The sequence below is a fragment of the Serinicoccus sediminis genome (assembly GCF_004153545.1).
GTDB lineage: Bacteria > Actinomycetota > Actinomycetes > Actinomycetales > Dermatophilaceae > Ornithinicoccus > Ornithinicoccus sediminis_A.
Window position 1 is genome coordinate 57,672 of the sequence record NZ_SDVA01000001.1, and the last position, 454,306, is coordinate 511,977.

The window sequence follows — 454,306 nt, forward strand, 5'->3', positions numbered from 1 at the left end:
GTGCAGATGAGCACCACCGACGACACCCAGCAGGTCAGCACCGACGAGCAGCCCACGAACGACCCCAGCCCGGCCACGCCGCCCGAGGGGTCGGCTGATGTGACCCAGGTCACCTCTGAGCAGGAGTCGGCCGGGGCCGACGAGGTCGACCGGTCCGCCGACCTGGTCCGTGAGGGCGAGGTGGCCGCCGACTTCCTCGAGACCCTGCTGGACATCGCCGACCTGGACGGCGACCTGGAGGTCGACGTCGACGGCGACCGTGCCCTGGTGGCGCTCGTGGACTCCGAGGACGGCGCCGCACCGCGGCGTCTGGTCGGCCCGGGTGGATCGGTGCTCGAGGCCCTGCAGGAGCTGACCCGGCTGGCGGTGCAGGCCGAGACGGGCGAGCGGAGCCGGCTCATGCTGGACGTCGCGGGCTACCGTGCCGACCGGCGCCAGGCCCTGGTGTCGCAGGCCCGCACCGCGATCGCCGAGGTCAAGGAGTCCGGCGAGCGCCGCGAGCTGGACCCCATGACGGCCTTCGAGCGCAAGGTGGTGCACGACGAGGTGCTGGCGGCAGGCCTGACCTCGGAGTCGGAGGGCGCGGAGCCCTCGCGCTACGTGGTCATCCTGCCCGCTGGCTGAGGTCGTGGCGCCCTCCGGGCTCGCCCCGCCCCCGGAGCAGGCGGGCGAGGTCTTCGCCGACCGGCTGCCGGTGGCGACGAGGTATGCCGAGCTGCTCGCCACCACCGGGATCAGCCATGGTCTCGTCGGGCCCCGGGAGACCGGTCGCCTGTGGGAGCGTCACCTGCTCAACTGCGCCGTGGTGCAGGAGCTGCTGCCCGCGGACAGCCGGGTGGTGGACATCGGGTCGGGCGCCGGCCTCCCGGGGCTCGTCCTCGCCATCGTCCGGCCGGACCTGAGCCTGCACCTGGTCGAGCCGCTGCTGCGCCGCACGACCTGGCTCGAGGAGGCGGTCCAGGAGCTCGGTCTGGACAACGTCACGGTCCACCGTGGACGGGCCCAGGAGGTGGACCTGCGGGCTCCCGTCGTCACCGCCCGCGCTGTCGCCTCCCTCGACAAGCTGGTGCGGTGGAGCTTCCCGCTCCTCGAGGACGACGGACGTCTCCTGGCGCTCAAGGGGGAGGCAGCCGCCACGGAGCTCGCCGAGGCGGGACCGGTGCTGGACCGGCACCAGGTGCACCATGCCCAGCTGCACGTCCTGGCCGAGCACACGCCGGCCGGACCCGTGCGGGTGGTCGAGATCGTCCGGCCCGCGCAGCGACCCACCGTGGACGACTCTCGCCCCTCCCCGCGAGGCAAGGCCAGGCCCCCCCGGTCCGTGCGGCAGCGGCGCCACCGCCGGTAGAGCGGGTCGTCCCCCCGGGTCAGGGGGTCGTCGGCGCCTCGCTGTCGCGGCCCAGGAGGTCGAGGATGCGTTCCAGGTCGTCCTGGCCGGCGAACTCGATGACCATCTTGCCCTTGCGCCGCCCCATCGAGACCTGAACCCTGGTGTCCAGACGGCCCGACAACGAGCTGGCGATCTGCTCCAGCTCGGGTGGGGCATCCGTCCGCGCCGCCCGACGGCGGGGAGCCCGCTCGTCGTCGCCGACCATGACGATCTCCTCCACCGACCGCACGGAGAGACCCTCGGCCACGATCCGCTGGGCCAGGCGCTCCATCGCGGCGCCGTCCCCCAGGCCCAGGAGCGCCCGGGCGTGCCCCGCGCTGAGCACGCCCGACGCCACCCGCCGTTGCACCATGGGCGGGAGCTTGAGCAGTCGGATGGTGTTGCTGATCTGCGGACGGGAGCGGCCGATCCGACCGGCCAGCTCGTCGTGCGTGCACCCGAAGTCGTCCAGCAGCTGCTGGTAGGCCGCGGCCTCCTCGAGCGGGTTGAGCTGGGCGCGGTGGAGGTTCTCCAGCAGCGCGTCCCTCAGCATGTGCTCGTCCTCGGTGGCCCGCACGATGGCGGGGATGGTCGCCTGTCCTGCCGCCTGGGAGGCGCGCAACCGGCGCTCACCCATGACGAGCTCGAAGGGAGGCGCGCCCTCAGCCACGGCGTCGTCGTCGGTGCGGCGGACGACGACCGGCTGCAGGACGCCCAGCTCGCGGATGCTGCTCACCAGCTCGGCGAGGTCGTCCTCGTCGAAGACCGACCGTGGCTGGCGCGGGTTGGCGCGGATGTGGTCCACCGGGAGCTCGGCGAACTCGGCTCCGGGAATCGGGCTCAGACCGTCGGACGAGACGGAGCTCCCCGGCGCCACCGGCTCCGCGCCCTCGGCGACAACCGGTCCGGCGCCGGCGTTTCCCGTGGAACCGGGTGCCGCACCAGCGACGTGGTCCGGCGCGTCGTTTCCCGTGGAACCGCCCAGGTCAGTGTCGGCTCGCGGCCCGACGTGAGACGTCGCCTCCTCAGCACCGGGGTGTCCGGACGGGTCTGCCGCATCCGGCTGGCTGCGCGGGAAGAAGACGTCACGGGGACGGTCGGCGCCAGAAGGTGCCTGCTGCGGGATGAGGGCGCCGAGGCCCTTGCCGAGCCCCCGTCGTCGGTCGGTCATGGGATCTCCTTCGTGCGGCGCATCTCCGCGGCCGCCTCGGCGTAGGACAGGGCACCCGTGCTGGTCGGGTCGTAGGTCATGACGGTCTCTCCGTGGCTGGGCGCCTCGCTGATCCGCACCGAGCGCGGGATCGCCGTCCGCAGCACACGGTCGCCGAAGTGCTCGCGGACCTGTTCCGCCACGTCCGCCGCGAGGCGGGTGCGACCGTCGAACATGGTGAGCAGGATGGTGGAGACGGCCAGCTCAGCGTTGAGGTGCTGCTGGATGAGGTCGACGTTCTTGAGCAGCTGACTCAGACCTTCCAGGGCGTAGTACTCGCACTGGATGGGGATGAGCAGCTCGCGGGCGGCGACGAAGGCGTTGACGGTCAGCAGACCGAGGCTGGGTGGACAGTCGATGAGCACGAGGTCGGGTGGGTCGTCGGTGTCGTCGAGGTATGCCTGGAGGGCACGGCGGAGCCGGTTCTCCCGGGCGACGAGGGGGACGAGCTCGATCTCGGCACCGGCGAGGTCGATGGTGGCGGGCGCGCACAGCAACCCCGCGACCTGCGGACATGGCTGCACCACGTCCGAGAGGGCGACCCCGTCGATGAGCACGTCGTAGATGCCGAGCGTGCCGCTCGTGTGCGGGATCGACAGTGCCGTGCTGGCGTTGCCCTGGGGGTCCATGTCGATGACGAGGACGCGCAGGCCGCTCCCGGCCATGGCCGCCGCGAGGTTGACCGTCGTCGTGGTCTTGCCCACGCCGCCCTTCTGGTTGGACACCGTGATGATGCGGGTCCCGGACCACGGCGGCCGGGTGTCGACCACGGGATCTGGCGTCGGGGAGGGTGTTTCCCGTGGAACATCGCCCCGGTCGTCATGCGCCTCGTCACCCGCGTCTGCGCCGGCGATCACCTCGTGGTCCTGTCGCTCCGGAGGATCGGCGGGCTGTGTTCCACGTGGAACAGATGCGGCCACGGGGTCGGCCTCCGACCTCGGCCATCCCAGGGCCGTCGGGCGGAAGCCCGTCATGACGTCCTCGGGGTAAGGGTCGTGCATGGTCCTGCCCGGCCAGCCGAGCGCTCCGTCGTCAGCAGTCATGAGGCCCCCATCATCGCTGATCAGCGGGTGTCCACCAAGTCCGCCGCGCACGACAACAGCCGTCCACAGGCCTGTGGACAGACCCGGTGGACGGCTGTGGACGACGCGGTGGAGCACCGCGCGTGCGTGACGCAGATGGTCAGGCGGTGTAGGGCTCCAGCTCGCTGGCGAGCTTCTTCTTGGGGAGGGCACCGACGATGGTCTTGACGACCTCGCCCCCGGAGTAGACGTGCATCGTGGGGATGCCGGTGATGCCGTAGCTCTGCGTCGTCTGCGGGTTCTCGTCGGTGTTGAGCTTGACGACCTTGAGCTTGTCGCCCCACTCCTGCGAGAGCTCCTCGAGGATGGGGGCGATCATCTTGCACGGACCGCACCAGGGAGCCCAGAAATCGACCAGGACCGGGCCGTCGTGCTGCAGCACGTCGTCGGTGAAGGTGGCGTCGGTGGTGTTGGTGATGCTCATGAATCTCCTTGTGTCACAGCGGTTGCGAGGTGGTGGGTCATGCCCTGGGCGAAGTCGCGGCTGGCGAGGTAGCGCTCGGCGTCGAGGGCCGCCGCGCAACCGGTGCCGGCCGCGGTGATGGCCTGCCGGTAGGTGTGGTCCACGAGGTCGCCGCAGGCGAAGACGCCCTCGACGCTGGTCTCGGTGCCCCGGCCGCGGACCACGACGTAGCCCTCGTCGTCCAGCTCCACCTGGCCCTGGACGAGCTCGTTGCGCGGGTCGTGTCCGATGGCGATGAACAACCCGGTGGCGGGGACCTCACGTCGTTCACCGGTCACCGTGTCGGCGAGCTCGATCCCGGTGAGCTTGGGCGAGCCGTGCAGCTCGGTGACGGCCGAGTTCCACGCGAACGAGATCTTGTCGTCGGCCTGGGCACGCTCGGCCATGATCCGACTGGCCCGCAGCTCGCCCCGGCGGTGCACGACGGTGATGGATCGGGCGAAGCGGCTGAGGAAGGTCGCCTCCTCCATGGCCGAGTCCCCGCCACCGACGACCACGATGTCCTGGTCGCGGAAGAAGGCACCGTCGCACGTCGCGCACCAGGAGACGCCGTGGCCGGACAGCTCCTGTTCCCGAGGGAGCCCCAGCTCGCGGTAGGCCGAGCCCATGGCCAGGATGACGGCGCGCGCCTGGTGCACGGTGCCCTCCGCGTCCGTGACGCGCTTGACCGGGCCGGTCAGGTCGACCTCGGTGACGTCCTCACGGACGAGCTCGGCCCCGAACCGCTCGGCCTGCTCGCGCATGTCCATCATCAGCTGGGGACCCATGATCCCCTCCGGGAAGCCCGGGAAGTTCTCCACCTCGGTGGTGTTCATCAGGGCTCCGCCAGCCGTGACGCTGCCCTCGAAGACCAGCGGTGCCAGGTTGGCGCGTGCGGCGTAGACGGCGGCGGTGTACCCCGCCGGTCCCGAGCCGATGATGATGACCTCGCGCAGCGCGGTGGGGTCGCCACCGGCGGAGCCACTGGGCCGGGGCAGCAGGTCGATGGTCATGGAAGCCTTCCTCGCAGGGGTGCACGACGGAGCGGTGGTCCGGACGTGGGGGTCAACCGATCCTAGGACGACATTGTTCCAGGGCGTGACGGCGACGGGGACCGGGTCCGAGCGGGGGTGGCGCGGCGTCACGGTGCGCCGACGGGATCGCCCTCCGGCTCGATCGGCGAGACCTCCGTGCGCTGCGTGCACGACCGGGGCATCAGCCACGCGTGTCCGGTGCCGTCCGCGGCGCGGCCGAGCAGCACCACGACGTCCTGCTCGTCGTCCTCGAGCCGCAGTCGGGCGGGAGCGGCGAACCGCTCCTCCCACCGGGCGGCCTCCTGGGGCCCGACGCCCGCCCAGCACTGTGCGGCCTGGGTGGCCGTCAGCGAGGAGGCGGCGTCGGGAGCCACGTCGGACGTGGTGACCTGCACCATACGGGCGGTGTAGTCGGCGCTGACGACCATGCCCAGGTCGGGCACGACCGTGGGCGGAGCCACCTCGCTCAGGGCGCCGAGATCCCCGGACTCCTCGGACGCCGCGGAGTCGGGCGTGGCGTCGTCCCGCGCGCCGTCCGCACCGGCAGCGTCCTCCTGCGCCCCTCCCGCGCTGTCGTCTGCCCCCTCCAGGTCCTGCGCGGCTCCGGCGCCTGCCGTGTCCCCGGACTCGGCGCGCGAGGGGTACTGCGCCAGAGCGCCGCTGTCCCCGGTACCGGCCCCGCCGAGCAGCTGCGTGAGGGTCACCGTGGTGATGGCCAGACCGGCCGCGGCGGCCGTCAGCAGCCCGAGGGTCCGGCCGGGGCGGCGTCGACCCCGCTCGGCGGCGAGATCGACGACCCGGTCCGCCGACCCGGTCAGAGGGTGGGTGGTGGCCCCGGAGAGGTGCTCGCGCTCGACCTCCAGACGGGTCTGGATGCGCTGCACGAGGTGCTCGGGCATCGGCCCGGGGTCGGGGAGGCCGGAGAGGAGGGATCGGACGCCGGTCGGGTCGTCGTCCGGGTCGTGGCCCTCGTGCGGGTCAACGGTGGGCATGAAGCGACGACCTCCTCTTCTCGTGCGTCGCGGCTGGTGCGGGCACGGACCCGGACCGGGGCCGGTCGTGCGGCCCACGGGGGTACGACGAGCGGAGCCGGGGCGTGGTTCCCTGCCGGCCCGCCGTCACCGCCCCTCCTCCGACTGGTCGAGGCGCAGCAGCCGCGCCATGGCCTCACGTCCGCGTGAGCACCGGGACTTCACCGTGCCCTCGGCGACCTCGAGCACGGCGGCGGCCTCTGCCACGCTCAGCCCGTGCATGTCGACCAGGACCAGGGCCAGGCGCTGCCCCTCGGGCAGCCGGGCCAGGGCCTCCTGCACGTCGAGACGCACCTCCACCGAGGTGTGGTGGTCCCGCGGCTCCACCGGCTCGTGACCCTCGAGCTCGACGGTGGGTCGGCTGCGGCGCAGCCGGTCGAGGCAGGCGTTGACCGTGATGCGGTGCAGCCAGGTGGTGACCTGGGCGTCTCCACGGAACGACCCCGCACGCCGGAACGCGTTGAGGAAGGCGTCCTGGACGGCGTCCGCGGCGACCTCGGGGTCACGGGTGGTGCGCAGCGCCACCGCCCACATCCGGTCCCGGTGGCGACGGAAGATCTCACCGAAGGCCTCGTGGTCACCGTCCTGGTGGCGGCGGAGCAGGGTGAGGTCGTCCAGCCCGGCGAGCTCGGAGGCGGTGCCCACGGTGCCGGCCGGGGTCACCGGACGGTGATCTCGGCCACCCGGACGATCTCACCCTCGGCACCGGCGAAGGCCCGGGTGAACCACAGGATGACGTAGCGGCCGGTCACCGGCTCCTCCGGCGCGACCGTCCACGTGCCCTCGGCCGCGTCCTCGCTGCCCAGCTCGGTGGCGCCGTCCAGCGTCGGGCTGTCGGCGACGTACAGCGTCGCGCCCATGTCGCCCTCACCCAGCACGACCTCCACCTCCGACACCTCGGTGTCCTCGCCGAGGTCGACCACGAGGCCGGTGCCGCTCTTGAGCGAACCCCAGTTCTCCGACAGGTAGGTGTGGGAGGTCCACTCCGTGCCCTCGTCACCGTCGACCGCCAGCGGCGCCAGGTCGTTGCGCTCGTCGCCGTCGCCCTCGGGGTCGAAGGAGGTGATCCCCGCGATGTCGACCGGTCCCGACGGTGCCGGGGCCGGCTCCGCCGTCTCCGTGTCCTCCGGCGGGGCCTCGCTGGTCGCGGCGTCGTCCCCCTCGTCGGCGGACCGGGTCGGCGAGCTGGCCGCCCCGGCCGTGCCGGGGTCCTCCTCGGAGCCGCCCAGGCCGCGCAGGGCGGCCCAGCCGAGGAAGATGGCGATGCCCAGCAGCGCGACGGTGATGACCAGCACCATGGCGGTCTGCGCGCCGGTGCCCCGCTCCTCGGGCAGGCCCGGCCCGGGGCTCGAGGCCGCGCGCGGTGCCGGGGTCGTCGTCGTGGCGCTGGCCTCCTCGGCGCGGGCCTGGCTCGCCTCACCGCCGCGCAGGAGACCGCCCATGGTGTCGTCGGTGCGGGCTGCGGCCGTCCCGCCGGCCGCAGCGGTCGCGGCCTCCGTGCGGTAGTAGGGCCGGGGTACCTCGTCGGTGGCGTCCGCGCCGGGACCGGCCTGGTCCCGGCGGTGGCCGGCAGCGCTGACCGCGGCGGAGGCACCGGCCGCGCCGCGCAGCGCCTCGTCCGCTCGTCCGGTGCCGGCCCGCGGGCCGGCAGGCGGGGCGAGCTCACCGGGAGGGGTGCCGCGCACCATCTCGGGGGACCACGGCGAGAGCTGACGGACCAGCTCGCCGGGGGTGTGGGGGGCGGCGTGCAGGTCAGCCTCCGAGCCGTGCGCCAGCCGGCAGAGGGCGTCGAGGTCGCCCGGCACACCGGAGACCAGCTCCGAGGGTGCGGGGAGCGTGCCGTCGGCCAGCCGGCGCGCCGGTCGCACGCCGGCCAGGTCCTCGCCCGGCCACCGGCCGGTCAGGGCGGTGTAGAGCAGGGAGACCAGGTCGGCCGAGTCGATGAGGGATGCCTCGTCGGGGGTGACGTCGTCGGTGCCCTCCAGGGCCGAGGCGACGCCGACGCCCGACACCTTGACGGCGCCGTCGTTCGTGCGCAGGACCGAGTGCGGGTTGAGGTAGAGATGGTGCAGACCACGGCGTCGGGCGGACTCGAGGGCGGCCGCGCTCTCGCCGACCAGGCGACGCGCCTCCTCCGCCGGCAGCGGGTGCTCCTCCACGAGCGAGGCGAGCGAGGCGGCCTCGGACAGTCCCTCCTCGATGATCCAGCACAGGCCGTCCTCGTCCCCGACGTCCAGCACGCGCACCAGGCGCGGGTCGTCGACCGAGGCGACACGACGGGCCCCGTCCAGGACGGCGGCCGCGACCTCGGCCGCCGGACCCTCGGAGGGCAGCACGGTCACCGCGACGAGGCGCCCCAGCGTGCTGTCCCGTGCCGACCAGTACTCCAGGCCCCCACCCTCGCGCTCCGCCAGCAGCTCGTCGAGGACGTAGCGGTCACCCAACCGGGTGCCGACCTCGAGCCGATCCATGCGGGTGTCCTCTCCTGGGTGGGTGCGGTGGTCGTCCCACCCTAGTGTGCCGCGACCGGCCGGCCCGGTCGTCGTCGCCGCGCCGTCCGGGGGAGGCGGATCCGGCGTGGTGCCCCCACCCAGGGGCTCGTCGAGGCCGGAGAGGGAGGAGGCGTCGTCCGCCGTCGACGTCGCGTCGACGTGCACCGGGTCGGTGGCCGCGATGGAGGCCGTGGCCCCGCGCGGTGCCAGCCGGCGCAGCCCGGGGACCCGCCGCAGGACCGGGGCCGCCACGTCGCCGACCTCGCGCACGCCGAACCGGTGGGCGAGCACGGCATACACGACGAGGAAGACGCTCCCGGCGGCGGCCAGCGTGACCGTCGCACTGAGGAAGGCGTCGACGCCCTGCGGCTCGGTCGAGGTGGGGTCGACCGGTGCACCGCGGTCGAGCAGCCGCATGACCAGCCAGGCGGGGGCCAGCGCGACGAGGCCGGCGGCGGCCGCCCTCAGGTAGGTCGCCCCGGTGGACCGCAGACCGAGCGCGGGCAGCCGCCGGCGTGCGGCACGCAGCCCGAGGACCGCCGCCGTCGTCTGGCCCAGGGCCTGGCCGAGGCCGAGCAGGATCGCCACCCGTCCCGGAGCGGCGAAGGAGGCCACGAGACAGACCCCGAGGAGGACCGTGGTGATGCTGACCTGGAAGAGGAAGGGGGTCCGCGCGTCCTCGAAGGAGTAGAAGACGCGCGAGCACAGCAGGTAGACGCCGTAGGGCACCAGGCCGACGACCATGGCCACGACGATCGCCGCGATGGCGGCGTGCTCGGCGGGGGTGCTGCCGAAGTAGACGACCCGCACCAGGAGGGGGGCGAACAGGACCATGCCCAGGGCGATCGGCACCATGGCGGACCCCAGCAGGCGCAGGCCCCGGGAGGCGTGGTCGGCCATCGCCGTGAGGTCGTCCCGGGCGGCGTCCTTGGACAGGACGGGGTAGATCGCCGTCAGCAGGGACAGCGCGATCAGCGAGTGGGGCAGGACGAACAGGGAGAAGGCGTAGGTGTAGGTGATCTTGCCCGGAGCGTCTGGCACCTGGTCGATGACGTCGCTGAGCAGGTTGGTGACGACGAGCATCCCGCCCTGGGAGACCGCCATGTCCGCGAGCGCCCAGCCGGCCATGACCCCGGCGGTGCCGAGCCCGACCCCACGCAGCCCCCACCGCGGCCGCCAGCGGAAGCCGGTGGCCCGGACCGCGGGGAGGAGCACCAGCGCCTGGACGACGATCCCCAGCGTGGCCGACCCGGCCAGCACCCCGATCATGCCGGGGGTCCAGTCCTCGAGCGGGATCGTGCCGGCGTCCGGGTAGCGGCGCATGAACACGGCGATGCCGACGATGGCGATGACGTTGGCCAGCGCCGGGCTCCACATGAAGGCCGCGAACCGGTGGTGGGCGGCGAGGATCTGGCCCATGAGGGTGTGCAGCCCGTAGAAGAGCATCTGGGGGATGCACAGGTAGGCGAAGACGACCGCGAGCTGCAGCTTGGGGTCGTCCCAGGCCCAGGACACGGCATACATCTTGGTGACGAGCGGCGCCGCGGCGGTGAAGGCGACCGTGCCCACCACGAGGATGACCACCGAGACGGTGATGAGTCGGTCGCTGTACTCCTGGCCCTCCTGGCCGCGGGTCATCGCCCGGGTCAGCTGCGGCAGCAGCAGCACGTTGAAGACGCCTGCCGCCAGCAGGAGGTAGATGGTGTTGGGGATCGTGTTGGCGGTGTCCCACACGCTGCCCGCCGGGGTGAGCACACCGATGGCGATGCCGAGCAGGGCCATGCGCGCCATCCCCAGCAGCCGGGACGCCAGGGTGCCCCCGGCCATGATGACGCTGGACCGGGCCAGGGACGAGCTCGATCCGGTGCTGCTGCCGCTCACGCTGCTCCTTCGTCGGCCGATGCCGGTCCGGTGGGGGTGGTCCGTGGGGGCGTGCTGCGCAGCGCCCGGGCGAGGCCCAGCACGAGGACGAGCCCCGCCACGCCGCCCAGAACCCAGTAGACCCAGAGGCCGGTGGGCTGCACGCGCACCTCGATCTCGACCGGCTCGCCCAGGGTCGTGCCGTCGGGGGTGCTCAGCTGCGCGACCAGGGTGGTGTCACCACGGGTGATGGAGCGCGCCTCGAAGGACGCCGTCGCCCGGCTGTCGGCACCGATGTCGACCGGGTCGGGCTGCTGGATGACCTGCAGCCGACCGTTGGTCGCCACCAGCTCGAGGACGACGTCCTCGACCGCGACCCCGAGGTCGTTGACGACGGTGATGCCGATCTCGCCCTGGTTGGTGAGGAAGTTCACCGTGCTGGGCGTGACCCGGATCCCGTCCCGGGCGGACTGGATGTCGTCACGCACCACGGCGCGGGTCTGGATCCAGGCGTCCTCCTGGCCCCGCCACCGGGTGGACCACAGCGTGTCCAGGACCGGGCGCCAGGAGTCCAGCGCCGTCGTGTCGGCCAGCACCTCCGCCAGGGCGTCGAGGTGGTCCGCGCTGGCCGCGAGCACCGCCGCCCGCTCGGTGTCCACCGGGCTCTCGCCGGCCCTGAGGTGGCGGAGCAGGTCGCCGAGCACCGCCTCCTGGGGTCCCTCGCCGGTGAGGCGCAGCGGCTCCGTCCCCTCGGCGCGGTCCAGCAGGTCCTGCGCCGACACCGGGCGCAGCCAGGGAGCCTGCTGCCACCCCTCGCTGAGCTGCCCGAGGACCTCCGCGTCCGCCGGGGTCCGCCGCGGGGGCGCGACGACCAGCTCGCGGACCTGGGTCGGGTCCTCGAGGTGGGTGCCGAGGGTGTGGGCGAGCAGGTGCTGCGCGGCGGCCCCGGCACCGTGCTCCTCGGCGTCCAGCGGGCTCTGCGCCACCAGCGCGCTGGTCCAGGAGTCGGCCCCGAGAGCGAGCAGCCCGTCGGGACGCTGCAGCGGCACCGCCCCACGTCGGGGCAGCGCGACGGAGTCGGCCGTCAGGCTCTCGCGCGGCAGGACGACGACCCCGAGGTCACCACCGACGCCCCGGACCTGCGCGGTCGTCTGCGCCATCTCGCCGGCGTCGAGCGCCGCCTCGACCGGCCAGGCCACGTCGTGGCGGCCGGTGCTCAGCACGAAGGGGTCAGCCTCCGTGGCGGACGGTGCGAGGAGATCGGCGAGGACGTCGGCCGGGGGTTCCTGGCGCCGGAGCACGTCCAGGTCCGGGTCGTGGGCCGGCAGCCACCAGAGCTGGTCGTCGGGCAGCCCGGCCAACGTGGTGGCCAGTCCGGCCACGGCCGAGCGGACGTCCTCGGCGTCGACCACGGTCGCCTCGGGCTCCGGCGTGGTCGGCTCCGGCGGGGCGGTCGTGGCACCGTCGTCGGGGACGGGCGCCGGGACGGTCTCGTCCGGGTCGGCCGTGGCGGCGTCCTCGCCCGAGGACGCGTCGTCGGTGGGGCTGGCGGTGGCCGGCGCCTGCGGGGTGGGCGTCTGCGGGGTGGGCGTCTCCTCGGGCGAGCCCTCCGTCGGGGTGGCGATCCCCGGAGCCGGCTGGTGGGCGACCACCGTCGCCGGGTCGACGACGTAGGTGGCCCCGGGCATCTCGAGGTCCTCGAGCCACCCGGTCACGGTCGACTCCGGACCCACGGCCGCGGCCCAGGCCCGGGCGTGCTCGTCGTCGACCGGGCTGAACAGCCCCGGGTCCGCGGGCAGCGTCAGCGGCACGACCCAGGCGGTCTCCAGCGGGTGCTCGACGTCGTCGCGACCGGCGCTGGTGAGCGTGGAACGCACCAGGGCGCCGGCCGGCGCCTCGTCGGCCGCGGTGTCCTCCTCCACGCCGGCGCTCAGGACGAGGGGGAGCACCGCGGCGGCGTCCGGCAGGTCCTCGGTGACCGAGGCCGGGACCTCCACCCGGAAGGGCACCGCGCCGCTGGCCGGCACGACCGGGCCCACCGTGTCGTCGCCGAGGACCAGCCCCGGTCCCGCGGGCAGGTCGCCGTCGAGCCACCGGGCCACCTGGTCGCGCGAGGTCAGCGACGTGCCCGCCAGCGTGGCCGTGAGGCTGGTGAGGCGACGGGGCACCGGGCCCCGGTTGAGCAGCCGTCCGGTGAGCGTGGCCGGCTCACCCGGGACGAGCACGACCGGCTCCACCTCGTCCAGCAGCACGGCCACCTCGGTGGCCTGCGCCGTCGCCACCGATGGCGGGCCACCGGGGACGGAGGGGGAGCCCGAGGCCGGGGCGGGGGCCGTCAAAGGGGTGATCGCCAGGGCCGCCCAGAGGGCCAGGGCGGCAGCCGCACCGGGCAGCGTCCGGGGACGCAGCGCCCACCGGGGGCGGGGGGAGGAGAAGAGCAACGTCGTGGCCCCTCAGGCGCTCCGGGTGAGTCGGAGCCAGGCCTCCCGGGCGATCCGTCGTTCGTTGGGGAAGGTGAGCTTGCGGTGGACCTCGTCCAGCGGGACCCAGATGGCGTCGATGGCCTCCTGGTCCGGGTCGTTGTCGATGGTGAGCCGGCCCCCGGTCGCCTCGAGGAGGTAGTGGTGGACCATCTTGTGGATGCGGTGCGAGGGGGTGGTGAACCAGTACTCGATGGTGCCGAGGGTGATGAGCACCCGCCCCTCGATGCCGGTCTCCTCGGCCACCTCCCGCTCGGCCGTCTCCACCAGCGTCTCCCCGGGCTCCACGTGCCCCTTGGGCAGGCACCACTCCACCCGGCCGGAGCGGTTGCGCCGGGCGATGATGGCGATGCGGGCCTGGCCCTCGTAGACGTCGATGACCACGCCCCCCGCGGAGGTCTCGTTGACCGACGGCAGCCGTCGCGCGCCGTGGTGCTGGCGCGGAGGCGTGGTGGTCATCCACCCACTGTAACGAGTGGGGGTGGGACCGGACCGGACGACGACCCGACCCGGCGCGGGGGCCGACTACCCTAGATCCGATGTCCGCCTCCGAGACCACCACCGACGGCGCGCTGCTGCTGCGCGCCCTGCGCCAGCTGACCCCCGCCATGCCGCTGCTCACCGAGATCGGGGAGCTCTTCGGCGCCGCGGGGCACGAGGTGGCGCTGGTGGGCGGACCGGTCCGGGACGCCTTCCTCGGCCGTGCGTCCAGCGACCTCGACCTCACCACGTCGGCGGCCCCCGAGGAGATCGAGCAGGTGCTGACCGGCTGGGCGGACACCACGTGGGACATCGGCCGCGCGTTCGGCACGATCGGGGCCCGACGCGGCGGGCAGACCCTCGAGTTCACCACCTACCGGGCGGACGCCTACGACGGCGAGACCCGCAAGCCGGTGGTCGCCTTCGGCACGTCGCTGGAGGAGGACCTCGTCCGCCGCGACTTCGCGGTCAACGCCATGGCGCTGCGCCTGCCGGACCTGACCTTCGTCGACCCGCACGGCGGTCTGGGCGACCTCGCGGAGCGGCGGCTGCGCACGCCGCACGCCCCGGAGGTGTCCTTCGCCGACGACCCCCTCCGGATGCTGCGAGCGGCGAGGTTCGCCGCCCAGCTCGACTTCCGGCCGGCCCCGGGCGTCCTCGCCGCGATGGCCGACATGGCCGACCGGATCACCATCGTGTCCGCGGAGCGGATCCGCGACGAGCTGGTCAAGCTCGTGCTCGCGCCCGACCCCCGGGCCGGCCTGGAGATCCTCGTGTCGACCGGTCTGGCCGACCACGTCCTGCCCGAGCTCCCCGCCCTGAAGCTGGAGGTCGACGAGCACCACCGGCACAAGGACGTCTACGAGCACAGTCTCATCGTGCTGGAGCAGGCCATCGGCCTGGAGGACCCGCCGGGAGCGCAGGAGGAGGACCCGGACGGCGTCCCAGGGCCCGACCTCGTCCTGCGCCTGGCCGCGCTGCTGCACGACATCGGCAAGCCCCCCACCCGCCGCTTCGAGCCCGGCGGCGGCGTCAGCTTCCACCACCACGAGGTCGTCGGGGCCAAGATGGCCCGCGCCCGGCTACGGGCGCTCCGGTTCGACAAGGACACCGTGCGCGCCGTGACCCGGCTCGTCGAGCTGCACCTGCGCTTCCACGGCTACGGGTCGGGTGAGTGGACCGACGCCGCGGTGCGCCGCTACGTCACCGACGCCGGGCCGCTCCTGGGGCGGCTGCACAAGCTCACCCGCTCGGACTGCACGACCCGCAACCGGCGCAAGGCCGCGCGCCTGGCGGCGAGCTACGACCACCTCGAGGAGCGGATCGACCGGCTCCGGGCCGAGGAGGAGCTCAACGCCGTCCGGCCCGAGCTCGACGGTCACCAGATCGGGGCCGTCCTCGGCATCCCACCGGGCCCCCAGCTGGGCCGCGCCTACCAGCACCTGCTCGCCGTGCGGCTGGACCAGGGGCCGCTGGGCGAGGAGGGCGCCCGAGCCGAGCTGCTGAGGTGGTGGGCGGAGCAGGAGACGCCCGGTGGGTAGGCACCGCCACGCCCGCCACCCCCAGACCGCGCACCACCGCTGGACCCACCTGCTCGCCGGCGTCCCCTGGATCACCCTCGTGCTCCTGGCGGTGCTGGCGCTCGGCACCGCGGAGCTGGTGCGGCCCCGGACCTACCTGGCCACGGCGACCCTGACCGCCCCGACCGTCGCCGCCGCCGACCGGCTCGCGACGCAGCTGGCCGACCCCGACCTGCGACCGCGGGTCGAGCGGGAGGTCGAGCTGGACCCCGAGCTGACCGGCAGCGTCCGGCTGGCCGTCCGCGACGGGGAGCGGGAGCGGGAGGTCTCGCTCGAGGCCACCGCGCCCGACCCGCGGCTCGCGGCGCTCGCCGCGGACACCGGCGCAGCCGTCGTGGCGCAGGACCGGGCGGACGGGACCTCGCTCAGCGAGGCGGCCGAGGTGCCCACCGAGCCGGTCGACCACCGTGGCCCCGCCTGGCTGGTCGTCGCGGCCGCGGCGCTCGCCGTGGCCGTCCGGGTCGAGGGCGTCCACCGGGTCTGGCTGCGCGACCACCCGGTGCCGGAGCCCCGGGGGGCCCGATGAGCACCGCCCCGGAGGTGCCGCTCACCCGGCGCCGGGCCCGGGCGCTGCACGCCGCCCGCCACGCCCTGTCCGTGCCACCGGTCCCGCGCGACTTCCGCGGCGACATCGAGGGCCTGCGCGCCGTCGCGGTCCTGGGTGTCATGCTCTGGCACGCGGGGGTCGGCCTGCTCCCGGGTGGGTTCGTCGGCGTCGACGTGTTTTTCGTCGTCAGCGGCTTCCTCATGACCTCCCTGCTGCTGGAGGAGGGGCACGCGCGGGGACGGATCGACCTCGGCCGCTTCTACGCCCGGCGCGCCCGGCGGCTGCTCCCCGCGGCGCTCGCCGCACTCGCCGGCACCGCGCTGCTGACCGTCCTCTTCCTCCCCCGGCCACGGTGGGCTGAGGTGGGTGGCGACCTCCTCGCGTCGGCGACCTACGTCGTCAACTGGCGCATGGCGTGGCGTTCGGTGGACTACCTCGACCTGGAGCGCGCCCCCAGCCCGCTGCAGCACTACTGGTCGCTGTCGGTGGAGGAGCAGTTCTACCTCGTGTGGCCCGTGGTCCTGCTCCTCGTCCTGGTGTATGCCGCCGGCCGCGCGCGCGTCTTCAGCGCGGTCACCTGGGCGGTCACGCTGACGGTGTTCGCCGCGTCGCTCGCGGTCTCCTGGCGCTGGACCCTGGAGGAGCCGTCCGCGTACTTCGTCACGCCCACCCGCGTGCACGAGCTGATGATCGGGGCGTTCGTCGCGCTGGGCGCACGGGCCTGGCCGCGGCTGCCGCGCGCCCTCGCCGCCGTCCTGGGCTGGGCGGGGCTGGCCATGGTCGGCCTCTCGCTCGTCGTCATCACCAAGGAGACCCTCTTCCCGGGGCTGTGGGCGCTGCTGCCGACGCTCGGCACCGCACTGGTCCTCCTCGCGGGCCCGGCCGCGGCGGGGCTCGGGCCGGTCGCGCTGCTGCGGGCCCGGCCCCTGCAGTGGGTCGGGCGGCTGTCCTACAGCCTCTACCTCTGGCACTGGCCGTTCGTCGCGGTCGCCGCGGAGATGGTGCACGTGGGGCGCGGCGGCCCGGACACCCTGCCGGTCCACTGGGGGCTGCTGGCCGTGGGGCTGTCGGTGGTCCCGGCGTGGCTGTCCTTCGTCCTCGTCGAGGACCCGGTGCGCCGGCACGGCCGGGTGCTGTCGGCCCAGCTGTCCCCCGGCCTCGCGGTCCGGCGCACCCTCCGGCTCGGGGTGAACTGCACCCTCGCCGGGGCGGCGCTGGGCCTGGCGCTCATGCTGGCTGCCCCGTCGTCGGTGACCGAGCAGGCCGCGCGATGGCGGACCCCGGACGTCGTGGAGCAGCTCCGGTCCCCGGTGGGCGCCGACACCCTCGGCGGCGTCGACGACCCGGTGCCGGCGGTCGCGGGACCCGGTCGCGACTCCCCCCTCGTGGCCGCCTCGGCGGGCAGCGGGGCCTCAGGGGCCCTCGGCGAGCCCCCGCCCGTCGTCGAGATCCCCGAGCGGGTCGGTCAGCTGGCCGTGCCGCTGGAGCAGGTGCCGGACGACGTCCCCGTCCTGGAGCCCGAGGACTGCTTCGTCACGCTGACCGGCACCCGGGTCGGGGTCTGCGAGGGGGGCGACCCCGACGGAGAGCTGACGGTCGCGCTCATCGGGGACAGCCACGCCGGCATGTGGATGACGGCGATGGACGCCATCGGCCGCGACCGCGGGTGGCGCGTCATCGCCATGACCAAGTCGTCCTGCCCGCCGGCTCGGGGCCTCGTGGTGGAACGCTCGGGCCAGGCGGGCGACTACCGGCAGTGCACGCGGTGGCAGCGGCGGCTGGACGACGCGCTGGTGCGGGAGTCGCCCGACGTGGTGCTGCTCTCGAGCGCCTCGTACGGCACGACCGGCGACGAGAAGGTGGCGGCGGGCCTGGGGGCCCGCGTCGACATGCTGCAGGAGGAGGGTATGCGTCCCGCCCTCGTCCGCGACGTGCCCCGCGCACCCTTCGACGTGCCGGCCTGCCTGCTCGAGAACGAGGACGACGTCCCGCGCTGCGCCTTCGACCGGGAGCGGGGGCTGGCCACCTCGGGCACTGGTCACGACCTCCTCGCGCGTCAGCGACCCGGGCTGCCGGTCGTCGACCTCACCGACGCGGTCTGCCCCGGCCGCACCTGCAGCCCGATCGTGGGGGAGGTCGTGGTGTGGCGGGACAGCAACCACCTGTCCGCGACCTACGTCCGGTCCCTGCGGGACGTCGTGGAGGAGCAGGTCGGGCAGGTCGTGCTCGGTGGTCAGCTGGAGGAGTCCGTGCGGACGGGTGTGGAGGTCGGCGCCGGACGCTGAGCGACCGGGCGGTCCCCCCGCGCCACCTCCCACAGGAGCCACGACCAGGCCAGGGCGCGCAGGACGAGCGCGACGGCATACGCGTCGCCGGGCAGACCCCGTCCCGGGTCGCTGTCGTAGGCGAGGTGCAGCCACGTCGTGAGGAAGACCAGCGACTCGGCGAGCGCCCAGACCAGGTGCCGCGACCACCGCACCCCGGACAGCGCGAGGAGGGGCAGCACCCACAGCCCGGACTGCACCGACAGCGAGGCCGACGTCAGGGCGACGACGAGCAGCATGAGGGCGGACAGCCCGACCACCCCGGGCGACCCTCCCGCCCGTCCCGGTGCGGACAGGCGCACCCCCAGGGTGAGGGCCAGCAGCCACCCGGCGACGGCCACCGCGGTCGTCGCGGCGGTCGGCACGGTGAGGCCCACGAGGCGGGGCACCATCTGCAGCGCACCGAAGCCTGCCGGCTGGCCCCACCACTGCCGCGCCGCGGACAGCGCCTCCGGCTGGACCGCCACCAGGGGGACCAGCACGACGAGGGCACCCAGCACGGCACCGACCACGGTCTGGAGGGCGGGCAGCAGGCGACCTCGCCGCCACCCCACGAGGACGACGGCCGCGAGCACCAGCAGCGGGAAGGGCCGGACCAGCGCGGCGAGCCCGAGCAGCACGCCGGCGGCCCAGGGGCGGTCCCGGCGCCAGGCCCACAGCCCGAGCACCATGAGGGTGACCCCCAGCAGGTCGGTCGAGACGAGCGCGAGCAGGGCCAGGACCGGGCTCACCGCCAGGTGGGCCGCCTGCCACGGACGGGTCGGGGACAGGCTCACCAGCGCCAGGACGGCCAGGCCCAGCAGCACGACCGCCAGCAGTGCCCACAGGGAGAAGACCCACTGCTGCGCCGCCAGCCCGGTGCCCGCCCGCGGCGTGACCTGCGCCAGCAGCCACATGACCGCCCCGGGCAGCGGGGCGGTGCCGGTGGCGGCGCCCTCCCCGACCCATGGCAGCTCCCGCCCGGCGAGGGGGGAGCTGACGTGCACCACCGGCAGGTCGGAGTAGCAGGCCCGCCAGAACTGGTCCGGGGTGCTCCACCCCTTCATGAGGCAGTGCCCCTTCTGCCAGACCCCCAGCCCGAGGGACAGTGCGCCGAGCAGGGTGAGTGCCGCGGCCACCCCCGCGAGGCCCCGGCCGCCGACCACGCCGTGCCGACCCAGCGGCCCGCCGATGATGCCGGTGGCCCGGGCGACGACCGGGTCCACCCAGGACGGCACCTCCCAGGGCCGGTCGTGCCCTCCGGTGGTGCGCCGGTCGGGCTCGGCCCTCACCCCGTCGGCTCGGGCTGGGTGCCGTCACCCGGCGGCGGCGCGGGCTGTGTCTGGGTCGGCGTGGGCGACGGCGACGGCGTCGGGGTCGGTGCCGGAGTCGTCGGTGCGGGTGTCGTCGGTGCGGGCGTGGTCGGTGCCGGCGGGGTCGGCTCGGCCGTGGTGGGTTCCTCGGTGGGCTGCGTCGTCGTCGGCTCCTCCGAGGTCTGCGTCGGCTCCTCACTGGTGGGGGAGGGCTCGGGCGTGGTCGGGGGTGCCTGCGTGGTCGGGGTGTCGTCGGTGGGGCCGCCGGTCCCCACCCGCGGCGAGAACTCGAGGACCTCCTCGCCGTCCAGGGCGAGCCGCATGAACTCCCCCCACACCTGCGCCGGGAAGGTGCCTCCGGTGATCTGCTCCAGACCGGCGACGTCCTGCATGGGGACCGTGCCGTCCCCCTTGTAGAGGACGACGCCGGCCGCGAGCTGCGGGGTGAAGCCGTCGAACCACGCCGAGACGTTGTTCTCGCTCGTCCCGGACTTGCCGGCGGCGGGGCGGCCGAGGTCACCGGCCGACATACCGGAGCCCTGGCTGATGACGTAGGTCATGGCGTCGGTCGTGTCCACGGCGGCGTCGCGCTCCACGCCCTCCTCGGTCTGCGGGTCGGCCTCGTAGGTGACCTCGCCGGACACCGTCTCCACCTGGTCGATGAGGTAGGGGGTGGCCCGCTCGCCCTCGGCGGCGATGGTGGCATACGCGTTGGTCATCTCCACCAGGGTCGGTGAGGCGGTCCCGAGGACGTTGGTCAGGTCGGTGTCGAGACCCGGCGTGTCCTCCGGCAGGCCGAGGTCGACGGCCGCCTCACGGGTGCGGTCGGGGCCGATCTGCTCGTTGAGCTGGACGTAGATCGTGTTGACCGACTCGGCGAGGGCGGTCCGCAGGTCGATGAGGCCGTAGGACAGGTCCTGGAAGTTGTTGACCTCGGTCTGGTCCTCGCCGAAGGTCATGGGCGTCGGGCCCTCGTAGGTCTGCAGCGTGTCGACCCCGTCCTCCACGGCGGCGAGCAGGGTGACCGGCTTGAAGAGCGAGCCCGCCTGCACCCGGGCGTCGGTGGCCGCGTTGAGCTGCGTCTCCTGGTAGTCGTCGCCGCCGTACATCGCGGTGATCGCCCCGTCGCCGGGGCGGATGGCGGTGAGGGCGACGGTGATGTCGTCGGTCCCCTCCCCGGTCGGACGGTAGAGGTCGACCGCCTCCTCGGCGGCCTCTTGGTGCTGCTCGACGATGGTCGTGGTGATGCGCAGACCGCCACCGTCGATCTCCGCGTCGTCCACCCCCAGGATGTCCTTGAGCTCGGAGCGCGCCTGCTCGGCGATGTAGCCCTCGGTCCCCTGCGCCGCGGTGGAGGGGCTGGGCTCCTGGATCTCGGGCAGGCCCAGGCCCTCGCGCTCGGAGGGCTCCAGCCACCCCTCCTCGACCATGCCGTCGAGGACGTAGGCGACGCGGTCCTCGGCGCGCTGCTCGTTGCCCTCGGCGTAGTCGGGGTCGAACAGCGACGGGGCGTTGGTGACCCCGGCGAGGAAGGCGCCCTCCTCGACCGAGAGCTCGGAGACGTCCTTGCCGAAGTAGGCCTGGCTCGCGGTCTGGATGCCGTAGGCGCCCCGGCCGAAGTAGATGGTGTTGAGGTAGTTCTCCAGGATCTGGTCCTTGGAGAGCTCGTTGTCGATCTTGATCGAGATGATGATCTCGGTGAACTTGCGCTGCAGCGTCTGGTCCGCGGTGAGGTAGTAGTTCTTGACGTACTGCTGGGTGATGGTGGACCCGCCCTGGAGCCCGTCCCCGGTGAGGGTGCGCCAGGCACCCCGGGCGGTGCCGGTGATCGAGACGCCCTCGTTCTCGTAGAACGAGCGGTCCTCGGCGGCGAGCATCGCCTCCCGCACGTGCTCGGGCACCTCCGACAGCGGCACCGCCTCGCGGTCGTACCCACCGGTGAAGCGCGCCAGCTCGGTCTCCCCGTCGGCGTAGTAGAGGATCGAGCTCTGCGCCTCGGCGAAGTCGTTGGGTGCGGGGATGTCGGTCCGGTTGTAGGCCCAGGCGAAGACCCCGACGGCCAGCAGCACCGCGAGCAGGCCGAGGCCGAGGACCCACAGCAGGACCCGGCGCAGCAGACCGCCCCGGCGCCCCCGGGAGCGGGCTCGGCCGGAGGGGCGACGGGAGGGGGAGGCGGTGCTGGAGCGGCTCACGCCCCCTATTGTGCCCATCGCGCGGGTGAGCGCCCGGAATGCGTCCGGGTCCGGGGGCGTTGCCCGTGCGAGAAGGGGCGGCCCGGTGGGCCGCCCGTCGTGTGTCAGCAAGGAGCATCGATGTCATCGGTCAGGGTCGCGATCGTCGGCGTGGGCAACTGCGCCAGCTCGCTCGTGCAGGGTGTGGAGTACTACCGGGACGCGGATCCCTCAGGGTCCGTCCCGGGTCTCATGCACGTGACGTTCGGTGACTACCACGTCGGAGACCTGGAGTTCGTCGCGGCCTTCGACGTCGACGCCGCCAAGGTCGGCCAGGACCTCGCCAAGGCCATCCAGGCCGGCGAGAACAACACCATCTCGATCGCGGAGGTCCCGGACACCGGGGTGACGGTGCAGCGCGGGCCGACCCTGGACGGGCTCGGGAAGTACTACGCCCTCACCGTGGAGGAGTCCCCGGTCGAGCCGGTCGACGTCGTCCAGGTGCTCCAGGACGCGCAGGTCGACGTGCTCGTGTCCTACCTGCCGGTCGGCAGCGAGGAGGCGGACAAGTTCTACGCGCAGTGCGCCCTCGACGCGGGCGTGGCCTTCGTCAACGCGCTGCCGGTCTTCATCGCCAGCGACCCCGAGTGGGCGGCGAAGTTCGAGGCCGCCGGGGTGCCGATCGTCGGCGACGACATCAAGAGCCAGGTGGGGGCGACCATCACCCACCGCGTCCTGGCCCGGCTGTTCGAGGAGCGTGGGGTCGCGCTGGACCGCACCTACCAGCTCAACGTCGGCGGCAACATGGACTTCAAGAACATGCTCGAGCGGGAGCGGCTGGAGAGCAAGAAGGTCTCCAAGACGCAGGCGGTGACCTCGAACATGTCCCGCACCATGGCCGAGCGGGACGTGCACATCGGGCCCTCGGACTACGTGCAGTGGCTGGACGACCGCAAGTGGGCCTACGTCCGTCTCGAGGGGCGGGCCTTCGGTGACGTCCCGCTCAACCTGGAATACAAGCTCGAGGTCTGGGACAGCCCCAACTCGGCCGGCATCATCATCGACGCCATCCGAGCCGCCAAGATCGCCAAGGACCGCGGGCAGGGCGGCCCGGTCGTCTCCGCGAGCGCCTACCTCATGAAGAGCCCGCCGGTGCAGATGCCCGACGACCTGGGGCGCGCCGAGGTCGAGGCCTTCATCCGGGGCTGATGGCGCGGGGTTCGCTCGCGTAGGGTCGGGGCCGTGCCCGACCGCCCTCACACCGCCACCCGGACCGGGGACCCGCTCGCCGGGCGGGGCAGGCGGCGGGTGGCCGCCGTCGCTCTCGACGCCCAGGACCTGGACGCGGTCGCCGCCCGGTTGCGCGCGCTCACCCAGCAGGGTCACCAGGTGGTGCTGCTGTGGTGCCGGGGCGAACCCGGTCGCGAGCTCCGGTCGTTCCGCGCGCGGGTCCCGGTGCGGACGAGGTGGGCGCGAAGTCCCCGGCAGCTGGCCGGCCGGCTGCGACGCCCGGCACCGGTCGCCTGGTACCTCGAGCGCGGCGCCCTCTCCCGAGGGCTGCGCGCGGATCCGCGGGCCCGACGCGCCCTCGACGGGGTGGACGCCGTGATCCCGGTCGGCGCGGCGGCGCAGCGGCTCTTCGACCGTCCCGGCGCCGCGCCCGCCCCGGTCCTGCGGCTCGACGACCTCCCCGGCCCGGCCGGCGACGCGCCGGTGTGGGCCACGCTGCGCCGTCGGGTCCGTGCCGGTGGCGCCCGGCTCGACGCCGAGCTGGCCGCCGAGGTGCTCGCCGAGCTCCCGCCGGACGGGGTCGGCATACACCCGAGGCGGCAGCGGCTCCTCGTGCCCCTGGTGGTGGCGCTGCACGGCGCCGGGGAGTATGCGCTCGCCGCCCGGCTCGCGCAGCGGCTCGACCCCGGTCGTGGGGAGGAGGCCCCCGTGCACCGGGCGCTCCGCACGCTGGTCGAGCTCTCCCGCACCGGCGCACCGTCCGCCGACCTGCACGAGACCGTGCGGGGTGTGCTCGCCCGCGCCGACGCGGCCTTCGACGACGCCCCGGAGGAGGCGCACCGCGCCACGACGCTGGCCCTGCAGCTGCTCTTCCACCGCGAGCTGCACGCGGACGGCCTCGAGTCTGCGCTGGTCACGGACCCGGACGCCTTCCTCGCGGACTGGCGGGCCTCCCGGGTCGGCCGGATGCTCGCGGACCCCGTGCCGCAGCGCCCACCGCACCCCCGGGTCGTCCGCGACGCCCGGGGCGGCGCCGACGGACGGCCACGGGTCGTCGTAGCCCCCGGGTCCTACCCCCAGTTCGCCGCGCCGGTGGTCGAGGAGCTGACCGCTCGCGCGGACGTGCACGTCGCGGACCTGCGCGCCAGGGACCAGCTGCGGGGCCTGGGCACCCGCGGCGAGCTGGTGGCCGCCCGGCTGCGCCAGGCCGCCGGACACCCGTGGGTGCCGGACTACGCGCTGCTGGAGCAGCTGGAGGCGGCCGACGCGCTCTTCGTGGACTGGGCCGACCGCGGATCCGTCGCCGCGGTCATGAGCGCCCCCGCCGGGCTGCGGGTCACCCTGCGCATCCACAGCATGGATGCCCTGTCACCCTGGATCCACCTCCTCGACTGGACGCGGGTGGACGTCCTGGTCGTCGTGAGCGAGCACCTCCGGCGGGTCGTGGCGGCGCTGCTGGGCGGCCGGCTCGCCGGCACGCAGGTCAGGGTCGTGGGCAACGTGCTCGACCCGGCCCGCATCCCGGTCGGGAAGGTGGACGGCCACCGCAGGACCCTGCTCATGGTCGGCTGGGCCCAACGGGTCAAGGACCCGGTGTGGGCGCTGGAGGTGCTGGCGCTGCTGCGGCGGCAGGACCCGGGCTGGAGGCTCGTCCTCGTCGGCCCCGACTTCCAGGACAGCACGGTCGCCTCCCAGCAGGAGTACGCCCGTTCCTTCCGGGCCCGGCTCGCCGCCGAGGACGTCCGCGGCGGGGTCACCTTCGTCGGCTGGACCCGGGACCTGGCGCCGCACCTGGCGTCCGCCGGTTTCGTCCTCTCCACCAGCCGTCGAGAATCCTTCGGCCTCGCGCTCGTCGAGGGCGCGGCCTCCGGTGCCGTCCCGGTGGTGCGGGACTGGCCGGTCTTCGCCCCGGTCGGCGGCGCGCGCAGCCTGTTCCCCGACGAGTGGGTGGTCGGGTCGGTCGAGGAGGCGGCGGGTCGGGTGGCGGCCCTCGCGGACGAGCCGGCCTGGTCGGACGCCTCGCAGCAGGCCCGGGCCGTGGTGGACGAGCGGTTCGCCGCGACCCAGGCGCGCGCGGAGCTGGCCCGCCTCGTCCTGGGGCAGTGATCCGGGGCGGCGTCCGCGGGGCACGGCGGCCAGGTCGGTCGACGTCGGGCGCCCGCGAGGCCGCGCCTCAGCCCAGCAACCCTCGGTCGCGGGCGACGGCGGCCGCCTCGGTCCGGCTGCCGACGCCCAGCTTGCCGAGGATGTTGGACACGTGGACGCTCACCGTCTTGGTCGCGATGAACAGCTGCCGGCCGATCTCGCCGTTGCTGCGCCCGGCGGCCACGAGCGTCAGCACCTCCCGCTCCCGGGGCGTCAGCCCGACCTCGACCCGCCCGCGCGAGGCGGGTCCGTCGTCAGGCGGCGCCGTGCGGCCGCCCAGCGCGCCGATCTCGGCCATCAGGGGCAGGGCGCCGAGCCGCTCGGCCTCCTCGCGAGCCTCGTCCAGCAGCGCACGGGCCCGCGGCGCACGCTCCGGTCCCGCGTGGAGCAGTACTGAGGCCAGCCGCGCGGCCGTCCGGGCGCGCTCGAAGCGGTGCCCCAGCCGGTCGAAGGCGTCGTAGGCCGCCTGCCAGGCGTCGACGAGCTCCTCGAGGGCGGGCGGTGCGGTGCCGGCGCGCCACCGGAGTCGCAGGTGCTCGGCCTGCAGGCGCAGGGCCCAGGCGGCCCCCTCGGGGCCGTCGGCGCGGTCGAGCTCCTCGCGCCTGCGGGCCACGGCTCGCGCGTCCTCCAGCAGGCGCTCACCCACGCCGACCAGCTCGGCCCGCTCCGGTCCCACCGCCACGACCGCCCGCCCGACCAGGTGCCCGAGCAGCAGGGCCGCGAACCTGACCTGCGCCGCGAAGCTCGACACGTGCCACAGCTCCTTGACCGTGGCGGCGGCCCCGTCGTAGGCCGCGACGGCGCGGGTCAGCTCACCGCTGTCGCCCAGGATGTCGATGGCCGGGCCGGTCGCCAGCACCACGGCCCAGCCGTCCCGCATCGTCGGCAGCTGCAGGGCCTCGAGCCTCTGCATCGCCGACGGGTCACCTCGACCTGCGAGGGTGTGCAGCGCCAACGCCTCCAGGAGCGGTGCCAGAGCCGCGGGGGGCGACTCCTCCCGGACATCGGTCAGCCGGTCCACCTCCGGCCAGTCGCCGACCAGGTAGGCGGCGATGGCGGCGAGCAGCCGGGCGTCGAAGCCGAACGGCGCCCAGGGCCGCCCGTGCTGGCGCGTCAGGTCGGCGGCCTCCCGGTAGTAGCCGCGGGCCTCGCCGAAGCGGCCCTGCTCGAGCAGGATGCCGCCCATCTGGTGCAGGGCGCGGACCAGCCCGGTCACATCGCCCGTGGGGCGCAACCGGTCGATGACCTCGGCCATCGCCTCGACCGCGGCCTCCGGCTCACCCACGAAGGACTTGAGCCGCCCGAGAGTGGTGGCGGCCTCGCTCTGCAGCTGCTCCAGGCCCAGCTCCCCGGCGAGGTCGTGGGCTGCGGTCGCCGCCCGGGTCGCCACCTCGAAGCGCCCCCGGTCGGCCAGCGCCCGCGCGTGCACGGCCAGCGCCCGCACCCGACGGATGGTGCGGTCGTCCCCCAGCAGGTCCAGCGCCTCCTCGGTCGCGGCGAGGACACTCACCCCGGCCTCGTCGAGCAGCAACAAGGCGTGAGCCAGCGCCATGAGCAGGTCGGCACGGGCCGTCACCGCCGAGGCGTCGACCGCCACCACCTCCTGGCGCAGCAGCGCGACCGCCTTCGGGGCTTCACCGGCGGTCACCAGCGCCTCCGCCGCCTGCAGCACGACCGCCGTGCGGTCGACCTCCGCCTGGGCGGCGACCTCGGGGAGGTCGAGGAGCTCCAGGGCACCGAGCAGGTGCACCGCCGCCTCCGCCGGACCACCCACGCCCAGGGCGTCCTGGCCGGCCCGCACCGAGGCGCTGACCGCGGTGACCGGGTCGTGCCCGGCCCGGGCATGGCGGGCCAGCTCGGCCGCGGTGCCCGCCACCCGGCCCTCCCGCAGCGCGCGGGCGCACGCGGCGTGCACCCTGGCCCGTTCGCCGGGCAGCAGGTCGTCGTAGACCGCCTCGCCGAGCAGCGCGTGCCGGAAGGCGTAGCCGGCGTCGGGCACCGGCACCAGGATGTTGGCCTCGACAGCCGCCCTCAGCGCCTCGTCGAGGCTGCCGTCGGAGAGCTCGACCACGTCCGCGAGCATCACGTGCGGGACCCGGCGCCCGACGCAGGCCGCCGCCCGCACCACCGTCTGCGCGTCGTCGGGCAGCCGGTCCAGCCGGACCAGCAGCAGGTCCGCCAGGTCCGTGGGCAGCGTGTCGTCACCGAGCTCGCGGGCCACGACCAGCTCCTCGGCGAAGAACGCGTTGCCCTCCGCGCGCCGCACGATCTCCTCGACCGCCTGCTGGTCGGTCAGTCCCGGTCGGACCGCGTGGACCAGTGCGCGGACGTCGGCGTCGCGCAACGGGGACAGGTGCATCCGGTGCACGGAGGGCATACGGCCCCACTCCGCCAGCGCGCGGCGCAGCGGATGGCGGCGGTGCAGGTCGTCGGCGCGGTAGGAGACGACCACCGAGACCGGCGACGTGAAACCGCGCGCGAGAAGGACGGAGAGCAGGTCTCGGGTCGACCGGTCCGCCCAGTGGACGTCCTCCACGAGGAGCAGCAGCGGCCGGTCTGCGCCCAGCACCTCCAGCACCGCGTGCACCGCCTCGAAGAGGTCGGCCCGCACCGCGACGTCCTCGTGCCCGGGTGGCTGGACCGACGGGGAGGGGGAACCCATCGGCCTGCCCGGCCCGGCCGTGGGGTGCTGCGCGGTCATGACCCGGACCGCAGGCAGCAGGCGCGCCAGGCCGGGGTGGTGCGCCACGACCTGACCGACGGTCTCGCGGGCCTCGTCGTCGACCCGCCCGAGGATCTCGGTGAACGGCAGCAGAGCGAGTGCGCTGTCGCCGAGGTCGAGGCAGTGCCCGACGAGCACGCGCCAGCCCTGCTCGGACGCCAGACGACCGAGCTCTCCCAGCAGGCGGGTCTTGCCCACGCCGGCGTCCCCACCGAGCACGACCGCGGCCGGTCGGGGCCGCTCACCGAGACCGACTCTGGCCTCCAGCTCCGACAGCTCCCGCTGACGCCCCAGCAACGGGGTGGCGGCGCGTTCCTCCGGTGTCACGCCACCCATCATCGCGGTCGGCGCGGACAGGTGCAGCCCGGTGCCGGCGGCGGGGGGCAGGAGTCGCCCCGTCACCGGGCGCCGACCACGGCCTCGGTGGACCGGGTCGACGCTGCACCGACGGCTGCGGGCAGTGGCCGCCTCGCAGCGGCCGGTCGGGGCCGGCGCAGGCGCGGCAGGACCGGGTCGCCCCAGGCGCGGCGCAGCTGCGCGCGGCGGTAGGCGTCCTCGCTCGCCAGGAAGGTGGTGGTGAACATGGGTCTTCCTCTCTCGACGGACGGACCCGGGCGGGTCCGACACGTCCAGACTCACCCTCTGAGGTAGGCGGGGACATGAGGCGATCTCCCTGACCTGCGTCCGTCGACTACCTCAGACACCACCGCCCCACCTCAGGACTCGCGTCCGAGACGACCCGTGAGGGTCGGACGGACCGGTGCCGACGCGCTCCTAGGAGCGGGCGACCGCGGCCAGCACCTGCACGGCGGCCGAGACGTGGTCCACCGGGGACCGGTGGTCCAGCGGCTGGGCGTCGAGCACCGACCCGGGTTCGACCATGCCCCAGACCGGGGTGCCGCTGCCGCGGTAGTCGCTCCACTTGCTCGGCAGGAACGGGTTCGTGGCGAGCAGGCCCTGGGTGACGGCGTCGCTCACGAGCAGGACGTCCATCCGTCGGCACATCGCGAGGAACTCCAGGTAGCCCAGGAACGGGCCGGTGCGCACGCAGTCCCCGAGGCCGCGCCGGGCGACCTCCTGCTCGACCTCGTCCGGCCGCCCCGCGAAGACGTGCAGGCACACCTCGGCACGCAGCCGCTGCGGCAGCGCCTCGAGAGCCGCGAGCACGCTGCCCATGCCCCGCGTGGCGTAGAAGTTGCCGAAGTAGCCGATGTTGCGCCGGTCACCGGGGAGCGGGTACTCAGGGTCGGCCAGGGAGTAGAACTCCTCGGGCAGGGTCGGGTGGGGTGACACCCGGCTGTGCTCGCGGACCCGGTCGACCAGCTCGGCGTCGGCGACCCGCTCGAGCATGAGCTCGCGCTGGTGCTCGTTGGTGAAGACGATGGTCTCGGCCATGGCGAAGGCCAGCTGCTCGGCCCACTCGAAGGAGTTGCCGCTGGTCGGCGGGGCGAAGCCGGCGCGCCTCATCCCCTCGCCCAGGGTCTCCAGCAGGGAGTCCTCCCGGGCCGGGGCGTGCCGGACCGCGCCGGTGACGTCGCGCGAGAGGGGGTCGGAGAACTCCGCCGTCCACTCCATCCCGGGGCGTAGCAGGGCGAGCCGGGCCGCCAGCACGTGGCTCGCGGTGAAGTGGGCACGGCTGTACATCCGCAGGTAGCCCTCGCCCTCGCGGTCCCACTCCAGTGCCCGTTGCACGCCGCGCTGGGTGAAGCCGGTGATGCCGCGCCAGGAGGAGAAGAGGGTGGGGCTGGGCAGCTGCTGGCGGCGCACGACGAGGTGGTCGGCGATCCGGGCCAGGCCCCGGTCGGTGGCGCGCTCGGCAGACATGCGGTTCTGCAGGACGTCGACGGGACGACCCGTCTCACGCACCCGTTTGGCGGCGACGACGGCCGAGGTGTCGACGTACGGGGGGAAGCAGTAGGAGACGACGAGGTCGCGCGCCCCAGCCCGGCCCTGGTCGTCGCCGGCACCGGGCACCGCGGTCGTGTCAGCCATCGGCGCCCACTCTAGTGCTGCCCTCTCGCACAGGACGCCCGTCGGGGCCGCACAGGACGCGTCGTCGGACCGCACAGGACGCGTGGTCAGACCGCACAGGACGCGTGGTCGGGCCGCACCGGACGCGTCGTCAGGAGGTATGCGGCTCAGTACAGCGGTCCGGCCCCCCTCCCCCCTGCAGCAGGGCCAGGACGCGGTCGCTCCACGGCAGGGCCACGGGTCGGACGGGCCGGACCGCGCCCAGCACGGACCGGGCGGACTCCCTGCGGCCCGGCGCGAGGCCGAGCCAGACGACGTCGTCGGGACCCAGCGCGGCATCCAGGGCTGCGCCCGGGTCGACCGGCCCACCGCGTCCGGGCAGGACGAGCCGCTGGTCGACCCCCGCGTCGAAGGCGCGCCGGCCGCCCCGGATCATCGCCCGGGTGCTGTCGGCGCTGGACGGGTCCCACCACGTCACCGCGCCGACCCGGCCGCCACCCGTCCCTGGCCCGGCAGCGGGACCGGTGAGCAGGGGCAGCACCTCGAGCAGGCTCCCACCGGCCCCCAGGCCCAGGACGGGCCGACCCCGGGCGGTCAGCAGGAGGACGTGCGCGGCCAGCCGGCGCACGGCGTCGGCGCCCGGCGCGACGGCGCCGGCGAGGTCGGGCAGCTCGTCGACCTGCCACCGCGGCACGGGGTCCGGCGGGCCCGCGCGCAGCAGGTGGTCACCACCCAGTGGGTGACCCTCCCCGCCGCCGAGGTCCGCCGCCGGGCCGGGGTCACCCATCAGCGTCCGCCCGTCGGGGCCGAGCCGGAGGTCCCAGCTGGGCAGCGGGTCGGTCAGCACCCGACCACCCTCGGGGCCGGCCATGACCACGACCCACGACCCGCACAGCCCGGCGGCCCGGACGGTGGCGGCGACGAGGCCCGGCCCGCGGATGAGCAGCCGGTGCAGCAGCCGGGCCACCGGACGTGCCCCGTCGAGCCCGTCCGGGACGTCGAGGGGCTCGCCCAGCACGAGGACCCAGGCGCCGGCGTCACCGACGACCGCGTGCGGAAGGGCCGGGTGGGCCCTCAGGCTCAGCCCCTCGACCGGCAGCGGGCGAGTCCGCAGAGCCCCGGGAAAGTCCTCGGCCGCCCCGGTCGGCACCACGGCGAAGGCACGCATCACCCCGTCGCGGACCGTCCCGTCGCGGCCCGCCCGATGACCCCCCGCTCTGTCCTGCTCACCGCCCGCGGGCCCGTCGGCCCGACCCACGGGCACCCCAGCCCGCCGCCTCAGCGCCCCCCGCAGCCGACGCATACCGCTGCGCACCCTGCCCGGGTGCGGCGTCGGCGCGGCCGGGGCGACCGGGGCGGCCGACCCCGGCACCTGCAGCCCCGCCTCGGCGACGAGACGCGCGGGGAGGACCCGGTCGCGGCGCATCGGGTAGGGCAGCGACAGCATGGTCTCGAGCAGGACCCGGTCGTTGAACGGCAGCAGGATGCGGTGCCCGAAGTCCCCGTCGACGAACTTCTGCCAGCCCCAGCGCCCCATCCGCTGCTCCCAGTAGAGGACGTCGTAGTCGTCGAAGCCCAGGAGCGTCGCCGGGTCCATCGGCACCCGGTCGAGGTAGCCGCCGTAGAGCTCCCGCGCGAGGCCGTCGTCGACGGGGGCCCCGCTGCCGAGGTAGAGCTCGGTCAGCCGGCGTGGGGTGAGGACGTGGTCGGGCCGGTGGCGGAGGAAGGTCGTCCCGGTCTCGCCGCCGTTGCTCTGCAGCTGCACGACGTCGCCGGGCAGGTCGGCCCACATGGCGTGGGCCGCGCCCCGGGAGGGCGTCTCCGGCGCGTAGGTGCGCCGGTGGAGGACGTCGAAGGTGCCCCCGGCCGGGGGCTGCCGCCAGCGCAGGACGCGGTGCGGCACCCCCAGCAGGCGGGCCACGTCGCGCGCCCCGACGACGTCCGCCACCGCCGCCTCGCCCCGGGCGGCGTCCCGCGGGTTGAGGTAGGTGAAGGCGAACCCGCCGGCCGCCCGCACCGAGGGTGCGGCGGCCACCGCGGTGGCCGCGCTGTCCAGGCCACCGGTCAGGCTGACGGCGGGTCGCCCCAGCCCGGCCAGCAGCGTGGCGTGCGCGACGAACCGATCGCGGAACTCGGCATACACCTCGTCGACGTCGGTGCGGGCCACCCGCGGGCGGAACGGCCAGAAGCGTCGCTGCTCGACCCGGGTCCCGCCGGTGCCGACGGTCACGCGCAGCAGCGAGTTGGGGACCAGCGCCTCCACCCCGAGGTATGCCGTGCGCAGCCCCGGCAGGTAGGTGACCCGGCCGGCCCTCCTCTCGCGCAGGTCGGCGAGCAGCTCCACCGCGCGCTCGTCCACCCCGAGGCCCAGGGCGGCCGCGACCAGGGACGGCGCGCTCGCCACGGCAGCACCTCGGGCCGCGCGCCCGACGTGGACCGGCTGGCTCGCGTGCGTGTCCGGGACGACCAGCAGCTCCACCGGACCCGGCACGGGAGACGGGCCGCTGGCACCGGCACCCCCCGGCCCGGCGGCCGCGCCGAGGAGCTCCCCGCGGCGCTCGCCGGCGAGCACGGCGAGGGCCGGGTCGCCTTCGCCGCCGCCGACGTGCGCGACGCCGACCAGGTCGCCGCCGCCGTGCAGGCCGCCACCGACCTCGGCGAGCTGCGCGTGGTGGTCAACTGCGCGGGCGTCGCCACGCCCGGTCGCATCCTGTCGCGCCGCGGCGTGCTGGACCTCGAGGCATACCGCACCGTCGTCGAGATCAACCTCATCGGCACCTTCAACGTGCTCCGGCTCGCGGCCGAGGCGATGGCCGGCAACGACCCCGACCTGCCCGAGCACGGCGACCGCGGTGTCGTCATCATGACCGCCAGCGTCGCGGCGTTCGACGGGCAGGTCGGCCAGGCCGCATACGCCAGCTCCAAGGCCGGAGTCGTCGGCCTCACCCTGACCGCCGCCCGCGACCTCGCCGACAAGGGCATCCGGGTCATGACCATCGCGCCGGGGGTCTTCGAGACGCCGATGATGGCCGGGCTCGGCGACGAGGTGAAAGACTCGCTCGAGGCGCTGGTGCCGCACCCGTCGAGGCTCGGCCGGCCGGAGGAGTACGCCTCGCTCGTCGCCCACATCGTCGACAACCCCATGCTCAACGGCGAGGTCATCCGGCTCGACGGCGCCCTGCGGATGCCGCCCCGCTGACCCGACCCTGCCCGGCTGCCGCGCGCCCCGCGGACCGGCCCCCTATCGTCGGTCCATGAGCTACCCCCTGACCAGGACGATGGCCGCGCTCACCGCCGGGTATGCCGTGTTCGCCGCGGCCCGACCGCGTCACCTCTCCTCGGCGCTCGACGAGAGCGGCGACGCGGCGCGCGCCACCGACCGGCTGGCCCGGACCTACGCCGTGCGCGACCTCAGCACGTCGGCGCTGGCCTTCGTGCCCGGGCTGGCGCCGGTCGCGGCCGCCCTGCGCATCACCGGCGACCTCGGGGACGCGGCGATCCTGGGCACCACCGGGCCCACCTCCGAGCGCGCGAAGCTCGTCGGCGTGCCCCTCACCTGGGCCGCGCTCAACGCCGCGGCGCTGGTGCTCGACCGCCGCTGACCCGCGCCAGCTGGTGTCGGTCCCGCCAGGCACCGGTCGACCACAGGGTCCACAGCACGAGGACGGGCTGGAAGAAGAGCCGCACCAGGCGGGCGGTGTCGGAGTCCAGCCCGAAGGCGTCCCGGCCCTCGAGGTACTGCGCGACGTTGCCGGGGAACACCGCCACGAAGAACGCTGCGGTCACCCAGCCGACGAGCACCCGCCACCGCGGCAGGAAGACCAGCGCCAGGCCCAGCAGCACCTCGACGACGCCCGACAGGACGACGACCAGGTCGGCGTCCAGGGGCACCCAGGACGGCACCTGCGCCTGGAAGTCGGCCCGGGCGAAGGTCAGGTGACCGGTGCCCGAGAACGTGAGGAAGGCACCGAGCAGCACCCGGCCGACGACGCGGGCGAGGTGGTCGAGGTCCATGCGGCCAGCCTAGGCCGACAGACCGACCGTGCCCCGCTGCTCAGGGCAGGAAGATCCCGTTGCCCGGCCCGAGCGGCAGGTCGAAGAAGTACCAGATGCCGACGAGCGCCGCCCAGGACACCCAGAACGGCACGACGAAGACGACGAGCCGGGCGATGACGGTCCCCAGCCCGGCGTCCGGCTCGTAGCGCCGCAGCAGCCCGAGGATGACGATCATGTAGGGGTTGAGCGGGGTGACGATCTGCGTGGCCGAGTCGCCGACCCGGAACGCGGCCTGGGTGAAAGCCGGCTCCAGCCCGATGAGCGCGAACATCGGCACGAAGACCGCCGCCATGATCGTCCACATCGAGGACCCGGAGACGATGAAGAGGTTGAGGCACGAGGCGAGCAGGATGAAGCCCAGCACCGCCGGGAAGCCGGTGAGGCCGCTGGCCTCCAGCCCGGCCGCGCCGTTCACCGCGATCCACGCCCCGATGCCGGTCCAGTTGAAGAGCGCGATGAACTGACCGAGGACGAAGGCCAGGATGAGGAAGCTCATCATGTCCTTGACCGCCGAGCTCATCATCCGGACGATGTCGCCCATCCCCGACACCGTGCCCACGACCCGGCCGTAGACGACGCCCATGGTCATGAAGTAGGCGAAGACGAGGAAGACGATCGAGTCCAGCAGCGGGGAGCTCGGCAGGAAGCCGCCCTCCTCGTTGCGCCACGGCGAGGCCGGCACGAGCAGGGCGCCCAGCACGACCACGGTCAGCAGCCCGGCCGCCGCGAGGGACCACCACAGCCCCCTCGCCTCGATCGCCGACAGCTCCGGGTCGACGGTGTCGCCCTGGGTCCCGGCGTCGTTCGGCGCCTCGACGTCGACCGCCTGGTCGCCGCTGGCGGCGTGCCCGCGCCCGACCTCGCGCCGCCCGTCCGGCCGGCCCTCGCCCTCGCCCTCGCCCTCGCCCTCGCCCTCGCCCGTCGACGGTCCCGCCCCGTCGTCGTCGCCGGTGTCGACCTGCGCGGTCGGCACGTCCTGCTTCACCATCCGCGGCTCCAGGACCCGGTCGATGATGAACCCGCACACCATGCCCAGCAGCAGGGCGGCGACGACGTTGAAGTAGTAGTTGGAGATGGGGTTGACCGGCGTGGTCTCGATCCCCGGGAGCGACTCCATGACTCCGGTCGTGATGCCGGCGAAGAGCGCGTCCAACGACGTCGGCACCAGCGCGGTCGAGTAGCCGGCACCCACCGCCGCGAAGCCACCCAGCAGGCCGGCGACCGGGTGCCGCCCGGCCGCCCTGAAGACCAGGGCCGCCAGCGGCGGGATGATGATGAACGCCGAGTCCGCCATGACCGAGCCGGTCACCCCGACGATGCCGACGACATACGGCAGCATCCACCGCGGCGCCGAGCCGAAGGACTTGCGCACCACCGCCGCGAGCATCCCCGTCTTCTCGGCGACGCCGACGGCCAGCAGGATGGTGAGCACCGTCTGCAGCGGCGGGAAGCCGATGAAGTTGGGGCCCAGGTTGCTGGTGAACCACGCCAGCCCCTCGCCGGTGAACAGCCCCCGGATCTCGATCGGGCCGTCCTCGGTGCCGGGCACGGTCACCGCGACGTCGGCGAGCGCCATCGCCGTCGAGACGACCCCGGTGATCAGGAGCAGGACGAGGAAGAGGGTGAACGGCTCGGGCAGCTTGTTGCCCCAGCGCTCGATGGTGGTGAGGAGCCGGTCGCCGACCCCTCGGCGCTCCCGCGTGGCTGTGGTCATGGCGTCCCTCCGGTATGTCGTGGGGCCGGGCGGCGGACGCCGCTCAGTCGGGGGTGGTGCCCGGGCGGGCGCCGCTCAGTCGAAGTAGGTCGCCGGGTCCAGCGGGCCGCCGGCCTCCTCGAACTCCTCCCGGGCGGCCCTGGCGAGCTCGTCGTCGGCGAGGAAGTCCCATGCGGTGTGGGCCAGCCCGACCGCGCCGTCCACCGCCGCACGCTCGGCCGCCTCCGTGGCCGCGGCCGCCGCGAACTCCTCGGTGTGCAGCGCGGCGTCGGGCCCGGCGATGGCGATCATCGGGTGGATGCCGGGGACGCGGACGCTGACGTTGCCGAAGTCGGTGGACCCGGCGAGCACGTCCGGGACGGTGCCGGCGGGCAGCACCTCCCGACCCCGCTCCCCCAGGCTGCGCACCCAGCTGCCGCCGAGGGCGGCGTTGCCGCGGATGGGCAGCGAGGGCGGGTAGTGGTCCCACTCAAGCTCGACCGCGGTGTCGGTCATCAGCGCGGCGCCCTGCATGACCCGCTCGACCCGGCCGGACAGGTCGACGAGCGTCGCGGGATAGGCGGAGCGGACGTAGAGCTGCATCGTGGCCGTGCCGGTGATGATCGACGGGCGGGTGCCGCCCTCGGTGATGACGGCGTGGACCCGGTCCGAGGGCGGCATCTGCTGCCGCAGCAGCCCGATGCCCTGGTAGGCCAGCGCGGCCGCGTCGAGCGCGTTGCGGCCCTGGAACGGCTGGGCGGAGGCGTGCGCGGGGTGACCGGTGAAGGTGGCCCGCAGCAGCCGGCGGCCCAGGAAGAGGGTGTCCACGACGTCGTAGCCGAACGGGTGCGTCATACACGCGGCGTCCAGACCCTCCCAGGCGCCGCCGCGTGCCATGACCTCCTTGCCGGTGTGCCCCTCCTCGGCGGGGGTGCCGAGGAAGACGACCCGCCCCTGCACCTCGCTGCCGGCCTCGGCGACCAGGCGGGCCAGCGCGATGAACGCCCCGACCCCCGTGGCGGCGATGACGTTGTGGCCGCAGGCGTGGCCGATGCCCGGAAGCGCGTCGTACTCGCTCAGCACGGCCACCGTCCGGTGACGCCCGGGGTCGAAACCGGCCGTGGCGACCTCGGCCCGCAGCGCGGTCTCGACACCGTGGGCGCCGACCTCGACGGGTATGCCGGTGCGCCGGGTGACGAGGTCGGCGAGCAGGGCCGCGGAGCGGTGCTCCTCGTAGGCCAGCTCGGGGTCGGCGTGCAGCTGCCGCACGACCCCCACCAGGTCCTCGGTGGACTCCTCGACGAGGACGGTCAGCCGGTCCCGGTCCTCCTGCGGCGCCCCGGAGAAGGGGCTGTCGGGTGGGTCGGCCGCGGCGACGGTCGCCCGGGTCTGCCGCTCGAGCTCGTCCAGGAAGGCCGTCGAGATGGGGGGTGTGTCGGGCTGCATCTGCAGCAGACTACTCAGGTTGTAAGCGCTGTCGAGGCGAGACGCCGGTCAGCGGGGCGGCGGCTGCGCCTGCTGCACCGGCCGCCGGCACGCAGACTGGGGACCGTACCCGTCGCCGAGGAGAGGTCATCGACCGTGTGGTTCGACTCGTGGTCCGCCGTCCTGAGGATCGTGCTCGTGGGGGCCGCCTCCTACGTCGCGCTGGTGGTGCTGCTGCGGCTGGGGGGCAAGCGCATCCTGGCCAAGCTCAGCGCCTTCGACCTCGTGGTCACCGTGGCCCTGGGGTCGATGCTGGCGAGCGCGGTGCTGAGCAAGGACGTGCGCTACGTCGACGCGCTGACCGGGATGGCGCTGCTCATCCTGGCGCAGCTGCTCGTCACCCTCGTGAGCAGCCGGCTGCCGGGCGGGCGGTCCTTCGTCAACGCCGAGCCGAGCCTGGTGGTCGCGCACGGCCGCCTGCTGGAGGACCAGCTGTCCCGGGTGCGGCTCACCCACGACGAGGTGATGCAGGCGGTGCGCTCTTCCGGTCATGGCGGCCTGGACGCGGTGGGTGCGGTGGTGTTGGAGCCGGACGGCACCCTCAGCGTCGTCGGGCGTTCCTCGCTCGGTGACGGCCGGGCGCTGGCGGTCGTGCCCCGTTGGAGCGCTCTGACCAGCGACGACGCCGAATAACAGCAGTGACGCACATCACAGGTCGTTTCTTCGCCGCGCTATATCCAGATTCCTTCCAGGTGACTTAGCATTCCCGCGACGGGGCGCCGCTCCGACCGGCCACGATCGGCCGCGGTTGCAGGTCTTCACCCCCGGAGAAGCACATGTCCCTACCCCTCCCCACCCTGCGCCCGTTGGCGGCCCTGCTGGCCGGCATCGCGCTCGTGCTGATGTCCCTGCTCGTCGTCCCGGCCGCCTCGGCCCTGGAGGACGACGCCACCCAGACCGCCGAGCCGGCCCCGGTCGAGGACGAGGGCACCGACGCCCCGACCGAGACCGAGGCCCCGGAGGACGCGGTGGTCCAGGCGCTGCCTGCCGAGGACTTCGCCGTCGAGGTCGTCGGCCCCGAGTGCTGGGACAGCTCCTACAACGTCTACGTCGAGTACGCCGGCGACGACACCGACCTGCGCCTCGTGCTGCAGCAGCAGGAGACCGACGGCACCTGGGTGACGTTGCGGACCGAGCGCTTCATGGACGGCTGGGCGGGTGTCTGGGGCGACTGGCTGGAGGAGGGCGAGTCCGCGACCTACCAGGTGCTCGTGTACGACCGCACCGCCCCGGCGGAGCAGACCCTGCTGGACGGCCCGGTGACGGTCACCGGCGTGTCCACCGAGGGCTGCGACGGCGGCTTCATGGATGAGCTCCCGGAGGAGGAGTGGACCGTGGCCGAGGTGGCCTGCGGGTCGGTGACCTTCACCAGCCGCACCGACGAGGAGGTCGTCGTGGTCTACGGCGACCCGTCCGCCGACGACTTCGAGGGCTACTTCTTCCTCGCCCCCGGTGAGTCGTCCACCGTCGAGACCTCCGCCGAGCTCATCTACTGGGTGAGCGCGACCGGGTTCGACGAGGACCTCCAGCCCGTCGGCGACGAGGTGCTCCTCGCCGGCGAGGGTGAGGTGGAGGTCGAGCAGGACTGCGCCCCCGCGCCCGGTGAGCCGGCGCCGCCCGCACAGCCGGCGCCCGGTCAGCCCGGGGGCGGAGGCCACCAGATCCCCGGCACGGTCCAGACCGACGGTGGCGCCGACCCCGTCGTCGTGAGCCTGGGCCTGGCGCTGCTGTCCCTGGCCGGCGTCGCCCTGGTGCGCCGCGCCGCCTGACCCGCACCACCGACGCCCCCGGCCGGCCACCCGCCGGCCGGGGGCCGTGCCGGTCCCCCACCTGAGGAGCCCCACCGTGGACACCAGCCCCGGCGCCCGCCGCCGGTCCGTCCGTCGCGGCGTCACCCTGATGCTGCTGACGCTGGCGCTCGTCGGTGCCCTGGTGACGATCTGGGGGTGGCGGGGCGCCCCGACGGTCGCCGGGCCGGACACCACCGCCCCGACCACCGCCCCGTCGGCCGCGGTGACCGCAGCCCCGCCGGAGCCGGTGGAGCAGACCCCCACGATGCGGCATACCCCGACACCGCGCGCCGCGTCCTCGAGCGCCCCACCCTCCCCGACACCCTCCCCCACGCCCGGCGCGACGGAGCCCGCCCCCATGGCCGACACCCAGCAGGGCCCGGTCCACGTCACCGTCTCCCGGGGCGACGACGTGCTCGTGGACGCTCCGGTGGCGCTCACCCAGCTCAACGACCGGGACGAGCTGAACCCCCCGCCGGGCGTGGTGGGGTGGTACGGCCCGCCCGAGTGGTCGACCGTGCCGGGCGACCTGTCGAGCTACCCGGGGGTCCTGGCCGGGCACACCAGCTATGACGGTGCCCGCGACGTGTTCCAGCGGCTCGGCGAGGTCCGGGCCGGCGACGTCGTGGTCGTCCGCTACGCCGACGGCGGTGAGGCGACCTTCAGCGCCGACGCCGACGCGCTCTCGGTGCCCAAGAACGACGTGACCGACAAGGCGGGCTCCGACTACGCCTGGGTGTGGAGCCTCGTCGAGCCGGGCCGCAAGGTCTCGCTCTTCTCCTGCGACCCGAGCCAGGGCATCGACCTCACCGGCCACAGCCACAACAACTGGGTCGTCCAGGCCACCCGGACGGCCTGACCAGGCGCCGGCGGCCCGACCAGGCGCCGGCTCAGGCCGGCGCGGGGGCCAGCAACGTCTCGCGCAGGTCCTCCGGCGCACCGCTCCCGAGCCGGCGGCAGGCGTCCACGACGGCGCTGATGGTGACCTTGCCCTCGCCCATCAGGATCGCGTCCGCCTCCGGCCCCATGTCCTGCGACTCGATGACGTCGAAGAGCACCTGCGGCTCGGGCGCGGACACCGACAGCGGGGTGAACCTGACGTAGGGCGCGAGCACCCGCCCCCAGACCACGGCCCGGTCGGTCGCTCCCCCGTCCCGGTCGGGACCGTCCTCCAACGGGTAGGCCTCCACGCCGTCCATGTCGGCGAAGGCGGCGTGCAGCACCTGCCGCTGCGTGCCGAAGAGGACGTAGGTCCAGGGGCCGGCCGGATCGTCTGGATCGTCCATGAACTGCGCACGGCACCGCAGGTCCAGCGCCGGGGAGAGCGGCCGCGCCGAGGGCAGGGCCATCACCCCGTGCGCCACGTCGATGAACTCGGCCGCCTGGGCGATCAGGCTGTCCCGGTGCCTGGCGCTGAGCGGCAGGTCGGCGCGGGTGACCTGGCCGTGGGAGAGCCGGCCGTAGACGTCGTCCGGGTCACCGGTGGCCAGCACCTCGTGGCACACGGCCGCCAGCGTCGAGATCACCTCACCCCGCCACAGCGGCCACCCGAGCAGCTCGAGCCGCCTCGTCACGTGGGGCAGCGAGACGCTGCTGTGCAGCCGGTAGCCGCGGGGTTGGCTGTAGGGCATCAGTCGTTCGGTCCTGTCGGTGCGGAGGTGTCCCAGATGCTCGGTCGGCCGGCGAGCGCCTGCTCGGTCAGGAGCACCCAGGTGACGCCGGCCACGGCAGGTGCCGTGGTCATGGACACGGCCGGATCGTCTCGCGAGGCCCCGGGCCGGGAACCGTCGGGGCCAGCGGGGCCGAGGCCGTCGAGGGTCGCCCGGGCCCCGGCGGCGTCACCCGCCCGCTGCTGAGCCAGGGCGACCCCGGCCGTCCCCTCGGTCCACACCAGGGGCTGCTGCACGAGGTGCGGTGCGTAGCCGGTCCGCCCGCCGTGCGCCCAGGCCAGGTCCGCCGCGCGCGCGAGCGCGGCCGACGCCAGCTCGGACCGCCCGGTGGCCTGCCACCAGATCGCACCCCAGGAGTCGACGTCGAGGGCTCGGGTGGGGTCCGGGCCCGACGGACTGCGGCCCTGCAGGAAGCCACCGGCCACCGGGTCCCACAGCAGATCGGCGATCGCCGCCTCCAACCGGTCCGCCGCCTGCCCGGCGGACACCCCGGAGTCGCCGGACAGGGTCGTCGCGGCCAGGTCGAGGGTGTGCCAGGCGTCGAGGTTGTGCTCGGTGGACGCCCACGGCAGAGCCACCGCGGCGTCGAAGCCGCCCGGCCCGTCCTGACCGTGGCCCGCGGTCACCAGGCCCGCCATCGGTCCCTCGGTGACCTGCTGGTGCATCAGCCACGCCACCGCCCAGGTCGTGGCCGCCTCGACCTCGGGCCGCAGCGGGTCCTCCTCGTCCAGCTCCCCCCACCAGCGCAGCAGCGCGTAGGTGGCGACGCTGTGGATGCCCGTGCGCAGCTCGGGGCGGGCGTATCCCGGCGCCAGGGCCGCCGACGACGACACCAGCGCGCCCTGCTGGGCACCCGCTCCGACCTGGAGCGCGAGCAGCCCCTGGCCCAACCGGCGCGCGGTCGCCTCGTCACCCACCGAGAGGGCCGCGAGCAGCGCCAGCGCCTGGTCGTAGGTGTAGGTCCGCCCCTGCATCGGGTGGCCCTGCGGCACCGCGAAAGAGCGCACCAGCCCGGTGTCCGGCGCGGCCTCGGCCAGCACGGCACCGGTGCGGGTGTCGACCAGCCGCAGCACCTTCGCTCCCGGGCGGCTGTCGACGAGGGCGAACGTCCCGTCGCTCAGGGCGGGGGCGGTGCCCACGTGGTACGCGGCGTCGGTGACCACCCAGAGCTGCACCTCGAGGTGCGCCAGGACGGCGGGGCTGGGCCAGGTCGCGCCGTGCTGGGCATACCCGGCGTTCGCGTCCAGGACCCGCAGCCCCCACTCGCCGGTCCCGTCGGCCGCGGCGGCGAGGTCGAGGCTGAAGGTCCCGTCCGGGCCCACCAGCGTCTGCAGCTGGGCGGAGACCTCGCCGCCGGGGGTCTGGCGGATCACGTCGATGATCCACCGCCCGGGCGTGGGCGGGAGGCTCACCCGGCCGTGGAGCGGGCCGCGGTAGTCCGGCGCCGGAACCTCGTCGATCTCGACCGGGGTCCGCGGCAGCTGCTCCGGAGTCTCCACCCCGGAGAGCTCGAAGGTGCCCGAGACCGGCCCGGTCCAGGCGTCGGGGTAGGCCTCGTCGGCCTCGAGGCGGGAGGGGGTGGTGACCTCGGTCCCGGACCCGAGCTGGCCGCGGACCCACTCCCAGGCAACCGGGTCGGGGCCGGTTGCCTCGGTGGTGGACTCGTCCTGCTGCGCCCGCGCCAGGTCCGCGGTCGGGAGCGTCATGAGGGCGCTGAGCCCGACGACGAGGATCAGGCGTGCCCACGGGAGCGGCGCGCACCAGAACCTCACAGCCACCACACCTGACGCACGTAGGCCAGGAGCAGGACGAGGCAGAGCGCGAGCAGACCCTTCCACAGCACTCCCCTCTCGAAGCGCACGTCCGTGCGCAGCAGCTCTGCGGGTGGGCGGCGTGCCAGGTTCCTCATGCGACCTTCACCTTTCCCGTCTTCTCGGTCTTGTCCCAGGTCGTCGCCGCCCCGCGGGCCTGCGCGACGTAGGCGGCGAAGGTGATGGAGCACAGCAGCGGCCCGTAGCCCACGAGCACGAGCAGCGGCGTGACGAGTCGGTGCCCGGGGCTCGCGACGTCGAGCCGGCGGACGGCCCAGGCCGCGAGCATGCACAACGACGTCCAGAGGTAGACGAAGAGCTCGAACCACCGTCGTGCCCCCGGCCCCGGGTCCAGGCCGAACCCGCCGAGCAGCTGCGACGCCGCGAGCTCCACCGGGGCCGGGGCCAGCACCCAGCACAGGATCGCGACGTTGACCAGGCCTGGGAACGTCAGGGCCTGCGCCCAGCTGCGGCGCGCGATGCGACCGTCCAGCAGCAGCGTGAAGGTCGTGCTGTAGACGAAGGCCAGCGCGCTGATGCCCCAGTACGCCTGGAAGGCCAGCCAGGCGCTCGCGGAGTCGAGCAGCCACATCGTGGCGAGGGCTGCAGAGGCGAGGATCATGAAGGCGGGCAGGAGCATGGTGCAGTACCACTGCAGCCCGAACCACACGTTGCCCAGGTGGTGCTCGCGGTGCGGGCGGAAGAACACCTGGTGGAAGCGGCGGGTGACCTGCAGGTTGCCGCGCGACCAGCGCAGCCGCTGCTTCCACAGCGCGGACACCGAGGCCGGCTCCTCGGCCAGGCACTCGGCGTGGGGGTCGAAGACGACCCGACGCCCGGCCACCTGTGTCTTCAGGGTCGTCACGGTGTCCTCGGCGAGGGTGGTGACGTCGATGCGCCCGCCCAGGTCCTGCAGGTTCTCCCGGCTCAGCAGCTGGGCCCCTCCGGCGAGACACGCCTGGGCGCCGACGACGTTCTGGGCCCGGCGGGCGGCGAGCTGGGCGCCCGCATACTCGTACCCGATGTAGCGGTTCAGCCAGCTCGACGGCTCGCTGGCCTCCCGGATGAAGGCGGTCACGGCACCGACCTGCGGGTCGGCCAGGTGCCGGGTCATCCGGGAGACGGCGTCGGGGCGGAAGATGACGTCGGCGTCCGTGATGAGCACGGCCTGCGCCCAGTCGTCGGCGAGGAGCACGTCGAGGCCGTGGTTGAGGGTGTGCGCCTTGCCCTGCCCACCCTGCTCACGGCGCAGCGCGACCACCCGGCCCGGGTGACGCCGGGCGGCGTCGGCGAGGAGCTCGGGGGTGTGGTCGGTGCTGGCGTCGTCGACGACGACGAGCCGCAGCCGGTCCGGGGGGTAGTCGAGCTCCATCATCCGGTCGACCGAGTGCTCGAGGACGAGCGCCTCGTTCCACGCCGGCACCAGCACGGCCACCCTGGGCTGCTGCCCCGGGTCGACGGTGTCGTAGTGGGTGCGCCACCGGTGCCCGGTGACCAGGAGGAAACCGACGGTGGAGACGACCATGGGCAGCGCCCCGAGCAGCACCAGCCCGGTGAGCGCGAGGACGAGCACGTCGATCGGCGACCCGGTCACGAGAACTCCCGCTCGGCCACCGGCACGTAGTCCCACCGACCCACGTCGACGGCCCGGTGGGCGTCGCTGCCGGCGCTCACGACGACGCCGCGGCGCGCCAGGTGCGTCAGCGCAGGTATGCCGGGGCAGCGCCACTTCTCGTTGACCTCGACCCACCCACCGGTCGCCAGGCAGGCGTCGGCCAGCGCGTCCAGGTGCTCCCCCGTGACCTGCTGCTCGTCCAGGCCGCACTTGGGCAGCAGGCTGAACAGGTGGGCCAGGATCGGCGGGACGGGGCTGGCGGCGAGCGCCCGGGCGGTGGCCGTCACCAGCAGGTCGAGGGCCGACCCAGCGTCCCAGGCGCCCTGCTCGAGCCGGCGGCGCACCTCCTCCGGGTGGACCGGCCCGTCCGGCCCCGGGAACTGGTGGTCGGCCACCAGCAGGTAGTCCAGCGGGGGCAGCTCGACGGGGAGGTCCAAGCGCCCGGTCTCGTCGAGGATCTTCACCTCGACACCGCAGCGCACCGCCAGCGGTGCCGACGCCGCCAGCCCCCGGACCTCGCGCACGTAGTCCGGCAACCAGCTGGTGCTGGCGCGGACGTGGTCGGAGAGCCCGATGGTGTGCAGACCTGCGGCGGCGCCGGCGGCGACCATGTCCGCCAGGGGGTCCTGCCCGTCCGTGGTGGTGGAGTGCGTGTGCCAGTCGGCCCCCGTGTCGATCACGACGACCGGCCCGGGGCGAAGGGGTAGTCGGCCACCGGCACCACCACGTCGGCCCAGTGACGGACCACCGCGACCTCGGCGAAGTCGAGGCGCGGCGGCAGGGTCTCGCCCAGGGCGGCGCGGGCGGCCAGTCGTGGCATGTCGATACCGGCCGCCCGGGTCAGCGACATGGTGCCGGGGAAGCGTGGATTCACCTCCAGCAGCGCCGGTGTCCCGTCGGCGGCCCGGCGCAGCTGGACGTTGACGACGCCGACGACCCCGATGCGTTCGGCCACCGCACGGCCCGCCGCGACCAGCTCCGGGTCGGCCACGGTCCGGCCGGCGACGGCGATGCCCGAGTCGACCTTGTCCCGGCGACGAGGGACGGCGGCGACCGGCGCCCCGCCCTCGGGGCGACCGAGCACGTCGACCGAGAACTCCTCCCCCGGCAGGTGCTCCTGGAGGATGTTGGTGCCGTCGCGGGGGACCGCGTCCAGCTCCGAGATGCTGTGCAGCACGGCGAAGCCGCGACCGCCGGCACCCTGGCGTGGCTTGATGATGAACGGCAGCCCGAGGTCCTCGACCTGCTCGGGGGTGGCCTGCTCGTCCCACAGCACCGTGCGGGGCACCCGGACGACCGCGGCGCAGTGCCGCATGAGCAGGTGCTTGTCCAGGCACAGCCGCAGGGTCTCCGGCTGCTCGACGAGGACGGTCATGCCGTGCTCGGCGAACCGGCCCCGGGCCTGCGCCACGGCCGCCAGCTCCACGTCCACCGTCGGGATGACGAGGGTCGCCCCCACCCGGCGGGCCAGGGCGATGAGCTCGTCGACGAAGGCGGGGTCGGCGCCACGGGGCAGCAGACCGCGCCGCTCGCCGGGCACGAGATAGAGGCCCACCGCCAGCGGGTCGAGGTCGGCCGCCGCGACGGCGTAGTCGTCGGCCAGTGCCTCGATCAGGGTGACGGCAGCCGCTCCGCCTGCCCCGGTCACCAGGACGACCGGTCGATCGGCCTCCGCTGCCGGCATCATCCTCGGGCCCCGGTGGGCAGCTGGAAGAGCGACGCGGTCGCGTCCTTCCGGTCCTGCCCCGGCCCCTCGGTCCGGTCGGGGGTGAAGCTGCGGATGACCTCGAACGGCTCGGCATACCTGGCCCGGGGGGCGAGGCTGCGGGCCCAGTAGCGGGCGGACGCGACCACTGACTCCGGCTCCAGGTAGGTGCGGTCGCGCTGCGACTCGAACAGCGCCAGGACGTCCACCTTCTGGGCGATCACGGCGTCGACGGGGACGTAGCGGGTGGGTGAGAAGTCGTTGGACGACGACGGCGACTGGTACGCGTACACCCGGGGGACCTGCCGCACGGCGCTGAGCACGGCGGTGTTCACCGCCCGGTGGTCCTGGTGGTTGTCGTGCTTGGTGTGGACGTAGACCACGGTCGGGTCGACGGTCTTCACCACCGCCTCGATCAGCCGGATGGTGTCGATGCCCGGGTCGATGCAGGTGTCCGGGAGGTCGGCGATGAGCAGCCGCGCGCCGATACGAGCCGCAGCAGCCTCGGCCTCACCCAGGCGGTCCTGCTGGTCGCCTCCCACGGCCCCGCGGCTCAGGGTGAGGATGACGACGTCGTCGCCCCGGCGACGGTGGTCCAGCAGCGTGCCCGCGCAGCCGATCTCGACGTCGTCCGGGTGGGCACCGACGGCCAGCACCCGCTCGGCCGTGTCGCGGACCCGCTCGAGGACGCGTTCGGTGCAGGCGGTCATGGTGACGACGTCGTCGGGGTCCACGACGTCCGTGACCCCCGCGCGCAGGGCGCGGACGAGCATGGCCGGGTCGAGCTGGTCGGTGGCGGCGAGCAGCACCACGTGCAGCCCCGGCACCACCGAGCGAAGGTCGCCGACCATCCCCTCTCCCTCCCCGTGGGCCATGACCTCGGCGGACACCACGGCGAGCCGCACCGAGCGGTCGGACGCCGCACGCTCGACCGCTGCCCACGGCTCGACCGGCTGGACGGCACACCCCGCACGGCGCAGGCACGTGGAGATCTGCTCGGCGGGGGCCTCACCGATGACGAGCACGGTGTAGGGCGGGGGCGGGGTGGAGTGCACGACCCCGGGGAGTCCTGACCCTCCCGGGTGCCAGGTGGAGGCACCCATCGACAGCAGGACCGACTGGTCCTCCGTGGGCTTCTCCACCCGCGCGGCTCCCTCCTGGCGATCTGTCCGTGCGCCAGTCCAGCCTAGGGTCCGGACGCCGCTCGACCGCACGGTTCCGACGATTCTTTACCCATCCCATACCTGCAGGTCGGTTGGTCGTCGGTCGCACGCGTGCCCGCTCAGCGACCCCCGACCGGGCCGCCGACGTGCCACCGCCGCAGCCGGTCCAGCTCCGAGGGCGGCACGCCCAGCAGCGTGACGAGCCGCCCGTCCCGGCGCACCGCCTGCAGCCGCCACGCATGCTGCCCCGGCTGGTCGGTGCGCAGGTCGAGGATGTCGGCCCGGGTGAGGCGGGTCGTCTGCCGGCCGGAGGTCACGACGACGGCGTCGTCCTCGAGCCGGGTGCCGCTGCGCTCGCGACGGCTGGCCCAGACGAGGAATGCGCCATACCCTGCCCAGACGGCGACCATGACGACCTCGAGCACCCGCCAGGGGTGGGCGAGCACGAGCGCCACGACGGCGCTGACGAGGACGGCGACGCCGATCCCGGCACGCAGCGTCGGCAGCCAGCGCGGCTGCATCAGCCACTCGTCGGCCGGGTCCGGTGCGCTCACGTCCTCAGACTAGGAACCTGCCGGCGATGCGTCGCCCCGATCGCGCTCAGGCGCGCTCCACCTCGCTGCTCAGCTTGAGCACGGTGGTCCCGTCCTCCTGCTCGATGACGTAGGCGGGGTCGTCGTCGCTGCCCTTGCGCTTGATGGTGTTGCCCTTGCTCTGGCGCTCGACCGTGTCGTGGTGGACCTCGGTGACCTTGCCCTCGGCGTAGTCGTCGCCCCACTTCCAGCGGACCTTCGTCCCGGTGCGGATGGCCATGATCTCTCCTCCTGGTGGTGATAGTGATGACCGCCGCCCCGGTGGGGCAGCGGTCAGCACGGCGGGTGTCCTCAGAGGACGGTGGTCGACTCCTCGAGCTTGAGGGCGACGCCGAGCGCGAAGAAGGTCGGCGCCCACTCGCCGACGAACAGGCCCCAGCGGTCCGCCTGAGCCTTGCTGTCGCCCTTCTTGCCACGCGAGAGGAAGTGGCTCACGAAGGACAGGCCGATCGAGGCGAACCCGGCCGTGTAGAGGTGGTCGGACCGGAGCCCTGCGGACGAGAGTGTGGTGATCATGGATCTCCTCGGTGTTGTGGGGCTGGGTCTTCCATCGTGGGTCACCGTGGCGAGGTGCGCAGGATGAACGACCACGGGGTATGCCGTCAGCGTCCCTTGAGCGCGCGCCGCACCTGGCGCACGTCGGTGATCGGCACCCCCGGGAGCTCGACGCCCTGCCCGGTCGTGAGGAGGGCGACGACCCCGCCGCGGCGCGGGTCCTCCTGGACGGTGCGGATCGCCTCGGTGGGGACCTGGGTGGCGCGGATCCCGTTGTGGACGACGAGGCCCTCCCGGGAGGCCGAGGTGCTCCCACCGGTCCGCAGGTAGGCCAGGACGATGAGGGCGAGCACGGCCAGCCGCACGGCCAGGCCCAGGAGGTCGTCACCGAGGGCCACTCCTCCCCCGGCGTACCGGGCGATGGTGAAGCCGACGACGAGGACGAACGCGAGCAGCAGCGCCCAGGACAGCGCCTTGGGGCGGTGGCGGGTCCAGGTCATGCGGCACGTCCCATGCCGCCCAGACTAGGCGCTGGGCGCCTCCCGGGTGCAGGACCGGCCCGTGCCCGTCGGCGGGCTCGGAGTGGTCCGGACACGCCGACACCCCTGGTCTGCGCCAGGGGTGTCGGCGGTCGCCGGGCTCAGTTGCGGAACGTGTCCTTGGCCTTCTCCACGGCCTGCTTGGCGTCGGCCGCCGTCTGGTCCTGACGGCCCTCGGCCTCGAGCCGCTCGTCGTCGGTCGCCTTGCCGGCGGCCTCCTTGGCCTTCCCGGCCAGGTCCTGCGTGGCGTTCTTGGCCTTGTCGGCGAGTGACATGTGCATCTCCTTCTCGATGGGTTCCTTCATGGCGCGGGCGCCTTACTGCACCCGCGTCGCCGTGGTGCGCCGCAGCGGACGGCGCCGGGGTGCGTCCACCAGCAGCTGGAGGCGCACGTCGGTGTCGGGTAGAGCGCGGCGCAGGTCGGCAGCGCTCTGGGCGGCCGCGTCCCTGATGTCGGTGCCGCGCGCCCCCGGCGCCAGGTCGGCCCGCAGCTGGAGGACGGGGTGGTCCTGGGTGCCGACCGCCCTGGCCCGGACGTGGTCCAGGGGAGCAGCGGCGCCCAGCTGGTGGGCGACGACGTCGCCCAGGCTGGAGAGGTCGACCCGCAGCCGGCCGTCGGCACGGCTCTGCGGCAGCCCCAGGTCCGGCACCGACCGGCGCGCGAGATGGCTCACCAGCCACACCAGGCCGAGGACGCCGAGCAGGAGACCAGCCGCGGCGACCGCCCACGGCCACCAGGCGGCCTCGGCCACCCGGCCCAGCCCGGGCACGTCGATCTCGTCGGGGTAGTCCTGCGAGACCAGCCGTAGTCGCCACTCCAGGGCCAGCAGGCCGACGGCGAGCAGGACGACGGCGAGCAGCAGCACGAGGGCTCGGTCGAGGGCGGCCAGTCGTCGGCTCATCGGGCGGGCTCCTTCACGGTGACGGTGACCTTCGGGGAGGCGACGCCGTCCAGGCGCTGGCCTATCGACTCGGTCACCGAGGTGGTCAGATGGTCGCGGGCGTCCTCCATGGGCGTCCGCACGGTCAGCCGCACGCCGGACCGGGAGGGCCAGGCGCGTTCCACGGCGGACACGCCGTCGGTGCGCTCGGCCGCCTCACGGGCCAGGTGGGTGATGGCCTCCGGGGAGGCCCAGACCTCCACCTCACCCGGTGCCCGACGGTGGGTGCGGGTACCCGGACGGACTCCGAGCACCAGCAGGACCAGACCGAGCACCACGGCGGCGACTCCCACGGCGAGCGTGAGCGCGTCAGGGGTGAGGGTGAACGAGGCGGACAGGGCGGGGGTCAGCCAGGGTGACCCGACGAGCCATCCCTGCGTGACCAGCAGGTCGCGCACGGAGGCGACGCCCAGGGCCACGAGACCCAGGGCCAGCAGCAGGGCGGGCCAGATCGCGACAGGGCGGCGACGCGGCGTCCTCACGACACTCTCCTCTCTCGGGCACCCGGGGCGGGTGCGACGGCTCGGGCCTCCACGTCGACGGTGTGGACGTCGATGCCCGTGAGGCGCGAGGTCTCCACGCGGACGGTGTCACGCACCCGCGCGGCGACCTCGGCGAGGGCGCACGGCCAGGTCACGTCGACCGTCAGGTGGACGTGCGCGCTCAGTCCGGTCATCCGGACGTCGGCGTGCGGGCTGCCCACGCCGCGCAGGGAGTCGAGGGCGCCGGCGCGCGTCGTGACTCCCGGGACGTGGCGGGCGGTCTCCTCGCACACCTTGCGGACCACCCGGTGGGCGACCGTCAGGGTGCCGGCGACCCGGTCCTGCTCGGTGCGGGTCGCGGCAGTGCCGTCAGCCACGGCGACCGCGCAGCAGGGCGGTCAGGTCGATCTCCCCCGACGCCTGGCCGGCGACGGCATACCCGACCCCGCCCAGCACGAGGGCCAGCAGGAACCCGCCGAGTCCGCCCAGGATGCCGGTCAGGGCGAGCAGCAGGCCGGCCATCAGGCCGATGGTGGAAGCGTTCATGGCACATCTCCTTCGTCACCGGCTCCCGTGCGTCGGGAGCCGGACAGGTGGGTGGATGGGGCGCGGAGGTGCCTCGGGCACGGACCGGACCTCCGCGACCGGCCGGGTGTCTCAGGGGGCGGCGACGTCCTCGACGACGACGTCCACGGGGCCCTCGACGAGGGGGCGCACCGCAGCGCGCACGGCGTCGGTGGTGCCCGCGACCGGGGCCGCCCAGTCCAGGACCACGTGCACCTCGCAGGTGTCCTGGGTGAGCCGGACCCCGGCGACCCGCCGGCCGGGCAGGTAGGTGGCGATCTCGCCCATGACCCCGGGGTGCAGGTCGTGCACCCCGGGCACGGTCAGGACGCGCTCGCCCACCAGCTCGGCCAGGGCCGGGTCCGGCGTGTCACTCGACACGGCTCTCCCGCGGCTCGGCGTCGTCGGCGTCGTCGCCGGGCAGGTAGACGTCGTGCACGCTGATGTTGACCTCGGTGACCTCGAGCCCGGTCATCCGCTCCACGGAGGACGTCACGTTGCTGCGGACACCGGCAGCCAGGTCGGCGATGGACACGCCGTACTCCGTGACCAGGTCGATGTCGATCGCCGTCTGGCGCTCGCCCACCTCGACCGCGACACCCTGGCTCATGTTGGTGCTCGAGCCGGGGATGCGCTCGCGTACCGCGCCGACCACGCGGGCGGCGCCGCCGCCGAGGTCGTGCACCCCGCTCACCTCGCGGGTGGCGATGCCGGCGATCTTGGCGACCACGGTGTCCGCGATGGACGTGCGTCCGTGGTCGGTCACCAGGGGACCGTCGGAGCGGGTGGTGCTGAGCTCGTTGCCGGTGGACTGCTTCTGCTCGGTCATTCGTGTGACCCTTTCGTCTCGGGGACTGACACTGCTTGGTCGGGTCCAGACCGCGAGATGTCACGGCTGGGAGACTGTGACGTGCATCACCCTGTCTCGACGCGCCGCCGGCGGCCCGGCAGCGCATGATGATCGCGTGAGCAGCTCCGCGGACCTCCTCGAGGACGCGCCGGCACCGGACGGCCCCGTGACTGACGGCACCCTGCTGCGCGCCGCCCGTCTGGGTGACCAGGGGGCTTTTGCGCAGATCGTGGACCGCTACGGCCCGGGGATGTTCCGGTATGCCCGCAGCCTGGTCGGGCAGGAGCAGGACGCCGGGGACGTGCTGCAGGAGGCCTTCGTGTCGGCCTGGAAGAACCTGCCGTCCTTCCGCGGCGACTCCTCCCTCAAGACGTGGCTCTACCGGCTGGTCCACCGCCGGGCGATGGACCACCACCGGGTCAGACGTCCGGTGCCCGTCGTCGACGAGGTCTTCGCCGAGGTGGTCGCGGACGTCTCGGGTGACCCGGTCCGCCAGGCGGAGAGCCGCGAGCTGCTGGCCGACCTGCGTCGTGCCCTCGCCGGGCTCCCCGAGACGCAGCGGGCCTGCTGGCTGCTGCGCGAGGTGGAGGGTATGTCGTACCAGGACATCGGTGAGACGCTCGGGCTGCCTGTGGGTAGCGTGAGGGGTCAGCTGCACCGAGGACGGACCACGCTTGCGGAGAGGATGTCGCGATGGCGCTAGAACCCTCCGACCCGCTGGAGCGGGCCGCGAGAGCGCTGCGTCAGGAGGAGGCGCAGGAGCCCCGGTGGCTCGAGCTCTCGGAGTCGATCATGACGCGGGTGCGGGGCATCTCGTGGCCGGCGGCGCGGGTGCTGGCGACGGACGCCGAGGGCCGACCCGACCGGGACGGCCTGGGATCGCGCACCTACGTGTCGAGCCGGGTGGTGCGTGATGCGCTGCGCCGGGCCCTCACGACCGGGCAGGTCGAGCCCAAGGACATCGACCTGCGCGTCGTGGACGACCACCTCGAGCGCCTCGACCTGCAGCTGGTCGCGACCTACGCCCAGGACCTGCAGGAGGTCGGCTCCTGGGCGCGCAGCGAGACGCTGAGGGTGCTGGACGAGCAGCTCGGCCCGCTGCCCGACCTGGACCCGGACACCGACGTGTCCATCACCATCACCGACCTCCACGACGACGACGCGAGGCTGGGCGCCGACTGATCCCGCCGCGTCCCGACGCACGAGGGTGCCGTCAGACCGCCTCCGCCAGCCGCACCACGGCGTCCACGAGCGGAGCCCCGGTCATCTCCGGGTCGTTGTGGCCGACCCCGCGGAGCACGACCTCCTCGACGAGGGTGGGGGCGGCAGCGGCCACGCGGGCACTCAGCTCGCTGGGCACGATGAAGTCCTGCTCGGCGCGGACGACGGTGACGGGCACCGTCGCGTCCGCCACCCGGGCGAGCACCTCGTAGCGGTCCCGCAGCAGCACCCCGACCGGCAGGATCGGGTACTGCGCGCGGCCCACGTCCACCAGGTTCGTGAAGGGCGAGCGCAGGAGCATCGCGCGCGGTGGGCGCTCCTCCGCCAGGCGCGCGACCACCCCGGTGCCCAGCGACTCGCCGACGTAGACCACCCGGTCCGGCGGGTACCCCTCCTGGGTCAGCAGGTCCGACATGGCGAGCGCGTCGAGCGCCAGGCCCTCCTCGGAGGGGCGGCCAGGGTTGCCGCCGTAGCCGCGGTAGTCCATGAGCAGCACGGTGAAGCCCTGCTCGCGCAGGCCCCGGGCCACGTCGGCGCGCCCCTCCCTGTTGCCCCCGTTGCCGTGGGCGAAGAGCACCGCCAGGTCACGGTCCGCCGACGGGTCCGCCGGCACGAGCCACGCACCGAGCTCGAGGCCGTCTGCGGTCGTCGCCGTGACGTCGCGTGCCCCGGGCAGCACCTCGGACGCCGGCGGCACCGGTGAGCGGTCGGGGAAGTAGATGAGGAAGCGCTGCAGACCCCATACCGACACGAGCACCACCGCCACGACCGCGAGGAGGGCGACCCCGACCCGCACGAGCCGACGCACCCATCTCTGGCGGCGTCGCGTCGAGGGCATGAGGCCATGATGACCGGCGAGACGCCGCCGGTCGCGTCGAGGGGTGGCGTCTCACTCCCCGTCGAGGCGCTGGGAGCCCCCGACCACGAGCGTCAGCTCGACGTCGACACCGGCGAGCCGAGCCTCGTCCAGCGCCTCCCGCAGCTGCTCGGCACCCGGCCGCGGTGGGTCCCCGATGACGACGATCCGCAGCGTCGACCCCTGCAGGGAGATCTGCGAGACCCGCCACCCGGACTCCTGCGCCCAGGCGTCGGCCACCGGCTGCGCCGCGGAGATGAGGCGCTGCTCCTGGATGACGGCGTAGGAGCCGAGGCCCAGGGGTATGGCCACGAGCAGCAGCGAGACCGCCACGGCGGTCAGCGACCGGCTCCCCAGCCGAGCGACGGCCACCCCTGCCTCCATGGCCGCTTGGCGCACCCCGGCCAGGAGCATCACCAGCGTGCCCGTCGCGATGATCGCGGCGACGTTGGTGCCGAAGAGGAGCAGCGCCCCGGCGGCCTCCCCGGGCGCCCCCGACTCCAGGGTCAGCCCGACGACGGCCAGCGGCGGGACGAGCGAGATGGCGATGGCCACGCCGGGCAGCGTGTCCGAGACGTCGGACCGGACGAGTGCGAACGCGCCGACCATCCCCGTGGCGATCGCTGCGAGGAGGTCGATGAGGCGGGGGCTCACCCGTCCGGAGACCTGGCTGTTGGTCGCCGCGACCACGTCGGTCAGGACGACCAGGCCCACCAGATAACCGATGACCACGACGGCGAGGGAGGCCCCGAGGACCGTGAGGATGTTGACCACGAGCTGCCGGCGGTCGGCCAGCACGACCGCCACCGCCGTGCCCAGGATCGGGGTCATGAGCGGCGCGACGATCATGGCGCCGATGACGGTCGCGGTGGAGTCGGCCACCACGCCGGCCGAGGCGATGACGCCGGCGAGCACGAGCAGCACCCAGAAGGCCGTGAGGTTGCGGAACCGGTCCCCCAGGGTCAGGAAGAGCCGTCCGGTGATGCGGTCGATGTCCTCGGCCGTGACGGCCAGCGCCTGCCTCATGCCCGAAGTCTGGACCGGTCCGGCGCACCCGTCCACCCCTCGGGGTGAGGTGTACCGACTCGTCGGGAACGCGAGGCGGCGCTCACCCGGCTGACGTGTGATGGGTGCGTGGCCGGGTCAAGGCCCGTCGCGACGGATCTCCCCGAGCCGGTCGAGGTCCTTGCCCCGCACCCCCGGAAGACCGACCACACCACCGTCCCGCAGCCTGACCCGGGCCGTGCCCAGGACCCGGTCACCGGCGGCCTGGGTCGCCGCGACCTCGCTCCACGGGATGCGCCGCTCGCGCAGCTGTCGGACGACGATCCCCTCGCCGTCGACGACCGTGCGACTCCGCGCCACGATCAACCAGCAGGAGGCCACCACGATGTTGCAGACGGTGGAGACCCGCGTGCCCCAGTGGACCTCCGTCGCGAGGGCGACGACGAAGAACACCACCGCGACCACGAGCAACCCCCACAGGAGACGCGTCCACCCGCGGCCCAGCTGACGCCATACCTGCGCGCCGTCACCCACGTCGCTCACCGTCCACCTCCCCTCCTCCAGTCCACCGACGGGCCCGACAACCTGGTCGGCGGTGGCACATCGACCAGACGCTACCGTCCGGCTGTCATGAATAGACGCATTTCTTGGACAAACCTTTACCCGTCAACTACTTGTCGTGCCGAGCGGTGGCAGAAACACTTCTCTGGTCGTGCTGCTGCCTCCGAGACCGCCCTCAGGTCGAGCAGCTGCGCCGCCACCCCGTCGTCGGGGGTCCACCGCCCCAGGGCAGAGATGAGGACGAGATGGCCCCCTCCCGCCGAACCCTGCTGCAGGCTGCCGGCCTGGCGCCGATGGTCCTGCCCGCCCATCACCGCAACGGGCACGGCGGCGTGAAGGAGAGCCCCACCCCGACCCCGTCGCCCACCGACCCGGGGCCTGCGGGCGACCTCTCCTTCAGCGGCTACAACTGGCTGCGCCGCACCTGGCCGGGTGCACCGCACTACAACGGCCAGTGGTCCGGCGACAACGTCGTGCTCAACGGCGACGGCACGGTGACGCTGCGGCTGACCAACCCGGGTGGGTCACCGGTGGCGGCCGAGCTGCTGTCGACGCGAACCGGCTGGGGCTACGGCAGCTACTCGCTCGACTTCCGGGCCGACTTCGACGTGGTGTCGCAGTCGGTGGTGTGGGGCAACCTCTTCACCTACGACTCGACCCAGCCGTGGGACGCGAGCCACAACGAGATCGACGCCGGCGAGATCTCGGCCTGGGGCGTCCCGGGCATCGCCCCGCGGCTGACGGCCGGCTACTGGCTGCCGGGACCGACCAACGTGCTCAGCCACAACGAGTCCCTGCCCACGGGCCTGCGGGTCTTGCGGTCGACGATGACGTGGGGGCCGGGCTCGGTGTCCTTCGCGACGTATGCCGGTGCCACCGCCGCGACCACGCTCATCGCCTCCTCCCGCGTGGACAGCTCGGCCCTGCCGGTCCCGGCTGCCGAGCGCGTGCACGTCAACCTGTGGGTGACCTCGGCCAACGAGGACGACGAGACCGCGACCGCGCCCTTCGAGGTCACCGTCACCGGCTTCGGGTTCACCCCGGCCTGACCGCTGGCCGGCCCGTCCGGGCGCGGAGGCGCCCGGTAGGTGCTCGAAGGGCTGGGTCCGTGTGCGGTGGTGGCCCTTGAGGGGCCACGACCGCACACAGGCCGAGGACGACGACGTCCGAGGTGGGTGAAACCATCTCGACCGGGCGAACCATGGGCGGGCCGGACCGGATCACGACCGGTGGCGGCCGTCACTTAGCCTGCGGCCGGGCTGTCTGCCCCGAACGCCTCGCGGGTGAGCCGGCGGTGGGCGGCGACGACGTCGTCCAGCTGCCGGTAGGCCCGCTCCTCCAGACTCCTGAACTCCTCGGCGTCCAGACCCAGGCTGTCGGCATGGACGGTCAGCGAGCGCCACAACCCGGATTTGCCGCTGATGCCCGACTGGACCAGCTCGAGCTCCAGGAGGGGCGTCAGCGGTGAGCGCCGCCGGAGGCGGCCGTTCGTCTTGAGCCGCCCGGCCAGCTCCCCGGTGCGGGCCAGCAGCAGCTTGGCGCCGCTGCGCTGCAGGCCCAGCGACCTGATGACCTCCGAGAGTCGGCTGCGGTCCTCGCTCACCTCCTGCAGCAGCTGGGCGATCTCCCCGGCGACCGGCAGGTCGCCGTAGTTCTGGTGCATCATCGTGAGCCGCTGCACCATCCCCGTGGCACCCGTCAGGTGGTCCTCCAGGTAGATCTGCAGCAGCTCCCGCTCGGGCAGGTCCTCCGCCCGCTGTCCTGACGACGTCATGATCGCCCCTCCTGTCGCGCTGGGTCCCGCGGGCTGAGCCCACGCGCACGGCCGGACCGACTTTCTCCCCGCTGTGTCCTCACCCCTCGACCCTAGGCAGCCGGCCGGGCCTGGCAACCCGAGTCGCCACCGTCCACGTGTATGCCGCGCCGTCCCGGAGGGTGCGTCCGGGAGCGGGTGGGCAGAATGGACCGGATGCGACGAGGACGACAGGGACGGCGGGCGTGACGGCGACGGCTGAGGTCGGCCTCGGCACCAGGCACCCGCGGACGGCCATGGTCACCGTCGCGGTGACCCTCATCGCGCTCGGCTGCGGCCTCGGGTGGTGGACGTCCGTGCAGGCCGGTCCGCTGCCCGTGGACCTGTGGTGGGACAGCGTGGTCTCCGGCGATCGGGTCCCCGCGCTGCTCACGACGTCGCTGGTCCTCGACTGGCTGGGCGCGGGCGTCGTCGGCGTGTACGTCATACCTCTCGGGGCGGCCCTGGCCCTGATCGTCTCCGGACGGCGCTGGTCCGCGGCATACCTGCTCGTCGCACTGGTCGTGAGCGCCGTCCTGGTGCAGGTCCTCAAGCACGTCTTCGGCAGGGCGCGTCCCGACGGCCTCCTCGTCGTCGTGGACGAGGGGTCCTTCCCCTCGGGCCACGCCGCCAACGCGGCCACCCTCGCCGTCGTGGCGGCGCTGCTGTTCGCCGCGCTCTGGGTGCGCGTGGTGGGCGCCGTCGCGGTCGTGCTCATGGCCCTGAGCCGCACCTACCTGCACGCGCACTGGCTGTCCGACACGGTGGGCGGGGTCCTGATCGGGAGCGCCGTGGCGCTCCTGCTCGCGGCCCCCTTCTGGAGGCCGATCGCGCGGGATCGCATCGTCCCGGACGCCGGCTCCCCTGAACCCGAGCGACAGCACTCTCGCTGAGTGCGAACGGGAGATGTTTCGAAGGCCAGCATTGTCCGTGTGCGGCTGTGGCCCCTGGAGGGCCACCAGTGCGCACGACCAGGCGACCACCACACGGGCCGACTGGCATCCTCCGTCCAGGACAGACCCTCACACTGGTGCGGATCAGCTGGACGTCGAGGAGGTGGCGACGTTGCAGTCGGTGAGCCCAGGTGACATCGTCACCCGCATGGAAGACCTCCTGGCCGCGGAGCGCCGTCTCCAGGCCGCCCAGCGCGCCGGCGACGTCGCGGCCCTGGACCAGCTGCTGCATACCGACGTCGTCGCGATGGGGCCGGACGGGTCGACCTTCACCAAAGAGGACGACCTCGAGACCCACCGGTCGGGGGCCCTGCGCATCGTGTCCCTCGTCGAGCGCTCGGTGGACGTCCAGCAGGACGGAACCACCGGGGTGACGCGCACCGTCGCCGACATCGAGGCGGTGCAGGACGGCATACCGGCGGCCGTGCGGTTCCGCTACACCCGCCTGTGGGTGTGGGCGGACGGCCGCTGGCAGGTGCTCGCCGCTGCCTTCGGGCCTGCCGACGACGATGCCGCCGACCCGGCCGACCAGAGGCCGTAGACGACGGGGCTCACGGCTCGAACCGGTAGCCCGCACCCGGGTGGGTCAGCAGGTGCCTCGGGTGTGAGGGGTCGTCCTCGAGCTTGCGCCGCAGGTGGGCGGTGTAGACGCGCAGGTAGTGGGTCTCCGTGGAGTAGGCGGGACCCCAGACCTCCCGGAGCAGGGTCTGCCGCCCCACCAGGCGGCCCCGGTGCCGGACCAGGACATCCAGCAACGCCCACTCGGTGGGGCTCAGCCGGACCTCCTCCCCCCGCTTGGTCACCACCCGCCGCGCGAGGTCGATGCGGATGTCCCCTGCCTCGACGACCGGTTCGTCGACGTCGCCAGGCGTCGCCCTGCGCACCGCCGCGCGCAGACGAGCCAGCAGCTCGTTCATCGCGAAGGGTTTGGTCACGTAGTCGTCGGCGCCCGCGTCCAGCGCGTCCACCTTGTCATCCCCGAGATGCCGCGCCGACAGCACGACGATGGGCACCGTGCTCCAGCCCCGGATGCCCGCGATGACGTCGAGCCCCGACATGTCCGGCAGGCCCAGGTCGAGGACGACCACGTCGGGGTGCTCCCCCGCCGCGGCCTCCAAGGCCGCCCGACCGGACGAGGCGGTGCTCACCCGCCACCCCTGGACCCTGAGGTTGATGGCGAGGGCGCGTGCCAGCCCGGCGTCGTCATCGACGACCAGCACCGTGTTGCCGGTGCCGGCCGGTTCGGGCCGCTCGCTCACGGAGCTCATGCGTCCCCCTGGTGGGGTAGGGAGCGTGGCAGGGTCACCGTCATGGTGAGGCCCCCGCCCGGGGTGTCCTCGGGCTCGACGCGAGCACCGATGGCGGTGGCCAGACCGTCGACCACGGCCAGCCCCAGCCCCAGCCCGCCCTCGGTGCCGAGACGCTGGAACGGCTCGAACATGACGGCCCGTCGGTCCTCCGGCACCCCCGGCCCGCGGTCGACCACCCGGACCTCGACCTCCCTCGCGGTGGCCGAGGCGGTGACCAGCACCGGCTCGTCCGCTGTCCCGTGACGGACGGCGTTGGACACGACGTTGGCCACCACCCGTTCGAGCAGACCGGGGTCCGTGCGGACGAGGGGCAGGTCCTCGGCCACCTCGAACCGCAGGTCGGCGAGCCACGGCTCGACCGCGACCGGCAGCACCTCCTCCAGCGACACGTCCGTCAGGACGGGCCTGACGGCGCCGGTCTGCAGCCTCGAGAGGTCGAGCAGGTCCCCGATCAGACGCTCGAGACGGCTCGTCGACTCCGAGATCGTCGCCACCAGGGAGTCCCGGTCCTCCGCGCGCAGCGCCGGGCCGGCGGCGAGGCCGTCCACCGCCGCCCGGGTCACCGACAGGGGGGTGCGCAGGTCGTGCGACACGGCCGCCAGGAGCGCGGTGCGGGTCGACTCGGCCCGCTCCAGAGCGCGCGCCGTGGCGTCCCGCTCCTGCAGCTGACGGCGCTCCAGGACGATGGCCGCCTGGGCGGCGAAGGCCTCCAGCGCCTGCCGGTCACTGGCCGGCAGCGCACGGCCGGTCAGCAGCAACCGGTGGTCGTCGTCGATGGAGACCTCGGTCTCGACGTCGCCCGGACCCGACCGGACCGAGCTCGCGACCCCCTCCCAGCCCGGCGACCCGGCCGCCCGGGACTGCAGGTGGACCTCGCGCACCGCGAAGGTCTCGCCGATCCGGTCCACGATGGCGGCCGCCGTGTCCTCCCCCGACAGCACCGAGCGGGCGAGCGCGGAGAGCGACGACGCCTCCGCCCGGGCCTGGTAGGCCTGCCCCGCGCGTCGCGCTGCCAGGTCGACGACCGAGGCCACCGCCACCGCGACCACGGCGAAGACCACGAGGGCGAGGAGGTCCGCCGGCTGGTCGATGGTCAGCCGTCCGGTCGGCTCGGTGAAGAACCAGTTGAGGATGCCGAAGGAGAGCACCGCCGCGGCGAGCGCCGGCCACATACCCCCGACGAGGGCGACGGCGACCACCCCGGTCAGGTAGACCATGAGGTGGCTGGCGAGGTTCTCCTCGTCCTGGCCCACGAGCAGGAAGAAGGCGGTGACGACGGACGGCAGCACGACGCCGCAGACCCATCCGAGCACACGGCGGCGCGAGCTGAGCGGTGAGGACCGCGGCCCGAGGGCCCGGCCGGTCCCGGCCTCGTCGTGGGTGACCATGTGCACGTCGATGGCCTCGGAGAGCCGGGCGATGTCGGAGCTGGCCGACCCCAGGAGCGCCTGGCGCCACAGGCTGTGCCGGGAGACCCCCACCACGATCATCGTGGCGTTCACCCCCCGGGCGAAGTCCACGACCGCCGTGGCGACGTCCTGGCCCACCACCGTGTGGAAGGTGCCGTCGAGCGAGGCGGTCAGGGCGCGCAGCTCGGCCACGGTGGCCGAGGACGTGGTGGGCAGGTCGTCCGTGGGCAGCACGTGCACGGCGAGCAGCTCCGATCCCGAGGCCCGTTGGGCGATCCGCGCGGCGCGACGCAGCAGGGTCTCCGACTCCCGGCCACCGGTGATGGCCACGACGACCCGTTCCCGGGCCGGCCAGGTGCCGGAGATCTCGTGGTCGGCGCGGTAGCGCGTCAGGGCGTCGTCCACCCGGTCCGCGAGCCAGAGCAGGGCCAGCTCGCGCAGGGCGGTGAGGTTGCCCACCCGGAAGTAGGACGAGAGCGAGGCGTCGATCTGCTCCGCACGGTAGACGTTGCCGTGGGCCAGTCTGCGCCGCAGCTGCTCCGGGGACAGGTCGACGAGCTGAATCTGGTGGGCCTCCCTCACGACGTGGTCGGGGACGGTCTCCCGCTGGCGCACGCCGGTGATGGCCTCGACGTCAGCGGTCAGCGACTGCAGGTGCTGCACGTTGACCGTGGTGACCACGTCGATCCCCGCCTCGAGCAGGTCGTGCACGTCGCCCCACCGCTGCGCGTGCCGGGACCCCGGTGCGTTGGTGTGCGCCAGCTCGTCGACGAGGGCCACCTCGGGCGCGCGGCGCAGCACCGCTTCGACGTCGAGCTCGGTCAGGGTGGCGCCCCGGTGCTGCACGGTGCGGCGGGGCACGACCTCGAGGTCGGCGAGCTTGGCCGCCGTCCCTGCCCGGCCGTGGGTCTCCACCAGCCCGACGACGACGTCCTTGCCCCGGGCGCGGCGGCGGGCCGCCTCGTCGAGCATGGCGTACGTCTTGCCCACCCCGGGCGCGGCCCCGAGGTAGACGGTCAGACGGCCACGTCGTGGCGGGCGGTGCATGCGGGCATTCTCGCTTCCGGGGTGCTGGCGGGCCAAGCCGGCCGCGGCGGCTCAGCCGAGGGCGTCGAGCTCGAGGTTGAGGGACAGGACGTGGACGCGCGGGTCGCCCAGGACGCCCAGGGCCCGGGCCGCGCTGTGCTCCCGCACGAGGGCCTCGACCTGCTCGACCGGCAGCCCGCGGGCCGAGGCGACGCGCTCCACCTGGAGGCGGGCGTAGGCGGGGCTGATGTGCGGGTCCAGCCCGGAGGACGAGGCGGTGACGGCGTCCGCGGGGACCGCGCTGACCGGGACGCCGTTGTCGGCGGCGACGCTCGCCCGCCGCTCCTCGATGGCCGCCACCAGCTCCGGACTCTCCGGCCCGAGGTTGCTGCCGCCCGAGGCGAGGGTGTCGTAGTCCGCCGCGGACGGGCGGGGGTGGAACCACTCCGGTCCCTCGAAGCCCTGGGCCATCAGGAGCGACCCCACCACCTCGCCGTCCTCACGCCCCTCCGCCCGGGAGCCGTCGGCCCGCACCAGGGAGCCGTTCGCCTGCCACGGCATCGCCAGCTGGCCGACGGCCGTCACCGCCACCGGGTAGAGGAGACCGAGGACCACGGTGAACGCGATGAGCATCTGGAGGCCGGACAGGGTATGGCGTGCGAAAGCCACGGCGCCACGTGCGGTCGTGGTGGTGGAGGGCATGGTGTGGGGACCTTTCGGGAGGGGGCTCAGAAGCCCGGGAGGAGGGAGACGAGCAGGTCGATGAGCTTGACCCCGACGAACGGGGTCACCAGACCGCCGACGCCGTAGACGAGCAGGTTGCGGCTCAGCAGGGACTGGGCAGACTCGGCCCGGTAGCGGACACCGCGCAGGGCGAGCGGGACGAGGGCGAGGATGACCACGGCGTTGAAGATGACCGCCGAGACGACGGCCGACTCAGGACTCGACAGCCGCATGATGTTGAGAGCATCCATCTGCGGCGCCACCACCACGAACATGGCCGGGAGGATGGCGAAGTACTTCGCGACGTCGTTGGCGACCGAGAAGGTGGTCAGCGCCCCGCGGGTGATGAGGAGCTGCTTGCCGATGCGGACGATGTCGAGCAGCTTGGTGGGGTCGGAGTCGAGGTCGACCATGTTGCCCGCCTCCTTCGCGGCGGCCGTGCCGCTGCCCATCGCCACCCCGACGTCGGCCTGCGCCAGCGCCGGTGCGTCGTTCGTCCCGTCACCAGCCATCGCGACCAGCCGCCCGCCCTCCTGCTCACGGCGGATGAAGGCGAGCTTGTCCTGGGGGGTCGCCTCCGCGAGGACGTCGTCCACACCGGCCTCCGTGGCGATCGCGCGGGCGGTCACCTCGTTGTCGCCGGTGACCATGACGGTCCGGATGCCCATGGCCCGCATCTCCGCGAACCGTTCGCGCACACCGGGTTTGACCACGTCCTTGAGGTGGATGACGCCGAGGACCCTCGCCGGACCATCCCCCGTCTGCTCGGCCACGACCAGGGGCGTGCCACCGGCCCGGGACACCGTGTCCACCTTCCTGGTCACGGCGGGGTCGGTGTCCGTGCCGGGTCGGGAGCCGGTGTCCTGGACCCACCGCAGGACCGCGCTGGCCGCACCCTTGCGCACCCGGCAGGGCACCCCGTCGCGGAGGACGTCGACGCCGGACATCCGGGTCACGGCCGAGAACTCGACGAGCTGCGCGCCGTCGGGGAGCACGGCTCGGTCACCGAGCTGGCTGTCGACCAGGTCGACGATGCTGCGACCCTCGGGTGTCTGGTCACCGAGCGAGGACAGTCGCGCGGCGTGGGCGAGCTCCTCGTCGTCGGTCCCGGGGAGGGACAGCAGCTCGGTGGCCTGGCGGTTGCCCAGGGTGATCGTGCCGGTCTTGTCGAGCAGCAGGACGTCGACGTCGCCCGCGGCCTCCACGGCCCGACCGGACATGGCCAGCACGTTGTGCTGCACCAGCCGGTCCATGCCGGCGATGCCGATCGCGGACAGCAGGGCCCCGATGGTCGTGGGGATGAGGCAGACCAGGAGCGCGACCAGCACGACCAAGGACTGCCGAGAGCCGGAGTAGACCGCGAACGGCTGCAGCGTCGCCACGGCCAGCAGGAAGACGAGCGTCAGGCTGGTGAGGAGGACGTTGAGGGCGATCTCGTTGGGGGTGCGCTGCCGCTCGCTGCCCTCCACGAGGGCGATCATCCGGTCGACGAAGGTGGAACCGGGCGGGGCGGTGATGCGCACGGCGATCTGGTCGGAGAGCACGGTCGTGCCTCCGGTGACCGCGCTGCGGTCGCCACCCGACTCGCGCAGGACCGGCGCCGACTCCCCGGTGATCGCCGACTCGTCCACCGTCGCGACGCCGTCCACGACGTCCCCGTCGCCGGGGATCACCTCACCGGCGACGACGACCACGACGTCCCCGACGACGAGCTGCGAGGAGGGCACGGTCACCGTGTCCAGGCTCTCGGCGGTCCACCCGCCGGGGAGCGTGCCGGTCGGTGCCACGAGCCGCCGCGCCTCGGTCTCCTGCTGGGTCCTGCGCAGGCTGGAGGCCTGGGCCTTGCCCCGCGACTCGGCGACGGACTCGGCGAGGGTGGCGAAGAGGACCGTGGCCCACAGCCACACCGTGACCCACCAGGAGAACGCGCTCGGGCGGAGCACCGAGAGCACCGTGGTGAGGACCGCGCCGACCTCGACGAGGAAGATGACCGGCGAGGCGGTGAGCTGCCGAGGGTCCAGCTTGCGGACGGCGCCCGGCAGCGCGGCGCGCAGCTGGGCGAGGCTGATGCCCCGCGGGGTCGTGGCGTGCGTATGGGTCCGGTCCGGGTGCGGCTGCCCCGTCCCAGGGGTGCGGGTGGGGGGTGTCCGGAGCAGGGTCATGAGAGGGCCTCCGCGATGGGTCCGAGGGAGAGGGCGGGGATGAAGGTGAGGCCGGCCACCACGAGCACGGTCGAGCCCAGCAGGGCGACGAAGGTCGGCCGGTGGGTCGGGAGGGTGCCGGCGGAGGCCGGGAGGCTGGGCTGCGCGGCCAGCCTCCCGGCGAGCGCCAGGACCAGCGCGATGGGCACGAAGCGGCCCAGCAGCATGGCCAGGCCGAGCAGGATGTTGTAGTACGGGGTGCCGGTGCTGAGGCCGGCGAACGCTGAGCCGTTGTTGTTCGCCGCGGAGGCGAAGGCATACATCACCTCGCTCAGACCGTGCGGCCCCGGCTCCTGTATGCCGTCGAGCCCGGGCGCGAGGACGACCGACAGCGCGGTCCCGACGAGGACCAGTGAGGGGGTCACCAGCACGTAGAGGGCGACCAGGGTGATCTCGCGCTGACCGATCTTCTTGCCGAGGTACTCCGGGGTGCGGCCGACCATGAGGCCGGCGAGGAAGACCGCCACCACGGCGAGCATGAGCATCCCGTAGAGGCCGGCCCCGACGCCGCCCGGCACGACCTCGCCGAGCAGCATCGCGAAGAGCACCGTCCCTCCCCCGGCACCGGTGAACGAGTCGTGCATGGAGTTCACCGCGCCCGTGGAGGTGGCCGTCGTCGACGCGGCGAACAGGGCGCTGGTCGCGAGGCCGAAACGGACCTCCTTGCCCTCCATCGCGGCCCCCGCGGCCTGCGGCGCGCTGCCGGCGCCGGCCAGCTCGGCCCAGGTGGTGGCCAGGACGAGCGCCGCCCACAGGCCGCCCATGACGCCGAGGATGGCCCAGCCCTGCCGGCGGTCATCGACCATCAGCCCGAAGGTGCGCGGCAACGCCGAGGGGATGAGCAGCAGCAGGAAGATCTCCAGCAGGTTGGTCACCGCGTTGGGGTTCTCGAACGGGTGCGAGGAGTTGGCGTTGAAGAAGCCGCCACCGTTGGTCCCGAGCTCCTTGATGGCCTCCTGGGACGCCACGGGGCCGCCGAGCAGGTGCTGGGTGCCGCCGGTCAGGGTCGTGGTGGCGGTGTGCGGGTCGAAGGTCTGGATGACACCGCCGGCCATGAGCACGAGGGCGGCGAGGAAGGAGATGGGCAGCAGGATCCGGGTGACCCCCCGGGTCAGGTCGACCCAGAAGTTGCCGATGCGCCCGTCACCGCGAGAGCGCGCGAAACCGCGCACCAGGGCGACGGCCACGGCCAAACCGACGGCTGCGGAGACGAAGTTCTGGACGGTGAAGCCGGCCATCTGCAGCAGGTGCCCTGCCGTCGACTCCCCGGAGTACCACTGCCAGTTGGTGTTCGTGGTGAAGCTCACGGCGAAGTTCCAGGCGCCTGCCGGGTCGGCGCCCGGCAGGCCCAGGCTGAGGGGCAGCGCGCCCTGCAGGCGACCGAGCGCGTACAGCCCCAGGACCGAGACGCAGGAGAAGCCCAGCAGGCTGACGAGGTAGCTGCTCCACCGCTGGTCGACGTCCGGGTCGACCCCGGTCGCGCGGTACCACGCCGACTCGACGCGTCCGCGGCGGGTCGTCGTGTAGACGGCGGCCATGTAGGCCCCGAAGGGTCGGTGGGCCAGGGCGAGCAGCGCGACGAGCAGCCCGACCTGAGCCAGGGCGGGAAGCACGGTGTCCACGAGTCCCATACCGCTCACCGGACCCGGTCGCTGCGCACGAGCGCCACGACCAGGTAGACGACGGCCGCTAGGGCGAGCACGAGGCCGACGGCGTCCTCGGCGTTCACCGGCGAGCCCCCCGTCCGACGGACTGGGCAGACGGAGCGCCCGTCGCGAGCGCGACCAGGGAGGTGATGAGGAAGAACGCCACGGTGAGGGCGATGTAGGCCAGATCGGTCATGAGGACCGGTCTACGCCCCGCTCCGACCTCGCGTGAGGGTCGTTGACGGTTCGTTAGCGATCTGGGTCCCGCCCGTGACGGGATCTTTGCGGGCGTCGTCCGGAACAGGCCCTGCTCGTCGGTCGGGCGAGACTCAGCGGGCCTCGCTCGCCCGGCGTACTGCGTCGACGCTCAGCTCGACGTCGTCCTCCGTGGTCGACCAGTTGCTGACCGAGATCCGCAGCACCCGATGCCCGTGCCACGTGGAGCCGGTCATCCAGGTGGTGCCGTCCGCGAGGAGCCGCCGGACCACCTCGTCGGTGCGCTCGTCCGAGCCGAACGTCGCGCAGACCTGGGTGAACACCACGTCGTTGAGCACGGTGACGCCGGGCATGGCGCGGAGAGCCTCGGCGAAGGTGGCCGCGTGGCGGCACAGCCGCTCGACCAGCTCGGCAACCCCGTCGCGACCGAGGCACCGGAGCACCGCCCACACGGGGACCGCGCGGCCACGCCGGGACAGCTCGGGCACCTTGTCCAGCGGCTGGCACACCTCGTCGCGCAGCAGGTAGGCACCCTGGACCCCCATGGCCGCCTGGAGCGCCGCGGGGTCGCGCACGATGCACAGGCCGCTGTCGTAGGGCACGTTGAGCGTCTTGTGGGCGTCGGTCGCCCACGAGTCGGCGCTCGCGTGGCCGCGCACGAGGTGCCGGTATGCCGGTGACCCGGCAGCCCACAGCCCGAAGGCGCCGTCGACGTGCACCCAGGCGTCGTGCCGGTGCGCGGCGGCGACGGTCTCCTCGAAGGGGTCGCTGGCGCCGGAGTGGATGTTGCCGGCCTGCAGGGACACCAGGGCCGGTCCTGGCGCTCCCTCGGCCAGGGCCTCCTCGAGCGCGTCGGGCCTCATCCGTCCCTGGTCGTCGACGGCCACCGTCTCGGGGGCCCCGAGGCCGAGGTAGCGCAGCGCGACGTCGACGGTGTCGTGCCGCTCGGCGCCGACGAGCACCCGGACGCGCGGGCCCCCGGCCAGCCCGTGCCGCGCGACGTCCCACCCCGCGCGGCGGAGCACGGCGTCACGCCCGGCGGCGAGCGCGGTGAAGTTGGCCATGGTGGCGCCGGTCGTGAAGCCGACGGCGCTCTGCGCGGGGAGCCCCAGCAGGTCGAGCAGCCAGTCACTGGCGATGTCCTCGACCGCGCTGTGGGCCGGCGTGACCGTGCGCAACCCGGTGTTCTGGTCCCAGGCGCTGACCAGCCAGTCGGCGGCCAGCGCGGCCGGGTGCGTGCCACCGATGACGAACCCGAAGAACCGCCCCGAGGCCATGGCGGTCAGCCCGGCGTCGCTGGCCTCCGCGAGCAGCGCGACGGCCTCCTCCGGGGGGCAGCCTCGCTGCGGCAGCTCGGGCCCGAGCGCGGTGATGAGCTCCTCGATGGACGCCTGCGGGGGCACCGGCCGCTCCCGCAGCGAGCCCAGCCAGTGGAGGGCTCGCTCGTGCGCCACCTCCAGCGCCCGGGAGTAAGAGCTCATCTCCGGAGTGTGCTCCTGCCGCGCTCCTCCCGACAAGCAGGTGCTCAGGCCTGAACGTGCTGGTCCAGCAGCTGTCGGATCGCCCGGGTGATGGCCGGGTCGGTGGCGTGGTGGGTCGTCAGCCAGCCCAGGACGGCTCGCGCGGCGTCCGCGTTGCGCTCGTAGCCCGGGACCATCCGGGGCAGGGGGAGGTCCGTCGGCAGGTCGGCCTGCTCGATGCGGCGGGTCGACTCGAATCGGTCGGGGTGGTCGAGCCGCGAGGCGGGGTCGAGGCGCACGAGCGCGAGGACGCGGTCCACGGCATACACCTGGATGAAGCGCATCGCGGTCAGGCGCTCCCCGCGCAGCTCGCGGTGGAGCCCGACGTAGAGGTTGGTGAGTGCCTCGTCGAGGTGGACGTCGACGGTGTCGAGGACGGTCGGGCTCGGCGGCGGCGCGCCCGTCAGGAGGTCGCGGCCGTCACGGGACCAGACCACCCGGGCGCCGACGACGGGCAGGTCGGCGAGCTCGTCGGGGGTGAAGACGGCGTACTCGACGAAGAGCCCGTCCTCGAACAGCGCCTTGCGGCCGTTCGGGTCGTTGGCGAAGCTGTAGGCGACTCGGCCGCCGAAGCCGGCGAGCCAGCCCGGGTCCTGCTGGTAGCGCTGCTTGGTCGAGGCGCTGTCGACGACGACGAAGACGTCGATGTCGGAGTGCTCGTCGAAGCGGTGGGTCTCCTCCCCCGCCGACCCCAGGCCCAGGACGGCCAGGACGTGGTCGTCGTGGCCCAGGTGGGCGGCCAGGTCGTCCAGCCGCAGCAGGGTGGGGTGCAGGGGTCGAGCGAGAGGTTCCGGTCGCGACATGTCGTCGTCCTTTCGGTGAAGGTCGACGTGTCAGCCCGTATGGGGTGCTCCCACCGGGGTCGCGACATGGTCAGCGTAGTCCTGCGCCACCGACCAGCCGTTCCGCCTCAGCGGTCAGACGCCACCTGGGTCTCGACGCGGTCACGAATGCCCCGCAGCATCCGCTCGGTCATGACGAAGCTGGCGACCGACACGGTCTCGACCAACGGCAAGGCCCACCGGCTCAGGTAGCGGTAGCGCTCCCGGACGACGAGCCGCGTGCGTCCGTCGGACCTCGGGTGCAGGACGAAGGCCCAGGTGAAGTCGTAGGGCATGGAGGGATCGCCAGAGCCGTCCTGGCCGGTGGCTGAGACCGCACCTCGCACGACCAGGGCGTGCCGCGGCTCGACCATCGCGACCTCCAGCGCGACGTCGGGGTGCAGCCGGAAGTCGTCCCCGACCGCGGGGTGCTGCCACTCCTGCACCACCCGGGTCGCGCTGGCCATCTGGCACCCGACCAGGTTCTCGAGCCAGTCGTAGGAATAGAGGCCCCCTCGGCCCTGACCCATCTGCGCCACCCACGGCCACACGGCTTCGGCCGGGGCGTCGATGCTGATCGCACGGGTCGCCACCAGGTCGGGACGGGGCAGGAGGTCGTCACCCGGCAGGCTGCTGAAGACCTCGTCAGGTGCGGCACCCCAGGTGAGCAGGCGGGGTCGCAGGACGACGAGGTGCAGCACCGTCACTCCCAGGACGGTCGACGCTGCCCTCGCCAGCACCCGCATGCTCCTAGCGTGGCACCGACACGGGCCTGTGGGAACCACGTCGGGCAGTTCACTCCGCCCTGGACACGGCCACCTCGTCCTTTCCTCCGGCCCTCGCCTGAGGCCGGGCCTCTGGGCCGGGTGTTGCACCATCGACGCTGACCCGCGAGGGTGAGGTCTGTGCCACACGACCCCGTCCGCGCCGCGCTGGCCAGAGCTCTCCCCCGCAGACCCCGGCACACCGCACCGAACCACCGGGCCCGGTGACCCCCGCGACCACCGGCCACCGGGTGCTCGCCACGGTCGACAGCACGGCATACGCCTCCATCCGCAAGCGGCCCACCTCGCGGGCGGAGCGCTATGCCATGGGCAAGGCGCTGCGCAAGGAGGTCCCGCGCAAGAGCCTGGGTGACTGGTCTCTCCGGGCGGGGCGGCCGGACCCGGTGGCGCTGATCCAGGAGTCGCACGAGGGGCGGCGCAGCGAGCTGATCCCGGTGCGCGTGGGTCGGATGATCACGAACCCCTACGGCTTCCTGCGGGGCACCGCCGTGGTCATGGCCGACGACGTCGCGCACCTGCCCGCGACCGGGATCATGCCGGTGATCGGCGGCGACGCGCACTTCGGCAACTTCGGGTTCTACGCCTCCCCCGAGGGCGAGCTCGTCATCGACCTCAACGACTTCGACGAGGCCCACCCCGGGTGCTGGGAGTGGGACCTGCGCCGCCTCGTCGCCAGCATCCACGTCGCCGGGCGCACGAACGGCCTGTCCGAGAAGGAGTGCGAGGCCGCCGTGCGGGCCTGCGTCGCGGCATACCGCAGCGAGCTGAGGTTCCTCGCCGAGCAGCCGCTCCTCATGCGCTCCTACAACCGGCTCGACGTGAACCGCCTGCACGAGACCGCGACCGAGAAGACCTTGCGCAAGGAGATCCACCGGTCGGCCAAGCGCGCCCGCAAGCGCACGAGTGATCGCGCGCTCCCGAAGTTCACGACCGAGCAGGCCGGGCGACGGACGATCGTCGAGGACCCGCCCACGATCACCCGGGTCAGCGACCAGGAGCGGGACGCCCTGGCCGAGGCGCTCGACGGCTACCTCATGACCCTCGCGCCGCACTGGCGCCGGGTGGTCGGCGGCTACACCCTGGTCGACATCGCGCACAAGGTGGTCGGGGTCGGCAGCGTGGGGCTGCGCGCCTACGTCGCGCTGCTGGAGGGCAGCACCCCCGACGACGTGCTGTTCCTCCAGCTCAAGCAGGCCCGCCGCTCGGTCATCGCCCGCCACGTGCACGGTGACTCCGCGCAGCACGAGCACCAGGGCCAGCGGGTGGTGGAGTACCAGCAGGCGCTGCAGACGGTCAGCGACCCGCTGCTGGGGTGGGCGACCGTCGGCGACGACTACACCTACTACGTCCGACAGTTCCGCAACAGCAAGGGCACCATCCCCCTGGACGCGATCGACGCGCCGGCCCTGGCCGACTACGCCGGCATCGTCGGTCACCTGCTCGCCAAGGGCCACGCCCGCACCAGCGGAGCATCGATGATCGCGGGGTATGTCGGTGGCTCCGACAAGGTGGACGTCGCCCTGAGCCGGTTCGCCCGGCTGTATGCCGACCAGACCGAGGCCGACCACGAGCAGCTGCTGGCCGCGGTCACCCGCGGCGAGCTCCCCGTCCAGGAGGGTGCGCTGGACGGCGCGAGCTCCGCCTTCCGCCCCTGAGGGGTCTCTCGCCTACGCTCGATAGATGAGTGTCGTGCCCCGGCAGACCGTGTCCTTCGACAACCAGTTCGCCCGAGAGCTGGGTCAGCTCGCCGTGCTGTGGCAAGCCGATGACACCCCGGACCCCCGGCTCCTGGTGCTCAACGAGTCGCTGGCCGCCGAGCTGGACCTCGACCCGTCCTGGCTGCGCAGTCCCGAGGGTCTGCGCCTGCTGACGGGTCACCTCGTCCCCGACGGCGCCACCCCGGTGGCGCAGGCCTACGCCGGGCACCAGTTCGGCGGCTACTCCCCCCGCCTGGGCGACGGCCGCGCCCTCCTCCTCGGCGAGGTCGACGACACGGCGGGGCGGAAGGTCGACATCGCCCTCAAGGGCTCCGGTCGCACGCCCTTCGCCCGGGGCGGTGACGGACTGGCAGCGGTCGGTCCGATGCTGCGCGAGTACGTCATCAGCGAGGCGATGCACGCCCTGGGCGTGCCGACCACCCGGTCCCTGGCCGTGGTGGGCACCGGTCGGTCGGTGCAGCGGGAGACGCTGCTGCCCGGAGCGGTGCTCACGCGGGTCGCCTCCAGCCACCTGCGCGTGGGGACCTTCCAGTACGCCCGCGCCACCGGCGACACCGATCTCCTGCGCCGCCTCGCCGACCACGCAATCAGCCGCCACCACCCCGATGCCACCGCGGCTCAGAACCCTTACCTCGCGCTGTTCGAGGCGGTCGTCGCCGGCCAGGCGCAGCTCGTCGCCCGGTGGATGCTGGTCGGGTTCGTCCACGGGGTGATGAACACGGACAACATGGCGATCTCCGGGGAGACCATCGACTACGGACCGTGCGCGTTCATGGAGGCCGTCGACCCGGCGACGGTCTACAGCTCGATCGACACCGGCGGTCGGTATGCCTACGGCAACCAGCCCGGCGTCGCCCAGTGGAACCTCGCCCGCCTCGCCGAGGCGCTGCTCCCCCTCCTGCACACCGAGGAGGGGCAGGCGGTCGAGCTGGCGATGGGCTACCTCGGGACGTTCTCCGCGCAGTTCGCGTCGGCCTGGTCCAGCGGCATGAGGGCCAAGCTCGGCCTGGCAGACTCGGTGAGCGCCGACGTCGTCGAGCCCCTGGTCGCCGAGCTGCTGAGCCTGCTGCAGGACAACCACGTCGACCACACCTCCTTCTACCGCCAGCTCAGCGACGCGGTCCGCGGCGACGCCGAGCCGGCCCGCAGCCTCTTCGTGGATCTGGCGGGTTTCGACGCCTGGGCCGGGCGGTGGCTCGCCCTCAATCCGCGCGCCGAACGGATGGACCGGGTCAACCCCGTCTACATCCCCCGCAACCACCTGGTCGAGGAAGCCCTCGCAGCCGGCAGCGACGGCGACCTCGGGCCGATGGCCCGGCTCCTGGACGCCGTCACCGACCCCTACGAGGAGCGCCCCGGCCTCGAGCGGTATGCCGAGCCTGCGCCGGCGGACTTCGGTCGCTACCGGACGTACTGCGGCACCTGACTCGCCGCACACCGGAACCGCTGTAGCGGGCCGTCGTCAGCTCGACGGCGCTGCGACGGACTCCCGCTCGACGAACGTGGTTGGCATCAGCTCGCTGTGGGGCGGGTCCTCGGAGCCAGCCATGCGGGCGATGAGCAGCTCACCGGCGCGCTGACCGAGCGCCTGGGCGGGCTGGGAGACGACGGTGATCGCGGGGGTGACGACCCGCGTCCAGTCGGCGTCGTCGAACGCGACGAGCGAGATGTCGTCCGGCACCCGCAGCGAGGCCTCGCGGACGGCCCGCAGGACCCCGAGCGCGACGCGGTTGTCGGAGGCGAACAGCGCTGTGGGGGGCTCAGCCGCGGCCAGCAGGTCCCGGGTGGCGGCATAGGCTCGCTCCGGGGTGCCGGCAGCCGTCCTCAGGTAGCGCTCCGGCTGCGGGATGTCTGCATCGCGCATCCCGCGGAGAAACCCCTCGACGCGGTCGCGACCGGTCGACACGCCGGTCTGGTCGGACGCCACCGGGTCCGCGGCGCGCATGCCGCCGGTGACCAGCGCGATCCTCTGGTGCCCGGCCCGGATGAGATGGGCCACCACGTCGGCGCTCGCCCTGTCGTTGTCCACCAGCACCGTGTCGAGCTCCACACCCTCGGCGCGCCGGTCGAGCAGGACGACCGGGCAGCCCGATCGCTGCGCGTGGACCAGGTGCTCCGCACTGCCCGCGGTAGGAGCGACGATGAGCCCGTCGACCCGCTTGGCGAGCAGGACGTCCACCGCCGACCGCTCCCGCGCGGGGTCCTCGTCGGTGTTGGCGAGCAGCACCTCGTACCCCCCGGCCCGGGCCGCATCGCTCACACCCCGCACCGCCGCAGCGAAGAACGGGTTCTCGATGTCTGCCACCACCAGACCGATGGTGTCGCTGCGGCCGGTGATGATCGCCCTGGCCAGGTCGTTGCGCTGGTAGCCCAGCTCTGCGGCCGCGGCCAGCACCCTCTCCCGAGCCTCCTGGCTGACCGACCCATAGCCCCCCAGCGCACGGCCCGCCGTCGCCGTCGACACTCCGGCGGCCTGTGCCACCTGCGGTATGGAGACCTGGTCGCGTCGTGTGCGTCCCTTGCCCATGGCGGCCCTCCAAGAAATTGTCTACCGACCCCTTGACGATCCGCAGACCGTGGTGAGAACGTTATCACCTCAACCACTTGAGAACGTTCTCAACCACTCACGCAGAGGAAGACCCAGATGACAGAACGCGTGCACGCCTCCCGGGTCGCCGTCATCGGCGGCGGTGTCCTCGGAGCCGCGACCGCCGCGGCCCTGACGAGAGAGGGTGCCCAGGTCACTCTCATCACGGACGCCAAGCCGTCCAGCGGAGCCTCGGGGCGCTCCCTCTCCTGGCTCAACTCCTACGGTCGTCGCGGCGAGCCCTACCACCAGCTGCGCATGCTGGGCCTGGACCGCTACCGCAGCCTCGCCTCCCGGAACGACGTGGGCGCGTGGCTCCGGTTCGACGGCGGGCTCACCTGGGCGCCGCCCGGCCGGCCGGACAAGCACCAGGCGGACTTCGACCACATGCGGCAGAACGGGTATGACGCCCGCTGGCTCAGTCGTGAGGAGGTCGCCGCCACCATCCCAGGGGTCGACCCGGCGGCCATCCCCGACGAGGGCGCGATCTTCAACCCCAGCGAGGGCTGGGTCGAGCTTCCCCCGTTGGTCGACCACCTCGTCGGTGAGCTCGTCGCCGCCGGCGGCACGGTCGTCACCGACGCCGGCCCGTCTGCCGTCGTCGTGACCGACGGCGCGGTGAGAGGCGTCCGCACCGCTGCTGGCGACGTGTACGAGGCCGATGCGGCGGTGCTCGCCACCGGCCCCGCCGTTCCGGCCACCCTCGCCGAGCTCGGGGTCGACATACCGGACGCCACCCCGGTGTCGTTGCTGGTGCGCACGCCGCCGGTCGACGTCGCCCTGCGCGCTGTCCTCAACACCCCGCGGGTCGCGATCCGCCCGACGCCCGACGGGTCACTCGTCATGGACGCGGGCTGGTCCGAGCGCGAGGTGGTCACCCGCGAGGACGGCACCCACCAGGTCAGCGACACCACGATCAGCGGGCTGCTCGAGGAGGGCTCCCGCGTGCTCGCAGGAAACCCGACGTTGGAGCTCGCCTCCTACGGCGTCGGGCCCAAGCCCATCCCGGGTGACGGCGAGCCCGTCGTGGGCGAGGTGCCCGGCGTCCGCGGCTACCACGTCGTCTTCACCCACTCCGGCGCGACCCTCGCGCTCATCGTCGGGGAGCTCCTCGCCCGGCAGATCGTCACCGCCACGCCCCACCCCCTGCTCAGCTCCTTCCGCCCCGACCGCTTCGCGGCCTGACCACCACCCACCAGATCGGACACCACCATGATGCGAACCACCTCCCGCTTCGCCCGGGGCGCCGCCCTGCTCGCCGCCACCACGCTGGCCCTCTCCGCCTGCAGCGGGGACGACAGCACCCCGGGCAGCAGCGCAGCCGCCGACCAGGGTGAGGACTTCGACCTCATCGATCCCGGCACCATCCGGGTCGCCAGCATGGGCGACGCCCGGCCGTATACCTTCACCGACGAGAACGGCGAGTTCACCGGCTTCGACGTGGAGTTCTTCAAGGAGGTCGCCGGGTGCGTCGGCATCGACGACGTCGTCTTCACCGGGCAGGACTTCTCGGCCATCCTCCCCGCCGTCGCCAACGGCCAGTTCGACGTCGGCGTGGCCGCCATCGGCATCACCGAGGAGCGCCAGCAGACGGTGGACTTCTCCGACGGCTACCTCGCCGGCTACCTCACCGTCATCACGCCGGAGGGTGCGGGCATCACCGAGCCGGAGGACCTCGCCGGGCAGCGGCTCGGTGTCGTGCAGGGCACGCTCCAGGAGACGTACGCCGCCGAGAACTTCCCCGACGTCGAGCTCGTGCGGTTCCCGGACAACAACGCCGGCATCTCCGCGCTCAACAGCGGCACCATCGGCGCCCACTTCGCCGACTACGAGGCGGCCAAGCAGTACGCCAGCCAGTACGACGTGGACCTGGCGATCAACATCCCCTCCTTCGACGCCCCCGCCGGGTTCGCGCTGAAGCCGGGCAACGACGACTTCCGCGAGGCACTCAACACCTGCCTCGAGCAGAAGATGGAGGACGGCACCTGGCGCGACCTCTACCAGGAGTGGTTCCCGGGCTCCCCCATGCCCGACCAGTACCTGCCGTCCTCGGAGCAGGGCTCGGACGACGCCAGCGAGACGACCACGCCCTGACCCCCTGACCCCACGGCCGGCCGGACGTCCTCCCGTCCGGCCGGCCCGGGGCCTGCGGGTCCACGAACGGCAAAGGAGCCACCATGACCGACTGGCTGGAGCTGCTGCGGCGCACCTTCCTCGACTTCGACGCCATGTGGCTGGTCTTCCCGCAGATGCTGGGAACCGGCCTGAAGAACACCCTCATCATCTCGGCAGCCGCCACCGTCATCGGGCTGGTCCTCGGCATGGTGCTGGCCATCATGGGCATCTCCCGCAGCATCTGGCTGCGGTTGCCGGCCCGGATCTACACCGACATCTTCCGCGGCCTGCCGGCCATCCTCACGATCTTGCTCATCGGGCAGGGCTTCGCCCGGTTCAGCCAGTCGGTGTTCGGGCCATCGCCCTACCCGCTGGGCATCCTGGCCCTCTCGCTCATCGCGGCGGCCTACATCGGCGAGATCTTCCGGGCCGGCATCCAGGGGGTGGACAAGGGTCAGCTCGAGGCGTGCCGAGCTCTCGGCATGAGCTGGCCCAGGGCCATGCGCCTGGTCGTCGTGCCACAAGGGGTGCGACGCGTCCTCCCCGCGCTGGTCAACCAGTTCATCGCCATCGTCAAGGACTCCTCCCTCGTCTACTTCCTGGGCCTCCTGGTGTCCGAGCGCGAGCTGTTCCGCGTCGGCCAGGACGCCGCCGTGCTCACCGGGAACCTGTCGCCCCTCGTCCTCGCCGGCGCGTTCTACATGGTCATCACGGTCCCTCTGACGCATCTCGTCAACTACTTCGACAACCGGTTCCGCACCGGCCGGCGGCCGACCGCGGGCCCCACCAGCGGACTCAAGGAGGTCCACGAGATGGACCGCGACGTCGATCCCCTCGTCCACGGAGAGAACACATGAGCGCCACGACCACCGGCCGCCCGTCCGACACCGCCACCTACCGCGGCTCCAGCCTCGACCTGGTCGACCTGCGGATGGCCTACGGCTCCTTCGAGGTGATCCGCGACGTCAGCTTCACCGTCCCCGCCGGGACCACCACCTGCGTGATCGGACCATCCGGCTCGGGCAAGTCGACGCTGCTGCGCGGGGTCAACCGCCTGCACGAGCCCACCTCCGGCGACGTCCTCATCGCGGGCGAGAGCGCCCTCGAGGTCCACCCCGACCGGCTTCGCCAGCGCATCGGCATGGTGTTCCAGCACTTCAACCTCTTCCCCGACCACACCGCCCTGCAGAACGTCGCCCTGGCCCTGCACAAGGTGAAGGGGGTGCCGAAGGCGGACGCCTTGGAGGTGGCGCGGGAGCGGCTGGACGAGGTCGGTCTGGGCCCCCGCGCCGACCACCGCCCCCGCGACCTGTCCGGCGGACAGCAGCAGCGGGTGGCCATCGCCCGCGCGCTGGCGATGCAGCCCGAGGTCATGCTCTTCGACGAGGTGACCAGCGCGCTGGACCCGGAGCTGGTCAAGGGCGTGCTCCGCCTCATGGCCTCGCTCGCGAGCAGCGGCATGACCATGGTCGTGGTGACCCACGAGATGAACTTCGCCCGCAAGGTCGCCGACCAGGTGGTCTTCATGGACGAGGGCGAGGTCGTCGAGGCCGGACCCCCGGCGCGGCTGTTCGACCAGCCGCAGAGCCGGCGGCTGCGGGCCTTCCTCTCGGAGGTGCTGTGAGCATCCGCACCGGGATCATCGGGTACGGCACGGCTGGTCGCGTCTTCCACGCACCGTTCCTCGGAGCCGACCCGGCCTTCGAGGTCACCGCCGTCGTGACCGGCGACCACGACCGGGCCGCCCACGCAGCCACGGACCATCCGGACGCCCAGGTCGTCCCCGACCTCGACGCGCTGCTCGAGCGGTCCGGGGACCTCGACCTCGTCGTGGTGGCGACACCGCCCGCACGACATGCCGGCCAGGCCCACGCCGCGCTGGACGCGGGCCTCCACGTCGTCGTCGACAAGCCCCTGTCCGTCACGGCGCAGCAGGGGCACGAGCTCATCGACCATGCCGACCAGGCCGGACGGGTTCTCAGCGTCTTCCAGAACCGGCGCTGGGACGGTGACTACCTCACCCTCCGCCGCCTGGTCGAGGAGGGCGCGCTGGGCACGGTCCGGCGGTTCGAGTCCCGGTTCGAGTGGTGGAAGCCCGAGGAGACCAAGGCCTGGAAGGCCGGCGCACCGGCGGACCACGGCGGCGGGATCCTGTATGACCTCGGCCCGCACCTCCTCGACCAGGCGGTCCAGCTCTTCGGGCCGGTCGAGGACAGCCACGCCGAGCTCGTCCGGTACCGGCCCGGCGAAGGAGCCGACGACGACGCCTTCGTGGCCCTACGGCATACCGGCGGGGTCATCTCCCACCTGTGGATGAACAGCCTCGCACCCCGGCTCGGCCCCCGCTTCAGGGTGATGGGCTCCGAGTCCGCCTACACGACCTCGGGCCTGGACCCGCAGGAAGCCTCGCTCAAGGCGGGGTCGAGACCGACGGACCCCGGCTTCGGGCAGAAGCCGAGAGACGACTGGGGCACCCTCGGCCGTACCGGGTCGGAGAGCGCCGTCGCGACCCAGCACGGCGACTACGCCGCGTTCTACCGCGGGCTCGCCGCCACCCTCCAGGACGGCGCACCGCCGCCGGTCGACCCACGCGACAGCGTGGCCGTCGTCGAGCTCATCGAGTCGCTGCACCGGCGGTTCCCCGTGCGGCACGCCAGCTGACCGCGTCACCCCCCTGACCACCCGCCTCCATCTCCCCACCTCTCGACAGAAGGGTCAACCATGTCCGTCACCACCCCCGCCGCGCCCGTCCGCGCCGTCCCCGAGGACTTCCCGGCACGCATCGAGGCCGCCCTCGCCCTGCGCCCCGACATCGAGGCGCACGTCGACCGCGCCGTCGCGGCCGGCGTCGACAACATCTTCCTCGTCGGCTGCGGCGGGTCCCTCTTCGGTTTCGGTCCTCTCCGGGTCCTCCTGGACCGCAGCCCGATCCCGTGCTTCACGGTGAACGCCGACGAGCTGGTCACCCGCCGTCCCGCGGCGCTCGGCGCCCGTTCCTTCGTCGTCATCAGCAGCACCAACGGTGGGACCGCGGAGACGGCCCGAGCCGCCGAGCTCGCCACCCAGGTCGGGGCGCAGGTCCTGGGGGTCACCCAGGACCCGACCAGCGTCGTGGGGCGGGCGTGCCCCGAGCTGGTGCTCCACCAGGGCATCGAGGCCAAGCAGGTCGTCCTGGCCCTCATCGGCTGGTCCCTGCTCGACGCCCTCGGGGCCGCGCCGGAGCACACCGAGGCCCTGACCGCGCTGCGGGCCTCGCCCGCAGCCTTCCGCACGGCCATCGACGAGATGGACGCCGACCTCGACCGCATCGCAGCAGCCCTGCACGCCGAGCCGGTGGTCTACGTGGTCGGGTCCGGCCCTCTGGAGTCGGCCGCCGACACCCTCGCCATGTGCTACCTGCAGGAGATGCAGTGGAAGCACGCGGTGGCGGTGGGATCCGGCGAGTTCCTGCACGGTCCCTTCGAGATGGTGACCGAGGACCTGCCGGTCATCGTCCTGACGGGTGAGGACACCACCCGGCCGATGGGTGAGCGCGTCATCCGGTTCCTCGAGCGCTACAGCGACAAGGTGCACGTCGTCGACGGCGCCCGGTTGACGCTGCCCGGTGTGCCGGAGGCGATGCGACCCTTCGTCGGCACCCTGGTCATGGCCAGCACCATCGTCGGCCGGCTGGCGGAGCACTTCGAGGCGTGGTCCGGCCACGCCCTCAGCGAGCGCCGCTACATGTGGAAGGTCGACTACTGATGGTCCGTATCGCGGCCATCGGCGACAACGTCACCGACTGCTACGTGGACCAGGGCGTGATGTTCCCCGGCGGGAACTGCGTGAACGTCGCCGTCCGGGCCGCTCGCGCCGGCGCCCACGCCGCATACATCGGTCAGGTCGGGCAGGACGAGCGCGGCCAGCTGCTCCTCGACGCGCTCTCCGCCGAGAGCGTGGACACGAGCGGCGTCCGGGTCGTGCCCGGCCGCACCTCCCGGACCGTGGTGCGGCACGTCGCCGGTGACCGCTACTTCGGCTCCACCGACAAGGGTGTCCGGGTCTTCGCCCCGCGGGCCGCAGACCTGGACCTCGTCGCGACGTACGACCTGGCGCACGTGAGCTACTGCAGCGAGCTCGACGAGGTCGTACCGGAGCTGTCCCGCCGCGTGCCGGTGTCCTACGACTTCGACGAGCGCCTGCACACGCCAGGGACCGAGGAACTGCTCAGGCACGTCACCGTCGCCGCGTTCTCCGGGGCGGCGCTCGACGACGTCGAGGCGATGGACGTCGTCCGGTGGGCGCACGACCGGGGCGTGACCTGGGTCGTGCTCACCCGTGGACGCTCCCCCGCGCTGGTCTCGAACGGCCACCAGGTGGTCCGAGCCGTCCCGCGAGAGGTGACGGCCGTCGACACCCTGGGGGCGGGCGACGCCTTCATCGCCCGCGCCCTGGTGGGAGTGGCCGGCGACGAACCCCTCGAGACGCTGGCCTCTCGCGCGGCGCAGTCGGGGGCCGAGGCGTGCCTGGAGCAGGGAGGATTCGGCTACGGACGGCCGTTGACGGACGACGATGCCGGGCTGCGCAGGCTGGTGTTCAGGGCCGCAGAGTGACCTCCGACCGGACGGGCGCCCAGCACCAGGGAGCCTCCGTGCGGGGGCTGGGTGTCCACGGCCGGACGTCCGAGCGGTGACGCTTGGGGGTTCTGACCTCACGACGCACACCTCTCCGTGAAGCGGTCGTCGGCCAGGAACCCATCAGTGCGCCGCCGCGCGACCCCCACCGGGGGCACCCTTGCAGACTCCTCCGCCGGACCACCGACCGAGGGCCACCTTGGTGCGCCAGCTCAGCACCTTGCCACCCTCAGGACGTCCGGGGGGTGAGCCAGGCGGCGGCGTCGTGCTCGAGCACGGGTCCGTCGAGAGGGACGCTCGAGATCAGCACGTCCCACTCGGGATCCAGGGTGATGGGCTCTCCGGAGAGGTTCACGACACAGCGCAGGTGCGGGCCGCGCTGGAAGTCGAGCACCTCCGCCGGCGACTCTCGCCAGGCGAAGTCGTCGGTCCGGAAGGCAGGCAGCTCGCGGCGCAGGTGCAAGGCCCACCGGTGGACGTCGAGCGTCGACCCCGGGTCGGCGGCCTGGGCCTCGACGGTCAGGGCACCCCAGCCTGCCGGCTGCGGGAGCCACGGCTGCGAGATGGCGCCGTCGGGGCTGAAGCCGTACGGCGGCTCGTCACCGTGCCACGGCAGCGGCACCCGACAGGCGTCGCGGCCACGCAGCGTGTGCCCGGAGCGCTCCCAGATGGGGTCCTGGAGGCGGTCCTCGGGGATGTCGTCGACGCTGGGCAGCCCGAGCTCGTCTCCCTGGTAGATGTAGGCCGTCCCTGGCAGCGCGAGCATGAGCAGGGCCGCGGCCCGGACCCGGCGGGTCCCGAGGGCCAGGTCGGAGGGGATGTCGGGGCTGACCCCGACCTCGGAGCTGGAGTCCACGCGGCCATACCGCGTCGTCAGTCGCAGCTCGTCGTGACTGCCCAGCACCCAGGTCGCCGTCGCTCCCACCGGAGCGAGGGTCTCGCGGGTCTCGTCGATCACGCGGCGCAGCCCTACGTCCCACGGCACCTTGAGGAACTCGAAGTTGAACGCGGTGTGGATCTCGTCCGGCGCGAGGTAGCGCGCGAGCCGCTCCGGACTCGCCACGACCGCCTCCGCGACGAGGACGCGATCGCCGTCGTACTCCTCGGCCACGCGGCGCCACCGCTTGAAGATGTCGTGCACGTCGTCGACGTCCCAGTGCGGGTTGCCGACCCACTCCCCCGACCTGAACCGTAGGTCGCCGCCGTAGTCGGCGTCCGGCAGGCCGGGCGTCTTGAAGAACGCCGGTGCGGCGTCGACGCGGATGCCGTCCACGCCGCGGTCGAACCAGAAGCGCAGGATGCCGTCGAAGTCAGTCCTGACGTGCTCGTTCGTCCAGTTCAGGTCCGGCTGCTCGGGTGCGAAGGTATGCAGGTACCACTGCCCTGGCGTGCCGTCCGGGTTCGTGGTGCGCTCCCAGGCCGGTCCGCCGAACGCGCTGATCCAGTTGTTCGGTGGCTCGTTGCCGTCAGGGCCGCGCCCGTCGCGGAACACGAACCGCTCCCGCTCGGGCGAGCCCTCCGGTGCGGCCAGCGCCGCGGTGAACCACGGGTGGTCCAGTGCGGTGTGGTTCGCGACCATGTCGATGATGACCCGGATGCCCCGGGCGTGCGCCTCGGCGAGGAGCGCGACGGCGTCCTCGAGGCTGCCGTACCGCGGGTCGATGCTGCAGTAGTCGGAGACGTCGTAGCCGCCGTCGGCCATCGGTGAGGGGAACCACGGCGCGATCCAGAGGGCATCCACACCGAGGTCCTGCAGATGGTCCAGCCCGGCGCGGATACCGTCGAGGTCGCCCTCGCCGTCGCCGTCGGAGTCCCGGAAGCTGCGCGGGTAGACCTCGTAGACCACGGCATCACGCCACCAGGGCCGGTGGGCGGTGTCCACCGCGCCGCCCGACTCGGTGCGCGGTCCGCCGAGCGGCCCCCAGGTCGACGGCTCGATCGCAGCAGGTTCATTCACCGTCATGCCTCTCCTCGGACGTCCGGGCGCGATGCCTGGGCCCAGAGGTTACTCACTGGCCGGTGACGACTCTGTCAGCTCTCCGGGCGTCCGGCGGCGGAGAGCCGGTCAGCCTTGCAGCAGCGACTGCGCCCCGTCGACCCACACCTCGGTGCCGCTGATGTGGCCGGCCGCGTCCGAGGCGAGGAAGGCCACCAGCTCGGCCACCTGCTGCGCCGAGCCGGGGGTCCCCGCGGTGAGCGGGATCTCCCCTTGCGGGAACTCGACCGGGATCTTCACGTCCTCGTTCGCGGCCGTCGTGTTGTCGTCGATCTCGGTGTCGATCGCCCCGGGGCACACCACGTTGAGGCGGATCTTTCGCGGCCCGAGCTCGACGGCCAGCATCTTGGTCAGGGCGACCTGCCCCGCCTTGCTCGCGGCGTATGCCGTGGCACCGGAGTTGGAGAACATCCGCGTGCCGTTGACCGACGAGACCACCACGACCGAACCGCCGCCCTCGGCCAGGTGCGGCACCGCGTGCTTGATGGTGAGGAAGGTCCCGGTCAGGTTGATGTCGACCGTGGACCGGAAGTCCTCCAGCTCGAGGTCCTCGATGCCGGCCCACGTGCCGTTGACCCCGGCGTTGGCGACGACGACGTCCAGCCCGCCGAAGCGCTCCACGGTCTCTGAGACCATCCGGCGCGCATCGTCCTCGTCACTGACGTCGCCGGTGACCACCAAGGCCTGGGCGCCGGCGTCCTCGAGGGCGGCCGCGACCTCCTCCAGCTCCTCCCGGGTGCGACTGACCAGCGTGACGTTCGCTCCCTGCGCGGCCAGCGCCCGTGCGCTCGCCTCACCGATGCCCGACCCCGCACCGGTGACCAGCGCGACCTTGCCCTTCAGCATGCTGTGCTCCTCTCCTGCCGTCGCTCGAGATGAGACGGCCCGATCTAACCTACGAGGTAGGGCAGTGATCGGCAGTGTGCGTAGCCAGCGCCGGTAGCCGGTCGGCGTGCTCACCGTCGATGACCTCGTGGCGGCACACGGTGCGGACGCCCTGGTCGTCGCCCACCTTGATGACCTCGGGTTCGGCTACCGGTTCCCAGCCGATAAGGCACGCGAAGCAGGTGAGCCATGGACGAGCGCACCCCGAGATGATCAAACGGGCAGTGGTTGCGCCACCGGGGCGCGGGCCGGTGACTAAGGCCTTCTCAGCTCCGACATCATTGAGCTCGAGCACCGAGAAGTCATGCAGTGTCGGTGGATCCTGCCGCCTCTCGCGCTGCCCGCGCTTCCGCGACCTTCGCAGCTCGTGCCTGCTCCATGCGAGTCTGAGGGTCCTGGCGAGGGTCCAGGCGGGGCGGGCCGAAGAAGATCAACAACGTGTACTTGACCCTCCAGGTGAAGCGATACCACAGCGACAGGCCGTCACGCTCGAACCTTGCACTCACGAAGACTCCATATTATTAGTGGACGAAGAGTTCGTATGCAGTGTAACGACTCTCGTCGGCTACGGTGTCACGCATGACGCCCGCTCCGCAGCCGACTCCCGAGCCGACGCGTCAGGATCCGCTTGAGCTAGATCAGCAGGTCTGCTTCGCGCTGGCCGTGGCCTCTCGCAACGTCATCGCGCTGTACCGGCCGTTCCTAGACCCCCTGGGCATCACACATCCGCAGTACCTGGTCATGCTCGCGCTCTGGGAGGAAACGCCAGTGAGCCTGGGTCGACTGAGCCGACGCCTCTGCCTGGAGCCGGCCACCGTGTCTCCTTTGCTCAAACGCCTTCAAGCGCGAGGTCTGATCACACGCGAGCGCCGCCCCGAAGACGAGCGTGCGTTGGACATCTCCCTCACCCCCCGGGGTCGCGACATGCGAGCGGAAGCCGAACGCATCCCCCCAGGGATCCTCGCCGCGCTCGATATGAGTCTCGAGGAGCTGGAAGACCTACGTGACGTGCTCCACCGCCTGATAGACGCCAGCACCAAGGCCGCGGCGGGCTGACACGGGCTCTCGCACCCCGGCGCTTACACACGATTGCGGGGCTCCACTCTGGTCGCCGACGCCAAGACGTTCACGAATCTGTTTACAAGACATCCGGGTGAAACGCGCTGACCTGGACTTATCGCACGTAACAGCGGCGCGACGACGGTTTCGTGCAACATACGTGCATCACGCATGCCCCCTTGTGACCCGTTCTGCCGGCTCGTGCCCTTGAGCGCACAACCGGCGCTGAGCTCTAGCAACTCGTCTTGCGCGAGGCCACCCTTCAGCCAGTCGTATGCCACACGTCATGTCGAGGCGATCGAGGATGCGGTAGCGCATCGTCTGGCCCCCGGCCTGGTGGACTCCGGATCACCACGGGGCCGGAGACGGCGTAGATGCAGAGCGGCACGTTGGGCCATTGGAGTTCGGCCATCACACCGAGACCGAGGTCGAGAGGCGGCAGGTCGATGGAGCGCCTGACGTCGACGCAGACGGTCGTGACATCGCCCTCACGGGTCCTCTCTATATCAAGAGGCGGATGGCAGGGCGGTCGTAGGGTGGGTGGTGACGGGTCCGGGAAGTGGCTTGTCCGAAGAGCCGGTGTGAGGTTGTGAGCCGGTCGCGCTGGAGTCAGAGTCGTCACCTTGTTGCCCTCCCGGGCCCGTCCCGGCTGCGTTCGCGAGGTCGTCGAGCATGGTGCGGTAGACGAGGTCGGACAGGCGTCGTTTGAGGCAGCGCATGGCTTCCATGGAGGACTTGCCGGCGGTCTTCTTCCGGTCGAAGTACTCGCGTCCTTCGGTGGGGTTGCGCAGCTGGACGACGGCCATGGTGTGCAGGACGCGGTTGATCTGTCTGTTGCCGCGGCGGGACAGGCGGTGCCGGACGTGCTCGCCGGAGGAGGCGTCGATGGGTGCGGTGCCGGTCCAGGAGGCGAAGTGGTGCCCGGTCGGGGAAGCGGCTGATTTGGCCGGGCTCGACGAGCAGCATCGCGGCGCCGGTGGGGTCGATGCCGTGCGGGTCCAGCAGGCTGGTGCCGGTCTCGCGCAGGGCGGCGGTCAGGGCCTTATCGGCGTCCTTGGTGCGGGCGTAGACCTTCTCCAGGTCGGTCACGAGCTCGACGGCCAGGGCCTTGCGGGTCTTGCCCGCGGCGTCCTTCGGGCGGACGGTGGTGAGGATCTTGCGGGCCTGCCGGGCGGAGAGGTAGATCTTGGCTCCGCCGGGGACGAGCTCCAGCAGCAGGCGGTGGACCTGGGAGATCTTGCGCGTGTGCTCCTCACCGAACATGCGGCGTCGGTCGACCAGGACCCGGAGCAGGTCGAGCTGGGCGTCGCTGACGACAGGCCGCAGGCCGGCGGCGCGAACCCCGACGATCGCGATGGAGTGGGCGTCGGCCTGTCGGTCTTGCGACCGTTGCCGGAGGTGACCAGTCGCACCCGGTGCGACAGGCGGGCGGGCACGTCGACCACCCGTCCGCCGTCACTGATGAGGCGGGTGGCGATGTGACGGCCGATGCCGGCGCAGCCCTCGATCGCCCAACCCGGTCGGGGAACGCCTCGACCGGGTCCAGCATGGCCGCGTACCCGGCGGGGTCGGTGCCGAAGCGGCCGCGGGCCAGGACCGACTCGTCGGCGGCCATGACCTCGATCGAGACCGATCGCTTGTGAGGGACCATCCCGATCACCACTGGCGCTTCGGGTGGGGTGTTCGTCTTCATCGCTGCTCCCTTGCTCGCAGCTTCTTGTCGAGCACGGGAGGGCATAGCTACTTCGGGCGTCGCATACCTCTCTTGAGCCTCTCCCGGCCCAGGTGGTGCCCAGGGCCGCGCAGACCGATAGAGAGCCTCACCCACGGGCGGGCAGCCGATGTGAGAGCGACAGCCCCGGACACCTCAGACCCAACCTGGCCGGGCCGGGTCCTGCAACCGACTCTCTAAGTAGCCGATGAGCGGGCGCTGACTGTCGCTGCCGCGAAGGACGGGTTTCTCATCAGGGCCCAAGACTTGAGACTTACCGTGGAAGCACGAGCAACGAACAGCCGCGAGACCTTGGGACGCGCCGCCGCACCAGCGCTCAGGCTGCCGACCTCAGAGGAACCGACCTGAGGGACAAGCGCGTTTCAGACTCTAGGCTGGCCGCATGACTGACATGAGTCCGGAGGACGCGGGTGGCTTCGAGCCCGTCGGGGATTCACTCACCGCGGCGGGCGGACCTGAATTTGAACCTGAGAATGTTTGCCGGGCCGCTGGGCTCGCTTCACTGACTGGCGCGCGCCCATCGCTGTTGGAGCCCGTACATCACGAACTGTCGCTCCTTGGCTTTTCGGATACCGCGTTGCGCGGAATACCAGTCACCCGAGATAGATTCGCAGTTCTGGAACAGCCTGTCGCGCTAGAGACCGGCGAATTGTATGATGCCGCGCGCGTGGCTATATGGAACCAGGTGAACGAAAACGCTGACCGCCTATCCGCGCAACGGTTCTTAGTTGCTCTCCTTGCCAGCACGCTAGAGCGTGAGTCCATAGCAGCCGCCGTAGCCCTTCTGCGGACAGTCAACGACGACTTGACGGCTGCTGGGATGGACCTGCAACTACCCGCTCCATTTCCGGTCTACCCATCTAATTTGTTTTGGGAGTCCGCAACAAGCAGGTCAGTCGATAGAAACGGTTGGCCACCAGGCGACATTTCCGCAAGCGGGTGGCGTGGAGCCAACTGGTCCGATTTTGTCCAGGCCAATCTCGCCGAAATGCTAGGCACAGAAGCGTGGGGGCGCGTCTGGCTGCTCGCGGCGATCCGTGTCCTGGAAGGGCAGCGATCGGATGACCCAACTACCCGTGAGCTTGCTGCGAGCAGTCGCCTCGTGTCAGCGTCTGACGACCGTCCCATGCCAGAGCCGCATGTTGAACCCCCTCCGGACTCACCAAACGTGTCCACGTTGGTTCATGGCACCTGGGGCTGGAAGGGTGATTGGTGGCGGCCTAGCGGCGGGTTTCATCGCTACATTCTCAAGGATTACCGCACCAATTTGTACGCTGGAGGCGCGCGATTCAGTTGGAGCGGGGCTTATAGCCCCCGACATCGCGCACGTGCTGGTCAAGACTTCTGCGACTGGGCCGGCGAAGTGGCTCCGCGCGGTTTGCAGACCGTGCTAGCGCACAGTTACGGTGCCGAGGTAGTGGGAAGGGCAATTATTGCTGGAACGAGGGTTAGCGAACTCGCGCTTCTTAGTGCTCCAGGGACCGCGTTCGTGAACGCGGCGGCCACGATGGTCGGTCGAACGGTGGACGTCCGTCTGCCATTCGATCCCGTGCTCTCGCTCGCTCGTGTACCCCAGCGTCTCGACTTGTCGATTCCCCATCGGCTAGTTTTGACGTCGTGGCGTCTCGACCACTCAGCCACCCATGACGAGCAGGTTTGGATGAATGAGGCGATCGGGATTCGCGCTGGCCTCTAGCCATTCGCTTGTAGCCAGTCGAACTGGGCTTACCATGTAGGCCTGTTAATATCCAGTCGCCAGATCCTCGCGGCGATGAGTGGACGAGGTTGGGACGCGGCTTGCCCCTGTCATTGGCTCGTCAACCGCGAAGTCGTGGGTAGATCCCTGGGACGGCCAGCCGTGACTAGGCCGCTTGCCTGGCTCTGGTTGCGTTCGACGGCTGATTCGCTCCTGCCAATAGCAGCGCACATATCGGGGTAGGAGCCAGTCTCGCAACGCCTTCTCTCCCGTTATATGTGGTCGCGTCGCCATCGTCAGGCCGGGGACTGCCGCTGCGGGCCTACGACTCCGTTGTCGTGCCTTCGCATTGGGTTCAGAGGTCTCCAGAGTTCTCGGAGTTACTCGCTTTCGGGTAGACGCCCGGGAGCTCTCGTCGCCACAGCGACTCGTCCCTTATGAAGTCCTCCGACGAGGTGACCGCGTCTCCGAGCGTCTCGTCGTCGACGCCAGCCTCCTGGAGCATCCTGATGAGAAGGGCCCAACGCAACGACCGCACTTTGGAGACCATCTGCCACAGCGTTTCGTCAGCGTTGTCGCCATTGGAGCCAAGGGAGTGCGCTAGTCCAACCCGCAGGTCACGGATGCCGTTCTTCCACTGGGCGATCTCGCCAATGCACCTCGGCACTGCCGTTGAGACGTCGGCCGCAAGGCGTCTCATTCGTGTCGGGTAGCTGTCCTCTGCGAAGTAGAACTTCAAGGCGTTAATGAGTTCTCTGCTCACGTTTTTCGGCGCTCCGGACTCCTTGAGCACCTCAACGGTCATTGCCACCTCCTCCTTCGTGAAACGGTATGCGTCTGGGTATAGGACCCGGTCGAGGCCCTCAGCTGTCGTTGCCAGCGTGAGCGCCTCAGCCTCAACGGTCGGGAATATCCCCGACACGGCCGCTGCCACAACTTGTGGCGCTGGAGCGAGTTTCTGAGTCAAGGTGCACCAGGACGCGACCGTATCCAACGGAACTCCATCGCGCCGCAACAGAAGAGTGTCGGTGCTAGGGAGTGTAGCGTCAGGGTTGATGGAATCGCCATACACCTGGCACCAGCGACCGCCCACTTGGACCTCGAACTGGAGAATTTCACAGTGCTCGCCAGCGAGCAGCGTTAAGAGCGCTTGCACGGGCCGAATAAACCGAGCAAGAGTCTCCTCGAGCGTCCACCCGGAGGGACTTTCGAGGGCCAGGTAGTTTTTCGTGTGGATCCGTCCACCCCAGACGTCGGGCGGGCTTATCGTTCCCGTGGTCTCGAGCCTCAATTCGGCCGCTTGATCGTACCCTGTGAAAGGGACTGTGTCGGCGGTTGGTGGTACGAACTTCAATGTCACCCCCGTTGTTGGTTCGTACGTGTGCATCACGTCCAGGCCGTGGGACTGCGCCCAGAGTTCGAGGTGAGTGAAGCGCGCCCGGACGGCGGTGAACGTTGTATCGGGACCGTCGACGTGGGCGCCAGCAATGCACCAATCTGCACGAATTCGGTGCAGTTCCGGTGCTCCACCCAAGGGGACGTGGACAGCTCGTCGGTGAGTTGTACGCGAACCAAGGAAGGTGAGTTGACCAGGTGGGAACGGGATGTCCCCATGAACGACAAAATCGTCGCCTTCGGGCAGAGGGTTGATGGTGACGGAGTGTAAGTCATGGTGGGCCTCCATCCACGGCGTCAGCGCCTCAGAAACCTCAATCTCGATGCGATCGGCCTCCGCTCGACACACTCCGGCGTGGGCTTGATCGGCATCAGTGCCGGCGATCCGGAATCGGCCAACAGACTGGCTTGGATCTGCTGGGAAACGCTGAGTAAGCATGCCGCGAGTATGGCCTACTGAGTACCAACCCGACCGAAAAAGGGACCCCACTCCGTTGCCGGGGCACCTTCCCAGCCCTGCCGAAGTAGCCCCCCGGCTATCGGCTAGTACGGACGGGGGCACCATCCCCGGGCTGTCGTCGGCCGCAAGGCGCGTAGGAGGCACGCTGCTGCCGCCAGGAGCGTGGTCGCACGCTGTTGCCGCACGTGGCTGACCGTTCAGCGCCAAGCGAAGGCGGTCCCCTGGCCACTAGTCCCGAAGGTTCGCGAAAGGTCGTGCGCCGTGAGCGGTGCGGAACGCGGCAATCAGGCCGCGCTCCAGTTCCCGACCGGTCACACCAGATGGGGCGGGAGCCCATGCGATCAAGAGGGCGTCCGCGTCTTCGAGCTGCCAGATGCTGCGCCCTCCCTTGTGTGAGGCTCCCGTTCCTGCGCCGTACTTGCGGTACTGATCCAGTCGGCTGCGCAGGGACACGTCCGCCTTACCGATGTTCAGAACGGCTGACTCGGTAATCCACCGTGCAGCGAGCTGATCGGTCCGGTACGCGAAGTGCTTGCTCGTGGTCTGTCGGCCTGGTCCGCGGTATGGCCGATCGGGTAAGAACGCGGGTTCGTCTATGCAGTCACGAACCACGACGTAAACGCCCGGCACGTCCGGGACCGCGGCTGGATTCAGAGTAAGGAGTGGGGTGAATCCATCCCACCCGGCTACTTCGAGCCCTTCCTTGTCCCACATCGTGGGGGTGAGCTGCTGAAGGGCGGCCACGGCTGGGCTCCCACCAGCTTGGGTGCTACTCGCGCCGTCGTTTGTCCAGATGATGATGTCCGCGGCTCGAAGCAGAGACAGAGGGCGGCCATCCGGCGTGCGGTAGCCCGCGGCGAGGGGTTCCAACCAGTTTAAATTTCTCCGAATGTCGTCATGGAGCCGCTCCCAAAGCAATGTGACTTGACCTGACGGGACGCCATAGAACTTCCTGACGTATGAATCCCGAATCGGAACGATCTGTGGTAGATGGCGGTGAAGAACCTTGGATACTGTTACGGCGGTCCATCCCGTAACGTCCTCGGTTGCCATGTTGGCCTCTGTCAGGGGGACCAGCGCTCTTTCCAGCGTCGGGAAATCGCGGTACGTCTCGAACGGGGCTGCCACCGCCAGTTTCTGCAGCGCGGCGTTCATCGTCGCGAGGAGTGCCTGGTGCGGGCCGTTTCCCTCCGCGAACAGCGGGATGACATCGTGCCACGTCAGGCGGAGGCTGAGAAGGTTCGCCGCGAGGATGTCTTCGGGTAGCAGCATGTCGCGCCGAGTAGCAGGTGCCCGGTCGTAGGTGCCGAAGGCATACAGACCAGCGGTGTCCGTGTACGCGTCCAAGCGTGCGGATGCTCGACCGCGGAGTTCACGCAAACTGTGCATGCCGTGAAGCGTTCCACACGGGGCCATAGCGCAGGGAGCGGAAGGGACTGCTGCACCGATAGGTGACAGTGGTTAGTCACGCAGCCTGATCGGCTGATGTGGTCATGATGGTTTCGTACTCGGTGGGGGTCAATCGGCCGAGCGCGTCCTGGCGCCGGCGGCGGTGGTAGGTGCGTTCGATCCAGGTGACGATCGCGATGCGCAGGTCGTGCCGGGTGGCCCAGGGCCGGCGGTCCAGGACGTTCTTCTGCAGCAGCGCGAAGAAGGACTCCATCGCGGCGTTGTCACCGGCTGCACCGACGCGGCCCATAGAGCCGACCATGCCGTGGTGCTTGAGGGCGTGGACGAACTTCCGGCTACGGAACTGCGATCCACGATCGGTGTGAACCACGCACCCGGTCACGTTTCCGCGGCGGGCGACGGCGTTGTTCAGGGCGGTGACGGCGATCCGCGACTTCATCCTGGCGTCGATGGAGTAGCCCACGATCCGGTTTGAGTACACGTCCTTGAACGCGCACAGGTAGAGCTTGCCCTCCCCGGTCCAGTGCTCGGTGATGTCACCGACCCACAGCTCGTTCGGGCCCCCGGCCGTGAACGCGTGCCGCGTCCGGCCGTGCTCATCGGTGATGGCGCACCGGTCATCGTGCACCGGCGGGCCGGGCTTCTTGCCGTTCTTGCCACGCTTCTTGCCGAAGGCCGACCACCAGCCGTGCTGCGAGCACAGGCGCCACGCGGTCCGCTCGCTCATGCCCTGGCCGGCCTCGCGGGCCTCGTCGAGAAGGAACCGGTAGCCGAACTCGGGGTCGTCGCGGTGGGCGTCGAACAGGGCGTTGGCGCGGTAGGCCGCGGTCAGCTCGGCGTCGGTGACCGGGTTGGCCAGCCACCGGTAGTAGGGCTGGCGGGCGATCTTGAGCACCCGGCACGTCACCGTCACGGGGATCCCGTCGTCGGCAAGGTCACGGACGAGCGGGTAGCTCATTTTCCCGGCAGGTGCGCCTGCGAGAAGTAGGCAGCCGCGCGTCGCAGGACCTCGTTCTCCTGCTCCAGCAGCCGGATCCGCTTCTTGGCCTCGCGCAGCTCTGCGGAGGCGGCCGCGGTCGTGGCCGGCTGGTCACCGTCCTGCTCCTCGGCCTTCTTCATCCACGCGTACAGCGTCGTGAAGTGGATCCCGAAGTCCTTGGCGATCTGGTCGAGCCCGACACCTGGCTCACGGTTCCGAGCGACCCGGACGACATCGTCACGGAACTCCTGGGGATAGGGCTTGGTCACGGTCGACATCCTTCCAGCCCAGCCCGAGGACTAGGCAGATCAGATGTCACCTATCGGTGCAGCAGTCCCCAGCGACAGGCTCCACCGCCGCCAGAGCCGTTGGTAGCTCCCCTTCCCCGGCATCGAACCGAGAGGTCACGGTGGCTTCCGTCGGCACTGCCCGGTCCCCTGGCGTCGTCCTGGGCGTGGCTCGCACTCGGCGCGCCGGCCATGGCCCGAGCCGGCTCGCGGCCGGAGCGCAGGGCCACGGTCACACCACGTGCTCGTACACGCCGCTGTTCGCCTCGCTCGTGTGCTCCCCCCAAGGACGCCGGACATCTGTGACGTACACAACGCTCCACCGCTTGCGACCCCTGTCAGTCACAACTGATTGGCTATGACCATGAGCGATAACCGCCGGCAACGTCATCACGTCGTTCCACGGCTACACTTGCGCGGTTTTGCCGACCAGGGCGGGCGACTAGTGCAGTTGGACCTCGGCACGGGCCGCCGGCGCAGAGTGTCCGTTAGTGATGCGGCCGTTATTAAGAACTTCTACACCGTTGTCCTTCCAGACGGGACAGCCTCGGACGCGTGGGAGCGATGGCTGAGCGACGTGGAGAACGAGGTCGCGCCGGCCCTCCGGCGAGCCATAGGCATGCCAAGATTTGAGCTCACGGCAGACGACCGTATACGGCTCGCGCGGTGGATCGGGCTGCAGTACCTCCGCGGTCCCGACAACCGGCGACAGATCGCGGAGATCGCTGCACTAACACTCAGAGCTCAAGTTGGCATGGGCGGCCTGGCCTATCTGCGCCATGCGATGAGCGAAGGTTCCGGTCGGGAGGTCTCCTTGGCAGAAGCCGAACGCGTGTGGGACGACATTCACTCGCTTAAAGGGCCTGAGGTGGTTATCGATGGCGAGGAACACCTACAGATCCTCGCCAAGGCATATCACTCCGTGAGCCAGATGATCATGAATCGGTCCTGGTGCCGCGTTGTCTACGCTGAGAATCCACTCGCCGCCTCGGACGTCCCAGTCGCGATCGTGCCGGGGGAGGCCTACAACGAAGGAGGATTGCAGGGCGCGATGGCAGTCGCCGTCCCCCTAGACCGGCGGACCCTGTTGTGGCTCGAGCGGCCCGACTGGCGCGGCCCAAGGGCGGACCGAGATCGTCAGCCCCGTGCTCTCTTCGCAGACATCTACAACCACACCGCCATACTCAGCGCAGAACGATTTTTGTACTATCACCCGGACGACGAGCCAGTACCCAAGGACGCGAAAATCCCGCGACCACGCCCCGATCGCGTCGAGGTCGTGGGCGGGCTGGACCTCGCCAACCGCGACCGTCCTCTGGCGGATGCGCTTGAGCAAATCGCTGATCACTGCGACCCCGCCGGCACCTCACTCATCGCGAACTATTCATGGCCGATTCCGGGATACCAGCCGCCAAGCCCATAGGCCCTCTGGCAGCTAGTCAGGCGCGATGGTGCGAACCATTCGCGGGCAGAGGCGTGTGTCGACGCTTGGAGCCCTAGGAGGCGCCGGGGTTACGTGATCGTCCGCATGTCCGTTGGGTGCTAGAGCGGCTCTGACTCAAGCGCTGCTGTACCTGTCTAGTAGATCCAACATGTACTCGGCGACGGTCAGGGCCTCGCGTACGACGAGGAGCGCCAACTCTTCACTCACGCCAGTCGGTAGGGTGCGACCGTGTCCGGTCCCCTGCAAGTTCCGCAACTCGTTGACCTGCTCAGCGATGCTCCATGTCGATTGGTGCACTTTCCGGATCGCGGAAGCTCCAGCAAGGTCTGGATCGACTTGTTGTGGCAAGACCCCAAGTCTTTCTCGGGCGATATGCCAAAGTTGGCCGAAGTCCTTCATACCCTCGGCCTCGATGCCAGTCTCCTCGAGTACGAACTTCGCAACGGACTCAAGCATTTCTTTCGCGGTGCCTATCAACAACGCTGGGTCGGCGGTGGACCTTCGCAACCGATCCAGTTGTACATCGAGGGCCTTTCGTCCCCCAGTACTCAGGTCGACTCCGGCGAACGCCTGCAGGTGGCCATCACCAGTGAGGTACCACCCCGCGGAACCCAAGGCCCGCCGTAACCTGATCGCCCCAGCACCGTCGTTGTCGGTACCAACGAGTCCATCGTGACGGAGCAGGCTCAGGAGGCCCTCCACTAGGTCTCGCGCCTTACCGGGTGACCGCTTAGCTTGGGTCAGTGCGGACAGGACTCGCTGTTCCTTATTCGGTCCAGATGCACCCGGGCGGTACTCGTAGCCGTCAGAGAAGCCACTTTGGACCAACACGCGGGATATTGCCGAGTGCGAGGGGCCGGGCCCGTCCTTGCCGTGCCAGAAGGCGGCAAGCGCGCCGGCCACGTCGTCGCTCAGTGGGCCTGTGCTTGTCACATCACGAGCGTAGCGGCCAGTAGGGCGAATCTGACCGCGCCCGCCCACGTTTGTGCAACGGTCGGACGCTACAAGGCGACGGCGGCCCGGCGTGTTGGCGGGCGTCCCTCGTCGTAGGGTCTTTGATGTGATGCGTGACGTCGTCCGTGAAAGTTTGGAACGGCTCGGGGTTCAGCCGGTACTCCTGGCCGATCTCCCGGAGTTGCCTGCAGACACCCAGGGGTTACTTGTCTACGGCAGCCAGGCGCGCGGGGACGCGGTAGCAGACTCTGACGTTGACTTGCTCGCTCTAGTAGAGATTCCTCGACCTAGCACCCACGCCGGGATCTTCAACGTCAGCTACTACACGAAAGAGCAACTGGGAACTGGTATCGGCACACTTTTCGGGAGTCACCTTAAGAGGGACTCCAGAATCATCTGGGATCCAGGCGAGATCCTAGGACCTGTCGTTGCAGCCATGGGAGACGTGGACACGACCCGCCTCCTGCGACGAGCGCGGGAGATGTCGCAACTCTTCACAACTCCGGAGCACGACCTGCCCAAATACCTCCCAGGCCTCCTTCGACAGGCCCGTTACCTTCTTCGAAGCTGCCTTTATGCGGAGACCATTGCGCGAGGCGAGCCTTGCTTCTCGGTACGCGAACTCGCCATACGCTATGGCGACCCCAGCTTGACTCGTCTCTTGGCGTCTCGACATGAGGGAGGCCACGCCTCGGAAGAAGACCTCTCTCAGTGCCTGACCCGGCTGGAGCACATCCTAGGCCCATTCCGGGTAAGTAGGCACGGGTCGCTGGAAGCGACGATCGTTAACCAGTGGGAGCACCCGGGTGACTTACTCTCTATGGCCTTTCTAGTTCTTGGCGTGACTGGACAAGGGTCCGACTACGCCGAGGTGGAGAAGATCCTGCTGTGAGCACCGAACTAGCCTTTGTGGGCGACATACATGGCAATCTAACCGCACTCGAAGGGATGTGGGACGCGCTCCACAAGCGACAAGTAGCTCATGTTGTTTTTCTAGGTGACTACATCAACAAAGGACCAAAATCAGCACAAGTGATGAGTCGCCTCCTGTCTCACGAGGAGTCTGGTCGCGCAACCCTCCTTGCTGGCAACCACGAGACGACGCTGGTCGACGCGCTCGAGAGACAGGACCTGAGCGGCTTCCTCAAAATCGGCGGAGCGTCGACCATTCGCTCCTACGTTGGCGGTCCCGTGGGCCCGAACGTCCTCCAAGACTTCCTCAAGAGCACTCCACTAGACCACATACAGGCATTCCGCCGCATGCCCTTGACCTACGCAGCGCCCGGGTTACTGGCCCAACACGTTGCTCCGAGATCAAGGGCTTCTGACATATTCGCCATAAGCGCACACGTTCCAACCGGCACGCTACCCAGGATCGGTAAGCATTCGGCGGAGTTGGACACCGGCTGTGGGACCCCTGCAGGGCGCCTCACTGCCCTAGTGTGGCCAACCCTCCACTACATCCAGGTGGACAACCTAGGGGTCCGCGTCAGGGACTGATAGACCGCTCAGGTCAGCTTCGCAAATGGTCCAGCAGCCACTGCGCTTTCTGCGCACCTTCAGGGTTGCTCATCACCTCGTTCAGCGCAAGGCATTCTTGAGCCCGGCTCTCAGCGTCGTCGTGCAAACCGGCCGCTCGCAGGCATTGAGCAAGAACTAGCAGGGAGATGGCCTCACCGGTCCTGTTCGCGAGCTGCCGATTGACCGCGACAGCCCACTCTGCGTGCGTGACCCCTTCCTCAGGGCGACCCTGCCGAAGGCGGACCTGGGCCGCTAGGACTTCGGCATTGGCGTGCAGGTTAGATGGCGGCAATTCGCGGAGGCTCGACACGACCTCTTCGGCGTACTCCGCACCCTTGTCGAGGCGACCTTGGCCGACCTCCAGCCTGGCAAGGTTGACCAGCGACTGACATATATTGGCCGGATCACCAATCTGGCGTCTGACCTCCAGGGCGGTCTCAAAGTGGCGCCGTGCGCTATCCGCATCACTCACCTTCATGTAGGCGAGACCGAGATCGTCCTGGATGCGGCAGCGGATGGCACGCGTGTACGCGTCGTCTCCGACCAGCAACGTCAGGGCTTGCTCAAGCCTCCCAATAGCGTCCCGGTACCGGCGCTGAGTGCTGAGAACCTTCGCTTGAGCGGAGACGGCGTCCGCCGCCATGGGCGAATACAGGGCTTCGCCAGCTGTGAAGTGCTCGATCGCACGTTGGGTCTCGGCGTAGGCACCCTCGAGGTCACCGTGCCGACGCAAGTAGCGCGCATACGCTAGATTCTCGACGGGTCCTCCGAGGGCGGCCGCATCTCGCAGTGAATCGCGACCAGCATCGGTCTGGCCCAGCTCGATGAGTTTCTGACCCCTGATGCGAAGATTAGCAGCACGAAGCACGTCTTTTCCCGAGGAGGGCAGTAGCTCGACGTGTCTCGGCATCTTGGCTCCCATTAGTGCATCCCACGAGTTCAGCGAACCCTGCATCTTGTCCCGCAGGTCGCGCAGATCGGAGATTGACTCGAACATCAATGCATGTCGGTCGATCATCTGCTTCTTGAGTTTCACGACCCGTTCGTTCGGATTGTCATCTTCGACGAACCCAATCCAGACATCTCGCATAGGCTGGTCAACCTGCCCGAGTGACAGAAGCCCGGTGAAAAGTTCTTCCTCGGTTCCCGATGTGTAGCCCCAAGGACTACCCGGCGAGCTGCCCCAGGCACGCTTGAACAAGACGATCATGAAGTGACTCTCGGCGATCAGTTCGTTGATCGCTTCCTGCGGTCGGCGAGCGGTGCCACGCACTCGATCCCACTCCACAACTTCGTAGCTGACCCCCGTCTCGCGTTGACGCTTAGCGTTGTGCTCAGCAACGCACGCACGCACGGCGGAGCGCTCATCTTCCAAGTCCGCCGGAGACGCCAGAAATATCCGGAACGGCAGTGCCTCACCCATGCCGCGACCATACGCCAAACGGAGGCATGACTCTGGCAAGGACCACTCCTCCGCCGACTGTCAGCCATCGCCTAGCGCTGCCTGGGGACCTTGCTCGGCCGGCAGAGCGGCAATACGCGTTGCCGCGCGACCCGGCGTGTGACACGCCGCCCTCGTGGAGTGATCGGCCGCCATCTACCGGCGGTCGACCTCTTCGATGGTGCCCACATAGAGTCCGCTATTCGCCGCGAGGTGATTCACGCCCCTGCCCGGACCGTCACCTTGCCGCAAACTGCGTACTTACGTATCTCTGGGACGGGCGAGGTCGGAGAGCTTAGCGGCGATCTCCGCGTCCCGACCTTGTGCGGCGTGCTGGTAGCGCAGCGCGGCGGCCACGGTCGAATGCCCGAGCCGCGCCTGCAGCTCGGCGAGGGTGGCTCCAGTCATGGCGGCCATCGTGGCGCCGGTGTGCCTGAGGTCGTGGATCCTGAGGTCCTCGCGGCCGGCAGCGGCTCGGGCTTTGCGCCACGCCGTGTGCAGGACCGTCGGCTGTAGATGACGTTGGTGATCACGCATGGAAGGGAACAGCAGGGCGTCCGCTCCGGGCCGCACGTGCTTCTCCATGTGCTGCTCCAGGACGGGGACGATGTGCGGCGGCACGCTCACTTCGCGGGTCCCGGCGGCCGACTTCGGCGTGCCGACGATCGGTTGGCCGCGGACCCATGAGACGGCCCGGGTCACCTTGACGACGCCGCGGTTCAGATCGAGGTCGCGCCGGCGCAGCTCGAGCACCTCCCCCACGCGCAGCGCGCACCAGGCGCACAGCAGGACGAGGGCACCGAGCTGGTCCGGCATCTCCTTCACGAGCACGTCCAGCTCGGCGAGCGTCGCCGGACGGATCTCCTTCTTGGTCGGCGGGTTTGAGGCGGCACGGACGCGGCACGGGTTGCTGGCGAGGAGCTCGTCGGTGACCGCGGTGGTGAGGATGGCTCGCAGCAGCGCGTAGGCGCGGGCGTTGACCGTGGGGTGCTCCGGGAACAGGCCGGCCCACCACCGGCGCACCAGGGCCGGCGTGAGGTCGGAGACGAGCAGGTCGCCGAACTCCGGCGCGAGGTAGCGCCGCAGCAGATGCTCATAGCCTTCGCGGGTCCGCGGCTTGAGGGACCGGTCGGCGAGCCACTGACGAGCAAACTCGGCGAACGTCGGTGGTGCCATCCGCCTGGCCAGCTCCGCCCGCCGCTTCGGGGCGACCCAGCCGTCCCCGTTCACCAGGGCCCACTCCTTCGCCAGCCAGGCCTCGGCGTCAACCTTCGCGGCGAAGGTGTGCGGAGCGGTGTGCCGCCCCAGATCCGGCCCGGTGTAGCTCGCCTGCCACCGCTTCGACGGCAGTCGCCGCAGTGCCCCGAAGCCTCGTCTCGTCGCCATCCCGCACCCCATTTCGTGCAACATACGTGCAACAAGGGTGCCACTTCGCGACCACTTCTGACAACGGGTGACCGCATGGAGGTAGGCCGCGCCAGCGATGTTTACGCAGGTCAGAGGGGTGAGAACGCTGGTCCGAAGGAGAGCTGGCGAAGGGACTCGAACCCTCAACCACCTGTTTACAAGACAGGTGCGCTACCAATTGCGCCACGCCAGCGCGTCCGACCCGAAGGCCGGACGGCGCGTCGATGCTACCTGCCTCAGCCGATGACGTTGCTGTTGAGCCACGTCTGCAGGCCGACGACCGTGCGGTGGTTCATGTAGGTCGAACCGTCGCGGGAGACGCCGATGTAGCTCTGCAGCGCCGCCTGCGACTTCGGACCCCACACGCCGTCGACACCGGTGCCGACCTTGGCCTGCACGGCCTTGATGGTCCGGGTGTCCCACGCGCCGGTCTCGGCGACGCCGACCCAGCGCTGGACCGCCTTGGTGGTCAGCGGGCCGCGGATGCCGTCGGCCACGAGCGGCGCCATGTCGGACGCGCTACCGCCACCACCGCCCCCGCCGCCGCTGTCGCCGCCCGGGCTCATGATGCTGGCGCTGATCCACCCCGAACGCCCGTCGAGCTTGACCCAGCCGCTGCTGGCGGTGCCCTGGAAGCGGGTGCCCTTCGCGGCGCCTCCGATGACGCCGTAGCTCGTGCCCGGTCCGGAGCGGATGTTGGCGCCGGCGCCGGCGGTCACGGTCCAGGTGGTCGAGGCTCCCGGAGGCGGCGTGGGGTCGGGCTGCGGCTCGGGCTCCGGGTCCGGCGCGGGAGCCGGGGAGCCGCCGCCGTAGGGCTCGAGACCGTTCTGCATCGTCAGCCCGGCGCGCACCGAGCACACCGGCCAGGCGCCCGGCCCCTGCACCCGCAGCACCCGCTGGGCCACGGTGATCTGCTCGGCCTTGCTGGCCTGGTGCGCATACCCGGCGAACTCCTGGCCGCCGAAGCCCTTCCAGGTCGGGTGCCAGAACTGCAGCCCGCCGTAGAACCCGTTGCCGCTGTTGATGCTCCAGTTGCCGCTGGACTCGCAGGCCGCGACCCGGTCCCACACGTTGTCGTCCGCCGCCGCACCCTGGGCGGTGAGGCCGACCGAGGCGAGGGAGGCGGTGCCGGCGAGCGTGGCCTGCCCGGCTCGACGCAGGGCGGCACCCGTGCGGGCGGCGCGGTGGCGGGCGTGGCGGGCCATGGAAGGTCCTTCCGTCTGGGGCGGGTGAGGCGCCTGGGACGAGGCGCCCGGACCACGTTAGGTCAAGCCGACACGCCTGGGAAGCCCAATGTGACGAGTCTCACGTGACGCGATGCAACGTGTGGGACGGGTGTGACGGTATGCACCCGCTCACCGCGACCTGTCAGCGCACCCCGAACGGCAGGTAGTCGAGCGGTGTCGTCCCGCCCGGCAGCGGCCACCACGACACCATGTCACCGTCCATCAGCGACCAGTACGCCAGACCGGCCCCGCCCACCAGGAACAGCGTGACGACCACCATCGTCGGCACCCCGGGAGGCACGACCCCGCGCACCACGGTCCTCGACCCGCGCCGCAGCGAGGTGCTGCCGAGCCCCCACCAGCCCAGCCAGCCTCCGATGAGCGACCCCGTGCCGACGGCGACCGGGTGGCCGAAGCCCACCCCCGGCGCCAGCTCGGTCGTGACGAGGAAGCCCGACATCACCATCGCCACCACCGCGGCGATCGCGAGTGGGAGCAGCAGCGACAGCACGGTCGAGAACACCGCGGCGAGCAGGTGCCACGGCGAGGCCAGCACCGTCATCGGTACGTCGCTGGACCGGTGACCCATCTGGTGCCGCCGCAGCACCAGCCCGGTCAGCGCCCGGTCCACGGTGCGCGCCATGACGCCCCACACGGCAAACAGCCCCCAGGCCAGCAGCGGCGCCGCAGCCGCCATCGCGGTGAAGCCGACGAGCATCGCCGCCAGCGTGCCCCGGCGCGCGCTGCGCCCGATCCTCGGGTCCGGCTGCTGCTCCGGCGCGATCGGGCTCGGCCGCCCCGCGCCCCGGGGGTATGCCGTGACCGCGCCACCCTGGGCGCCGTCCGGGTAGGGGCGCTGGGCGTCGGCACGGGCAGCGCCCGGGTAGACGCGCTGGTCGGGCTGGGCGGAGGCGGCCGCCCACCGCTGCGCCTCCCTCGGGTCGGCCGGCCACTGCTGCGGCTCGCGCGCCCACCCCGCCCCGGCGGCACCGGCATACGCACCGGCCGCCTGCCCGTCCCACTGCCTCGTCCTCGGACCGTTCGGCGCGGCCCGGGTCGGGTCCGGTCGGCGAACCGGCGCGTGCCGGGTCTGCGGCCCCTGCGGCGTCACCTGGGTGGCGTCGGCGCCCCGGTCCACACCCCGCTCCCCCGCGTCGTGCGGCACCCGCGGCAGCGCACCCGTGACGTCCTGGCCGCGGGCGTACAGCTCCACCGCCTCGAGCACCTCGCGGGCGTCCGGCCGCCACGAGGGCTTGGGCGACAGCGCGAGCGCCAGCAGCGGCGCGAGCTCGGGGTCCACCCCGTCCAGCTGCACCCTCCCCCGCACGACCCGGTCCAGCACCACCGTCATCGGGCCGCGGCCGAACGGCGGCTCCCCCGACGCCGCGAAGGCCAGGCACGCCGCCCAGCCCCACCAGTCCGTCGCCTCGGTGATGTCGCCGCCGTCGACGAGCTCGGGCGAGAGGTAGCCCGGGGTGCCCATGACCAGCCCGGTCGAGGTGAGCCGCACGTCGTCGGCCACCTGGGCGATCCCGAAGTCGATGACGACCGGGTCCAGCTGGTCGCCGTCGCCCACCAGCAGCACGTTGCCCGGCTTGAGGTCCCGGTGCACGATCCCGACCCCGTGGATCGCCTGCAGCGCGTCGGCGAGCCCGCGGGCCAGCCGCAGCAGCGCCTCGCGCCCCAGCCCGCCGCGCTCCTCGATGACCACGTCCAGCGGCCGCCCGGGCACGAACTCGGTGACGATGTAGGGCGCCGGCCCGTCGACGTCGGCGTCGATGACCGCCGCCACCCGCGGGTGGTTGACCCGGGCCAGGGTGTGCACCTCGCGGCGCAACCGCTCGCGGGCGCCGTCGTCGTGCGCGATGTGGCTGCGCAGCACCTTGATGGCCACCTCGCGGCCGCGGTCGTCGCACGCTCGCCAGACGACGCCCATACCCCCCTCGCCGATGCGCTCCTGCAGCGTCCACGGACCGAGCCGCCGGGGGACGACGATCTGCTGGGTGTCCGCGGAGCCGTCGCCGGAGTGCACCGGGCGGGTCACGTCCGGGTGGGTCGAGCGCGGCATCTCGGTGGTCACGTACTCCACGGTAGGGGCTCTTCCTGGATCTCACATGGCTGTCCGGCGACCCGGTGTGGCGGACGCGCGAGCATCCATCGGCCACGGGGCCTGCTCCGGGGTGGAACGAGCGAGGGGGGTGCCGGGTTCCCCGACGTCCGCGTCGCGCACCTCGTAGGCTGACCACCGACCAACGGACGACGCACCTGGAGGTATGTCGATGGGTTCGAGCACCAGGTACGACCTCGTCATCGCGGCGAACCGGCTGCCGGTGGACCAGCACACCACCCCGGACGGCAGCACCGAGTGGCGCACCGCCCCCGGCGGGCTGGTCACCGCCATGGACTCGGTGATGCGCGGCTGGGACGGTGACGCCGCCTGGGTGGGCTGGCCCGGCTTCCCCGGGGAGGCCCCCGAGCCCTTCGACGAGGGCAAGCTGCGGCTGCACCCGGTGCCGCTGTCGGCCCAGGAGCTCTCCGACTACTACGAGGGCTTCTCCAACGACACCCTGTGGCCGCTCTACCACGACGTCATCGTCCCGCCGACCTTCCACCGCTCGTGGTGGACCTGCTACCGGGCGGTCAACCAGCGGTTCGCCGACGCGGTCTGCGAGGTCGCCGCCGAGGGCGCGACCGTGTGGGTCCACGACTACCAGCTGCAGCTCGTCCCCGCCCTGGTCCGGGACAAGCGCCCCGACGTGCGGATCGGCTGGTTCAACCACATCCCCTTCCCCCCGGTCGAGCTCTTCGCCCAGCTCCCCTGGCGCGAGAGCATCCTGCGCGGGCTGCTCGGTGCCGACTTCCTCGGTTTCCAGCGCCCCGACGACGCTCGCAACTTCGCCCGCTCCTGCCGCACCGTGCTGGGAGCCACCGCCCGCGGCGAGAAGGTCGAGTGGCAGGGCACCGACGACGACCGCCTCGGCGCCTCGCCCCGGACGGTGCGCGCCGCCGCCGTGCCCATCTCCATCGACGCCGCCGGGTTCCGCGAGCTCGCCGACTCCGACGCGGTCCGGGAACGGGCCGAGGAGATCCGCGAGTCGCTGGGCAACCCGGAGGTCGTGCTGCTCGGGGTGGACCGCCTCGACTACACCAAGGGCATCCGGCACCGCCTGCGGGCCATCGGGGAGCTCTTCGACGACGGTGCGATCAGCCCCGACCAGGTGACCTTCATCCAGGTGGCGACGCCGAGCCGGGAGCGGGTCCAGGCCTACCGCACCCTGCGCGAGCAGATCGAGGGCACCGTCGGCCGCATCAACGGCGACGTCTCCCACCTCGGCGCCACCGCGATCCACTACCTGCACCAGTCCTACGGCAGGGAGGAGATGGCCGCGCTCTACCGGGTCGCCGACGTCATGCTCATCACCCCGCTGCGCGACGGCATGAACCTCGTCGCCAAGGAGTACGTCACCGCCCGCCACGACGGCAAGGGCGCCCTCGTGCTCTCCGAGTTCACCGGCGCCGCGGAGGAGATGCCGCAGGCCTACCGCTGCAACCCGCACGACATCGCCGGGCTCAAGGAGACCATCCTGCGCGCCATCAACGACGAGCCGGCGGAGAAGGAGCGGCGCATGCGGGCGCTGCGCCGCCGGGTGCGCAAGCACGACGTGCAGACCTGGGCGGCAGACTTCCTCGCCGGCCTCGAGGCCGCACCCGAGCGCCCCTCCCGCAGTGCCGGGAAGGCCCAGGCGTGAGTCGGTCGCCCGAGCTCGACCGGGCGCTCGCCGACTTCGCCGCCCACCAGCGGGTGCTCGTCGCCACCGACTTCGACGGCGTGCTGGCCCCCCTGGTCCTGGACCCGATGGACTCCCGCCCGGTCGACGGGGGTATGCCGGCGCTCGCCGCGCTCGCCGACCTCCCCGGGACGACGGTGGCGGTGGTCAGCGGCCGCGCCCTCGAGCCGCTGCGCGAGCTCTCCGGCGCCGACCCCGACGGCCCGCTCGTGCTCATCGGCAGCCACGGGGCGGAGGACTCCCGGTCCGACGGCGGGCTGGCCCTCGACGACGACCAGCACGCGCTGCTGGAGACCCTCGACGAGGACCTCGCCGCCCTCCGCGAGGAGCACCCCGGCCTGCGCGTGGAGGAGAAGCCGGCCGGCCGGGTCGTGCACACCCGGGGCCTCCCCGACGACGAGGCGCACGCCGCCCTGGACGCCGCCCAGGAGCTGGGGGCACGGCATACCGCCCTCGAGGTGACGCCGGGCAAGGGCGTCGTCGAGCTCGCTGTCGCGCACGTCGGCAAGGGCGTCGCGCTCGTGGCCCTGGCCGACGAGCTGGGTGCGCAGGCGGTGTTCTACGCGGGCGACGACCTCACCGACGAGCACGGGTTCGAGGCGCTCGCCGACGACGCGGACGCCGACCGGGCGGCGCGCCGGCTGACCGTGCGGGTCGGCGACGGCGACACCCTGGCCCGCTTCCGGGTGGCCGACGAGGAGGCGATGGTGGACCTGCTCGAGGCCCTGCTCGCCGCCCGCCGCGACCGCGGGCCCCGCCCGTCCTGACCCCTCCCTTTCCCACCGAGCGCCGCGAATGGTTGCCCTCCCCACCCACCGAGCGCCGCGAATGGTTGCCCTCCCCACCCACCGAGCGCCGCGAATGGTTGCTCACCGAGCGGTTGGAGCGCTCTCAGCGCCGGACCGGCCCCGTGGACTCCCGCAGGATGAGCTCGGGGTCGAAGAGGTACTCCCGCCGGTCCACCGGCTCCCCCGCGATCTCCTCGAGCACGGCCGTGACCGCCGCCTCCGCCATGCCCACGACGTCCATCCGGACCGTCGTCAGCGGCGGGTCGACGAAGGTCATGAACGGCACGTCGTCACCGCCGACGACCGAGAGGTCCCCCGGCACGGTCAGCCCCAGCTGCCCGGCGGCGCGCATCACGCCGAGCGCCATGACGTCCGAGCCGCAGACGATGCCGGTCGCCCCGGCCTCGATGAGCTGCCGGCCCGCTGCCGCGCCGCCCTCGACCGAGAACAGGGTCGTGCAGATGAGCTCGTCGAGATCCACCCCGTCGCTGCCGTCCAGGTCCGCCATCGCCGCCCGGAAGCCCTCGATGCGCCGCTGGACGGGGACGTACCGCGCCGGGCCGGTCGCGAAGCCGATGCGGGTATGCCCGAGGTCGCGCAGGTGCCGCACCGCCAGCCGCATCGACGCATGGTCGTCGTGGCTGATGAAGGTCGCGTCGACGCCCTCGCGGTAGCCGTTGACCAGGGCGATCGGCAGGCCCCGGTCGCGCAGCGCGGTGTAACGCTCGATGCCGGCCCGGCTGTCGGCGTGGTAGCCGCTGACGAAGACGATGGCCGAGACGCCCCGGTCCAGCAGCATCTGGACGTACTCGTCCTCGTGCACCCCGCCCGGCGTCTGGGTGCACAGCACCGGGGTGAAGCCGGCCGCCGCCATCTGCGTCTCGATGGACTGGGCGAACATCGGGAAGACGGGGTTGGTCAGCTCGGGGGTGATGAGCCCGACCAGCCCGGCGCTGTTGCGCGAGAGCTTGCTGGGCCGCTCGTAGCCGAGGACGTCCACCGCGGTGAGCACCGCCTGCCGGGTCGCCACCGCCACCCCGGGCTTGTCGTTGAGCACGCGGCTGACCGTCGCCTCGCTCACCCCCGCGTACGCCGCGAGGTCGGCGAGCCGGCCCCGCGGGGTGCCCGCGCCCTCGCCGGCACCCGGGCGCACAGGAGTGGGTGTGCTGCTCACCAACCACCTCGGTAGTTCTCGGGCACCGGCTCCCAGGCCGGTGCGTCGGTCGCCCAGGTCCACACCTGCACGGTCGGGCCCTGCGCGCTGACCCGCACGCCGCCGCCGGACACGTCGAGCGCTCCGGTATGCGGCGCGCGCCCCTGCGCGTCGCCCGCCCCGGGCACCTGGGTGACCGGGATGACGACGGTGTCGTGGGCCGCCCGCGCGACGTGCACGAGGGCGGTCTGCTCCGGGTGCTCCCGCAGGAACACCATGACGTCACCCTCAGCATAGAGCCAGCGCAGGCCACCGCCCCAGAGGGCCGGGCTGTCGTGCCGCAGCGCGATGAGGGCGCGGTAGTGCTCGACGAGCCCGGCGTCCCACAGCCCGTCGTCGGTGTCCCGCGACGCCCAGGGCATGGGCCGGCGCCCGTCCTCCCCGAAGTCGCCCGGCATCCCGATCTCGTCGCCGTAGGTGATCATCGGGATGCCCGGCAGGGTGAGCAGCAGGCCGGCGGCGACCTTGACCTGCTCCACGTCGTCGCCGACCAGCGTGCGCACCCGGGTGGTGTCGTGCGACCCGACGAGGGTCATCGAGTGGGTCCACGTCCGCCAGGACACGAGCGAGCCGAAGTCGCGCATCGTCTCGGCCACCAGCTCGGCCCCGAGCCGGGGCACCTGCAGCGGGCTGCCGAGGAACTTGGGCGCGAAGTCCGCCGCCCGCAGCCAGGTCCACACCGGACGGGTGAAGCCGGAGTAGTTCATCACCCCGTGCCAGCCGTCGCCGTCGACGTCCCGGCTGTGGTCGTGGGTGTGCTCGGCGACCAGCAGGCCCTGCCCGCCGGTCGCCCGGTCCACCGCGGCCCGGGTCTCCCGCGCCACCTGGTGGGTGAGGTCGGCGCCCTTGTAGCGCCCGGTCATGTTGGCGACGTCGACCCGCCAGGAGTCGAAGCCGTGCCCCTCGCCCAGCCACCGCTCGATGACGGACTCCGGCCCCTCGGTGAGCCGCTGGCGCAGCGCCGGGTTCGCGTGGTCCAGCTTGGGCAGGCTCTCGACGCCCAGCCAGGTCACCCACTCCCCCGGCCGGGCGTCGTCGCGGACGTACCAGGACGCGAACTCGCCGTCCGGGTCCTGGCGCGCGGCGGCATACCACTCGTGCGCGTCGCCGGTGTGGTTGGTGGTGATGTCGCCCATGAGGCGTATGCCGCGCTCGTGCGCCGCCTCCTGCAGCCGCAGCAGCGCCGCGTCACCGCCGAGCACCGGGTCGACCGCCTCGAAGGTCGAGGCGTCGTAGCGGTGGTTGGACCGGGCCGGGAAGACCGGGGTGAGGTAGAGCACGTCCACGCCGAGGTCGACGAGGTGGTCCAGCCGCTCCCGCGCGCCGTCGAGGGTGCCGCCGAAGACCTGCGCCGGGTTGTCCCCGCGGCCGGTGGCCACCGGGTCGTCCCAGCGGGCCGGGACCGCCCAGTCGGGCAGGTCGGCCCGCGGGCCGCCGGGGTCGCCGACCGGCTCCACGCCCTCGTCGCGGGCGAACCGGTCCGGGAAGACCTGGTAGACGACCGCCCGCTGCGCCCACCCCGGCGGCGGCGCGTGGGTGACGAGGCGGAAGTCGCTGGTGTCGGGCACGTCGCGCAGGTGCACGCCGGTGCCGTTGAGCCAGCGGTATGCCGGCACGCCCTCCGCGTCGCTCTGCAGCAGGAACCGGTAGGTGGTCACCGGGTTGTGGCAGAGCACCTCGCCCTGCCACCAGTCCTCGTCCTCGGTGCGCCGCACGACCCGCGCGTCGGTGAAGAACTGCTCGCCGTCCGGGGTGGTGCGCACGTGCACGGCGCCCACCGCCGCGGCGCGCGGCACCCGCACCCGCACCCGCACCACCGCGCCGGGCGCGGGGTGCTGGTCGCTGACGTAGAGCGGTGACCCGTCGTGGTGAGGATCGACCGCCCGGCTCACTTGACCGAGCCCGCGGTCATGCCGCCGATGAGCAGGCGCTGCAGGCTGAGGTACACGAGCACCACGGGCAGCGAGGCCAGGAGCGCACCGGCGACGAACTGGCCGAAGTACTCGTTCTGGTTGGCGTTGCGCGTCGCGTAGAGGCCGACGGCCAGGGTCTGGTCGTCCGCCTGGGTGAGGAAGATGCTGGCGAGCAGGAACTCGCCCCACAGCCCGACGAAGGCGAGGATGCCGACGGTGGCGAGGATCGGGCGCACCAGCGGCAGGATGATGGTGAAGAAGACGCGGGCGTGGCTCGCACCGTCGATCTTCGCCGCCTCGTCCAGCTCCCGCGGGATGGTGTCGAAGTAGCCCTTGAACAGCCAGATGTTGGCGCCCATCGCCCCGCCCAGGTAGACGAGCAGCAGGCCCCACAGGGTGTTGAGGCCGATCTGCGGGATGACCTCGCCGACCGTGGCGAAGGTGATGTAGATCGCCACGAAGGCCAGCAGGGCGGGGAACATCTGCACGAGCAGGATGAAGAGCAGCCCGAACCGGCGGCCGGTCCAGCGGAGCCGGGAGAAGGCGTAGGCCGCCGCGGCACCCAGGACGAGGGTCGCCAGGGTGGCGACGCCGCAGATGATGAGCGAGTTCTTGTACCACGTCCAGTACGGCCGGGCGGGGTCGTTGAAGAGGGCGTCGAAGTTGCGCAGCCCGAACCGGGTGGGCAGCAGCCCCGAGGTCGACAGCGTGCCCGCGTTGTTGAACGCCGAGGAGACGATGAAGACGATCGGGAAGAGGGCGAAGGCCAGCGCCAGCAGGGCCAGCGCGTGCCGCCACCACACCGCCCGGAAGGAGGTCTGCCGTGACTTCCGGGTGACCGTGTAGACGTCGGCCGAGGCGGTGCCGAGCTGGCCGCCGCGGCCGCGGTCGCTGCCGTGGGCGTCGACCGACCCGAGGGTGCTGCTGGTGGGGTCCTGGGGAGAAGTCATGTCAGTTCACGTCCTCGAGCGCCGCGGTCCGGGTGAAGCCGAAGTAGCTGATGACGGCCACCAGGAAGAAGATGATGACCGAGATGGCCGAGGCGAAGCCGAAGTTCGGCGCCGCGCCGCCCAGGGCCAGCCGGTAGGCGAGGGTGATGAGCAGGTCGGTGGAGCCGATGGAGCTCTGCCCGCCGACGAACGGCCCGCCCTCGGTGAGCAGCCAGATGAGCCCGAAGTTGTTGAAGTTGAAGGCGAAGGACGCGATCATCAGCGGGCCCACGGCCACGAGCAGCAGCGGCATGATGACCCGCCGGACCGTCATGAACGCCCCGGCACCGTCGATGGCCGCCGCCTCCTTGACGTCGCTCGGTATGGCCTGCAGCGCACCGGTGCAGACGATGAACCAGTAGGGGAAGCCCAGCCACAGGTTCGTGATGAGCACCGCGACCCGGGCCCACCAGGCGCTGCCGAGCCAGTTGATGTCCAGCCCGAGGAGGTTGTTGATGAGACCGAAGTCCTGGTTGAACATCGACGCCCAGACGAGCGCCGTCACGTAGATGGGCAGCGCGTAGGGGAGGATGAGGATCGAGCGGTAGATCCCCTTGCCCTTGAGCCGCTCGTCGTTCATCAGGAGCGCGATCGCCATACCGAGCAGGAACGTCGCGACGACGGTGAACGCGGCGAAGAAGACGTTCCAGACGAACACCTTGGTGAGACCCTCGCGCAGCGTGGCGTTGGTGAAGGCGTCGGTGTAGTTCTGGAGGCCCACGAACTCGCGCCAGCCCTGGGGCAGCGCCGCACCCTCGCCGTCCTCCGGCACGAAGTTGGCGTCCTCGGCGACGTAGACGGTGCCCGTCACCGTGTCCGTGATGGTGTCGGCCTCCTCGTCGTAGACCCTCGTCGGGGTGCCGATGAAGGCCTCGGACAGGCCCACCTGCCGGATGCCGGCCGTCTGCTCCCCCGCGTCGTTGAAGACCGGGACGCCGAAGTCGGCGAGGTCGTCGGAGCGCTCGTTGACCTCCTGCGGGGTCAGGGTGGTCCAGCCGGGGGCGGAGATGATGCGGCCCGTCGGGCCGGCCTCGACGCCGTCGGCGGGCAGCTCCTCCAGGCCCTCGAGGGTGCCGACGTAGTAGGTGCCCTCGGCGTCGGTGAGGAGGTAGGCCAGGTCACCGGTGGCGACGTTGCTGCCCTCCGGGACGGCGATGTTGAGGCCGTAGCGGCTGCTGCCCTCGACCTCGCGCACCGAGTTGGCCACGATGGAGTTGACGGCCTCCTCCTTGCTGCTGATGTGGCCGTCGCCGAAGTTGGTGAAGGAGATCTGCACCGTGTAGAGCAGCGGCCAGATCTGCAGCAGCAGCATGAGCAGCACGCCGGGGAAGAGGTACTTCGCGGGGATCGCCCGCTTCGTGGCGTAGACGGCGATGATGCACAGCGCGATGAAGCCGATGAGGCTGACCATGAGCCAGTGGCCGGCCTCGATGACCTGCTGGGCCATCCAGCCCAGGACCGCGACGACCAGCAGGATCAGGCCCCACTTGACGACCTGCACCCACCAGGGCGTGTGCGAGCTGAACTCCAGGTGCTCGCCGGTCGGCTCGAGGCGGTCCAGGGCCTGGTCCACCTCGCTGCTGCGTGTCTCGGACATCGTCGTCCCTCTCTGGCTACGGCCGTGGGCCGTCGGGGTGTGGCTGCTGGGCGTGGTTCAGGAGGTGGTGCAGGGGGTGGTGCTGGGGGCCTCGGTCCGGCGGCGGGACGACGTCCGCACCGCCGGACCGAGGGATGAGGGACGGCTCAGCGGCCGATGTTGGAGACGATCTCCTCCTGAGCGGCCTCGAGGCGCTCGGCGGGGTCGGCACCACCGACGATGTCGGAGGTGGCCTGGCCCAGGGGCTGCCACACGGCGTTCATCGCGGGGATGTTCGGCATCGGCGAGGCACCCTCACCGGCGGCCGACCAGGCCTCGATGTCCTCGTCCTCCGCGGACACGGTGTCCAGCGCGGACTGCAGGGCCGGGGGACGCTGGCCGGCCTCGAAGAGCGCCAGCTGCATGTCCTCGGTCGTCACGTAGGTGTTGACGAACTCCTGCGCCAGGGTCGGGTTCTGCGCGCCGGAGGCGACGTAGAACATCTGGACGCCCAGGAACGGCACGGTCTCGCCGCCGTCCTCGAAGTCCGGGATCGGGTCGATGGCGTACTCGATCTCGGCGCCCTCGACGTTGGGGATGGCCCACGGCCCGGCCACCATGTAGGGGGTGCGGCCCTCGGCGAACAGCGACTCCATGGTCGGGAAGTCGACGTTGACGTTGAGCAGGCCCTCCTCGGCCATCCAGGCGATCTTCTCGCCGCCCTGGATGGACTCCTCGGAGCCGACGATGACGTTGTCCGGGTCCCAGCCGCCGTCGTCGTTCTTGCCGAAGATGCCGCCGCCGTAGGCGGACAGGTAGGGGTAGGCGTGGTAGGCGTCACCGACGTTGCTCACCGGGGTGACGAAGGCCTGGTCGGCGTCGCCGGAGTCGACGAGCCCGTTGCCGAAGGAGGCCAGCTCCTCCATGGAGGCCGGGGCGTCCGGGGCGAGGGCGGTGTTGCGGATGAGGCCGAGGGACTCGGTGGCGTAGGGCACGCCGTAGATCTGGCCGTCGAACTGGGTGGCCGCGAGCGAGTCCTCGGTGAAGAGGGCCTGCGTGTCGGACGACATCTGGACCGGCTCCACGATGCCGTTCTGGACGAACTCGCCCAGCCAGTCGTGGGCGCCGACGACGATGTCCGGGCCCTGGTCGACGTTGGCGGCGTCCTTGAACTGCTGGCGCACGTCGGTCGCGACCTGCACCTGCGTGGTGATGCCGTACTCCTCGCCGAACTGCTCGGCCCACTCGGTGAGGATGGGGGCGCGGACGTCGTCGGCCCAGATGACGAGCTCGGCGTTCTCGTCGCGGACGGGGGCCTCGGTGGAGGCGGCCTCGTCACCCGCGGCCTCCTCGTCCTCGGCGGCCTCCTCGTCCTCGGCGGCGGCGTCGTCCTCCGCGGAGGTCTCCTCGGCGGTCGAGCCGGCGTCGGCGGTCTCCTCGCCGGAGTCGCCGCCGCAGGCGGACAGCAGCAGCGTCGCCGCGCTGACGATGGCTACAGCACCGGTGGTGCGCTTCATGGTTCTCCTTCGAACAGTGGTGAGGTCACCGGCCCGGCGCTGCTCGAGGAGCGGCGACGATGCCGCGGTCACCGTCTCCCGGAGGGGTTCGACGACCGATGCCGCAAGTATGCAAGCACGCCCCGCAGTTTTGCAAGATCTTGCAAGAAGTTGCCAGGTCACGATCTGCTAACGTGACGCCCGTCACCGGCAACGGCGCCTCTGACGGCATACCACCGCCACCCCCGCCGCCCGGAGATGATCCGGTGCCGACCGGCGCCGGGTCCGTCCTTTACAACGGATCGTCCGGCACGTACCTGCCGGTGAAGGAGCTGATCATGGCAACGGTGACCTACGACAAGGCCACGCGCATCTACCCCGGGGCGGACTCCCCCTCGGTCGACGAGCTCGAGATCGAGATCGCCGACGGCGAGTTCCTCGTCCTCGTCGGACCCTCGGGCTGCGGCAAGTCCACCTCCCTGCGCATGCTCGCCGGGCTGGAGGAGGTGAACGGCGGTCGCATCCTCATCGGCGACCGGGACGTCACCCACATGCCGCCCAAGGACCGTGACGTCGCGATGGTCTTCCAGAACTACGCGCTCTACCCGCACATGACGGTGGCCGACAACATGGGCTTCGCGCTCAAGATCGCCGGCAAGTCCAAGAGCGAGATCCGCGAGCGGGTCGAGGAGGCCGCCAAGATCCTCGACCTGGAGGCCTACCTCGAGCGCAAGCCGAAGGCGCTCTCCGGTGGCCAGCGTCAGCGCGTCGCCATGGGTCGCGCCATCGTGCGCCAGCCGCAGGTCTTCCTCATGGACGAGCCGCTGTCGAACCTCGACGCCAAGCTGCGGGTGCAGACCCGCACCCAGATCGCCTCGCTGCAGCGGCGCCTGGGCGTCACCACGGTCTACGTCACCCACGACCAGGTCGAGGCCATGACGATGGGTGACCGCGTGGCGGTGCTCAAGGACGGCATCCTGCAGCAGTGCGACAGCCCGCGGCACATGTACGACCACCCGAACAACGTCTTCGTCGCCGGCTTCATCGGCTCCCCCGCCATGAACCTCATGACGGTGCCGGTCGCCGACGGCGGCATCAAGCTCGGTGACTACGTCCACCCGGTGGAGCGCGACGTGCTGGCCAAGGCCGGCAACGAGCTGGTGCTCGGCGTCCGCCCCGAGGACGTCGACCTGTCCGACTCCGGCCGGGGCCTGCCGATCGAGATCGACGTCGTCGAGGAGCTCGGCGCCGACGCCTACATCTACGGCGAGCTGCCGGGCGCCGGCGTCAACGACAAGCCGTTCATCGCGCGCGTGGACGGCCGCACCCCGCCGAAGAAGGGCGAGATCGTGCACTTCACCCCCAAGGGCGACCACGTGCACCTCTTCAACGCTGAGTCCGGCGAGCGCATCAGCGGCTGACCCACCACCCGCGGCGCCGCACCCGGCGTCGCGGCGAGCCGCACGGCATACCGAGGCCGCCCGCCCCACCCGGGGCGGGCGGCCTCGCCGCGTCCCCCCACCCCTCGCCCCCATCCCCATCTCCCACCGAGCGCCGCGAATGGTTGCCCACGCACCCACCGAGCGCCGCGAATGGTTGCCCGCGCACCCACCGAGCGCCGCGAATGGTTGCCCCGTCGTCCACATCGTCGGCCCGTGCAGGCACTCCGTCCACAGATGGACGCACAGGTCTGGCGGGCGGACCCCTGACGCGGTCAGCGTGGCCCGATGGCGACCCTCGACGACCTGCCCCCGACGCCGTTCCGGTATGCCGAGGCGCTGGCTCTCGGCTTGTCGCGTCAGCAGCTGCGTCGCCTCGTCGGCGACGGTCAGGTCGTGCGCCTGCGCCGCGGCTGGTATGCCGTGCTCGGGATCGCCCTGCCCGACGGGGAGCACTGGGATCTCACCCGGCGGCATCATCTGCAGAGGCTGCGGGAGGCGCTCCTCGATCACCCCGGATGCGTCGCCAGCCATGCGAGCTCAGCAATGGTGCACGACCTGCCGCTGCTCATCTCCCCGGCCGCGGAGGTGGAGCTCGTGCGCGTCGAGGACGCCCCGAGCTCACGGCGACTGCCCGGCGTGACGATTCATCACACGGACACGATCGACCTCCCTGTCACGACCGTCGACGGACTGCGCACGACCACGATCGCCCAGACCTGCGCCGATGTCCTTCGCACGCGACGCCTCCCGCACGGCCTGGCCATGCTCGACGAGGCGGTGCGCGCGTCGACGGTGACGGCCCGAGAGGTCCGTGCCGTCCTCGACGCCCAGCGGCGCTGGGTCGGTCGGCCCAAGGCGCTCGAGGTCATCGACCTGCTGGACGCGCGCCGCGAGAGCTGGGGCGAGGCATACTCCGCGGGCGTCATCCACCTCGCCGAGCTGCCGCAGCCGATCCCCCAGGTCGAGCTGTATGACGAACAGTTCCGTTTCGTCGCCCGGCTCGACGGCCTGCTGGACCACGAGCAGGTCGCCACGGAGTCCGACGGTCAGGGGAAGTACCGGGAGGGAGCGACGGCGGAGACAGGTGAGCAGGTGGCCCGGTCGGTCCTGGCGGCCGAGGCGGATCGCCAGCGACGCATCGAGCGGCTGGGACTGGAGGTCGCGCGCTGGATGACCGAGGAGGCCATGCACACGCCGGAGATCGTCGCGCAGCGCATCAACGCCGCACGGTCCAGAGCGCTGTCGCGGCCCTTCACCGGCTGGGTCAGGTGGGAGGGAGAATTCCGCAGGCTCCCGCTCCTGCCTCGGGCCGTGTGACCCCGTGCCACATCCGAGAGCGACGACAGCCAACCACTCCCGACGCCCGGTGGCGACCAGAGCAACCACTCCCGACGCCCGGTGGCGACCAGAACAACCACTCACGACGCCCGGTGGCGACCAGAGCAACCACTCACGACGCCCGGTGGGGACCAGAGCAACCACTCACGACGCTCGGTGCGGGGAGGTCACGGCGGGCCTACGCTGGGCGGTATGCCGCTCGACATCAGCGCGATCAAGCTCGACCCGGCGATGCTCGACCTGCCGTGGGAGGTGCCGCTCGAGGAGTGGCCGGAGAGCCACCTCGCCGCGCTCCCCCGCGGCATCTCCCGGCACGTCGTGCGCTTCGTGCGCCTCTCCGGGGCGGTGATCGCGGTCAAGGAGATCTCCGAGCCGCTGGCCCGCCGCGAGTTCCAGACGCTGCGCAACCTGCGCCGCCTCGACCTGCCGACCGTCGAGCCGCTGGCCGTCGTGTCCGGCCGCACCGACGCCGACGGCGAGCCGCTGGACGCCTGCCTCGTCACGCGGCACCTCAAGTTCTCCCTGCCCTACCGCGCGGTGTTCAGCCAGCGCATGCGCCCCGACACCGCGCGCCGCACCCTCGACGCCCTGGCCGTCCTGCTGGTGCGGCTGCACCTGGCGGGCTGCTTCTGGGGCGACGTCTCGCTGTCCAACACCCTGTTCCGTCGTGACGCGGGCGACTTCGCGGCATACCTGGTCGACGCCGAGACCGCCGAGCTCCACCCGCAGCTCTCCCCCGGTCAGCGCGAGCACGACCTCTTCGTGGCGCACGGCAACATCGCCGGCGAGCTCATGGACCTCGAGGCCGCCGGTGCCCTGGACGAGGGCGACGACCCGATCGAGATCGCCAACCGGATCATGCACCGCTACGACCTGCTGTGGAACGAGCTCACCGGTGAGGAACGCTTCGAGCGCGGCGACCGGTGGCGGGTCGACGAGCGGATGCGCCGGCTCAACAACCTCGGTTTCGACGTCGACGAGCTGGAGATGACCACCGACATCGACGGCGCCTACATCCGCATCCAGCCCAAGGTCGTCGACGCCGGGCACGCCTCGCGCCGCCTCATGCGGCTCACCGGTCTCGACGTCGAGGAGAACCAGTCCCGCCGGCTGCTCAACGACCTCGACTCCTACCGCGCCGCCACCGACCGGCAGGAGGACGACGAGGAGCTCGTCGCGCACGACTGGCTGTCCCGGGTCTACGAGCCGGTCACCCGCACCGTCCCGCGCGAGCTGCGCAGCAAGCTCGAGCCCGCCGAGCTGTTCCACGAGATCCTCGAGCACCGGTGGTACCTCTCCGAGCGCGTCCGGCACGACGTCGACCTCGTCGACGCCGTCCAGGACTACGTCGCCACGGTCCTGCCGAAGAAGCCTGACGAGATGTCCATCCTCGGCGTCGACACCGAGGAGATCCCCATCCGGGCGCGCGTCTCGGAGTGAGGCCCCGAGATGCGTCAGGTGCCGACCCGCTCCGGTATGCCGCCCCGCTCGCGCAGCCTCGTCAGCGCCACCACTCCTGCAGCGACCGCGCCGATAGCCACGGCGATCCCGACCACGTAGAGCAGCACGCCGGCATACCCCTGCGGTGAGGCGACGGGGGTGGCCGGGTCCAGGAACGGGTAGGGGTACCACGATCCCGCGCCGGTGACGGGGTTCGTCGCGAGTGGGCCGCGCACCAGGGTGTAGCCGATCCACACAACCGGAACCGCGAGGACGGCCAGGACGCCACGCCAGGGCAGACCGCGCCGCGCCGGGGACAGGAACAGGTCGAGGAGGAGCAGCGCCGGGCCGACGACGTGCAGGACCTCGTTGGACCAGGCGACGGTCGTGCCCTGCGGCAGCTCGATGCCCCGCAGCAGGACGTTGTAGACGACGCCCGTGATCGCCATGTAGGTCGTCACGCAGGCGAGGGCGACGGCAAGGCTGAGTGGCTCCCGGCGGGCTCGGGCCGGACCTGCCCGCAGCAGCCAGACGCCTGCCCAGGTCAGGACCACGACGGACCCGACGTTGGACAGGATCGTGAAGAAGCTGAAGAAGTTGACGGTCGTGAGCGCTACGTCACGCCCCGCGTCGACCGCTCCGCTGATCGTCACCCGGGCCTGCGCGACCACGGCCGCGAGGATCAGGCCCGCCGACGCGAGTCGCACGGCCGCCCAGGTGCCCGCCGCCGGGGCCCATCTCGTCACAGCAGGACGATAGCGGCTCCGCTCACGCGCCCACCGGACGCACGGCGGGCAGCACGGAGCGCACCCTCGGGACACATCGACCACGCGCCGGTGCCGCACGGGACGCGCTCAGCGGCGCTGGCGGCCTCGCGACCGAGGACACCGCATACTCGTGCATCTTCTTGCGACACGAGCGTGCTCAGGGGCACGCGCGTGACGCGAGGTTATGCACGACGAAATGCACAAGAGTGCACCGGCACCCGGCCGGGCACTCGGCTCAGCGGGTGCGGACGCGCGCAATCTCGTAGAGCGTGACCGCCGTGGCGATCCCGGCGTTGAGCGACTCGGTGACCGCCGCCATGGGGATCGAGACGATCTGGTCGCAGGTCTCCCGGACGAGCCGCGAGAGCCCCTTACCCTCCGACCCGACGACCACCACGAGCGGCTGGTCGGCGAGCTCCAGGCCGGGCAGCTGCACGTCGCCGTCCGCGTCGAGGCCGATGACGAAGAAGCCCGCCTTGCGGTATGCCTCCAGCGCCCGGGTGAGGTTCGTGGCCTGGGCGACGGGGATCCGGGCGGCGGCACCCGCCGACGTCTTCCACGCGGCGGCGGTCATGCCGGCCGAGCGACGCGCCGGGACGACGACGCCGTGCGCGCCGAAGGCCCCGGCCGAGCGGACGATGGCGCCGAGGTTGCGCGGGTCGGTGATGCCGTCGAGCGCCACGACGAGCGGCACACCCGGCAGCTGCTGGCTCATGAGGTCGTCGGGGTGGGCGTAGTCGTAGGGCGGCACCGCGAGGACCAGGCCCTGGTGCACCGCGCCGTCGGTCATCCGGTCGAGCTCGCCGCGCGGCGACTCCATGACCGCGATGCCCGCCTCGGTGGCCAGCGCGATGCTCTCCCGCACCCGGTCGTCGGACTCCATCCGCGACCCGACGTGGAGCACCGTCGCGGGCACGCCGGTCCGCAGCGCCTCGAGCACGCTGTTGCGCCCGGCCACGAGCTCGGTCGAGGCCTTGGCCCCGCTCCGGCGGCCGCCCTGGGAGCCCCGGGACGCGCCCTGTCCCGCGCGCCCGCCGGCGGTGTCGCCGCCGGCGTCGCCACGGTTCCGCCGCGCGGCCGGGTGGCCGACGCGGTCCGCCGCACGCGGCGTCGGGCCCTTGCCCTTGAGCTGCTTGCGCCGCTGCCCGCCGGAGCCGACGACGGCGCCCTTCTTGTTGGTCGTGCGCGCCGCGCGGCGCCGCTGGTTGCCTGCCATGGGTCTGCTCCTCCTCAGCGCAGGGCCCAGCGGGCCCCGGCCGGTGTGTCCTCGATGACCACGCCGAGCGCGGTCAGCTGGTCGCGGATGGCGTCCGCCGTCGCGAAGTCCTTGTCCGCCCGGGCCTGTGCCCGTGCGTCGAGCCGGTCCTGCACGAGGGCGGCGAGCACCTCGCCGGTCTGGTCGTCGCCGCCGGCGCCTCCGGTCCACCGCTCGTCGAGCGGGTCGGCGCCGAGCACGTCGAGCATGGCGACCACCTGCAGCACGGTATGCCGCAGCGCACCGCCGGTGGGCGCGCCTCCCTCAGCGTCCCCGGCGTCGCCGCCCGACGCGTCGCCCCCGGCTCCACCGGACTCCAGCGCCCGGTTGCCCTCCCGGATCGCCCCGAAGACGACCGCCAGCCCCTCGGAGACGTTGACGTCGTCGTCCATCGCGGCCCGGAACGCCGTGGGGAAGGCGTCCTCCACGGGCAGCGCCCGCGACTCCTGCACCACCTCCGCGGCGGTGGCACCGATCTCCTCCAGGGCTCGGCCGAGGAAGCCCTCGATGCGCTCCACCGAGGCGGCGGCCTCGGTGAGCGAGCCCTCGGCATACTCGATGACCGAGCGGTAGTGCACCGCCCCGAGGTAGAAGCGCAGCACCAGCGGCCGCACGGTCCTCGTCAGCTCGGTGACCGCGAGCGCGTTGCCGAGGGACTTGCCCATCTTGGCGCCCTTGACCGTGACCCAGGCGTTGTGCAGCCAGAAGCGGGTGAAGTCGAGCCCGGCGGCGCGGGACTGGGCCTGCTCGTTCTCGTGGTGCGGGAAGCGCAGGTCGACGCCACCGCCGTGGATGTCGAAGGCGTCCCCGAGGTACTTCCGGGCCATCGCCGAGCACTCCAGGTGCCAGCCCGGGCGGCCGCGCCCCCACGGCGTCGGCCAGCTCGCCGTCTCCGGCTCGCCCTGCTTGTGCCCCTTCCACAGCGCGAAGTCGCGCGGGTCCCGCTTGCCGCGCGGGTCGGCGTCGCCGGCCGGCTCCATGTCGTCCAGCCTCTGCCGGGTGAGCGAGCCGTAGTCCGGCCACGACCGCACGTCGAAGTAGACGTCGCCGGAGCCGTCCTCCGCGGCATACGCGTGGCCGCGCTCGACCAGCGTCTCGATGAGCTCGACCTGCTCGGTGACGTGCCCGGTCGCCCGCGGCTCGTAGGTCACCGGCAGCACCCCGAGCAGCTCCAGCGCGCGGCTCGTCTCCCGCTCGTGCTGGTAGGACCAGGCCCACCACGGCTCCCCGGCCTCGGCGGCCTTGGTGAGGATCTTGTCGTCGATGTCGGTGACGTTGCGCACCAGTGTGACGTCGTAGCCGTGGCCCCGCTCCAGCCAGCGACGGAGGATGTCGAAGGCGACCGCGAAGCGCACGTGCCCGATGTGCGGGCTGCCCTGCGTCGTGAGCCCGCAGATGTAGATGCCGACGCGCCGACCCTCCGGGTCCAGCGGCGCGAACGGCCGCAGCTCGCGGGTGGCGGTGTCGAACAGGTGCAGGGTCACAAGGGTCAAGGTTACGGGGCGGGCGGGGTATGCCGTGCCTCCCCGCTCGCGGGCGACCGGGCCCGCCGGCCGGCGCGGAGGGGACCGGCCGGGACCCATAGGGTTGCGGCATGCCGATCGTGCACCAGAACGACCGCTGCCGTCTCACCGCCCTCACCCCGCACCTGCTGCGCATCGAGTGGTCCCCGAGCGGCACCTTCACCGACGACCCCACGCAGACGGTCGTCGACCGCGACCTGTGGCCGGCCGACCGCGGGGAGCTGCCGCTCCACGTCGAGCCGTGGCGCGGCGGGGTCCGGGCGGTCAGCGACGGCTTCGAGGTGCGCTACGACGGCGCCGACCCCTCCCCCGCCGGGCTGAGCGTGCAGGCCCGCGGCGGGCTCACGTCATACCACTCCACCTGGCGGTTCGGGGAGCCGCTGGACGCCGCGCTGCCGGGCACGACGCGCACCCTCGACGACGCCGACGGGCGGGTGCCGCTCGAGCCTTCCATCCTGTCCCGCAGCGGGATCGGCATGCTGGACGACTCCCGGTCGCTGGTCCGGCACGGGCCGCAGCTGACCGACCTGACCCCGCGCGAGCCCGGCGCCGTGGACCTCTACGTCTTCACCCACGGGCTGGACTTCCGAGGGGCGCTGCGCGACTTCTTCGCGCTGACCGGGCCGGTGCCGCGGGTGCCGCGCTTCGTGCTGGGCAACTGGTGGAGCCGCTACCACCCCTACTCCGCGGAGGAGTATGCGGCGCTGCTCGACCGGTTCGCCGCGGACCGGCTGCCGTTCTCGGTCGCGGTCATCGACATGGACTGGCACGTCGTCGACGTCGACCCGCAGATCGGCAGCGGGTGGACCGGCTACACCTGGAACCGTGAGCTCTTCCCCGACCCGCAGGCCTTCCTCGACGACCTGCACCGCCGGGGCCTGAAGGTGACCCTCAACGACCACCCGGCCGACGGCATCCGCCGGCACGAGGAGGCCTATCCCGCCATGGCGCGGGCGATGGGTCTGGACCCGGAGGCCGGCGAGCCGGTCGAGTTCGAGCCCACGTCCGAGCGCTTCTGGCAGGCGTTCTTCACCCACGTCGCCGGGCCGCTGGCCGAGCAGGGCGTCGACTTCTGGTGGATCGACTGGCAGCAGGGCACGCACACCGCGCTGGCCGGGCTGGACCCGTTGTGGCTGCTCAACGAGCGGCACTTCGCGCAGCAGGAGGCGGACGGGCTGCGGCCGCTGGTCTTCTCCCGCTACTCCGGCCCCGGCTCGCACCGGACGCCCATCGGCTTCTCCGGCGACTCGCTCATCAGCTGGGAGTCGCTGGCGTTCCAGCCCGAGTTCACCGCGAGCGCGGCCAACATCGGCTACGGCTGGTGGAGCCACGACATCGGCGGGCACTGGGCCGGCGCCAAGGACGTCGAACTCGCGGTGCGCTGGGTGCAGCTCGGCGTGTGGTCGCCGGTCAACCGGCTGCACGCGAGCGCGAGCCCGTTCCAGGGCAAGGAGCCGTGGCGCTTCGGGCCCGAGGGTGAGCGGCTCATGGGCGAGGCGCTGCGGCTGCGGCACCGGTTGCTGCCCTACCTCGCGACGATGGCCGAGCGGGCCGCCGTCGAGGGCATCGCGCTCGTCGAGCCGGTCTACCACCGCCACCCCGGGCGCGACGAGGCGTATGCCCACCGCGCCACCTTCTTCTTCGGCGAGGACCTGCTCGCCGCCCCCGCGGTGACCCCGCGCCTGCCCGGTGTCGACCTGTCGGCGACCCCGGTCTGGCTGCCGCCGGGCCAGTGGTTCGACCTCGAGACCGGCCGCCGCTACGACGCGGGCGAGCACGGGCGCAGCCTCACGGCATACCGCGACCTGGAGCACACGGCGGTCTTCGCCCGGGCGGGGACGGTGCTGCCGCTGACGGCCGGCGAGCCGGTCAACGGCGTCGACCTGCCCGAGCACCTGGAGCTCGTGGTCTTCCCGGGTTCGGACGGGGAGCACGTGCTCGTCGAGGACGACGACGGCCCGGAGGCCACGCGGCGGCTGGCGCGCACCCCGCTGCGCTGGGACGACGCCGCTCGTCGGCTGCTCGTCGGGCCGGCCACGGGCGACCTCGGCGTGCTGCCCGCCACCCGCACCTGGAGCGTGCGGCTGGCGGGGTCGGACCAGGTGCACACGCTGAGCTCCGTGCCGGTGGGCGAGCAGGCCGCGGTCGAGCTGCCCGAGGACGCCGCGCAGGACGTGCTGGGCCCGTGCTTCGCGCTGCTCGACGCCGCGCAGGTCGAGCACGCGGCCAAGGAGCGGGCCTGGGCGGTGCTGCAGCGCGGCCTCGCCGACGGCGGCCCCGGGCCGGGCCGGGTCGTGGACGAGCTGCGCTCGGCCCGGCTCGACGACGCCCTCGTGGGTGCGCTCACCGAGATCGTCACGGCGGGCTAGCCGAGCGCCGCCGGCGGACTGGACCTGCGCGCTAGGCCGGCGCCGTCGGCGGCACCGCGCTGATCCGGCGCAGGCTCGCCCGCTCGAGCAGGCCCCATACCGAGCTGGTCACGAGGTAGAGACCCGCCGCCAGCGGCAGCGACACGACGGCGAGCACGGTGAGGAACGACATCAGCGGCAGCACCTTTGTCATCTGCTCCATCGAGTCCTGCATCGCCCGCTGGGCGTCGGTGAGCCGCTCCCGCGCGCCGGGGTCGAGGGCGGCGGCACGGGCCCGGTCCTGCGCCATGTGACGGCGCATCTGACGGGCCGCGAACGCCGCGACGACGAGGGTCAGGCCCATGAGCCCGAGGAACACCCAGCGGTCACCGGCTCCGGCGGTCAGCAGGTGCTCGGACAGCCCGACCCCGAGGAAGGTGTGGTCCAGCAGCTCGTTGTGCTGACCGTTGATCTCGGGCGCGGTGAACAGCCGGTAGACCATCGAGAAGACCGGGATCTGGATGAGGATCGGCAGGCATCCCGGCAGCGGCGAGACCCCCTCGTCCCGGTGCAGGTCGAGGATGGCCTGCTGCAGGGCGCGCGGGTCCTCGCCGTGCTCGGCGCGCAGCGCCGCGATGCGCGGCTGCAGGTCGCGGCGCCGGACCGTGCCGTGGGCGAGGCCACGGTTCATCGGGTGCAGCGCCATCCGCACCGCCAGGGTGAGCGCGATGATGACGAGGGCGGGCGGCACCCAGGCGTCGAGGGCGGCGAGCAGGTCGTGGACGTGGATGAGCAGGGGGTCGAGGAAGGCGAACACGCGGGTCTCCGGAGGGCGCGGGCACACCGCTGGGGTATGCCGTGGGCAGGGGCTGGGGTCAGCCCGGCTCCTACCGGCGGTCAGGTCGTGACCGGGTGGGGAGCCGGGTCAGCCCCGCCCGGGTGCCCGCGGCCGGACCCAGCCAGAGCGGTCCGGGTCGCTGGAGCGCACCCCGGTGAAGCGGCATACCTCGCTGCGGTGGTGGACCGAGACGACCTGGGCCCGCAGCGGCAGCGCCCCGCGGTCGGCCGCGAGCGCCACGACGGCCGCGGCGGCGAGCGCCACCAGCAGGTGGTCGGGCGTCGTGGTGGCCGACAGCAACACCACCGCGGCCAACAGCGGCAGCAGCACCCCGATGAGGGGCAGCCGGTCGCCGCGGGAGGTCACGACCCGCAGCCTACTCCGGTGCCGCTCACTCCCCCCGGTCGATCCACTCCTGCCGGTGCGGCTTCTCCTCGCCGATCGTCGTGGTGTCGCCGTGGCCGGTGTAGACCACCGTGTCCTCGGGCAGGGCCAGCAGCCGGTCGGTGATGGACTCCACGATGACGTCGAAGTCGCTGAACGAACGGCCCGTGGCCCCCGGCCCGCCCTGGAAGAGCGTGTCCCCGGAGAAGACGACGCCGAGGTCGGCGACGTGGAAGCAGCAGGCGCCCGGCGAGTGACCGGGGGTGTGCAGCACCTCGATCGTCACGCCCGCGACCTCGATGCGCTGGCCGTCGGTGAGGTCCTGGTCCCACCGCGCCTCCGGGTTGGTGAGCTCCCAGACCGGGGCCTCGCCGGGGTGCAGGAGGAGCGGCGCACCGGTGCGCTCCTTGAGGTCGAGCGCGGCGTCGACGTGGTCGCTGTGGGCGTGGGTGAGCAGGATGGCGCGCACCTGCCGGTCGCCGACCACCTCCGCGATCGCGTCGGCGTCGTGCGGGGCGTCGATGACGACGCACTCGGTGTCGTCGCCCAGCACCCAGACGTTGTTGTCGACGTCCCACGAGCCGCCGTCCAGCTCGAAGGTGCCGCTGGTCGTCGCGTGGTCGATGCGCGCGCTCATGCGCCCACCTCCTCGCCGGTGGCGGCCTCGTCGAGGACCACGACCGAGCGCAGCACGTCACCGCCGTGCATCTTGGTGAAGGCGGACTCGACGTCGCCGATGCCGATGGTCTCGGTGACGAAACCGTCGAGGTCGAAGCGGCCCTGGCGGTAGAGGTCGATGAGCATGGGGAAGTCTCGGCTGGGCAGGCAGTCGCCGTACCAGCTCGACTTGAGCGCGCCGCCGCGGCCGAACACGTCGATGAGCGGCAGCGTGACCTCCATCTCCGGCGTGGGGACGCCGACGAGCACCACGGTGCCGGCCAGGTCGCGGGCGTAGAACGCCTGCCGGTAGGTCTCGGGCCGGCCGACCGCCTCGACCACGACGTCGGCGCCGTTGCCGTCGGTGAGCGCCTGGATCGCCTCGACCGGGTCGGTCTCCTTGCTGTTGACGGTATGCGTCGCCCCGAACCTCTTCGCCGTCTCCAGCTTGCGGTCGTCGACGTCGACGGCGATGACCTTCGTGGCCCCGGCGAGCGAGGCGCCGGCGATCGCGGCGTCCCCGACCCCGCCGCAGCCGATGACCGCGACCGAGTCGCCACGGGTGACGGCACCGGTGTTGACGGCCGCGCCGAAGCCGGCCATGACGCCGCAGCCGAGGAGCCCGGCCGCCACGGCGGAGGCCTCGCGGTCGACCTTGGTGCACTGGCCCGCGTGGACCAGCGTCTTCTCGATGAACGCGCCGATGCCCAGGGCCGGGGAGAGCTCGGTGCCCGCCATCTCGTCACCCTCGGCGAGGGTCATCTTCTGGCTGGCGTTGTGGGTGGCGAAGCAGTACCACGGCTTGCCCTTCGCGCACGCCCGGCACTGACCGCAGACCGCGCGCCAGTTGAGGATGACGAAGTCGCCGGGCTGGACGTCGGTGACCCCCTCGCCCACCGCCTCGACCGTCCCGGCCGCCTCGTGCCCGAGCAGGAACGGGAACTCGTCGTTGACCCCGCCCTCGCGGTAGTGCAGGTCGGTGTGGCACACCCCGCACGCGTCGACCTTGACGACGGCCTCGCCCGGCCCCGGGTCGGGGACGACCACGTCCACCACCTCGACGTCGGCGCCCTTGCTGCGGGCGATGACGCCCTTGACGGTCTGCGGCATGCTGCGGTCCCTCTCTCACGGCTGGTCACGATGCTGCGCCCACGGTATGCCGTCCGCTCCCCCGCGCGCAGCCGGACCCCACGCACGGTCGCCGGGCGACTGTCCGCGCGCGGGGTCGCGCTGCCGATCCTCGACCTCAGGGCGCCACTGGGAGCCGCCGCGTCATCTGAGAGCCGGTATGTCAGCTGACAGCCTGTTCGAGGGGGCTGTCAGATGACCTCGAGGCTGTCAGTGGACGACGCGGCCGCCAGAGGGACAGGTCCGTGGCGCGTGAGGCCGCCGGGCTCAGGCGCGCGGGACGACGAGCGCGGTGGCGATGCAGGCGGCCCCCTCGCCGCGGCCGGTGAGGCCGAGGCCGTCGGTGGTGGTGGCGCTCACCGACACGGGGGCGCCGCCCAGGGCGGCGGACATCGCGGCGGCCGCCTCGTCCCGGCGCGGCCCCACCTTGGGCCGGTTGCCGACGACCTGCACGGCCACGTTGCCGACCTGCCACCCGGCTGCAGCGAGCAACCCGACGACGTGCTCCAGCATCTGCCGGCCGCTGGCACCCGCCATCTCCGGCCGGCCGGTGCCGAACACCGACCCCAGGTCTCCCAGGCCGGCAGCGGACAGCAGCGCGTCACACGCGGCGTGGGCCGCCACGTCGCCGTCGGAGTGGCCCTCGATGCCCCGCTCCCCCGGCCACTCCAGGCAGGCGAGCCACAGGGTGCGGTCGTCGTCGGCATACCCGTGGACGTCCACCCCGATCCCGGTGCGCGGCAGGGACGTCGTCATCGGCAGGCCTCCTCGATGAGAGCGGTGGCATCCTCGACGGTGGTGGTCGCTGTGTCGATCGTCAGCTCGGCGCCCGCCCAGGAGGACCAGTCCTGCGAGCGGACCTCCTCCCAGGTGGGCACTTGGTGGCCGTCGATGTCGGCGACCCGGCCCTGCACCCGGCTGCGGTGCGCGGAGGCATCCGAGCACCGGAGCTCCACCCGGACGAGTCGGGCCCCGACGTCCACCGCGAGGCTCTCCCACGCCGCCCGTGCCTCGGGCACGGCGTTGACCATGTCGGCCACCACGGGCCGCCGCACGGCGACCTGATCGGCGGCGAGAGCCAGCGCGACGGCATACCCCTGTGGCCCCACCTCGGAGGAGGGCGTGCCCCCGCGCACCAGCGCCTGCTCGACGGTGTCGACCCGCACGTGGGCCGCAGCGAGCCGCCGGCACACGGCCCGTGCGAGGGTGGTCTTGCCGACCCCCGGCAGCCCGGCGAGGACCACCAGGAGCGGCTCGGCCTCGGCGTGGTCGTCCGCCACCCAGCGGGCCGCCAGCTCGAGGTCGCCGGGAGTCGTGACCTTGAGCGCACGCGGGTCGCCGGGGACGACCGCGACGTGGCCGCCGGCCGCCTCCACCATCCCCGCGTCGTCGGTATGCCGCACCTCACCGCGGCCCTGCGCGTGCGCCCGTTCGAGGGTCTCGCGCAGGAAGCCCTGCGGGGTCTGCACGGCCCGGAGCCCGGCACGGTCCGGGGTGGCGGTGACGCGCTCCACGTCGCCGGCGCCGACCACCTGCTTGACCGTGTCGGTCACCGGCAGGGCCGGGACCACGGCGGGGTGGCCGGACCTCACGGCGTGGACGACACGCTCGAAGACCTCCGGCGGGGTGAAGGCGCGCGCGGCGTCGTGCACCAGGATGATGCCCACGTCGGCCGGCAGCGCCGCCAGCCCGGCGGCCACGGAGTCGACCCGCTCGGCGCCGCCCGGGACGACGTCCAACGTGGGCGCCTCATCCGGCTCCGGCGACCCAGCGGCAGCAACGGAACCTCCGCCGCTGCTGCCGGGCGGGTGACTCGAGGCTCGGAGGGGACCGTCGTGCTCCTGCAGGACGTCACGGACCTGCTGCAGCGCGGCATCGTCGGGTGGTGCGACGACCACGACGTGCCGCAGGCCCGCCGTCGCGCGCACCCGCTCGACAGCATGGACGAGCAACGGACGGGCCGTGGGACCGGAGCCCACCGGCACGAGCGCCTTCGGCATCCCCGCCCCGAGGCGGGTGCCCTGGCCTGCTGCGACCAGGACGAGCCCGACGTTCAGGAGGCGAGGACCTCGTCGAGGGTGGCCTCCGCGGTGTCCTCGTTGGTCTTCTCGGCGAGCGCGAGCTCGCTGACGAGGATCTGGCGGGCCTTCGACAGCAACCGCTTCTCACCCGTGGACAGGCCACGGTCCTTGTCGCGGCGCCACAGGTCACGCACCACCTCGGCGACCTTGATCACGTCGCCGGAGGCCAGCTTCTCCAGGTTGGCCTTGTAGCGGCGCGACCAGTTGGTCGGCTCCTCGGTGTGCTCGGCCCGCAGCACGGCGAAGACCTTGTCCAGGCCGTCCTTGCCGACGACGTCACGGACGCCGACCAGGTCGCAGTTGTCTGCGGGAACTTCGATGGTGAGGTCGCCCTGGGCGACCTTCAACTTCAGATAGAGCTTCTCCTCGCCCTTGATGGTTCGCGTCTTCATCTCTTCGATGAGAGCGGCCCCGTGGTGGGGGTAGACAACCGTCTCTCCGACCTTGAACGTCATCGTGGTAAAGCCCCTTTCGCGGACTCCTAGGATACCACGAGTGGCGCAGGTCACGTAATCCTCAGAACGATGTTTCCGCAGGTCAAAGGCTTGACAACCACCAGGGTATGTGCCTTCCGCACCGTTCCGATAGCCCCCGGGGTATGCCGTGGCGAGCCCCCCGTCACCCCCTCGGCGCAGGTCCGCGGGCGGGCTCGGCGCACCCCGGCAGGCAGGCCCGGCGCGCCCCGCCAGAGGGGTCCGGGGCGCCCGCTCCGGGCTGGCCCGGTGTGCCCTCTCGGCAGGTCCGGCACCCCACGTCGTGGGTGCGTCCGCGCAGGTCGCGGGGGAAGCCCGCCCCCTGCGACCCTCGGACGATAGGCTGTCCCTCGTGACGACTGCACGCACCTCCCGCACCCGCCGCACGGCGGCCCTGGCGACCGGGGCGCTCGCCGCCCTCGCGCTGACCGGCTGCTCGATCAACTCGCCCCAGGCGACCACCTTCGTCTACGCACCGGCCGACGGCGTGCAGATGAACGGCGAGGCCTTCGAGGTGCGCGACATGCTGCTCGTGAGCAACGGCGACGGCGCCCCCGCCGTGGTCTCCGGTGCGGTCGTGAACCAGACCGCCGAGCCGCTCACCGTCACCGTCACCGTGGCGGGCGAGACCGTCAGCCCCGAACTCGAGGTCGACGCCAACGCCGCGGCGCGGTTCGACGGCGGGCTCCCGGACGGCAGCGTGGAGGGCGAGCGCCTCATCGTGCCCTCGCTGGAGGGCCCCTCCGGCCAGCACGTCGAGGTCCGGGTCCGCGCGGCGGGTGAGACGCTGTCGTCGACGGCCCCGGTGCTGCTGCCGCTCGGTCCCTACGCCGTGTTCGCCGACGACGCCGGCGGCCCGGTCGAGCCCCCGGAGGGGCACGAGGAGGGCGAGGGCGACCACTGACCCGACCCTGAGCACCGACGAGGCCCCGGACCGAGCAGGTCCGGGGCCTTCGCCGTGCGCGGGAGCGGCTCAGCTCTCCCGCGGCACGCTGCCGGGGTAGCGGTCGTCGTCACCGGGCAGCTGCTCGTCGTGCCACACACCGGTCACGAGGTAGACGACGCGCAGCGCGACCGAGACGGCGTGGTCGGCATACCGCTCGTAGTAGCGCGAGAGGAGCGTGGCGTCGACGGTCACCTGCGCCGGCTGCCGGGTCGAGGGCTCCAGCAGCACCCGGAAGACCTCCCGGTGCAGCCGGTCCATGGTGTCGTCGGCGCGGATGAGCTCGCTGGCCCCCTCGGCGTCCTTGCTGTCGATGATGTCGCCCGCCCGCAGGATCATCGCCTCGGCCGTGGTCGCCATCTCCGCGAAGGTCGGGCGGAGCTCGTCGGGCAGGGCGTGCGCCGGGTAGCGCAGCCGGGTGAGCTTGGCGACGTGCCGCGCGAGGTCCCCGCTGCGCTCGAGGTCCGAGCTCATCCGCAGCGCGGTCACCATCTGCCGCAGGTCGGTCGCGACCGGCTGCTGCCGGGCCAGGACGTCGATGGCCCGGTTGTCCAGCTCCCGGCGCAGGGCGTCGATGAGCTGGTCGTCGGAGATGACCTCCTGGGCCAGGGACAGGTCGGTCTCCATGAGCGACCTCGTCGCGCGCTGCAGCGCCGTCGCCGACAGCCGGCTCATCTGCACCAGCTGCCCGCTGATCAGGTCGAGCTCCTCGATGAACGCGCCTCGCATGCCTGCCTCCTCGGGGTCGGGGGTGGGACGGCCGTCTGCGACCATTCTCGGGCACTGACAGGTGCCACCAGCGTGCGACGGTGACAGGCCGACGTGAACGCGGTACGACCCGCAGGTGAACACTCGCCCGGCAGGGCCCCGGACGGACCCCTGTCGTGCACGGGGTGGTCACCGGCAGACCCTAGGCTGGTCACCGTGGACCCCCTCATCGCCGGGCTCCTCGGATTCGTCCTGGGCCTGCTGCTGGCAGCGCTGGTCTGGTCGCTCGCGCGACCGGCCGAGCGCCGCGCCGTCGACCCCGGGGACGCCCAAGAGGCCGACGTCGTGCCCGAGGGGGCCAAGCAGGTGCTGTCCGTGCTGCGCTCGGGGGCCATCGTCGTCGACGGCTCCGCCCGGGTGCACGTCGCGACCGGGGCGGCCCTGGCCTTCGGGCTGGTCCGCGGGGACGACCTCGTCAACACCCGGCTGCGCGAGCTGCTCGGCGAGGTCCTCACCACCGGCCAGGTCACCGAGGACGAGCTCGAGTACGTCCGCGGGCCCCTGTCCACCGGCAAGGTGCTGCTCGCGGTGCGGGTCGCGCCGTTCGGTGAGGGCCTGGCTCTCATCCTCGTCGACGACCGCACCCAGGCCCGACGGGTCGAGGAGGTCCGCCGCGACTTCGTCGTCAACGTCAGCCACGAGCTCAAGACCCCCGTCGGCGGCCTCGCCCTGCTCGCCGAGGCGATCGCGGACGCGGCGGACGACGCCGAGGCGGTGAGCCGCTTCGCAGGCCGGATGAAGGTGGAGACCGAGCGGCTGACCCGGCTGGTCACCGAGATCGTCGACCTCTCCCGGCTCCAGGCCGGTGACCTGCTCGCCGACATGGTCGTCGTGGACGTCGCGGCGTGCGCCGAGGAGGCGGTGGACCAGGCGCGTGTGGTCGCCGGGTCGCGCACCGTGGTCGCGGCGCCCGCGGGGCGGCCGGAGCACCTGCGCATCTACGGCGACCAGGACCTCGTCACGACCGCCATCCGCAACCTCGTCACCAACGCCATCGCCTACTCCGACGACAACACCCGGGTCGGGGTGGTCACCCGCCGGGTCGACGACACGGTCGAGGTGTCCGTCTCGGACCAGGGCCGCGGCATCTCGGCCGCGGACCAGGAGCGGATCTTCGAGCGCTTCTACCGCGTCGACCCAGCCCGGTCCCGCCGCACCGGCGGCACCGGGCTGGGGCTGTCGATCGTCAAGCACATCAGCGCCGGCCACGGCGGGAGCGTGTCGGTCTGGAGCGAGGAGGGGCAGGGCTCGACCTTCACCCTCCGCTTCCCTGCCGCCGTCGGCGAGACCCGCCCCGTCGGCACGCCCGCGCCCTACCGCCAGGGGCGACCGGTCCAGGTGCCGGACCCCGCCCACGGCGACACCCCGCCGACCGCCTCGACGGCGGACCGTCCCGACCGAGGAAAGGTGACCCGATGACCCGGATCCTGGTGGTGGAGGACGAGGAGTCCTTCTCCGACCCGCTGGCCTACCTGCTCGAGAAGGAGGGGTATGACGTGACCGTCACCGAGACGGGCACGGACGGGCTGTCGGAGTTCGAGCGCAACGGCGCCGACCTGGTGCTGCTCGACCTCATGCTGCCGGGCATGTCCGGGGTCGACGTGTGCCGTGCCCTGCGGCAGCGCTCGAGCGTGCCGGTCATCATGCTGACCGCCAAGGACTCTGAGGTGGACAAGGTGGTCGGCCTCGAGCTCGGCGCCGACGACTACGTGACCAAGCCGTACTCCGGCCGGGAGCTGCTGGCCCGGATCAAGGCGGTGCTGCGGCGGCAGACCGAGCCGGAGGAGCTCATGCCCTCGACGGTCGAGTCCGGTCCCGTCCGGATGGACGTCGAGCGGCATACCGTGTCCGTCGACGGGCAGTCCGTGTCGTTGCCGCTCAAGGAGTTCGAGCTGCTGGAGATGCTCCTGCGCAACGCCGGTCGGGTGCTCACCCGGGGCCAGCTCATCGACCGGGTCTGGGGCAGCGACTACGTCGGGGACACCAAGACCCTCGACGTGCACGTCAAGCGGCTGCGGGCCAAGATCGAGCCCGACCCCTCGCAGCCGCGGCACATCGTCACCGTCCGCGGCCTGGGCTACAAGTTCGAGACCAGCTGACCGGGGCGCGGTCTGCCGGCTACTTCTTGCCCTGGTTCGCCACCGCCTGGATGGCGTCCGCGGCCGCGGCGGCGTCGAGGTAGCGACCGCCGCGGGTCACCGGCGTCAGGTCGGCGTCGAGCTCGTAGAGCAGGGGGATGCCGGTGGGGATGTTGAGGCCGGCGATGTCCTCGTCGCTGATGCCGTCGAGGTGCTTGACCAGCGCGCGCAGGCTGTTGCCGTGCGCGGCGACCAGCACGGTCTGCCCCTCGCGCAGGTCGGGCACGATCGCGTCGTCCCAGTAGGGCAGCATCCGGGCGACGACGTCCTTGAGGCACTCCGTGCGCGGCAGGTCCTCGCCGAGGTCGGCGTAGCGCGGGTCGTCGGCCTGGGAGTACTCGGCGTCGTCCTCGATCGGCGGCGGCGGGGTGTCGAAACCACGGCGCCAGGCCATGAACTGCTCCTCGCCGTACTTCTCCCTGGTCTGCGCCTTGTCCAGGCCCTGCAGCGCGCCGTAGTGCCGCTCGTTGAGCCGCCAGTGCCGGTGCACCGGGATCCAGTGCCGGTCGGCGACGTCGAGCGCGGTGTTGGCGGTGGTGATGGCGCGGCGCAGCAGGGAGGTGTGCAGCACGTCGGGCAGCAGGTCCTCCTCGCGCAGCAGCTCACCGGCGCGGCGCGCCTCCTCGTGGCCGGTCGGCGTCAGGTCGACGTCGACCCACCCGGTGAAGAGGTTCTTCTCGTTCCACTGGCTCTCGCCGTGGCGCAGCAGGATCAGGGTGTAGGCGGCCTCGCTCATGCCGCCCACCCTACCGATCACGACCGACCGGCCTGACCCTCGGTCAAGGACTCCAGCTCGGCCCGGAACGCCGCGAGGTTGGCGGTGGACTCGCCGCGGTCGTTGCGCCAGGCCCACTCACGTCGGATCGAGGTCCAGAAGCCCAGCCGGAGCAGCTCGTTGAACGGCTCGTCGCAGGCCGCCAGGACCGCCCCCAGCAGCTCGTCGAGCACCTGCTCGTCGAGCCCGGCCAGCGGGACGCGGCCGGTGAGGTAGACGTCCCCCGTCGCGTCCACGGCATACCCCACGCCGGGGAGGCGCAGGGCCCGCCGCAGGAGGTGGCGGTAGAACGCCTCGTGGTTCTCGTCGGGGTTGCGGATGACGAAGGCGCGCAGCTCCAGCGCGCGCTCCCCCACGACGAGGGAGACCACGGTGCGCAGCTTGCGCTCGCCCGGCAGCACGACCGCCGTCTCACCGGGTCGGGTGCCGACCTCCCACGTGACCCCTAGGGCGTCCAGGTGCGTGCGCAGCCTGGTCAGTGCGGACTCATCCATGGGGTCCTCCTCGACGACGGGCGTGGGCGTCCTTCGCGGCAGCATAGGCGCGGAGCAGGGCGTCGACCGTGGCCTCCCACGAGTAGCCCCGGGCGTGCCTCACGCCCTGCGCCGACCAGGCCGCCCGCGCGTCCGGGTCCTCGAGCCGGTGCAGCGCGGCCAGCAGGGCGTCGGCCCAGTCAACGGGGTCGTGCCCGTCGACGAGGACGCCCGCCTCCCCCACCGCCAGCGGCAGACCCCCGACCCGGGCGGCGACGACCGGGGTGCCGCACGCGAGGGCCTCGACGGCGACCAGGCCGAAGGACTCGTTGTGCGAGGGCACGACCACGAGGTCGGCGGCGCGCATGCGCCGGGCCAGCTCCTCCCGGGAGACGGGCGGACCGACGTCGACGAGGTCGGCGACGCCCTCGGCCTCGGCCAGCCGGGCCAGCGCCTCGGGCGCGGCCAGGCCCGATCCGGACAACCCCCCGAGCACGGAGACCACGAGCCGGTCCCGCAGGCCGGGGTCGCGCCGCGCCAGCTCGGCGGCGGCCCGGACGAGCACGTCGGGGCCCTTGAGCGGCTGGATCCGGCCGACGAACAGCAGCACCCGCGCCTCCGGGGCCAGCCCGAGCTCGCGACGGTCGGCCTCCCGGTCGCCCGGGCGGAAGGTCTCCAGGGCGACCCCGGGCGGGACGACGTGCACCCGGCCGGGGTCGGCGCCGTAGAGCTCGACGAGGTCGCGGGCCTCGGCCGGCGTGTTGGCGACCAGCGCGTCCGCCCGGTCGACGAGCTCCTGCTCCCCCTGCACCCGGGCCTCCGGCTCCGGGGTGTCGCCGGCGGGGAGCGCCGCGTTCTTGACCCGGGCCATCGTGTGCATGGTCTGCACGAGCGGGACGTCGAAGCGGCGGGCGGTCAGGGCTCCGGCCTGCCCGGAGAGCCAGTAGTGCGCGTGGATCACGTCGTAGTGGCCCTCGGCCAGGCCTGCGACGTGCCGGGACAGGTCGTCGGAGAAGGCGCACAGGTGGCCCGGCAGCTCGTCCTTGGGCACCCCCTCCAGCGGCCCGGCGGGCACGTGGTGCACGGTGACGTCCAGGCCGGGGGCGAGCTCGACGCTCGCGGCGGGGGTGCCGCTCGTGGCGCGGGTGAAGATGTCGACCTCGACGCCGCGGCGGGCCAGCCGCGTCGCGGTCTCGACGACGTAGACGTTGAGACCGCCCGCGTCACCCGTGCCAGGGCGCTGCAGCGGCGACGTGTGGAGGCTGACCATCGCGACCCGGCGGACCGGTGGGTCGGCGGGTGGTGAGGTCACGCCAGCAGTGTGGCACGCGGCCCGCAGGGCCGACCTAGGCTGGGCGGGTGCCCGACCGCCCCTCCGCCCGCCCCGTCGGCACCGTGACGCGGGGCACGACGAACCCCAACCGGCTGCGCAAGGTGGACCGCTGGATGGGGTATGCCCTGGGCGGGCTCCTGCGGGCGGCGCCCGACCCGCCGGTGGTGGTCGACCTGGGCTTCGGCGCCTCGCCGGTGACGGTGCTGGAGCTGGCGGGGAGGCTCGGCCGGATCCGGCCGGACGTGCGGCTCGTCGGGGTGGAGATCGACCCCGGGCGGGTGGCCCGGGGACGCGAGCTGGCGGACCCGCCGCGGGTCGACTTCGGGCTCGGCGGCTTCGAGGTGCCGCTGCCGGCCGCCCTCGGTGCGGGGGCCCGCCCGACGGTGGTGCGGGCGTTCAACGTGCTGCGCCAGTATGCCGAGGCCGAGGTCGCGCCGGCCTGGTCCCAGGTGGTGGACCGGCTGGCGCCGGGCGGGGTGCTCGTCGAGGGCACCTGCGACGAGCTGGGGCGGCTCGCGAGCTGGGTCGAGGTGCACCGTGGCGGCGACGGGCGGCCGGCGCCGCGCACCCTCACCCTGTCGCTGCGGCTCGCCGGTCTGGACTCACCCTCGGTCGTCGCCGAGCGGCTGCCCAAGGTGCTCATCCACCGCAATGTGCCGGGCGAGCCCGTCCACCGGTTCCTGGCGGCGCTGGACGAGGCGTGGGCGCGATCGGCGCCGATGGCGAGCTACGGCGCCCGCCAGCGCTTCGTCACCACCGCCCGCACCCTGCGCGACGGCGGTTGGCCGCTGCTGGGTGGCGTCGCCCGGTGGCGCCTCGGCGAGCTCACCCTCGACTGGCACGCCGTCGCCCCCACCTCGACGACCTCCACCCCCGCACAGGACGCGCGGTAGGCATACACAGGACGCGTCCTCGACACACACAGGACACGTGCTCGGCACACACAGGACACGTGCTCGGCACACACAGGACACGTGCTCGGCACACACAGGACACGTCCTCGGCATACACAGAACACGTGGCCGGCATACACAGGACGCGTCCTCGGCATACACAGGACGCGCGGTCGGCATACTCCGGACGTCGCCCCCTGCCGACAGGCCGCGTCCAGCCAGGCGGCGTAGGCTGGGAGCATGCCAGCCATCTACGAGGCACAGAACCTGCTGCAGGTCGTCGTGGGCGTCACGGTCTTCGGGATGATGCTGTGGGCCCTCATCGACTGCGCCCGCACCCGCGGCGACGCGTTCGCCGCGGCCGGCAAGCGCACCAAGCAGTTCTGGTTGCTCCTCACCGGCGGCGCGGCGCTGATCGGATTCATCTTCATGTTCAGCCCGTTCTCGATCTTCAACGTCATCGCGGTGGTGGCAGCAGGGGTGTACCTCGCTGACGTCCGCCCGGCCGTGAAGTCGGTGCAGGGCCGGGGTGGGTCGTCCACGCACATGGGTCCGTACGGCCCCTGGTGAGCCCCCCCTAGTCGGGGGGTATGCCCGGAGTCGCCTGAGCACGCGTCCGGTGCGTCCAGAGTACGCGTCCTGTGCGGCCTGAGCACGCGTCCGGTGCGGTCTGATCACGCGTCCTGTGCGGTGGTGGCGGTGACAGGCCCTCGGGCGGTCAGGTGTCGACCAGGAGGGTGAAGGGGCCGTCGTTGACGAGCTCGACCTCCATCATCGCGCCGAAGCGGCCGGTGGCGACCTCGATCCCGCGCTGCCGGAGGGCCTCCACCACGGCATCGACCAGCGGCTCGGCCACCGGCCCCGGCGCCGCGTCGCCCCACGAGGGGCGCCGGCCCTTGCGGGTGGCGCCGTAGAGCGTGAACTGGCTGACGACCAGCACCGGCGCCCCGGTGTCGGCGACCGAGCGCTCGTCGCGCAGGATCCGCAGCTCGGCGATCTTGCGGGCCATGGTCTCCACGTCGGCGTCGCCGTCGCCGTGGGTGGCGGCGACCAGGGCCACGAGCCCGGGCCGGTCGATCCGGCCGACCACCTCGCCCTCGACGGTCACCGACGCGCGGGTGACCCGCTGCAGCACCGCCCGCACTAGCGGGTCCCCCCGACCGCCGCCCCAGCCCCCGCCGCCCGCGACCGCATCAGCCCGCCTCGGGCAGGACGGCACGCACCCCGCCGACCCGCTGGCCGTGCCCGCGCACCACGGCCCGGGCGTCCAGCGCGTCCATGACGTCCGCCGCCCCGGCCGAGGACTCGTCGACCCCCGCCTGCCGCAGGGCGGCGGTCGTCACCACCACCCGGGCCCGCTCCCCGCCGTCGGTGATCTTCACCGACAGGCCCCGGCCGTCCGCCAGCCCCACGGCGTAGACCGACTCGGCGCCGTCCTTGGCGATGAGCCCCGGCACCGCACCGATGAGCTCGGTCACGTCCCGACCCGTCCCCCCCAGGAACTCCGGGTGGCTGCGGATCGCGTCGGCGACCCGCCCCTCCTCGGTCGACCCGTCGGCCGCGGCGATGCGCCCGAACGCCCGGGCCAGCCCGAGCGAGGACACCCCCAGCGCCGGGGCGCCGCAGCCGTCGACGGTCGAGACCGTCACCGGCTCGCCGGTGAGCTCCTCGACGACCTCGACGACGAGCTGCTGCAGCGGGTGCTCGGGGTCGAGGTAGGTGGAGGTGTCCCACCCGGCCGCCACGCACGCGGCGAGCATGCCGCTGTGCTTGCCGGAGCAGTTCTGCCCCAGCGAGGTCGCCGGGCTCCCCTCCTGCACCCAGCGCCGGCGCTCGTCCTCGTCGAACGGCAGGTCCGGGGTGTTCAGCAGCGCCGACTCGTCGAGCCCCACCGAGGCGAGGATGCGCCGCGCCCCGTCCAGGTGCCGCGGCTCGCCGGAGTGGCTGGCGCAGGCCAGCGCGAGCAGCTCGCCCTCCAGGGACGCCCCCGCCCGCAGCATCGCGACCGCCTGCAGCGGCTTGAGCGAGGAGCGCGGCAGGATCGGCGCCTCCACCGGCCCCAGCGCGAGCTGCGCCGACCCGTCCGCCGCGGTCAGCACCACCACCCCGTGGTGGACCGACTCGACGAAGCCGTTGCGCACCACCTCGGCGACGACGGGTGCGGCGGCGAACGGCGAGCCGGAGGTCTGCGTCTGCGAAGGCATGCGCCCGATCCTGCCAGCCCCCGCGGCGGTCTCCGCACACGGGAGGCGACGGCTCAGGCCGAGACGACCACCGTCTGCGCCGCGGACGCGCCGTCGGCGAGCAACGTCATACCGGGGTCGAGGTTGCGCTTGACGAGCGCCAGCGCGATCGGCCCGTCCTCCGCGTGCCGCGCCACCGTGGTGAGCTGACCGACCGCGCGCCCGCCGTCGAGCGGAGTGAGGTCCGTCCCCGCCTCGGGTATGACGTGACCCGAGCCGTCGAGGTGCAGGAAGACGAGGCGACGGGGCGGGCGCCCGAGGTTCTTGACCCGGGCGACCGTCTCCTGGCCGCGGTAGCAGCCCTTGTGCAGGTGGACGGCCGTCCGCAGCCAGTCCAGCTCGTGCGGGATGGTGCGGTGGTCGGTGTCGACGCCGGCCCGCGGCCGCCAGGCGGCCACCCGCAGCGCCTCCGCCGCCCAGGTCCCGGCCAGCGGGCGGTCGCCGACCGCCGCCGCGAGCTCCTCGCGCGGGACGACCAGCTCGCGCCAGGCGCGGTCGTGCCCCGGGTGGTCGGCGCCCTCGGGGCCGTAGCAGAAGGTGTCCCCGACCGGGCCGGGCCACGGGTCCACCCACGCGACCGGCTCACCGTCGGTCGACTCGCGGGCCACCGGCTCGCCGAGCACGGCATACCGGTCACTGACGTCGGCGACCTCGACGCGCAGCATGAAGCGCATCGAGTCCAGCCACCCGGCCACGGCCGGGGCCGCCCCCGGCTCGGTCGTGAGCCACGTCGTCTCCCCGTCGTCGACGACGTGCAGGGCGTGCTCGACGTGGCCCTTGGGCGACAGGACGAGCGTCTCGGCCGAGCGCCGTGCGGGCAGGTCGACGAGCTGCTGGGTGGTCAGCGAGTGCAGCCAGCTGAGCCGGTCCTGGCCGGTGACGGTGACCACGCCGCGGTGCGAGAGGTCGACGACCGCCAGGCCCTCGGCCAGCAGCCGCTGCTCGCGGTGCGGGTTGCCGTAGTGCGCCGCGACACCCGCGTCGGTCCCGGTGCCCTCCACGGCGCCAGGCCGCTCCAGCAGCACGCTCATCGTCTCCATCCTCCTGCTCGCTCGGGCCGGGTCACCCACGGTACGCGCCCGTCGTCAGGGTGAACGCGCAGGTAGCAGGCATACAATCCCGCCCATGCCGGTCGACGACACCCCCCGCCACGCCGAGGCCTCCCCCGCCCGCGACCGTCGTCGCCACCCGGTGCGCGCGCTCGTCGTCAGCGTCGGGGTGCTGGCGCTCGTCGGGGTGCTGGCGCTCGGTGGCTACGCGTTCTTCCTCCAGCGGACCGTCGAGGGCAACATCGAGCGGGAGGACCTCAACGCGGAGGACAACTCCGTGGTGACGATCTCCCCGGACCGGTCGGGGTCCACCCAGCCCGGTGACGAGGAGGCCACCGCCGACGGCGACGGCGGCTCGGTCGACCTCGACGGGGCGGTCGAGACCGGCGGCGGGGACGGCGAGGGGCAGGTCGACGAGGACGCCGCCGCCCCCATCGTCGGTGAGGACGGCGAGCAGATCGAGGTGCCGCAGAGCGAGTTCGTCGCCACCACCCCGCCACGGCCCGCCGAGGCCGGCGAGGCGATGAACTTCCTCATCATCGGCTCGGACAGCCGCGACCTGTCGGTCGAGCGCGGCCGCTCCGACGTCATCGTGCTCATGCACATCAGCGACGAGCGGGACCGGGTCGACCTCGTGCACTTCCCGCGCGACCTCTTCGTGCCGATCGCCGGGACCGGCGGCTCCTCGAAGATCAACGCCGCCTACTCCTACGGCGGGGCGCCGCTGCTCGTGCAGACCCTGCAGCCGCTCATCGACGTGCCCATCGACCACGTCGTCATCGTCAACTTCGAGAGCTTCCAGGCGATGACCGACGCCATCGGCGGGGTCGACGTCAACGTGGCCGAGGCCTCGACCGGCTTCCCCCAGGGAGTCATGCACATGGACGGCGCCACCGGGCTGGAGTTCGTCCGGGAGCGGTACGAGCTGTCCCAGGGCGACATCTCCCGGGGTCAGCGGCAGCAGGCCTTCATCCAGGCCATCATGACCAAGGCGCTGTCCCGCGAGACCCTGACCAACCCCGCCCGCCTGGCCGGCTTCGTGGACGCCGCGACGACCAACCTCACGGTGGACGCCGACCTGCAGGTGGGCGAGATGCGCGACCTCGGGTTCGCCATGCGCGGGGTGCGCGGCGACGACATCCACTTCGAGACCGCGCCGTGGAGCGGCATCGCCGACCACCCGGTGGCCGGCTCCATCGTCGTCATGGCGGACGAGCAGATGCAGGTCCTGTCCGAGCACCTGCAGAACGACACGATGGAGGACTACACCGACCCGGTGTCCCCGCGCTCCGGCTTCGGCGGATAGTCCCTACCATGGTCGGGTGCCCATCGAACTCGACCCGACCATGCACCCGGACAACGCCCCCCTCGCCTGGCTGCTCGGCACCTGGGCCGGCGCCGGCGTCGTCGGCTACCCGACGATGCCGTCGCGCAACTTCGGCCAGGAGGTCGAGGTGACCCACGACGGCCGCCCCTTCCTGCACTGGACCTCGCGGACCTGGTTGCTCGACGACGAGGGCGGCAAGGAGGAGGTCTTCGCCGTCGAGAGCGGCTACTGGCGCCCGCAGCCGGACGGCGACGTCGAGCTGCTGCTCGCCCACCCGACCGGGGTGGTCGAGATGTACTACGGCAAGGCCGGGCAGGCCAAGGTCGAGGTGGCGACGGACAGCATCGTGCGCAGCCCCAGCTCGCCGGAGTATGCCGCGGCGCAGCGCCTCTACGGCTACGTCAACGGCAACCTCATGTGGGTCATGGACATGGCCGCGGAGGGGCAGGAGATGCAGTCCTACATGTCCGCCGAGCTGCGCCGGGCCTGACCCGCCCTCAGCCGGGGAAGGCGCCGGGCATGAAGGCCAGCCCGACCAGGTAGGGCGTGACACCCACCACGAGCACCGACAGGATGCCCGTCACCAGCCGGGGCCGCGGGTGGGCCAGCGTCGGCAGCCACACCAGCACCGCCCGCATGGCGTGGCTGAGGACCCCGGAGGCCACACCCAGGAGCAGCCACGTCTCCGGGGCCGCGCCCAGCGAGAGCGCCACGCCGACGGAGGCGGCGCCGCCGGCAACCATGGCCAGCGCCGGCAGCCACCCACCCACGCCCCGCCAGCCGATCGCGAGGTCGCTCACCGACGACGCCGCGGAGGCCGCGAGCGCACCGAGCAGCAAGCCGATGCCCGCGGCGGTGTGGCTGGCGGGGACCATGAGGATCCCGCAGCCCACCACGGCCAGCCCGAGGACCACCGCGCTGACCGACTCCACGACGCGCGGGCGACCGTCCCGCCGCAGGATCTGGTGCAGGAACGCGGCGATCATCGCCAGCGAGAGGGCCGCGGGCGCCCAGCCCAGCCACGGCTCCTCCTGACGGACGCCCACCGACACCACCAGCGCGAGGCCGCCCACGAGCAGCACCGTGGCGGTGCCCCGCGGTGAGGGCAGGCCCAGGGTGCCCGACCAGCCCCACGCGACCACGGCGGCGCACGCGCCCAGGGTGGCCGCCAGCAGCCAGGGCGCCGCCACCGCCGACAGGGCCAGCAGCCCGGCCACGACGCACACGACCACGGCCACCGCGCCCACCAGCCGCGGCGTGGGGGCGTCGGCGACCCGCGCGCTCGGGGTGGGAGACGGCATACCCTCCATCTTGCCGCACCGGTGCTGGTGAGGCCCGGAGGCGGGCCGACTCCTATCCTTGGTCCGTGGCCGACCTGGTCCTGCTCACCCCACGCCCCGCCGAGGACACCTCGGCGGCGCTGGTGCTGCCCGGGCTGCCGCTGCTGCCGCACCGGGTGTCGGTCGTCGGGATGGACGTCGGCGCCCTGGTCAGCCGGGGCGACCCCGACCTCGTGCTCGTCGACGCGACCGCCGACCTGGTGCAGGCGCGCGGCGTGCTGCGCTCGCTGTCCGCCCTCGGGCTGGGGGTGCCGGTGCTGGCCGTGGTGGGTGAGGGCGCGCTCGCGGTGCTCGACGACCAGTGGCCGATGGACGACCTCGTCGTCTCGACCGCCAGCCCGGCCGAGCTGTCCGCCCGGCTGCGGCTGGCGCTCGGGCGCGGGTCCCGGCACGCCGGGTCGGTGCCGGACGGGGTGAACGGCACCCGGGCCGCCGAGGAGCCGGAGACCATCCGGGTCGCCGACGTGGTCGTGGACGAGGCGAGCTGGACGGTGCGGGCCGGGGGCCGGGCGCTGGACCTGACCTTCAAGGAGTTCGAGCTGCTGCGCTACCTCGTGCAGCACCCCGGCCGGGTGGTGACCCGCGACATCCTCCTCCAGCAGGTGTGGGGCGGCGACTACTACGGCGGCACCCGCACCGTCGACGTCCACATCCGCCGCCTGCGCGCGAAGCTCGGGCCGGAGCGGGAGTCGCTCATCGGGACCATCCGCGGCGTCGGCTACCGCTTCACCGGGGTGCGGGGCACGGATCGCTGATCTGCGTGCCACACTGACCCCCATGTCCGGAGATCGCCCCCAGCCCGACATCGAGGAACTCCCCGCACTGCCCGGCCGCGTGTCCGGCGACGTGCTCGCCCTGGCCGTGCGCGCCGCGGGCCACGACGGGGTCCGGCCGCTGTCCGAGCAGACGGTGCTGCAGGCGCGCCGGCTGCCCGAGACCAGCGCCAGCCACGAGACCGGGGTGCACCTGGTGGTCCGCGACGGGACGCAGGGGCCGGTCATCGGCTACGGCCACGTCGACACCAGCGACCCGGACGAGCCGTCCGCCGAGCTCGTCGTGGACCCCGACCAGCGGCGGCGCGGGGTGGGCGGGGCGCTGCTCGACCACGTGCTGCAGCGCTGGCCGCAGGTGCGCCTGTGGAGTCACGGGGACCTCCAGGACGCCCGCACGCTCTACGCCTCGCGTGGGCTGCGGGTCGTCCGCGAGCTGTGGCAGATGGCCCGTCCGCTCGCCGGCGAGTGGTCCGACCTGCCCGACCAGGTGGAGCTGCCCGACGGTCTGGCCGTCCGGGCCTACCGGGTGGGCGACGACGACGAGGCGTGGCTGGCGGTCAACGCGCGGGCCTTCGCCGACCACGCCGAGCAGGGCCGCACCAGCCTGGCCGACCTGCAGGACCGGCAGCACGAGCCGTGGTTCGACCCCTCGGGCTTCCTCGTCGTCGAGGACACCACCGAGGTCGACCCCGACGGCCGGGCCCGGATGGCGGCCTTCCACTGGACCAAGGTGGAGACCGACCACCCGGAGACCGGCGAGGTCTACGTCGTCGGGGTGGACCCCGACTACCAAGGCCGGGGGCTGGGGACGGCGGTGACCCTCCTGGGGCTGCAGCACCTGCGCGCCGTCGGGGTGCAGGAGGCCACGCTCTACGTCGACGGTGACAACGCGGCCGCGATCGCGACCTACCAGCGGCTCGGCTTCGAGCGCTCCGCGGTCGACGTCATGTATGCCGCGGGCGACACGGAGGCATGAGCGACGCCGGCCCGTCGGTGGTGCGCGCCGGCGGGGTGCTGCCGGTCCGCGTGCGCGACGGGGTGCTGCAGGTGGCGCTGGTGCACCGACCGCGCTACGACGACTGGTCCTGGCCCAAGGGCAAGCTGGAGCGCGATGAGGACTTCCCGGTCGCCGCGGTGCGCGAGACCTGGGAGGAGACCGGGCTGCGGGTGCGGCTGGGGGCGCCGTTGCCGGTGTCGCGATACCGCCTCGCCGGCGGCTCCGACAAGCTCGTGCACTACTGGGTCGGGGAGGTCGTCGACGGGGACGGGTCGCTGGAGCACGAGGTCGACGAGGTGCGCTGGCTGTCCCCCACGCTCGCCGGGCGCCGCCTGACCTACGACCGGGACCGCGAGCAGCTGACGGCGGTGACCGACCTGCAGGCGACCGGCAGGCTGTCCACGTGGACCCTGCTCGTCGTGCGGCACGCCCTCGCCGTCCCCCGCGGCGACTGGTCCGGGCCGGACCCGGTGCGCCCTCTCAACCGGGCAGGGCGGCGGCGCGCCGCCCACCGCCTCACCGACCTGCTGGCGGCCTACGCGCCGGAGGAGCTGCTCAGCAGCCCCTCGGTCCGCTGCGTCGACACCCTCGCGCCCTTCGCCCGGTCCGCGGGGCTGTCCGTCACGACGAAGCAGGGCCTGTCGGAGGAGGGCTTCGAACGCGACCCGGGCAAGCTCGGCAAGCACCTGCGGAAGGTGCTGGACCGGGGCGTCTCGACCGCCGTCTGCACCCACGGGCCGCTCCTGCCCGACCTGGTCGGCACGCTGCTCGGGCGGGCGGCGCCGGACCTGGACCGGTCCGGAGCGCGGATGCTGAGCCACCTCACCGACGCGACGATGGACAAGGGCGAGGTGCTCGCCTGCACGATGGCCGGCTCCGGGGAGGACGCGCAGGTCCTCGCGGTCGCGCGCTACCGCCCCCACTGAGCACACGGCATACCGAGGTCCCGGGGCGAGAGAAGTGTGCGTGCCGGGCCGGGAGCGCCTCTCGGCGCGTGGCCGCTCGAAGCGGCGTGTGTTGGAGCCCGGGGCTGCCGCGGCCCGGCACGCACCCGACAACGGTACGCCCCTGGCAGATGTTCCCCAAACCTGCACCGGACGCGCGCTCCAGACGCACAGAACTCGTCGTCAGCACACACCGGACGCACGTTTGCGGACCCCACCGGAGGACCACGAGGTAGGCACCGTGCCTCGCGCGTACGCCTACCCGCGCCCGCGGGACGGACGCCTTCCCCGTACGTCCAAGACGTGTCCTGCGCGCTCCCGGGACGCGTCCTGTGTGCTCCCAGCACGAGTCCTGTGCGCTCCCGGGACGCGTCCTGTGCGTGCTGAACACACGTCCGGTGCAGAGGGGGCGCGGGTCAGTGCAGGTCGCCGATGCGCCAGAGGCCGGCGCAGGCCGCGAGGTCGTCGGCGGTGTCGCGCAGGCGGGCGGCGCGGGTCACCTGCTCGGACGGTATGTCGTCGTCCCCCGGGTCGGCGAGACCGACCGCCATGACGTGACAGAAGGCGCTGGCGCGCTCCAGCGCGATGGCGAGGTCGCCGGTGTAGACACCGCCGAGGATCTGCTCGGTCAGGCGGCGCAGGGCGTCCGGGTCGGGCGGCTCGGCCACCCCGGCGATGGCGCGGTAGACCTCCGTGTGCCCGGCCCCGGCGACGAACCGCCGGCCCACCTCCTCGGGCTGGCGCAGCACCCACTCGTGCAGCAGGTAGATCCGCCACAGCGCCCCGGGCAGGCTCCGGGCCGGCCGGTCCGACCACAGCTGGGCGACCGTGGCCAGCCCCACCTCGCCCACGAGCCCCACCAGCCGGGAGGCCAGCTCGCTGTCCCCCGAGGACTCGGCGCGTCCACGGCCCACCACCAGCTCGGCGCTGCGGTGGGCCGCCTCGGCCACCTCCAAAGGGTCGACCGGGTCGGTGACGTCCTCGAGCCGGTCCGGCGGCCGCAGGGTGGGCCGGTGGAACCGGCGACGCGAGCCGTCGTCGCTCATCGCCGCACCACCACCACGCTGTCCGGACCGAGCCGCAGCTCGGGAGCGCCGTCGGCGACGCTCCCCGGGAAGGCCGCCACGAGGTCGACCCCCACCGGCTGCTCCCCGCCGTCGGCGGTCGGGACCGGCACGACGACCTCGCCCTCGCCGCCGAGCCGGGCCACGAGCGCGACCCCGGGCCGCACGACGGTGATGACCTCGCCACCGGTGCCGTCCGGCTCCCGGACCACGTCGCCGACCGTCCCGCGCACCTCCGGCGGCGTGTCCCGCCGCCAGTGCAGCAGGCTGCGGTAGAACGCCAGCATCTCCGCGTGCCCCGCCTCGTTTACCTCCACCCAGCGCAGGGTCGAGGCCGCGACCGTCCCGGGGTCCTGCGGGTCCGGCACCTCGCCGGCCCACCCGTGCTCGGCGAACTCCGCCCGGCGCCCCTCGCGGATGGACTGTGCGAGCCACTCCTCCTCGTGGTCGGTGAAGTACTGCCACGGCGTCGAGGCGCCCCACTCCTCCCCCATGAAGAGCATGGGCGTCCACGGCGCGGTGAGCAGCAGCGCGGCCCCGATCGCGTGCCGCCCCGCCGGTATGCCGTGGTGCAGCCGGTCCCCGACCGCCCGGTTGCCGACCTGGTCGTGGGTCTGCAGCGAGGCGACGTAGCGCCACGGCTCGGTGACGTCGAGGTCGACGGGCCGCCCGTGCACCCGCCCGCGGAACGTCGAGAGCGTGCCGTCGTGGAAGAACGGCGTGGTGCCCAGCACCTTGGGCACGGCGGCCTCGTCGGCGAAGTCGGCGTAGTAGCCCTGCGCCTCCCCCGACAGCAGCACGTGCAGCGCGTGGTGCACGTCGTCGGCCCACTGGCCGTGCAGCCCGAGGCCACCGGCCCCGCCCGGCCCCCGCCGGGAGACCGTCGCGGGGTCGTTGCGGTCGGACTCGGCGACGAGCGTGCGCGGCACCCCGGTGCGCTCGGTGACCTCGTCGGCCAGCGCGGCGAGATCCTCGAGCAGGTGCACGGCGCGCTCGTCGTGGAGGGCGTGGACGGCGTCCAGCCGCAGCCCGTCGAGGTGGTAGTCCTCGAGCCACATCCGGGTGTTGTCCAGCAGGTAGGCCCGCACCTCGTCGCTGCCCGGCCCGTCGAGGTTGACCGCCTCCCCCCACGGCGTGTGGTGCCGGTCGGTGAAGTAGGGGCCGGCCTGCCGCAGGTAGTTGCCGCTCGGTCCCAGGTGGTTGTAGACGACGTCCAGCCACACCGCGAGGCCTGCCGCGTGGGCGGCGTCGACGAACCGGGCCAGCCCCTGCGGTCCGCCGTAGGGGTCGTGCACGGCATACAGCGCGACGCCGTCGTAGCCCCAGCCGTGCCGACCGGGGAAGGCGGCCACCGGCATCAGCTCGACGACGCTGACCCCCAGCTCGACAAGGTGGCCGAGGCGCTCGGCGGCGGCGTCGAAGGTGCCCTCCTCGGTGAAGGTCCCGACGTGCAGCTCGTAGACCGCGGCCCGCTCCATCGGCACCCCGGCCCAGCCCTCGTCGGTCCACGGGAAGGCGCCGGTGTCGACGAGCGCGCTCGCGGCGTGGACGCCGTCCGGCTGGTGCCGCGACCGGGGGTCGGGCACCGGGTCGCCGCCGTCGACGGAGAAGGCGTAACGGCCCTCGTGCGCGGCGACGTCGGCGGCGACGGACCACCACCCGGCCCCGTCGGCCGACGCCACCATCGGCTCGCGCGCGGCCCCGTCGGCACCGAGCACCAGCTCGACCCGCTCGGCGTCGGGCGCCCACAGGCGCACCTGCTGACGGCTCATCGGCTCCCCTCCTGGAGGTCGGCGGCGCGCACCAGCAGCGCGACCGGGGCGTGCGCGAAGACGTCGGCGGCGAGCGGGCCCGCGCCGTCCTCGCCGACAAGGTGCTCCTCGCCGGTGAGCGCGTCGACCCAGCGGTCCGGCGGCAGCGGTATGCGTTGCCCGCCCAGCCCTCCGGCCGCACCGAGCGCGCGGGGCGCCCGGATGGTGAGGGTCGCGGCGACCCCGCCGCGGAGGAAGCCGAGGACGTGCTCGCCGGCCTCGACGGGGGCGTAGTCGGCGCCGGGCCCGTAGGCGTGCGGGAGCCACGCCCGCAGCCGCAGCACCCTGGAGGTCACCCAGAGCACCTCGTCGGACAGGTCGCCCGTCCACCCGGTGGCGTCGATGCGCTGCAGCCGCTCGATCCGCTCGTCGTAGTCGACCGGGCGGCGGTTGTCCGGGTCGACGAGGGACAGGTCGACGACGCCGGCGCCCTGGTAGGTGTCGGGGACACCGGGCAGGGTCAGCTGCAGGATCTTCTGCGCCAGGGTGAGGGTCCGGATCGTCGGGTCGTTGTCCCGGACGGCGGCCGCGATCGCCTCCGACACCTCCCCCTCCCCCAGCATCTCGTGCGCCAGCGCGAGCACCCGCTCCTCGTAGTCGGCGTCCGGCTCGGTCCACGTGGAGTGCAGCTTGGCCTCGCGGACGGCCTTGGTGAGGTAGGCGTCGAGCCGCTCGGTGTCGACGCGGCCGGCGCCGACGAGGGTCTGCCAGATGAGGTGCGCGGTCTCCCCGTCCACCCGGTGCCGGGCCGCCGCCTCGAGCGCGGCGCGGGAGACGGACTTCCAGGCCCCGCCGTCCCCGGAGACGGCGAGGATCCGGGCCCGCACGTCCTCGCTGCGCTTGGTGTCGTGGGTGGACAGGGTGGTCATGCCGACCGGCCAGTGCTCGGCCTGGTGCCGGGCCCAGGCGTGCAGGGTGGCGACCCCGCGGGCGGGGTCGAGCCCGACCGCCGGGTCGGCGCCCACCTCGTTGAGCGCGACGAGGCGGTGCCAGCGGTAGAACGCGGTGTCCTCGATGCCCTTGGCCATGACCGGGCCGGTGGTCTGCTGGAAGCGCACGCACAGGTCGGTCGCGGCGGCAGGGTCGGTGGCGCACCCCTGCGGGTCGGCGAGGACGGCCGCGAGCGCGTCGATCTCCTCGCGCAGCTCGGGGCGGGCCGCGCGGGCCCGCTCGTGCCCGTCGTGCAGCGGCTGCACCATGGACTCGTCGGCCTCGGTCGGGGCGGCGCCGGGCCGCACGTAGGCGCGGTAGACGTGCACCGAGACCAGCAGCTCGACGAGGGCCTCGCGCAGCCGCGCCTCGTCGAGCCGCGGCAGGGCCTGGACGGCGCGGCGCAGGAGCCGGGCGACCTCGGGCTGCAGCAGCTCGGTCGCCGCGAGCCGCTTGCACCGCTCGACCTCCACGTGCAGGTCGGGCTCGCCGCCGGTGCGCTCCCACGCGCCGCTGACGGCCTCGGTGGTCGTCGGGTCGACGAGGGCGGCGGACAGGGCCGCGTTCGCGTCGTAGCCGGTGGTGCCCGCGCAGGCCCAGACGTCGGGGAGGCGCTCGTCGCCCTCGAGGATCTTCTCCACCCAGACCGGGGTGCCGGGCTGCAGGGCGTCGGTGAGCCGCTGGAGGTATGCCGTGGGGTCGGCCAGCCCGTCCGGGTGGTCGATGCGGAACCCGTCGACGACGCCGCGCCGGTGCAGGTCGAGGAGCAGCGCGTGGGTGTCGGCGAAGACGTCGGCCTGCTCCACCCGGACCCCGATGAGGCCGTCGACCTCGAAGAACCGGCGGTAGTTGAGCACGTCGGCCGAGTCCAGCCAGCACGCGAGCAGCCAGCGCTGGGCGTCGAGGACGGCCCGCAGCGCGGCCGGCGAGCCGGGGCCGTCCGGGTGCTCCTGCGCGATCTGCTCCGTGCCGGGCGCCAGCGGCAGCACGTGCTCGAAGTAGCGGGCGACCGGCTGGCCGGCCGCCGGGCCCTCGTCCTCCCGGCCGGTGTCCAGGGTGATCTCGCCCCGGTCGAGCACGGCGTCGAGGTCGTCGCCCAGGACCGGCAGGCCGAAGCGGCCGCCGAGGTGGGCCCAGTCGACGTCGAACCACGCCGCCCGGGCGGCGGTCGGCCCGTCCCGCAGCACCTCCCACACGGGGGCGTTGCGCCACAGCGGGGCGACCAGCGCCATGTGGTTGGGGACGATGTCGACGACGACCCCCAGGCCCAGCTCGTGAGCGGCGTCGGCGAGCGCCTCGAGCCCGGGCCGCCCGCCGATCTCGGGGTTGACCTCGGTGTGGTCCAGCACGTCGTAGCCGTGCTCGGAGCCGGGGACGGCGGTGAGCACGGGCGAGAGGTAGACGTGGCTGACCCCCAGCGCCCGCAGGTAGGGCAGGACCTCCTGCGCGTCGGCGCAGGTGAACCCGGCGTGCAGCTGGAGGCGGTAGGTGGCGGTCAGGGGACGCGGCGTGGAAGCTGTCATGACCCGCCCAGTCTCTCACCCGCGCGGCCGGGACGGCCCCTGGTCCGGACCCCGCACGGTATGCGGTGCGCCGCGGCTCGGGGCGCACGTCCTGCGGCCCCCGCACCCCCGCTCCGGCGAGTGCTGGCCCCTCCGGTCGGAATGGGTGAGGTGCGGTGTCCGACCGTAGAATCTTCAGCGTGCTGCCCGCTCCCCGACCAGACCTGCGTGCCCTGGCGCAGGAGCGCATCCTCGTCCTGGACGGCGGCTACGGCACGCTGCTGCAGCAGCGGGGTCTGGAGGAGGAGGACTTCCACGGACCGGCCGACGACCCGGCCTGGGCCCCGCTCCGCGAGGTCACCCTCAAGGGCAACTTCGACCTGCTGGCGCTGACCCGGCCGGATGTCCTGGCGGACGTGCACCGGTCATACCTCGAGGCGGGCGCCGACCTGCTGACCACCAACACCTTCACCTCGACCACCATCGCCCAGGCCGACTACGAGGCCGGCCACCTGGCGCGCCCCATGAACGTCGCCTCCGCCCGGGTCGCCCGGGAGGTCGCGGACGCCGTGGAGGCCGAGACCGGCCGGCCGCGCTGGGTCGTCGGGACGCTCGGGCCGACCAACCGGACCGCGTCCCTGTCGCCCGACGTGGAGCGCCCGGAGTTCCGGGCGATCACCTACGACCAGCTGCGGGAGGCCTACGCCGAGCAGGCCGCCGGGCTGCTCGAGGGCGGGGCGGACGTGCTCATGGTGGAGACCGTCTTCGACACCCTCAACGCCAAGGCCGCCCTGCACGCGGTCGGCGACGTGCTGGACGCCCGGGAGGCTGCGGGCCACGCCCGGGTCCCGGTCATGCTCTCCGGCACCATCACCGACGCCTCCGGGCGCACTCTGTCGGGGCAGACCCCGGAGGCCTTCGCGGTCTCCACCGAGCACGTCGACCTGGCCTCGGTCGGCCTCAACTGCGCGCTGGGCGCCGAGGAGATGCGCCCGCACCTGCGCGAGCTCGGCGGTGCGAGCAGCGCCCTCACCTCGGTGCACCCCAACGCAGGTCTGCCCAACGCCTTCGGCGGCTACGACGACACCCCCGAGGAGATGGCCGAGGTCCTCGGCGACATGGCCCGCGAGGGGCTGGTCAACATCGTCGGCGGCTGCTGCGGCACCACCCCCGAGCACATCCGGGCCATCGCCGAGGCGGTCGAGGGGGTCGAGCCGCGGCGCGCGCCCGGGCCCACGGCATACCTGCGGACCTCAGGGCTGGAGGCGTTCACCCTCACCCCGGACGTCAACTTCGTCAACGTCGGCGAGCGCACCAACCTCACCGGCAGCCCGAAGTTCGCGAGGGCCGTCCGCGAGGGCGACTGGGACGCCGCTGTGGCGATCGCCCGCCAGCAGGTCGACGCCGGCGCCCAGATCGTCGACGTCAACGTCGACGAGGGCATGCTCGACGGCCCGGAGACGATGACCCACTTCCTCAACCTGCTGGCCGGCGAGCCGGACGTCGCCCGGGTGCCGGTGATGATCGACTCCTCCCGCTGGGAGGTGCTCGAGGCCGGGCTGCGCTGCATCCAGGGCAAGGGCGTCGTCAACAGCCTGTCGCTCAAGGACGGCGAGGCCGAGTTCCTCCGCCGGGCGGCGGTCGTGCGCCGCTACGGCGCGGCGGTGGTCGTCATGGCCTTCGACGAGACCGGCCAGGCCGACACCTACCAGCGCCGCATCGAGGTCTGCCGCCGGGCCTACGACCTGCTGACGACGCCGAGCGCAGGCCTGCCCGACCCCTTCCCTGCGCACGACGTCATCTTCGACCCCAACATCCTCACCGTCGCCACCGGGATGAGCGAGCACGACCGCTACGCCCTGGACTTCATCGAGGCGACGCGGTGGATCAAGGAGAACCTGCCCGGCGCCCTGGTCTCCGGCGGCGTCTCCAACGTCTCCTTCTCCTTCCGCGGCAACAACGTCGTCCGCGAGGCGATGCACTCGGTCTTCCTCTTCCACGCCATCGGGGCCGGGCTGGACATGGGCATCGTCAACGCCGGGATGCTGGGGGTCTACGCCGACCTCGACCCCGAGCTGCGGGACACCGTGGAGGACGTCGTCCTCGCCCGGCGCGAGGACGCCACCGAACGGCTCATCGAGCTGGCCGAGCGGATCAAGGCGGACAGCGAGGGCGCCGCGCCGGGTGAGCGCTCGGCCGCCGCGGCGGCCAAGCTGGCGTGGCGGGACGCGCCGGTGGCCGAGCGGCTGCGGCACGCCCTCGTCCAGGGCATCGACACGTATGCCGTGGAGGACGCCGAGGAGGCCTACCAGGAGCTGGGGTCGCCGCTGGCGGTCATCGAGGGCCCGCTCATGGCCGGCATGGACGTCGTCGGGGACCTGTTCGGCGCCGGCAAGATGTTCCTCCCCCAGGTGGTGAAGTCGGCCCGGGTGATGAAGAAGGCGGTCGCGCACCTCACCCCCTACCTCGAGGCGGCGGCCGCCGAGACCGGCGGGCACAGCAAGGGCCGCGTCGTCATGGCCACGGTCAAGGGCGACGTGCACGACATCGGCAAGAACATCGTCGGCGTGGTGCTCGGGTGCAACGGCTACGAGGTCACCGACCTGGGGGTCATGGTCCCGGCGGAGAAGATCCTGGCCACGGCCGACGAGCTGGGCGCCGAGGTCATCGGGGTCTCCGGGCTCATCACCCCCAGCCTGGACGAGATGGTCTCGCTGGCCACGGAGATGCAGCGGCGCGGGCTCACCACCCCGCTGCTCATCGGGGGCGCCACGACCTCCCCCGCGCACACCGCGGTGAAGATCGACCCGGCCTACGAGGGCACCGTCGTGCACGTCGTCGACGCCTCCCGGGCGGTCGGGGTCGTCGCGGACGCCATCCACCACGAGGAGAAGCTGCGCGACCGGGTGGCCGGCAGCTACGCCGAGCTGCGCGAGCGCCACGGGGCCAAGGACGTGCGTCTGGTGCCGCTGGAGGAGGCGCGGGCCAGCACCCGGGCGGTGGCCGATCCGGTGCCGGTGACCCCGCGGCTGCTCGGCACCCGGGTGGTGGAGCCGACGCTGGCCGAGCTCGTCGAGATCGTCGACTGGACGCCGTTCTTCACCGCCTGGGAGCTGCGCGGCTCCTACCCGCGCATCCTGGAGGACCCCAAGGTCGGCGCGCAGGCACGGGCGACCTGGGAGGACGGTCAGCGCTGGCTGCGCCAGGTCGTCGACGAGGGCCTGTTCACCCCCCGCGGCGTCATCGGGCTCTGGCCCGCCCGGCGCTCCGCCGACGGCGACGACATCGTGCTGGACACGGGAGGAGGCGAGCCGGGGAGCTCGACCGTGACGCTGCATACCCTCCGGCAGCAGAAGGAGCGGCGGCAGGGCGGGTATGCGGCGCTCGCCGACTTCGTCGCCGCGGAGGGCGACCACGTGGGGGCGTTCGCGGTGTCGATCCACGGGGCCGACACCCTCGCCGCCCGGCTGCGCGACGAGGAGCACGACGACTACGGCGCGATCATGGTGCAGGTGCTGGCCGACCGGCTCGCGGAGGCCTTCGCGGAGTGGGTGCACCGGGAGGTGCGGACCGACCTGTGGGGCTACGCGGCGCAGGAGGACCTGCCGGTCGAGGAGCTCATCAAGGAGCGCTACGACGGCATCCGGCCGGCGCCCGGCTACCCGGCCCAGCCCGACCACACGGAGAAGTTCACCCTGTGGTCGCTGCTGGACGCCCAGACCGCGGCCGGGATGACGCTCACCGAGCACGGCGCCATGAGCCCGAACAGCGCGGTCTCCGGGCTCGTCGTGGGACACCCGGAGTCGCGCTACTTCTCCGTGGGACGCATCGGCACCGACCAGGTGCAGGACTACGCGCGGCGCAAGGGCTGGGACGTCGAGACCGCCGAGCGGTGGCTGGGGCCGCTGCTGCACTGACGGTGGACGCGGCCCCGCGGGCGGTCCACTACCGCATTCCCGCCTCGCTCGCATCGTGACCCGACCGTTGCCTGCATAACATTCGTGTCACGAAGGGACGCAGAACCCGCTCTGGACCTGCGGTGACGTCCGCGACGTTGCTACTTTCGGGTGAACTAGTGTGCCCCCGATCACAGGAGCCCCGTGGCCTCCATATCTGCCGAGAAGCTCTACAAGGTCTTCGGCCGCCGCCCCCAGCGCGGCGTCGACGCCTTGGAGAGCGGCGCGACCCGCGCCGACCTGCGCAAGCAGGGTCTGACCCCTGCCGTCATCGACGCCTCCTTCGACGTGAAGGACGGTGAGATCTTCGTCGTCATGGGCCTGTCCGGATCGGGCAAGTCCACCCTCATCCGCATGGTCAACGGGCTCCTCGAGCCGACCAGCGGCACGGTCTCCATCGACGGGGACGACGTCACCCGGCTGACCGGCGAGAAGCTGCGCCGCGTGCGTCGCGAGAAGGTCAGCATGGTCTTCCAGCACTTCGCGCTGCTCCCGCACCGCACCGTGGGCGAGAACGCCGCCTACGCCCTCGAGATCAGCGGCACGAACCGCGCGGAGCGCGAGAAGCGCGCCGACCGGGCGCTGGAGATGGTCGGCCTCGGTGGCTGGGGCGGGTCGCTGCCCGGGGAGCTGTCCGGCGGGATGCGGCAGCGCGTCGGGCTGGCCCGGGCGCTGGCCTCCGGCACCGACATCATGCTCATGGACGAGGCGTTCAGCGCCCTCGACCCGCTCATCCGGCGGGACATGCAGGACCAGCTCATCGAGCTGCAGCACGAGCTCGGCAAGACGATCCTCTTCATCACCCACGACCTCAACGAGGCCATGCGTCTGGGCGACCGCATCGCGATGATGCGCGACGGCCGGATCGAGCAGGTGGGCAGCGCCGAGGAGATCCTCAACAACCCGGTCAACAACTACGTCGCGGAGTTCGTCCAGGACGTCGACCGCACCCGGGTGCTGACGGCCGCCAACGTCATGGAGCCCCCGGTCGCCGTCCTCGGCACCGAGCAGGGGCCGCAGACCGCTCACAAGCTCATGCGCGAGCACCAGACCACCGTCCTGCCCGTGGTCCGCCGCGACCGCACGCTCGCCGGTCTCGTCCACGAGCGCGACGTCGCGACCGCCGTCCGCGACGGGGGCGAGATGAGGGTCGTGCCGGCCGAGCAGGTCGGTGTCGTCCGGACCGGCGACCACCTGGTCGACCTCTTCGGGCACGCCACCGAGCACTCCCTCCTCGTGGTGCTGGACGAGCAGGACAAGGTCGCGGGCGTCATCCCCCGCGTCACGCTGCTCGCGGCCCTGCGCAGCGACCCCACGTCGACGAGCGACACCGACCAGCCCACGACCACGGACGCCCAGCTGCAGCCGGCCGGAGGTGCCGCATGAGCGAGAACGACTCGATCGTCCCCCGCATCCCCGTCGGCGAGTGGGGGGACAGCGCGCTGGACTGGATCAACGACAACTTCGAGTGGCTGCTCGACTTCCTGGCGACCGTCCTCGACTTCCTGGTCAGCACCCTCACCGACGCCCTGGTCACCGTGCCGGCCCTGGTCCTGGTCGTGGTCTTCGCCCTCGTCGGGCTGCTGGTGCGCTCGTGGGAGCTGGCCGTCGGCACCGTGATCACCTTCCTGCTCATCATCGCGATGGACCAGTGGGTGACGGCGATGCAGACCCTCGCCCTGGTCCTCATCGCGACCCTCGTGGCCATCCTCGTCGCCGTCCCGATCGGCATCCTCGCGGCGCGCAACGAGCGGGTCAGCGCCGTCGTCCGGCCGGTGCTGGACTTCATGCAGACCATGCCGGCCTTCGTCTACCTCATCCCGGCCGTGGTCTTCTTCGGCATCGGCGTGGTCCCCGGCATCTTCGCCACGGTCATCTTCGCGCTCCCCCCGGGCGTGCGCCTCACCGAGCTCGGCATCCGCGGGGTGGACTCGGAGACCGTCGAGGCCGGCCAGGCCTTCGGAGCCACACCGGGCCAGATCCTGCGCGGCATCCAGCTCCCGCTGGCCACGCCGACCATCATGGCCGGCGTCAACCAGGTCATCATGCTGTCGCTGTCCATGGCGGTCATCGCCGGCATCGCCGGGGCCGACGGGCTCGGCAAGGAGGTCGTGGCCTCCATCTCGACCCTCGACGGACCGCAGGGCATCGAGGCCGGCCTGTCCGTCGTCATCATCGCCATCTACCTCGACCGGGTCACCGCTGCGCTGGGCCGTCCCGGCGACTACCCCCACTCGGGGCTGAGCATGCTGCGCCGCCGCCGGGCCGCCGGCGGCGGGGGCAGTGACGCGGCGCAGGACGAGGCCGACGAGCGGGTCGAGGGCGGCGCCGACCAGGGCCGCGGACTCGCCCAGGTCGGCAGCTGAGCCGGCGCACCACCCCACCACCACCTGAACGGACCGTCCCGTGGCGGTCACCATCGAAGAAGGGAACCAGACAGATGACACTGCGACGCAACCGCACGATGACCCTCGCCGGGGCCGCCCTGGCCACCACCCTCACCCTCGCCGCCTGTGGCGGCGGTGACTCCGGTGGCGGCGAGTCCGAGGGTGACTCCGGAGAGGCGGCCGCCGGCGGCGCCGAGGGCACGATCACGATGGGCTTCATCCCGTCCTGGACGGACGGGCTGTCCACCGCCTACCTCCTGGAGGACCAGCTCACCAAGCTCGGCTACGAGGTCGAGATGGAGGAGCTCACCGAGGCCGCCCTGCTCTACACCGGGCTGGCCGAGGGCGACGTCGACATGTACCCCTCCGCGTGGCCCGAGGTCACCCACGCGCAGTACATGGAGGAGTACGGCGACCAGATCGAGGACCTCGGCGCCTACTACGACAACGCGAAGCTCACCTTCGCCGTGCCGAGCTACACCGAGATCGACTCGATCGCCGAGCTCACCGGCAACGCGGACATGTTCAACGGGCAGATCATCGGGATCGAGCCGGGCGCCGGCCTGACCGCCGCCACCCAGGACTCGGTGATGCCGGAGTACGAGCTGGAGGGCGACTACGAGCTCGTCACCTCCTCCACCTCCGCCATGCTCACCGAGCTGGAGAGCGCCATCAACGACGAGGAGGACATCGTCGTGACGCTCTGGCAGCCGTTCTGGGCCAACAGCGCCTTCGACGTCAAGACCCTCGAGGACCCGGAGGGCGCGCTCGGCGAGGCCGAGGCGCTGCACTTCCTCGGCACGGAGGGCTTCTCCGAGGAGTTCCCGGAGGCCGCCGAGCTCATCGCCGGCATCCAGCTGGACGACGAGGAGTACGGCGCGCTGGAGGACATGGTCGTCAACGAGTACGGCGAGGGCCAGTACGAGGAGGCGGTCGACGCCTTCCTGGAGGAGTACCCCGACGCCTTCGACACGATCGTCACCGAGGAGGGCTGAGCCCCACCGCACGATCCGACGGCCCTGCGGCAGCACGCCGCAGGGCCGTCGGCGTGCGCGGCGATTTCCCGACCCGCGCGACCGCTTGGAAGACTGGACCACCATGTCCCCCGGTCCGACCCGCATCTCCGTCGAGCTCGTCCCCCGCAGCGCCGAGTCCGTCCGCGGCGAGATGCAGCAGGTGCGCGAGCACCTCACGACCGTGGACACGGTCAACATCCCCGACCTGGTCAAGTTCGACCTGCGCAGCTGGGCGGCCACCCAGGTCGCCCGGGAGTCGACCACCCGGGGCGACGGAACGGCATACCGGACGATCCCGCACATCCGGGCCGCCGACGTCGACCCGGACGTGCCGCTGCCCATGGCGCAGGAGGCGCGGCGCACCGGCGAGCTGCTCGTGGTGTCGGGCGACGACGCGGACTACTTCCACTCCTCGACCTACCCGGTGGACGCGGTCGACGTCATCCGGCGCATGCGGGCCGAGCTGCCCGACGTGACCATCTACGCCGGGCTGGACCCGTACCGGCAGGCGATGACGACGGAGATGCGCTACCTGGACCGCAAGCTCGCGGCCGGTGCGAGCGGCATCTTCACCCAGCCGTTCTTCGACGTGCACCTCATGGAGGCCTGGGCCTCGGTGCTCCCCTCCGACCTGCCCGTGTGGTGGGGGGCGACCTCGGTGACGACGGACGGGGCGATGGGCTACTGGCGCCGCCGCAACCGGGTCGTCTTCCCCCGGGGCTTCGACACCTCGATCGGGTGGCAGCGCGACTTCGCCCGCCGCGTGGTCGACTTCGCCCGCGGCCGCGGGCACCACGCCTACCTCATGCCGGTGCGCGCCCCCCTGCTGGACTACCTCGGCGGTGTCCTCGACGAGGCCTGAGCGCGACAGGCGGGTATGTCGCACCTCGCTGCCATCGTGCTGCCATGACGACGAGGTGGGGGACGCGCTCCGGTGACCTCCGTGCTGCGGACGTCCGGCTCGGCGACCCGGCCAGGCCGGTCGCCGGGGAGGGCGACGGACGGGTCCGCCGCGCGGTCGTCCTCATCCACGGGATCGGCGAGCAGGAGCCGACCGGCACCCTGCGCGGGTTCCTCGACGGCCTGGGCCTCGGTCGCGAGGCCTGGAGCAAGCCGGACCGCGTCAGCGACAACCTCGAGCTGCGCCGCATGTCCCTCTACGGCCAGGCCACCCGGCGCGCGCCGACCGACCTCTACGAGCTCTACTGGGCGCACCACGCCCCGTCGGCGAGCGGGCCCCAGGTCGTGGCCTGGCTGGTCCGGCTGCTGCATCGGCGGTCGGGCTGGACGGGCGGGCCGGCCGCTCCCGCCCTCAACGTGCTCACCCTGCTGCTCATGCTCACCGTGCTCGCGGCGGCGCTCATCGCCGTGCTCATGGTCTCCCGCGAGGGGGTGCGGGCCTGGCTGACCGAGCCACCGTTCTGGGTGGCCGCCGGCCTGGCGGCGGTGCAGGCCGCGGTCCGACCGCTGCTCACCCGCCGGCTCGCCGACGCCGAGCGCTACCTGACTCCCGACCCGGCCGGGGTGGCGGCCCGGACCGAGATCCGCAGCGAGGGCCTGGAGCTCATGCGCCGCCTGCACGCCTCGGGGGTCTACGACGAGATCGCCGTCGTCGGCCACTCCCTCGGGTCGGTCATCGGCTACGACATCCTGCGGTTGTTCTGGGACGAGGCCAGGCACCCCACCTTCGAACGCGCCGGCCCCCAGCCGGAGGCCGAGCGGCTCGTGCACGACTACAGCGACCCGCTCGGCCTCGCCCCCGGGGAGGTCGAGGTCTTCCAGCACGTGCAGCGCCGGCTGTGGCGGGAGTGCCGCGACCGTGGCGTGCCGTGGCTCGTCACCGACTTCGTCACCCTGGGCTCCCCGCTGGCGCACGGCCGCCTGCTGCTCGACACCCGGGCCTCCTCGCTGCAGCGACGCCAGGACGACCTCGAGCTGCCCACGTGCCCTCCGATGCCCTCGCTAGCACCCTCGGCCGACGCCGACGAGCGCTCGGCGTCCTTCTACCCCGCGGTGCTGCGCAAGGGCGACCTCGAACGGTCGGTGCTCGTCGGCAACCACGGAGCGCCCTTCGGCCCGACCCGGTGGACCAACCTCTACTTCCCCACCCGCTGGCTCGTCTTCGGCGACCCGGTCGGCGGGCCGTTGCGCGAGGTGCTGGGCACCGGCATCCGGGACGTGGCGGTGCACCACTCCGGGCGCCACCACCGCTGGTGGCACCGCCTGCTGCCGCTGCACGACCACCTGCGGTACTGGGCCCGGCTGGACGGCCCGGCCCGGAGCCGGCCCGCCACGGTGGAGTCGGTGCCGCTCATCCGGGCCGTCCTGGGGCTGGAGGCGCAGCAGGAGCAGGTCGTCAGAGGCGGCTGAAGGCCGTCGCCAGCAGCACCGGCTCCCCGACGCCGTCGCTGGCGTCGAGGTCGCACTCGGCCTCGACCACCCAGTCGAGGTCCCCGTCGGGGTCGGTGACCGTCTGGCTCACCCGCCACACCCGCTGGGCCGTGCCGTCGCCGATCCGCGCCTGCGCCGGGGGCACCGGCTCGACCCGCAGGTGCTGGGGGCCGCGCGCGTCCGCGTCGAGGACCACCTGGTCGTGGTCGTCGTAGAACGCCCCCACCGCGTCGTCCCAGTCCTGCCGCGACATGAGGGGCTCGACGGCCGGCTCGGGCAGGGCCGCGACCTGGGCCTCGAGGTCGCCCAGGGCCTCCCAGGCGTCGTCGGCGACGAGCTCCACCCGACGCCACATCGCGTTGCGGACCATGACCCGGAACGCGCGCTCGTTGCCGGTGATCGGGCGGGCCGGTGGCGGCGGCGCCCCGGTGGCCGCCTGGCGGGCGACCTCCGCGACGCGGTCCGGGTCGGTGAGCGCCTCCCACTCCTCCAGCAGCGAGGAGTCGGTCTGCCGGATCGTCTCGCCCAGCCAGTGCACCAGGTCGTGCAGCTGCTCGGTGTAGGCCGACTCGGGGACCGTCTGGCGCAGGGTGCGGTAGGCGTCGGTGAGGTAGCGCAGGACCACGCCCTCGGAGCGGGCGAGCTGGTAGTAGCCGACGAACTCGGTGAAGCTCATCGCCCGCTCCCACATGTCTCGGACCACGGCCTTGGGCGAGAGGGCGTCCTCGCGCACCCACGGGTTCGACTGGCGGTAGGTCGCCAGGGTCACCTGCAGCAGCTCGGCCAGCGGCTGCGGCCAGGTGACCTCCTCGAGCCGGGCCATGCGCTCGTCGTACTCCAGCCCGTCGGCCTTCATCTGCGCGACCGCCTCGCCGCGGGCGCGGTAGCGCTGCGCGAGGAGCACCGGCATCGGGTCGTCGAGGACGGCCTCGACGACCGAGACCACGTCGAGCGGGTAGGTGGGCGCGTCCGGGTCGAAGAGGTCCAGCGCGGCGAGCGCGAACGGGGCCAACGGCTGGTTGAGGGCGAAGTTCTCGGCGACGCCCGGCCCCAGGTCGATGCTGCGGCCACCGTCGCCCGGCGGGTCCAGGCGCACCAGCACCTCGGTGTCGAGCAGCGACCGCCCCAGGCTCACCGCCTGGCGGGCCAGCCGGTTCTGGGCGGCGGGCGTCTCGTGGTTGTCGCGCAGGAGCCGCGACAGGTGAGCGACCGGGTCACCCCGGCGGGCGACGGTGTTGAGGATGACCGCGTGGTCGACCTTCATCTTCGACTGCAGGGACTCCGGCTCGGCGCCGACCAGCTTGGCGTAGGTCTGCTCGCTCCAGGAGACGAAGCCCTCCGGCGGCTTCTTGCGCTGCACCTTCCTCTGCTTCTTCGGGTCGTCCCCGGCCTTGGCCAGGGCGCGGGCGTTCTCGATCGCGTGCTCGGGGGCCTGCACCACGACATACCCGGAGGTGTCGAAGCCGGCGCGCCCGGCCCGTCCGGCGATCTGGTGGAACTCCCGCGCGCGCAGGACGCGCTGCCGGGAGCCGTCGAACTTGGCGAGCCCGGTGAACAGGACGGTGCGGATGGGCACGTTGATGCCCACCCCGAGGGTGTCGGTGCCGCAGATGACCTTGAGCAGGCCGTCCTGGGCGAGCTGCTCGACCAGGCGGCGGTACCTCGGCAGCATGCCGGCGTGGTGCACCCCGATGCCGTGCCGGACCAGCTGGGACAGGGTCCGGCCGAAGCCCGCGGTGAAACGGAAGGCCCCGATCCGGGTCCGGATCGCCTCCTTCTCGGCGGCGTCGACGAGCTGGGGCACCGACAGCAGCGACTGCGCGCGCTCCAGCGCCTCCTTCTGGGTGAAGTGGACGACGTAGATCGGCGCCTGGCGCTCCTCCAGCAGCTCGGTGATGGTGTCGGGCAGCGGCGTCATGGCGAGCGACTCGGCGAAGTGCAACGGCACCGGCCGCTCGGCGCCCGCGACGAGCGCGGTAGGCCGCCCGGTCCGGTGGGTGAGGTCGTCGCTGAAGCGCGTGGTGTCGCCGAGGGTGGCTGACATCAGCACGAACTGCGCCTGGGGCAGCGTCAGCAGCGGCACCTGCCAGGCCCAACCGCGCTGGCCGTCGCCGTAGTAGTGGAACTCGTCCATGACGACGACCCCGATGTCCGCGCCCTCGCCCTCCCGCAGCGCGATGTTGGCCAGCACCTCGGCCGTGCACACGACGATCGGGGCGTCCGCGTTGACGGCCGCGTCACCGGTGAGCATGCCGACGTTCTCCGCGCCGAAGGTCCGGCACGCGTCGAAGAACTTCTCGCTGACCAGGGCCTTGATCGGCGCGGTGAGGAAGGCCACCTCGTCGCGGGCCAGCGCCAGGAAGCAGGCCGCCGTCGCCACGAGCGACTTGCCGCTGCCGGTCGGCGTGGCCAGGACGACGTTGCTCCCCTCGAGCAGGTGCAGCAGGGCCTCCTCCTGGTGGGTGTAGAGCGCGGTGCCGCGGTCGGCCGCCCAGCCGGTGAAGGTGTCGAAGAGGGTGTCGGCGTCGGGCGCGCCGGCACCGGCTCCCGAGGACGGGAGACGGTCGGTCAGGGTCTGGTCGGAGGACATCCCCTCCATTGTCGGTGATGGGGCGTCCCCGGCCCGCCTCGCCGCGCGTCGCCCCGGTGGCGTCGGGCACGATGGGCAGATGCTCAGCGTCGACCTCGCCCGTCAGCTGCACGATGCCGGCCTCATCTGGTCCCCCCTCGCCGGGGACCGCTTCGTGGTGGACCGCTCCGGGATGACGCACGACGTCTTCTACCTGGCCGACATGACGGTCGAGGTCCACGAGTTCGTCGGGGGCTCGGTCATCGGCTTCAACGGCGTCGCGGAGTGGGCCCTGGACTCGGTGGCGCTGGACGACACGACCTGGCTGCCCCGGGAGGACCAGCTGCGCGCGGTGCTCGGCCACGACTTCGTCGGGCTGGGGCTGCGCCGCGGCGACGACGGCGCCACCGACGACCACGGCGGCATCGAGTACGCCGTCGTGACCCTGGTGGAGGGGTCACCCACGACCTTCGCCCACCGGGACGCCGAGGAGGCCTACGGGCTCGCGACCCTGGCGGTGCTGCGCACCCGCCACTGACCCCCCGGCAAGACCGTGGACGTGGCCGACCCGCCGCCTCTAGCCTGAGGCATGGCGCCCGACGAGACCGAGTTCTTCCACTCCGACCGGGCTCACTACGAGTACCTGCGGCAGCAGCGGGAGGCGGCCGAGGACGCGGCCGCCAGGGAGCGCTCCGAGCGCTCCGGCTGCGGCGTGCTGTGGCTGCTGCCGGCGCTGCTTGCCGTGGCGTCGGTGGTCGCGCTGGACGACGTGCTGGCCGCCTACCCCTTCTGGTCCGAGGGGATCTACGAGGCCGTGCCGCGGGACTGGGTGGACGCGGCGGCCGAGCGGTGGTGGGCTGCGGGACTGCTCGCCGTCGGCGTGCTCACGCCGCTGTGGCTGCTCGCCTGGGCCGTCGCGGCAGTCCGCCGGCAGGTGGCGGTGAGGATGCGCCGCGGCTGGCTGCTGGGGCCGCTGCGATGGGTCTGGCTGACCGTGGCCACCGGGGTGCGCGCCCTCCTCACGCTGGCCGGTCTGGTGACCGCCTGGCAGGTCGTCCGGCTCAGCCGGGGGATCCCCCTCCAGGACGTCCCGGACCTGCGGACACCTGCGCTGCTCGTGCTCGGTCTCGTCGGTGCGGCGTCGGCGCTGCGCGCCTTGGTCCTGCACCGGCAGCTCCCGGCGGCGTCCTCGCTCAGCGCACGATGGTGACCTGCGGGGCGTAGAGCTCCATGGCCGCGAGCGCCCGCTCGTGCGCCTCGTCGCTGGAGCCCGCGCAGGCGGCCGCCGCGATCTCGACCGTGCAGCCGGCGTCCGCCGCCGCCAGCGCGGTGGAGAGGACGCAGCAGTCGGTGGCGACCCCGGCCAGCACCAGGTGGGCGTCCGCACCGACGACGTCGCGCAGCCGCTCGCCCCACTTGCCGAAGGTCGGCTCGCTGACGGTGTGCGGCAGCCTCAGGTCGGCGATCTCGTCCACGAGGTCGAAGATCGGGTCGTGCTGCTCGCGGTCGGCGAAGGGGAAGCGGTCCAGGTAGGCCACCCACGATCCGTGCTTCACGTGCGGCGGCACCCAGCGGGTCTGGACGACGCGACCGCCGTGCTCCTCGACCAGCGCCCGGATCGGCCCCAGGGTCTGGGCGAACCGTGGCGCGCACCACTCGGAGGCCGGGTCGGCGAAGATCCGCTGGGCGTCGACGACGACCAACCAGGACTCCGGCGTCATACCCCCTCCTCCTGCCGGCGGACGATGCCGCGGCCGAGCACCAGCCATCCGACGAAGCCGATGGCGAGGGCGACCAGCACGCCCAAATTGGCCCACGCCCAGGTGCCCTCCTTGCCGCCGAGCCCGAGCGGGCCGAGGAGGTAGCCCTGCCAGTTGTTCCAGGCGGCGGCGTCGGCGAAGGTGTTGATGACCAGCCCCCAGCCGACGACGGCGGCGAGCACCATGATGCCGACGGCGGTCCAGTTCCAGTCGCCGTAGCGGCCCCGCGGGTCGAACAGCGCCTGCTCGTCGTAGTCCTTGCGCCGCAGCGCCACGTCGGCCATGAGGATGCCCGCCCACGCGGCGATGGGCACCCCCAGGGTGATGAGGAAGCTCTGGAAGGGGGCGAGGAAGCTCTGCGCGAAGAAGACGACCCAGATGGTGCCCAGGGTAAGGATGGTGCCGTCGATGAGCGCGGCCGCCGGCCGGGGGATGTCGACCCCCAGGGAGAGCAGGGTCAGGCCCGAGGAGTAGATCCCGAGGACCGCGCCGCTGACGAGGGCGAGGACGGCGGCCAGCAGGAACGGGACGAGGAACCAGATCGGCAGGATCGTCGCCAGGGTGCCGATGGGGTCGTTGACGATGCCCTCCTCCAGCTCGGGCTGCGAGCCGATGAGCAGCAGCCCGTAGAGGACCAGCAGCGTCGGCGCGAGGGCGCCCCCGAGGGTGTTCCACAGGACGATCGCCGCCCCGCTCGCGTCCCGGCGCTGGTAGCGCGACCAGTCCGCGGCGATGTTGATCCACCCCAGGCCGAACCCGGTCATGAGCATGACCAGGGCGCCGATGACCGCCTCGGTCGGGCCCGCCTCGCGCGAGGTCACGGCGGCGAGGTCGATGCGGTCCAGGGTCATGAGGATGTAGGCGACCGTGGCCGCGCCGGTGACCCAGGTGAGGACCGACTGGAGCCGGATGATCGTGTGGTAGCCGGCGACCGAGGCACCGACGATGAGCGCGGCGATGACCGCGCACGCCAGCACCGAGGTGGTGGTGCCGCCGCCCCAGCCGAGCTGGGTGAAGACGGTGGCGGTGGCCAGCACGGCCATGATGGCGAGGAAGGTCTCCCAGCCCATGGAGATGAGCCAGGAGAAGACGCCGGGCACCTTCTGCCCCTGGACCCCGAAGGCGGCGCGGGACAGCACCATGGTGGGCGCCGAGCCGCGCTTGCCGGCGATGGCGATGATGCCGCAGGCCAGGAACGAGGCGACGACGCCCAGGAGGGTGACGAGCAGAGCCTGGGTGAAGTTGATGCCGAAGCCGAAGACGTAGCTCGCGTAGCTGATCCCGAAGACCGAGACGTTCGCGGCGAACCACGGCCAGAAGAGGTCGTGCGGGCGGGCCGTCCGCTCGGCCTCGGCGATGATCTCGATGCCGTTGGTCTCGACCAGGCGCCGTTCGGTCTCGCTGAGCCGCGGCGCCGCTGCCGGAGGGGTCTGCGTCATGGGCCCACTGTCCCACAGGGCACGGCCGCCGGCTGGCGGTCTGTCGGTGCCACCCCCTACCGTGGAGGGTATGACGAAGCGTGCGACATACATCCCCGTCCTGGCGGCGGCTGCCCTGGTCGGCGGCACGCTGGCCGCGCCCGCCGTGGCCGCTCCCCCGCACGACCGGGACCGGCCGGTGGAGCTGGACGTCCGCTTCGCCACCTTCAACGCCTCGCTCAACCGCGCGGCCGAGGGCGAGCTCACCGCCGACCTCTCCACCGGTGAGGACCAGCAGGCCCGCAACGTGGCCGAGACGATCCAGCGGGCCGCGCCCGACGTGGTGCTGATCAACGAGTTCGACTACGCACCGGACCACGTCGACCTCTTCCGCGACAACTACCTCGAGGTCGGGCAGGACGGCGCGGAGCCCGTCGACTACCCCTACGCCTACATCGCCCCGTCCAACACCGGCGTCCCCAGCGGGCTCGACCTCAACGACGACGGCCAGGTCGGCGGGCCGGACGACGCCTACGGCTTCGGCTTCTTCCCCGGCCAGTACGGCATGGTCGTCTACTCGCGCTTCCCCATCGACACCGAGGCCGTCCGCACCTTCCAGCGCTTCCGGTGGGCCGACATGCCGGGCAACCTGATCCCGACCGGCTTCTACGACGCGCAGGAGCGTGAGGCCCTGCGGCTGTCGAGCAAGTCGCACTGGGACGTGCCGATCGTGGTCGGTCGGCAGACGGTGCACCTGCTCGCCGCGCACCCCACGCCTCCCACCTTCGACGGCCCGGAGGACCGCAACGGGCGGCGCAACCACGACGAGATCCGGTTCTGGGCCGACTACGTGGCCGGGCCGCAGCACTCGCGCTACATCTACGACGACCGCGGTCGGACCGGCGGGCTCGCACCCGGTGAGCGCTTCGTCATCGCGGGCGACTACAACGCCGACCCCCACGACGGCGACTCCCGGGACGGCGCGATCAACCAGCTGCTCGACCACCCCCGCGTCAGCACCCAGGTCGTCCCCGACAGCGAGGGCGCCGTCGAGGCCGCCGAGGTGCAGGGCGGGGCCAACGAGTCGCACGTGGGTGACCCGGCCCACGACACCGCGGACTTCAACGACAACCCCGAGCCGGGCAACCTGCGGGTGGACTACGTCCTGCCCAGCCGCTCCCTGCCGGTGCGGGACGCCGGGGTCTTCTGGCCGACCAGCGACGACCCGCTCTTCGACCTCGTCGGAACCTTCCCGTTCCCCACGAGCGACCACCGCCTCGTCTGGACCGACGTCCGGCTGCCGCACCGACGGTGACCCGGCCCCGGATACGGTGGAGACATGACGGACGGAGCACAGCCGCACGGAGCCAGGCAGCCCCACCGCACCGGTGACGACCCGGTGCCACCGCTGCCCGGACCGCCCGCTCCCGGGCCCCGCGAGGACGTCGACCCGCCGATGACGATCATCGGCGGTCCGGCCGCCCAGGACTCGCCCGACTGGCGCCCGGACCGCAGCGGCGAGCAGGCCGGCGGCCTGCAGTCGCAGGGGACCGATCTCCCCACCCCGGCCCCTGCCCGCATCACGACCTTCTTCAGCTCCACCCAGCGGACCGGCCGGTGGCAGGTGCCTGCGGTGCTCACCGTGTCCGGCGGGTTCTCCGAGACCGTGCTGGACCTGCGGGAGGCAGTCGTCACGACCCCCGTGGTGGAGCTGCGGCTGAACGACGTCTTCTCCAGCTGCAAGGTGATCGTGCCGCGCGGTGTCGGCGTCGACGTCCAGGGCGGCAGCGCGCTCTTCAGCGAGCTCAAGGGCGACTACGAAGGCATCTCCGACCCCGGACGGTGGCGGCTCACCATCGCGCACCACGGCGCCTTCAGCAGCGTGCGCATCCTCACCCTCGACCCGGGCGAGCCCGAGCCGAAGTGGTGGCGCAAGCTCCTCTGAGCCGACGGAGGAGCGACCGCGCTCCCGTCGCCGTGCGTCGACGGCTAGCCTGGAGCGCCGGAGCCGCCGGACGTCGGTCCACGGCTCCTGGGCCTCTAGCTCAATTGGCAGAGCTGCGGACTTTTAATCCGTAGGTTGTGGGTTCGAGCCCCACGGGGCCCACTCGCGCGTGTGCTGCCCGTCCCTCGGACGGGCCGGCGCTGCAGCACACACGCACGGTGTCGGGGCGCTGCAGCGCCGCCGTCCCTCAGCAGTAGGCGAAGGCGCGTCGATCCAGGCGCGTATAGCGGCGCCGTCCCAGGGCGAGCAGCCATCGGACCGGCGCGGGAGCACCCGTCAAGAGACGGTCGACACCGGCTCGTGGCAGCTCGTCGACCACCCAGGGCAGCATGAAGAGCATCTGCCCCGGGGAGGGCTTGCCGCGCAGGACCGTGGCCTCGAGGTGCTCCCACTCGGCAGCGGTGATGTGCTGCTGGATCAGCCGGATGGCGTCGACCTCCTCGTGCGCCAGGTGGGCGTCGAGCACCTCGCCGAGGGTGACCACGGCTCGCCGCAGGTCGGTGCGGGTGGCATCGGCGCCCCCGTCGGCCCTACGGTTCGCCAGGAGGCACAGACCTTCTCGGACCTGGTCCAGGAGCGGGTCGATCGAGCCGTGCTCGGCCTCCATCGCCTCGAGGACCACACGGCCGGGGTCATCTGCCCGCTCGAGCAGCAGGGGCCAGATGCCCTCGTCCTCCTTGGTGTGGTGGTGGTGGAGCTCGCGTGCGAAGAGGTCCCACCGGGTCAGGAGGGCCTCCCAGGTAGGACGCGATGCCACGGGGGTGGCGTGGACCGCGGAGGCGAACCGTGCGAGGTCACGTCGGAAGGCGTGGTGCATGACATACATGCCGGTCATGTCGCACGGCCCGGGCGGGGCGGCGGCCTGTCCCGGGAGCAGCAGGGGTTCGGTGGGGAGGGACGTCATGACGGGATTCCTTCGGTCAGGCGGAGGGTGGTGAGGTGGAGCGCGACGACGACGGCGGTGACGATCCACGGGCCCGTCTCGCCAGAGGGAGGCAGCGGGTCTCGGACGACGTGGACGAAGCCGTCGGTGCGGACGACGTGAGCCATGCGGACGGGCGTGGTACCGGCGAGCGCCGAGTCGAGGACCGTGGCCGCGCGGCCGGGTGAGGTGACGGCCAGCCCCCGCGCCCGGGCGTGCGCCGTGAGGGAGGCCCAGCTGGCGCCGGCCCCGACCGTGGCGGTCAGCTCGCGCCGGTCCACGAGGACGCTGTCCAGCCGATGGGTCAGCACCATCATCGCGGGACGACCGTCGCTGCCCGCCGCACGGCCCGTGCCGGTGTGAGGCCCGATCAGCCGCAGGCCGTGGACCCGTGCGACATCGACCGCTGCCCGCACGGCTGCCTCGGACGCCGGGACGACCAGGACGTCCGGCCGGGCCTCGAGCTCCGGGTGGACGGCGGCCGCCAGGTCGTAGGCCGGGTCGGTGGGATAGGCCACCAGCCCGTCAACGGTGCGGCGCAGCGCGTCGACGGCGGCGGGCGGGACGGGAGAGCTTCGTGATCGCATGCACGGCAGGTTCACGTGACCCGCTTGTCGACGACTTGCGGCCGACCTGCAGTCGGCCTCAGGCCCGGAGGTGCTCCGGGGTGCGGACCCACGTGCGGTCCCACGTGGTCGCCCGGCCGGGGCCGGTCAGCCGTAGGGCGTCGTCGAAGTGGTACGCGGCCCTCTGCGGGTCGCCGAGCAGCGTCGCGAGGAGGCCCAGGTAGTGGTCGACCGGTCCCATCGCGAGGGCTCCGTTGAGGGAGCGGGCCAGGTGACCGGCCCACGGAAGCATCTGCTCGTAGACCACGTGAGCATGGTCGACGTCACCCAGCTCGGTCACGACGTGAGCCCGCACAGCGATGTCGAAGAGCCAGGTCGCGTCGTGCTGCATGGGGCTGGGACTCCACATGGCGCGGGCCCCCTCGACGTCGCCGGCGTCGAGGAGCGTCACGACGACGAGGTCCGTCGAGTGCCAGGGCATGAGCTCGGTCATCCGTACCGCGTGCTCGTGCAGCCCGGAGGTGTCGCCCGCGGCGAACTCGACGGCGAACATCACCCAGAGCCAGATGAGGTAGCCGTTGGGGTCGCCGGAGGACGTGATGGCCTCGCAGATCGTCGCGAAAGAGGCACGGGCACCGTCGAGGTCGCTCTGCAGGAGCATGGTGGTGGCCTCGAAGATCGACGAGAGCAGCAGCAGCTCGGGCAGCTGTCCGCTGGTCCCGGCACGGACGGCGGACTCGATGTGGTCCGCGGCGGTGCTGAGGTCGGCCCGTGCGACGGCAGCCGAGTGGAGGAACATGTGGGCGACCGCGAGGTACCCGTGCAGCCCGGCGCGTTCCGCAGCCACTCGCATCCGCTCACCCAGACGGTCCAGGACCCCGGGGTCGCTGGACGCCAGGACGCCGAAGTAGGCCGCGTTGAGGGCGCGGCACGTCAGCTCCGGGTCCCCCAGCTCCTCGGAGAGCGCCACAGCCTCGGTCGCCGCCTCCACGACGACGTCGATGTTCCACGGGTCCGCCTCGATGACGAGAGCGTTGAGGAGCTCCAGGCGCAGCACCAGGTCCTCGTCCCGGAGGTCGCCGAGGAGCTGACGCAGCTCCTCGATGGCGCACTCGTCGACCTGGCTGGCCGCGCGGCGCGTCCACATCATCGGCGCCTGCCAGCGCCACGCCCGGGCGACGTCGTACGTCGTGCCGTGCGCCCTGGCCTGCGCGATGGCCGCCTGGCGCTCGGCCGCCGCGGCGACCGTGTCACCCCCACGGGCCAGCGCGTCGACGAGGTCCAGCCGGACGGGGAACGACGCCCGCGGATCAGCATCCGCCAGCTCGTACGCGCGCAGCGCGGCCCGCAGGTGAGGCACGGCGTTCGCCGGGCTCGTCCGACCGGCGGCCGCGAGCAGGAGGGGGACCGAGGTGGCTGCCGATCGCCGGTCGAGGCACGCGGCCGCATGATGGGCGATCTCGTCCACACGGTCGGGGCGCCGGGCCAGGTAGGCCGCGAGCGCGGCCCTGTGCAACCGGGTGCGGCGCAGCGGTGGAAGCCGCCCGTAGAACGTGTCCCGGACCAGGGCGTGGGTAAAGCGCAGCTCCGAGGGCCGTGGGCTGTCCAGCAGCCCTGCCACGAGCCCCGCGTCGAGGTGGTCGGCGACGGTGTCCTCGTCGCCGCCACCCCAGTGCTCCTCGAGGGCGACGACGAGGTCGAAGTCGATGTCACGGCCCAGGACGGACGCGCGGGCCAGGACGTCGACCGTCGCCTCGGGCAGGCGCTCGATGCGACGCAGGAGCAGGTCACGGATGGCGGCCGGGAGCCCGTCCACGGCACGGACTCCCTCAGACCTGACGAGCTGGGCGAGCTGGCGCAGGAACAGCGGGCTGCCGTCGGCGCGGTCCAGCAGACGGGCCAGGGCCGGGGGTGGGAGCGTCCGTCCGAGGTGCTGGGCCAGGACCTCCTTCGCCGCCCGGTCGTCCAGGCCGCTGAGCCTGAGCCGGTCCAGGGTGCGTTCCGTGGTGAGCGCCAGCGCGGCGGCGAGGTCGCGACCGATCTCGTCGCTGCGGAAGGTCGCCACGACCAGGAGCGGCACGGTGCTCGACTCGACGACGTGCCAGAGCACCTGCAGGGTCTCGTCGTCGGCCCGGTGCAGGTCCTCGAGCACGACCATGGAGCGCCCACCTCGACCCACGAGGCGGTCCACCAGCGTGTCGGCGAGGACGAACGCGCTCCCCTCGTCCGGCACTGGCACGCCCAGACCCTCCAGGACCTCGAGCCAGGCGTGCCCGGCCGGGGCGCCCTCGACCTCGGGGCAGTGGCCACGCACGACTGACCACCGACCTACCGACATGTCTGCGAAGCGGGACACCAGCGCCGACTTGCCGGACCCGGCATCTCCCTCGACCCACACCAGGCACCCGCGGTGGCGGACCGACGCCGCCGCGGCGTCGAGCCTGGCCAGCTCGTCCTCGCGGCCCGCCAGGAACGGGGAGTCGTCCGTCGAGGCCTCGGGCCCAGGCGCGGCCGCGGCGGTCACCGAGGAGCGCTCGGGCGGCGCGAGGTGCTGGGCGTGGTTGAGGATGTCGTGCTCGAGGGAGCGGACCTCGGGGCCGGGGTCCACACCGAGGTCGTCCACGAGTCGGGCACGCAACGCAGCCAGCGCGGCGAGCGCCTCGGCCTGCCGGCCCGCCCCGTAGTAGGCCCGGGCCAGCAGTCCGACAGGCTGCTCTCGCAGCGGGTACTCACGGACGTGCTGCTCGAGCGCGGACAGGGCCTCGTCTCCGCGCCCGAGCCGGAGCAGCGCGCCGGCCCAGGCCTCCGTGGCGCCGGCCCGCAGCTCGTGCAGTCTCGTGGCCTCGGTCGCCGCCCACTCCTGCTCGAGGTACTCGGCGAAGGGCTCGTCGGTCCACAGCTCGCGTGCTGCGTCCAGGGCTCCGACGGCCGCGGCGTCGTCCAGCTCCGCCGCGCTGCGGACGAGCGCGGCGAAGCGCCAGGTGTCGACGGCCTCGTCGGGCCGGGACAGGGCGTACCCGGGCGGGCTGCTGACGAGGACCGACGCCGGGCGGCGTCTCTCCCGGTCAGGCTCGAGCGCCGACCGCAGCCTCGAGACGTAGGCCTGCAACGCGCCGGTCGCGCTCGGTGGGGGCTCGCCGCTCCACAGCTCCTCGAGAAATCGGTCGGTCGAGACCCGGCGCCGACCGGCCGCGACCAGCATCCCCAGGACGGCGCGCTGGCGCGGCCCACCGAGGTCGACGGGCTCCCCGTCGAGGTAGGCGCGCACGCGGCCGAAGGCGCAGACCTCGAGCATGGACTGATCCTAGGGACGAAGGGACGGCTGACGAGGTCATCGTCAGCCGTCCCGCTTGCAGTCGACTAGCACGAAGGACGGGCAGGGACCCGTCAGGCGTCGACCAGCTCCCTAACGTCATCTCGACGGGCGCTCGTCCGCCGCAGCATCAGCACCCCGAGCGAGGCGACCATGAGACCACGAGGCAGCTCCACTACCACCCCGGTCAGACCAGGCAGCTCGGGGAACGGGACGAGGAGCGGCAGCGTGCCCACGAAGAGGAAGACGCCGATCCAGGTCGGTATGCCCTGCGCCCTGATCAGCGCGACGCCGATGATGAGCAGGCTCAGGACGAAGATCAGGCCACCCACCACCTGCAGGGTGACGAAGGCGCTGCCGTCGAAGATCTCGCCCTGGTCGGAGATCAGGCGACGCCCGTCGGGGTCGGCGGCGAGCGTCGGCGCGACGAAGGCCTCGACGACCAGGTGGGACATGGCGCTGAGGGCGTTGCCCAGCATGTAGCCCACGAACCCGACGAACCCCAGGCGGCCCAGCTCTTCGCGGAAGAAGAGGTAGGCGCCCGGCAGACCGAGCATGAGGAACAGCGCGCCGAGGTAGATCAGGTACTGGGCCTCGGGAGAGCGTGGGGCGAGGAACACCTCGATGGAGTGCGACTGCCCGTCGATCACGGGGTGCAGCACCCCGCCCAGCAGGCTGGTGACGAAGGACAGGACCAGGGCGGCCGCGCTGAGGCGGTAGAGCGTGGTGGGAGTCATGGGAAGACCGTCGGCCGTCCCGCTTGCGACGCGGTTGCAGGCGCCTGCACCTCGCCATACGCCAGGTGCCGTGGGGGGAGCCGGCTGGCACGTCCGCGTCGCCCGCATCCGGTGGCCCGATGGACGCATTCTTACTACATACCGTAGTATCAAGGGGTCGCGTCCACCTGGACGCCGCACCTCACACGACCGGAAGGCTGGACATGAAGGCTGCCGTGGTTCCCACGATCGGAGCACCCCTGGAGATCCGCGAGATCCCCGTCCTCGAGCCCGGCCCCGGGCAGGTCCTGGTGCGCGTCGAGGCGTCCGGCCTGTGCCACACCGACATCCACGCCGCCCGCGGCGAGTGGCCGGTCAAGCCCACGATGCCGCTCGTGCCCGGCCACGAGGGCGTCGGCACGGTGGTCGCCCGCGGTGAGGGCGACTCCCCCGTGCAGGAGGGCGACCGGGTGGCGGTCCCCTGGCTCGGCCACGCCTGCGGCCACTGCCGGTACTGCGTCGGCGGCTGGGAGACGTACTGCCTCAGCCCGCAGTACACCGGCTACACCATGGACGGCGGGTATGCAGAGTACGTGCTGGCCTACGCCTCCCACGTGGTCGCGGTGCCCGACGGCGTCACCTCCTTCGACGCGGCGCCGCTCACGTGCGCCGGTGTGACCACCTACAAGGCGCTCAAGGTCGCCCGTCCCCAGCCGGACGAGACCGTGATGGTCGTCGGCGTCGGTGGACTGGGCCACCTGGGCCTGCAGTACGCCACGGTGTTCGGTGCCAGGACGGTGGCGGTCGACGTCGAGGACGAGAAGCTGCAGCTGGCCACGGAGCTGGGGGCCGACCACACCGTCGACGCCCGGTCCGGTCGTCAGGAGGAGGAGCTGGCCGCCCTGGGTGGGGTCGACGTGGCGCTGGTCACCGTGCCCTCGCCCGCGGCGATGCGCGCGGCGCACGCCTCGCTCAACCCGAACGGCCGGCTGGTGCTCGTCGGCCTCCCGGCGGACAACCGGCTGGAGCTGCCGGTCTTCGAGACCGTGCTGAGAGGGATCTCGGTGATCGGCTCGCTCGTGGGCACGCGCAACGACCTGGCCGACTGCTTCGCCCTGCACGCCCGGGGGCGCACCCGCGTCATCGCCGAGCCGCGGCACCTCGAGGACGTCAACGAATGCTTCGAGGAGGTCCTGTCCGGCCGCGTCCCGGCACGGCTCGTCTTCGACCTGTCCGAGGGCGCCTAGCCGGCGCCGTCTGGGCGGATGCACCGGAAACCTTGGTGGCTGGTGCCGGTGTCGACCGCCTGGGGGCGACGGGCCGCCGGCCGGTACCTCAGGCAGTACGTGTCGGCGCACAGGTGCGAGCCGCCCTTGACCACCTTGCGACCGATCCGGGCCTGCGGCTGAGCGGGGTCGTAGCTCCGCTCCCGCGCCCCGTCGCGCGCCTCGCCGGGGTGGCAGCACGGGCCGGCCGTCCGGTCGTGGTGACGCTCGCTCCACCAGTCGTCCGTCCACTCCCAGACGTTGCCGGCCATGTCGTGCAGCCCGTACCCGTTGGGCGGGAAGCTGCCGACCGGGGCGGTCCGCAGGAAGCCGCTCTCTCCGTCGCTGCGCCACGGGAAGTCGGGCCCGTCCCAGGTGTTCGCCATGATCCGGCCACCGGGCCGCGCCTCGTCCCCCCAGGTGTAGGCGGCTCCCTCCAGCCCTCCCCGGGCGGCATACTCCCACTCCGCCTCCGTCGGGAGCCGCCCACCGACCCACGTCGCGTACGCCTGCGCGTCCTCGTGGGCGACGTGGACCACGGGGTGCCCCTCCATGCGGTCGACCGAGCTCCCCGGCCCCTGCGGGTGCCGCCAGCTGGCTCCGGGCGTCCAGCTCCACCACCGGCTCACCTGACGCAGGTCCACCGGCCCGGGCGTGGGGGTGAAGACCAGAGACCCCGGCCGCAGGTCGTCCGGTGGCACCCCGGGGTAGTCAGCAGGGTCCAGGTCGCGCTCTGCCACGGTGACGTGACCGGTGGCCGCGACGAAGGCCGAGAACTGGGCGTTGGTCACGGCCGTCGCCTCGATGGTGAAGGCGTCCACCCGCACCCGGTGCGCCGGCGCCTCCTCCGGGTAGTGCACGTCCGAACCCATGGTGAAGTCGCCACCCGGCAGGTGCACCGGGGCCAGGGTGTGCGGGATGTCGGGCACGGCCCTCCTCGTGGACGCGGCCACGCTATCCGACGCGACGCCGGAACAGCAGGACGGCACCCGCCTGACCCAGCACGAGGACGCCCGCGCACCAGGCGAGCGCCACCCAGATCTCCGCGCCGACCGGTTGCCCGGACAGCAGGGCGCGCAGACTGTCGACCACGGGGGTGACCGGCTGGTGCTCGGCGAACCACCGGACCGGCCCGGGCATGGTGGCGGTCGGCACGAAGGCCGAGCTGAGGAAGGGCAGGAAGATCAGCGGGTAGGAGAACGCGGTGGCGCCGTCCAGCGAGCGGGCGGACAGCCCGGCGACGACCGCCCACCACGTCAGCGCCAGCGTCACCAGGAGCAGGATCCCGGTCACGGCGAGCCAGGCGAGCGGGCCGGCGGGGCTGCGGAAGCCCATGAGCAGGGCCGCGACGACCACGACGGCGAGCGAGACCAGGGTGGCCGCCAGCGAGGTCAGCACGTGCGCCCACAGGACCGGTGCCCGGGAGATGGGCATCGAGCGCAGACGTTCGACGATCCCTCCCTGCAGGTCCGTGAACAACCGGTATGCCGTGTAGGCCAGACCTGTGGCGACGGTGATGAGCAGGATGCCCGGCAGCAGGTAGTCGACGTAGGACGTCCCGGGCACCGACCCCGCTGCCACTGCCCCCGCACCGGCCTGGATCGCGCCGCCGAAGACGTAGACGAAGAGCAGCAGGAAGGCGATCGGCATGACCGCCGTCGTGACGACCGTGTCCGGGCTGCGCAGGACGTGCCGCAGCGAGCGGCGGGTCAGTGCCGCGGTCTCGTGCAGGGTGTGTGTGCTCATCGTCCGTCCTCCGCGTGCTCGCCGGCGTCGGACGGGTCGTCCCCGACCAGCGCCAGGAAGATCTCCTCCAGGGTGGGCTGCTTCTCCACGTACTCGACCGTGGTGGGAGGCAGCAGCGCGCGCAGCTCGGCCAGGGTGCCCTCGACGAGGACCCGGCCGCGGTGCAGGATGGCGATGCGGTCCGCGAGCTTCTCCGCCTCCTCGAGGTACTGGGTCGTGAGCAGCACGGTCGTGCCGGCCGCGGCGAGGGTGCGGACCGCCCCCCACACCTCGAGCCGTCCCTGCGGGTCCAGGCCGGTCGTCGGCTCGTCGAGGAAGACCACCGGCGGGCTGCCCGTGAGGCTCATGGCGATGTCGAGGCGCCGCCGCATCCCTCCCGACCAGGTCACCACCCGCCGGCCACCCGCCTCGGCGAGGGAGAACTGCTCGAGCAGCTCGTCGGCGCGCGCTCCCGGGTCCGCGAGGTGCCACAGCTGCGCCATGAGCACGAGGTTCTCCCGTCCGGTGAGGACCTCGTCGACGGCGGCGAACTGACCGGTGAGGCTGATCGAGCCGCGCACCTGCGCGGCCCGGGTCGCCACGTCGAGGTCGCAGACCGTGGCGGTGCCGGCGTCCGGGGGCAGGAGCGTGGACAGGATGCGCACGAGGGTGGTCTTGCCGGCGCCGTTCGCGCCGAGGAGGGCGTAGATGCTGCCGCGCTCGACCAGCAGGTCGACGCCGCGGAGCACGTCGACGTCGGCGAACGACTTCCGCAGGCCGCGCACCTGGATCGCGGGACCGGTGGTCGTGCTCATCCCCGGGCTCCGTGCTGCTCGATCGAGGTGGCCCGGGCGATGGTCTCGCCCAGCCGTCGCCGCTCGTGGGTGACCCAGCGGGCCTCGTCGTAGCTGGCGAGGAAGGTCTCGGCGAACTCGACCGGGTCCTCGCCCACGACGTCCGCGACCGAGAGCCCGTCGGCGGCGCTCTGCTCGAAGAGATCGACGAGGTCCTCCAGCATCTGCACCAGCACGCCACCGTCGGCGATGCCACCCGCCACCATGACATACCGGTCGAGGCCCTCCACCGCCGTGCGGTGGTGGGCCGGCAGAGCCCGACGCCTGGCCTTGTACCTCCAGTAGCGCCGCTTCTGCGACCACGGGCCGGTCACCGCCTCGATCCACCGTGCCGCCATGCTCACGCACCTTCCTCTCGGAGCTGGTCCAGCCGTTCGGTGAGGAAGCTCCAGGTCCTCCAGAACTCGGTGAGGTACTCGCGCCCGTGGGCGTTGAGGGTGAAGACCTTGCGCGGGGGCCCCTTCTCCGAGGCCACCTTCTCGACGTGGACCAGGCCGCGCTGCTCGATGCGGATGAGCAGCGCGTACACCGTCCCCTCGGCGAGGTCGGTGAAGCCCTGGTCGCGCAGCCGCGCGGTGATCTCGTAGCCGTAGGCGGGCCGCGACGACAGCAGCGTCAGGACGATGCCCTCGAGCACGCCCTTGAGCATCTCCGTCGACTGTCTGCCCACCGCGGGTCCGATCTACTCAGTGTTGCTGACTACCTGGTACACAGTAACGCTAGGTACCGCCCGCCGCAAGCACCTTCCACCCTGTCGGACCTGGCGCCCATACTGGGTCCGACCCGAGCGACGGAGGAGACATCCCGTGACACCGACCCTCGACCCCGAGCAGGCACGTCAGGTCCCCGGCCTGGTGCGCGCCTACCTCACCGCCCGCGACGCCGGCCGGTATGCCGACGCTGCCGCCCTCTTCGCCCCTGACGCGGTGGTGGTCGACGACGGCAGGACGTATACCGGCATCGACGCCGTCTCCGACTGGATCGTCGAGTCCGCGACGGCGGTGGAGCACACCACGACCCTGCTGGGCCACACGGTCGAGGACCAGGCCGTGGACCTGCGCGTCCGCGTCGACGGGGACTTCGCCGGGGGGACGGTGACCGTGTGCCAGCGCTTCACCCTCGACTACGGGGTCATCCGCCGCCTCACGATCGAGCCGGAGCCCGCGCCCTGACCACCGGGGCGAGCCCCCACGACCCTTCGCTGCGGCGTCGTGCGCCCGTGGACCGGTCAGGCCGGGGCGAGCCGCTCCAGCACGGTGTGCAGCACCCGGAGCAGCACCGCCTGCTCGTCCGCGTCGACGCCGTCCAGGAACAGCCGCCGCACGGTCCGGACGTGGTCCGGGGCCGCCCCCTCCAGCGCCTCACGACCGGCCTGCGTCAGCACGACGAACGACCCCCGACCGTCCTCCGGACACTCGACCTTCTGCACGAGGCCCCGGGTGCCCATCCTGCGCAGGTGGTGGGAGAGCCGCGAGCGCTCCCAGTGCATCTGCTCGGCGAGCGCGGAGACGCGCAGCCGCCCCTCCTCCGACTCCGAGAGCCGGACCAGCGTCTCGAAGTCCTGCAGGGACAGCTCGCTGTCCTCGTGCAGCGCCCGGCCCAGCGCGGCCGGCAGCTCGGTCTGGACCCGCAGCCAGGCGCGCCACAGCTGCATCTCGTCGTCGTCGAGCCAGGGGGTGGTGGCACTGGGCATGCCCCCGAGGATAGCAGTTGCGTGACACGTCACCAAGATCTAGAGTGGAGGTTGACAGTTCAACCACATCCCGAGAGGACCCCACCATGACCGACGTCGCCCCGACCACCACCTCCCTGCACGACCTGGACGGCACCTACGCCATCGACGCCTCGCACAGCCGCGTCGGCTTCTCCACCCGGCACGCCATGGTCACCAAGGTCCGCGGCGCCTTCAACGACATCGAGGGCAGCGCGAGCACCGGCACCGGCCTGCAGGACGCCTCCATCCGGCTGACCATCCAGGTCGGCTCGGTCGACACCCGCTCCGCTGACCGCGACGGGCACCTCCGGTCCCCCGACTTCTTCGACGTCGAGACCTACCCGACGATGACGTTCACCTCCACCGAGGTCACCGCGGTCGACGACGAGACGCTGCGGGTGACCGGCGACCTCACCATCAAGGACGTCACCCGCCCCGTGACGGTCGATTTCGAGTACGCTGGGGCCGCGACCGATCCGTTCGGCAACCAGCGCATCGGCTTCGAGGGCTCTACCGTCGTCAACCGCAAGGACTTCGGTCTCACCTGGAACGCCGCGCTGGAGACGGGTGGTGTGCTGGTCGCGGAGAAGGTTACCCTGGAGTTCGAGATCTCGGCCATCAAGTCCGTCTGATCTCGCACACACTCCCCCGGGCCGTGCCTGCAACCGGCCTGGGGTGAGCGCGGCCCCGCTGGACCTGTGACCCGGCGGGGCCGTCGTCATGTCCGGAGCCGCCTCGTGCCTGCGAGAGACCGGGGCCTGCGTGGTCGGTGCCGGCGTGGCTCGGCGGTGGTGGAGCCGACTCGTCCTGCCGCCCAGGGCGCGTCGTGCAGACTGGGGCCATGGCATGGGACGACCTGCCCGGCGACCCGGAGCGGGAGCGGTGGGACCGCCGGGACGAGGCGGCGGCCCAGCTGCGCCTCAGCCGGCACCTGCAGCTGCAGCTGCCGAGCCTCGTCGCGCGCCGGGTCCCCGTCCGAGGGATCACCCCGGGCCCGATCCAGGGCGTCGGCCGCCTGCGGCTGGCCGACTCCACGACCTTCCTCGTCGGCGGGGTCGTCCCCGGCGGCCTCGGCCGGGTCCTGCGGGCCCTGCACGACCACCACGCCGTGACGATCGCCGCCTGGGAGCAGCGCGACGACGGCCTGCAGCTCACCCTCCGGGGCGTGCCCGGCCGGGAGCCGGTGCGCATCTGGCTCATCGGACCGGACCAGCCGGACTGACCTCACCCGGGCGAGGCCCCGCCGACCGCACGACGCACCGCCCGGAGCATCGCCTGCGCCTTGGCCTGCGTCTCGGCATACTCCTCCTGCGGGTCCGACAGCGCGGTCACCGCGCCGCCGACGCCGAAGGAGAGCTCGCCGCGCGGGTCCCGGGTGAGGGTGCGGATGACGATGGAGGTGTCCATCGACCCGTCCAGCCCGATCCACCCGACCGCCCCGGAGTAGACCCCTCGCGGCCCTCCCTCGAGGGCGTCCAGGATCTCCATGGTGCGGACCTTCGGCGCCCCGGTCATGGAGCCGCCGGGGAAGCACGCGCGCAGCACGTCCGTCGGGCCCATGCCGGGGGCGAGCGCACCCTGGACTGTGGAGACCAGCTGGTGGACGGTGGCGTAGGTCTCCACCGCGCACAGCTGCGGGACGTGCACGCTGCCGGAGCGGCACACCCGGTGCAGGTCGTTGCGCAGCAGGTCCACGATCATGAGGTTCTCCGCGCGGTCCTTCACCGCCGTCGCGAGGTCGGCGGCCAGCGCGCTGTCCTGCTCGGCCGTGGCGCCGCGTGGCCGGGTCCCCTTGATCGGCCGCGCCTCCACCCGCCGGGTGCCGGCGTCGACCGACACGAAGCGCTCCGGGGAGCCGCTGAGCACGCCGAGGGCGGGGGTGCGCAGCCAGGCCCCGTGCGGCACGGGCGACACCTCCCGGAGGGCGCGGTAGAGCGCGGCCTCGTCGAGGTCCGGCGCGCTCGCACGGTATGCCGTGGTGAGGCAGATCTCGTAGGACTCGCCCCGGGCGATGAGGGCCTGGGCGCGGCGCACCATGTCGAGGTAGTCGCGCTCGTCGTCGTCCGGGTGCCACGTCGGACCGGTCACGGCGGGGCGGGTCGCGCCCCCCGGGCCGGCCGCGTCGGCCGCGTCGGCCGCGTCGGCCGGGTCGGCGGCGGGACCGGCCCCCTCGCGCACCACGTCCAGCACCGCGCGGACCTCCTGCGCCCATCGCTCCTGCTCGTCGGCGGTGCCGGCGTCCTCGACCCAGACCGCCCAGACCCGGCCGGTCGGGTGGTCGACGACCACGCCCCGGTCGACGAGGAGCAACCAGGCGTCCGGCCAGGGCGACCGGTGCGCGACGTGCGGGTCGCCCCCGGTCTCGGCCTTGACCTCGTAGCCGACCCAGCCCACGAGACCCGGCCGCCAGGTGACGTCGTCCGGGTGCTCGTCGGCAACCTCGAGCTGCCAGCCGTCCAGCTCGGCGTCCACCCGGTCGAGCAGGGGTGGACCGTCACCGACGTGGTGGGTGAGCTCGTGGGACAGCGGGCCGCGACCGTCCGCGAGGAGCGACCAGCCGCTGCCGTCCGAGGAGTCCAGCCACACCGAGCTCTCCGACCCGCCGACGAGCAGGTCGTGCAGGGTCGGGGTGGGCAGCCGGTGCGCGTCGTCGGCCAGCAGCCGGGCCCGCAGCCGGACCCGGCGTCCGCCCGGACGGGGCTCGTGCGGGGTCAGCGTGTCCCCGACCGCGACCGCGGGCTCGCGGGTCACCGGCCCCTGCGCCACCCCGGCCAGCGTGAAGAAGTTCGCGAGGACCCGCTCCCCGTGCTCGGACAGCACCGACTCGGGGTGGAACTGCACGCCCCAGAACGCCCCGCCCGGGTCGGCGAGCGCCATGACGCAGCCGTCGTCGAGGGCCCGCGCGGTGACCTGCAGGGAGGAGCGCAGCGGCTCCACCACCTCCAGGGAGTGGTAGCGCACGACGTGGACCGGTGACGGCACACCGTCGAACAGACCGCTCCCGTCGTGCTCGACCGGGCTGACGATGCCGTGCCGCGGGAGCCGCATCTCGGCCACCGTCTCCCCCGCCACGTGGGCGAGGCCCTGGTGGCCCAGGCATACCCCCAGGACCGGGACGTCACGCTGCCGCAGGACGAGGCCGGACAGCCCGAGGTCGGTCTCGACCTGGGGCCGCCCGGGGCCGGGGCCCAGGACGACCGCCGCGAAGCGGCGCAGGTCCTCCTGGGTGGCGGGGTGGTCGTGGCGCCACAGCACCGGGGCCCGGCCCAGCACGCGGTGGACCAGGTCGGCCAGGTTGTAGGTGAAGCTGTCGAGGTGGTCGACCAGCAGGACCTCGTCCGGCACCGGTCAGCCCCGGGGGCGCAGCCGGACCTGCGGCAGCTCCGGTGCCGGGAGCGACTCCCCGCCGGGGTAGTCGAAGGCGCCGAACCGGCCCTGGGGGTCGTGGCCCAGCTCGGCCTGCCACTGCTCGCGCGCCCGCACGACCTCCTCGTGGGAACGGCCGATGAAGTTCCACCACATGACGATCTGCTCGCCGAAGGGCGGGCCTCCCAGCAGCAGCACCCGGGCCCCCTCGTCGCCGGCGGCGAGCTCGAGCACGTCGCGGCCCGGCGCGAGGTAGGCCAGCTCGGCCGCCTCGACCGCCGCGTCACCGACACCCACCTGTCCGTGGTCGACGAGCACGCCGTGCTCGTGCTCGCGCTCGACGGACAGCCGGACCCGCGCCCGGGGGTCCAGCACGACCTCCGCGCCGAGCAGCGGGGTGTACGTCGGCACCGGCGATCGCGCCTGCTCGCCGTCGACCCCGAGACCGCCGAGGAACACGCTGACCCGCCCGCCCCGGACGGGCACCGGGTCCGGCACGTGGTGCTGGAACTGCGGGTCCACGCCCGCGTCGGCCGCGGGCAGCGCGACCCACAGCTGCGCCCCGTGCAGCACCTGCAGCTCCGGCGCGTCGCCGGTCACCGACACCTCGGAGTGGCAGACACCGCGGCCGGCGGTCATGAGGTTGAGCTCGCCCGGCCGGACGACCGCGTGCACGCCGGTCGAGTCGCGGTGCTCGACCTGCCCGCTGAACAGCCACGACACGGTCTGCAGGGCCGTGTGCGGGTGCGGCGGCACCACCATGCCGCCGGACCTGCCGACCTCCTCCGGGCCGTAGTGGTCGACGAAGCACCACGCCCCGATCATCGTCCGCCCACGCGCCGGGAGTGTGCGGCGCACCCGCATGGCCCGCGGCCCACCCAGCGGCACCTCGCGCGGCGCGAGGACGGTGACCGCACCCTCGGGGGCCGCGCCGTCCCCGCAGGTCACCTCGTCGGGGCGCTTCTCCAGGGTGCTCATGCGCTCATTCTCCCACCGCACCCGGCGCCCCGTCGGCGTGCGCCCCGGTGGTGGCCGCGACGGAATCTTCCGGTCCGGATGTGTTGTTCACTAGGGGTATGAGCGCACCCCAGCCGTCCGTCTCCGCCCCCCAGCCGGCCGCCACCCGGCCCCACCGCGTCCTCGTCATCGGCTCCGGCTTCGGCGGGCTGTTCGCCACCAAGGCGCTGTCCGACCCGGCCGTGCAGGTGCTCATGGTGGCCCGCACCGGGCACCACCTCTTCCAGCCGCTGCTCTACCAGGTGGCCACCGGCATCCTCTCCGAGGGCGTCATCGCGCCCCCGACCCGGGACGTGCTCGCCAGCCAGGACAACGTGACGGTGATGCTCGGCGACGTCAAGAGCATCGACATCGACGAGCGCTCGGTGACCGCGGTGACGGCCGGCGAGGACATGGTCTACGACTACGACAGCCTCATCCTCGCGGCCGGGGCCAACCAGTCGTGGTTCGGCAGCCCGCACTTCGCGGAGTACGCCCCCGGCATGAAGTCCATCGACGACGCCCTGGAGCTGCGCGGCCGCATCTACGGCGCCTTCGAGCTCGCCGAGCTGGCGGCCGCCTCCGGCCGCACCGACGACGTGCGTCGCCTGCTCACCTTCGTGGTCGTCGGCGCCGGGCCCACCGGTGTCGAGATGGCCGGGCAGCTGGCCGAGCTCAGCAAGCGCACGCTGCGCAAGGAGTTCCGGCACATCGACCCGACGCAGGCCCGGATCATCCTCGTGGACGCCGTCGACAAGGTGCTCGCGCCGTTCGGTGACAGCCTGGCCGAGAAGACCGAGCGCAGCCTCACCGACCTCGGCATCGAGGTCAAGCTCGGCCGCAAGGTCGTCGACGTCGACGAGGGCGGGGTCGTCCTGGAGTCGACCGAGGACGGCAGCCACGAGCGGATCGAGGCACAGACCAAGGTGTGGGCCGCCGGTGTGCAGGGCAACCCGCTCGGGCGCAAGGTGGCCGAGCAGGCCGGCGCCGAGCTCGACCGCTCCGGACGCGTCAAGGTGCAGCCCGACCTCACCCTGCCGGGGCACCCGGAGGTCTTCGTCATCGGTGACCTCGCCGCGGTCGACGGCGTTCCCGGGGTGGCCCAGGGCGCGATCCAGGAGGCCCGGCACGCCGCCGACCAGATCCTGCGACGGCTGCGCGGGGAGGAGACCGGCCAGGCGTTCGAGTACTTCGACAAGGGGTCGATGGCCACCATCTCGCGCTTCCGCGCCGTGATGAAGCGGGGCCGGATCGAGCTCACCGGCTACCCCGCCTGGGTCGCCTGGCTGGCGGTGCACCTCTTCTACATCATCGGCTTCAAGAGCCAGCTGGCGACGCTGCTGCACTGGGCGGTGAGCTTCGTGGGCCGGGACCGCTCCGAGCGGACGGTCACCGAGCAGCAGGTCTACGCCCGCCTGGCGCTGGAGTACCTCGGCGAGGACTTCCGCAAGCAGCCCAAGCGCTGAGACGCCGCCGCGGCCCGGGGCGGGTCCGGACGGCGGGCCCGGCCCCGGGCGTCCGGCTCAGCCCCGGGTCATCGGCAGGTGCGGTATGCCGTCCTCCAGGTAGTCCGGTCCGCTGCGGGTGAACCCCAGCCGGGCGTACCAGTCGGCCAGGTAGGCCTGGGCCCCGATGTGCACCGGGCCCTCCCCCAGCCGGCGCAGACCCTCACGGACCAGCTGCGCGGCATACCCGTGACCCCGGTGGTCGCGGTGCGTCGCCACCCGCCCCAGCCGCCGCGTGCCGTCCGGGTCGACGAGCGTGCGCACCGTCGCCACGACCTCACCGTCCACGTCCATCCACAGGTGCTCGGCACCGGCCTCGACATCCCGGCCGTCGATCTCGGGGTAGGGGCAGCGCTGCTCGACGACGAACACGTCCACCCGCAGCCGCAGCAGGTCGTGCAGGACACGGGGGTCGAGGTCGGCGAAGCGCGCCGCGTGCAGGGTCGCCATGGCTCGAGGGTAGGCCGGGGCGGGCCGGGCGCGGCACCCCGGTCGCGCGGGTCCGATCCGCGGGAGGGCCGGGCCGGGGGTGCGTAGGGTGGGTGCATGACCGACGCACCCGGCGGCCCGGAGCCGGTGGACGTGCTGCGCCGCATCGCCTTCCTGCTCGAGCGCGAGCGCGCCGAGACCCGGCGGGTGGAGGCCTATCGCAAGGCCGCGGCCGTGCTCCTGCCCCTGGGCGAGGCGGAGGTCCGCGAGCGGGTCGCCGCCGGCACCCTGCGCGACCTGCCCGGCATCGGTCCCTCCACCTCCGCCGTGGTCGAGGCCGTCGTGCGCGGGGAGACGCCGGACAAGCTGGCCGACCTGGAGTCCCGCGCCGGCACCCCGCTGGCCACCGGCGGGGAGTCGCTGCGCGAGCTGCTGCGCGGCGACCTGCACAGCCACTCGGACTGGTCCGACGGCGGCAGCCCGATCGAGGAGATGGTGGCCAGCGCGATGGAGCTGGGGCACGACTACCTCGCGCTCACCGACCACTCGCCCCGGCTCACCGTGGCCCGCGGGCTGACGGCCGACCGGTTGCGCCGCCAGCTGGAGGTCGTGGACGCCGTCAACGCCCACACGGCGCCCGGCTTCACCCTGCTCAAGGCCATCGAGGTGGACATCCTCGACGACGGCGCGCTGGACCAGGACGAGGACCTGCTCGGCGAGCTCGACGTGCGGGTGGCCTCGGTGCACTCCAAGCTCACCATGGCGAGCGCGGCGATGACCCGCCGCATGGTCGCGGCGGTGGAGAACCCGCTCACCAGCGTCCTGGGCCACTGCACCGGCCGCCGGGTCATGCCACGGCAGGGCGACCGCGGTGCGCGCAGCGGCTCCCGGGCCCGGCCCCCCAGCGACTTCGACGCCGCCGCCGTCTTCGACGCCTGCGCCCGGACCGGCACCGCCGTGGAGGTCAACTCCCGCCCCGAGCGTCAGGACCCACCCGGTGCGCTGCTGCGGATGGCCGTCGAGGCCGGGTGCCTCTTCGCCGTCTCCACCGACGCCCACGCGCCCGGCCAGCTCGACTTCCTCGACTACGGCTGCGAGCGCGCGGTGCGCCACGGCGTGCCCGCCGGACGGGTCGTCAACACCTGGCCGCTGGAGCGCCTGCGGGAGTGGGCGCGCGACCCCGCGTCGGCGGTCTGAGCTGCTGCCACGCGGGCGCCGCCGACCGTTTTGGTCCATCCCGGAGGCATCACGTATGCTCATCGTCGTCCTCAACGGATAGGTCCCCATCGTCTAGTGGCCTAGGACCCCGCCCTTTCACGGCGGTAACACGGGTTCGAATCCCGTTGGGGATGCACCAGGTCTCGACCTGAAATCGAGGCCCCGTGGCGCAGTTGGTTAGCGCGCCGCCCTGTCACGGCGGAGGTCGCGGGTTCGAGTCCCGTCGGGGTCGCAGAGTAGGAGCGGCGTGGTCACCGGAGAGATCCGGGGGCCACGCCGGATCACTACTCGTGCCTAGGCCAGGTAGCTCAGTTGGTACGAGCGTTCGACTGAAAATCGAAAGGTCGGCGGTTCGACCCCGCCCCTGGCCACGCGACGAGCCGCGGGTCTGCCCTGATGACACCCGCGGCTTTCGCATGTCGGGGGTCGGGCGGGGACGGCATACAGTGTGCCGGTGAGCGGACCCCCCACCCACGCCCGTCCGCCGCAGCGGGTCGGCCGGCTCAAGGCCCTGGCCACCTCCCCCCGCGCGCTCCGGCTGGCCATGAACCTCTGGCCGCCCTTCCTCTGCTCCGGGATCCGGGTGGAGTCGATGGCCGAGGACCTGCGCCATGTGCGGGTACGACTGGCCCACAGCCCGCTGACCAGCAACTACGTCGGGACGCTCTTCGGTGGTTCGCTGTTCGCGATGACCGACCCCTTCTGGATGATGATGGTGCTGCGCGGACTCGGACCGGGGTATGTCGTGTGGGACCAGGCGGCCGAGGTCACCTTCGTGGCGCCGGGCCGCGGCGCGGTGAGCGCGACCTTCGAGCTGGAGGAGCAGGTGCTCGACGAGCTGCGGGCGGCCGCGTCGGACGGGACGCCCGTGCGGCGCTGGTTCACCACCGAGGTCGTGGCCGCCGACGGCACGGGCACGGTGGTGGCACGGGTGCGCAAGCTCCTCTACGTGCGCCGACGCTGACCCCGGCGGGGTCGCCTACCGCGCGTCCGGTGCGTTTCTACGGCGCGTCCGGTGCGGGCGCCGGCGGTCAGGCCAGGGCGTGCCGGACGAGGGCGTGCAGGGCGCGCATGCCGTCACGGGACAGGACCGACTCCGCGTGGCCCTGGATGCTGGCCACCCGCTCGCCGCGCAGCCCGACGACCGCGTCGTCCGGCTCGTGCACCGCCGTCTCCAGCGGGCGCCCGAGCAGCTCCGCCGGCCCCGGACGGGCCACGAAGGTGTTGTAGAAGCCGATCCGGTGCACCTCGCCCCACAGGTCCACCGGGATCTGGACCCCCTGGTTGGGGGTGGGGAGCTTGGTGACCGCGAGCCCGGCCATCGAGGCCAGCACCTGGTGGGACAGGCAGACCGCCAGGACCGGCAGCCCCGCCTCCAGGCGGGTCCCGACCAGCTCGTGCAGCCGGGCGATCCGGGGGTCCTCCAGGTCGGTGGGGTCCCCGGGGCCGGGGCCGAAGAGCACGAGGTCGTGCCGCACCCCCTCCCCCGCGACGTCCGTGACACCGACCGTCTCCCAGCGGCGGACCTCCGGCACCATCCCCAGGTGGCGCACCATGTGGGCGAGCATCTGGGTCCAGGTGTCCTCCGCGTCGACGACGAGCACGCGGCGACCCAGCAGGTCGGGGTCCGGGCGCGCCCCCTGGGGGCTGAGCCAGAAGGGCGCGAGGGAGTCGTTGCGGGCGGCCAGGTCGTCGGCGACGCCCGGCAGCGAGCCGAGGTCCACGGCATACCCGAGGTCGCGGCGCGGCCGCAGCCCGAGCGCCGCCAGGACGCCCCTGGCCTTGGCGGAGGTCTCGGCGCACTCCGACACCGGGTCGCTGTGCCGCACCAGGGTGGCGCCGGCACTGACCGTCACGCTGCCGTCCCCGCGCAGGTGCGCGGTCCGGATGAGGATGGGCGCGTCCAGGGTCTCCCCGCCCTCGTCGTCCTCCTCCAGCAGCGCGAGCACGCCGGAGTAGTAACCCCGACCGGTCTCCTCGTGCCGGGCGATGACGGTGCAGGCGTTCTCCATCGGGGAGCCGGTGACCGTGGGGGCGAACATCGTCGTGCGCAGCACGTCGCGGACGTCGGCGTCGCTGCGCCCGTCCAGCAGGTACTCGGTGTGGGTGAGGTGCGCCATCTGCTTGAGGTAGGGCCCGGTGATCCGCCCGCCGTCGGAGCAGATCTGGGCCATCATCTTCATCTCCTCGTCGACGACCATGAAGAGCTCCTCGGTCTCCTTGGTGTCCTTGACGAAGGCCCTGAACTCCGGCTCCACCTCGGCCTCGTCCGCCGGGTGCCGGAAGGTGCCGGAGATGGGGTTCATCCAGACCCGGCCGTCGCGCACGCTGACGTGCCGCTCCGGCGTCGCCCCGACGAGGGCGTGCCCGGGCGTGTGCACCGCGAAGGTCCAGTAGGCGCCGCGCTCGTCGACGAGCAGCGACCGCAGCCAGGTGAGGGCGGCGACGGCGTGGTCGCCGGCGCACCGCGCGAGCACGTCGCGCCGGATGACGAAGTTGGCGCCCTCGCCCTCGCCGATCTCCTCCTCGATGACCCTCCCGACGGTGCGGGCGTAGTCGTCGTCCTCGACGCTGAAGTGCTCGCCGGTCAGCTCCACCGGGTCCTGCGGCAGCGCCGCGACCAGCTCGTCCAGCCCGACCCGAGCGGTACGGGTGGGTTGCAGCACGCGCAGCGGGGTGTCGTCCTGCCGGGCGTCGAAGCCCCGCTCGGCGATCTGCCGGAACGGCACCATCGCGAGGACCGGCGCGCCGCCCCGCGGCCGCGGGATCTGGCTGAGCAGGTCGAGGTCCACCACGTCGCCCAGCAGGATCTCGGCCTCGTCCTGGCCGTCCCGCCACAGGACCGCCCAGGCCTGCCCGGCGGGGTCGGCGAGGATCTCGTCCAGCAGGCGCGGCGGCATGGGCGAGAGTCTGTCATGCCCACCGGCAGCCCCCGTATCCGTCCGGGGCCGACCTCCGCCAGATTTTGGTGAGGGTATCCTTATCTTATTCCGATGGAAGGAGAACCCGTGTACGGCACCGTCGTCCGCACCGAAGAGCTCACCCCGCACCTGCGCCGCGTCGTCCTCGGCGGAGACGGTCTCGACGGCTTCGCCGACCCCGGGTTCGCCGACTCCTACGTCAACATGTTCTTCCTGCCCGAGGGGGCGGACTACCTCCCGCCCTTCGACGCCGAGGCGGTGCGGGACCTGCCCCGCGAGCAGCGGCCCTACCCCCGCCGCATCACGGTGCGCTCCTGGGACCGGGACCGCCGCGAGCTCGCCGTGGACCTCGCCGTGCACGGCGACGAGGGGTATGCCGGTCGCTGGGCCCGGCACGCCCGCCCCGGTGACCGGGTGCAGCTGCGGGGCCCGGCGGGTGACTACTCGCCCCCGGCGGACGCCGAGGCATACCTCCTGGTCGGTGACGAGAGCGCCCTGCCGGCCATCGCCGCGTGCCTCGAGGCGGTCCCCGAGGGACGGCCGGTCGTGGCCCTCGTGGAGGTCGACGGTCCCGACGACGAGCTGGCCCTGCACTCCCCCGGCGACCTGCGGGTGACCTACGTCCACCGGGCCGGGCACGCCGAGCCCACCCGACTGCTCGTGGACACGCTGGCGGCCACCCGCCTGCCCGTGGGCCGGCTGAGCGCGTTCGTGCACGGCGAGGCGGAGTCGATCCGCGCAGTACGCCGCCACCTGCTCGGCCGGTCGCTGACCGAGCCCGCGCTGCTCTCCTGCTCGCCCTACTGGCGCCGTGGCCACACCGACGAGCAGTGGCGGTCGGTCAAGAGCGACTGGGTCCGGGCCATGCACGCCGAGACCCCCTGAGCCGCAACGGTCCCGCGCCATCCGCCGACGCTTCACCTCGGCGTCACCTCACCGACACCGCGGGGTGACAGAGTGCGGCCCATGTCCACGCTCGCCCCGGCCGCCGTCGCCGCGGTCGTCGACGAGCTGGTGGTCGCGTTCACGGGGATCTTCAGCCGGGAGGAGGTCGCGTTCGTGGTCGAGGACAGCTGGCACGACCTCGAGGCGCGCTCACGGACCCCGCACTTCCTCACCGCCCTGCTGCGCAAGGACGCCCGGGACCGGCTGACCCAGATGGCCCGCTACCGGGGGCTGCGCTGACCTGCTGACGCGCGTTCGTCGGCCAGGGTCCGCCCGCCGGTCACCCGCGCGTCACGCTGCGGTCGCCGGGAGGACGTTGGCTGGCCCCATGGCCGAGGCAGACCAGCACGAGATCCAGATGCTCCACCGCGCCCTCGTGGGCAAGTACGACGGGACCCTGTCCTCCGAGGACATCACCGACGCGATCGACCAGGCACGCGCGGAGCTGGAGCGGGAGGCGAGGATCGACGAGTTCCTCACCGTCTTCGTCCAGCGTCGGGCCGAGGAGCTGCTGGCGCAGCGCGCCCGCGACCGGGGCATCGACCTGGCCCACGTCACGCAGGTGCTCTTCGTCGACGACGCCAACACCGGCCGCAGCCACATCGCCGCCGTCATCGCCAACGGCCGCGGGGAGGGCCTCGTCCGGGCCCGCTCGGGAGGCGTCGTCCCCGGGGAGCAGATCCGTCCCGAGATCCAGGACCTGCTGCGGCACCACGGGTTCGACCCCGACGAGTTCACCGTGACCCCTATGACGGGCAAGCTCGTCCTCACCTCCGACCTCGTGGTGACCATGGGCCTCAGCGAGGAGGAGAAGGTGCAGATGCCCACCCACGGGCTGCACCAGGTCGACTGGGACGACCTGACCTCCCTGCAGGGCCGGGAGGACCTCGACGTGGCCTTCGACGAGATCGAGGCCCGGGTGTCCGAGCTGGTCGACGCGCTCCTGGAGAAGGACCTGGCCGCCCGCGAGGTCGACCCGGAGGTCGAGGAGGAGCTGCGCCGGGTCATCGCCGAGCTGCACGACCCCGGGCGCAGCTGAGCACCGGCACCTCTGAGCACCGGCACCTCTGGTCCCGGACGCACCGACGGCCGGCCCCGGCGATCCGGGGCCGGCCGTCGGTGCGTCGTCGACCGCGTCAGTGCGTGACGGCACCCTCTGAGGCGGACCGGACGAGCGCGACGTACTTCGCGAGCACGCCGCGCCGGGCCCGGTCGGGCGGCTCGGGCGCGGACCACGCCTCGCGCCGCCGCTCCAGCTCGGTCTCGTCGACGCCCAGGTCGAGGTGACCGTTCGCCACGTCGAGGGTGATGGGGTCGCCGTCCTGGACCAGCGCGATCGGTCCGCCCTCGGTCGCCTCGGGGGCGATGTGGCCGACGCACAGGCCGGTGGTCCCGCCGGAGAACCGCCCGTCGGTGACGAGCAGCACGTCCTTCCCGAGGCCGGCGCCCTTGATGGCCCCGGTGATGGCGAGCATCTCGCGCATCCCCGGCCCGCCCCGGGGCCCTTCGTACCGGATGACCACGACGTCCCCGGCACCGATGGTGCCGTCCTCCAGCGCGTCCATGGCCGCCCGCTCGCCGTCGAAGACGCGGGCCGTCCCCTCGAAGACGTCGGAGTCGAAACCGGCCGACTTCACCACCGCGCCGCCGGGCGCCAGCGTCCCGTCGAGGATGGTCAGCCCGCCGGTCGCGTGGATGGGGTTGTCCATGGCCCGCAGGACGGTGCCGTCCAGGGGCGGCGCCCCGAGGTCGGCGAGGTTCTCCGCCATGGTCCGCCCGGTCACCGTGAGCACGTCGCCGTGCAGGAGCCCGGCGTCCAGCAGCGCCTGCATGACCACCGGGATGCCACCGATCCGGTCGACGTCGACCATGACGTGCTGGCCGAAGGGCTTGACGTCGGCCAGGTGGGGAACCTTCGCGCCGATCCGGCGGAAGTCGTCCAGGCTGAGCTCGACCTCCGCCTCGTTGGCGATGGCCAGCAGGTGGAGCACCGCGTTGGTCGAGCCGCCGAAGGCCATGGTCACCGCGATGGCGTTCTCGAACGCCTCGCGGGTGAGGATCTGCCGGGCGGTGATGCCCTGGCGCAGCATCCCCACGACGGCCTCGCCGCTGCGCCGGGCGAAGCCGTCCCGACGCCGGTCGGTGGCCGGCGGCGCCGCGGACCCGGGCAACGACATACCAAGCGCCTCGGCCGCGGCCGCCATGGTGTTGGCCGTGTACATCCCGCCGCAGGCGCCCTCGCCCGGGCAGATCGCCCGCTCGATGGCGTCGACGTCCTCGCGCGACATCAGACCGCGGGAGCAGGCCCCCACCGCCTCGAAGGCGTCGATGATGGTGACCTCCTTCTCCGAGCCGTCGGAGAGGCGGGCGCGCCCGGGCAGGATCGACCCGGCGTAGACGAACACCGAGGCGAGGTCGAGGCGCGCGGCGGCCATGAGCATGCCCGGCAGCGACTTGTCGCAGCCGGCGAGCAGCACCGAGCCGTCCAGCCGCTCGGCCGACATGACCGTCTCGACCGAGTCGGCGATGACCTCGCGGGACACGAGCGAGTAGTGCATGCCCTCGTGCCCCATCGAGATGCCGTCGGAGACCGAGATGGTGCCGAACTCCAGGGGGTAGCCGGCGGCGGCGTGCACGCCGTCCTTGACCGCCTTGGCCAGCCGCTCGAGCGACAGGTTGCAGGGGGTGATCTCGTTCCAGCTGCTGGCGACGCCGATCTGGGGCTTGACCCAGTCCTCGTCGCCCATCCCGACGGCCCGGAGCATGCCGCGCGCGGCGGTCTTCTCCAGGCCGTCGGTGACGTCCCGTGAGCGGGGCTTGACGTCGACCTCAGCCACGGGCGGCCGAGCCCTCGACGTAGTCGCTGTCCGCCTCGTGCCCCTTCACCCAGGCCATCATCCCGCGCAGCTCGCGGCCCACGCCCTCGATGGGGTGCTCGGCGCCCTTGGCCCGCAGCTCCTCGAACTCCGGGCGGCCGTTGTCCTGGTCGTCGATGAAGCGCTGGGCGAAGGCCCCGTTGCGCACGTCCTCCAGGACGGCCTGCATGTTCTCCTTCACCCGCGGGTCGATGACGCGCGGGCCGGAGACGTAGTCGCCGTACTCGGCCGTGTCCGAGACCGACCAGCGCTGCTTGGCGATGCCGCCCTCGTACATGAGGTCGACGATGAGCTTGAGCTCGTGCAGGCACTCGAAGTAGGCCACCTCGGGCTGGTACCCGGCCTCGGTGAGGGTCTCGAAGCCGTACTGCACCAGCTGGCTCATGCCACCGCACAGCACCGCCTGCTCGCCGAACAGGTCGGTCTCGGTCTCCTCGGTGAAGGTGGTCTCGATGCCCCCGGCCCGCAGGCCGCCGATCGCCGAGGCGTAGGAGAGCGCCAACGCCTTGGCACCGCCGGACGCGTCCTGCTCGACGGCGACGAGCACCGGCACGCCGCGGCCGTCGACGTACTCGCGGCGCACGAGGTGGCCCGGGCCCTTCGGGGCGACCATGCACACGTCCACGCCCGCGGGCGGGGTGATGTAGCCGAACCGGATGTTGAAGCCGTGGCTGAAGAACAGCGCGTCGCCGTCCTCGAGGTTGGGCTCGATGGCGTCGCGGTAGACCAGCCGCTGCACGTGGTCGGGGACGAGGACCATGATGAGGTCGGCCTCGGCGCACGCCTGCGCCGGGGTGACGACGCGCAGCCCCTCGGCCTCCGCCTTGGCCCTGCTGGAGCTGCCCTCGGCGAGCCCGACGCGCACGTCGACCCCGGAGTCGCGCAGGGAGAGCGCGTGGGCGTGGCCCTGGCTGCCGTAGCCGAGGACGGCCACCGTGCGGGACTGGATCAGCGAGAGGTCGGCGTCGTCGTCGTAGTACATCGTGGCCATGGGGTGGGTGTCTCCTGTGGGTTCGGAAGTGGGTATGCCGTCGGACCGGTCGTCCGGCGGCCTGGTGCGGTCCGAGCACGCGTCCGGTGCGGCCCGAGCACGCGTCTCGTGCGGTCGGAGCACGCGTCCGGTGCGGTCGGAGCACGCGTCCGGTGCGGCCGGAGCGCGCGTCCTGTGCGGTCTAGAAGGCGGCGGCGGCCATGGCGCCGACGGGGCGCGGGCCGTTGTCGTTGATCTGCCACAGCTGGGTGCGGATGGCGTCGGCGTCGTCCAGCTCCTCGATGTGGATGACCTCGACGAGCTTGTCCAGCTGGCTGGTGACCTTGTGCAGCTGCTCGGCGTTGACGTTGACGACGATGGTCATCCGGCTGACCTTGTTGTCCTCGGTCGGGCCCACGACGAGGTGGTCGATGTTGAAGTTGCGCCGGGCGAAGAGGACCGACACCCGGGCCAGGACGCCGGGGTTGTTCTCGACCAGGACGGACAGGGCGTGGCGGATGCGAGCTGCGTCGCTCATGGTGGTGCCTTTCGTCGGGTGCTGCTGATGGGTCTGGGGTCGATAGGCGGGTGCGGGGGTGGGCAGGCCGGGGCCGTGCGGAGGGTAGTCGGACAGCAGGGTCATTCGTCCTCCCCGAAGTCGGGCCGCACGTCGCGCGCGTGCTGGATGTCGTCGTTGCTCGTGCCGGCGGCGACCATGGGCCAGACCATGGCGTCCTGGCTGACCCGGAAGTCGACGACGACCGGCTGGTCGTCGACCTCCATCGCCCGCTCGATGGTGGCATCGACGTCCTCGGCGCGGTCGCAGCGCAGGCCGACGCACCCGTAGGCGGTGGCGAGCGTCGCGAAGTCCGGCACCTGCATCGACGGCAGCTGGGAGTGGCTGAAGCGCTCGGAGTAGAACAGCGCCTGCCACTGCTTGACCATGCCGAGGGCGGCGTTGTTGATGATCGCCACCTTGATCGGGATGCCCTCGACCGAGCAGGTCGCGAGCTCCTGGTTGGTCATCTGGAAGCAGCCGTCGCCGTCGATCGCCCAGACGGTCGAGTCCGGCATGCCGACCTTGGCACCCATGGCGGCGGGCACGGCATACCCCATCGTCCCGAGGCCGCCGGAGTTGAGCCAGCGGCGCGGCTCGTCGTAGGTGATGAACTGGCTGGCCCACATCTGGTGCTGACCGACGCCGGCGGCGAAGATCGTGCCCGGGTCGGAGAGCGCACCGAGCCGCTCGATGACCAGCTGCGGGGCCAGCGCCCCGTCCGAGGGGCTGTCGTAGCCGAGCGGGTAGCGCTCCTTCCAGGAGCGGCAGCGGCGGACCCACGCCTCGTGCTGCGGGGTCGCGCCGGCGGCGGTGCGCCGGGTCCACTCGGTCAGCAGCAGGTCGATGGTCTCCCGGGCGTCACCGACGAGACCGACCTCGGTGGGGAAGTTCTTGCCGATCTCGGCCGGGTCGATGTCGGCGTGGACGATCGTCGCGTCCGGGGCGAAGGTGTGCTTGGCGCCGGTCACCCGGTCGTCGAAGCGCGCGCCCAGGCTGACGATGAGGTCGGACTTCTGCAGCGTCGCGACCCCCGAGACGCTGCCGTGCATCCCGGGCATCCCCATGTGCTGGGGGTGGCTGTCCGGGAAGACGCCCCGGGCCATGAGCGTCGTGACGACGGGTATGCCGGTCAGCTCGGCCAGGTCGCGGACCTGCTGGGAGGCGCCCGCGCGCAGGCAGCCGCCGCCGACGTAGAGCACGGGGCGTCGATGGGTGAGCATGAGCTCGACCGCGTCCCGGACCGCCTCGGGGGCCGGCGCGCTCGGCGTGCGGTAGCCCGGCATCGGCAGCTGCAGCAGCGTCTCGTCGGCGGCGGCGACCAGGGCGTCCTTGGTGACGTCGACGAGCACCGGGCCGGGGCGGCCGGTGGAGGCGATGTGGAAGGCCGACGCGACCGTCGCGGCGATCTCGTCGGGGTCGGTGACGAGGAAGGAGTGCTTGGTCACCGGCATGGAGATCGACCGGATGTCGGCCTCCTGGAAGGCGTCCGAGCCGATCGCGGTGCTCGCGACGTTGCCGGTGATGGCGACCAGGGGGACGGAGTCCATGTTGGCGTCGGCGAGCGCCGTGACGAGGTTCGTCGCACCGGGACCGGAGGTGGCCAGGCACACGCCGACCCGGCCGGTGGCGGCGGCATACCCCTGGGCGGCGTGACCGGCACCCTGCTCGTGCCGCACCAGGATGTGCCGCACCTTCGCGCCGTAGAGCGCGTCGTAGAGCGGCAGCACCGCTCCCCCCGGCAGACCGAAGACGTGCTCGACCCCGAGGCGCTCGAGCGTCGCCACGAGGGCCTCGGCGCCGGTGCGCCGCTCGGTGCCGGCGGACAGGCCACCGGTGTCGCCGGGGGCGGTGGTGGTGGCCCCGTCGGAGATGTGGGTCGCGGTCATGTGCGGGTCTTCCTGACGTCCGGGATGGCTGGGCTGTGGCAACAAAAAACCCCTCGGCCCGGTGGGCTGGCGAGGGGAGGACGCGTCGATGGCGAGGATCGGCCGGTGGCGCGTCCCTAGGTAATAAGTACGAGAGCGGAGAACTGCATGGGGACATACAACCCCGGCGCATGCCGCCACGTCAACCCCGACCACCCGGGTGTGACGCGCGGCACACCCGCAACGTCGCCGAGATAGATCTCGATATGTCGTTGACATGTCGAGACACGTCTCGTTAGTCTAAGACCTAACGATATCCATGCGCCACGACAGGAGAGCACCATGACCTCACGCCACAACTTCGGCGGTTTCGGATCCTTCGACGAGCAGATCTTCGGGCCCAACGGCCTGCTCGGGCAGGTCTTCGGCCAGCAGGGCGGCCCGTTCGGCGCCCCGGGAGGAGGCCCCCAGGGCTTCGGTCGCCGCGGACCAGCCGGCCCGCAGGGCGGCCCGCGCCGGGCCCGCCGCGGGGACGTCCGCAACGCCGTGCTGCACCTGCTGCAGCGCGAGCCGATGAACGGCTACCAGCTCATGCAGGAGATCGAGCAGAGCTCCGGCGGCGCCTGGCGGCCCAGCTCGGGCGCGATCTACCCCGCGCTGGCCCTGCTCGAGGACGAGGGCCTGGTCACGCAGACCGAGGTCGACGGTCGGCGGGCCTACGAGCTCACCGAGGCCGGCCGCGCGGCTGCCGCGGACCTGCCGCCCCAGGGGTGGGCCGGCGGCGAGGAGCCCGAGGACCCGTGGGCGCAGGACCGGTCGTCCGGCACGGGCCGTGGCCGGGGCGGGTACGGCGGTCACCGCCACCGCCACTCCCGCGGCCCCGGGCACGCGGCCGAGCGACGCGGCAGCGCCGGGACCCTGTGGAAGGCCCTCGGCAGCGTGGCGATGGCCACGCAGGCCGTCGGGCAGTCCGGCCAGGACGAGCTCAACCAGCAGGCCGCCGAGCTGCTCGACCGCACCCGCCGCGACCTCTACCGCATGCTCGCCGAGGCCGAGGTGGCCCGGGACGAGTTCGACGAGGAGCGGGCCGAGGAGGAGATCGCCGAGGAGATCGCGGAGGGCGAGATCGTCGACGACTGAGCACCCGATCCGGTGCGCCACCACGCCGTCCCCCGGGAGCACACGTCCCCGGGGGACGGCATAGTGTGGCCTCATGGCCGATCACTATGACGTTGTTGTCCTGGGCGCCGGTCCCGGCGGGTATGTCGCGGCGATCCGCGCGTCCCAGCTGGGCAAGAAGGTGGCCGTCGTCGAGAAGAAGTACTGGGGCGGGGTCTGCCTCAACGTCGGGTGCATCCCGAGCAAGGCGCTGATCCGCAACGCGGAGATCGCGCACATGCTGCAGCACGACAAGAAGAAGTACGGCATCGAGGGGGATGCCACCATGTCCTACGGTCCGACGTTCCAGCGCTCGCGCTCGGTGAGCAGCGGCATCGTCAAGGGCGTGCACTACCTCATGAAGAAGAACAAGATCACCGAGGTGGACGGCTGGGGGACGCTCACCTCGGCCACCTCCATGGACGTCAAGGACGACGACGGCAACACCAGCCAGCTCACCTTCGACAACCTCATCCTGGCCACCGGGTCGGTGACCAAGATGCTCCCGGGCGTGGAGGTCAGCAAGAACGTCGTCACCTACGAGGAGCAGATCCTCGACGAGGAGCTCCCGGGCTCCATCGTCATCGCCGGCTCCGGCGCGATCGGCGTGGAGTTCGCCTACGTCATGGCCAACTTCGGCGTCGACGTCACCATCGTCGAGTTCCTCGACCGGATCGTCCCCCTCGAGGAGCCGGAGATCTCCAAGGCGCTGGCCAAGGAGTACAAGAAGCTCGGCGTGAAGATGATGACCAGCACCAAGGTCGAGAACGTCGAGGACACCGGTGACGGCGTCAAGGTCACCGTGACCCCCGCGGACGGCGGCGACTCCCAGACGCTCGAGGCCGACAAGCTGCTGTCCGCCATCGGCTTCGCCCCCCGCGTCGAGGGCTTCGGCCTGGAGAGCACCGGGGTGGAGCTCACCGAGCGCGGCGCCATCGCCATCGACGACTACATGCGGACCAACGTGGACGGTGTCTACGCCATCGGCGACGTCACCGCCAAGCTCATGCTGGCGCACACGGCCGAGTCGCAGGGGATCGTCGCCGCGGAGACCCTCGCCGGGGCGGAGACCATGCCGCTGGACTACACCTTCATCCCGCGCGCGACCTACTGCCACCCTCAGATCGCCTCGATGGGCCTCACCGAGCAGGCGGCCAAGGACGCCGGCCACGAGGTGAAGACCGCGCAGTTCCCGTTCTCCGCCAACGGCAAGGCCATGGGCCTGGGCGACGGCATCGGGTTCGTCAAGGTCGTCGCGGACGCGAAGTACAACGAGATCCTCGGCGCCCACCTCATCGGCCCGGACGTCACCGAGCTGCTCCCGGTGCTCAACCTGGCGCAGACCTGGGACCTCACCGCCGACGAGATGTCGCGCATCGTCTTCGCCCACCCGACCCTGGGCGAGGCCGTCAAGGAGGCCGTGCACGGCATCGCCGGGCACATGATCAACCTCTGACCCCGCGCTGAGCGGCGCGGTGGCTGCCCGCTGGAGCATCGGCCGCGCCGCCGTGCTCGTCGCCGGTCTCACCGGCGTCTCGACCCTGCTCGGGTTCGTCCGCGACGCCGTGATCGCGGCCGTCTACGGCGCGGGCCCGCAGCTCGACGCCTACTTCGTCGCCCTCGGCCTGGCGAACATCGTCCTGGGCCTGCTCGGCACCTCCCTGACCCGGGCGTCCACCCCGGTGCTCGCCCGGGAGGCCGACGGCGAGGCCGCCTGCGGGGGGCACCGGACCTTCGACGTCGTCCTCACCCTGGCGGTCGTCGGGATCGGCGCGCTGAGCGTGGTGCTGGGGCTGGTGGCGGCCCCGGTCTCCCGGGTGCTCGCACCCGGTCTGACCGGCGAGGCCGCCGACCTGCTCGTGCTGCTCACCCGGATCGTGCTCGTCACCACCGTGCTCGTCGCGGCCACCGACCTGCTCGCGGCCCTGGCCCAGGCGCACGGCGTCTTCCGCTGGGGTGCGCTGCAGGGCGTCCCGTTCAACCTCGTCATGATCGCCGCGGCCGGGCTGCTGGGGCCGCGGATCGGTGTCGTCGCCCTGGCGGTCGGCTTCGTGGTCGGCTCCCTCGCCCGGCTGGCCCTGCAGCTCGTGCCGGTCGTGCAGCACCACTGGCCGGTCCGCCCGGGCCTGGACCTGCGCTCGCCCGGGGTGCGCGAGATCGGCGCCCTCCTGCCGCCGCTGCTCGTGGGCCAGGCCATGCTCAACGTCAACACCATCGTCGACCGTGCGGTGGCCTCCACGGTCGGGGAGGGCGCGGTGTCCGCCGTCTTCCTCGGGTGGCGGCTCGTCAACCTCCCCGAGGTGCTCGTCGTCGCCGCGCTCGTCGCACCGCTCTACCCGGCGATGTCCGCGGCGGCCGGGGCGCGGGACCGCGAGCGGCTGCGGTCGCTCGTGCACCGGGGGCTGGCGGTCTCGCTCACCCTCCTCACCCCGGTGGCGGTGGCGCTGCTCGCCGCCCCGCGCCAGGTCGTCACCCTGGCCTTCGGGCGAGGCGCCTTCGACGACCAGGCGGTGCAGGTCACCGCGGTGGCGGTGGTCTGCTTCCTGCCCGGGCTGCTGGCCCTGGCCTGTCGGCAGGTGGTCGTGAGCGCCTGCTACGCGGTCGGCGACACCCGGATGCCGGTGGCCGTGGGCGTGCTGGCCATGGTCGTCAACGTCGTCGGGGACCTCACGCTGGCGCCCGTCCTGGGGGTGGCCGGCATCGTCGTGGCGACCTCGGCGTCGCTGCTGGTGGCGGCCGGCCTCACCGGCTGGCTGGCGGCGCGCCGGCACGCCCTGGTGCCGGCCCGACGGACGGTGCCGATGCTAGGCCGCACCGCGGCGGCCGGCCTCGGCGCCGCCCTGCTCACCTGGTATGCCGTGCGGCTGGTGGCTCCCGAGCCGGCCTGGGCGGGCGCGGCGCTGGCCCTCGTCGTGGCCGCGGTGTCCTACCAGCTCGGCCTCGCCCTGCTGCGTGCCCCGGAGCGCTTCGTCGCGCTCGAGGTCGCGCGTCAGGTGCGCCGGCGCTGACCCGCCGGCGGCGGGCTGCTCGACGGCGACCTTCCCGGCCAGCAGGTGCAGCACCGGGCCGGGGTCGGTGAGCGCCGCCACGCTGTGCCGTGCGCTGAGCCCCCACCACAGCGTGCCGGCCACGTCGAGGGCCACTCCCCCGCGGCGCTCCTGGCGGGCCCGCCGCAGGTCGCCGGCCAGCCACTGGTAGCGCACGCCCGCGCGGCCGTCACCGAGCCGGGGCACGCGCATCCCGCAGACGGCCCGCAGCCCGGCGTCCACCAGACCGGGTCGGGCCCGCTCGCTCAGCGCGAGCGAGCCGAAGAACCGGCCGTTGAGGTCGATGAGGCGGTGGGTGCCGTCGGCGCCGACGAGGAACTGCAGCTCGACCAGACCGGTCCAGCCCAGGTGCCGCAGCAGCGTCTCGCAGCGCCGCGCGAGGTCGGGGTCGACCGGCACCGTGCGGGCCCGCGCGGAGGCTCCGGACGGGGTGGGGAAGAGCCGTGGCGAGACCTGCTGCACCCGCCCCAGCAGGCGGCCCTCGTGCATGACGCCGATGACGGCGGCCAGGTGGCCCTCCACCGGCTCCTGCAGCACGGGCAGGTCCCCCGGCCCTCGAAGGCACGCAGGTGCTCGGCGAGCTGCTGCCGGGTCGAGCAGACAGCGGTCTCGATGCGGTGGGTGCGGCTCTGCTCCGGTGACCAGTGCCACCGGTTCTTGACCACCACGGGAAGGGCCACGTCGGCGACCGCACCCGGCTCGAGGGCACGGGTGGCCGGCGTCCCGAGCCCGGAGCGGACGGCGAGGTCGGCGAGCACCAGCTTGTCCGTGGCCGCCGCGACCACCGTCGCCGCGGGGTGGGCCACGACGCCGCCCACGACGTCGCGGTGGTGCGACAGGGCCGCCATCCAGTCGTCCCCCGAGCCGACGACGACGGCATACCCGCCCGCGCGCCGAGCCTCGCGGACCCCGGTGACGAAGGCGGTCGGGTCACCGGTGGGACGGGGCACCAGGTGCGTCCGGGAGACGGCGCCGGAGGCCCCGGCCAGGCCGGCACCCGGGCGGGAGGACCCCACCCCGACCCGCCAGCCGGCGCGGCGCAGCGCCCGGGCGGCGGTCACGGCGCCCCGGTCGCGGGTGTGCGCGAGGATGAGCACCGACGTGGGGCGACTCCCGGCGGTGGACATGGGCCGACCCTAGGTGCCGCTCCCCCCGATCCCCCGCAGAACCGCCGCATCAGGGGGATATCCCCCGCGCCGTTCCGGGAGGTCGCCCCGTCGCCCGCGCGCGGGCCGCGGGGCAGGCTGGGAGCCATGAACGAGAACACCCGCTCCGCCGCCACCGACCTCCCACCCATCCTCCCGCAGCCGCGTCCGCAGGAGCAGCAGCGCTCCTCTGCGCTGGACGGCGTGTATGCCGCGCTGCGCCGTCTCCCCTCCCGCCGCACCGACGAGGCGGTGCTCGGAGGTGTCTGCGCCGCCGTCGCCGACCGACTCGGCGTGGCGCCGATCGCCGTCCGCGCCGCCGCGTTCGTCGTCGCCCTCCTGGGCGGCGTGGGCGTCGGCCTCTACCTCATCGCGTGGACGCTGCTGCCCGACCCCTCCGGCCGGACCCACCTCGAGGGCGGCCTGCGCGACGGGCGCGGCCGGTCGCTCATCGTCCTCGCCCTCGGCGCCGTCGCAGCCCTCGGGGTGCTCGGCGGCGGGCTCTCCTTCCTCGCCGCGATCCTCCCCGAGCTCCTCGGGGTGGCTGCGCTGGCCGCCGTCGGCTACTGGGCCTGGACCCGCCTGCAGCGCCGCCAGCAGCGCGAGGGCGCCGCCGGCTGACGAGGCAGGGACTCCTCCTCAGCAGTGGTGGCCGCGCCGGCCGGACCCCTCGGTGGCCGGCCGGCGCGCTCGTGCGTCGAGGGCCCCGGGTGGCCGGTCGACGCCCGTCCACGCGGGGACGGCCCGCTCACGCCTCGGCCAGCTCCTCGCGCAGCCGCAGCAGCTCCTCGACCAGGGCTTCCGCCTCGGCGAGGACCCGGTCGCCCCACTCCTGCGCCTGCGCCATCCGGGCCTCGACCTCCGCGTAGCCGACCATGCTCAGCCGGCTGGGCGACGCCGCCGGGAACCCGCCGGGGTCGGGCACCGGCAGGTCCGGCAGCTGGGAGCCCTCGATCTCCTCGCGCAGCCGCAGGACGGCCTCGTCCACCCCCGCCACCCGGCGGCGCAGCTCGCTCAGCCCGTCGGACCAGAAGGCGACGCCGTGCGCGTCCGTCACCATCGCCGAGGCCTCGATCCCGGCCGCGACCACGGGGATCCGGGCGGTGACGCGCCGCACCTGGGGCACCAGCGCGCGGGCCTGCGGCAGCAGCACCTCGACGTCGGCCCGCTGGGTGATGGCCCGCTGCTTGCGCTCGGCCCAGGTGACGATCTGCTCCGGCGGCGTCTCCCCGGCGGCCGGCCCGGCCGGTGGGCGGGGAGTGCCGGCCCGGGCGGCGAGGACGAGGTCGGCGAGCGCCTCCTGGTAGGGCGTCTCGGTGTCGCCGAGCGCCGCGATGTCGCCGTCGAGCTGGTCGGCCTCCACGGCGAGGGTCGCCAGCCGGGCCCGGACCTCCTCCACCCGCTCGGCCGCCTCCTGCGCCTCGGCGAGCTCGAGCCGGCGACGCTCCTCCAGCGACCCGTCGAGGGTGGCGACCCACCGTCGCGGACCGTGCCGGTCCAGCCGGTCGACGTCGGCCTGGTGGGCCTGCTGGAGCCGGCTGCGCTCGGCGAGCAGGGCCCGGTCGCGGTCGATCCGCGGCTGCAGCCGCTCGCGGGAGAGCCGCAGCCGTCGCGACCGCGCCCGCCGGTCCTCCAGCTCGAGCACCCGCTCGCGCAGCCGCTCCGGGTCCACCGGCTCAGGCCTGCACCGGCCGGACCTGCGACAGCTGCCGCGCGGCGAGGAGGCACAGCACGCCGCCGAAACCGCTGAGCACCAGGCCCGGCCCGGGCATCCACCCCTGCAGCCCGACCAGGCTCAGCGCGTGGACGACCTGCCACAGGGTGAGCCCCAGGGCCACGACCCCGCAGACCACCGACTGGGCGATGATGACGGTGCGCAGCCGGGCGGCCGGCACCATGCCCCCCGCGAGCGCGATCAGCCCGGCGTAGAACACCCACAGCCCCCCACCGACGGCGCCGCTCACCGGCCCGGCATAGGTGTAGACCCAGGGCAGGAAGCCGCCGAGGATCATCATCCCCGCGGCGAGGAGCAGCCGGCCCTGGCCCGGGGCGCGTCGGGAGCGCATGAGCGGCACTGTATGCCACGGGCCAGCGCCGCGACAGGTCCCAGGCGCTGCTCGCCGCGTCCCCGACGACCGGCCGGGGCCGGGCCCGCACCACTCGTCGCCGGGCCCGGCCGCTCGGCGCACCGCCGCCACCGTTCGGCGCAGGACCCGTCCGCCGTCCTTGCCCCCGCGTCACGGCCTCGTGTTCGGTGGACCCGCTGGCCACATCCGTCTGCAGAGCAAGGAGGCTCCATGCTTGACGTCGACCAACGGCGTGAGTACTGGCGGCGCAACGTCCGCCTGATGTCGGTCCTGCTGGTGATCTGGGCCCTGGTGTCCTTCGGCGCCGGCATCCTCTTCGTCGACGCGCTGAACGCCGTGAGCATCTTCGGCATACCGCTCGGCTTCTGGTTCGCCCAGCAGGGCGCCATCATCGTCTTCGTCCTGCTCATCGCCTTCTACGTGTGGCGGATGGACAAGCTGGATGCCGAGTTCGGCATCACCGAGTACGAGCAGGAGGTGCATCACCAGTGAGCCCTATCCAGGCCTGGACGCTCGTCTTCGTCGTCCTCACCTTCGGCTTCTACATCTGGATCGCCTACCGCAGCCGGGTCTCCGACACGGCCGGGTTCTACATCGCCGGCGGCGGCATCCCCGCCCCGGCCAACGGCGCCGCCGTCGCCGCGGACTGGATGAGCGCCGCGTCGTTCATCTCCATGGCCGGGCTCATCGCGTTCAGCCAGAACGGCTACGCCGGGTCGGTCTTCCTCATGGGCTGGACGGGCGGCTACGTGCTGCTCGCGCTGCTGCTGGCCCCGTACCTGCGCAAGTTCGGCAAGTACACCGTGCCCGACTTCGTGGGCGACCGCTACAACGAGACGGCGCGCCTGGTCTCCGTGGTCTGCGCGCTCGTCGTGTCCTTCGTCTACGTCGCCGGGCAGATGGCCGGTGTCGGCGTGGTCTTCCAGCGCTTCCTCGGCGTCGACCGGACGTGGGGCGTCGTCATCGGGATGGCCATCGTCTTCCTCTACGCCGTGCTCGGCGGGATGAAGGGCATCACCTGGACCCAGGTCGCGCAGTACTCCGTGCTCATCATCGCCTACATCATCCCGGCGGTGGCGATCTCGCTGCAGCTGGCCGGCAACCCGCTGCCGCAGATCGGCTTCGGTCAGATCCTCGGCGAGCTGGACGCCCTCCAGCAGGACCTCGGTCTCGCCGCCTACACCGAGGCGTTCACCCAGACCTCCATGGTCAACATGATCCTCATCACCGCCGCCCTGATGTTCGGGACGGCGGGTCTGCCGCACGTCATCGTCCGCTTCTACACGGCCCGGTCGGTCCGGGCCGCGCGCTACTCGGCGCTGTGGGCGCTGTTCTTCATCTCGCTGCTCTACACGATCGCCCCCGCGGTCGGTGCGTTCAGCAAGTACAACGTGCTCACCCAGATCCCGGGCAGCACGATCGGTGAGACACCGGGGTGGTTCAACACCTGGAGCGACGTGGGTCTCATCACGGTCACCGACCTCAACGGCAACGGCGTCATCGACGTCGCCGGGGCGATCGGCGAGGGCACCGAGCTGGCGATCAACAACGACATCGTCGTGCTGGCCGCCCCGGAGATCGCCGGCCTGCCGGCCCCGATCGTCGGGCTGGTCGCCGCGGGTGGGCTGGCGGCGGCGCTGTCCACCGCCTCGGGCCTGCTCCTGGTCATCTCCAGCTCGGTCGCCAACGACATCTACTGGAAGAAGATCAACCCGCGGGCCACCGACGCCCAGCAGCTGCGGGTCGGCCGCATCGCGATGGCCGCGGCCATCATCGTCGCCGGCTACCTCGGCATCAACCCGCCCGGGTTCGTCGCCGAGGTGGTGGCCCTGGCGTTCGGGCTGGCCGCCGCCTCGTTCTTCCCCATCCTGTTCCTCGGGATCTTCTGGAAGAAGGCGACGGCGGCGGCGGCGGCGACCGGTATGGCGGTCGGGCTCAGCGTCACCCTGCTCTACCAGCTGTGGACGCTGCCGACCTTCTTCGGCAACGAGCCCATCCTGGGCATCCCGGCGACGGGGATCGGGACCATCGGCATGGTCCTCAACCTCGTCACCATCGTCATCGTCTCGCAGTTCACCAAGGAGCCCAGCGAGCTGATGCAGCAGGTGGTCGAGGACGTCCGCTACCCCGGCCGCTCCGAGCTGGTGGCCGCCCACGCGGAGGGCCACCTGAGCGAGTACGCCGAGGAGCACCAGCACCGCGACGACGACCGCTGACGTCACGCCGTCCCGACCGGCTGTCCCCGACCGGCCGCACGATCTGCCCCGGCAGACCGTGCGGCCGGTCCGCGTCTGCCGAGGGGGCGGAACCGCCGAGGGTGACGCCACGTCATACGCCTGACCGAAGCACCACCCGGCACGGGACCCCGTCCTCGGAGCCCCCTCCCCCAGGAGGTCGCCATGACACCGTCGTCTGGCCGCCGCACCGCCCTCACCGCCACCCTCCTCGCGCTGCCGCTGGCCCTCGGCGCCTGCACCCCGGCCGACGTCGTCGCGCCTCCCCGGGCCGGCGCCGCCGAGCTCACCGACTTCGGCTCCTGCGAGGAGCTGCTGGCCTACGTCAAGGAGCACGCGCTGGAACGGGTCGGGCCCTGGGGCTTCGGGGGCGGGGCGGGATGGTTCGGGGCGGAGGACATGGCGGCCTCCGACGCCGCCGCCGCGGACAGCTCGGCGGGGGGCGGCAAGGGGGCCCGGGCCGAGGGCGGCGACTTCTCCGGGACCAACAACCAGGAGGAGGGTGTCGAGGAGCCCGACGTCGTCCAGACCGACGGCGACATCATCGTCACCACCCGGGCCGGCAGGCTGGTGGTCGTCGACGTCTCGAGCCAGACCCAGGTCGGGTCCCTGGCGCTGCCCGGGGGTCCCACCGGGTCCGAGGCGGAGCTGCTGCTGGACCGTGGGTCCGGGCAGGTGCTCGTCCTCACCCGCGAGTGGCCGCAGCAGCGCACGCCCCTGCCGGTGATGGACGGCACGGAGGGGATGACGTCCTTCCCCGCGTTCCCGCCGACCCGCACCGTGGTGACCCTCGTCGACGTGTCGGACCCGGCCGACCCGACGGCCGCGGGCACCCTGCGGCTGGAGGGCGAGTACCGCTCGGCCCGGATGCACGACGGCACCGCCCGGGTCGTCATGGTCACCCCGCCGCCCGGCCTCGCCTTCGTCGAGCCGCGGACCGGCAGCCTGGTCGCCGAGGACGAGGCCGAGCAGGTCAACCGGGAGATCATCGAGGCCTCCGCGCTGGACGACTGGCTCCCGCACCTGCAGACCGTGCAGGGCACCCGCTCGGACGGCACGCAGCGCGCGGTGCCGTGCGAGGACGTGGCCCGCCCGCCGGAGTTCTCCGGCCTCTCCGTCATGTCGGTGCTCACCTTCGACCTCGGAGCGGACCAGCTCGAGCTCACCTCCGCCGGCGGGCTCGTCGCCTCCGGCTCCACGGTGTATGCCTCGACCGACCGCCTCGTCGTCGCCACCAGCCCGTGGGAGGCCTGGGCCCTCACCGACGGCCCCGCCGGCGTGCTCCCCCGCGGCGGGGGCGCGGCGACGACCGCGCTGCACACCTTCGACCTCACCGACGCCGGCTCCACCGACTACCTCGCGTCCGGCACGGTGGACGGGCGGCTGCTCGACCAGTTCAGCGTGGACGAGGCCGACGGCGTCGTCCGCGTCGCGACCACCACGGACGCCTCCGGCAGCACCCCGTCCAGCAGCTCGCTCGTCGTGCTCGCCGAGGAGGGCGGCCGGCTCGTCGAGCAGGGGCGGGTCGACGGACTCGGGAAGACCGAGCAGATCTACGCGGTGCGCTACCTCACCGCCGACACCGCGGCGGTGGTCACGTTCCGGCAGACCGACCCGCTCTACCTGCTCGACACCTCCGACCCGACCCAGCCCCGGGTCACCGGGGAGCTGAAGATCCCCGGCTACTCGGCATACCTGCACCCGGTCGGCGAGGACCTGCTGCTCGGCGTCGGGCAGGACGCCTCCGACGACGGTGTCACGACCGGCCTGCAGGTCTCCCTCTTCGACCTCTCCGACCCGGCCGCACCCACCCAGGTCGCGAAGCAGACCTGGGCCCAGCACCACTCCGCCGTGGAGTACGACCACCGGGCGTTCCGGTGGTGGCCGCAGACCGGGCAGCTCTTCCTGCCCGCAGAGGCGTGGACCGAGAAGACCTCGTGGACCGGTGTCGTCTCGGCCGGCGTCGACGTCGACGAGCAGAGCCTCTCGCAGGGGCCCCGGCTCCAGCTGGGCGGCGACGGCGACGGCGCGAGCGACGGGACCTGGGACTACCCGCGCCGGACCCTGGTCATCGACGACCGGCTGTGGGTGCTCGGTGAGAACTCGCTGCGCGTGGCCGACCTCGCCACGCTGGAGCCGGTGGGCGTCGTCGACCTGTGAGCCTGGGCATGACGGTGCAGGAACGGTGCTGCGTCCCGGTCGTCCTGGCGACCACCCCGCAGCAGCGTTCCTGCACCACCACCGTCGTCCACAGGGCAGGGGCTGCCGTCGGCGCGGGCGCGGCCTGCCGGGGCAGCATGGTCGCATGGCACAGCAGCACCCGCCCTTCCCCGACGTCGCCGGCCAGCGCGGCCTCGCGACCGTCGGACAGCTGCGGGGCGCGGGGTGGACGCCGGCGCAGATCCGGCACCGACGCTCGACGTCGTGGAGCATGCCCTACCCGCGTGTCGTCTCACCTCATCGCGGGCCGCTGAGCCACGACGCCCTCCTCACGGCCGCGGCGCTGTGGGCCGGTGCGGATGCGGTGCTCACCGGGCTGGTGGCCCTCGGCGAGCACGGGGTCCGCACGCCTCCGCCCCAGGTCGCGACGTTCCTCGTGCCGGCGACGGCCCGGGCGCGCGAGCATGACGGCGCGAGGGTCGTGCGGACCACCCGGCTGCCCGGCCCCGCGCGACGCGAGGGGCCGCTGGCCGTGGCCCCCGCCGCCCGGGCGCTGGTGGACGCCGCGTGCCTGGAGCGGGTGCCGCCACCAGAGCAGGAGGCGTTGGCCATCGCGATCCTGCAGCGCGGTCTCGCCACCCCCTCCGGGTTGGACGGCGAGCTGTGGCAACGCCCGGGGGCGCAGGTGCATCGGGTGCGCGCCGGGCTCGGGGCCTACACCGGTGGCGCCTGGTCCCGTCCGGAGGCGGTGCTGCGCCGCCTGTGGGACCAGCGGCCGGACCTTCCCATGCTGCTCACCAACTGCCGGCTCGTACACGCACGGACCGGGCGCTTCCTCGCCTGCCCGGACGGCTGGATGCCCACGATGGGAGCGGCCCTGCAGGTGCACTCGCGGCAGCACCACCAGGGGATCGACGACCAGGGCGGCGACCGTTGGGCCGCGACCGTCGAGAAGGACTCCGTCCTGGTGGCCGTCGGCGCGAGGGTGCTCGGCGTGTCTCCGTGGACCTTGCACGCCCGCCCCCAGAGCTTCCTCGCCAGGGTGGACGAGCTGGTCGCGCTGGGCCCCGCGTCGCCGATGCCGGACGTGCGGGTGGTCGAGCGACGGGGCTGACCCCGGTGGTGCAGGAACGGTGCTGCGCACCGGTCGTCCTGGCGACCGGGACGCAGCATCATTTCTGCACCACCTCGGGTTCCGTGATGCGCGGCGAGGTGACCCGGCTCTGCACCCGGCAGTGGGGCATACCGCAGAGATCCGCACGAACGGGACTTGTGGCGCAGATCCTGCGGAACAGAGACCGAAGAGGGCCATCAACCCGCATTGACTTCGCTCTCCTGGAGGCTGTAGAACAGGAGCCATGACGAGCCGCTCCCGCCGAATGCGCCGCTGCTGAGCCCTCCCCTCGCAGCCGACGCGCCGACGACCACCCGGCCGCCGTCCTCCCGCTGCTGAGGCGGGTTCAGCAGAGTGACCACCCGCCCTGCACCCCCCAGCGAGAGACGAGACCCCCCATGGCCACCTTCAGCGACTTCGCCACCCGGCAGATCCACGCCGGTCAGACCCCCGACTCCCAGACCGGCGCGCGGGCGCTGCCGATCTACCAGACCACCTCCTACGTCTTCGACGACGCCGACCAGGCGGCCGACCGCTTCGCGCTGGCCGAGCTCGGCCCCATCTACACCCGCATCACCAACCCGACCACCGAGGCGGTCGAGAACCGCATCGCCGACCTCGAGGGCGGCGTCGGTGCCCTCCTCGTGGCCTCCGGCTCCTCGGCCGTCACCCTGGCGCTGCTCAACGTGGCGGGCGCGGGCGACCACGTGGTGTCCTCCCCCAGCCTCTACGGCGGCACCCAGAACCTCTTCGCCCACACCCTCCCCAGGCTGGGCATCGAGGTGACCTTCGTCGAGGACCCGGCCGACCCGGAGTCCTGGCGGGCCGCCGCACGGCCGGAGACCAAGGCCTTCTTCGGCGAGACCATCGCCAACCCGAGCAGCGACGTGCTCGACCTGCGCGCGGTCGCCGACGTCGCGCACGAGGTGGGGGTGCCGCTCGTCGTCGACAACACGGTCGCGACGCCCTTCCTGTGCCGCCCGATCGAGCACGGCGCCGACGTCGTGGTGCACTCGGCGACCAAGTTCCTCGGCGGCCACGGCACCTCCATCGCCGGGGTCATCGTCGACGCGGGCCGCTTCGACTACGGCCGGGGCGGGCGGTTCCCCGGCTTCACCGAGCCGGACCCGTCCTACCAGGGCCTGGTGTATGCCGAGGCGCTCGGCGAGGGCGGTCTGCTCGGCGCCAACGTCTCCTACATCATCAAGGCGCGGGTGCAGCTGCTGCGCGACCTCGGGCCGGCGGTGTCGCCGTTCAACGCCTTCCTCATCGCGCAGGGGGTGGAGACCCTGTCGCTGCGGATGGAGCGCCACGTCGCCAACGCGCAGCGGGTGGCGCAGCGGCTGCAGGGGCACGAGCAGGTGCGCTCCGTCGCCTACGCCGGGCTGCCCGGGCACCCCTCGCACGGGCGAGCGCTCACCTACCTGCCCGCGGGCGCCGGCGCCGTGCTCGCCTTCGAGATCGAGGGGGGTGCCGACGCCGGGCGCGCGTTCGTCTCCGCCCTCGAGCTGCACAGCCACGTCGCCAACATCGGGGACGTCCGCTCGCTCGTCATCCACCCGGCCAGCACCACCCACTCCCAGCTCACCCCTGAGGCGCAGCGGGCCGCCGGTGTCACCCCCGGGCTGGTGCGGCTCTCGGTCGGGATCGAGGGCATCGACGACATCCTCGCCGACCTCGACCGGGGCTTCGCCGCCGCCGCCGCCGCGGTGCGCGGCACCGAGGCGGCCTGACGTGACCGCCTTCACGGCCGACGAGGCCGCCCCGCGCTCGCGCCGGCGCACCCAGCCGGTCGGCCCGCTCGCACTGGAGTCCGGCGACATCCTCGAGGACGTCCGGGTGAGCTACCAGACGTGGGGCCGCCTGGCCCCGGACGGCGGCAACGCCGTGCTCGTGCTGCACGCGCTCACCGGCGACAGCCACGTCGTCGGCGACCGCGGGCCCGGACAGCCCACCCCGGGGTGGTGGCCAGGGCTGATCGGCCCCGGGTGCCCGCTCGACACCGACGAGTGGTTCGTCGTCGCCCCCGCGGTCCTGGGTGGCTGCGGCGGCACGACCGGCCCCTCCTCCCCCGCACCGGACGGCCGCCCCTACGGCAGCACCTTCCCCCGCGTCACCGTGCGCGACCAGGTGCACGCCGAGGCCCTGCTGGCCGACCGGCTCGGCATCGACCGCTTCGCCCTCGTGGTCGGGGGCTCGGTGGGCGGTATGCGCTCGCTGGAGTGGGCGACGACCTTCCCGGAGCGGGTGCAGCGGTGCGTGGTGCTCGCCGCGAGCGCCGTCGCGAGCGCCGACCAGATCGCCTGGTCGGTGCCGCAGCTGCACGCCATCCGGCTCGACCCCGGCTTCCACGGCGGCGACTACTACCCGGGGCCCGGGCCGCGGGCCGGCCTGGAGATCGCGCGGCAGATCGCGCACACGACCTACCGCTCGGCGGCCGAGCTCGAGCTGCGCTTCGGCTGCGGGCCGCAGGAGGGCGAGGACGCGCTGCGTGGCGGCCGGTACGCCGTGCAGTCCTACCTGGAGCATCACGGCAAGAAGCTCGTCCGCCGGTTCGACGCGAACGCCTACCTCGTCCTGACCGAGGCCATGAACAGCCACGACATCGGCCGCGGTCGGGGCGGGGTCCCGTCAGCGCTGGCCCGGATCACCGCCGACCTCACCGTCGGTGTCGTCAGCAGCGACCGCCTCTTCACCCCGGCCGACGGCGAGGTCGTGGCCTCCGCCCCGACCTGCCGCGAGCTCGCCGTTATCGACAGCCCCTACGGTCACGACGCCTTCCTCGTGGAGACCGAGCAGGTCTTCGACATCGTCGCCCGGGCCCTGCGCAGGCCGGCCGCCCGCCCGTGCACCGGGACGACGGCGAGGGCGGACCCTCACGGGTCCGCCCTCGCATCGACCGCCGCCGCCCGCCCCTAGGAGCGCGGAGCCTCGTCGGGGTCGGTGGTGTCCCCGCCGCTGCGGCGCAGCGCACGGGCCTTGTCCTGGTCCGCCTGCTCCTTCTCCTCGTTCGCGACGATCTTGGCGTCGTCGCGGGGAGGCAGCTGGATGTCCTCCTCGGCCTCGAGGCCGGCGATGAGCTGGCGGGAGCGCTCCAGCTCGGCGTCGACCTCTGCACCGAGCAGCAGCGCGAGGTTGGTGATCCACAGGTAGAGCAGGAAGATGATCACCCCGGCGAACGAGCCGTAGGTCGCGCCGTAGCTGGAGAAGTTGGCGATGTAGAAGCCGAACGCGACCGAGATGAGGATCCAGACGAGGATCGCAATTCCGGCACCGATGCTCAGCCACCGGAACTTCGGCTGCTGGACGTTGGGCGTGCTGTAGTACAGCAGCGCCACGACGAGCATGACGAGCAGCAGGACGACCGGCCACTTGGCCACCTGCCACACGGTGACCACGGTCGACCCCAGGCCGATCGCCTCACCGACCGCCGTCGCCACCGGCCCGGACACGATGAGCATGAGGGCGACGAGCACCACCATGAGGACCATGACCAGGGTGATGAGGAGCATGACGGGGCGCAGCTTCCACACCGGCCGACCTTCCTCGATCTCGTAGACCCGGTTCATCGCACGGCTGAACGCGGTGACGTAGCCCGAGGCCGACCACAGCGCGGTGGCCAGACCGATGACCAGGGCCAGCCCGGCGCCCGGTGAGGTGGCCAACGACTCCACCACCGGCTCCAGGGTCGAGGCCCCGGACTCGCCGAGGACACCCTCCAGGACGGGCATGACCGTGTCGACGACCTGCTGGCTCTGCCCGACCAGCCCCAGCAGCGAGAAGATCGCGATGAGCGCCGGGAAGATGGCCAGGACGGCGTAGTAGGTCAGCGCCGCAGCCAGGTCGGTGCACTCGTCGTCCAGGAACTCGCGGAACGCCTTGCCCGCGGTGTACTTCCACGCCGGCCCGGTCATCTGCGCGGGCGAGTCCGGCTTGTCCTCGCGCTCGGGGTCCGGCGCATCCAGCTGCGCGGCCCGGCGCTCTGCGGCGTCGTGCTGTGCGTCCGCCCGGCTCACCGGCGGACCCGCCGGACGATCCCGACACCCAGGGCCAGGACGGCGACGACCCCGAGGACCGCCGCGGCGGCGGCGGTGACCTCCTGCCGGTCCGCGCGTGTCGCCCTGGTCCGGGCGTCGTCGACGCGGTTCCCGAGTCCGGCCTTGACCGACTCGACCTTGCGGCGGGCCTGCTTCTTCACGTCCAGGCGCTCGCTCAGCTCGTCCACGGTCTCGCCGAGCTCGGCGCGGTGCCGGGCGATGTCCGCCTCGATCTGCTGCGGGTCCTGGGCCGTGCCCTCGGCCGTGTCCCCCGGCGAGGTGTCGTCCTGGGGGGTGTCAGGACCGCGGTGCGGCGTGGTGCTCATGACTGGCTGCCTCCTTGACCTCGGCGATGTCCTGCCTGACGTTGTCCATGGCGCGCTCGGGCTTGGCCGGGGTGGCCTCCTCGACGCGCTTCTTGCCCACGAGCGACACCACCGCCGCCGCGGCGAGCAGCAGCAGCGTCACGATGCCCGCGGCGGCCCACGCGGGCAGCACCAGGGCGAGCAGCAGGATGGCGGTCGTGACGAGGCCGGCCACCCCGAAGAAGGCGAGCAGTCCACCGGCACCGAACATGCCGATGCCCACGCCGGCGTTCTTGGCCTTGGCGCTCAGCTCGGCCTGCGCCAGGCGCATCTCGTCGCGGACGAGCGTGCTCGTCTGCTCGCTCAGCCGCGCGATGAGCTCGCCCGTCGAGGCCTGCCCGGCCTGCGGGTCGTACGCCTCAGCCACGGGGGTCCTGGTGGGTGCCCCCCGCGAGGACGCTGTCCTCGTCGGCCCCGCGGTCGTCCCCTCCAGCGGCGGACCCGCCCTGGTCCTCGGAGAGCGCGCCCCGCGCCTGCTCCTGCGCACGGCCCGCCTTCTCCTTGACCTGGCCCGCCTTCTCCTGGACGGTGGGGTGCTGCCACAGCTCCTGCGCCTTGGCGCTCAGCTGCTCGTAGCGCTCGCGACCTGCCTTGGCGCCCAGGACGTAACCCGCCCCGAAGGCGGCGGCCATCATGATCTTGCTCATCGTCGTCTCCTGACCTCACGGTGTCAGGCGCGTGCCGTGGGCGCGCGCCCGGTGGCTCAGCCACCTCGGCGAGCATACGGCGTAAACAAGGACTGTCCACACGGAACGGCACCCCGGGGGGCACCAGTGCCTGCGACCGGGCCGGACGCGTGAGATGGTGACGGGGTGTCGACGAGCGCAGAGCCTCCACGCCCCGGCCGCTCGCCGCGTCGCCGTCTGGACCGCGACCGCATCGTCGACGTCGCGCTCACGAGCATCGAGGCGCAGGGGGTCGAGCACATGTCGATGCGCAGCCTCGGCCGCGAGCTGGGGGTCGAGGCCATGGCGCTCTACCGCTACGTCTCGGGCCGGGAGGACCTGCTCGAGGCCGTCGTCGCGCGCCTGCTGGACGGTCTGGCCGAGCGGGTGGAGGCCGCGGGCACCACGAGCTGGCAGGAGTACCTGCAGTACCTCGCGCACGAGATCCGGGACGTGGCCCTGCGCCACCCCTCCGCCTTCCCCCTCGTCGTCTCCCGGCACCCGGCCACCCCGTGGCTGCGGCCCCCGCTGCGCGACATCGACACCGTCGAGCACCTCCTCGCCACGCTGACCGGGTACGGCTTCGACGAGGAGCGCGCGGTCGACACCTACAAGGCGTTCACCAGCTTCCTCGTCGGCTACCTGCTCCTCGAGGTGTCGATGCGGACCGAGAACGTCAGCGCCGTGGAGGAGCCGATGAACGAGGGCAGCGCCCAGATCCCCGAGCAGGACACCGCCACGGACGTGCAGGGGGCGCCGCACGTGCTGCGGATGCGGGAACGGCTCAGCCAGGACCGCGGGGCCGAGGAGTTCGAGATCGGGCTCGAGATGCTGCTCAACCGCATCGAGCGCGCGGTCTCCGTCTGAGCCCGCCCCGTCCGTGAGCCGGACGGAACCGACCGCGCGCCGTTGACGTCCACGTCATAGGATCGATGGTCACAGGGGAAAGGAGCCCGACATGCCCGACTGGCTACGCGACTCTCCGCAGTGGCTCTGGTGGATCGGCGCCGCACTGGCGTTCGGGATCGTCGAGATGACCACCCTCGACCTGCTCTTCCTCATGCTGGCGCTGGGCGCCCTGGTGGCGGCCGTCGTCGCGGGGGCTTTCGGCATCGGTCTCATCTGGCAGGTGCTGATCTTCGCGGTGGCCTCCGGACTCTTCGTGTTCGCCCTGCGCCCGGTGGCGCTGCGACACCTGCGCATGGAGGGCAAGGGCGGCAAGATCCTCATGGAGGGCAACATCGGCCAGACGGCCACCGTGCTCGAGCCGGTGTCCGACCGGGCCGGCCTGGTCAAGCTGCGGGGGGAGAGCTGGACCGCCCGGGCCGAGCTGGAGGGGCAGACCTTCGCCGAGGGCGACCTCGTCACGGTGGTCCGCATCGACGGGGCGACCGCGGTGGTCGCCGCCTCGTCACCGGAGGACAAGCCCTTCGACCTCGAGCCGCCGCGCGACTGACCGCGCGCGGCACCACATACGACAGCAGCACCCCAACCAAGGAGAAGCTCGATGGATCCCATCAACCTCATCGTCTGGCTCGTCGTCCTCCTGCTCGCGCTCTTCGTCGTCGTGGCCGTGGCCAGGGCGATCCGGATCGTGCCGCAGGCGACGAGCGTCATCGTGGAGCGGCTCGGCAAGTACGACCGCACCCTCGACGCCGGCCTCCACTTCCTCGTTCCGTTCGTCGACCGCCCCCGCTCGGTGGTCGACCTGCGTGAGCAGGTCGTGAGCTTCCCGCCACAGCCGGTCATCACCAGCGACAACCTGGTGGTCTCCATCGACACGGTGATCTACTTCCAGCCAACCGACCCCAAGGCGGCGACCTACGAGATCGCCAACTACATCCAGGGCATCGAGCAGCTCACCGTCACCACGCTGCGCAACGTCATCGGCTCGCTCGACCTGGAACAGACGCTGACCAGCCGCGACATGATCAACGGCCAGCTGCGCGGAGTGCTGGACGAGGCGACCGGGCGTTGGGGCATCCGGGTCAACCGGGTCGAGCTCAAGGCCATCGACCCGCCCGCCAGCGTCCAGGACTCCATGGAGAAGCAGATGCGCGCCGAGCGCGACCGGCGCGCCGCGATCCTCAACGCCGAGGGCGTCAAGGGCAGCCAGATCCTCACCGCCGAGGGTGAGAAGCAGGCGCAGATCCTGCGTGCCGAGGGTGCGGCCCAGTCGGCGATCCTGGAGTCGCAGGGTGAGGCCCGCGCGATCCTGCAGGTCTTCGACGCCATCCACAAGGGCAACCCAGACAGCAAGCTGCTCGCCTACCAGTACCTCCAGATGCTGCCCGAGATCGCCAAGGGCGACTCCAACCAGATGTGGGTCGTCCCGACCGAGCTCACCGCTGCCCTCGCCGGCATCGGCAACGCGCTCGGTGGGGGCAAGGGCCCCGACACCGCCGGCCTGGACGCCCCCTCGAGCGGGATCAGCTCCGAGGCGGGCGACATCGACCTCGGGGTGGACGCCCCGATGCTGGAGGACCCGCGCGAGGCGCTCCGCAGAGCCCGTGAGGAGGCCGAGGGCGCGACCCGCGACGCCGAGCTCTCGACCCGGAAGCGCTCCAAGCAGGACGCCGACGCCGCCATCGCCGACGCGGCGGAGAAGGCCCGTCAGGCCGCCAAGCCGCACGCGGGCGAGGGACAGGACGACGCCTCGCGGGCCGAGCTCGGCACCCTCGAGCAGCCGGAGCAGGTCGCCCCGGACCTGGGCCAGCAGGCCGGTCAGGCGCAGGGCCAGCCGGCACCCGCGGAGGAGCCCGAGGGTCAGCCGACGAGGCGCGACGAGGGCTGAGCCCGGGGCGGCCACCTCCCAGCACTGCCCGACGAGCGGGGCACGACACCGGGTGTCGTGCCCCGCTCGTAGGCTGTGCGGCATGTGGATCCGCGACGTGCGCCCGTGGGGTGGCCCGGCCAGCGACGTGCGGGTGCAGGACGGCCTCGTCACGCACGTGGGGCCACGCCAGGCCGGCGAGGCACGCCCGGCGCCCGGGGAAGGGGGGACGGGGCAGCCGGAGGAGGAGCTGGAGGGCCGCGGCAGGCTGCTGCTCCCCGCCTTCAGCGACGTGCACGTGCACCTCGACTCCACCCGGCTGGGGCTGCCGTTCCGGCCGCACACCGGTGGTCCGGGGGTGTGGACGATGATGCTCAACGACCGGGCGCACTGGCGGGACGCGGAGGTCGGCGTCACCGAGCGGGCGGCGCACACGCTGGGCCTCATGGTCGCCCGCGGCACCACCCGGGTGCGGTCCTTCGCCCAGGTCGACGTCGACTGCGGGCTCGAGCGGCTGGAGGCGGTCCTCGCCGCGCGGGAGACGCACCGTGACCGCGCCGAGGTGCAGGTCATCGCGTTCCCGCAGGCGGGGCTGCTGCGCGAGGAGGGCTCGGCCCGGGTGCTCGAGGACGCCCTGCGGGCCGGCGCCGACGTCGTCGGTGGCATCGACCCGTGCAGCCTGGACCGGGACCCGGTCCGGCACCTCGACCTCGTCTTCGACCTGGCGCAGCGGTATGCCGTGCCCGTCGACATCCACCTGCACGAGCCGGGCGAGCTGGGCCGGTTCTCGGCCGACCTCGTCTGCGAGCGCACCGAGGCGCTGGGGATGCAGGGTGACGTGCTCGTCTCGCACGGCTACGGCCTGTGGGACGGCACCGAGTCGCAGACGCGAGGTCTGGTGGAGCGTCTCGCCGAGCTCGACATCGCCACCGCCACGGTGGCCCCGGGGGGCCGGCAGACGCTGCCGCTGGCCCAGCTCGCCGAGGCGGGCGTGCGGGTCGGGCTGGGTCAGGACGGCCAGCGCGACTACTGGTCGCCCTACGGCAACGGCGACATGCTCGACCGCACCTGGCAGCTGGCCTTCACCCACGGCTTCCGGGCCGACGAGCTGGTCGAGCACGCGCTGGCCGTGGCCACCCGCGGCGGGGCCGCGATCATGGACCACGACCTGGCCAGGCTCACCGGGACGGCGGACCGACCCGGCCTGGCCCCCGGCGACCGGGCCGACCTCCTGCTCGTGGCCGGTGAGACCCCGACCTCGGCGGTGATGGACCGCCCCGACGACCGCACCGTGCTGCACCGCGGCCGGGTCGTCGCGGACGCCCTCACGCTGACCTGACCCGCGGCCGGAGCAGCGCTGCGGCCAGGACGCTCGCGGCACCGGTCACCGTGAGCACCGCCCAGTAGCCGAGGCCGGTCGTCGACGTCAGCAGGGTGAGCGCCGTGAAGGGGACCGCGTGGCTCACGACCGCCGGCCACACCGTGCCGAAGCGCTCCACCAGGGCCGCCAGCGGCAGCGCCAGGAAGAACACCCCGAGCACTCCCCCGGCGAGGTCACGGGGGTCGAGGTCGCCGGCGACGACGAAGATGCTGATCTGCGGGACGTGCAGCAGCGCCCACGCCGCGCCGATCAGCAGCGTCGAGGACCAGAAGCCGCGGTGCCGCAGCAGCTGCTGGGCGTAGCCGCGCCAGGCAGCCTCCTCGCCCACCGTGCTGAGCGACAGCAGCGCGACCCACAGCGGCAGCTGGACCAGCGCGCCGAGCAGCACGTCGGTCTCGATCATCGTGCCCCAGCCCAGCGCCTGCGCCAGCAGCGCCGGGCCGAACGCCAGTGCCAGGAACACCCCGACCGCGGCGAGCAGCGAGGTCAGCAGGGTGCGCCACCCACCCGTCCGCAGCCCCAGCAGCTGCGTCGTGCGGCCACCGACCGGCACGAGCCGGATGAGGACGACGGCGACGAGCAGCGGGACCCACCGGCCGACGAAGGTCAGCCAGGCGGGGTAGGGCGCGCCGAGCAGGAAGGGGACGCACATCAGCGTGACGGCCCCCACCGTGAGGGCCATGAACAGCCGGGCCACCCGGCCGGAGCGGGCGGTGTCGACGGGCGCCGGGTACTGACCCGTGGCACGTGGGACACCTGCCGGGGACGGGGAGGCGGCGCCGGGGCCGCCCCGGGATCGCGCGGCCGCGGCAGCCGCGCCCCGTGGCGACGGCGCGGACGCCGAGGAGGTATGCCGGGAGGAGGTCGTCATACCCGTGAAACTAGGCAGCTCTCACCGTCCGCGCAGCGGGGCTGACCCCCGGGCCGCGACACCGGCTGCCCCCCCACGACCGCTCACCGGCGTCGCAGGACCACCGACTCCCAGCCCGGCAGGGCCCCGTCGTCGAGCACCCCGGCGGCGGCCTCGTCCGAGGTCGCGAGCACGACCTCGGCCTCGCGCCACCCCTCGAGCAGCGCGGCCGGGACGTCCAGCGGCGCCCGGGTGAAGGAGGCCAGGGTGAGCATCCGGACCCCGTCGAGCTCGCGCTCGAAGGCCCACAGGTCGGGGTGGTCCATCGCCAGCGGACGCACCGTGCCGCGCGCGACGACCTCCTCCTCGTGGCGCAGCCCGACGAGCGCGCGGTGGTGCTCCAGCACCGACCCCGGCCGACCCGTCTGCGTGGCCGCGTTGATCTGCGTGTGGTTGGGGTTGATCCCGATCCACGGCTCACCGCTGGTGAAGCCCGCGCCCGGTCCGTCGGTCCACTGGACCGGGGTGCGGGCGTTGTCCCGGCCGACCGCACGCAGCCCCTCCAGCAGGTCGGCGAACCCGACCCCGGAACCCTCCTGCTCGGCGACGTGGTTGAGGGCCTCGATGTCACGCAGCTCGGTCAGCTCGGCGAAGGGGAGGTTCGTCATCCCGAGCTCCTCCCCCTGGTAGATGAAGGGCGTGCCCCGCAGCGTGTGCAGCACGGTCGCCAGCGTCTTGGCCGAGCGCTCGCGCCACGCCGGGTCGTCGTCGCCGAACCGGCTGACCGCCCGCGGCTGGTCGTGGTTGTCCCAGTAGAGCGAGTTCCACCCGGTGTCCGCGAGCGCGGTCTGCCAGCCCATGAGGCTCTCCCGCAGCATGGGCATGGTGACCGGCACCCGGTCGAACTTGCCGCCCGGGCCGATCCCGAGGTCGACGTGCTCGAACTGGAAGACCATGTCGACCTCGCCCCGCGAGGCGTCGGTGTAGAGGCGCGCCTCCTCGACGGTGACGCCGGGCATCTCCCCCACGGTGAGGAAGGCCCGGGGGTGGTCGGCGAAGACCTCCTGCCGCATCTGCGCGAGGAACTCGTGCATGCGCGGACCGTCCGCGACCAGCGCGAAGGCGTTGCCGTCCGGCAGGTCCAGCGGCTTGGAGACGAGGTTGATGACGTCCATCCGGAAGCCGTCGACGCCCCGCTCGAGCCACCAGCGCATCATCGCGTAGACAGCCTCCCTGACCTGCGGGTTCTCCCAGTTGAGGTCGGGCTGCTTGCGGCTGAAGAGGTGCAGGTAGTACTCGCCGCTCGCCGCGTCCCACTCCCACGCGGGGCCGGAGAAGAAGGACCGCCAGTCGTTGGGCTCGGCGCCCGGCTCGCCCCCGGTGCGGCCGGCCCGCGGCGGCCGCCACCAGTACCAGTCACGGCGGCTGGACCGGGGCGAGGACCGGCTCTCCTCGAACCACGGGTGCTCGTCGCTGGTGTGGTTGACCACGAGGTCCATGACGAGGCGGATGCCGCGCGCGTGCAGCTGCTCGACGAGCTCGTCCAGGTCCTCGAGGGTGCCGAAGGTGGGGTCGAGGTCCTGGTAGTCGCTGATGTCGTAGCCGTTGTCGTCCTGCGGGCTGCGGTAGACCGGGCTGAGCCAGACCACGTCGACCCCGAGGTGCTCCAGGTGGTCGAGCCGGCGCAGGATGCCGCGCAGGTCCCCGATGCCGTCACCGTCGCTGTCGACGAAGCTGCGGGGGTAGATCTGGTAGACGACGGCGGAGGCCCACCAGTCGCGCGGGAGGGGTTCGTCGAGCGGGAACGGCATACCTCCCACTCTAGGGGTGAGCCGCCTCAGTCCCGGTCGAGCTGCGCGAGGACCATCCGGGCGATCCGCTCGGGCGGGTTGGCGACGTCGTAGACCGCGCCCCGCTCGTCCTCCTCCAGGGGTTCCAGGGTGTCCAGCTGCGACTCGAGCAGGGACGGCGGCATGAAGTGGTCGCGCGAGCTCATCCGGTCCAGCAGCAGCCCCTTGTCGCCGGCGAGGTGGACGAACCACGTGCCGTCGCCGCCCCGGGCCAGGACCTCACGGTAGGAGCGCCGCAGGGCCGAGCAGGTGAGCAGCGTGGGGGTGCCGGCGGCGTCGCGCTCGGCCGTCCACGCCGCGAGCGCCTCGAGCCAGGGCCACCGGTCCGCGTCCATGAGGGGCCGGCCGCTGGCCATCTTGTCGACGTTGGCCTGCGGGTGGAAGTCGTCGCCCTCGGCGAACTCCCAGCCCAGCCGGTCGTGCAGGGCCTGCCCGATCGTCGACTTGCCGGTGCCCGAGACCCCCATGATGACGAGGTGGAGGGGCTCCCCCGCGGGGTCGGGGGTGGGGCTCACGGGACGACCACCCAGAGCCCGGCGGCGAGGACGAAGATGGCCAGCCCCAGCGTGGTCTCCATGACCGTCCAGGTGCGCAGCGTCGTCTTGACGTCCATCCCGAAGAACCGGCTGACCAGCCAGAAGCCGGAGTCGTTGACGTGCGAGAGCACGGTGGCGCCGGCGGCGATCGCCAGCACGAGGCAGGCGATCTTGAGGTCGGACAGGCCCTCGGCCGTGACGGCGGCGGAGATGAGCCCGGCGGTCGTGGTCAGCGCCACCGTCGCCGAGCCCTGGGCCACGCGGAGCAGGGTGGCGATGAGGAAGGCCGAGACGATGAGCGGCAGGCCGAGGTCGGCCATGCTCTCCGACAGCGCCCCGCCGATGCCGGAGTAGCGCAGCACCCCGCCGAACATCCCACCCGCGCCGGTGATGAGGATGATCGCGCAGATGGGGCCGAGCGCGTCGTTGAGCAGGGTCTCGACGGTGGCCAGCGACCGTCCCCGGGTGCCGAGGACGTAGGTCGTGACGAGCAGCGTGATGAGCAGCGCCACGGGCGTCTGCCCGATGAAGACGAGGGCGTCGAGGGCGACGTTGTCCCCCAGCACCTCGGCCGCGCGCAGCGTCGCGATGCCGGTGTTGAGCGCGATGAGGACGAAGGGCAGGAGCAGCAGGGCGAGCACCAGCCCGAACGAGGGCGGGGTGACCTCCTCCTCGCCGCGGGCGATCCGCTCGGCCCGCGCGTCGTCGTCGCCGTCGTCGAGGTCCGAGGGCTCGCCCGAGACCGTGCCGCGGAGCATGGAGTCGTTGATCGGGACCATGATCTTGCCGGCGTAGGCCGTGGTGACGAGGTAGACGCCGACGTACCACGCGACGAAGGCGACCGGGATGCCGATGAGCATGCTCAGCCCGATCGAGCCGCCGAGCTCGGTCGCGGCGGTCACCGGTCCGGGGTGCGGCGGCACGATCGCGTGCATCGCGGCGAACGCCCCCGCGGCGGGGAGGGCGTACAGCAGCACCGAGCCGCCGAAGCGGCGGGCGACCGAGAAGATGATGGGCAGGAAGACGACGAGCCCGGCGTCGAAGAAGATCGGTATGCCGAAGAGCAGGGCCGCGACGCCCAGGGCGAACGGCGCCCGCTTCTCGCCGAACCCACCGATCAGGGTGTCGGCCAGCACCTGTGCGCCGCCGGTCACCTCGAGCAGCCGGCCGATCATGGCGCCGAGCCCGACGAGCAGCGCCACGGCTCCCAGGGTGCTGCCGAAGAAGCTGGTCGCGACCCCGGCCAGCTCGCGGAACGGGATGCCCGCGGCGAGGCCGGTGAGGAAGCTGACGGTGATGAGCGCCACGAAGGCGTGCATCCGCAGCTTGATGATGAGGAAGAGCAGGACCGCGACGGCAGCGGCCGCGATGGTGAGCAGCGTGCCTGCTCCGTAGACGGGATCCATCGGTTCCATGGGCGGTCTCCCCCGGGTCGACATCGGTGGCGTCCGGCCACCGTAGCCCCGTCCCGCTCGTGGGGCCCGCAGGAACGCCGGGCGGGTCGGCAGGGGTGGCCGGCTCAGGCCAGGTCGACCCACCTCTCGGTCCCCGTGCCGGGCAGCGGCTCGGCCGCGCCGCCGGTGAGCTCGGCGAGCAGCTCCGGCAGGGCGTCGGCCTGGTGGACCGGCACCTGCAACCGCAGGGTCACCTGCTGCCCGTAGACGGTGTCGGCGATGGCCACCCCGCGCGCCCGGAGATCGTGCTCGAGGCGCCCGGCGACCTCGTGACCCACCCGCACGTCGACCTCGCGCACCAACGAGCGGGTCAGCAGCCGGGCCTCGTCGAGGGCGGCGCGGACGGCGCCGGAGTAGGCGCGGACCAGGCCGCCCGTCCCCAGCTTCGTGCCGCCGAACCAGCGCGCGACGACGGCGACCACGTCTATGACCCCCGCGTGCGTGAGCACCTCGAGCATCGGCATACCGGCCGTCCCGGCGGGCTCACCGTCGTCGTTGCTGCGCACCGTCGCCGCGTCCGGCCCCAGGACGAAGGCCGAGCAGTGGTGCCCGGCGTCCCACAGCGTGCCGCGGGCCTCCTCGACCACACCGCGTGCGGCGTCCTCGTCCTCGACCCGCCGCAGCCAGCACTCGAAGACCGAGCGCCGCTCCTCGGTGCGCACCACCACCGGTGCGCCGATCGTGCGGCAGGTCGTGGGTCCCATCCGGGCAGGGTATGCCCAGGTCCCGTGCCTAGACTCGCAGGCATGTCACGCCTTCGCCTGCTCCCGGCCCTGCTCACCTCGTGCGCCCTGGTCCTCGTGCCCGCGTCGGCGCAGGCGCACGACGAGCTCACCGGCAGCGACCCCCAGGACGGCGCCACCGTGGAGGCGGACGAGCTGGACGAGCTGACGCTCAGCTTCAGCGGTGAGATCGCCCAGGTCGGGGCGGCCGTCACGGTCACCGGTCCGGACGGCGGGTCGGTGCTCGACGGGGAGCCGGAGGCCGACGGCACCGAGGTCACCCAGGACCTCGTCGACGACCTGGGGGACGGCGACTACGCGGTGGCGTGGCGGGTGACCAGCGAGGACGGGCACCCCATCTCGGGCGAGTTCGGCTTCACGGTGACCGGCGGCACCGAGGAGGAGCAGGACACGGCCCCCGCCCCCACCGACGAGACCGAGGACGCGACCGGGACCGTCGAGCCGGAGCCGACCGCCACCGAGACCGAGGCCGAGGCCGAGGCGACGACGCCGGAGGAGACGGCGGACGCCACCTCCGAGGACGGCCAGACCTCGGACGCCGCGACCGCGGACACCTCGTCCGGCCTGCCCGTCTGGGCGTGGGTGATCCTCGCCGCTGGCGGGGTGGGAGTGCTCGCCCTCATGGCCGCGACGTGGCAGCGCCAGCGCCGCTGAGGGCCTGAGCCGATGCGGGAGCCGTGCCCGCACTGATGTACCGTAGGGCCCACGGAATACACATCCCCGGGCCGGCTCCGCGACCTGAGCGATCAGCCAGCGATGCCGCCCCGGCAGACTCGACACAAGGGGGTCACGCCATGGGGCGCGGCCGGGCCAAGGCAAAGCAGATCAAGGTGGCACGGAAGCTGAAGTACTCGGCTCCGGACACCGACCTTTCGGCACTCGAGCGGGAGCTGCACTCCACGCGCGGCGAGTTCGACTACTCCCCGCCGTCGGACGAGCAGGTCGACGACGAGCCCGAGGACGATGACGACCCCTACGCCTCCTACGCGGAGGACGACGAGGACGAGGACGGCGAGTACGGATCCTGGGCGGCCGGCGGCGAGCGATGACCACCAGCCCCGCACCGGGATCCGTCACTGACGACGGACCCCGGAGCCGGGTCGGCGCGTGAGCACCCGGAGTCGGCACGAGGCCCGGTGGACGGACGAACGGTCGACCGCGAGCGGGCGTCTCCCGCGCAACCAGTGGTGGGTCCTGCCGCTGCTGCTCGTGGCCCTGGCGCTCGTCCTCTTCGTGGCGTGGCGCGTCTACAACGGGGTCGGCACCGTGACCTACGAGGTCCGGCAGTGCCAGCAACCGCTCACCGAGGACTCCTCGTGGGGCGAGGTGCAGTCGGCGGGGTGCGACCCCGCTGACGTCGGCGAGATGCCTGACTCGATGCTGCTCATGCGGGGTGAGGAGCCGGTCGAGCCGGACCGCACCGAGGGCGCGGTGCTGGCCTGGGACGGCTGGGCGGTCAACTCCCCCGAGCACAGCGTGCAGCTGCGGCTGGAGGACCCGGCCGAGACCATCGTCGTCGCGGAGCCGACGAACCAGCGGATCCGCACGGGCCTGAGCGGCGACACCGCGGACGTGCGGTGGGGCGGGTTCATCGGCGGCCGCGGGCCGACCGAGTACTGGGTGCTCATCACCCCCTCCTCCCCCTGACCCCCCTGACCCCCCCGCACAGGACGCGCGCTCCGGCCACACAGGACGCGCGGCGGGACCACTCCGGACGCGTGCTGGGCGCACACCGGACGCGTGGCGGGACCACTCCGGACGCGTGGCGGGACCGCACCGGACGGACGCTGCACCCATACCAGAGCGTGCGTCGTCAGCGGCGGTAGTCCCCCACCACCCGCACCGCTCCCCCGTCGACGCCCTTGGCCCCCTGCACCACGTCCGGACCTGACGCACCCTCCCCCGCCTGCTCGACGGTGCCCACCGGCCAGGTGGGTATGCCGTGACCCTCGAGCAGCGCGACCGCCCGGTCGGCCTCGTCGGGGGCGACGACGGCGACGAAGCCCACCCCCATGTTGAGGGTCTGCTCGAGGTCGGCCTGCGGCACCTGGCCCAGCTCCTGGACCAGCGCGAAGATGGCCGGCAACTCCCAGGCCCGCTCCACCGTCGCCAGCATCCCTGGCGGCAGCACCCGGGCGAGGTTGGCGGCCAGCCCGCCGCCCGTGACGTGCGAGAGGACACGCAGGCCTGGCCCCAGGGCGCGGACCACCTCGAGCAGCGGACGGGTGTAGATGCGGGTGGGCTCCAGGCACTCCTCCCCCAGGGTGCGGCCGAGCTCGGGAACCTCCCGCTCCCAGCCCCAGCCGGCCGCCTCGACGACGCGGCGCACGAGCGAGTAGCCGTTGCTGTGCAGCCCGGAGCTGGCCAGCGCCAGCACGACGTCGCCGTCGGCCACGCGTTGCGGGGCGAGCACGGCGTCGTGCTCGACGACCCCGGTCGCGGCGCCGGCCACGTCGTACTCCTCGGGGTCCAGCAGGCCCGGGTGCTCGGCGGTCTCCCCGCCGACCAGGGCGACGCCGGCCAGCTCGCAACCGCGCGCGATGCCGGAGACGATCGCCGCGATGCGCTCGGGGACCACTCGGCCGCAGGCGATGTAGTCGGTCATGAAGAGCGGCTCGGCGCCGCTGACGACGATGTCGTCGACGACCATGCCGACGAGGTCCTGGCCGATGGTGTCGTGGACGTCCATCGCCTGCGCGATCGCGACCTTGGTGCCGACGCCGTCGGTGGACGTCGCGAGCACCGGCCGCCGCATCCCCAGCAGCGCGGACGCGTCGAACATCCCGGCGAAGCCGCCCAGCCCACCCAGGACCTCCGGCCGCTGCGCGCGACGGACCGACGCCTTCATCAGCTCGACGGCGCGGTCGCCGGCGTGCACGTCGACGCCCGCGCTGGCATAGGTGATCGGCTGGTCGCTCATCGCAGGTTCCCTCGGGCGTGTCGGCGGGTGGGCACCCCCAGGGTATGCCGCCCCGCGCCCGTCCCCGTGCCGGGCCTCGTCGCGGCTGCGGGGCCGGGCGACCGGTCAGCCGTGCGCGTGCCGGAACCCGGCGCGCTCGGCCACCTCTTCGTCGACGAAGCACTCGTGCGGGTCGGCGTCGTAGCCTTCCTCGCCAGGGAGGACGTAGGTCATGGTGTCGTGCCAGGCCTTCACCGGGTGCCCCTCCGGGGCGCCACCGTTCGAGCGCGGGGCCGCCGAGCCCCACCCGTGCCCGCCGTCCCGGACCTCCTCGCCCGAGGCGTCCTCACCCGACGAGCCCTCGCCCGACGCGTCCTCACCCGAGGAGCCCTCCGAGGCGTCCTCGCCTGCTCCGCCCTCTGCCGTGCTCCCCGACCCGGTGGCCGCGAGCATGCTCCGGTCGGTCTCGAGCTCCTGGGGGCCGTCCTCGTCCGCGGTCCAGTCACCGGGCTGACGGAACTCCTCACCGGCGTCCACGTCGTGCTCGGCCGGGTCGTGCTCGCGCGCGAACTCCTCCTGCCGGCGCCGGGTCTCCTCCTCGGACTCCTCCCGGGCGTCACCCGGGGTGTCGTCCTCGTCGGCGGGGTCCTCCGGGCTGCTCGTCGCGTCGTCGGCCGGCTCCTGCGACGAGGCGTCGCTGTCGTCCGTCGTCGTGGCCTCGTCGTCCGTCGGCGCCTCGTCGCTCGTCGTCGGCTCGTCCTCGGCTCCGAGGTCCCGGGGCTGCTGCTCATCCGTCACGTCGCTGGTCTCGGCCCCGGTGTCCTGCGACTGCTGCCCGTCCTGCTCACTCATCGATCTCTCCACTCCGCTCAGGAACCTCGATGGGTCGGACGTTAGACCCGCCCCACCCCCGGCGCAGCGTGAAGCGATCCCGAGCACGCGCCCGGTGCGGGGTCGGTCAGGGGCGGCGGACGGCGTCGGAGCCGCCGGCGCCGGCGGTGACGCTCACGTTGTCCATGTCACGGGTGCCGCTGCGGGCGCGGTCCACCTCGAGGGTGCCGACGTCGGTGGGGTCGACCCCCTGGGCGTCCACCGGGAACTGCAGCTCCAGGACGTCCTTGCCGAGCTGGTCCTCGCGGGGCAGCTCGATGGGGTAGTCGCCGGTGAAGCACGCGGTGCACAACGAGGAGCGGGGCTGCTCGGTGGCGGCCACCATGCCCTCGGTCGAGATGTAGCCCAGCGAGTCGGCGCCCAGCGAGGCGCAGATGTCCGTGGGCTCCAGGCCGGTCGCGATGAGCTCGGCCCGGGTGGCGAAGTCGATGCCGTAGAAGCACGGCCAGCGGACCGGCGGCGAGGAGATGCGCACGTGCACCTCCGCGGCCCCCGCCTCGCGCAGCATCCGCACCAGCGCCCGCTGCGTGTTGCCGCGCACGATGGAGTCGTCGACCACGACGAGGCGCTTGCCCTTGATGACGTCCCGCAGCGGGTTGAGCTTGAGCCGGATCCCCAGCTGCCGGATCGTCTGGCTCGGCGCGATGAAGGTGCGCCCGACGTAGGCGTTCTTGACCAGCCCCTGGCCGTAGGGGATGCCGGACTGCTCGGCATACCCGATCGCCGCGGGTGTGCCCGACTCCGGGGTCGGCATCACCATGTCCGCCTCGACCGGGTGCTCGCGGGCCAGTTGCCGCCCCATCTCGACCCGGGAGTCGTAGACCTCGCGGCCGGCGATGGTGGTGTCGGGCCGGGCCAGGTAGACCCACTCGAAGACGCAGCGGCGCGGCTCGGCCGGCGCGAACCGCCGCGAGCGCAGGCCGTTGTGGTCGATCGCGAGGAGCTCGCCCGGCTCGACCTCGCGCACGACCGAGGCGCCGACGATGTCCAGGGCCGCGGTCTCGGAGGCCACGACCCAGCCGCGCTCCAGCCGGCCCAGCACCAGCGGCCGCACCGCCTGGGGGTCGCGCGCGGCGTAGAGCGTGCCCTCGTCGCAGAAGACCAGCGAGAAGGCGCCGCGCAGCTGCGGCAGCACCCGCATCGCCGCCTCCTCCAGCGACAGGTCCGGGTCGGCGGTGAGCATGCCGGTGACGATCGCGGTGTCCGTGGTGTTGCCGCGGCCCACCTCGCCGGTCGACCGCGCCAGGTCCCCGCCCAGCATGTCGCGCAGCGTGTCCCGCAGCTCTGAGGTGTTGATGAGGTTGCCGTTGTGCGCCAGCGCCACCGTGCCCTCCGCGGTGCCGCCGAGCGTGGGCTGGGCGTTCTGCCACGAGTTGCGACCGGTCGTGGAGTAGCGGCAGTGGCCGACCGCGAGGTGGCCCTGCAGCGAGGCGAGGGCGGACTCGTCGAAGACCTGGCTGACCAGGCCGACGTCCTTGTAGACCACGAGCCGCTGACCGTCGCTGGTCGCGATGCCGGCGGCCTCCTGCCCCCGGTGCTGCAGCGCGTAGAGGCCGTAGTAGGTGAGCTTGGCGACCTCCTCGCCGGGCGCCCACACCCCGAAGACGCCGCAGGCGTCCTGGGGGAGACGCTCCTCGGGGAGGAGGTCGTGCGAGAGCCGTCCGTCAGCGCGAGCCACAGGCCCATGGTCCCACAGCACGCGGGCCCGGCGCACCGCCCGCCGTACCGGGAGGAGGGCTCAGGAACCGAGCCGCGGCCGGTCGGCGACGAGGTAGGCCAGCGCCCCGACCGCGAGGCCCGCGCCCCCGCCGATGACGACGAAGATGAGGTACTCCTCCAGGCCGTTGACGTAGGGCACGTCCCGCCCGAAGGCCGCCACCAGGACCGCGATCACCGCGCCGACGACCGCGCCGGTCATGAGGAACCGTGCCAGGTCGGGGTGTCGCTGTTCCATCGGGCGGGTCAGTCGCGCCCGGCGCGACGGTCGACGACGAGGTAGACGACGGCGGCGGCCAGGCCGGCGAAGGCGGCGCCCGTGGCCGCCAGCAGGACGACCTCCTGGCCGGCGCTGCTGCCGGGTGCGTCCGGCCCCAGGAGGGAGACGACGGCCCCCGCGACGAGACCGACGAGAGCACCGACGACCAGGAACCTGCTCAGCCGGGGGCGGCGGTGCACCCTCAGGCGGGCCGGTTCATGGGTCTCGTCGGTCGGTGGCACCCCACCAGTATCCGTCAGGAGGTGGACCGGCGCAGCAGCCGGGGGCCGCTGCGCCGGTCCCCCGTCACGGGGACGAGGCCGCCCGGATCACTCCTGCCCGATGTTGCGGTCGGTCAGGACGCCGGTCGGCCGCGCGGCCGGGTCGGCCAGGCCGTCGACGAGCCCCTGGAGCTGGGTCTGCACCGTGTCGTGCACGGCCAGCTCGCCGCCGACGATGGTCACGAGCGGGAAGGAGAAGCCGGTGACCAGGCGCTCGACCTCGCCCAGCACCCCGGCCGGCACCGCCTCCGGGCGGGTCAGCGCCACCCCGGCGCCGGTCCGCGCCGCCACCGGGACGGCGGTGAGGCTGTCCGGGAAGTCCTGGCCGGTCGCCACCATCACCTTGCCCTCGGCGGGGAACTGCCCCAGCACGACCTCGGCCGTGTCGTAGCGGTCGGGACCGCTGTAGCGGGTCCACGGCATACCGAGCGAGACGTCGTCCAGCACCTCGTCGGACAGGACCGTCGGGCCGCCCGCGGCGTAGACGTCGTCGAAGCTCAGCGCGGCCACCGCGCTTGCGGTCTCCGCCGGCACCTCGGTGTGCCTGACGAGGACGAGCGGAGCCTGGTGCCGGGCCGCGAGGGCGCTCAGCACCAGCGCGTCGGGGAAGTCCTGCCCGGACGCGACGAACAGCTCGGCCGAGCTGTCCTGCACCACGCGCTGGGCGATCGCCCCGGACGTGCCGTAGCGGTCGTCACCGGCGACCCGCTCCACGACGGCACCCGGCAGCAGCGCCTGCACGTCCCCGATGACCTGCTCGTGGACCGCGGTGGGCCCGCCGACGACGACCACGTCGTCGGGCATGAGGCGGGTGAGCTCGGCCGCCGTGGCCGCGGACAGACCGGTCGGGGTGGTGAGCAGCAGCGGCGCACCCAGCTGTGCCGCCCACGGCGCCGCCGCGAGGGCGTCGGGGTAGGTCCGGGAGGTCGCGATGACCACCGTGTCGGCCATGACGAACTTCTGCTCCGAGAGCATCGCCGCGGTCTCGATCCGGGTCGGCCCGCCGATCCGCTCGACGTCGAAGGTGCACGGGCCGTCGACGTCGTCGGGGAAGAACGGGTCGACGGTCTCGAGGGTGCCGACCGGGTCACCGTCGGCGTCCACGTCGCGGATGATGATGCCGACACCGGGCGCCCCGGTGCCGTACAGCCCGACGAAGGACAGGAACGCGTTGATGTCGCGGGTCGTGCCGACCTGCACCTCGAGGATGCGGCTGTCCTTCAGGGTGCCGTCGTCCCAGACCTCGAACCGGACCCGGTCGAAGCCGCCGACGTCGTCGGTGGTGCCGGTGATGGCCGCCTGGATGGCGTACTCGTTGCGGCTGCAGTCGTCGTTGACGAACTGCACCCCGCTGATCTCGTGGTCCCCGAGCGTGGCGGCCGCGGCGGGCACGGCTCCGGCGAGGACCGTGGCGCCCAGCGCGAGCGCCGCCCCTGCGGCGACCCCTGCCCTGCGCAGCGGTGTGGTGGTGGTCATGCGGATCTCCTTCACGGGCCGGCCGCGACGCGGCCGGTGACGCCAGGAGGCCCCTCGCCTCCGCCGGGGCGTCGGGCCTACAGAGCCCGTCCCCACCCGCCCGGATACATCGGGTCGCGCCCGACCCCGGGCGTCAGGTCCTGCCCCTCAGGCCCGGGCACCCGCCAGCGCCTCCAGGACGGCGACGTCCGCCTGGTAGGGCGGCTCGGAGCGCGGCCAGTGCACGACGACATCGGTGAAGCCGAGCTCCTGGGCCCGGCCGATCCGGTCCTGGGCCTCGTCGAGGCTGGAGAGCGCCGGCGCCCCGGCGTCCAGCGAGAGGTAGCGGTCCAGCGGCCGGTCGCGCCGGCCCTGCGCCTCCAGCTCGTCCACCCGGGCGGCGAGCTCGCGCACCCCGCTCCACCAGGCGTCTCGACCGTCCTCGTCGGCCCGGACGTCGGGGGGCCCGGTGGTGAGCCAGCCGGCGCCGTGCGCGACGGCCTGCCGCATGGCCCGGGGGCCGTTGGCGGCGACCACGAAGGGGACCCGGGGCTGCTGCACGCAGCGGGGCCGGGCGCCCGCCCCGGCCACCGTGAAGAACTCGCCCTCCACCTCGACGTCGTCCTCGGTCAGCAGCCGGTCCAGCAGCGGCACGAACTCCTCGAACCGCCGGGTGCGCTCGCCCCGGCTGTGGCGGTCCCCGAGCAGCCGGCTGTCCAGGTCGCCGCCGGCCCCCAGCCCGAGGAGCACCCGCCCGTCGCTGAGGTCGTCCAGGGTGGTCACGTCCTTGGCCAGCAGCGCCGGGTGGCGGAAGTTCGGGGAGGCGACGAAGGTGCCGAGCCGCACCCGCCGGGTGACCACGGCGGCGGCGGCGAGGGTGGCGACCGTCGAGTGCCACGGCGCGCGCGGCAGCCCGCCCCACACCAGGTGGTCGTAGGTCCAGGCGTGCTCGAACCCCCACTCCTCGACCTGCCGCCACAGCGGCTCGGCCTCGCGCCACGGGTGCTCGGGCAGGATGCAGACACCGATCCTCATGGGCAGGACGCTAGCGCGCACGGGCCCACCTCAGCCGACGGGATCCGGCTCCGGGGTCAGCTCGTGCGCGTCCACGAGCGCCTGGGGGACACCGACGGCGACCAGCGCGGTGGCGACGAGCATGACCACCGGGACGCCGAGCAGCACCACCGGTATGCCGAAGAGCGCCGCGACCTGTCCGCCCACGAGGGCGCCCACCGGCATCGCCCCGAAGACGAGCACCCGTGAGGCGCCGCCGACGCGGCCGAGCTCGTGCCCCTCCACCAGGCGGGGGCGCAGGGAGCCGGAGACGACGTTGCCGATGACCCCGAGCGGCCCGGCCGCGAGCAGGAAGAGGCCCAGGCCCCAGACCGAGGGCCACAGGAGGAGGGCGAGGTTGAAGACGGCGTTGAGCCCCCAGCACGCGACGAGGACGGTCATCTCGGAGAAGCGCTCGATGACCCGGCTCGCCACCATGCTGCCGAGGAGCGCGCCGACCGGGAGCGCCACCATGGCGAGGGAGAACAGCTGCGGTGAGAGGCCACCCACCGACTCCGGGCCCACGAGCCACAGGATGAGGACCGCGCTGAGGGCGGTCGAGGCGAAGTTCCACAAGCCGGAGGCGATGGCCAGTGGACGCAGCACCGGGTGGCTCCACAGGGTCCGCATACCGGAGGTGAGCTCGGCCCACCGCGAGCCCACGCTCTCGACCGGCGGGACCACCGGGGCGTACCTCCCCCGCAGCCCCAGGGCGAGCACCAGGACGGCACCCACCACGACCAGCGCGGAGGAGCCCACGAGCCACGCCGCGCCCAGTGCGACCAGGAACCCGGCGAGCGGCGGGCCGACGAAGCCGTTGCACACCTGCTCCACCGCGAGGAGGCGGGAGCTCGCGCGGCGCAGCGGGCCGGCCGCCCGCCCGACCAGGGCCGGCACCTGCGCGGCCGCCGCGAGGTCGGCGAACACCTCGGTGACGCCGTAGCCCAGCGCCAACCCCACCAGGACCCAGATGGTCAGCCGGTCGGACAGCGCGAGCACCCCGGCCGCGCCGAGCAGCGCGGCCCGGACGCCGAGGGCGACCACCATCGTGCGGCGCCGGTCCCACCGGTCGACCAGCACGCCGGCGGGGATGCCGCAGACCAGCCACGGCAGCCAGACCGCGGCCGTGAGCACCCCCATGAGCAGGGGTGACCGGGTCAGCGTCACGGCCAGCAGCGGGACCCCGATCTGGACGACCCCGTCCGCGAGGTTGGCGAGACCGACGGCGCCCAGGTGGGCACCGAACGGCCGGCCGAGCGGTGGTGTGGTGGTGGATGCCGTCATGGCGGTCCCCTATCCTGAGTGCAGAAGATGTTGTGCAAAGTAACCTCTGCAAAGGTATCTCTGGACCATGCCCTCGCGCAAGCCCTCCCCCCACGTGGCCCCCGCCCTCGACGCCGCGACCCTCAAGGCGTTCGCCCACCCTCTGCGGCTGCAGATGTACGACTACCTCAAGGACCACGGTGCAGCCACCGCCTCGATGCTGGCCCGGGCCATGGGCGAGAACACCGGGCAGACCAGCTACCACCTGCGCCAGCTCGAGCGGCACGGGCTCGTCGAGGAGGACACCTCGCGCGGGTCGGCGCGCGAGCGGTGGTGGACCAGCGTCGGCTTCTCCTTCGGCCTGGACGCGGTGGCGCAGGACACCGCCGCCCGCACCGCCGCCCAGACGGTCATGCTGCACCAGATGGAGATGCGCAACGCCCGGGTGCAGGAGTGGATCGCCCGGATGGAGTCCGAGGACGAGGCGTGGGCCGGCATCGCCACCTCCAACGAGGCCACGGCGATGCTCACCGTCGAGGAGGCCGACGCCCTCGGCGACGCCATCGCCGCCACGATGACCGAGCACCTGGAGCGGGCGAAGGCCGCGCGCGCCGAGCACGGCGAGGAGGGCGCGCGGCGGGTCAAGCTCTACCAGCTGCTCTTCCCGCTCCCGCCGGAGGAGCCGCCGGCGTCCTAGGGCAGGCTCAGCGCAGCGGGAGGTATGCCGTGAGGTCGGCCCGCTGCCCCGACGCCCGGACCGCGCCGGTCGCCGTCGCCTCCGCCCAGGTGGTCCGCCCGGTCCCCAGCTCGAGCCAGGTCTGCGGGTCGGTCTCGACGACGTTCGTCGGGGTCCCCCGCGTGTGCCGCGGTCCCTCGATGACCTGCGCCGCGGCATACGGAGGGATCCGCACCTCGACCGACCGGCCGGGGGCCCGCTCGACGAGCTCCTCCAGGAGGTAGCGCACCGCGGTCGCGAGCTCCTGCCGGGACACCTCGGGCGCCGGGTCCGCACCTCCGGCCCGCGCCGCCTCCCAGGCGGCGACCGCCTGCTCGCCGGCGGCCGGGTCGATGCGACGACGCGCGGGCATCAGGTGAGCGGGTCGCGCTCGACCGGGCAGGACATGCAGCGCGGCCCGCCCCGTCCGCGACCCAGCTCGGACCCGGCGATCTCCAGCACCTCGACGCCCTGCTCGCGCAGGTAGGCGTTGGTCACCGTGTTGCGCTGGTAGCCCACGACGACGCCGGGCTCCAGCGCGAGCACGTTGCAGCCGTCGTCCCACTGCTCGCGGGCGGCGGCGCGAGGGTCCTGCTCGGCCGCCAGCACCCGCACCGAGTCCACACCGAGGCCGCGGGCGACGACGTCCATCATCTGCTCCGGCTCGTGCCGCTCGATCTCCAGGCGCAGCTCGCCGGTGGCCGGGTCCTCGTCGCCGGCGGTGATGGTCCAGGACGTCAGGTCCGGCAGCCCGCTGTAGCGGGTGAACGTCTGCTCGTCGAGCATGGTCATGACGGTGTCGAGGTGCATGACCGCGCGCGCCTTGGGCATGTCGAGCGCGACGACGCGCTCGGCCTGGCCGGAGGCGAGCAGCCGGCGGGCCAGCCGCTCCACCCCGGTCGCCGTGGTGCGCTCGGAGAGCCCGACGAGGACCATCCCGTTGCCCGGCACCAGGATGTCGCCGCCCTCCGCGGTCGCCGGGCCGTCGTCGACGCCGTGGCTCCACCACTGCATACCGGCCTCGGCGAACATGGGGTGGTAGCGGTAGATGGCGTCGTAGTGCACGGTCTCGCGGCGGCGGGCCTTCTTGTGCATCGAGTTGACCGCCACGCCGCCGTAGGCCCAGGCGGAGGTGTCGCGGGTGAAGAGGTGGTTGGGCAGCGGCGCGAGGACCGAGTCGTGCAGGCCGAACTGGTCGATGACCACCGAGCTCGGGCTGCCGATGCGCTCGAGCACCTCGGCCTTGGTGATGCCCCCGACGAGGTGGGTGGTCAGCTCGGCGTCGCCCATCCCCTCGAACATCGCGCGCAGGTCCTCGGCCGCCTGAGGGCCGACGTGCCGCTCGTCCAGCGAGTGGTCCAGGACGTAGGACCGGGCCTCGGGGACCGCCAGCGCCTCCCGCAGCAGCGTGTCGAAGTGGTGCACGGTGACCCCGCGCTCGCGCATGACCTGCACGAAGTAGTCGTGCTCCTCCTGCGCCTTCTCGACCCACAGGATCTCGTCGAAGAGGTAGCGCTCCTTGTTGTCGGGGGTCAGGCGGTGCATCTCCAGCCCGGGCCGGTGCACGATGACCTGACGCAACCGGCCGACCTCGGATCCGACGTGGAACGGCATGGCGTGTCCTTTCGCAGGGGTGCGGACATCCTGCCACGCGGCCGGGGCCGGGGGCGGCCCGGCGGCAGCAGGGCATGAAGAACCCCTCGCGCACCTGGAAGAGCTCGATTGCCCTTGCTGCATTCCTGCCCTGGGGGAGTTCACCGAGGTACCACCGCACGAGGGGTCCGGCGCCCAGTCTAGGTGCTCGGCCGGGACTGTCCAAGACGGCCCGCGCGCGCAGGGTGCACGGGTCTGCGGAAGCGCCTGGGTATGGGGAAGGCCCGGGTATGCGGAAGGCCCCGGTCACCGTGGAACGGTGGCCCGGGGCCTCGCCGACTGGCGGAGGATGGGGGATTTGAACCCCCGAGGGTTTTATCCCAACACGATTTCCAATCGTGCGCACTAGGCCGCTATGCGAATCCTCCGCGTAGCAGGGTACCCGAGGGGGTCGGGAGGGCCCAAACGCGCGTCCGGTGCGGCCCGAACGCGCGTCCGGTGCGGGCCGAGCACGCGTCCGGTGCGGGCTGAGCACGCGTCCGGTGCGGTCAGCGGCGGCGCCGGGTGCCGAAGAGCGAGCGGGTGATCTCGCGACCGATGACGGTGCCGGCCGAGCGGAGCATGGACCGGAAGGCGGGCGAGGAGACGACCTGCTCCACCACTCCCCCGTCGTCGTCCCGGGCGCGACCTCCTCCGGACCGGTCCTCCTCACGCGGATCCTGCCGCGAGCCCGGGGCCCGGGTCGTCGGCCGCCGGGCCTCGGGCTCGGCGGCCTGCGCCTCCTCGACCGCCCGCGCCGCCGCCTCCGCCCGGGCGGCCAGCATCTCGTGCGCGGACTCACGGTCGAGCGCCTCGCCGTACCGCCCTGCGAGGGAGGACCCGGCGACGACGGTGCGCAGGACCTCCTCCTCGGACGTGCCGATCCGCGCCTGGGGCGCCCGGAGCATGGTGCGCGCCACCGGGGTCGGCGCCCCCTCCTCGGAGAGGACGGTGACGACCGCCTCCCCGGTGCGCAGCGAGGTGAGCACCTCCCCGAGGTCGAGGTCGCTGGTGGGGAAGGTCGACACCGTCGCCTTCAGGGCCTTGGCGTCCCGGGGTGTGTGCGCCCGCAGCGCGTGCTGCACCCGGTTGCCCAGCTGGGCCAGCACGGCGTCGGGCACGTCCGTGGGCGTCTGGGTGACGAAGAAGACGCCGACGCCCTTGGAGCGGATGAGCCGTACGGCCTGCTCGACGGCGTCGAGGAAGGCGTCCGAGGCGTCGTCGAAGAGCAGGTGCGCCTCGTCGAAGAAGAACACGAGGCCGGGCCGGTCCGGGTCGCCCACCTCGGGGAGGTCCTGGAAGAGCTCGGCCAGCAGCCACATGAGGAAGGTCGAGAAGAGCACCGGCCGGTCGCGGACGCCGGGCAGCTCCAGCAGCGTGATGACGCCCTGGCCGTCCGCGGTGGTCCGCAGCAGGTCGGACGTCTCGAACTCCGGCTCACCGAAGAACACGTCGCCGCCCGCCGCGGACAGGGCGATGAGCTCGCGCAGGATCACCCCGGCGGTCGACGTGGCGATGCCCCCCAGCCCCTTGAGCTCGGCCCGGCCCTCGTCGGAGATGAGGTGCTGGGTGACCGCGACGAGGTCCTTGAGGTCCAGCAGCGCCAGCCCCTGCTGGTCGGCCCAGTAGAAGATGAGCCCCAGGCTGGACTCCTGGGTCTGGTTGAGCCCCAGCACCTTCGACAGCAGCGTGGGCCCGAACCCGGTGACGGTGGCGCGCACCGGGCTCCCGACGCCGTGGCCGCCGAGGTTGAGCAGCTCGACGGGGTAGGCGCGGGCCTCCCACTCCTGGTCGAGGCCGTCCATCCGCTCCTGCACCTTGCCCCCGCCGGGCCCCGGGGTGGCGAGCCCGGTGAGGTCGCCCTTGACGTCGGCGAGGAAGACGGGGACGCCGGCGTCCGAGAGCTGCTCGGCGAGCACCTGGAGGGTGACCGTCTTGCCGGTGCCGGTGGCCCCGGCGACCAGCCCGTGCCGGTTCATCGAGCCCAGCGGCAGCCGGACGACGGCGTCGCTCACCACCGCGTCCCCGTCGCTCCCGACCGCGGCCCCGAGCACGATGCTGGGCCCGTCGAAGGCGTACCCCTCCCGGACCCGGTCCACCTGGCTGCTGCGCTGCTCGCTCATCCCGCAGACTCTAGACTGCGCGACATGATCTTCAAGGGCGTGGGCGAGAGCCAGCCCTACCCCGCCCACGGCCTCGACGAGCCCGGGGACTGGGCGCACCTGCCGCCCCGGATGATCCGTCTCGACGAGCTCGTCACCACGCGCGCGCAGCTGGACCTGCACGCGCTGCTGTCCTCGGACTCCACGTTCTACGGCGACATCTTCTGCCACGTGGTCAAGTGGCAGGGCGCGCTCTACCTCGAGGACGGGCTGCACCGTGCCCTGCGGGCCGCGCTGCGGGGGCGCCCCGCCGTGCACGGGCGTGTCCTCGACCTGGACGGCCCGGCGACTCGCTAGCCTGCTGGTCTTCGGGAAGGACATCTGCGTGGGATACGTGCGCACCGCCGGTATGTCGACGGCCGCCCGCCGGGCACGTCGCCGCGCCGCCATGGTCATGGCGGCGCTCCTCGGCGTCCTCGTCCTGGCGGTGGTGCTGGCGATGGCCTCGATGCAGGGGTGGTTCGGGATGGGCGGCCAGGCCGACGAGGCCCCGGAGACGGTGGCGGCCCCCACGCCGACCCTGGCCGCCGAGGACGTCGTCGTCAACGTGTTCAACTCCACCGGCGTCAGCGGGCTGGCCGGTCGGGCCAGCGAGGGCCTGCAGGCGCGGGGGTTCACCGTCGACGGTGTCGACAACTCCGGTGCCGACCTCGAGGGCCCCGGTCAGATCATCCACGGCCCTGCGGGTCTCGAGGGCGCCCGGCTGCTGGCCGATTCGCTCCCCCAGGAGGTCGAGCTGGTGCAGGACGAGCGCGAGGACGAGACCCTCGACCTCGTCCTCGGGGACGCCTGGGAGGACCTGCCCGAGCCCGGGCAGACCGAGCAGCCCGAACCGACCGGGGACGGCCGGTGAGCGGACGGCACGAGGTCCGCGTCGACCGTCGCGTGGAGGCCCCCGCCGCGGCGGTCTGGGCCGTCGTCACCGACCTCGACCGCCTCCAGGAACGCCTCTCCCAGGTCACCGACCTGCACGTCATCACCCCCGGCCCCTACGCCATCGGCACCGGCTGGCGGGAGACGCGGCGGATGATGGGGGCCTCGGACACCCAGGAGATCTGGGTGGTCGACAACGACCCTGAGCGGCAGACCGTCACCGAGGCGCGCTCGGGCAGCACCACCTACCGCACGGTGCTGTCCCTCGAGCCGCTCGACGACGGGGCCGCCACGCGAGTCAGCCTGCACTTCACCGCCAGCACGCCCGACCCGGGCGCCCTGCAGCGGCTGGCCGTCCGGGTCGTCGGCCCGCTCGGGCTCAAGCTGACGGAGAAGGCCCTGCGCACCGAGCTCGACGACCTCGCGGCCGCCGCTCAGCAGGTCGGCGCCCGCTGAGCGCGGCCGGCCTCAGCGCCCGGTGTCGACGAGCCGCACGTACCGCAGGGCCAGCGGCTGGATCGCGCCCGGCCCGCCGAACGCCCCGACGTAGCCGGGTCGACGCTGCTCCAGCGTCTGCGCGGTCTGGGTGGGCAGCCCGTCCGGGCGCACCAGCAGCATGGGGCTGCCCACCTGGCCGGCGAGCGCGCCGCCGGCCAGGGCGTCCGGGAAGTTGCGGCCGGTCGCCACGAAGGCCGAGGCCTGCGTGGCCGGGATCTCGCGCGCGACCCGGGCGGAGACGACATACCGGTCCGTGCCGTCGATCCTGCGGATCGAGGGTGCCGACGACCCGCCCAGGCCGGCCTTGAGCGCGGTGACGACGTCGCCGGAGACCGCTCCGGTGCCGCCGAGCACGACGATCTCGTCGGGCCGCAGGTAGCGCAGGGCGTCCATGACCGGCGTCGGCACCTCGGCGTGCTTGGTGAGGAGCAGGGGCGCCCCCCGGTATGCCGCGGCGGCCCCGCCGGTGAGGCCGTCCGGCCAGTTCTGCCCGGTCGCCAGGTAGACGGTGGCCCCGCCCTGCTCCCAGAACGAGGTGGCGACCTCGCTGGACACGGCGTACCGGTCCTTGCCGGTCACCCGCTGCACGCTGTCGGCGTAGCCCTTGAGCTCGTCGGTCACCGTCCTGGTCACCGCCCCGGTACCGCCCAGCACGATGATCTGGCGCGGGTCCAGCGCCTGCAGCGCGCGCTTCGTCGAGCCCGGCAGGCTCTCCTTCCGGGTGAGCAGGACGGGCCCGCCCACGATCCCCGCCAGGGCCGAGCCGGACAGCGCGTCGGGGAAGTTCTGGCCGGAGACCACGACCACCGTGTCCGCCCCGTCGGCCCACGACGCGGCCGTGTTCGCGGCGACGGCGTAGCGGTCGGTCCCGCTGATGCGCTCGACGACGGCGTGCCGCTGGTAGCCGGTCGTCGCGGTGGCGTCGACGGACAGGTGGCGCCCGGACCACGTCAGCACGGTCAGGGCGGTGGCCCAGACGTCACCCCCGGCGTGCTCGAAGAACTCCGGCAGCCCCCCGTCCGCGTGCTGCTGCTGCAGCAGCCAGGTCATGGTGGCGTCGCGCCGCGCCGGCTGGTCGGCGTAGGTCCCGGCCATGGCGAAGCTCTGCTGGGCCAGGGCGTTGAGACCCACCGGCAGGTCCTCCGCGAGCACGGGAGCGTCGCCCCGGGAGAGGGTGAGGTAGTCGCGGGCGCCGAGCCCGGTCGCCCGGGCCGTGCGCCGGTCGTCGACGCTCGCCATGGCCTGGGGGGCGACCGCGGTGGACCACGCCTCCACGCCGCCGTCGGACCGGATGCCCGCGGTCACCGGGTCGGCCGCCGCGGTCACGGCGTCGACCGCGGCCTGCGGGACGGTGCCGCCGGAGCGCGACAGACCGATGACGCAGACGCCCGTGGCGAAGGCCCAGCCGTCGCCGCACCTCCCGTCGGCGAGCTCGGTCCGCAGGGCCGCCACCAGGTCCACCCCGCCGAAGGACCGCGGGTTGCGACCGGCGACGTCGGCCGCGATCGCGGTGAGCCCGAGGACCAGCGGCTCGGCCGCGGCCGCCGACGCCCGGCGCTCGAGCTGGCCGGTGAGGCGCTGCACGTCGGTGGCGTGCTCGGGCCCGGCGGCGCCCAGGGCGATGACGCTGAGCGCCAGCTCGTCGGTCGTCATCCGGCCGGTGCCCGCCTGGGCGACGAGCCAGCCCGCCCCACGGTCGGCCGCTGCCGCCAGGTCGGCCGCCCGCACCGCGGCCGGCGCCTCGGACGTCGCGGCCTCCGGCGCCGCGGGGACCTCGACAGCGGGAGCGGCCGGGAGGGTGAGGGCGCCAGGAGAGCGCTCGTCGTCGGCCTGGGGCTCGGCGACGGCCACCAGGGGGGAGGCCAGCAGGCCCGCGGCGAGCGCCGCGGTGAGGGTACGGCGCAGGGGACGACAGGGCATGGTGGTTCGCTTCCGTGACACGAAACGGCCTCCGGGGACGACGAAGGCGGCCTCCCGTGGGACGAGGAAGGCGGCGTGAGCATAACCCGGCAGAGACGCGCGGGGCTAGAGCAATCCGTGAGATGGGTGTGATCGTCGTGGTCGTCCCCAGGTGACGTGGAGGCCCGCCAGGTAGCGTGACGACATGTACCGCTTCGAACCCCCGCCCACGCCGCAGTTCGGCGGCGGCTCCGAGCCGGACGACCCGTATGCCGAGGCCCCCAGGCGGTCTGCGCACCCCTCGACCTCCCGCCGCGCGCACCCCGCGTCCCGCCCGTGGGCCCCTCCTGCCGCAGGCCCCCCGCCGCGGGCGGGCACCGCCCTGGTGCTCGGCATCCTGTCGGTGTGCGGCGTGGCCGTCCTCGGCCCGCTGGCCTGGGTCACCGCGCACCGGGCGCTGCGGGAGATCGACCGGTCGCCGCACCCGACCCGGCACCGCCTGCCGTTCGTGGTGGCCCAGGCCCTGGGCGTCGTCGGCACCTGCCTCCTCGCCCTGTGGGTGCTGGGCGGGGTCCTGGGCCTGTTCGCCCTCGGCCTCGTCATCGGCTGAGCCCCGTCCACCTGCCGCCCGTCCACCCGGGCTGCCGCGCAGGACAGCGGACGGTCCGCACCGCACGCACGCAAGAACCCCCGGACGCACGGTCCGGGGGTTCTCGTGTCGACGGGCGACACCGCGGTGGCGGTGGGATTTGAACCCACGGTGGACTTGCGCCCACACACGCTTTCGAGGCGTGCTCCTTAGGCCGCTCGGACACGCCACCGCCGACGAGGCTACCGGACGACCCGGCCCCTCCCCAAAAAGCCCGACCGTCAGCGGCGGTCGCCGAAGAACGCCGTGAGCAGGGCCGCGCACTCCTCCTCCAGCACGCCACCGACGACCTCGACCCGGTGCAGGGCCCTCCGGTCGCGGGGCAGGTCCCAGACCGACCCGCAGGCCCCCGCCTTGTCGTCCCAGGCCCCGAAGACCACGCGGTCGACCCGGGCGAGCACCGCCGCCCCCGCGCACATGGCGCACGGTTCGAGGGTCACGACGAGCGAGCAGCCGTCCAGCCGCCACGAGCCCAGGGCGCGGCCCGCCTCCCGGAGGGCGACGACCTCGGCGTGCCCGGTCGGGTCGTGCTGGAGCTCGCGGACGTTGCGCCCGCGCCCGAGCACCCGCCCGGTGGCGTCCACGACGACCGCCCCGACGGGCACGTCACCGGACTCCCCCACCGCCCGGGCCTGCGCGACCGCCTCGACGACCCACGCGTCATACCTCGCCGAACCCCAGGCACCCCCCGGACGTGGCGCGGGCGGGGTGTCCGGTGCGTCCATCACGTCCTAGAGTCTGGCGTATGCGCGTCCTCGTTGCCGACCACCCGCTCATCGCCCACAAGCTGACCTACCTGCGCGACCGGCGGACCGACACCCCGACCTTCCGCCGGCTGGCTGACGAGCTGGTGACGCTGCTGGCCTACGAGGCCACCCGCGAGGTCCGCGTCTCGCCGTTCGACATCCAGACGCCGGTGGCGCCGACGACCGGCATCCACCTGGCTACCCCCAAGCCGCTGGTCGTGCCGATCCTGCGGGCCGGGCTGGGCATGCTGGACGGGATGATGCGGATGCTGCCGACCGCCGAGGTCGGCTTCCTCGGGATGGTCCGCAACGAGGAGACCCTGGAGGCGCACACCTACGCCAACCGGCTGCCCGACGACCTGGACCGGCGGCAGTGCTACGTCCTGGACCCGATGCTCGCGACCGGCGGGACCCTCATCGCGGCGATCCGCTACCTCGTGGAGCGCGGCGCCGACGACATCACCGCCATCACGCTGCTCTCCGCGCCCGAGGGCATCGAGAAGGTCCAGGCCGGGCTGGCCGACGTCGAGCCGCCGATCACCCTCGTGACCGGCGCCATCGACGAGCGCCTCAACGACCAGGGCTACATCGTGCCCGGGCTCGGCGACGCCGGCGACCGGCTCTACGGCGTGGTCTGAGCACCGGTATGCCGCCGCCCCAGCCCGCGGACGCGGCGCCCGCCGCCACGCGCGCGGGCGACGTCCCGGCGGGTCGCCGGCTCGCGTCGGCGCGCTCGGCGGTCGAGCCCTTCCACGTCATGGAGGTGCTCAAGGCCGCCGCGCAGCGGCAGCGCACCCACGGCGACGTGCTCACCCTGTGCGCCGGCCAGCCGTCCACGCCGGCACCGGCCGTGGCGCGGGCCGCCGCCATCGAGGCGCTGGACGCCGACGTCCTCGGCTACACCGAGTCGACCGGCATCCTCCCGCTGCGTCGCGCGGTCGCCGAGCACCACCAGCGGACGGCCGGCGTCGAGGTCGACCCGGACGACGTCGTGGTCTTCCCCGGCAGCTCGGGAGCCTTCACCGCGCTCTTCCTCGCCGCCTTCGACGCCGGCGACCAGGTGGCGATGTCGCGGCCCGGCTACCCGGCATACCGCAACAGCCTGGCGGCCCTCGGCTGCGAGGTGCTCGAGCTCGACTGCGGCCCCGACACCCGCTTCCAGCCGACCGTGGCCATGCTCGAGGCGCTGCCCGCGCCGCCCGCCGGGCTCGTCGTGGCCTCCCCCGCCAACCCGACCGGCACCATCATCGACGCCGACGAGCTGGCCGCGCTCGCGCGCTGGTGCGAGGAGCACGGGACGCTGCTCGTCAGCGACGAGATCTACCACGGGCTCAGCTACGGGCGCCCGACGACCAGCGCCTGGGCGACCTCGCGGGAGGCCGTCGTGGTCGGGTCGGTGAGCAAGTACTTCTCGATGACCGGCTGGCGGGTGGGCTGGCTGCTCGCCCCGCCCGCGCTGCGCCGCCCGCTGGAGGTGCTCACCGGCAACCTCAACATCTGCCCGCCGGCCATCGGCCAGCACGCCGCCCTCGCCGCGCTCGGCCCCGGCGCGCGCGAGGAGCTGGAGGCGCACCGCGAGCGGTATGCCGCCACCCGCGACCTCCTACTGCGGCGGCTGCCCGAGATCGGCCTGCGCGACTACGCCCCGCCGGACGGCGCGTTCTACGCCTGGTGCGACATCGGGCACCTCACCGACGACTCGGTCGCGTGGTGCCGGGCGCTGCTGGACGACTGCGGCGTGGCCCTCACCCCGGGGGTCGACTTCGACACGGTGCAGGGCCACCGCAAGGTGCGGCTCAGCTTCGCCGGCTCGACCCAGGAGGTCGCCGAGGCGCTCGACCGCATGGCCGCCTCGCCGCTGCTGCGCGGCTGAGCGCCTCAGACCGACCGCACGTCGACCGGGGTGACGTCGGGGGTCACCGACCCCACCGACCGCGGGACCCGGGGTCGCAGCCGCAGCTGGCCGGCCAGCGCTCCGGCGAGGGCCAGACCGGCTCCGACCAGCTGCGCGGTGCCGAACGGCTCGGCCAGCAACGCCACCCCGAGCCCGGTCCCGACCACCGGGTTCACCAGCCCGAGCAGGGCGGTCGACCCGGCGCTCATGCGGGTCAGGCCGGTGAACCAGCACACGTAGGCCACCGCCGTGCCGACCACGCTGAGGTAGACATAGGCTCCTGCTGCCGCAGCATCCACCCGCGGTGGCGCGCCCTCCACCACCCAGGCGACCGGCACCAGCACCAGCCCTCCGGCCAGCAACGTCCAGCTCGTCATCGGCAGCAGGCCGGATGGTGAGGGCCACCGCTTGATGAGCACGAACCCCAGCGCCGAGCTGACGACCGCGCCGACCGCGGCGGCCAGGCCCACCGGGTCGACACCACCCGGGACCTCCGCCGCGAGCAGCGCCACCCCGCAGACCCCGACGAGACCGCCGACGACCTGCCACCGCCTCGCCGACTCTCTCAGCAGCAGCCAGGCCAGGACCATCACCACCAACGGCGACACCGCGGTGGTGGTCGCCCCCAACCCGCTCGGCAGCCGGTAGGCCGCCACGAAGAGCAGGGCGAAGAACAGCCCGATGTTGAGCACCCCCAGGACGGCGGCGCGCCACCACCACGAACCGTGCGGCAGGCGGCGGGTGAGCGCGAGGAGCAGCAGCCCCGCCGGCAGCGCGCGGACGACCGCCGAGAAGAGCGGCCGACCGTCGGGGAGCCAGAGCTGGGTCACCGCGTAGGTCGACCCCCACGCCACCGGCGCCACCGCGGTGACGAGGACGAGAGCGGTGCGCGAGATCGTTGGCGGCGCCACTGTAGTTTCCACGGAAGACACTTTAGTTTCCAGGGAAATTATCTGCAAGTGGCGGCTAGGGTGGAACCGTGACGGACAGCGACCCGGTCGACGCGATCCTCGAGCAGTGGCGCCGCGAGCGCCCCGACCTCGATCCCTCCCCGATGGGGGTGATCGGCAGGATCAGCAGGCTGAGCGACGAGCTCGAGGCCCGGCTGCGTCCCACGTTCGCCGAGCACGGGCTGGGCGAGGGCGAGTTCGACGTGCTGGCCACGCTGCGGCGCAGCGGGCCACGGACCGAGCTCACCCCGGGCGAGCTCACGGCGTCGATGATGGTGACCTCGGGCGCCGTGTCCAAGCGGCTCGACCGCCTGGTCGGAGCGGGACTGGTGCGTCGCCGCAGCAGCGACCACGACGCACGGTCACGACTGGTCTCCCTCACCGACCAGGGGCGCGAGCTCGTCGACGCCGCGGTCGAGGCCCACCTGGCCAACGAGGAACGCCTGCTGTCCGGGCTCTCGCCGGAGGAGCGCCGGCAGCTCGCCGACCTCCTGCGCAGACTCACGCTCTCGCTCCCCGCGGGGTGAGGACGCGCCGGCGCGGGGTGAGGATGCGCTGCCGCGGCTGCAGGCCTGCTGCGCGGGGTCGACACGCACGCGGTGACGAGACTCGGCATACCCCACCACATCTGCCACACTGGCACCAGATCCGTGTCCCCTGTCCAGCGAAAGGCACCTGACATGCCGTCCACGGTCAAGAAGGTCCTGCACTGGCTGCTGTGGGGTTTCCTCATCTACGCCGTCATCACCAACCCCGACCGCGCCGCCGACATCGTGCGCGCCGTCTGGGACATCATCAGCCAGGGCTTCCTCAACATCGGCCGGTTCTTCAACCAGCTGATGGGGGTCTGAGCGGTCGAGGCCGCGTGAGCGCCCACCCCTCGACCGCACCCCGCATCAGCCGCCGGGTCGCCAAGCGCTACCTGCTCTCCGACGAGCAGGTCGTCGTGTCCACCCGCTGGCACTGGGCCAAGCTGCTCAAGCCCGGCGCCGCCGTCGCCGTGGCGCTCTTCCTCACCCTGTGGGTGGCGGCGTCGGTGACCGAGCCCGCCGCGACCGGCCTGGCGCTGTCGGTCCTCGCAGTCGTCTGCGCCTGGGCGGGGTGGCAGGTGCTGGAGTGGCGCTGCGAGTGGTTCATCGCGACCGACCGCCGGCTGCTGAAGACCTACGGCCTCATCACCCAGCGGGTGGCGATGATGCCCCTGGTCAAGGTCACCGACATGAGCTACGACCGCACCATCGTCGGCCGGATCCTCGGCTACGGCCGGTTCGTCATGGAGTCCGCCGGGCAGGACCAGGCGCTCAGCCACATCGACTTCATCCCGCAGCCGGACGAGAAGTACCAGGCCATGTGCGAGACCATCTTCGGCCGCGACGTCCGCGACCCGGGCGAGGACGACGGCGGCTGGGACGACGACGGGTATGCCGAGGGTCCCGACCCCTCGCGCGCCCGCCCGGCCGTCGCGACCGGGGAGCACCACCGGTGGGAGCCCGTCGACCCCGGGCAGCTGCCGTCGGACTGGGACTGGGAGGGCGAGCCCGCGCACCCCCGCCGGGCCGCCACCCGGCGCCGCGTCGCCGTCGACCCCGACCCCACGCCCCTGCGCTGACGCCACCACCCCGCCCCCCGCACAGGACGCGTGGCCAGGCCGCACAGGACGCGTGGCCAGACCGCACAGGACGCGTGGCCAGACCGCACAGGACGCGGGTGGCGGCCGTCAGCCGCCCGCCGGCACCTCCAGCTCGAACCTGTCCCCGCGCGGCCGGAACCCGATCCGCTCGTAGTAGGGGTGCTGCATACCCGCCGGTGAGAGCACCCGGTCGAAGCCGCGTCGCGAGAAGAGCCCGGACTCGCGGAAGACGAACTCGCCCGGCGAGAAGTCGCGGTGGCTCGGGGTCACCCAGTCGAGCACGACCTCGGCGGTGCCTCCGCCCGCGTCCCGCGCGAGCACCACGCCGACCGTCTCGTCGCCTTGCAGCACGAGGAATGCCGAGTGCTGGGCGGACGGGTCGTGCTCGAAGCCGGGGTTGTAGCGCGCGATGTCGTCACCGTGGACGGCCAGCACGTGACCGAGGTAGCGGTCGTCCGGCTCGACCTCGAGCACGGTGTAGGCGTCGGCGTCGTGCCGGGTCCGCAGCATGCGCCAGAGGTAGACGATGTTGATGACCGCGAGCACGACGTTGAGCCCGACCATCGGCCACACGCCGACGACGGCGTTGTAGCCGATGAGCACCACGCAGCCGACGAGGTTGATCCACCTCAGCCGCAGCACCCTCGTCTGCAGCAACGACACCACCAGGATGGTCGAGCCGACCCAGCCGAGCACCTCGATCCAGTTCATCCAGGCAGGGTAGGGGGTGGGGGCCGGGCAAACCTAGAATCACCCCCATGGCAGTCCGACCCATCACCGTCATCGGCCACAAGGCCCTGCACACCCGGACCAAGAGGGTGCGCGAGATCACCGACGACGTCCGCACCCTCGTGGACGACATGTTCGACACCATGGCCGCCGCGGAGGGCGTCGGCCTGGCCGCGAACCAGGTCGGGGCCCGGCTGCGCCTCTTCGTCTACGACTGCCCGGTCCCCGGCGAGGACAACGCACGCGGCGTGGTGGTCAACCCGGTGCTGGAGCGGCTCGGCACGCCCGCGCCGCTGGACGAGGAGGAGGACGGCGAGGGCTGCCTCTCGGTCCCCGGCGAGTGGTTCCCGCTGGCCCGGCACCCCCGCGCCCGGGTGACCGGCACCGACCTCGACGGGCACGAGGTGGTGGTGGAGGGTGACGGGCTGCTGGCCCGTTGCCTGCAGCACGAGACCGACCACCTCGACGGCTACCTCTACGTCGACAAGCTCACCGGGCCGGTCAAGGCCCAGGCCCGCGAGGCCGTCAAGGACCGGGGGTGGGCCGTCGACGGCATCCTGCGCTGGGACCCGTCGGCCACGACCGCCGACGAGGTCTGAGCGCGGCCGGTATGCCCGCTCCGGCGAGCCTCGACCGCCGCACCCTGCTCGCGCTGACGGGTGGGTTGTCGCTGGCCGCGTGCGCGGGTGGTCCGGACTCCCGCGGCGACGGCACGGTGTCGACCTCCTCCGGCGTCCCCGCACCGGGGTCCTCCTCGTCCGGCACGGCGTCCGGGCGCACGGGTCGGATCAGCTACGGCGACCACCCGTCGCAGTGGGTCGAGCGGCAGGTGCCCGAGGGCGCCAGCCGCGGCACGGTCGTCGTCCTGCACGGCGGGTTCTGGCGGGAGGCCTACGGCGCCGACCTCGGTGAGCCGCTCGCGGCCGACCTGCTGGCCCGGGGGTGGACCACGCTCAACGTGGAGTACCGCCGCGTCGGCGGGGGCGGCGGATATCCCCAGACCTTCGACGACGTGCACGCCGCGCTCGAGCTGCTCGGCGGCGAGGGTGATGGTGACGGCGAGGGCGGCGGTGACGACTCCGGCGCTCGGGACGACGGCGGTGCTGGACCTGTCGTCACGCTCGGCCACTCGGCCGGCGGCCACCTCGCGGCCTGGGCGGCCTCCCGGCTCGACGCCGGCTGGCAGGGGCGGACCCGGGTGACCCACGTGGTCTCCCAGGCCGGGGTGCTCGACCTCGACACCGCATACCGGGAGCGCCTCGGCTCCGGCGCGGTCCGCGACCTCGTCGGGGTCGGCCCGGACGACCCCCGCTTCGCCACGCTCGACCCCTCCCAGCAGCTGCCGCTCCGCGCGCCGGTCTGGGCGCTGCACGCTCCCGACGACGCGCAGGTGCCGATCAGCCAGTCGCAGGGGTATGTCGCAGCCGCCCGGGACGCCGGCGGCACCGCCGAGCTCGTCGAGGTGACCGGCGGCCACTTCGACCTCATCGACGTCACCACCGAGGCCTGGGCACGCGTCGTCGAGGTCCTGGACGGCATCAGCCCGCCCCGCTGACCGCGCGATCTCGTCGAGCACGACCGCGCGGCGGCGTCAGTCCATGTCCTCCAGCTCGCGCCCGTTGGTCTCCGGCACGAACTTCAGGACGAAGAAGAAGCTGAGCAGGGCGCACAGCGTGTAGAAGCCGTAGGCGAAGCCGAGGCCCAGGTCGGCCATGGCCGGGAAGCTCGTGGAGATGACGAAGTTGGCCAGCCACTGCGCGGCCGCCGCGACACCGAGCGCCGTCGCGCGGATCTTGTTGTTGAACATCTCGCCGAGCAGCACCCAGACGCCCGGGCCCCACGACATACCGAAGAAGACCACGAAGCCGTTCGCCGCGATCAGCGCGACGAGCCCGGTCGTGTCACCGAGCTGGGGTCCTCCGTCGACGACGGGGGCGTTGGCGAAGATCCAGGCCATGGTCCCCAAGGTCAGGAACATCCCCGCCGACCCGATCGTGAGCAGCACCCGACGGCCGATCTTGTCGATGAGCGCGATGGCGATGATCGTCACGACGATGTTGGTCACCGAGGTGATGACGGTCTGCGTGAGCGCGTCCTCCTCGGTGAAGCCGACCGCCTGCCACAGCGTCGAGGAGTAGTAGAAGATGACGTTGATCCCGACGAACTGCTGGAAGACCGACAGCCCGATGCCGATCCAGACGATCGGGAGCAGCCCGCCGCCGGACTTCATGAGGTCGGTCAGCGACGCCTTGGCCTCGCGCCGCACGGTGCGCTGGATCTCGGTGATGCGGTCGGCGATGCCGCGCATCATCACCCGCCCCAGGACCTCGCGGGCCTCGTCGACGCGACCCAGGGTCACGAGGTAGCGCGGTGACTCGGGGATCGTCGTGGCCAGCACGCCGTAGGCGACGGCCGGGATGATCTCGGCCCAGAACATCCAGCGCCACGCGGTGCTGCCCCAGAGCGCCTCGGCGGAGCCACCGGCGACGCCGGCCAGGAAGTAGTCGGAGAGCAGGGCGATGAAGATGCCGACGACGATCGCCAGCTGCTGCAGCGAGCCCAGCCGCCCCCGGATCGCCGCGGGGGCGATCTCGGCGATGTAGGCCGGCGCGATGACCGACGCCGCGCCGACGCCGATACCGCCGACGACCCGCCACAGGATCATGTCGACGGGCCCGAAGGCGAACCCCGACCCGATGGCCGAGATGGTGAACAGCGCCGAGGCCAGCATCATCACCCGGATGCGGCCGATCTGCTCCGCCAGCCGGCCGGCGGCGTACGCACCGACCATGCAGCCCAGCAGCGCCGAGCTGACGACGAAGCCGGTCAGGACCGACCCCATCTCGAAGTCGCCCTGCATGGCGACGACCGCGCCGTTGATGACGGCGGTGTCGAAGCCGAAGAGGAAGCCCCCCAGCGCGGCCACCGAGGCCAGCAGGATCGCCTTCCCAAGATAGTAGTCGCGCTCCCCGACCTGCACCTGTGACCGCTCGCTCATGTCCACCACCCTTTCGGTCGTCATCCTTGACGCGACGACACCCCGACAGTGTGCACCTCCGACCACCTCAGCACCACCAGACGCGCGATACGGTGAGCAGGTCTCGGATCTCGACACACAAGGACGTGGGGTATGAAGCTGGCCTCCAGGCTCGACAACCTCGGCACCGAGACCGCGTTCGCGGTCGCCGCGGCCGCCGCCGACTGGAAGGCCCAGGGCCACGAGGTCTTCCCCTTCCACCTCGGTGACCTCGACTTCCCGCTGGCCGGCCACATCGTCGAGGCGATGAACGCCGCGATCGCGGACGGGAAGACCGGCTACTGCCCGGGCCCCGGCATACCCGAGCTGCGGGCCGCCCTCGCCGAGGACATCGGATCCCGTCGCGGCATGTCCTTCGGCCCGGACGAGGTGACCGTCATGACCGGCGGCAAGCCGGTCATCACCAAGTTCCTCCAGGCCGTGATGAACCCCGGCGACGAGGTGCTCTACCCCAACCCCGGCTTCCCCATCTACGAGAGCCAGATCGAGTACCTCGGCGGCCACGGGCGCTCCTACCGCTACCTGCCGACCGACGACGGCTTCCGGATCGACCTGGACCAGGTCCGCGACGCGATCACCGACAAGACCGTCGCCATCATCTACAACGACCTGCAGAACCCCATCTCTGCGGAGTCGACCGATGCCGAGCGCGAGGCGATCGCCCAGCTCGCCATCGAGCACGACCTGTGGGTGCTCTCCGACGAGGCCTACTTCGAGATGCGCTACGAGGGCACGTCGACCTCCATCGCGAGCCTTCCGGGCATGCGCGAGCGCACCTGCATCCTTTACACCTTCTCCAAGAAGTTCGCGATGACCGGCTCCCGTCTCGGCTGCGCCGTCGCACCGGCCCCCATGGGCAAGGTCTTCTCGACGATGAACACCAACGACGAGTCGTGCACGACCCACTACGTCCAGTGGGCGGGCATCGCGGCGCTCACCGGCACCCAGGAGCCGGTCGCCGACATGCTCACCACGCTGAAGGGGCGCCGCGACGCCGCGTGCGAGATCGTGAACGACACCCCGGGCATGTCCGTGGAGACGCCCCGCTCGACGTTCTACCTCTTCCCGGACGTCACCGAGGCGATCCAGATCGTGGGGGCGCAGGACGTCGGTGACTTCGCCACGCAGGCGCTCCACGCGACCGGGGTGAGCTTCTGCACCCGCAACCACTTCGGCCGACCGCAGCCGGGCGAGGACCGCAGCTACATCCGGTTCGCCTACTCCGGTCTCCCCGAGGACAAGATCCGTCGCGGCCTCGGCGGGCTGCGCGAGTGGATCGGCAGCCACGCATGAGCAGGGTCGTCGTCACCGGCCGCATCCCCAAGCCGGGCCTCGACATCCTGCGCCGCGCCGGCCACGAGGTCGACGTCTGGGACAGCGAGGAGCAGCAGCCGCGCGAGCAGCTGCTGGAGCAGGTCCGCGGCGCCGACGCGCTGCTGACGCTGCTGACCGAGCAGGTCGACGCCGAGCTCGTGGACGCCGCCGGGGAGCAGCTGCAGGTCGTCGCGAATGTCGCGGTGGGCTACAACAACGTCGACGTGGAGGTATGCCGTGAGCGCGGCGTCGTCGCCACGAACACCCCGGGGGTGCTCACCGAGGCGACGGCCGACATCGCGATGGGCCTCGTGCTCATGGCGACCCGCCGGCTCGGCGAGGGCGAGCGCGTCATCCGGTCCGGCACCCCGTGGCAGTGGGGCATGTTCTACCTCCTCGGCTCGGGGCTGCAGCGCAAGACCCTCGGCGTGGTGGGGCTCGGGGCGATCGGCGCGGCCACGGCCCGGCGCGCCCGGGCCTTCGGCATGAACGTCATCTACTCCTCCCGCTCCCAGGCGCCGCGCGAGCTGGAGCTCGAGCTGGGGGCGCACCGGGTCGACCTCGACACCCTGCTGGCGGAGAGCGACGTGCTGTCGCTGCACTGCCCGTACTCCCCCGCCACGCACCACCTGCTGGGTGCCGAGCAGTTCGCCGCGATGAAGCCCACCGCCTACGTCGTCAACACCGCCCGCGGCCCGGTCATCGACGAGGCGGCGCTGGCCCAGGCGCTGCGGGAGGGGCAGATCGCCGGGGCCGGGCTGGACGTCTTCGAGGACGAGCCGCAGGTGCATCCCGGGCTGCTGGACTGCGAGAACGCCGTGCTGATCCCCCACCTCGGATCGGCCACCATCGAGACCCGGACCGCCATGGCCACCCTGGCCGCGGACAACGCCGTCGCCGTGCTGGCCGGCGAGGAGCCCCCGACCCCCATCCGGTGACCCCGCCGTCGACGGACGAGGGGGTGCGCGACCGGGCCCGGTGTCAGTAGCATCTCGTCATGCGAGGGCAGCTGCTGGACCAGGCCGAACGTCACGGCGAGCCGGGGCGGTTCACGCTCCAGAACCCGAGGATGCTCAAGGTCGACCTGAGCGGCACCGGGGGGTTCTTCTACGCCATGCAGGGGTCGATGGTCGCCTACCAGGGCGACGTCGACTTCGCCTACGAGGGCGCGGGCGGGGCCGCGAAGCTGTTCAAGAAGGCCTTCACCGGCGAGGGGATGTCGCTGATGAAGGTCTCCGGCGACGGGGACGTCTTCCTCGCCAAGGACGCCGACGAGATCTTCGTGCTCGAGCTCGAGGACGAGCAGGTCACCGTCAACGGCAAGAACGTCCTGGCGTTCGAGCGCAGCCTGCGGTGGGACATCAACCGGGTCGAGGGGGCCTCGATGCTCTCCGGCGGCCTGTTCAACACGACCTTCACCGGCTCGGGGATGATCGCCGTGCTGGCCCACGGCGACCCGGTGGTCCTGCAGGTCGACGCGCCCACCTTCGTCGACATGCAGTCGGCCGTCCTGTGGTCCGGCGGCCTGCGCTCCTCGGTCCGCAAGACGGCCCGGCTGGGCGCCGTCGTCGGCCGCGGCTCCGGCGAGGCCTACCAGCTCGCGCTCACCGGGTCGGGCGTCGTCGTCGTCCAGGCGTCCGAGGGCCACCCGCCGCCCTCCAGCAGCAGCTGACCCCCCTCGACGTCCCGGGGACACGCCCGCCCGCACCGGCTCATCCGCGCACGTGCGTCGATGAGCCGGTCGGCCCCGGCGTGTCTGCGGACATGACGACGGCCCCCACCGCATCCGGTGGGGGCCGTCGTCATCTGTCTCAACCAGAGCGCGCCCGAAGGGATTCGAACCCCTAACCTTCTGATCCGTAGTCAGATGCTCTATCCGTTGAGCTACGGGCGCTGGCGAGCAGCCACTCTAACGGATCGGCGCGCACCCGTCCTAATCGCCGCCCTGTGCAGGCTCACACCAGCGCCAGGACCTCCTGGGCCAGGACGAGCACACCCATGACGAGCACGAACCATCCGAAGGCGGCGCGCAGCCGGTCCGGGTGGACCCGCGCGACGAGCCGGCCACCCACCAGCGCCCCGACGACGGCGGCCAGGGTGACGACCCCCGCCGTCCCCCAGTCGATGCTCACCGACGACAGGTAGCCGGCGAGCCCCGCCCCCGACTTCATCGTGATGACGACCAGCGAGGTGCCGACGGCCACCGGCATCGACAGCCCCCCGAGCAGCACCAGCGCGGGGACCACGAGGAAGCCCCCGCCCGCCCCCACGATGCCGGTGACGAACCCGACCACCAGCCCCTCCGCGACGACGAGTGCCCACGACCCGGAGCCGTGGCCGCGGCTCGGGTCGGGGCCGCGGCTCGGCTCGGGGCCGGGCCGGCGGCGCAGCATCGCCCATGCCGTCGCGAGCATCATGACCGCGAAGGCGATGAGCAGCAGCGCGCCGGGGAGGAACTCGGCCACCCGCCCACCCAGGTAGGCGCCCACCATGGCGACGCCGCCGAAGAGCAGACCGGTCCGCCACTGCACGCGGCCGGCCCGGGCGTGGGCGAGGGTGGCGACCGCGCTGGTGACGCCGACGACGAGCAGGGACGTGGCGATCGCCTCCTTGGCGTCCATGCCGGCGACGTAGACCAGCAGCGGGACGGTGAGGATCGAGCCCCCACCCCCGAGCAGGCCGAGCGACAGGCCGACGAGGACGGCGAGGGCGGCGACGAGGACGATCACGGCACCCAGCATACATACCCCCCGGGGTATATCGTGACGTGCGTCCAACTGTGACCAACGCCGCACGAGGACGGCCGGCGGATCGCTGCCGTGGGCAGCCGGGCGGCGCTACCGTTGAAGGACCGGGGCGGCGCTGCCCCGGCTACCCGCGACTGGCAACGACGCCAGGAAGGACGGCCATGCCCGACATCACGAGCACCGGTGGCACCCGCCACGCCGCGCTGGACGCCTGGGTGAGGGAGGTGGCCGCCCACACCCGCCCGGACCGTGTCGTCTGGGTCGACGGGTCCGACGAGGAGCGGCGCGCCGTCGAGGAGATCCTCGTCGCCGCCGGCACCGCCAGCCCGCTCGCCGAGGACCAGGTCCCGCACTCCTACCTCGCCCTCTCCGACCCCGACGACGTCGCGCGCGTCGAGGACCGCACCTTCATCTGCTCGGTCGAGGAGAAGGACGCGGGCCACACCAACAACTGGGTGGCGCCGCAGCAGATGAAGGACGAGCTGTGGCCGAGGTTCGCCGGCGCGATGACCGGCCGGACGATGTACGTCATCCCCTTCGTCATGGGCCACCTGGACGCCGCCGACCCCAAGTTCGGGGTGGAGCTGACCGACAGCCCCTACGTCGTGGCGTCCATGCGCATCATGGCGCGGGTGGGCACCCCGGTGCTGGAGCGCATGGAGGAGCTGGAGGCGCCCTACGTCCAGGGGCTGCACTCCGTGGGGGCGCCGCTGCAGCCCGGCGAGCAGGACGTGCCCTGGCCGTGCAACGAGGACAAGTACATCGTGCACTTCCCGGAGGAGCGCGCGATCTGGTCCTACGGCTCGGGCTACGGCGGCAACGCCCTGCTCGGCAAGAAGTGCTACGCCCTGCGGATCGCCTCGGCGATCGCCCGGGACGAGGGCTGGATGGCCGAGCACATGCTCATCCTCAAGCTCACCGGTCCGGACGGGGCGGTGCACTACGTCGCCGGCGCCTTCCCCTCGGCCTGCGGCAAGACCAACCTGGCGATGATCCGCCCGACCGTCCCCGGGTGGACCGCCGAGCTCGTCGGCGACGACATCGCCTGGATGCGCTTCGGCGAGGACGGACGGCTGTATGCCGTGAACCCGGAGTTCGGGCTGTTCGGCGTGGCTCCCGGCACCAACGCCCGCACCAACCCGGTGGCGATGGAGACGATCGAGGCCGGCAACTCGATCTTCACCAACGTCGCCCGCACCCCGCAGGGCGGCGTGTGGTGGGAGGACATGACCGAGGAGGAACCCGCCGAGCTGACCGACTGGCACGGTCAGGCCTGGTCCCCCGGCAGCGACCGCACGGCCGCGCACCCCAACAGCCGGTTCTGCACCCCCATCACCCAGGTGCCGACGCTGGCGCCCGAGTACCACTCGCCCGAGGGGGTGCCCATCTCGGCGATCCTTTTCGGCGGGCGCCGCAAGACGACGGTGCCCCTGGTGACGCAGGCCCGCGACTGGCAGCACGGCACCTTCCTCGGCGCCACCCTCTCCTCGGAGACCACCGCCGCCGCCAAGGGCGCCGTGGGCGTGGTCCGCCGGGACCCCATGGCCATGCTGCCCTTCATCGGCTACAACGCGGGCGACTACCTGGGCCACTGGTTGGAGGTCGGCAAGCAGGCCGACGCGTCCACGCTGCCGCAGATCTTCCTGGTCAACTGGTTCCGCCGGGACGACGACGGGGGCTTCCTGTGGCCCGGCTTCGGGGAGAACTCACGGGTGCTGTCGTGGGTCGTCCAGCGGCTCGAGGGAGAGGTCGAGGTGCAGGACTCCCCCATCGGTCACCACCCCCTGCCCGAGGACCTCGACGTCTCCGGGCTCGACCTCACGGCGCAGGACGTGGCGGCAGCGCTGGAGTTCGACGCCGGCGAGTGGGAGGCTGAGGTCCCCTTGATCAGGGAGTGGTTCGCTGCCTTCACGCCCGGCTCGTTGCCGGCGGCCATGGAGGACGAGCTGGCCATCCTCGAGCAACGACTGCAGGAGGTCGCGCACCCATGAGCATCACCCCCGGCTCCGAGCCCCGCCCCGAGGGCCAGGAGCCCATGCTGGCCGACGAGCCGCTGCCGCCGGGCGAGCAGGACATCTCCGAGACCGTGGACCACCTCGCCCAGCAGGCGGGCGAGGAGGGCTCCGACGAGGCGGCCGAGGCGCAGGAGTCCAAGGAGAGCGAGGAGGACCCGGCGACCGAGGACGCCGAGCAGGACGACGACGCGACCGGCTCGGCCCAGGAGGGCAACGACCCCAACGACCCGGATCAGGACGCGCCGGACGTGTCCTGATCCGTCGCCCCACGACGACAGAACCCCCGAGCCACCGGCTCGGGGGTTCTCGTCGCTCGCGGCGACCGGGCGGAGGTGGAGGGATTTGAACCCTCGATCGGGCTATAAACCCGAAACCCGCTTAGCAGGCGGGCGCCATAGACCAGACTAGGCGACACCTCCACGGCGTGGATCAGGTTACCTGGCATGCTGGACGCGACCAAACGCCTCCCAGGCCAGCACCAGGCTGGGCTGGTAGATCAATGTGGTTCTCCCTCGACCTGAAAGGCCCGCGCCGCATGACCGACTCCAGGGGCCCCTCCGACCCCGGGCCCGACGTGCCCGGGACCCGGTCGACGGAGACGCAGCACCGCCACGGCGACGGAGTCGGTCGCGCGGCGGGCCTGACCACGCTCAGCGCCCTCCTCCCCGGGGTGGGTCTGCTCGGCACCTCGAGGCGACGCCTCGGCCTGGTGGTCGTGGGGCTGGCCGTGCTCAGCCTGGTCCTCGTGGTCGCCTACGCACTCACCAACGGGCTGACGACCACCGCCCTGCAGACGGCCGCGGACACCGGGCGGCTGCGGACCATCATGGTGCTGCTCGTCCTGGGCACCGTGGTGTGGGTGGCGGCCATCGCCCTCACGGCGCTCGCCGCCTCCCCGCGGCACACCTCGCGCGGTCAGCGGGCGGCGCTGTCCACGCTGACCGCCGTGCTCTGCCTCGCGGTGAGCGCGCCGGCGGCGCTGGGCGTCCGTTACATCTCCGCACACGTGGACGCGGTGGACAAGGTCTTCGACGCCGGCGGGGGGACGGTCGGCGGCGGCACCAGCGGGTCCACCCCGACCTCGGTGGTGGGGTCGGACCCCGACGACCCGTGGAAGGACCTGCCGCGGGTCAACGTCCTGCTGCTCGGTTCGGACGCGGCCGAGGCCCGCGAGGGCACCCGCACCGACACCATGATCGTGGCCAGCATCGACACCCGCACCGGTGACAGCGTGCTCTTCTCGGTCCCCCGCAACCTGCAGAACGTCCCGCTCCCGCGGGACAACCCGCTGCACCGGGTCTACGGCCCGGTCTACGACTGCGGCGACCAGTGCCTGATGAACAGCATCTGGACCGAGGCGGAGCTGACCGCGCAGGAGCACCCGGCGTGGTACGCCGACGACCCGACCCCGGGGCAGACGGCGACCCGCGAGGTGCTCTCGGGGATCCTCGGCATCCCCATCCATCACACCGTCATCGTCAACATGCGCGGCTTCGCCGATCTCGTCGACGCGATGGGGGGCGTGCTCGTCACCGTCCAGGAGCGCATCCCCATCGGGGGCTACACGTACACCGACGCCAACGGCACCCTGCAGCTGGACCCCACCTCTGACTACGAGTGGCTGGAGCCGGGCACGCAGCGGCTGGACGGCAGGCAGGCCCTGGCCTACTCCCGCTCGCGGGTGACGACCGACGACTTCTCCCGCATGCGGCGGCAGCGCTGCATGGTCGCCGCGGTGGTGGACCAGGTCGACCCCATGACCATGCTGCAGCGCTACCCGCAGATCATCGGGGCGGTGGGCGACAACGTCGTCACCGACCTCCCGCAGGAGGACCTGGACGAGTGGGCCGGCCTCGTGCTCGAGGTCCAGGACGGCACGATGCGCAGCCTGCCGTTCACGGGCGCCAACATCGACACCGTCGACCCGAACTACTCGCAGATCCGGGCCCGGGTCTACGAGGCCCTCCACCCGGCGCCCGAGCTGCCGGCGCCGGAGCCGACCGAGAGCGCGACGGCGACCGACGACGCCGCGCAGACCACCGAGCCGCCGGCCGAGGACGAGCCGACGACGACGGAGGAGCCCACGGACGAGCTCGAGGACGTCGGCGCCGTCTGCGACTGACGGCCCCGGGTATGCGGAAGGCCCCCGCCACCTCGAGGGTGACGGGGGCCTTCGCGGAAGGTCGTGGAACGGCCTGCCTCAGATGGGGCGAACGGTGTCCGCCTGCGGCCCCTTGGGGCTCTGGGTGACGTCGAACTCGACCCGCTGGGCCTCCTCGAGCGTCCGGTAGCCGTTGGTCTCGATGGCCGAGTAGTGGACGAACACGTCGGGGCCACCGCCATCCTGAGCGATGAAGCCGAAGCCCTTCTCCGCGTTGAACCACTTCACGGTTCCCTGTGCCATGGGATCTTCTTTCTGATGTGCTGTGCATGTGCAACCCTCCGCAGGATGCGGACGGTGGTGGTGGTGAACCCCCCAGCTCACTCGCAAGAAGATACAACGCCAACCAAGACACCACGCTATCAGCAGCGGGCCCCGATGGTCGCATCCGACGACCGTGCCATGATGGTCAGGACGCCAGGCTCGGCCCTCCGGGGCCGTCCGCGGCCTGGAGGGTTCGCATAGTGGCCGAGTGCAGGCGCCTTGAAAGCGCCCGAGGGAAACCTCCGTGGGTTCGAATCCCACACCCTCCGCCTCGAGGTCGGCGACCCGCCGCATGGCGTTCCCGACGGACGCCCGCGCCATCGCGCGGTAGGGTCGGGCCGAACGCAGACCCACGAGAAGGAGTCATCGATGCGCAACAAGCTGCTGCTGCTGGTCGGCGCCGCCGCCGGATACGTCCTCGGCGCCCGCGCCGGCCGCGAACGCTACGACCAGATCGCCGACCAGGCCAGCAAGGCCTGGGGCAACCCCAAGGTCCAGGAGACCGTGGAGCAGGTCAAGGCCAAGGCACCCGAGCTGGGCCAGAAGGTCAGCGAGCAGGCCAAGGCCACCGCTGACGGCGTGAAGTCCAAGGTCAGCGGGCACGAGGACACCGCCGGGGACGGCTCCTACGAGAACGCCACCGGCAGCCTGGACGGCTCCGGCGAGGCGACCATCGACGCCACCGGGTTCGGCCCGGGCGGGGAGAAGCTCCCCTGACGCGTCCCCGGACGTGACGAAGGCCCACCCCCCGGCACCCGGGTGGTGGGCCTTCGTCATACCCCCGCTCCCGGGGTATGCCGCGGCGCGGCTAGATCCAGAGCGCGGGCTCGTCGTAGAGCGCCTCCTGCGGGTCGCGCCCGAGCTCGGGCCGGCGCACCGTGGCCGGGATGCCGGTGGCGACCGCCATGGCGGGCACGTCCTTGGTGACGACCGCGTTGGCGCCCACCTGGGCGCCGTGACCGACGACGATGTCGCCAAGGATCTTCGCGCCGGCGCCCACCGTGACACCGTCGCCCAGGGTGGGGTGGCGCTTGATGGTCGGGTCCATGGACCGGCCGCCGAGCGTCACGCCGTGGTAGAGCATGACGTCGTCGCCGACCTCCGCGGTCTCGCCGATGACGACACCCATGCCGTGGTCGACGAAGAAGCGCCTGCCGATGGTCGCGCCGGGGTGGATCTCGACGCCGGTCGCCGCACGGGCCGCCTGCGACAGGAGCCGGGCGGGCAGACGCGACCCGGACACCCACAGGGCGTGGCTCGCCCGGTGCGCCCACAGCGCGTGCAGCCCCGGCGAGGCGAGCGCCATCTCGAGCCGGCTGCTCGTCGCCGGGTCACGGTCGACCGCCGCGTCCAGGTCCTCCCGGACCGCGCTCACGGCGCGACCCAGCAGCCCCGCGCCGCGTCGGGTTCCTCGGATCAGCCAGGCAGCCACGGTCAGTCCCGCAGGTCCTCGAAGAGGACCGTCGAGAGGTAGCGCTCGCCGAAGGACGGGATGACGACCACGATCGTCTTGCCCGCGTTCTCCGGCCGCCTGGCCACCTGCAGCGCGCCCCACACGTTCGCCCCGGAGCTGATGCCGGCGAGGATGCCCTCGTCGGTCGCCAGGGAGCGGGCGGTGCGCAGGGAGTCGTCGAGGGCGACGTCGATGACCTCGTCGTAGAGGTCGGTGTCCAGGATCTCCGGCACGAAGTTGGCCCCGAGGCCCTGGATCTTGTGGGGGCCGGGCTGGCCGCCGTTGAGGATCGGGCTGTCGGCGGGCTCGACGACCACCAGGCCCACGTCCGGCTTCTGCTCGCGCAGGTAGCGACCGGCGCCGGTGATGGTGCCGCCGGTGCCCACCCCCGCGACGAAGATGTCGACCTGGCCGTCGGTGTCCTGCCAGATCTCCGGGCCGGTCGTCTCGTAGTGCACCTTGATGTTGGCCGGGTTGGCGAACTGGCGCGCCCGGACCGCGCCGCGCTCCTCGGCGATCTCGTCGGCCTTGCCGACGGCCCCCTTCATGCCCTCCGACCCGGGGGTCAGCACGAGCTCGGCACCGTAGGCGCGCAGCAGGGTGCGCCGCTCCATGCTCATCGTCTCGGGCATCGCGAGGACGACCTTGTAGCCGCGGGCGGCCCCCACCATGGCCAGCGCGATGCCGGTGTTGCCCGAGGTGCCCTCCACGATGGTGCCGCCGGGCTGCAGCTCGCCGGCCTCGACGGCGGCGTCGATGATGGAGGCGCCGATGCGGTCCTTGACCGACGCGGCGGGGTTCTGGGACTCCATCTTGAGCAGGACCTGGGCGCCGTCGGCGATGCCCTCGGTGAGACGGTTGAGGCGCACCAGCGGGGTACCGCCGATGGCCTGGGTGATGTCGTCGTGGACACGCACGGGTGGAACCTTTCGTCGCAGGGTCAGCAGCAGGCTGCTCTCACCACGTTATACATCACTCAACACCCTGTTATTCCAGGTATGGCGCCCGTGCCGCGGCCCGTACCGCTGCGTCCTGCTGGTGCCGACGACTACGCTGCCCCCATGTCATTCGGAGTGCTGCAGGTCCTCGCCATCGTCGTCGCGGGCCTGGTCACGCTGGCCGCGGTCGCCCTCTTCGTCCGCACCGTCGCCGGCTTCGTCGCCCAGTTCCGTCTCGGGCAGCCCGAGCAGCGCACCGACGAGCCGCTGGCGCGCACGTCGACGCTGGTGCGTGAGGTGCTGGGACACACCCGGATGGCGCGCAAGCGCTGGGTGGCCGTGGCGCACTGGGTGGTCATGGTCTCCTTCGGCCTGCTCTTCCTCACCCTGGTCACCGCCTACGGCCAGCTGATCGACCCGCACTTCGTGCTGCCGCTCATCGGGCACTTCTGGCCCTACGAGTGGGCCACCGAGCTCTTCGGGTGGGGTGCCGTCATCGGCATCGTCGCGCTGATCGTGGTGCGGCAGCGGGAGCACCCCCGCACGCTCGGGCGCCGGTCCCGGTTCTGGGGCTCGACGTTCTGGCAGGCCTACGTCGTGGAGCTCGTCATCCTCGGCGTGGGTGTCTGCATCGTGGCGCTGCGCGCGCTGGAGTACGCCCTGGGCCGCGCGACCGGCGAGGAGTGGGCGAGCGCCCTGCACTTCCCGCTGACCGCCTGGCTCGGCGCCCCCCTGGCCGGGGCGTCGACGTCCACCCTGGAGGGGTGGATCGTCGCGGTGGCGCTGCTGAAGATCCTCATCTCCATGGCGTGGATGATCATCATCGCGCGCACCCCGACCATGGGTGTCGCGTGGCACCGCTTCCTCGCCTTCTTCAACATCTGGTTCCGCCGCCACCCGGAGGGCGCGACGTCGCTCGGTGCCGTGCAGCCCATCCGGGTCGGCGGCGAGCCGGTGGACTTCGAGAACATCGAGGAGCTCGACGAGGACGCCGCGCTCGGCGTCGGCAAGGTCGAGGACTTCACGTGGAAGGGCCTGCTGGACTTCTCGACCTGCACCGAGTGCGGCCGCTGCCAGGAGCAGTGCCCGGCGTGGCACACCGACAAGCCGTTGTCGCCCAAGATGCTGGTGAAGAACCTGCGCGACCAGCACCACGCCGTGGCTCCCTGGCTGCAGGCGGGCGAGGAGCACCGGGAGGCCGCCGCCAAGGCCCTGGAGTCGGCCGGCGGGCCGGGGGCCGAGGGCCTGCCCGAGCAGCTGCACGGCATCCCCACGACCGCGGTCATCGCCGCTCAGCGTCCGCTGGTCGGCGAGACCGAGGGCGACCCCACGGTGCCCGACGGCGGTGGCGTCATCGACCCGGACGTCCTGTGGTCCTGCACCACCTGCGGCGCCTGCGTCGAGCAGTGCCCGGTCGACATCGAGCACGTCGACGCGATCGTCGACATGCGGCGCTACCAGAACCTCATCGAGTCGGCCTTCCCCTCCGAGCTGGGCGGGCTGTTCAAGAACCTCGAGAACAAGGGCAACCCGTGGGGCATGAACGCCCGGCTGCGGATGGACTGGGCCAAGGACCTCGACTTCGACATCCCCGTGGTCGGCGAGGACCTCGAGAGCCTCGCCGAGATGGACTACCTCTTCTGGGTCGGCTGCGCCGGGGCCTTCGAGGACCGCGCCAAGAAGACGACCCGCGCGGTGGCCGAGCTGCTGCACACCGCCGGCGTGAGCTTCGCGGTGCTCGGTGACGGCGAGAGCTGCACCGGCGACCCGGCCCGGCGCAGCGGCAACGAGTTCCTCTTCCAGATGCTCGCGATGCAGAACGTCGAGGTCCTCAACGAGGTCGGCGCCACCAAGGTCGTCGTCACCTGCGCGCACTGCTTCAACACGCTGAAGAACGAGTACCCCCAGGTGGGCGGTCAGTTCGAGGTCGTCCACCACACCCAGCTGCTCAACCGGCTGGTGCGGGAGAAGCGGCTCACCCCGGTCTCCCGGCCGGACACCGCGGACTCCTCGGGTGCGGCCTCGACGGCAGGGTCGGTGACCTACCACGACCCCTGCTACCTCGGCCGGCACAACCAGGTCTACGCCCCGCCGCGCGAGCTCATCGGCGCGCTGCCCGGGGTGCAGCTCACCGAGATGCCGCGGCACGGCGAGAAGTCGTTCTGCTGCGGCGCCGGTGGCGCGCGCATGTGGATGGAGGAGAAGCTCGGCACCCGGATCAACCTCAACCGCACCGAGGAGGCGCTGGCGACCGGTGCCGACCGGATCGCCATCGGCTGTCCGTTCTGCCGGGTCATGCTCTCCGACGGCCTCACCCAGAAGCAGGCCGAGGGCGCCCGCGAGGAGGTCGAGGTCGTCGACGTCGCGCAGATGCTGCTCGCCGCCGTCCGCCGCGCCGACCAGGAGCAGCCCGACCCGAACCAGGAGGACGACGCCCCCGTCGCCGCACCGGACGCGCGGTAGGCCCGCACCGGACACGCGGTGAGCACGCACAGAACGCGCGTGCGGGGCAGTCCGGACGCGCGTGACGCTCAGCGGCCGATGTCGCTGCGGTGGAAGTTCGACCAGGAGCGGCTGGCGGTGGGTCCCCGCTGCCCCTGGTAGTGGCTTCCCTTCTGCGCGCTGCCGTAGGGCTGCTCGGACGCCGAGCTCAGCCGGAAGAAGCAGAGCTGGCCGATCTTCATGCCCGGGTGCAGCACGATCGGCAGGGTCGCGACGTTGGACAGCTCCAGGGTCACGTGCCCGGAGAAGCCCGGGTCGACGAACCCGGCGGTGGCGTGCGTCAGCAGCCCGAGGCGGCCCAGCGAGGACTTGCCCTCCACCCGCGCGGCGATGTCGTCGGGGAGACTGACCTCCTCGTAGGTCGACCCCAGCACGAACTCCCCCGGGTGCAGCACGAAGCTCTCCCCCGGGTCCACCTCGACGAGCCGGGTCAGGTCGGGCTGCTCCTGGGCAGGGTCGATGACGGGGTACTTGTGGTTGTCGAACAACCGGAAATAGCGGTCCAGCCGGATGTCGACGCTGGACGGCTGGACCATCGTCGGGTCCCACGGGTCCAGCCGGACCCGGCCGGCGTCGATCGAGGCGAGGATGTCGCGGTCGGAGAGCAGCACGACGACACCCTAACCGGGGGTGGCTTTGGTCGTGGCCGCCCGGGACGGTTACTATGACTGTCGCCTCGATCCGAGGCCCTGCGGGCGTAGTTCAATGGTAGAACATCAGCTTCCCAAGCTGAATACGCGAGTTCGATTCTCGTCGCCCGCTCCGAACGGCCCGCTCAGCGGCCGGATCCCCGCGCCTGTCCCGCCCGACCGGACCCCGTCAGGTGTGCGGTCACCCACTCCCCGTAGGCCGGCAGGCCGTCGACCACCGGCACGGCGATGATCTCCGGGACCTCGTAGGGGTGCAACGACTGGACCGTCTCGCGGAGACGACCCAGGGCGTCCCTCGACGTCTTGGCCAGCAGCAGCCACTCCTTGCTCTCGTGCACCTCGCCGCTCCAGCTGTAGATGGAGGTCATCGGCCCGAGCACCTGCACGCACGCGGCGGCCCGACGGGCCACGAGCTCCTCACCGATGTGCCTGGCGGACTCCATGGACGGCACGCTGACGCGCACCTCCAGGAGGTGCGAAAGATCGTTCATGTCCCCTGCTCCCTGCGGTCACGGTCACGGCGTCACGTCCGCCAGCGCGTCGGCGAGGATCGCCACGCCACGGGAGGCGTCCTCGTCGGTGATCACGCAGGGCGGCACCAGGTGCACACGGTTGGCCACCACGAGCGGCCACATACCTCGACCCACGCACCCGGCCTGCACCGCCTTCATGATGTCAGCAGAGGCGGGTTCGCGCGAGGCAGGATCGGCGACCAGCTCGACCACCCAGAACACCCCGAGCCCACGCACATCCCCGACCAACGGGTTGGTGCCCAGCAGCGCCGTGGCGGCGGGCCCGAGGCTGTGCTCCCCCACGTGCGCCGCGTGCTCGACGACCCCCTCCTCCCGCATGATGGTGATCGCCGCGACCGCGGACGCGGTGGCGAGCGCGTGACCGGAGTAGGTCAGGCCACCAGGGAACGGCCGGTCGTCGAAGGTGGCCGCCACCCGGTCGTCGATGACCACCCCGCCGAGCGGCACGTAGCCGGAGTTGACCCCCTTGGCGAAGGTGATGAGGTCGGGTCGCACACCGAAGTGGTCGAGGGCGAACCACGCCCCGGTCCGCCCGAACCCGGCCATCACCTCGTCGAGGATGAGCAGGATCCCGAACTCGTCGCACAGCGCCCGCACCCCCGGCAGGTAGCCCGGCGGCGGCACCAGGATGCCGTTGGACCCGACGACGGTCTCGAGGATGACCGCGGCGACCTGGTGGGGCCCCTCCGCCTCGAGGGTGTGCCGCAGGTGCAGCAGCGCGCGCTCGCTCTCCTCCTCCTGCGTGGAGGAGTGGAACTCGCTGCGGAACAGGTGCGGCCCCCAGAAGTGCACGACCCCCGGCATACCGGGCTCGCCGCCCCACCGGCGTGCCTCACCGGTGAGCGTGATCGCCCCGGCGGTCCCGCCGTGGTAGCTGCGGTAGGACGCGAGGACCTTGTGCCGCCCGGTGTGCGCCCGCGCCATGCGCAGCGCGTTCTCGTTGGCTTCCGCCCCGCCGTTGGTGAAGAAGAGCTTGCTCATCCCCTCCGGCGCGAGGCCCGAGATCAGCGCGGCGGCCTCGGCGCGGCTCTCCTCGGCGAACGCCGGGGCGACGGTCGTCAGCCGGCCGGCCGCCTCCGCGACCGCGGCCGACAGCCGCGGGTGCTGGTAGCCGATGTTGACATTGACCAGCTGGGAGGAGAAGTCGAGGAACCGGCGCCCCCGGTGGTCCCAGAAGTAGGCACCCTCGCCACCGGCCAGCGGCAGCGGGTCGATGGCCCGCTGCGCCGACCAGGAGGTCATCACGTGGGCCCGGGACAGCTCCCGGATCCGGGCGTCGCGGTCGAGGTCGGGGCTGGTCGTCATGGGAGCGACTCTAGGCCAGCCCCACCCCTGGTGCCCGCGGCGCGCGGACGGCAGGATGGGGTGCATGGCTGAGGCGCTGGCGCACACCACCGGGGCGAGCGAGCCCCCCTTGCTGGAGCAGACCATCGGCGACAACCTCGACGAGACCGCGCGCCGGCACGGCGCCCGGGAGGCGCTCGTCGAGGTCGCCAGCGGTCGTCGGTGGACGTATGCCGAGCTCGTGCACGACGTCGACCGGCTCGCCCGGGCCTTCGTCGCCTCCGGCGTCCGCCCGGGTGACCGGGTGGGCATCTGGGCGCCGAACTGCGCCGAGTGGACTCTCGTGCAGCTGGCCACCGCCAAGATCGGGGCCATCCTGGTGACGATCAACCCGGCCTACCGCACCCACGAGCTGGCCTACGTGCTGCGACAGTCGGGTGTCAGCACCGTCGTCGTCGCCCAGGAGTTCAAGGGCAGCGCCTACCCCGAGATGGTGGAGCGCGTGCGTGGCGAGTGCCCGGACCTCGCCCAGGTCATCGTCATCGGCGCCGAGAGCTGGGACGAGGTGCTGGCCGGCGCGCACCAGGTGAGCGCCGAGCGGCTGGCCGAGCTGCAGGCCTCGCTCGACCCCGGCCAGGCGGTCAACATCCAGTACACCTCTGGCACCACCGGGTTCCCCAAGGGCGCCACGCTCTCCCACCGCAACATCCTCAACAACGGCTTCTTCGTCGGGGAGGGGTGCCGCTACACCGAGCGCGACGTCATCTGCATCCCCGTGCCGTTCTACCACTGCTTCGGCATGGTGATGGGCACCCTCGCGGCGACCACCCACGGCGCCTGCATGGTCGTCCCCGGGCCTGGCTTCGACCCGGCCGCCACGCTGCGGGCGGTGCGCGACGAGCAGTGCACCTCGCTCTACGGCGTGCCGACGATGTTCATCGCCGAGCTCGAGCTCATCGACGCCGAGGAGGGCTACGGCACGGAGGACCTGGCGTCCGTGCGGACCGGCATCATGGCCGGCTCGCTGTGCCCGGCGTCGGTCATGCGCCGGCTCATCGACGCGGGCGTGGAGGAGATGACGATCTGCTACGGGATGACCGAGACGTCGCCGGTCTCGACGCAGACGGCGCCGGACGACCCGTTCGAGAAGAAGGTCGGCACGGTCGGCCGGGTCGGGCCGCACCTGGAGATCCAGATCGTCGACCCGACCACCCGCGAGGTGCTCCCGCGCGGGGTGCCGGGCGAGCTCTGCACGAAGGGCTACTCGGTGATGCTCGGCTACTGGGAGGAGCCGGAGCGCACCGCCGAGGTCCTGCGGGACGGCTGGATGGCGACCGGTGACCTGGGGGTCATGGACGACGACGGATATGTCGAGATCACCGGCCGCATCAAGGACATGGTCATCCGGGGCGGGGAGAACATCTACCCCCGGGAGGTCGAGGAGTTCCTGCACACCCACCCCGACGTCGTCGACGCGCAGGTCGTGGGGGTCCCCGACGAGCGCTACGGCGAGGAGCTCATGGCCTGGGTGCGGCTGCGCGAGGGCGCCGAGCCGCTCACCGCGGAGGCGGTCCGGGAGTTCTGCTCCGGCTCGCTGGCGCGCTACAAGATCCCCCGCCACGTGCAGGTCGTCGACGAGTTCCCGATGACGGTCACCGGCAAGGTCCGCAAGGTGGAGCTGCGCGAGCGCGGCGAGGCGCTGCTGCGCGAGCCCTGACACCCCACCGGGCGCCGCGCATGGTTGCCCCAGCCCCACCGGACGCCGCGCATGGTTGCCCCCAGCCCCACCGGACGCCGCGAATGGTGACTGGCAGGATCGGGTCATGAGCCTGGACTACGCACAGATGTTCCGTCTCGACGACCGGCACGCGGTGGTCGTCGGCTGCGGGGGGATCGGCGCCGAGATCGTCGGCGGTCTCGCCGCGCAGGGTGCCCGGGTCAGCTGCCTCGACAAGGACCCGGACGTCGCGCAGGCGGCGGCCGAGCGCGCGCCGGGAGGGGCGGCATACCCCGTCGACGTGCTGGACCCGGCTGACCTGGAGCGCTGCGCGACCGGGCTGGGCGACGTCGACGTGCTCGTCCTCACCCCCGCGATGAACGTCCGGAAGAGGCTGCTGGACTACACGGCCGAGGAGTTCGACCGTGTCGTCGACCTGAACCTGCGCGGCACCTTCCAGGCGGTGCGGGCGTTCGCGCCGCGGATGGTCGAGCGCGGTCGTGGCTCCGTCGTCGCCCTGACGTCCATCCGCGCGGTGACCGTCGAGCCGGGCCAGGGGGTGTATGCCGCGACCAAGGCCGGCGTGATGCAGCTGGTCCGCACGTGGGCGGCCGAGCTGGGGCCGGCCGGGGTGCGCATCAACGCGGTCGCTCCGGGCGTCGTGGCCACGCCGCTGACGCAGCAGATCCGGGACGACGCGGAGTGGGACCGGGCGTATGCCGAGAAGTCCGCGCTGGGGCGGTGGGCGCGGCCCGAGGAGATGGTCGGGGCGGTGGCCTGGCTGGCCTCGGACGCGGCGAGCTTCGTCACCGGCAGCCAGGTGATGGTGGACGGCGGCTGGACCGCAGTGGACGGCCGGTTCACGCCACCGGGGTGAACCGGGGCAGACCTCCTGGCGAACCGGGTGGGCACTCTGTGAGGCCGCGGTGAGCCGCGACAGACCTCACCGGGTGGGGTGCGGGGTTGTCGCTGCCCACGGGGACGTGCGGCAGGATGCACCGTCATGGACGAGACCATCCTGGGCCGCTTCGTCGTCGCCAAGCTCGACGAGATCATCGACGTCGTGGCGGGCATGGACGACGAGACCGCCAACGCCGTGCCGCCCCTACCGGGCGGCAACTCGGCATACCAGCTGCTGACCCACTGTCTCGGCATGGCGCAGCAGTGGACCCGCGAGCACATCGCGGGCGAGCCGACCGGGCGGGACCGCGACGGCGAGTTCCGCGCCAGCGGGGACGTGGAGACACTCGTGCTGCAGGCGCGGGCCTACCGCGGCGAGCTGGTCGGCGACCTGGCAGACATCGACTCCGCGCGCCCGCCGGCCGGACGCGCCTGGGGGCGTCAGCCGTTCTGGATCGGCACCGCCGAGGGCATCCTGCTGCACGTGCTGGAGGAGCTGTGCCAGAACCTCGGCCACCTCGAGATCACCCGCGACCTGGTGGTCTCGGCCAGGCACGCCGACGCGGGCTGAGGCGGCGGGCGCTCCGGTCAGGAGAAGACGATGGTGCGCCCCGAGCGCAGGACGACCCGGTGCTCGGCGTGCCAGCGGATCGCCCGGGAGAAAGCGGCCGCCTCGACCTCCTGGCCCTGCTGCGCCAGCTGGGCCGGGGTGAGCCGGTGGTCCACCCGGCGGAAGTCCTGCTCGATGATCGGCCCCTCGTCCAGGTCCGCCGTCACGTAGTGCGCGGTCGCACCGATGACCTTGACGCCGCGGTCGTGCGCCTGGGTGTAGGGCTTCGCGCCCTTGAAGCTGGGGAGCAGCGAGTGGTGGATGTTGATGATGCGGCCCGAGTAGTCGGCGCACATCGAGGGCGAGAGCACCTGCATGTAGCGGGCGAGCGCGATCGTGTCGACGTCGTGGGTGTCCACGATCTCGCGGAGGGCGGCCTCGGCGTCCGCCTTGGTGTCCGGGGTGACCGGCAGGTGGTGGAAGGGGATGTCGTGCCACTCCGCCAGCGCCCGGAAGTCCTCGTGGTTGGACACGATGGCCGGGATGGTGACCGGCAGCTGCCCGGTGCGGGTGCGGAACAGCAGGTCGTTGAGGCAGTGGCCCATGCGGCTCACCATGACGAGCAGCCGGTGCGGCTGCGCCCGGTCGTGCACCTGCCACTGACCGCCGAGACCGTCGGCGACCTCGGCGAGGCCCGCCCGCAGCGTCTCGATCTCGACCGGCGACCCCTCGCGCGTCGCCTCCATCCGTAGGTGGAACTCGCCGCTGCTCGGGTCGGCGAACTGCTGGCTGTCGGTGATCGTCAGGTCGTGCTCGAGCATCGCGCCGGAGACGGCATGGACCACCCCGCGGCGGTCCGGGCAGGACAGGGTGAGGACGACGTCGCGGCCGGTCTCGGCCGGTGCAGAGGTATGCGGTGCCACGCCGCGCGAGTCTACGTCCTGTCGGCGCGTCTCGGGGCGCGTGGCCGCTACGCGTCGGTGCGTGCAGACGGCGCGTCCGGTGCGTGCAGACGGCGCGTCCGGTGCATCCGGACCACGCGTCCGGTGCGATCGGGGCCGGGGTCGGTGCGATCGGGGCCGGGGTCGGGGCCGGGGTCGGGGTCGGGGTCGGGGTCGGGGTCAGGGGCGGGTCAGGGGCGGGCGGCGGAGGGGAAGGCGTCGAGGTAGCTGCGCCAGGTGCCGGCCGGCGTGGTGACGGTGCCGGCGGCGAGGACCGCCCTCACCATGGCGCGGGTCACCACCTCCCCCGACAGGTGCAGCATCCCGTGGAACACCTCCGGGTCCGGTCTCCCGCGGTCGCAGGTCGCGATCCCGAAGAGGCTGTCACCGTCGAACATCGTGTGGATCGGGTTCACCGCGCGGGCCATGCCGTCGTGACCGCTGGTCGCGAGCCGGGCGCACTGCGCCGGGTCGAGCGCGGCGTCGGTCGCGACGACCCCGATCGTGGTGGCCAGCGACCGGGGCACGCGGCTGGTGGCGTTGGCCTCCTCGGCGGCGGCCCGGGCCGCCTGCAGCTCCTCCGCCGTGGGCCGCTGAGGCCACCTGCCGTCAGGCCACTGACCGAGCCCGGTCAGGTCCTCGGGCACCAGGTGCCGGGCCCCCCAGAGCTCCCCGGTGGCCACGTCGACGGCGGAGCCCACGGCGTTGACGACGACCAGCGCGGCCACCGTCGTGCCGTCGGCCAGCACCCCGCTCGCGGTGCCCACCCCGCCGCGCAACCCGCCCACCTGGGTGCCCGTCCCCGCACCGACGTTGCCCAGCGGCACCTCCTGCTCCCCCGTCGAGCCGGCCGCCGCCTCGACCGCCGCACCGAGCGCCGCCACCCCGAAGCCGGCGTCGGGGAACGCCCCGAAGTCGCCGCCCCTGCCCAGGTCGAAGCAGACCGCGGCCGGGACGATGGGCACCACCTCGCCCGGGCCACCCATGGGGAAGCCGCGCCCGTCGGCGTACAGCGCGCGCATCACGCCGTCCGCGGCGGCGAGCCCGAAGGCCGAGCCGCCGGAGAGCACGACGGCGTGAGCGCGCTCGACGAGGTTGCGCGGGTCGAGCAGGTCGGTCTCCCGCGTCCCGGGCGCCCCGCCGCGCACGTCGGCCCCGGCGACGGCGCCGTCGGCCGGGCAGCGGACCACCGTGGTGCCCGTGAGCCAGCCGTCCCCGACCCGCTGGTGGTGGCCGACCGCGAGGCCGGGCACGTCGAGCAGCGAGTTCGTCGGGCCGGCGGTGCGCTCCATGGGCTCAGCCTGTCACGCGCTCAGCGCCGCCAGGATCTCCTCCACCTTGGCCTTGGCGTCCCCGAAGAGCATCTGCGTGTTGTCCCGGAAGAAGAGCGGGTTCTGGACCCCGGCGTAGCCGGTCGCCATCGACCGCTTGAACACCACGACGTCACGCGCCTCCCACACCTGCAGCACCGGCATACCGGCGATGGGGCTGCCGGGCTGCTCGATGGCCGCGGGGTTGACGGTGTCGTTGGCGCCGATGACGAGCACCACGTCCGTGCTGGCCAGGTCGCCGTTGATCTCGTCCATGCCGAGCACCACGTCGTAGGGGACCCGCGCCTCGGCGAGCAGGACGTTCATGTGGCCGGGCAGCCGCCCCGCCACCGGGTGGATGCCGAAGCGCACGTCGATGCCCAGCTCGCCGAGGCGCTCCACGAGTCGGGCGACCGGGTGCTGGGCGTGCGCGACGGCCATGCCGTAGCCGGGGGTGATGACGACCGAGCGCGCCTGCCGCAGCATCTCGGCCACCCCCTCGGCCCCCACCTCCCGGTGGGTGCCGGCCTCCTCCTCCCCACCGCTGCCCGGCACCGGGTCGGCACCGAAGCCGCCGGCGATGACCGAGACGAAGGACCGGTTCATCGCCCGGCACATGATCCAGGACAGGATGGCGCCCGAGCTGCCGACCAGGGCCCCGGTGATGATGAGCAGGTCGTTGCCGAGCATGAAACCCGCCGCTGCGGCCGCCCACCCGCTGTAGGAGTTGAGCATCGAGACGACGACCGGCATGTCGCCACCGCCGATGGAGGCCACGAGGTGTGCCCCGAGGGCCAGCGCGAGCACGGTGAGGAGCAGCAGCGGCAGCAGGCCGGGCACCGCCACGAACCACACCGACACCACGAGGCTGGCCAGCACCACCACCAGGTTGAGCAGGTGGCGGCGTGGCAGCATGAGCGGCGCGCTGCGCATCCGCGCGGACAGCTTGGCCCACGCCACGACCGAACCGGTGAAGGTGATGGCACCGATGAGGACGCCGGCCGCGATCTCGATCCGCTGGCTCACCCCGGCCGCACCGGCGTACCCGTCGCCAAGGAAGGTGTTGATGCCGACGAGCACCGCGGCCACCCCGACGAAGCTGTGCAGGATCGCCACCAGCTCGGGCATCCCGGTCATCGCGACCACCCGGGCGCGCCAGATGCCGACGGCCGCGCCCAGGGACATCGCCGCCGCGATGAGCAGCAGGGTCGTCACGGCGCCGCGTTCGGCGGTGCTCACGGCCAGCACCACGGTCGCGACGAGGGCGAGCGCCATGCCGGTCATGCCGAGCAGGTTGCCGCGCCGCGCGGACTCGTGCCGCGACAACCCGGCGAGGGCGCCCAGGAAGAGGAGCGCGGCGACGAGGTAGGCGGCGTCGACCGCCGAGGTCAGGGTCACGGCCGGGTCCTCCGGGTCTGTCGGGTCATCCCGGGCAGGCGGTCGGTCACGGCTCCGCCCTTCGGAACATCCCGAGCATCCGGTGGGTCACGGTGAACCCGCCGAAGATGTTGATGGAGGCCACCGTGATCCCGACCAGCGCGAGCGCGGTGACCCAGGTGCTGTTGCTCCCCACCTGCAGGATCGCCCCGACGCAGATGATGCCGCTGATGGCGTTGGTGACCGACATGAGCGGGGTGTGCAGCGCGTGGGTGACGTGGGAGATGACGTAGTAGCCGGCGATGACCGCCAGCGCGAAGACGGTGAGGTGCATGCGCAGCTCGTCGGGCGCGAAGGCGGCGCCCACCCCCGCCAGCACCGCCAGGACGAGCACGACCGCGCGGCGGCGGCGGGGGTCGCGCAGCACCTCGTCCGGGGTATGCCGTGCGGTCGCTCCCGCGGCGCTCTCCTCGGGTGCGGTCGGCGGTGGCGGGGCGGCCCTGACCGAGGCGGGCGGCGGTGGCCACAGCACCCGGCCGTCGTGGGCGACGGTCATGGCGCGGACGACCTGGTCCTCGAGGTCGAGCTCGAGCGGAGGACCGGTCGGCGCCGGGCCGGGTGGTGTCCCGGCCATCTCCTCCGCGACACCGTCGGCGCCGGGCGCCCCGGACGTCTCGGGGGCCAGCAGCGCGACGAGGTTGACCATGTTGGTGCCGTAGAGCTGGCTGGCCTGCGCGGGCATCCTCCCGGCCAGGTCGGTCCAGCCGAGGATCGTCACCCCACCGTCGGTGACGACCCGCTCGTCGGCCACCGTGCCCTCGACGTTGCCGCCGTTGGCGGCGGCCAGGTCGACGACGACGGACCCCGGCCGCATGGCACCGACCGTGCCGGCGTCGATGAGGCGCGGCGCGGGTCGGCCCGGGATCAGCGCGGTGGTGATGACGATGTCGGCCGTCATCGCCTCCTGGGCATAGAGCTCCTGGGTGGCCCGCTCGGCGTCCTCGGTGAGCTCCCCGGCATACCCGTCGGTGCGGCCACCTCCCACCTCGACCTCGAGCTCGACGAAGGTCGCGCCCATCGACGCGACCTGCTCGGCCACCTCGGGCCGCACGTCGAAGGCCCGCACCTGCGCACCCAGGGACTGCGCGGCACCGATCGCGGCGAGACCCGCGACGCCGGCGCCGACGACGAAGACCGTGGCCGGTGGGGTGGTGCCGGCCGCCGTGACCTGGCCGGCGAGCATGCCGCCGTAGTGGTGCGCGGCCTCGATGACGGCGCGGTAGCCGGCGAGGTTGGCCATCGAGCTGAGCGCGTCGAGGCTCTGCGCCCGCGAGATGCGGGGCACCGCGTCCATGGCCAGACCGGTCACCCCGTGGTCGGCCAGCGCGTCGAGCAGCTCCGGGGACCGTGCCGGGGCCATCAGCGCGGCCACCGCACCCCCGGGGCGCATGAGGGCCAGCTGCTCGGTCGTGGGCGCGTCGACCTGCAGGACGAGGTCCGCGGCCAGCGCCCCCGCCCGGTCGACGAGGCGGGCGCCGGCCTCGGCGTAGGCCACGTCGGGGCAGCTCGCCCGCTCCCCCGCTCCGTGCTCGACGAGCACCTCGTGCCCGCGCCGGCGCAGCGCGGTCACCGTGGCGGGCGTGGCGGCGACGATCGCCTGAGCCTCACGGGGCTCGCACGGTATGCCGATCAGCACGCCGCTCCCCCTCTCTGCGTCGAGTGTGGTCCAGCGTTGCTGACACTAGCCCTGCCCCCCGACAGACCGGCCGCGGACCCGCCGCACGAGCCCACCCTGACCCCACCCCGACGGGTGGGCCCAGGGTGTGCGGGGCCTCGGGGCCGCGGCCCCCACCCCGGCGGGTGGGACACGCGCCGGGCCTCAGGACGGCCGGCCCGCCCCGCGGGCGAGGTCCTGGGCGCTGCGGCCGGCGAGGGCGGCGTGCAGGTCGGGGATGGCCGCGACGAGGGACCGGGTGTAGTCGTGCCCCGGCTCGGTGAAGAGGCGCTCGGTCTCCCCGGTCTCGACGACCTGCCCGTCCTGCATGACCGCCACCCGGTCGCACACGTGGCGCACCACCGACAGGTCGTGGCTGACGAAGACGAGCGTGAGGTCGAGGCCGTCGACGATCTCGTCGACCAGGTTGAGCACCTGGGCCCGCACCGACACGTCCAGCGCCGAGACCGGCTCGTCCATGACGAGGATGTCCGGGTCGGGGGCGAGGGCCCGGGCGACCGAGATGCGCTGCCGCTGCCCGCCGGAGAACTGGTGCGGGTAGCGCCCGGCCGCCCCCGGGTCCAGCCCCACCCTGTCCAGCAGCTCCCTGACGCGGGCCTGGTGGTCTCCGTGGATCCCTTGCGCGACAAGGGGCTCGGCGATGATGTCCCGCACCCGCATCCGCGGGTCGAGGCTGCTCATCGGGTCCTGGAAGACCAGCTGCAACCGGGTCCGCAGCCAGCCCAGACGACGGGCCGGCTGGTCCCCGATCGAGCGGCCCTCGACCAGCACCTCCCCCGAGGTCGGCCGGTCCAGCCCGCAGACGAGGCGCAGCAGGGTGGACTTGCCCGAGCCGGACTCCCCGACGACACCGAACCGCTCGCCCCGGCCGACGGTCAGGCTCACGTCGCGCAGGGCCCGCACGACCGGCGGCGCCTCCCGCAGCGACGTGCGCGGCCGACGGAAGTCACGGCATACCTCGCGCAGCTCGATGGCTGGAGTGTCAGTCACGGCAGCTCACTCCTCACGAGGCCCGGTGCGGTGGAAGGCAACCACAGGCGACGCCCGGTGCGATGAGAGGCAACCACAGGCGACGCCCGGTGGGAGGGCGGTGCGTTCATGCGGCGTCCCCCGCCGGGTGGAAGCAGGCGTACCCCGCGGCACCCTCGTCCTGGGTGTCCCCACCCGGCGCCCGCCCCGGCCCCTCCACGCGGCCCGCGCCCCGCGGCGTCCACCCCGGCTGGGTCGCGCACTCCGCGGTCTCGTGGGCGCACCGGCTGCGGAAGACGCAGCCACTCGGGAAGCGCCCTGCCGCCGGCACCGTGCCGGGGATGGTCGGCAGCGCGGCCCGCTGCCGCCGGCCCTGCTCCCCGGTGAGGTCCGAGGCGCCGATGAGGCCCTGGGTGTAGCGGTGGCGCGGGTCGGCGAAGACCTGCTCGACCGGCCCGGCCTCGACGACGCGCCCGCCGTACATCACCAGCACCCGCTCGCAGACCGTCGCGACGACCGCGAGGTCGTGGGTGATGAAGAGCATCGCGGCGTCCCGTTCCTGCACCCCGCGCACGACGAGGTCCAGCACGGTGGCCTGCACGGTGACGTCGAGCGCCGTCGTGGGCTCGTCGCAGATGAGCAGCGCCGGGTCGTTGGCCAGGGCGATGGCGAGCACGACGCGCTGCCGCTGCCCGCCGGAGAGCTCGTGCGGGTAGGACCGGGCCAGGTGGGCGACGTCCGGCAGCCCGACCTGGTCGAGCAGCTCGACCGCGCGGGCGCGCGCCCCGGCCCGGTCCCGGGTGCCGTGGATGCGCATCACCTCGGCGACCTGGGCACCGACCCGCATCGTCGGGTTGAGCGCCGTCATCGGCTCCTGGAAGACCATCGACACCGCGTCGCCGCGCAGCCGGGCCATCTCCGCCTCGCCCACCTCGAGCAGGTTGCGGGTGGCCGGGGTCCGGCCGGAGAGCCGCACGTCACCGCGCGCGTGCAGCCCCTCCCCCAGCAGCCCCATGACGGCCAGCGCCGTGAGGGACTTGCCCGAGCCGGACTCCCCGATGAGCCCGACCCGCTCCCCGCGGGCGATCGAGAAGCTCACGTCGTGCAGCAACGGGGTGTGCCCCGCCCCCACGTCGAGGCCCTCGACGGCCAGCACCGTCCGGCCGGCGGTGTCGCTCATCGCCCCTCCAGCCTGGGGTCGAGCCAGTCGCGCAGCCCGTCGCCGAAGAGGTTGAACCCGAGCACCGACAGCGCGATGGCGGCGCCGGGGATGAGCGCGAGGTGCGGCGCCGAGCGCAGCGTGGTCTGCGCCTCGTAGAGCATGCGCCCCCAGCTCGCCTGCCCGGTCGGCGTCCCGAGCCCGAGGTAGGCCAGGGCGGCCTCGGCGAGGATGGCGATGGCGAAGGACACCGAGGCCTGGACGATGACGAGCCCGGCCACGTTGGGCAGGACGTGCCGCACCGCGATGCCCAGCGGTGAGCGGCCGGCGGCCCGGGCGGCCACGACATACTCCGTCCGCATCACCCCCAGCGCCCCCGAGCGGGTGATCCGGGCGAAGGCGGGGATGGTCGCGATGCCGATGGCGATCATCGCCACCCGGGTCGAGCCGCCGTAGAGCGCGGCGAACATGATGGCCAGCAGCAGGGCGGGGAAGGCCAGGAGCACGTCGTTGCCGCGCATGACGAGCTGCCCGAGCCAGCCGGGCGACATGGCGGCGAGGATCCCCAGGGGCACCCCGACGACGGCGGCGACGCCGACAGCCACGACCCCGACGAAGAGGGTGGTGCGGGCGCCGACGAGGATCTGGGTGAGCACGTCGCGGCGCAGCCGGTCGGTGCCGAGCCAGTGCTCGGCGTTCGGGGTCTGGTAGGGCTCGACGGGCAGCACCCGCATCGGCGCGTAGGGGGTCCACACGTAGGACAGCAGCGCCAGGACGACCACCGCGGCCACGATGGCCCCGCCGAGGACCAGCGAGGCGTTGAGGCGCCGCCCGGCCGAGCCCCCCGCCGGGGCGCGGCCGGTGTCCGCGACGCCTCCCGCGGGCGCCCCCTGGACCTCGCTCACCGCGACCCGGTCCGCAGCCGCGGGTCGATGACGAGGTAGAGCGCGTCGACGAGGAAGGTGATGAGCAGCGTCGCGACGACGAGCACCATGACCACGGTCTGGACGGTGAGGATCTCGCGCTGGGCGACCGAGTCGAGCAGCAGCGACCCCAGGCCCGGTATGACGAACACCCGCTCGATCACCACGGCACCGACGAGCAGGGTCGCCAGCTGCAGCCCCAGGACGGTGACCACCGGCACGGCCGCGTTGCGCAGGCCGTGCCGCCACAGGGCCTGCACCGGCCGCAGTCCCTTGGCGCGGGCCGTCCGCAGGTAGTCCTCGCGCAGCACGTCGAGGACGGCCGACCGGACGTAGCGCGCCAGGACGGCGGCCTGCACCCCGGCGAGCGCGATGGAGGGCAGCACGATCCGCTGCAGGAAACCGACCGGGTCCTGCGCCGGCACCACCCAGCCCCCGCTGGGCACCCAGCCCAGCCGGACCGCGAACACCGAGATGAGGACGATGCCGGCGAGGAAGGCGGGGATGGCCACGCCGACCTGCGAGGCCGCCGACATCAGCACGCCGTCGACGTGCCGGTGCCGCACCGCCATCCAGATGCCGACGGGCACGGCGACGACCACGGCCAGGAGCATCGAGGCGGCCACGAGGATGAGGGTGACCTGCAGCCGGTCGGCGATCTGCGGGCCGATGGCCGCCTTGGAGATGAACTCGATGCCCGGGTCCAGGGTGAGCATGCCGCGCATCCAGTCGAGGTACTGCACCACCACCGGCCGGTCCAGCCCGAACTGCTCACGCAGCGCCGCGACCGACTCGTCGGAGGCGTTGATCCCGAGCGCGACGCGGGCCGGGTCGCCGGGCAGCACCCGCATGAAGGCGAAGACCAGCACCGAGGCCGCGAGCACGCTGAGCACGAAGACCATCGCGCGGTGCAGGAGCCTCAGGACCATGCGAGCACTCTAGGTCGCCCCTGGTTCTGGACAGACGATTCTGGGCCACGGGTCCCAGATTCCTTTGTCCAGAAGTGCAGGTCACTCCCGGGCGAGGTCGCCGAGGTCGAAGGATTCGGTGATGGCGTTGGTCGGCAGACCGGTGATGTCCGGGTCGGCCACCATGAGGTTGGGCAGCAGGAAGAGGAAGTCGGCGGCGGCGTCCTCGCTGATGAGCGCGGCCGCCTCCTGCAGCTTCGCGACCTGCTCCTCCTCGGTGCCGGTGTCGGCCTCCTCGAAGAGGGTCTGGATCTCCTCGGTGCCGTAGGTCGTGTAGTAGTCCGGGCTGCCGAACACGTTGGCCATGTCCCGAGGCTCCACGTGCGCCACGATCGACATGTCGAAGTCCTTGTTGGTGAAGACCGTCTCCAGCCAGGCAGCGGGGAACTCCAGCTCGTCGATCGTCACCTCCAGCCCGACCTCCTCGAGCATGGACTCGACGACCGTGCCGCAGGACACGGCATACGGCAGCGTCGGTATGCGCAGCCGCAGCTCGGTGCCCTCCGCGCCGGCCTCGGCGATGAGCTCCTCGGCGCGGGCCGGGTCGAAGGGGAAGTCGCCGGTGCGGTCCTCGTACCACGGGTCGGTCGGCGGGACCATCGAGCCGATGAGCTCACCGCGCCCGGCCCAGCAGGTGTCCAGGAGCGCCTGGTGGTCGATGGCGTGCCGGACCGCCTCGCGCAGGGCGGGATCGGCGAGCGGGTTGCCCTCCTGCTGGTTCATCGACAGCACGACCTCGCCGTTGGTGGTGCCCTCGATGATCTGGAAGTCGCCCCCCTCGAACTCGGCGAGCGACTCCGGCGCCTGCACCGTCGACACGACGTCGATGGCGTCGGTGAGCATGGCGTTGTTGAGCGCGTTGGCGTCCTGGAAGTAGCGCATCTCCACGGTCGCGAAGTAGGGCGCGTCCCCGTGGTAGTCGGGGTTGCGCTCCAGGGTGATCTGCGAGCCGCGGTCCCAGGCCTCGAAGGTGTAGGGGCCGGTCCCGATGGCCTCCTCGGCCAGGTCGTCGACGCCCTCGGTGTCGAACATCGCGCCCACCCGGGTGGTGAGCGCGTAGAGGAAGGAGTTGGACGGCCGCGACAGGGTGACCTCGAGGGTGGTGTCGTCCACCGCCTCGACCGACTCCACGACGTCCAGCTGGGACTTCAGGCTCACCGTCCACGCGTCGGAGGACACCCGCTCGAGCGAGAAGGCCGCGTCCTCGGCGGTGAACTCGCTGCCGTCGGAGAAGGTCACGCCCTCCTCCAGCGTGAAGGTGTAGGTCAGCCGGTCCTCGCTCACCTCCCAGTCGGTGGCGAGCGCCGGCACGATCTCGCCGGTCTCCTGGTCGACGGTCACCAGCGTCTCGTAGACGTTGTCCAGCAGCAGCTGCGGGATCGCCGCCCCGTCGGTCGTGGTGAAGTCGAGGCTCGCGGGCTCGGCGACGAGGCCCACCCGCACCGTCTCGTCCGACCCGCCGGAGGCGCCCCCACCGGTCTCGCCCGCGCTCTCGCCGCCGGCCTCCGAGCCGCCCTCCGCGCCACCCCCGTCAGCGGTGCCGTCCGGGCTGGTCCCTGCCCCGGCGTTGCAGCCGGCGAGCAGGGCGGTGGCCGCCACGGCGGCGAGCAGGGAGCGAGTTGTCGTCGACGTCCTCATGCGCCCCATCATCGGGTATGCGTCCCGGGCGCGCCACCGCCCCTCGTCTAGGCTCGCGGCGTGAGCAACGACGCCAGCCCCACCCGCCCGGTCGTCCTCGTCGCGCCGGACAAGTTCCGCGGGTCCCTCACCGCGCCGCAGGTGGTCGAGGCCGCCCGCGCGGGCGCCCGGGAGGCGGGCTGGGAGGTGCTCGGCCTGCCGATGGCCGACGGCGGCGAGGGGATGCTCGACGCCTTCGGCGGGGCCAACCGCACCTCGACGGTGACCGGGCCGCTGGGCGACCCGGTCGAGGCGCAGTGGCGGCTCGGGGAGGACGGTCTCGCGGTCGTCGAGTCGGCCGCCGCGAGCGGGCTGGTGCTGGCCGGGGGCCGGGAGGGCAACGACCCGATGGCCGCCACCAGCGCGGGGACCGGCGAGCTCGTCGCACAGGCCGTGCTGGCCGGCGCCCGGCGGGTCGTCGTCGGGCTGGGCGGCTCAGCCATGAGCGACGGCGGGCGGGGGGCCGTCGAGGCGGTGCTCGCCGGGCTGGACGGCGACCGGCCGGTCGACCGGGGCGTGGAGCTGCTCGCCGCGTGCGACGTGCAGACGCCGTTCGTCGAGGCCGCGCAGGTCTTCGGCCCGCAGAAGGGCGCGGGCTCCGACCAGGTCGTCGAGCTCACCGGCCGCCTCTTCGCCCTGCAGGGGGAGTATGTCGAGCGCTTCGGCGTCGACGTGTCGCAGACCGCCGGGGCGGGCGCCGCCGGCGGGCTCGGGGGCGGCGTGCTCGTCCTGGGCGGCGCGCTGGTGCCGGGGCTGCGGCTGGTGGCCGACCAGCTCGGGCTGGCGGAGGCGGTGGGCCGGGCCGACGCGATCGTCACCGGCGAGGGGGCGCTGGACGCGGAGTCCTTCAACGGCAAGGTCGTCGGCGGCGTCGTCGACGCGGCCGAGCCCTACGGCATACCCGTCGTCGTGGTCGCGGGCGTCGTCCGGGAGGACGCGCCGGCCGCCCGGCTGTCCGGGCTGCGCGTCGTCGACCTCTCCGCGACCTACGGGGCCGCGGCGTCCTGGAACGACACCGCCGCCTGCGTCGAGAGCGCGGTGGCGGAGCAGCTGCGCGCCCTGTCCTGAGGGCTGGGCCGGGGTTACCGGCAGGTATAGACTGTCGGCAAGATCCAAGTACCGCCGGTACCGCATACTTCCAGGAGGCCACCGTGGGCCACTACCGCAGCAACGTCCGTGACGCGGAGTTCATGCTCTTCGACGTCCTGGGGCGCCACGAGGTGCTCGGGCGCGCGCCCTACGCGGAGGTCGACGTCGACGTCGCCCGCGAGGCGCTGCGCGCCGTCGCCGACCTCGCCGAGGGCCCCATCGGCGCGTCCTTCACCGAGTCCGACCGCACCCCGCCCGTGCTCGACCCAGCCACCGGCCAGGTGAGCATGCCGGACAGCTTCGTGGCGTCGTACCAGACCTGGGTGGAGAACGAGTGGTGGCGCCTGGAGATCGAGGAGGGCCTCGGCGGCACCCCCGCTCCCCCGAGCCTCACCTGGGCGCTCTCCGAGCTCGTGCTCGGGGCGAACCCGGGCGTGAAGATGTTCGCCGCCGGCTACACCTTCTCCAACGTCCTGTACCGCCTCGGCACCCCCGAGCAGCAGCAGCTGGCCCAGCTCATGGTCGACCACGCGTGGGGGGCGACGATGATGCTCACCGAGCCGGACGCCGGCTCCGACGTCGGCGCCGGGCGGACCAAGGCGGTCAAGGCGGGCGACGGCAGCTGGCACCTCACCGGGACCAAGCGCTTCATCACCAGCGGCGTCGCGCCGTTCTACGACAACGTCCTGCACTTCGTGCTGGCCCGGCCCGAGGGCGCCGGCCCCGGCACCAAGGGCCTGTCGCTCTTCGTCGTGCCCGACCGGCACGTCCTCGACCTCGAGACCGGTGAGCTGGGCGACAAGAACGGCGTCCAGGTCACCGCCATCGAGCACAAGATGGGCCTCAAGGTGTCGACGACCTGCGAGGTCGCGCTCGGCGAGGACGAGTCGCGTCCGGCCGTCGGCTACCTCCTCGGGGAGACGCACGACGGGATCGCGCAGATGTTCCGCGTCATCGAGTACGCCCGGATGCTCGTCGGGACCAAGGCGATCGCGACGCTGTCGGCGGGCTACCAGGCGGCGCTGGGGTATGCCCGCGAGCGGGTGCAGGGCGCCGACCTCACCCAGATGGCCGACAAGACCGCGCCCCGCGTGAGGATCACCGCGCACCCCGACGTGCGCCGCTCGCTGCTGCTGCAGAAGTCCTACGCCGAGGGCCTGCGCGCCCTCATGCTGTGGACCGCGACCTTCCAGGACCAGGTGCACGCCCGCCAGGACCTCGCCGGGGACGACGCGCTGGACGGCGGCGACGACGTCGCCATGGCGGCGCGGGTCAACGACCTGCTGCTGCCGCTGGTCAAGGGCTGCGGCTCCGAGCGCGCGTTCACCCTGCTCGGCACCGAGTCGCTGCAGACCCTCGGCGGGTCCGGCTTCCTGCAGGACTACCCGATCGAGCAGTACCTGCGGGACAGCAAGATCGACAGCCTCTACGAGGGCACCACCGCCATCCAGGGCATGGACTTCTTCTTCCGCAAGATCCTGCGCGACCGCGGGCAGGCGCTGGGGTATGTCGCCGCGCAGGTCCAGCAGACCGCGTCGGCGCAGGTGGACGACGGCCTCGGCGAGGTGCGCGGCGCGGTGCTGCGGGCGCTCGGCGAGGTGGACGCGATGGTGCAGTTCATGACCGCGCGGGCCACCGAGTCGCAGCAGGAGCCGAGCGCGGTCTACGCCGTGGGTCTCGGCACCACCCGGCTGCTGCTGGCCGCCGGGGACCTGCTCGTCGGCTGGCTGCTGCTGCGCCAGGCCGAGGTGGCCCAGCAGCTGCTCGACTCCGGGGAGACCGGGCCCAGCGGGCTGAGCGCGGCCGACGAGGACGCGCGGGCCTACCTGCAGGGCAAGGTCGTCGCCGCCCGCTTCTTCGCGACCGAGGTGCTGCCGCGCCTGGGCGCCGACCGGCGCACCGTGACCTCCGCCGACGACGACCACGTCGCTGCCGTCATGGGCCTCCCCGACGCCGCCTTCTGACCCGCCCTCCCGCACAGGACGCGCCGTCCGACCACACCGGACGCGCGACCAGGCCCCACCGGACGCGTCGTCCGACCACACCGGACGCGTCGTCCGAGTACACCGGACGCGCGACCAGGCCCCACCGGACGTGCGCTCCTGCCGAGCGACCGGCATACCTTGGCCCCGGGTGCCAGACCGACGGGGTGGCGTTCGAGGTGCATCCCGTTGCCCCGGACCGGTCCGAGGACCTTGCCGACGTCGTCAACCCGAGCCGGCGCGCGACGCACTGATGGTGCGTGCCACCGGTTCGGCGGCGCCGACATCCCGGTGCTCGTGCACTCCCGGATGCGGCCGGTCGACGACGTCGCCGTCTGGAGCATCGTCTGCGTCGTCGTGCGCGGCGGGTACCGCAGGCCCGGTCACACGTCGCGGGTCATCGAAGGAGCCGTCGAGTATGCGGCAGCCCACGGCGCACCGGCGGTGGAGGCCTACCCGGTCGACCCGCCGGGGCGGATGGACACGACGATGGCGTTCGTGGAACCCGGGCGATGTTCGAGACGGTCGGTGTCGAGGTGGTGGGGCAGACCGCAGCGCCCGCGAGCCGGCTGCCGCGGCTGGTCTTGCGGCGTCACCTGTGACGGCGGCAGGACCGCACGTCTTGTGTGCGCTGACCACGCGTCCTATGCGGCCTGACCACGCGTCCTGTGCGGCCTGACCACGCGTCCTGTGCAGGTCAGGGGTAGCGCTTCAGGCGGAAGACGAAGCTGCGCATCATGAGGTACATGAAGACGGCCTCGCAGGCGCCCGCGACGAGGCGGGCGAGGAGGTACTGGACGCCGAGCCACTCCAGGGTCGTCGACAGGGCCAGGATGAAGAGCACGTAGTTGGCGAGGACGGTGACGACGTAGCGCCCCGTCTGGCGACCGAGCGGTCCGTGGCTCTGGAAGTTGAGCCACCGGTTGAGCACGAAGGCCAGCCCGAAGGCGACGACGTAGCCCGCGGTGACCGCGACCGGGTAGGGCCAGCGCAGGACGTCGAAGAGGACCGCCAGCACGGCGAGGTCGATCGCGTAGGTGGTGCCGCTGATGGCGGCGAAGCCGACCGCGGTCTCCGGGACGAGGCGCGCGACCGGCTCGGGGAGAGCACCGTGCACCCGGGCCCGCGCCCGGGCGAACGACTCGGCGGCGCTCAGTAGCCGTCGCGGCGACGCGCGTCGGCGCCGGCTCCGCGGTCGACGACCTCACGGTGGGTGGTGTTGGTGCGCTGGGTGTTCATCACCAGGCCGAGCAGCAGCGAGAGCACGCCGGCCGCCATGAAGATGTAGCCGACCATGTCCAGGTTGACCCCCTCGACGGTGGTCTGGATCGCGAAGGTGAGGACCGCGCCGACGACGAGCAGGAAGATTCCGATGCCGATACCCATGAGAGACCCTTTCGGTGTGGCTGGGGAACAGCCTAGCCCGCAGCCCTCACAGCCGCCGGTCCGACAGGACCGGGAACCCTTCGCGCACCCGGGTCACCTCGCCGGGGTCGATCTCGACCGACAGCGTCTCCTCGCCTGCCCCGGCCTCGGCCAGCACGACGCCCGAGGGGTCGACGACCGCGCTGGCCCCGCCCATCTCGACCCCGGCGTGGGTGCCCGCGGTGTTGGCCGCGACCACGTAGCACTGGTTCTCGACCGCCCGGGCCCGCAGCAGCAGCCGCCAGTGCTCCACCCGGGCCATCGGCCACGCCGACGGGATGACGAACACCTCGGCGCCCCGGTCGAGCTGCAGCCGGTAGAGCTCGGGGAACCGCAGGTCGTAGCAGGTCGACAGGGCTGCCGTCAGCCCGTCCGCGGGCGCCGGCAGCTCGGTCACGACGAGCTCGGTGCCGGCCTCCATGAGCTTGGGCTCACCCCCGCCGAAGCCGAACCGGTGGATCTTGCGGTAGGTCGCGCACACCGCGCCCTCCGGGTCGAGGACGACCGAGGTGTTCCACAGGTGCCGCCCCTCCTCCCCCGGCTCGGCCGTGCGCTCCACGTGGGACCCGGTATGCACCACGGCCCCGATCGCGCGCGTCGCCTCCGCGACCGGCACCAGGGCGGGCGGCAGGTGACCGTCCTCGAGCCCGGAGAGGTCCTGGCTGCGCTCCTCCCACTCCTTCGACGCGAAGCCGCCGGCGCTCCACAGCTCGGGCAGCAGCACCAGGTCGTGGCCCGCCCCGGCCCGCGCCACCAGCCCGGCGGCGCGCTCCGCCCGCGCCTCGACGCTCTCCTCGCTGCCGTCGGCATACCCCAGCTGGATGATGGCGACCTTCACCGTCGGCTCCTCTCGGCCAGTCTCTGCAGGTGCGCGTTGTAGGCCGTGAGCTCGGCGTCGTCGTCGCGCTCGGCCCGGCGGTCCGAGCGGGCGCTCTCGCGCTCGTCGCGGCGCATCCAGTCCACCATGACCATGAGGACGAGGACCACCGTGGGCAGCTCTCCGACCCCCCAGGCGATGGCCCCGCCGACCTGCTGGTCGGCGAGCAGGTCGGGGACCCACGGCACCTCGATCGCCTTGTAGAAGCCGGGCGCGAGCAGCCAGCTGCCCTGCATCAGCGCCAGCCCGAAGAAGGCGTGCGCGGCGAGGGTGCCGAGGAGCACGAGGATGCGCAGCGGCGCGGGCCACTTCTCCGGCCCCGGGTCCTGGCCGACGAGCGCCCACACGAAGGCGAAGCCGGCCAGGGTGAAGTGGGCGACCATGAGCACGTGCCCCACGTGGGTGGTCATCGCGAGCTCGAGCAGGCCGGTCCAGTAGAACCCGATGAGGCTGCCGAAGAAGATGACCCCGGCCACCAGCGGGTTGGCGACGAACGCCGCCCACCTCGAGTGCACCACGGCGAGGAGGACCTCGCGGGGCCCGAGGGTCTTGTCCCGGCGTGCGGGCAGCGTGCGGTAGGCGAGGGTGATGGCCTGGGCGGGGACGAGGAAGATCGGCACCCCCATCATGAGCGCCATGTGCATCATCATGTGCTGGGAGAACATGACCCGGCCGTAGACGGCCGGTGCGCCGCTGGTGACGTAGACGAACAGCGCCCACCCGAGCACCCACGCCAGCAGCCGCCACCACGGCCAGCGGTCCCCGCGCCGCCAGAGGCGTACGCAGCCCGCGGCGTAGAGCCCGACCGCCACCAGGGCGACGAGGAGGAAGAGCCAGTTGGTCTGCCACACGTCGAGCAGCCGCGCGGTGGACCACGGCGGCGGCAGGGGGTAGCCGGTGAGCGCGAAGACCGCGGTGTCGGCGTCGGTGGGCGACTCCACCACGGGCGGCGGGGTGCGCGAGAGCACCGCCCCGAGGGCGACCGCCGCCCCCATGACGGCCAGCTCCCCGGCCGCGAGCGCGCCGAACAGCCATGGTCGGTCAGCGCCCCGCGCGATGATCTGCCGGCGCTGCACCGCGCCGAAGACCCCCAGGACGGCGAGCAGCAGCACCTTGGCCCAGATGAGCGCCCAGTAGGCGGTGGTCAGGTCACCGAGGTCGTCCACGGTGAGCAGGGCGAACAGCAGCCCGGACAGGCCGATGGCGACGTAGGACCACGTGGCGAGCACCGAGTAGCGGCGCAGCGTCTCGGGGAGCGCCGGGCCGAGCAGCGGGAGCAGCAGCCCGAGCGCCATGAGCCCGCCCACCCACACGCACATGCCGACGAGGTGCAGGGCCAGGGCGGTCACGGCCGTCTCGTGGCCGTCGGTGCCGCTGGCGTGCCCGCCGTAGGCGAGCGGCAGCAGCGCGGCGAGCGCCAGCGCCGCCGCCCAGGCGAGCGAGCCGCGGGTGCGCGCGACCGCCGCGAGCGGGACGAGCAGCGCCACCAGGACCGTCTCGATGAGCCGCAGGCGCATCAGCTCCAGGCCCCACAGGTTGGCCAGCAGGTCGGACAGATAGCCGGGGGTCCCCGGGGGGATGCCGGCCAGGTCGCCGAACCCGAGCACCAGGATCGCCGCCGAGGACACCGCCCACAGCAGCGCGGACAGGGCGGCCGCCCGCGCCGCGGCCCCCCGGCGGTCGGTGCCCCGGCCCTCCCGGACCAGGAAGGCCGCCGCCACGAGCAGGCCCACGGTCAGGGCGGCCGCCAGGTGGTGGACCACCGTGAGCAGCACCATCCCCCAGCGCACCACCGGGCCGGCGTCGCCGAGCACCAGCGGTGCGGCGGCCCCGCTCAGCGCGGCCGCCGGCACCGCCACCACCAGCGCCGTCAGGAGGGTCGTCGCCGGCACGGTCCAGCGCAGGGCCGCACCCCCCGGCGCACCCTGCTGCACCGGCGGGACCGGCGGAGAGGCCTGGCGCAACGACATACCCCCATGCTACGGAGCCGCACCGACAGCCCGCGCCGGCCGCCCAGGGTCGTTAGGGTGGCGGGCATGGTCGTTCATCCCTCCCCGCCCGCCGACGTCCCCGGATACGTGGAGGCCTACCGTCAGGTGCTGCTGTCGATGGTCAACACCTGCGACGGCCTGCGCGAGGCGGAGTGGGACCTGCCCACCGACTGCCCCGGCTGGTCGGTGCGCGACCACGTGGCCCACACCGTGCACCTGGAGGACTACCTGTCCGGCTCCGAGCACCCGGTCGTCCGGCAGACCATCGAGGTCGGCTCGCCGGAGCACGTGCGGAACGAGCGGGGCGTCTGGATCGAGCAGGGGGTGCGCTCACGTGACGCCCTCACCCCGGAGCAGCTGCTCAACGAGCTGCGGGGCCTGGTCGAGATCCGCAGCGCCGACCTCTACCAGCAGGACCTCGCCATGGACTCCCCGGTCCGCTCGATGCCGGGGCGGGACTCGACCTTCGAGGAGCTGGTCCGGCGGCGCCTCTGCGACGTCTGGACCCACGAGCAGGACATCCGGGAGGCCGTGGGCCGGCCCGGGTCCCTGGACGGTGACGGCGCGGCCCAGTGGACCGCCATGGTGCTGGAGGCGCTCCCCCGCGTGGTGCTGCGCCGCGTCGCCCCCGAGCCGGGCACCGTCGTCATCCTCGAGAGCACGGGCCCGGTGACCGGGCGGTCCGGGGTGCGCATCGACGTCGACGAGGACGGCGAGCCGGTGGCGCACGAGCTCTTCAGCGGGCACTCCGCGGAGGAGGGCGAGGAGGTGCCGGTCACCGACTCCGGCGAGGAGGCGACCACGACCATCTCGATGTCCACCCACGCCCTCGCGCGCCGGACCGCCGGTCGGACCACCACCGAGGACACGGCCTACCACGTGCACGGCGACGAGGAGCTGGCCCGGACCGTGCTCGACGCCCTCGTCCTGGCGCGCTGAGGCTCAGCGCCTCCGCGCGCCCCGGCTGAAACACCACAGCCCACCGACGAAGAGCGCGAGCACCGCCAGCACGGTGCCCGCCACCCACAGCCCGGGCCCCCACCCGAGCGTGACGTCGAGGATGACGGCCACGAGCGCGATGGCCAGCCCGCCCTGGGCGGCCAGCCGGGTGGCGCGGAACTGCGCCAGCGCCTCGGCCCGGTCGGCCTCGCTGCCGGTCACCAGCCGGGCCGCCGGCTCCAGCCGGCGGCTCACCGCCTGGAGCACGGCATACCCGAGGAAGAACCCGGCCCCCAGCACCGCGACCCGGGTGTTGCCGCGGGACAGCCCGACGACCAGCACCACCACCGCGGCGAGGGTCGTCAACGCGGTGAAGATGCGGTCCTTGAGGCGGGGCCGGGGCATGGGGCGATGGTATGCCGTGCCCGTCACCCCCTCGCCCGCCCGACGGGCCCAGCCCCCTCCCCGCCCGTCACGACCCCACGGCGCTGCGGCGGCCGGGGTGCCACAGCGGTGGACGGACCTGCCGGGGCCTGCTACGTTCACAAGGTCTTCAATCAGCGGGACCAAGGAGCTGATGCACAGGATCAGTCCGGGTCCGCCATCCCGCAGCCGTGACCGAGCGAGACCTCTGTCACCCGGGCTGCGCGACCGTCGTCGGCGTGGCATGCGCGCGCCGGGCGATGTCGAGCGTTGGCGGACGACGACGATGACGTCCTGTGCCCTCAGAGCCCACCAGACCCGCCGGGCCACGGTGCGAGACCCACCGGAACCCGGCCTGCGAGGGGCTTGGCCGTCCAGGGACGACGGCAGGGCTCCCTGGGGGTCGGCCGGGCAGGGACACCGGCCGACCCCCATAACCGCCTCCGTCGCAGCGTCCCGGACGCGCTGCCGCACCGCTCCCACCACGTAGGCTGGCCGACTGTGACCGACACCTCCCCCGCCACGTCGCAGCACGCCACCCGCAGCCGGAAGTGGCTCCCGCTGGACCTGCTGCGCGGCTTCCTCATCGGCATGGCCGAGCTCATCCCCGGGGTCTCCGGCGGCACCGTCGCCCTCGTCACCGGGCTCTACGAGCAGCTCATCGGCAGCGCCTCGCACGTCGTCTCGGCGGCCAAGGCGCTGGTGGTCGGCGGTGAGCACGGCCGGGTCCAGGGAGCCCTGACCGAGCTGCGCCGCACCAACTGGTGGCTGCTCGTCCCGGTCATGACGGGGATGGCGCTGGCCGTGCTCACCGTCGCCGGGGTGATGAGCCGTTTCGTCACCGAGTCGCCGGAGCACGCCCGCGGGCTCTTCCTCGGCATGGTCGCGACCAGCGTGGTCGTGCCGCTGCGGATGCTGACCGAGCGGCGTCGACCGGTCTGGCTGGAGGTCGTGCTGGCGGTGGGAGCGGCCGTGCTGGCCTGGACGCTCATCGGCTTCGCCGGCGGTCAGGCCGTCGCCGACCCCCCGCTGACCCTCGTCTTCGGTGCCGCCGCGGTGGCCATCTGCGCGCTGGTGGTGCCGGGGGTGTCCGGGTCGTTCTTCCTGCTGGCGGTCGGGCTCTACACCACCACCCTCGACGCGGTGGACTCCCGCGACCTCGTCTACATCGGCGTCTTCGCCCTGGGGGCGGCCACCGGGCTGGCGTCCTTCGTCCAGCTGCTCAGCTGGCTCCTGGAGCACCACCGCCGGTCCACGCTCATCGTCATGGCCGGCCTCATGGTCGGCTCGCTGCGCGCCCTGTGGCCCTGGCAGGAGTCGGCCGGTGGCGACGACCACGGCCCGGGAGCCCTGGTGGCGCCCTACGCCCCGGTCCTCGGCCCGGTCCTGCTGGCCCTCCTCGGCGCCGCCGTCGTCGCCGTGCTCGTGGTCGTCGAGGCCCGCAGCAGCGACGGTGACGCGGGGCGGGACAGCGACGGCTGAGCCGCGCGGCGGCATACCGATCTGGACAGAGGGTTCTGGGACCCGTCGTCCAGAAACGTATGTCCAGAAGTCCGGCTCAGGCCCAGGCGAGCGCCCGGGCAGGGTCCTCCAGGAGGGTGGCCAGGTCGGAGAGGAACCGCGAGCCCAGCTCGCCGTCGATGAGCCGGTGGTCGAAGCTCACCGCGAGCTGGGTGACCCAGCGCGGTTCGATCCGCTCGTGCTCGCCCCCGCCGACGACCCACGGCATCCGCCGGACCGCGCCGAAGCAGACGATCGCGGACTCGCCCGGGTTGATGATCGGGGTGCCGGTGTCGACGCCGAAAACCCCGACGTTGGTGATGGTGATGGTGCCGCCGGACATGTCGGCCGGCTGCGTGCGCCCGGCCTTGGCGGTCGCCACGAGGTCGGTCATCGCCTCGGCGAGCTGCCGCAGGTCCATGAGGTCGGCGTCCTTGATGTTCGGGACGACCAGCCCGCGCGGGGTCGCGGCGGCGATGCCGAGGTTGACGTAGTTGCGCTGCACGATCTGCTGCGCGTCCTCGTCCCAGACGGCGTTCATGCCCGGGTTGCGCCGGACCGCGACCGTCATCGCCTTGGCCAGGACGAGGAGCGGGTTGATCCGCAGGTCACGGAACGCCCGGTCCGCCTTGAGCCGGTCGATGAGCTCCATCGTCCGGGTGACGTCGACGGTGATGAACTCGGTGACGTGCGGCGCGCTGAAGGCCGACCCGACCATGGCCTGGGCGGTCATCTTGCGCACGCCCTTGACGTCGGTGCGCTCCTCCCGATCGCCGGAGCGGTCGAACACCGGCCGCTGGTATGCCGACCGCCCGGCCTCGCCGGCCGTCTCACCCGAGCGACCGCCAGCCTCGGGCGCGGGGGAACCATTCGCGACGCCCGGTGGGGTCGAGGGGGAACCATCCGCGACGCCCGGTGGGGTCGAGGGCGAACCATCCGCGGCGCCCGGTGGGGTGGTGGGCGCGGCGCCGGCGCCCTCCAGGTGGGCGTCGATGTCGGAGCGGCGCACGATGCCGGTCGGGCCGGCCGCGGCCACCGCGTTGATGTCGACGCCGCGGTCCTTGGCGTACTTGCGCACCGGCGGTGAGGCCTTGGCCTTGCGCTGCGGGGCGGCCGCGGTCTCGGCCTCGGCGCCGGAGGCCCCCCGGCGGCGCTTGCGGCGGGTGGTCGAGCCCTCGATCGCCCCGTAGCCGACGAGCATCGCCTCGCGGGTGCTGCCGGTGCCGCCCTCGCCGCCCTCGGGCGGGCTGGGCACCAGGTCGTCGGACGCCGCGGCGTCCTCGTCGGTGACGTCCTCGACGTCCGTGCCGGACTGCTCCCCCGCGCCGTCCTCGCCCTCACCACCGGTGCCGTCGTCGACGACCACGATGGGCGTGCCGACCTCGACCTCGTCGCCCTCGGCGGCCAGGATCTTGGTCACCGTGCCCTCCCACGGGATGGGCAGCTCGACGAGCGACTTCGCGGTCTCCACCTCGACCACGATGTCGTTGGTCTTCACGGTGTCGCCCTCGGCGACCTTCCACTGGATGATCGTCGCCTCGACGAGGCCTTCGCCGGGGTCGGGGAGCTTGAACTCGGGCACGAGGGCCGCCTCCTGGGTGGACTGGCTGAGCTGGTCTGGGCGTGAGCGGGTGGGTCAGTACTCGAGCAGGGTCTCGACGGCGTGCAGGACGCGGTCGAGGTCGGGGAGGAAGACCTCCTCGTGCCGGCTCGGCGGGTAGGGGATGTTGTAGCCGCCGACCCGCAGGACCGGCGCCTCGAGGTGGTAGAAGCAGTGCTCCTGCACGTGCGCCGCGAGCTCGGAGGTGATGCTGGCGAAGGTCTGCGCCTCGGACAGCGCGATGCACCGCCCCGTCTTCCTCACCGACGCCTCGATGACGTCGGTGTCCAGCGGCGACAGCGAGCGCAGGTCGACGACCTCGATCGACGGGCCGTCCTCCAGCTCGGCGGCCTGGGCGGCGGCGTGCGCCACCTTGACCATCGGGCCGTAGGTGAGCACGGTGACGTCGCTGCCCTCGACCCGGACGACGGCGTCCTCGAGCGCGTGCGGCGCGTCCTCCAGCGCCCCGCCGTGCTCGCCGAGGTCGAGGACCCCGCGCTCGTGGTAGCGGCGCTTGGGCTCGTAGAACACGACAGGGTCGTCGCTGGCGATCGCCTGCTGCATCATCCAGTAGGCGTCCTCGGTGCTGGAGCACGTGACGACCCGCAGCCCGGCGGTGTGCGCGAAGTAGGACTCGTTGGACTCGCTGTGGTGCTCGACCGCCCCGATGCCGCCGCCGTAGGGAATGCGGATGACCATCGGCACCTTGAGCGCACCCAGGCTGCGGTTGTGCATCTTGGCGACCTGGCTGACGATCTGGTCGAAGGCGGGGTAGACGAACCCGTCGAACTGGATCTCGACGACCGGGCGGTAGCCGCGCAGCGCCATACCGACCGCGGCGCCCATGATCCCGGACTCGGCGAGCGGGGTGTCGACGACGCGGTCCTCGCCGAAGTCCTTCTGCAAACCCTCCGTGATGCGGAAGACGCCGCCGAGCTTGCCGACGTCCTCGCCCATGAGGACGACCTTGGGGTCGCGCTCCATGGCCGCGCGCATGCCGGCGTTGAGCGCCTTGGCGATGGTCATCCGGGTCGCCGTGCCCGGCGCGGTCTGCGTGCTCATCGGTGCCCCTCAGTCCTCGAAGTCGGCCTGGTAGTCGGCGAAGACCTGCGCCTCGCGCTCGACCAGCCGGTGCGGCTCGGCGTACACGTGCGCGAACATCTCCTCGTGCGGCGGGTCGGGCATCGTCTGGCACGCCTTGCGGATCCGGGCGGCGAGCCGGTCGGCCTCGGCCTGGGTCTCCTCGACCCAGGCGTCGTCGACGGCCCCGGTGCTCGTGAGGTATGCCGTCATCCGGTCGATCGGGTCCTTCGCCTTCCAGGCGTCGACCTCGGCGGAGATGCGGTACTTCGTCGGGTCGTCGGAGGTCGTGTGGGCCCCCATGCGGTAGGTGAACGCCTCGACGAGGGTCGGGCCCTGCCCGCTGCGGGCGCGGTCGAGGGCGTAGCGGCTCACGGCATAGCTGGCGAGCACGTCGTTGCCGTCGACCCGGATCCCGGGGAAGCCGAAGCCGTCGGCGCGGCGGTAGGGCGGGATGGTGAACTGCCGGTCGTTGGGCTCGGAGATCGCCCAGTGGTTGTTCTGCACGTAGAACACGACGGGCGCGTTGGTCACCGCGGCGAAGACGAGCGACTCGTTGAAGTCGCCCTGCGCGGTGCCGCCGTCACCGGTGAACGCCATGACGGCGGTGTCCCGCTCGGGGTCGCCGGTGCCGACCGCGCCGTCCCGGTCCACGCCCATGGCGTAGCCGACGGCGTGCAGCATCTGGTTGCCGATGACGATGGTGTAGAGGTGGAAGTTGTTGTCGTTGGAGTCCCACCCGCCGTGGTTGACCCCCCGGAACATGCCGAGCAGGTTCTCCGGGTCCACCCCCTTGCACCAGGCCACGCCGTGCTCGCGGTAGCCGGGGAAGGCGTAGTCCTGCGGCCTCATCGCCCGCCCGGGACCGACCTGGGCGGCCTCCTGGCCGAGCAGGCTGGGCCACAGCCCGAGCTCGCCCTGGCGCTGCAGCGCGAACCCTTCGGCGTCGACGCGACGGACCAGGATGAGGTCGCGCAGCAGCCCGCGCAGGTCGTCGTCGTCGAGGTCGTCGAGGTATGCGGCGTACGGCTCGGTCTGCGGGGTCACCTCCAGCCGGGTGCCGTCCGCGGCGAGGAACTGGACCATGTCCGGCCCGCCGTCGGTGATGTCCCGCTCCGGTGGTGCGTGGCCGGTGGGGGTGGCGCCCTCCGGCGCGACCTCGTCGTCGCTCACCCAAAAACTCCTTCTGCCGTTGACCTGGCCGGAACGTTACCGCAGACGTCAACCTGACCTCGGGGCACCGGGCACGCCCCGGCGCCGGGCGGCCCGGGCCCGGGTGGCACGAGCCTCCGGCGATCCCGTGGGCTCAGGCCCGCTCGCGCCCGTCCGGGAGCAGCATGCTCACGAACAGCGAGACGATCGAGATGATGATCGACCCGAGGACGGCGTCCCAGAAGAAGTCGTCGACGCTGAAGTTGAGACCGAGGACACCGGACAGCCAGGACGTCAGCAGCAGCATGAGCGCGTTGATGACGACGAGGAAGAGCCCGAGGGTCAGCACGATGAGCGGCAGCGAGAGCAGCTGGACCAGCGGGCGGACGACGGCGTTGACGAGGCCGAAGACGAGCGCGACACCGATGATGGTGAGCAGCTGCGACACGCCCTGCCCGCCGAACTCGATGCCGGAGACGATGGCGGAGGCGACCCAGAGGGCGACACCGTTGGCGACGATCGTGGCGAGGAGCTTCATACCCGCATCGTCCCACGGGAGGGCGTGGCTACGCTGACCTCATGACCGAGCAGCCCTGCCCCGTCCGCCTGCGCTCCGCCCTGGCCGGTGTCCCCGCGTACGTCCCGGGGAAGCCGCCGGCGCCGGTCGAGGGGGTCACCGCCTACAAGATCTCCTCCAACGAGAACCCGCACCCCCCGCTGCCCTCGGTGCTGGACGCGATCTCGCGGGCCGCGCAGGACGTCAACCGCTACCCGGACATGGGCGTGGTGGCGCTCACCGAGGCGCTGGCCGCCGACCTCGGCGTGCCGGCCGGGCACGTCGCCACCGGCACCGGCAGCGTCGCCGTCCTCACCCAGCTCGTCGCGATCACCTGCGACCCGGGCGACGAGGTGGTCTACGCCTGGCGCAGCTTCGAGGCATACCCGATCGTCGTCGCGCTCTCCGGTGCGACCTCGGTGCAGGTGCCGCTGGACCAGGACGCCCGGCACGACCTGGACGCGATGGCCGACGCCATCACCGAGCGCACCCGGCTGGTGCTCGTCTGCACCCCCAACAACCCGACCGGCCCGGCGGTCCGCGCCGACGAGCTCGAGGCCTTCCTCGACCGGGTGCCCACCGACGTGCTCGTCGTCATCGACGAGGCCTACCTCGAGTTCACCACCGAGGAGTCGGTGCCGGACGCGCTCGCCGTCGCCGAGGCGCGGGCCAACGTCGTGGTGCTGCGCACCTTCTCCAAGGCCTACGGGCTGGCCGGGCTGCGGGTGGGGTATGCCGTGGCGCACCCCGAGATCGCGACCGCCCTGCGCAAGGCGGCGACGCCGTTCGGGGTGACCGACCTGGCGCAGCAGGCGGCGATCGCGAGCCTCGAGGCGCGGGACGAGCTGCTGGCGCGGGTCGAGGAGCTGGTGGCCGAGCGTGACCGGGTCGTTGCGGCCCTGCGCGAGCAGGGGTGGGACGTGCCGCAGGCGCAGGGCAACTTCTGCTGGCTGCCGCTCGCCGACGACGCCGTGCCCTTCGCCCAGGCGGCCCAGGCCCGCGGGCTCATGGTGCGCCCGTTCGCCGGCGACGGGGTCCGGTGCACCATCGGCGAGACCGAGGCCAACGACCGGCTGCTGGACGTGGCGCGGGAGTGGCTGTCGACGCGCGCCTGAAGGGGCGGGTCTGAGGACGCTCCTCAGGTGTGCCGGTTGCCGAGCATCCGCCGGGTGACCGTCGCGACGACGTACGTCATCACCCAGCTGGTGACCGCGACGATCACCGTCGGCACCAGCACCCCCTGGCCCTGCTGGGCCACCGCGAGGCCGAAGAACCACGGCACGGTCATCCCGAGCGACCCGGCCGTGGCCATCATCCAGCCGCGGCCACGGGGACCGGCGATGAGCTGGGCGGCGACCGCCATGACGGCGAGGTTGCCGTAGGCCATGAGGACCTGGAAGACCTCGCCGGACCCTCGTTGCACGCTCCAGGACTGGCCGGCCACCCAGGCGAGGATGCCGCCGAGCAGCATGACCGGGATGCCCTTGCGCAGGGAGCCGGTGGCCACGGCGGTGGAGCCGTGGGGGGAGAGAGTCATCGGGCCTCCTTCGGTCCCTCCACAGTAGTCGGCCGCGCGGCGGGCGGGTCGGGCGCGACGCTACGATCCAGGTGACGTGTCCGTCACTCGAGGGAGAGCGCAACCGATGGAGGAGCCGATCCAGCCGGCCGAGGACGTCGTCGACGCGATGCCCGAGGTGCTCGACCTGGCCTCCTCCTTCCCCGAGGTGACGCGGGAGCAGTGGGAGGAGCAGGCCGTCCGGGTGCTCAACCGCAGACGCCCCGCCGACCGCCAGCTCTCCGCCGAGCAGTGCCTCGACGCCCTGCGCACCCGCACCGTCGACGGGCTGACGATCGAGCCGCTCTACCCCTCCTCGGAGGGTGACCTGGGGCAGCCGGGCGTCGCGCCGTTCCGCCGGGGCACCACGGTCCGGACCGGGGGCGCGTGGGACGTGCGGGCCCTGCACGACGACCCGGACACCACCGCCGGCGCGGACGCGGTGCTGGCCGACCTCGAGCGCGGCGCCACCTCGCTGTGGGTCGAGGTCGGGGCCGGCGCGGTCGCGCCGAGCGACCTCGGTCGGCTCCTCTCGGGCGTCGAGCTGGGCCTCGCGCCCGTCGTCGTCTCCAGCGAGGACGACCAGGGCACCGCGGCGCGCGCGCTGCTCGCCGTCTCCGTCGAGCGCGGTGTGCCGCTCGCCCCGGGCAGCAACCTCGGCCTCGACCCGGTGGCGCACGCCGCGATCACCGGGAGGCCGGTCGACGTCGCGGGGGTCGGTGAGCTGGCCGCCTACGTCCGCACCCGGCACCCCGGGGTCCGGGCGGTGACCGTCGACGGATGCGTCTACCACGACGCGGGCGGCTCCGACGTCGACGAGCTGGCGCTGAGCGTGGCCGCCGGGATCGCCCACCTGCGCATCCTGGACGCCGCCGGGGTCGGGCCGGCGCAGGCCGCCGACCAGGTGGACTTCCGCGTCTCGGCGGGCGCCGACCAGTTCCTCACCATCGCCCGGCTCCGGGCGCTGCGGGTGCTGTGGGCCCGGGTGCTCCAGGAGTGCGGGGTGCCGGAGCGGCAGCGAGGGGCGCGCCAGCACGCGGTGACCTCGTGGCGGATGCTCACCCGGGACGACCCGTGGGTCAACATGCTGCGCGCGACGACCGCCACCTTCGCCGCGGCGGTCGGGGGCGCCGAGGCCGTCACTGTGCTGCCCTTCGACCACGTGCACGGCTTCCCCGACGCCTTCTCCCGCCGGGTGGCCCGCAACACGCAGGTGGTGCTGGCCGAGGAGGCCGGGATCGGCCGGGTCACCGACCCCGCCGGGGGGTCGGGTTACGTCGAGTCGCTCACCGACGACCTCGCCGCACGGGCCTGGGAGGTGGTGCAGCGGGTCGAGGCCGAGGGCGGTCTCGTGCACGCGCTCGACCACTCGTCGCTCGTGCAGGACCTGCTCGCCGCGAGCCGGGAGGAGCGGGCCCGGCGGGTCGCGGACCGCACCGCCCCCATCACCGGTGTCAGCAGCTTCCCCGCGGTCGACGAGACCCCCCTGGTGCGCGTGCCCCGGCCCGCGCGGGCCACCGGCGGGCTGCCGCGCGTCCGGGACGCCGCTGTCTTCGAGGCCCTGCGCGACCGGTCCTCCGCCCACGCCGAGCGGCACGGCGCACCCCCGCAGGTGCTGCTCGCCGGGATCGGCGCCCGGCGCGACTTCGGCGCCCGGGAGACCTTCACCACCAGCCTCCTCGCGGCCGCCGGCATCCGGGGGAACCTTGTAGAGGGCACCGACCCTCAGGTCTTCGCGACCGCGCTGCAGGAGCTCGGCCCGCCCGTGGCGATCCTCACCTCCTCCGCCGACCGCTACGCCGAGCACGGCCCCGCCGTCGCCCGCGCCCTCCGGGAGGCCGGCGCGCGCCGGGTGCTCCTCGCCGGCTCCGAGCGCGAGCTGGGCAGCGACGCCGCGCCCCTCGTCGACGGCACGGTGCGGGCCGGCATGGACGTGGTCGCCTTCCTCGACGGCCTGCTCGACACCCTGGAGGTGGCCCGATGACCATCCCCGACTTCAGCCAGGTCCCGCTCTCCCCTCACCCCGACCGAGCGTCGCGAATGGTTGCTCCCGAGCCCGACCGAGCGTCGCGAATGGTTGCTCCCGACCCGGCGTCCGACCCGGCGTCCGACGACCGGGCCGGCGGCACGGCATACCCCGAGCTGCCCGAGCCGTGGCACACCCCCGAGCACATCGAGGTCGCCCCGGTCTACGGGCAGGACGACCTGGCGCCGCTGGACTTCCTGCGCACCTGGCCGGGGCTGCCGCCGTTCCTGCGCGGGCCTTACCCGACGATGTACGTCAACCAGCCGTGGACCATCCGGCAGTACGCCGGCTTCTCCACCGCGCAGGAGTCCAACGCGTTCTACCGGCGCAACCTCGCGGCCGGCCAGAAGGGGCTGTCGGTCGCCTTCGACCTCGCCACCCACCGCGGTTACGACTCCGACCACCCGCGGGTCGAGGGCGACGTGGGCATGGCCGGGGTGGCGATCGACTCGATCCTCGACATGCGCCAGCTCTTCGACGGCATCCCGCTGGACCAGATGTCCGTCTCGATGACCATGAACGGCGCCGTGCTGCCGGTGCTCGCGCTGTATGTCGTGGCCGCCGAGGAGCAAGGGGTGGCACCGGAGCAGCTCTCGGGGACGATCCAGAACGACATCCTCAAGGAGTTCATGGTCCGCAACACCTACATCTACCCGCCGGGGCCGTCGATGCGGATCATCTCCGACATCTTCGCGTTCACCAGCGCGCGGATGCCGCGGTTCAACTCCATCTCGATCTCCGGCTACCACATCCAGGAGGCCGGGGCCACGGCCGACCTCGAGCTCGCCTACACCCTGGCGGACGGGGTGGAGTACCTCCGCGCCGGCCAGGCCGCCGGGCTCGACGTCGACGCCTTCGCACCGCGGCTGTCCTTCTTCTGGGGCATCGGGATGAACTTCGCGATGGAGGTCGCCAAGCTGCGCGCGGCCCGCCTGCTCTGGGCGCGGCTCGTGCAGCGCTTCGGCGCGCAGGACCCGAAGTCGCTGTCGCTGCGCACGCACAGCCAGACCTCCGGCTGGTCGCTCACCGCGCAGGACGTCTACAACAACGTCACCCGCACCTGCATCGAGGCGATGGCGGCGACCCAGGGGCATACCCAGTCGCTGCACACCAACGCCCTCGACGAGGCGATCGCGCTGCCGACCGACTTCAGCGCGCGCATCGCCCGCAACACCCAGCTGTTCCTGCAGCAGGAGTCGGGCACCACCCGGGTCATCGACCCGTGGGGCGGCAGCGCCTACGTCGAGCGGCTCACCCACGACCTGGCGCGCGCCGCGTGGGCGCACATCGAGGAGGTCGAGGAGGCCGGGGGTATGGCGTCGGCCATCGAGGCGGGCATCCCCAAGATGCGGGTCGAGGAGGCGGCGGCGCGCACCCAGGCGCGGATCGACGGCGGCACGCAGCCGCTCGTCGGGGTCAACCGGTATCCCCTGGAGCAGCCCGAGAGCCTCGACGTGCTCAAGATCGACAACGCGCAGGTCCGGCGCGACCAGCTGGCCAAGCTGGAGCGGCTGCGCGCCGAGCGCGACGAGGACGCCTGCCGGGCGGCGCTGGCGACGCTCACCGAGGGTGCCCGGGCGGCGGTGGAGGACGGCAGCGAGCCGGACCCGGGCGACCTGTCGCAGAACCTCCTCGCCCTGGCCATCGACGCCGCCCGGGCGCACGCCACCGTCGGGGAGATCTCGGACGCGATGGAGGAGGTCTTCGGGCGCTACACCGCGCAGGTGCGGACCATCAGCGGTGTCTACGCGAAGGAAGCCATGGGATCGAGCGGGACGGGGTCGCTGGAGCGGACGCTGGCGCTGGTGGAGGAGTTCGAGGCGGCCGAGGGCCGGCGGCCGCGGATCCTCGTGGCCAAGATGGGCCAGGACGGGCACGACCGGGGTCAGAAGGTCATCGCCACCGCCTTCGCCGACCTGGGCTTCGACGTCGACGTCGGCCCGCTCTTCCAGACCCCGGCCGAGGCCGCCCGGCAGGCGGTCGAGGGCGACGTGCACGTCGTCGGGGTGTCGTCGCTGGCCGCGGGTCACCTCTACCTCGTGCCGGCCCTGCGGCGGGAGCTCGACGAGCTGGGCCGGGAGGACATGATGATCGTCGTCGGCGGCGTCATCCCCGAGGGCGACATGGCGCAGCTGCACGAGCTGGGCGCCGACGCGATCTACCCCCCGGGCACCGTGATCCCCGTCGCCGCCGCCGAGCTGGTGCGGCAGCTGGCCGAGCGGCTCGGGCACGCGGGTGGCACGGACGCCGGCGACATCCCGGACGACGACACGTCACACGGCGGCGACGACTCTCAGGGTGGTCGCCCGGGTGCCTAGGCCGGTCGACGTCGACGACCTGGCCCAGGGCGTCGCCTCCGGCTCCCGCGCGCACCTCGCGCGGGCGATCACGCTGGTCGAGTCCACCCACCCCGACCACCGCGCTGCCGCCCGTGACCTGCTGCGGCGGTTGACGCCGGGCACGGGCGACACCGCATACCCCCAGGTCGGGAGTGACGCACCCGGGTCCGAGCCCACCCCTCCCACCCCCTCGGTGCGCCTGGGCATCTCGGGGGTGCCGGGTGCGGGCAAGTCGACGTTCATCAACGCGCTCGGGCTGCGGCTCATCGAGGACGGCCACCGGGTGGCCGTGCTGGCGGTCGACCCGTCCTCGGCGCGTTCGGGCGGGTCGATCCTCGGCGACCGGACCCGGATGGGCGAGCTGTCCTCCTCCCCCGACGCCTTCGTGCGCCCCTCGCCGACCGGTCTGCACCTCGGCGGTGTCGCCCGGGCCACGCGGGAGTCGATGATCGTCGTGGAGGCAGCCGGGTTCGACGTCGTCGTCGTCGAGACCGTCGGGGTGGGCCAGTCCGAGGTCGCCGTCGCGGAGATGGTCGACACGTTCCTGCTGCTGACGCTGGCCCGGGCGGGCGACCAGCTCCAGGGCATCAAGCGCGGCATCCTCGAGATCGCCGACGTCATCGCGGTCAACAAGGCGGACGGCTCGCACGTCGCGGAGGCCCGGGGCACGGCTCGCGAGCTGTCGATCGCCATGCGGCTGCTGCGGGGCGGTGAGGGCGAGCGACGCGTGCCGGTCCTCACCTGCAGCGCCCTGACCGACGACGGTCTCGACGAGGTATGGCGCGCCGTCCTCGACCACCGCGCCCACCTCGAGTCCTCGGTCGAGGGAGGGCTCGCCCGGCGGCGCGGCGAGCAGCAGCTGCAGTGGTTGTGGGCGCTGCTGCAGACCGAGCTGTGGTCGACCTTCCGGGGGACGCCGGCCGTGCGGGAGGTGGCCGGGCAGGTGGAGCGCGAGATCCGCGAGCAGCGGATCAGCGCGGTGGAGGGGGCCCAGCGGATCCTCGCAGCCTTCGGCCGGTCGGCCGCCGACCTCCCCTGGTCGCGCTGACGGACGCCGCGGCGGCCCCAGCCTCTCCTCACCCCATACCCTCCTCACCCCCGCACACGCTCCTAGCCCTCGCCCCCACACCCACTCCTCCCTCCCGGCCCCCACGCAGCGGCGTTCCCACGCAGACCTCGAGGTCCCCCTGCTCAGTTCGGCACGGTGCCGGCGTCGATGCGCTCGCCCAACGACGTGTCGACCACGACCTCCACGCCGAGCGGGATGACGTCCCCCAGGCGGGAGACGAGGTCGGCCGTGTCAGGGACATCACCAGGGGTGCGGACCTCGACGTGCAGCTGCAGGTGCTTCCAGGTGACGTCGGTCACCTCCGAGTCCGGCACCGCGGTGATCCACTCCTCCGCGACGGTCCTGGCGTCCAGGGAGAGGTTGGCCAGGTAGACGGTGAAGGCGGTGTTGAGCAGCAGGGGCACGCTCACCAAGGTCAGCGAGATCGCCAGGACTGCTGCTGGCCTGCGCATCGTGCCGTACTTGGTCCGGCCCTCCCGCAGCGCTGCTGCGCGGCCCTCGACGGCATACCCGCAGAAGCTGAAGACCAGGGTGCCGGCGAGGACCAGGGCGACCAGGTTCGACAGGAAGAGCAGGAGCGCCCCCAGCGCCAGCGCCGTGTAGCCCTCCCCGAGGCAGACGCCGGTCACGGCGAGGGGCGGGACCAACGAGATCGAGATCGCGACCCCGGGCAGCACCGCCGCGATGTCCCGGCGGGCCAGCGCCACCGCTCCCGCCGTCCCGGTCGCGACGGCGGCGACCAGGTCGAGCAGTCCCGGGGACGTCCGCCCCATGATCTGGTCGTTGTGCTCGATGTCGAAGGAGGTGGGCAGGGTGAGGGAGGCCAGCCACCCGATCGCGATGACCAGGGCCACACCGGACACGACGAAGAGCAGGGCCTTGGTGCGGCGGCGCTCGATGACACCGAGCGCCAGGCCCATGATCGGTTGTGACAGAGGGGCGATGATCATGGCGCCGATGACCGTGGCCACCGAGTCCGCGAGGACACCGGCCGTGGCGATCACCCCGGAGAGGAGGAGCAAGGTCCAGAAGGCGGACTGCTTGGAGGCGGTGTCGCCCCGGTCGAGGTGCAGGTCACCAGCGAGCTCCTCGAGCGAGCGTCGCTGCGCCGGGGGGATCAGACGGTCTCGCACGGCATGAGGCATGACCCATGTTCCGCCGGAGGTGACCGTCCTGGCAACAGAGCCGCAGTCACCCATCCCTCGTCCTCACCTCCTGCTCGACCAACGACGTCGTCCACACCTCGGCGCGTCGGCAGTACACCGTCGAACACATGTTCTATTATAGAGGTAGATCGACACCGCGGTCGTCACCGGATGTGGCGTCCTCTCGGGAAGGGGGTGCGATCGTGGCGACCGTCAGTCCAGCGGACCAGGCCAGGGCTCAGACCTTCCTGCAGCACGCCCTGGGCATGACCGGGATGAGCCCGGACTCGGTCGCCGTCCTGACGCAGGCGGCCCTCGCGGTCGGAGCGGTCGAGTCGGGCGCCCCGCTCGAGTCCAGCGTCGTCGCACTGCCCGCCTCCCCTCCCCACCATGGGAAGGCCGCCGGCGGTGCGGCGCCGACCGCCTCGGTCACCCCCATCTCAGCGGCCGGACCAGCCGGCACCCCCATCTCAGCGGCCCCTTCGACCGGTTCGGCGGGCCCTGCCGCCAGTCCAGGGTCGACAGCACCACCGCGCGGTGCCCCCGCCGGCGCCTCCGTCGATGACCACCTCGCTCGCGCGCGTTCCCTGCTGACGGTGGTCGAGAGCGTGACGCAGGCGGCTGCGCGGCTCGACGCCGCCCTGGTGCTGGCTGCCCGACAGCAGACGGCCGCGATCGGCAGGTCCTTGCTCGCCGAGCGCGACGTCAGCTCACCCGACGACCTGAGCGCATCACAGCGGGTCCGGTGGCGGGCTCGCGCCAAGGCGTTGTCGCGTCACGAGATCGAGGCGGCGACCGGGTGGGGGCCCGGCGAGGTCGTGGACCTGGTCGGCCTGGCCACGGCGCCGCTCGAAGCCTCCGAGCCGGTCATCGAGGCGATGGCGAGCGGGGTCGCACCGTGGCGCCTGGCGAGGTCGTTCTGGCGAGACTGCGGTTCCCTGGGCGCGGAGGAGGCCGCACACGTGGCGGGTGCACTCTTCGGCACGGACCCGGACACCTGCGCCCCCGAGCGCCTCGACCCCGACGGAGAGGTGAGCGAGGGGCCGTGGTTCCACCGGGAGTTCCGGGCCGCCCTGCGACGCGAGGTGACCAGGATGCGGAGCACGGACGTCGCGGCGGCCCGGGCAGCGCGCGAGGCGGCTCTGGCGAGCCGGGCCATGAGCGTCACGGTCGACGAGGACGGCACCGGCGCGTCATCCTCCTCGGCTCAGCCCTCCAGGTGACCGCGGTCGCGGACCGCATCGACCAGGCGGCCCGTCGCGCGCGCTCCGCGGGGGACGAGCGCACGCTGGCCCAGCTGCGCACCGACATCGGGCTGACGCTGATGCTGCACGGCACGGTACTGCCGCCGGGCTCTGCGTCGTCGAGCGGGAGCGGCGACCCGCAGCTCACGCTGACCGACACCGGGGTGGAGTGGGCCCCGGAGCTCGCCCAGGCCCTGTCCGGCATGCCCGCGGCCACCCTGCAGGTCGTCGTCCCCGTGTCCGCCCTGCACGGCACGACACCGACCACGCCCGCGAGTCAGGCCCCCACCCCACCTGACCACGGTGCGGAGGAGGCCGGCCACGTCGAGCGGCACCAGTCCGAACCCACGGACGGCGCGACCCCAGCCGACGATCCTCTGCCGGTCGGCCAGGTGCTGGGGGCGCACTCTGCCTTCGTCTCCCTGGACCAGATCCACGACCTCGCGGTGCTCCCCGGCACCGTCCTGGAGCGGCTGCTCGTCGACCCCGCCGACGGCCGGTGCGTCGAACGGTCCATCGACCGCTACCGCCCCGATGCCGCCATGCGGACCCAGATCCTCGCGGCCGACGTCACCTGCCGAGCACCCGGATGCACGGTGCACGCGGCAGCATGCCAGCTCGACCACGTCATCGAGCACGGCACGCCGGGCGGCGTCACGGCAGAGACCAACCTGGCTGCGTTGCACGTCGGGCACCACCACCCCAAGACCCTCAAGGCGTGGGACAGCTCGTTGGCCAGCAACCGGGACATGACGTGGACGAGCCTGCTCGGCCGTCTGTACCGGACGCGCTCACACGACTACCGCCAGTACGCCACGCTCCTCACCGACGCCGTCGACCGCGCCTACGACAGCACCCTCAGCGATGCCCAGGACGCCGAACGTCGTGGTGGGCCTGGGAGCGCCGCACCAGGCACGCTGCACCAGATCGACCGGGAGATCCTGCTGGCTCTGGCCTTCCGGGCCGGCGACGAGAGCCTCCAGGCGGGCGACGACACGGTCGAACCCGACGCGATGCGCTTCGGTGGGTGGGGCTTCGTCTCCCTGACCCACACGGACGACCGCGGCGTGCGACGGTCGGGCCCGAGCGGGGCACTTCTCGCCGAGAGAGCCGCCGCGCAGGCTGCCTCGCAGATTCCCTCGGACCGCCCCGCCAGGACCGAGCGCGGCCCCGGCAGCTCACAGGAAGCGGACCATGCGGCCGGCGCATCACCGGGTCAGGACCGCCTCACGCAGGACCGGGGCCACCGGTCGGCGCAACGCCTCCGTCGCGATGAGGGCCCGCCACCCTTCTGACAGCGACAGCCCCTGCTGCACCAGCGCGACGACAACGTGACGACAACGCGACGATCGTCGGCCAGCTCCCCCAGCGGACAGCGCGGGTTCAGCCCTCGTGGACCGGGGAGACCTCTTCGCCCGCGTAGGACACCACCTGGCCGGGCCGGATCTGCGTCCCGCGGCGCATGCTGACCTCCCCGTCGACCATGACCTCGCCGTTCTCGATGACCATCCGGGCCATCGCCCCGTCAGGCACCAGCCCGGCCAGCTTCAGCAGCTGCCCCAGCCGGATGCTCTGGTCGCGGATCGACACGGTCATCACCTCGGCGGCCGACGCCCCCTCGACGAGGTCGGCGTGCTCGGGGTGCCTCTCGAGGTAGTCCGGGACGAACGGACAGGTGGGGCGCACCAGCAGGTCCTCGGCGCGGGCATACTGCAGCGCCTCCTCGACCAGCCGCCCACCGAGACCCTGCCCGCGGGCGGCGGGGTCGACCACGGTGTGCTGGAGGTCCAGGACACCGCCGTCGAGCTCGTAGGACAGGTACCCGATCGAGCGGTCACCCTCCTGGGCTTCCCAACGGCTCTGGTCGGCGAGATGGACGATGTGCGTCATGGCTCCAGGGTATGCCGTCGCGCAGGCATGCCGGCGCGCGTCAGACCAGACCGTGGCTCACGTCTGCGCCCGGCCAGACCGTGGCCCACGACTGCGCCCAAGCTGGCCGTGGCCCACGGCTACGTCCGAGCCTGACCCGCAGATCGGCTGGGTCAGCTCGAGGACGAACACCCGCAGCCGGCTCGGGACCGGCTCAGAGCCAACCGACCCGGCCGGCGAGCGCGGCATACCCGACGAAGGCGACGACGTCGAGCAGCGTGTGCGCCACGACCAGGGGCATGACGCGGCGGGTCCGTGTGTAGAACCACCCCAGGATCACCCCCATCGCGATGTTGCCGACGAACCCGCCGAACCCCTGGTAGAGGTGGTAGCTGCCGCGCAGCACGGCCGACGTCAGGATGACCGTCCACACCGACCAGCCCGCCTGCGTCCACCGGGTGAAGAGGTAGCCGACCGCGATGACCTCCTCGACCACCGAGTTCTGCACCGCGGCCAGGATCAGCACGGGCACGGCCCACCACACGGACGGCAGGTTGGCGGGCGCCACCGTGGTGTTGAAGCCCAGCTCGCGCGCGAGGAGGTACAGACCGAGACCGGGTATGCCGATCACGGCCGCCAGCATCGCCCCTTGGGCGAGGTCGCGGACGGGCTGGCTGCGGTCCAGTCCCAGAAGACGCCACGGACGCGCGACCTCGCGCCCCAGCAGGTGCAGGGCGAGCACGACCGGGACGAGGGCCAGCCCGATGCCGACGAGCTGGTAGGCGAGGTCGATCCACGGCTGGTCCGGGGCTCTGCTGGTGTTCATGCTGGTGGTCTGGGCTGCCAGCCCCCCGGGGGCGGTCAGCTTGCGGGTGAGGCTGAGGACGGACCAGATGGCGGAGGCGCCGAGGCTCACCCCCAGGACGAGCAGCGTCTCCACGAGCAGGCTGCGCCGAGGGAGGTGCGTCGGCGGTGGGCGGTAGTCCACGCTCACAGGCTAGGCGTTCCCGGTGACATGCCTCTGCGCAGACCCCCGGTGACGCGACCCACGGTGGCAGCCAGTCCGGTCGCCGAGCGCCCCGCCCTGCGCTCGACCTCAGTCGTCGTCCCAGTCGTCGTCGTCCGAGCTGTCGTCCCAGTCGTCGTCCGAGCTGTCGTCCCAGTCGTCGTCCGAGCTGCCGTGGCCAGAGGTGTCGTCGTCGCACTCCTCCCACTCGTCGTCGTCCCAGCACATGACGGGCACGGGCTGCACGGGCGCCGGCTGCACCTGGCCGGGCTGAGCAGGGGCTGGTGGCGCGGGTGACGGCACCGCTGCCCGCGCGGCCTCCTCGGCGGCCTGTTGGGCCTCCGCCTCCTCCTCGGCCCGGCGCTCGGCCGCGGCCTTCTCCTCCGCCTCCGCCTTCGCCGCCTTCTCAGCCGCCTTCTTGTCCTTCGCCTCCTGCTCGGCCTCCTCCCGCGCCTGGGCGAAACCCTCGGACAACCGGGACGTCCCCTCCTGGACCGCACCCAGCAGCTGCCCCCCGGTGGCCCCCGGGACGCCGGGGGAGCTCGGCGACAGAGCCTCCCCCGGCTCGAGGGCTCCGGGGACGACGATGCCCTCGGTCTCCTGCGCGTCGGCCGCGGCATCGATCCACAGCCACCCACCGGTGAACCCGATGAGCACCAGGGCGAGAACGGAGGCCACCATCTTCATGGCGACCAGTGTGCCCGCCGCGGAGGAGATGCGGGTGAGAACTTCATGAGAGGACTCTCACCCGAGCGACCACTCACACCGACCAGCGTGTCGCGGCGTCCCACTGATGCTCGGCCCACCCGAGCACCACCTCCCGCCAGCGCGGCCGGAGGCTGTAGACGGCCGCCAACCGCGCCACGGTCGCCCGGCGTGCCAGCTCCCACCGCTCCGCAGGGACCCCCGCCGCACGCGCGACCTCGTCCACCGCCTCCTCCACCCGCTCGACAGCGACCCGCGGCCACAGGCCCTGGGCGCTGCGCAGGTCCGCGTGCACGGCCAGGTTGGCGAGGTCGAGAGCAGGTTCGGCGCGGCATACCGTGTCCAGGTCGACCACCCCGACCCGCTCGCCGTCCCACAGCAGCTGCCCGTCGTGCAGGTCGCGGTGCGCCGGCACCAGGTCGACGAAGGGCGACCGGTCGAGCTCGCGCGCGGTCCGTTCCAACCGCTGCACCCACGCGGTGCCGACGAGCAGGTCGAGCGCCCCCACCCGCTGCGCCCACGTCCGGAGCACCGTCGCCTCGTCCGCGGGCGTGTGCGCCGCCAGCCCGGACGACGGCAGCTGCTGCCACCGCGCCCACCCGGCAGCCCACGCGGTCCAGGTGTCCGACCAGCTCGCGTCGGACGCGAGCCGCTGCACCGGTATGCCGTGCAGCGTCGCCGTGAGCACCGCCCCGTCGGTGCAGCCGAGGACGTCGGCAGCCCCGAAGCCGGCCGCGCGCGCCACCGCAGCTCCCTGCACGGACGACTCGACGAGCCCGGTGGACCGGCCCGGCCGCACGACCTTGACGTAGCCGTCCGCCCGGTGCACGACCGCCCGCCGCCCCGCGCGGTGCACGAGCAGGCTGCCGGCGCGAGCCTCCGTGGTGAGCTCGGGCAGGCGCGGGTCCGCGCCGTGCGGGAGCAGGGTCAGCCCGCCCGCGGGCGTCAGGAAGCCGGCCCGCAACCGGCCACGCTCGTCCAGACCCTCGATCGCCACCCGCGCCTGGCCGTCGTGGACCCCCGCCGGCCAGGCCCGCCCGACGGTGACGGTGACCGGCCCACCGTCGGCACCGTCCTGCTGAGCCTGCCCGTGGACCTCCCGGGGTACTCGCCACACCGAGCGCGAGGTGGTCGCACCGGCCGGGTCACGGGAGGCTCGCCCCGCGACGGGGGAGACGGCCGCACCCGGCAAGGAGGCCGGGTCGGACCGGCCCCCGGGCACAGGCTGACCGAGGTCCGCAGCGTCGGCGGGGCCCGCCGTGACCCAGCGGCCCCCCGGCAGCAACGTGCCCGTGAGGTGGTCGAGCGCCAGCTGGCCCAGCTCCTGGGTCTGCTCCCGCCAGCCCGGGGTCTGCGAGCGCCAGGGCTCGGCCACCCTGGCGAGCAGCGCGGCGGACACCCATGCGCCGGACAGAGCGGCCCGACCGTACCCGTCGGTGAACGCCCCCCAGGCGGCCGCGCCGTGGGCCCTCGTGTCGTCCGCCTGGGCCTCGGTGTCGCGGTCAGCGGCCCCTGGCCCGCCCCGGCGGCGCTGCACCTCGTGCACCAGCTGCGCCGCGCAGAGGGAGGCGAGGTCGAGCTCGACGGGCCCCAGGCATACCCGGTCCAGGTCGGTCAGCCGCACGACGTCGTCGTCACCGAGCAGGAACTGGTCGAGCGACAGGTCGCCGTGGAGCAGCGCACGCTGACCGACCCCGGACCCCGTCGCACCGGCGGTCGACGACAGGCCTCGCTCCGCAGCCTCCTCCGGCAGACCCGCCAGCGCGAGTCGCGCGGCGTGGGCCTCCCCCGGCGCGACGGCCTCGAGCAGCGCCACCGAGCGCCGGGCGGCAGCCACCAGGTCGTGCCAGCCACGCTCCGGCAGGTCCAGCGAGACCGGCGGGGACGACCGGTGCAGTCGCGCGGCCAGCTCTCCGGCCGCACGGGCGGATCCCTGGTCAGCATGGGTGAGGTCGCTGCCCTCGACCCACGGCCACACGGTCACCCGACGCGACACCCGCACCTCAGGGTGACCGACGCCCCGCCCGAGCCGCCCCCCGCTCCCCTGCGGATCCGCCTGGCCTCCCGCGACGCCCGGGGCGAGCTCCACCGGCGCCACCACGGCCAGCCCCCGCTCGGTCAGCGCACGGGCCACCGTCGTCGTCCTCCGCGCGTGCGGCTCCGCGGTGACCCGCACGACCTGGCCGCCCCGGCGCACCACGAGCCTCCGCAGCGGGTTGTACCGCAGCAGCACCAGGTCCGGCGCCGCGAGGTCGAGCCCGCTGCGCCGCAGCGACCTGCCCAGCTCGGGGTCGGTCGCGATGCCTCCCCAGACGAGCTCGGCGTCCCACTGCGGCAGGGGCAGGGAGCCGATGAGGGCGCCGTGCCCGTAGCGCTCGGCCCGGGCCCGTGCCTTGACGGCCTTCGCCCGCGCCGGCCCGACCAGCGCCTGGACCCAGCCGAGCACCCGGTTGTCCGCGCCGACCAGCGCCGCGGCGTGGCTCACCCCCGGCTTGGCGCGGACCCGCGTGGCCCGCACCTGGGTGCGCAGCAGACCGCTCAGACGCTCGGGGTCGAGGAGCAGCTCGAGCACCGGATCGGGGGTATGCCGCTCGCGTCCTGTCGTCTCAGCCACGGCTCTCCTCCAGCATCCCGTCCAGCGGCGCGTCCTCGGGCTTCCCCGTCCAGGTCACGCGCCCCTGATCCAGCACGACGACCCGGTCGGCCAGGCGGGCGACGTCGAGGTCGTGGGTGATCAGCACGCTCGTGCGGCCGCGGCTCAGCTCGGTGATGGCCTCCCCCACCAGGACGACGTTCTCCGGGTCCAGCCCGACCGTCGGCTCGTCGAGCAGCAGCACGGGGGCGTCGCGCAGGAACGCCCGGGCCAGCGAGATGCGCTGGCGCTGGCCCCCGGAGAGGCTGGTGCCGCGCTCGCTGACCTGCGTCTGCAGGCCCTCGGGCAGCCCGTCGGTGAACTCGGTCACCCGGGCGAGCCGGGCTGCGCGCAGCACCTGGTGGTCGCTGGCCTCGGGCCGGCCCTGACGGATGTTGTCCTCGATCGTCCCGGTGAAGAGCACGGCGTCCTGCTGCACCAGGGCGACCTGGCTGCGCAGGTCGGTCAGGTCCAGCTCGCGCAGGTCGACCCCGTCGAGCCGCACGCTGCCCGAGCCCGGGTCGAGCAGGCGCAGCAGCAGCGCGGCCACGGTCGACTTGCCCGAGCCGGACGGTCCGACGACCGCGACCCGCTCCCCCGGCTCGATCCGCAGGTCCACCCCCCGCAGCACGGGCAGGCCGGGCACGAACTCGAGGTGCACGTCCCGCAGCTCCACCGCGCCCCGGACCACCCCGAGCCGCACCGGGTCCGCCGGAGAGACGATGTCCGGGCGCTCGTCGAGCAGGTCGGCCACGCGTTCCCCGGAGGCGCTGGCGCGGGCGATGCGGCCGGTGTACTTCGCCAGGTCGCGCAACGGCTTCATCGACGTCTTGAGGTAGGTCAGGAAGATCACCATGTCCCCCGGCGTCATGGCCCCCTGCAGCACGCGAGCCCCGCCCAGCACCAGCACGGCCGCGGTCGCGACGCCGACGAGGACGTCGGTGCGCCGCTCGAGGGCCGCGGCGAGCCGCCGCGCGACGACGCCGTCCTTGAGCGAGCGGTCGTTGGAGCCCTGGAAGGTGGCCGCTCGGGCGCGCTCCATGCCGTAGGCCTGGACGTGCGTCATCCCGGTCAGCGTCTCCTGGGCGACGTTGGCCAGCTCGCCCTCGCTGCGCCGGGTCTTGCGGGAGGCATGGGTGATCTTGCCCGTCGACATCCGCGAGGAGAGGACGAAGACGAGGATCGCGACGAGCACGATGAGCGCCAGCACCGGGTCCAGCCAGGTCATCACCCCGAGCATGGCCACGAGGGTGACGACGTTGACGACGAGCGGCATACCGGCGGTCACCGCGACCTCCTGCAGCCGTCCCACGTCGGCCACCAGCCGCTGCACGACGTCGCCGGAACGGGCCCGGCCGTGGTAGCTGCGGGACAGGCCCTGGACGTGGTCGAAGACCGCGGCGCGCAACCGTGTCGCGACCCTGCTGCCGCCCAGCGCGAAGGCGACCGTCGCGCCGTAGTTGCACACCGCCCGCAGCCCGATGATGGCGATCGTGCCGAGCCCGCACGCCACGAGGAGCTGCACCGACGCCTGCGGGCCGGGCTCGGCGAGGTCGGCCCCGAGGCTGCGGGTGAGGGCGTCGATGACGAGCTTGGTCGGCCAGGGCTCCAGCACCCGGAAGGCCACCTCGAGCAGCAGCAGCACCCCGCCACCGGCGAGCAGCGCCCGCTGGCCGTCCAGGTGCGGGAGCACCAGCCCCAGGGTCCGCCGCAGCGGAGACCGCGTCCCTGGTGCGGCCGCGTCGACGGCCATCACCGACCTCCTGCTGCGGGGGTGGCGGACGGGGTAGGCACGGACGGGGCAGGGACGGACGAGGTATGCCCGGACGCCAGCCGCCCGGTCGACGTCACCGGCGCGAGGGTCGCCTCGAGGACGTGCTCCCACGAGTGCTCGCGCTGCATGAGCCGGCGCGCGGCGCCTCCCATGCGGCGGGCGGTGGCCGGGTCGGCGACGAGGGAGTCGACGGCGGCGGCCAGCGCGGCCGGGTCCGAGGGCGGCACGAGCAGACCGGTGACCCCGTGCTGCACGACGGCCGGGATCTGGCCGATCCGGGAGGCGACCACGGGGAGGGCGGCGGCGCCGTACTCGTAGACCTTGAGCGGGGAGAAGTAGTGGTCGTCGCTGGCCGGGTAGGGCGCGACGGCGACGAGGGCGCCCGCCAGGGCCGCCGGCACGTCCTCCGGCGCGAGGGCCCCGGTGAGCTCGACGGCCAGCCCGTGCCGGGCGGCGGCCCGCTCGACGGCCTCCCGCTGCGGCCCGTCGCCGACGATGCGCAGCCGCCAGGGCCGGGCGGCGAGCGCCGCCGCCTCGAGCAGGTCCTCGACGCCGTGCCAGGGCTTGAGCGTGCCGACGAAGACGACCACCGGGTCGCCGTCGAGGTCCGGTTTGACGGCGCGGATCCGCCGGGTGTTGACCCCGTTGGGCACGACGACCACGGGCGCACCCCGGTCGGCGCCGGTCCGCTCCCGCACCCACGCGGCCACCCGCTCGCTCACGCAGGCGACGACGTCGGCGGCAGCGACCTGGGCGCGCAGGGCGTCGACGCTGCCCCGCTCGTCGACGAGCACCCGGTGCTCACGCTGCTCGTCGATGAGGGGGGCGTTGACCTCCAGGACCGTCCGCACCCGACCGCCCAGCCCTCCCCTCGCGAGGTGCAGCACGGTGGAGAAGAGCGAGTAGCGCTCGTAGACCACGTCCGGGGCGGCGGCCACCACCCGACGGGCGATCTCCGCCGCGGCCCGGCGCTGGGCCACCTCGCGCCGGGCGGCAGGACCGACCTCGCGCGGGAGTCCGGCGCCGCAGACGGCATCACCGAGAGCGGCCCGGTCGCCGGGCCGGTGCTCCTCCACCGTCCCGACCGGCACGTGGTGGACGACGAGGTCGGCGAGGTCGGCCGGGACGTGGTCGGGGTCGCCGAGGCGGACGGCATACACCTCCACCTCGGCTCCCCGTCGGCGCCAGGCGCGGACGATCTCCTGGATGTGGACGCTGGCGCCCTTGGTGCCGAAGACGGGGATGCCGGGGTCGGCGCAGACGTAGGCGACGCGGGTCATCGGGTGGCTCCTGCGGTCACGGCGGCGAGGCGGGCCGCCTGGGTGGTCGTGTCGTAGTCGCGCTCGACGAGCGCGCGGGCGGCCCGGGCGACCTCGACCCGGGGCCAGGAGGGGTCGGCGACGAGACGCAACGCGTCGGCGACCCGACCGGCGAGCCCCGAAGGTTCGCTGGGCAGGAGGATGCCGGTGGCCGCGGTCTCGTCGCCGCCCGGGCGGACGGCCTCCGGTATGCCGGTGACGTCGGTCGCGACGCACGGCACCCCGCTGGCCATCGCCTCCAGGAGCACCGTGGGCAGCCCGTCGGCGTTGCCGTCGGCGCCGACCACGCACGGGGCGACGAGCACGTCGGCCCGGTCCAGCTCGGCGACGAGCTCGCTCTGGCTGCGCGACCCGAGGAGGGTGACCGCGTCACCGACCCCGGCCCGGCGGACCTGCGCCGCGAGCTCGGTGGCCCGCTCGCCCTCGCCGACGATCCGGACGTCGAGCGGCATACCCTCGGCGCGCAGCGCGGCGACGGCGTCGACGAGGTGGTCGAAGCCCTTCTTCTCGACGAGGCGCCCGACGGCCAGCACCCGCAGCACGTCACCGACCGGCCGTGGGTCGCGGTAGTCGAAGCGGCCCAGCTCGAGGCCGTTGCGCACGAGGGCGACCTTGTCGGCCAGCCCGGGGTCGACCTCCTCGAGGAGGAACCGCCGGTTGTAGTCGCTGATGGCGACGACGGCGGACGCGCGGGCGAGCACCTCACGCAGCACGACCCGGTCGACGTCCTCGTGGAAGAGGTCCTTGGCGTGGGTGGTGACGGTGAAGGGTATGCCGGTGAGCGCGCTCGCGACGGCGGTGCACCACGACGCCATGCTGGCGAAGTGGACGTGCACCCGGGTGATGCCGTCGCGCCGCAGCCGCAGCGCCAGGTCGACCCCCTGGGCGACGTCGCACGGGTCGAGGCGCACGAGCAGCGGCATGAGGGCGCCGAGCCGGGCGCCGAAGTCCGGCAGCTCGGCCTGGGCCTGCGCGAAGACCGCCCACTCCGCGGACAGCTTGTGGGCGCGGGGCAGATGGGTCACCGGGGCCTGCACCTGCGCGAGCTGGGGGTGGAAGCGGGAGTCGGAGGTCGGCCGCAGGGCGTAGATGGCCAGGTCGTCGCCGGCGGCCTCACGGGCCAGGATCTCGGTGACGACGAAGGTCTCGGAGAAGCGCGGGTAGACCTTGAGGACGTAGGCGGTGCGGTCAGACGGCAACGGGGAGTCCTTCCTCGCGGGCGTGGGCGAACGACGGCGTCGGCAGGAGGGCGGGGGAGGTGCGGACCAGCCCGGCCGCCGAGGTGGCCACCGTCCGCAGGCCGCCGAGGTCGAGGGCGCCACGGTCGACGCGTCGGCCCACGGCGGCCGCCCACCACCGGGCGATCGCGGTCGCGCTCAGGTCGCCCTCGCGCAGCAGGTCGGCGGCGCCCACCCGGGCGAGGGCGCGGGCCCGGATGAGCTGCTCGGTGCGCGGGCGCTCCCGTGGCACGAGCAGGGCGGGGACGTCGGTGGCCAGCGTCTCGGCGACGGTGTTGTAGCCGGCCATCGACACCGAGGCCGCAGCCCGGCGGATGAGCCCGGCCGCGTCGTCGACGCTGCGCACCACGCGGGTGCCGCGCACGGCCTCCCGTTCGACGCTGCGGTGGTCGGCGTCGCTCATCTGCGGTCCGGTGACGAGCAGGTGCCGGTGCCCGGCCGGGACCCGGGCCCGGGCCGCCGCGAGGCACAGCCGGGTGCCGTCGCTGCCGCCGCCCGCGGTGGTGACGAGGTAGGGGCGGTCCGGCTCGACGTCGGTCGCCTCCTCGGCCCGCCCGTGGGCGAGGAAGCCCTGGTAGCGGACCAGCGGGGCGAGCTCGGGCGGCAGCTCGCCGGAGCGCCGCAGGTCGTGCACGGCCGGGTCGCCGTAGACCCAGATCTCGTCGTAGATCCGCGCCACCAGGTCGGCCGGGGTCTGCCGCCACTCGGACTCCACCGCCTCGGGGGCGTCGAGGACGTCGCGGAGCCCCAGGACGAAGCGGGTCTGGGGCAGCTCGCGGCGCATGGCCTGCAGCCCGGCGAGCAGTTCGCCTCCGACGCCCAGGGCGTGCCGGTCGACGACGACGAGGTCGGGGCGGAAGGCGAGCCCGGTGGCCCGGACGATCTCCCCCCGCACCGACAGCACGGTGTCCATGCCGAGGTCGAGGTGGCGGGGGCCGTAGCCGCGGTGCCCGGCGGTCTTGCCGATGGCGGGGAGCGTGACGACGTCGAAGCCGGCCGGCAGGCTGCGGGCGGCGGCCCCGGCGACCCCGTTGAGCAGCAGCCCGGTGACCGGGGAGCCGGTGAGGACCGGCAGCCGCTGGGCGAGGGTGTGCGCGAGGGCGCGGTTGCGCCGGAAGTGGCCCAGACCCTGGGAGTCGTGGGAGTAGAACAGCGCGCGCAGCGGCGCGCCGCCGGGGACGTGGCTGGTGCGGTGGTCCATGTCGTCCTCTCCCGCCCGACCGGTGGTCGGTGCGTGGGGACGAGTGAACACGGGCGGGATGAGGGGTGGATGACACGTCCATGAGATTCCTCTCATGCACCGTGACCAGCCACGACGCGCTGCAGCCCGGCAGCGACGTCAGCGCTCGAAGCGGTAGCCCACCCCCCGCACCGTGCTGATGCGCTCGGCGCCGACCTTGGCGCGCAGGTAGCGGATGTAGACGTCGACGACGTTGGAGCTGCCGGTGACCTCGAAGCCCCACACGCGGTCGAGCAGCTGGTCCCGGCTGAGCACCTGGCCGGCGTGGTCCATGAGCTCGCGGGCCAGGGTGAACTCCCGCGCGGACAGCTCGACCGGCTCGCCGTCGACGTGCACGGTGCGGGCGGGGATGTCCAGGCGCACCCCACCCACCTCCAGCACGTCCTCCGTGCGTCCCCCGGCGAGGGCCTCGGCGTGCTGGCGCAGCCGCAGCTTGACCCGGGCCAGCAGCTCCTCGACCCGGAAGGGCTTGGCGAGGTAGTCCTCGGCCCCGCTCTCCAGGCCGTGGACCGTGTCCTCGACCGAGTCGCGGGCGGTGCACATGATGACGGGCACCGGCTCGTCCATGGTCCGCAGCATGCGCAGCACCGTGAAGCCGTCCATCTTCGGCAGCCCCACGTCGAGGACGACGAGGTCGACGTGCCCACCGCTGGCCGCCTCCAGCGCGGCGATCCCGTCGGTGACGACGGTGGTCCGGTGGCCGTCGCCGCGGAGCCCGCGGTCGATGACCCGGGCGATCCCCTCCTCGTCCTCCGCGATCAGGATGTGCGCCATGGAGGGGAGGCTACCGGGCAGCGGAGCGGGCAGGCTCGCCCTCGGCTCCGGTGGCGACGGGGTGCGCGACCTCGTCGTCGGGGTCGGCCGGGACCCAGAGGGTGAAGCGGGACCCCAGCCCCTCGACCGACTCCACCCCGACCGCGCCCCCGTGCGCGTCGGCGATGGCCTGGACGATGGCCAGCCCCAGGCCGCTGCCGTCGACCTGGGCCGCGGACTCGGCCCGGCCGAAGCGCTCGAAGACCCGCTCCTGCTCGCTCTCGGGTATGCCGGTGCCGTGGTCGGAGACGCTCAGCACGAGGTAACGGGAGGCAGGTCGGGCGCCGAGCTCCCGGGCTCGCTCCACCTGGGGGTCCTCGCCCTCGGCCCAGTCCGTCGCCAGCTCCACGGGCGACCCCTCGTCGCTGAACTTCACCGCGTTGGCCGCGAGCTGGACCACGGCCTGGATGACCCGGTGCCGGTCGAGGACGGCCGGGCCCTCGGCGTGCGCGGCGAGCTGCCACTGCCGCGGGCCGAGAGCGGTGATCCGTTCCATGCACTCGACCGCCAGCTCGGTGACGTCGGCGGTGCCGGGGCGCAGGAAGTCCTGGCGCTGCGCCCGGGCCAGGACGAGCAGGTCGTCGACGAGCCGCTGCATCCGGTCCACCTCGTCGAGCAGGAGCGTGCGGGTCGCGGCGACGTCCTCGGGGTCCTCGGGGCGGAGCAGCTCGGCGTTGCCCCGCAGGATGGTCAGCGGGGTGCGCAGCTCGTGGGCCGCGTCGTCGAGGAACTGCCGCTGCAGCCGGACTCCGTCCTCGATGCGGTCCAGCATGGCGTTGAACCGGTGGGCCAGGTCGACGATGTCGGTCTCTCCCGACACCTCGACCCGGCGCGACAGGTCCTCGGTGCTGATCTGGGCGGTGGCCTCCTGCAGCTCGCGCAGCGGGCGCAGCAGCCGGCCGAGGACGACGTTGGCCAGCGCACCGACGACGAGCAGCGAGACCAGGCCGACGCCGGCATACGTCCAGACGCGGCGCCACACCTGCCCGGCCAGGGTGCCCGAGTCGATGGCGACGACGAAGGTGCCCGTCCGCTCCTCCTCCGGCAGCTGGACGTCGGCCATGATGACCGACAGCGTGGTGCCCTGCGTGTCGACGGTGTCGATCACCGCCCGGCCCGGCTCGAGCGGAGTGCTGTCGATGAGCGCGAGCACGTCGGGGTGGTCGACGGCGAAGTCGCGCTCGCCGACGCTCTGGTACTCCGCCTGGCCGTCGATGAGGGCCAGGAACGCCTCGTCGGGGCTGGCGATCGAGGTCCCGAGGAAGGAGAGGAAGAGGGCGTCGGCGTCGGTGAAGGGGTCGTTGTCGAGAGTCGGGCCGGACCGGGCGAGCGCCGTGACCTCCTGGATCTCCTGCTCCAGCTCGGCCCGGACGCGTTCGTCGAGGGAGCGGAACTGCACGGCGAAGGCGATCACCCCGGTGAGGGCGATGACGAGCGCCGTCATGCTCACCATCATCACGAGCAGCCGGCGGCGGACGCTCCAGCCGCGGCGGGCGGTGTCGGTCACGGGCCTGCCCCGTCATGCCGGTGCGGGGCGTGGGCCGGGCTCACGGACCCGCCCCGTCGGCGAGCAGCGCGAAGGACACCAGCCAGTGCGTGGCCATGAAGTCGCCGTCGGTGATCTGCTGCAGCACCGCGTCCTCCTGCCGGGCGGCGGCCTCCCGCACCCGGGCGGCGGCAGGCTCCGAGACCCAGGGTGCCAGAGCCCGCAACGCCCACGCCCGCGACAGCGCGAGCCCGAGCAGGTGGGCCCCCTGGCCGTCGCCCGGGTCGAGCACGAGCGGCACCTCGAGCAGGTGTGCGTGCGCCCCCTCCCCCAGCCCGGGCAGCACCCGCGCCAGCCAGGCGGCACCCTCCCGCTCGCCGAGCGCGTCGGTCATGAGCAGCGCCTCGGTGAGCGCCGGCGAGAGGAAGTCGGACCCGCCCGGCTCGGTGCCGGTCGGGGCCGGCCCGTCCTCGCCGAACCAGCGCCCCGCGGCCTCAGCGCACGCGTCGACGACGTCCGGCCGGCCGAGGCGGCGGTAGGCGTTGCGCAGCAGGAGGAGGGCGAAGGCGTCGTTCTGGTGCTTGCCGTGGCGCACCGGGTAGGCCTGCCGCGGCAGGTGCGCGACCACGCGATCGGCCAGCAGGTCGGTGAGCGGGGCGAGGGCCTGCGCCCAGGTGCGCGCCTCGGCGACGTCCGCGGCGAGGTCGGCCGTCGCGGCGGCCAGCTGCGCGGCCCAGGCCCAGCCGTAGGGCCGCTCGAAACCGGGCCGGGCCCGCAGGTAGTCCACCTCGACCGCGACGTGCTCCTCGGTGAGCCGCTCCGACAGCAGCGCCCGGGCAGCGGCGCGCTCCTGCTCACCGAGCGCGTCGGCATACCTCGCCAGGAGCGTGACGAGCGACCACTGCATGTGGACGCACGAGTGCCAGTCGAGCGCACCGTGGAAGGCCGGGTGCAGCCGCGCGGGGGTGACGTCGGTGTCGTCCGGTCCGAGGACGACGTGCGCCGGCGCCCAGGGGTATGCCGTGGCGATCACCTCGCGTGCCATGCGGCTCCAGGCGCGCGCGTGCGGGTGGGGCTGGCGGCGTGGTGCGTCGGGGGTCACGCGTCCATTACTACACTCGCGCCTCATGAGGGCTGACGGGGAGCACTACTTCACGGCGCTGGGCGAGGGCAGGTACCGGCCGACCGAGCACGTGCAGGGGGCGTGGTCGCCGGACGAGCAGCACGTCGCCCCGGTCATCGGGCTGCTGCTGCACGCCCTGGAGCACCAGCACCCGCGCGAGGACCTGCAGTGGGCGCGGCTGAGCGTCGACATCCTCGGCTTCATCCGCCGGGACGAGATGCAGGTGACCACCCGGGTGCTGCGGCCGGGGCGGACCATCGAGCTGCTCGAGGCGAGCGTGGAGATCGGCGGCCGCGACGCCGTGCGGCTCACCGCCTGGCGGCTGATGACCAGCGACACCAGCGCCGTGGCCGGCCAGGAGCACGCCGACATGCCGAAGCCGGAGGAGCTCGAGCCGTGGCACGGCATGGACCACTGGGACGGCGGCTTCATCGCCAGCCTGGACTTCCGCTCGGTGCCGGGATCGCGGGCCGGCCGGGGCCGGACGTGGGTGCGCTCGGACCTGCCGCTCGTCGGCGGGGGCGAGCAGGCCTCACCGCTCGCGTCGTGGGTGAAGCTGCTGGACACCGCCAACGGCACGGCCGGCCGGGAGGCGCCGCGCGACTGGCTCTTCCCCAACGTCGACCTCACCCTGCACCTGCACCGGATGCCGGAGGGGCCCTGGGTGGGGCTGGACACCCGCGTCTCCTGGGGGCCGACGGGGATCGGGCAGACCGCCTCGGTGGTGCACGACGAGCAGGGGCCGGTCGGCACCCTCGTCCAGGCGCTCACCCTGCGCCCGGCCCCCTGAGCGGGCGTCAGCGGTCGGTGCTGGTGGCCCCCGACGAGCCCGAGGCCGGGGCGACCGGCTGGGCGCAGTAGGAGAACGCCTTGCCCTCCGCCGCGTGGTAGCTGGCGTAGGAGCCGTCCACCTCGAGGACCAACTGGTGGCCGGGGACGAGCGCCTGGGTATACATCATGCCGGGGCGCGGGCACCCGATCGAGCCGTCGCTCCAGGTGACGTCGGCGTAGCCGGCGATGGTGACGGCGTCGGGCTCGACGCCGGCCCGCTTCGCCTCGGCCGCCACGGCATCCTGCACGTCGGAGCGCTGGGCCACGGCGTCGGGCACGGCACCGAGGGGCAGCGAGACGTCGCCGCCGCCCGGGGCGATCCGGGTCCGGGTCGGCTTGTCGCCCGCGCCGGGCTGCTCGGTGCTCATCGTGGGGTCCTCGCTCTCGTCGGCGCCCGCGTCGCCGGTCGTGCCGGCGTCGTCGCTCTGCGTCGGGGTGGCCGCCGGCTCGCTGTCGCCGCCGTCGGCGTCGCCGCACGCGGCCAACGCGGCGGCGAGGCTGAGGACGGTCACGGCGAGGATGGGTCGGCGGTTCTGGGTCATCGGGTGACACCTCCAGATAGCGTCCCCGCCAGTCTAGGTCTGCGGGGCTGCACCCACGCGGCGGCAGAGGTTGTGGGTGGTGGGGCGCCGGTCCCTGAACCAGCGCCCCACCAACCGTCTCCCCACCGTCCCGCTTGCGCGGCCCCTCGACGGGGTTGTGTCGGCTGTCCCGAACCGACACTCCCTAGACGTCCCTCAGAGCGGATTCGTTGCACCCAGATACTGTGATGTGAGTCACATTTTGCTGAGAGCGCTCACCCGAGGGCGGCCCGCAGACCGCGCTCGACGTCCTCGCGCAGGTCCTCGACGTCCTCGAGGCCCACGGAGAGCCGCACGGTGCCCTCGGTGATCCCGGCGGCCAGCCGCGCCGGCTCGGGCAGCCGCTTGTGCGTGGTCGTGGCCGGGTGCGTGGTGAGCGACTTGGCGTCCCCGAGGTTGTTGGAGATGTCGACCACCTGGAGGGCGTTCATGAAGGCGAACGCCTCGCGCTGCCCGCCGTCCAGGGTGAAGGTGACGACCGTGCCACCACCGGTCATCTGCCGGCGGGCCAGCGCGGCCTGCGGGTGCGACTCCAGCCAGGGATGGAAGACCCGGGTCACCCGCGGGTCCGCCTCGAGGTGCCGGGCCAGCTCCAGCGCGGTGGCCGCCTGCCGCTCGACGCGCAGGGTGAGCGTCTCGAGCCCCTTGAGCGTCACCCAGGCGTTGAACGGCGACATCGAGGGGCCGGTATGCCGCAGCAGCGTCTGGATCGGCCCGCCGACGAGCTCGGTGGGCCCGAGGATCATCCCGCCCATGACGCGGCCCTGGCCGTCGATGTGCTTGGTGGTCGAGTAGACGACGATGTCGGCGCCGTGGTCCAGCGGGCGCGAGAAGACCGGGGTGCCGAAGACGTTGTCCACCACGACGACGGCGCCGGCGGCGTGCGCCAGCTCGCTGACCGCGGCGATGTCGACGAGCTCCTGGGTCGGGTTGCTCGGGGTCTCGAAGAACACGGCGGCAGCAGGTGTGGAGAGCGCCTCCGCCCAGTCGTCGAGGTCGGTGCCGTCGACGAAGGTGCTCTCCACACCCCAGCGCCGCAGCACCTCGTCGATGATGACGAAGCAGGAGCCGAAGAGGGCGCGGCTGGCGACGATGCGGTCACCGGCGGCGCACAGGCCGCCCAGGGCGGTGAAGACGGCCGACATCCCGGAGGCCGTGGCCTGCGCGGCCTCCGCACCGTGCATCAGCCGCATCCGCTCCTCGAGCATCGCCACGGTCGGGTTGCCGTAGCGGCTGTAGACGAAGCGCTCGATCTCGTCGGCGAACGCGGCCTGCGCCTCCTCGGCGCTGCCGTAGACGTAGCCGGACGTCGGGTAGAGCGCCTCCGAGGTCTCGTCGAACGGGCTGCGCAGGAGCCCGCCACGGACCGCGAGGGTGTCCGGGCGCCAGCCGTCAGGGGTGTCCATGGGGCCCCAATCTAGGCGCCGCGGCGCCGATCCCCGTCATCGACCCCGTCGCCGAGGTATGCAGTTTCTTCCGCCCCGCCGCATCGCCAGGGAGTCTCGCCACATCTTCTGCGCCAGCATGGGCCCTTCGACGAGGATCAGTCGGGCAGCCGGGCGACCCCGCGCGGATCCACCGTGAGCCGCACCTCGTCGCCGACCTCCGGCCCGCGGTCCGCGGCGAGCGCCGGCAGCCGGCCCAGGCCCTCCACGTCCACCTCGAGGTGCAGCGCGTCGGAGACGGTGGTCATCCGCCGCACCACCCCGCTCAGGTCTCCCCGGGGGTCGACCCGCAGGGCCGAGCGCCTCAGCGCCACCGAGCCGGACCCGCCCGAGGCCACTCCCCCCTCCTGACCGGACGCCAGCAGCCGACGCCCGGCCGGCGAGGAGGACTCGACGATGGTGTCGTAACCGACGAAGGAGGCGACCTCCCGGGAGACCGGGTGACGCCATACCTGCACGGCGTCGCCCTCCTGCGCGATCCGCCCGTCGAGCATGACGGCCATCCGGTCGGCGACGGTGAAGGCCTCGTCGTGGTCGTGGGTGACGAGCAGGGCGGTGGTGCCGGTGGCGGTGAGGATCTCGCGCAGGTCGCCGGCCAGCCGGTCGCGCAGCGCCCGGTCGAGCGAGCTGAGCGGTTCGTCGAGCAGCAGCAGGGCCGGGTCGGCGGCCAGCGAGCGGGCGAGCGCGACCCGCTGCTGCTGCCCGCCGGAGAGGGTGGCGGGGCGGCGGTCGGCATACCCTCCGAGGCCGACGAGCTCCAGCAGCTCGGCGACCCGCCCGGCCCGCTCCCGCCGGCTGCGCCCACGCAGCCGCAGCGGGTAGCCGATGTTGTCGGCGACGCTGGCCTGGGCGAAGAGCTGCCCGTCCTGGAACATCAGCGCGAAGCCGCGCTCGTGGGTCGGCACCCCGCGCAGGTCCCGCCCCTGCCAGCGGATGGACCCGGAGGTGATCGGCTCCAGCCCGGCGACCGCCCGCAGCAGCGTCGACTTGCCGCAGCCCGAGGGCCCGAGCACGGCCAGCACGCTGCCCTCCTCGACGCGCAGGTCGACCCGGTCGACCGCGGTGGCCCCGGGGAAGGTGACGGTGACATCCGTGAGCTCGAGCATCAGAAGGCCCCGACCGAGCCGACCCGCAGCCGCTCGACGACCCCCATGACGACGACGGTCACGAGCGCGAGCAGCACGCTGGCGGCGAGCGCCATCCCCAGGTGGTCGGCGCCGGGCCGGGAGATGAGCTGGTAGATGACGACCGGCACGGTGGGCCGGTCCGGGCGGGCGAGGAAGCTGGTCGCGCCGAACTCCCCGAGCGAGACGGCGAAGGCGAAGCCGGTCGCGGCGAGCACCGGCCGGGCGAGCACCGGCGCCTCGGCCGTCCACGCCGCGCGCCAGGGTCCGGCGCCGAGGGTGGCGGCGGCCTCCCGCTGGCGCGGGTCGACCGAGCGGAGCACCGGGGCGAGGGTGCGGACGACCAGGGGCAGCGCGACCATCGCCTGGGCGATCGGCACGAGGATGGGCGAGGTGCGCAGGTCCAGCGGCGGCCGGTCGAGGGTGATGAGGAAACCGAAGCCGACGGTGACAGCGGAGATGCCGAGCGGCAGCATGAAGGCCCCGTCGAGCACCGAGACCGTGCGCGCCCAGCCGGGCGACCGGGGGCGCCGGGAGACGACGACGGCGACGATGAGGCCCAGCAGCATGGCGAGCACGGTGGCGTCGACGGCGGTGCGCAGCGAGTTGGTCATCGCCTCGGTGACGCTGACCCGCAGGGCCGCGGTCGCGTCGGGGTCGGTGAGGGCGCGGTAGTGCTCGAGCCCCCACCCGGGCCCGACCCGCAGCGACCGCACGACGAGGGTGCCGACGGGCAGCAGCACGAAGGCGACGGCGAGCGCGGTCGCCGCCAGGGCCGGTATGTCGTCGCGCCGGGGGCGGCGGGCCGCCGCCCGGGCGCCCACCCGCCGGAGGCTCTGCTCACGGCGGGAGCGGGTGCGGGCAGCGAGGGCCAGCATGGCGACGACGGCCAGCAGCTGCAGGAGAGACAGCACGGCGGCTCCCTGCAGGTCGAGGAACTGCACGGTGAGCAGGTAGATCTCGGTCTCGACCGTGCCGTAACGCAGCCCGCCGAGGGTGAGCACCACCCCGAAGGCGGTCGAGCAGAAGAGGAAGACGAGGGTCGCCGCGGAGATGATGCCCGGCGCCAGCGCGGGGAGGGTGACCGTGCGCCATACCTGCCAGGGGCCGGCACCCAGGGTGGCGGCGGACTCCTCCGCCCGCCGGTCCAGCCCCTCCCACAGACCGCCGACGGTGCGCACGACGACGGCGAGGTTGAAGAAGACGAAGGCGAGCAGGATCGGCACCCAGGTGCCGTCGAGCCCGAGCCCGCCCAGCGGGCCACCGGGGGCGAGCAGCGAGCGGAACATCACGCCGACCACCACGGTCGGCAGGACGAACGGCATGACGACGACGGCGCGCAGCAGCCCGCGGCCGGGGAAGCGCAGGCGGTAGAGCACGAAGGCGACCGGCAGCCCGAGGAGCAGGGTCACGACGGTGCCGGCAAGCGAGCTGACGAGGGTGAAGGTGAGCACCCGCAGGGTCCGCGACCGACCGAGCACCTCGGGCACGCCGCTGAGGTCGAGCTGACCGTCGGGCCACAGCCCACGAGCCAGCATCCCGCTGACCGGGAGGACGAAGAAGACGGCGAGGAAGGCGAGCGGGACCAGCGCGGCCAGCCCGAGCGCCACCCCGGGGGCGCGTCTCATCCGGTGGCGATGTCCGCCCACTCGCGCAGCCAGGTCTCCCGCTCCGCTTCGATCTGGCGTGGGCTGACGACGATCGGGTCCTCGGCGACCTGCGCCCACTGGGCCCACAGGTCCGGCAGGGCCACCTCGTCGTCGACGGGGAAGACGTACATGCTGTCCGGGATGGCGGCCTGCACCTCGGGGCTCAGCAGCCAGTCGACCACGGCCTGGGCGCCCTCGGGGTTGTCGGTGCCGGCCAGGACCCCGGCGTACTCCACCTGCCGGAAGCAGGTGTCGAGCAGCGCGCGGGTGGTGGGCTCGAAGCCGCCGTCGGGGATGGTGAAGGGCGGGCTGGAGGCGTAGGACAGGACGATCGGGCGGTCGCCGTCGCCGCCGCCCGCGGTGAAGTCGACGGTGTAGGCGTCGGTCCAGCCGCTGGTGACCTTGGCGCCGTTGGCCATGAGGTCCTCCCAGTAGCCCTGCCACTCCCCCGGCCCGAACTCGCCGATCGTGGCGAGCAGGAAGGCGAGGCCCGGGCTGGACGTGCTCGCGCCCGGGGTGACGAAGAGGTCCTCGTAGGCCGGGTCGGTGAGGTCGGCGAGGGTCTGCGGCGGCTCGATGCCCTGGTTGGCGAACCACACGCTGTCGATGTTGACGCAGACGTCGCCGTAGTCGACGGGGGTGAGGTAGGCCTCGGTCCCCTCGCCCAGGTCGTGCTCGGTGACCGACTCGGGCAGGTCGTCGGGCCGGTATGCCTCGAGCGCCTCGGCCCCGACCACCCGGGTGGCGAAGGTGGTGTCGATGCCGAAGACGACGTCAGCGGTGGGGTTGCCGGCGGTGAGCACGATCTGGTTGGCCATCTGTCCGGCGTCGCCGGACAGCTGGACCTCGAGGTCGTAGCCGGTGTCGGCCTCGAAGGCCGCGATCAGCTCGTCGGGGAGGGTGAAGGAGTCGTGCGCCGCGAGCACCACGGTGCCGGTGTCGGCCGGGGTGGGGGCGGGGGCCGTGGCGGTCGAGATGTCGTCGTCACCGCTCGCGTCGTCGGACTCCGCGGGGGCGGGGGCGGCCTGGTCCGCGGTCGGCTCGTCGTCGCCGCCACCGGTGAGGGTGCACGAGGTGAGGGCGAGGCCGGTGGCAAGGGCCAGAGCGATCGTGGTGGTCCGTCGAGGACGGGTATAGGTCATGGTGCAGCGTCTCCTCATCGACTTCCTTCGCCGGTGCTAGCCGGTGCAGGTTCGAGGGTCTGCGGCGGGTGCCGCACTCTCAGCGCTCTTGCGCTCCCCTGTCGTGGTCGTCGTCGACAGTATCACCGTCGCGACCATCACCGTCGTGCCGACCCGACGGCTCACCCTGGCGGCGCTCCTGCTCCTCGGGATGGTCCAGCACCATGTCCATGCCTTTCAGGGTGCTGCGCGTCGACGCCCAGACAATGGCGAGCCCGGCGATGCCGAGCAGGACCCAGAGCACCACGACGCCCCATGCGGGGAAGTCGAGCACCATGAGGGACGCGTCTGCCTTTCTGAATGTCCGGTGAATTCACGTCGTCCAGCCCGTGCGGCCCATTGAGGCGCGCCGAGCGCCCGCACCATAGCAAATGGCGACGGTCCTTCTGCTTTCCGCCGCAAGCGCTCTCACCCCTCGGGGTGAAGGCGGACGTCAGGCCCCGCACCCCGTCCGTGTGGCAGGATCGGGGCATGGGAAATCTCGTGGCCAAGCTCCTCACCGTCGGCGCCGTCCTCGCGGCCAGCGCCATCGCGCACAAGGCGACCGACAGCACGTGGAAGTTCGTCACCGGGAGCGACTCCCCCGCCAACCCGGAGGACCCGGACATCGACCTCAAGGAGGCCGTCGCCTTCGCCGTGCTGTCCGGGGCGTTCGTGGGGTTGGCCCGTATGCTCGCCAACCGGCAGTCGAGCCGGGTCATCGCCAAGGCGAGCGGCAAGAACTCGGAGCAGGTCGCCGACAAGACGAACTGACGCCTAGGTCGCGGATGGGAGGCTAGGCGCGATGGCGAGCGCCCGGCCTCGTTCACCCTAACGACGACCCTTCCGGCGTGGCGCCTTGACCGTGACCCTTGGTGTGATATCGGGCACGTTGCATTTCGCACCCTTATTGCCACACAATGACGTGTCCCGTCCCACGCTCGAAGGCCTAGACATGTCTGAATACCAGTCGGCCGCCCACGCCCGGCGAGAGCTTGCCATCCGCACCTTTTGGGTGGTCGTCGACGCGCTCTGCTGGGCATTTGCCCTGATGGTCGCGGTGTGGAGTCGTCTTGACTTTTCCTTGACCATTTTCACAGAATTAGATTTGTGGATCGGAATGGGTCTTGTAGCTGGGATCCACGCGATGGTCGGCCTGCTGGCGGGCCCCTACCTCGTACGCCACATGCGCGGCAGTTTCGACGAGATCTCTGCGCTGACCCGGGCGGCCCTGATCACCGCTCTCGCGCTCATGGCGATCGCCTGGCTGACACCGGCCGTCTTCATCCCGCGGTCGAGCGCCCTGCTGGCCCCGGCACTGGCGATCGTCCTGATGCTGGCCGCCCGCTTCTTCGTGCGGACCTACCGCTCGCGGCTGATCAGCCGCAACCCGAACGGCGAGAAGGTCATCGTCTTCGGCGCCGGGCTCGCGGGCCGCAGGCTCGTGCACAACATGCTGCACGACGACCGCTCGGAGTTCACCCCCGTCGCCCTGCTCGACGACGACCGCAGCAAGCGCCGGCTCAAGATCGAGGGTGTCCCGGTGGTGGGGACGTTCGCCAAGCTGGGGACGACCGTGGAGAAGACGGGCGCGACCTACCTCGCGGTGGCAGTCCCACGTGCCACCCCCGAGCTGCTGCGCGACGTCCAGCGGCAGGCGCGCGAGCTGGACCTCAAGGTGCAGGTGCTCCCCCCCATCGAGGACTGGCTGCGCCAGACCGACCCGCAGGCGACGGACCTTCGCGATATCAACCTGGAGGACCTGCTCGGCCGCCGCGCCGTGCAGCTCGACCAGGAGACCATCGCGGACCACCTCACCGGCAAGGTCGTGCTGGTCACCGGCGCCGGTGGGTCCATCGGCTCCGAGCTGTGCCGGCAGATCGCCAAGTTCGCCCCGGCGAGGCTCATCATGCTGGACCGTGACGAGTCCGCCCTGCACGCCGTGCAGCTGTCGCTGACCGGGCGCGGCCTGCTCGAGGGTGAAGACCTCATGCTGGCCGACATCAGGGACGCCGAGAACCTGCGCGCGCAGTTCGCGGTCACCCGCCCTGACGTCGTCTTCCACGCAGCGGCGCTCAAGCACCTCAGCCTGCTGGAGCGCTACCCCAAGGAGGCCTGGCAGACCAACGTGCTGGGCACCCTCAACGTCCTGACGGCCGCTGCGGAGCACGGCGTGGGGACCTTCGTCAACATCTCCACCGACAAGGCCGCCAGCCCGACCTCGGTGCTCGGCACGAGCAAGCGGATGGCCGAGCGCCTCACCGCAGAGTTCGCGCTCCGCGAGCCGGGCCGCTACGTCTCGGTGCGATTCGGCAACGTGCTCGGCTCCCGCGGTTCGGTCATCCCCGCCTTCACCGAGCAGATCCGCCAGGGTGGCCCGGTGACCGTCACCCACAAGGATGTCGAGCGCTACTTCATGCTCATCCCCGAGGCCGCCCAGCTGGTGCTGCAGGCCGGGGCCATAGGCCGCGACGGAGACGTCCTCGTCCTCGACATGGGCACCCCGGTCAAGATCGTGGACGTGGCGCGAGACCTCATCCGCACGTCGGGCAAGGACATCGAGATCCGTTACACCGGACTACGCCCCGGCGAGAAGCTCAGCGAGGTGCTCTTCACCGAGGGCGAGCACTTCCGGACCACCGAGCACCCGCTCATCACGGCCGTCAACGTGCCGCGGATGGAGCCGGAGCAGGTCCGGTTGCGGCACTTCGGCACCGCCGAGCAAGCTGCAGCGTGGCTCGCTGCACACACGGAACTGACCCCCGAGATGAGAGTGCTGGAGCCTTCAGAGTGACCGACCGCATCTACCTCTCCAAGGCCGAGGTGACCGAGGTCGAGGAAGAGTACGTCCTGGCCGCTCTTCGTTCAGGCTGGATCGCCCCTCTCGGCCCTGACGTGGACGCGTTCGAGCGCGAGGTCGCCGACCGGGTGGGCGTGCGCCACGCGCTGGCTCTGTCGTCGGGCACGGCCGCCCTGCATCTGGCGCTCATCCACCTGGGAGCCCGACCGGGAACCGTGGTGGTGCTGCCCAGCATGACCTTCGCCGCGTCGGCCAACGCCGTGGTGTACACCGGCGCCGAGCCGGTGTTCGTCGACAGCAGGGCCGACGACGGCAATGTCGACCCGCACCTGCTCGTCGATGCCGTCGACGCCCTCCGACGTGAGGGACGTGAGGTCGTCGCGGCCATGACCGTCGATCTCTTCGGACGCGCTTGTGACTACGAGACGATCGAACCCGCGCTGGCCGACCGTGGCATACCTCTTGTGGAGGATGCCGCCGAGGCGCTCGGCGCGACTTACGGCGGTCGAGCTGCCGGGTCGTTCGGCCGGGCGGCCGCCCTGTCCTTCAACGGCAACAAGATCATGACCACCTCTGGTGGCGGCATGCTGCTCAGCGACGACGAGGAACTTATCGCCCACGCCCGCAAGCTGTCGACGCAGGCGCGTGAGCCGGTCCCGTGGTACGAACACACGGAGGTGGGGTACAACTACCGGATGTCCAACATCCTGGCGGCCCTGGGACGCGGCCAGCTGACGAGGCTGGACGACATGATGTCCCGCCGACGCGAGATCCGGCGACGGTACGCGAGGGCCTTGGACGGAGTGCCCCTCCGCTTCCTCGGTGAGGGGGGCACGAGGTCGGGAGAGATGGACAACTGCTGGTTGACCACTGCCGTCGTCGACCAGCCGCGGGCCAACATCGACCAGGTTATCGAGGCGCTCAACGACGAGGCCGTGGAGGCCCGGCACCTGTGGAAACCGATGCACCGCCAGCCCGTCTTCTCCGAGGCGCAGTTCTTCGGGAAAGGCGTGTGCGAAGACCTGTTCGCCAAGGGCCTCACCCTGCCGAGCGGCTCTGGTCTCAGCGATCAGCAGGTGGATGTGGTCATCGAGCACCTCCGGCGGCTTCTCCCGGACGCCGCATGAGCTACCGGGGCAAACGCGTCTTGGACCTCGCCGTTGCGGTTCCGGTGGCACTCATCACGGCACCCATCCAGGCCGTCGTCGCCGGTGCCATCCGCACGACAATGGGCAGGCCCATTCTCTTCAGGCAGGACCGACCCGGACTGCACGGTGAGACCTTCAGCATCCTCAAGTTCCGGACGATGCTGACCGAGGAGGCCGCGGGGACCTCGCACGACGCCTTGCGACTGACCCCGCTGGGCAAATTCCTCCGAAGCACCAGCGTGGACGAGCTGCCGACCCTGTGGAACGTCATTCAGGGTGACATGAGCCTGGTCGGTCCCCGGCCCCTGCTCACGAGCTACCTGGCGAGGTACTCCCCCGAGCAGGCTCGTCGCCATGACGTTCGTCCAGGGTTGACCGGGCTCGCCCAGGTGCGGGGACGCAACAGCCTGACCTGGGAGGAGAAGTTCGGCTTCGACCTGGAGTATGTGGACTCGCAGTCCCTCCGGCTGGACCTTCGCATCATCGCGGAGACCGTCACGACGGTGGTCCGACGAACGGGCATCTCGGCTGCGGACAATGCCACCATGCCTGAGTTCCTAGGGTCGTCTGCCACGTCTACGGAACCCCGCGGATGAGGGGTCTCACCATCGTGGGGGCCGGCGGGTTCGGCCGGGAGGTATGGTGCCTCGCCTCGCTGCTCAACGACACGGGTGCCCTGTGGGATGTCATCGCGATCCGGGACGACCACCCGGCTCATCACCGCGGGTTCTGCGACGACCTGGGCGCGGACATCCTGGGACCGGTCGACGAGCTGGATCCCCGGGTGGAAGAGGTCGTGGTCGCCGTCGGTGATCCATCCGTCCGACGGTCCATCACGCAACGGCTACCCTCGGGCGCGCGCTTTGCCACATTGGTCCACCCGGGCGCTCATCTCGGCCCTCGCGTCACCCTGGGGGACGGATGTGTCGTGGCTGCGGGTGCCGCGCTGAGCACCAACATCCAGCTCGGCGACCATGTCCACATCGACCAGAACGCGACCATCGGCCACGACTGCCACCTCGAGGACTTCGCCCGGGTCAACCCCGCGGCATGCCTCTCCGGCACGGTGCACCTCGGTCGCGGGGCCCTCGTCGGTGCGAATGCCACGGTTCTGCAAGGTAGGGACGTCGGCGCCGGGGCCGTCGTCGGGGCCGGCGCGGTCGTGACCCGGGACGTCACCGCGGCAACAGTGGTCAAGGGAGTGCCCGCCCGATGACCGTACCGCGCCTGATGTATGCGGTGACCGCCCCCATCTCGGCCCTCATCTTCCTCGAGGGCCAGCTCAGGGCAGCACGAGAGGCCGGTTTCGACGTGCACGTCCTGTGCGGAGCCGATCCCTCTGGTCGACTGCTCCACCGGTGCACCGAGGAGGGGGCGACGCTGCATGAGGTGGAGGTGACGCGCACGCCCTCCCTAGGCAGTGATGTACGCGCACTGCTTCAGGTAGCCGCGGCGCTTCGCAAGGTCCGCCCCCATGTCCTCGTGGCAGGAACGCCGAAGATGAGCCTGCTGGCCTTGGCCGCCGGCTGCGCAGTTCGTGTGCCGCACCGCGTCTACCTCTGTCACGGATTGCGCTTCGAAGGGGCCTCGGGACTGCGTCGAACAGCTCTGACCCATCTGGAGCTGCTGTTCTCGCGTCTCGCTCATCACGTCGTGGCAGTCAGCCCGAGCGTGGCCCAGGGACTGCGCACCGTCGGTGTATCGGACGGGCGCGTGACTGTTCTAGGGAGCGGGTCCCCCAACGGCGTCGACCTCGATCACTTCCAACCGACCTCCTCGGCTGGCAGGGCTTCGGCTCGCAACCAGTTGGGGCTGCCACGCGACGGTCGGGTTCTGGCCTTCGTGGGTCGAGTCACGGGCGACAAGGGTCTGTCCACCCTCGTAACGTTGGCCGCTGCACTGGAGGACAGCGATGGACGGGGAAGCAGTCGTGGCTGGCTGCTGATCGTCGGCGACCCCGAACCCCAAGGCGCCCAGGACCAGGCAGACATAGCAGCACTTCTCGCGAACCCCCGGGTCGTCTTTGCCGGACATCATGACGACATGCGTGTGCCTTACGCCGCGGCGGACGTCCTCGTCCTTCCGACGAGACGCGAAGGTTTGCCCACCGTGGTCCTCGAGGCTGCCGCTATGCATATCCCCACCGTCGCCTACCGCGCCACCGGCACCGTCGATGCCGTCAAGGACAGCGAAACGGGACTTCTCGTCCCGCAGGGCGAACAGCAAGACTTCGTGGACGCAGCTCTACGCCTGGTCGACAACCCTGGTCTCAGTGCAAGCTTGGGCAGCAGGGCTCGCCGCGACACCGAGGCGAGATTCGCGCGGACCCTCGTGTGGAAGCAATGGACCGACTTCCTCGTCGCGGTGGCCGACGTCCGCTCTGCGAGGGACGTGGCAGCGAAGGCTAAACCCACCTGACAGTTTTCGCAGCCGATGACACCGCTCGGAGAACGGCCAGTTCCATACGGTTGAGCCGAGCATCGTCGTGCCGGCGCTCCTTCACCTCGCCACTCCAGCCGGACCGTCGGAAACGGTTACCGGCGATCGCGTGGTCCCAGTCTTCCAGCGTCCTCACCTCTTCCGTCTCTGCGCCCGTGAGCCTGGAGACTGCCGCATCCGGGGAGGCCACCAGGTCCGGGTAAGGCAGCCGAAGGATCTTGACACCCGCGCTCCCGGCACGGCGACAACTACGGGCCGCGTTCCTGTTGGCCCTCAGCCACGCCACCACGGTCCGGGGCTTCACCCACCGAGCTGTGGCGTCTCCGTCACCGAACTCCAACTGGACGTTGTTGCCGTGAGCAGTGCTGACCACGACCTCGGGCAGAGCGCGCCAGAGCTGCACGACAGCGGTCGGTCTCAGTCCTGGGTCGTTCAGGTGCAGATCGAGTCGCCGACGCCCCCCCGCGGTCTTGGACGAGTCCACCAGCCGAGCGATTCCTCGGCGTCCCAGGGCCTCATACACGGCTCGCCAGTCCTCGTAGTAGGAGTCGATGTCGTCCCTGGCGCCCTGCATCTCTGCACCCTCGGTCGTGCGTGCCATGTCGTGAAGAGAGCGGCCGCGAGCACGAGCCACCTCCTCCAAGACTGAGCCCCACACGGCACACTCCGCAACAGGCCGTCCACACGAGCAGGGCCGTCCCACCTGAGCCCAGTCGAACAGGTGGCACAGCTCACCTGCGCTGAGGGCTCCCATCTTCTTCGCCAGTACCGCATCAAGCAGGCTAGAGCCGCTCCGTCCGTATCCCGCGATGAACACAATGCCCGGGTACACCTCAGTCCTCCGCCCTCTCGAGTCTCTCGTCACTGCCGCACTCCTCCGTCCGGGTCGCCCGCTCGCGCGACGACCCAAGTCGCCAGGCACACCAAGGAGTAGGCACCCATGGCGGCCGCAAGACCGGAGCGTGCAGCCAGGGCGACGACTGGTAGACCCACGACACCCGCCCACACACGGACGCGCGCTACGTGCTCGACTCCACCCTTGATCCGGGCGACGAGCTCGATGCCCACTGTCAGCTGGTTGAAGAAGGCGCCGATGAGGATGAACGGCAGAGCCGTCTTCGCCACCCGCCAGGTGTCACCGAGCACTGCCTCCCCGAGCGCATCAGGCACCACGACGGCCAAAACAAGGCAGGGCCCCAGCACGGCGCACAGCATCAAGGGCCATGAGCGACGGTAGGCCACCGGTAGGTCACCCTGGGTCTGATGCAACCGTGTGCCACGGACGAGGTAGGGAAGGCGCAGACTCTCCGGGATCTGCAGTGGGAGACTCGCGAGTGTCTGCGCTCCCCGGAAACTGGCCAGCATGACCGGGCCGCCGGTGAAACTCATCGCGATCGGCGCCCCCAGACGGAAAGCCGACAGACCCATGTATCCCTTGAGAGTGCCTTTCCCCATCTCACGGCCGCACCGCAGCACCAGGTGGACGCCGTCGACGGCAGCACGACGGCTCGTCAAGGCGAGCGAAGCCGACAGGGCGACGACGCCGTACGCCGCGCCTGCGACCGCAAGGATGCCACTGATGCCGGTTGGACGGATGACCAGTGCCATGGCGAGAAGCACGATGAGTGCCCCGGCGGACAGGACGCTCGCCGATGCCACTTCTTGCGCCCTGTAGCACCGGAACCGCAGAGCATCCACCAGCAGAAGGAGGGTGAGGTACGCCGTCGTCCAGAACACGGTGTCCCAAGGCAGACCGAGGACGATGCAGACCACCACGACGACGACACTCGATGCGACACCCAGTGCCACGGCGATGACGGCCAGGCCGGTGCCCAGCTTTTCGAGGGACGTCCGCGGGTCAGCGACGACGATCCACCCACCCGGCCCCGCCCGGAAGGCACCGACGATCAGGAAGACGACCAGTTGCAGGGCTGCGAAGGCGGCGAACTGCGCCACCGGGAGGTTGCGTGCGGCCAGGACCGTCACCAGGAGGGACGCAGCGGCCAGGCAACCGTGGTCAATGACGGGCAGCAAGCGGCGCATCTTCACCACGATCCGCGGTCTCGCGCAGGTCGGAGCGGGTCACGGCCCACACAAAGGCGGCCAGCGCCCAGGCGAACCGGGCATTCTCGAGATTCAGAGTGACCATGCCGAGAGCCAGTCCGGCAACCGCGAGCAGGAGCCCCGCACCTTTCCCGCCTGGGATTCTGACGACCTTGAGCGCCAACAGACCCCAGAGGGAGAAGAACGCCCCGAAGCCGACGAGACCCAGTTCCACACCGACGCTGAGGTACGTGTTGTGCACCACGTTCCCTCGGGATGCGTCAACCAGCCCGGCGCTGAGCACCTGAAACTGTCCCGGCCCCACGCCGAGGAGAAGGTTATCTCCCCACAACCTCACGCCGAACCCCCACAGCTCCCGCCGAGCGCTGTCGAGGCCCCCTTCGTTCGAGACGATCCGTTGCACGCTGGGACTCTCGAGGACCCCGGCCACCAGCTGCCTTCCCCAGGTCGCCAGGACCAGAGCCGCCGTCACCGCGACGGCCAGGAGGCGGATCTTGTTCCGCCACGACATCCAGGCGACAGCCACGAGGACTGCCGCCACGAGGGCGACGGCACCTCCACGGGAGGCCGTCGTCGGGATGGCGAGAAGAGCAATGCCCGTCGCGAGGAGCGGCAACGAGCGACCGGTCCGGTCGTGAAGCCACAACGAGACACCCGCCGACACGAGCAGGTAGATCGCGAACAAGTTGGGGTCGTCGAAGGAACCACTGTTCCGGAAGGCTGTTTGCCGGGTGAGTGCACTGATCCCGAGCAGCGAGGACCCCAGAGCTGCCAACGCGATCGCGGCACTGGCCCAGGACCACACCGTGACGAAGAGATAGTCCCCTCTTGCGACCGAGGCCGTCATCAGCCTGGCCAGCAGCACCAGGTAGACCAGGGCCACGCACAGCTTCAAGATGGTGAGAACCGCTGACGACAGGACGACGGTACTGGTCAGGCTGGCCCACCACAGAGACAGGACCAGCGAGGTCAATGTCAGAAACACGTACCCGTAGAGAAGGTTCGAGTCGGGACGCACCCAGAAGGCATGTCGTCGCAAGGCGACGAGAGCCAGCAGGGGGAGCAACGCGTCCGCGATGGACAGGTTCACCTCGGTCCCGCCGAGGTTCACGATGCTCATGAAGGGCATCGCTGCCACGACCAGACACAGAACGAGGCGCTCAGCCCGTGCTTCGCGCCCCCGAAGCCCGGCGCTGGACCTCGGGGGTCGGTCGGTCCGCCCAGACACCGTGGTGCGCAAAGCAGCCGATCTACCTGCGCCGTGTGGGGCTCTCATTCGTTCGGACCCCACTTCGCGACGTCTAGACCGAGAGTGCTGGCGAAGATCGGCTCAGCCCCTGATCATCCCCGCCCCGACCGTCACCCCGCTGGCGGGGTCGATCAGGATGAAACTACCGGTGACACGGTTCTGCTCGTAGAGGTCGACCATGAGTGGCTGCTGCACTCTCAGACGGACACGACCGAGCTCGTTCAGACCGATCTGCTCTGCTTCCTGGTCGCGGTGCAAGGTGTTGACGTCCAACCGGTAGTCAATCTCCTTGACCAGCGTCTTCACGGTGCGGGTGGTGTGCTTGACCAGCAGCTTGGCCCGCGGCTTGAGCGCACCCGGCGACATCCAGCACACCATGGCGTCGAGGTCCTGCGTCTGCTCAGGCTGGTTGTTGACGCGGGCAATCATGTCACCGCGGCTGACATCGACGTCGTCGGCAAGGCGCACGGTCACCGACATCGGGGGGTACGCCTCGTCGACCTGCCGGTCGAAAGAATCGATGGCCTCGATGGTGCTCGTCATGCCGCTCGGAAGAACGATGACCTCGTCACCCGCCTTCATGACGCCCCCGGCGACCTGTCCGGCATAGCCCCTGTAGTCGTGGAACTCGTCCGACTTCGGCCGGATGACGTACTGCACGGGGAAGCGCACGTCACGCATCTCACGGTCGGAGCCGATGTAGACGTGCTCGAGGTGGTGCAGCAGGCTGGTCCCGCCGTACCACGGCATCTTCTCGCTGCGGGTCACGACGTTGTCGCCCTGGAGCGCCGAGATAGGGATGACCGTGAGGTCGGGGACGTCCAGCTTGCGGACGAAGTCAGTGAACTCCGCCTCGATCTGCCGGAAGGTCTCCTCCGAGAAATCGACGAGGTCCATCTTGTTGACGGCCAGCACCAGGTGCGGCACCCGCAGCATCGACAGGATGACGGCGTGCCGACGTGACTGCTCGGTCATGCCCTGCCGGGCGTCGACGAGCACCAGGCCGAGGTCAGCGGTGGACGCGCCGGTCACCATGTTGCGGGTGTATTGCACGTGGCCCGGGGTGTCGGCGATGATGAACTTGCGACGGGGTGTGGCGAAGTAGCGGTAGGCGACGTCGATGGTGATGCCCTGCTCGCGCTCACTGCGTAGGCCGTCGGTCAGCAGCGCGAGATCGGTGTAGTCGAAGCCCTTGTCCTTCGAGGTCCGCTCGACCGACTCCAGCTGGTCCTCGAAGATCGCCTTGCTGTCCAGCAGCAGCCGCCCGATGAGCGTCGACTTGCCGTCGTCGACGGAGCCTGCGGTCGCGAAGCGCAGCAGGTCCATCCCGGTCTCGGTGCCTGTGCTCATCAGAAGTAGCCTTCCTTCTTGCGGTCCTCCATGGCGGCCTCGGAGAACTTGTCGTCGCCACGGGTCGCGCCGCGCTCGGTGATGCGGGAGGCCGCGACCTCCTCGATGATCTTGTCCAGGTCGTCGGCGTCGGACTCCAGGCACCCGGTCAGCGTCAGGTCGCCGACCGTGCGGAAGCGCACCTGACGCTCGGTCACCGTCTCTCCGTCACGCAGCGGGTTGTACTCGCTCTCTGAGAAGAGCATGCCGTTGCGCTCGAAGACCCGCCGCTGGTGGGCGTAGTAGATCGAGGGGATGTCGATGGCCTCGCGGCGGATGTAGTCCCACACGTCGAGCTCGGTCCAGTTCGACAGGGGGAAGACGCGCATGTGCTCACCCTCGTGGATGCGCCCGTTGTAGAGGCTCCACAACTCGGGCCGCTGGTTCTTGGGGTCCCACTGGCCGAACTCGTCACGGTGGGAGTAGACACGCTCCTTGGCGCGAGCCTTCTCCTCGTCACGACGACCACCACCGAAGGCGGCGGTGTAGCCCTCCTCCTCGATGGCGTTGAGCAGGGTTCCGATCTGCAGCCGGTTGCGCGGCGTCTTGCCGTCGTCGACGACGATACCGTCCTTGATGGCCTGCTCGACCGACGCGACGTGCAGCCTCAGGCCCAACCGCTCGACCCAACGGTCCCGGGTGGCGAGCACCTCGGGGAAGTCGTAACCGGTGTCGACCTGGAGGACCGGGAAGGGAACCTTCGCGGGGTAGAACGCCTTCTCCGCCAGCCTCAGCATGACAATGGAGTCCTTGCCGCCGGAGAACATGAGCACCGGCTTCTCGAACTCCGCCGCGACCTCACGGAAGATGTGGATCGACTCGGCCTCCAGCTCGTCGAGCTGGGAGAGTCGGTAGATGCCGTCGTCTGTCACTCCTGCGCCTTTCCCCTACGGATGCTGCGGCCTGCACGATATCGGACTTGGGTGCCCAAACACGCATCGCGAGGCCGGAAGGTGGATTCGACGCTCCCAGACGCTTAATGTAAGCGGCTGGGTCCGCACGTCCCCGGACCAATCCGTATCTGAAGCACCGGAGTGTGTGTGGAACTCGCTGACTACCTGCATCTGATCCGTCGACAGTGGCGTCTGATCATCGGCGTGACCCTGGCGGTTGTCCTGATCACCGCTGTGATCACGGCGTTGACAACGCCCCAGTACCGGGCGCAGGCGCAGGTGTTCGTGTCGACGTCGGGAGGAGATTCTGCGACCGACTTGGCGCAGGGATCTACCTTCGCTCAGCGGCAGGTGGCCACGTATGCCGACATCGTCACCACCCCCATCGTCCTGGACCCCGTGGCCGACGAATTCGGTCTTGACGGGTCGGCGGCCCTGTCTGGGCGCACCACCGCCCAGGTTCCCGCCGGGACGGTACTCATCAACCTGAGCTTGACCGACGAGGACCCTCAGAGGGCGGCCGACCTCGTCAACAGCATCGCCGCGCAGTTCTCGCGGACCGTCCAGGATCTCGAGCGCATCGAGGGATCGGATACCAGCCCGGTCAAGGCCACTGTCGTCCAGCCCGCGACGGCGCCCGGTGCCACCGACACCCCTGATGTACCGCGGAACCTCGTGCTCGGAGCCGTCCTCGGACTACTGCTCGGCATTGGCGCAGGTCTGCTCCGGGACGTCCTCGACGCCCGAATCAAGGGGGAGTCTGATGTTCAGAGGGTCACCGGCGAGCCCATCGTGGGCGCCATTGCCTACGACAAGACCGCACCCGAGCACCCCCTCGTCGTCGAGATCGACCCGCACAGCCCCAGGGCGGAGGCCTTCCGCACGCTGCGGACCAACCTGCGCTATATCGATGCCGACAGCCAGCCGAAGACCGTGGTCTTCACGTCGACCATTCCCGGCGAAGGCAAGTCCACGACGACCGCCAACCTGGCCCTGACCCTGGCAAAGTCCGGGGCCACGGTCTGCCTCATCGAGGGAGACCTTCGTCGCCCGCGGTTGCTGGACTACCTCGGTCTGGAGAACGCGGCGGGCATGACTGATGTCCTGGTGGGGCGCGCCGATCTCGACGACGTGCTCCAGCCCTGGGGCGAGAGCATGTGGGTGCTGGGCTGCGGTCCCATCCCGCCCAACCCCAGCGAACTGCTGGGATCAGCCGCCATGACCCGCCTCATCGAGACCCTTGAAGGGCGCTTCGACTACGTCATCATTGACAGCCCCCCGCTGCTGGCCGTCACCGACGCCGCGATCCTGTCGACCCAGGCCGACGGCGTCATCGTCATCGTCGGAACCAAGCTCGTCCGTCGTGACCAGCTCGACCGGGCGCTGGGCAATCTGCAGAAGGTGGACGCCGACGTGCTGGGCCTCGTGCTGAACCGCCTGCCCATCAAGGGCCCGGACGCCTACTCCTACGCCTACGAGAGCTACCGCTCGGACGCGGCTCTCGAGGCCCAGGGGAAGCGCGCGAAGTCACGCCGGGCCCGCCGCAAGAGCAAGCAGAGCAGCTGACCCATGGAGCTCTCCGGTCGGCAGGCCAACACCCTCCTCGTCGTGCTGGCGCTGGGGGCGGTCGGCGCATCGGGCTACGCCATCTGGAATGTCCGCCAGATGCCGGAACCGACCACGCACGTCGTGGGGGGCCCCGCACCTACCGCAGAGGCGAGCGCCACGCCCACGATGGGACTGCGGGAGGATGACGCAGCGGAGGAGACACTCACCCAGAGCTCCGACAACGACGCCACCACGTCTACGGAGGCGGAGCCGACGGAGTCGTCCGACCCGGAGGAGACGACCGAGCAGGCTGAGCCGACCCTGGCGGACTGGAGGTCGGCCTGGCGCGACGACGCCAATCTTCTGGTCATCGGGGACGGTTACAGCAACCTGGAGTCGCAGTGGGTGCAGCTCTGGGCCGGCCGGCAGTCCGGCGACCGTCCTACCCTCGTCAGCCACTGGGCCGAAGGCACTGACGACGCTTTCAACGACCCGATCGAGCTGTCCGAAGGTGAGGGTCCTGACCTCCACGTGTGGAGCGCGAGCCGCGACGGCACGACGATCCGGGAGGCGACCCGACGCATCGACCGTTTCATCGACGCCTCCGCACCACCGGACGCGGTGCTCATCTCCCTGGGCGGCTCGAGCGGTGACGAGGACGTCGCCGAGCAGCTCGACCGGCTGCTCGAGGAGCTTCCCGACGTGCCGGTGCTGGTGACGGCGGGACCGTCTGGCCTCTACGAGCCGGGGGTGGCCGACGACGTGGTGGCGTGGGCGGAAGACAACGACGACCGCGTCTCGCTCGTCGACCTGCGCGACGCGACGTCCGACGAACCCACAGCGGAGGAGTGGGCTCTCGCCTTCGACGAGGCCCTGGCCGACAACGACTGACAAGACGTCGCCCCGCCAGGGGTCTCAGCCGGCGAAGTCGGGCTCGCGCTCCCCCACTCCCAGCAGCTGGGCGAGCGCCGCGACGCAGCGCGTGGTGGCGTTGCCGTCGCCGTACGGGTTGACCGCATGCGCCATCTCCCTGTAGGCGCCCGGGTCGTCGAGGAGCAAAGACACCTGTCGGACGACGTCATGCTCCTGCGTGCCGATCAGCCGCACCGTGCCCGCAGTCACGGCCTCGGGGCGTTCGGTGTTGGAGCGCAGCACGAGCACCGGCTTGCCCAGTGACGGCGCCTCCTCCTGGACTCCTCCGGAGTCCGTCAGCACCACCGTGCTCGCCGCCATGAGACGGGTGAACTCGCCGTAGGCCAACGGCTCGGTCACCAGGACGTTGGGCAGCCCGTCCAGAGCCGGCAGCAGGGCCTCGCGCACCAGCGGGTTGCGGTGCACCGGCAGCACGACTTCGATGTCGGGATAGCGCTCGGCCAGGACGCGCAGGGCACGGCCCACCCCCTGCATCGCCGTCCCCCAGCTCTCCCGGCGGTGCGTCGTCACCAGGAGCACCCGTCGGCCCTCCTCCAGGGCGACCAGCCGCGGGTCGCTGAAAGGCACGCCCTGGCGTGAGGTGTGCAGGAGCGCGTCGATGACCGTGTTGCCGGTCACGACCACGTCGTCGGCAGTGATGTTCTCCCGCAGCAGGTTGTCCCGTGCCGTCGCCGTCGGGGCCAGGTGCAGCGAGGCCAGTTGGGAGGTCACGCGCCTGTTGGCCTCCTCCGGGAAGGGAGACCGCAGGTCGCCGCTGCGCAGCCCGGCCTCCAGGTGCACGACGGGGATCTCTCGGTAGAACGCCGCCATCGCGGCGGCTGCCACCGTAGACGTGTCGCCCTGCACCACGAGGGCGTGGGGTGACGCCTTCACGAGGACCGGGTCGAGACGCTCGAAGACCTTGGCCATGAGCCCGTTCAAGGTCTGCCCGTGGGCGAAGACGTCGAGGTCGACGTCGGGGACGATGCCGAAGATCTGGTTGACCTGGTCCAGCATCTCGCGGTGCTGGCCGGACACCACGGCGACCGGGTCGAATCTCGGGTCCTCGCCCAGGCCGCGCAGCAGGGGTGCCACCTTGATCGCCTCGGGCCGGGTGCCGTAGACGGTCATGACCCGCAGGGGCCCCGGGGTCATCCTCGGTGGTCCCGCCAGAGCCCCCGGGTGTCCACGACCGGTGCTCGTCCTGCCCAGCCGTGCTCGCGGAACTCGCGGTGGTCGACGAGCAGCGTCGCGACGTCGGCCTGCTCCTGCGCCTCCCCTAGGGACGCGAGGCGCACGTTGGCCAGTGAGCTCAGCGACTCCGGCAGCTCGCGGATGTTGGGCTCCACGGCCAGCACCGTCGCATCGGGGCGCCGGCGGGCGAGCTCGGCCGTGATGGCCAGGGCGGGGGACTCACGCAGGTCGTCGATGTCCGCCTTGAAGGCCAGGCCCAGCGCCGCGATGGTCGGGCTGACGGCACCGTTCACCGCGTCGAGCACCTGTGTGACGACCCGCTCGGGCTTGGCGTCGTTGACCTCCCGCGCGGTGCGGATCAGCCGTGCCTCCTCGGGTGCGGCCGACACGATGAACCAGGGGTCGACGGCGATGCAGTGGCCCCCCACCCCGGGCCCGGGCTGCAGGATGTTGACCCGCGGGTGCTTGTTGGCGAGCTCGATGAGCTCGAAGACGTCGACCCCCACCCGCTCCGCGATCACCGACAGCTCGTTGGCGAAGGCGATGTTGACGTCCCTGAAGGCGTTCTCTGTCAGCTTGGCCATCTCGGCCGTGGTCGCGTCAGTGAGAAAGATCTGCCCGCGGCAGAACGTCGCGTACAGGTCCCGCGCGCGCCGCGCCGCCCGTGGCGTCAGCCCGCCGACGATGCGGTCGTTCTCCACGAGCTCGACCATGACCCGCCCCGGCAGGACCCGCTCCGGGCAGTGGGCGATGTCGACGTCGACGTCTCCCCCGTCGACGCCGGTCGTCAGGTCGGGTCGGGCGGCGCTGACGCGGTCGGCGACGTGCTGCGTGGCGCCGGGCGGAGAGGTCGACTCGAGGATGACGAGCTCGCCCCCTCGTAGGTGCGGCACCAGCGCGTCGGTCGCGGCGTCCACGTAGCGCAGGTCGGCCCGATAGCCCTCGGCGAAGGGCGTCGGCACGGCGATGATGTAGACGTCGGCCTCGGGGGTTTCCTTCTGCGCGGTGAGCCTGCCCGCCTGCACCGCGGCGAGGACGTGCTCGGCGAGGTCAGGCTCGACGAACGGCACCTCGCCGGCGTTGACAGCGTCCACGTGCCGGTCGCTCACGTCGACTCCGATCACCTGGTGCCCGGCCCGCGCGAGGACGGCTGCGGTGGGCAGGCCGATGTATCCCAGGCCGACGACGGCGACGACGCCGCTCATCGTGCCCCGCCCGAGGGGCGTCGGTCGGCGTGATCGCCCAGCACCAGGTGGTCCATCTCCTCGTCGTTCACCTGCCGGCTCGAGGGCAGACGCACGAGGTAGAACACCACCCCGAGGGCCACCCAGACGCCCAGCGCCACCCACGACGGAGCGCTCAGCTGTGCCGGGGAGCCCGGCAGCAGCAGGAGCCCGAGGAAGAGCAGCCCGGTGAGGACTCCCAGGCCGCTGAGCACCTTGCGGGCGCTGGAGCGGGTGTCCGCCTCGCCCTGGTCGCTGCCGGACCACCGCCAGAGCCGGTATGCCGCCAGGCAGGTGTAGGTGTAGGCGATGGTCACGCCCACCGAGGTCATGTCGACCACCCACAGCAGCGCCTCACGGCCGAAGAGCGGGGCGATGAGGCACAGGCCGGCGGCGAACCAGACGGAGTGCCCGGGCGCGCCGGCCCGGTTGATCGTGGCGAAGAAGGGCGGGAGCACGCGGGCCCGCCCCATGGCGAAGAGCAACCGGCTCGCGGAGACGTAGAAGCCGTTGAGCCCGGTCGAGACCCCCATGACCACAGCCACTGCCAGCAGGACCAGACCGACCGGGCCGAACAGGGTCTCCAGCCCGTCAGCCGTCCCCCACGCAGGCTCGTCGGCCACCATCTGCGGCCACGGCTGCGCCACCGCGGTCGCGATCACCATGGCGACGTAGATCGCGGCGGCGGAGACGATGGCCAGCACGATGAGCCCGAACGCCTTGGTCGGGGAGAAGTCGAACTCCTCGGCCGCCTGCGGCACGTTGTCGAAGCCGACGTAGGCCCAGGGTGCGATGGCGACGATCATGAGCACCGCCGCCAGGGGCGACACACCGTCGGGGAAGCCCGGCTCGAGGTTGGAGAGAGGGGTGTCCGGGTGCAGCCACGTCGCGATGAGGATGCAGGCGACGGCCGCCAGCATGACGAGGCAGAAGGCATACTGCACCCGCCCCGACAACGTGCCTCCACGTGCGTTCAGCAGGGCGAAGAGCAGCAGCGCGGCCGAGGCGACCACGACCTCGCCGAGGTAGACCTGCCAGCCGGCGACCTGCCACAGCGGCACCCACTCGACGACCGGCGGCAGCAGGCGCCGGAAGAGCAGGGCCAGCGCCGAGGCGTTCAGCGCGATGATCGAGATGTAGCCGAGCACCAGCGCCCACCCGGCGATGAAGGCGTGGGTGCGGCCGAAGAAGGTGTAGGCGTAGGCGTACTCCCCGCCGCTGACCGGGAAGTGCCGGATCAGCAAGCCGTAGCTCACCGCGATGACGCACATCAGGGCCCCGCCGATGACCAGCCCGAGGCTCGCCCCCAGCGGCCCGGCCTGGCCGAGCAGGTCCTGCGGGAGGACGAAGGCGCCCCAGCCGATCGCCGATCCCAGGGCCACCGCCCACACCCACTGGGGACGCAGGGTCTTGCTCAGCTCTTGCCGATCCGCGGAAGACCCCGCCTGCTCCGTCATGGTGCCCGAGTCTAGAGGCCGGGAGGGCGCCGATCCTGCACCCACGACCGTGGTTGGGCTCGGGCTTGGTCTCAGCGGTCGTCGGTCTCCAACCGAAAGCCGACCCCGCGTACTGCCGTGATCCGGACGGGCGCAGCCGCCTCCTCGAGCTTGCCCCGAAGTCGCCCGACGGTGTTGTCCAACGTCTTGGTGGAGCCGAACCAGTTCTCGTCCCAGACCTCGCTGATCAACGTCTCCCGGCTGACCACCGCACCGCGGCGGGCGGCCAGGAGGGCGAGCACGTCGAACTCCTTGGTGGTCGCCGGCAGGTCCACCCCGCGCACGAAGATCCGGCGGGCGTCGACATCGATGTGCAGCCCACCCTCCTCCGGCTGGCGGGCGGCGGGACGCTGGGGGTCCGGGGTGCGGTTGATCGTGCTGCGCCGCAGGAGCGCCCGGGTCCGCGCCTGCAGCTCGGCGAGCCCGAACGGCTTGGCGAGGTAGTCGTCAGCACCCGTGTCCAGCCCGACGACCCGGTCCAGCTCGCCGTCCCGGGCGGTGAGGATGATGATCCCCCCGTCGTAGCCGCCCTCGCGCACGGCACGGCATACGTCGATGCCGTCGGTGTCGGGCAGGCCGAGGTCGAGCAGCATCAGGTCGACCGGCGGCTCACCCGAGACCACCCGCTGCACGGCGGGCAGTCCCTCGGCGAAGCGGTCGACGGCATGGCCCTCCCGCTCGAGCGTGCGCACCAGCGGAGCGGCGATCTTGTCGTCGTCCTCAACGACCACGACCGTGGCCATGACATGCATGGTAGGCAACGCGAGGCCGATGCTGACGGCACCACCCTGGGCTCCGGGTGTCGGGGCTCGGGATCTGCGCCGTCGGGCCGACCAGGGCGCGAGCACCCTCACGGGGTCACCTGCTCGGTCGATCCCCCCGTGACCGCATCGGTGGTGGCGGTCGACGCCACCGACGCCCCCTTTCCGTTGCCCACCTGCGCCCGCACGACGTCGGAGTAGACGACCCCACCGCCGGCCTCCTGCGACCAGGCCCGGAGCTCGTAGGCCCCGTCGGGGTACTTGTGGGTCTGCCAGTTGCAGCTCAACGGGTTCCCCCACCCCTCGCACAGCGACGCCCAGGCGCTGGAGCCGACGCGTCGCATGTCGATGCCCTGCGAGCGGACGGTCGTGCTCCCGCCGGTCCGTTCCGCCGTGACGCGGACGGTGGCCCACAGGGTCCCCGACGGGACCCGCACGACCAGTGCGGGACCGTTCGCCACGGCGACCGAGGCGCTCACCCAGCCCGAGACGTTCTGGTAGGCGTCGACCGCCCGGGCGCGCACCTCGTACTGACCTCCGCTGACGGTCGTCGTGTCCCAGGCGCAGGCGAAGGGTGCGGTGGTGTCGGTGCACAACGGCGTCCACGATGAGGCGCCCGCGGGGCGGATCTCGATGGCGACCTGCGCCACCGAGCTCTCGGCGTCGACGGCGTCCACGGCGACGGTGACGGCGCCGGAGGCCGGCGAGGGCAGGGGCTGCAGCGAGACCGTCGGCGGCACCCAGTCGACGGCGGCCGCGACGGTGGCGGTGCTCGCGCTCCGGGCAGTGAAGGTGGCCGACGACGGGGCGGCCGTCACCGCCGACATCCCAAGCGCGGCGGCGAGCGTGAGGAAGACGCCGGAGCGTAGGTGGTGCATGGCGTCCTCCTGGTGAGTCATGGTGTGTGCGGTGGTGCGGGTGTGCGGTGGAGTGAGAGGGCTGAGGGGCGCCGCCGCCGTCCCTGACGGCGACGCCCCTCAGCTGGCAGGGACCCTGTCGCCGTCACGGAGGGCGGCAGAGACCCCGGGGCCTGGTCCGGAGGTGGACCGGCCCTGGCCTGACGGCTGTCCCAGTGCCGCCAGGTTGCGGGTGAGCTCGACGAGCGCGAGCAGGGCGATGACGCCGGCCGGGACCCCGATGACCAGCATGCGCACCTCCCGGTCGGCGAGCGCGATGAGCAGGTAGCCGAGGCCGGGCACCACGTGCTCGACGACCGGCTGGTCCTGCGCGACGAGGCTGAAGGTCCACGGGTCGACGTCCGCGTTGGCGTCGCCCTTGGTCCGCAGCACGGAGCCTCCCTGCTCGTCCGGCTCGATGTCGACGATCCGGTGGGTGACCAGGGTGGTCACCCCGCTGTCCGCCGGCGGGAGGTAGGTGATGACATCCCCGACCTGCAGGTCCTGCACCGGGCGCGGCTCGGAGAAGACGACCGAGCCGCGCTCGATGGCACCCGACATCGAGCCGCCGGTGATGACGTAGCGCTCGTAGCCCAGCAGGTGCGGGAGGAGGTATGCCGCGCAGGCCAGCATCAGCACCACCAGGGTGGCGTTGAAGAGGTGGCCGGCCGCACGTCGGGCGCGGGCTGCGAGCTGCGGCACGGGGTCCTCCTGGTGTCAGTGGTGGTCGGGCAGGTGGGGGTGGTGGGTGACCCGGTGGGTCACTGGTCGGTGGTCTGGCCCTGCAGCTGGATGGCGTCCCAGACGTAGGTGGCCGAGGCGGTCTTGCCCTGGTCCTCGTTGCCGGCGGCCTTGTCGAGGGCGACGGTGAAGGTGAAGCTGCGCTCCTTGCCGGGCTCGATCTCACCGATGGACTGCTTGACGCCGTCCTCCAGCCCGCCGAACGTGCCGTCGTAGACGACCGTGCCGTTGGTGGTGTCGGCGATCTTCAGCGACAGGTTCTTGCCGGCGAAGCCGTTGCTCGAGGAGGACTCGGTGAGCGAGAAGGCGGCCGGCAGGGAGCCGGTGTTGGTGAGGGTCAGCGAGCCGTTGACCACGTCGCCCGGCTTGATGTTCTTCAGCGAGAAGATGGCGGCGTCGGCCTTGCTGTTGCTGTGGGTCAGGGTGCCGGAGGTGACCGAGCTGATGGTGTTGCTGCTGGTCGAGGTGAAGGTGGCACCCGAGCCGACGACCAGCGCGCCGGCGGCGCAGAGGACGGCGAGGGGGGCGAGGATCTTGGAGCGGCGCGTGCTGTTGTTCATGTCGGATCTCCTGTGACGGTCACCCTGTGCGGGTGAAGTTCCTTGGTGTCTCCGACGCTACGCAGCCGTGCTCCACGGCATACCCACACGAGATCCCGATCTCGTCCACATCATCGGCACAAGCTTTGTGACCGATGAGTAGCAAATCTCAGATCGGGGGTCCGGCTAGTGGAAGTGCGGATCCGTCGACAGCTCGAACCAGGCGCATGTGCCGCCTCCAGGCGCCGGCTCGAGTCCGACCCGGCCGCCGTGTGCGGTGACGATGCGCTGCACCGTCGCAAGCCCGATCCCGTGGCCCTGCAGAGGCGCGTCCTCGGCCCCGGAGCGGCCACGGACGAAGGGCAGGAACACCCTGTGCTGCTGCCCGGGGGGCACGCCGGCGCCGTTGTCGGTGACGCAGATGCGCCAGCAGCCCGGTCGTGGCTGCGCGTGCAGCCGGACGGCGGGGGCGACCCCCGGCCGGGTGAACTTGAGGCTGTTGTCCACCAGGTTGAGCAGCACCGAGTAGAGGAGCGCGCCGTCCGCCGGCACGACCGGCAGGTCCTCGACCTGCACCCGGGCGCCGGTCTGGCGGACGAGCGGGCTCAGGTCCAGCAGCACCCGGTCGGCGACCTCACGTAGGTCGATCTGGGTCGGTCTGGGGCGGCCGCCGTCCTCGGCCCGCGACAGCACCTCCTGGATCATCCCGCTGAGCCCTTTGGCAGCATCGGCGATCCGTGCGACCGCACCGGAAAGCTCTGGGTCCTGCTGGATGGCCGGCTCATCGGCCAGCAGCTCGGCGTTGGCCCGCACGGCCATCAGCGGGTTGCGCAGGTCGTGGCTGACCTGGGCCGCGAAGTGGGACAGCTCCACGTTCGACCGGGCCAGGGCGTCCCGGGCCTCGGTCAGCTCACGCAGCGAGGTGGTCAGCTGCCCGCTGCGCAATCGCAGCTCTAGGATGTCGGTGGCCCTCGCCGCGAGGAAGCCCAGCGCGTCGCGCTGGGCGTCGGTCGTCCTCCTCGGCCGGTGGTCGAAGACGCACAGCTGGCCGACGAGGGCGCCGTCCGGGCTGCGCATGGGCGCGGTCGCGTAGAACCGGATGCCCGGATGCGACGCCACCATCGGGTGGTCCGCGAGGCGCTCGTCCATCTGGGCGTCCGGGACCACCAGGGTGTCCTCGATCTGCACGGCGGTGCACAGGGACTCCCCCAGCGCGCACACCGCCGGCTCGGTGCCGGTGGCGGCGATCCGGTGCTCGCTGGTAGCCGTGAAGAGGGTGACCGCCGATCCGGGGGCGTCGAAGATGCGCGCCGCCAGGTTGGACAGGGACTGCAGCTCGTCGTTGGGTGGTCCGCCGATCAGCCCGTAGCGGTCGGCCTCGTCGGCCCGACCGCGCGATCCCATCTGCTCGCGCTCACCCTGGACTGCCACCGGTCCGCCTTTCCTCGGTCGCTGACCCAGGACCATATAGGAGGCCGGTGACGCCCGACCTGTCAGAGCCCAGGGGTGCCGGATGGCAGACTGCATCCTCGTGACATCCGCGCGCTCCGACACCCCGACCTTCCCCGGGGTCCCTGTCCTCGACGACCTCGAGCTGCTGCGCCACGGCCTGCTGTCGCCCGGGCTCGTGACCGTCCCCGCCGGGCCGGTCCTGCTGGTCGACGCCGAGGGGGTCCCCGTCGCTGACGTGGACGACGAGGGCGGCATCGGCTGGCGGTCGGAGCGTTCCTCCCGGCCCTTCGAGCGCTGGCACCTCACCGACGTCGAGATCGACCTCCCGGCCGCGCTCGTCGACGACCCGGGCGCGCTCGACGACATCCCCGACGGCACCCGGACCGTGGTGGCTCTCGCCTCGACCGACGGCGACGACAACCAGCGCGACCTCGACCTCGTCCGTGAGGCCCGCTCGCAGGCAGATCACGGGGGGTATGCCGTGCGCGTCGCCCCGATCGGCCGCGCCGCCGCCCTGCGCGCTGACAAGATCGCGCACCTGCGGGAGGTCCTCGGCGGTGCCGACCAGGTGCACGACCTCACCTCGGCTGCCGAGGGCGAGGCATACCCGGCCGGGCACGGCGGTGTCGTCGTGCTGCTGACCGGGCTCTCGGGGTCGGGTAAGTCGACCCTGGCCCGCGCACTCCGGGACCGGCTCGTGGAGGACGAGGGACGCACCGTCTCCCTGCTCGACGGCGACGTCGTGCGCCGCCACCTGTCGGCGGGGCTGGGCTTCTCCCCAGAGGACCGCGAGACCAACGTGCGCCGCATCGGCTGGGTGGCGGCCGAGATCGCCCGGCACGGCGGCACCGCCGTCGCCAGCCCGATCGCGCCGTTCGACAGCACCCGGCGGGACGTCCGCGCCATGGTGGAGGGCCGCGGCGCACGGTTCGTCCTCGTGCACGTGGCCACCCCGCTGGAGGAGTGCGAGCGCCGGGACCGCAAGGGGCTGTATGCCCGGGCGCGGGCCGGGGAGATCCCGGACTTCACCGGCATCAGCTCCCCCTACGACATCCCGACCGACGCCACACTCACGCTCGACACCACCGGGCAGGACGTGGACCCGCTCGTCGACCAGATCCTGGCGGCGCTCGCGCCGTCCTCACCCATCCAGTAGACATCGAGGGGACACCATGACGACCGACGACCACCGCCTGGCCCGGGAGCTCGCCGAGCTCGCCGGCGAGCGCCTGCTCGCCGTCCGCGCCGACCTGCACGCCCAGGGCGTCGAGGGCCGGGAGCTCAAGGACGCCGGCGACGCCGCGTCCCAGGAGGTGCTGGCCGCCGCCCTGCGCGAGCGCGCGCCGGGTGACGCCGTGCTGAGCGAGGAGGCGGCCGACGACCACGCCCGGCTGTCCGCGGAGCGCGTCTGGATCATCGACCCGCTCGACGGGACCCGGGAGTTCAGCGAGGTGCCGCGGGACGACTGGGCGGTCCACGTCGCCCTCTGGCAGTCCGGCGAGCTGGTGGCCGGCGCGGTCGCGCTCCCGGCGCGAGGGGTGACCTACGGCACCGCTGCGGAGGACCAGGTCGAGGTGCCGCTTCGGCCGGCCGGCGACACCCCCCTCCGCCTGGCCGTCAGCCGCTCCCGTCCGCCGGCTTTCGCCGATGAGCTGGGCCGGACCATGGGCGCCACGACCGTGCCGATGGGCTCCGCCGGGGTCAAGGCGATGTCGGTGCTCGACGGCTCCTCCGACGCCTACGTCCACGCCGGCGGGCAGTACGAGTGGGACTCCGCCGCCCCCGTGGCGGTGGCCGCGGCGCACGGCCTGCACACGAGCCGCGTCGACGGCAGCCCCCTGGTCTACAACCGGGAGAACCCCTGGTCACCCGACCTCGTCGTCTGCCGCCCCGAGGTCGCCGAGGAACTGATGGCGGCGCTCGCGAGGATGGACCTGGGCTGAGCGCTCAGGGCCAGAGCAGCGGCGTCAGCAGCACGGTGACCGCGACGACCATCACCGTGAGCACCCACCCGAGCCGCGCGTAGTCGGTGAACCGGTAGCCGCCGGGGCCGTAGACCATCATGTTGGTCTGGTAGCCGATCGGGGACAGGAAGGACGCCGAGGCCGCGACCGCGATCGCGATGGCGGCACCCCGGGGGTCCAGCCCCACCGACTCCGCCGTGGCGACCGCCACCGGCAGCATGAGCAGCGCCGCGGCGTTGTTGGTGACCAGCTCGGTGAGCACGACGGTCGCCAGGACGAGGCCGAGCAGCACGCCGAGGGTCCCGAAGCTGCCGAGCGCGGCGACCAGACCCCCGGCCAGCGCCTCCGCCAGCCCGGAGACCTGCATCGCGCTGGCCAGCCCGAAGGCGGACGCGATGACGAGGATGACCTCGAGGTCGACCGCCCGGCGGGCCTCCTGGGCCGACAGGACGCCGGTCGCGATGAGGGCCACCGCCCCCAGCAGGGAGCCCTGCAGGATGGGCATCACGCCGAGGGCGGCCAGCCCGACGACGAGCGCGAGCACGGTCACCGGGATCCACGCCCGCGACGTGGCGGCCGGGGGCGACCCGTCGAGGCCGGCGACGAGGAGGAAGTCGGAGTGGTCGCGCCACCGCTTCCGGAAGTCCGGGTCCGACACCACGATGAGGGTGTCGCCGAGGCGGATGGTCTGCGCACCGAGCTTGCCGTCGACGAGGTGACCGGAGCGGTGGATGCCGACGACCGCGGCCTGGTAGGTCGACCGGAAGTCCGACTCGCGCAGCGTGCGGCCGACCAGCGGTGACTGGGAGCCGACGACGACCTCGAAGTACTTCGCGGTCTCGCTCTTGAGGTCGAGGACGTGCTCCAGCTCGGCCGAGCGCAGCCCGGGCATGAGCTGGGCGTCGACGACCTTGGCGACCGAGCCGACGAAGTGCAGCCGGTTGCCGCCGCGCAGCACGGTGTCGGGGCGGACGGGGGCGATGACGGTATCGCCCCGGTCGACCGACACGAGGAAGAGCCCGGGCAGGGACCGCAGCTTGGCCTCTTCCACGGTCCGGCCGTCGACCGGCCCACCGGGCTGGACGATCATCTCGATGGAGAAGCGGCGGCCCTCGCTCTGCAGCTCCTCGCGGGCCGAGCGACGTGCGGGGAGCAGGCGCGGCGCCACCGCGACCAGGGCGAGCAGACCCAGGACGGCGATGGGCAGCCCGAGCCGACCGATCTCGAAGAAGCCGATCTGCTCGAGCCCGAGCTCGGCCATCTGGCCGGAGACGACGAGGTTCGTCGAGGTGCCGATGACGGTGAGCAGGCCGCCGAGCACCGCCGCGAACGAGATGGGCATGAGGAACTTGCTGGCCGATCGCCCGCGCCGCTCGCACCACGCCGTCACCTGCGGGATGAGCATCGCCACGATCGGGGTGTTGTTGAGCAGCGCGGAGGCCCCGACGGTGGGGGTGAGCACCCGCAGCATGGGCAGCCGGTAGGTCCCTTTGTCACCCAGGGTCCGCTGCATCACCGGGGCCAGGGCGCCGGTCTTCTCGATCCCCGCCGCGACGACGTAGAGCGCGGCCACCGTGATGGGCGCGGGGTTGGAGAAACCGGTGAAGGCCTCGGCCGGGGTGATGACCCCCAGGACGAGCAGCGCGATGACGCCACCGAGCACCACGACCCACGGCGTGGTGCGCTGACGCACCAGGGCCGTGAGGACCCCGAGCAGGACCACCACGGTGATCCACGCGTTGATCGACACCCCTCACGACCTCTCTCTCGAACCCCCGCGATCTTGCGGGCTGCTTGCGTTTCCGCCAAATTCTGGAACCAGTGCGCCTCAGAGCGCGACTCACGTCACAACCGCACGCCGTGCGGGTTAGTGTCGTCGAGGCGCTCCGTGAGGCGCTCGCAGAATGATTGTCCCGTGTGTAGTCCCGTGAAGGAATTCGTCTCGTCATGCTCCAGACATCGTCGTCATGCCCACGCACGCGTATGTGGCTCGCCGTATGGCTCGCCGCGGCGCTGGTTGCCACCCTGACCCTCACCGTCCTGCCGACCACGGCCCGGGCGGCCGGCCTGGTCGAGAACTCCTCGTTCGACGAGGGCACCGACCACTGGCGCACCAACGGCGCAGCCCAGCAGCTGAACATCGAGTCGTTCTCGGGCAACCCGGCCGCCGTGCTCACGTCGACGACTGACCGGCACACCGTCCTCAACGACGCGGTGAACTCCGTGCGGGACACCGGCGCGGCAGGGGCGACCTACCGCCTGACGGCACGGGTGCGTGGCACCGCGGGGAACGACGGCGCGCTCCGACTGCGGGAGGTGTCTAGCGCCGGCACCCTTGAGCACCAGACTTCGTTTGACCTCACGAGCACCTGGCAGAACGTCGCCCTGGAGGTGACGACCACGCGGTCGAATGCCAGCCTGGACATCAACGTCGTCACGTGGGATCAGCCGGTCGGAGATCGACTGGTGGTGGACGACGTCGTGTTGACCACGGTGACTGACGCCGCCCCTGCTCCCGACCCGTGCTCGGGTCGTGTTCCGGACGGCACGCAGTTCGGCACCTCCATGACCACCTCGGGGATTAGCGCGGAGGACTCTCTCGACCGTCTAGACGACGCGTTCGGCAAGCTCCCCGTGGTCCGGGTCTTTGATCCTGATCTCCCTTTCGACTGGAGCCACCAGCGCAACGACCTGCTTGCCGGCCGGACGATGGTCATGTCCTTCCGCCCGATGCCGCAGGAAGTCCTCTCCGGCCAGCACGACGCCTTCTTCCGCAGGTGGTTCGCCGAGGCGCCGCAGGACCGCACCATCTACTGGTCCTACATCCACGAGCCCGAGCCCCTCATCAGGGACGGCCGGTTCACGGCCACCCAGTATCGCCAGGCGTGGCGGCGGATTGAGTCCATCGCGGACCAGGCGTGCAAGCCCAACATGTTCGCGACCCTCATCCTGACGGGGTGGACGGCCACCCCGGCCTCGGGCCGCGACTACCGCACCTACGACGCCGGACGCGACGTCATCGATGTGCTCGCCTGGGACCCCTACAACGGGGCCTCGGACAAGGATCGTGACTACTACTCCCCCGTGTCGACCTTCATGGCTCCGGCGGTGGAGACCTCGGTTGCGGACGGCCGTCCCTGGGGCATCGCCGAGACCGGTAGCCGCCTGGTCCCCGGTGACGACGGACGCGGCCGGGCCGCCTGGCTGCGGTCGGTGGCCGAGTACGCGATCGCCAACGACGCGCAGTTCGTCACCTACTTCCAGTCCACGCGGGGGAGCGACTGGCGCCTGAACGACCCGTACTCCCGGGCCGTGTGGCGGGAGTACGTAGCGCGCTGACGTCCTTTGACATAACGGCCGCTGCGCCGTCCGGCCCCGCGGCCGGGCGGCGCAGCGGCCGTTCCGGCTCAGCAGGTGATGTCGTCGTCGAAGGTCTGGGCGACCCCGACCCATCGCCCCTCGACGAACTCCAGCTCGTAGATGCTCCGAACCCGCTGCTCTGCATCCGGATCGGTGAGTGACTCGCCGTTGGCGTCCAGGCGGTTGACCTGCGCGTAGTCCAGGCACACCTCGACACGCGCTGTCGGCGGTGACGCACCCTCGTCGACCTCGAGCACGGTGGACTCGACCAGCTCGGGCGACCCCTCCTGGGTCCACCCGTTCTCGGTGTACTCCAGCACGGACGCCTCCAGGTCCTGCAGCAGGTCGCCCCCGGTCGCCGAGACGACGGCGTCCCAGTCGACCTCGGTGGGCACGCTCAGCGCCTCGCTGCTGACGTCGACGACCGGGTCCACGAGGTCCGGAGCCACCTCGTCGTCCACCCGGGCGGGCTCAGCCGTCGCGGCGATGTCCTCACGGGGGGTAGCGCCCTCCGCGGTGGTCACCGGGCCTTCGGTGGTGGCTTCGGCCTCGTCGCCGCCCTGCGTAGCGGTCGCGGACGAGGTGGGGTCGGCCTGCGGTGCGGCGGAGCCGGCACCGCCGTCGTCCTCCCCGGAGCCGTCCCGGACCTGCAGCCAGACCAGCAGACCGACGACCAGCACGACGGCCACGATGAGTAACGGACGACCACGCATGTGTGCCTCCTGAGGCGTCGGGTCTCGTACCCTACTCTCGTGGCATGGGGCAATAGCCATCGTCGCCCCCCATACATCAGCGACCTCGCCCTCAGAACAGGTACCCCATGAGTCATGCCGTCACCTCCCCCGGAGGTATGGGTTCTGTAGCTCGCGGTGGAGCCTTCGCTCTCTTGGGGTCCGTGATCAGTGCCGTCATGGGTCTCTTGCTCGTGGTGGTCCTAGGCCGCGTTCTGGGCACGTCAGGGGCGGGCGTGGTCTTTCAGAGCATCGCGGCCTTCACCATTGCCCTCAGCCTCGCCAAGTTCGGGCTCGACACGACAGCCGTGTGGCTGCTGCCTCGCCTGCGCACGGAGTCGCCGGGCCGGCTTCGAGCGGCCGTCGCCGGACTCATCCTCCCCGCTTTTGGGGTCGGCCTTGTCGGGGCAGGAGGCCTGCTGGTGCTCAGCCGGCTCGTCGACGACCAGGACCAGCTCGCGGACAGTCTGGTTGCCATGTCTTGGGCGTTGCCGCTCGCGTCCATCGCGCTGGTCGCCCTCGCTGGCACGCGCGCCCTCGGTGGTGTCCGCCCCTTCGTGACCGTGCAGAACATCTTGGTGCCGACAGCCCGGCCGCTGCTCGCGTGGCTGGTGACGCTCGCCGGCGGCTCCGCCGTCACCGTCGCCATATCGTGGGTTCTTCCCCTTCCTGTTGCCGCCGTCATCGCCCTGGCCATCCTCTTTTCTCAGCTTCGACGGGTCAGACTCCACCCTCACCAGTACAACGCGTTGACGGCGGGCCGGAGCATCACCCGTCGAATCTGGGGATACACCTTGCCGCGGGCGGTCTCTGCGGTCCTTGAAGAGTCCATGCGCTGGTTGGACGTGCTCATCGTCGGCCTGCTCGCTGGCCCCACGGCTGCGGGCCTCTACGGCGCCGCCACTCGGTTCACCAACGCTGGCATGATCCTGAGCACGTCGTTGCGCATTGTGGTCGCCCCGATGTACAGCCAGCACCTTGGGAACCAGGACATCCGGTCGGCCAACCATCTGTACACGGTGACGACCATCTGGATCATCACCTTCAGCGTGCCCGTCTACATCCTGTTGACGCTGTTCGGCGGCTCGATGATCGGCCTGCTGGGTGAAGAATTCCGAGAAGGCGCCCTCGCGCTCAGCATCCTCGCCGTGGGGATGGCGATGGTGCTGTGCGCTGGCAACATCCAATCGGTGCTGCTCATGAGCGGCCACAGCTCTGTGGCTGCGCTGAACAAGGTAGCGGCCGTCACGGTGAACGTTCTGCTCCTGATGGCACTCGTGCCGCCTCTCGGCATCGTGGGCGCGGCACTCGCGTGGGTCGCCGGCATGCTCGTGGACACCTCACTGGCCTTGGCGCAGGTGCATCGTAAAGTCGGACTGAAGCCCCTCGGGGGCGGCGTCGTGACGGTGCTTGCCCTGACTGTTCTTGCCTTCGGACTGCCCGCTTTGCTTCTCCGGACGCTGGGTGCGGACACCCTGCCGACCATGCTGGCGGGGGCTGCGTTGGGTGCGACGTGCCTGGCCGTGGTGATATGGCGCAAGCAGCACCTCTTCCAGCTCGAGGAACTGGTCGCTCTCCTCAAGAGAAGGAACGGAAACTGACGATGGACACGGTGCAATTGACTGCCTTGAAGGCGCGGGTTCCGCGCTGGGCTCTCGACACGGTCAACAGCCTCTCCCGGTGGGGTGCGCTCGCCACCGCACCTGACCGGCCCATGCCCGACTTCTTGGTCATCGGCGCGAAGCGGGGAGGCACGACTTCCTTGTTCAACTATCTCGTTCGACACCCGGGCATCCTGGCGATGTATCCCCAGGTGCGAGGGAAGAAGAGCACCGACTACTACTTCGCCGACCGCGGGCACTCGTCTGCCTGGTACCGCTCCCACTTCCATACCGAGACCTATCGCCGCTTGCTGCGGGCGCGCTTGGGGTACCGGCCCCAGAGTTTCGAGGCATCCCCCTACTACGTCTGGGACCCACGCATCCCGGCGAAGGTTGCAGCGGCCGCGCCCGAGACCCGAGCTATCCTGCTAGTGCGCGACCCTGTACTGCGCGCTTGGTCGCACTACCAGGAGCGCGTTCAGAACGGGGTGGAACCGCTGAGCTTCGAGGAGGCCTTGGCGGCCGAGGACGACCGGCTGGGCGGCGAGCTGGCCAAGATGATGGCTGACCCCACCTACCACAGCACGACGTGGGACTGGTACGGCTATCGCAGCCGTGGTGAGTACCTGGCCCAGATCACCACCTGGCTGGAGCACTTCCCGCGTGAGCAGTTGCTGGTGCTGCCCAGCGAGCGGCTCTACTCCGACACGCAGGAAACCTTTGACCGCATCTGCGAGTTCCTGGGTCTGCCTGCTCACCGGCTGCCGACCACGAAGCCCTACAACGCCACGTGGCGCACCAAGGACGCCCCTCCAAAGGAGGCCGCAGCCCAGCTCGCGGACCATTACCGCAGCCACAACGCAGCCCTGGCGGACTTCCTCGGCGAGCGCCTCGACTGGACCTGAGGGTCTCAGGCCTCGCTGCCCACCGGCACCGGCTCGTCGGCCACCGCGCGGTGGCGCGAACTGATCCGCCCTGGGACCTCGGGCCGACGTCGCCGGTGCACCACCACGGTCCCGGCGATGGTGCCGCCCTGCGTGACCGTGTCGTGCGCGGCCTGACGGAGCTCGGGGGCGGTGCTCGCTCCGCGGGCGACCAGGAGTACGGAAGCGTCGGCGAGCCGGGCCGCCGCCAGGCGGCTCGCCCGTCCGTACTCCTGCGGCACGGTGATGACCACCAGCGAGTCGCTGCGCCGTGCGGCGATCTCGCTGCGCGCCTCGGCCGAGAAAGGCTCGTCGTCACCGTGCTGCCGCGGCACGAAGAGGGAGAAGCCAGGGACCTCGTGCGAGACGTAGTGGGAACCGCTCTCGGTCGCGTCCGCCTGCTGCAGGTTGAGCGCGTCCCGGACGAGGGTCACCTCGTCGTCGTCGGCACGCAGCGCGACGAAGGTCGTCCGCATGCCGGACTGCGCCAGGACGTGTGCCAGGGTGACGGCGACGCCGCTGGACGCTCCCTGAGCGTGAGTGGGCAATACCGCGAGCAGTCCCCTGCTGTCGGGTAACAGCCCCCCGGCCAGCAGCCTTTCACGAATTTCGCGATAGACGGCCAGATCCTCGCCCAGTGGCGCGACTCTGACGTTCGAACGTCCGATGAGACCGAGGACCTCCCCCCCGCCGTTCGCGCTGACGTCATACCGCGACACCACACGAGGACGTACTGCGTGAAGCACGAAGGCCAGCAGCAGCCCGATGCCCAAGCCTGCCACGGTCGCTGTACCCACAAGCAGGGAGGCGGACGGGCTGTACTCCACCTGACCTTCCGCCGCGGGGTTCAGTACCGTCCCGCCGCTGGTGTCGATCCCTCGGGCGGTGGCCAGTTGGGAGGCCAGCGCGTCAATCTCCAGGTTGATCAAGGAGCGGTCTGACTCAGCTTGGACGGCCGCCTCGCTCCCGCTCTCCACCTGTGCCAGCCTCTCGTTGACCTCGCGTAGGTCATCTCTGAGCTCTGCCAAGCGCGCCTGCGACTGCTCCAGACGTCGCTCGATGCGGCTCTGGGCCAATTCGGACCGGTAGGCGAGGAAGGCGGTAGCGGACGCATCTGCGATGGCCCGCGCCCCCTCAGCAGAATCTGCGGTGGCGGTGATGCGGAGGACCGCGGTATCTGCCACTCCGGCCACCTCCGTGGCCCGCCGAATGTCGGACGCGTCCCACTCCTGTCCCAGACCTACTGCCGCGCGCTCCGCGACTGCGTATGAAGAAGCCACCTGAGCCTCCCCTGCGGGATCGATCAACTCGGAGACCGGTCGGCTAACGTCAAACGGATCGCTCGTGATCAAGTTGAGGGACACCGTAGCTGTTGCACTGGCCTGAGTAGGTAGCGCGACCAGCGTCGCTATCCCGGCGCCGAAACCGAGGAGGGTGGCCAGGACGATAACCCACCACTTGCGCCACAGCACCTCGACGTAGTGCCTGAGGTCGACGCTTCCATCCCCACGATTCTCGTTCATGCAACTCCTGTCATCGATGCCCCGGCATGCGGTCCCGACCACAGGGCCTCTCGTATGCTACGTCAATGAGAGGCTCTTCGAGATAGCGAGGGGGACCACCTCGCTACGGGAGGAAATTCGTGATGCGACCCCGCCCCATACTGGTCACCGGTGCACCACGATCCGGCACCACGTGGCTCGCACGTCAGCTAGCAGACTCAGCTGGCACCGCCCTTCCCGGACGCGAGCCGATGAACGCCCGCAGCGACAGCAAGCATTGGTACAACCCGACGGGAAGACAGTATGCCCTGGGGGGCACCCTTGACGGATGGACGCGTCTGACAGAACCGACCGCCAAGCAGCGTCGGTCCTTGCGACTCGCCTACAGCGGTTTGCACCCACTGCTCCTGAGTCGGTACGGACAAAACCAGTGGCGATCTCTGGCACCGAGAACACGGGTCGTCGTCAAAGACCCGTTCGCGCTGCTTTCCCTCCCTGCCATCTGCAGAACCACCGGGGCCACGCCTGTCGTCGTCGTGCGCCACCCCGGTGCGGTTCTCGCAAGTTACAGGCGCATGGGGTGGTCACCTGACGTGGCGGAACTGGCCCCCATCGTGCAGGCCTTCGTCCAAGACAATCCGGATGGCCGGCACCTCGTCGAGCCGGCCCGCGAGAACATGGACGGGTTGACGGCCATGGGGTGGTTCTGGAACTCCCTCTACGGCATGGCGCTCGCGGACTCAAGCCTGGCTCCGCAGACGATCTTCGTGAGCCATGCCCACATCGCGGCGGCTGGGGAGGCAGCACTCACGACACTGCGAAGCGCCCTTGGCCTTCAGCCCACTACCCGATCGACTGCCCGAAGCGAGAGCCGAGCTCACCCCCCCGCTTCAACGCCGGATGAGAGCGCGCTACATAATTTTGACCGCGACCCGGCCGTGGTGGCCGACGCCTGGGAGCACCAGTTGTCCCCTGGAGAAAGAGAGCAGCTCGAAGCTCAGACCTCGCAGGTCCGCGCTGAGTTGGGGCTCGCTACAACGCATGGCTTCGGACCCCGTGGGCACCATGAGTAGAGTCAGGTTGAGCGAGGCTGGGGAGCGTACCCTTCAGCAGTTGTGGGGACCGGCTCTGTCCTCCGGTGCCTATCGGCTCGATGCCACAGCTTCACCTGGATGGGACACGATTCGTTCGTTCACGGTGGCTCCTAGTCCCAGGAACCCCAGGATGTTCATCGAGAAGGCGCCCCGGAGGGCGGCGCGAGCATCGTTGATGTCATACCCGGGACTGCGAACTCCTCGCATGCAGGCGGCGCGCTACGCGATGGCGATGACTCTCGCCTCCCCCGGCACCCGACGCCACTTCTCCTCGTTCACTCTTCATCGGGATCGTCGTGCGACTGAATTCGAACACGAGCCGCTCACAGTGGCCGGGTCGACGCTTGCTACGGATTTCTTCTGTCACCTCGGCGTCCGCGTGGGAGCCAACAGCAAACCGACCGCCCAGTTGTTCGATCTCAAGGGGCAGCCGCTGGGCTACGCCAAATTCTCATGGGACGCTCGAACGGCCCGCGACGTCTTGACCGAAGCCCGTCGCATGCGAGCTCTAGAAGGGATATCCGGAGCTTTCAGGACGCCACGAGTGCTGAGTTCGGGCGAGTCGTTCGGTAGGCCATTCGTCATCACTCAGCCACTCCCTTCCAAAGTCAAGCAACTGCAGCAACACACGGAACTCTCAATCGACGATCTATGCAGCATCGCACCACGAACCCGAGTGGACTCCCCACGCTCGTCACGTGGGCTTCAACTGCTTGCAGACCGCCTTCACGCCTTGCTGCCGGCCAGCCTGGTACGAATGCCGGCCCAGGGTCTTATGAGCTTGATCCACGGAATCAGGTCCAACGATGCCCACGTACCAATCGTCAGCTACGATCACGGGGATCTGGTCCCGTGGAACGCTTGCCGAGATGACGGGGGACACCTGTGGGTCTGGGACTGGGAGTCCTCCATCGAGGACCTCCCCGCCGGGACAGACGCCATTCACTGGTTCGTGCATTCCCTTCACGGCCCCGCGCCCGCTGACCTCGCGAACGCTATCGAGGACGCGTTTTCGCGAGCTCAGCCGGCGTTGACGGCTCTTGGCCTCTCCCGACAGGGTGCCCACCTCAGCGCGGCCACCTACATCTGCCTCACTATTGAAAAGGCATGCTCCTTGGCCTACAGCAACGATACCTGGAGAACGAATCGCGTTGATCAACACGCGGTAGCGCGGCTCTTGGCACTTGGTGACAGGCACGTGGTCGAGGCCCTGTTATGACGACCTCGGCGACCCCGGAGGTCTCCCCAAGCGCCCGGGCAGCTGTGCCCGCTTGGCCGCTGGGCGCACTCCTGGCCGGCTACCCCGTGTGGTGGGCCCTGGGAGTGGTCGACTTCGCATGGATCATCTTCGCAGCTCTTCAAGTCCTGTTCCTTGTGCAGGGCGGAGCCGTGCGCGCGCCGCGGTGGTTTGGGCTGTGGCTCGCGTTCCTGGTGTGGATGACCCTGTCTGTCACGCAGCTCGACACTTTTAGCCGCCTCATCGGCTTTGGCTACCGACACCTCATCTATCTGTCCGCCACCGTCGTCTTCCTATACATCTACAACGGCCGTCAGCGCCTTCACGATCGCTTCATGCTGGGGCTGATCACCGTCTACTGGCTGATCACGGTTGCAGGCGGATTCTTGGGAATGCTCCTGCCGACTACGGTCGTGCGGACGCCGTTGGCTCGGGTACTCCCAGGTTTCCTGCTCAACAATGAGCTCGTCAATCACATGGTCGTTCGGCGATTCGCCCAGTACGATCCGAATAGTTTTTTCGGAGTCGATCCCCGCCCGAGCGCACCCTTTCTCTACACCAACAACTGGGGCAACGCCTACTCGCTCATGTTGCCTTTCGTCATCTTGTACTTGCTTCACGTGCGCGGCCGCCGTCGGTTCTGGCTGCTGCTCCCCGTGCTTCCGCTCTCTTTCATCCCTGCTGCTGCCACCCTAAATCGAGGCATGTTTCTCGGCCTGGCCATCGCTGCGGTCTACCTTGGAGTGAGGTACCTACTTCGTGGCCGGCCGATAGTCCTCATCTCTCTCACACTGGCTAGCCTCTTGGGGCTTAGCGCCTTTGCAGTCTCCTCGTTCGACGAGGAGATCAGCAGCCGCGTCCAGGAGACCAGCACGACCGAGGACCGAGCTGAGATCTATATTCAAACCTTGAGAAGTGTGCAAGAGAATCCCATACTGGGACTAGGGGCTCCTCGTCCATCTACCAATCCCAATATCCCACCAGTCGGCACGCACGGGCAGTTCTGGATCGTCATCCACTCGCATGGCCTGCCAGCCGTGACGTTCTTCGTGGGCTGGTTCGCCTTCGTCTTTTTCAGCAGTTTGCGACGCCGCGACGACGTCGGCACGGTCGCGAATGCGGTTCTGCTGGTGGCGCTCGCCGAATTCTTCTACTACGGATTTCTGCCGGTAGGTCTGATGTTGACCATGATATCGTCGGCCTTGGCGCTGCGAGGAGTCTCACCAGCACCGCCGCAGGTAGAACGCAGGTTGTCGCGCGTTACCGACGTCACCGAGACCACGGCAGGGAGAAGATATTGACAGGCACGCGCGTGCTGTACATCTCCGGCGTCGGCCGAAGCGGAAGTACTCTCATCGAGCGTGCTCTCGGAAGTGACCCTCGCTTCGTGGTCCTGGGAGAAGTCACACATCTGTGGAAGCGAAGTCTGCAGATGGATGAGTTGTGCGGTTGTGGGCAGCCGTTCTCGCAGTGCCCCTTCTGGGTCGAGGTCGGGCAGCGCGCCTTCGGAGGGTGGGACACCCTCGACGGGGCCGAGATCGTCGCCGCCCGAGCCCGGTTGGACCGGGTCAGCCGCACCCCACGCTTGCTCTACCGTCTGGGCGGCCGGGCCTACCGCCGTGACGTCCAGTGGTACGGCGCCCTCTACGCAGCGATCTACCGCGCTGCGGCGGAGGTGGCACAGGCCCAGGTCGTCGTCGACTCGAGCAAGCAGCCCTCCATCCCCTACGTGCTCGCCCACCAGAAGTCGCTCGACGTCCGGGTGCTGCACTGCGTCCGGGACAGCCGTGCCGTGGCCTACTCGTGGACCAAGACCGTGGACCGCCCCGAGGCGCAGGTTGAGTCCTTCGGCACGATGACGAGGTACTCACCGGCCAAGCTCTCGGGGGTGTGGCTCGTCCACAATCTCAGCTCGCTCGCCAGTCGGCTGACCGGACAGCCCGTCACCACCCTGCGCTATGAGGACTGGGTGCGCCAGCCACGTGCGGCGACCGCGCAGATCCTAGAAGTCTGCGGCCTGGACCCCGTCCCGGTGGACCGCATCACGGACTCCTCGGTCGACCTGGTCACCAACCACACCTGCAGCGGCAACCCGCTGCGCTTCCGCACCGGCGAGGTGGGCATCAGCCTGGACGAGCGCTGGCGGGAGAAGCTGCCCCGGGGCAGCAACAGGCTGGTGACGGCCATGACCCTGCCGCTGCTGCGGCTCTTCCACTACGTAGGCGGACGCCATGACTGACCTGCCCTCCGTCACCGTGACCATCCCGACGCACGACCGGCCCGAGCAGGTGCGCCTGGCGGTTGAGCGCGCGCGAGAGCAGGACTACGCCGGACCGGTCGACGTCATTGTGGTCTACGACAACGCCGAGCCCGACGTCTCGCTCCAGACCCCGCACGACGCGCACCGCCCCGTCCGGGTGCTCCGCAACGAGCGCACTCCCGGCCTGGCCGGAGCGCGGAACACCGCGACCCTGCACGCCACGGGAGACCTCGTCGCCTTCTGCGACGACGACGACTACTGGGACCCGGGCAAGCTGCGGCGTCAGGTGGAGGAGCTGGTCGCCGAACCATCGGCGGAGATGGTGACGTGCTCCATCGTGGTCGAGTACGACGGCCGTTCCACCCCGCGGCTGGCGGGTGTGGACCGGGTGACCCACCCGATGCTGGTGCGCTCCCGCATGGCCATGCTGCACTCCTCGACCTTCCTCTTCCGGCGGGCTGCGCTGCTTGGCGGGCTCGGTCTCATCGACGAGGACATCCCGGGCAGCCAGAACGAGGACTGGGACATCTTGCTGCGCGCGTCGGAACGCGCGCCGATCGTCCACGTGGACGAGCCGTTGGTCCACGTGGTGTGGGGCGCGACGTCCTTCTTCTCCCGTCGCTGGGACACCAAGATCTCCAGCTCGGAGTGGATGTTGCGTCGCCACCCGGCCATCGCCCAGGACGCCCGGGCGGCGTCGCGGCTCATGGGGCAGATTGCCTTCGCTCACGCCTGCGACGGCAACCGCAGACAGGCCGCGACGTGGGTGGCCCGGACGGCACGCAGCAACCCGGCAGAGCTCCGCTGGCCGCTCGCGGCGGCCGTGGCCGTGTGGCCACGTGCCGGGGGAACCGTCCTCAACCTGCTCCACCGGATAGGGCGTGGTGTGTGAGCTCGTCCGACCTCCTCGTCGCCTCCTCGGGCGGCCATCTGGATGAGCTGATCGAACTCACGCACCAGCTCGAGCCCGCGCCCGTCCAGCCGGTGTGGGTCACGACCCGCACCGTGCAGACGGAGAGCCTGCTCACCGGCCAGCGGGTGGAGTGGGTCTCCGCTGTGGGGTCGCGCCAGGGGTGGAAGGCGCTGAGGTCGCTGCCTCGGGCTCTTGGGCTCATCCGACGTCACCGACCCGACCGTGTCATCTCGACCGGTGCCGCCCTGGCCGTGCCCTACCTCCTGGCCGCACGAGCAGTCGGCGCGAGCGTCCACTACATCGAGAGCGCCACCCGCCTGCACGGACCGTCGCTGAGCGGCCGGATCCTCGAACGCGTCCCCGGGGTGAGGCTGCACCACCAGGGGTTCGTCGAACCTCGGCGCGGGTGGCGAAGCATCGGAGGGGTCTTCGACTCCTTCGCCCCCGGCCCGGAGCGGGAACCGGACCGTGCCGACGCCCTGCTCATGCTCGGGACCGAGCGCTTCCCGTTCGACCGCGCCCTAGCCCTCCTCGACGCCTCCCCGGACCTGTTGTGGGTGGCTCAGACGGGGCATACGCCCACCAAGTCCATCGACCCGCGCTGCCGACCGTGGCTCAGCCCCGACGAGCTGTCCGCGCTGGCCGCCCGGTCCGGGCTCATCGTCACCCACGCCGGTGTCGGGTCCATCCTGCTGGCGCTCCGCGCCGGGCATCACCCGGTGGTCGTGCCTCGCCTGCACCGGTGGGGCGAGCACGCCGACGACCACCAGCTGGAGCTGGCCGAAGACCTGGAGTTCCGCGGGCTCGTCAGCGTCCTGCGACCAGACCAGGAGCCCGGACCGGTCCTCGAGGCGGCCCGGCGTCGCAGCACCGTGCGGGTCCGGCCGCCGGCCCTCGACCTGGGGTGATCAGCCAGGCTGCTCGGTCAGGACGGCGTCGAGGTCGAAGCTGAGGTCGCGGGTGTTGCGGTAGTTCAGGTGCGTCTCCGCGGCCACCACGTTGGTCCCGTCGACCAGCAGGTCCACCGGCACCTCGATGACGAACGGGTCGGCCAGCGCCACGTCACGCCGCCGCGCGGACGGCGCATACGTGAAGTGGGTGACCTCACCCTCACGCATGTTCTGCCGACCCACCTCGACCCCGTTCACGTAGATCACCGCGCCGTCGTCGGCCACCGTGTCCAGCACCAACGACACCACCCGGTCAGCCCGCTCCACCTCGAACTCACGCACGAAGTACGCCGCCCGCGGCCGGTCCGTCGTCGGACCGTCCACGTCGATGTCCGTCGTCACCTCCGGGAACCCGAAGCCCAGCGGCGCCGCACCGGACTCCCACCCGGCCAGGTCACCACCGTCCTTCCACGCCGCCACCGGCGCGTCCGCACCGTAGTACCACGACCACGACGCGTCCCGCTCGATCACCGTCGACGTCACCGGCTCCACACTCTCGGACACCGTCACGTCCTCGGACACCGACACCTCGGCACCCTCGTCATCGGTCACCGTCAACGTCACCTCGTAGGTGCCGGCCGACGCATACGTGTGCGCCGCCGTCACCCCCTCACCGACACCACCGTCACCGAAGTCCCACACGTAGGACACGATCTCCCCGTCCTCGTCCACCGACGACGACGCATCCACCGACACCTCCAACAGGTCGGAGACGACCGCGAAGCCGGCGCTGGGGGGCTGGTTGGGGGTCGAGGCACCGGCACCCAGCGTGGTGAGCTCGGCGTCGAGGTCGAAGCTGAGGTCGCGGGTGTTGCGGTAGTTCAGGTGCGTCTCCGCGGCCACCACGTTGGTCCCGTCGACCAGCAGGTCCACCGGCACCTCGATGACGAACGGGTCGGCCAGCGCCACGTCACGCCGCCGCGCGGACGGCGCATACGTGAAGTGGGTGACCTCACCCTCACGCATGTTCTGCCGACCCACCTCGACCCCGTTCACGTAGATCACCGCGCCGTCGTCGGCCACCGTGTCCAGCACCAACGACACCACCCGGTCAGCCCGCTCCACCTCGAACTCACGCACGAAGTACGCCGCCCGCGGCCGGTCCGTCGTCGGACCGTCCACGTCGATGTCCGTCGTCACCTCCGGGAACCCGAAGCCCAGCGGCGCCGCACCGGACTCCCACCCGGCCAGGTCACCACCGTCCTTCCACGCCGCCACCGGCGCGTCCGCACCGTAGTACCACGACCACGACGCGTCCCGCTCGATCACCGTCGACGTCACCGGCTCCACACTCTCGGACACCGTCACGTCCTCGGACACCGACACCTCGGCACCCTCGTCATCGGTCACCGTCAACGTCACCTCGTAGGTGCCGGCCGACGCATACGTGTGCGCCGCCGTCACCCCCTCACCGACACCACCGTCACCGAAGTCCCACACGTAGGACACGATCTCCCCGTCCTCGTCCACCGACGACGACGCATCCACCGACACCTCCAACAGGTCGGTGTCCGCGGTGAAGGCCGCGGTCGGCTCGATGTTGGGCTGGACTGCCACGGTGACGTCCTGCGTGGTCGTCGCCTCGCCGCCCCGGTCGTCGGTCACGGTGAGCGTCACCTCGTAGGTGCCGGCCTGGGCGTAGGTGTGCGTCGTCGTGACGCCTTCACCGGTCTCGCCGTCACCGAAGTCCCACGCGTAGCCGACGATCTCGCCGTCCTCGTCCGCGCTGGCGGACGCGTCCAGCGACACCGCCAGGTCGTCGGTCGAGGTCGTGAACTGTGCCGTCGGGTCGACGTTGGGCGGACCCTGCACGCTCACGCTCTGCGTGCTCGTCGCCTCGCCGCCGCGGTCGTCGGTCACGGTGAGCGTCACCTCGTAGGTGCCGTCCTCCGCGTAGGTGTGCGTCGTCGTGACGCCCTCACCGGTCTCGCCGTCACCGTAGTCCCACGCGTAGCCGACGATCTCGCCGTCCTCGTCCGCGCTGGCGGACGCGTCCAGCGACACCGCCAGGTCGTCGGTCGAGGCCGTGAACTCGGCGGTCGGGGCCGCATTCTGCGCCGTGCCCGCAGCGTAGTGCGCAGCCACCCTCGCCGCCGACAGCGGGGTCGAGTAGACGGCGGCCTCGTCGAGCGAACCCTGGAGGTAGCCGCTGCTGGCGCCCGACCAGACGCGGTCACCGCCGATGCGCCAGTAACCGGTGTAGGCCTGGGCGTCCGTCTGCGGGTGGGTCCCGACGAGCTCGCCGTCGACGTAGAGCGCCATGCCGGCCGGCCCCTGGACACCGACCACGTGGTGCCACTGGCCGTCGTTGTAGGCGTCGGTGCTGGTGATGGTGTTCTCCGCACCGGTCCAGACCCCGAAGGTCAGGGTGCCGTTGTTGCGCATGTAGATGTGCCGGTCGTAACTGCTCGACAGGCCGGACGCAGCGTTGCCGAAGCCGATGAGCTTGCCTCCGCGGGTGCTCGTGGTGGAGAACCAGGTCTCGACGGAGAACTCCCCCGGGTCGTTGACCGCGGTGTCGGGGCTGCCGACGACCACGCCGTCGGAGCCGTTGAAGGAGGCTGCCCGCCCGGAGTTGTCGACGAGGGCACCGGCCTGGTCCTTGGTGACCCCGCCCTGGTAGACACCTGCGCGGTCAGACTGGCTGGAGTCCTGGGCGAAGGTGCCGCTGGTCTCGTCGAGCCGCCAGTAGAGGTCCGGCTCGTCGGCCATGACCGCCGCTCCGTAGAAGTCGGTCGGTAGCGGGACGCTGACCTCCACGTCCTGCGTGACCGTCGCGAAGCTGCCCTGGTCGTCCCGCACCCGGAGGGACACCTGGTAGGTGCCGGTGCGGTCGTAGGTGTGCTCGACCGTCGCGCCGGTGCTCGACGTCCCGTCGCCGAGGTTCCACGTGTAGGAGACGATCTGGCCGTCGTCGCTGGACGAGGAGCCGTCCAGGCTGACGGTCAGCCCGTCGGTCTGCGCCTCGATCCGCGGGACCGGTGCCGGGTTGCCGTCACCGGTCTCCAGGACCGTCGAGCTGGCGGACACGTTGCCCGCGGCGTCAGCAGCACGGACGAAGAAGCGGTTGGCTCCGCCCTTGGGCACGGTGAGCGACGTGCCGCCGGTCGTGGCCACGGCGCGGTCGTCCCGGAGCACCTGGTATGCCGAGGTGCCGGAGACGCCGGACCAGGCCAGGGTCACGGTGCTGGAGGTCTGGCTCACGATGCGGAACGAGCCGGGCGTGGCCGGCGCCGTGGTGTCACGGGGGGCCCAGCGGGCGAACCCACCGAGCCACCGGGACCCCGAGGTGGTGAGACCACTCACGACGTCACCGCCGCCCCAGACCGTGCCGTCGTCGGCGATCTCGATGGCCCAGATCGCCGACCCCAGCCGGGTGCGGAACTCGGGCGTGAACTCGGGGACGTAGTCGCCGGTGGAGGAGTCCCACTGCCCGATCCAGCCGATGGTGTCCGCCTGGTTCCACGAAGAGCCGACGTTGGACCACGTGTACGCGTCCTGGTAGACCCAGTTGTTGCAGTGACAGCCGGCGAACAGCTGGTCGCCCCGGATGTCGATGGCCTGGAAGTCGCCACCTCGCTTGGTGATGCTGCCCCCCAGCCGCTCGTAGGTGCTGGTGGAGAAGTCGAAGAGCGAGTGCTCGGAACCACCCACCCAGACACGGTCGCCGTGCTGGCGGATCGCGCGCTGGTAGTTCTTGTTCGCGTTGCTCCACGTGGGGTTCCAGACCACCGGGTCCAAGGCACCCGTGTCGCTCATCACCGCTGCCGCGCGGAACGCCGTCGACTGTCCGGACTGGCTAAAGAATCCGGAGAAGTAGGCCCGCTCCCCGTCCTCGCTCGCGGAGACGTCGAGGACGGTGCCGTTGAACTCGGGGTTCCACGAGTTCGGGGTGCCGTTGTTGGCCGCGACGCGACCGGCGTTCCGGGCGAAGACGCGATTCCCGCCGTCTGCGCTGCTGAGGTGGGTGAAGCTGCCGCCGAGGTAGACGTACCCGTCAGCGCCGACGTCGACCGCCTCCACCCGGACGTTACCCGGGGATAGTCCATTCTCCAGACGCACTCCCCAGCTCGTCGACGACGCGCCGGTCGAGGGGTTCAGCGCGACCAGACCCTGGGCGGGTTGGCCATTGGCCGAGGTGAAGTCGCCGCCGACGAGGAGCTGGCCGTTGGGCAGGGCCGCCAGGGTACGCACCTGCTCGTTGAGCACGGGGGCGAAGCCCGGGATGAACTGCCCGGTGGTGGCGTTGAACGCCGCCAGGAACGGCCGCTCGACGCGGCCGGCGCCGTTGGCGTCCTGCTGCGCCCAGCGGAAGTTGCCGCCGACATACATGACATTGCCGATCTGCTCGAACGCCTGCACCTCGACGTTGCCCTCGGTGCCGGTGCTACCGGCGAGGCCCGCGACCCCCCACGGGTTGACGAGGGCCGTTGAGGACGCGGAGGGCGAGCGTTCGATCGTGGCCGTGCCGCTGTCGCCGATGGGGGCGAAGGGGGCTTCGAGGGTGGTCAGGCGCGGCCGGATGTAGATCTCGGCGTAGGGCAGAGCGTTGCCGGCCCCGTCGGCGCTCGACCAGAGGTAGGTCGCGTCGTTGTTCTGGCCCGCCACCTGAGAGCCGTAGGCAAAGCCCCAGTTGTAGCTCTGGGCGGCAAGAATGGCTCCAGTGACGTAGTTCAGCCCCGAGCCACTCCCGAACCCCAGGGTCTGACCACCCGTGCCGGCGACACCACCGACGTTCCACCGGGACAGCCGGTGCTCGGCGCCCATGCTCCAGACCCAGCGGTCACGGTTGGCGAACTGGAAGCGCACCTCCTGCCACGTGCTGCCGTCGCTGCTCGAGGCGCGACGGACCCGGATGTCGTCCTGCATCTGGTCGACCCGACCGTCGATGAGCTTGTCGATCGTCTCGGAGCCCAGCTGCACGCCCCGGGTGAGGGGCGGCTGCGTCTGACGGAGCTCGGACACGTCCCCCTTGCCGTCGTAGGACGTGGTCCACTGCTGACGCCCGCTGCCGACCCGGACCCAGCCACCGCCGTCGGTGGTCATGTCGCACCAGAACTGCTCGGGCGCGGTCATCTCCGGGGTCAGCAGCCAGTAGGAGCCGTCCGGCGAGTCAGGGTTGAGCTGCTTGATCTCCCAGCAGGAGACCGCCGCGGTCTCCGACGTCAGCCCCGAGTAGCGGGACGGGTCGAGGTCGTCCTCCGCCGCCCGTGCCGGTGCCGCGGGCACGAGGCCCCCCATGACCAGCGCCATGGCGAGGACGCCGGTCAGCCAGCTAAAAACACGTGTGCTCTGGACCCTAGTCATGCTCAGGGTTCTCCCTCTCCGCCCTGTGAGCGGCCTGCGGTCACACCACTTCCCTCAGCTACTCGCGGGTCGGACCCCCGGCAACCGGCCTGCTGGCATGCCTGAATGTTCGGTAAAAAGAGAGTAAAGCCATGATCCGTGGTAGAGCAAGGCCTCAGCCACCCCAATTCCTCGCGTCCCCTGACAGGGGCGGCCGCGATCTACCGGGCCAGGACACACGACAGCCACTCCGGCCACCAGGGTGGCGGGAGTGGCTGCAGCGCGGCTCAGGACCTGATGTCGAGGAACGGGCCGCTGATGACCCCGTTGAACTGGTCGGTGGCCGACCGGATGACCGAGCCGTCCGCAGCGAGCTTGCCGCCCACCGAGAGCGGGGTCTGCGTCTTGGGCCAGCGCAGGGTGCCGATGGACCCGGAGGCCCGGTTCGTCGTGACCCGGTCACCACCCGTCAGGTGCTCGGTGACGCGCAGGCTGACCGTGGACCCGTCTCGTGAGCACACCGCGGAGTACCACCGGTGCCAGTAGACCGGGACCGTCGACCGCACGGTCACCGCCCCGCCGTCACCCTCGATGCGGCAGGCGACGCGTCCGCCGTCGACCTCGATCTTGTACTGCGCCGGGTCAGAGGCGAGGCCCCGCTGGATGAGGTTGTCGCCGTTGTCCGTCCTCGTGCCCGAGGACCACTGGTCCTTGGTGAACGACGCCCCGAAGCTGAAGTCCCTCGACCCCGGTGCGAGCGGGTCGCCCGAGGATGCGCGGTGCTTCACCCGGAGGACGGCACGCGGCGCGTACCACCCGGACGCGGGGGCCGGCAGGTCCACAGCCGCTTGACCCCAGCGGTCACGGGAGACGGTGGCTGACGCACCGTAGACCGAGACGACGTCGGTCGTGACGGGGAGCCCACCGGTGTTGACCAGGGAGGTGAGCCGCGCGCCGTCGCTCGGGTAGCCGGAGGGTTGCAGCGCCACCTCGGACCCCGAGGGCGCCTCCACGGCGGCGACTCCGGTAGCCGTGCTGACCAGGGCGAGGATCGCGGCGGACACGGAAAGGGTACGACGAGCCTTCACGTTGGCTCCTCTCATCGTCGGGACGCGCAGCACAGTAGAGCACGAGGCGTCCCCACGCATGGTCGAACCGCCGTCACCCTCGCTGGTCGGTCACCCACATCCCGGTCAGGCCACGGAAGTGGGAGATGAACTTCTCGTGCTCGTGCGTCGGGTAGTGGCCGCGGACCGTGTCCACCAGGAGCCGGTCGAAGTCCTCCGAGGCCACCCACTCCAGCACCCGCTCCGGCAGGTGCGGCAGGTGCTTGTCGCACCACTCCCAGTAGTGGTCGGTCTCGAACTCGGCGTCGGCCAGCTCGCGGTAGGCCTGCATCTTCTCGACGTAGGTGCGGTCCGGGTCGTCCCCGATCGCGAAGTAGTCCCGGGGGTTGCGGACACCGATCGCCGACTTGCGCCCGGTGATCAGGCAGTAGGCCGACCACCGGACCAGCGCGGTGATGGCCCAGGGGAAGTAGTAGTGCAGCGAGGTGATGGCCACGTCCGGGCAGGCGTTGGCGTAGTCGATGGGGTAGACCTCGTCGCCGGCGACGAGCATCTCCGCGGAGTTGAACTCCCACCCGAAGAAGGCGTTGACGACCTTGCTCACCGTCTCGGCCTCCCACCCGGCCTGCGGCGAGAGGAAGTCGTGGGTGACGGCATACCGGTTGTGCATCGGCTCGTCGGGGCGGAAGTCCATGACCATGGTCTCCGGGCCGATGGTCAGCGCCCGGGCGAACTTGTCGTAGTCGACCGTCGCCTGCAGGTGCATGAGCATGTTGCCGGACTCGTCGTAGGCCTGGTGCAGGCCCTCGACGTCCTTGACCTTGGAGACGCCGCGCCAGCCGCCGCCGTCGAAGGGCTTCATGAAGAGCGGGTAGCCGATGTCGGCGGCGATGGTCTCCAGGTCGAACGGGTCGTTGTACTTCGCCGAGGTGTAGGCCCAGCGCACGTTGTCGACCGGGTTCTTGTAGGGCACCAGCACGGTCTTGGGGATCTTCATCCCGAGCCGCAGCATGGCGACGTAGGCGCTGTGCTTCTCCATCGACTGGAAGGTGAAGGGGCTGTTGAGCAGGTAGGTGTCGTTCATCAGCGCGGCCTTCTTCAGCCACTCACGGGGGTGGTAGTACCAGTAGGCGAGCCGGTCGATGACCAGGCCGTGGCGCACCGGGTCGGTGAGGTCGAACGGGTGGATGCGGACCCGTTCGCTGCTGATCGCGTGGGTCGCACCGCCCGCCTCCACGGGCCCCACCAGCGACATGACGGACTCGAAGGCCCTGGGCCAATCCTCCTCAGCGCCGAGGAGCAGACCGATCAGGTGGGAGTGCACGTCGTTGGCCATGGGCGGAACGTTAGCGCCTCCGCGCCCCGGCGTCAGGGTGCCGGGGCGGCCGAGTCGGGCAGCAGATCATTTAAGTGTTGACTTATACGTGAGCGTACTGCCACGCTGTCTTCATGACCGCACTCGACGTCCTGGGCGACCCCGTGCGCCGCAGGCTGCTGGAGCACCTGGCTCTCGCCGGCGAGCTCTCCGCCGGCGGTCTGGTCACCCTGGTGCAGGAGGACTTCGCGGTCAGCCAGCCGGCCGTCTCCCAGCACCTGCGCGTCCTGCGCGAGAGCGGGGTCGTCAGCGCGCGCGCCGAGGGGCGCCGACGCGTCTACCGGCTGGAGGCCGCGCCCCTGGCCGAGGCGGAGCGCTGGCTCGCCGAGCTGCGCGGCTTCTGGTCGCAGCGGCTCGACGCACTGGAGACCGAGGTGGTCCGCGGGCGCCTGTCGCGCCGCGCGGACGACCGCACGGACGAGGCGGACACCGCCGATCACACGACACGGAGGATGGCATGAAGGACCTGCTGCAAGAGCTGCGACTGGTGGACCGGTCGGTGGGCGAGGGCACGGTCCCCGCGGGGCCGGCGCAGGTGGTGACCCTCTCCCGCCGCTATGCCGCGACGCCGGCCGAGCTGTGGGACGCGCTCACCCAGCCCGAGCGCCTGGCGCGATGGTTCCTCCCCGTCGAGGGTGAGCTGGTCCTGGGGGGCCGGTATGCCTTCACCGGCAACGCCGGAGGTGTCATCCGGGAGTGCGAGCCGCGCCGCCGCCTGCTGGTGACCTGGGAGATGGGCCCCACGGGTCCCGAGGACGCCTCGCTCGTCGAGGTCCTGCTGGACGACGCCGGTGACGGGTCCGCGGGCACCGTGCTCACCCTCACCCACCGTGCGCAGACCCCGCCCGAGATGTGGGACCAGTTCGGCCCCGGCGCCGTCGGCGTCGGCTGGGACGGCGCGCTGCTCGGGCTGTCGCTCCACCTGGCGGGAGGCCCGCTGCCCACGACCGAGGACCTGGACCGGGATCCGGCCGTCCGTGAGTTCAACGCCGCAGCCGCGCAGGCGTGGGGCGAGGCCCAGCTCGCGGCCGGCACCGACCCCGAGGTGGTCGAGGCCAACGTCGCCGCGACGACCGGCTTCTACGTGCCGCGGCAGGACGACTGAGAGGCCGGCATACCCCTCCCCGGTCGAGCTGGGGTCCTCATCGAGTCGTGCCGACGGTGTCGGAGAATGGGTCGATGACCACCCTCGGACCCGGTCGGATCCTCCGTGCTCTCGCCGACGCCGAGGCGGTGACCTGGTCGCTCCTGCTCGTCGGCATGGCGTTGAAGTACCTCACGCGGACCACCGACCTCGGGGTCAGCATCGCCGGGCCGGTCCACGGGTTCGTCTTCCTCGCCTACTGCCTGGTCGTCGTCGTGGTCGCCGTCGACCAGCGCTGGACCGCCAGGACCGTGGTCATGGGGCTCTTCAGCGCGGTGCCGCCCTTCGTGACCATCCCCTTCGAGCAGTCCGTGCGGCGGCGGGGCCTGGCCGGCCAGGAGTGGCGGCTGCGTGGGCCAGGTGCAGCGCGGACGCTTCCCGAGCGCGCCCTGCACGCGGTGCTCCGCCGACCGCTGCTGTGGGGCCTGGTGGCCCTGCTCGCGGTGACGGTGGTCTTCCTGGTGCTGCTGGCCCTCGGGCCACCCGTGGGTTGACCCGGCGACGGCGGCCGGCGTCGGGTCGCCTCAGCAGAAGCGCGGCAGGTGATGGGCCAGCTGCTTGCGCCACCAGGGCCAGTCGTGGGCGCTGTCGTGGCCCCAGAGGTCGAACTCGTGCCGGATGCCCTTGTCCGCGAGGATGCCGGCCATCCGGTGAGCGCCCGGCAGGGACTGGGTGGGGTGCACCTCGAAGGCCCCCTGACCGACGACGATGAGGATGTTGGCGTGCTCGCGCACCCACTGCAGGTGCTCGCCCTCCATCCCCGCGACGTAGGCCGTCGGGTTGTTGAAGTAGGTCGCCTCCCCCAGCTCGCCCCACCCGTGCCAGGAGCTGGGGTCGAAGTTGCCGGACAGACTGATGCCCACGCCGAAGACGTCGGGCCGCTTGAGCGCGAAGTTCACGGCGTGGAAGCCGCCCATGCTGGCACCGACCGTGATGATGCTCTCGTGGCCGGGCGAGTCCCGGTCGATGAGCGGCACCACCGTCTCCAGGACCCAGTGCTCGTAGGCCCCGTGCCGTCGCGCCCGCTCCTCGGTCGGCAGGCTGTTGTCGCTCCAGGTGAGGTGGTCGAAGGAGTCGACGCAGTACACCTTGATGCGCCCGTCCTCCAGCAGGTCCGCGACCGCCTCGATCATGCCGTTGTTCTCGAAGTCCCAGGCCCGGCCGGCCTCCGACGGGAAGACCAGCACCGGCCTGCCGAAGTGGCCGTACCGGACGATCGTGCCACGTCCGACACCCTCGGTGTCGAGTTCGACCTGCTCGCGATCCATGGCACTCCTTCGTCACCGGTCGGGACCTGACCCGACGTGGGGGAAAGCCTGCCACACGTCCTCCCTCCCGCACCGGCGACTGCCCGGCCGGCAGTTCCGACGTCGGCCCGGATATCCGTCTGGAGGATGACGCGCGCCACCCGTCGTCCCGGCCAGACTGTCAGCCGTGCAGTTCCGAGGACACGCGCGCGTCGTGACGGGTGATGCAGAGGGACTTTCGGGCCGGACCATCGGTCAGGCCGAGCTGGTCACCCCCGAGCGCGCCGTGAGGCGGCTGGGGCACAGGGAGCCCCATCCGTCCCTCCCCCTGCATGTCGTGCCCGTCCCTGTCGCGGCAGGGGGCGGCAGGGACGGGCACGACCGGATCTACGCGCGGTCTGCCCGCTCCTGCGGCTAGGTTGACTTCCCGGGCTCGGGCCTGGCGGGACCGGAAGGAGGGGCAGTGACCATGACCAGCGCGACGTCGGCCCCTCCGGACATCCCGCACGGGCGCGGATGGCGGCTGCTCATCCGGGGGCTCGGTGCGCTCGCCATCGTCATGGCCGTGGTCTTCGACCTGGGCACGACCGGGGTCCTCATCGACGACCTCTACCTCGTGGGTGGCGGGATGGCGCCGGCGTGGATCGGCACCACTCTGGTGCTGGCCATGGGCGCGCTGCTGGTGGTGCGCTACCGCCACCCGGTGGTGTCGCTGCTGGGGGTGGCCGGCATCAGCATCGGCCTCACGCTCGTCCTGGAGTACGCCCAGCCCATCTTCTGCCTGCTCGTCGCGATCCACGCGGCCGCGCGGCGCGGGGGGCCGGTGCGCTGGTGGGGCTCGCTCGCGCTCGGGCTGGTCCAGGTGCCGCTCATCGTGCGCAACGTCGCGAAGTCCTTCGACAACCCCGACCTCGGCAACCTGCTGTCCACGACCACCTTCTTCGCGGCCCTGGTGTGCGCGGCCTGGGCTGCCGGCACGGTCGAGCGCTACAGCCACCACCGCACCACGGCGCTGCACGACGAGCTGGACGTGCGTGGGGAGCGCGCGGCCCACGCCGAGCGGCAGCGCATCGGCCGCGAGCTGCACGACATCGTGGCCCACTCGGTCAGCGCCATGATGATGCAGGCCGCCGGGGCACGCGCCATGGCAGGTTCGGTCGGCCGGGACCACCCCGGGGACCAGCGCCTGCAGACGGTCCTGAGATCCCTGGGCACCATCGAGTCGACCGGCGCACAGAGCATGCGCGAGCTGCACCGTCTGCTCGGGGTGCTCCGTGGGGACGCGGCGGCCGAGGTAGGCGCGGGCAGCCTGTCCCTCGACCAGGAGTCGAGCGTGCAGCCCGGCCTGGGCGACCTGGACGGCCTCGTCGACCTCAGCCGCAGCAGTGGTCTCATCGTCGAGGTCCACCGCTCCGGGGAGCAACGGGACGTCGACCCCTCGGTGGGTGCTGCGGCATACCGCGTCGTGCAGGAGTCGCTGACCAACGCGCTCAAGCACGCGGGGCAGGGTGCGCTCGTCGACATCTACGTGGCGTGGCACGGTGCCGAGCTGCAGGTCCAGGTGCGCTGCCGCGGCAGTCGGGACGCCACCCGCACGGACATCCCGAGCGGCGGCACCGGCCTGCGCGGTCTGCGCGAACGGGTCGGCCTGGTCGGCGGGCGGTTCGAGGCGGGCTGGGCCGGCGACGAGTTCGTCGGCACCGCGGTCCTCCCGACCGGGCAGGCCGACGTCCCGCAGGGGCCGGCGTCACGGGACCAGGGGCACTCGTGACCATCCGGATCGTGGTCGCGGACGACCAGGAGCAGGTGCGCGACGGTCTGTTCATGCTGCTCACCGCCGAGGACGACCTGGAGGTCGTGGCTCTCGCCGCCGACGGGGTCGAGGCGGTCGAGGCGGTCGACCGCGAGCGCCCGGACGTCGTCGTCATGGACATCCGGATGCCCCGGCTGGACGGCATCGAGGCCACCCGGCGGATCACCGCCGACCGCGACGACGACGGCGCCGACGAGGTCACGACCGTGCTGGTGCTGACGACCTTCGACCACGACGACGCCCTCTATGGCGCGCTGCGGGCGGGGGCGTCGGGCTACATGCTCAAGGACGCCGTCCCCGCCCGGCTCGCGGACGCGGTGCGCCGGGTCGCCGACGGCGGCTCGTGGATCGATCCCGGGGTCGCCGGCAAGGTCATCGAGACGCTGCGCGAGACGGCGCCACGGGACCTCCGCGGGCTGCCGAGCCTGGAGATGCTGTCGCCGCGTGAGCTCGAGGTGCTCACCCTCATGGGTGACGCGCCCTCCAACAGCGACCTTGCGGCGCAGCTTTTCGTCTCCGAGGCGACCGTCAAGACGCACATCTCGCGCCTGCTCATGAAGACGGGGAGCTCCGAGCGCGCCCAGCTCGTCGCCCTGGCCTACCGCACCGGGCTCGTCCAGCCCTGACCCTCGCCGGGCACGCCCACCGACCGAGCGCCGCGAATGGTGGGCGCAGACCACCATTCGCGGCGCTCGGTGGCGCGGGCGCGTACCAACTTGTGCCGGTTCTGCGGGAGGACCCGGACGACGACCAGAGGTGGGGCAGGACATCGTCCGGCCAACCGCCCGGATGGCAGGACACCAGCCCTGACCTGCACAAACGCGCGTTGCACAGGGCCGGCGGACGGCGACATACTCGCCGGGTGCCCCTCTCTCTCGGACTCTTCGGGACCGGACGCCTCGGGTCGGCGGTCCGGCGCCTCGCCGACGCCCAGGACGACCTCGAGGTCCGCTGGGCCGTCGGTCGTGAGGCCACGAGCGACCTGCCGGCTGTCGACGTCGCCGTCGACGTCAGCACCGCAGCCGCGGTCGCCGGCCACCTCACCTGGGCGCGGCGCACCGGCACCGACCTCGTCATCGGTGCGACCGGGTGGGACCCGGCCCTCGTGGACGGCGACCTGCCGGTGCGGGTGCTCGTCGCCCCGAACTTCTCCCTCGGCGTCGCGCTGCTGCGCCGGCTCACCGCCGTCCTGGGCGGGTATGTCGCCGCCACCCGCCGCGCGGGTGAGGACGTCGACCTGGCGGTCACCGAGACCCACCACCGGCACAAGGTCGACGCGCCGAGCGGCACCGCACTGGCCCTGCGCGAGGCCCTCGCCCGCGGCGCCGGGACCCCCCTCGAGGAGGTCCAGACCACCAGCCTGCGCCTCGGCGAGGTCGTCGGCGACCACCAGGTCACCGTCGCCACCGGCCTGGAGACCCTCACGCTGCGGCACACCGCGCACGACCGCGACCTCTTCGCCAGCGGAGCGTTGACGGCGGCCCGATGGCTCGCCGCCCGCCCGCACCCTGGACTGTTCACCCTCGACGACCTCGCCGAGGACCACCTCCGACCCCTGTTCGGCGCTCCTGCCGGGCAGCCGGACCCGGACCCCCGGGCCGCCGTGCGGTCCACCACCGCCGACGCCCACGCCTGAGCGCCGGCACCCCACGAAGGAGACATGATGCCCACCACCCTCACCGCCGCACCGTTCACCGGTCTCGGCGTCGCCCTCGCGACGCCGTTCACCACCGGGACCGACGCCGCGGGAGGGACCCGAAAGCCCGCCGTCGACCACCAGGCCTTCGGCCGGCTCGTCGAGCACGTGCTGGCCGACGGGCTCGGCGTCGACTGGCTCGTCGTGCTCGGCTCCACCGGCGAGGCCGCGACCGTGTCCGACACCGAGCGGCACGCGCTGGTCCGGCAGGCCGTCGAGCTCGCCCGGTCCCACGGTCGCGGCGTCCCGGTCGTCGTCGGCATCGGGCACAACGACACCGACCGCACCTGCGAGCTGGCCGCGCAGGCCGCCGCCGCGGGGGCCGACGCCCTCCTCGTCGTCACCCCGTTCTACAACAAGCCCCAGGTCAGCGGGCTCGTGGCGCACTACCGCGCGGTGGCCGAGGCGGCCGGCGGACTCCCGGTCATCGCCTACAACGTGCCGGGGCGGACCGGCTGCAACATCACCCCCGACGCCATGCGCCAGATCTGGGAGGTCGAGCAGGTCGTGGCCCTCAAGGAGAGCTCCGGCGACCTGCGCCAGGTCGGCCGGCTCTGCCGTGAGGCGCCCGCCGGTCGGGCCGTCCTCGCCGGGGACGACGACCTCGCGCTGGCCTCGATCGCCGTCGGCGCCCAGGGGCTGGTGTCGGTATGCGCCAACGTGGCACCCGTCGAGACCCGTCGGCTCGTGCAGGCCGCGACCACCGGCGACCTCGACCTCGCCCGGCAGCTGGACGGCGTGCTCGCCCCGCTCATGGACGCACTCTTCACCGAGACCAACCCGGTGCCGGTCAAGGCCGCCCTCGCCTGCCTCGGGCTGGCCACCGCCAACGTCCGGCTGCCGCTCTCCCCCGCCGAGCCGGGGACGTGGAGCCGGGTCCAGGCCGCGCTCGCCGACCTCCAGTCCGCCCGGCGCACCGACCGCGGCGCCGGGACCAGGTCGCTGCCCGCCCACGTGACCGTGCCGCACGACACCGCGGCGCTCGCCTCGTGAGCGCCCCGACCACCGCGACCCACGAGCTGGAGGCCGTCTTCGCCGACGACGGCGGCGCCCAGCCGACCCGCGAGCACGTCGAGCAGCTGCTCACGGCGCTGGAGGGCGGCTCGGTCCGGGCCGCCAGCCGGGCCGACGACGGGCAGTGGCACGCGCACGACTGGGTCAAGCGCGGCATCCTCGCGGCCTTCCGACTGAGCGAGACCGTCGAGATGGACTGGCCCGGCGGCGGCGTCGACCGGTCGCTCGTGCCGGCGCGCAGGATCACGGCGGGCGACGGCATACGGCTCGTGCCGGGCGGGACCTCGGTGCGGCGCGGTGCCCACCTCGCGCCCGGCGTCGTCGTCATGCCACCGAGCTACGTCAACGTCGGGGGGCGCGTCGGCGCCGGCTCGATGGTCGACAGCCACGCGCTCGTCGGGTCCTGCGCCCAGGTCGGCGAGGGCGTGCACCTGTCGACCGCGGTGCAGCTCGGCGGGGTGCTCGAGCCGGTCGGGGCCCGCCCCGTCGTCGTCGAGGACGGGGTGTTCGTGGGCGCCCAGTGCGGGCTCTACGAGGGCGTCGTGGTGCGGCGCGGCGCCGTGCTCGCCCCGGGCGTGACCCTGACGGCCGGCACCACGATCTACGACCTCGTCGAGCAGCGCGAGGTGCGCGGGGAGGTGCCGCCGGACGCCGTGGTGGTGCCCGGCTCCCGGCCGGCCCGCGGCGACTACGCCGCCGTCCTGGGGCTGTCCCTCTACGCACCGGTCATCGTGAAGTACCGCGACTCCTCCACCGATGCCGCCACCGTCCTCGAGGAGTCGCTGCGGTGAGGACGGCGACCAGGGTGGCGGGCCAGGGCCTGTCACCCATCCGACGCATGGCCCTCGACGCCCCGCCCGGGGTCGTCGACCTCGGGCTGGGTGAGCCCGGGTGGCGCCCACCGGACGTCGGCCAGGCCGCGGTCGAGGGGACCTCGCTGGACTACGGCCCCAACACCTCCGACCCGGCGCTCGTCGCCGCGATCGCCCGGTCTGCCTCACCTGCCGGCGGGGTCGCGGCCGAGGAGGTCATGGTGACCGCGGGCAGCCAGGCCGCGCTCTACGCCCTCTTCCAGGCCTACGCCGAGCCCGGCTCCGTCGTGCTGGTCCCCGACCCGGGCTTCGTCGCCTACCCCACGCTGGCCCGCATGTGCGGCGCCACCCCGGTCGGCTACCCGCTCGCCGCCGGTGGCGACCTCGACCCGGACGCGCTGGTCGCGGCGCTCGGGGAGCAGCGGCATACCTCTCTGGTCGTGCTCAACCACCCCGCGAACCCCACCGGGGGGCTCGCCTCGGCCGAGGCCCTCGCGCGGGTCGCCGACGCGTGCGCCGAGCGCGGCGTGCTCCTCGTCAGCGACGAGGTGTATGCCGAGCTGTGGGTCGAGCGGCGGCCGGCCTCGCTGCGCGACGTGAGCGCTGAGGGTGTGGTGCTCGGGTCGATGAGCAAGGCGTTCGCCGCCCCGGGCCTGCGCATCGGGTGGGCGCTCGGCGACCCCGAGGTGCTCGCTCCGGCCCGGCTGGTGCACAACGCGATGACCACGGCGCCCTCGAGGTTGTCGCAGGCTGCCGCGCTCACGCTGCTGGAGGCGGCCGAGGACGTGCTCCCGGCGTCCCGGGCGCAGGTCCGCGAGCGGTGGGGGGCGGTCGACCGCCTCGCTCCCCACCTCCCCACTTCTGGACAGAGGTTCGTGGGGGACGGGCACCAGAAACCTATGTCCAGAACTGCGGGGCGGGCGGGTTTCTACCTCTGGCTAGCGCTGCCCGGTGACCTCGACGGCGACGGCCGCGCCCGTCACGACGAGCACGGCGGGAGCGGCACCGAGGCGTTCGCGCTGCGGCTGCGTGACGAGGGCGGGGTGACGACCATCCCCGGGACGGCGTTCGGGCCGGGCGGTGCGGGTTTCCTGCGCGTGAGCCTCGGCGGGCCGGTGCCCCAGGTCGAGGAAGGACTACGGCGCCTGGCGCCCTGGTGGGAGGCATGATCTTGACGGCTGCGACGACGGACCTGTTCACCTTCGACGAGGCGACCCTCGACGACCTCGTCACGAGGCACCCGACCCCGTTCTTCGCCTACGACCTGGGCGCGGCGCGGGAGCGCTTCGCCCGGCTCCGGTCCGCGCTGCCGGCCCGGGTGCGGCTGGCGTACGCGGTCAAGTCCAACCCCGGGCTGCCGCTGCTGGAGACCTTCGCCGGGCAGGGAGCGTGGTTCGACTGCGCGAGCGCCGGGGAGGTGTCGACCGCTCTCGCCGCGGGGGGCACCGGTGCGGGCATGGTCGTCGCCGGGCCCGCGAAGACCGAGCGCGACCTGCAGGCCGCGCTCTTCGCCGGGGCCCGCGTGCAGGTGGACGGCATCGAGGACGTGGCCAGGCTGCACGCCCTGCACACCGGGGACCGCCCGCTGCCGGTCAATGTCAGGGTCAACCCCGCCGGGGGTGTGTCGGAGGGCGCGACCATCATCGGTGGTGGCGGGCCCAGCGCGTTCGGGGTGGACGAGGAGGTGCTGGAGGAGTTCGTGCGCGAGGCGGCCCGCTTCGGCCGGGTGCAGATCCGCGGGCTGCAGGTCTTCTCCGCCAGCAACGAGCTGGACGCCGGCCGGCTGCTGGCCAACCACCGGACGGCGCTCGGCATCGGTCGACGGCTGCAGGAGCTCGTCGGCCGGGAGCTGGACCTCGTCGACATCGGGGGCGGCCTGGGCATCCGGTATGCCCTCGCCGACGCGAGCCTGGACACGCGCGCCCTGGGTGCGGGCCTGGGCCGCATCCTCGGCGAGCACGACTGGTTCACCGGTGAGCTGCTGCTCGAGCCCGGTCGGTGGCTGTCCGGGCCCACCGGGGTCTACGCCGCCCGGGTCGTGCGCACCAAGGTGTCCCGCGGTGAGCGCTTCGTCATGCTCGAGGGCGGGATCAACCACCTGCTCCGGCCGCTGCTGACCGGGCAGTCGTTCCCCACCCTGGCCGTGCGCCCCGGCGAAGGCGTCGTCGACGGCGAGCGGGCGACGACGACGCTGGCCGGGCCGCTGTGCACCTCGCTGGACCGGGTGGGCACCGGTGACCTGTCGGTGGACCTTCGCCCGGGAGACGTGGTCGTGTTCGGGCAGACCGGCGCCTACGCCTACACCCAGGCGATGAGCCACTTCCTGTCGCACGCCCTCCCGGAGCAGCACTGGATCGATTGATGCCCGGGCCGCGGCCCACCGCGGCGGCTGCTCGACGACCGCGACCGGCACACCCGCCGGGCGTCTCGTGCTGGCTCGGGCTTCCTTGACTTTCCTGGGAGATCGGCAAAGTATTGGTCACATTCGTCGGGACTGGACTCGGCGTATGCCTTCTGGACAGGTATTCCGTGACACAGCCGTTCTGGATCGTCCCTCTCGAGACCTCCCCCGCCGAGGTCGCGGCGACGTTGGCTGCCTGCGAGGAGTCGCGCATCCTGGGCGAGGTGGTGCCCGCCGCAGCGATCCGGGACCGGTTGTCGACAGCCCGGCCCCCGGCCGTCGTGCTCCAGGGCGGAGAGCCCTCGCCGTCGCTCGTCGACGCGCAGCGCTGGCTGGCCGAGGCGGGCGTGCCCACGCTGGTGCTGCTGCCCACCCTCACCGACGACCTGGAGGCCGTGCTGCTGGACCGTGGTGCCCAGGACGTGCTGCAGCTGCCGGTCTCGTCACGGCGGCTGGGTGCGCGGCTGAGGCTGCTGACCCGCGCTCCGGCCGGGCAGCGGGAGGAGCCGGTCGACATCCGGCTGCGCGGTGACGTGACGTTGTCGCCGGGGCGACGCACGGTGCGCGTCGGTGACGCGCCGGTCCCCCTCACCCGGTCGGAGTTCGACCTGCTGCTCACCGTGGTCCTGGCGGGGGGCTCCGTGGTCGATCACCACGACCTGGCGCAGGCGCTGCGTCACGACACCCTCAGCACCCAGGCGCTGCAGACGCACGCCAGCCGGGTCCGCAGCAAGCTGCGCGCCGCCGGGGCTCCCGACGTCCTGCGCCCCGTCCGCGGCATCGGCTACCGCCTGACGGGCTGAGGGCTGACCCCACCCTCGATTCCTGTCGATCTACTGTCTGTTCCGGACGCCTCGGTCAGAGGTGGTGCAAGTCTTGGTCAGCGTTTGTCAAAGATCATGAGATAGCCATTCCCGGGGGGTCGAGGCGTCGTTACTGTGACGTCACCCACCGGCGCTCACGTCCCAGAGCGCCCGGGCTCACATCCCCTCGCAGCGTCATCGCTCACGTCCCCTCGGAGCATCATCGTGATTCGCTACCTCGTGGCGTTCTTCAGCGCCATCCTGCTCTCTGCCCTCTCCCTCGGCGCGGCACCCACCGTCGCCGTGGAGGAGGCGACCTCCTCCCTGTCCGTGGAACGCATCACCGGAGACAGCTCCGTCACGGTCGCCGCCGCTGCCACGCAGTCCTTCCCGTCGGGCCAACCCGTCGTCTTCGTGGTCAACGCGGAGGCCCACCCGGACGCCATGGTGGCCGCCACCCGGGCCGGCAGCATCAACGCCCCCGTCCTGCTCGTCGGCAGGACGTCCTTGCCCTCGGCGACGCAGCAAGCTCTGACGCGCCTGAGCCCGAAGCGCATCGTCGTCGTCGGTGGTGACGGCGTGGTCGCCGACTCGGTCCTGCGTGCGATGCAGTCCTACACCACCTCGGGCACCGTCGAGCGGGTCTCCGGCATCAACCGGTACGTCACGGCCGCCGAGCTGTCGAAGAAGTCGCCGCGGGGCGTCGCCCGCGTCTACCTCGCCGGCGGTCTCGGCTACGCCGACGCCATGTCCGGGGCTGCCCTCGCCGGCTTCCAGCAGGTCCCCATGACATTGACGCGCAGCGACCGGCTGCACCCGTCCACCCGGGAGGCGCTCCAGCACCTGCGCCCCACCGAGATCGTCGTGCTGGGAGGCCCGAAGGTGGTGTCCTCGACCGTGGCCCAGGAGGCCGCCCAGTACGCCACCTCGGGGAGGGTCACCCGCCTCTCCGGGGACGACCGCTACGCGACGGCCGCGAAGATCGCCGGCCAGTTCCCCACCTCGACCAGCACCGCCTACGTCGGTCCTGGCACGGCCTACACCGAGGCGCTCGTGGCCGCTGCGGCAGCAGGCCGCGCCAACAGCCCGATGCTGCTCACCCGGCCTACGTCCGTCCCGTCGGCGACGGGTACGGCCCTGGACCGGCTCTCGCTGCGCAGCATCGTCGCGGTCGGGACCAGGGCCAACGTCTCGGACTCGGTGGTCCAGGAGCTCAGGAGCGGTGGAACCGCCCCGTCCCCCGCCCCCGGGCCGTCCCCGGCCCCGGACGGGCGTCCGCTGCTGGGTGGGTACCTGGGAGGTCCGGGCGAAAAGCCCGACGAGCGCTTTCGCCAGTCCTTCGGCGCCTGGCCTGATGTCGCGTCGACGTACTACCAGGCTTCGGGTCGGGGCGGTGGGACCATCAACCGAGCGTATGAACAAGCGCGCATCAACCGCGGAACCATCCCCCTCATCACCGTCACCTCGGCGAACGGCCCGTACACCATGGACCAGATCGGGTCTGGTGCGGCTGACCAGTGGATTGACTACTGGGCCAGGGAGCTGGCTGCCCTGAAGGGCGAGGTGTGGTTCACGTTTGACCACGAGTTCGAGGTCAAGTTGAACCAAGGAAAGTTCGGGTCGGCAATCAAGCCCGCCGACTACGCCCGCGCCTTCAACCGTTTCCAGCAGCGCGTGACCTCTCAAGCCCCCAACGTCAAGTTCGTCTACTGGTACGGCTACCACGACACGGCCAAGATCGATGCCATCGGCTCGAGGCTGGACCGACCCGACATCATCGCCCTCGACCCGTACGTCTTCAAGCACCACAGCTCCTCCACCACCTTCGAACAGATGGCTGCTCCGAAGTTGGCGTGGCTGCGGGGTCGCGAGTGGTACGCGGACCAGCCCATCATCTTCGGCGAGTTCGCGAAGGACTCGAGCCACGGCCAGGCGAGTATGGAGCAATTCCTGACCTCGCTACGGCCACGCATGGAAAGCCTGGGCATTACGGCAGCCGTCTACTTCTCGCGCAACAAGTCGACCTACCACGGCATCCAGGCGGACATCACCAACGCGTGGCCGGTCGCCAGGGACGCCTACGCCTCGTCCGTCACCCAGTGATGTGTCGGCGAGGGGCCTGCCTACTCGGCGGGCCCCTCGCCGACCACCAGGAACGGCTCGGCCAACGACCCGTTGAACTGGTCGGTCTCCGAGCGGATGACGTCACCGGTGGCCGCGAGCTTGCCGCCGAGCGACAACGGCACGCCGTCCTCGAAGGTGAGCTCCCCCAGCGGACCCTCGGCCGTCTTCGAGATCGTCGGTCCGACGACGGACAGCGGGGTCACCGAGACCTCGATGGAGTCCTCGTGGCGCGTGCACCTGACCCGGTACCACTCGGTCAGCTCGAGGTCCTGAGGGACTCGGGCCTCCAGCACCCCGTCCGCCCCCGCCACGCGGCACAGGACGTTGCTGCCGTCGGAGTCGATCTTGAACTGGGCATCACCGGAGGCGAGCCCACGCTGGATGAGGTTGTTGCCGCCGTCGACCGACGTGCCGAAGGACACCTCGTCGACGGCGAAGTCGACACCGAACGTGAAGTCCTGCTCACCCACGTCCAGCACCCCACTCGTCCCCTCCTCGGTCACCCGGACGATGGCCCTGGGCGGCGCGTCCGCCAGGGAGAACTTCGGGAACCGCAACGCTGGCTCACCGAAGCTGTCCTGACGAGCGATGATGGTGCCGTCGTCGAGCGTGACGACCGCGGCGGCCAGCTCGGGAGAGCTGACCCCGATCTCCTCGACGGGCTCCCCCTCGGGCGTGGGCAGGTCCAGGACGAGCAGGTTGCCACCCTCGGCGGGCGGGGTGGCCGTGGCCCTCGTCGTCTGCTCCACGGGCTCCCCCGCCGGCTGGACGGACCGCCCCGCGTCGGGGTCGCGGTCGGCGATGACACCGCAGCCGGCGAGGGACACCGCACCGACGGCGAGGATCAGTGGGAGGGCAGGCTTCGGCACGGGTCGCTCCTTCTGGCCACGGACTCAGGGGACGAGAAGGGCATCCTCGCACGTCCGCGGCGCGCGGGTCAGATGCGCACCGCGATCTTGCCGCCCGGGCTGCCTTCCTGGGAGAGCCGGTGGGCGTCGGCGATCTGGTCGAGGGCGAAGGTCGCGGCCACGGTGACCCGCAGCTCGCCGCGGTCGACCAGCCCGGCGAGCGCGTCGAGGTGCTCGCGCTCGGGGCGGACGAAGACGTAGTGCCCGCCGATCTGCCCCATCTGCTCGGGGTCGATGACCGAGGCCACCCGCGCGGTGTCCTTCACCTGCTGGGAGATGTCCGCCATCGCGTCGCCGCCGACGAGGTCGAGGACGGCGTCGACCGGGCCGCCGACGCTGCCCAGCTGCTCACCGATCGGCCCGGCGCCGTGGTCGAGCACGTGGGCGGCACCGAGGTCGCGCACGAGGTCGTGGTTGGCGGGCGAGGCGGTCCCGATGACCTCGGCCCCCAGGGACCGGGCGATCTGGACGGCGAACTGCCCGACGCCGCCGGACGCGGCGTGCACGAGCACGCGGTCACCCTCGCCCACCTGCAGGGCCTCGGTCAGCGCCTGGTATGCCGTGAGCCCGGCGAGCGGCACCGCGGCCGCCTCCTCGAAGCTCAGTCCGGCGGGCTTGCGGGAGACGGTCCGCTCGGGGGCGGGCACCAGCTCGGCGGCGGTCCCGGCGTGGACGTCGTCGCGACGGACGTAACCCCATACCTCGTCGCCGACCTGCAGCCCGGTGCGCACCGCGGGGCCGACCGCCTCGACCACACCCGCGACGTCCCAGCCCGGGACGATCGGCAGGTGGTGGGGGAAGGCACCCTGCAGGTAGCCCTCGCGGACCTTCCAGTCGACGGGGTTGACGCTGGTCGCCTTCGCCCGCACCAGCACGGTGTCGGGACCGACGGGCGGGTCCGGCCGCTCACCGACGGTGATGACCTCGGGGCCTCCGTAGGTGTCGTAGCTCGCTGCGCGCATGACCATCTCCTTCACGATCGGGTGCCCGGGAGGGGCCTGCGCAGGTCAACGCCTCACCCGCCGCGCTATTCCGCGCAGACGGACGTCTGACGCGCCGGACGGCCCGGCCGGGGCGCCACCAGGAGCGACTTTCCGTCGGGGCCACCGGAGCCCTACCCTGGTGCGGTGCTGGGGATCCCTGACTACGGGACGTTCTTCGTCGCCGCCCTTCTCATCGTCCTGCTGCCTGGGCCGAACTCGATGTTCGTGCTGTCCGAGGCGGCCCGGCTCGGCGTCCGCCGGGGCTGGGCGGCCGCGGGCGGCGTCTTCGTCGGCGACTCGGTGCTCATGGGCCTGACCTTCCTCGGAGCGGCGTCGCTGCTGCAGGGTCACCCGGTCGTCTTCGGCGTCGTGAAGTACCTCGGCGCGGCCTACCTCGCCTGGATCGGGCTGCGTCTGGTGCGCGCCGGGCTGGCCGCGCTGCGCAGACCCGCCCCCGAGCCGGTCCCGTCGACGCCGCCGCCGACGCGTCGCGGCAGCTCGTTCACCACCGCGCTCGTCCTCAGCCTGCTCAACCCCAAGGCCATCCTCTTCTTCGTGGCCTTCTTCGTGCAGTTCCTGCGGCCCGACTCGGCCCGCCCGCTCGGCGACTTCCTCGTCCTGGCCGGCACCCTTCTCGTGCTGAGCATGGCCTACCTCGGCGCGCTCATCGTCGCCGGCACCGCCCTGGCTCGCGGCTTCCGACGGCACCGCCGCACCGCCGGCGGTCTCACCGGCCTGGTCGGCACCGTCTTCGTCGGGTTCGGCGCCAAGCTGGCCGCCACCTCCCTCTAGCCCGCCGGCCCACCGGCACGGCTCAGCGGGAGCGGTGCTCCCCGTGCTGCAGGCGCAGCGGCAGCAGGCTGATGTGCCGGTGCTCCGGCCGGTCCTCGGGCGACCGGTTCACCCGGTCCCCGTAGCGCCGGCTGATCCAGGCCGCGCTGAGCCCGTGGAGGTAGACACTGAGCAGGATGGTCCACCCGGCGATGACGAAGATATCCTCCGACATGGGCAGGCCTGACGTCGTCACCACGAGGACGGCGTAGACGATGGACGCCAGCCCGCGCGGCCCGGCCCAGCCGACGTAGAGCACCGTCGGCGCGCTCACCCCGCTGCCCAGCAACGCCACCGTCGTCGCCAGCATCCGCACGACCAGCAGGCTGGCCAGCGCGTAGAGCACGTAGCTCGGGTGGAAGTCGGCGAGGATATCGCCGGCGATGGCCCCGCCGAAGAGCAGGAAGGTCAGCAGCGCCAGCAGCTGGCCCTCGGACTGCGCGAACGTGGTGGTGTGCTCCAGCACCGGCCGGGACGTCGCACCGATGACCGCCCCGGCCACGAAGGCGGAGACGAAGCCGTTGCCGCCCACCAGCTCGGCCGCCGCGTAGGCGCAGCCGGCCACCGCGACGACCCCGAGCCGCAGCGACGGCGAGGTCGTCCACGACCGCTCGTGCGCCCAGCTCAGGACGCGCCCGCCGAGCCACCCGGTCAGCCCGCCGACGAGGAACCCGAGCCCGACGATCTGGGCGAGGAGCACCACATACCCCCCAGCGGTGTCGGTCTGCTCCAGCGCGATGTCGATGAGGATGACGACGAAGGGCACCGCCAGCCCGTCGTTGAGGCCGCTCTCGACGTTGAGCGTCTGCCGGATGCGCTGGGGCACCGAGGGGCTCTCGACGAAGGACTGGCCGAGCGCGGCGTCGGTGGGGGCCAGCGTCGCGGCCAGGACGGCCAGCGCGACGAGGGGCATCGCCGGCAGCAGCAGCCACCCGACCCCGGTGCCGATGAGCACCGACGCCGGGAGCCCCACCAGCAGCAGCCGCTGCGCCAGGCTGTGCTCGCGGACCACGGTCCGCAGGTCCAGCCGGGAGGCGTCGGTGAAGAGCACGAGCACCAGCGTCGCCTCGGCCAGGATGCTGACGACCTCGTCCTCGACGTCCAGCCGCACCACGTCCAGCACGCCGGGGCCGAGCACGATGCCGGCCGTGGTGAAGAGCATCGGCATGGTGACCGGGGTGCCCTTGAGCCGGCCGGCCAGCGTGCTGAAGGCGAGGATGGCGAGGGCCACCACGAGGACGTCCGAGACCATGTCGCTCAGCGCTCCCACTCGTCGAAGATCAGCCAGGTACGGGTGGCGCGCACCCCGGCCACCGCCTGGATCCGGCCGAGCACGACGTCGCGCAGCTCGTGGTTGTCGCGGGCGCGCACCTCCACCAGCATGTCGAACTCCGCGCCGACCAGCGCGACCTTCTCCACCCGCGGCAGCACCTCGAGCGCCTCCAGCACCTCGCGCCACGCCCCCTGCTCGATCGAGACCGACACGTAGGCGGCGGTCGCCAGCCCGAGCTTGTCCGCGTCGACCTGGGCGGCATACCCGGTGATCACGCGCTCGCGGTGCAACCGCTCGAGCCGGGAGTATGCCGTGGCCCGGCTGATGTGCACCCGCTCGGCGAGCGCCCGGACCGAGAGGCGGCCGTCGCGGCGCAGCTCGGCGACGATGGCGTGGTCGGTCTCGTCCAGGGGCGCGGCAACCTGTCCGGGCTCCCGCCCGACGCGCGACGCACCGTCGGACGATCGGTCGGTTGGCATGGGCTCATGGTGCCATCCGTCCACGATCGCCGCCACATGTCGTCAGAGTGTGCGCCTACGCGGGACCATATGCCTCAGACGTCTACGTGAGGACCGGAGGAGCTCGACGATGAGTGACATCAGCGGACTGCTGCCCTGCCCCGAGCCCGTGCAGCTGCTCAGCGCCGACGGCGCGGCCGTCGAGCCGAGCCAGCAGGCGACCGAGCGCGGCTACACCATGCCCGAGCCGGAGGCGCTGCTGGCGGTGTGGCGCGGCATGGTCGTCGGCCGGCGCTTCGACGCCCAGGCCACCGCCCTGACCAAGCAGGGCCGGCTCGCGGTCTACCCCAGCTCCCGCGGGCAGGACGCCTGCCAGGTCGCACCGGTGCTGGCGCTGGCCGAGCAGGACTGGCTCTTCCCGACCTACCGCGACTCGATGGCACTGGTCACCCACGGCATCGACCCGGTCGAGGTCCTTACCCTGCTGCGCGGGGACTGGCACTGCGGCTACGACCCGAAGGCCACTCGCACCGCCCCCCAGTGCACGCCGCTCGCCACCCAGGCGGTCCACGCGGCCGGGGCGGCCCACGGCCTGACCCGCCGCGGCAGCGACGGCGTCGCGCTGTGCCTCGTCGGCGACGGCGCCACCAGCGAGGGCGACTTCCACGAGGGTCTGAACTTCGCCGCGGTCTTCAACGCGCCGGCGGTCTTCCTCGTCCAGAACAACAAGTACGCGATCTCCGTCCCGCTGGCCAAGCAGACCAAGGCCCCGGCCCTGGCCTACAAGGGCGTCGGCTACGGGGTGCGCAGCGAGCAGGTCGACGGCAACGACCCCGCGGCCATGCTGGCGGTCATGCGGGAGGCCTACGCGCACGCGCGGGCCGGCCACGGCCCGGTGCTGGTCGAGGCGCACACCTACCGCATGGAGGCGCACACCAACGCCGACGACGCCACCCGCTACCGCACCGCCGACGAGGTCGACGAGTGGACCGGGCAGGACCCGATCGTCCGGCTCCAGGCATACCTCGTCCAGGAGGGGCACCTCGACGACGACCGCATCCAGGAGGTCCGCGAGGAGGCCGACGCGCTGGCCGCCGACCTGCGCGCCCGGATGAACGCCGAGCCACCGGTCGAGCCGCTCGAGCTCTTCGACCACGTCTACGCCCGGCCGACGCCGCAGCTGCTGGAGCAGCGCGAGATGGTCCGCACCGAGCTCGACAGCCACGTCACCCAGCAGGAGATGGAGAGCGCCCGATGAGCCAGGTCACCTACGCCAAGGCCCTCAACACCGCCCTGCGCGACGCCCTCACCGAGGACCCGGACGTGCTCGTCCTGGGTGAGGACGTGGGCGCCCTGGGCGGTGTCTTCCGGATCACCGACGGCCTCACCCGCGACTTCGGCGAGGACCGCTGCGTGGACACCCCGCTGGCCGAGGCCGGGATCGCCGGCTTCGCGGTCGGCCTGGCCATGCAGGGCTTCCGCCCGGTCGTCGAGATGCAGTTCGACGCCTTCGGCTACCCCGCGTTCGAGCAGGTCGTCTCGCACATCGCCAAGATGCGCAACCGCACCCGCGGCGCGCTGCCGATGCCGATCACCATCCGCATCCCCTACGCCGGGGGCATCGGTGGCGTCGAGCACCACTGCGACTCCTCCGAGGGCTACTACGTGCACACCCCCGGCCTGCACGTCGTCACCCCCGCCACCCCGGCCGACGCCTACTCGCTGCTGCGCGAGTCGATCGCCTCCGACGACCCGGTCGTCTTCATGGAGCCCAAGAGCCGCTACTACACCAAGGCCGAGGTCGAGCTGCCGACCCGGACCGAGCCGATCGGGCAGGCCGCCGTGCGCCGCGAGGGGTCGGACGTCACCCTCGTCACCTACGGCCCGCAGGTCGCGGCCGCGCTCAAGGCCGCCGAGGTCGCCGCGGCGGAGGAGGACTGGGACGTCGAGGTCGTCGACCTTCGCTCGCTCGTGCCCTTCGACGACGCCACGGTCGAGGCATCGGTGCGCAAGACCGGGCGCGCCGTCGTGCTCGCCGAGGCGCAGGGCTTCGCCGGGATGGGCGCCGAGATCGCGGCCCGGGTGCAGGAGCGCTGCTTCCACAGCCTCGCCGCGCCCGTCCTGCGGGTCGCCGGGCTGGACATCCCCTACCCGCCGCCCAAGCTCGAGCACACCCACCTGCCCGGGATCGACCGGGTCCTGGACACCATCGCCCGGCTGCAGTGGGACGACGAGCCGGACCTCACGCACACCCCGCAGGAGGTGTCGGCATGACGCAGGTCTTCCGGCTGCCGGACCTCGGCGAGGGCCTGACCGAGGCGGAGATCGTCGAGTGGCACGTCGCCGCCGGCGACGAGGTCGGCGTCGACCAGGAGGTCGTCACCGTCGAGACCGCGAAGGCCGCGGTCTCCGTCCCCTGCCCGTATGCCGGCACCGTCGCCCGGGTGCACGCCGAGCCGGGGCAGGTCCTGCCCGTCGGCGAGCCGCTCATCACCATCGGTGAGGCCGGTTCGTCCGAGGGTGACGGTGGGGCACCCCGGGCCGCGGGGGCCGGTTCGGAGGGCAGCGGGGACGCCGGCGGTCGTGCCGCGGGCGGTGAGCAGTACCGCGAGGAGGAGCAGGCCGGCGCCCGGCTGCCCGAGGGGGATGCCGCCGCGGGGCGCGAGGGGGATGCCGCCGCGGGGCGCGAGGAGCAGCCGGAGCGCCCGCTCATCGGCTACGGCGCCGGCGACGGCCCGGCCCGGCGCGCCGGTGGCCGGCGCCGCCGCGCGGCCTCCAGCACCACCACCCCACCGAGCGCCGCGAAGGGTTCCTCGACCACCCCACCGAGCGCCGCGAAGGGTGGCCGTGCGGTGCGGGTCATCTCCCCCCTCGTCCGCCACCTGGCCCACGAGCACGGCGTCGACCTGACCGCGGTGCCGCCCGGCCCGACGGGGGTCATCCGCCGGGCCGACCTCGAGGCATACCTCTCCTCCCGGGTCGACCGGACCGACAGCGCCGCCGAGCAGGGCACCCGGCCGGTCACCCCTGAGCACGCCGCCCTCCGCACCGGTGCCGACACCCGCATCCCCATCCAGGGCGTGCAGCGGCTCATGGTCGAGCGGCTCTCCACCTCCCGCCGCGAGATCCCCGACGCCACCACCTGGGTCGACGTGGACGCCACCCGGCTGATGAAGGCCAAGGACGCCCTCAAGGCCGCCCGACCCGACGCGGGGATCGGCGTGCTGCCGCTCCTGGCCCGCATCACCGTGGCCGGGCTGCGGGCATACCCGGCGCTCAACTCCTCGGTCGACACCGAGGCCGGCGAGATCGTCCACCACGGCGCGGTCAACCTCGGTTTCGCGGCCCAGAGCCCGCGTGGCCTCGTGGTGCCGGTCGTGCACAACGCTCACGCGATGACGACGACCGAGCTGGCGGCCGCCCTGCGCGAGCTCACCCTCAAGGCCCGCGACGGCAAGGTGTCGCCCGCCGAGCTGACCGGCGGGACGTTCACCCTCAACAACTACGGGGTCTTCGGGGTGGACGGCTCGACGCCGATCATCAACCACCCCGAGGCCGCGATGCTCGGGGTGGGTCGCATCGTCGACAAGCCGTGGGCCCACCACGGCAAGGTGAAGGTCCGCAAGGTCACCCAGCTGTCCTTCTCCTTCGACCACCGGGTGTGCGACGGCGGCACGGCGGGCGGGTTCCTCCGGTTCGTGGCCGACTGCGTGGAGCAGCCGGCGGCCCTGCTCGCCGACCTCTGAGGCGCCCGACGGGCGCCGTCGGGCACCTGACCCTCAGGAGGTCAGCCGCAGGAGGGTCCGCCGGACGTCCTCGCCGACCGCGCCGGCCCCGCCGGTGAGCACGAGCCGCTCGGGCGCGATCCGCTCCAGAGCCTCCCGGGTCGCGGTCGGCACCCTGCCCGGGGCCGTCAGCAGGACGGCGCCGCCCTGGGCGGCAGCGACCGGCCCGGCCGCCAGCGCGTCGGCGAAGGTCAGACCGGACCCGACGTGCAGCACCTCGGCACCCCGGCCCGCGAGCAGGGCTGCGGTGGCGTAGCGGTCGTCCCCGCCGATCCGCTGCACGCTGCTGCCGAGCTCCTCCAGGTCCTCCTCGACCGTGCCGGCCACCGCGCCCTCCCCGCCGACGACGACGATGCGCGCGGGGTCGAGGTCACGCAGCGCGGCCACGGTCGCCTCGGGGATCTCGTCGTGGCGCACGAGCAGGACGGGCGCCTCCTGCTGGCCGGCCCGCGCGGCTGCGGCCAGCGCGTCCGGGAAGTCCTCCCCCGTGGCGACGAAGACGCTGCCCCGCCGCTGCACGGGCTCCACCTGGGCCACGGCGGCGGCGGTCTCGTAGCGGCCGGGCCCGGACACCCGCTCCGTCGGGGCCAGCTCGGCGGCCTCCTCCAGCACGGTCCGGAGCACGGCACCCTCGCCGCCGACCACGAGGATCTCGCTCGGCTCGAGCCGCAGCAGCGCCGCGCGGGTGGCCGCCGGCAGCCGGGCACCGCCGGTGAGGAGCACCGCCTCACCCCGGGCGCCCGCCTTGGCCGCGGCGGCCAGGGCGTCCGGGAAGTCGCGCCCGCTGGTGAGGAAGACCCGGCCGCCCGGCTCGGCGGACCGCGCCAGCAGGGCCGCGGTGGAGAACCGGTCGGTGCCGCCCACCCGGTCCACCGAGGGGCGGTATGCCGCCACCCCGGCCTCGTACAGGCGCTGGTGCAGGGGGTCGGTGAGGGTGGCGGTGTAGCTCGGGACGAGGTGGGACCCGCTGCCGTAGAGCTGGGCGCGACCGACCACGGCCGCGCATTTCGGGGCGAGGTAGGACCGCGGGCACACCCAGTCGCGCAGGTCGACGAACAGTGCGCCCGGCACCCGCTCCGCAGCCTCCCGCATCGAGGGGTTGCCGCTGCGCGACTCCAGCAGCGAGACCGCGCACGAGCGCAGGTCGCCCCCGTCCTCGAGCACCTCGGCCACGCAGGCGGACGGGTTGCCGTCGCTGGGCACCGGGGAGTCCCACAGGGCCACGACCTGGTCCACGCCCAGCTCCCGCAGCCAGGTCCAGGTGCGGGTGTAGCCGTCGGGGACCTCGCGGCGCATGCCCCCCGTAATGACGAGGTCGGGGCGGTGCTCCTCGAGGTGGTCGCGCAGCGCGGCCTTGTAGTCGTCGCACTCGGGGTAGGTCGGCTCGGGCTCGTCGGTGAACGAGCAGGCCAGCTTGGTGTACATCCGCAGCCGCCAGCCCTCGCGCAGCGCGATCTCCTCCAGCGCCGGGAAGTACTGCCCGACCTTGGACGACCCGAGCACGGCCACCTCGACCTCGCCCTCGGGGTCGCCGTAGACGCAGCCCGGGGCCACCGTCGTGCCGCGCCGCCCGACGTGGCAGCCGTCGGCGTAGTAGGCCGGGTACATCCGGGTCACCGCGCTCAGCGGCGGCGTCATCGGCAGGACGGGGCCCGCCTGGGTGAGGTCCGCCAGCTCCAGCGACGGCTCGCTCCACCCGTCGTCCCGCAGCGCGCGGGCGCCGAGCTCGTCCTCCGGGCCGGTCAGCGCGGTCGCGGGCAGGGCGGTCAGCGCCAGGACGCCGCCGAGCAGGGCCGCGGCGCAGGCGCGCAGGAGACGGGCCGGGCGCGGGCGCCCGGTCGAGGGACGGTGGGACACACCGCGGAGTCTACGGTCGGGCGGTTCTGGCACCATCGCTCGCGTGGAGCAGTGGGAGGTCGTGGCGGCGGCGCAGGCCCGTCCGTGGGCCGACCAGGAGTGGGCGGTCGAACTGCTCGAGCGCTTCCCCGAGGTCCTGGCCCGCACGGTGCGGCGGTGGGACCTCGTCATCGAGCGGGCTCACACCGACGGGGTCGGCCTGCCGGTGCTGGAGGTCCGGCGCGGCCCCGAGCGGGCGGCGGTGAAGTTCGACGACGCGGGCACGGACCTGGGCCAGCAGGTGCGGGTCATGCGGGCGGCCGCGGGGCGCGGCTACTGCCGGGTCCTGGACCACGCTCCCGACCTCGGCGCCGCCTTGTTGGAGCGGCTCGGGCCCTCGCTCGCCCGGACCACCCCCGACGGCCTCGCGCAGGTCGAGGTGCTGGTCGGGCTCCTGGAGCAGGCGTGGGAGCTGCCGCCGGAGGTGGCCCAGGACGAGCACCCGGGCGAGAAGGCCAGCCAGCTGCTGGCGATCGTCGAGACCGAGGTCGCCGAGGGAGGGTGGGTGCGACGGCACACCGGCGTCTTCGACCGCGCGGCGGCCCTCGCCCGGGACCTCGTCGCCGACCCGCACCCGGACCGGGTGGTGGTGCACGGCGACGCGCACAGCCTCAACGCGCTGCAGCGGCCCGGCGGCGGCTACGCCTTCATCGACCCGGACGGGTTCCTCTGCGAGCGCGACTACGACGCCGGGGTCGTGCTGCGCGACCTCATGACCGAGCTGGAGCAGGTGGCCGGGGAGGGCAGCGCCGGCGCCGCGCGGGCGTGGCACCGGCACCAGGTCGAGGCGGTGTGCCGACGGCTGGGGCTCGAGCCGGACCGCGTCGACGCCTGGGCCTTCGTCGAGCGGGTGACGACCGGGGTATGGCTGCACCGCCTCGGCTACGTCGACGACGGCGAGCGGTGGCTGGGCACCGCCCACCTCCTCGCACCGGACGCGCGGTAGGACCGCACCCGGGCACGCGTCCGGTGCCGGAGGACAGGCCCTAGGAGAGCTCCTCCAGGACGGCCGGGATGACCTCGTGCATGTCGCCGATGACGGCATACCGCGCCTTGGTCACCATCGGGGCCTCGCCGTCGGTGTTGATGGCGATGATCGTCTTGGACGAGCTGCAGCCGGCCCAGTGCTGGATGGCGCCGCTGATGCCGCAGGCGAGGTAGAGGTCCGGAGCGATCCGGCTGCCGGTCTGCCCGACCTGCTCGTGGTGCGGCCGCCAGCCCAGGCTGGTGACCACGCGCGACACCCCGACCGCGCCGCCGAGCCGGGCCGCGAGGGCCTCGACGTCGTCGAACTGGTCCGGACCGCCCACGCCGCGGCCGGCCCCGACGACGACGTTGGCGCCGGTGAGCGCGGAGGTGTCCCCGCCCTCGCGGGCCTCGATCCGCACCACCTGGGCGGCCAGGTCGGCGTCGGTCAGCTCCACGTCGACCTCGGCGACGTGCGCCGGGCCGGGCGACGGGGCCGCCTGGGGGGCCACGGCGTGCCCGGCGACCGATGCGACCGCGAGCCCCGCACCGTCACCCAGGGCGACCCGTTCCAGCACGGCACCGCCGACGACCTGCCGCTCCACCTCGAGGGGCTCGCTCTGCACGACCGCGACGACGTTGCACGGCATCGGCACGCTACGCGCGGCGGCGACGTGCGCGAGCACCTCGTTGCCGTGCGGGGTCCCCCCGCCGATGAGGTATGCCGCACCTCCCGCCTCGGCGGCCGCGTCCACGACGCGAGCCCAGGCGCGGGCGGCATACCGCTCCAGCCGCGCGTCGGGGGAGACGTGCAGGGTGCGCACCCCCTGCTCCCGGCAGTGCGCGAGCACCGCCTCGGTAGGCTGGCCGACCGCCCCGACGAGGACCGCGTCGACCTCGTCGCCCGGCAGCGACCGGGCGAAGGTCAGCACCTCCTGGGAGACCACCGACAGACCGGCGCCCAGGTCGTCCAGGTCCTCGGGCTCCACCAGCACCAGCACGCTCATCGCACGACTCCCAGCTCTCGCAGCACGTCGACCAGCCGCGGCGCGGCCGTCTTCCCCTCGCCGAGCACCTCGACGTTGCTCTCCGGCGGCGGCAGCACGCGCAGGCCCAGCCGGCCGCTGCCCCGCGGCGCACCCGAGGGCTCGAGGACCTCGATGCGCGCCTTCTTGGCCTTCATGCGCCCGCTGATGTTGGGGTAGCGCGGCTCGACGCCGCCCTCCCACACGGTGAGCACGGCCGGCATCGGGACGTCGAAGACCTCCGTCGGGCCGGACACGCTGGAGCGCACCTCCAGCCGGTCGCCGGAGACCGCCACCTCCTGCGCCCCGGCCACGACCGGCCGGTCCAGCAGGTGGGCGAGCCGGATCCCGACCTGGTGGTCACCGGTGTCGGCGGCGTCGTTGCCGACCAGCACGAGGTCGAACGGACGACCCTCGCCCGCGCGGGCCTGCACGACCTCGGCGATCGCGGCCGCGACGTCGGCCGGGCCGTAGTCGTCGGCGGTCGCGTCGATCCGGACCGCCTCGTCGGCCCCGACCGCGAGGGCGGCGCGCAGCTGCTCCACGCTGTCGTCGTCACCCAGGGTGAGCACGGTGACCGACCCGCCGGTGTCCCCGGCGACGCTGACCGCGATCTCCACGGCGCACTCCTCGTGGCTGCTCATCGAGTAGCCGGCGTAGCGCCCGTCGATCGAGCCGCCGTCGGCGGTGAGCACGACCTCGCCGGAGGTGTCCGGCGCCCGCTTCACGCAGACCAGGACGTCGGCCATCTCAGGCCACCCCCACCGGCTCGGCCGCCACCGGGGCGCCCGTGGCGGTGCTGCCGGTCCCGGACTGCTCGAGCTCGGCATACCGCCCCTTGACCCGCAGGTTGTCCGGGTCGAGCAGCGGGGTCGCGTCGACGCTGGCGACGGTCACCGGGTAGAGCTCCTCCATGTAGGACACGGCGAGCTCGGTGCCGACGACCGCCTGCTCGGGGGGCAGGAAGGCCATGAGCACGTGCTTGCCGAGACTGGGGGCGGAGGCCGCCGAGGTGACGTAGGGGTGGTGCCCGTGCCCGTCGGTGAGGGGCTCACCGTCGCGGCCCAGGATCGGCTCGCCACCGAGCATGTAGCGCTTGACCCCGCTCGCCGAGGTGTGGTCGTCGACGGTCAGCGCGCAGAGCACCGCCTTCGGCGGCTGCCCCGCCTGGGCCAGCACCGCCTCCTTGCCGATGAAGTCGGCGTCCTTGACCTTGGGCCGCTCCATGCCGGTCTCGGAGAGGGTGCGCTCGGCGTCCAGCTCGGCACCGTAGGCGCGGTAGCCCTTCTCGATCCGACCCGTGGCGGTGTAGACCCCGATGCCGACGGGGACCACGCCGTGCGGGCGGCCCGCCTCGATGAGCCGCTCCCAGAGCTGGGCCCCGGTCTCGATGGGCACGTAGAGCTCCCACCCGAACTCGCCGACGTAGGAGATGCGCGAGGCCAGCACCGACAGGTCGCCCACCTCGATGAGCCGGCAGGTGCCGAAGCGGAAGGCCTCCGGCGACAGGTCGTCGTCGGTGAGCGCGCCGAGCACGTCACCGGCGCGCGGACCCCATACCCCGATCGTGGAGTATGCCGAGGTCAGGTCCACGAGCGAGGCTCCCTCGGGCAGGTGGTCGGCGAACCACTTCTGGTCGACCATGCCGTGCGCGCCCCCGGTGACGACCCGGAAGCGGTCGTGCGCCAGCCTCATGACCGTGAGGTCGGAGCGGAAGCCGCCCGTCTCGTCCAGCACCGGGGTGTAGACCACCCGGCCGATCGCGACGTCGGCCTGGGCGACGATGATGCGCTGCACCGCGTCGAGCGCGGCCGGGCCGACGATGTCGAAGATCGCGAAGGCGGTGAGGTCGACGATGCCGCCGCGGGCCCGCAGGGCCAGGTGCTCGGCGTTGATGACCGGGGACCACCAGCGCGCGTCCCACTCGTGCTCGCGGGGCATGACGGCGTCGCCGAACTCCTCGAGCAGCGGCTCGTTGGAGGCGTACCACTGCGGGCGCTCCCACCCGGCGGCCTCGTAGAACACCGCCCCGAGCTCGCGCTGGCTGGCGTGCATCGGCGAGAGCCGGATGGGCCGGGAGCTCTGCCACTGCTCGGAGGGGTGCACGATGCCGTAGGTCTTGTTGAACGCCTCGCTGGTCCGGGCGCGGATGTGGGCGCGGGTGCGCTGGTGGGGGTAGAAGCGGGCGATGTCGCTGTGCCCCAGGTCGATCTCCGGGTTGCCGTGGGTCATCCACTCCGCGACCGCGCGGCCGACCCCCGGGCCCTCCTTGATCCACACCGCCGCGCAGCTCCACAGACCCTTGACCTCGGGGGTCTCGCCGAGCACCGGCGCGCCGTCCGGGGTGAGCGAGAGCAGGCCGTTGATGGCGTAGCGGATCTCGGCGCGCTCGTCGCCGAGCAGCTCGGGCATGAGCTCCAGCGCCTGCTCGAGCTGGGGGTCGAAGTCGTCCTCGGTGAACGGCATCTCGGTCGGCGACAGCTTCGCCTGCGCGATCGAGGGGATCTCGTCCGGCTCGTGCAGGATCGCGCGGTGGGCGTAGGAGCCGACCTCCATGTCCGAGCCGTGCTGACGCTCGTAGCAGAAGGTGTCCATGTCGCGGATGATCGGGAAGCTGATCTCACCCGGCTTCTCCGCGAGCTGGGCACAGGGGCCGACCGAGATCATCTGGTGCACGGCGGGGGTGAGCGGGATGTGCGCGCCGGCCATCCGGGCGAGCCGGGGGCTCCAGACGCCACAGGCGATGACGACGACCGGCGCCTCGATGTCGCCCCGGTCGGTCTGGACCGCGCTGATCCGGCCCTCGGTGACCGTCATGCCGGTGACCTCGACGTTGGCGACCGTGGTGAGAACGCCCCTGGCCTGGGCGCTCTCGCGCATGATCGTCCCGGCCCGCAGCGAGTCGACGACGCCGACGCTCGGGGTGTAGAAGCCGCCGACGATGACCTCGGGGTCGAGGAAGGGCACCATCTCGGCGACCTCCTGCGGGGTCACCAGGCGCGACTCGATGCCCCAGGCCCTGGCCGAGGACATCCGGCGGCGCAGCTCCTCCATCCGCTCCTCGGTGCGGGCGACCTCGATGCCGCCGGACGTGGTGAGGACGCCCATCTCGTCGTACTGCCGCATCGAGTCCAGGGTCAGGTCGGTGATCTCCCGGCTGTGGTCCACCGGGAAGATGAAGTTGGAGGCGTGCCCGGTCGACCCGCCGGGGTTGGGCAGGGGGCCCTTGTCGATCTGCACGATGTCGGTCCACCCCAGCTCGGCGAGGTGGTGGACCAGCGAGTTGCCGACGATGCCGGCCCCGATGACGAGGACGTCGCAGCGGTCGGGGAGGGATGAGGTGCTCATGGTCGCCCTTCTGGTGGTGCGTATCGCGCAACAGCGCGCGTATCACGCAACCAGTCTCATCCCGGTGGGTCGGGGTGTCAAGGGTCCACGCGGCCCGACGGGCACCGTGCGCGACGACCTGGGGGTATGCCGCCGCCTGGCGTCGTGGTGCCCGTCCGGCGACCCGCGGCGCGGGCTCAGGCGGCGTGCCAGCCCAGCCGCGCGGAGACGTCGCCCGCCGCCTGCAGCAGCAGGGGCAGGATCTGCTCCACCCGGTCCTCGTCGATCCGGAAGCTCGGCCCGGAGACGCTCACCGAGGCGCACACCTCCCCGTGCGCGTTGCGCACCGGCGCCGCCACCGCGGTGAGCCCGACGTCCAGCTCGTCGCGGGCCACGGCATACCCCTGGGCGACGACGTCGTCCACCAGCTCCTCGAGCCGGCGAGGGTCGGTCACGGTGGAGTCGGTGTATGCCGTGAGCTCACCCCACGCGGCGCGACGCTCCGTCGGGGACAGCCCGCTGACGAGGACCCGGCCGTTGGAGGTGGCGTGCAGCGGGATGTGCTGGCCGACCCAGTTGTAGGACGTGATGGTCGAGGGTCCGATGACCTGGTCGATGTAGAGCGCGGAGCGGTCGCCGAGCACGGCCAGGTTGACCGTCTCGTTGGTCTGCGAGGCCAGCAGGCGGCAGACCGGGCGCGCCTCCTGCACCAGGTCGAGGCGGGCGCTGGTCGCCCCGGCGAGGCGCAGGATGCCGACCCCCAGCCGGGCGCGGCCGCGCTCGGTCGGCTGCTCGACGAGGTCGTGCGCCGCCAGGGCCGCGACGAGCCGGCTGGCGGTGGACTTGTGGACCCCCAGCTGGGCGGCGATCTCCCCGACGCCAGCCTCACCCCGGGCCAGGATCTCCAGGATGGTGAGGGCCCGGTCGACGGACTGGACGGCCCCCTGGCTGCGGGCCTCACCGGCCGAGGACGGGGACGACGGGTCGTTCTCGTTGCGCATGCCGCAACCCTACGCGTCCTGCGCGCAGCCGCCGCCCTCGACGGGCGCCGAGCCGTCTGGGTCAGCCCGCCCTCCGCACCCGCTGCGCCTCGAGCCCGTCGAGCAGCAGGTCCAGGGTGAACTCGAACTCCGCCTGGCTGTCGCACCAGCCGAGGACGTCGCCGTCTGCGGCGTGCAGCTCCGAGGCGACCATGGCGCCCAGGTGCGGCAGCGCGTCGGCCATCGCCGCCAGCTGCGCCTCGGACAGGTCGACGTCGGTGCTGCCACCGGCGGTCGGGGGCGAGAACAGCTCCTGGGTGAAGCCCAGGGCCATCGACCCGAAGGCGTGCAGGGCCTTGTGGGCCAGGGCATACCCGAGTCCTCCCTCGACCATGGTCGCCAGCACCTGCTCGAAGTAGGCGTAGACGCTCGGGGGCACCGTGGCCCGGCTGCTCACGAGGCCGGGGGCCCAGGGGTGGCGGACCACGACGGAGCGGGCGGCCAGGAACCGTCGCCTCAGCACGGCTCTCCAGTCGTCGCCCGGCGCGGCACCTCCGGCCTCCCCCGCCGCGGCCTCGATCTCGGCGACGACCGCCTCGACCAGGCCGTCGAGCAGGGCGTCCTTGCCGCGCACGTGGTGGTAGAGCGACATGGCCTCCACCCCCAGGTCGCCCGCCAGCCGGCGCATGGTCAGCGCGGGCACCCCGTCCGCGTCGGCGACCGCCATGGCGGCGGCCAGCACCCGCGCCCGGGTCAACGGCTCCCTCGTCCTCGTCATGCTCGTCCTCTGTGGTGGCCCATTGACTCACCTTACAACGTATGGTTACCTTACTACGTAAGGCACACACGAGAGGACTCGCTCATGACCACGACCACCAGCACCACACCCCCGCGCACCACGCCCCCGCGCACCAGCGCCGCGGAACGCTCTGCGTCGCTCCTGCCGACCGCCCGCACGACGGGCTGGCTCTACCTCGCGCTCGGTGTGACGGGGATGCTGGGTTTCCTCCTCATCCGTCCCCAGGTCGTGGGTGAGGACGGGACCGCGACCGTGTCGCTGATGACGACGCACGAGACGCTCGCCCGGGCCGGCGTCGTGGCCGACCTGGGCATCGTCGTCACGCAGGTGCTCGTGGCCCTGTGGTTCTTCCGCCTCTTCCGCCGCACCGACGCCTTCCTGGCGGGCACCCTGGCGGTCTTCGGCCTCTTCAACGCCACGGTGGTGCTGGCCAGCGCGGCCGCGACGGCCACCGCCGTGGACCTGGCTCCGACCGGCGTCCAGGCCGCCGGTCAGGTGCAGGCCCTCACCACGCTCAGCGAGAACCTCTGGAGCGTCGGCGCCGTCTTCTTCGGGCTCTGGCTGCTGCCCATGGGCCTCCTGGCCCTGCGGGTGGGGATGGTCCGCCCGCTCGGCTGGGTGCTCGTCGCCGGAGGCCTGGGGTATGTCGTCAGCTCGGTGCTCGGTTTCCTGCTCCCCGACGCGGCGGTGGTCGCGGCGCTGCTCACCGTCCCGGCGACCGTCGGCGAGTTCTGGATGATCGGCTACCTGCTGCACGGCGGGGTGTTCCGCCGCGCCGGCTGAGGCGTGGCCGCGCCCTCACGGCGCCGGGCCCGCGCTCAGCGGTCGAGCTGCCCGATGAGGGCGTTCAGGTGCCGCTGCTCGCGGATGCTCCGCGTCAGCCGGGCCGCCTCGGCCCAGCAGCCGCGGGCGCCGGCGATGTCCCCCGTGCGGGCGAGCAGGTGCCCCCGCACCGCGTGCACGCGGTGCCACCTCGGGTCCTTCACGCGGTCCAGCACCGCCAGGCCCGCCGACGGCCCCTCGACCTCGGCGGTCGCGGTGGCGAGGGCGACGGTCGTCGCCGCCGACGGCGCGACGTCGTCGAGCATGCGGTACAGCACGAGGATCTGTCGCCAGTCGGTGTCCTCCGGCCGTGCCGCCTCGGCGTGCACCGCGGCGACCGCGGCCTGCAGCTGGAACTGCCCCACCGCACCGAGCGGAAGGCATACCTCGAGCAGCCCGACCCCCTCGCGGATGAGGGACGGGTCCCACAGCCCCCGGTCCTGCTCGTCCAGCGGCACGAGGTCGCCGCTGGCGTCCGTGCGGGCCGGCGTGCGCGCCGCCGTGAGCAGCAGCAGCGCCAGCAGCCCTGCGTTCTCCGGGTCCTGCGGGCACGCCTCGTGCAGGACCCGGGCCAACCTCAGACCCTCGCCCACGAAGGCGCCGTCGACCACCGCGTCGCCGGAGCTGCGCTGGTGACCTTCGGTGAAGACGAGCGAGACGACGTGGCGCACCGCCGCCATCCGCTCCGGGAGCTCCACGGGGTCCGGCACCCCGAAGCTGACGTCCGCAGCTGCCAGCGTGGCGCGGGCACGGCTGATGCGCTGCGCCATCGTCGCCTCGGGCACGAGGAAGCCGGCCGCGACCTGGCGGGTGCTGAGACCGCCCACCGCCCGCAGCGTGAGCGCCACGCGCGAGCTCGGTGACAGCGCCGGGTGACAGCACCGCAGCATCATCTCCACCACGTCGTCTGGGACGGCCACGGGCTCCTGCTCGTCCCCCGGGACCACGCCGCGGTGCAGGGCGCCGGTCTGGCGCGCGACGACCTCCTCGCGCGCCCGCCGGGCCTCGTCGCTGCGCACCCGATCGACCAACCGGCGGGAGGCCACCCGGACCAGCCAGGCACCGGGGTCGTCGGGCAGACCCTCGGACGGCCACTGCTCGGACGCCGCCAGGAGCGCTTCCTGCGCGGCGTCCTCGCAGTCCCCGGCGTCACCGTGCCGGCGCAGCAGCGCCGCCAGCACCCGCGGCCGGTGGGCGCGCCACACCGTCTCCAGGGTGGGGTCAGTCGCCGTCGTCACCACCCCCCATGACCGGGCGCAGCTCCACCGTCTCCCCCGGGCCGCTGAAGGCCTCGGTGATCTGCTCGGCCCGCTCCTGGGACTCCACGTCGATGAGGAAGAAGCCCGCGAGGTGCTCCCTCCCCTCGGCGTAGGGGCCGTCGGTCACCACCTGCTCGCCGTCCGCCCACCGGAAGAGCCGTGCCGAGGTCGGGTCGCCCAGGGCCTCCCCTCCGACGAGCTCTCCCCGCTCGCTGAGCTCGCCGAGCATCCGCTCGAAGTCGCCGTTGAGCCGGTCGCGGTCCTCCTGCGACTGCTCCTGGTAGGCCGGCAGGAAGTCGGCCGTGGGGTGGCCCCAGGGCTGAGGGTTGGACTGGATGAGGATGACGTACTTCATCTGCTGCTCCTTGCTCGTGGCGTGCGGTTCCGCGCCGCCGTCCGGCGACGTCCACCTGGGACGTCGGAGCGGGTGGGCGGTTCTCGACATGCTTCGCTCAGGTGCGCTCGAGGACCTCCACCGACAGCACGGTCGGCAGGTGCCGCGCGACCTCCGCCCAGCTCTCCCCCTCGTCCGTGCTGGCGAAGACCGAGCCGGTGTTGGTCCCGAAGTAGAGGCCCGCGGGGTCGGCCGAGTCTCCCGCCATGGCCTGGCGCAGCACGGTGAAGAAGCACGACTCCTGCGGCAGCCCGGCCCGCTGCGCCTCCCACGTCGCGCCGCCGTCGGTCGACCGCCACACCGCTGCGGCGGCGTCGGGCGGGTAGCGACCCTCCATGTCGCCGTTGAGCGGGATGGTCCAGATGGTGTCGGGGTCGCGCGGGTGCACGCGCATGGGGGAGCCGAAGGTGGAGGGCAGGCCGGCGGTGACGTCGCTCCAGCTCAGACCTCCGTCGCCGGAGCGCCACACCCCGACGTGGTTGCGCTGGTAGAGCACGTCGCCCGGGCCGGGGGCCCGGACGATGTGGTGCACGCACAGACCGACCTCGCCGCCGCCCGGTCCTCCCGGATGCCCGGCCGCCGCCGCGGCGTCCGGCTCGTCCGGCAGCGCCAGCGCGTTGCGCCGCTCCCACTGACCCCCGGCGTCCTTGGACGCGAAGACCCCGGCGGCCGAGATGCCGAGCCACAACCGGGACGGGTCGCCGGGGTCGGCCAGGATGGTATGCAGCACCAGCCCGGCCGCGCCGGGGTTCCAGTCCTCGGCCGACGGGTGTCGGCGCAGGCTCTCCACCTCGGTCCACGTCACCCCGCCGTCGTCACTGGCGAGGAGGGCGGCCGGCTTGGTGCCGGCATACACCCGGTCCCCCGCCACACCCAGCGACCAGACCTGGCTGAACTCCGTGCCAGAGGGGACCTGCTCCGCGGTCCACCCCACGGCGGCGGCGAAGCCGGGGTCGTTCGCCGCCCAGTCGTCCATCGCCCCGGTCGTCAGCCGGCTCAGCTCCCAGGTGTGACCACCGTCGCCGGAGCGCCACACACCGGCCCCCGACCACTCGCTGCCCCCGCCCGCCCAGAGGGTCCCGGTGACCGGGTCGCCGACGACGTGGTTGACCGGCCACCCGTCGCAGTAGGGGCCGCGCACCGACCAGCCGGCGTCACCGTCGCGTGGTTCGAGGACGAATGCTCCCTTGGTCGTGCCCACCAGCAGCATCGGTCGCCCCGCCATGGCTCCGCCCTCTCCGCGCCACCGCCGCTGGTGACGCCTCGGATCCGATCCTGGCACGCACCACCGACAGCCGTCACGGATCGGGGGGCCGGGACCCCGGGTCCGGCGGGCCTCAGTCGCCCAGCTCGGCCCGGCGCCGCACGACGAAGGCCTCCAGCTCCTCCCGCACGGCGTCGTCCAGCGGGGGCGCCTCGTAGCCCTCCAGCCGGGAGGCGACCACGGCCGAGGCGCGGGTCGCGGTGTCCGGCGACCCCTTGGAGGTCCACCGCTCGAAGTTGTCCGCGCTGGACAGGAACGGCCGGTAGAAGCAGGTCCGGAAGCGCTCCATGGTGTGCATCGCCCCGAGGAAGTGGCCGCCGTGCCCGACCTCCACGTGCGCGTCGAAGGCCAGCGAGCCCTCGTCGATCTCCAGCGGACGGAACTCGTGCTGCAGCATCTCGATGATCTGGCAGTCGACGACGAACTTCTCGAAGCTGCTGACCAGGCCGCCCTCGAGCCAGCCGGCCGAGTGCATGACCCAGTTGGTGCCGGCGAGGAAGGTCGGGAGCAGCGTCATCGTCGCCTCGTAGCCGGCCTGGGCGTCCGGCACCTGGGAGCTGGTCAGCCCACCGCCGCCGCGGAACGGCAGCCCGAAGTGCCGCGCGATCTGCCCGGTGCACAGCAGCCCCAGGCCCGACTCGGGCGTCCCGAACGTCGGGGACCCCGACTGCATGTCGATGGTGGACAGGAACGACCCGAAGATCACCGGCGTCCCCGGCCGGATGGTCTGCGCGAGCGCGATCCCGGAGAGCGCCTCGGTGATCTGCTGGGTGAGCGCCGCTGGGATGGTCACCGGCGACATGGCACCCATGAGGATGAACGGGGTGAGCACCACGGGCTGGCCGGCGCGGGCGTACTCGAAGAGCGCCTCGAGCATCCGGTCGTCCCAGCGCAGCGGGCTGTTGCAGTTGATGAGCGAGATCGACGCCGGGGTCGCCTCGATCGCCTCGCGCCCGCCGAAGAGGATCTCCCCCATCGCGATGACGTCGCGCGCGTTCTGCCCCGACACCACGTTGCCCATGTAGACCTTGTCGGTCTGCGTCATCAGCGCGAGCGTCATGTCGAGGTGCCGCGAGTCCAGCGGCAGGTCGTTGGGCTCGCAGACGACGCCGCCGGCGGAGTCGAGGACGTCGAAGGTCTGCGCCAGCCGGGCGAACCGTTGGTAGTCGTCGAAGGTGCCGTCGCGCCGCGCGTCGCCCTCGCGCACGAACGGCGGGCCGTAGACCGCGCCGAACGCCATGCTGTCGCCACCGATGTGGATCGAGCGCTCCGGGTTGCGCGCCTGCACGTCGAACTCCCGGGGCGCCTTCGCGACCTGCTCGAGCACCCACTCCGGGTCGAGGTATGCCGTGTCCCCCTCGACCTTCTGCCCCGCCTCCCGCAGCAGCGCGAGGGCCTCCTCGCTGGCGAACTGCACCCCCACCTCGGTCATCAGCCGGCGCCAGGCGCCGTCGAGCTGGTCCATCGCCTGCTCCGAGAGCACCTCGTACCTCGGCATGCGGTTGACGAACATCCCACTCCTCCTCCCCGTCGCCGGGCGGCCCCGGGCGACGCGCCGGACGCCGCACCCTTGCGTCGTCTCACGATATGGGCATACGATCCCACATAGTGAGCACTCAGGGAAGAGGGACACGGAGAATGGCAACCCAGGGGACCCAGGCGATCGACCGGGCGGCGGACCTCGTCGTGCGCGTCGTCCAGTCGCCCGACCCGCTGAGCACCCCCGACCTCGCGCAGGCCACCGGCCTGGCCCGCTCGACCGTCTCCCGGCTGCTGTCCGCGCTGGAGCGCTCGCACCTCATCTCCCGCGACGTGGAGGGCAACGGCTACCTGCCCGGGCCGCTCTTCGAGCAGTACGCCGCCCGCACCGACACCCGGGAGTGGCTGGCCCGCGAGGCCCAGCCGACGATGGCCGCGCTGAGCGAGGCCACCGGGGAGACCATCAACCTCGGCGTACCGGTCGGCACCTCGGTGGTGCAGATCGCCCAGGTCGACTCCACCTTCCTCATCGGCAGCCGCGACTGGGTGGGCGTGGACCTGCCCGCCCACTGCTCCTCGCTCGGCAAGACCCTGTACGCCTTCGGCGCCCTCGACCTGCCCGAGCAGCTGCCCTCGCTCACCACGCGCACCGTCACCGACCCGGACGCCCTGCGCGCCGAGTTCGAGGTCATCCGGGCCCGGGGCTGGGCGACGACCGTCGACGAGCTCGAGGTGGCGCTCACCGGCATCGGCGCCCCCGTCCGGCTCCGCGGCCGCCTCGTCGCGGCCATCGGGGTGTCCGGTCCCACCTCCCGACTGACCGGCCGGCTCGACGAGCTCGGCCGCCTCGTCTCCCGGCACGCGGACGACCTGTCCGGGCGCCTCACCGAGCCGCACGTGATGAAAGGTGCCTCATGACTCCCGACGAGATCCTGCAGGGCCTCTACGACCGCACCCTGGTGGGCAACGGACCCGGCGTCCTGGAGCTGACCCACCAGGCCCTGGGCATGGACATGGAGCCGCAGGTGCTGCTCTTCGACGCGCTCATCCCGGCGCTGGAGGAGGTGGGCGCGCGCTTCGAGCGCGGCGACTTCTTCGTGCCGGAGATGCTCATCGCGGGCAAGGCCATGGCCGGCTCGATGGAGGTGCTGCGGCCGCTGCTGGCCGACACCGGCGTGCAGACCGTCGGCACCTTCCTCATGGGGACGGTCAAGGGTGACGTGCACGACATCGGCAAGAACCTCGTCAACATCATGCTGGAGGGCGCGGGCTTCGAGGTCATCGACCTGGGCGTGCAGGTCGCGCCGGAGAAGTTCGTCGCCGCCATCGAGGAGCACCAGCCCGACGTGGTCGGGTTCTCCGCCTTCCTCACCACGACGATGCCGATGTTCAAGGCCAACATGAACGCCCTCGAGAAGGCCGGCATCCGCGACGAGGTCATCGTCATGGTCGGCGGCGCCCCCGTCACCCAGGAGTACGCCGACGCCGTCGGCGCCGACGGCTACGCCGCGGACGCCTCCGCGACGGTCAAGAAGGCGAAGGCCCTGCTCGCGGACCGCCGGGCGCGCACCGGGGCGGGGGTGCTGGCATGAGCCCGGCGTGGGGGTCGTCGGCGCTGGCCGGCAGCGGCCCGCTGCACACCGTGCTGCGCTCGGCGACCAAGGAGGTCGTCATCGGCTCCGACCAGCGCTTCTGCGTCATCGGCGAGCGCATCAACCCGACCGGGCGCAAGACCTTCCAGGCCCAGCTGCGCGAGGGCGACCTGTCCGCGATCGAGCGCGACGTCGAGGCCCAGGTGGCCGGCGGCGCCGACGTGCTCGACGTCAACATGGGGGTCCCGCTCACCGACGAGGCCGACCTGCTCGTCCGGGCGATCCAGGTCGTCCAGGCCCGCACCGACCTGCCGGTCTGCATCGACTCCTCGGTGGTCGAGGCGCTCGAGGCCGGGCTGGAGGCATACCAGGGACGCGCGCTGGTCAACTCGGTGACCGCCGAGGACGAGCGCCTCGAGGCGATCCTGCCGCTGGTGAAGAAGCACGACGCCGCCGTCATCGCGCTGCCCAACGACGCCGACGAGATCCCCATGGAGTCCGGCAAGCGCCTCGAGCTGGTGGAGAAGATCGTCCGCGTCGCGACGCAGGAGTACGGCATCGCCCTGCAGGACATCGTCATCGACCCGCTGGCCATGCCGATCGGCGCGGACAGCACGGTCGGGATCACCACCCTGGAGACGGTTGCCGGCGTGCACGAGCGCTGGGGCCTCAACATGACCTGCGGCGCCTCCAACGTCTCCTTCGGCATGCCGGGCCGGCACGCGATCAACGCCGCCTGGCTGCCCCTGGCGATGGCCGCCGGCATGACCAGCGCGATCATGGACGCGCGGACGGCCGAGGTGGTCGACGCGGTGCGCGCCGCGGACCTGCTCCTCGGGCACGACGAGTGGGGTATGTCGTGGATCGGCACCCACCGCGCACGGCAGGCGGCCGCCGCGACGTGAGGCACGAGCAGGTGGGGGCGGCCACGGCCCGTGGCCCGGTGCAGCGTGCGGCGGGCGCGGCCGCCGAGGCGGGCGAGGAGCCGCAGGACGACACGCCGGCCGTCACCGAGGGCGAGTGGCCGGAGCGGGTCGACCTGACCTACACCCCGTCGGGGACGACCGTGCGGGTGCCCAGCGGCGTCAACCTCTTCGAGGCGGCGAGCTGGAACGGCATCGCCGTGGACTCGACCTGCGGCGGGCACGGGACGTGCCGCAAGTGCAAGCTGCAGGTGACCGAGGGCGACTGGATGCCCCCGGTGACGCCGCAGGACGAGCGCACCTTCTCCGCGGACCAGCTGGACGCGGGCTGGCGGCTGGGATGCCTGGCCACGGCCTGGGGGTCGATGACCGTCGACGTGCCGCCGCTCGTCACCCGCCCCAAGGCCTCCACCGTCGGGGTGGGCCGCCAGGTCATCCTGCGCCCCTCGGTGCAGAAGCGCTACGTCGAGCTCGAGGAGGCGACGCTCGCCGACCAGCGGCCCGACCTCACCCGGCTGCTCGACGCCATCGAGGACCTCGAGCCGACCGCCGAGCTGCACGCCCTGCGCCGGGTGGGCCCGGCGCTGCGCCGGGCCGACCACAAGGTCACCGCGGTGGTGGCCGACGACCGGCTCATCGACGTCGAGGAGGGCGACACGACCGGGCGGTCGTTCGGCCTCGCGGTGGATCTCGGCACCACGACGGTGGTGGCCACGCTCATGGATCTCACCACCGGCACCCCGGTGGCCGTCGCGTCGATGCTCAACGCCCAGCAGCCCTTCGGCGGCGACGTCATCTCGCGCATCAGCGCGACCATGCTGGACCCGCAGGCGCTGCCGCGGCTGCGGGCCCGCGCCCACGAGACGCTCGCCGAGCTCGCGGCAGAGGTGTGCGCCGAGGCCGGGGTCGACCCGGCCGAGGTGTACGACGTCGCGATCGCCGGCAACGCCACGATGGTCGCGCTGCTGCTGGGCCAGGACCCGGAGCCGCTCGGGGTCGCGCCGTTCATCCTGGCCGCCGACCGCTGGCCCCTCGTGCCGGTCGCCGAGGTCGGCCTCGGCGGGGCGGTGCACCCCGCGGCGCGGGCCTTCCTGCACCCGGCGCTCGGCGCCTACGTCGGGGGCGACATCGTGGCCGGCATCCAGGCGTCGGGGATGGACCGTGACTCACGGGTGCGGCTCATGATCGACATCGGCACCAACTGCGAGATCGTGCTCTCCGACGGCACCCAGCTGGTGTCGACCGCCGCGCCGGCCGGCCCGGCCTTCGAGGGCGCGTCCATCCGGTGCGGCATGCGGGCCGCCGACGGGGCGGTGGAGACGGTCACCCTGCTCGCCGACTGGCCCGCCCCCGCCACCGGCGAGGAGGAGCTGCCCGACCCGGTGCAGCTGGGCGTCATCGGCGACGTCGAGCCGCGCGGCCTGTGCGGGTCGGGCCTCGTCGACGCCGTGGCCGAGCTGACCCGGGTGGGCCTGCTGGACCCCTCCGGCCGCCTCGTCGACGAGGAGACGGCGCGGTCGGTGGCGCCCGCGCTGGCCGACCGGCTGGCGAGCATCGGGGAGCCCGGGGAGCGGGTGTTCGTGCTCTACCGCGAGTCACCGGACGCCCCGGTGGCCGAGTCGGTCTACCTCTCCCAGCGGGACGTGCGGGAGCTGCAGTTCGCCAAGGCCGCGATCTCGACCGGGTGGACGCTGCTGCTGGAGGAGATCGGCCTGGAGCCCCGCGAGGTGCAGCAGGTGCTGCTCGCGGGGTCGTTCGGCTCCTACCTGTCCCCCGCCGCCGCGGTCCGCATCGGGCTCGTCCCCAGGCTCCCGACGCTGCGCATCGTCGCGGCCGGCAACATCGCCGGCGAGGGAGCCAAGATGGCGCTGCTCTCGGCGACCGAGCGCACCGGAGCCGAGGCCCTGCTCGAGGGGGTGCGCTATGTCGAGCTCTCCGACCGCAGCGACTTCAACGACCGCTTCGTCGACCAGCTGGCCTTCCCGGCCTGACGCCGCCGAGCGCCCTCGTGCCTCTGCTCGGGACACGAGCGTGTCCACGGGCACGCTCGTGTCGCACGGTCAGGCACGGGCAGAGGCACGGGCGTCCGCGGGGCGGCTGAGGGCCGCCGGGTCACGCGTGGCGCTCATCGCGTGCGGGGCCCTGGCGACCCACGCCGCCGCGGCGGCGGCACGGCATACGCCTCCTCTGCCGGTCGACGTCCACCCGCTGCCACCGCTGCTGCACAACCATCCGCAGCGCATCGCCGGCGAGGTGGAGGCGACCATCGACCGGCTGGCCGGACGCTACAACCGCGTCGCCGTCGGGTATGCCGACTGCGGCACCTACGGCGCGCTGGACGCGCTGTGCGCGCGCCGCGGGGTCGAGCGGCTCCCGGGGCTGCACTGCTACGACCTGTACGCCGGGGAGGCGCGGGTGGCCGCGCTGCTGGACGAGGAGCCGGGGACCTACCTGCTCACCGACTTCCTCGTCCGCAGCTTCGACCGCACGGTGTGGGCCGAGCTGGGGCTGGACCGCCACCCGGGGCTGCGCGACGACTACTTCGGCCACTACACCCGGTGCGTGTGGCTGGCGCAGGACCCCGACCCCGACACCGATCCCGAGCTGCTCGCGCTCGCCCGGCGCGCGGCGGCCAGGCTCGGCCTGCCGCTGCAGGTCGAGCGCACGGGGACGGCCCTTCTCGACGACGCCCTCGCCCGCCTCGTCCTCGACCCCGACGGCTGACCCCCCGCCACCGACCCTCTCCTTCCCCCACCGAGCGCCGCGAGTGGTTGCCCCAGCCCCCACCGAGCGCCGCGAATGGTTGGCCTCCGGGTCACCGAGCGTCGCGAATGGTTGCCCTCCGGGTCACCGAGCGCCGCGAATGGTGGCCCGGCCCGCCGGCGTCCTACGGCTGGCGGAGCGCGGCGACCTCGGCGAGCTGCTCCCTGCGCCAGGCCTCGGTCTTCTCGACCTGGTTGAAGCTGTAGAGGTGCAGGCCGCCGATGCCCAGGCGCTCGGTGCCGGCGAGCGCCGCGATCCGGTGGACGAAGCGGGTGGTGGAGAAGCCCGGCAGCGCGATGCGGGTGAAGACGCCGCGCTGCTTGCGCAGGAACCGCATGGAGTCCCCGACGCCGATGACGGTGGCCATCTTGAGCAGCTTGGCCGGGTCGACCGGTCCCGGCACGCCGACCCACACCGGGTGCTCGATGCCGCGGCGACGGACCCGCTCCAGCCACCGGCCGACCTGCTCGTCGTCGAAGGTCATGTTGGAGACGATGTCGGTCGCGTAGCGCCGCTTGTCCCACATGGACTGCACAATGACGTCGTCGTCGATGCCCGGGTGGGACTCGGGGTAGCCGGTGATGCCGACCCGCTCGAAGGGGCGGCCCAGCTCCTCCAGCTCCAGGAGCAGGTCGAGGGCGTTGGTGAAGGTCGTCTCGGTCGGCGTCGCGTCACCGCCGGGCACGAAGATCTCGGTGATGCCGGTGGCGGTGAGCCGCGCGACGACGTCAGGCAGCTCGGCCCGCTCGACCATGCGCGCCGCCAGGTGCGGCACCACGTGGTAGCGCTCGGACAGCTGCTCGGCGAGGGCGAGGGTGGCCTCCAGGCCCTTGGCCGGGGAGGCGGTCACGGTGACAGTGCGACCGGGCTCGACATGGGCGTGCACCTGCTCGGCCACCGAGTCGGTCGGGAGGATCTCCAACCGCGCGTCGCGCAGCAGCCCCTCGAGGGCCGTCGACGGGTACCTGTTGCTCATCACGCAACGCGCTTCGCCATACGCACACCCTCAGCGTAGGAGCCGCCCGGGCCGCTGACAAGACCCCCGCGGGGGTCCCTCCACCCTGGTGTCGTCCGCCCAGGTCAGGAACGGAGGTGGGTGTCGAGGAAGGCGAGGGTATGCGGCCAGGCCGCGGCCGAGGCGTCGGCGTGGAAGAAGGCGGGGTGCGGGTTGTCGAAGGCGTGGCCGGCACCCTCGTGCCAGACGAACTCCACCCCGTCCCGGTCCAGCGCCCGCTCGATCTCCTCGGCCGTGGCGCGCGGGATGAAGGCGTCCTCGGTGCCCCAGTGGTGCAGGCTCGGAGCGGTCACCTCGGGGGCCAGGTCGAGCAGCTGCGGCAGCGCCGAGCCGTAGTAGGACACGAGCGCGGCCACCTCGGTCCGCGCAGCCGCCGCGAAGGCGACCCCTCCGCCGTAGCAGAAGCCGACCAGCCCCACCCGGCCCGCGACCTCGCCGCGCAGGTGCTCGACGGCGGCCAGCGTGTCGCCGACCGCGTCGGCCCAGTCGGTCCGGCCCATGAGCTCCATCCCGCGCTCCAGCATGCCCTCCCCGTCCTCGTCGACCTCGTGGTCGGGGATGCGCCAGTAGAGCTCGGGGACGTGCACCTCGTACCCCTCCCGCGCCAGGTCCTCGGCGCGGGCGCGCACGTAGGCGGAGACGCCGAAGATCTCCTGGACCAGCACGATGCCGGCGCCGCTCGACCGGTCGGGGAGGAAGCGGTGCACCGGCAGCTCGCCGTCCGGGCGGGTCAGGGTGATGACGTCGGAGGTAGCCATGGGCCCAGTCTGCGCCCGTGTCCCCGCACCCGCGAGGGCAGGGGCCGATGCGCCGGCCCGGCCGTGCGGTGACCCCACCGGCCCGGCCGGTGCGTCGGTGCGCGTGGATAGGGTCGGCGCCGTGACCTTGTTCGTGCACCGCGACACCAGCACGGCGGCCCTGGCCGAGGGCCTCGCCGACCTGCTGGCCACGCCGCTGCCGGACCCGTTCGCGGAGGAGGTCGTCGCGGTCCCGGCCAAGGGGGTGGAGCGCTGGCTGGCCCAGCGGCTGTCGCACACGCTCGGCGCGGGCCCGTCCGGTCACGACGGCGTCTGCGCGGGGGTCCGGTTCCTCAACCCGCACTCGCTGGTCTCGCTGGTCCTCGGCATCGAGCGCGACGACCCATGGCACGCGGACCGGCTGGTGTGGCCGGTGCTGGAGGCCGTGGACGCTGTGATGGGCGAGCCGTGGGCGGGCACGCTCGCCACGCACCTCGGGCACGGCGCGCAGGGCGCGGTCGGCGAGCTGCGCCGCGGCCGACGGTATGCCGTAGCCCGCCGCCTGGCGGGGCTCTTCGCCGCCTACGCCGCGTCCCGGCCGGCGATGCTCACCGACTGGCGCCTCGGTGGCGACGGCGACGGGCTGGGCGGCCGCGTCGAACCGGACCTCGCCTGGCAGCCGCCGCTGTGGCGCGAGGTGCTGCGTCGGGTGGACGCGGAGCCGCCCGACGTGCGCCAGGCCAGGGTGGTCGAGGCGCTGCGGGCCCCCGGCGAGCTGCCCGGCCGGTGGCAGCTGCCGTGCCGGCTGTCGCTCTTCGGGCACACCCGGATCGCCCGCAGCGAGGTCGAGGTGCTCGCCGCGCTGGGCGATCAGCGCGACGTCCACCTGTGGCTGCCGCAGGCCTCACCGGCGGCGTGGGACGCGCTGGCCGACACCGCCTCCGCGGGGCCGGTGCCCCGCGCAGAGGACGACACCGCGCTGCTCGTGGCGCACCCGCTGCTCGCCAGCCTGGGGCGGGACGCCCGCGAGCTGCAGCGCACCCTGGCGCTGGCACCGCATACCCTCCAGGGACGGCCCGGCGGGAGGTCCGACCGCCGCACGGACCGCACCGGCGGGCCGACGCCCTCGCTGCTGCGCCTGCTCCAGGGGGACCTCGAGGCCGACCACGTGCCGACCGACCCCGAGCGGGGCGCCCGGCACATTGCGCAGGAGGACCGCAGCATCCAGGTGCACGCCTGCCACGGCCGGTCCCGTCAGGTCGAGGTGCTGCGCGACGTGCTCACCGACCTGCTGCAGCGGGACCCGACCCTGGAGCCGCGCGACATCCTCGTGATGTGCCCCGACATCGACACCTACGCCCCGCTGGTGCACGCCGGCTTCGGGCTCGGCGAGGTGGTGCGCGAGGGCGGCTCCCCGGCGTCGGGCCTCGCCACCCACCCGGCGCACTCCCTGCGGGTGCGCCTGGCCGACCGGTCCCCGACGGTGGCCAACCCGCTGCTCGCGCTGGCCGCCCGGCTGGTCGGGCTCGCCGGGGGCCGCCTCGGCGCCGGGGAGGTGCTCGACCTCGCCCGCACTGCGCCCGTGCGTCGACGTTTCGGGCTCGACGACGACGACCTCGAGCGGCTCGGCGACTGGGTGGTGGCGGCGGCGGTCCGCTGGGGTCTCGACGACGAGCACCGGGGTGACTACGCCCTGCCGGGGCTGAGCCAGAACACCTGGCAGTCCGGACTCGCGCGGGTGCTCGTCGGCGCCGCCGTCGACGGCGAGGAGGTGGACCACCTGGGCACCACCCTGGGCCTGGACGACCTCGACAGTGCCGACCTCGACCTGGCCGGCCGGATGGCCGAGCTGGTCGCCCGGCTCGGCGCCACCCTGCGCGCCCTGCGCGGGGCCGACGCCGCCAGCGAGTGGGTCGAGGCGCTGACCGACGGCGTGCTGGGACTGGCCGACGTCGCCCCGGCGGACGCCTGGCAGGTCACCCAGCTGCGCCGCGAGCTGGACCTGGTGGGGGCGCACTCCGGATCCCGCGGCGACGACGGACCCGGGCTCACCCTCGCCCTGTCCGACGTGCACGCCCTGCTCGACGAGCACGCGGCGGGTCGGGCGACCCGGTCCAACTTCCGCACCGGCACGCTCACCGTCTGCACGATGGTGCCCATGCGCTCGGTCCCGCACCGCGTGGTGGCCCTGGTCGGCCTGGACGACGGGGTGTTCCCCCGCACCACGGCCCCGGACGGCGACGACGCCACCGCGCGCCGCCCGGTCACCGGCGAGCGCGACCCGCGCAGCGAGGACCGTCAGCTGCTGCTCGACGCCGTCATGGCCGCCAGCGACGCACTGGTCGTCACCTACACCGGCTTCGACGAGCACACCGGCGTGCCACGTCCGCCCGCGGTGCCGCTCGGCGAGCTGCTGGACACCGTGCGCCGGACGGCCGACCCCGGCTCGCCAGGTGTCGACCGCGTGCTCACCGAGCACCCGCTGCAGCCCTTCGACCCACGCAACCTCGGTGCCGCGCCCACCGGTGCGCCACCGCTGCGCCCCGGTGGCGGGCCGTTCAGCTACGACCCCGCCGCACTGGCCGGCGGTCGGGCAGCGGTGTCCCCGCGCGCACCCCGCCCCCGACCGGTGGCCGAGGGGCTCGCCCCGATGCCGAGCGACACGGTCGAGCTGGACGCGCTGCTGCGCTTCCTCGACCACCCGGCACGGGCCTACCTGCGCGACCGGCTGGGCCTGGTGCTGCCCGAGGTGCCGGAGCAGCAGGAGGACGGCATCCCCATCGACCTGGGCGGGCTGCAGACGTGGGCGGTCGGCGACCGGGTGCTGCAGGCGGTGCTGGCCGGGCGCGACCCCGGGGCCACCGTGGACGCCGAGCTGTGGCGCGGCGAGCTGCCGCCCCGCGCGCTGGGCGCCGGGGTCCTCCGGGAGGTCACCGCGCAGGCACAGATCGTGGCGGAGGCCACGTGGCGCGTCGCCGGGCAGGGCGGGTGGGGGGTGCCGCTCGAGCGCGACACCCTCGACGTCGACCTCACCCTGCCCAGCGGCACCCGGCTGACCGGCACCCTCACCGGCCTGGTCGGCCACCGTGTCGTCACCGCGACCTACTCCACGGTGCGGGCCAAGCAGCGGCTGCGCTCGTGGGTGACCTCGCTGGTCCTCGCCGCCGCGCTCGGCCCGGACGCGACCAGCCACCTGCTCGGGGCGCAGCGGCGGGGCCGCCGACGGGGCGGGGTCCACCTCACCCACGGCCCCCACGACCCCGCCCGTGCCCGCGAGCTGCTCGACCAGCTCGTCGACGTCCGGGCCCGGGGCCTGGTCGAGCCGCTGCCGCTGCCCCCACGGACGGCGCTGTCCTGGGCGGAGTCCTACCTGCGCGGCCCCGGCGACGCGCGGGCCGCCACCCTCGACGCCGTGCGCGAGTGGCGCACCGACGACACCTTCGAGCGCGCCTTCCCCAAGGAGCAGGACGACCCGAGCCACGTCTACGTGCACGGCGAGGGGGTGCCGCTGCAGGACGTCCTGGGCGTCCCGCGCGAGGACGAGCGGTGGACCCCCGGCGTCGACCACCGGCTGGGCCAGCTGGCGCTGCGGGTGTGGGGCCCGGTGCTGACCGGCGGGGCCGAGCGGAAGGAGCAGCTGTGAGCACCCCCTTCTCCATCACCGACCCGCTGCCCACCGGGACCGTCCTGCTCGAGGCGAGCGCCGGGACGGGCAAGACGTGGACCATCGCGGCGCTGGTGGCCCGCTACGTCGCCGAGGGTGTCGTCACCCTGCCGGAGATGCTCGTCGTGACCTTCGGCCGGGCCGCGAGCCAGGAGCTGCGGGCCCGGGTGCGCGAGCAGCTGGTCGCGGCCGAGCGGGCCCTGGTCGACCCCCCGCCCGAGGGCGAGCGCGACGACCTGCTCCGCCTGCTGCTCGACACGGAGGCCCCGGAGCGGGCGGCCCGCCGACGCCGGCTCCGCACCGCGCTGTCCGACATCGACGCGGCCACCATCGCCACCACGCACCAGTTCTGCCAGCAGGTGCTGCGCAGCCTCGGGGTGGCCGGCACGGCCGACGCCGACGCCGAGCTGGTGGACGACCTCGACCGGCTGCTCGTCGAGGTCGTCGACGACCTCTACCTGCGGGCCTTCGCCCTGCGTGACGACGAGCCCTTCTTCACCCGGCGCGAGGCGCTGCAGATCGCCCGCACCGTGGTCGACGACATCCATGCCGAGCTGCGGCCCACCGCGGCAGAGCCGCGCTCGGTGCCGGACCGGCGGGTGCGCTTCGCCCAGGCCGTGCGCGAGGAGCTCGACCTGCGCAAGCAACGGCTCCAGGTCCTGCACTACAACGACCTGCTCACCCAGCTCGCCGCGGCGCTCGAGGGCGAGCGGTCCCCCGCGCGGGCCCGGATGCGCCAGCGGTGGCGGGTGGTCCTCGTCGACGAGTTCCAGGACACCGACCCCGTCCAGTGGTCGGTGCTCGACCGGGCCTTCACCGGCCACGCCCACGCGATGGTCCTCATCGGCGACCCCAAGCAGGCGATCTACGCCTTCCGCGGGGGTGACGTGCCGACCTACCTCACCGCCGCCGCGACGGCCGACGAGCAGCACACCCTGCTGCGCAACTACCGCTCCGACCCGGGCGTGACCGAGGCGCTCGGGGCCATGCTCTCCGGGGCACAGCTCGGCGACCCGCAGATCGTCGTGCACCCCGTCACCGCGCACCGGCAGACGCCACGGCTGCACGGGGCCCCGAGCACCGCGCCGGTGCGGCTGCGCCAGGTGCTGCTGCGCGACCACCTCGGGGGCGACACCCGGATGCCGACCGTCCGCCCGTGGATCGCCCGCGACCTCGCGCACGACGTCGCGGCCCTGCTCGCCTCCGGCGCCACCTTCGACGACCGTCCGGTCGAGGCCCGGCACGTCGCCGTGCTCGCGCACCGCGCCAAGGACCTGCTCGAGGCGCAGCGCGCGCTCGCCGAGCTCGGCATACCGGCTGTCAGCACCGGCGGCTCGACCGTCCTGCACAGCCGCGCGGCGCACGAGTGGCTCGCCCTGCTGGAGGCGATGGCCGCCCCGCACCGCCCGGTGCTCACCCGCGCGGCCGCGCTCACCGACCTGCTGGGGTATGCCGTGACCCGGGTCGGCGATCGCGGCGAGCGGCAGGACGACGAGCTCGAGGACGAGCTGGCCCTCACCTGCCGGGAGCTGGCCGGCCTCTACGCGCGGCAGGGCGTGGCCGCGGTCCTCGAGCTGCTCACCGCGCGGGGTCTGCCCGCCCGGGTGCTGGGGCAGGTGGGCGGCGAGCGCACGCTCACCGACCTGCGGCACGTCGCCCAGCTGCTGCACGAGACCGCCCGCCGTGACCAGCTCGGCCTGGTGGCGCTGCTGGAGTGGCTGCGGGCCGGGATGGCCGAGGACTCCCCGCAGAGCGCCGGCGCGCGGACCCGCCGCCTCGACAGCGACGCTGCGGCGGTCCAGCTCGCGACCATCCACGGCAGCAAGGGCCTGCAGTACCCCGTCGTCTACCTCCCCTCGCTCGGCGACCGGTGGGTCAGCGACTCCCCCGCGATCCCGCTGTTCCACGACGAGCCGCCGGAGCGCACCCGCTGCCTCGACGTCGGCGGCGACCACCCCGCCAACCCGGGGTGGGCCGACGCGGTGCGGCGGCACAAGGACGAGGACGCCGGGGAGTCGTTGCGGCTGCTCTACGTCGCGCTGACCCGGGCGCAGAGCCAGGTCGTCACCTGGTGGGCGCCGGTCAACAACGCCAGCAGCTCGGGCCTGCACCGCGTGCTCTTCGGGCGGGAGCCCGGGCAGGGCGAGGTGCCCCACCAGGTGCGGGTGCAGCGGCAGGACGACGCCGCGACGGAGCGGCTGCGGCGGTGGGCCGAGGAGGGGGCCTTCGTCCTCGAGCGGGCCGACCACGCGACTGACGTCGCCCCGGCCCCGGCGCGGGAGGCACCCGAGCTGGCGGTCGCGCGGTGGACCCGCCGCGTCGACCACGACTGGAGGCGCACGTCCTACACCGCGCTCTCCACGCCGTCAGAGACCAGCCTCGACACCGCCGCCGGGGTCTCGACCGAGCCGGAGGCCGGCGTCACCGGCCGCGAGGACGAGCCCAGCGGCCCGGACCCGGTGGCCGAGGCCGTGCCGGCCCTGCCCGGCCTCGACGGGGTCGCGCCCGCCCCGGGCTCGGAGGTGCCCTCCCCGATGGCCGACCTCCCGGTGGGGGCGACCTTCGGCTCGCTGGTGCACGCGGTGCTCGAGCACGCGGACCCCGGGGCGGAGGACCTCGCGGGCGCGCTGCGCGCCCAGCTGCGCGAGCAGCGCGTCCAGTGGCCGGTGGAGCTCGGCGAGGGCGGGGAGGACCTGCTCGTCGACGCCCTGGTCGCCGTGTGCCGGACACCGCTGGGGCCGCTCGCCGACGGTGCCACGCTGCAGGACGTCGGCACGGCAGACCGCCTGTGCGAGCTCGACTTCGAGCTGCCGCTGGGTGGCGGGGACCTGCGCCGCGGCGTCACGGGTGCCGGGGCGGCCGTGCTCGGTGACCTGGTGCCGCTGCTGCGCCAGCACCTCCCGCCGGGCGACCCGGTCCGCGGGTGGGCCGACGTGCTCGAGGCGGCCCCGGACCTCGCGGGCCAGCAGCTGCGGGGCTACCTCACCGGCTCGGTCGACGTGGTGCTGCGGGTGCGCGCCCGGGGTGGCGACACCTTCCTCGTCGTCGACTACAAGACCAACTGGCTGGGCAGCCCGGAGGAGCCGCTGACCGCGGCCGACTACCGCCCGGAGCGGCTGGCCGAGGCGATGGGCCACTCGTCCTACCCGCTGCAGGCGCTGCTCTACGCGGTCGTCGCCCATCGCTTCCTCCGCTGGCGGCTGCCCGGCTACGACCCCGAGCAGCACCTCGGCGGCGTGCTCTACCTCTACCTGCGCGGCATGTGCGGCCAGGACACCCCGGTCGTCGACGGTATGCCGTGCGGCGTCTTCTCCTGGAAGCCGCCGGTGGCGCTGGTGCTGGGCGTCTCGGACCTGCTCGACGGGGCGGACCGGGCGGCGGGGGTGGCGTCGTGACCGGGCCTGCCCACGAGGGTCTCCACGACGCCACGACCGAGGAGGTCACCCGCGCCGGCGGGGCGCCGGTGGCTGTCGGTTCTGGCACACCGGCACCGGACAGCGAGGCCGCCGCTGCCGTGCTCGACCTCTTCGACCGGACCGACGAGCACGACCGGCGTCTCGCCCTGACCACGCCCACCGACAGCGCGCTCGGCGCCTTCAACCGTGCCGGTCTGCTCACCGCCGCCGACGTCCACGTCGCCACCGGGCTGGCCCGGGCGGTCGGGGAGAGGGACGCCGACGTCGTCCTCGCCGCGGCGGTCGCGACCCGGGCCGTGCGCTCCGGGTCGGTGGCCGTCGACCTCGCTGCCTTCGCCGCCCAGGGGGCGCAGGCCCTCCCCGCCCTGCCGTGGCCGGACCCGGAGGGGTGGACCTCACTGGTCGCCGGCAGCCGGCTCGCCGCCGAGGGCGGGCTCGTCGTCGAGGAGGCCAGCGGTCTCGTCTACCTCCAGCGCTACCACCACCAGGAGGTGCAGGTCGCCGCCGACCTGCGGGCCCGGGCAGCGCTCGGCCCTCCCGAGGTGGACGAGGGGGTGCTGAGCGCCGGGCTGACGCGGATCTTCCCCGGGGCCGGCTACGCCGAGCAGCGGGCTGCGGCCGAGGTGGTCGTGCGCTCGCGGACCGGCGTCATCACCGGTGGCCCCGGCACCGGCAAGACCACGACGGTGGCGGGCGTGTTGACGCTGCTCGCCGAGCAGGCCGTCGCCGCCGGGAGCCGACCGCCCCGGGTGGGGCTCGCGGCCCCCACCGGCAAGGCCGCCGCGAGGGTGAAGGCGGCGGTCGACCGGGCCCTGGACGAGATCGCTGCCCGCACCCCCGACCCCGCCGCCCGGGCGGTCGTCGACCGGCTGCGCGAGGTCGAGCCGCGCACCCTGCACCGGCTGCTGGGCTGGCGTCCTGGCTCCCGCAGCCGGTTCCGGCACCACCGCGGCAACCGCCTGCCCCACGACGTCGTGCTGGTCGACGAGGCGTCCATGGTCTCGCTGACCCAGATGGCCCGGCTGCTGGAGGCGCTGCGGCCGAGTGCGCGGCTCATCCTCGTCGGCGACGCCGACCAGCTCGTCTCCGTCGAGGCGGGGGCGGTGCTCGCCGATCTGGTGGCGGCCGTCCCCGAGCAGGCCCCCGCCGAGGAACACGCTCCCCACGAGGTGGACCGCCCGGCCCCGCTCGCCCTCGCCCGACTGCGCACGGTCCACCGCTTCGGTGAGACGATCGGCGCCCTCGCCCAGGCCCTGCGGGTGGGCGACGCGGACGCCGTGGTGCGCGCCCTCTCGGCGGGCAGTTCGGAGGTGGCCTGGATGCCGGACCCGGACGAGGGCGCCGCGCTGCGCGACGTCCTCACCCGGCAGGCCGTCGACGTCCTGCGGGCCGCGCGCGCCGGCGACGACGACGCCGCCCTCGCCGCCCTGCACCGTCACCGGCTGCTCTGCGCCCATCGCGAGGGCGACCGGGGGGTGCGCCGCTGGAACCACCTCGTCGAGACGTGGCTGGGCGAGGCGGAGACGGGCCTCAACCTCTACGAGCCCATGTACCTCGGCCGGCCGCTGCTCGTCACCGCCAACGACTACGCCACCGGGGTCCTCAACGGCGACACCGGCGTGGTGGTCGCGTCGCAGACCTCCGCAGGGGTGCCCGTGCGGATGGCCCTCATCGACGGCACCGGCGGGCGCAGCAGGTATGCCCCGTCGCGCCTCGGCGAGGTCGAGACGATGCACGCGATGACGATCCACAAGGCGCAGGGCAGCCAGGCGACGGAGATCACCGTGCTGCTGCCCGAGCTGGACAGCCCGCTCCTCACCCGGGAGCTCTTCTACACCGCCGTGACGCGGGCCGAGCAGCGGGTGCGGGTCGTCGGCACCGAGGAAGAGGTGCGGGCCGCCGTGCAGCGCCGGGTCGTCCGGGCCAGCGGCCTGCGTCAGCGCCTGGCGGCCGGCCCGTGACCCGGCCCGTGAGCGCCCGGCTGGACCTGATGACCCGGCGGTTCTGGCGACGCACTGGTCGGCCGGTGGACCTCACCGGCGCCGAGGCGTGGCTGGCCGCGCCGATGAGCACCGGATCCACCGTCGAGGACAGCTGGGTGGGGGCGGCCGCGCAGGCCCTCGGAGGAGAGGCCCTAGACCGTCCGCACGCGGGGTTGCTGGCCGACATGACCCAGCTGGACGGCCCCGCCTTCCGTGCGGCGGACCTGCGGCCCGAGGTCCGCGACTTCTACGAGCACACCTCCGACTGGCGGATGGAGGTGTGGACGCAGTGGAGCCCGGTGTTCCAGCCCGGTGGCGAGCTCGTCTCGCGGCTCTTCGGGCACCGGGTGCAGCAGCTGGCCCTGCCGACGCGGCCGCTCGACGTCGCTCGGGGGATGGACAGCCGCATCACCGTGCTCACCGACGGCACCGGCGCCCAGCGCGCGGCGGCCTGGCTGCGGACGCTGCGCCCCAGCGGCGGCTACGTCTACAGCGGCTGCTACTCCGCCCGCGCTCTCCCCGGCCGGACCCAGCCCGGCGTGCACGTCGCCTTCCCGCTGGAGTCCGGCAACGTCCAGGTCTTCCTGCGTCCCCGGCTCCTGCCCGGGGGCGGGCTGGAGCTGGCCTCGCCGCCAGGCCGGTTCGGCGACGACGGCGCCTACGTCGTCGTGGACGACCGCGGCACGCACGCGGCCCGGGTGCCGCTGCACGAGACCTTCCAGGTCTACGTCGACGAGGAGGGCACCTTGCGCACCGACCACGTGCTGCGGCTGTGGTCGGCCACCGCCGTCCGGCTGCACTACAAGCTCCTCCCCCTCTCCTGACCGTCGGCGCAGCGCTGGTCGCCGTTGCCGGAACCCTCAGCCGGCTGCCCGTCGGACCCAGTGAGGAGCGTGTCCCGTCAGGGGCCTCGAGTCGAGGTGCGCGACTGCACCGGGTATGTCGTGGCATCGGTCCGGGGTCGGGAGCACACCGCCACGCGGTGAGCCCCGGTCGGGCGACGGTGAGTCCCTGCACCGCCGCCCGACCTGTCCTACGCGGCGGCCAGCCCCTCCGCGGGGCTGACCCGCGCGGCCCGCCGGGCCGGCAGCACGCTGGCCAGGGCACCGGCCAGCAGCGCCACGCCGACGATGGTCGCGACGCGCCCCCACGGCACCGCCAGCGTCAGCGCGGTCCCCTCGGGCAGCAGCGTCTGGATCCCGAATGCGGCATACACCACGCCGAGCACGAGGCCCAGCCCGGTGCTCACCAGCGCCAGCAGCACGCTCTCCACCAGCAGCATCATCCGCATCTGGCCCCGGGTGAGCCCGAGCCCCCGCAGCAGCGCATGCTCCCGGTGCCGCTCGACGACCGACAACGACAGCGTGTTGGCGATGCCGACCACCGCGATGAGCACGGCGACGCCGAGCAGCGCGGTGGCGACGAGCACCATGACGTCGAGGACCTGGGTGATCGCGGCCCGCTCGGCGGCCGCGCCCTGGACCGACATCCCGGCCTCGTCGGTGAGATCGGTCACGGCGGACATCGTGGCCCTGACGTCGGCGGAGTCCTCCAGCCGGATGAGGACCGCGCCCGGCTGCTGGGCGGTCCCGCCCCCGGAGAGCGAGGCCAGGTCCTCGGGCTGCAGCGCCAGCCCGGCGCCGCCCAGGCCGAGCTCGATGACCTCGAGGTCCTCGCTGCCGCCCGGCCCCGACACGGTCAGGGTGTCCCCGGCGGAGACGCCGTAGCGGGCCCGCTCGTAGGACCCGAGCCCGACGGTGCCCGGCGCCAGCGCGTCGACGAGGTCCTCGCTGCGCAGCACCCGCTCGGCGGTGGCCGGGCTCAGCGCCGCCGCGGGGGCGGTCCCCGTGTCACCGACCTCGAGGTATGCCGTGTCCACGACCTCGACGGCGCGCACCCCGTCGACGGCCGCGAGCCGGTCCACGACCCCGTCGTCCACGGCGGTCGGCACCGGTAGGTCGCCGTCCTGCTCCGACGGTGTCTGCGCCGCCAGGTCGATCGCGAGCGCCTGGTCGATCTCGTCGGTGGCGGTGCGTTGCCCGGACGCGGCGCCCACCGAGGTCATGGTGATGAGGGTGACGCCGACGAGCAGGGCGGCGCTCGTCGCGGCCGCCCGGCCCGGGTTGCGCACCGCACCGGCCACGGCGAGCCGGCCCGGCACCCCCGCCGGACGGGCGGCGACCCCGAGCAGGCGCACCAGCGGCGGCACGAGCACGACCGCGGCCAGCAGCACCCCCACGAAGGAGACGAGCCCGCCGCCGACGCCCAGCAGCACCTGGCGCTGCGCGGCACCCAGCACCATCAGACCGGCGCCGCCGGCCACCAGCAGCACGGCGAGGAGCAGCCGCACCGCGGTGCCGCGGGTGGCCCCCTCGGGTGCCGCCGTCGGACGCAGCGCCGCGAGCGGCGACACCCGGGTGGCCCGGGTCGCCGGCCAGAACGAGGCCAGCACGGTCATGAGGACACCGACGAGGACGGGCACCACCAGACTCACCCAGCCGACCTCGAGGCCGGTGCCCAGCGGGATGCCGATGCCCACCTCCCGGGCCAGGGTCAGCAGCAGCTGCGCGACCCCGATGCCTCCCGCGACCCCGGCCACCGAGGCCGCCGCGCCCAGTGCCACCGCCTCGACCAGGACGGAGCGGCGCACCTGCGACCGGGTGGCACCGACGCAGCGCAGCAGGGCCAGCTCACCGGTCCGCTGGGCCAGGGTGATGGTGAAGGTGTTGGCGATGACGATGGCCGCGGTGACCAGCGCCACCGCCCCGAAGCCCAGCAGGACGCCCCCGAGCACGAAGGTCTGCCCGGTCATGGCGGCCACCCGGTCGGCGGCTGCCTCCGGCCCCGTCCGCAGGACGGTGCCCGGCAGCGCGCTCTGCAGGTCGGCGCGCACGTCGCCCACGGCGGCGCCGCCGGCCACCGCCACCTGGACCGACTCGTAGGACAGCAGCGGGTCCAGCTCGCGCAGGGTGGCGTCCGTGGCGAGGAACCCCTCCCCGTAGCTCAGCGCGTGCATCTCGCCGGGGTCGACCACCCCCACGACGGTCAGGTCGACGGGGGCACCCTCGGTCCCCGTCGTCGTCCACGTCGGCACCGTGAGCCGGTCATCGACGGACAGCTCCGCGGCCAGCTCCCGGTTGACGGTGACCTCGCGCGCCTCCGCCGGGAGGCGGCCCTGCAGCAGGGTCATCCCCCCGCTCGGCACGGAGGCCCCCATGACGAAGCCGCTGCCCCGCTCGACCCCGACCGAGGCGCTGGCGACCACGTCCGCGACCCCGGGGGTCGCGGCGACGCGGTCGACCTGGTCGGTGTCCAGCCAGGAGCCGTCCTCCCCGGTCACGACCAGGTCGGCGTCCCGCACCCCGCCGGCCACCGCCTCCTCCAGCCCGGCCTGGGCGGTGGAGACGGCGACGAGGCTGGTGGTGAGGAACCCGACGCCGATGAGGATGGCGACGGCGGCCGAGACCAGCCGCCGCCCGCGCGAGGCCAGCCCGGCGGTCATCCACCCGGTGGCCATCAGGCGACCCGTCCGAGGTCACGGATGCCGGCCAGCACGGCGTCGGCGTCCGGGTCGAGGATCTCGCCGGCGATCCGGCCGTCCGCGAGCAGCAGCACCCGGTCCGCCACGGCCGCGGCCTTCGGGTCGTGGGTCACCATGACCACCGTCTGCCCCCATTCGTCGACCGACCGGCGCAGCAGGGCCAGCACCTCGGCACCCGTGGTGCTGTCGAGCGCGCCGGTCGGCTCGTCGGCGAAGATGACCTCCGGCCGGGTCACCAGGGCCCGGGCGAGCGCGACCCGCTGCTGCTGCCCGCCGGACAGCTCGCCGGGCCGGTGGCCCAGCCGCTCCCCGAGCCCCAGCGCCTCGACGACCGTCCGCTCCCAGCCAGCGTCGGCGGAGCGGCCCGCGAGGTCCAGCGGGAGCCGGATGTTCTGTCGCGCGGTCAGCGTGGGCAGCAGGTTGAAGGCCTGGAAGACGAAGCCCACCGACTGCCGGCGCAGCCGCGTCAGCTGGGCGTCGGACAACGAGGTCAGCTCGTGCTCGCCGAGGTAGGCGCGCCCCGCGGTCGGGGTGTCCAGGCCGGCCAGCAGGTGCATCAGGGTCGACTTGCCGGAGCCGCTGGGCCCCATGATGGCGGTGAACCGGCCGGCCTCGATGCCGACGGAGACGCCGTCGAGGGCGGTGACGGCGGCCTCCCCGCGGCCGTAGGTCTTCGTGAGGTCGAGGGCGCTGGCGGCCAGGGCCGTGCCCTGGCGTGGTGTCGTGGTCGTCATACCCCCGACGCTAGGGACCGGTCACCGCCGCGGACATCGTCCAGCAGTCGTGACCTGCGACGGCGCCGGTCCATCCACGGTATGAACCGGGTCGCCCCGCGCTACTCCGGCCGGCCGACCAGACCGGTCTGGTAGGCGGTGATGACCATCTGCACCCGGTCGCGCAGGCCGAGCTTGGCCAGGACCCGGCCGATGTGGGTCTTGACGGTGGCCTCGGCGAGGTAGAGCTCGGCGGCGATCTCGACATTCGTCAGACCCCGGCCGACCGCCTCGAGCACCTCGCGCTCGCGCTCGGTCAGCGGGTCCAGCCGGGCGGCCGCCTCCCGGCGCCGGGTCGCCGAGGCGCTCTCGGCGCCCGTCTCGGGCAGGTCCGGCACGAAGCGCTCCAGCAGCCGCCGGGTCGTCGACGGCGCCATCGCGGCGTCGCCGGCGTGCACGGCCCGGATGGCGCTGAGCAGCTCGGCCGGCCCTGCGTCCTTGAGCAGGAACCCCGACGCACCCGCCCGGAGCGCGGCATACACGTAGTCGTCGAGGTCGAAGGTGGTGAGGACCAGCACCTTGACCTCCCCCGCGGCCGGGTCGCGCAGCAGCCGGCGAGTGGTCTCGACCCCGTCCATCCGCGGCATCCGGATGTCCATGAGCACGACCTCGGGCCGGGTCTGCGCGATCGCCGTCAGCGCGGCGGCACCGTCACCGGCCTCGCCGACGACGGTCATGTCGTCCTGGGCGTCGAGCACCATGCGGAAGCCGGCGCGCACGAGCTGCTGGTCGTCGACGAGGAAGAGCCGGATCGGGGTCATGGGGTGCCTCCTGGGGTATGCCGTGGGGCCGGCTCGGCGGGGCCCGCTCCGGAGCGGGAGCCACCCGGCCCCCGGGTGCGCTCCACCGGCAGGGTCGCGACGACCTCCCAGCCGCCCCGCCGTCGGGGTCCGGCGCTGACGGTGCCACCGAGGACCTCGACCCGCTCCCGCATCCCGACCAGGCCGTTGCCCTCGCCGTCGTGGGCGCTGCCCTCCCCGTGGCCGTCGTCGGTGACCCGCACGAGCAGCACCTCGGGCGTGCGCAGCAGGTCGACGTCCACCGAGGCGTCCGGCCCGGCGTGCTTCATGGCGTTGGTCAGCGACTCCTGCACCACCCGGTATGCCGCGAGGTCGACGTCGCGGGGCAGGTCGTCCACCTCCCCGCGCACGTGCGCCTCGACGTCGACCCCGGAGCCGCGCACGCGCTCGACGAGCTCGTCGAGGTAGGTGATGCCCTGCAGCGGGGAGTACTCGGCGCCGCCGCCGGAGTCCCGGAGCACCCCCACGAGGCGGCGGGTGTCGGCCAGCGACGAGCGTGCCGTCTCGGCGAGGGTCTCCAGGGTGCCGGCCGCGCGCTCGAGGGCCGCCCGGTCCGCCGCCATACCCGGCTCCTTGCCGAGTGCCTGGCGCGCGGCGTAGAGGCCGCCGTCGGCCTGCACGACCACGACCGCGAGGGAGTGGGCGACGACGTCGTGCATCTCCCGGGCGATGCTGGCCCGCTCGTCCTGGGCCGCCAGCCGAGACCGCTGCGCCTGGTCCCGGGCCAGCGCCCGGTTCTGCTCCTGCAGCCGGGCGACCACCTCACGGCGGCGGCGCAGGACGTCGCCGAGCGCCCAGGCGACCCCGACGAAGCAGAGCATGAACACGGTCTGCACGGTGACGATGCTGAGGTAGGAGCCGAGGCCGAAGTAGGCCGACCAGCGCAGCGCCCCGACCACGGCCCCGGCCCCGGCCAGTGCGAGGACGGCCCGCGACGTCCGGCGGCTGCCGTAGGCCGCGGCGCTGAACACCACGACCAGCACCGCGAGGTTGACCGGCGCCGGCGCGTCGCTGAGGACGACCTGGAGCAGGCACCCGGCGGCGACGACGAGCGCCACCGTCAGGGGGTGACGGCGCCTCCAGAAGAGGGGCACGACCTGGAGCAGGCTGAAGACCGTCGCCGCCGGGCCGTCCCAGCCGGCCCCGCTGACGAGGTAGAGCAGGAGGAAGGCGGCCACCACCGCGGCGTCGGGCAGCCACGACCGGGCACGCAGGCCGCGCGCCAGGTCGGTGGCCTGCTCACGGACGGCCTGCAGGGTGTCGGTCACCCCAGGGAGCCTAGGTGCTGCGGGAGGGTGGACGCGTCATACCTGGGTCGCTCCCGGGTCCGCCCGCAGGCGGAGCTCCTCAGATCTCCAGCGCCCGCACGAGGGGCACACCGACGCGGTAGGGGATGTGCAGGAAGCTGGGCGCGGCGACGACCGCGAGGTCGGCGCGACGGCCCACCCGCACCTGGCCGAGGTCGTCGCGGCGCAGCGCGCGGGCACCGCCGAGGGTCGCCGCCCGCAGCGCCTCGGCAGGGGTCATGCCCATCTCGCGCACCGCGAGGGCCATCATCAGCGGCATCGAGGAGGAGCTGCACGTGCCGGGGTTGCAGTCGGTCGCGAGCGCCACCCGGGCGCCCGCGTCGAGGAGGCGCCGCGCGTCCGGGTAGGGCTGGCGGGTCGAGAACTCCACGCCCGGCAGCAGGGTCGCCACGGTGTCGCTGCCGGCGAGCGCGTCGACGTCGGCGTCGGTGAGGAACGTGCAGTGGTCGACGCTGGCCGCGTCGAGCTCGACGGCGAGCTGCACGCCGGGGCCCTCGGACAGCTGGTTGCCGTGCACCCGGAGCTCGAGGCCCGCCGCGCGGCCGGCCTCGAGGACCCGGCGCGACTCCTCCCCGTCGAAGGCGTGGGGGCTGGCCGGCTCGCAGAAGACGTCGACCCAGCGGGCGTGCGGCGCGCACGCCTGGAGCATCTCGCCGCAGACGAGGTCGAGGTATGCCGCGCGCCCGCCCTCGTCGCGCGCCTCGGGCGGCACGACGTGGGCCCCGAGGAACGTGGTCTCGGTGGTGACCTCGCGGGCCAGCCGCAGGGAGCGCACCTCGTGCTCGACGTCCAGCCCGTAGCCGCCCTTGATCTCGACCGTGGTGGTCCCCTGGGCGCGCATCTCGGCCACCCGCGCCTGCAGGAGGCTGCGCAGCCGGGCGTCGGTGGCCTCCCGCGTCGCGGCCATGGTCACGGCGATGCCGCCACCGTCGTAGGCCTGCCCGGTCATCCGGGCGGCGAACTCCGCCGACCGGTCGCCCGCGAAGACGAGGTGGGAGTGGCTGTCGACGAAGCCGGGGATCACGGCCTGGCCGCCCAGGTCGATGGCCCAGTCGGCCGCGGGCGCCTGGTCGGCGGGCCCGACCCACTCGACGACGGGCGCCGAGTCCTCACCGCCCCCGGCGACGACGAGTGCGGCGTCCTCGACGACCCCCAGCCCCTGGGTCAGCGGCGACCCGCTGCCCTCCTCGCGGGTGTCGTCGCAGGTGACGAGCTCCCTGATGCCGGTGATGAGCATGCTCATGCGTCGATCCTCTCTCGTGCCTCACGCCTCGTCGTCACTCCCCTGACCTCCCTGCCCTACCGACCCGCACCGGTCAGCCCTGCCAGAGCGGGCCGATGGCGTCGGCGAGCATCCCACCGACGTCACCGAGGTGGTGCCGGCCGTCCCGCACGACCACGCGCCCGTCCACCACGACGGTGTCGACGTCGGTGGCCGTCGCGGCGAGCAGGACCTGCGCCGGGTCGGCGCCGGCGGTCCGCACCGTGTCGTCCCGGACGGCGACGAGATCCGCACGCGCGCCCACCTCGAGACGGCCCGCGTCGGGCCAGCCGATGCTCTCGTGCGCGGTCGCGGCGTCGAGCAGGTCGGCCGGCGCCAGGCGCCCGCGCTCCAGCGAGGCCAGCCGCTCGTGCATCTCCAGCGCACGCGCCTCCTCGAGCAGGTCGACGACGGCGTGCTGGTCGGACCCGAGCGAGAGCCGCGCCCCCGCCTCCCTCAGCGCCCGGGCCGGACCGATCCCGTCGGCGAGGTCGCGCTCGGTGGTCGGGCAGAAGCAGGCCCAGGCCCGGTGCCGCCCGAGCAGCGCCACGTCGTCCTCGGTGAGGTGGGTGGCGTGCACCGCCGACAGGTCCGGCCCGAGGACCCCCTCCTCCGCCAGCAGGCCGGTCGGGGTGAGCCCGTGGGCGGCGAGACAGGCGTCGTTCTCCGCGGGCTGCTCCGACAGGTGCAGGTGGAGCGGGCGCCCGGCCTCCCCGGTGTCCTGCCCCGTGCCACGACCCCCGGGCAGAGCGCCGTCCACCGCCGGGCCGCCGCGCGCCCAGGCCGCCACGTAGCCCAGCTGCTCGCGGGGCACCGCGCGCACCGAGTGGATCGCCGCGCCGACCCGCACGTGCGCCGGCCCGCCGTCGGTGTGGTCGCGCACGTCCTCGACCCGCAGCGCCCACGCCTGCGCGTCCAGGTCGCCGAAGCGCAGCTGCGGCCCCTCCAGCTCGGCGTACCCGGCGCCGTCCAGCCCGCCCGCGAGGTAGCACGTGTCCAGCAGGGTGAGCCGGATCCCGGCGTCCTGCGCGGCCTGCACCAGCGCGTGCCCCATGGCGTTGGGGTCCATGTAGCGCCGACCCCCCGGGGCGTGGTGCAGGTAGTGGAACTCGCCCACCGCCGTGATCCCGGCGAGCGCCATCTCGGCGTAGGCCGCCCGCGCGAGCGTCAGGTAGGAGTCCGGGTCGAGCCGCGCGGCCACGGCATACATCCCCTCGCGCCAGGTCCAGAACGTCCCGCCGCCCGCGTGCGTCCGACCGCGCAGGGCCCGGTGGAAGGCGTGGCTGTGGGCGTTCGCGAGGCCGGGGAGGACGACGCCGGGGAGCCGGTGGTCGCCCTCCTGCGCGGGTATGCCGTCGCTCACCTCGACGTAGCGCCCCGCCTCCACGACGAGCCGGACGTCGCGGCGCACCCCTCCCGGCAGGTGCGCGGCGGCGGCGTGGAACGCGGTGCGACCGGTCACGACGGCTCCGCCACGAGGTCGGCCACGCAGGCGGCGAGCGCGTCGACGCCGGCGTGGCAGTCGTCGGGCTCGGCGTGCTCGGCCGGGCTGTGCGACACCCCGGTCGGGTTGCGCACGAAGAGCATCGCCGTCGGCACCCCGGCCCCGGCGAGGATCCCGGCGTCGTGCCCCGCCCCGGTCCCCAGCACCGGCACGCTCAGCGACTCCTCGCTGCCGAGCACGGCACGCAGCCGCGCCCCGAGGTCGGCGTCGAAGCGGGTGGTGGGGGTCCACGACTCGCGGGTCACCGTCGCGTCCGCGCCGCCGGACCGCTCGGTGAGGTCGGCGACGAGCGCCTCGACCTGCGCCTCGTCGGGGCCACGGGCGTCCAGCCAGCCGGTGACGTGGGACGGGATGGCGTTCACCCCGCCGGGCGTGACGGCGACCTTGCCCACCGTCGCGACGCAGCCACGGCGCTCGGCCGCCTCACGCGCGCCGAGGACGAGGTCGGCATACCCCAGCATCGCGTCGCGGCGGTCGGCCAGCCGCGTGGTGCCGGCGTGGTTGGCCTCACCGGGGAAGTCGAAGCGCCAGCGGCCGTGCGGCCAGATGTCGCTGGCCACCGCGACGGGGGCGTCGAGGTCGACGAGGGCACGCCCCTGCTCGACGTGCAGCTCGACGAAGCACCCGACCCGCGCGAGGGTCTCGTCGTCCCGGCCGAGCCGGCCGGGGTCGCGCCCGGCGGCCGCCAGGGCCTCGGCGTACGTCACCCCCTCGGCGTCGGTCAGCGCCCGGGCCCGGTCCGCGTCCAGCGCCCCGGTCAACACCCTGGACCCGGCGCAGGCGATCCCGAACCGCGCCCCCTCCTCGTCGACGAAGTGGGCGACGGCGACGGGCACGCCGGGGGCGACCCCCCGGGCCCGCAGGGCGTCGAGCGCGGCGAACGAGCTCACCACGCCCAGCGGCCCGTCGAAGGCACCGCCGTCGGGCACCGAGTCGAGGTGCGAGCCGACGACCACGCCGAGGCGACCGGCGCGCGCGGCGTCGTCGACGCTGCCGGGGCCGTCCCACCACCAGGCCCACTGGTTGCCGACGCGGTCCTCGACGAGGTCCAGCCCGCGCGCGGCCGCCTCCCCGGCGAACCACTCCCGCAGCGCGGCGTCCTCCCTGGTCCACACGAAGCGGCGGTAGCCCCCGCTCCCCACCCGGCCGACCGGGTCGAGGTCGGCCCACAGGCGGTCGAAGGTCCTCAGGTGCTCGGCGCCGGGGGTGCTCACCTGCCCGACTCTAGGGGCGCCGGCGCCCGGACGGCAGGGGCGTCGCGGCGGCGCAGTCTCGGATACCGGACGGCATACGCTGGTCCGCATGAGCGAGGAACGCGCCGTCGCAGCGGTCGAGGCCGCCGGGCTGGAGTATGCCGTGACCCGGCACGGCCGGGTCGGCAGCCTGGAGGAGGCGGCCCGGGCCCGGGGGGTCGAGCCACGCGACATCGTCAAGACCCTGGTCGTGCGCCGCGGCGAGGGCGACCACCTCTTCGTGCTCGTGCCCGGTGACCGGGAGATCTCCTGGCCGAGGCTGCGCGCCCTGCTCGGCGTCAACCGGCTCTCGATGCCGGACGCGGACACGGCACGTGACGCGACCGGCTACGAGCGCGGCACGATCACGCCGTTCGGCTCGACCACGGCCTGGCCTGTCGTCGCCGATGCCTCTCTGGTCGGCGACCCGGAGCGGCACATCTCCCTCGGGGCGGGGGCGCACGGCGTCGCCGTGACCGTGCCCGCGGAGGCCGCACTCCAGGCTCTGGACGCGCAGGTCGCCGAGGTCACCGAGGTCACCGACACCAGCGGGTGAGGTCCGCCGACGCCCCGGCTGCGTCGTCCACCGCCGCGACCGGTCAGACGACGGCGTCGCCCTCCGGGCGGACGAGCACCACGGTGTCGCCGTAGGTCAGCTTCTTGCGGCGGGTCGTCAGCGTGCCCAGGACGCTGAACACTCGCGTCTGCCAGCCGTACTTCGCCCGCACCGCAGCCTTGACCTCCTGGAACTCGGGCCCGGCCTGCACCATCTCGGCGGTGCCCTGCACCGGCCGGGTGCCCGGCGTCGGGGTGCCGGTGCGTGAGCACGGCTGCACCAGGACGCGGTCGGTGTGCCTCATCCGCTTGGTCTTGCCCGTGCCCATCGTCGTGTAGAACCCGATGCGCTCGCCGTCACCCAGCGGCACCACCCAGACCGGCGTCGGCACGCCCTCGCCGCTGCGCCGGAAGGTGGTGAGGAGGATGAACTCCTCGGCCCCGAGCCGCTGGACCTCTGGTGTCGTCATGACCCTGAACCTACGCCGCGTCGGTCAGAACAGCAGCAGCCCCACCGGGATGGCGATGACCAGGCTCAGGCACACCCGCTCGAACCAGATGAGCAGCAGCCTCGGGATGGACACCGGGATCTGGGTGCCGACCAGCGAGGGGACCATCGCGGAGAAGAAGATGACCTGGCTGACGCAGACGACGCCCACGACATACTTCACCGACATCGCCGACCCCGCGACCAGCGCGGCGGGCAGGAACATCTCGGAGACCCCCAGCGCCGCGGCCTTGGCGACCAGCAGCGGCTCGGGGATCTGCAGCGCCCAGGTGATCGGGTAGAAGAGGTAGCCCAGCCAGTCGAACAGCGGGGTGTACTCCGCGAGCACCAGCCCCAGCAGCCCGATCGACAGGATGCTCGGCAGGATGGCCATGGCCATCTTGACCCCGTCGACGAAGGTCGAGCCGACCACCCGGCCGATGCCCGGGTCCGCGGCGACGGTATGCCGTGCCTCGCCCCACGCGGCGGCGAGCCGGCTGCCCTCGACGTCGCGCTCGGGGCGCGCCTCGACCCCGGGCGCCGTCGCGTCGGGCATCCGGCCCAGCGGCGGGATCCGGACGGTGACGGCCGTCACCAGGAAGGTGATGAGCAGGGTGGACCAGAAGTAGAGCGACCAGTGCTGCATGAGGTCCAGGGCGTTGGCGACGACGATCATGAAGGTCGCCGACACGGTCGAGAAGCCGGTCGCGACGACCATCGCCTCGCGGCGGGAGTACTTGCCCTCCAGGTAGACCCGGTTGGTGATGAGCAGCGCGAGGGAGTACGACCCGACGAAGCTGGCGACGGCGTCGATGGCCGAGCGGCCGGGGGTGCGGAAGACCGGCCGCATGACCGGCCGCGCCAGCACCCCGATGAACTCCATCAGCCCGTAACCGGTGAGCAGCGCCAGGAAGATCGCGCCGATGGGCACCAGCAGCCCGACCGGGATGACCAGCGAGTTCAGCAGGAAGGGGCCCATGCCGTCGGCGAAGAGCCAGGCCGGGCCGATGCCCAGCACGAGCATGACGCCCACGACCAGCCCGACCACCCGGGCCACCGAGAAGACGAGGTCGGTCGTGCTGCGCCGCCAGCTGCCGGTGACCCAGGGCTGGACCGCGCCGGCGAGGATGAGCGCGAGGGCGTACCACGGCAGCACGGCGGGGACGGCCTCGCGCAGCCAGGACACCACGTGGTCCAGCGGGATCGTGCTGCGCCCGCCGAGGGTGACCGGCACGAAGAACATGAGGACGCCGACGGCGGAGTAGACGAAGAACTTCCACATCGGGGCACGGTCCGTCGCCGCGCCGCGCTCGGTCCGGGTCGTCATCTCACTCCCCCTCCCGCATCGGCACCCGGACCCCGCGCTCCGCGGCCACCTCGTCTGCCCGGTCGTAGCCGGCGTCGACGTGCCGGATGACGCCCATGCCCGGGTCGTTCGTGAGGACCCGCTCCAGCTTGCGGCGGGCCAGGTCGGTGCCGTCGGCGACGCTCACCTGACCGGCGTGCAGCGAGCGGCCGATGCCGACGCCGCCGCCGTGGTGCAGCGACACCCAGGAGGCCCCGGAGGCGGTGTTGACCATCGCGTTGAGCAGCGGCCAGTCGGCGATGGCGTCCGAGCCGTCGGCCATCGCCTCGGTCTCCCGGTAGGGGCTGGCGACCGAGCCGCAGTCGAGGTGGTCGCGGCCGATGACGATCGGCGCGCTGACCTCACCGGACGCGACCATGTCGTTGAAGCGCACCCCCGCCCGGTCGCGCTCGCCGTAGCCGAGCCAGCAGATCCGCGCGGGCAGCCCCTCGAAGGCGACCTTGTCCTGGGCGCCACGGATCCACTTCTGCAGGTGGTCGTTGTCCGGGAAGAGGTCGAGCACGGCCCGGTCGGTCGCGGCGATATCCTTCTCGTCGCCGGAGAGCGCGGCCCATCGGAACGGGCCCTTGCCCTCGCAGAACAGCGGCCGGATGTAGGCCGGCACGAACCCGGGGAAGTCGAACGCCCGGTCGAAGCCGCCCTGGCGGGCCTCGTCGCGGATGGAGTTGCCGTAGTCGAAGACCTCGGCGCCCTCGTCCAGGAACCCGACCATGGCCTCGACGTGCCGGGCCATCGACTCCTGCGCCCGGTCGGTGAACTCCTCCGGCTTCTGCTGCGCGTAGTCGTGCCAGTCGGCCAGGTCGATGCCGGTGGGCAGGTAGGACAACGGGTCGTGGGCGGAGGTCTGGTCGGTGACGACGTCGATGTCGACGCCGCGGCGCAGCAGCTCGGGGAAGACCTCGGCGGCGTTGCCGACGACGCCGACGGAGAGCGCCTCGCGAGCACCCTTGGCCGCGAGCACCCGCTCCACCCCGGCGTCGAGGGAGTCGGCGACCTCGTCGAGGTAGCGCGAGCGGACCCGGCGCCGCAGCCGCGCCTCGTCGACGTCGACCACGAGGCATACCCCGCCGTTGAGGGTGACCGCGAGCGGCTGGGCGCCGCCCATGCCGCCGCAGCCGCCGGTGAGGGTGAGCGTCCCGACCAGCGAGCCGCCGAACCTCTTCGCGGCGACCGCGGCGAAGGTCTCGTAGGTGCCCTGCAGGATGCCCTGGGTGCCGATGTAGATCCACGACCCGGCCGTCATCTGGCCGTACATCGTCAGCCCCAGCTGCTCCAGCCGGCGGAACTCCGGCCACGTCGCCCAGTCGCCGACCAGGTTGGAGTTGGCGATGAGCACCCGCGGGGCCCACTCGTGGGTCTGCATGACGCCGACCGGGCGGCCGGACTGGACCAGCATCGTCTCGTCCTCGCGCAGGTCGGTGAGGGTGCGGACCATGGCGTCGAAGCTGCGCCAGTCTCGGGCGGCTCGGCCGGTCCCGCCGTAGACGACGAGGTCGTCCGGGCGCTCGGCGACCTCGGGGTCCAGGTTGTTCATGAGCATCCGCAGCGGGGCCTCGGTGGCCCAGGAGCGGGCGGTGAGCTGGGTGCCGCGGGGTGCGCGGACGGGGCGGGCGCCTTCCATGGTCGTCTCCTTCGACGTGTGTGCGGGGTATGCCGTCAGGTGAGCAGCCCGGTGACCCGCTCGGCGGCGGCGCGGACGCGGCCGTCGGCCACCAGGTCGACGACGGTCTCGATCTCCGGGCTGAGGTAGCGGTCGGGGCCGGGGCCCTCGACGCCGGACTCCCGCAGCAGTGCCACGACGGCGGCGGTGGCGGGCGCGGGGGTGAGCGGGGCGCGCAGGTCGAGGGCGCGCGCGGCGGTGAGCACCTCGATGGCGACGACGCGGGTGAGCCCGTCGACGGCGCGGCGCAGCTGGCGCGCCGCGCCCCACCCCATGCTCACGTGGTCCTCCTGCATGGCCGAGGACGGTATGGAGTCCACGCTCGCCGGGACCGCCAGCCGCTTGAGCTCGCTGACGACCGCGGCCTGGGTGTACTGCGCGATCATCTGCCCGCTGTCGGTGCCGGGGTCGTCGGCGAGGAAGGGCGGCAGCCCGTGGTTGCGCGCGACGTCGAGGAAGCGGTCGGTGCGCCGCTCGCTGATGCCGGCGACGTCGGCGGCCACGACGGCCAGGAAGTCCAGCACGTGGGCCACGGGGGCGCCGTGGAAGTTGCCGTTGGACTCGACCCGGCCGTCGAGGGTGACGACCGGGTTGTCGACGGCGGCGGCGAGCTCACGGTCGGCGACGGTGCGGGCGTACCCGCAGGTGTCGCGGGCCGAGCCGTGCACCTGCGGGGAGCAGCGCAGGGAGTAGGCGTCCTGCACCCGGGTGCACCCCTCGGTGCGGTGCGACTCGCGGATCGCGCTGTCGCGCAGCAGGGCTCGCAGGTTCTCGGCGGACCGGGCCTGGCCGGGGTGGGGGCGCAGCGCCTGCAGGTCGGCGGCGAAGACGTCGTCGGTCCCGAGCTGGCCCTCGACGCTCATGGCGGCGGCGACGTCGGCGCTGGTGAGCAGGGTGCCAAGGTCGTGCAGGGCGAGGACGAGCATGCCGAGCATGCCGTCGGTGCCGTTGATGAGGGCCAGCCCCTCCTTCTCGGCGAGCTCGACCGGCGCGATGCCCGCGCGGGCGAGGGCCTCGCCCGCCGGCAGCAGCTCCTGCGGCGTCTGCGTCCAGGTGGCGTGGTCGGCGCCGGCGGCCGCACCGACCCGCACCTGACCCTCGCCCATCACGGCGAGCGCGCAGTGGGCGAGCGGAGCCAGGTCGCCGGAGCAGCCGAGCGAGCCGTGCTCGCGGACGACGGGGGTGATGCCGGCATCCAGGAGCGCGGCATACGCCTGGGCGGTCTCGAGGCGCACCCCGGTGCGGCCGGTGGCCAGCGTGGACAGCCGCAGCAGCATGAGGGCGCGGGTCACCTCGCGCTCGACCTCCGGGCCGGAGCCCGCGGCGTGGCTGCGGACCAGGCTGCGCTGCAGCTGGGCGCGCTTGTGCGGCGGGATGCTCGTGGTGGCGAGGGCCCCGAAGCCGGTGGAGATGCCGTAGTGCGGCCGGCTGTCGCCGGCGAGGTCCTCGATGATGCGGCGGGTCGCGGTGATGCCGTCGACAGCCTCCGCGGACAGGGTGACGCGGGCGCCGTGGCGGGCCACGGCGACGACCTCGGCGTGGCTCAGCGGGCCGACGCCGACGACCACCTCGGTGGGGCTGTCGGGTTCGGGAAGGCGGCTCATGCAGACCATTGGAGCGCTGCGACGGGCCCGGCGTCACCGGGTTCGGCCGCAGTCCTGTCTCGCATCCCAGACGCGGCGGCCGTGCCCCGCCCTCGAGAACCTGAGCAACGAAGAGTGCCCTACTCGGGTGCTGCAGCCCCTGCGTCGAGCACGTTTCTCTGCTCAGGTCGAGGCGGGGCGGCGCAGCCCTGCGTCGAGGACCTTTCTCTGCTCAGGCCGGGGCAGGGCGGCCGAAGCGCTCGACGAAGGCCGGCAGCAGGCTGCGCACGTGGGCGAGGTCGACCGACTCGGCCTGGGCCACGATGGGCGCGACCTCCTCGGGCTCGCAGTAGCCGTGACCGGCGTAGATGTGCAGCCGTCGCTCGAGCGACTCCGCGTCCAGCTCGGGGTGGAACTGCGTGGCGTAGACGTGGCGCCCCATCCGGAACATCTGCGTGGGGCAGCCCGCCGACGACGCGAGCAGCACCGCACCGGGCGGCAGCACGGCGCACGCCTCCTTGTGCCCGACGATCGCGTGGAACGGGTCCGGCACACCGGCGAGCAGCGGGTCGGACCGGCCCTGCTCGGTGAGCGAGATCTCCACCGCGGCGGGCGCCTCGCCGAACCGGCGGTCGACGGTCCCGCCCAGGGCCAGGCCGAGCAGCCCGATCCCGTAGCACGCGCCGAGGAACGGCACGTCCGCCTCGACGACGCGGCGGGCCAGGGCGGCCAGATCCCGCTCGACCCGCTGCTGCACCTCGCCCTTGCGCTCGTCGGAGGCGTTGAACGGGCTGCCACCCAGGATGATCCCGCTGTAGGCCGTGAGGTCGACGGGCGGCAATGGGGCCGCCTCGACGCGGACCCGGTGCAGCTCGCTCTCCTGCAACCCGGCGTAGCGCAGGAAGCCCGCGTACTCGTCGTCGGCGGCGTCGTCCTCGGCGCGCGTGCCGAGCAGCAGGAAGGGCCTCACACCGGCAGAGCCTAGGGTGGGCGGTGTGGACGAGCCGACACCGACCGGGCAGGACCAGAGCTTGCGCGACCGCGCGATCGCGGCCTTCTGGGCCGACGCGCGCATCCGCGGCAAGCTCAACCGCATCGAGGTGTATGCCGGGGGCCAGGTGAGCGACACCCTCCCACCGCCGGCGTGGAGCTTCGGCGACGAGGACGACCCGGCCACCGCGGACCGCCTCCTCGACCTGGTGCTCGAGGGCCGCAAGACCGCGACCGCGAGCGCCTACCGGGACTACGAGGAGGAGGCGCGGCAGCGGGGGGCCGAGCCCGCCGACGACGCCCCCGGCGACACGCTGACCCGCACCGGCGTCGGCCTCGACCTGGCCCTGCCCGAGCCCGGCCTGCTGTCGATCATCCTCGACGGGGCGGGTCAGCCGCGGGCGCTGGTCCGGATCACCGACGTCGAGGTGTGCCGCTTCGCCGACGTCCCCGAGGAGCACGCCCGCCTGGAGGGCGAGGGCGACCGCAGCCTCGAGGAGTGGCGGGCCGTGCACCGGGACGCGTTCGCCGCCACCGCACCGCACGGCGAGCCGGTCGACGACGACACCCTCGTGGTCCTCGAGCGCTTCGAGGTGCTGGTGCCCGCGGCGGCCGGACGGGCCGCCCGACGGCTTCCCTGAGAGCCCGTCGCGACGGCCCGCCGACGGCGCCAGCCGCCGCCCGGGTTCAGACCCGGACGAGCATCCTGCCGGTGTTGTCCCCGCGCAGCAGGCCCAGGAAGGCGTCGACCGCGTTCTCGATGCCCTCGACGACCGTCTCGCGGGAGCGCAGCTGCCCCGAGGACAGCCACCCGGCGGCCTGCCCGGCGAACTCCCCCGCCAGGTCCTGGTGGTCGGCGACCAGGAAGCCGGTCATCGTGCCCCGCACCTGGATGAGCCGCGCCAGGTTGCGCGGGCCCGGGGCCGGCTCGGTGTCGTTGTAGCCGGAGATCGCGCCGCAGATGGCGATGCGCCCGCCCTGGCGCAGGGCACCGATCGCGGCCTCGAGGTGGTCGCCGCCGACGTTGTCGAAGTAGACGTCGATCCCGTCGGGCGCGTGCTCGGCGAGCTGGGCGGCGACGTCGCCGTCCTTGTAGTTGAAGGCGGCGTCGAAGCCGAGCTCGTCGACGAGGTGGTCGACCTTCTCCTGCGACCCGGCACTCCCGATGACGCGAGAGGCGCCGAGGGCCTTGGCGACCTGGCCGGCCACGCTCCCGACGGCGCCGGCGGCACCGGAGACGAAGACGACGTCGCCCTCGCGCAGCTGGGCCACCCGGACCAGCCCGGCGTAGGCGGTGAGCCCGGTCATCCCCAGCACACCGAGGTAGGCCGAGGCGGGTGCCGCGTCGGTGTCGACGGCCCGTGCGGAGCCGGCGTCCACGACCGCCTCCTCGCGCCAGCCGAGCTGGTGCAGGACGTGGTCCCCCACGGCATACCCCTCGGCGCGGGACTCCTCGACGACCCCCACGGCGCCCCCCTCCATCGCGCGACCCAGCTCGAAGGGGGCGACGTAGGAGCGGGTGTCGTTCATCCGGCCCCGCATGTAGGGGTCGACGGAGATCAGCTCGTTGCGCACCCGGAGCTGCCCGTCGGCGAGCTCGGGCAGCTCGCTGGTCGCGAGCTCGAAGTCGGACGGCTCGGGCCAGCCGTGCGGTCGGGAGACGAGGCGGACCTCGCGGGCGGGGGTGGAGCGGTCAGCGGTGGTCACGGGTGTTCTCCTCCGTGGTCGGGTGCGGTCCTGACGGTTCTCGCTGCCAACACGCGCTTGACGTGAGGTATGCCCGGGAACCACCGAGGCCCTACCCTTACGACTCGTGACCTCCACGCACCCACAGCCTGTGATCACCGACGAGAGCCCGTCCGCCGACGCCAACCGGCGCGGCCCCAGCTTCGAGGCCACGCACGAGCTCGCGACCGGCCCGGTGACGTCCCCGCCGGCCACCGTCGACGGCTTCGTGCGGGAGTTCCTCGACCAGCTGAACTTCGGCCAGGGCGTCAAGCTGTCGCAGTCGACGATCAACGACCAGTACCTCGCGCTGGCCCGGACCGTGCGCTCCTACCTCATGGCCTCCTGGCTGGAGACCGGCCACCGCCGCCGCAAGGAGGAGACCAAGGTCGTCGGCTACCTCTCCGCGGAGTACCTCCTCGGGCGCCAGCTCGGCAACAACCTGCTGGCCAGCGACCTCCAGGACATCGCCGACCAGGCGATGGAGCGGTGCGGCATCGACATGGCAGCGGTCCGCGGGCAGGAGGTGGAGCCCGGCCTCGGCAACGGCGGCCTCGGGCGCCTCGCCGCGTGCTTCGTCGACTCCCTCGCCACCATGGACGTCGCCTGCATCGGCTACGGCATCCGCTACGAGTACGGCATCTTCCGGCAGACCTTCGTCGACCACCGGCAGGTGGAGGAGCCGGACAGCTGGCTGCGCCTCGGCAGCCCGTGGGAGTTCCCCCACCCCGAGCGCGCCGTCCAGGTCGGCTTCGCCGGCCGGACGGAGACGTATACCGACCAGCAGGGCCGGGAGCGCACCCGCTGGACCCCGGCCTGGCAGGTCCGCGGTGTCCCCTACCACTACATGGTCCCGGGCTTCCGCAACGGCGTCGTCAACACCCTGCGGCTGTGGAGCTCGGAGGCCAACCAGGCCTTCGACCTGCAGACCTTCAACCGCGGCGACTACGCACAGGCCTCGCGGGCCGAGATCTTCGCGGAGAACATCTCCAAGGTGCTCTACCCCGACGACTCCACCCCGCAGGGCAAGGAGCTGCGGCTGCAGCAGCAGTACTTCTTCGTGGCCTGCTCGCTGCGCGACTTCATCGAGAACACCCTGCCCCGGGACTTCGACCTGCACCGGCTGCCGGAGCGGATCATCTTCCAGCTCAACGACACCCACCCGGTCATCGCGGTGCCCGAGCTCATGCGCATCCTCGTCGACGAGAAGGGCTTCGACTGGGACGAGGCGTGGGGCATCACCCGCCAGTGCTTCGCCTACACCTGCCACACCCTGCTCCCGGAGGCGCTCGAGGTGTGGCCGGTCGAGCTGCTCGGCCGGCTGCTGCCGCGCCACCTGGAGATCATCTACCGCATCAACGAGGAGTTCCTGCTCGAGGTGCGCGAGGCCTTCCCCGGCGACGAGGGCCGCATCCGCCGGATGTCGATCATCGCCGAGCAGCCGCAGCGGGCCGTGCGCATGGCCTACCTCGCCACGGTGGCCGGCGCCAAGGTCAACGGGGTCGCCGAGCTGCACAGCCAGCTGCTGCGGGACGACGTGCTGCCCGACTTCAACGCCATGTGGCCGGAGAAGTTCACCAACGTCACCAACGGCATCACCCCGCGCCGCTTCCTGCGGCTGGCCAACCGCAAGCTCTCCTCGCTCATCACCGACACCATCGGCGACGGCTGGGTGACCGACCTGGACCGGCTGCGCGAGCTCGAGCCCTATGCCGACGACCCCGAGTTCCGGCAGCGGTTCCGGGAGGTCAAGGCCGCCAACAAGGCGCGCCTCGGTGACCTGCTGCGGGTGCGCGACGGGGTCGAGCTGCGCCAGGACCACCTGCTCGACGTCATGGTCAAGCGGCTGCACGAGTACAAGCGGCAGACCCTCAAGCTGCTGCACGTCGTGTCGGTCTACGAGGGCGTCCTGTCCGGGCGCACCCCGGTCGAGCAGGTCACCCCCCGCACCGTGCTCTTCGGCGCCAAGGCCGCGCCCGGCTACCACATGGCCAAGGAGATCATCTACCTCATCAACGCGGTCGCCGCGAAGGTCAACACCGACCCGGTGATGGACGGCCGGCTGCAGGTGCTCTTCCCGGCCAACTACAACGTCACCCTCGCCGAGAAGGTCATCCCCGCGGCCGACCTGTCCGAGCAGATCTCGCTGGCCGGCAAGGAGGCCTCGGGCACCGGCAACATGAAGTTCGCCCTCAACGGGGCCCTGACGATCGGCACCCTGGACGGCGCCAACGTCGAGATCCTCGACCTGGTCGGCGAGGACCACTTCTTCCTCTTCGGCATGACCGAGCCGGAGGTCGAGCAGCTGCGTCAGCGCGGCTACGTGCCCAGCGCCTACTACGACCAGGACCCGGTGCTCAAGGCGACCATCGACCTCATCGGCAGCGGACACTTCACCGACGGCAGCCCCGGTGCGGTGTCGGCGGTGCTCGACAACCTCCTCAACCACGACCCGTTCATGGCGCTGGCCGGCTTCGACGCCTACCTCGGGGCGCAGGACCGCGTCGAGCGCGCCTACGCCGACCCCGAGGGGTGGAGCCGCTCGACCATCCTCAACGTCGCCCGGTGCGGCTTCTTCTCCTCCGACCGCTCCATGCGCGACTACCTCGACCGCATCTGGGCCCCCGGGCAGGCGTGAGCGCGAGCGAGGACGGGTAGGCGCCTACCCTCGGGGTCATGGCCACCGGCAACGCCCCCGCCGCCGGGCACGCCCTGGCCATCCTCACCCTGCTGGCCCGGCACGCGACGCCGGTCGCGGCGGCGACCATCGCGCGCGAGCTCGGGCTGCCGCGGTCCACGACCTACCACCTGCTCACGGTCCTCGTCGAGCAGGGGTATGCGGTGCACCTGCCCGAGGAGCGCCGCTACGGTCTCGGGGTCGCCGCCTACGAGCTGGGCTCGGCCTACACCCGGCAGGCGCCGCTGCAGCGTCTGGCCCGGCCCCGGCTGACCCGGCTCGCCGACGCGTCGGGGCACAACGCCCATCTCGCGGTGCTGCACGGCCCGGACGTCCTCTACGTCATCGAGGAGCGGGTCGCCGGCCGGCCCTCGCTCGTCTCCGACGTCGGGGTGCGGCTGCCGGCCACCCTGACCGCGAGCGGCCTGGCCATCCTCGCCTCCCTCCCGGAGGCCCAGGCGCGCGCGCTCTTCCCCTCCCGCGAGTCCTTCGTGCAGCGCCACGGCAGCGGCCCACGCTCGCTCGTCGAGCTGCGGCGCGAGCTCTCCGCCACCCGCTCCCGGGGGTATGCCGTCGAGGACGGCCTCGTGACGCCCGGTCTGGCGTCGGTCGCCTCAGCGGTGCTCGACCACGCCGGCCACCCGGTCGCGGGGGTCGCCGTCACCTACCCGGTGGAGCCGGACGTGCAGCTCGAGGCGGTCGTGCAGCTGGTGCGCCAGACCGCCGCCGAGCTGTCCGCGCGGCTCGGTCACCGTGACCGGGGGCGTTCCCCGGTGGGCTGACCGCCCAGCTACTCCGAGTCGCTCATCTGAACGCGCTCTCGTGGGCCCTGGTCACGTACCCGGGCGGAAGTAGCTGAACACCCCTCGGCCCGACTTCTTCTTCTCGCCAGGAAGGTCGCCGCTGCTGCGGAGTCGATCCACGAGCGCATCGACCTGCTCACGGTTGAGGTCCAGATAGTGGTGGACCTGCTGCCAGTAGGGATCCGTGGCCGATCCCTCTTCTGGACGAGCGGGTTCGTCCGTGATCAGCGTGAACGATCGCTCTCCGTCGCGGTCCTCCACCATCCTGACCTGAGTCCACGGCTGCTCACCGACCAGCCGGTAGAGCTCCGTGATGGCGTCGAACACAGGCCCCGTCCGACCGTATTCGGCACAGACCTGGTCCTCCTCAGCGTTCCAGGTCAGCACCCGGTTGAGGCGGATGTTGTGCGGCGCCAGTGATCCATCCTCCTGGGTCAGCCGGCCGATCCACAGGACCGCACGGATCCATCCTGGGTGGTCCTGGACCAGACCGCGGGTGATCTGGCCGAGGACGGCCTCGAGCGCACCGTCGTCTTGCACCGCGCCTCCTACTTGTTGATGAAAGGATCGAACTCCACCAGTTGACCATCGATCCACGCGGACACGTCGAAGCGCGTCGGTCGTCGATCCCCCGCCCTCCCGTACTGCGGCTTGATCTCGATACTCACAGACCGGCCATCCTTGAGAGCATCGCGCAGACGCTTCTCCATCCGTGCGTACTGCCCCTGGTTGAGGTTGGCCAGCCCGTCGTCGATCGGCTTGCCGTTGCCGGGCAGGACGTTGAGGCGGTTGGTCGGGCCCCCGAGCGAGTCGGCGATGAGGTGGAAGCCCACGTCAGTGTCCTTGGCGTCCGGGCCCTTGCCGATGTCGGTCTGCAGGCTGGGGTCGTTGCGGCCGACAGGGTTGAGCGTGAGTTCTCCGCCGACCTCGATCGGCCTGCCCTCGACATCGGTGCGCCAGGACATCCCCTCGTACTCGTAGCGCACGTCGGGGTGGGGGTTGTTCGCCGCCCGGTTGAAGTCGTCCATGGTGTCGAAGCGGAAGACGCCCGGCTCGACGTTGTCGGCCTTGGCGAGCAGCTGCACCGACTCGTCCATCTGGTTCAGCGGCACGTTGTCGAGGTTCTTCAGGACGGCCTCGGCCGCCGCACCCGTGAGGACCTTCCGCCCCCACTTCGCGCCGGTGGCGGCCTGACCGCCGAGCGGGACCAGCGCCACCATCGACAGCGACCCGTCGACGACATTGCCCTCGGCGAAGTACCAGACGCCGTTGGCGAGGTCGGCGAGCTCCCCGATCCCGGGGATGAGGCCCAGGGTGTCCAGCACGATGTGCCCGGCCGAGGACCACCAGGGGTCGTCCTCGCCGCGCGAGGCGACCTCCTGCTTGAAGGCCTCGCTCGCCCAGTAGGCGTCGTCGGCCACCTCGGCCGAGTAGACCGAACCGCCCTCGTAGGGCGTGGCGGCCGCGAGGATCATGGCGCCGGCGGCCGCACCGTCGTCGACCGGCCACCGCCGCTGCGAGATGAGGTAGTCCATGAAGGCGCTCACCTCCTGGTCCTCCCCGTCGACCTCCACGGTCGTGGTGCCCGACTCCTGGAAGATCCGCATCCCCGCCTCGGGGTCCCTCGCCACCGCCTCCAGCACCAGCGCCAGCGGGTCGTAGGCCTCGGTGCCGTCCGGCAGCCGGGCCCCGAGGTAGCTCCCCATGGGGTAGGAGCTCTGGGACCACATGCCCTTGTAGCCCTCGTCCCCGGTCTCGTAGTCGTGGAGCGCCTGCGTCAGCCCGACGGTGACGTCGGTCGACCACCGGCCACGCGAGACGACCGCCGCCAGCCGCGAGGCCTGGCCGGGTGGCTCGGTGCTCGTGATGGCGTCGATCCACTGCTGGCCCCAGCCCCGCGGCGGGGCCACGTCGCCGGTGCCGCGCGAGGCCAGACCCATCGTCCGCCCCAGACCGTCGAGGAGCGCGTCGTAGTCCTGCCGCCAGGCCTCCAGGTCCTGCTGGTAGTCGGGGTCGTACATGGTGTTCTGCGGCGGGTAGCCGGCACCGAGGATGGTGTTCGACAGGTCCTCCAGGTCCACGCGCGCGGCCAGCGCCTGGGCGAAGTAGGGGTCGGTGCTGCCCTCGGCCAGCAGGTCGAGGATCTCCTGCGGGACCTGCCCGCCCTCCTCGAGGTAGTCGGCGACCCGCTGCGCGTCCGCCTCGACCTGCGCCTGGCTCTTGGTGGACAGGTCGTCCTCGTCGAACTGCGCATACATCTGCACGCCCGGGGTCGAGGCCTCGAGCTGCTGGGCCAGGGCCAACCGCCGGTGCAGCCCCCGGATCTCACCGTCGGCCCAGCCGAGCACCCCGTCGACGCGGGAGAGCGACCCGGTGCCGAGCATGACCCCGCTCAGCCGCCCGGACACGACGGACCGGTCCACCGGCAGGTCGGAGCGCACCCTCTCCATACCGGCGACGAGGTCGGTGAAGCCCGGTATGTGGATCGAGCAGGTGGCCATCAGCGCGTCCCCGCCAGCCTCTGCCACCGGGTCTGCCAGGCGGTGGACTCCACCCGTTCGGGCTGTCCCGAGATGGCGTCGTCGAACTCCTGGATGACGTCGTCGCGCACCCGGCCCAGGGTCCGCTGGTGCTCCGCCAGCGCCGCGCCGAAGTCGTCGGCGGTCGTGCTCACCCAGCACCCTGCCGACATGGCCCGGTCGACCTGTGCCAGCGCCTCCTCGATGTCACCGGCCGGGTCGACCGACCGGCTCCGTGCCTCCTCCAGCGCCGACCTGTAGGGGTTGGGCACCATCGTGACCTCGTCGTCCCCGGCCATCGCCCTCCCCCTCGTCCTGTCTGATCCCTGCTCAGCGCTGCGGGCGCTCGCCGTGCTCGGCGACCCACGTCGCGAGGTAGTCCTGGAACCGCCCCATCGACTCCTCGTCCTCGATCCCGAGGCTGCGCTTGGGCTGACCGTAGCCGAAGCTGGTGCGGAAGGCCCCGTCGGCGTCGACTTCCAGGTCCAGCACCGTCCACCGGTCACCGTCGGCCGCCATCGCCTCGTGCAGCTCGACCACCAGGTCGTAGAGCCGCTCGTCGAAGTCGAACTGGCCGACCCCCCACCGATCCTGCAGGTCCACGACGCCGAGCGTCACGTAGTTGAGGTTCACCCGACCGTCGACCCGGGTCGCCTCCCAGTTGCCGACGAGCCGAACCCACCCGGCGGGCGCGATCTCGACGAAGCGCTGCGCGACCGCGCGGACCGCCTGCTGCTGCTCGCTGGGCTCCACGACCGCTCCCCTCACGTCGACTGGTCGTGGGCCCACCCTACCCACCCCCGCCACCCGACCCCGCCCCACGCGGTACCGTCGCCGCACACCTGCGACGACGCATACCGGGAGGTCCAGCATGGATGTGCTCTGGGGCATCGGCGGCATGGCAGCCCTCATCGGGCTGGCCCTGCTGCTCTCGACGAACCGACGGGCGGTGCGCTGGCGCACCGTGCTCGCGGCGCTGACCATCCAGGTCGTCTTCGGCGTCCTCGTCCTCTACTGGTCGTGGGGGCAGCGCGCGCTGGAGCAGGTGTCGCTGGGCGTCCAGGCGATCATCAACTCCGCCAACGCCGGCATCGAGTTCCTCTTCGGGCCGGTGCTGCCGCAGGGCGAGGACGCCGGCTCGGTCTTCGCCTTCCAGGTGCTGCCGGTCATCATCTTCTTCGCCTCGCTGACCGCGGTGCTCTACCACTTCAAGATCCTGCAGTTCGTCGTCGAACGCCTCGGCTCGGCGCTCGGCTGGGCGCTCGGCACCCGCAAGGCGGAGTCGGTCAACGCCGCGGCCAACATCTTCGTCGGGCAGACCGAGGCGCCGCTGGTCATCCGCCCCTACCTGCGCGGTCTCACGACGTCCGGGCTCTTCGCGGTCATGGTGGGCGGCCTGTCGACGGTGGCCGGCTCGGTGCTCGTCGGCTACTCGCTGCTCGGCGCGCCGCTGGAATACCTCATCGCCGCCTCGTTCATGGCGGCACCCGGCGCGCTGCTCATGGCCAAGCTCGTGCTGCCGGAGGAGGTCGACGACGTGCCTCCGGAGGAGGAGGGCGAGGCGGCCGGCGCGGACGAGCCGGGCGACGAGGGCGCGACGCGGGGCGGTGACGAGGACGACGACGAGCTCGAGGGTATGGAGTACCGCAACGTCATCGACGCCGCCGCCTCGGGCGCCGCGGACGGCCTCAAGCTCGCGCTCAACATCGGTGCCATGCTGCTGGCGTTCATCTCCCTCATCGCGTTGGTCAACCTGCTCATCGGCACGGTCGGCGGGTGGTTCGGGCAGCCCGACATCACCTTCGAGCAGATCCTCGGCTACGTCTTCGCGCCGCTGATGACCGTCATCGGGGTGCCGTGGGGCGAGGCGACCAGCGCCGGCAGCTTCGTCGGGCAGAAGGTCGTCGTCAACGAGTTCGTGGCCTTCTCCAACTTCGCGCCGGTCATCGACGAGTTCAGCCCGAAGACCGCCGCGATCGTCACCTTCGCCCTCACCGGGTTCGCCAACCTCGGCTCGCTCGGCATCCTGCTCGGCGGCCTGGGCGGCCTCATCAAGGACCGTCGTCGGGAGATCGCCCAGCTGGGCATCCGCGCCATCCTCGCGGCCACGCTGGCCAACCTCATGAGCGCCGCCATCGCCGGCATCCTCATCGGCTAGCGGCGGGCGGCGCCCGCGCGCCCGGTCCGGGTGGTGCGCGGGCCGGCGGCGCACCCGCGCGCTGCCCGTCCGGGTGGTGCGCGGCCGTCTACAGTGGTCCGGCTGGGTCGCCCACGGCCCGACCGGGCCGGCGCGAGCGGGCAGGAAGGGACTCGATGGTCAACGTCATGCTCGCCGGCGGGCTCGCGATGCTGCTCGCGCTGCTGTGCACGCCGCTGTTCATCCGCTTCCTCGTCCGCCGCCGCTACGGCCAGTTCATCCGCGACGACCTGACCCACCACCACGTCAAGCGCGGCAAGCCCACGATGGGCGGCGCGGTCATCATCGGGGCGGCCCTGCTCGGCTACTTCGGGTCCCACGGTGGCGTCCTGCTGCTCGACGTCACCGGGCTGCTGGACGTCAGCGCCACGCCCGTCTCGGTCAACGCCCTGCTCGTGCTCTTCCTGCTCACCGGCCTCGGCGTCATCGGCTTCTTCGACGACTACACCAAGATCCGCAAGGAGCGCAGCCTCGGCCTCACCTCGGGGCAGAAGCTGGTCGGCCAGACCCTCGTGACGGTCGTCTTCGCGCTGGCGGCGCTGCTCGTCGAGGACGAGGAGGGCCGGTCCCCGGCCTCGACCGCCATCTCCTTCGTCCGGGACACCCCGCTCGACCTGGCCTTCGCCGGCCCGGTGGTCGGGCTGCTCCTCTTCCTGCTGTGGTCCAACCTGCTCATCACCGGCGCGTCCAACGGGGTGAACATCACCGACGGCCTCGACGGCCTCGCCACCGGCGCCTCGACCATGGTCTTCGGCGCCTACGTCGTCATCGCCATGTGGCAGCACAACCAGAGCTGCGGCATCGCCCCGGGGGCCAACTGCTACTCCATCGGCAACGCGCTCGACCTGGCCGTGGTCGCCGCCGCGATCTCGGGGGCCTGCGCCGGATTCCTGTGGTGGAACGCCTCCCCCGCCGCCATCATCATGGGCGACACCGGCTCGCTCTCGCTCGGCGCCGCCCTGGCCGGCCTGGCGATCCTCACCCACACCCAGCTGCTCCTGGTGGTCCTCGGCGGGCTCTTCGTCGTCATCACGGCCTCGGTCATCATCCAGGTCATCAGCTTCAAGCTGACCGGGCGCCGGGTCTTCCGGATGGCGCCGCTGCACCACCACTTCGAGCTGCTGGGCTGGGCCGAGATCACCATCGTCATCCGCTTCTGGATCATCGCCGGCATCTGCGTCGCCGCCGGGCTGGGGCTGTTCTACGCCGAGTGGGTCGTCACCCTCTGAGGTGCCGCGCGGCCCGCCCCCCGGCGCTGCGCACCGCCCGTTACGTTGGGCACATGCGAGCGATCACCATCCCCGAGCCCGGTGCGGCCGACGCCCTGGTCCCCGCCGACGTGCCCACCCCGACGGCCGGCGAGGGCGAGGTGCTCGTCGACGTCGTCGCCGCGGGCGTCAACCGTGCGGACGTCATGCAGCGCAAGGGCGCCTACCCGCCCCCGTCCGGCGCCTCCGAGCTGCCCGGCCTGGAGGTCAGCGGCCGGATCAGCGCGCTGGGTGAGGGCACCGAGGACGCGGGGTGGTCGGTCGGCGACGAGGTGTGCGCCCTGCTCGCCGGCGGCGGGTATGCCGAGACCGTCGCCGTCCCCGTGGGTCAGCTGCTGCCCGTGCCTGACGGCATACCGCTCGAGGACGCCGCCGCGCTGCCCGAGGTGGCGTGCACGGTCTGGAGCAACCTGGTCATGGAGGCGGGGCTCGCCGAGGGCGAGACCGTGCTGCTGCACGGCGGCTCCAGCGGCATCGGCACCATGGCGATCCAGGTGGCGAAGGCCCTCGGCGCCCGCGTGGCGGTCACCGCCGGGTCGGCGGACAAGCTGGCGGCCTGCCGCGAGCTGGGGGCCGACATCCTGGTCAACTACCGCGAGCAGGACTTCGTCGAGGAGGTCGAGGAGGCCACCGACGGCCGGGGCGCCGACGTCATCCTCGACGTGGTGGGGGCGAAGTATCTCCCCGACAACGTCCGCGCCCTCGCCCGGGACGGCCGGCTCGTCGTCATCGGCCTGCTCGGCGGACGCACCGGGGAGCTCGACCTCGGGGCGCTGCTCGCCAAGCGCGGCCGGGTCCAGGCGACCTCGCTGCGCTCCCGGTCGCTCGAGGGCAAGGCGGCGATCGTCGCGGCCGTCCGCGAGCACGTGTGGCCCTGGGTCGCCGAAGGCCGGGTGCGCCCGCTGATCCAGTCGCGCCACCCGCTGGAGGAGGCCGCCGCCGCGCACCGCGAGATGGAGGCCAGCCAGCACATCGGCAAGATCCTGCTCACCGTCGGCTGAGCCGGGCACCATCGAGCGGGCCGGGCATACCGGGCCCTGACCTGCCCACGGGTCTGCAGGCTGTCCACGGACGTGCCACCTGTGCACGGGTATGCAGCCTGTGCACGGAATCGGAACCTGTGCACGGTGGCCGTTCCTGCCCACCGTTCAGGGCGAGCGTGACCGCCCGCCGTCGCCAGGCCTACTGCGGCCCGTCGAGCAGCCGGCCCGGTCGGGCCGGCTCACCCGCCCGGTCCAGGGCGGCCAGGATGCCCCGGGTGTCCCGGTCGGCCGCCCCCAGCTCGCCCCGGCGGGTCCACCGGGCCTTGCGGGCCTCGGTCGCGAGCTCGAGGTCGGGGCGCTCCTCCAGGACGACCCGGAAGACCACGTCGACCCCTTGCTCCAGGGCGTCGACGCGCACGGTCACCGGGTCGCCGGGGTCGATGTCGAGCCCGACCTCCTCGGCCACCTCGCGCCGCACCGCGTCGGCGGGCTCCTCACCCCTGCCGAGCAGCCCGCCGGGCAGGCTCCACCCCCGCCGGTGCGGCTGCCACAGCACGAGCAGCTCGTCGCCGTGCTGGATGACGCACACCGCGCCGACGGTGAAGCTGGGCGCCACGGTCCGCACGACGAGGCGCTTGAGCGGCCCGGGCGTGACGCGGAAGCCGACGAGCGCGGCCGTGCCCGCCTTCCGGCGCAGGGTGGAGAGGTCCATCCGGCC

At 72.6% G+C, this 454,306-nt stretch carries 404 protein-coding genes, 11 tRNA genes, 1 other RNA gene and 2 pseudogenes; 177 read left to right on the forward strand and 241 right to left on the reverse strand.

All coding sequences use genetic code 11. The annotated features are described in order from the left end of the window. Nucleotides 1-6: 6 nt before the first annotated feature. Together EUS26_RS00245 and rsmG are read left to right on the forward strand one after the other, a co-directional pair. Entirely contained in the window at nt 7-624 is a 618-nt protein-coding gene (locus EUS26_RS00245; RefSeq protein ID WP_130011180.1) for a Jag family protein, read from the forward strand. 4 nt (nt 625-628) lie between these two features. After that, the gene (rsmG, locus tag EUS26_RS00250; RefSeq protein WP_130011181.1) at nt 629-1,348 is read left to right on the forward strand and encodes a 16S rRNA (guanine(527)-N(7))-methyltransferase RsmG; all 720 of its coding nucleotides are present in this window, start codon (nt 629-631) and stop codon (nt 1,346-1,348) included. Nucleotides 1,349-1,367: 19 nt separating this feature from the next. Here rsmG and EUS26_RS00255 read toward each other — a convergent pair whose 3' ends face one another. The 9 genes from EUS26_RS00255 to EUS26_RS00295 all read right to left on the reverse strand — a co-directional run bounded on the left by EUS26_RS00255 (nt 1,368) and on the right by EUS26_RS00295 (nt 13,459). Then, nucleotides 1,368-2,540: a ParB/RepB/Spo0J family partition protein gene (locus EUS26_RS00255; protein WP_130011182.1), complete on the reverse strand. Its 1,173-nt coding sequence runs from the start codon at nt 2,538-2,540 to the stop codon at nt 1,368-1,370. Next, entirely contained in the window at nt 2,537-3,580 is a 1,044-nt protein-coding gene (locus EUS26_RS00260) for a ParA family protein (protein WP_420329982.1), read from the reverse strand. The genes EUS26_RS00255 and EUS26_RS00260 overlap by 4 nt, the downstream gene beginning before the upstream one ends. 181 nt (nt 3,581-3,761) lie before the next feature. Further along, nucleotides 3,762-4,085 (reverse strand): thioredoxin, encoded by a 324-nt coding sequence (trxA, locus tag EUS26_RS00265; RefSeq protein WP_130011183.1) that lies wholly within the window; start codon nt 4,083-4,085, stop codon nt 3,762-3,764. Further along, nucleotides 4,082-5,116 carry a thioredoxin-disulfide reductase gene (gene trxB / locus EUS26_RS00270; RefSeq protein WP_130011184.1) on the reverse strand — a complete coding sequence of 345 codons (1,035 nt, stop codon included), beginning with the start codon at nt 5,114-5,116 and terminating at the stop codon, nt 4,082-4,084. Before trxB ends, trxA begins: the two co-directional genes overlap by 4 nt. 128 nt (nt 5,117-5,244) lie before the next feature. After that, nucleotides 5,245-6,129 (reverse strand): hypothetical protein, encoded by an 885-nt coding sequence (locus tag EUS26_RS00275; RefSeq protein ID WP_130011185.1) that lies wholly within the window; start codon nt 6,127-6,129, stop codon nt 5,245-5,247. Between the two features lie 126 nt (nt 6,130-6,255). After that, the gene (sigM, locus tag EUS26_RS00280) at nt 6,256-6,831 is read right to left on the reverse strand and encodes an RNA polymerase sigma factor SigM (protein WP_130011186.1); all 576 of its coding nucleotides are present in this window, start codon (nt 6,829-6,831) and stop codon (nt 6,256-6,258) included. Next, nucleotides 6,828-10,541: a lipid II flippase MurJ gene (locus EUS26_RS00285; RefSeq protein ID WP_130011187.1), complete on the reverse strand. Its 3,714-nt coding sequence runs from the start codon at nt 10,539-10,541 to the stop codon at nt 6,828-6,830. Before EUS26_RS00285 ends, sigM begins: the two co-directional genes overlap by 4 nt. Then, entirely contained in the window at nt 10,538-12,961 is a 2,424-nt protein-coding gene (locus EUS26_RS00290; RefSeq protein WP_272947936.1) for a DUF6049 family protein, read from the reverse strand. Before EUS26_RS00290 ends, EUS26_RS00285 begins: the two co-directional genes overlap by 4 nt. 12 nt (nt 12,962-12,973) lie before the next feature. Next, entirely contained in the window at nt 12,974-13,459 is a 486-nt protein-coding gene (locus EUS26_RS00295; protein WP_130011189.1) for an NUDIX hydrolase, read from the reverse strand. An 80-nt stretch (nt 13,460-13,539) separates the two neighbouring features. Here EUS26_RS00295 and EUS26_RS00300 point away from each other — a divergent pair, with 80 nt between their 5' ends. Genes EUS26_RS00300 through EUS26_RS00310 form a run of 3 tightly spaced genes read left to right on the forward strand, consistent with a single transcriptional unit; the run spans nt 13,540 to nt 17,892 of the window. Then, the gene (locus tag EUS26_RS00300; RefSeq protein ID WP_130011190.1) at nt 13,540-15,021 is read left to right on the forward strand and encodes a CCA tRNA nucleotidyltransferase; all 1,482 of its coding nucleotides are present in this window, start codon (nt 13,540-13,542) and stop codon (nt 15,019-15,021) included. After that, the gene (locus EUS26_RS00305) at nt 15,014-15,586 is read left to right on the forward strand and encodes a hypothetical protein (RefSeq protein WP_130011191.1); all 573 of its coding nucleotides are present in this window, start codon (nt 15,014-15,016) and stop codon (nt 15,584-15,586) included. Before EUS26_RS00300 ends, EUS26_RS00305 begins: the two co-directional genes overlap by 8 nt. After that, nucleotides 15,583-17,892: an acyltransferase family protein gene (locus EUS26_RS00310; RefSeq protein ID WP_130011192.1), complete on the forward strand. Its 2,310-nt coding sequence runs from the start codon at nt 15,583-15,585 to the stop codon at nt 17,890-17,892. The genes EUS26_RS00305 and EUS26_RS00310 overlap by 4 nt, the downstream gene beginning before the upstream one ends. On the opposite strand, the gene EUS26_RS00315 is transcribed toward EUS26_RS00310, so the two are convergent. Beyond that, nucleotides 17,841-19,202 (reverse strand): hypothetical protein, encoded by a 1,362-nt coding sequence (locus EUS26_RS00315; protein ID WP_130011193.1) that lies wholly within the window; start codon nt 19,200-19,202, stop codon nt 17,841-17,843. The two genes, EUS26_RS00310 and EUS26_RS00315, sit on opposite strands and share 52 nt — an antisense overlap. Continuing rightward, on the reverse strand, nt 19,199-21,415 hold the full coding sequence (locus EUS26_RS00320; protein ID WP_130011194.1) for a transglycosylase domain-containing protein: 2,217 nt from the start codon (nt 21,413-21,415) through the stop codon (nt 19,199-19,201). Before EUS26_RS00320 ends, EUS26_RS00315 begins: the two co-directional genes overlap by 4 nt. Before the next feature lie 120 nt (nt 21,416-21,535). Here EUS26_RS00320 and EUS26_RS00325 point away from each other — a divergent pair, with 120 nt between their 5' ends. Both EUS26_RS00325 and EUS26_RS00330 read left to right on the forward strand, forming a co-directional pair. After that, nucleotides 21,536-22,603 carry an inositol-3-phosphate synthase gene (locus EUS26_RS00325; protein WP_130011195.1) on the forward strand — a complete coding sequence of 356 codons (1,068 nt, stop codon included), beginning with the start codon at nt 21,536-21,538 and terminating at the stop codon, nt 22,601-22,603. A gap of 33 nt (nt 22,604-22,636) precedes the next feature. Continuing rightward, complete coding sequence (locus EUS26_RS00330; protein WP_130011196.1) at nt 22,637-24,730, forward strand: glycosyltransferase family 4 protein; 2,094 nt, start codon at nt 22,637-22,639, stop codon at nt 24,728-24,730. Nucleotides 24,731-24,797: 67 nt separating this feature from the next. Here the strand turns inward: EUS26_RS00330 and EUS26_RS17505 are convergent, their stop codons facing one another. The 4 genes from EUS26_RS17505 to EUS26_RS00350 form a co-directional block, all read right to left on the reverse strand. After that, nucleotides 24,798-27,818, reverse strand: a complete 3,021-nt coding sequence (locus EUS26_RS17505; protein WP_272947937.1) for a helix-turn-helix transcriptional regulator — start codon at nt 27,816-27,818, stop codon at nt 24,798-24,800. A 71-nt stretch (nt 27,819-27,889) separates the two neighbouring features. Then, nucleotides 27,890-28,075 (reverse strand): hypothetical protein, encoded by a 186-nt coding sequence (locus EUS26_RS00340; protein ID WP_130011198.1) that lies wholly within the window; start codon nt 28,073-28,075, stop codon nt 27,890-27,892. A 190-nt stretch (nt 28,076-28,265) separates the two neighbouring features. After that, complete coding sequence (locus EUS26_RS00345) at nt 28,266-29,483, reverse strand: glycosyltransferase family protein (RefSeq protein ID WP_130011199.1); 1,218 nt, start codon at nt 29,481-29,483, stop codon at nt 28,266-28,268. Nucleotides 29,484-29,613: 130 nt separating this feature from the next. Next, on the reverse strand, nt 29,614-31,866 hold the full coding sequence (locus EUS26_RS00350) for an asparagine synthetase B family protein (RefSeq protein WP_130011200.1): 2,253 nt from the start codon (nt 31,864-31,866) through the stop codon (nt 29,614-29,616). A 45-nt stretch (nt 31,867-31,911) separates the two neighbouring features. Here EUS26_RS00350 and EUS26_RS00355 point away from each other — a divergent pair, with 45 nt between their 5' ends. Together EUS26_RS00355 and EUS26_RS00360 are read left to right on the forward strand one after the other, a co-directional pair. Next, nucleotides 31,912-32,661 carry an SDR family NAD(P)-dependent oxidoreductase gene (locus EUS26_RS00355; RefSeq protein ID WP_238148743.1) on the forward strand — a complete coding sequence of 250 codons (750 nt, stop codon included), beginning with the start codon at nt 31,912-31,914 and terminating at the stop codon, nt 32,659-32,661. 55 nt (nt 32,662-32,716) lie between these two features. Beyond that, the gene (locus EUS26_RS00360) at nt 32,717-33,064 is read left to right on the forward strand and encodes a hypothetical protein (RefSeq protein WP_130011201.1); all 348 of its coding nucleotides are present in this window, start codon (nt 32,717-32,719) and stop codon (nt 33,062-33,064) included. Here the strand turns inward: EUS26_RS00360 and EUS26_RS00365 are convergent. The 3 genes from EUS26_RS00365 to EUS26_RS00375 form a co-directional block, all read right to left on the reverse strand. Further along, nucleotides 33,030-33,476, reverse strand: coding sequence for a DoxX family protein (locus EUS26_RS00365; protein ID WP_130011202.1), 447 nt, complete (start codon nt 33,474-33,476; stop codon nt 33,030-33,032). The genes EUS26_RS00360 and EUS26_RS00365 overlap by 35 nt on opposite strands. 40 nt (nt 33,477-33,516) lie before the next feature. Then, nucleotides 33,517-35,232, reverse strand: a complete 1,716-nt coding sequence (locus EUS26_RS00370) for an AbgT family transporter (RefSeq protein WP_130011203.1) — start codon at nt 35,230-35,232, stop codon at nt 33,517-33,519. 75 nt (nt 35,233-35,307) lie between these two features. Then, a complete protein-coding gene (locus EUS26_RS00375; RefSeq protein ID WP_130011204.1) occupies nt 35,308-36,657 on the reverse strand; it encodes an amidohydrolase in 1,350 nt (449 codons plus the stop codon). 135 nt (nt 36,658-36,792) lie between these two features. Between EUS26_RS00375 and EUS26_RS00380 the strand changes: the two genes are divergently transcribed. The 3 genes from EUS26_RS00380 (at nt 36,793) to EUS26_RS00390 (ending at nt 39,345) form a co-directional block, all read left to right on the forward strand. Then, complete coding sequence (locus EUS26_RS00380) at nt 36,793-37,329, forward strand: DUF421 domain-containing protein (protein WP_130011205.1); 537 nt, start codon at nt 36,793-36,795, stop codon at nt 37,327-37,329. Between the two features lie 143 nt (nt 37,330-37,472). Further along, complete coding sequence (locus EUS26_RS00385; RefSeq protein WP_130011206.1) at nt 37,473-38,465, forward strand: hypothetical protein; 993 nt, start codon at nt 37,473-37,475, stop codon at nt 38,463-38,465. Between the two features lie 76 nt (nt 38,466-38,541). After that, nucleotides 38,542-39,345, forward strand: coding sequence for a class F sortase (locus EUS26_RS00390; protein WP_130011207.1), 804 nt, complete (start codon nt 38,542-38,544; stop codon nt 39,343-39,345). Nucleotides 39,346-39,376: 31 nt separating this feature from the next. Here the strand turns inward: EUS26_RS00390 and EUS26_RS00395 are convergent, their stop codons facing one another. From EUS26_RS00395 to EUS26_RS00480, 18 genes are all read right to left on the reverse strand, one after another. Continuing rightward, nucleotides 39,377-40,117, reverse strand: coding sequence for a hypothetical protein (locus EUS26_RS00395; RefSeq protein WP_130011208.1), 741 nt, complete (start codon nt 40,115-40,117; stop codon nt 39,377-39,379). After that, on the reverse strand, nt 40,117-41,928 hold the full coding sequence (locus EUS26_RS00400) for a hypothetical protein (RefSeq protein ID WP_130011209.1): 1,812 nt from the start codon (nt 41,926-41,928) through the stop codon (nt 40,117-40,119). Before EUS26_RS00400 ends, EUS26_RS00395 begins: the two co-directional genes overlap by 1 nt. Next, nucleotides 41,925-42,065 (reverse strand): hypothetical protein, encoded by a 141-nt coding sequence (locus EUS26_RS16810; RefSeq protein ID WP_165368449.1) that lies wholly within the window; start codon nt 42,063-42,065, stop codon nt 41,925-41,927. Before EUS26_RS16810 ends, EUS26_RS00400 begins: the two co-directional genes overlap by 4 nt. Then, nucleotides 42,062-43,561 carry a glycosyltransferase family 2 protein gene (locus EUS26_RS00405; RefSeq protein WP_238148744.1) on the reverse strand — a complete coding sequence of 500 codons (1,500 nt, stop codon included), beginning with the start codon at nt 43,559-43,561 and terminating at the stop codon, nt 42,062-42,064. Before EUS26_RS00405 ends, EUS26_RS16810 begins: the two co-directional genes overlap by 4 nt. After that, nucleotides 43,558-44,262 (reverse strand): PHP domain-containing protein, encoded by a 705-nt coding sequence (locus EUS26_RS00410; protein ID WP_130011210.1) that lies wholly within the window; start codon nt 44,260-44,262, stop codon nt 43,558-43,560. Before EUS26_RS00410 ends, EUS26_RS00405 begins: the two co-directional genes overlap by 4 nt. After that, on the reverse strand, nt 44,259-45,266 hold the full coding sequence (locus tag EUS26_RS00415; protein ID WP_130011211.1) for an ATP-grasp domain-containing protein: 1,008 nt from the start codon (nt 45,264-45,266) through the stop codon (nt 44,259-44,261). The genes EUS26_RS00410 and EUS26_RS00415 overlap by 4 nt, the downstream gene beginning before the upstream one ends. Further along, nucleotides 45,266-46,429, reverse strand: coding sequence for a PIG-L family deacetylase (locus tag EUS26_RS00420; protein ID WP_130011212.1), 1,164 nt, complete (start codon nt 46,427-46,429; stop codon nt 45,266-45,268). The genes EUS26_RS00415 and EUS26_RS00420 overlap by 1 nt, the downstream gene beginning before the upstream one ends. Before the next feature lie 140 nt (nt 46,430-46,569). Further along, nucleotides 46,570-47,004, reverse strand: a complete 435-nt coding sequence (locus EUS26_RS16815; protein WP_165368450.1) for a hypothetical protein — start codon at nt 47,002-47,004, stop codon at nt 46,570-46,572. A gap of 46 nt (nt 47,005-47,050) precedes the next feature. After that, nucleotides 47,051-47,263: a hypervirulence associated TUDOR domain-containing protein gene (locus tag EUS26_RS00430; RefSeq protein ID WP_058890497.1), complete on the reverse strand. Its 213-nt coding sequence runs from the start codon at nt 47,261-47,263 to the stop codon at nt 47,051-47,053. 71 nt (nt 47,264-47,334) lie between these two features. Beyond that, complete coding sequence (locus EUS26_RS00435) at nt 47,335-47,559, reverse strand: hypothetical protein (RefSeq protein ID WP_130011213.1); 225 nt, start codon at nt 47,557-47,559, stop codon at nt 47,335-47,337. A gap of 86 nt (nt 47,560-47,645) precedes the next feature. Continuing rightward, nucleotides 47,646-48,038, reverse strand: coding sequence for a hypothetical protein (locus EUS26_RS00440; protein ID WP_130011214.1), 393 nt, complete (start codon nt 48,036-48,038; stop codon nt 47,646-47,648). Between the two features lie 140 nt (nt 48,039-48,178). Then, the gene (locus EUS26_RS00445) at nt 48,179-48,352 is read right to left on the reverse strand and encodes a CsbD family protein (protein ID WP_130011576.1); all 174 of its coding nucleotides are present in this window, start codon (nt 48,350-48,352) and stop codon (nt 48,179-48,181) included. 42 nt (nt 48,353-48,394) lie between these two features. Then, a complete protein-coding gene (locus EUS26_RS00450; protein ID WP_130011215.1) occupies nt 48,395-48,979 on the reverse strand; it encodes a hypothetical protein in 585 nt (194 codons plus the stop codon). Further along, complete coding sequence (locus EUS26_RS00455; protein ID WP_130011216.1) at nt 48,976-49,500, reverse strand: DUF6286 domain-containing protein; 525 nt, start codon at nt 49,498-49,500, stop codon at nt 48,976-48,978. The genes EUS26_RS00450 and EUS26_RS00455 overlap by 4 nt, the downstream gene beginning before the upstream one ends. Then, entirely contained in the window at nt 49,497-49,877 is a 381-nt protein-coding gene (locus tag EUS26_RS00460; protein WP_130011217.1) for an Asp23/Gls24 family envelope stress response protein, read from the reverse strand. The genes EUS26_RS00455 and EUS26_RS00460 overlap by 4 nt, the downstream gene beginning before the upstream one ends. Then, nucleotides 49,870-50,046 (reverse strand): DUF2273 domain-containing protein, encoded by a 177-nt coding sequence (locus EUS26_RS00465; RefSeq protein WP_130011218.1) that lies wholly within the window; start codon nt 50,044-50,046, stop codon nt 49,870-49,872. Before EUS26_RS00465 ends, EUS26_RS00460 begins: the two co-directional genes overlap by 8 nt. Nucleotides 50,047-50,157: 111 nt before the next feature. Then, the gene (locus tag EUS26_RS00475) at nt 50,158-50,445 is read right to left on the reverse strand and encodes a hypothetical protein (protein WP_130011219.1); all 288 of its coding nucleotides are present in this window, start codon (nt 50,443-50,445) and stop codon (nt 50,158-50,160) included. Further along, nucleotides 50,435-50,893 carry an Asp23/Gls24 family envelope stress response protein gene (locus EUS26_RS00480; RefSeq protein ID WP_130011220.1) on the reverse strand — a complete coding sequence of 153 codons (459 nt, stop codon included), beginning with the start codon at nt 50,891-50,893 and terminating at the stop codon, nt 50,435-50,437. The genes EUS26_RS00475 and EUS26_RS00480 overlap by 11 nt, the downstream gene beginning before the upstream one ends. Before the next feature lie 136 nt (nt 50,894-51,029). Here EUS26_RS00480 and EUS26_RS00485 point away from each other — a divergent pair, with 136 nt between their 5' ends. Together EUS26_RS00485 and EUS26_RS00490 are read left to right on the forward strand one after the other, a co-directional pair. After that, nucleotides 51,030-51,617 (forward strand): RNA polymerase sigma factor, encoded by a 588-nt coding sequence (locus tag EUS26_RS00485; protein WP_238148745.1) that lies wholly within the window; start codon nt 51,030-51,032, stop codon nt 51,615-51,617. Beyond that, on the forward strand, nt 51,608-52,096 hold the full coding sequence (locus EUS26_RS00490) for a hypothetical protein (RefSeq protein ID WP_130011221.1): 489 nt from the start codon (nt 51,608-51,610) through the stop codon (nt 52,094-52,096). Before EUS26_RS00485 ends, EUS26_RS00490 begins: the two co-directional genes overlap by 10 nt. A gap of 31 nt (nt 52,097-52,127) precedes the next feature. Here EUS26_RS00490 and EUS26_RS00495 read toward each other — a convergent pair whose 3' ends face one another. The 3 genes from EUS26_RS00495 to EUS26_RS00505 form a co-directional block, all read right to left on the reverse strand. Further along, entirely contained in the window at nt 52,128-52,973 is an 846-nt protein-coding gene (locus EUS26_RS00495; protein WP_165368451.1) for an alpha/beta hydrolase, read from the reverse strand. A gap of 51 nt (nt 52,974-53,024) precedes the next feature. Beyond that, entirely contained in the window at nt 53,025-54,017 is a 993-nt protein-coding gene (locus EUS26_RS00500) for a DUF389 domain-containing protein (RefSeq protein ID WP_202864992.1), read from the reverse strand. Nucleotides 54,018-54,134: 117 nt separating this feature from the next. Continuing rightward, nucleotides 54,135-54,539 (reverse strand): PH domain-containing protein, encoded by a 405-nt coding sequence (locus tag EUS26_RS00505; RefSeq protein WP_165368452.1) that lies wholly within the window; start codon nt 54,537-54,539, stop codon nt 54,135-54,137. A gap of 263 nt (nt 54,540-54,802) precedes the next feature. Between EUS26_RS00505 and EUS26_RS00510 the strand changes: the two genes are divergently transcribed. Further along, a complete protein-coding gene (locus EUS26_RS00510; protein WP_130011223.1) occupies nt 54,803-55,606 on the forward strand; it encodes a LamG domain-containing protein in 804 nt (267 codons plus the stop codon). A 194-nt stretch (nt 55,607-55,800) separates the two neighbouring features. On the opposite strand, the gene EUS26_RS00515 is transcribed toward EUS26_RS00510, so the two are convergent. Then, on the reverse strand, nt 55,801-56,331 hold the full coding sequence (locus EUS26_RS00515; protein WP_130011224.1) for a hypothetical protein: 531 nt from the start codon (nt 56,329-56,331) through the stop codon (nt 55,801-55,803). 224 nt (nt 56,332-56,555) lie between these two features. Here EUS26_RS00515 and EUS26_RS00520 point away from each other — a divergent pair, with 224 nt between their 5' ends. Both EUS26_RS00520 and EUS26_RS00525 read left to right on the forward strand, forming a co-directional pair. Further along, the gene (locus EUS26_RS00520) at nt 56,556-57,242 is read left to right on the forward strand and encodes a phosphatase PAP2 family protein (protein ID WP_238148746.1); all 687 of its coding nucleotides are present in this window, start codon (nt 56,556-56,558) and stop codon (nt 57,240-57,242) included. Nucleotides 57,243-57,450: 208 nt separating this feature from the next. Next, nucleotides 57,451-57,843: a nuclear transport factor 2 family protein gene (locus EUS26_RS00525; RefSeq protein WP_130011225.1), complete on the forward strand. Its 393-nt coding sequence runs from the start codon at nt 57,451-57,453 to the stop codon at nt 57,841-57,843. Between the two features lie 10 nt (nt 57,844-57,853). On the opposite strand, the gene EUS26_RS00530 is transcribed toward EUS26_RS00525, so the two are convergent. From EUS26_RS00530 to EUS26_RS00570, 9 genes are all read right to left on the reverse strand, one after another. Beyond that, on the reverse strand, nt 57,854-58,570 hold the full coding sequence (locus EUS26_RS00530) for a response regulator (RefSeq protein ID WP_130011226.1): 717 nt from the start codon (nt 58,568-58,570) through the stop codon (nt 57,854-57,856). Next, on the reverse strand, nt 58,567-61,068 hold the full coding sequence (locus EUS26_RS00535) for a DUF4118 domain-containing protein (protein WP_130011227.1): 2,502 nt from the start codon (nt 61,066-61,068) through the stop codon (nt 58,567-58,569). Before EUS26_RS00535 ends, EUS26_RS00530 begins: the two co-directional genes overlap by 4 nt. Nucleotides 61,069-61,119: 51 nt before the next feature. Then, nucleotides 61,120-61,749, reverse strand: coding sequence for a potassium-transporting ATPase subunit KdpC (gene kdpC, locus EUS26_RS00540; RefSeq protein ID WP_130011228.1), 630 nt, complete (start codon nt 61,747-61,749; stop codon nt 61,120-61,122). A gap of 26 nt (nt 61,750-61,775) precedes the next feature. Then, nucleotides 61,776-63,932 carry a potassium-transporting ATPase subunit KdpB gene (gene kdpB / locus EUS26_RS00545; RefSeq protein WP_130011229.1) on the reverse strand — a complete coding sequence of 719 codons (2,157 nt, stop codon included), beginning with the start codon at nt 63,930-63,932 and terminating at the stop codon, nt 61,776-61,778. After that, nucleotides 63,929-65,602: a potassium-transporting ATPase subunit KdpA gene (gene kdpA, locus EUS26_RS00550; RefSeq protein ID WP_130011230.1), complete on the reverse strand. Its 1,674-nt coding sequence runs from the start codon at nt 65,600-65,602 to the stop codon at nt 63,929-63,931. Before kdpA ends, kdpB begins: the two co-directional genes overlap by 4 nt. A gap of 5 nt (nt 65,603-65,607) precedes the next feature. Continuing rightward, entirely contained in the window at nt 65,608-65,700 is a 93-nt protein-coding gene (locus tag EUS26_RS00555; protein WP_130011231.1) for a potassium-transporting ATPase subunit F, read from the reverse strand. Nucleotides 65,701-65,946: 246 nt separating this feature from the next. Beyond that, the gene (locus EUS26_RS00560; RefSeq protein WP_130011232.1) at nt 65,947-67,314 is read right to left on the reverse strand and encodes a pyridoxal phosphate-dependent decarboxylase family protein; all 1,368 of its coding nucleotides are present in this window, start codon (nt 67,312-67,314) and stop codon (nt 65,947-65,949) included. Nucleotides 67,315-67,358: 44 nt separating this feature from the next. After that, nucleotides 67,359-68,156: a hypothetical protein gene (locus EUS26_RS00565; protein ID WP_130011233.1), complete on the reverse strand. Its 798-nt coding sequence runs from the start codon at nt 68,154-68,156 to the stop codon at nt 67,359-67,361. Nucleotides 68,157-68,263: 107 nt separating this feature from the next. Further along, a complete protein-coding gene (locus EUS26_RS00570; RefSeq protein WP_130011234.1) occupies nt 68,264-68,920 on the reverse strand; it encodes an SRPBCC family protein in 657 nt (218 codons plus the stop codon). Between the two features lie 242 nt (nt 68,921-69,162). On the opposite strand from EUS26_RS00570, the gene EUS26_RS00575 reads away from it, so the two are divergent. After that, nucleotides 69,163-70,614 carry a DUF2252 domain-containing protein gene (locus tag EUS26_RS00575; protein ID WP_238148747.1) on the forward strand — a complete coding sequence of 484 codons (1,452 nt, stop codon included), beginning with the start codon at nt 69,163-69,165 and terminating at the stop codon, nt 70,612-70,614. 25 nt (nt 70,615-70,639) lie between these two features. Further along, a complete protein-coding gene (locus EUS26_RS00580) occupies nt 70,640-72,103 on the forward strand; it encodes a protein adenylyltransferase SelO (RefSeq protein ID WP_130011235.1) in 1,464 nt (487 codons plus the stop codon). Nucleotides 72,104-72,139: 36 nt separating this feature from the next. Here EUS26_RS00580 and EUS26_RS00585 read toward each other — a convergent pair whose 3' ends face one another. After that, complete coding sequence (locus EUS26_RS00585) at nt 72,140-73,204, reverse strand: LacI family DNA-binding transcriptional regulator (protein WP_130011236.1); 1,065 nt, start codon at nt 73,202-73,204, stop codon at nt 72,140-72,142. Nucleotides 73,205-73,321: 117 nt separating this feature from the next. On the opposite strand from EUS26_RS00585, the gene EUS26_RS00590 reads away from it, so the two are divergent. The 7 genes from EUS26_RS00590 to EUS26_RS00620 all read left to right on the forward strand — a co-directional run bounded on the left by EUS26_RS00590 (nt 73,322) and on the right by EUS26_RS00620 (nt 79,971). Then, entirely contained in the window at nt 73,322-74,449 is a 1,128-nt protein-coding gene (locus EUS26_RS00590; RefSeq protein WP_130011237.1) for an NAD(P)/FAD-dependent oxidoreductase, read from the forward strand. A gap of 27 nt (nt 74,450-74,476) precedes the next feature. Then, the gene (locus EUS26_RS00595) at nt 74,477-75,358 is read left to right on the forward strand and encodes an ABC transporter substrate-binding protein (protein WP_130011238.1); all 882 of its coding nucleotides are present in this window, start codon (nt 74,477-74,479) and stop codon (nt 75,356-75,358) included. Nucleotides 75,359-75,441: 83 nt separating this feature from the next. Continuing rightward, nucleotides 75,442-76,236: an amino acid ABC transporter permease gene (locus tag EUS26_RS00600; protein ID WP_130011239.1), complete on the forward strand. Its 795-nt coding sequence runs from the start codon at nt 75,442-75,444 to the stop codon at nt 76,234-76,236. After that, a complete protein-coding gene (locus tag EUS26_RS00605; RefSeq protein ID WP_130011240.1) occupies nt 76,233-77,003 on the forward strand; it encodes an amino acid ABC transporter ATP-binding protein in 771 nt (256 codons plus the stop codon). The genes EUS26_RS00600 and EUS26_RS00605 overlap by 4 nt, the downstream gene beginning before the upstream one ends. After that, a complete protein-coding gene (locus EUS26_RS00610; protein ID WP_130011241.1) occupies nt 77,000-78,040 on the forward strand; it encodes a Gfo/Idh/MocA family protein in 1,041 nt (346 codons plus the stop codon). Before EUS26_RS00605 ends, EUS26_RS00610 begins: the two co-directional genes overlap by 4 nt. Before the next feature lie 60 nt (nt 78,041-78,100). Beyond that, a complete protein-coding gene (locus tag EUS26_RS00615) occupies nt 78,101-79,123 on the forward strand; it encodes an SIS domain-containing protein (RefSeq protein WP_130011242.1) in 1,023 nt (340 codons plus the stop codon). Continuing rightward, complete coding sequence (locus EUS26_RS00620; protein ID WP_130011243.1) at nt 79,123-79,971, forward strand: PfkB family carbohydrate kinase; 849 nt, start codon at nt 79,123-79,125, stop codon at nt 79,969-79,971. Before EUS26_RS00615 ends, EUS26_RS00620 begins: the two co-directional genes overlap by 1 nt. 250 nt (nt 79,972-80,221) lie before the next feature. Here the strand turns inward: EUS26_RS00620 and EUS26_RS00625 are convergent, their stop codons facing one another. Both EUS26_RS00625 and EUS26_RS00630 read right to left on the reverse strand, forming a co-directional pair. After that, entirely contained in the window at nt 80,222-81,955 is a 1,734-nt protein-coding gene (locus EUS26_RS00625) for a glycoside hydrolase family 13 protein (RefSeq protein ID WP_130011244.1), read from the reverse strand. Nucleotides 81,956-82,057: 102 nt separating this feature from the next. Further along, nucleotides 82,058-82,834: an SDR family oxidoreductase gene (locus EUS26_RS00630; protein ID WP_130011245.1), complete on the reverse strand. Its 777-nt coding sequence runs from the start codon at nt 82,832-82,834 to the stop codon at nt 82,058-82,060. A gap of 618 nt (nt 82,835-83,452) precedes the next feature. On the opposite strand from EUS26_RS00630, the gene EUS26_RS00640 reads away from it, so the two are divergent. Beyond that, on the forward strand, nt 83,453-83,929 hold the full coding sequence (locus EUS26_RS00640; RefSeq protein ID WP_130011247.1) for a MarR family winged helix-turn-helix transcriptional regulator: 477 nt from the start codon (nt 83,453-83,455) through the stop codon (nt 83,927-83,929). Between the two features lie 509 nt (nt 83,930-84,438). On the opposite strand, the gene EUS26_RS17215 is transcribed toward EUS26_RS00640, so the two are convergent. Beyond that, nucleotides 84,439-84,738 carry a hypothetical protein gene (locus EUS26_RS17215; RefSeq protein WP_238148749.1) on the reverse strand — a complete coding sequence of 100 codons (300 nt, stop codon included), beginning with the start codon at nt 84,736-84,738 and terminating at the stop codon, nt 84,439-84,441. A gap of 15 nt (nt 84,739-84,753) precedes the next feature. Continuing rightward, nucleotides 84,754-84,819: pseudogene (locus EUS26_RS17220) on the reverse strand (hypothetical protein); the annotation flags it as partial. Between EUS26_RS17220 and EUS26_RS17225 the strand changes: the two are divergent. Together EUS26_RS17225 and EUS26_RS17635 are read left to right on the forward strand one after the other, a co-directional pair. After that, entirely contained in the window at nt 84,818-85,414 is a 597-nt protein-coding gene (locus EUS26_RS17225) for a hypothetical protein (protein ID WP_238148750.1), read from the forward strand. The pseudogene EUS26_RS17220 and the gene EUS26_RS17225 sit on opposite strands and share 2 nt — an antisense overlap. Nucleotides 85,415-86,790: 1,376 nt before the next feature. Next, nucleotides 86,791-87,360, forward strand: a complete 570-nt coding sequence (locus tag EUS26_RS17635) for an alpha/beta hydrolase (protein ID WP_420329983.1) — start codon at nt 86,791-86,793, stop codon at nt 87,358-87,360. A gap of 355 nt (nt 87,361-87,715) precedes the next feature. Here the strand turns inward: EUS26_RS17635 and EUS26_RS00655 are convergent, their stop codons facing one another. The 3 genes from EUS26_RS00655 to EUS26_RS00665 form a co-directional block, all read right to left on the reverse strand. After that, nucleotides 87,716-89,194: an ApeA N-terminal domain 1-containing protein gene (locus EUS26_RS00655; RefSeq protein ID WP_130011249.1), complete on the reverse strand. Its 1,479-nt coding sequence runs from the start codon at nt 89,192-89,194 to the stop codon at nt 87,716-87,718. Nucleotides 89,195-89,443: 249 nt separating this feature from the next. After that, complete coding sequence (locus tag EUS26_RS00660) at nt 89,444-90,631, reverse strand: DUF6308 family protein (RefSeq protein WP_337590203.1); 1,188 nt, start codon at nt 90,629-90,631, stop codon at nt 89,444-89,446. 49 nt (nt 90,632-90,680) lie between these two features. Next, nucleotides 90,681-91,873, reverse strand: a protein-coding gene (locus tag EUS26_RS00665; protein ID WP_420329978.1) for an IS3 family transposase whose coding sequence is annotated in 2 segments (ribosomal slippage) — nt 90,681-91,586 and nt 91,589-91,873 — 1,191 coding nt in all. Because the reading frame shifts where the segments join, the coding sequence is not laid out codon by codon here. A gap of 382 nt (nt 91,874-92,255) precedes the next feature. On the opposite strand from EUS26_RS00665, the gene EUS26_RS00670 reads away from it, so the two are divergent. Continuing rightward, complete coding sequence (locus EUS26_RS00670; protein ID WP_165368454.1) at nt 92,256-93,314, forward strand: DUF4238 domain-containing protein; 1,059 nt, start codon at nt 92,256-92,258, stop codon at nt 93,312-93,314. Nucleotides 93,315-93,449: 135 nt separating this feature from the next. Here the strand turns inward: EUS26_RS00670 and EUS26_RS17640 are convergent, their stop codons facing one another. After that, nucleotides 93,450-93,791: an abortive infection family protein gene (locus EUS26_RS17640; RefSeq protein WP_420329984.1), complete on the reverse strand. Its 342-nt coding sequence runs from the start codon at nt 93,789-93,791 to the stop codon at nt 93,450-93,452. Between the two features lie 607 nt (nt 93,792-94,398). Between EUS26_RS17640 and EUS26_RS00680 the strand changes: the two genes are divergently transcribed. After that, nucleotides 94,399-95,181, forward strand: a complete 783-nt coding sequence (locus EUS26_RS00680) for a nucleotidyltransferase domain-containing protein (protein ID WP_130011254.1) — start codon at nt 94,399-94,401, stop codon at nt 95,179-95,181. After that, entirely contained in the window at nt 95,178-95,789 is a 612-nt protein-coding gene (locus EUS26_RS00685) for a metallophosphoesterase (protein WP_130011255.1), read from the forward strand. Before EUS26_RS00680 ends, EUS26_RS00685 begins: the two co-directional genes overlap by 4 nt. Before the next feature lie 13 nt (nt 95,790-95,802). On the opposite strand, the gene EUS26_RS00690 is transcribed toward EUS26_RS00685, so the two are convergent. From EUS26_RS00690 to EUS26_RS00710, 5 genes are all read right to left on the reverse strand, one after another. Continuing rightward, a complete protein-coding gene (locus EUS26_RS00690; RefSeq protein WP_130011256.1) occupies nt 95,803-97,233 on the reverse strand; it encodes a tetratricopeptide repeat protein in 1,431 nt (476 codons plus the stop codon). 279 nt (nt 97,234-97,512) lie between these two features. Further along, on the reverse strand, nt 97,513-98,637 hold the full coding sequence (locus EUS26_RS00695; RefSeq protein WP_238148753.1) for a tyrosine-type recombinase/integrase: 1,125 nt from the start codon (nt 98,635-98,637) through the stop codon (nt 97,513-97,515). Nucleotides 98,638-98,778: 141 nt separating this feature from the next. After that, a tRNA-Thr gene (locus tag EUS26_RS00700) sits at nt 98,779-98,851 on the reverse strand. A gap of 43 nt (nt 98,852-98,894) precedes the next feature. Further along, nucleotides 98,895-99,863, reverse strand: a complete 969-nt coding sequence (locus EUS26_RS17510; protein ID WP_130011257.1) for a transglycosylase family protein — start codon at nt 99,861-99,863, stop codon at nt 98,895-98,897. A gap of 163 nt (nt 99,864-100,026) precedes the next feature. Continuing rightward, on the reverse strand, nt 100,027-101,964 hold the full coding sequence (locus EUS26_RS00710) for a protein kinase domain-containing protein (RefSeq protein ID WP_130011258.1): 1,938 nt from the start codon (nt 101,962-101,964) through the stop codon (nt 100,027-100,029). Nucleotides 101,965-102,163: 199 nt separating this feature from the next. Between EUS26_RS00710 and EUS26_RS00715 the strand changes: the two genes are divergently transcribed. After that, a complete protein-coding gene (locus tag EUS26_RS00715) occupies nt 102,164-103,633 on the forward strand; it encodes an alpha,alpha-trehalose-phosphate synthase (UDP-forming) (protein ID WP_130011259.1) in 1,470 nt (489 codons plus the stop codon). Continuing rightward, nucleotides 103,630-104,439, forward strand: a complete 810-nt coding sequence (otsB, locus tag EUS26_RS00720) for a trehalose-phosphatase (RefSeq protein WP_165368455.1) — start codon at nt 103,630-103,632, stop codon at nt 104,437-104,439. Before EUS26_RS00715 ends, otsB begins: the two co-directional genes overlap by 4 nt. A gap of 124 nt (nt 104,440-104,563) precedes the next feature. Here otsB and EUS26_RS00725 read toward each other — a convergent pair whose 3' ends face one another. The 5 genes from EUS26_RS00725 to EUS26_RS00745 form a co-directional block, all read right to left on the reverse strand. Continuing rightward, a complete protein-coding gene (locus EUS26_RS00725) occupies nt 104,564-105,634 on the reverse strand; it encodes a LacI family DNA-binding transcriptional regulator (RefSeq protein WP_420329979.1) in 1,071 nt (356 codons plus the stop codon). Then, nucleotides 105,631-107,565, reverse strand: a complete 1,935-nt coding sequence (locus tag EUS26_RS00730) for a glycoside hydrolase family 13 protein (RefSeq protein WP_130011260.1) — start codon at nt 107,563-107,565, stop codon at nt 105,631-105,633. Before EUS26_RS00730 ends, EUS26_RS00725 begins: the two co-directional genes overlap by 4 nt. Beyond that, nucleotides 107,562-108,536 carry a sugar ABC transporter permease gene (locus tag EUS26_RS00735; RefSeq protein WP_130011261.1) on the reverse strand — a complete coding sequence of 325 codons (975 nt, stop codon included), beginning with the start codon at nt 108,534-108,536 and terminating at the stop codon, nt 107,562-107,564. The genes EUS26_RS00730 and EUS26_RS00735 overlap by 4 nt, the downstream gene beginning before the upstream one ends. Nucleotide 108,537: 1 nt before the next feature. Next, nucleotides 108,538-110,172, reverse strand: coding sequence for an ABC transporter permease subunit (locus tag EUS26_RS00740; RefSeq protein WP_130011262.1), 1,635 nt, complete (start codon nt 110,170-110,172; stop codon nt 108,538-108,540). Between the two features lie 146 nt (nt 110,173-110,318). Beyond that, a complete protein-coding gene (locus EUS26_RS00745) occupies nt 110,319-111,668 on the reverse strand; it encodes a sugar ABC transporter substrate-binding protein (RefSeq protein WP_130011263.1) in 1,350 nt (449 codons plus the stop codon). Between the two features lie 317 nt (nt 111,669-111,985). Here EUS26_RS00745 and EUS26_RS00750 point away from each other — a divergent pair, with 317 nt between their 5' ends. The 3 genes from EUS26_RS00750 (at nt 111,986) to EUS26_RS00760 (ending at nt 115,867) form a co-directional block, all read left to right on the forward strand. Further along, nucleotides 111,986-113,068 (forward strand): ABC transporter ATP-binding protein, encoded by a 1,083-nt coding sequence (locus tag EUS26_RS00750; protein ID WP_130011264.1) that lies wholly within the window; start codon nt 111,986-111,988, stop codon nt 113,066-113,068. Nucleotides 113,069-113,374: 306 nt separating this feature from the next. Beyond that, the gene (locus EUS26_RS00755) at nt 113,375-114,406 is read left to right on the forward strand and encodes a type IV toxin-antitoxin system AbiEi family antitoxin domain-containing protein (RefSeq protein WP_130011265.1); all 1,032 of its coding nucleotides are present in this window, start codon (nt 113,375-113,377) and stop codon (nt 114,404-114,406) included. A gap of 213 nt (nt 114,407-114,619) precedes the next feature. Further along, nucleotides 114,620-115,867, forward strand: coding sequence for a DUF4032 domain-containing protein (locus EUS26_RS00760; protein WP_130011266.1), 1,248 nt, complete (start codon nt 114,620-114,622; stop codon nt 115,865-115,867). Between the two features lie 14 nt (nt 115,868-115,881). Here the strand turns inward: EUS26_RS00760 and EUS26_RS00765 are convergent, their stop codons facing one another. The 3 genes from EUS26_RS00765 to cysS form a co-directional block, all read right to left on the reverse strand. Beyond that, complete coding sequence (locus tag EUS26_RS00765; protein WP_130011267.1) at nt 115,882-116,613, reverse strand: Pr6Pr family membrane protein; 732 nt, start codon at nt 116,611-116,613, stop codon at nt 115,882-115,884. A gap of 256 nt (nt 116,614-116,869) precedes the next feature. Beyond that, nucleotides 116,870-117,850, reverse strand: a complete 981-nt coding sequence (gene rlmB, locus EUS26_RS00770; RefSeq protein WP_130011268.1) for a 23S rRNA (guanosine(2251)-2'-O)-methyltransferase RlmB — start codon at nt 117,848-117,850, stop codon at nt 116,870-116,872. Nucleotides 117,851-117,864: 14 nt separating this feature from the next. Continuing rightward, nucleotides 117,865-119,373: a cysteine--tRNA ligase gene (cysS, locus tag EUS26_RS00775; protein ID WP_130011269.1), complete on the reverse strand. Its 1,509-nt coding sequence runs from the start codon at nt 119,371-119,373 to the stop codon at nt 117,865-117,867. A 110-nt stretch (nt 119,374-119,483) separates the two neighbouring features. On the opposite strand from cysS, the gene EUS26_RS00780 reads away from it, so the two are divergent. Continuing rightward, nucleotides 119,484-121,781: a TIM-barrel domain-containing protein gene (locus tag EUS26_RS00780; protein ID WP_130011270.1), complete on the forward strand. Its 2,298-nt coding sequence runs from the start codon at nt 119,484-119,486 to the stop codon at nt 121,779-121,781. Between the two features lie 31 nt (nt 121,782-121,812). Here the strand turns inward: EUS26_RS00780 and EUS26_RS00785 are convergent, their stop codons facing one another. The 7 genes from EUS26_RS00785 to EUS26_RS00815 all read right to left on the reverse strand — a co-directional run bounded on the left by EUS26_RS00785 (nt 121,813) and on the right by EUS26_RS00815 (nt 127,303). Beyond that, the gene (locus tag EUS26_RS00785; protein WP_130011271.1) at nt 121,813-122,577 is read right to left on the reverse strand and encodes a YidC/Oxa1 family membrane protein insertase; all 765 of its coding nucleotides are present in this window, start codon (nt 122,575-122,577) and stop codon (nt 121,813-121,815) included. Between the two features lie 108 nt (nt 122,578-122,685). Then, nucleotides 122,686-122,964 carry a hypothetical protein gene (locus tag EUS26_RS00790; RefSeq protein WP_130011272.1) on the reverse strand — a complete coding sequence of 93 codons (279 nt, stop codon included), beginning with the start codon at nt 122,962-122,964 and terminating at the stop codon, nt 122,686-122,688. A 25-nt stretch (nt 122,965-122,989) separates the two neighbouring features. After that, nucleotides 122,990-123,619 (reverse strand): MBL fold metallo-hydrolase, encoded by a 630-nt coding sequence (locus EUS26_RS00795; protein ID WP_130011273.1) that lies wholly within the window; start codon nt 123,617-123,619, stop codon nt 122,990-122,992. Then, nucleotides 123,616-124,749 (reverse strand): S-(hydroxymethyl)mycothiol dehydrogenase, encoded by a 1,134-nt coding sequence (locus tag EUS26_RS00800; RefSeq protein ID WP_130011274.1) that lies wholly within the window; start codon nt 124,747-124,749, stop codon nt 123,616-123,618. Before EUS26_RS00800 ends, EUS26_RS00795 begins: the two co-directional genes overlap by 4 nt. A gap of 285 nt (nt 124,750-125,034) precedes the next feature. Then, nucleotides 125,035-125,523 carry a 2-C-methyl-D-erythritol 2,4-cyclodiphosphate synthase gene (gene ispF, locus EUS26_RS00805; RefSeq protein WP_130011275.1) on the reverse strand — a complete coding sequence of 163 codons (489 nt, stop codon included), beginning with the start codon at nt 125,521-125,523 and terminating at the stop codon, nt 125,035-125,037. Beyond that, on the reverse strand, nt 125,520-126,824 hold the full coding sequence (gene ispD / locus EUS26_RS17245) for a 2-C-methyl-D-erythritol 4-phosphate cytidylyltransferase (RefSeq protein ID WP_130011276.1): 1,305 nt from the start codon (nt 126,822-126,824) through the stop codon (nt 125,520-125,522). The genes ispF and ispD overlap by 4 nt, the downstream gene beginning before the upstream one ends. Continuing rightward, the gene (locus EUS26_RS00815) at nt 126,821-127,303 is read right to left on the reverse strand and encodes a CarD family transcriptional regulator (RefSeq protein WP_058889990.1); all 483 of its coding nucleotides are present in this window, start codon (nt 127,301-127,303) and stop codon (nt 126,821-126,823) included. The genes ispD and EUS26_RS00815 overlap by 4 nt, the downstream gene beginning before the upstream one ends. 370 nt (nt 127,304-127,673) lie before the next feature. Here EUS26_RS00815 and EUS26_RS00820 point away from each other — a divergent pair, with 370 nt between their 5' ends. Beyond that, nucleotides 127,674-128,225, forward strand: a complete 552-nt coding sequence (locus tag EUS26_RS00820) for a hypothetical protein (protein ID WP_130011277.1) — start codon at nt 127,674-127,676, stop codon at nt 128,223-128,225. A 69-nt stretch (nt 128,226-128,294) separates the two neighbouring features. Here the strand turns inward: EUS26_RS00820 and phoU are convergent, their stop codons facing one another. Beyond that, complete coding sequence (gene phoU / locus EUS26_RS00825; RefSeq protein WP_130011278.1) at nt 128,295-128,993, reverse strand: phosphate signaling complex protein PhoU; 699 nt, start codon at nt 128,991-128,993, stop codon at nt 128,295-128,297. Between the two features lie 195 nt (nt 128,994-129,188). On the opposite strand from phoU, the gene EUS26_RS00830 reads away from it, so the two are divergent. Then, a complete protein-coding gene (locus tag EUS26_RS00830) occupies nt 129,189-130,451 on the forward strand; it encodes a sensor histidine kinase (RefSeq protein ID WP_130011279.1) in 1,263 nt (420 codons plus the stop codon). Then, entirely contained in the window at nt 130,448-131,131 is a 684-nt protein-coding gene (locus EUS26_RS00835; RefSeq protein ID WP_130011280.1) for a response regulator transcription factor, read from the forward strand. Before EUS26_RS00830 ends, EUS26_RS00835 begins: the two co-directional genes overlap by 4 nt. 19 nt (nt 131,132-131,150) lie before the next feature. Here EUS26_RS00835 and EUS26_RS00840 read toward each other — a convergent pair whose 3' ends face one another. Genes EUS26_RS00840 through mshA form a run of 3 tightly spaced genes read right to left on the reverse strand, consistent with a single transcriptional unit; the run spans nt 131,151 to nt 133,730 of the window. Next, complete coding sequence (locus EUS26_RS00840; RefSeq protein ID WP_130011281.1) at nt 131,151-131,906, reverse strand: phosphoglyceromutase; 756 nt, start codon at nt 131,904-131,906, stop codon at nt 131,151-131,153. A gap of 17 nt (nt 131,907-131,923) precedes the next feature. Next, nucleotides 131,924-132,439: a type III secretion system chaperone family protein gene (locus EUS26_RS00845; protein WP_238148755.1), complete on the reverse strand. Its 516-nt coding sequence runs from the start codon at nt 132,437-132,439 to the stop codon at nt 131,924-131,926. Further along, nucleotides 132,432-133,730 (reverse strand): D-inositol-3-phosphate glycosyltransferase, encoded by a 1,299-nt coding sequence (gene mshA / locus EUS26_RS00850; protein ID WP_238148756.1) that lies wholly within the window; start codon nt 133,728-133,730, stop codon nt 132,432-132,434. Before mshA ends, EUS26_RS00845 begins: the two co-directional genes overlap by 8 nt. Before the next feature lie 134 nt (nt 133,731-133,864). Here mshA and EUS26_RS00855 point away from each other — a divergent pair, with 134 nt between their 5' ends. Beyond that, nucleotides 133,865-134,644 carry a class I SAM-dependent methyltransferase gene (locus EUS26_RS00855; RefSeq protein ID WP_475297231.1) on the forward strand — a complete coding sequence of 260 codons (780 nt, stop codon included), beginning with the start codon at nt 133,865-133,867 and terminating at the stop codon, nt 134,642-134,644. Between the two features lie 240 nt (nt 134,645-134,884). Beyond that, nucleotides 134,885-135,214 carry a DUF2516 family protein gene (locus EUS26_RS00860; protein ID WP_130011284.1) on the forward strand — a complete coding sequence of 110 codons (330 nt, stop codon included), beginning with the start codon at nt 134,885-134,887 and terminating at the stop codon, nt 135,212-135,214. Between the two features lie 148 nt (nt 135,215-135,362). Here the strand turns inward: EUS26_RS00860 and dtd are convergent, their stop codons facing one another. From dtd to ygfZ, 3 genes are read right to left on the reverse strand one after another with little or no spacing between them, the layout of a single operon-like run. Beyond that, the gene (gene dtd / locus EUS26_RS00865) at nt 135,363-135,788 is read right to left on the reverse strand and encodes a D-aminoacyl-tRNA deacylase (RefSeq protein ID WP_130011285.1); all 426 of its coding nucleotides are present in this window, start codon (nt 135,786-135,788) and stop codon (nt 135,363-135,365) included. A 49-nt stretch (nt 135,789-135,837) separates the two neighbouring features. Further along, a complete protein-coding gene (locus tag EUS26_RS00870) occupies nt 135,838-136,848 on the reverse strand; it encodes an asparaginase (RefSeq protein ID WP_130011286.1) in 1,011 nt (336 codons plus the stop codon). A gap of 53 nt (nt 136,849-136,901) precedes the next feature. Next, nucleotides 136,902-137,918, reverse strand: coding sequence for a CAF17-like 4Fe-4S cluster assembly/insertion protein YgfZ (ygfZ, locus tag EUS26_RS00875; protein WP_130011287.1), 1,017 nt, complete (start codon nt 137,916-137,918; stop codon nt 136,902-136,904). 94 nt (nt 137,919-138,012) lie between these two features. Here ygfZ and EUS26_RS17250 point away from each other — a divergent pair, with 94 nt between their 5' ends. Together EUS26_RS17250 and EUS26_RS00885 are read left to right on the forward strand one after the other, a co-directional pair. Then, nucleotides 138,013-139,242 carry an LCP family protein gene (locus EUS26_RS17250; RefSeq protein WP_238148757.1) on the forward strand — a complete coding sequence of 410 codons (1,230 nt, stop codon included), beginning with the start codon at nt 138,013-138,015 and terminating at the stop codon, nt 139,240-139,242. 16 nt (nt 139,243-139,258) lie between these two features. Continuing rightward, nucleotides 139,259-139,753 carry a heme-binding beta-barrel domain-containing protein gene (locus EUS26_RS00885; protein ID WP_130011288.1) on the forward strand — a complete coding sequence of 165 codons (495 nt, stop codon included), beginning with the start codon at nt 139,259-139,261 and terminating at the stop codon, nt 139,751-139,753. Nucleotides 139,754-139,760: 7 nt separating this feature from the next. Here the strand turns inward: EUS26_RS00885 and EUS26_RS00890 are convergent, their stop codons facing one another. Next, a complete protein-coding gene (locus EUS26_RS00890; RefSeq protein WP_130011289.1) occupies nt 139,761-140,564 on the reverse strand; it encodes a hypothetical protein in 804 nt (267 codons plus the stop codon). A gap of 65 nt (nt 140,565-140,629) precedes the next feature. On the opposite strand from EUS26_RS00890, the gene EUS26_RS00895 reads away from it, so the two are divergent. The 3 genes from EUS26_RS00895 to EUS26_RS00905 are packed head-to-tail and all read left to right on the forward strand — an operon-like array spanning nt 140,630 to nt 143,299. Continuing rightward, nucleotides 140,630-141,358, forward strand: coding sequence for a winged helix-turn-helix transcriptional regulator (locus EUS26_RS00895; protein WP_130011290.1), 729 nt, complete (start codon nt 140,630-140,632; stop codon nt 141,356-141,358). 22 nt (nt 141,359-141,380) lie between these two features. Next, nucleotides 141,381-142,352, forward strand: a complete 972-nt coding sequence (gene mshD / locus EUS26_RS00900) for a mycothiol synthase (RefSeq protein WP_130011291.1) — start codon at nt 141,381-141,383, stop codon at nt 142,350-142,352. Next, on the forward strand, nt 142,349-143,299 hold the full coding sequence (locus tag EUS26_RS00905; protein WP_130011292.1) for an NUDIX hydrolase: 951 nt from the start codon (nt 142,349-142,351) through the stop codon (nt 143,297-143,299). The genes mshD and EUS26_RS00905 overlap by 4 nt, the downstream gene beginning before the upstream one ends. 434 nt (nt 143,300-143,733) lie before the next feature. On the opposite strand, the gene EUS26_RS00910 is transcribed toward EUS26_RS00905, so the two are convergent. From EUS26_RS00910 to treY, 3 genes are read right to left on the reverse strand one after another with little or no spacing between them, the layout of a single operon-like run. Then, nucleotides 143,734-144,363 carry a hypothetical protein gene (locus EUS26_RS00910; RefSeq protein ID WP_130011293.1) on the reverse strand — a complete coding sequence of 210 codons (630 nt, stop codon included), beginning with the start codon at nt 144,361-144,363 and terminating at the stop codon, nt 143,734-143,736. Next, the gene (treZ, locus tag EUS26_RS00915; RefSeq protein ID WP_130011294.1) at nt 144,360-146,153 is read right to left on the reverse strand and encodes a malto-oligosyltrehalose trehalohydrolase; all 1,794 of its coding nucleotides are present in this window, start codon (nt 146,151-146,153) and stop codon (nt 144,360-144,362) included. The genes EUS26_RS00910 and treZ overlap by 4 nt, the downstream gene beginning before the upstream one ends. Next, a complete protein-coding gene (gene treY, locus EUS26_RS00920) occupies nt 146,150-148,645 on the reverse strand; it encodes a malto-oligosyltrehalose synthase (RefSeq protein WP_130011295.1) in 2,496 nt (831 codons plus the stop codon). Before treY ends, treZ begins: the two co-directional genes overlap by 4 nt. 179 nt (nt 148,646-148,824) lie before the next feature. Between treY and metH the strand changes: the two genes are divergently transcribed. The 6 genes from metH (at nt 148,825) to EUS26_RS00950 (ending at nt 158,353) form a co-directional block, all read left to right on the forward strand. Beyond that, nucleotides 148,825-152,541 (forward strand): methionine synthase, encoded by a 3,717-nt coding sequence (gene metH, locus EUS26_RS00925; protein WP_130011296.1) that lies wholly within the window; start codon nt 148,825-148,827, stop codon nt 152,539-152,541. A gap of 183 nt (nt 152,542-152,724) precedes the next feature. Next, nucleotides 152,725-153,966, forward strand: a complete 1,242-nt coding sequence (locus EUS26_RS00930) for a quaternary amine ABC transporter ATP-binding protein (RefSeq protein ID WP_130011297.1) — start codon at nt 152,725-152,727, stop codon at nt 153,964-153,966. Beyond that, nucleotides 153,963-154,946, forward strand: a complete 984-nt coding sequence (locus tag EUS26_RS00935; RefSeq protein WP_130011298.1) for an ABC transporter permease — start codon at nt 153,963-153,965, stop codon at nt 154,944-154,946. The genes EUS26_RS00930 and EUS26_RS00935 overlap by 4 nt, the downstream gene beginning before the upstream one ends. A 74-nt stretch (nt 154,947-155,020) precedes the next feature. Further along, nucleotides 155,021-155,962, forward strand: coding sequence for a glycine betaine ABC transporter substrate-binding protein (locus tag EUS26_RS00940; RefSeq protein ID WP_130011299.1), 942 nt, complete (start codon nt 155,021-155,023; stop codon nt 155,960-155,962). Between the two features lie 103 nt (nt 155,963-156,065). Next, on the forward strand, nt 156,066-156,845 hold the full coding sequence (locus tag EUS26_RS00945) for a methylenetetrahydrofolate reductase (RefSeq protein ID WP_130011300.1): 780 nt from the start codon (nt 156,066-156,068) through the stop codon (nt 156,843-156,845). 44 nt (nt 156,846-156,889) lie between these two features. Further along, the gene (locus EUS26_RS00950) at nt 156,890-158,353 is read left to right on the forward strand and encodes a hypothetical protein (RefSeq protein ID WP_130011301.1); all 1,464 of its coding nucleotides are present in this window, start codon (nt 156,890-156,892) and stop codon (nt 158,351-158,353) included. On the opposite strand, the gene EUS26_RS00955 is transcribed toward EUS26_RS00950, so the two are convergent. Further along, nucleotides 158,340-160,964 (reverse strand): DEAD/DEAH box helicase, encoded by a 2,625-nt coding sequence (locus EUS26_RS00955; protein ID WP_130011302.1) that lies wholly within the window; start codon nt 160,962-160,964, stop codon nt 158,340-158,342. The genes EUS26_RS00950 and EUS26_RS00955 overlap by 14 nt on opposite strands. A gap of 79 nt (nt 160,965-161,043) precedes the next feature. Between EUS26_RS00955 and EUS26_RS00960 the strand changes: the two genes are divergently transcribed. Beyond that, nucleotides 161,044-161,481 (forward strand): pilus assembly protein CpaE, encoded by a 438-nt coding sequence (locus EUS26_RS00960; RefSeq protein WP_130011303.1) that lies wholly within the window; start codon nt 161,044-161,046, stop codon nt 161,479-161,481. A 51-nt stretch (nt 161,482-161,532) separates the two neighbouring features. Further along, entirely contained in the window at nt 161,533-162,153 is a 621-nt protein-coding gene (locus EUS26_RS00965; RefSeq protein ID WP_130011304.1) for a hypothetical protein, read from the forward strand. Here EUS26_RS00965 and EUS26_RS00970 read toward each other — a convergent pair. Both EUS26_RS00970 and EUS26_RS00975 read right to left on the reverse strand, forming a co-directional pair. Continuing rightward, nucleotides 162,137-162,664, reverse strand: a complete 528-nt coding sequence (locus EUS26_RS00970; protein WP_130011305.1) for a cysteine hydrolase family protein — start codon at nt 162,662-162,664, stop codon at nt 162,137-162,139. The genes EUS26_RS00965 and EUS26_RS00970 overlap by 17 nt on opposite strands. Continuing rightward, nucleotides 162,661-164,142 carry a purine-cytosine permease family protein gene (locus EUS26_RS00975; RefSeq protein ID WP_130011306.1) on the reverse strand — a complete coding sequence of 494 codons (1,482 nt, stop codon included), beginning with the start codon at nt 164,140-164,142 and terminating at the stop codon, nt 162,661-162,663. The genes EUS26_RS00970 and EUS26_RS00975 overlap by 4 nt, the downstream gene beginning before the upstream one ends. A gap of 70 nt (nt 164,143-164,212) precedes the next feature. Between EUS26_RS00975 and EUS26_RS00980 the strand changes: the two genes are divergently transcribed. From EUS26_RS00980 to EUS26_RS00990, 3 genes are all read left to right on the forward strand, one after another. After that, on the forward strand, nt 164,213-165,436 hold the full coding sequence (locus EUS26_RS00980; protein ID WP_130011307.1) for an endonuclease/exonuclease/phosphatase family protein: 1,224 nt from the start codon (nt 164,213-164,215) through the stop codon (nt 165,434-165,436). A gap of 24 nt (nt 165,437-165,460) precedes the next feature. Then, nucleotides 165,461-166,066, forward strand: a complete 606-nt coding sequence (locus tag EUS26_RS00985) for a hypothetical protein (RefSeq protein WP_130011308.1) — start codon at nt 165,461-165,463, stop codon at nt 166,064-166,066. An 89-nt stretch (nt 166,067-166,155) separates the two neighbouring features. Beyond that, nucleotides 166,156-166,228, forward strand: a tRNA-Lys gene (locus EUS26_RS00990). An 85-nt stretch (nt 166,229-166,313) separates the two neighbouring features. On the opposite strand, the gene EUS26_RS00995 is transcribed toward EUS26_RS00990, so the two are convergent. The 4 genes from EUS26_RS00995 to EUS26_RS01010 form a co-directional block, all read right to left on the reverse strand. Next, nucleotides 166,314-167,030, reverse strand: a complete 717-nt coding sequence (locus EUS26_RS00995) for a hemerythrin domain-containing protein (RefSeq protein WP_130011309.1) — start codon at nt 167,028-167,030, stop codon at nt 166,314-166,316. Beyond that, nucleotides 167,027-167,635, reverse strand: coding sequence for an FAD-binding protein (locus tag EUS26_RS01000; RefSeq protein ID WP_130011310.1), 609 nt, complete (start codon nt 167,633-167,635; stop codon nt 167,027-167,029). Before EUS26_RS01000 ends, EUS26_RS00995 begins: the two co-directional genes overlap by 4 nt. A gap of 58 nt (nt 167,636-167,693) precedes the next feature. Then, nucleotides 167,694-170,909, reverse strand: coding sequence for an ATP-binding protein (locus tag EUS26_RS01005; protein WP_130011311.1), 3,216 nt, complete (start codon nt 170,907-170,909; stop codon nt 167,694-167,696). Nucleotides 170,910-171,001: 92 nt separating this feature from the next. Next, on the reverse strand, nt 171,002-171,664 hold the full coding sequence (locus tag EUS26_RS01010; RefSeq protein WP_130011312.1) for a hypothetical protein: 663 nt from the start codon (nt 171,662-171,664) through the stop codon (nt 171,002-171,004). Nucleotides 171,665-171,867: 203 nt separating this feature from the next. On the opposite strand from EUS26_RS01010, the gene EUS26_RS01015 reads away from it, so the two are divergent. Continuing rightward, the gene (locus EUS26_RS01015; RefSeq protein ID WP_130011313.1) at nt 171,868-172,890 is read left to right on the forward strand and encodes a zinc-dependent alcohol dehydrogenase; all 1,023 of its coding nucleotides are present in this window, start codon (nt 171,868-171,870) and stop codon (nt 172,888-172,890) included. On the opposite strand, the gene EUS26_RS01020 is transcribed toward EUS26_RS01015, so the two are convergent. The 5 genes from EUS26_RS01020 to EUS26_RS01040 are packed head-to-tail and all read right to left on the reverse strand — an operon-like array spanning nt 172,887 to nt 176,157. Beyond that, nucleotides 172,887-173,837 (reverse strand): formylglycine-generating enzyme family protein, encoded by a 951-nt coding sequence (locus EUS26_RS01020; protein WP_272947940.1) that lies wholly within the window; start codon nt 173,835-173,837, stop codon nt 172,887-172,889. The two genes, EUS26_RS01015 and EUS26_RS01020, sit on opposite strands and share 4 nt — an antisense overlap. A gap of 25 nt (nt 173,838-173,862) precedes the next feature. Next, a complete protein-coding gene (locus tag EUS26_RS01025) occupies nt 173,863-174,654 on the reverse strand; it encodes an ABC transporter permease (protein ID WP_130011314.1) in 792 nt (263 codons plus the stop codon). Beyond that, entirely contained in the window at nt 174,651-175,448 is a 798-nt protein-coding gene (locus tag EUS26_RS01030; protein ID WP_130011315.1) for an ABC transporter ATP-binding protein, read from the reverse strand. Before EUS26_RS01030 ends, EUS26_RS01025 begins: the two co-directional genes overlap by 4 nt. Then, nucleotides 175,445-175,825 carry a DUF1048 domain-containing protein gene (locus EUS26_RS01035; protein WP_130011316.1) on the reverse strand — a complete coding sequence of 127 codons (381 nt, stop codon included), beginning with the start codon at nt 175,823-175,825 and terminating at the stop codon, nt 175,445-175,447. Before EUS26_RS01035 ends, EUS26_RS01030 begins: the two co-directional genes overlap by 4 nt. A gap of 2 nt (nt 175,826-175,827) precedes the next feature. Then, nucleotides 175,828-176,157, reverse strand: a complete 330-nt coding sequence (locus tag EUS26_RS01040) for a PadR family transcriptional regulator (RefSeq protein WP_130011317.1) — start codon at nt 176,155-176,157, stop codon at nt 175,828-175,830. A gap of 136 nt (nt 176,158-176,293) precedes the next feature. Between EUS26_RS01040 and EUS26_RS01045 the strand changes: the two genes are divergently transcribed. Then, nucleotides 176,294-176,659, forward strand: a complete 366-nt coding sequence (locus tag EUS26_RS01045) for a nuclear transport factor 2 family protein (protein ID WP_202864993.1) — start codon at nt 176,294-176,296, stop codon at nt 176,657-176,659. 56 nt (nt 176,660-176,715) lie between these two features. Here the strand turns inward: EUS26_RS01045 and EUS26_RS01050 are convergent, their stop codons facing one another. Continuing rightward, nucleotides 176,716-177,180, reverse strand: coding sequence for a MarR family winged helix-turn-helix transcriptional regulator (locus EUS26_RS01050; RefSeq protein WP_238148758.1), 465 nt, complete (start codon nt 177,178-177,180; stop codon nt 176,716-176,718). An 86-nt stretch (nt 177,181-177,266) separates the two neighbouring features. Here EUS26_RS01050 and EUS26_RS01055 point away from each other — a divergent pair, with 86 nt between their 5' ends. Next, a complete protein-coding gene (locus EUS26_RS01055) occupies nt 177,267-177,833 on the forward strand; it encodes a YceI family protein (RefSeq protein WP_130011319.1) in 567 nt (188 codons plus the stop codon). A 209-nt stretch (nt 177,834-178,042) separates the two neighbouring features. Further along, nucleotides 178,043-178,423, forward strand: a complete 381-nt coding sequence (locus tag EUS26_RS01060) for a hypothetical protein (protein ID WP_130011320.1) — start codon at nt 178,043-178,045, stop codon at nt 178,421-178,423. A 2-nt stretch (nt 178,424-178,425) separates the two neighbouring features. On the opposite strand, the gene pabB is transcribed toward EUS26_RS01060, so the two are convergent. Both pabB and EUS26_RS01070 read right to left on the reverse strand, forming a co-directional pair. After that, nucleotides 178,426-180,546 carry an aminodeoxychorismate synthase component I gene (gene pabB / locus EUS26_RS01065; RefSeq protein WP_130011321.1) on the reverse strand — a complete coding sequence of 707 codons (2,121 nt, stop codon included), beginning with the start codon at nt 180,544-180,546 and terminating at the stop codon, nt 178,426-178,428. Nucleotides 180,547-180,549: 3 nt separating this feature from the next. Beyond that, on the reverse strand, nt 180,550-181,545 hold the full coding sequence (locus EUS26_RS01070; protein ID WP_130011322.1) for a pirin family protein: 996 nt from the start codon (nt 181,543-181,545) through the stop codon (nt 180,550-180,552). 98 nt (nt 181,546-181,643) lie between these two features. On the opposite strand from EUS26_RS01070, the gene EUS26_RS01075 reads away from it, so the two are divergent. Continuing rightward, nucleotides 181,644-183,029 (forward strand): NAD(P)/FAD-dependent oxidoreductase, encoded by a 1,386-nt coding sequence (locus tag EUS26_RS01075; protein WP_130011323.1) that lies wholly within the window; start codon nt 181,644-181,646, stop codon nt 183,027-183,029. Between the two features lie 57 nt (nt 183,030-183,086). Here EUS26_RS01075 and EUS26_RS01080 read toward each other — a convergent pair whose 3' ends face one another. Continuing rightward, nucleotides 183,087-183,518, reverse strand: a complete 432-nt coding sequence (locus tag EUS26_RS01080) for a GNAT family N-acetyltransferase (RefSeq protein ID WP_130011324.1) — start codon at nt 183,516-183,518, stop codon at nt 183,087-183,089. Between the two features lie 96 nt (nt 183,519-183,614). On the opposite strand from EUS26_RS01080, the gene EUS26_RS01085 reads away from it, so the two are divergent. The 5 genes from EUS26_RS01085 to EUS26_RS01105 all read left to right on the forward strand — a co-directional run bounded on the left by EUS26_RS01085 (nt 183,615) and on the right by EUS26_RS01105 (nt 185,679). After that, on the forward strand, nt 183,615-184,694 hold the full coding sequence (locus EUS26_RS01085; protein ID WP_130011325.1) for a PHP domain-containing protein: 1,080 nt from the start codon (nt 183,615-183,617) through the stop codon (nt 184,692-184,694). Between the two features lie 82 nt (nt 184,695-184,776). Next, nucleotides 184,777-184,849 (forward strand) — tRNA-Glu (locus EUS26_RS01090). A gap of 24 nt (nt 184,850-184,873) precedes the next feature. Further along, nucleotides 184,874-184,947: transfer RNA gene (locus EUS26_RS01095), tRNA-Asp, on the forward strand. Between the two features lie 65 nt (nt 184,948-185,012). After that, a tRNA-Phe gene (locus tag EUS26_RS01100) sits at nt 185,013-185,086 on the forward strand. Nucleotides 185,087-185,169: 83 nt separating this feature from the next. Next, a complete protein-coding gene (locus EUS26_RS01105; protein WP_238148759.1) occupies nt 185,170-185,679 on the forward strand; it encodes a DUF4442 domain-containing protein in 510 nt (169 codons plus the stop codon). Between the two features lie 67 nt (nt 185,680-185,746). Here EUS26_RS01105 and EUS26_RS01110 read toward each other — a convergent pair whose 3' ends face one another. Next, nucleotides 185,747-187,615: a chorismate-binding protein gene (locus tag EUS26_RS01110; protein ID WP_130011326.1), complete on the reverse strand. Its 1,869-nt coding sequence runs from the start codon at nt 187,613-187,615 to the stop codon at nt 185,747-185,749. Nucleotides 187,616-187,708: 93 nt separating this feature from the next. On the opposite strand from EUS26_RS01110, the gene EUS26_RS01115 reads away from it, so the two are divergent. The 3 genes from EUS26_RS01115 (at nt 187,709) to EUS26_RS01125 (ending at nt 189,620) form a co-directional block, all read left to right on the forward strand. Next, nucleotides 187,709-188,521 carry a siderophore-interacting protein gene (locus EUS26_RS01115; RefSeq protein WP_130011327.1) on the forward strand — a complete coding sequence of 271 codons (813 nt, stop codon included), beginning with the start codon at nt 187,709-187,711 and terminating at the stop codon, nt 188,519-188,521. 81 nt (nt 188,522-188,602) lie between these two features. Continuing rightward, the gene (locus tag EUS26_RS01120) at nt 188,603-188,821 is read left to right on the forward strand and encodes a three-helix bundle dimerization domain-containing protein (protein WP_130011328.1); all 219 of its coding nucleotides are present in this window, start codon (nt 188,603-188,605) and stop codon (nt 188,819-188,821) included. A gap of 88 nt (nt 188,822-188,909) precedes the next feature. Then, nucleotides 188,910-189,620 (forward strand): arsenate-mycothiol transferase ArsC, encoded by a 711-nt coding sequence (locus EUS26_RS01125; protein WP_130011329.1) that lies wholly within the window; start codon nt 188,910-188,912, stop codon nt 189,618-189,620. Nucleotides 189,621-189,717: 97 nt separating this feature from the next. Here EUS26_RS01125 and ilvD read toward each other — a convergent pair whose 3' ends face one another. The 4 genes from ilvD to EUS26_RS01145 all read right to left on the reverse strand — a co-directional run bounded on the left by ilvD (nt 189,718) and on the right by EUS26_RS01145 (nt 194,872). Next, nucleotides 189,718-191,418 carry a dihydroxy-acid dehydratase gene (gene ilvD, locus EUS26_RS01130; protein ID WP_130011330.1) on the reverse strand — a complete coding sequence of 567 codons (1,701 nt, stop codon included), beginning with the start codon at nt 191,416-191,418 and terminating at the stop codon, nt 189,718-189,720. After that, nucleotides 191,411-192,448 carry a ketol-acid reductoisomerase gene (gene ilvC / locus EUS26_RS01135; protein WP_130011331.1) on the reverse strand — a complete coding sequence of 346 codons (1,038 nt, stop codon included), beginning with the start codon at nt 192,446-192,448 and terminating at the stop codon, nt 191,411-191,413. The genes ilvD and ilvC overlap by 8 nt, the downstream gene beginning before the upstream one ends. 181 nt (nt 192,449-192,629) lie before the next feature. Further along, nucleotides 192,630-192,965 carry an acetolactate synthase small subunit gene (gene ilvN / locus EUS26_RS01140; RefSeq protein WP_130011332.1) on the reverse strand — a complete coding sequence of 112 codons (336 nt, stop codon included), beginning with the start codon at nt 192,963-192,965 and terminating at the stop codon, nt 192,630-192,632. A 101-nt stretch (nt 192,966-193,066) separates the two neighbouring features. Next, entirely contained in the window at nt 193,067-194,872 is a 1,806-nt protein-coding gene (locus EUS26_RS01145; protein WP_202864994.1) for an acetolactate synthase large subunit, read from the reverse strand. A 321-nt stretch (nt 194,873-195,193) separates the two neighbouring features. On the opposite strand from EUS26_RS01145, the gene EUS26_RS01150 reads away from it, so the two are divergent. From EUS26_RS01150 to murJ, 3 genes are all read left to right on the forward strand, one after another. Then, nucleotides 195,194-195,991, forward strand: coding sequence for a PadR family transcriptional regulator (locus EUS26_RS01150; RefSeq protein WP_130011333.1), 798 nt, complete (start codon nt 195,194-195,196; stop codon nt 195,989-195,991). Nucleotides 195,992-196,064: 73 nt separating this feature from the next. Beyond that, on the forward strand, nt 196,065-197,465 hold the full coding sequence (gene lpdA / locus EUS26_RS01155; protein WP_130011334.1) for a dihydrolipoyl dehydrogenase: 1,401 nt from the start codon (nt 196,065-196,067) through the stop codon (nt 197,463-197,465). A gap of 19 nt (nt 197,466-197,484) precedes the next feature. After that, a complete protein-coding gene (gene murJ / locus EUS26_RS01160) occupies nt 197,485-199,017 on the forward strand; it encodes a murein biosynthesis integral membrane protein MurJ (protein WP_130011335.1) in 1,533 nt (510 codons plus the stop codon). A gap of 237 nt (nt 199,018-199,254) precedes the next feature. Here the strand turns inward: murJ and EUS26_RS17645 are convergent. Beyond that, nucleotides 199,255-199,545 (reverse strand): annotated as a pseudogene (locus tag EUS26_RS17645) (ATP-grasp domain-containing protein); the annotation flags it as partial. Nucleotides 199,546-200,309: 764 nt separating this feature from the next. On the opposite strand from EUS26_RS17645, the gene EUS26_RS01165 reads away from it, so the two are divergent. Continuing rightward, nucleotides 200,310-200,822, forward strand: coding sequence for a PspC domain-containing protein (locus EUS26_RS01165; protein ID WP_130011336.1), 513 nt, complete (start codon nt 200,310-200,312; stop codon nt 200,820-200,822). Nucleotides 200,823-200,949: 127 nt separating this feature from the next. Here the strand turns inward: EUS26_RS01165 and EUS26_RS01170 are convergent, their stop codons facing one another. Both EUS26_RS01170 and EUS26_RS01175 read right to left on the reverse strand, forming a co-directional pair. After that, nucleotides 200,950-201,873, reverse strand: a complete 924-nt coding sequence (locus tag EUS26_RS01170; protein ID WP_130011337.1) for a hypothetical protein — start codon at nt 201,871-201,873, stop codon at nt 200,950-200,952. Between the two features lie 4 nt (nt 201,874-201,877). Next, nucleotides 201,878-202,267: a hypothetical protein gene (locus EUS26_RS01175; protein WP_202864995.1), complete on the reverse strand. Its 390-nt coding sequence runs from the start codon at nt 202,265-202,267 to the stop codon at nt 201,878-201,880. Nucleotides 202,268-202,498: 231 nt separating this feature from the next. Between EUS26_RS01175 and EUS26_RS01180 the strand changes: the two genes are divergently transcribed. The 6 genes from EUS26_RS01180 (at nt 202,499) to metX (ending at nt 210,715) form a co-directional block, all read left to right on the forward strand. After that, nucleotides 202,499-202,780 (forward strand): DUF4212 domain-containing protein, encoded by a 282-nt coding sequence (locus EUS26_RS01180; RefSeq protein WP_130011338.1) that lies wholly within the window; start codon nt 202,499-202,501, stop codon nt 202,778-202,780. Then, a complete protein-coding gene (locus EUS26_RS01185; protein ID WP_130011339.1) occupies nt 202,777-204,504 on the forward strand; it encodes a sodium:solute symporter family protein in 1,728 nt (575 codons plus the stop codon). Before EUS26_RS01180 ends, EUS26_RS01185 begins: the two co-directional genes overlap by 4 nt. 183 nt (nt 204,505-204,687) lie before the next feature. Then, entirely contained in the window at nt 204,688-206,682 is a 1,995-nt protein-coding gene (locus tag EUS26_RS01190; protein ID WP_130011340.1) for a beta-propeller domain-containing protein, read from the forward strand. Between the two features lie 145 nt (nt 206,683-206,827). Continuing rightward, complete coding sequence (locus EUS26_RS01195; protein ID WP_130011341.1) at nt 206,828-207,796, forward strand: hypothetical protein; 969 nt, start codon at nt 206,828-206,830, stop codon at nt 207,794-207,796. A 398-nt stretch (nt 207,797-208,194) separates the two neighbouring features. Next, nucleotides 208,195-209,529 carry a bifunctional o-acetylhomoserine/o-acetylserine sulfhydrylase gene (locus EUS26_RS01200; protein WP_130011342.1) on the forward strand — a complete coding sequence of 445 codons (1,335 nt, stop codon included), beginning with the start codon at nt 208,195-208,197 and terminating at the stop codon, nt 209,527-209,529. 1 nt (nt 209,530) lies between these two features. Beyond that, nucleotides 209,531-210,715 (forward strand): homoserine O-acetyltransferase MetX, encoded by a 1,185-nt coding sequence (metX, locus tag EUS26_RS01205; RefSeq protein WP_130011343.1) that lies wholly within the window; start codon nt 209,531-209,533, stop codon nt 210,713-210,715. Here metX and EUS26_RS01210 read toward each other — a convergent pair. Genes EUS26_RS01210 through EUS26_RS17075 form a run of 4 tightly spaced genes read right to left on the reverse strand, consistent with a single transcriptional unit; the run spans nt 210,712 to nt 212,845 of the window. After that, nucleotides 210,712-211,812, reverse strand: a complete 1,101-nt coding sequence (locus tag EUS26_RS01210; RefSeq protein WP_238148760.1) for a YihY/virulence factor BrkB family protein — start codon at nt 211,810-211,812, stop codon at nt 210,712-210,714. The two genes, metX and EUS26_RS01210, sit on opposite strands and share 4 nt — an antisense overlap. After that, complete coding sequence (locus EUS26_RS01215; RefSeq protein WP_130011344.1) at nt 211,809-212,159, reverse strand: DUF3618 domain-containing protein; 351 nt, start codon at nt 212,157-212,159, stop codon at nt 211,809-211,811. The genes EUS26_RS01210 and EUS26_RS01215 overlap by 4 nt, the downstream gene beginning before the upstream one ends. Continuing rightward, the gene (locus EUS26_RS01220; protein ID WP_130011345.1) at nt 212,131-212,565 is read right to left on the reverse strand and encodes a phage holin family protein; all 435 of its coding nucleotides are present in this window, start codon (nt 212,563-212,565) and stop codon (nt 212,131-212,133) included. Before EUS26_RS01220 ends, EUS26_RS01215 begins: the two co-directional genes overlap by 29 nt. Next, nucleotides 212,558-212,845, reverse strand: coding sequence for a YtxH domain-containing protein (locus tag EUS26_RS17075; RefSeq protein ID WP_202864996.1), 288 nt, complete (start codon nt 212,843-212,845; stop codon nt 212,558-212,560). Before EUS26_RS17075 ends, EUS26_RS01220 begins: the two co-directional genes overlap by 8 nt. A 165-nt stretch (nt 212,846-213,010) precedes the next feature. Between EUS26_RS17075 and EUS26_RS01230 the strand changes: the two genes are divergently transcribed. The 4 genes from EUS26_RS01230 (at nt 213,011) to EUS26_RS01245 (ending at nt 216,975) form a co-directional block, all read left to right on the forward strand. Further along, complete coding sequence (locus EUS26_RS01230) at nt 213,011-213,730, forward strand: TetR/AcrR family transcriptional regulator C-terminal domain-containing protein (RefSeq protein ID WP_130011346.1); 720 nt, start codon at nt 213,011-213,013, stop codon at nt 213,728-213,730. Nucleotides 213,731-213,821: 91 nt separating this feature from the next. Continuing rightward, complete coding sequence (locus tag EUS26_RS01235; RefSeq protein ID WP_130011347.1) at nt 213,822-214,319, forward strand: NfeD family protein; 498 nt, start codon at nt 213,822-213,824, stop codon at nt 214,317-214,319. A gap of 51 nt (nt 214,320-214,370) precedes the next feature. Next, on the forward strand, nt 214,371-215,657 hold the full coding sequence (locus EUS26_RS01240) for an SPFH domain-containing protein (protein ID WP_130011348.1): 1,287 nt from the start codon (nt 214,371-214,373) through the stop codon (nt 215,655-215,657). An 82-nt stretch (nt 215,658-215,739) separates the two neighbouring features. Continuing rightward, on the forward strand, nt 215,740-216,975 hold the full coding sequence (locus EUS26_RS01245; RefSeq protein WP_130011349.1) for an amidohydrolase family protein: 1,236 nt from the start codon (nt 215,740-215,742) through the stop codon (nt 216,973-216,975). Here EUS26_RS01245 and EUS26_RS01250 read toward each other — a convergent pair. From EUS26_RS01250 to EUS26_RS01270, 5 genes are all read right to left on the reverse strand, one after another. Next, entirely contained in the window at nt 216,962-217,888 is a 927-nt protein-coding gene (locus EUS26_RS01250; protein WP_130011350.1) for a CPBP family intramembrane glutamic endopeptidase, read from the reverse strand. The two genes, EUS26_RS01245 and EUS26_RS01250, sit on opposite strands and share 14 nt — an antisense overlap. Before the next feature lie 83 nt (nt 217,889-217,971). After that, nucleotides 217,972-219,678, reverse strand: coding sequence for an alpha-glucosidase (locus EUS26_RS01255; RefSeq protein WP_130011351.1), 1,707 nt, complete (start codon nt 219,676-219,678; stop codon nt 217,972-217,974). Between the two features lie 26 nt (nt 219,679-219,704). Then, on the reverse strand, nt 219,705-220,232 hold the full coding sequence (locus EUS26_RS01260; RefSeq protein WP_130011352.1) for a gluconokinase: 528 nt from the start codon (nt 220,230-220,232) through the stop codon (nt 219,705-219,707). Beyond that, nucleotides 220,229-221,668: a GntP family permease gene (locus EUS26_RS01265; RefSeq protein WP_130011353.1), complete on the reverse strand. Its 1,440-nt coding sequence runs from the start codon at nt 221,666-221,668 to the stop codon at nt 220,229-220,231. The genes EUS26_RS01260 and EUS26_RS01265 overlap by 4 nt, the downstream gene beginning before the upstream one ends. A 104-nt stretch (nt 221,669-221,772) precedes the next feature. Continuing rightward, complete coding sequence (locus tag EUS26_RS01270) at nt 221,773-222,411, reverse strand: IMPACT family protein (RefSeq protein WP_130011354.1); 639 nt, start codon at nt 222,409-222,411, stop codon at nt 221,773-221,775. Nucleotides 222,412-222,453: 42 nt separating this feature from the next. Here EUS26_RS01270 and EUS26_RS01275 point away from each other — a divergent pair, with 42 nt between their 5' ends. From EUS26_RS01275 to EUS26_RS01285, 3 genes are all read left to right on the forward strand, one after another. After that, nucleotides 222,454-223,104, forward strand: a complete 651-nt coding sequence (locus EUS26_RS01275; RefSeq protein WP_130011355.1) for a copper resistance CopC family protein — start codon at nt 222,454-222,456, stop codon at nt 223,102-223,104. A gap of 140 nt (nt 223,105-223,244) precedes the next feature. Then, entirely contained in the window at nt 223,245-223,499 is a 255-nt protein-coding gene (locus tag EUS26_RS01280) for a DUF3073 domain-containing protein (RefSeq protein WP_130011356.1), read from the forward strand. 58 nt (nt 223,500-223,557) lie between these two features. After that, nucleotides 223,558-224,097 carry a hypothetical protein gene (locus EUS26_RS01285; protein WP_130011357.1) on the forward strand — a complete coding sequence of 180 codons (540 nt, stop codon included), beginning with the start codon at nt 223,558-223,560 and terminating at the stop codon, nt 224,095-224,097. Between the two features lie 166 nt (nt 224,098-224,263). Here EUS26_RS01285 and purM read toward each other — a convergent pair whose 3' ends face one another. The 8 genes from purM to EUS26_RS01325 form a co-directional block, all read right to left on the reverse strand. Continuing rightward, nucleotides 224,264-225,370 (reverse strand): phosphoribosylformylglycinamidine cyclo-ligase, encoded by a 1,107-nt coding sequence (gene purM / locus EUS26_RS01290; protein WP_130011358.1) that lies wholly within the window; start codon nt 225,368-225,370, stop codon nt 224,264-224,266. A 105-nt stretch (nt 225,371-225,475) separates the two neighbouring features. Then, nucleotides 225,476-226,201: a sunset domain-containing protein gene (locus EUS26_RS01295; RefSeq protein WP_130011359.1), complete on the reverse strand. Its 726-nt coding sequence runs from the start codon at nt 226,199-226,201 to the stop codon at nt 225,476-225,478. 106 nt (nt 226,202-226,307) lie between these two features. Continuing rightward, nucleotides 226,308-227,918, reverse strand: a complete 1,611-nt coding sequence (gene purF, locus EUS26_RS01300; protein ID WP_130011360.1) for an amidophosphoribosyltransferase — start codon at nt 227,916-227,918, stop codon at nt 226,308-226,310. A gap of 60 nt (nt 227,919-227,978) precedes the next feature. Next, the gene (locus EUS26_RS01305) at nt 227,979-228,194 is read right to left on the reverse strand and encodes a hypothetical protein (protein ID WP_130011361.1); all 216 of its coding nucleotides are present in this window, start codon (nt 228,192-228,194) and stop codon (nt 227,979-227,981) included. Nucleotides 228,195-228,202: 8 nt separating this feature from the next. Then, a complete protein-coding gene (locus EUS26_RS01310) occupies nt 228,203-228,457 on the reverse strand; it encodes a hypothetical protein (RefSeq protein WP_130011362.1) in 255 nt (84 codons plus the stop codon). Nucleotides 228,458-228,544: 87 nt separating this feature from the next. Continuing rightward, entirely contained in the window at nt 228,545-229,972 is a 1,428-nt protein-coding gene (locus EUS26_RS01315) for a cell wall-binding repeat-containing protein (RefSeq protein WP_130011363.1), read from the reverse strand. 147 nt (nt 229,973-230,119) lie between these two features. Further along, nucleotides 230,120-230,986, reverse strand: coding sequence for an LLM class flavin-dependent oxidoreductase (locus EUS26_RS01320; RefSeq protein ID WP_130011364.1), 867 nt, complete (start codon nt 230,984-230,986; stop codon nt 230,120-230,122). 30 nt (nt 230,987-231,016) lie between these two features. Next, the gene (locus tag EUS26_RS01325; RefSeq protein ID WP_130011365.1) at nt 231,017-232,288 is read right to left on the reverse strand and encodes an MFS transporter; all 1,272 of its coding nucleotides are present in this window, start codon (nt 232,286-232,288) and stop codon (nt 231,017-231,019) included. A gap of 67 nt (nt 232,289-232,355) precedes the next feature. Here EUS26_RS01325 and EUS26_RS01330 point away from each other — a divergent pair, with 67 nt between their 5' ends. Continuing rightward, a complete protein-coding gene (locus EUS26_RS01330) occupies nt 232,356-232,964 on the forward strand; it encodes a winged helix-turn-helix domain-containing protein (RefSeq protein WP_130011366.1) in 609 nt (202 codons plus the stop codon). A gap of 7 nt (nt 232,965-232,971) precedes the next feature. On the opposite strand, the gene EUS26_RS01335 is transcribed toward EUS26_RS01330, so the two are convergent. The 5 genes from EUS26_RS01335 to EUS26_RS01355 all read right to left on the reverse strand — a co-directional run bounded on the left by EUS26_RS01335 (nt 232,972) and on the right by EUS26_RS01355 (nt 236,737). Next, complete coding sequence (locus EUS26_RS01335) at nt 232,972-233,355, reverse strand: sterol carrier family protein (RefSeq protein WP_130011367.1); 384 nt, start codon at nt 233,353-233,355, stop codon at nt 232,972-232,974. Then, nucleotides 233,355-234,596 carry an arginine deiminase gene (locus EUS26_RS01340; protein ID WP_130011368.1) on the reverse strand — a complete coding sequence of 414 codons (1,242 nt, stop codon included), beginning with the start codon at nt 234,594-234,596 and terminating at the stop codon, nt 233,355-233,357. The genes EUS26_RS01335 and EUS26_RS01340 overlap by 1 nt, the downstream gene beginning before the upstream one ends. A gap of 74 nt (nt 234,597-234,670) precedes the next feature. After that, nucleotides 234,671-234,767: signal recognition particle sRNA small type (gene ffs / locus EUS26_RS01345), an RNA gene on the reverse strand. 148 nt (nt 234,768-234,915) lie between these two features. Beyond that, nucleotides 234,916-235,003: transfer RNA gene (locus EUS26_RS01350), tRNA-Ser, on the reverse strand. 120 nt (nt 235,004-235,123) lie between these two features. Continuing rightward, nucleotides 235,124-236,737 carry a helicase HerA-like domain-containing protein gene (locus EUS26_RS01355; protein WP_130011369.1) on the reverse strand — a complete coding sequence of 538 codons (1,614 nt, stop codon included), beginning with the start codon at nt 236,735-236,737 and terminating at the stop codon, nt 235,124-235,126. 24 nt (nt 236,738-236,761) lie between these two features. Here EUS26_RS01355 and EUS26_RS01360 point away from each other — a divergent pair, with 24 nt between their 5' ends. Genes EUS26_RS01360 through EUS26_RS01370 form a run of 3 tightly spaced genes read left to right on the forward strand, consistent with a single transcriptional unit; the run spans nt 236,762 to nt 238,105 of the window. Then, nucleotides 236,762-237,073 (forward strand): type II toxin-antitoxin system VapB family antitoxin, encoded by a 312-nt coding sequence (locus tag EUS26_RS01360; protein WP_130011370.1) that lies wholly within the window; start codon nt 236,762-236,764, stop codon nt 237,071-237,073. Nucleotides 237,074-237,101: 28 nt separating this feature from the next. Further along, nucleotides 237,102-237,629 (forward strand): LytR C-terminal domain-containing protein, encoded by a 528-nt coding sequence (locus tag EUS26_RS01365; protein WP_130011371.1) that lies wholly within the window; start codon nt 237,102-237,104, stop codon nt 237,627-237,629. Next, nucleotides 237,626-238,105, forward strand: a complete 480-nt coding sequence (locus EUS26_RS01370; protein WP_165368456.1) for an SRPBCC family protein — start codon at nt 237,626-237,628, stop codon at nt 238,103-238,105. The genes EUS26_RS01365 and EUS26_RS01370 overlap by 4 nt, the downstream gene beginning before the upstream one ends. A 12-nt stretch (nt 238,106-238,117) precedes the next feature. On the opposite strand, the gene EUS26_RS01375 is transcribed toward EUS26_RS01370, so the two are convergent. Beyond that, a complete protein-coding gene (locus EUS26_RS01375; protein WP_130011372.1) occupies nt 238,118-240,067 on the reverse strand; it encodes a cell wall-binding repeat-containing protein in 1,950 nt (649 codons plus the stop codon). Between the two features lie 184 nt (nt 240,068-240,251). Here EUS26_RS01375 and EUS26_RS01380 point away from each other — a divergent pair, with 184 nt between their 5' ends. Further along, a complete protein-coding gene (locus tag EUS26_RS01380) occupies nt 240,252-240,656 on the forward strand; it encodes a DUF4190 domain-containing protein (RefSeq protein WP_130011373.1) in 405 nt (134 codons plus the stop codon). Between the two features lie 124 nt (nt 240,657-240,780). Here EUS26_RS01380 and EUS26_RS01385 read toward each other — a convergent pair. Both EUS26_RS01385 and EUS26_RS01390 read right to left on the reverse strand, forming a co-directional pair. Continuing rightward, a tRNA-Ser gene (locus tag EUS26_RS01385) sits at nt 240,781-240,867 on the reverse strand. A 49-nt stretch (nt 240,868-240,916) separates the two neighbouring features. After that, on the reverse strand, nt 240,917-241,420 hold the full coding sequence (locus EUS26_RS01390) for a nucleoside deaminase (protein ID WP_130011594.1): 504 nt from the start codon (nt 241,418-241,420) through the stop codon (nt 240,917-240,919). Between the two features lie 20 nt (nt 241,421-241,440). Here EUS26_RS01390 and upp point away from each other — a divergent pair, with 20 nt between their 5' ends. Then, nucleotides 241,441-242,079 (forward strand): uracil phosphoribosyltransferase, encoded by a 639-nt coding sequence (gene upp, locus EUS26_RS01395; protein WP_130011374.1) that lies wholly within the window; start codon nt 241,441-241,443, stop codon nt 242,077-242,079. Between the two features lie 8 nt (nt 242,080-242,087). Beyond that, on the forward strand, nt 242,088-243,314 hold the full coding sequence (locus tag EUS26_RS01400; protein ID WP_130011375.1) for an aminotransferase class I/II-fold pyridoxal phosphate-dependent enzyme: 1,227 nt from the start codon (nt 242,088-242,090) through the stop codon (nt 243,312-243,314). Between the two features lie 5 nt (nt 243,315-243,319). Here EUS26_RS01400 and EUS26_RS01405 read toward each other — a convergent pair whose 3' ends face one another. Beyond that, nucleotides 243,320-244,258, reverse strand: a complete 939-nt coding sequence (locus EUS26_RS01405; RefSeq protein WP_238148761.1) for an EamA family transporter — start codon at nt 244,256-244,258, stop codon at nt 243,320-243,322. A 56-nt stretch (nt 244,259-244,314) separates the two neighbouring features. Here EUS26_RS01405 and EUS26_RS01410 point away from each other — a divergent pair, with 56 nt between their 5' ends. The 3 genes from EUS26_RS01410 (at nt 244,315) to EUS26_RS01415 (ending at nt 245,894) form a co-directional block, all read left to right on the forward strand. Then, nucleotides 244,315-244,812 carry a MarR family winged helix-turn-helix transcriptional regulator gene (locus EUS26_RS01410; RefSeq protein ID WP_238148762.1) on the forward strand — a complete coding sequence of 166 codons (498 nt, stop codon included), beginning with the start codon at nt 244,315-244,317 and terminating at the stop codon, nt 244,810-244,812. A 153-nt stretch (nt 244,813-244,965) separates the two neighbouring features. Beyond that, nucleotides 244,966-245,136 (forward strand): hypothetical protein, encoded by a 171-nt coding sequence (locus tag EUS26_RS16825; protein WP_165368457.1) that lies wholly within the window; start codon nt 244,966-244,968, stop codon nt 245,134-245,136. A gap of 14 nt (nt 245,137-245,150) precedes the next feature. Next, the gene (locus EUS26_RS01415) at nt 245,151-245,894 is read left to right on the forward strand and encodes a PH domain-containing protein (RefSeq protein ID WP_202864997.1); all 744 of its coding nucleotides are present in this window, start codon (nt 245,151-245,153) and stop codon (nt 245,892-245,894) included. Nucleotides 245,895-246,002: 108 nt separating this feature from the next. Here the strand turns inward: EUS26_RS01415 and EUS26_RS01420 are convergent, their stop codons facing one another. Further along, entirely contained in the window at nt 246,003-246,626 is a 624-nt protein-coding gene (locus tag EUS26_RS01420) for a YgjV family protein (RefSeq protein ID WP_130011376.1), read from the reverse strand. Nucleotides 246,627-246,673: 47 nt separating this feature from the next. On the opposite strand from EUS26_RS01420, the gene def reads away from it, so the two are divergent. Both def and EUS26_RS01430 read left to right on the forward strand, forming a co-directional pair. Further along, complete coding sequence (def, locus tag EUS26_RS01425; protein ID WP_130011377.1) at nt 246,674-247,243, forward strand: peptide deformylase; 570 nt, start codon at nt 246,674-246,676, stop codon at nt 247,241-247,243. Between the two features lie 11 nt (nt 247,244-247,254). After that, a complete protein-coding gene (locus EUS26_RS01430) occupies nt 247,255-248,199 on the forward strand; it encodes an alpha/beta hydrolase (protein WP_130011378.1) in 945 nt (314 codons plus the stop codon). Nucleotides 248,200-248,235: 36 nt separating this feature from the next. Here EUS26_RS01430 and EUS26_RS01435 read toward each other — a convergent pair whose 3' ends face one another. Continuing rightward, on the reverse strand, nt 248,236-249,642 hold the full coding sequence (locus EUS26_RS01435) for a sugar porter family MFS transporter (protein ID WP_130011379.1): 1,407 nt from the start codon (nt 249,640-249,642) through the stop codon (nt 248,236-248,238). Nucleotides 249,643-249,774: 132 nt separating this feature from the next. Between EUS26_RS01435 and EUS26_RS01440 the strand changes: the two genes are divergently transcribed. Genes EUS26_RS01440 through EUS26_RS01450 form a run of 3 tightly spaced genes read left to right on the forward strand, consistent with a single transcriptional unit; the run spans nt 249,775 to nt 252,667 of the window. Further along, nucleotides 249,775-250,974, forward strand: coding sequence for a pyridoxal phosphate-dependent aminotransferase (locus tag EUS26_RS01440; RefSeq protein ID WP_130011380.1), 1,200 nt, complete (start codon nt 249,775-249,777; stop codon nt 250,972-250,974). Continuing rightward, nucleotides 250,971-251,933: a 2-hydroxyacid dehydrogenase gene (locus EUS26_RS01445; protein ID WP_130011381.1), complete on the forward strand. Its 963-nt coding sequence runs from the start codon at nt 250,971-250,973 to the stop codon at nt 251,931-251,933. The genes EUS26_RS01440 and EUS26_RS01445 overlap by 4 nt, the downstream gene beginning before the upstream one ends. Nucleotides 251,934-251,992: 59 nt before the next feature. Further along, nucleotides 251,993-252,667 carry an AIM24 family protein gene (locus tag EUS26_RS01450; RefSeq protein WP_130011382.1) on the forward strand — a complete coding sequence of 225 codons (675 nt, stop codon included), beginning with the start codon at nt 251,993-251,995 and terminating at the stop codon, nt 252,665-252,667. A 149-nt stretch (nt 252,668-252,816) separates the two neighbouring features. Here EUS26_RS01450 and EUS26_RS01455 read toward each other — a convergent pair. After that, nucleotides 252,817-252,889, reverse strand: a tRNA-Arg gene (locus EUS26_RS01455). Between the two features lie 61 nt (nt 252,890-252,950). Further along, nucleotides 252,951-253,736, reverse strand: a complete 786-nt coding sequence (locus EUS26_RS01460) for a sulfite exporter TauE/SafE family protein (RefSeq protein WP_130011383.1) — start codon at nt 253,734-253,736, stop codon at nt 252,951-252,953. A gap of 167 nt (nt 253,737-253,903) precedes the next feature. Between EUS26_RS01460 and EUS26_RS01465 the strand changes: the two genes are divergently transcribed. Next, complete coding sequence (locus EUS26_RS01465; protein ID WP_130011384.1) at nt 253,904-255,733, forward strand: phosphoenolpyruvate carboxykinase (GTP); 1,830 nt, start codon at nt 253,904-253,906, stop codon at nt 255,731-255,733. Then, complete coding sequence (locus EUS26_RS01470) at nt 255,730-256,014, forward strand: hypothetical protein (protein WP_130011385.1); 285 nt, start codon at nt 255,730-255,732, stop codon at nt 256,012-256,014. The genes EUS26_RS01465 and EUS26_RS01470 overlap by 4 nt, the downstream gene beginning before the upstream one ends. A 70-nt stretch (nt 256,015-256,084) precedes the next feature. Here EUS26_RS01470 and EUS26_RS01475 read toward each other — a convergent pair. Further along, nucleotides 256,085-256,176: transfer RNA gene (locus EUS26_RS01475), tRNA-Ser, on the reverse strand. Between the two features lie 116 nt (nt 256,177-256,292). Between EUS26_RS01475 and EUS26_RS01480 the strand changes: the two genes are divergently transcribed. Then, on the forward strand, nt 256,293-257,879 hold the full coding sequence (locus EUS26_RS01480; RefSeq protein ID WP_130011386.1) for an LCP family protein: 1,587 nt from the start codon (nt 256,293-256,295) through the stop codon (nt 257,877-257,879). 78 nt (nt 257,880-257,957) lie between these two features. Here the strand turns inward: EUS26_RS01480 and EUS26_RS01485 are convergent, their stop codons facing one another. Continuing rightward, nucleotides 257,958-258,161, reverse strand: coding sequence for a cold-shock protein (locus EUS26_RS01485; RefSeq protein ID WP_130011387.1), 204 nt, complete (start codon nt 258,159-258,161; stop codon nt 257,958-257,960). 207 nt (nt 258,162-258,368) lie between these two features. On the opposite strand from EUS26_RS01485, the gene EUS26_RS01490 reads away from it, so the two are divergent. Next, nucleotides 258,369-258,451 (forward strand) — tRNA-Ser (locus EUS26_RS01490). Nucleotides 258,452-258,551: 100 nt separating this feature from the next. Beyond that, entirely contained in the window at nt 258,552-258,899 is a 348-nt protein-coding gene (locus tag EUS26_RS01495; protein WP_130011388.1) for a YtxH domain-containing protein, read from the forward strand. Nucleotides 258,900-258,990: 91 nt separating this feature from the next. Here EUS26_RS01495 and epsC read toward each other — a convergent pair whose 3' ends face one another. Together epsC and cysK are read right to left on the reverse strand one after the other, a co-directional pair. After that, nucleotides 258,991-259,599: a serine O-acetyltransferase EpsC gene (gene epsC, locus EUS26_RS01500; protein ID WP_130011598.1), complete on the reverse strand. Its 609-nt coding sequence runs from the start codon at nt 259,597-259,599 to the stop codon at nt 258,991-258,993. 17 nt (nt 259,600-259,616) lie between these two features. Beyond that, nucleotides 259,617-260,552, reverse strand: coding sequence for a cysteine synthase A (gene cysK / locus EUS26_RS01505; protein WP_130011389.1), 936 nt, complete (start codon nt 260,550-260,552; stop codon nt 259,617-259,619). Between the two features lie 144 nt (nt 260,553-260,696). On the opposite strand from cysK, the gene EUS26_RS01510 reads away from it, so the two are divergent. Then, nucleotides 260,697-263,036, forward strand: coding sequence for a (Fe-S)-binding protein (locus EUS26_RS01510; RefSeq protein WP_130011390.1), 2,340 nt, complete (start codon nt 260,697-260,699; stop codon nt 263,034-263,036). A gap of 68 nt (nt 263,037-263,104) precedes the next feature. Here the strand turns inward: EUS26_RS01510 and dcd are convergent, their stop codons facing one another. Next, nucleotides 263,105-263,686 carry a dCTP deaminase gene (dcd, locus tag EUS26_RS01515; RefSeq protein ID WP_130011391.1) on the reverse strand — a complete coding sequence of 194 codons (582 nt, stop codon included), beginning with the start codon at nt 263,684-263,686 and terminating at the stop codon, nt 263,105-263,107. Nucleotides 263,687-263,766: 80 nt separating this feature from the next. Here dcd and EUS26_RS01520 point away from each other — a divergent pair. Then, nucleotides 263,767-263,837: transfer RNA gene (locus EUS26_RS01520), tRNA-Gly, on the forward strand. 13 nt (nt 263,838-263,850) lie between these two features. On the opposite strand, the gene cutA is transcribed toward EUS26_RS01520, so the two are convergent. Both cutA and EUS26_RS01530 read right to left on the reverse strand, forming a co-directional pair. Then, nucleotides 263,851-264,216, reverse strand: coding sequence for a divalent-cation tolerance protein CutA (gene cutA / locus EUS26_RS01525; RefSeq protein WP_130011392.1), 366 nt, complete (start codon nt 264,214-264,216; stop codon nt 263,851-263,853). Nucleotides 264,217-264,240: 24 nt separating this feature from the next. Continuing rightward, nucleotides 264,241-265,563, reverse strand: coding sequence for an aminotransferase class III-fold pyridoxal phosphate-dependent enzyme (locus EUS26_RS01530; protein WP_130011393.1), 1,323 nt, complete (start codon nt 265,561-265,563; stop codon nt 264,241-264,243). 64 nt (nt 265,564-265,627) lie between these two features. Here EUS26_RS01530 and EUS26_RS01535 point away from each other — a divergent pair, with 64 nt between their 5' ends. The 3 genes from EUS26_RS01535 to EUS26_RS01545 all read left to right on the forward strand — a co-directional run bounded on the left by EUS26_RS01535 (nt 265,628) and on the right by EUS26_RS01545 (nt 268,730). After that, complete coding sequence (locus EUS26_RS01535) at nt 265,628-267,259, forward strand: AMP-binding protein (protein ID WP_202864998.1); 1,632 nt, start codon at nt 265,628-265,630, stop codon at nt 267,257-267,259. Between the two features lie 106 nt (nt 267,260-267,365). Continuing rightward, nucleotides 267,366-268,136: an SDR family NAD(P)-dependent oxidoreductase gene (locus EUS26_RS01540; RefSeq protein ID WP_130011395.1), complete on the forward strand. Its 771-nt coding sequence runs from the start codon at nt 267,366-267,368 to the stop codon at nt 268,134-268,136. 126 nt (nt 268,137-268,262) lie between these two features. Next, nucleotides 268,263-268,730, forward strand: coding sequence for a mycothiol transferase (locus tag EUS26_RS01545; RefSeq protein WP_130011396.1), 468 nt, complete (start codon nt 268,263-268,265; stop codon nt 268,728-268,730). 17 nt (nt 268,731-268,747) lie between these two features. Here the strand turns inward: EUS26_RS01545 and purU are convergent, their stop codons facing one another. The 9 genes from purU to EUS26_RS01595 all read right to left on the reverse strand — a co-directional run bounded on the left by purU (nt 268,748) and on the right by EUS26_RS01595 (nt 279,729). Beyond that, a complete protein-coding gene (gene purU, locus EUS26_RS01550) occupies nt 268,748-269,632 on the reverse strand; it encodes a formyltetrahydrofolate deformylase (RefSeq protein WP_130011397.1) in 885 nt (294 codons plus the stop codon). 209 nt (nt 269,633-269,841) lie between these two features. Further along, nucleotides 269,842-270,942 carry a P1 family peptidase gene (locus EUS26_RS01560; protein ID WP_130011398.1) on the reverse strand — a complete coding sequence of 367 codons (1,101 nt, stop codon included), beginning with the start codon at nt 270,940-270,942 and terminating at the stop codon, nt 269,842-269,844. Nucleotides 270,943-270,954: 12 nt separating this feature from the next. Further along, nucleotides 270,955-272,358 (reverse strand): Re/Si-specific NAD(P)(+) transhydrogenase subunit beta, encoded by a 1,404-nt coding sequence (gene pntB, locus EUS26_RS01565; RefSeq protein ID WP_130011399.1) that lies wholly within the window; start codon nt 272,356-272,358, stop codon nt 270,955-270,957. 46 nt (nt 272,359-272,404) lie between these two features. Continuing rightward, nucleotides 272,405-274,033: a Re/Si-specific NAD(P)(+) transhydrogenase subunit alpha gene (locus tag EUS26_RS01570; protein ID WP_130011400.1), complete on the reverse strand. Its 1,629-nt coding sequence runs from the start codon at nt 274,031-274,033 to the stop codon at nt 272,405-272,407. 183 nt (nt 274,034-274,216) lie between these two features. Beyond that, nucleotides 274,217-275,062, reverse strand: a complete 846-nt coding sequence (locus tag EUS26_RS01575; protein WP_130011401.1) for an ATP-binding cassette domain-containing protein — start codon at nt 275,060-275,062, stop codon at nt 274,217-274,219. A 106-nt stretch (nt 275,063-275,168) separates the two neighbouring features. Then, nucleotides 275,169-276,221, reverse strand: a complete 1,053-nt coding sequence (locus tag EUS26_RS01580) for an ABC transporter ATP-binding protein (protein WP_130011402.1) — start codon at nt 276,219-276,221, stop codon at nt 275,169-275,171. Next, entirely contained in the window at nt 276,218-277,105 is an 888-nt protein-coding gene (locus EUS26_RS01585; protein WP_130011403.1) for an ABC transporter permease, read from the reverse strand. Before EUS26_RS01585 ends, EUS26_RS01580 begins: the two co-directional genes overlap by 4 nt. Continuing rightward, nucleotides 277,102-278,052, reverse strand: a complete 951-nt coding sequence (locus tag EUS26_RS01590; RefSeq protein WP_130011404.1) for an ABC transporter permease — start codon at nt 278,050-278,052, stop codon at nt 277,102-277,104. Before EUS26_RS01590 ends, EUS26_RS01585 begins: the two co-directional genes overlap by 4 nt. 81 nt (nt 278,053-278,133) lie before the next feature. Beyond that, entirely contained in the window at nt 278,134-279,729 is a 1,596-nt protein-coding gene (locus EUS26_RS01595) for an ABC transporter substrate-binding protein (RefSeq protein ID WP_130011405.1), read from the reverse strand. A 60-nt stretch (nt 279,730-279,789) separates the two neighbouring features. On the opposite strand from EUS26_RS01595, the gene EUS26_RS01600 reads away from it, so the two are divergent. Both EUS26_RS01600 and EUS26_RS01605 read left to right on the forward strand, forming a co-directional pair. Further along, the gene (locus EUS26_RS01600; protein ID WP_130011406.1) at nt 279,790-280,836 is read left to right on the forward strand and encodes a glycerate kinase; all 1,047 of its coding nucleotides are present in this window, start codon (nt 279,790-279,792) and stop codon (nt 280,834-280,836) included. Between the two features lie 83 nt (nt 280,837-280,919). Then, nucleotides 280,920-282,821: an acyl-CoA dehydrogenase gene (locus tag EUS26_RS01605; protein WP_130011407.1), complete on the forward strand. Its 1,902-nt coding sequence runs from the start codon at nt 280,920-280,922 to the stop codon at nt 282,819-282,821. Nucleotides 282,822-283,536: 715 nt separating this feature from the next. Here the strand turns inward: EUS26_RS01605 and EUS26_RS01615 are convergent. Genes EUS26_RS01615 through EUS26_RS01630 form a run of 4 tightly spaced genes read right to left on the reverse strand, consistent with a single transcriptional unit; the run spans nt 283,537 to nt 287,111 of the window. Next, the gene (locus EUS26_RS01615) at nt 283,537-283,956 is read right to left on the reverse strand and encodes a GtrA family protein (protein ID WP_130011408.1); all 420 of its coding nucleotides are present in this window, start codon (nt 283,954-283,956) and stop codon (nt 283,537-283,539) included. Nucleotides 283,957-283,991: 35 nt separating this feature from the next. Next, a complete protein-coding gene (locus tag EUS26_RS01620) occupies nt 283,992-284,225 on the reverse strand; it encodes a DUF6458 family protein (RefSeq protein ID WP_130011409.1) in 234 nt (77 codons plus the stop codon). Between the two features lie 46 nt (nt 284,226-284,271). Beyond that, nucleotides 284,272-285,102 carry a carbon-nitrogen family hydrolase gene (locus tag EUS26_RS01625; protein WP_130011410.1) on the reverse strand — a complete coding sequence of 277 codons (831 nt, stop codon included), beginning with the start codon at nt 285,100-285,102 and terminating at the stop codon, nt 284,272-284,274. Continuing rightward, a complete protein-coding gene (locus EUS26_RS01630; RefSeq protein WP_130011411.1) occupies nt 285,099-287,111 on the reverse strand; it encodes a bifunctional copper resistance protein CopD/cytochrome c oxidase assembly protein in 2,013 nt (670 codons plus the stop codon). The genes EUS26_RS01625 and EUS26_RS01630 overlap by 4 nt, the downstream gene beginning before the upstream one ends. A gap of 66 nt (nt 287,112-287,177) precedes the next feature. Between EUS26_RS01630 and EUS26_RS01635 the strand changes: the two genes are divergently transcribed. Then, the gene (locus EUS26_RS01635) at nt 287,178-288,071 is read left to right on the forward strand and encodes a maleylpyruvate isomerase family mycothiol-dependent enzyme (RefSeq protein WP_165368458.1); all 894 of its coding nucleotides are present in this window, start codon (nt 287,178-287,180) and stop codon (nt 288,069-288,071) included. Nucleotides 288,072-288,074: 3 nt separating this feature from the next. On the opposite strand, the gene EUS26_RS01640 is transcribed toward EUS26_RS01635, so the two are convergent. Next, nucleotides 288,075-288,476 carry a hypothetical protein gene (locus EUS26_RS01640; protein WP_130011413.1) on the reverse strand — a complete coding sequence of 134 codons (402 nt, stop codon included), beginning with the start codon at nt 288,474-288,476 and terminating at the stop codon, nt 288,075-288,077. A 519-nt stretch (nt 288,477-288,995) separates the two neighbouring features. Here EUS26_RS01640 and EUS26_RS01645 point away from each other — a divergent pair. Then, nucleotides 288,996-289,976: a DUF368 domain-containing protein gene (locus EUS26_RS01645; RefSeq protein ID WP_130011414.1), complete on the forward strand. Its 981-nt coding sequence runs from the start codon at nt 288,996-288,998 to the stop codon at nt 289,974-289,976. A gap of 76 nt (nt 289,977-290,052) precedes the next feature. Here EUS26_RS01645 and EUS26_RS01650 read toward each other — a convergent pair whose 3' ends face one another. The 4 genes from EUS26_RS01650 to EUS26_RS01665 all read right to left on the reverse strand — a co-directional run bounded on the left by EUS26_RS01650 (nt 290,053) and on the right by EUS26_RS01665 (nt 294,364). Continuing rightward, nucleotides 290,053-291,576 (reverse strand): dihydrolipoamide acetyltransferase family protein, encoded by a 1,524-nt coding sequence (locus EUS26_RS01650; protein ID WP_130011415.1) that lies wholly within the window; start codon nt 291,574-291,576, stop codon nt 290,053-290,055. 54 nt (nt 291,577-291,630) lie between these two features. Further along, nucleotides 291,631-292,656 carry an alpha-ketoacid dehydrogenase subunit beta gene (locus EUS26_RS01655; protein ID WP_130011416.1) on the reverse strand — a complete coding sequence of 342 codons (1,026 nt, stop codon included), beginning with the start codon at nt 292,654-292,656 and terminating at the stop codon, nt 291,631-291,633. 9 nt (nt 292,657-292,665) lie between these two features. Beyond that, nucleotides 292,666-293,847 carry a pyruvate dehydrogenase (acetyl-transferring) E1 component subunit alpha gene (gene pdhA / locus EUS26_RS01660; RefSeq protein ID WP_130011417.1) on the reverse strand — a complete coding sequence of 394 codons (1,182 nt, stop codon included), beginning with the start codon at nt 293,845-293,847 and terminating at the stop codon, nt 292,666-292,668. A gap of 133 nt (nt 293,848-293,980) precedes the next feature. Then, nucleotides 293,981-294,364: a phage holin family protein gene (locus tag EUS26_RS01665; protein ID WP_130011418.1), complete on the reverse strand. Its 384-nt coding sequence runs from the start codon at nt 294,362-294,364 to the stop codon at nt 293,981-293,983. A gap of 41 nt (nt 294,365-294,405) precedes the next feature. On the opposite strand from EUS26_RS01665, the gene hisC reads away from it, so the two are divergent. Next, nucleotides 294,406-295,497, forward strand: coding sequence for a histidinol-phosphate transaminase (gene hisC, locus EUS26_RS01670; protein WP_130011419.1), 1,092 nt, complete (start codon nt 294,406-294,408; stop codon nt 295,495-295,497). Between the two features lie 23 nt (nt 295,498-295,520). Here the strand turns inward: hisC and EUS26_RS01675 are convergent, their stop codons facing one another. After that, the gene (locus EUS26_RS01675) at nt 295,521-295,919 is read right to left on the reverse strand and encodes a hypothetical protein (RefSeq protein ID WP_130011420.1); all 399 of its coding nucleotides are present in this window, start codon (nt 295,917-295,919) and stop codon (nt 295,521-295,523) included. 106 nt (nt 295,920-296,025) lie between these two features. On the opposite strand from EUS26_RS01675, the gene EUS26_RS01680 reads away from it, so the two are divergent. From EUS26_RS01680 to meaB, 3 genes are all read left to right on the forward strand, one after another. Next, nucleotides 296,026-297,921, forward strand: coding sequence for a methylmalonyl-CoA mutase family protein (locus EUS26_RS01680; protein WP_130011421.1), 1,896 nt, complete (start codon nt 296,026-296,028; stop codon nt 297,919-297,921). 89 nt (nt 297,922-298,010) lie between these two features. Further along, a complete protein-coding gene (gene scpA / locus EUS26_RS01685) occupies nt 298,011-300,281 on the forward strand; it encodes a methylmalonyl-CoA mutase (RefSeq protein ID WP_475297230.1) in 2,271 nt (756 codons plus the stop codon). After that, nucleotides 300,274-301,350, forward strand: a complete 1,077-nt coding sequence (gene meaB, locus EUS26_RS01690; protein WP_130011423.1) for a methylmalonyl Co-A mutase-associated GTPase MeaB — start codon at nt 300,274-300,276, stop codon at nt 301,348-301,350. The genes scpA and meaB overlap by 8 nt, the downstream gene beginning before the upstream one ends. A gap of 143 nt (nt 301,351-301,493) precedes the next feature. On the opposite strand, the gene EUS26_RS01695 is transcribed toward meaB, so the two are convergent. Further along, nucleotides 301,494-302,504: a DUF389 domain-containing protein gene (locus EUS26_RS01695; protein ID WP_202864999.1), complete on the reverse strand. Its 1,011-nt coding sequence runs from the start codon at nt 302,502-302,504 to the stop codon at nt 301,494-301,496. A gap of 608 nt (nt 302,505-303,112) precedes the next feature. On the opposite strand from EUS26_RS01695, the gene EUS26_RS01700 reads away from it, so the two are divergent. Together EUS26_RS01700 and EUS26_RS01705 are read left to right on the forward strand one after the other, a co-directional pair. Beyond that, complete coding sequence (locus EUS26_RS01700) at nt 303,113-303,739, forward strand: hypothetical protein (RefSeq protein ID WP_130011425.1); 627 nt, start codon at nt 303,113-303,115, stop codon at nt 303,737-303,739. Then, a complete protein-coding gene (locus tag EUS26_RS01705) occupies nt 303,736-305,055 on the forward strand; it encodes an HNH endonuclease signature motif containing protein (protein ID WP_130011426.1) in 1,320 nt (439 codons plus the stop codon). The genes EUS26_RS01700 and EUS26_RS01705 overlap by 4 nt, the downstream gene beginning before the upstream one ends. Nucleotides 305,056-305,143: 88 nt before the next feature. On the opposite strand, the gene EUS26_RS17625 is transcribed toward EUS26_RS01705, so the two are convergent. The 11 genes from EUS26_RS17625 to EUS26_RS01760 all read right to left on the reverse strand — a co-directional run bounded on the left by EUS26_RS17625 (nt 305,144) and on the right by EUS26_RS01760 (nt 318,887). Further along, nucleotides 305,144-305,650 carry a GNAT family N-acetyltransferase gene (locus tag EUS26_RS17625; RefSeq protein ID WP_130011427.1) on the reverse strand — a complete coding sequence of 169 codons (507 nt, stop codon included), beginning with the start codon at nt 305,648-305,650 and terminating at the stop codon, nt 305,144-305,146. 193 nt (nt 305,651-305,843) lie between these two features. Continuing rightward, on the reverse strand, nt 305,844-306,617 hold the full coding sequence (locus tag EUS26_RS01715) for a CPBP family intramembrane glutamic endopeptidase (protein WP_202865000.1): 774 nt from the start codon (nt 306,615-306,617) through the stop codon (nt 305,844-305,846). Nucleotides 306,618-306,725: 108 nt separating this feature from the next. Then, nucleotides 306,726-307,322: a hypothetical protein gene (locus tag EUS26_RS01720; protein ID WP_130011429.1), complete on the reverse strand. Its 597-nt coding sequence runs from the start codon at nt 307,320-307,322 to the stop codon at nt 306,726-306,728. Between the two features lie 73 nt (nt 307,323-307,395). After that, nucleotides 307,396-309,954: a hypothetical protein gene (locus EUS26_RS01725; RefSeq protein ID WP_130011430.1), complete on the reverse strand. Its 2,559-nt coding sequence runs from the start codon at nt 309,952-309,954 to the stop codon at nt 307,396-307,398. Next, the gene (locus EUS26_RS01730; RefSeq protein ID WP_130011431.1) at nt 309,947-311,725 is read right to left on the reverse strand and encodes an ABC transporter ATP-binding protein; all 1,779 of its coding nucleotides are present in this window, start codon (nt 311,723-311,725) and stop codon (nt 309,947-309,949) included. Before EUS26_RS01730 ends, EUS26_RS01725 begins: the two co-directional genes overlap by 8 nt. Next, nucleotides 311,725-313,026 (reverse strand): glycosyltransferase family 4 protein, encoded by a 1,302-nt coding sequence (locus tag EUS26_RS01735; protein WP_130011432.1) that lies wholly within the window; start codon nt 313,024-313,026, stop codon nt 311,725-311,727. The genes EUS26_RS01730 and EUS26_RS01735 overlap by 1 nt, the downstream gene beginning before the upstream one ends. Continuing rightward, nucleotides 313,023-314,264, reverse strand: coding sequence for a glycosyltransferase (locus EUS26_RS01740; protein WP_130011433.1), 1,242 nt, complete (start codon nt 314,262-314,264; stop codon nt 313,023-313,025). The genes EUS26_RS01735 and EUS26_RS01740 overlap by 4 nt, the downstream gene beginning before the upstream one ends. Further along, nucleotides 314,254-315,504, reverse strand: coding sequence for a glycosyltransferase family protein (locus EUS26_RS01745; protein ID WP_130011434.1), 1,251 nt, complete (start codon nt 315,502-315,504; stop codon nt 314,254-314,256). The genes EUS26_RS01740 and EUS26_RS01745 overlap by 11 nt, the downstream gene beginning before the upstream one ends. Before the next feature lie 138 nt (nt 315,505-315,642). Next, nucleotides 315,643-316,317 carry a response regulator transcription factor gene (locus EUS26_RS01750; RefSeq protein WP_130011435.1) on the reverse strand — a complete coding sequence of 225 codons (675 nt, stop codon included), beginning with the start codon at nt 316,315-316,317 and terminating at the stop codon, nt 315,643-315,645. Nucleotides 316,318-316,327: 10 nt separating this feature from the next. Then, nucleotides 316,328-317,863: a sensor histidine kinase gene (locus EUS26_RS01755; RefSeq protein ID WP_130011436.1), complete on the reverse strand. Its 1,536-nt coding sequence runs from the start codon at nt 317,861-317,863 to the stop codon at nt 316,328-316,330. 40 nt (nt 317,864-317,903) lie between these two features. After that, a complete protein-coding gene (locus EUS26_RS01760) occupies nt 317,904-318,887 on the reverse strand; it encodes a DUF2891 family protein (protein ID WP_165368459.1) in 984 nt (327 codons plus the stop codon). Nucleotides 318,888-318,969: 82 nt separating this feature from the next. Here EUS26_RS01760 and EUS26_RS01765 point away from each other — a divergent pair, with 82 nt between their 5' ends. Continuing rightward, nucleotides 318,970-319,755: a thioesterase family protein gene (locus tag EUS26_RS01765; RefSeq protein WP_130011438.1), complete on the forward strand. Its 786-nt coding sequence runs from the start codon at nt 318,970-318,972 to the stop codon at nt 319,753-319,755. 7 nt (nt 319,756-319,762) lie between these two features. Here the strand turns inward: EUS26_RS01765 and EUS26_RS01770 are convergent, their stop codons facing one another. From EUS26_RS01770 to EUS26_RS16830, 6 genes are all read right to left on the reverse strand, one after another. Further along, the gene (locus tag EUS26_RS01770) at nt 319,763-320,338 is read right to left on the reverse strand and encodes a hypothetical protein (protein ID WP_130011439.1); all 576 of its coding nucleotides are present in this window, start codon (nt 320,336-320,338) and stop codon (nt 319,763-319,765) included. A 254-nt stretch (nt 320,339-320,592) separates the two neighbouring features. After that, the gene (locus EUS26_RS01775; protein WP_130011440.1) at nt 320,593-321,783 is read right to left on the reverse strand and encodes an O-succinylhomoserine sulfhydrylase; all 1,191 of its coding nucleotides are present in this window, start codon (nt 321,781-321,783) and stop codon (nt 320,593-320,595) included. A gap of 137 nt (nt 321,784-321,920) precedes the next feature. Continuing rightward, entirely contained in the window at nt 321,921-322,928 is a 1,008-nt protein-coding gene (locus EUS26_RS01780; protein WP_130011441.1) for an ABC transporter ATP-binding protein, read from the reverse strand. After that, on the reverse strand, nt 322,928-324,574 hold the full coding sequence (locus EUS26_RS01785; RefSeq protein WP_130011442.1) for an ABC transporter permease: 1,647 nt from the start codon (nt 324,572-324,574) through the stop codon (nt 322,928-322,930). The genes EUS26_RS01780 and EUS26_RS01785 overlap by 1 nt, the downstream gene beginning before the upstream one ends. Continuing rightward, on the reverse strand, nt 324,571-325,737 hold the full coding sequence (locus tag EUS26_RS01790) for a thiamine ABC transporter substrate-binding protein (protein ID WP_130011443.1): 1,167 nt from the start codon (nt 325,735-325,737) through the stop codon (nt 324,571-324,573). Before EUS26_RS01790 ends, EUS26_RS01785 begins: the two co-directional genes overlap by 4 nt. Before the next feature lie 79 nt (nt 325,738-325,816). Continuing rightward, complete coding sequence (locus tag EUS26_RS16830) at nt 325,817-326,053, reverse strand: hypothetical protein (protein WP_165368460.1); 237 nt, start codon at nt 326,051-326,053, stop codon at nt 325,817-325,819. Between the two features lie 194 nt (nt 326,054-326,247). Here EUS26_RS16830 and EUS26_RS01795 point away from each other — a divergent pair, with 194 nt between their 5' ends. From EUS26_RS01795 to EUS26_RS01820, 6 genes are all read left to right on the forward strand, one after another. Next, on the forward strand, nt 326,248-326,529 hold the full coding sequence (locus tag EUS26_RS01795; protein WP_130011444.1) for a DUF4235 domain-containing protein: 282 nt from the start codon (nt 326,248-326,250) through the stop codon (nt 326,527-326,529). Nucleotides 326,530-326,902: 373 nt separating this feature from the next. Further along, nucleotides 326,903-328,549: a polysaccharide biosynthesis protein gene (locus EUS26_RS01800; protein ID WP_238148764.1), complete on the forward strand. Its 1,647-nt coding sequence runs from the start codon at nt 326,903-326,905 to the stop codon at nt 328,547-328,549. Continuing rightward, entirely contained in the window at nt 328,546-329,682 is a 1,137-nt protein-coding gene (locus EUS26_RS01805; RefSeq protein WP_130011446.1) for a DegT/DnrJ/EryC1/StrS family aminotransferase, read from the forward strand. Before EUS26_RS01800 ends, EUS26_RS01805 begins: the two co-directional genes overlap by 4 nt. Continuing rightward, a complete protein-coding gene (locus EUS26_RS01810; protein ID WP_130011447.1) occupies nt 329,679-330,299 on the forward strand; it encodes a sugar transferase in 621 nt (206 codons plus the stop codon). Before EUS26_RS01805 ends, EUS26_RS01810 begins: the two co-directional genes overlap by 4 nt. Then, on the forward strand, nt 330,296-330,919 hold the full coding sequence (locus EUS26_RS01815) for a NeuD/PglB/VioB family sugar acetyltransferase (protein WP_130011448.1): 624 nt from the start codon (nt 330,296-330,298) through the stop codon (nt 330,917-330,919). Before EUS26_RS01810 ends, EUS26_RS01815 begins: the two co-directional genes overlap by 4 nt. Continuing rightward, nucleotides 330,916-332,121: a glycosyltransferase gene (locus tag EUS26_RS01820; RefSeq protein WP_130011449.1), complete on the forward strand. Its 1,206-nt coding sequence runs from the start codon at nt 330,916-330,918 to the stop codon at nt 332,119-332,121. The genes EUS26_RS01815 and EUS26_RS01820 overlap by 4 nt, the downstream gene beginning before the upstream one ends. On the opposite strand, the gene EUS26_RS01825 is transcribed toward EUS26_RS01820, so the two are convergent. From EUS26_RS01825 to cysD, 5 genes are all read right to left on the reverse strand, one after another. Next, the gene (locus tag EUS26_RS01825) at nt 332,108-332,743 is read right to left on the reverse strand and encodes a hypothetical protein (protein ID WP_130011450.1); all 636 of its coding nucleotides are present in this window, start codon (nt 332,741-332,743) and stop codon (nt 332,108-332,110) included. The two genes, EUS26_RS01820 and EUS26_RS01825, sit on opposite strands and share 14 nt — an antisense overlap. A 260-nt stretch (nt 332,744-333,003) precedes the next feature. Continuing rightward, nucleotides 333,004-334,194, reverse strand: coding sequence for a hypothetical protein (locus EUS26_RS01830; RefSeq protein ID WP_130011451.1), 1,191 nt, complete (start codon nt 334,192-334,194; stop codon nt 333,004-333,006). Then, nucleotides 334,160-335,326 (reverse strand): O-antigen ligase family protein, encoded by a 1,167-nt coding sequence (locus tag EUS26_RS01835; RefSeq protein WP_165368461.1) that lies wholly within the window; start codon nt 335,324-335,326, stop codon nt 334,160-334,162. Before EUS26_RS01835 ends, EUS26_RS01830 begins: the two co-directional genes overlap by 35 nt. A gap of 210 nt (nt 335,327-335,536) precedes the next feature. Beyond that, nucleotides 335,537-336,781, reverse strand: a complete 1,245-nt coding sequence (locus EUS26_RS01840) for a sulfate adenylyltransferase subunit 1 (protein WP_130011600.1) — start codon at nt 336,779-336,781, stop codon at nt 335,537-335,539. 23 nt (nt 336,782-336,804) lie between these two features. Continuing rightward, entirely contained in the window at nt 336,805-337,716 is a 912-nt protein-coding gene (gene cysD / locus EUS26_RS01845; RefSeq protein WP_130011453.1) for a sulfate adenylyltransferase subunit CysD, read from the reverse strand. 168 nt (nt 337,717-337,884) lie between these two features. On the opposite strand from cysD, the gene EUS26_RS01850 reads away from it, so the two are divergent. After that, the gene (locus EUS26_RS01850; protein ID WP_165368462.1) at nt 337,885-339,303 is read left to right on the forward strand and encodes a tyrosine-protein kinase domain-containing protein; all 1,419 of its coding nucleotides are present in this window, start codon (nt 337,885-337,887) and stop codon (nt 339,301-339,303) included. A gap of 3 nt (nt 339,304-339,306) precedes the next feature. Continuing rightward, nucleotides 339,307-340,176 (forward strand): hypothetical protein, encoded by an 870-nt coding sequence (locus EUS26_RS01855; protein WP_130011455.1) that lies wholly within the window; start codon nt 339,307-339,309, stop codon nt 340,174-340,176. 24 nt (nt 340,177-340,200) lie between these two features. On the opposite strand, the gene wecB is transcribed toward EUS26_RS01855, so the two are convergent. From wecB to EUS26_RS01895, 8 genes are all read right to left on the reverse strand, one after another. Continuing rightward, the gene (gene wecB / locus EUS26_RS01860; protein WP_130011456.1) at nt 340,201-341,352 is read right to left on the reverse strand and encodes a non-hydrolyzing UDP-N-acetylglucosamine 2-epimerase; all 1,152 of its coding nucleotides are present in this window, start codon (nt 341,350-341,352) and stop codon (nt 340,201-340,203) included. Then, nucleotides 341,349-342,596 carry a UDP-N-acetyl-D-mannosamine dehydrogenase gene (gene wecC / locus EUS26_RS01865; protein WP_130011457.1) on the reverse strand — a complete coding sequence of 416 codons (1,248 nt, stop codon included), beginning with the start codon at nt 342,594-342,596 and terminating at the stop codon, nt 341,349-341,351. Before wecC ends, wecB begins: the two co-directional genes overlap by 4 nt. Then, on the reverse strand, nt 342,593-344,071 hold the full coding sequence (locus EUS26_RS01870) for an APC family permease (RefSeq protein WP_130011458.1): 1,479 nt from the start codon (nt 344,069-344,071) through the stop codon (nt 342,593-342,595). Before EUS26_RS01870 ends, wecC begins: the two co-directional genes overlap by 4 nt. 71 nt (nt 344,072-344,142) lie before the next feature. Beyond that, the gene (locus EUS26_RS01875; protein ID WP_130011459.1) at nt 344,143-344,853 is read right to left on the reverse strand and encodes a response regulator transcription factor; all 711 of its coding nucleotides are present in this window, start codon (nt 344,851-344,853) and stop codon (nt 344,143-344,145) included. 107 nt (nt 344,854-344,960) lie between these two features. Then, complete coding sequence (locus EUS26_RS01880; RefSeq protein ID WP_130011460.1) at nt 344,961-345,749, reverse strand: Ig-like domain-containing protein; 789 nt, start codon at nt 345,747-345,749, stop codon at nt 344,961-344,963. A gap of 99 nt (nt 345,750-345,848) precedes the next feature. Further along, complete coding sequence (locus EUS26_RS01885) at nt 345,849-346,469, reverse strand: signal peptidase I (protein ID WP_130011461.1); 621 nt, start codon at nt 346,467-346,469, stop codon at nt 345,849-345,851. A 59-nt stretch (nt 346,470-346,528) separates the two neighbouring features. Next, on the reverse strand, nt 346,529-347,068 hold the full coding sequence (locus EUS26_RS01890) for a TasA family protein (RefSeq protein WP_130011462.1): 540 nt from the start codon (nt 347,066-347,068) through the stop codon (nt 346,529-346,531). Between the two features lie 165 nt (nt 347,069-347,233). Next, complete coding sequence (locus EUS26_RS01895; RefSeq protein ID WP_165368463.1) at nt 347,234-348,478, reverse strand: sensor histidine kinase; 1,245 nt, start codon at nt 348,476-348,478, stop codon at nt 347,234-347,236. 82 nt (nt 348,479-348,560) lie between these two features. Between EUS26_RS01895 and cysC the strand changes: the two genes are divergently transcribed. Together cysC and EUS26_RS01905 are read left to right on the forward strand one after the other, a co-directional pair. Then, complete coding sequence (gene cysC / locus EUS26_RS01900; RefSeq protein ID WP_202865001.1) at nt 348,561-349,655, forward strand: adenylyl-sulfate kinase; 1,095 nt, start codon at nt 348,561-348,563, stop codon at nt 349,653-349,655. Between the two features lie 16 nt (nt 349,656-349,671). Continuing rightward, nucleotides 349,672-350,442, forward strand: a complete 771-nt coding sequence (locus EUS26_RS01905; protein WP_130011464.1) for a 3'(2'),5'-bisphosphate nucleotidase CysQ — start codon at nt 349,672-349,674, stop codon at nt 350,440-350,442. A gap of 4 nt (nt 350,443-350,446) precedes the next feature. On the opposite strand, the gene EUS26_RS01910 is transcribed toward EUS26_RS01905, so the two are convergent. Then, entirely contained in the window at nt 350,447-352,213 is a 1,767-nt protein-coding gene (locus EUS26_RS01910; protein WP_130011465.1) for an SLC13 family permease, read from the reverse strand. A 233-nt stretch (nt 352,214-352,446) separates the two neighbouring features. On the opposite strand from EUS26_RS01910, the gene EUS26_RS01915 reads away from it, so the two are divergent. Next, complete coding sequence (locus EUS26_RS01915; RefSeq protein WP_165368464.1) at nt 352,447-353,802, forward strand: carbohydrate binding domain-containing protein; 1,356 nt, start codon at nt 352,447-352,449, stop codon at nt 353,800-353,802. Nucleotides 353,803-353,870: 68 nt separating this feature from the next. Here the strand turns inward: EUS26_RS01915 and EUS26_RS01920 are convergent, their stop codons facing one another. Then, nucleotides 353,871-354,536, reverse strand: coding sequence for a hypothetical protein (locus EUS26_RS01920; RefSeq protein WP_130011467.1), 666 nt, complete (start codon nt 354,534-354,536; stop codon nt 353,871-353,873). Between the two features lie 137 nt (nt 354,537-354,673). Between EUS26_RS01920 and EUS26_RS01925 the strand changes: the two genes are divergently transcribed. Together EUS26_RS01925 and EUS26_RS01930 are read left to right on the forward strand one after the other, a co-directional pair. Further along, nucleotides 354,674-356,155, forward strand: a complete 1,482-nt coding sequence (locus EUS26_RS01925; protein WP_272947943.1) for an oligosaccharide flippase family protein — start codon at nt 354,674-354,676, stop codon at nt 356,153-356,155. 2 nt (nt 356,156-356,157) lie between these two features. Further along, nucleotides 356,158-357,060, forward strand: coding sequence for a sulfotransferase family protein (locus tag EUS26_RS01930; RefSeq protein WP_130011469.1), 903 nt, complete (start codon nt 356,158-356,160; stop codon nt 357,058-357,060). A gap of 5 nt (nt 357,061-357,065) precedes the next feature. Here EUS26_RS01930 and EUS26_RS01935 read toward each other — a convergent pair whose 3' ends face one another. Beyond that, nucleotides 357,066-358,601, reverse strand: coding sequence for a Wzz/FepE/Etk N-terminal domain-containing protein (locus tag EUS26_RS01935; protein WP_130011470.1), 1,536 nt, complete (start codon nt 358,599-358,601; stop codon nt 357,066-357,068). A 122-nt stretch (nt 358,602-358,723) separates the two neighbouring features. Here EUS26_RS01935 and EUS26_RS17650 point away from each other — a divergent pair, with 122 nt between their 5' ends. From EUS26_RS17650 to EUS26_RS01960, 5 genes are all read left to right on the forward strand, one after another. Beyond that, the gene (locus EUS26_RS17650) at nt 358,724-359,653 is read left to right on the forward strand and encodes a sulfotransferase (RefSeq protein WP_420329985.1); all 930 of its coding nucleotides are present in this window, start codon (nt 358,724-358,726) and stop codon (nt 359,651-359,653) included. A gap of 1,236 nt (nt 359,654-360,889) precedes the next feature. After that, complete coding sequence (locus EUS26_RS01945; protein ID WP_130011472.1) at nt 360,890-362,212, forward strand: O-antigen ligase family protein; 1,323 nt, start codon at nt 360,890-360,892, stop codon at nt 362,210-362,212. Nucleotides 362,213-362,343: 131 nt separating this feature from the next. After that, nucleotides 362,344-363,150, forward strand: coding sequence for a sulfotransferase domain-containing protein (locus tag EUS26_RS01950; protein ID WP_130011473.1), 807 nt, complete (start codon nt 362,344-362,346; stop codon nt 363,148-363,150). Continuing rightward, nucleotides 363,143-364,063, forward strand: coding sequence for a glycosyltransferase family 2 protein (locus tag EUS26_RS01955; protein WP_130011474.1), 921 nt, complete (start codon nt 363,143-363,145; stop codon nt 364,061-364,063). Before EUS26_RS01950 ends, EUS26_RS01955 begins: the two co-directional genes overlap by 8 nt. Further along, complete coding sequence (locus EUS26_RS01960; protein WP_130011475.1) at nt 364,060-364,992, forward strand: glycosyltransferase; 933 nt, start codon at nt 364,060-364,062, stop codon at nt 364,990-364,992. Before EUS26_RS01955 ends, EUS26_RS01960 begins: the two co-directional genes overlap by 4 nt. Here EUS26_RS01960 and EUS26_RS01965 read toward each other — a convergent pair whose 3' ends face one another. From EUS26_RS01965 to EUS26_RS01975, 3 genes are all read right to left on the reverse strand, one after another. Then, complete coding sequence (locus EUS26_RS01965) at nt 364,993-370,341, reverse strand: PKD domain-containing protein (protein WP_130011476.1); 5,349 nt, start codon at nt 370,339-370,341, stop codon at nt 364,993-364,995. Nucleotides 370,342-370,607: 266 nt separating this feature from the next. Beyond that, nucleotides 370,608-371,408: a LamG domain-containing protein gene (locus tag EUS26_RS01970; protein WP_165368466.1), complete on the reverse strand. Its 801-nt coding sequence runs from the start codon at nt 371,406-371,408 to the stop codon at nt 370,608-370,610. 73 nt (nt 371,409-371,481) lie between these two features. Next, nucleotides 371,482-372,723 carry an ATP-grasp domain-containing protein gene (locus EUS26_RS01975; RefSeq protein WP_130011478.1) on the reverse strand — a complete coding sequence of 414 codons (1,242 nt, stop codon included), beginning with the start codon at nt 372,721-372,723 and terminating at the stop codon, nt 371,482-371,484. Between the two features lie 113 nt (nt 372,724-372,836). Here EUS26_RS01975 and EUS26_RS01980 point away from each other — a divergent pair, with 113 nt between their 5' ends. The 3 genes from EUS26_RS01980 to EUS26_RS01990 all read left to right on the forward strand — a co-directional run bounded on the left by EUS26_RS01980 (nt 372,837) and on the right by EUS26_RS01990 (nt 374,400). After that, entirely contained in the window at nt 372,837-373,223 is a 387-nt protein-coding gene (locus tag EUS26_RS01980) for an ArsR/SmtB family transcription factor (RefSeq protein WP_130011479.1), read from the forward strand. Further along, the gene (locus EUS26_RS01985) at nt 373,220-373,867 is read left to right on the forward strand and encodes an SRPBCC family protein (protein ID WP_130011480.1); all 648 of its coding nucleotides are present in this window, start codon (nt 373,220-373,222) and stop codon (nt 373,865-373,867) included. The genes EUS26_RS01980 and EUS26_RS01985 overlap by 4 nt, the downstream gene beginning before the upstream one ends. Nucleotides 373,868-373,941: 74 nt before the next feature. Then, a complete protein-coding gene (locus tag EUS26_RS01990) occupies nt 373,942-374,400 on the forward strand; it encodes a DUF3817 domain-containing protein (protein WP_130011481.1) in 459 nt (152 codons plus the stop codon). Nucleotides 374,401-374,430: 30 nt separating this feature from the next. Here EUS26_RS01990 and EUS26_RS01995 read toward each other — a convergent pair whose 3' ends face one another. Continuing rightward, nucleotides 374,431-375,174 carry an esterase family protein gene (locus EUS26_RS01995; RefSeq protein ID WP_130011482.1) on the reverse strand — a complete coding sequence of 248 codons (744 nt, stop codon included), beginning with the start codon at nt 375,172-375,174 and terminating at the stop codon, nt 374,431-374,433. 448 nt (nt 375,175-375,622) lie between these two features. Between EUS26_RS01995 and EUS26_RS02000 the strand changes: the two genes are divergently transcribed. The 9 genes from EUS26_RS02000 to EUS26_RS02040 all read left to right on the forward strand — a co-directional run bounded on the left by EUS26_RS02000 (nt 375,623) and on the right by EUS26_RS02040 (nt 385,795). Continuing rightward, on the forward strand, nt 375,623-376,924 hold the full coding sequence (locus EUS26_RS02000; RefSeq protein WP_130011483.1) for a sensor histidine kinase: 1,302 nt from the start codon (nt 375,623-375,625) through the stop codon (nt 376,922-376,924). After that, on the forward strand, nt 376,921-377,592 hold the full coding sequence (locus EUS26_RS02005; protein WP_130011484.1) for a response regulator transcription factor: 672 nt from the start codon (nt 376,921-376,923) through the stop codon (nt 377,590-377,592). The genes EUS26_RS02000 and EUS26_RS02005 overlap by 4 nt, the downstream gene beginning before the upstream one ends. A 236-nt stretch (nt 377,593-377,828) precedes the next feature. Next, nucleotides 377,829-378,602, forward strand: a complete 774-nt coding sequence (locus tag EUS26_RS02010) for a 4-hydroxy-tetrahydrodipicolinate reductase (RefSeq protein WP_130011485.1) — start codon at nt 377,829-377,831, stop codon at nt 378,600-378,602. A gap of 27 nt (nt 378,603-378,629) precedes the next feature. Beyond that, nucleotides 378,630-379,655 (forward strand): 4-hydroxy-tetrahydrodipicolinate synthase, encoded by a 1,026-nt coding sequence (gene dapA / locus EUS26_RS02015; RefSeq protein ID WP_130011602.1) that lies wholly within the window; start codon nt 378,630-378,632, stop codon nt 379,653-379,655. Beyond that, on the forward strand, nt 379,652-380,467 hold the full coding sequence (locus EUS26_RS02020; protein WP_130011486.1) for a 2,3,4,5-tetrahydropyridine-2,6-dicarboxylate N-succinyltransferase: 816 nt from the start codon (nt 379,652-379,654) through the stop codon (nt 380,465-380,467). The genes dapA and EUS26_RS02020 overlap by 4 nt, the downstream gene beginning before the upstream one ends. Beyond that, the gene (locus EUS26_RS02025) at nt 380,464-381,657 is read left to right on the forward strand and encodes a pyridoxal phosphate-dependent aminotransferase (RefSeq protein WP_130011487.1); all 1,194 of its coding nucleotides are present in this window, start codon (nt 380,464-380,466) and stop codon (nt 381,655-381,657) included. The genes EUS26_RS02020 and EUS26_RS02025 overlap by 4 nt, the downstream gene beginning before the upstream one ends. Then, on the forward strand, nt 381,654-382,850 hold the full coding sequence (locus EUS26_RS02030; protein ID WP_130011488.1) for a type III PLP-dependent enzyme domain-containing protein: 1,197 nt from the start codon (nt 381,654-381,656) through the stop codon (nt 382,848-382,850). Before EUS26_RS02025 ends, EUS26_RS02030 begins: the two co-directional genes overlap by 4 nt. 167 nt (nt 382,851-383,017) lie before the next feature. Beyond that, nucleotides 383,018-383,692 carry a winged helix-turn-helix domain-containing protein gene (locus EUS26_RS02035; RefSeq protein ID WP_130011489.1) on the forward strand — a complete coding sequence of 225 codons (675 nt, stop codon included), beginning with the start codon at nt 383,018-383,020 and terminating at the stop codon, nt 383,690-383,692. A gap of 225 nt (nt 383,693-383,917) precedes the next feature. Beyond that, nucleotides 383,918-385,795: a cell wall-binding repeat-containing protein gene (locus EUS26_RS02040; RefSeq protein WP_165368467.1), complete on the forward strand. Its 1,878-nt coding sequence runs from the start codon at nt 383,918-383,920 to the stop codon at nt 385,793-385,795. Between the two features lie 20 nt (nt 385,796-385,815). On the opposite strand, the gene EUS26_RS02045 is transcribed toward EUS26_RS02040, so the two are convergent. Continuing rightward, nucleotides 385,816-386,685, reverse strand: a complete 870-nt coding sequence (locus EUS26_RS02045; protein ID WP_130011491.1) for a hypothetical protein — start codon at nt 386,683-386,685, stop codon at nt 385,816-385,818. Nucleotides 386,686-386,753: 68 nt separating this feature from the next. Next, nucleotides 386,754-387,686 (reverse strand): NADP-dependent oxidoreductase, encoded by a 933-nt coding sequence (locus EUS26_RS02050; protein WP_130011492.1) that lies wholly within the window; start codon nt 387,684-387,686, stop codon nt 386,754-386,756. A gap of 165 nt (nt 387,687-387,851) precedes the next feature. Between EUS26_RS02050 and leuE the strand changes: the two genes are divergently transcribed. Beyond that, nucleotides 387,852-388,499, forward strand: a complete 648-nt coding sequence (leuE, locus tag EUS26_RS02055) for a leucine efflux protein LeuE (RefSeq protein WP_130011493.1) — start codon at nt 387,852-387,854, stop codon at nt 388,497-388,499. 22 nt (nt 388,500-388,521) lie between these two features. Here leuE and EUS26_RS02060 read toward each other — a convergent pair whose 3' ends face one another. Both EUS26_RS02060 and EUS26_RS02065 read right to left on the reverse strand, forming a co-directional pair. Further along, on the reverse strand, nt 388,522-389,808 hold the full coding sequence (locus EUS26_RS02060; RefSeq protein ID WP_130011494.1) for a cation:proton antiporter: 1,287 nt from the start codon (nt 389,806-389,808) through the stop codon (nt 388,522-388,524). Next, nucleotides 389,796-390,290, reverse strand: a complete 495-nt coding sequence (locus EUS26_RS02065; RefSeq protein ID WP_130011495.1) for an Lrp/AsnC family transcriptional regulator — start codon at nt 390,288-390,290, stop codon at nt 389,796-389,798. The genes EUS26_RS02060 and EUS26_RS02065 overlap by 13 nt, the downstream gene beginning before the upstream one ends. 109 nt (nt 390,291-390,399) lie before the next feature. On the opposite strand from EUS26_RS02065, the gene pdhA (EUS26_RS02070) reads away from it, so the two are divergent. From pdhA (EUS26_RS02070) to EUS26_RS02080, 3 genes are read left to right on the forward strand one after another with little or no spacing between them, the layout of a single operon-like run. Continuing rightward, the gene (gene pdhA, locus EUS26_RS02070) at nt 390,400-391,527 is read left to right on the forward strand and encodes a pyruvate dehydrogenase (acetyl-transferring) E1 component subunit alpha (protein WP_130011496.1); all 1,128 of its coding nucleotides are present in this window, start codon (nt 390,400-390,402) and stop codon (nt 391,525-391,527) included. Beyond that, entirely contained in the window at nt 391,524-392,543 is a 1,020-nt protein-coding gene (locus EUS26_RS02075; RefSeq protein WP_130011497.1) for an alpha-ketoacid dehydrogenase subunit beta, read from the forward strand. Before pdhA (EUS26_RS02070) ends, EUS26_RS02075 begins: the two co-directional genes overlap by 4 nt. After that, entirely contained in the window at nt 392,540-394,015 is a 1,476-nt protein-coding gene (locus tag EUS26_RS02080; RefSeq protein WP_130011498.1) for a dihydrolipoamide acetyltransferase family protein, read from the forward strand. Before EUS26_RS02075 ends, EUS26_RS02080 begins: the two co-directional genes overlap by 4 nt. 33 nt (nt 394,016-394,048) lie before the next feature. On the opposite strand, the gene EUS26_RS02085 is transcribed toward EUS26_RS02080, so the two are convergent. Next, entirely contained in the window at nt 394,049-395,911 is a 1,863-nt protein-coding gene (locus EUS26_RS02085; RefSeq protein WP_165368468.1) for a cell wall-binding repeat-containing protein, read from the reverse strand. A gap of 43 nt (nt 395,912-395,954) precedes the next feature. Here EUS26_RS02085 and EUS26_RS02090 point away from each other — a divergent pair, with 43 nt between their 5' ends. Next, nucleotides 395,955-396,896 (forward strand): aminoglycoside phosphotransferase family protein, encoded by a 942-nt coding sequence (locus EUS26_RS02090; protein WP_165368469.1) that lies wholly within the window; start codon nt 395,955-395,957, stop codon nt 396,894-396,896. 40 nt (nt 396,897-396,936) lie between these two features. On the opposite strand, the gene EUS26_RS02095 is transcribed toward EUS26_RS02090, so the two are convergent. The 5 genes from EUS26_RS02095 to EUS26_RS02115 form a co-directional block, all read right to left on the reverse strand. Next, nucleotides 396,937-397,923 carry an electron transfer flavoprotein subunit alpha/FixB family protein gene (locus tag EUS26_RS02095; RefSeq protein WP_130011501.1) on the reverse strand — a complete coding sequence of 329 codons (987 nt, stop codon included), beginning with the start codon at nt 397,921-397,923 and terminating at the stop codon, nt 396,937-396,939. Next, nucleotides 397,920-398,690, reverse strand: coding sequence for an electron transfer flavoprotein subunit beta/FixA family protein (locus tag EUS26_RS02100; RefSeq protein ID WP_130011502.1), 771 nt, complete (start codon nt 398,688-398,690; stop codon nt 397,920-397,922). The genes EUS26_RS02095 and EUS26_RS02100 overlap by 4 nt, the downstream gene beginning before the upstream one ends. A gap of 1 nt (nt 398,691) precedes the next feature. Next, nucleotides 398,692-401,289: a GcvT family protein gene (locus tag EUS26_RS02105; RefSeq protein ID WP_130011503.1), complete on the reverse strand. Its 2,598-nt coding sequence runs from the start codon at nt 401,287-401,289 to the stop codon at nt 398,692-398,694. Nucleotides 401,290-401,465: 176 nt separating this feature from the next. Next, a complete protein-coding gene (locus EUS26_RS02110) occupies nt 401,466-402,269 on the reverse strand; it encodes an IclR family transcriptional regulator (protein ID WP_130011504.1) in 804 nt (267 codons plus the stop codon). 61 nt (nt 402,270-402,330) lie between these two features. Beyond that, entirely contained in the window at nt 402,331-403,026 is a 696-nt protein-coding gene (locus EUS26_RS02115) for a TetR/AcrR family transcriptional regulator (RefSeq protein ID WP_130011505.1), read from the reverse strand. A gap of 84 nt (nt 403,027-403,110) precedes the next feature. Between EUS26_RS02115 and EUS26_RS02120 the strand changes: the two genes are divergently transcribed. Further along, a complete protein-coding gene (locus EUS26_RS02120; protein ID WP_130011506.1) occupies nt 403,111-403,830 on the forward strand; it encodes a DUF4386 domain-containing protein in 720 nt (239 codons plus the stop codon). A gap of 35 nt (nt 403,831-403,865) precedes the next feature. Here EUS26_RS02120 and EUS26_RS02125 read toward each other — a convergent pair whose 3' ends face one another. The 4 genes from EUS26_RS02125 to EUS26_RS02140 form a co-directional block, all read right to left on the reverse strand. Further along, complete coding sequence (locus EUS26_RS02125) at nt 403,866-405,107, reverse strand: RNA polymerase sigma factor (RefSeq protein WP_202865002.1); 1,242 nt, start codon at nt 405,105-405,107, stop codon at nt 403,866-403,868. Continuing rightward, entirely contained in the window at nt 405,091-405,483 is a 393-nt protein-coding gene (locus EUS26_RS02130; RefSeq protein ID WP_130011507.1) for a YciI family protein, read from the reverse strand. Before EUS26_RS02130 ends, EUS26_RS02125 begins: the two co-directional genes overlap by 17 nt. A 97-nt stretch (nt 405,484-405,580) precedes the next feature. Continuing rightward, complete coding sequence (locus tag EUS26_RS02135) at nt 405,581-406,747, reverse strand: WD40/YVTN/BNR-like repeat-containing protein (RefSeq protein ID WP_165368470.1); 1,167 nt, start codon at nt 406,745-406,747, stop codon at nt 405,581-405,583. A gap of 112 nt (nt 406,748-406,859) precedes the next feature. Next, nucleotides 406,860-408,299 (reverse strand): trimethylamine methyltransferase family protein, encoded by a 1,440-nt coding sequence (locus EUS26_RS02140; RefSeq protein WP_130011508.1) that lies wholly within the window; start codon nt 408,297-408,299, stop codon nt 406,860-406,862. Nucleotides 408,300-408,424: 125 nt separating this feature from the next. On the opposite strand from EUS26_RS02140, the gene EUS26_RS02145 reads away from it, so the two are divergent. The 5 genes from EUS26_RS02145 (at nt 408,425) to EUS26_RS02165 (ending at nt 413,504) form a co-directional block, all read left to right on the forward strand. Further along, nucleotides 408,425-409,183, forward strand: a complete 759-nt coding sequence (locus EUS26_RS02145; RefSeq protein ID WP_165368471.1) for an IclR family transcriptional regulator — start codon at nt 408,425-408,427, stop codon at nt 409,181-409,183. Beyond that, complete coding sequence (locus EUS26_RS02150) at nt 409,180-409,857, forward strand: corrinoid protein (RefSeq protein WP_130011510.1); 678 nt, start codon at nt 409,180-409,182, stop codon at nt 409,855-409,857. Before EUS26_RS02145 ends, EUS26_RS02150 begins: the two co-directional genes overlap by 4 nt. After that, nucleotides 409,854-410,762, forward strand: a complete 909-nt coding sequence (locus EUS26_RS02155) for a dihydropteroate synthase (protein ID WP_130011511.1) — start codon at nt 409,854-409,856, stop codon at nt 410,760-410,762. Before EUS26_RS02150 ends, EUS26_RS02155 begins: the two co-directional genes overlap by 4 nt. Further along, a complete protein-coding gene (locus EUS26_RS02160; RefSeq protein WP_238148765.1) occupies nt 410,759-412,771 on the forward strand; it encodes an ASKHA domain-containing protein in 2,013 nt (670 codons plus the stop codon). Before EUS26_RS02155 ends, EUS26_RS02160 begins: the two co-directional genes overlap by 4 nt. A gap of 127 nt (nt 412,772-412,898) precedes the next feature. After that, nucleotides 412,899-413,504: a DUF1638 domain-containing protein gene (locus EUS26_RS02165; protein ID WP_238148766.1), complete on the forward strand. Its 606-nt coding sequence runs from the start codon at nt 412,899-412,901 to the stop codon at nt 413,502-413,504. A 163-nt stretch (nt 413,505-413,667) separates the two neighbouring features. Here EUS26_RS02165 and EUS26_RS02170 read toward each other — a convergent pair whose 3' ends face one another. Both EUS26_RS02170 and EUS26_RS02175 read right to left on the reverse strand, forming a co-directional pair. Next, nucleotides 413,668-414,519, reverse strand: coding sequence for a methylenetetrahydrofolate reductase (locus EUS26_RS02170; protein ID WP_130011513.1), 852 nt, complete (start codon nt 414,517-414,519; stop codon nt 413,668-413,670). 104 nt (nt 414,520-414,623) lie between these two features. Beyond that, nucleotides 414,624-415,316: a dienelactone hydrolase family protein gene (locus EUS26_RS02175; RefSeq protein ID WP_130011514.1), complete on the reverse strand. Its 693-nt coding sequence runs from the start codon at nt 415,314-415,316 to the stop codon at nt 414,624-414,626. Between the two features lie 121 nt (nt 415,317-415,437). Between EUS26_RS02175 and recC the strand changes: the two genes are divergently transcribed. Genes recC through EUS26_RS02195 form a run of 4 tightly spaced genes read left to right on the forward strand, consistent with a single transcriptional unit; the run spans nt 415,438 to nt 425,181 of the window. Beyond that, a complete protein-coding gene (gene recC, locus EUS26_RS02180) occupies nt 415,438-418,938 on the forward strand; it encodes an exodeoxyribonuclease V subunit gamma (RefSeq protein WP_130011515.1) in 3,501 nt (1,166 codons plus the stop codon). Beyond that, on the forward strand, nt 418,935-422,354 hold the full coding sequence (locus EUS26_RS02185) for a UvrD-helicase domain-containing protein (RefSeq protein ID WP_130011516.1): 3,420 nt from the start codon (nt 418,935-418,937) through the stop codon (nt 422,352-422,354). Before recC ends, EUS26_RS02185 begins: the two co-directional genes overlap by 4 nt. Then, nucleotides 422,351-424,336 (forward strand): exodeoxyribonuclease V subunit alpha, encoded by a 1,986-nt coding sequence (gene recD, locus EUS26_RS02190; protein WP_238148767.1) that lies wholly within the window; start codon nt 422,351-422,353, stop codon nt 424,334-424,336. The genes EUS26_RS02185 and recD overlap by 4 nt, the downstream gene beginning before the upstream one ends. Continuing rightward, nucleotides 424,333-425,181 (forward strand): hypothetical protein, encoded by an 849-nt coding sequence (locus EUS26_RS02195; RefSeq protein WP_238148768.1) that lies wholly within the window; start codon nt 424,333-424,335, stop codon nt 425,179-425,181. The genes recD and EUS26_RS02195 overlap by 4 nt, the downstream gene beginning before the upstream one ends. Before the next feature lie 209 nt (nt 425,182-425,390). On the opposite strand, the gene EUS26_RS02200 is transcribed toward EUS26_RS02195, so the two are convergent. The 7 genes from EUS26_RS02200 to EUS26_RS02230 form a co-directional block, all read right to left on the reverse strand. After that, on the reverse strand, nt 425,391-427,874 hold the full coding sequence (locus EUS26_RS02200; RefSeq protein WP_130011517.1) for an ABC transporter permease: 2,484 nt from the start codon (nt 427,872-427,874) through the stop codon (nt 425,391-425,393). After that, the gene (locus EUS26_RS02205; protein WP_130011518.1) at nt 427,874-428,632 is read right to left on the reverse strand and encodes an ABC transporter ATP-binding protein; all 759 of its coding nucleotides are present in this window, start codon (nt 428,630-428,632) and stop codon (nt 427,874-427,876) included. The genes EUS26_RS02200 and EUS26_RS02205 overlap by 1 nt, the downstream gene beginning before the upstream one ends. Before the next feature lie 101 nt (nt 428,633-428,733). Continuing rightward, nucleotides 428,734-429,432, reverse strand: a complete 699-nt coding sequence (locus EUS26_RS02210; RefSeq protein WP_130011519.1) for a response regulator transcription factor — start codon at nt 429,430-429,432, stop codon at nt 428,734-428,736. Further along, on the reverse strand, nt 429,429-430,739 hold the full coding sequence (locus tag EUS26_RS02215) for a sensor histidine kinase (protein WP_130011520.1): 1,311 nt from the start codon (nt 430,737-430,739) through the stop codon (nt 429,429-429,431). Before EUS26_RS02215 ends, EUS26_RS02210 begins: the two co-directional genes overlap by 4 nt. Before the next feature lie 79 nt (nt 430,740-430,818). Beyond that, nucleotides 430,819-432,021 carry an imidazolonepropionase gene (hutI, locus tag EUS26_RS02220; RefSeq protein ID WP_130011521.1) on the reverse strand — a complete coding sequence of 401 codons (1,203 nt, stop codon included), beginning with the start codon at nt 432,019-432,021 and terminating at the stop codon, nt 430,819-430,821. Between the two features lie 73 nt (nt 432,022-432,094). Next, the gene (locus tag EUS26_RS02225) at nt 432,095-433,501 is read right to left on the reverse strand and encodes a formimidoylglutamate deiminase (RefSeq protein ID WP_130011522.1); all 1,407 of its coding nucleotides are present in this window, start codon (nt 433,499-433,501) and stop codon (nt 432,095-432,097) included. After that, nucleotides 433,498-434,757, reverse strand: a complete 1,260-nt coding sequence (locus EUS26_RS02230; RefSeq protein ID WP_238148769.1) for an allantoate amidohydrolase — start codon at nt 434,755-434,757, stop codon at nt 433,498-433,500. The genes EUS26_RS02225 and EUS26_RS02230 overlap by 4 nt, the downstream gene beginning before the upstream one ends. Before the next feature lie 88 nt (nt 434,758-434,845). Here EUS26_RS02230 and EUS26_RS02235 point away from each other — a divergent pair, with 88 nt between their 5' ends. Further along, on the forward strand, nt 434,846-435,331 hold the full coding sequence (locus EUS26_RS02235) for an aminoacyl-tRNA deacylase (RefSeq protein ID WP_130011524.1): 486 nt from the start codon (nt 434,846-434,848) through the stop codon (nt 435,329-435,331). Between the two features lie 43 nt (nt 435,332-435,374). On the opposite strand, the gene EUS26_RS02240 is transcribed toward EUS26_RS02235, so the two are convergent. From EUS26_RS02240 to EUS26_RS02260, 5 genes are all read right to left on the reverse strand, one after another. Continuing rightward, nucleotides 435,375-435,800, reverse strand: coding sequence for a PPOX class F420-dependent oxidoreductase (locus EUS26_RS02240; protein ID WP_130011525.1), 426 nt, complete (start codon nt 435,798-435,800; stop codon nt 435,375-435,377). Between the two features lie 24 nt (nt 435,801-435,824). Further along, complete coding sequence (locus EUS26_RS02245; protein ID WP_130011526.1) at nt 435,825-437,144, reverse strand: YjiH family protein; 1,320 nt, start codon at nt 437,142-437,144, stop codon at nt 435,825-435,827. Nucleotide 437,145: 1 nt separating this feature from the next. Continuing rightward, a complete protein-coding gene (hutU, locus tag EUS26_RS02250) occupies nt 437,146-438,804 on the reverse strand; it encodes a urocanate hydratase (protein ID WP_130011527.1) in 1,659 nt (552 codons plus the stop codon). A 35-nt stretch (nt 438,805-438,839) separates the two neighbouring features. After that, on the reverse strand, nt 438,840-440,447 hold the full coding sequence (gene hutH, locus EUS26_RS02255) for a histidine ammonia-lyase (protein WP_130011528.1): 1,608 nt from the start codon (nt 440,445-440,447) through the stop codon (nt 438,840-438,842). Nucleotides 440,448-440,658: 211 nt separating this feature from the next. Next, nucleotides 440,659-441,396: a glutamine amidotransferase gene (locus EUS26_RS02260; protein ID WP_130011529.1), complete on the reverse strand. Its 738-nt coding sequence runs from the start codon at nt 441,394-441,396 to the stop codon at nt 440,659-440,661. Between the two features lie 25 nt (nt 441,397-441,421). Here EUS26_RS02260 and EUS26_RS02265 point away from each other — a divergent pair, with 25 nt between their 5' ends. Then, on the forward strand, nt 441,422-442,057 hold the full coding sequence (locus EUS26_RS02265; RefSeq protein WP_238148770.1) for an ASCH domain-containing protein: 636 nt from the start codon (nt 441,422-441,424) through the stop codon (nt 442,055-442,057). A 46-nt stretch (nt 442,058-442,103) separates the two neighbouring features. Here the strand turns inward: EUS26_RS02265 and EUS26_RS02270 are convergent, their stop codons facing one another. Then, complete coding sequence (locus tag EUS26_RS02270) at nt 442,104-443,123, reverse strand: NADP-dependent oxidoreductase (protein WP_130011530.1); 1,020 nt, start codon at nt 443,121-443,123, stop codon at nt 442,104-442,106. Nucleotides 443,124-443,229: 106 nt separating this feature from the next. Here EUS26_RS02270 and EUS26_RS02275 point away from each other — a divergent pair, with 106 nt between their 5' ends. Both EUS26_RS02275 and EUS26_RS02280 read left to right on the forward strand, forming a co-directional pair. Then, entirely contained in the window at nt 443,230-445,779 is a 2,550-nt protein-coding gene (locus EUS26_RS02275; protein WP_130011531.1) for a glycogen/starch/alpha-glucan phosphorylase, read from the forward strand. 38 nt (nt 445,780-445,817) lie between these two features. After that, nucleotides 445,818-446,600 (forward strand): IclR family transcriptional regulator, encoded by a 783-nt coding sequence (locus EUS26_RS02280; RefSeq protein ID WP_130011532.1) that lies wholly within the window; start codon nt 445,818-445,820, stop codon nt 446,598-446,600. Nucleotides 446,601-446,651: 51 nt separating this feature from the next. Here EUS26_RS02280 and EUS26_RS02285 read toward each other — a convergent pair whose 3' ends face one another. The 4 genes from EUS26_RS02285 to EUS26_RS02300 are packed head-to-tail and all read right to left on the reverse strand — an operon-like array spanning nt 446,652 to nt 449,893. Next, complete coding sequence (locus EUS26_RS02285) at nt 446,652-447,161, reverse strand: hypothetical protein (protein ID WP_130011533.1); 510 nt, start codon at nt 447,159-447,161, stop codon at nt 446,652-446,654. An 8-nt stretch (nt 447,162-447,169) separates the two neighbouring features. Further along, a complete protein-coding gene (locus EUS26_RS02290) occupies nt 447,170-449,149 on the reverse strand; it encodes a DNA/RNA non-specific endonuclease (RefSeq protein WP_238148771.1) in 1,980 nt (659 codons plus the stop codon). Further along, nucleotides 449,122-449,439, reverse strand: coding sequence for a hypothetical protein (locus EUS26_RS02295; RefSeq protein ID WP_130011535.1), 318 nt, complete (start codon nt 449,437-449,439; stop codon nt 449,122-449,124). The genes EUS26_RS02290 and EUS26_RS02295 overlap by 28 nt, the downstream gene beginning before the upstream one ends. Before the next feature lie 31 nt (nt 449,440-449,470). Continuing rightward, nucleotides 449,471-449,893: a hypothetical protein gene (locus EUS26_RS02300; protein ID WP_130011536.1), complete on the reverse strand. Its 423-nt coding sequence runs from the start codon at nt 449,891-449,893 to the stop codon at nt 449,471-449,473. Nucleotides 449,894-450,011: 118 nt separating this feature from the next. Between EUS26_RS02300 and EUS26_RS02305 the strand changes: the two genes are divergently transcribed. From EUS26_RS02305 to EUS26_RS02315, 3 genes are all read left to right on the forward strand, one after another. Continuing rightward, a complete protein-coding gene (locus EUS26_RS02305; protein ID WP_130011537.1) occupies nt 450,012-451,298 on the forward strand; it encodes a NupC/NupG family nucleoside CNT transporter in 1,287 nt (428 codons plus the stop codon). Between the two features lie 155 nt (nt 451,299-451,453). Then, complete coding sequence (gene mraY, locus EUS26_RS02310; protein ID WP_130011538.1) at nt 451,454-452,566, forward strand: phospho-N-acetylmuramoyl-pentapeptide-transferase; 1,113 nt, start codon at nt 451,454-451,456, stop codon at nt 452,564-452,566. Nucleotides 452,567-452,619: 53 nt separating this feature from the next. Then, a complete protein-coding gene (locus EUS26_RS02315; RefSeq protein WP_130011539.1) occupies nt 452,620-453,606 on the forward strand; it encodes an NAD(P)H-quinone oxidoreductase in 987 nt (328 codons plus the stop codon). A 181-nt stretch (nt 453,607-453,787) separates the two neighbouring features. On the opposite strand, the gene EUS26_RS02320 is transcribed toward EUS26_RS02315, so the two are convergent. After that, entirely contained in the window at nt 453,788-454,300 is a 513-nt protein-coding gene (locus EUS26_RS02320; RefSeq protein ID WP_130011540.1) for an NUDIX hydrolase, read from the reverse strand. Between the last annotated feature and the right edge of the window lie 6 nt (nt 454,301-454,306).

What these genes read in the sequence shown, in the direction of transcription:
- EUS26_RS00245 (WP_130011180.1), top strand. Translation starts at nt 7, where the DNA reads ATGAGCACCACCGACGACACCCAGCAGGTCAGCACCGACGAGCAGCCC.
- EUS26_RS00255 (WP_130011182.1), bottom strand. Translation starts at nt 2,540, where the DNA reads ATGACCGACCGACGACGGGGGCTCGGCAAGGGCCTCGGCGCCCTCATC.
- EUS26_RS00260 (WP_420329982.1), bottom strand. Translation starts at nt 3,580, where the DNA reads ATGCACGACCCTTACCCCGAGGACGTCATGACGGGCTTCCGCCCGACG.
- trxA (WP_130011183.1), bottom strand. Translation starts at nt 4,085, where the DNA reads ATGAGCATCACCAACACCACCGACGCCACCTTCACCGACGACGTGCTG.
- trxB (WP_130011184.1), bottom strand. Translation starts at nt 5,116, where the DNA reads ATGACCATCGACCTGCTGCCCCGGCCCAGTGGCTCCGCCGGTGGCGAC.
- EUS26_RS00275 (WP_130011185.1), bottom strand. Translation starts at nt 6,129, where the DNA reads ATGCCCACCGTTGACCCGCACGAGGGCCACGACCCGGACGACGACCCG.
- EUS26_RS00295 (WP_130011189.1), bottom strand. Translation starts at nt 13,459, where the DNA reads ATGACCACCACGCCTCCGCGCCAGCACCACGGCGCGCGACGGCTGCCG.
- EUS26_RS00300 (WP_130011190.1), top strand. Translation starts at nt 13,540, where the DNA reads ATGTCCGCCTCCGAGACCACCACCGACGGCGCGCTGCTGCTGCGCGCC.
- EUS26_RS00310 (WP_130011192.1), top strand. Translation starts at nt 15,583, where the DNA reads ATGAGCACCGCCCCGGAGGTGCCGCTCACCCGGCGCCGGGCCCGGGCG.
- EUS26_RS00325 (WP_130011195.1), top strand. Translation starts at nt 21,536, where the DNA reads ATGTCATCGGTCAGGGTCGCGATCGTCGGCGTGGGCAACTGCGCCAGC.
- EUS26_RS00340 (WP_130011198.1), bottom strand. Translation starts at nt 28,075, where the DNA reads ATGTTCACCACCACCTTCCTGGCGAGCGAGGACGCCTACCGCCGCGCG.
- EUS26_RS00345 (WP_130011199.1), bottom strand. Translation starts at nt 29,483, where the DNA reads ATGGCTGACACGACCGCGGTGCCCGGTGCCGGCGACGACCAGGGCCGG.
- EUS26_RS00360 (WP_130011201.1), top strand. Translation starts at nt 32,717, where the DNA reads ATGAGCTACCCCCTGACCAGGACGATGGCCGCGCTCACCGCCGGGTAT.
- EUS26_RS00365 (WP_130011202.1), bottom strand. Translation starts at nt 33,476, where the DNA reads ATGGACCTCGACCACCTCGCCCGCGTCGTCGGCCGGGTGCTGCTCGGT.
- EUS26_RS00370 (WP_130011203.1), bottom strand. Translation starts at nt 35,232, where the DNA reads ATGACCACAGCCACGCGGGAGCGCCGAGGGGTCGGCGACCGGCTCCTC.
- EUS26_RS00375 (WP_130011204.1), bottom strand. Translation starts at nt 36,657, where the DNA reads ATGCAGCCCGACACACCCCCCATCTCGACGGCCTTCCTGGACGAGCTC.
- EUS26_RS00385 (WP_130011206.1), top strand. Translation starts at nt 37,473, where the DNA reads ATGTCCCTACCCCTCCCCACCCTGCGCCCGTTGGCGGCCCTGCTGGCC.
- EUS26_RS00395 (WP_130011208.1), bottom strand. Translation starts at nt 40,117, where the DNA reads ATGCCCTACAGCCAACCCCGCGGCTACCGGCTGCACAGCAGCGTCTCG.
- EUS26_RS16810 (WP_165368449.1), bottom strand. Translation starts at nt 42,065, where the DNA reads ATGAGGAACCTGGCACGCCGCCCACCCGCAGAGCTGCTGCGCACGGAC.
- EUS26_RS00415 (WP_130011211.1), bottom strand. Translation starts at nt 45,266, where the DNA reads ATGCCGGCAGCGGAGGCCGATCGACCGGTCGTCCTGGTGACCGGGGCA.
- EUS26_RS00430 (WP_058890497.1), bottom strand. Translation starts at nt 47,263, where the DNA reads ATGGCCATCCGCACCGGGACGAAGGTCCGCTGGAAGTGGGGCGACGAC.
- EUS26_RS00435 (WP_130011213.1), bottom strand. Translation starts at nt 47,559, where the DNA reads ATGATCACCACACTCTCGTCCGCAGGGCTCCGGTCCGACCACCTCTAC.
- EUS26_RS00440 (WP_130011214.1), bottom strand. Translation starts at nt 48,038, where the DNA reads ATGACCTGGACCCGCCACCGCCCCAAGGCGCTGTCCTGGGCGCTGCTG.
- EUS26_RS00445 (WP_130011576.1), bottom strand. Translation starts at nt 48,352, where the DNA reads ATGTCACTCGCCGACAAGGCCAAGAACGCCACGCAGGACCTGGCCGGG.
- EUS26_RS00450 (WP_130011215.1), bottom strand. Translation starts at nt 48,979, where the DNA reads ATGAGCCGACGACTGGCCGCCCTCGACCGAGCCCTCGTGCTGCTGCTC.
- EUS26_RS00465 (WP_130011218.1), bottom strand. Translation starts at nt 50,046, where the DNA reads ATGAACGCTTCCACCATCGGCCTGATGGCCGGCCTGCTGCTCGCCCTG.
- EUS26_RS00480 (WP_130011220.1), bottom strand. Translation starts at nt 50,893, where the DNA reads ATGACCGAGCAGAAGCAGTCCACCGGCAACGAGCTCAGCACCACCCGC.
- EUS26_RS00490 (WP_130011221.1), top strand. Translation starts at nt 51,608, where the DNA reads ATGGCGCTAGAACCCTCCGACCCGCTGGAGCGGGCCGCGAGAGCGCTG.
- EUS26_RS00495 (WP_165368451.1), bottom strand. Translation starts at nt 52,973, where the DNA reads ATGCCCTCGACGCGACGCCGCCAGAGATGGGTGCGTCGGCTCGTGCGG.
- EUS26_RS00500 (WP_202864992.1), bottom strand. Translation starts at nt 54,017, where the DNA reads ATGAGGCAGGCGCTGGCCGTCACGGCCGAGGACATCGACCGCATCACC.
- EUS26_RS00510 (WP_130011223.1), top strand. Translation starts at nt 54,803, where the DNA reads ATGGCCCCCTCCCGCCGAACCCTGCTGCAGGCTGCCGGCCTGGCGCCG.
- EUS26_RS00515 (WP_130011224.1), bottom strand. Translation starts at nt 56,331, where the DNA reads ATGACGTCGTCAGGACAGCGGGCGGAGGACCTGCCCGAGCGGGAGCTG.
- EUS26_RS00525 (WP_130011225.1), top strand. Translation starts at nt 57,451, where the DNA reads ATGGAAGACCTCCTGGCCGCGGAGCGCCGTCTCCAGGCCGCCCAGCGC.
- EUS26_RS00530 (WP_130011226.1), bottom strand. Translation starts at nt 58,570, where the DNA reads ATGAGCTCCGTGAGCGAGCGGCCCGAACCGGCCGGCACCGGCAACACG.
- EUS26_RS00535 (WP_130011227.1), bottom strand. Translation starts at nt 61,068, where the DNA reads ATGCACCGCCCGCCACGACGTGGCCGTCTGACCGTCTACCTCGGGGCC.
- kdpC (WP_130011228.1), bottom strand. Translation starts at nt 61,749, where the DNA reads ATGCCCTCCACCACCACGACCGCACGTGGCGCCGTGGCTTTCGCACGC.
- kdpB (WP_130011229.1), bottom strand. Translation starts at nt 63,932, where the DNA reads ATGACCCTGCTCCGGACACCCCCCACCCGCACCCCTGGGACGGGGCAG.
- kdpA (WP_130011230.1), bottom strand. Translation starts at nt 65,602, where the DNA reads ATGGGACTCGTGGACACCGTGCTTCCCGCCCTGGCTCAGGTCGGGCTG.
- EUS26_RS00560 (WP_130011232.1), bottom strand. Translation starts at nt 67,314, where the DNA reads ATGAGCTCTTACTCCCGGGCGCTGGAGGTGGCGCACGAGCGAGCCCTC.
- EUS26_RS00565 (WP_130011233.1), bottom strand. Translation starts at nt 68,156, where the DNA reads ATGTCGCGACCGGAACCTCTCGCTCGACCCCTGCACCCCACCCTGCTG.
- EUS26_RS00570 (WP_130011234.1), bottom strand. Translation starts at nt 68,920, where the DNA reads ATGCGGGTGCTGGCGAGGGCAGCGTCGACCGTCCTGGGAGTGACGGTG.
- EUS26_RS00580 (WP_130011235.1), top strand. Translation starts at nt 70,640, where the DNA reads ATGAGTGTCGTGCCCCGGCAGACCGTGTCCTTCGACAACCAGTTCGCC.
- EUS26_RS00585 (WP_130011236.1), bottom strand. Translation starts at nt 73,204, where the DNA reads ATGGGCAAGGGACGCACACGACGCGACCAGGTCTCCATACCGCAGGTG.
- EUS26_RS00590 (WP_130011237.1), top strand. Translation starts at nt 73,322, where the DNA reads ATGACAGAACGCGTGCACGCCTCCCGGGTCGCCGTCATCGGCGGCGGT.
- EUS26_RS00595 (WP_130011238.1), top strand. Translation starts at nt 74,477, where the DNA reads ATGATGCGAACCACCTCCCGCTTCGCCCGGGGCGCCGCCCTGCTCGCC.
- EUS26_RS00600 (WP_130011239.1), top strand. Translation starts at nt 75,442, where the DNA reads ATGACCGACTGGCTGGAGCTGCTGCGGCGCACCTTCCTCGACTTCGAC.
- EUS26_RS00605 (WP_130011240.1), top strand. Translation starts at nt 76,233, where the DNA reads ATGAGCGCCACGACCACCGGCCGCCCGTCCGACACCGCCACCTACCGC.
- EUS26_RS00615 (WP_130011242.1), top strand. Translation starts at nt 78,101, where the DNA reads ATGTCCGTCACCACCCCCGCCGCGCCCGTCCGCGCCGTCCCCGAGGAC.
- EUS26_RS00620 (WP_130011243.1), top strand. Translation starts at nt 79,123, where the DNA reads ATGGTCCGTATCGCGGCCATCGGCGACAACGTCACCGACTGCTACGTG.
- EUS26_RS00625 (WP_130011244.1), bottom strand. Translation starts at nt 81,955, where the DNA reads ATGACGGTGAATGAACCTGCTGCGATCGAGCCGTCGACCTGGGGGCCG.
- EUS26_RS00630 (WP_130011245.1), bottom strand. Translation starts at nt 82,834, where the DNA reads ATGCTGAAGGGCAAGGTCGCGCTGGTCACCGGTGCGGGGTCGGGCATC.
- EUS26_RS00640 (WP_130011247.1), top strand. Translation starts at nt 83,453, where the DNA reads ATGACGCCCGCTCCGCAGCCGACTCCCGAGCCGACGCGTCAGGATCCG.
- EUS26_RS17215 (WP_238148749.1), bottom strand. Translation starts at nt 84,738, where the DNA reads ATGGCCGTCGTCCAGCTGCGCAACCCCACCGAAGGACGCGAGTACTTC.
- EUS26_RS17225 (WP_238148750.1), top strand. Translation starts at nt 84,818, where the DNA reads ATGGGTGCGGTGCCGGTCCAGGAGGCGAAGTGGTGCCCGGTCGGGGAA.
- EUS26_RS17635 (WP_420329983.1), top strand. Translation starts at nt 86,791, where the DNA reads ATGCCAGAGCCGCATGTTGAACCCCCTCCGGACTCACCAAACGTGTCC.
- EUS26_RS00655 (WP_130011249.1), bottom strand. Translation starts at nt 89,194, where the DNA reads ATGCTTACTCAGCGTTTCCCAGCAGATCCAAGCCAGTCTGTTGGCCGA.
- EUS26_RS00660 (WP_337590203.1), bottom strand. Translation starts at nt 90,631, where the DNA reads ATGGCCCCGTGTGGAACGCTTCACGGCATGCACAGTTTGCGTGAACTC.
- EUS26_RS00670 (WP_165368454.1), top strand. Translation starts at nt 92,256, where the DNA reads ATGAGCGATAACCGCCGGCAACGTCATCACGTCGTTCCACGGCTACAC.
- EUS26_RS17640 (WP_420329984.1), bottom strand. Translation starts at nt 93,791, where the DNA reads ATGCTTGAGTCCGTTGCGAAGTTCGTACTCGAGGAGACTGGCATCGAG.
- EUS26_RS00680 (WP_130011254.1), top strand. Translation starts at nt 94,399, where the DNA reads ATGCGTGACGTCGTCCGTGAAAGTTTGGAACGGCTCGGGGTTCAGCCG.
- EUS26_RS00690 (WP_130011256.1), bottom strand. Translation starts at nt 97,233, where the DNA reads ATGGGTGAGGCACTGCCGTTCCGGATATTTCTGGCGTCTCCGGCGGAC.
- EUS26_RS00695 (WP_238148753.1), bottom strand. Translation starts at nt 98,637, where the DNA reads ATGGCGACGAGACGAGGCTTCGGGGCACTGCGGCGACTGCCGTCGAAG.
- EUS26_RS17510 (WP_130011257.1), bottom strand. Translation starts at nt 99,863, where the DNA reads ATGGCCCGCCACGCCCGCCACCGCGCCGCCCGCACGGGTGCCGCCCTG.
- EUS26_RS00715 (WP_130011259.1), top strand. Translation starts at nt 102,164, where the DNA reads ATGGGTTCGAGCACCAGGTACGACCTCGTCATCGCGGCGAACCGGCTG.
- EUS26_RS00735 (WP_130011261.1), bottom strand. Translation starts at nt 108,536, where the DNA reads ATGACTTCTCCCCAGGACCCCACCAGCAGCACCCTCGGGTCGGTCGAC.
- EUS26_RS00740 (WP_130011262.1), bottom strand. Translation starts at nt 110,172, where the DNA reads ATGTCCGAGACACGCAGCAGCGAGGTGGACCAGGCCCTGGACCGCCTC.
- EUS26_RS00745 (WP_130011263.1), bottom strand. Translation starts at nt 111,668, where the DNA reads ATGAAGCGCACCACCGGTGCTGTAGCCATCGTCAGCGCGGCGACGCTG.
- EUS26_RS00750 (WP_130011264.1), top strand. Translation starts at nt 111,986, where the DNA reads ATGGCAACGGTGACCTACGACAAGGCCACGCGCATCTACCCCGGGGCG.
- EUS26_RS00755 (WP_130011265.1), top strand. Translation starts at nt 113,375, where the DNA reads ATGGCGACCCTCGACGACCTGCCCCCGACGCCGTTCCGGTATGCCGAG.
- EUS26_RS00760 (WP_130011266.1), top strand. Translation starts at nt 114,620, where the DNA reads ATGCCGCTCGACATCAGCGCGATCAAGCTCGACCCGGCGATGCTCGAC.
- rlmB (WP_130011268.1), bottom strand. Translation starts at nt 117,850, where the DNA reads ATGGCAGGCAACCAGCGGCGCCGCGCGGCGCGCACGACCAACAAGAAG.
- EUS26_RS00780 (WP_130011270.1), top strand. Translation starts at nt 119,484, where the DNA reads ATGCCGATCGTGCACCAGAACGACCGCTGCCGTCTCACCGCCCTCACC.
- EUS26_RS00795 (WP_130011273.1), bottom strand. Translation starts at nt 123,619, where the DNA reads ATGAGCGCGCGCATCGACCACGCGACGACCAGCGGCACCTTCGAGCTG.
- EUS26_RS00800 (WP_130011274.1), bottom strand. Translation starts at nt 124,749, where the DNA reads ATGCCGCAGACCGTCAAGGGCGTCATCGCCCGCAGCAAGGGCGCCGAC.
- ispF (WP_130011275.1), bottom strand. Translation starts at nt 125,523, where the DNA reads ATGACGACGTCCCTGCCGCGCACCGGGATCGGGGTGGACGTCCACGGG.
- EUS26_RS00815 (WP_058889990.1), bottom strand. Translation starts at nt 127,303, where the DNA reads ATGACGTTCAAGGTCGGAGAGACGGTTGTCTACCCCCACCACGGGGCC.
- phoU (WP_130011278.1), bottom strand. Translation starts at nt 128,993, where the DNA reads ATGCGAGGCGCGTTCATCGAGGAGCTCGACCTGATCAGCGGGCAGCTG.
- EUS26_RS00835 (WP_130011280.1), top strand. Translation starts at nt 130,448, where the DNA reads ATGACCCGGATCCTGGTGGTGGAGGACGAGGAGTCCTTCTCCGACCCG.
- EUS26_RS00840 (WP_130011281.1), bottom strand. Translation starts at nt 131,906, where the DNA reads ATGAGCGAGGCCGCCTACACCCTGATCCTGCTGCGCCACGGCGAGAGC.
- EUS26_RS00845 (WP_238148755.1), bottom strand. Translation starts at nt 132,439, where the DNA reads ATGGATGAGTCCGCACTGACCAGGCTGCGCACGCACCTGGACGCCCTA.
- EUS26_RS00855 (WP_475297231.1), top strand. Translation starts at nt 133,865, where the DNA reads ATGGGGTATGCCCTGGGCGGGCTCCTGCGGGCGGCGCCCGACCCGCCG.
- EUS26_RS00860 (WP_130011284.1), top strand. Translation starts at nt 134,885, where the DNA reads ATGCCAGCCATCTACGAGGCACAGAACCTGCTGCAGGTCGTCGTGGGC.
- EUS26_RS00870 (WP_130011286.1), bottom strand. Translation starts at nt 136,848, where the DNA reads ATGCCTTCGCAGACGCAGACCTCCGGCTCGCCGTTCGCCGCCGCACCC.
- ygfZ (WP_130011287.1), bottom strand. Translation starts at nt 137,918, where the DNA reads ATGAGCGTGCTGCTGGAGCGGCCTGGCGCCGTGGAGGGCACCGGGACC.
- EUS26_RS17250 (WP_238148757.1), top strand. Translation starts at nt 138,013, where the DNA reads ATGCCGGTCGACGACACCCCCCGCCACGCCGAGGCCTCCCCCGCCCGC.
- EUS26_RS00890 (WP_130011289.1), bottom strand. Translation starts at nt 140,564, where the DNA reads ATGCCGTCTCCCACCCCGAGCGCGCGGGTCGCCGACGCCCCCACGCCG.
- mshD (WP_130011291.1), top strand. Translation starts at nt 141,381, where the DNA reads ATGTCCGGAGATCGCCCCCAGCCCGACATCGAGGAACTCCCCGCACTG.
- EUS26_RS00905 (WP_130011292.1), top strand. Translation starts at nt 142,349, where the DNA reads ATGAGCGACGCCGGCCCGTCGGTGGTGCGCGCCGGCGGGGTGCTGCCG.
- EUS26_RS00910 (WP_130011293.1), bottom strand. Translation starts at nt 144,363, where the DNA reads ATGAGCGACGACGGCTCGCGTCGCCGGTTCCACCGGCCCACCCTGCGG.
- treZ (WP_130011294.1), bottom strand. Translation starts at nt 146,153, where the DNA reads ATGAGCCGTCAGCAGGTGCGCCTGTGGGCGCCCGACGCCGAGCGGGTC.
- treY (WP_130011295.1), bottom strand. Translation starts at nt 148,645, where the DNA reads ATGACAGCTTCCACGCCGCGTCCCCTGACCGCCACCTACCGCCTCCAG.
- EUS26_RS00935 (WP_130011298.1), top strand. Translation starts at nt 153,963, where the DNA reads ATGAGCGAGAACGACTCGATCGTCCCCCGCATCCCCGTCGGCGAGTGG.
- EUS26_RS00940 (WP_130011299.1), top strand. Translation starts at nt 155,021, where the DNA reads ATGACACTGCGACGCAACCGCACGATGACCCTCGCCGGGGCCGCCCTG.
- EUS26_RS00945 (WP_130011300.1), top strand. Translation starts at nt 156,066, where the DNA reads ATGTCCCCCGGTCCGACCCGCATCTCCGTCGAGCTCGTCCCCCGCAGC.
- EUS26_RS00950 (WP_130011301.1), top strand. Translation starts at nt 156,890, where the DNA reads ATGACGACGAGGTGGGGGACGCGCTCCGGTGACCTCCGTGCTGCGGAC.
- EUS26_RS00955 (WP_130011302.1), bottom strand. Translation starts at nt 160,964, where the DNA reads ATGTCCTCCGACCAGACCCTGACCGACCGTCTCCCGTCCTCGGGAGCC.
- EUS26_RS00960 (WP_130011303.1), top strand. Translation starts at nt 161,044, where the DNA reads ATGCTCAGCGTCGACCTCGCCCGTCAGCTGCACGATGCCGGCCTCATC.
- EUS26_RS00965 (WP_130011304.1), top strand. Translation starts at nt 161,533, where the DNA reads ATGGCGCCCGACGAGACCGAGTTCTTCCACTCCGACCGGGCTCACTAC.
- EUS26_RS00970 (WP_130011305.1), bottom strand. Translation starts at nt 162,664, where the DNA reads ATGACGCCGGAGTCCTGGTTGGTCGTCGTCGACGCCCAGCGGATCTTC.
- EUS26_RS00975 (WP_130011306.1), bottom strand. Translation starts at nt 164,142, where the DNA reads ATGACGCAGACCCCTCCGGCAGCGGCGCCGCGGCTCAGCGAGACCGAA.
- EUS26_RS00980 (WP_130011307.1), top strand. Translation starts at nt 164,213, where the DNA reads ATGACGAAGCGTGCGACATACATCCCCGTCCTGGCGGCGGCTGCCCTG.
- EUS26_RS00985 (WP_130011308.1), top strand. Translation starts at nt 165,461, where the DNA reads ATGACGGACGGAGCACAGCCGCACGGAGCCAGGCAGCCCCACCGCACC.
- EUS26_RS00995 (WP_130011309.1), bottom strand. Translation starts at nt 167,030, where the DNA reads ATGACGTCCCTCCCCACCGAACCCCTGCTGCTCCCGGGACAGGCCGCC.
- EUS26_RS01000 (WP_130011310.1), bottom strand. Translation starts at nt 167,635, where the DNA reads ATGCGATCACGAAGCTCTCCCGTCCCGCCCGCCGCCGTCGACGCGCTG.
- EUS26_RS01005 (WP_130011311.1), bottom strand. Translation starts at nt 170,909, where the DNA reads ATGCTCGAGGTCTGCGCCTTCGGCCGCGTGCGCGCCTACCTCGACGGG.
- EUS26_RS01010 (WP_130011312.1), bottom strand. Translation starts at nt 171,664, where the DNA reads ATGACTCCCACCACGCTCTACCGCCTCAGCGCGGCCGCCCTGGTCCTG.
- EUS26_RS01015 (WP_130011313.1), top strand. Translation starts at nt 171,868, where the DNA reads ATGAAGGCTGCCGTGGTTCCCACGATCGGAGCACCCCTGGAGATCCGC.
- EUS26_RS01025 (WP_130011314.1), bottom strand. Translation starts at nt 174,654, where the DNA reads ATGAGCACACACACCCTGCACGAGACCGCGGCACTGACCCGCCGCTCG.
- EUS26_RS01030 (WP_130011315.1), bottom strand. Translation starts at nt 175,448, where the DNA reads ATGAGCACGACCACCGGTCCCGCGATCCAGGTGCGCGGCCTGCGGAAG.
- EUS26_RS01035 (WP_130011316.1), bottom strand. Translation starts at nt 175,825, where the DNA reads ATGGCGGCACGGTGGATCGAGGCGGTGACCGGCCCGTGGTCGCAGAAG.
- EUS26_RS01050 (WP_238148758.1), bottom strand. Translation starts at nt 177,180, where the DNA reads ATGCCCAGTGCCACCACCCCCTGGCTCGACGACGACGAGATGCAGCTG.
- EUS26_RS01055 (WP_130011319.1), top strand. Translation starts at nt 177,267, where the DNA reads ATGACCGACGTCGCCCCGACCACCACCTCCCTGCACGACCTGGACGGC.
- EUS26_RS01060 (WP_130011320.1), top strand. Translation starts at nt 178,043, where the DNA reads ATGGCATGGGACGACCTGCCCGGCGACCCGGAGCGGGAGCGGTGGGAC.
- EUS26_RS01070 (WP_130011322.1), bottom strand. Translation starts at nt 181,545, where the DNA reads ATGAGCACCCTGGAGAAGCGCCCCGACGAGGTGACCTGCGGGGACGGC.
- EUS26_RS01075 (WP_130011323.1), top strand. Translation starts at nt 181,644, where the DNA reads ATGAGCGCACCCCAGCCGTCCGTCTCCGCCCCCCAGCCGGCCGCCACC.
- EUS26_RS01080 (WP_130011324.1), bottom strand. Translation starts at nt 183,518, where the DNA reads ATGGCGACCCTGCACGCGGCGCGCTTCGCCGACCTCGACCCCCGTGTC.
- EUS26_RS01085 (WP_130011325.1), top strand. Translation starts at nt 183,615, where the DNA reads ATGACCGACGCACCCGGCGGCCCGGAGCCGGTGGACGTGCTGCGCCGC.
- EUS26_RS01110 (WP_130011326.1), bottom strand. Translation starts at nt 187,615, where the DNA reads ATGCCGCCGCGCCTGCTGGACGAGATCCTCGCCGACCCCGCCGGGCAG.
- EUS26_RS01115 (WP_130011327.1), top strand. Translation starts at nt 187,709, where the DNA reads ATGGAAGGAGAACCCGTGTACGGCACCGTCGTCCGCACCGAAGAGCTC.
- EUS26_RS01120 (WP_130011328.1), top strand. Translation starts at nt 188,603, where the DNA reads ATGTCCACGCTCGCCCCGGCCGCCGTCGCCGCGGTCGTCGACGAGCTG.
- EUS26_RS01125 (WP_130011329.1), top strand. Translation starts at nt 188,910, where the DNA reads ATGGCCGAGGCAGACCAGCACGAGATCCAGATGCTCCACCGCGCCCTC.
- ilvC (WP_130011331.1), bottom strand. Translation starts at nt 192,448, where the DNA reads ATGGCCACGATGTACTACGACGACGACGCCGACCTCTCGCTGATCCAG.
- ilvN (WP_130011332.1), bottom strand. Translation starts at nt 192,965, where the DNA reads ATGAGCGACGCAGCTCGCATCCGCCACGCCCTGTCCGTCCTGGTCGAG.
- EUS26_RS01145 (WP_202864994.1), bottom strand. Translation starts at nt 194,872, where the DNA reads ATGACCGCGACCCACATCTCCGACGGGGCCACCACCACCGCCCCCGGC.
- EUS26_RS01150 (WP_130011333.1), top strand. Translation starts at nt 195,194, where the DNA reads ATGACCTCACGCCACAACTTCGGCGGTTTCGGATCCTTCGACGAGCAG.
- lpdA (WP_130011334.1), top strand. Translation starts at nt 196,065, where the DNA reads ATGGCCGATCACTATGACGTTGTTGTCCTGGGCGCCGGTCCCGGCGGG.
- EUS26_RS01165 (WP_130011336.1), top strand. Translation starts at nt 200,310, where the DNA reads ATGAACGAGAACACCCGCTCCGCCGCCACCGACCTCCCACCCATCCTC.
- EUS26_RS01175 (WP_202864995.1), bottom strand. Translation starts at nt 202,267, where the DNA reads ATGCGCTCCCGACGCGCCCCGGGCCAGGGCCGGCTGCTCCTCGCCGCG.
- EUS26_RS01180 (WP_130011338.1), top strand. Translation starts at nt 202,499, where the DNA reads ATGCTTGACGTCGACCAACGGCGTGAGTACTGGCGGCGCAACGTCCGC.
- EUS26_RS01190 (WP_130011340.1), top strand. Translation starts at nt 204,688, where the DNA reads ATGACACCGTCGTCTGGCCGCCGCACCGCCCTCACCGCCACCCTCCTC.
- EUS26_RS01195 (WP_130011341.1), top strand. Translation starts at nt 206,828, where the DNA reads ATGGCACAGCAGCACCCGCCCTTCCCCGACGTCGCCGGCCAGCGCGGC.
- EUS26_RS01200 (WP_130011342.1), top strand. Translation starts at nt 208,195, where the DNA reads ATGGCCACCTTCAGCGACTTCGCCACCCGGCAGATCCACGCCGGTCAG.
- EUS26_RS01215 (WP_130011344.1), bottom strand. Translation starts at nt 212,159, where the DNA reads ATGAGCACCACGCCGCACCGCGGTCCTGACACCCCCCAGGACGACACC.
- EUS26_RS17075 (WP_202864996.1), bottom strand. Translation starts at nt 212,845, where the DNA reads ATGAGCAAGATCATGATGGCCGCCGCCTTCGGGGCGGGTTACGTCCTG.
- EUS26_RS01235 (WP_130011347.1), top strand. Translation starts at nt 213,822, where the DNA reads ATGCCCGACTGGCTACGCGACTCTCCGCAGTGGCTCTGGTGGATCGGC.
- EUS26_RS01240 (WP_130011348.1), top strand. Translation starts at nt 214,371, where the DNA reads ATGGATCCCATCAACCTCATCGTCTGGCTCGTCGTCCTCCTGCTCGCG.
- EUS26_RS01245 (WP_130011349.1), top strand. Translation starts at nt 215,740, where the DNA reads ATGTGGATCCGCGACGTGCGCCCGTGGGGTGGCCCGGCCAGCGACGTG.
- EUS26_RS01250 (WP_130011350.1), bottom strand. Translation starts at nt 217,888, where the DNA reads ATGACGACCTCCTCCCGGCATACCTCCTCGGCGTCCGCGCCGTCGCCA.
- EUS26_RS01255 (WP_130011351.1), bottom strand. Translation starts at nt 219,678, where the DNA reads ATGCCGTTCCCGCTCGACGAACCCCTCCCGCGCGACTGGTGGGCCTCC.
- EUS26_RS01265 (WP_130011353.1), bottom strand. Translation starts at nt 221,668, where the DNA reads ATGGAACCGATGGATCCCGTCTACGGAGCAGGCACGCTGCTCACCATC.
- EUS26_RS01270 (WP_130011354.1), bottom strand. Translation starts at nt 222,411, where the DNA reads ATGGGACCCACGACCTGCCGCACGATCGGCGCACCGGTGGTGGTGCGC.
- EUS26_RS01275 (WP_130011355.1), top strand. Translation starts at nt 222,454, where the DNA reads ATGTCACGCCTTCGCCTGCTCCCGGCCCTGCTCACCTCGTGCGCCCTG.
- EUS26_RS01280 (WP_130011356.1), top strand. Translation starts at nt 223,245, where the DNA reads ATGGGGCGCGGCCGGGCCAAGGCAAAGCAGATCAAGGTGGCACGGAAG.
- purM (WP_130011358.1), bottom strand. Translation starts at nt 225,370, where the DNA reads ATGAGCGACCAGCCGATCACCTATGCCAGCGCGGGCGTCGACGTGCAC.
- EUS26_RS01295 (WP_130011359.1), bottom strand. Translation starts at nt 226,201, where the DNA reads ATGAGTGAGCAGGACGGGCAGCAGTCGCAGGACACCGGGGCCGAGACC.
- EUS26_RS01305 (WP_130011361.1), bottom strand. Translation starts at nt 228,194, where the DNA reads ATGGAACAGCGACACCCCGACCTGGCACGGTTCCTCATGACCGGCGCG.
- EUS26_RS01315 (WP_130011363.1), bottom strand. Translation starts at nt 229,972, where the DNA reads ATGACCACCACCACACCGCTGCGCAGGGCAGGGGTCGCCGCAGGGGCG.
- EUS26_RS01320 (WP_130011364.1), bottom strand. Translation starts at nt 230,986, where the DNA reads ATGAGGATCGGTGTCTGCATCCTGCCCGAGCACCCGTGGCGCGAGGCC.
- EUS26_RS01325 (WP_130011365.1), bottom strand. Translation starts at nt 232,288, where the DNA reads ATGACGGCATCCACCACCACACCACCGCTCGGCCGGCCGTTCGGTGCC.
- EUS26_RS01330 (WP_130011366.1), top strand. Translation starts at nt 232,356, where the DNA reads ATGCCCTCGCGCAAGCCCTCCCCCCACGTGGCCCCCGCCCTCGACGCC.
- EUS26_RS01335 (WP_130011367.1), bottom strand. Translation starts at nt 233,355, where the DNA reads ATGCCCGCGCGTCGTCGCATCGACCCGGCCGCCGGCGAGCAGGCGGTC.
- EUS26_RS01340 (WP_130011368.1), bottom strand. Translation starts at nt 234,596, where the DNA reads ATGCCGTTCCACGTCGGATCCGAGGTCGGCCGGTTGCGTCAGGTCATC.
- EUS26_RS01355 (WP_130011369.1), bottom strand. Translation starts at nt 236,737, where the DNA reads ATGAGCGAGCAGCGCAGCAGCCAGGTGGACCGGGTCCGGGAGGGGTAC.
- EUS26_RS01360 (WP_130011370.1), top strand. Translation starts at nt 236,762, where the DNA reads ATGATCTTCAAGGGCGTGGGCGAGAGCCAGCCCTACCCCGCCCACGGC.
- EUS26_RS01375 (WP_130011372.1), bottom strand. Translation starts at nt 240,067, where the DNA reads ATGCCCTGTCGTCCCCTGCGCCGTACCCTCACCGCGGCGCTCGCCGCG.
- EUS26_RS01380 (WP_130011373.1), top strand. Translation starts at nt 240,252, where the DNA reads ATGTACCGCTTCGAACCCCCGCCCACGCCGCAGTTCGGCGGCGGCTCC.
- EUS26_RS01390 (WP_130011594.1), bottom strand. Translation starts at nt 241,420, where the DNA reads ATGGACGCACCGGACACCCCGCCCGCGCCACGTCCGGGGGGTGCCTGG.
- upp (WP_130011374.1), top strand. Translation starts at nt 241,441, where the DNA reads ATGCGCGTCCTCGTTGCCGACCACCCGCTCATCGCCCACAAGCTGACC.
- EUS26_RS01400 (WP_130011375.1), top strand. Translation starts at nt 242,088, where the DNA reads ATGCCGCCGCCCCAGCCCGCGGACGCGGCGCCCGCCGCCACGCGCGCG.
- EUS26_RS16825 (WP_165368457.1), top strand. Translation starts at nt 244,966, where the DNA reads ATGCCGTCCACGGTCAAGAAGGTCCTGCACTGGCTGCTGTGGGGTTTC.
- EUS26_RS01420 (WP_130011376.1), bottom strand. Translation starts at nt 246,626, where the DNA reads ATGAACTGGATCGAGGTGCTCGGCTGGGTCGGCTCGACCATCCTGGTG.
- def (WP_130011377.1), top strand. Translation starts at nt 246,674, where the DNA reads ATGGCAGTCCGACCCATCACCGTCATCGGCCACAAGGCCCTGCACACC.
- EUS26_RS01430 (WP_130011378.1), top strand. Translation starts at nt 247,255, where the DNA reads ATGCCCGCTCCGGCGAGCCTCGACCGCCGCACCCTGCTCGCGCTGACG.
- EUS26_RS01435 (WP_130011379.1), bottom strand. Translation starts at nt 249,642, where the DNA reads ATGAGCGAGCGGTCACAGGTGCAGGTCGGGGAGCGCGACTACTATCTT.
- EUS26_RS01440 (WP_130011380.1), top strand. Translation starts at nt 249,775, where the DNA reads ATGAAGCTGGCCTCCAGGCTCGACAACCTCGGCACCGAGACCGCGTTC.
- EUS26_RS01445 (WP_130011381.1), top strand. Translation starts at nt 250,971, where the DNA reads ATGAGCAGGGTCGTCGTCACCGGCCGCATCCCCAAGCCGGGCCTCGAC.
- EUS26_RS01450 (WP_130011382.1), top strand. Translation starts at nt 251,993, where the DNA reads ATGCGAGGGCAGCTGCTGGACCAGGCCGAACGTCACGGCGAGCCGGGG.
- EUS26_RS01460 (WP_130011383.1), bottom strand. Translation starts at nt 253,736, where the DNA reads ATGCTGGGTGCCGTGATCGTCCTCGTCGCCGCCCTCGCCGTCCTCGTC.
- EUS26_RS01465 (WP_130011384.1), top strand. Translation starts at nt 253,904, where the DNA reads ATGCCCGACATCACGAGCACCGGTGGCACCCGCCACGCCGCGCTGGAC.
- EUS26_RS01470 (WP_130011385.1), top strand. Translation starts at nt 255,730, where the DNA reads ATGAGCATCACCCCCGGCTCCGAGCCCCGCCCCGAGGGCCAGGAGCCC.
- EUS26_RS01480 (WP_130011386.1), top strand. Translation starts at nt 256,293, where the DNA reads ATGACCGACTCCAGGGGCCCCTCCGACCCCGGGCCCGACGTGCCCGGG.
- EUS26_RS01485 (WP_130011387.1), bottom strand. Translation starts at nt 258,161, where the DNA reads ATGGCACAGGGAACCGTGAAGTGGTTCAACGCGGAGAAGGGCTTCGGC.
- EUS26_RS01495 (WP_130011388.1), top strand. Translation starts at nt 258,552, where the DNA reads ATGCGCAACAAGCTGCTGCTGCTGGTCGGCGCCGCCGCCGGATACGTC.
- EUS26_RS01510 (WP_130011390.1), top strand. Translation starts at nt 260,697, where the DNA reads ATGTCATTCGGAGTGCTGCAGGTCCTCGCCATCGTCGTCGCGGGCCTG.
- cutA (WP_130011392.1), bottom strand. Translation starts at nt 264,216, where the DNA reads ATGAACGATCTTTCGCACCTCCTGGAGGTGCGCGTCAGCGTGCCGTCC.
- EUS26_RS01530 (WP_130011393.1), bottom strand. Translation starts at nt 265,563, where the DNA reads ATGACGACCAGCCCCGACCTCGACCGCGACGCCCGGATCCGGGAGCTG.
- EUS26_RS01535 (WP_202864998.1), top strand. Translation starts at nt 265,628, where the DNA reads ATGGCTGAGGCGCTGGCGCACACCACCGGGGCGAGCGAGCCCCCCTTG.
- EUS26_RS01540 (WP_130011395.1), top strand. Translation starts at nt 267,366, where the DNA reads ATGAGCCTGGACTACGCACAGATGTTCCGTCTCGACGACCGGCACGCG.
- EUS26_RS01545 (WP_130011396.1), top strand. Translation starts at nt 268,263, where the DNA reads ATGGACGAGACCATCCTGGGCCGCTTCGTCGTCGCCAAGCTCGACGAG.
- EUS26_RS01560 (WP_130011398.1), bottom strand. Translation starts at nt 270,942, where the DNA reads ATGGAGCGCACCGCCGGCCCGACGAACTCGCTGCTCGACGTGCCCGGC.
- EUS26_RS01580 (WP_130011402.1), bottom strand. Translation starts at nt 276,221, where the DNA reads ATGAGCGACACCGCCGGCCGGACGGTGCTGGCCGTCGAGGGCCTCGAC.
- EUS26_RS01590 (WP_130011404.1), bottom strand. Translation starts at nt 278,052, where the DNA reads ATGGTCCTGAGGCTCCTGCACCGCGCGATGGTCTTCGTGCTCAGCGTG.
- EUS26_RS01595 (WP_130011405.1), bottom strand. Translation starts at nt 279,729, where the DNA reads ATGAGGACGTCGACGACAACTCGCTCCCTGCTCGCCGCCGTGGCGGCC.
- EUS26_RS01620 (WP_130011409.1), bottom strand. Translation starts at nt 284,225, where the DNA reads ATGGGTATCGGCATCGGAATCTTCCTGCTCGTCGTCGGCGCGGTCCTC.
- EUS26_RS01630 (WP_130011411.1), bottom strand. Translation starts at nt 287,111, where the DNA reads ATGTCGTTGCGCCAGGCCTCTCCGCCGGTCCCGCCGGTGCAGCAGGGT.
- EUS26_RS01635 (WP_165368458.1), top strand. Translation starts at nt 287,178, where the DNA reads ATGGTCGTTCATCCCTCCCCGCCCGCCGACGTCCCCGGATACGTGGAG.
- EUS26_RS01640 (WP_130011413.1), bottom strand. Translation starts at nt 288,476, where the DNA reads ATGCCCCGGCCCCGCCTCAAGGACCGCATCTTCACCGCGTTGACGACC.
- EUS26_RS01655 (WP_130011416.1), bottom strand. Translation starts at nt 292,656, where the DNA reads ATGAGCACGCAGACCGCGCCGGGCACGGCGACCCGGATGACCATCGCC.
- EUS26_RS01665 (WP_130011418.1), bottom strand. Translation starts at nt 294,364, where the DNA reads ATGAAGCTCCTCGCCACGATCGTCGCCAACGGTGTCGCCCTCTGGGTC.
- hisC (WP_130011419.1), top strand. Translation starts at nt 294,406, where the DNA reads ATGACCGAGCAGCCCTGCCCCGTCCGCCTGCGCTCCGCCCTGGCCGGT.
- EUS26_RS01675 (WP_130011420.1), bottom strand. Translation starts at nt 295,919, where the DNA reads ATGACTCTCTCCCCCCACGGCTCCACCGCCGTGGCCACCGGCTCCCTG.
- EUS26_RS01680 (WP_130011421.1), top strand. Translation starts at nt 296,026, where the DNA reads ATGGAGGAGCCGATCCAGCCGGCCGAGGACGTCGTCGACGCGATGCCC.
- scpA (WP_475297230.1), top strand. Translation starts at nt 298,011, where the DNA reads ATGGTTGCTCCCGACCCGGCGTCCGACCCGGCGTCCGACGACCGGGCC.
- EUS26_RS17625 (WP_130011427.1), bottom strand. Translation starts at nt 305,650, where the DNA reads ATGACGCACATCGTCCATCTCGCCGACCAGAGCCGTTGGGAAGCCCAG.
- EUS26_RS01720 (WP_130011429.1), bottom strand. Translation starts at nt 307,322, where the DNA reads ATGAAGATGGTGGCCTCCGTTCTCGCCCTGGTGCTCATCGGGTTCACC.
- EUS26_RS01730 (WP_130011431.1), bottom strand. Translation starts at nt 311,725, where the DNA reads ATGGCCGTCGACGCGGCCGCACCAGGGACGCGGTCTCCGCTGCGGCGG.
- EUS26_RS01735 (WP_130011432.1), bottom strand. Translation starts at nt 313,026, where the DNA reads ATGACCCGCGTCGCCTACGTCTGCGCCGACCCCGGCATCCCCGTCTTC.
- EUS26_RS01745 (WP_130011434.1), bottom strand. Translation starts at nt 315,504, where the DNA reads ATGGACCACCGCACCAGCCACGTCCCCGGCGGCGCGCCGCTGCGCGCG.
- EUS26_RS01750 (WP_130011435.1), bottom strand. Translation starts at nt 316,317, where the DNA reads ATGGCGCACATCCTGATCGCGGAGGACGAGGAGGGGATCGCCCGGGTC.
- EUS26_RS01760 (WP_165368459.1), bottom strand. Translation starts at nt 318,887, where the DNA reads ATGGCACGCGAGGTGATCGCCACGGCATACCCCTGGGCGCCGGCGCAC.
- EUS26_RS01765 (WP_130011438.1), top strand. Translation starts at nt 318,970, where the DNA reads ATGAGGGCTGACGGGGAGCACTACTTCACGGCGCTGGGCGAGGGCAGG.
- EUS26_RS01770 (WP_130011439.1), bottom strand. Translation starts at nt 320,338, where the DNA reads ATGACCCAGAACCGCCGACCCATCCTCGCCGTGACCGTCCTCAGCCTC.
- EUS26_RS01775 (WP_130011440.1), bottom strand. Translation starts at nt 321,783, where the DNA reads ATGGACACCCCTGACGGCTGGCGCCCGGACACCCTCGCGGTCCGTGGC.
- EUS26_RS01780 (WP_130011441.1), bottom strand. Translation starts at nt 322,928, where the DNA reads ATGCTCGAGCTCACGGATGTCACCGTCACCTTCCCCGGGGCCACCGCG.
- EUS26_RS01785 (WP_130011442.1), bottom strand. Translation starts at nt 324,574, where the DNA reads ATGAGACGCGCCCCCGGGGTGGCGCTCGGGCTGGCCGCGCTGGTCCCG.
- EUS26_RS01790 (WP_130011443.1), bottom strand. Translation starts at nt 325,737, where the DNA reads ATGACCTATACCCGTCCTCGACGGACCACCACGATCGCTCTGGCCCTT.
- EUS26_RS16830 (WP_165368460.1), bottom strand. Translation starts at nt 326,053, where the DNA reads ATGGTGCTCGACTTCCCCGCATGGGGCGTCGTGGTGCTCTGGGTCCTG.
- EUS26_RS01795 (WP_130011444.1), top strand. Translation starts at nt 326,248, where the DNA reads ATGGGAAATCTCGTGGCCAAGCTCCTCACCGTCGGCGCCGTCCTCGCG.
- EUS26_RS01800 (WP_238148764.1), top strand. Translation starts at nt 326,903, where the DNA reads ATGGTCGGCCTGCTGGCGGGCCCCTACCTCGTACGCCACATGCGCGGC.
- EUS26_RS01810 (WP_130011447.1), top strand. Translation starts at nt 329,679, where the DNA reads ATGAGCTACCGGGGCAAACGCGTCTTGGACCTCGCCGTTGCGGTTCCG.
- EUS26_RS01815 (WP_130011448.1), top strand. Translation starts at nt 330,296, where the DNA reads ATGAGGGGTCTCACCATCGTGGGGGCCGGCGGGTTCGGCCGGGAGGTA.
- EUS26_RS01820 (WP_130011449.1), top strand. Translation starts at nt 330,916, where the DNA reads ATGACCGTACCGCGCCTGATGTATGCGGTGACCGCCCCCATCTCGGCC.
- EUS26_RS01825 (WP_130011450.1), bottom strand. Translation starts at nt 332,743, where the DNA reads ATGGCACGCACGACCGAGGGTGCAGAGATGCAGGGCGCCAGGGACGAC.
- EUS26_RS01835 (WP_165368461.1), bottom strand. Translation starts at nt 335,326, where the DNA reads ATGAGCATCGTGAACCTCGGCGGGACCGAGGTGAACCTGTCCATCGCG.
- EUS26_RS01840 (WP_130011600.1), bottom strand. Translation starts at nt 336,781, where the DNA reads ATGGACCTGCTGCGCTTCGCGACCGCAGGCTCCGTCGACGACGGCAAG.
- EUS26_RS01855 (WP_130011455.1), top strand. Translation starts at nt 339,307, where the DNA reads ATGGAGCTCTCCGGTCGGCAGGCCAACACCCTCCTCGTCGTGCTGGCG.
- wecB (WP_130011456.1), bottom strand. Translation starts at nt 341,352, where the DNA reads ATGACCCCGGGGCCCCTGCGGGTCATGACCGTCTACGGCACCCGGCCC.
- wecC (WP_130011457.1), bottom strand. Translation starts at nt 342,596, where the DNA reads ATGAGCGGCGTCGTCGCCGTCGTCGGCCTGGGATACATCGGCCTGCCC.
- EUS26_RS01870 (WP_130011458.1), bottom strand. Translation starts at nt 344,071, where the DNA reads ATGACGGAGCAGGCGGGGTCTTCCGCGGATCGGCAAGAGCTGAGCAAG.
- EUS26_RS01875 (WP_130011459.1), bottom strand. Translation starts at nt 344,853, where the DNA reads ATGGCCACGGTCGTGGTCGTTGAGGACGACGACAAGATCGCCGCTCCG.
- EUS26_RS01880 (WP_130011460.1), bottom strand. Translation starts at nt 345,749, where the DNA reads ATGCACCACCTACGCTCCGGCGTCTTCCTCACGCTCGCCGCCGCGCTT.
- EUS26_RS01890 (WP_130011462.1), bottom strand. Translation starts at nt 347,068, where the DNA reads ATGAACAACAGCACGCGCCGCTCCAAGATCCTCGCCCCCCTCGCCGTC.
- cysC (WP_202865001.1), top strand. Translation starts at nt 348,561, where the DNA reads ATGGCAGACTGCATCCTCGTGACATCCGCGCGCTCCGACACCCCGACC.
- EUS26_RS01905 (WP_130011464.1), top strand. Translation starts at nt 349,672, where the DNA reads ATGACGACCGACGACCACCGCCTGGCCCGGGAGCTCGCCGAGCTCGCC.
- EUS26_RS01915 (WP_165368464.1), top strand. Translation starts at nt 352,447, where the DNA reads ATGTGGCTCGCCGTATGGCTCGCCGCGGCGCTGGTTGCCACCCTGACC.
- EUS26_RS01920 (WP_130011467.1), bottom strand. Translation starts at nt 354,536, where the DNA reads ATGCGTGGTCGTCCGTTACTCATCGTGGCCGTCGTGCTGGTCGTCGGT.
- EUS26_RS01925 (WP_272947943.1), top strand. Translation starts at nt 354,674, where the DNA reads ATGGGTTCTGTAGCTCGCGGTGGAGCCTTCGCTCTCTTGGGGTCCGTG.
- EUS26_RS01930 (WP_130011469.1), top strand. Translation starts at nt 356,158, where the DNA reads ATGGACACGGTGCAATTGACTGCCTTGAAGGCGCGGGTTCCGCGCTGG.
- EUS26_RS01935 (WP_130011470.1), bottom strand. Translation starts at nt 358,601, where the DNA reads ATGAACGAGAATCGTGGGGATGGAAGCGTCGACCTCAGGCACTACGTC.
- EUS26_RS17650 (WP_420329985.1), top strand. Translation starts at nt 358,724, where the DNA reads ATGCGACCCCGCCCCATACTGGTCACCGGTGCACCACGATCCGGCACC.
- EUS26_RS01945 (WP_130011472.1), top strand. Translation starts at nt 360,890, where the DNA reads ATGACGACCTCGGCGACCCCGGAGGTCTCCCCAAGCGCCCGGGCAGCT.
- EUS26_RS01950 (WP_130011473.1), top strand. Translation starts at nt 362,344, where the DNA reads ATGGATGAGTTGTGCGGTTGTGGGCAGCCGTTCTCGCAGTGCCCCTTC.
- EUS26_RS01955 (WP_130011474.1), top strand. Translation starts at nt 363,143, where the DNA reads ATGACTGACCTGCCCTCCGTCACCGTGACCATCCCGACGCACGACCGG.
- EUS26_RS01965 (WP_130011476.1), bottom strand. Translation starts at nt 370,341, where the DNA reads ATGACTAGGGTCCAGAGCACACGTGTTTTTAGCTGGCTGACCGGCGTC.
- EUS26_RS01975 (WP_130011478.1), bottom strand. Translation starts at nt 372,723, where the DNA reads ATGGCCAACGACGTGCACTCCCACCTGATCGGTCTGCTCCTCGGCGCT.
- EUS26_RS01980 (WP_130011479.1), top strand. Translation starts at nt 372,837, where the DNA reads ATGACCGCACTCGACGTCCTGGGCGACCCCGTGCGCCGCAGGCTGCTG.
- EUS26_RS01985 (WP_130011480.1), top strand. Translation starts at nt 373,220, where the DNA reads ATGAAGGACCTGCTGCAAGAGCTGCGACTGGTGGACCGGTCGGTGGGC.
- EUS26_RS01990 (WP_130011481.1), top strand. Translation starts at nt 373,942, where the DNA reads ATGACCACCCTCGGACCCGGTCGGATCCTCCGTGCTCTCGCCGACGCC.
- EUS26_RS01995 (WP_130011482.1), bottom strand. Translation starts at nt 375,174, where the DNA reads ATGGATCGCGAGCAGGTCGAACTCGACACCGAGGGTGTCGGACGTGGC.
- EUS26_RS02000 (WP_130011483.1), top strand. Translation starts at nt 375,623, where the DNA reads ATGACCAGCGCGACGTCGGCCCCTCCGGACATCCCGCACGGGCGCGGA.
- dapA (WP_130011602.1), top strand. Translation starts at nt 378,630, where the DNA reads ATGCCCACCACCCTCACCGCCGCACCGTTCACCGGTCTCGGCGTCGCC.
- EUS26_RS02030 (WP_130011488.1), top strand. Translation starts at nt 381,654, where the DNA reads ATGATCTTGACGGCTGCGACGACGGACCTGTTCACCTTCGACGAGGCG.
- EUS26_RS02050 (WP_130011492.1), bottom strand. Translation starts at nt 387,686, where the DNA reads ATGCGCGCAGCGAGCTACGACACCTACGGAGGCCCCGAGGTCATCACC.
- EUS26_RS02065 (WP_130011495.1), bottom strand. Translation starts at nt 390,290, where the DNA reads ATGCCAACCGACCGATCGTCCGACGGTGCGTCGCGCGTCGGGCGGGAG.
- pdhA (WP_130011496.1), top strand. Translation starts at nt 390,400, where the DNA reads ATGAGTGACATCAGCGGACTGCTGCCCTGCCCCGAGCCCGTGCAGCTG.
- EUS26_RS02075 (WP_130011497.1), top strand. Translation starts at nt 391,524, where the DNA reads ATGAGCCAGGTCACCTACGCCAAGGCCCTCAACACCGCCCTGCGCGAC.
- EUS26_RS02080 (WP_130011498.1), top strand. Translation starts at nt 392,540, where the DNA reads ATGACGCAGGTCTTCCGGCTGCCGGACCTCGGCGAGGGCCTGACCGAG.
- EUS26_RS02095 (WP_130011501.1), bottom strand. Translation starts at nt 397,923, where the DNA reads ATGAGCGTGCTGGTGCTGGTGGAGCCCGAGGACCTGGACGACCTGGGC.
- EUS26_RS02100 (WP_130011502.1), bottom strand. Translation starts at nt 398,690, where the DNA reads ATGGCCGACGTCCTGGTCTGCGTGAAGCGGGCGCCGGACACCTCCGGC.
- EUS26_RS02105 (WP_130011503.1), bottom strand. Translation starts at nt 401,289, where the DNA reads ATGAGCACCTCATCCCTCCCCGACCGCTGCGACGTCCTCGTCATCGGG.
- EUS26_RS02110 (WP_130011504.1), bottom strand. Translation starts at nt 402,269, where the DNA reads ATGCGCAACGAGAACGACCCGTCGTCCCCGTCCTCGGCCGGTGAGGCC.
- EUS26_RS02115 (WP_130011505.1), bottom strand. Translation starts at nt 403,026, where the DNA reads ATGACGAGGACGAGGGAGCCGTTGACCCGGGCGCGGGTGCTGGCCGCC.
- EUS26_RS02120 (WP_130011506.1), top strand. Translation starts at nt 403,111, where the DNA reads ATGACCACGACCACCAGCACCACACCCCCGCGCACCACGCCCCCGCGC.
- EUS26_RS02130 (WP_130011507.1), bottom strand. Translation starts at nt 405,483, where the DNA reads ATGAAGTACGTCATCCTCATCCAGTCCAACCCTCAGCCCTGGGGCCAC.
- EUS26_RS02135 (WP_165368470.1), bottom strand. Translation starts at nt 406,747, where the DNA reads ATGGCGGGGCGACCGATGCTGCTGGTGGGCACGACCAAGGGAGCATTC.
- EUS26_RS02140 (WP_130011508.1), bottom strand. Translation starts at nt 408,299, where the DNA reads ATGTTCGTCAACCGCATGCCGAGGTACGAGGTGCTCTCGGAGCAGGCG.
- EUS26_RS02145 (WP_165368471.1), top strand. Translation starts at nt 408,425, where the DNA reads ATGGCAACCCAGGGGACCCAGGCGATCGACCGGGCGGCGGACCTCGTC.
- EUS26_RS02150 (WP_130011510.1), top strand. Translation starts at nt 409,180, where the DNA reads ATGACTCCCGACGAGATCCTGCAGGGCCTCTACGACCGCACCCTGGTG.
- EUS26_RS02155 (WP_130011511.1), top strand. Translation starts at nt 409,854, where the DNA reads ATGAGCCCGGCGTGGGGGTCGTCGGCGCTGGCCGGCAGCGGCCCGCTG.
- EUS26_RS02170 (WP_130011513.1), bottom strand. Translation starts at nt 414,519, where the DNA reads ATGAGCAACAGGTACCCGTCGACGGCCCTCGAGGGGCTGCTGCGCGAC.
- EUS26_RS02175 (WP_130011514.1), bottom strand. Translation starts at nt 415,316, where the DNA reads ATGGCTACCTCCGACGTCATCACCCTGACCCGCCCGGACGGCGAGCTG.
- EUS26_RS02200 (WP_130011517.1), bottom strand. Translation starts at nt 427,874, where the DNA reads ATGGCCACCGGGTGGATGACCGCCGGGCTGGCCTCGCGCGGGCGGCGG.
- EUS26_RS02205 (WP_130011518.1), bottom strand. Translation starts at nt 428,632, where the DNA reads ATGACGACCACGACACCACGCCAGGGCACGGCCCTGGCCGCCAGCGCC.
- EUS26_RS02210 (WP_130011519.1), bottom strand. Translation starts at nt 429,432, where the DNA reads ATGACCCCGATCCGGCTCTTCCTCGTCGACGACCAGCAGCTCGTGCGC.
- hutI (WP_130011521.1), bottom strand. Translation starts at nt 432,021, where the DNA reads ATGAGCATGCTCATCACCGGCATCAGGGAGCTCGTCACCTGCGACGAC.
- EUS26_RS02235 (WP_130011524.1), top strand. Translation starts at nt 434,846, where the DNA reads ATGAGCGAGGAACGCGCCGTCGCAGCGGTCGAGGCCGCCGGGCTGGAG.
- EUS26_RS02240 (WP_130011525.1), bottom strand. Translation starts at nt 435,800, where the DNA reads ATGACGACACCAGAGGTCCAGCGGCTCGGGGCCGAGGAGTTCATCCTC.
- EUS26_RS02245 (WP_130011526.1), bottom strand. Translation starts at nt 437,144, where the DNA reads ATGACGACCCGGACCGAGCGCGGCGCGGCGACGGACCGTGCCCCGATG.
- hutU (WP_130011527.1), bottom strand. Translation starts at nt 438,804, where the DNA reads ATGGAAGGCGCCCGCCCCGTCCGCGCACCCCGCGGCACCCAGCTCACC.
- hutH (WP_130011528.1), bottom strand. Translation starts at nt 440,447, where the DNA reads ATGAGCCGCCTTCCCGAACCCGACAGCCCCACCGAGGTGGTCGTCGGC.
- EUS26_RS02280 (WP_130011532.1), top strand. Translation starts at nt 445,818, where the DNA reads ATGGCCACCGGCAACGCCCCCGCCGCCGGGCACGCCCTGGCCATCCTC.
- EUS26_RS02295 (WP_130011535.1), bottom strand. Translation starts at nt 449,439, where the DNA reads ATGGCCGGGGACGACGAGGTCACGATGGTGCCCAACCCCTACAGGTCG.
- EUS26_RS02305 (WP_130011537.1), top strand. Translation starts at nt 450,012, where the DNA reads ATGGATGTGCTCTGGGGCATCGGCGGCATGGCAGCCCTCATCGGGCTG.
- mraY (WP_130011538.1), top strand. Translation starts at nt 451,454, where the DNA reads ATGGTCAACGTCATGCTCGCCGGCGGGCTCGCGATGCTGCTCGCGCTG.
- EUS26_RS02315 (WP_130011539.1), top strand. Translation starts at nt 452,620, where the DNA reads ATGCGAGCGATCACCATCCCCGAGCCCGGTGCGGCCGACGCCCTGGTC.
- EUS26_RS02320 (WP_130011540.1), bottom strand. Translation starts at nt 454,300, where the DNA reads ATGGACCTCTCCACCCTGCGCCGGAAGGCGGGCACGGCCGCGCTCGTC.